General features: G+C 46.1%; 341 protein-coding genes, 6 tRNA genes, 3 rRNA genes, 1 other RNA gene, 2 pseudogenes and 1 riboswitch (1 of these 354 running past the window's edge). Of the genes and pseudogenes, 159 read left to right on the top strand and 194 right to left on the bottom strand.

All coding sequences use genetic code 11. From position 1 onward, the window contains the following. Positions 1-485: 485 nt before the first annotated feature. The 4 genes from R3D00_22580 to R3D00_22565 all read right to left on the bottom strand — a co-directional run bounded on the left by R3D00_22580 (position 486) and on the right by R3D00_22565 (position 3,479). Positions 486-857 carry a type II toxin-antitoxin system VapC family toxin gene (locus R3D00_22580; protein ID MEZ4775982.1) on the bottom strand — a complete coding sequence of 124 codons (372 nt, stop codon included), beginning with the start codon at positions 855-857 and terminating at the stop codon, positions 486-488. Beyond that, positions 851-1,069, bottom strand: a complete 219-nt coding sequence (locus R3D00_22575; GenBank protein ID MEZ4775981.1) for a hypothetical protein — start codon at positions 1,067-1,069, stop codon at positions 851-853. Before R3D00_22575 ends, R3D00_22580 begins: the two co-directional genes overlap by 7 nt. Before the next feature lie 488 nt (positions 1,070-1,557). Next, complete coding sequence (locus tag R3D00_22570; protein ID MEZ4775980.1) at positions 1,558-2,325, bottom strand: SUMF1/EgtB/PvdO family nonheme iron enzyme; 768 nt, start codon at positions 2,323-2,325, stop codon at positions 1,558-1,560. A gap of 296 nt (positions 2,326-2,621) precedes the next feature. Continuing rightward, entirely contained in the window at positions 2,622-3,479 is an 858-nt protein-coding gene (locus R3D00_22565) for a 3-hydroxybutyryl-CoA dehydrogenase (protein ID MEZ4775979.1), read from the bottom strand. Between the two features lie 75 nt (positions 3,480-3,554). Between R3D00_22565 and R3D00_22560 the strand changes: the two genes are divergently transcribed. Further along, on the top strand, positions 3,555-3,785 hold the full coding sequence (locus tag R3D00_22560; protein MEZ4775978.1) for a hypothetical protein: 231 nt from the start codon (positions 3,555-3,557) through the stop codon (positions 3,783-3,785). 89 nt (positions 3,786-3,874) lie between these two features. Next, on the top strand, positions 3,875-4,528 hold the full coding sequence (locus R3D00_22555) for a DUF4294 domain-containing protein (GenBank protein MEZ4775977.1): 654 nt from the start codon (positions 3,875-3,877) through the stop codon (positions 4,526-4,528). 5 nt (positions 4,529-4,533) lie between these two features. Here the strand turns inward: R3D00_22555 and R3D00_22550 are convergent, their stop codons facing one another. After that, on the bottom strand, positions 4,534-5,850 hold the full coding sequence (locus R3D00_22550) for a glycosyl hydrolase (protein ID MEZ4775976.1): 1,317 nt from the start codon (positions 5,848-5,850) through the stop codon (positions 4,534-4,536). 75 nt (positions 5,851-5,925) lie between these two features. Between R3D00_22550 and R3D00_22545 the strand changes: the two genes are divergently transcribed. Continuing rightward, entirely contained in the window at positions 5,926-6,933 is a 1,008-nt protein-coding gene (locus R3D00_22545; protein MEZ4775975.1) for a Gfo/Idh/MocA family oxidoreductase, read from the top strand. A gap of 132 nt (positions 6,934-7,065) precedes the next feature. Here R3D00_22545 and R3D00_22540 read toward each other — a convergent pair whose 3' ends face one another. After that, a complete protein-coding gene (locus R3D00_22540; GenBank protein ID MEZ4775974.1) occupies positions 7,066-10,002 on the bottom strand; it encodes a CHAT domain-containing tetratricopeptide repeat protein in 2,937 nt (978 codons plus the stop codon). Between the two features lie 125 nt (positions 10,003-10,127). Here R3D00_22540 and R3D00_22535 point away from each other — a divergent pair, with 125 nt between their 5' ends. Then, the gene (locus R3D00_22535) at positions 10,128-10,532 is read left to right on the top strand and encodes a hypothetical protein (GenBank protein ID MEZ4775973.1); all 405 of its coding nucleotides are present in this window, start codon (positions 10,128-10,130) and stop codon (positions 10,530-10,532) included. 3 nt (positions 10,533-10,535) lie between these two features. On the opposite strand, the gene R3D00_22530 is transcribed toward R3D00_22535, so the two are convergent. The 3 genes from R3D00_22530 to R3D00_22520 all read right to left on the bottom strand — a co-directional run bounded on the left by R3D00_22530 (position 10,536) and on the right by R3D00_22520 (position 13,186). Continuing rightward, positions 10,536-11,540 (bottom strand): amidohydrolase family protein, encoded by a 1,005-nt coding sequence (locus tag R3D00_22530; protein ID MEZ4775972.1) that lies wholly within the window; start codon positions 11,538-11,540, stop codon positions 10,536-10,538. 9 nt (positions 11,541-11,549) lie between these two features. Continuing rightward, on the bottom strand, positions 11,550-11,798 hold the full coding sequence (locus R3D00_22525) for a hypothetical protein (protein MEZ4775971.1): 249 nt from the start codon (positions 11,796-11,798) through the stop codon (positions 11,550-11,552). A gap of 104 nt (positions 11,799-11,902) precedes the next feature. After that, positions 11,903-13,186: a peptidoglycan DD-metalloendopeptidase family protein gene (locus tag R3D00_22520; protein MEZ4775970.1), complete on the bottom strand. Its 1,284-nt coding sequence runs from the start codon at positions 13,184-13,186 to the stop codon at positions 11,903-11,905. A 99-nt stretch (positions 13,187-13,285) separates the two neighbouring features. Here R3D00_22520 and R3D00_22515 point away from each other — a divergent pair, with 99 nt between their 5' ends. Continuing rightward, positions 13,286-14,314, top strand: a complete 1,029-nt coding sequence (locus R3D00_22515) for a rhodanese-related sulfurtransferase (GenBank protein MEZ4775969.1) — start codon at positions 13,286-13,288, stop codon at positions 14,312-14,314. 2 nt (positions 14,315-14,316) lie between these two features. Here the strand turns inward: R3D00_22515 and R3D00_22510 are convergent, their stop codons facing one another. The 3 genes from R3D00_22510 to R3D00_22500 all read right to left on the bottom strand — a co-directional run bounded on the left by R3D00_22510 (position 14,317) and on the right by R3D00_22500 (position 22,216). Continuing rightward, a complete protein-coding gene (locus R3D00_22510) occupies positions 14,317-16,983 on the bottom strand; it encodes a T9SS type A sorting domain-containing protein (GenBank protein MEZ4775968.1) in 2,667 nt (888 codons plus the stop codon). Between the two features lie 157 nt (positions 16,984-17,140). Beyond that, complete coding sequence (locus R3D00_22505; GenBank protein ID MEZ4775967.1) at positions 17,141-20,146, bottom strand: T9SS type A sorting domain-containing protein; 3,006 nt, start codon at positions 20,144-20,146, stop codon at positions 17,141-17,143. A 246-nt stretch (positions 20,147-20,392) separates the two neighbouring features. Beyond that, on the bottom strand, positions 20,393-22,216 hold the full coding sequence (locus R3D00_22500; protein MEZ4775966.1) for an ABC transporter ATP-binding protein: 1,824 nt from the start codon (positions 22,214-22,216) through the stop codon (positions 20,393-20,395). 51 nt (positions 22,217-22,267) lie between these two features. On the opposite strand from R3D00_22500, the gene rbfA reads away from it, so the two are divergent. Further along, positions 22,268-22,627 (top strand): 30S ribosome-binding factor RbfA, encoded by a 360-nt coding sequence (gene rbfA, locus R3D00_22495; GenBank protein MEZ4775965.1) that lies wholly within the window; start codon positions 22,268-22,270, stop codon positions 22,625-22,627. After that, a complete protein-coding gene (locus tag R3D00_22490; GenBank protein MEZ4775964.1) occupies positions 22,624-23,847 on the top strand; it encodes an ABC transporter permease in 1,224 nt (407 codons plus the stop codon). Before rbfA ends, R3D00_22490 begins: the two co-directional genes overlap by 4 nt. A 4-nt stretch (positions 23,848-23,851) precedes the next feature. Here the strand turns inward: R3D00_22490 and R3D00_22485 are convergent, their stop codons facing one another. Beyond that, the gene (locus R3D00_22485; GenBank protein ID MEZ4775963.1) at positions 23,852-25,402 is read right to left on the bottom strand and encodes a sulfatase; all 1,551 of its coding nucleotides are present in this window, start codon (positions 25,400-25,402) and stop codon (positions 23,852-23,854) included. Between the two features lie 13 nt (positions 25,403-25,415). Further along, positions 25,416-26,375 (bottom strand): sugar phosphate isomerase/epimerase family protein, encoded by a 960-nt coding sequence (locus R3D00_22480; protein ID MEZ4775962.1) that lies wholly within the window; start codon positions 26,373-26,375, stop codon positions 25,416-25,418. Between the two features lie 69 nt (positions 26,376-26,444). Here R3D00_22480 and R3D00_22475 point away from each other — a divergent pair, with 69 nt between their 5' ends. The 3 genes from R3D00_22475 to R3D00_22465 are packed head-to-tail and all read left to right on the top strand — an operon-like array spanning position 26,445 to position 29,722. After that, positions 26,445-27,695 carry an alpha/beta hydrolase fold domain-containing protein gene (locus R3D00_22475; GenBank protein MEZ4775961.1) on the top strand — a complete coding sequence of 417 codons (1,251 nt, stop codon included), beginning with the start codon at positions 26,445-26,447 and terminating at the stop codon, positions 27,693-27,695. Between the two features lie 45 nt (positions 27,696-27,740). Beyond that, the gene (gene mnmA / locus R3D00_22470) at positions 27,741-28,937 is read left to right on the top strand and encodes a tRNA 2-thiouridine(34) synthase MnmA (protein MEZ4775960.1); all 1,197 of its coding nucleotides are present in this window, start codon (positions 27,741-27,743) and stop codon (positions 28,935-28,937) included. A 14-nt stretch (positions 28,938-28,951) separates the two neighbouring features. Continuing rightward, a complete protein-coding gene (locus R3D00_22465; protein MEZ4775959.1) occupies positions 28,952-29,722 on the top strand; it encodes a hypothetical protein in 771 nt (256 codons plus the stop codon). Here R3D00_22465 and R3D00_22460 read toward each other — a convergent pair. Together R3D00_22460 and R3D00_22455 are read right to left on the bottom strand one after the other, a co-directional pair. Beyond that, positions 29,719-30,474, bottom strand: a complete 756-nt coding sequence (locus tag R3D00_22460; protein MEZ4775958.1) for an ROK family protein — start codon at positions 30,472-30,474, stop codon at positions 29,719-29,721. The two genes, R3D00_22465 and R3D00_22460, sit on opposite strands and share 4 nt — an antisense overlap. 65 nt (positions 30,475-30,539) lie before the next feature. Beyond that, the gene (locus R3D00_22455) at positions 30,540-30,767 is read right to left on the bottom strand and encodes a hypothetical protein (GenBank protein MEZ4775957.1); all 228 of its coding nucleotides are present in this window, start codon (positions 30,765-30,767) and stop codon (positions 30,540-30,542) included. Positions 30,768-30,862: 95 nt separating this feature from the next. On the opposite strand from R3D00_22455, the gene R3D00_22450 reads away from it, so the two are divergent. From R3D00_22450 to R3D00_22425, 6 genes are all read left to right on the top strand, one after another. After that, positions 30,863-31,549: a hypothetical protein gene (locus R3D00_22450; GenBank protein MEZ4775956.1), complete on the top strand. Its 687-nt coding sequence runs from the start codon at positions 30,863-30,865 to the stop codon at positions 31,547-31,549. Positions 31,550-31,615: 66 nt separating this feature from the next. Further along, positions 31,616-32,284: a response regulator transcription factor gene (locus R3D00_22445; protein ID MEZ4775955.1), complete on the top strand. Its 669-nt coding sequence runs from the start codon at positions 31,616-31,618 to the stop codon at positions 32,282-32,284. Continuing rightward, entirely contained in the window at positions 32,281-33,672 is a 1,392-nt protein-coding gene (locus R3D00_22440) for an ATP-binding protein (GenBank protein MEZ4775954.1), read from the top strand. The genes R3D00_22445 and R3D00_22440 overlap by 4 nt, the downstream gene beginning before the upstream one ends. A gap of 81 nt (positions 33,673-33,753) precedes the next feature. Further along, positions 33,754-38,100: a CusA/CzcA family heavy metal efflux RND transporter gene (locus tag R3D00_22435; protein ID MEZ4775953.1), complete on the top strand. Its 4,347-nt coding sequence runs from the start codon at positions 33,754-33,756 to the stop codon at positions 38,098-38,100. A 10-nt stretch (positions 38,101-38,110) separates the two neighbouring features. Continuing rightward, a complete protein-coding gene (locus tag R3D00_22430) occupies positions 38,111-39,283 on the top strand; it encodes an efflux RND transporter periplasmic adaptor subunit (GenBank protein MEZ4775952.1) in 1,173 nt (390 codons plus the stop codon). Positions 39,284-39,684: 401 nt separating this feature from the next. Continuing rightward, a complete protein-coding gene (locus R3D00_22425) occupies positions 39,685-39,990 on the top strand; it encodes a hypothetical protein (GenBank protein MEZ4775951.1) in 306 nt (101 codons plus the stop codon). Between the two features lie 63 nt (positions 39,991-40,053). Here the strand turns inward: R3D00_22425 and R3D00_22420 are convergent, their stop codons facing one another. Next, entirely contained in the window at positions 40,054-40,269 is a 216-nt protein-coding gene (locus tag R3D00_22420) for a hypothetical protein (protein ID MEZ4775950.1), read from the bottom strand. A gap of 9 nt (positions 40,270-40,278) precedes the next feature. Then, a complete protein-coding gene (locus tag R3D00_22415; protein ID MEZ4775949.1) occupies positions 40,279-42,306 on the bottom strand; it encodes a TonB-dependent receptor in 2,028 nt (675 codons plus the stop codon). 77 nt (positions 42,307-42,383) lie between these two features. Between R3D00_22415 and R3D00_22410 the strand changes: the two genes are divergently transcribed. The 3 genes from R3D00_22410 to R3D00_22400 are packed head-to-tail and all read left to right on the top strand — an operon-like array spanning position 42,384 to position 46,236. Beyond that, positions 42,384-44,729, top strand: coding sequence for an FG-GAP-like repeat-containing protein (locus R3D00_22410; GenBank protein MEZ4775948.1), 2,346 nt, complete (start codon positions 42,384-42,386; stop codon positions 44,727-44,729). 37 nt (positions 44,730-44,766) lie between these two features. Next, positions 44,767-45,414 carry a molybdate ABC transporter permease subunit gene (gene modB / locus R3D00_22405; protein ID MEZ4775947.1) on the top strand — a complete coding sequence of 216 codons (648 nt, stop codon included), beginning with the start codon at positions 44,767-44,769 and terminating at the stop codon, positions 45,412-45,414. 6 nt (positions 45,415-45,420) lie between these two features. After that, positions 45,421-46,236, top strand: a complete 816-nt coding sequence (locus R3D00_22400) for an ATP-binding cassette domain-containing protein (protein MEZ4775946.1) — start codon at positions 45,421-45,423, stop codon at positions 46,234-46,236. Here the strand turns inward: R3D00_22400 and R3D00_22395 are convergent. Next, positions 46,233-47,471 (bottom strand): molybdopterin molybdotransferase MoeA, encoded by a 1,239-nt coding sequence (locus tag R3D00_22395; protein MEZ4775945.1) that lies wholly within the window; start codon positions 47,469-47,471, stop codon positions 46,233-46,235. The two genes, R3D00_22400 and R3D00_22395, sit on opposite strands and share 4 nt — an antisense overlap. Positions 47,472-47,529: 58 nt before the next feature. Between R3D00_22395 and moaC the strand changes: the two genes are divergently transcribed. Then, positions 47,530-48,012 (top strand): cyclic pyranopterin monophosphate synthase MoaC, encoded by a 483-nt coding sequence (gene moaC, locus R3D00_22390; GenBank protein MEZ4775944.1) that lies wholly within the window; start codon positions 47,530-47,532, stop codon positions 48,010-48,012. Between the two features lie 9 nt (positions 48,013-48,021). After that, positions 48,022-48,600: an NTP transferase domain-containing protein gene (locus R3D00_22385; protein MEZ4775943.1), complete on the top strand. Its 579-nt coding sequence runs from the start codon at positions 48,022-48,024 to the stop codon at positions 48,598-48,600. Here the strand turns inward: R3D00_22385 and R3D00_22380 are convergent. Continuing rightward, positions 48,597-50,246: an alpha-glucosidase gene (locus R3D00_22380; protein ID MEZ4775942.1), complete on the bottom strand. Its 1,650-nt coding sequence runs from the start codon at positions 50,244-50,246 to the stop codon at positions 48,597-48,599. The two genes, R3D00_22385 and R3D00_22380, sit on opposite strands and share 4 nt — an antisense overlap. 39 nt (positions 50,247-50,285) lie before the next feature. Then, on the bottom strand, positions 50,286-50,909 hold the full coding sequence (locus tag R3D00_22375) for a HupE/UreJ family protein (GenBank protein ID MEZ4775941.1): 624 nt from the start codon (positions 50,907-50,909) through the stop codon (positions 50,286-50,288). A 63-nt stretch (positions 50,910-50,972) separates the two neighbouring features. On the opposite strand from R3D00_22375, the gene R3D00_22370 reads away from it, so the two are divergent. The 3 genes from R3D00_22370 to R3D00_22360 all read left to right on the top strand — a co-directional run bounded on the left by R3D00_22370 (position 50,973) and on the right by R3D00_22360 (position 53,859). After that, entirely contained in the window at positions 50,973-51,443 is a 471-nt protein-coding gene (locus R3D00_22370) for a DUF6702 family protein (GenBank protein MEZ4775940.1), read from the top strand. A gap of 122 nt (positions 51,444-51,565) precedes the next feature. Then, positions 51,566-51,973, top strand: a complete 408-nt coding sequence (locus R3D00_22365; GenBank protein ID MEZ4775939.1) for an OmpA family protein — start codon at positions 51,566-51,568, stop codon at positions 51,971-51,973. A gap of 14 nt (positions 51,974-51,987) precedes the next feature. After that, on the top strand, positions 51,988-53,859 hold the full coding sequence (locus R3D00_22360; protein ID MEZ4775938.1) for a glycoside hydrolase family 13 protein: 1,872 nt from the start codon (positions 51,988-51,990) through the stop codon (positions 53,857-53,859). Between the two features lie 189 nt (positions 53,860-54,048). On the opposite strand, the gene R3D00_22355 is transcribed toward R3D00_22360, so the two are convergent. Continuing rightward, complete coding sequence (locus R3D00_22355) at positions 54,049-54,642, bottom strand: hypothetical protein (protein ID MEZ4775937.1); 594 nt, start codon at positions 54,640-54,642, stop codon at positions 54,049-54,051. Positions 54,643-55,284: 642 nt separating this feature from the next. Here R3D00_22355 and R3D00_22350 point away from each other — a divergent pair. Beyond that, positions 55,285-56,379, top strand: coding sequence for an IS110 family transposase (locus tag R3D00_22350; GenBank protein MEZ4775936.1), 1,095 nt, complete (start codon positions 55,285-55,287; stop codon positions 56,377-56,379). A 330-nt stretch (positions 56,380-56,709) separates the two neighbouring features. On the opposite strand, the gene R3D00_22345 is transcribed toward R3D00_22350, so the two are convergent. Beyond that, positions 56,710-57,081 carry a DUF2442 domain-containing protein gene (locus tag R3D00_22345; protein MEZ4775935.1) on the bottom strand — a complete coding sequence of 124 codons (372 nt, stop codon included), beginning with the start codon at positions 57,079-57,081 and terminating at the stop codon, positions 56,710-56,712. Positions 57,082-57,363: 282 nt separating this feature from the next. Between R3D00_22345 and R3D00_22340 the strand changes: the two are divergent. Then, a pseudogene (locus R3D00_22340) lies at positions 57,364-57,486 on the top strand (acetyl-CoA C-acetyltransferase). A gap of 38 nt (positions 57,487-57,524) precedes the next feature. Here the strand turns inward: R3D00_22340 and R3D00_22335 are convergent. Next, a pseudogene (locus R3D00_22335) lies at positions 57,525-57,917 on the bottom strand (putative toxin-antitoxin system toxin component, PIN family). After that, a complete protein-coding gene (locus R3D00_22330) occupies positions 57,898-58,125 on the bottom strand; it encodes a hypothetical protein (GenBank protein ID MEZ4775934.1) in 228 nt (75 codons plus the stop codon). The pseudogene R3D00_22335 and the gene R3D00_22330 overlap by 20 nt, the downstream one beginning before the upstream one ends. A 128-nt stretch (positions 58,126-58,253) precedes the next feature. Between R3D00_22330 and R3D00_22325 the strand changes: the two genes are divergently transcribed. From R3D00_22325 to R3D00_22315, 3 genes are all read left to right on the top strand, one after another. Continuing rightward, positions 58,254-59,432 carry an acetyl-CoA C-acyltransferase gene (locus R3D00_22325; GenBank protein MEZ4775933.1) on the top strand — a complete coding sequence of 393 codons (1,179 nt, stop codon included), beginning with the start codon at positions 58,254-58,256 and terminating at the stop codon, positions 59,430-59,432. 121 nt (positions 59,433-59,553) lie between these two features. Then, complete coding sequence (locus R3D00_22320) at positions 59,554-61,947, top strand: ABC transporter permease (GenBank protein ID MEZ4775932.1); 2,394 nt, start codon at positions 59,554-59,556, stop codon at positions 61,945-61,947. Positions 61,948-62,029: 82 nt separating this feature from the next. After that, complete coding sequence (locus tag R3D00_22315; GenBank protein ID MEZ4775931.1) at positions 62,030-62,755, top strand: hypothetical protein; 726 nt, start codon at positions 62,030-62,032, stop codon at positions 62,753-62,755. Between the two features lie 39 nt (positions 62,756-62,794). Here the strand turns inward: R3D00_22315 and leuB are convergent, their stop codons facing one another. From leuB to R3D00_22295, 4 genes are all read right to left on the bottom strand, one after another. Further along, positions 62,795-63,874 (bottom strand): 3-isopropylmalate dehydrogenase, encoded by a 1,080-nt coding sequence (gene leuB, locus R3D00_22310; GenBank protein MEZ4775930.1) that lies wholly within the window; start codon positions 63,872-63,874, stop codon positions 62,795-62,797. Between the two features lie 3 nt (positions 63,875-63,877). Beyond that, positions 63,878-64,477 carry a 3-isopropylmalate dehydratase small subunit gene (gene leuD / locus R3D00_22305; GenBank protein ID MEZ4775929.1) on the bottom strand — a complete coding sequence of 200 codons (600 nt, stop codon included), beginning with the start codon at positions 64,475-64,477 and terminating at the stop codon, positions 63,878-63,880. A 30-nt stretch (positions 64,478-64,507) separates the two neighbouring features. Further along, a complete protein-coding gene (gene leuC / locus R3D00_22300) occupies positions 64,508-65,911 on the bottom strand; it encodes a 3-isopropylmalate dehydratase large subunit (GenBank protein MEZ4775928.1) in 1,404 nt (467 codons plus the stop codon). A gap of 113 nt (positions 65,912-66,024) precedes the next feature. Further along, the gene (locus R3D00_22295) at positions 66,025-67,515 is read right to left on the bottom strand and encodes a 2-isopropylmalate synthase (GenBank protein ID MEZ4775927.1); all 1,491 of its coding nucleotides are present in this window, start codon (positions 67,513-67,515) and stop codon (positions 66,025-66,027) included. A 402-nt stretch (positions 67,516-67,917) separates the two neighbouring features. On the opposite strand from R3D00_22295, the gene R3D00_22290 reads away from it, so the two are divergent. Then, the gene (locus R3D00_22290; GenBank protein ID MEZ4775926.1) at positions 67,918-69,141 is read left to right on the top strand and encodes a hypothetical protein; all 1,224 of its coding nucleotides are present in this window, start codon (positions 67,918-67,920) and stop codon (positions 69,139-69,141) included. Here R3D00_22290 and R3D00_22285 read toward each other — a convergent pair. Continuing rightward, entirely contained in the window at positions 69,095-69,532 is a 438-nt protein-coding gene (locus tag R3D00_22285; protein ID MEZ4775925.1) for a hypothetical protein, read from the bottom strand. The two genes, R3D00_22290 and R3D00_22285, sit on opposite strands and share 47 nt — an antisense overlap. A 61-nt stretch (positions 69,533-69,593) precedes the next feature. Continuing rightward, the gene (locus tag R3D00_22280) at positions 69,594-70,178 is read right to left on the bottom strand and encodes a hypothetical protein (GenBank protein ID MEZ4775924.1); all 585 of its coding nucleotides are present in this window, start codon (positions 70,176-70,178) and stop codon (positions 69,594-69,596) included. A 421-nt stretch (positions 70,179-70,599) separates the two neighbouring features. Here R3D00_22280 and R3D00_22275 point away from each other — a divergent pair, with 421 nt between their 5' ends. The 8 genes from R3D00_22275 to R3D00_22240 all read left to right on the top strand — a co-directional run bounded on the left by R3D00_22275 (position 70,600) and on the right by R3D00_22240 (position 86,061). Then, positions 70,600-71,430, top strand: a complete 831-nt coding sequence (locus tag R3D00_22275; protein MEZ4775923.1) for a UDP-2,3-diacylglucosamine diphosphatase — start codon at positions 70,600-70,602, stop codon at positions 71,428-71,430. Between the two features lie 15 nt (positions 71,431-71,445). Beyond that, entirely contained in the window at positions 71,446-72,471 is a 1,026-nt protein-coding gene (locus tag R3D00_22270; GenBank protein ID MEZ4775922.1) for a glycosyltransferase family protein, read from the top strand. Positions 72,472-72,577: 106 nt separating this feature from the next. Next, positions 72,578-74,194: a T9SS type A sorting domain-containing protein gene (locus R3D00_22265; protein ID MEZ4775921.1), complete on the top strand. Its 1,617-nt coding sequence runs from the start codon at positions 72,578-72,580 to the stop codon at positions 74,192-74,194. Next, a complete protein-coding gene (locus tag R3D00_22260) occupies positions 74,191-75,387 on the top strand; it encodes a chondroitinase-B domain-containing protein (protein ID MEZ4775920.1) in 1,197 nt (398 codons plus the stop codon). Before R3D00_22265 ends, R3D00_22260 begins: the two co-directional genes overlap by 4 nt. A gap of 62 nt (positions 75,388-75,449) precedes the next feature. Beyond that, a complete protein-coding gene (locus R3D00_22255) occupies positions 75,450-79,487 on the top strand; it encodes a two-component regulator propeller domain-containing protein (GenBank protein ID MEZ4775919.1) in 4,038 nt (1,345 codons plus the stop codon). A 258-nt stretch (positions 79,488-79,745) separates the two neighbouring features. Continuing rightward, positions 79,746-82,622 carry a TonB-dependent receptor gene (locus R3D00_22250; protein ID MEZ4775918.1) on the top strand — a complete coding sequence of 959 codons (2,877 nt, stop codon included), beginning with the start codon at positions 79,746-79,748 and terminating at the stop codon, positions 82,620-82,622. Between the two features lie 39 nt (positions 82,623-82,661). Further along, on the top strand, positions 82,662-84,254 hold the full coding sequence (locus R3D00_22245) for a T9SS type A sorting domain-containing protein (GenBank protein MEZ4775917.1): 1,593 nt from the start codon (positions 82,662-82,664) through the stop codon (positions 84,252-84,254). A gap of 508 nt (positions 84,255-84,762) precedes the next feature. Then, positions 84,763-86,061, top strand: coding sequence for a DUF5690 family protein (locus R3D00_22240; GenBank protein ID MEZ4775916.1), 1,299 nt, complete (start codon positions 84,763-84,765; stop codon positions 86,059-86,061). On the opposite strand, the gene R3D00_22235 is transcribed toward R3D00_22240, so the two are convergent. Beyond that, positions 86,041-87,276, bottom strand: coding sequence for an outer membrane beta-barrel protein (locus tag R3D00_22235; protein MEZ4775915.1), 1,236 nt, complete (start codon positions 87,274-87,276; stop codon positions 86,041-86,043). The two genes, R3D00_22240 and R3D00_22235, sit on opposite strands and share 21 nt — an antisense overlap. After that, complete coding sequence (locus tag R3D00_22230; GenBank protein MEZ4775914.1) at positions 87,269-87,826, bottom strand: RNA polymerase sigma factor; 558 nt, start codon at positions 87,824-87,826, stop codon at positions 87,269-87,271. The genes R3D00_22235 and R3D00_22230 overlap by 8 nt, the downstream gene beginning before the upstream one ends. 153 nt (positions 87,827-87,979) lie before the next feature. Between R3D00_22230 and R3D00_22225 the strand changes: the two genes are divergently transcribed. From R3D00_22225 to R3D00_22170, 12 genes are all read left to right on the top strand, one after another. Next, on the top strand, positions 87,980-88,699 hold the full coding sequence (locus R3D00_22225; GenBank protein MEZ4775913.1) for a PepSY-like domain-containing protein: 720 nt from the start codon (positions 87,980-87,982) through the stop codon (positions 88,697-88,699). Positions 88,700-88,900: 201 nt separating this feature from the next. Next, a complete protein-coding gene (locus R3D00_22220) occupies positions 88,901-90,082 on the top strand; it encodes a sulfite oxidase (protein MEZ4775912.1) in 1,182 nt (393 codons plus the stop codon). A gap of 10 nt (positions 90,083-90,092) precedes the next feature. Beyond that, the gene (locus R3D00_22215) at positions 90,093-90,566 is read left to right on the top strand and encodes a hypothetical protein (protein ID MEZ4775911.1); all 474 of its coding nucleotides are present in this window, start codon (positions 90,093-90,095) and stop codon (positions 90,564-90,566) included. A gap of 47 nt (positions 90,567-90,613) precedes the next feature. Continuing rightward, positions 90,614-91,645 (top strand): sterol desaturase family protein, encoded by a 1,032-nt coding sequence (locus R3D00_22210; protein MEZ4775910.1) that lies wholly within the window; start codon positions 90,614-90,616, stop codon positions 91,643-91,645. Between the two features lie 63 nt (positions 91,646-91,708). Next, the gene (locus tag R3D00_22205) at positions 91,709-92,482 is read left to right on the top strand and encodes a MerR family transcriptional regulator (protein MEZ4775909.1); all 774 of its coding nucleotides are present in this window, start codon (positions 91,709-91,711) and stop codon (positions 92,480-92,482) included. A 22-nt stretch (positions 92,483-92,504) separates the two neighbouring features. Further along, positions 92,505-93,080, top strand: a complete 576-nt coding sequence (locus R3D00_22200) for a Crp/Fnr family transcriptional regulator (protein ID MEZ4775908.1) — start codon at positions 92,505-92,507, stop codon at positions 93,078-93,080. 84 nt (positions 93,081-93,164) lie between these two features. Next, positions 93,165-93,515, top strand: coding sequence for a PadR family transcriptional regulator (locus R3D00_22195; GenBank protein MEZ4775907.1), 351 nt, complete (start codon positions 93,165-93,167; stop codon positions 93,513-93,515). Then, positions 93,512-96,187 carry an ABC transporter permease gene (locus R3D00_22190; protein ID MEZ4775906.1) on the top strand — a complete coding sequence of 892 codons (2,676 nt, stop codon included), beginning with the start codon at positions 93,512-93,514 and terminating at the stop codon, positions 96,185-96,187. Before R3D00_22195 ends, R3D00_22190 begins: the two co-directional genes overlap by 4 nt. Positions 96,188-96,305: 118 nt before the next feature. After that, on the top strand, positions 96,306-96,854 hold the full coding sequence (locus tag R3D00_22185) for a YceI family protein (protein MEZ4775905.1): 549 nt from the start codon (positions 96,306-96,308) through the stop codon (positions 96,852-96,854). Between the two features lie 1,649 nt (positions 96,855-98,503). Then, entirely contained in the window at positions 98,504-100,165 is a 1,662-nt protein-coding gene (locus R3D00_22180; protein ID MEZ4775904.1) for a DUF4038 domain-containing protein, read from the top strand. Between the two features lie 10 nt (positions 100,166-100,175). Next, entirely contained in the window at positions 100,176-100,544 is a 369-nt protein-coding gene (locus R3D00_22175) for a hypothetical protein (protein MEZ4775903.1), read from the top strand. A 71-nt stretch (positions 100,545-100,615) separates the two neighbouring features. Next, positions 100,616-100,689: transfer RNA gene (locus tag R3D00_22170), tRNA-Asp, on the top strand. Between the two features lie 233 nt (positions 100,690-100,922). On the opposite strand, the gene R3D00_22165 is transcribed toward R3D00_22170, so the two are convergent. Continuing rightward, a complete protein-coding gene (locus R3D00_22165) occupies positions 100,923-104,936 on the bottom strand; it encodes a hypothetical protein (protein ID MEZ4775902.1) in 4,014 nt (1,337 codons plus the stop codon). Positions 104,937-105,173: 237 nt separating this feature from the next. Between R3D00_22165 and R3D00_22160 the strand changes: the two genes are divergently transcribed. Further along, the gene (locus R3D00_22160) at positions 105,174-105,494 is read left to right on the top strand and encodes a transposase (protein ID MEZ4775901.1); all 321 of its coding nucleotides are present in this window, start codon (positions 105,174-105,176) and stop codon (positions 105,492-105,494) included. A gap of 10 nt (positions 105,495-105,504) precedes the next feature. On the opposite strand, the gene R3D00_22155 is transcribed toward R3D00_22160, so the two are convergent. Together R3D00_22155 and R3D00_22150 are read right to left on the bottom strand one after the other, a co-directional pair. Further along, complete coding sequence (locus R3D00_22155) at positions 105,505-106,554, bottom strand: PAS domain-containing sensor histidine kinase (protein MEZ4775900.1); 1,050 nt, start codon at positions 106,552-106,554, stop codon at positions 105,505-105,507. A gap of 114 nt (positions 106,555-106,668) precedes the next feature. After that, the gene (locus R3D00_22150) at positions 106,669-107,607 is read right to left on the bottom strand and encodes a D-2-hydroxyacid dehydrogenase family protein (protein ID MEZ4775899.1); all 939 of its coding nucleotides are present in this window, start codon (positions 107,605-107,607) and stop codon (positions 106,669-106,671) included. A 265-nt stretch (positions 107,608-107,872) separates the two neighbouring features. On the opposite strand from R3D00_22150, the gene R3D00_22145 reads away from it, so the two are divergent. Further along, positions 107,873-108,280: a GNAT family N-acetyltransferase gene (locus R3D00_22145; protein ID MEZ4775898.1), complete on the top strand. Its 408-nt coding sequence runs from the start codon at positions 107,873-107,875 to the stop codon at positions 108,278-108,280. A 94-nt stretch (positions 108,281-108,374) separates the two neighbouring features. Here R3D00_22145 and R3D00_22140 read toward each other — a convergent pair. From R3D00_22140 to R3D00_22125, 4 genes are all read right to left on the bottom strand, one after another. Next, positions 108,375-108,460 (bottom strand) — tRNA-Leu (locus R3D00_22140). A 65-nt stretch (positions 108,461-108,525) separates the two neighbouring features. Further along, positions 108,526-108,930, bottom strand: a complete 405-nt coding sequence (locus R3D00_22135) for a DUF6691 family protein (GenBank protein MEZ4775897.1) — start codon at positions 108,928-108,930, stop codon at positions 108,526-108,528. Between the two features lie 97 nt (positions 108,931-109,027). Further along, a complete protein-coding gene (locus R3D00_22130) occupies positions 109,028-109,591 on the bottom strand; it encodes a YeeE/YedE thiosulfate transporter family protein (protein ID MEZ4775896.1) in 564 nt (187 codons plus the stop codon). A gap of 101 nt (positions 109,592-109,692) precedes the next feature. Then, positions 109,693-110,151, bottom strand: coding sequence for a rhodanese-like domain-containing protein (locus R3D00_22125; protein MEZ4775895.1), 459 nt, complete (start codon positions 110,149-110,151; stop codon positions 109,693-109,695). A gap of 80 nt (positions 110,152-110,231) precedes the next feature. Between R3D00_22125 and R3D00_22120 the strand changes: the two genes are divergently transcribed. Both R3D00_22120 and R3D00_22115 read left to right on the top strand, forming a co-directional pair. Then, positions 110,232-111,323: a M42 family metallopeptidase gene (locus R3D00_22120; GenBank protein ID MEZ4775894.1), complete on the top strand. Its 1,092-nt coding sequence runs from the start codon at positions 110,232-110,234 to the stop codon at positions 111,321-111,323. Further along, positions 111,271-112,578: a hypothetical protein gene (locus tag R3D00_22115; GenBank protein ID MEZ4775893.1), complete on the top strand. Its 1,308-nt coding sequence runs from the start codon at positions 111,271-111,273 to the stop codon at positions 112,576-112,578. The genes R3D00_22120 and R3D00_22115 overlap by 53 nt, the downstream gene beginning before the upstream one ends. A gap of 44 nt (positions 112,579-112,622) precedes the next feature. Here the strand turns inward: R3D00_22115 and raiA are convergent, their stop codons facing one another. From raiA to R3D00_22085, 6 genes are all read right to left on the bottom strand, one after another. Beyond that, positions 112,623-112,940, bottom strand: coding sequence for a ribosome-associated translation inhibitor RaiA (gene raiA, locus R3D00_22110; GenBank protein MEZ4775892.1), 318 nt, complete (start codon positions 112,938-112,940; stop codon positions 112,623-112,625). Continuing rightward, positions 112,937-113,857, bottom strand: a complete 921-nt coding sequence (locus R3D00_22105) for a tyrosine-type recombinase/integrase (GenBank protein ID MEZ4775891.1) — start codon at positions 113,855-113,857, stop codon at positions 112,937-112,939. The genes raiA and R3D00_22105 overlap by 4 nt, the downstream gene beginning before the upstream one ends. 242 nt (positions 113,858-114,099) lie before the next feature. Beyond that, entirely contained in the window at positions 114,100-114,279 is a 180-nt protein-coding gene (gene rpsU, locus R3D00_22100; protein ID MEZ4775890.1) for a 30S ribosomal protein S21, read from the bottom strand. Positions 114,280-114,389: 110 nt separating this feature from the next. Continuing rightward, positions 114,390-115,193, bottom strand: a complete 804-nt coding sequence (gene proC / locus R3D00_22095) for a pyrroline-5-carboxylate reductase (GenBank protein ID MEZ4775889.1) — start codon at positions 115,191-115,193, stop codon at positions 114,390-114,392. Then, positions 115,194-116,423, bottom strand: a complete 1,230-nt coding sequence (locus R3D00_22090; protein ID MEZ4775888.1) for a 3-phosphoshikimate 1-carboxyvinyltransferase — start codon at positions 116,421-116,423, stop codon at positions 115,194-115,196. After that, on the bottom strand, positions 116,420-117,172 hold the full coding sequence (locus tag R3D00_22085; GenBank protein MEZ4775887.1) for an FkbM family methyltransferase: 753 nt from the start codon (positions 117,170-117,172) through the stop codon (positions 116,420-116,422). The genes R3D00_22090 and R3D00_22085 overlap by 4 nt, the downstream gene beginning before the upstream one ends. Positions 117,173-117,317: 145 nt before the next feature. Between R3D00_22085 and R3D00_22080 the strand changes: the two genes are divergently transcribed. From R3D00_22080 to R3D00_22040, 9 genes are all read left to right on the top strand, one after another. Next, positions 117,318-118,031 carry a tetratricopeptide repeat protein gene (locus R3D00_22080; protein ID MEZ4775886.1) on the top strand — a complete coding sequence of 238 codons (714 nt, stop codon included), beginning with the start codon at positions 117,318-117,320 and terminating at the stop codon, positions 118,029-118,031. Positions 118,032-118,270: 239 nt separating this feature from the next. After that, complete coding sequence (locus R3D00_22075; protein MEZ4775885.1) at positions 118,271-118,957, top strand: succinate dehydrogenase cytochrome b subunit; 687 nt, start codon at positions 118,271-118,273, stop codon at positions 118,955-118,957. A 27-nt stretch (positions 118,958-118,984) separates the two neighbouring features. Further along, positions 118,985-120,898: a fumarate reductase/succinate dehydrogenase flavoprotein subunit gene (locus tag R3D00_22070; protein MEZ4775884.1), complete on the top strand. Its 1,914-nt coding sequence runs from the start codon at positions 118,985-118,987 to the stop codon at positions 120,896-120,898. Next, complete coding sequence (locus tag R3D00_22065; protein ID MEZ4775883.1) at positions 120,898-121,665, top strand: succinate dehydrogenase/fumarate reductase iron-sulfur subunit; 768 nt, start codon at positions 120,898-120,900, stop codon at positions 121,663-121,665. The genes R3D00_22070 and R3D00_22065 overlap by 1 nt, the downstream gene beginning before the upstream one ends. Positions 121,666-121,757: 92 nt before the next feature. Continuing rightward, positions 121,758-122,174, top strand: coding sequence for a hypothetical protein (locus R3D00_22060; GenBank protein ID MEZ4775882.1), 417 nt, complete (start codon positions 121,758-121,760; stop codon positions 122,172-122,174). Positions 122,175-122,358: 184 nt separating this feature from the next. Next, on the top strand, positions 122,359-123,276 hold the full coding sequence (locus R3D00_22055; GenBank protein ID MEZ4775881.1) for an AraC family transcriptional regulator: 918 nt from the start codon (positions 122,359-122,361) through the stop codon (positions 123,274-123,276). 132 nt (positions 123,277-123,408) lie between these two features. Continuing rightward, complete coding sequence (locus tag R3D00_22050; protein ID MEZ4775880.1) at positions 123,409-124,101, top strand: ABC transporter ATP-binding protein; 693 nt, start codon at positions 123,409-123,411, stop codon at positions 124,099-124,101. Between the two features lie 171 nt (positions 124,102-124,272). After that, positions 124,273-125,838: an ankyrin repeat domain-containing protein gene (locus tag R3D00_22045; GenBank protein ID MEZ4775879.1), complete on the top strand. Its 1,566-nt coding sequence runs from the start codon at positions 124,273-124,275 to the stop codon at positions 125,836-125,838. Positions 125,839-125,983: 145 nt separating this feature from the next. Further along, complete coding sequence (locus R3D00_22040; GenBank protein ID MEZ4775878.1) at positions 125,984-126,205, top strand: hypothetical protein; 222 nt, start codon at positions 125,984-125,986, stop codon at positions 126,203-126,205. 35 nt (positions 126,206-126,240) lie between these two features. On the opposite strand, the gene R3D00_22035 is transcribed toward R3D00_22040, so the two are convergent. Together R3D00_22035 and R3D00_22030 are read right to left on the bottom strand one after the other, a co-directional pair. After that, on the bottom strand, positions 126,241-126,459 hold the full coding sequence (locus R3D00_22035; GenBank protein ID MEZ4775877.1) for a hypothetical protein: 219 nt from the start codon (positions 126,457-126,459) through the stop codon (positions 126,241-126,243). 106 nt (positions 126,460-126,565) lie between these two features. Continuing rightward, positions 126,566-127,405, bottom strand: coding sequence for an inositol monophosphatase family protein (locus R3D00_22030; protein ID MEZ4775876.1), 840 nt, complete (start codon positions 127,403-127,405; stop codon positions 126,566-126,568). Positions 127,406-127,968: 563 nt separating this feature from the next. Between R3D00_22030 and R3D00_22025 the strand changes: the two genes are divergently transcribed. Continuing rightward, positions 127,969-128,580, top strand: coding sequence for a hypothetical protein (locus R3D00_22025; protein MEZ4775875.1), 612 nt, complete (start codon positions 127,969-127,971; stop codon positions 128,578-128,580). A gap of 15 nt (positions 128,581-128,595) precedes the next feature. Here R3D00_22025 and R3D00_22020 read toward each other — a convergent pair whose 3' ends face one another. Next, on the bottom strand, positions 128,596-129,390 hold the full coding sequence (locus tag R3D00_22020; protein MEZ4775874.1) for an amidohydrolase: 795 nt from the start codon (positions 129,388-129,390) through the stop codon (positions 128,596-128,598). A 91-nt stretch (positions 129,391-129,481) separates the two neighbouring features. Between R3D00_22020 and eno the strand changes: the two genes are divergently transcribed. Then, complete coding sequence (gene eno / locus R3D00_22015; GenBank protein ID MEZ4775873.1) at positions 129,482-130,765, top strand: phosphopyruvate hydratase; 1,284 nt, start codon at positions 129,482-129,484, stop codon at positions 130,763-130,765. Between the two features lie 9 nt (positions 130,766-130,774). Here eno and R3D00_22010 read toward each other — a convergent pair whose 3' ends face one another. The 12 genes from R3D00_22010 to R3D00_21955 form a co-directional block, all read right to left on the bottom strand. Continuing rightward, positions 130,775-131,185, bottom strand: a complete 411-nt coding sequence (locus tag R3D00_22010) for a hypothetical protein (protein MEZ4775872.1) — start codon at positions 131,183-131,185, stop codon at positions 130,775-130,777. Positions 131,186-131,260: 75 nt separating this feature from the next. Then, positions 131,261-131,776 carry a hypothetical protein gene (locus R3D00_22005; GenBank protein MEZ4775871.1) on the bottom strand — a complete coding sequence of 172 codons (516 nt, stop codon included), beginning with the start codon at positions 131,774-131,776 and terminating at the stop codon, positions 131,261-131,263. Between the two features lie 4 nt (positions 131,777-131,780). Next, complete coding sequence (locus R3D00_22000; GenBank protein MEZ4775870.1) at positions 131,781-132,725, bottom strand: polymorphic toxin type 44 domain-containing protein; 945 nt, start codon at positions 132,723-132,725, stop codon at positions 131,781-131,783. A 72-nt stretch (positions 132,726-132,797) separates the two neighbouring features. Then, positions 132,798-133,196 (bottom strand): hypothetical protein, encoded by a 399-nt coding sequence (locus R3D00_21995; GenBank protein ID MEZ4775869.1) that lies wholly within the window; start codon positions 133,194-133,196, stop codon positions 132,798-132,800. 243 nt (positions 133,197-133,439) lie between these two features. Beyond that, entirely contained in the window at positions 133,440-133,646 is a 207-nt protein-coding gene (locus R3D00_21990) for a hypothetical protein (GenBank protein ID MEZ4775868.1), read from the bottom strand. 289 nt (positions 133,647-133,935) lie between these two features. Beyond that, positions 133,936-134,427 carry a hypothetical protein gene (locus tag R3D00_21985; protein MEZ4775867.1) on the bottom strand — a complete coding sequence of 164 codons (492 nt, stop codon included), beginning with the start codon at positions 134,425-134,427 and terminating at the stop codon, positions 133,936-133,938. Between the two features lie 5 nt (positions 134,428-134,432). Then, positions 134,433-134,765 (bottom strand): hypothetical protein, encoded by a 333-nt coding sequence (locus R3D00_21980; protein MEZ4775866.1) that lies wholly within the window; start codon positions 134,763-134,765, stop codon positions 134,433-134,435. Positions 134,766-134,775: 10 nt separating this feature from the next. Then, complete coding sequence (locus tag R3D00_21975) at positions 134,776-135,504, bottom strand: RHS repeat-associated core domain-containing protein (GenBank protein ID MEZ4775865.1); 729 nt, start codon at positions 135,502-135,504, stop codon at positions 134,776-134,778. A gap of 30 nt (positions 135,505-135,534) precedes the next feature. Beyond that, positions 135,535-135,978, bottom strand: coding sequence for a hypothetical protein (locus tag R3D00_21970; GenBank protein ID MEZ4775864.1), 444 nt, complete (start codon positions 135,976-135,978; stop codon positions 135,535-135,537). Then, on the bottom strand, positions 135,962-136,978 hold the full coding sequence (locus R3D00_21965; GenBank protein MEZ4775863.1) for an RHS repeat-associated core domain-containing protein: 1,017 nt from the start codon (positions 136,976-136,978) through the stop codon (positions 135,962-135,964). Before R3D00_21965 ends, R3D00_21970 begins: the two co-directional genes overlap by 17 nt. Positions 136,979-137,104: 126 nt before the next feature. Beyond that, on the bottom strand, positions 137,105-137,539 hold the full coding sequence (locus R3D00_21960) for a hypothetical protein (protein ID MEZ4775862.1): 435 nt from the start codon (positions 137,537-137,539) through the stop codon (positions 137,105-137,107). Between the two features lie 11 nt (positions 137,540-137,550). Continuing rightward, the gene (locus tag R3D00_21955; protein ID MEZ4775861.1) at positions 137,551-138,864 is read right to left on the bottom strand and encodes an RHS repeat-associated core domain-containing protein; all 1,314 of its coding nucleotides are present in this window, start codon (positions 138,862-138,864) and stop codon (positions 137,551-137,553) included. A gap of 43 nt (positions 138,865-138,907) precedes the next feature. On the opposite strand from R3D00_21955, the gene R3D00_21950 reads away from it, so the two are divergent. After that, complete coding sequence (locus R3D00_21950; GenBank protein ID MEZ4775860.1) at positions 138,908-139,216, top strand: type II toxin-antitoxin system RelE/ParE family toxin; 309 nt, start codon at positions 138,908-138,910, stop codon at positions 139,214-139,216. 1 nt (position 139,217) lies between these two features. After that, entirely contained in the window at positions 139,218-139,499 is a 282-nt protein-coding gene (locus tag R3D00_21945; protein ID MEZ4775859.1) for a putative addiction module antidote protein, read from the top strand. Between the two features lie 107 nt (positions 139,500-139,606). On the opposite strand, the gene R3D00_21940 is transcribed toward R3D00_21945, so the two are convergent. Continuing rightward, a complete protein-coding gene (locus tag R3D00_21940; GenBank protein ID MEZ4775858.1) occupies positions 139,607-140,260 on the bottom strand; it encodes a hypothetical protein in 654 nt (217 codons plus the stop codon). A 12-nt stretch (positions 140,261-140,272) separates the two neighbouring features. Continuing rightward, complete coding sequence (locus tag R3D00_21935; GenBank protein MEZ4775857.1) at positions 140,273-141,058, bottom strand: hypothetical protein; 786 nt, start codon at positions 141,056-141,058, stop codon at positions 140,273-140,275. Between the two features lie 406 nt (positions 141,059-141,464). Between R3D00_21935 and R3D00_21930 the strand changes: the two genes are divergently transcribed. The 4 genes from R3D00_21930 (at position 141,465) to R3D00_21915 (ending at position 146,964) form a co-directional block, all read left to right on the top strand. After that, positions 141,465-142,733 (top strand): HlyD family efflux transporter periplasmic adaptor subunit, encoded by a 1,269-nt coding sequence (locus R3D00_21930; GenBank protein ID MEZ4775856.1) that lies wholly within the window; start codon positions 141,465-141,467, stop codon positions 142,731-142,733. 26 nt (positions 142,734-142,759) lie between these two features. Then, positions 142,760-144,097 carry an ABC transporter permease gene (locus R3D00_21925; GenBank protein ID MEZ4775855.1) on the top strand — a complete coding sequence of 446 codons (1,338 nt, stop codon included), beginning with the start codon at positions 142,760-142,762 and terminating at the stop codon, positions 144,095-144,097. Between the two features lie 14 nt (positions 144,098-144,111). After that, positions 144,112-145,566: a TolC family protein gene (locus tag R3D00_21920; GenBank protein MEZ4775854.1), complete on the top strand. Its 1,455-nt coding sequence runs from the start codon at positions 144,112-144,114 to the stop codon at positions 145,564-145,566. A gap of 141 nt (positions 145,567-145,707) precedes the next feature. Continuing rightward, positions 145,708-146,964 (top strand): asparagine synthetase B, encoded by a 1,257-nt coding sequence (locus tag R3D00_21915; GenBank protein MEZ4775853.1) that lies wholly within the window; start codon positions 145,708-145,710, stop codon positions 146,962-146,964. 11 nt (positions 146,965-146,975) lie between these two features. Here R3D00_21915 and R3D00_21910 read toward each other — a convergent pair whose 3' ends face one another. Continuing rightward, positions 146,976-150,332, bottom strand: a complete 3,357-nt coding sequence (locus R3D00_21910) for a GEVED domain-containing protein (protein ID MEZ4775852.1) — start codon at positions 150,330-150,332, stop codon at positions 146,976-146,978. Positions 150,333-150,463: 131 nt separating this feature from the next. Between R3D00_21910 and R3D00_21905 the strand changes: the two genes are divergently transcribed. Beyond that, entirely contained in the window at positions 150,464-153,688 is a 3,225-nt protein-coding gene (locus R3D00_21905; GenBank protein ID MEZ4775851.1) for a hypothetical protein, read from the top strand. On the opposite strand, the gene thpR is transcribed toward R3D00_21905, so the two are convergent. Beyond that, positions 153,685-154,245 (bottom strand): RNA 2',3'-cyclic phosphodiesterase, encoded by a 561-nt coding sequence (thpR, locus tag R3D00_21900; protein ID MEZ4775850.1) that lies wholly within the window; start codon positions 154,243-154,245, stop codon positions 153,685-153,687. The two genes, R3D00_21905 and thpR, sit on opposite strands and share 4 nt — an antisense overlap. A gap of 80 nt (positions 154,246-154,325) precedes the next feature. Here thpR and R3D00_21895 point away from each other — a divergent pair, with 80 nt between their 5' ends. Then, the gene (locus tag R3D00_21895) at positions 154,326-157,214 is read left to right on the top strand and encodes an insulinase family protein (GenBank protein ID MEZ4775849.1); all 2,889 of its coding nucleotides are present in this window, start codon (positions 154,326-154,328) and stop codon (positions 157,212-157,214) included. Between the two features lie 6 nt (positions 157,215-157,220). Beyond that, positions 157,221-158,093, top strand: a complete 873-nt coding sequence (locus R3D00_21890) for an alpha/beta hydrolase (protein ID MEZ4775848.1) — start codon at positions 157,221-157,223, stop codon at positions 158,091-158,093. On the opposite strand, the gene R3D00_21885 is transcribed toward R3D00_21890, so the two are convergent. The 6 genes from R3D00_21885 to R3D00_21860 form a co-directional block, all read right to left on the bottom strand. After that, positions 158,090-158,716: a Uma2 family endonuclease gene (locus R3D00_21885; protein ID MEZ4775847.1), complete on the bottom strand. Its 627-nt coding sequence runs from the start codon at positions 158,714-158,716 to the stop codon at positions 158,090-158,092. The two genes, R3D00_21890 and R3D00_21885, sit on opposite strands and share 4 nt — an antisense overlap. Before the next feature lie 40 nt (positions 158,717-158,756). Next, the gene (locus tag R3D00_21880) at positions 158,757-161,117 is read right to left on the bottom strand and encodes a TonB-dependent receptor (GenBank protein MEZ4775846.1); all 2,361 of its coding nucleotides are present in this window, start codon (positions 161,115-161,117) and stop codon (positions 158,757-158,759) included. 303 nt (positions 161,118-161,420) lie between these two features. After that, positions 161,421-162,179: a hypothetical protein gene (locus tag R3D00_21875; protein ID MEZ4775845.1), complete on the bottom strand. Its 759-nt coding sequence runs from the start codon at positions 162,177-162,179 to the stop codon at positions 161,421-161,423. A gap of 211 nt (positions 162,180-162,390) precedes the next feature. Continuing rightward, positions 162,391-164,775 (bottom strand): ABC transporter permease, encoded by a 2,385-nt coding sequence (locus R3D00_21870; protein MEZ4775844.1) that lies wholly within the window; start codon positions 164,773-164,775, stop codon positions 162,391-162,393. A gap of 2 nt (positions 164,776-164,777) precedes the next feature. Further along, positions 164,778-167,189 (bottom strand): ABC transporter permease, encoded by a 2,412-nt coding sequence (locus R3D00_21865; GenBank protein ID MEZ4775843.1) that lies wholly within the window; start codon positions 167,187-167,189, stop codon positions 164,778-164,780. Positions 167,190-167,217: 28 nt separating this feature from the next. Next, positions 167,218-167,916 carry an ABC transporter ATP-binding protein gene (locus tag R3D00_21860; protein MEZ4775842.1) on the bottom strand — a complete coding sequence of 233 codons (699 nt, stop codon included), beginning with the start codon at positions 167,914-167,916 and terminating at the stop codon, positions 167,218-167,220. Between the two features lie 229 nt (positions 167,917-168,145). Between R3D00_21860 and R3D00_21855 the strand changes: the two genes are divergently transcribed. From R3D00_21855 to R3D00_21845, 3 genes are all read left to right on the top strand, one after another. Further along, positions 168,146-169,510 (top strand): sigma-54 dependent transcriptional regulator, encoded by a 1,365-nt coding sequence (locus R3D00_21855; protein MEZ4775841.1) that lies wholly within the window; start codon positions 168,146-168,148, stop codon positions 169,508-169,510. Between the two features lie 9 nt (positions 169,511-169,519). After that, the gene (locus R3D00_21850) at positions 169,520-170,863 is read left to right on the top strand and encodes an ATP-binding protein (GenBank protein MEZ4775840.1); all 1,344 of its coding nucleotides are present in this window, start codon (positions 169,520-169,522) and stop codon (positions 170,861-170,863) included. Between the two features lie 70 nt (positions 170,864-170,933). Then, positions 170,934-171,761 (top strand): sugar phosphate isomerase/epimerase family protein, encoded by an 828-nt coding sequence (locus tag R3D00_21845; protein MEZ4775839.1) that lies wholly within the window; start codon positions 170,934-170,936, stop codon positions 171,759-171,761. A gap of 9 nt (positions 171,762-171,770) precedes the next feature. Here R3D00_21845 and R3D00_21840 read toward each other — a convergent pair whose 3' ends face one another. Then, positions 171,771-173,414, bottom strand: coding sequence for a sodium:alanine symporter family protein (locus tag R3D00_21840; GenBank protein ID MEZ4775838.1), 1,644 nt, complete (start codon positions 173,412-173,414; stop codon positions 171,771-171,773). A gap of 77 nt (positions 173,415-173,491) precedes the next feature. Then, the gene (locus R3D00_21835) at positions 173,492-175,219 is read right to left on the bottom strand and encodes a hypothetical protein (protein ID MEZ4775837.1); all 1,728 of its coding nucleotides are present in this window, start codon (positions 175,217-175,219) and stop codon (positions 173,492-173,494) included. 53 nt (positions 175,220-175,272) lie between these two features. Here R3D00_21835 and R3D00_21830 point away from each other — a divergent pair, with 53 nt between their 5' ends. Further along, positions 175,273-175,800: a DUF2911 domain-containing protein gene (locus R3D00_21830; GenBank protein ID MEZ4775836.1), complete on the top strand. Its 528-nt coding sequence runs from the start codon at positions 175,273-175,275 to the stop codon at positions 175,798-175,800. 65 nt (positions 175,801-175,865) lie between these two features. Here the strand turns inward: R3D00_21830 and R3D00_21825 are convergent, their stop codons facing one another. The 5 genes from R3D00_21825 to R3D00_21805 form a co-directional block, all read right to left on the bottom strand. Further along, positions 175,866-176,333 (bottom strand): hypothetical protein, encoded by a 468-nt coding sequence (locus R3D00_21825; protein MEZ4775835.1) that lies wholly within the window; start codon positions 176,331-176,333, stop codon positions 175,866-175,868. 10 nt (positions 176,334-176,343) lie between these two features. Then, entirely contained in the window at positions 176,344-176,862 is a 519-nt protein-coding gene (locus R3D00_21820) for a T9SS type A sorting domain-containing protein (protein MEZ4775834.1), read from the bottom strand. Positions 176,863-176,866: 4 nt separating this feature from the next. Continuing rightward, positions 176,867-186,004, bottom strand: a complete 9,138-nt coding sequence (locus tag R3D00_21815) for a tail fiber domain-containing protein (protein ID MEZ4775833.1) — start codon at positions 186,002-186,004, stop codon at positions 176,867-176,869. Positions 186,005-186,280: 276 nt separating this feature from the next. Beyond that, positions 186,281-198,616, bottom strand: a complete 12,336-nt coding sequence (locus R3D00_21810) for an FG-GAP-like repeat-containing protein (GenBank protein ID MEZ4775832.1) — start codon at positions 198,614-198,616, stop codon at positions 186,281-186,283. A 54-nt stretch (positions 198,617-198,670) separates the two neighbouring features. Continuing rightward, complete coding sequence (locus R3D00_21805) at positions 198,671-199,384, bottom strand: GPI anchored serine-threonine rich family protein (protein ID MEZ4775831.1); 714 nt, start codon at positions 199,382-199,384, stop codon at positions 198,671-198,673. A 410-nt stretch (positions 199,385-199,794) separates the two neighbouring features. Here R3D00_21805 and priA point away from each other — a divergent pair, with 410 nt between their 5' ends. Together priA and R3D00_21795 are read left to right on the top strand one after the other, a co-directional pair. After that, a complete protein-coding gene (gene priA / locus R3D00_21800; GenBank protein ID MEZ4775830.1) occupies positions 199,795-202,251 on the top strand; it encodes a primosomal protein N' in 2,457 nt (818 codons plus the stop codon). An 89-nt stretch (positions 202,252-202,340) separates the two neighbouring features. Next, on the top strand, positions 202,341-202,664 hold the full coding sequence (locus R3D00_21795; GenBank protein MEZ4775829.1) for a DUF3467 domain-containing protein: 324 nt from the start codon (positions 202,341-202,343) through the stop codon (positions 202,662-202,664). Here the strand turns inward: R3D00_21795 and R3D00_21790 are convergent. Further along, complete coding sequence (locus R3D00_21790) at positions 202,661-204,085, bottom strand: hypothetical protein (GenBank protein ID MEZ4775828.1); 1,425 nt, start codon at positions 204,083-204,085, stop codon at positions 202,661-202,663. The two genes, R3D00_21795 and R3D00_21790, sit on opposite strands and share 4 nt — an antisense overlap. Before the next feature lie 179 nt (positions 204,086-204,264). On the opposite strand from R3D00_21790, the gene R3D00_21785 reads away from it, so the two are divergent. Further along, on the top strand, positions 204,265-204,459 hold the full coding sequence (locus R3D00_21785) for a hypothetical protein (GenBank protein ID MEZ4775827.1): 195 nt from the start codon (positions 204,265-204,267) through the stop codon (positions 204,457-204,459). 82 nt (positions 204,460-204,541) lie between these two features. Here R3D00_21785 and R3D00_21780 read toward each other — a convergent pair whose 3' ends face one another. Both R3D00_21780 and R3D00_21775 read right to left on the bottom strand, forming a co-directional pair. Then, positions 204,542-206,674: a T9SS type A sorting domain-containing protein gene (locus tag R3D00_21780; protein ID MEZ4775826.1), complete on the bottom strand. Its 2,133-nt coding sequence runs from the start codon at positions 206,672-206,674 to the stop codon at positions 204,542-204,544. Positions 206,675-206,806: 132 nt separating this feature from the next. Then, the gene (locus tag R3D00_21775) at positions 206,807-208,927 is read right to left on the bottom strand and encodes a tetratricopeptide repeat protein (protein ID MEZ4775825.1); all 2,121 of its coding nucleotides are present in this window, start codon (positions 208,925-208,927) and stop codon (positions 206,807-206,809) included. 459 nt (positions 208,928-209,386) lie between these two features. Here R3D00_21775 and R3D00_21770 point away from each other — a divergent pair, with 459 nt between their 5' ends. The 4 genes from R3D00_21770 (at position 209,387) to R3D00_21755 (ending at position 215,078) form a co-directional block, all read left to right on the top strand. After that, a complete protein-coding gene (locus R3D00_21770; protein MEZ4775824.1) occupies positions 209,387-209,821 on the top strand; it encodes a T9SS type A sorting domain-containing protein in 435 nt (144 codons plus the stop codon). Between the two features lie 155 nt (positions 209,822-209,976). Further along, positions 209,977-212,622, top strand: coding sequence for a valine--tRNA ligase (locus R3D00_21765; protein MEZ4775823.1), 2,646 nt, complete (start codon positions 209,977-209,979; stop codon positions 212,620-212,622). A 56-nt stretch (positions 212,623-212,678) separates the two neighbouring features. Then, positions 212,679-213,983: a deoxyribodipyrimidine photo-lyase gene (locus tag R3D00_21760; protein MEZ4775822.1), complete on the top strand. Its 1,305-nt coding sequence runs from the start codon at positions 212,679-212,681 to the stop codon at positions 213,981-213,983. A 132-nt stretch (positions 213,984-214,115) separates the two neighbouring features. Next, entirely contained in the window at positions 214,116-215,078 is a 963-nt protein-coding gene (locus R3D00_21755) for an NAD(P)-dependent oxidoreductase (GenBank protein MEZ4775821.1), read from the top strand. Positions 215,079-215,153: 75 nt separating this feature from the next. Here the strand turns inward: R3D00_21755 and R3D00_21750 are convergent, their stop codons facing one another. From R3D00_21750 to R3D00_21735, 4 genes are all read right to left on the bottom strand, one after another. After that, positions 215,154-215,951: an FkbM family methyltransferase gene (locus tag R3D00_21750; protein ID MEZ4775820.1), complete on the bottom strand. Its 798-nt coding sequence runs from the start codon at positions 215,949-215,951 to the stop codon at positions 215,154-215,156. Positions 215,952-215,965: 14 nt separating this feature from the next. Beyond that, a complete protein-coding gene (locus tag R3D00_21745; protein ID MEZ4775819.1) occupies positions 215,966-216,631 on the bottom strand; it encodes a phosphonatase-like hydrolase in 666 nt (221 codons plus the stop codon). Beyond that, positions 216,628-217,791: a TIGR03364 family FAD-dependent oxidoreductase gene (locus R3D00_21740; protein ID MEZ4775818.1), complete on the bottom strand. Its 1,164-nt coding sequence runs from the start codon at positions 217,789-217,791 to the stop codon at positions 216,628-216,630. The genes R3D00_21745 and R3D00_21740 overlap by 4 nt, the downstream gene beginning before the upstream one ends. 66 nt (positions 217,792-217,857) lie before the next feature. Next, a complete protein-coding gene (locus R3D00_21735) occupies positions 217,858-220,800 on the bottom strand; it encodes a caspase family protein (protein ID MEZ4775817.1) in 2,943 nt (980 codons plus the stop codon). A gap of 260 nt (positions 220,801-221,060) precedes the next feature. Between R3D00_21735 and R3D00_21730 the strand changes: the two genes are divergently transcribed. Together R3D00_21730 and R3D00_21725 are read left to right on the top strand one after the other, a co-directional pair. Further along, positions 221,061-224,507, top strand: coding sequence for a HEAT repeat domain-containing protein (locus R3D00_21730; GenBank protein MEZ4775816.1), 3,447 nt, complete (start codon positions 221,061-221,063; stop codon positions 224,505-224,507). Between the two features lie 30 nt (positions 224,508-224,537). Continuing rightward, entirely contained in the window at positions 224,538-227,948 is a 3,411-nt protein-coding gene (locus R3D00_21725; protein ID MEZ4775815.1) for a HEAT repeat domain-containing protein, read from the top strand. 247 nt (positions 227,949-228,195) lie between these two features. Here R3D00_21725 and R3D00_21720 read toward each other — a convergent pair whose 3' ends face one another. From R3D00_21720 to ispG, 3 genes are all read right to left on the bottom strand, one after another. Beyond that, a complete protein-coding gene (locus tag R3D00_21720) occupies positions 228,196-229,431 on the bottom strand; it encodes a DEAD/DEAH box helicase (GenBank protein ID MEZ4775814.1) in 1,236 nt (411 codons plus the stop codon). A gap of 237 nt (positions 229,432-229,668) precedes the next feature. Next, positions 229,669-232,089, bottom strand: a complete 2,421-nt coding sequence (locus R3D00_21715; GenBank protein ID MEZ4775813.1) for a tail fiber domain-containing protein — start codon at positions 232,087-232,089, stop codon at positions 229,669-229,671. Between the two features lie 155 nt (positions 232,090-232,244). Next, complete coding sequence (gene ispG, locus R3D00_21710; GenBank protein ID MEZ4775812.1) at positions 232,245-234,233, bottom strand: (E)-4-hydroxy-3-methylbut-2-enyl-diphosphate synthase; 1,989 nt, start codon at positions 234,231-234,233, stop codon at positions 232,245-232,247. Between the two features lie 462 nt (positions 234,234-234,695). Here ispG and R3D00_21705 point away from each other — a divergent pair, with 462 nt between their 5' ends. Beyond that, complete coding sequence (locus R3D00_21705; protein ID MEZ4775811.1) at positions 234,696-236,150, top strand: hypothetical protein; 1,455 nt, start codon at positions 234,696-234,698, stop codon at positions 236,148-236,150. Between the two features lie 147 nt (positions 236,151-236,297). Here the strand turns inward: R3D00_21705 and R3D00_21700 are convergent, their stop codons facing one another. The 5 genes from R3D00_21700 to R3D00_21680 form a co-directional block, all read right to left on the bottom strand. Further along, positions 236,298-236,690, bottom strand: coding sequence for a response regulator (locus R3D00_21700; GenBank protein ID MEZ4775810.1), 393 nt, complete (start codon positions 236,688-236,690; stop codon positions 236,298-236,300). A gap of 312 nt (positions 236,691-237,002) precedes the next feature. Next, complete coding sequence (locus R3D00_21695; protein ID MEZ4775809.1) at positions 237,003-237,380, bottom strand: DUF3127 domain-containing protein; 378 nt, start codon at positions 237,378-237,380, stop codon at positions 237,003-237,005. Between the two features lie 62 nt (positions 237,381-237,442). Beyond that, positions 237,443-237,634, bottom strand: coding sequence for an exodeoxyribonuclease VII small subunit (gene xseB / locus R3D00_21690; GenBank protein ID MEZ4775808.1), 192 nt, complete (start codon positions 237,632-237,634; stop codon positions 237,443-237,445). Positions 237,635-237,653: 19 nt separating this feature from the next. Continuing rightward, complete coding sequence (gene xseA, locus R3D00_21685; protein ID MEZ4775807.1) at positions 237,654-238,781, bottom strand: exodeoxyribonuclease VII large subunit; 1,128 nt, start codon at positions 238,779-238,781, stop codon at positions 237,654-237,656. Between the two features lie 13 nt (positions 238,782-238,794). Further along, positions 238,795-239,538: a T9SS type A sorting domain-containing protein gene (locus tag R3D00_21680; GenBank protein MEZ4775806.1), complete on the bottom strand. Its 744-nt coding sequence runs from the start codon at positions 239,536-239,538 to the stop codon at positions 238,795-238,797. Between the two features lie 228 nt (positions 239,539-239,766). Between R3D00_21680 and R3D00_21675 the strand changes: the two genes are divergently transcribed. Next, positions 239,767-240,285, top strand: a complete 519-nt coding sequence (locus R3D00_21675) for a TlpA disulfide reductase family protein (GenBank protein MEZ4775805.1) — start codon at positions 239,767-239,769, stop codon at positions 240,283-240,285. Positions 240,286-240,303: 18 nt separating this feature from the next. Here the strand turns inward: R3D00_21675 and R3D00_21670 are convergent, their stop codons facing one another. From R3D00_21670 to R3D00_21660, 3 genes are read right to left on the bottom strand one after another with little or no spacing between them, the layout of a single operon-like run. Then, on the bottom strand, positions 240,304-240,549 hold the full coding sequence (locus R3D00_21670; GenBank protein ID MEZ4775804.1) for a NifU family protein: 246 nt from the start codon (positions 240,547-240,549) through the stop codon (positions 240,304-240,306). A gap of 18 nt (positions 240,550-240,567) precedes the next feature. Further along, positions 240,568-241,686: an Mrp/NBP35 family ATP-binding protein gene (locus tag R3D00_21665; GenBank protein MEZ4775803.1), complete on the bottom strand. Its 1,119-nt coding sequence runs from the start codon at positions 241,684-241,686 to the stop codon at positions 240,568-240,570. 57 nt (positions 241,687-241,743) lie between these two features. Beyond that, positions 241,744-242,442: a DUF1963 domain-containing protein gene (locus tag R3D00_21660; protein MEZ4775802.1), complete on the bottom strand. Its 699-nt coding sequence runs from the start codon at positions 242,440-242,442 to the stop codon at positions 241,744-241,746. A gap of 187 nt (positions 242,443-242,629) precedes the next feature. After that, positions 242,630-242,725: riboswitch (TPP riboswitch) on the top strand. 57 nt (positions 242,726-242,782) lie between these two features. On the opposite strand from R3D00_21660, the gene R3D00_21655 reads away from it, so the two are divergent. Beyond that, entirely contained in the window at positions 242,783-245,188 is a 2,406-nt protein-coding gene (locus tag R3D00_21655) for a TonB-dependent receptor (protein ID MEZ4775801.1), read from the top strand. Positions 245,189-245,351: 163 nt separating this feature from the next. Further along, positions 245,352-245,867 carry a hypothetical protein gene (locus R3D00_21650; protein ID MEZ4775800.1) on the top strand — a complete coding sequence of 172 codons (516 nt, stop codon included), beginning with the start codon at positions 245,352-245,354 and terminating at the stop codon, positions 245,865-245,867. Between the two features lie 78 nt (positions 245,868-245,945). Here R3D00_21650 and R3D00_21645 read toward each other — a convergent pair whose 3' ends face one another. Then, positions 245,946-249,911, bottom strand: a complete 3,966-nt coding sequence (locus R3D00_21645; protein MEZ4775799.1) for a T9SS type A sorting domain-containing protein — start codon at positions 249,909-249,911, stop codon at positions 245,946-245,948. Between the two features lie 43 nt (positions 249,912-249,954). Next, entirely contained in the window at positions 249,955-250,461 is a 507-nt protein-coding gene (locus R3D00_21640; protein ID MEZ4775798.1) for a hypothetical protein, read from the bottom strand. Between the two features lie 108 nt (positions 250,462-250,569). Here R3D00_21640 and R3D00_21635 point away from each other — a divergent pair, with 108 nt between their 5' ends. Then, positions 250,570-251,169: a ribonuclease HII gene (locus R3D00_21635; GenBank protein ID MEZ4775797.1), complete on the top strand. Its 600-nt coding sequence runs from the start codon at positions 250,570-250,572 to the stop codon at positions 251,167-251,169. On the opposite strand, the gene R3D00_21630 is transcribed toward R3D00_21635, so the two are convergent. Next, positions 251,153-252,961, bottom strand: coding sequence for an aminopeptidase P family protein (locus tag R3D00_21630; GenBank protein ID MEZ4775796.1), 1,809 nt, complete (start codon positions 252,959-252,961; stop codon positions 251,153-251,155). The two genes, R3D00_21635 and R3D00_21630, sit on opposite strands and share 17 nt — an antisense overlap. Before the next feature lie 39 nt (positions 252,962-253,000). Then, a complete protein-coding gene (locus R3D00_21625) occupies positions 253,001-254,392 on the bottom strand; it encodes an aminopeptidase P family protein (GenBank protein ID MEZ4775795.1) in 1,392 nt (463 codons plus the stop codon). Between the two features lie 110 nt (positions 254,393-254,502). On the opposite strand from R3D00_21625, the gene R3D00_21620 reads away from it, so the two are divergent. Next, entirely contained in the window at positions 254,503-257,139 is a 2,637-nt protein-coding gene (locus R3D00_21620) for a glucosidase (GenBank protein MEZ4775794.1), read from the top strand. A 93-nt stretch (positions 257,140-257,232) separates the two neighbouring features. Continuing rightward, the gene (locus R3D00_21615) at positions 257,233-259,701 is read left to right on the top strand and encodes a DUF2357 domain-containing protein (GenBank protein ID MEZ4775793.1); all 2,469 of its coding nucleotides are present in this window, start codon (positions 257,233-257,235) and stop codon (positions 259,699-259,701) included. Here the strand turns inward: R3D00_21615 and R3D00_21610 are convergent. Beyond that, on the bottom strand, positions 259,696-260,100 hold the full coding sequence (locus R3D00_21610) for a hypothetical protein (protein ID MEZ4775792.1): 405 nt from the start codon (positions 260,098-260,100) through the stop codon (positions 259,696-259,698). The genes R3D00_21615 and R3D00_21610 overlap by 6 nt on opposite strands. A 186-nt stretch (positions 260,101-260,286) precedes the next feature. Next, positions 260,287-262,686, bottom strand: coding sequence for a PKD domain-containing protein (locus R3D00_21605; GenBank protein ID MEZ4775791.1), 2,400 nt, complete (start codon positions 262,684-262,686; stop codon positions 260,287-260,289). Between the two features lie 484 nt (positions 262,687-263,170). Here R3D00_21605 and R3D00_21600 point away from each other — a divergent pair, with 484 nt between their 5' ends. Both R3D00_21600 and R3D00_21595 read left to right on the top strand, forming a co-directional pair. Further along, on the top strand, positions 263,171-264,835 hold the full coding sequence (locus R3D00_21600) for a DUF1800 family protein (GenBank protein ID MEZ4775790.1): 1,665 nt from the start codon (positions 263,171-263,173) through the stop codon (positions 264,833-264,835). Between the two features lie 125 nt (positions 264,836-264,960). Further along, complete coding sequence (locus R3D00_21595; GenBank protein MEZ4775789.1) at positions 264,961-266,718, top strand: DUF1501 domain-containing protein; 1,758 nt, start codon at positions 264,961-264,963, stop codon at positions 266,716-266,718. Between the two features lie 78 nt (positions 266,719-266,796). Here the strand turns inward: R3D00_21595 and R3D00_21590 are convergent, their stop codons facing one another. Then, positions 266,797-267,942 carry an adenylyltransferase/cytidyltransferase family protein gene (locus tag R3D00_21590; GenBank protein MEZ4775788.1) on the bottom strand — a complete coding sequence of 382 codons (1,146 nt, stop codon included), beginning with the start codon at positions 267,940-267,942 and terminating at the stop codon, positions 266,797-266,799. A 119-nt stretch (positions 267,943-268,061) separates the two neighbouring features. On the opposite strand from R3D00_21590, the gene R3D00_21585 reads away from it, so the two are divergent. Further along, positions 268,062-269,846, top strand: a complete 1,785-nt coding sequence (locus R3D00_21585; protein ID MEZ4775787.1) for a sodium:solute symporter family protein — start codon at positions 268,062-268,064, stop codon at positions 269,844-269,846. 113 nt (positions 269,847-269,959) lie between these two features. Beyond that, a complete protein-coding gene (locus R3D00_21580; GenBank protein ID MEZ4775786.1) occupies positions 269,960-270,349 on the top strand; it encodes a hypothetical protein in 390 nt (129 codons plus the stop codon). A gap of 17 nt (positions 270,350-270,366) precedes the next feature. Here R3D00_21580 and R3D00_21575 read toward each other — a convergent pair whose 3' ends face one another. Beyond that, positions 270,367-270,843, bottom strand: a complete 477-nt coding sequence (locus R3D00_21575; protein MEZ4775785.1) for a hypothetical protein — start codon at positions 270,841-270,843, stop codon at positions 270,367-270,369. Positions 270,844-271,218: 375 nt separating this feature from the next. After that, a complete protein-coding gene (locus R3D00_21570; protein ID MEZ4775784.1) occupies positions 271,219-271,881 on the bottom strand; it encodes a hypothetical protein in 663 nt (220 codons plus the stop codon). A 185-nt stretch (positions 271,882-272,066) separates the two neighbouring features. Between R3D00_21570 and glgP the strand changes: the two genes are divergently transcribed. After that, positions 272,067-273,776 carry an alpha-glucan family phosphorylase gene (glgP, locus tag R3D00_21565; GenBank protein ID MEZ4775783.1) on the top strand — a complete coding sequence of 570 codons (1,710 nt, stop codon included), beginning with the start codon at positions 272,067-272,069 and terminating at the stop codon, positions 273,774-273,776. Between the two features lie 19 nt (positions 273,777-273,795). Here glgP and R3D00_21560 read toward each other — a convergent pair whose 3' ends face one another. Next, the gene (locus tag R3D00_21560) at positions 273,796-274,428 is read right to left on the bottom strand and encodes a hypothetical protein (protein MEZ4775782.1); all 633 of its coding nucleotides are present in this window, start codon (positions 274,426-274,428) and stop codon (positions 273,796-273,798) included. Positions 274,429-274,516: 88 nt separating this feature from the next. Here R3D00_21560 and R3D00_21555 point away from each other — a divergent pair, with 88 nt between their 5' ends. Next, on the top strand, positions 274,517-276,223 hold the full coding sequence (locus tag R3D00_21555) for a 1-acyl-sn-glycerol-3-phosphate acyltransferase (protein MEZ4775781.1): 1,707 nt from the start codon (positions 274,517-274,519) through the stop codon (positions 276,221-276,223). Continuing rightward, positions 276,201-277,256 carry an NAD(P)H-dependent glycerol-3-phosphate dehydrogenase gene (locus tag R3D00_21550; protein MEZ4775780.1) on the top strand — a complete coding sequence of 352 codons (1,056 nt, stop codon included), beginning with the start codon at positions 276,201-276,203 and terminating at the stop codon, positions 277,254-277,256. The genes R3D00_21555 and R3D00_21550 overlap by 23 nt, the downstream gene beginning before the upstream one ends. Positions 277,257-277,700: 444 nt before the next feature. Here the strand turns inward: R3D00_21550 and R3D00_21545 are convergent, their stop codons facing one another. Both R3D00_21545 and R3D00_21540 read right to left on the bottom strand, forming a co-directional pair. Next, the gene (locus R3D00_21545) at positions 277,701-278,327 is read right to left on the bottom strand and encodes a DUF1684 domain-containing protein (GenBank protein MEZ4775779.1); all 627 of its coding nucleotides are present in this window, start codon (positions 278,325-278,327) and stop codon (positions 277,701-277,703) included. Continuing rightward, entirely contained in the window at positions 278,324-278,614 is a 291-nt protein-coding gene (locus R3D00_21540) for a hypothetical protein (GenBank protein MEZ4775778.1), read from the bottom strand. The genes R3D00_21545 and R3D00_21540 overlap by 4 nt, the downstream gene beginning before the upstream one ends. A 102-nt stretch (positions 278,615-278,716) precedes the next feature. Here R3D00_21540 and R3D00_21535 point away from each other — a divergent pair, with 102 nt between their 5' ends. Then, positions 278,717-278,980, top strand: coding sequence for a hypothetical protein (locus R3D00_21535; GenBank protein MEZ4775777.1), 264 nt, complete (start codon positions 278,717-278,719; stop codon positions 278,978-278,980). A 12-nt stretch (positions 278,981-278,992) separates the two neighbouring features. Beyond that, complete coding sequence (locus R3D00_21530) at positions 278,993-279,268, top strand: hypothetical protein (protein MEZ4775776.1); 276 nt, start codon at positions 278,993-278,995, stop codon at positions 279,266-279,268. Between the two features lie 19 nt (positions 279,269-279,287). Here R3D00_21530 and R3D00_21525 read toward each other — a convergent pair whose 3' ends face one another. The 5 genes from R3D00_21525 to sucC form a co-directional block, all read right to left on the bottom strand. Continuing rightward, positions 279,288-280,268 carry a type IX secretion system membrane protein PorP/SprF gene (locus tag R3D00_21525; GenBank protein ID MEZ4775775.1) on the bottom strand — a complete coding sequence of 327 codons (981 nt, stop codon included), beginning with the start codon at positions 280,266-280,268 and terminating at the stop codon, positions 279,288-279,290. 2 nt (positions 280,269-280,270) lie between these two features. Then, the gene (locus tag R3D00_21520) at positions 280,271-282,670 is read right to left on the bottom strand and encodes a gliding motility-associated C-terminal domain-containing protein (GenBank protein ID MEZ4775774.1); all 2,400 of its coding nucleotides are present in this window, start codon (positions 282,668-282,670) and stop codon (positions 280,271-280,273) included. A 140-nt stretch (positions 282,671-282,810) separates the two neighbouring features. After that, positions 282,811-283,935 carry a hypothetical protein gene (locus tag R3D00_21515; protein MEZ4775773.1) on the bottom strand — a complete coding sequence of 375 codons (1,125 nt, stop codon included), beginning with the start codon at positions 283,933-283,935 and terminating at the stop codon, positions 282,811-282,813. Then, positions 283,925-284,152 (bottom strand): hypothetical protein, encoded by a 228-nt coding sequence (locus R3D00_21510; protein ID MEZ4775772.1) that lies wholly within the window; start codon positions 284,150-284,152, stop codon positions 283,925-283,927. Before R3D00_21510 ends, R3D00_21515 begins: the two co-directional genes overlap by 11 nt. A 65-nt stretch (positions 284,153-284,217) precedes the next feature. Next, positions 284,218-285,432: an ADP-forming succinate--CoA ligase subunit beta gene (gene sucC, locus R3D00_21505; protein MEZ4775771.1), complete on the bottom strand. Its 1,215-nt coding sequence runs from the start codon at positions 285,430-285,432 to the stop codon at positions 284,218-284,220. A gap of 169 nt (positions 285,433-285,601) precedes the next feature. Here sucC and R3D00_21500 point away from each other — a divergent pair, with 169 nt between their 5' ends. The 3 genes from R3D00_21500 to R3D00_21490 are packed head-to-tail and all read left to right on the top strand — an operon-like array spanning position 285,602 to position 291,657. After that, entirely contained in the window at positions 285,602-288,559 is a 2,958-nt protein-coding gene (locus R3D00_21500) for a COR domain-containing protein (GenBank protein ID MEZ4775770.1), read from the top strand. Between the two features lies 1 nt (position 288,560). After that, complete coding sequence (locus R3D00_21495; protein MEZ4775769.1) at positions 288,561-289,973, top strand: protein phosphatase 2C domain-containing protein; 1,413 nt, start codon at positions 288,561-288,563, stop codon at positions 289,971-289,973. A gap of 16 nt (positions 289,974-289,989) precedes the next feature. Further along, entirely contained in the window at positions 289,990-291,657 is a 1,668-nt protein-coding gene (locus R3D00_21490; protein ID MEZ4775768.1) for a serine/threonine-protein kinase, read from the top strand. On the opposite strand, the gene R3D00_21485 is transcribed toward R3D00_21490, so the two are convergent. The 3 genes from R3D00_21485 to fsa form a co-directional block, all read right to left on the bottom strand. Continuing rightward, positions 291,654-294,611 (bottom strand): hypothetical protein, encoded by a 2,958-nt coding sequence (locus R3D00_21485; protein MEZ4775767.1) that lies wholly within the window; start codon positions 294,609-294,611, stop codon positions 291,654-291,656. The genes R3D00_21490 and R3D00_21485 overlap by 4 nt on opposite strands. Before the next feature lie 84 nt (positions 294,612-294,695). Next, positions 294,696-295,052, bottom strand: coding sequence for a hypothetical protein (locus R3D00_21480; GenBank protein ID MEZ4775766.1), 357 nt, complete (start codon positions 295,050-295,052; stop codon positions 294,696-294,698). A 310-nt stretch (positions 295,053-295,362) separates the two neighbouring features. Further along, positions 295,363-296,010, bottom strand: coding sequence for a fructose-6-phosphate aldolase (gene fsa, locus R3D00_21475; GenBank protein ID MEZ4775765.1), 648 nt, complete (start codon positions 296,008-296,010; stop codon positions 295,363-295,365). A gap of 130 nt (positions 296,011-296,140) precedes the next feature. Here fsa and R3D00_21470 point away from each other — a divergent pair, with 130 nt between their 5' ends. Both R3D00_21470 and R3D00_21465 read left to right on the top strand, forming a co-directional pair. Next, positions 296,141-297,637: a CHAT domain-containing protein gene (locus tag R3D00_21470; GenBank protein ID MEZ4775764.1), complete on the top strand. Its 1,497-nt coding sequence runs from the start codon at positions 296,141-296,143 to the stop codon at positions 297,635-297,637. A 130-nt stretch (positions 297,638-297,767) separates the two neighbouring features. Then, positions 297,768-302,087, top strand: a complete 4,320-nt coding sequence (locus tag R3D00_21465) for a WG repeat-containing protein (protein ID MEZ4775763.1) — start codon at positions 297,768-297,770, stop codon at positions 302,085-302,087. Here R3D00_21465 and R3D00_21460 read toward each other — a convergent pair. The 4 genes from R3D00_21460 to R3D00_21445 all read right to left on the bottom strand — a co-directional run bounded on the left by R3D00_21460 (position 302,081) and on the right by R3D00_21445 (position 310,611). Then, a complete protein-coding gene (locus tag R3D00_21460; protein ID MEZ4775762.1) occupies positions 302,081-304,114 on the bottom strand; it encodes a tetratricopeptide repeat protein in 2,034 nt (677 codons plus the stop codon). The two genes, R3D00_21465 and R3D00_21460, sit on opposite strands and share 7 nt — an antisense overlap. A 331-nt stretch (positions 304,115-304,445) precedes the next feature. After that, complete coding sequence (locus tag R3D00_21455) at positions 304,446-306,008, bottom strand: T9SS type A sorting domain-containing protein (protein ID MEZ4775761.1); 1,563 nt, start codon at positions 306,006-306,008, stop codon at positions 304,446-304,448. 31 nt (positions 306,009-306,039) lie between these two features. Further along, positions 306,040-309,066 (bottom strand): TonB-dependent receptor, encoded by a 3,027-nt coding sequence (locus tag R3D00_21450; GenBank protein ID MEZ4775760.1) that lies wholly within the window; start codon positions 309,064-309,066, stop codon positions 306,040-306,042. A 69-nt stretch (positions 309,067-309,135) separates the two neighbouring features. Continuing rightward, on the bottom strand, positions 309,136-310,611 hold the full coding sequence (locus R3D00_21445) for a hypothetical protein (GenBank protein MEZ4775759.1): 1,476 nt from the start codon (positions 310,609-310,611) through the stop codon (positions 309,136-309,138). 198 nt (positions 310,612-310,809) lie between these two features. Here R3D00_21445 and R3D00_21440 point away from each other — a divergent pair, with 198 nt between their 5' ends. Then, a complete protein-coding gene (locus R3D00_21440; GenBank protein MEZ4775758.1) occupies positions 310,810-313,557 on the top strand; it encodes a T9SS type A sorting domain-containing protein in 2,748 nt (915 codons plus the stop codon). Here R3D00_21440 and R3D00_21435 read toward each other — a convergent pair. The 16 genes from R3D00_21435 to R3D00_21360 form a co-directional block, all read right to left on the bottom strand. Beyond that, positions 313,540-315,342, bottom strand: coding sequence for a T9SS type A sorting domain-containing protein (locus R3D00_21435; protein ID MEZ4775757.1), 1,803 nt, complete (start codon positions 315,340-315,342; stop codon positions 313,540-313,542). The genes R3D00_21440 and R3D00_21435 overlap by 18 nt on opposite strands. Positions 315,343-315,443: 101 nt before the next feature. Next, positions 315,444-316,730, bottom strand: coding sequence for a pyruvate dehydrogenase complex dihydrolipoamide acetyltransferase (locus R3D00_21430; GenBank protein ID MEZ4775756.1), 1,287 nt, complete (start codon positions 316,728-316,730; stop codon positions 315,444-315,446). Between the two features lie 71 nt (positions 316,731-316,801). Further along, positions 316,802-317,083 carry a DUF2118 domain-containing protein gene (locus R3D00_21425; protein ID MEZ4775755.1) on the bottom strand — a complete coding sequence of 94 codons (282 nt, stop codon included), beginning with the start codon at positions 317,081-317,083 and terminating at the stop codon, positions 316,802-316,804. Positions 317,084-317,365: 282 nt separating this feature from the next. After that, the gene (locus tag R3D00_21420) at positions 317,366-317,581 is read right to left on the bottom strand and encodes a hypothetical protein (protein ID MEZ4775754.1); all 216 of its coding nucleotides are present in this window, start codon (positions 317,579-317,581) and stop codon (positions 317,366-317,368) included. A gap of 95 nt (positions 317,582-317,676) precedes the next feature. Next, positions 317,677-318,378, bottom strand: coding sequence for a hypothetical protein (locus R3D00_21415; GenBank protein ID MEZ4775753.1), 702 nt, complete (start codon positions 318,376-318,378; stop codon positions 317,677-317,679). Between the two features lie 3 nt (positions 318,379-318,381). Then, a complete protein-coding gene (locus R3D00_21410; GenBank protein ID MEZ4775752.1) occupies positions 318,382-319,509 on the bottom strand; it encodes a hypothetical protein in 1,128 nt (375 codons plus the stop codon). 168 nt (positions 319,510-319,677) lie between these two features. After that, complete coding sequence (locus R3D00_21405) at positions 319,678-320,316, bottom strand: hypothetical protein (protein ID MEZ4775751.1); 639 nt, start codon at positions 320,314-320,316, stop codon at positions 319,678-319,680. 14 nt (positions 320,317-320,330) lie between these two features. Beyond that, positions 320,331-321,368: a hypothetical protein gene (locus R3D00_21400; GenBank protein ID MEZ4775750.1), complete on the bottom strand. Its 1,038-nt coding sequence runs from the start codon at positions 321,366-321,368 to the stop codon at positions 320,331-320,333. An 887-nt stretch (positions 321,369-322,255) separates the two neighbouring features. Continuing rightward, positions 322,256-322,522 (bottom strand): addiction module protein, encoded by a 267-nt coding sequence (locus R3D00_21395; GenBank protein ID MEZ4775749.1) that lies wholly within the window; start codon positions 322,520-322,522, stop codon positions 322,256-322,258. A gap of 232 nt (positions 322,523-322,754) precedes the next feature. Beyond that, on the bottom strand, positions 322,755-323,384 hold the full coding sequence (locus tag R3D00_21390; GenBank protein MEZ4775748.1) for a hypothetical protein: 630 nt from the start codon (positions 323,382-323,384) through the stop codon (positions 322,755-322,757). A 197-nt stretch (positions 323,385-323,581) separates the two neighbouring features. Further along, positions 323,582-324,253, bottom strand: coding sequence for an RHS repeat-associated core domain-containing protein (locus R3D00_21385; GenBank protein MEZ4775747.1), 672 nt, complete (start codon positions 324,251-324,253; stop codon positions 323,582-323,584). Between the two features lie 309 nt (positions 324,254-324,562). Further along, on the bottom strand, positions 324,563-325,903 hold the full coding sequence (locus R3D00_21380; protein MEZ4775746.1) for a Gfo/Idh/MocA family oxidoreductase: 1,341 nt from the start codon (positions 325,901-325,903) through the stop codon (positions 324,563-324,565). A 115-nt stretch (positions 325,904-326,018) separates the two neighbouring features. Next, positions 326,019-327,539 carry a SusD/RagB family nutrient-binding outer membrane lipoprotein gene (locus R3D00_21375; protein ID MEZ4775745.1) on the bottom strand — a complete coding sequence of 507 codons (1,521 nt, stop codon included), beginning with the start codon at positions 327,537-327,539 and terminating at the stop codon, positions 326,019-326,021. A gap of 11 nt (positions 327,540-327,550) precedes the next feature. Further along, a complete protein-coding gene (locus R3D00_21370) occupies positions 327,551-331,126 on the bottom strand; it encodes a SusC/RagA family TonB-linked outer membrane protein (protein MEZ4775744.1) in 3,576 nt (1,191 codons plus the stop codon). A 78-nt stretch (positions 331,127-331,204) separates the two neighbouring features. Beyond that, positions 331,205-332,227, bottom strand: a complete 1,023-nt coding sequence (locus R3D00_21365; protein MEZ4775743.1) for a FecR domain-containing protein — start codon at positions 332,225-332,227, stop codon at positions 331,205-331,207. A gap of 95 nt (positions 332,228-332,322) precedes the next feature. Further along, positions 332,323-332,916, bottom strand: a complete 594-nt coding sequence (locus R3D00_21360) for a sigma-70 family RNA polymerase sigma factor (protein ID MEZ4775742.1) — start codon at positions 332,914-332,916, stop codon at positions 332,323-332,325. 186 nt (positions 332,917-333,102) lie between these two features. On the opposite strand from R3D00_21360, the gene R3D00_21355 reads away from it, so the two are divergent. Then, a complete protein-coding gene (locus tag R3D00_21355) occupies positions 333,103-333,348 on the top strand; it encodes a DUF3820 family protein (protein ID MEZ4775741.1) in 246 nt (81 codons plus the stop codon). A 3-nt stretch (positions 333,349-333,351) separates the two neighbouring features. Here R3D00_21355 and R3D00_21350 read toward each other — a convergent pair whose 3' ends face one another. Beyond that, on the bottom strand, positions 333,352-334,509 hold the full coding sequence (locus R3D00_21350; protein MEZ4775740.1) for a cellulase family glycosylhydrolase: 1,158 nt from the start codon (positions 334,507-334,509) through the stop codon (positions 333,352-333,354). 68 nt (positions 334,510-334,577) lie between these two features. Between R3D00_21350 and R3D00_21345 the strand changes: the two genes are divergently transcribed. Continuing rightward, on the top strand, positions 334,578-335,843 hold the full coding sequence (locus R3D00_21345; GenBank protein ID MEZ4775739.1) for a mandelate racemase/muconate lactonizing enzyme family protein: 1,266 nt from the start codon (positions 334,578-334,580) through the stop codon (positions 335,841-335,843). A 17-nt stretch (positions 335,844-335,860) separates the two neighbouring features. Here the strand turns inward: R3D00_21345 and R3D00_21340 are convergent, their stop codons facing one another. Genes R3D00_21340 through R3D00_21330 form a run of 3 tightly spaced genes read right to left on the bottom strand, consistent with a single transcriptional unit; the run spans position 335,861 to position 339,661 of the window. Then, a complete protein-coding gene (locus R3D00_21340) occupies positions 335,861-337,027 on the bottom strand; it encodes an ATP-binding protein (protein MEZ4775738.1) in 1,167 nt (388 codons plus the stop codon). Positions 337,028-337,085: 58 nt separating this feature from the next. Then, positions 337,086-338,831 (bottom strand): alpha-glucosidase, encoded by a 1,746-nt coding sequence (locus R3D00_21335; protein ID MEZ4775737.1) that lies wholly within the window; start codon positions 338,829-338,831, stop codon positions 337,086-337,088. Positions 338,832-338,875: 44 nt separating this feature from the next. Then, positions 338,876-339,661, bottom strand: a complete 786-nt coding sequence (locus tag R3D00_21330; GenBank protein ID MEZ4775736.1) for a glucose 1-dehydrogenase — start codon at positions 339,659-339,661, stop codon at positions 338,876-338,878. A gap of 114 nt (positions 339,662-339,775) precedes the next feature. On the opposite strand from R3D00_21330, the gene R3D00_21325 reads away from it, so the two are divergent. Continuing rightward, entirely contained in the window at positions 339,776-341,074 is a 1,299-nt protein-coding gene (locus R3D00_21325) for a serine hydrolase domain-containing protein (GenBank protein MEZ4775735.1), read from the top strand. A gap of 9 nt (positions 341,075-341,083) precedes the next feature. Here R3D00_21325 and R3D00_21320 read toward each other — a convergent pair whose 3' ends face one another. The 6 genes from R3D00_21320 to R3D00_21295 all read right to left on the bottom strand — a co-directional run bounded on the left by R3D00_21320 (position 341,084) and on the right by R3D00_21295 (position 349,431). Next, complete coding sequence (locus R3D00_21320) at positions 341,084-342,010, bottom strand: DUF4350 domain-containing protein (GenBank protein MEZ4775734.1); 927 nt, start codon at positions 342,008-342,010, stop codon at positions 341,084-341,086. A 1,450-nt stretch (positions 342,011-343,460) separates the two neighbouring features. After that, positions 343,461-344,279, bottom strand: a complete 819-nt coding sequence (locus R3D00_21315) for a polysaccharide deacetylase family protein (GenBank protein MEZ4775733.1) — start codon at positions 344,277-344,279, stop codon at positions 343,461-343,463. A gap of 1 nt (position 344,280) precedes the next feature. Continuing rightward, positions 344,281-345,804: a hypothetical protein gene (locus tag R3D00_21310; GenBank protein ID MEZ4775732.1), complete on the bottom strand. Its 1,524-nt coding sequence runs from the start codon at positions 345,802-345,804 to the stop codon at positions 344,281-344,283. A gap of 128 nt (positions 345,805-345,932) precedes the next feature. Beyond that, on the bottom strand, positions 345,933-347,114 hold the full coding sequence (locus R3D00_21305) for a proline dehydrogenase family protein (GenBank protein MEZ4775731.1): 1,182 nt from the start codon (positions 347,112-347,114) through the stop codon (positions 345,933-345,935). 21 nt (positions 347,115-347,135) lie between these two features. Further along, positions 347,136-347,744 (bottom strand): hypothetical protein, encoded by a 609-nt coding sequence (locus R3D00_21300; protein ID MEZ4775730.1) that lies wholly within the window; start codon positions 347,742-347,744, stop codon positions 347,136-347,138. A 43-nt stretch (positions 347,745-347,787) separates the two neighbouring features. Then, entirely contained in the window at positions 347,788-349,431 is a 1,644-nt protein-coding gene (locus R3D00_21295) for an endonuclease (protein ID MEZ4775729.1), read from the bottom strand. A gap of 138 nt (positions 349,432-349,569) precedes the next feature. On the opposite strand from R3D00_21295, the gene R3D00_21290 reads away from it, so the two are divergent. Both R3D00_21290 and mnmD read left to right on the top strand, forming a co-directional pair. Next, positions 349,570-351,129, top strand: coding sequence for a mechanosensitive ion channel family protein (locus tag R3D00_21290; GenBank protein ID MEZ4775728.1), 1,560 nt, complete (start codon positions 349,570-349,572; stop codon positions 351,127-351,129). A 9-nt stretch (positions 351,130-351,138) separates the two neighbouring features. Next, complete coding sequence (gene mnmD, locus R3D00_21285; GenBank protein MEZ4775727.1) at positions 351,139-351,810, top strand: tRNA (5-methylaminomethyl-2-thiouridine)(34)-methyltransferase MnmD; 672 nt, start codon at positions 351,139-351,141, stop codon at positions 351,808-351,810. Positions 351,811-351,966: 156 nt separating this feature from the next. Here mnmD and prfB read toward each other — a convergent pair. From prfB to R3D00_21260, 5 genes are all read right to left on the bottom strand, one after another. Next, positions 351,967-353,068 (bottom strand): peptide chain release factor 2 gene (gene prfB / locus R3D00_21280; GenBank protein MEZ4775726.1). Its coding sequence is split into 2 segments (ribosomal slippage): positions 351,967-353,007 and positions 353,009-353,068, totalling 1,101 coding nucleotides; the frame shifts between segments, so codons are not numbered across the junction. A 60-nt stretch (positions 353,069-353,128) separates the two neighbouring features. Next, on the bottom strand, positions 353,129-353,512 hold the full coding sequence (locus tag R3D00_21275; GenBank protein MEZ4775725.1) for a YraN family protein: 384 nt from the start codon (positions 353,510-353,512) through the stop codon (positions 353,129-353,131). An 8-nt stretch (positions 353,513-353,520) separates the two neighbouring features. Further along, a complete protein-coding gene (locus R3D00_21270; protein MEZ4775724.1) occupies positions 353,521-354,195 on the bottom strand; it encodes a hypothetical protein in 675 nt (224 codons plus the stop codon). A 73-nt stretch (positions 354,196-354,268) separates the two neighbouring features. Further along, entirely contained in the window at positions 354,269-354,781 is a 513-nt protein-coding gene (locus R3D00_21265; protein ID MEZ4775723.1) for a class IV adenylate cyclase, read from the bottom strand. Between the two features lie 2 nt (positions 354,782-354,783). After that, on the bottom strand, positions 354,784-355,179 hold the full coding sequence (locus R3D00_21260; GenBank protein ID MEZ4775722.1) for a RidA family protein: 396 nt from the start codon (positions 355,177-355,179) through the stop codon (positions 354,784-354,786). A gap of 93 nt (positions 355,180-355,272) precedes the next feature. Here R3D00_21260 and R3D00_21255 point away from each other — a divergent pair, with 93 nt between their 5' ends. Both R3D00_21255 and R3D00_21250 read left to right on the top strand, forming a co-directional pair. Further along, on the top strand, positions 355,273-355,890 hold the full coding sequence (locus tag R3D00_21255) for a DUF5675 family protein (GenBank protein MEZ4775721.1): 618 nt from the start codon (positions 355,273-355,275) through the stop codon (positions 355,888-355,890). Continuing rightward, a complete protein-coding gene (locus tag R3D00_21250) occupies positions 355,890-356,861 on the top strand; it encodes a DUF2279 domain-containing protein (GenBank protein MEZ4775720.1) in 972 nt (323 codons plus the stop codon). Before R3D00_21255 ends, R3D00_21250 begins: the two co-directional genes overlap by 1 nt. A gap of 50 nt (positions 356,862-356,911) precedes the next feature. On the opposite strand, the gene R3D00_21245 is transcribed toward R3D00_21250, so the two are convergent. Continuing rightward, a complete protein-coding gene (locus R3D00_21245; GenBank protein ID MEZ4775719.1) occupies positions 356,912-357,253 on the bottom strand; it encodes a T9SS type A sorting domain-containing protein in 342 nt (113 codons plus the stop codon). A 115-nt stretch (positions 357,254-357,368) separates the two neighbouring features. On the opposite strand from R3D00_21245, the gene rnpB reads away from it, so the two are divergent. Beyond that, positions 357,369-357,744, top strand: an RNA gene (gene rnpB / locus R3D00_21240) — RNase P RNA component class A. A gap of 106 nt (positions 357,745-357,850) precedes the next feature. On the opposite strand, the gene R3D00_21235 is transcribed toward rnpB, so the two are convergent. Then, entirely contained in the window at positions 357,851-359,395 is a 1,545-nt protein-coding gene (locus R3D00_21235; GenBank protein ID MEZ4775718.1) for a hypothetical protein, read from the bottom strand. 188 nt (positions 359,396-359,583) lie between these two features. Here R3D00_21235 and R3D00_21230 point away from each other — a divergent pair, with 188 nt between their 5' ends. Continuing rightward, a complete protein-coding gene (locus R3D00_21230) occupies positions 359,584-361,014 on the top strand; it encodes a DEAD/DEAH box helicase (GenBank protein MEZ4775717.1) in 1,431 nt (476 codons plus the stop codon). A gap of 72 nt (positions 361,015-361,086) precedes the next feature. Next, positions 361,087-361,161 (top strand) — tRNA-Val (locus R3D00_21225). 67 nt (positions 361,162-361,228) lie between these two features. On the opposite strand, the gene R3D00_21220 is transcribed toward R3D00_21225, so the two are convergent. Further along, entirely contained in the window at positions 361,229-362,857 is a 1,629-nt protein-coding gene (locus R3D00_21220; GenBank protein MEZ4775716.1) for an aspartate:alanine exchanger family transporter, read from the bottom strand. Between the two features lie 94 nt (positions 362,858-362,951). Beyond that, positions 362,952-363,233: a hypothetical protein gene (locus R3D00_21215; protein MEZ4775715.1), complete on the bottom strand. Its 282-nt coding sequence runs from the start codon at positions 363,231-363,233 to the stop codon at positions 362,952-362,954. On the opposite strand from R3D00_21215, the gene R3D00_21210 reads away from it, so the two are divergent. The 3 genes from R3D00_21210 to R3D00_21200 all read left to right on the top strand — a co-directional run bounded on the left by R3D00_21210 (position 363,234) and on the right by R3D00_21200 (position 364,627). Continuing rightward, positions 363,234-363,725, top strand: coding sequence for a hypothetical protein (locus R3D00_21210; protein ID MEZ4775714.1), 492 nt, complete (start codon positions 363,234-363,236; stop codon positions 363,723-363,725). An 11-nt stretch (positions 363,726-363,736) separates the two neighbouring features. Next, positions 363,737-364,039 (top strand): hypothetical protein, encoded by a 303-nt coding sequence (locus tag R3D00_21205; protein ID MEZ4775713.1) that lies wholly within the window; start codon positions 363,737-363,739, stop codon positions 364,037-364,039. Positions 364,040-364,141: 102 nt separating this feature from the next. After that, on the top strand, positions 364,142-364,627 hold the full coding sequence (locus tag R3D00_21200) for a hypothetical protein (GenBank protein ID MEZ4775712.1): 486 nt from the start codon (positions 364,142-364,144) through the stop codon (positions 364,625-364,627). 304 nt (positions 364,628-364,931) lie between these two features. Here R3D00_21200 and R3D00_21195 read toward each other — a convergent pair whose 3' ends face one another. The 3 genes from R3D00_21195 to lepA all read right to left on the bottom strand — a co-directional run bounded on the left by R3D00_21195 (position 364,932) and on the right by lepA (position 369,574). After that, entirely contained in the window at positions 364,932-365,930 is a 999-nt protein-coding gene (locus R3D00_21195; GenBank protein ID MEZ4775711.1) for an NADP-dependent oxidoreductase, read from the bottom strand. A gap of 12 nt (positions 365,931-365,942) precedes the next feature. Next, entirely contained in the window at positions 365,943-367,634 is a 1,692-nt protein-coding gene (locus tag R3D00_21190; protein MEZ4775710.1) for an AMP-binding protein, read from the bottom strand. A 152-nt stretch (positions 367,635-367,786) separates the two neighbouring features. Continuing rightward, positions 367,787-369,574 carry a translation elongation factor 4 gene (gene lepA / locus R3D00_21185; protein MEZ4775709.1) on the bottom strand — a complete coding sequence of 596 codons (1,788 nt, stop codon included), beginning with the start codon at positions 369,572-369,574 and terminating at the stop codon, positions 367,787-367,789. A gap of 174 nt (positions 369,575-369,748) precedes the next feature. Between lepA and R3D00_21180 the strand changes: the two genes are divergently transcribed. Beyond that, positions 369,749-370,525 carry a prolyl oligopeptidase family serine peptidase gene (locus R3D00_21180; protein ID MEZ4775708.1) on the top strand — a complete coding sequence of 259 codons (777 nt, stop codon included), beginning with the start codon at positions 369,749-369,751 and terminating at the stop codon, positions 370,523-370,525. Here R3D00_21180 and R3D00_21175 read toward each other — a convergent pair. Genes R3D00_21175 through queD form a run of 6 tightly spaced genes read right to left on the bottom strand, consistent with a single transcriptional unit; the run spans position 370,516 to position 375,109 of the window. Beyond that, positions 370,516-371,517: an iron ABC transporter permease gene (locus tag R3D00_21175; GenBank protein MEZ4775707.1), complete on the bottom strand. Its 1,002-nt coding sequence runs from the start codon at positions 371,515-371,517 to the stop codon at positions 370,516-370,518. The genes R3D00_21180 and R3D00_21175 overlap by 10 nt on opposite strands. Beyond that, on the bottom strand, positions 371,507-372,445 hold the full coding sequence (locus R3D00_21170) for a helical backbone metal receptor (GenBank protein MEZ4775706.1): 939 nt from the start codon (positions 372,443-372,445) through the stop codon (positions 371,507-371,509). The genes R3D00_21175 and R3D00_21170 overlap by 11 nt, the downstream gene beginning before the upstream one ends. Before the next feature lies 1 nt (position 372,446). Next, on the bottom strand, positions 372,447-373,097 hold the full coding sequence (locus R3D00_21165; protein MEZ4775705.1) for a hemolysin III family protein: 651 nt from the start codon (positions 373,095-373,097) through the stop codon (positions 372,447-372,449). 9 nt (positions 373,098-373,106) lie between these two features. After that, complete coding sequence (locus R3D00_21160) at positions 373,107-373,967, bottom strand: 4-hydroxy-3-methylbut-2-enyl diphosphate reductase (protein ID MEZ4775704.1); 861 nt, start codon at positions 373,965-373,967, stop codon at positions 373,107-373,109. Between the two features lie 17 nt (positions 373,968-373,984). After that, entirely contained in the window at positions 373,985-374,686 is a 702-nt protein-coding gene (cmk, locus tag R3D00_21155) for a (d)CMP kinase (protein MEZ4775703.1), read from the bottom strand. A gap of 42 nt (positions 374,687-374,728) precedes the next feature. Further along, positions 374,729-375,109 carry a 6-carboxytetrahydropterin synthase QueD gene (gene queD / locus R3D00_21150; protein MEZ4775702.1) on the bottom strand — a complete coding sequence of 127 codons (381 nt, stop codon included), beginning with the start codon at positions 375,107-375,109 and terminating at the stop codon, positions 374,729-374,731. 253 nt (positions 375,110-375,362) lie between these two features. Between queD and rpmB the strand changes: the two genes are divergently transcribed. Further along, positions 375,363-375,599: a 50S ribosomal protein L28 gene (gene rpmB / locus R3D00_21145; GenBank protein ID MEZ4775701.1), complete on the top strand. Its 237-nt coding sequence runs from the start codon at positions 375,363-375,365 to the stop codon at positions 375,597-375,599. A 121-nt stretch (positions 375,600-375,720) separates the two neighbouring features. Continuing rightward, positions 375,721-377,025: a choice-of-anchor J domain-containing protein gene (locus R3D00_21140; GenBank protein ID MEZ4775700.1), complete on the top strand. Its 1,305-nt coding sequence runs from the start codon at positions 375,721-375,723 to the stop codon at positions 377,023-377,025. Here R3D00_21140 and R3D00_21135 read toward each other — a convergent pair. Then, on the bottom strand, positions 377,022-377,564 hold the full coding sequence (locus tag R3D00_21135; protein MEZ4775699.1) for a hypothetical protein: 543 nt from the start codon (positions 377,562-377,564) through the stop codon (positions 377,022-377,024). The genes R3D00_21140 and R3D00_21135 overlap by 4 nt on opposite strands. 147 nt (positions 377,565-377,711) lie before the next feature. Between R3D00_21135 and R3D00_21130 the strand changes: the two genes are divergently transcribed. The 6 genes from R3D00_21130 (at position 377,712) to purE (ending at position 387,393) form a co-directional block, all read left to right on the top strand. Beyond that, positions 377,712-378,941 carry a pyridoxal phosphate-dependent aminotransferase gene (locus tag R3D00_21130; GenBank protein MEZ4775698.1) on the top strand — a complete coding sequence of 410 codons (1,230 nt, stop codon included), beginning with the start codon at positions 377,712-377,714 and terminating at the stop codon, positions 378,939-378,941. Between the two features lie 30 nt (positions 378,942-378,971). Then, positions 378,972-379,958 carry a PfkB family carbohydrate kinase gene (locus R3D00_21125; GenBank protein ID MEZ4775697.1) on the top strand — a complete coding sequence of 329 codons (987 nt, stop codon included), beginning with the start codon at positions 378,972-378,974 and terminating at the stop codon, positions 379,956-379,958. 20 nt (positions 379,959-379,978) lie between these two features. Continuing rightward, positions 379,979-384,271 (top strand): tetratricopeptide repeat protein, encoded by a 4,293-nt coding sequence (locus R3D00_21120; protein ID MEZ4775696.1) that lies wholly within the window; start codon positions 379,979-379,981, stop codon positions 384,269-384,271. 72 nt (positions 384,272-384,343) lie between these two features. Beyond that, the gene (locus tag R3D00_21115) at positions 384,344-385,483 is read left to right on the top strand and encodes a 5-(carboxyamino)imidazole ribonucleotide synthase (protein MEZ4775695.1); all 1,140 of its coding nucleotides are present in this window, start codon (positions 384,344-384,346) and stop codon (positions 385,481-385,483) included. Between the two features lie 31 nt (positions 385,484-385,514). Next, entirely contained in the window at positions 385,515-386,861 is a 1,347-nt protein-coding gene (locus tag R3D00_21110; protein MEZ4775694.1) for a Fic family protein, read from the top strand. 40 nt (positions 386,862-386,901) lie between these two features. Next, positions 386,902-387,393 carry a 5-(carboxyamino)imidazole ribonucleotide mutase gene (gene purE / locus R3D00_21105; protein MEZ4775693.1) on the top strand — a complete coding sequence of 164 codons (492 nt, stop codon included), beginning with the start codon at positions 386,902-386,904 and terminating at the stop codon, positions 387,391-387,393. 10 nt (positions 387,394-387,403) lie between these two features. On the opposite strand, the gene R3D00_21100 is transcribed toward purE, so the two are convergent. From R3D00_21100 to R3D00_21090, 3 genes are all read right to left on the bottom strand, one after another. Further along, positions 387,404-388,030 carry a response regulator transcription factor gene (locus tag R3D00_21100; protein ID MEZ4775692.1) on the bottom strand — a complete coding sequence of 209 codons (627 nt, stop codon included), beginning with the start codon at positions 388,028-388,030 and terminating at the stop codon, positions 387,404-387,406. Continuing rightward, complete coding sequence (locus R3D00_21095) at positions 388,027-389,982, bottom strand: sensor histidine kinase (protein ID MEZ4775691.1); 1,956 nt, start codon at positions 389,980-389,982, stop codon at positions 388,027-388,029. The genes R3D00_21100 and R3D00_21095 overlap by 4 nt, the downstream gene beginning before the upstream one ends. 69 nt (positions 389,983-390,051) lie before the next feature. After that, positions 390,052-391,017 carry a hypothetical protein gene (locus tag R3D00_21090; GenBank protein MEZ4775690.1) on the bottom strand — a complete coding sequence of 322 codons (966 nt, stop codon included), beginning with the start codon at positions 391,015-391,017 and terminating at the stop codon, positions 390,052-390,054. Positions 391,018-391,228: 211 nt separating this feature from the next. Here R3D00_21090 and R3D00_21085 point away from each other — a divergent pair, with 211 nt between their 5' ends. After that, positions 391,229-392,410 carry a DUF3825 domain-containing protein gene (locus R3D00_21085; protein ID MEZ4775689.1) on the top strand — a complete coding sequence of 394 codons (1,182 nt, stop codon included), beginning with the start codon at positions 391,229-391,231 and terminating at the stop codon, positions 392,408-392,410. A gap of 30 nt (positions 392,411-392,440) precedes the next feature. Here R3D00_21085 and R3D00_21080 read toward each other — a convergent pair whose 3' ends face one another. From R3D00_21080 to R3D00_21050, 7 genes are read right to left on the bottom strand one after another with little or no spacing between them, the layout of a single operon-like run. Then, positions 392,441-393,358 (bottom strand): TIM barrel protein, encoded by a 918-nt coding sequence (locus tag R3D00_21080; GenBank protein ID MEZ4775688.1) that lies wholly within the window; start codon positions 393,356-393,358, stop codon positions 392,441-392,443. A gap of 21 nt (positions 393,359-393,379) precedes the next feature. Beyond that, positions 393,380-394,381, bottom strand: coding sequence for an FAD:protein FMN transferase (locus tag R3D00_21075; protein ID MEZ4775687.1), 1,002 nt, complete (start codon positions 394,379-394,381; stop codon positions 393,380-393,382). A 7-nt stretch (positions 394,382-394,388) separates the two neighbouring features. After that, on the bottom strand, positions 394,389-395,750 hold the full coding sequence (locus R3D00_21070) for a Gfo/Idh/MocA family oxidoreductase (protein ID MEZ4775686.1): 1,362 nt from the start codon (positions 395,748-395,750) through the stop codon (positions 394,389-394,391). A gap of 25 nt (positions 395,751-395,775) precedes the next feature. Beyond that, positions 395,776-396,801 carry a formylglycine-generating enzyme family protein gene (locus tag R3D00_21065; GenBank protein ID MEZ4775685.1) on the bottom strand — a complete coding sequence of 342 codons (1,026 nt, stop codon included), beginning with the start codon at positions 396,799-396,801 and terminating at the stop codon, positions 395,776-395,778. Then, complete coding sequence (locus R3D00_21060) at positions 396,798-397,406, bottom strand: YceI family protein (GenBank protein ID MEZ4775684.1); 609 nt, start codon at positions 397,404-397,406, stop codon at positions 396,798-396,800. The genes R3D00_21065 and R3D00_21060 overlap by 4 nt, the downstream gene beginning before the upstream one ends. Positions 397,407-397,449: 43 nt before the next feature. Continuing rightward, positions 397,450-398,220, bottom strand: a complete 771-nt coding sequence (locus R3D00_21055) for a DUF1080 domain-containing protein (protein ID MEZ4775683.1) — start codon at positions 398,218-398,220, stop codon at positions 397,450-397,452. A 56-nt stretch (positions 398,221-398,276) separates the two neighbouring features. After that, positions 398,277-399,470 (bottom strand): aspartyl protease family protein, encoded by a 1,194-nt coding sequence (locus R3D00_21050; GenBank protein ID MEZ4775682.1) that lies wholly within the window; start codon positions 399,468-399,470, stop codon positions 398,277-398,279. Between the two features lie 132 nt (positions 399,471-399,602). Between R3D00_21050 and R3D00_21045 the strand changes: the two genes are divergently transcribed. Next, complete coding sequence (locus R3D00_21045; protein ID MEZ4775681.1) at positions 399,603-400,574, top strand: hypothetical protein; 972 nt, start codon at positions 399,603-399,605, stop codon at positions 400,572-400,574. 59 nt (positions 400,575-400,633) lie between these two features. Further along, complete coding sequence (locus R3D00_21040) at positions 400,634-401,542, top strand: alpha/beta fold hydrolase (protein ID MEZ4775680.1); 909 nt, start codon at positions 400,634-400,636, stop codon at positions 401,540-401,542. Between the two features lie 15 nt (positions 401,543-401,557). Here the strand turns inward: R3D00_21040 and R3D00_21035 are convergent, their stop codons facing one another. The 6 genes from R3D00_21035 to R3D00_21010 all read right to left on the bottom strand — a co-directional run bounded on the left by R3D00_21035 (position 401,558) and on the right by R3D00_21010 (position 411,748). After that, positions 401,558-405,673 (bottom strand): T9SS type A sorting domain-containing protein, encoded by a 4,116-nt coding sequence (locus R3D00_21035; GenBank protein ID MEZ4775679.1) that lies wholly within the window; start codon positions 405,671-405,673, stop codon positions 401,558-401,560. 315 nt (positions 405,674-405,988) lie between these two features. Next, the gene (locus R3D00_21030) at positions 405,989-407,638 is read right to left on the bottom strand and encodes a T9SS type A sorting domain-containing protein (GenBank protein ID MEZ4775678.1); all 1,650 of its coding nucleotides are present in this window, start codon (positions 407,636-407,638) and stop codon (positions 405,989-405,991) included. Positions 407,639-407,717: 79 nt separating this feature from the next. Beyond that, positions 407,718-408,074: a DUF5615 family PIN-like protein gene (locus R3D00_21025; GenBank protein ID MEZ4775677.1), complete on the bottom strand. Its 357-nt coding sequence runs from the start codon at positions 408,072-408,074 to the stop codon at positions 407,718-407,720. A gap of 9 nt (positions 408,075-408,083) precedes the next feature. Beyond that, complete coding sequence (locus tag R3D00_21020; GenBank protein MEZ4775676.1) at positions 408,084-408,314, bottom strand: DUF433 domain-containing protein; 231 nt, start codon at positions 408,312-408,314, stop codon at positions 408,084-408,086. A gap of 61 nt (positions 408,315-408,375) precedes the next feature. Then, the gene (locus R3D00_21015) at positions 408,376-410,025 is read right to left on the bottom strand and encodes a T9SS type A sorting domain-containing protein (GenBank protein ID MEZ4775675.1); all 1,650 of its coding nucleotides are present in this window, start codon (positions 410,023-410,025) and stop codon (positions 408,376-408,378) included. Between the two features lie 76 nt (positions 410,026-410,101). After that, positions 410,102-411,748: a T9SS type A sorting domain-containing protein gene (locus R3D00_21010; GenBank protein MEZ4775674.1), complete on the bottom strand. Its 1,647-nt coding sequence runs from the start codon at positions 411,746-411,748 to the stop codon at positions 410,102-410,104. 161 nt (positions 411,749-411,909) lie between these two features. On the opposite strand from R3D00_21010, the gene R3D00_21005 reads away from it, so the two are divergent. After that, on the top strand, positions 411,910-412,755 hold the full coding sequence (locus R3D00_21005; GenBank protein ID MEZ4775673.1) for a hypothetical protein: 846 nt from the start codon (positions 411,910-411,912) through the stop codon (positions 412,753-412,755). Here R3D00_21005 and R3D00_21000 read toward each other — a convergent pair. From R3D00_21000 to R3D00_20980, 5 genes are all read right to left on the bottom strand, one after another. Further along, a complete protein-coding gene (locus R3D00_21000; protein MEZ4775672.1) occupies positions 412,717-412,950 on the bottom strand; it encodes a hypothetical protein in 234 nt (77 codons plus the stop codon). The two genes, R3D00_21005 and R3D00_21000, sit on opposite strands and share 39 nt — an antisense overlap. Before the next feature lie 309 nt (positions 412,951-413,259). Beyond that, positions 413,260-413,412, bottom strand: coding sequence for a hypothetical protein (locus R3D00_20995; protein MEZ4775671.1), 153 nt, complete (start codon positions 413,410-413,412; stop codon positions 413,260-413,262). Positions 413,413-413,453: 41 nt separating this feature from the next. Continuing rightward, positions 413,454-413,885: a YbjN domain-containing protein gene (locus R3D00_20990; GenBank protein MEZ4775670.1), complete on the bottom strand. Its 432-nt coding sequence runs from the start codon at positions 413,883-413,885 to the stop codon at positions 413,454-413,456. 21 nt (positions 413,886-413,906) lie between these two features. Next, positions 413,907-414,338 carry a response regulator gene (locus R3D00_20985; protein MEZ4775669.1) on the bottom strand — a complete coding sequence of 144 codons (432 nt, stop codon included), beginning with the start codon at positions 414,336-414,338 and terminating at the stop codon, positions 413,907-413,909. Positions 414,339-414,952: 614 nt separating this feature from the next. Then, a complete protein-coding gene (locus R3D00_20980; protein MEZ4775668.1) occupies positions 414,953-415,735 on the bottom strand; it encodes a hypothetical protein in 783 nt (260 codons plus the stop codon). A gap of 119 nt (positions 415,736-415,854) precedes the next feature. Between R3D00_20980 and R3D00_20975 the strand changes: the two genes are divergently transcribed. The 5 genes from R3D00_20975 (at position 415,855) to R3D00_20955 (ending at position 421,440) form a co-directional block, all read left to right on the top strand. Beyond that, complete coding sequence (locus R3D00_20975; GenBank protein MEZ4775667.1) at positions 415,855-416,871, top strand: isoaspartyl peptidase/L-asparaginase; 1,017 nt, start codon at positions 415,855-415,857, stop codon at positions 416,869-416,871. Beyond that, on the top strand, positions 416,822-418,396 hold the full coding sequence (locus R3D00_20970) for an NAD(P)H-hydrate dehydratase (protein ID MEZ4775666.1): 1,575 nt from the start codon (positions 416,822-416,824) through the stop codon (positions 418,394-418,396). The genes R3D00_20975 and R3D00_20970 overlap by 50 nt, the downstream gene beginning before the upstream one ends. A gap of 52 nt (positions 418,397-418,448) precedes the next feature. Further along, the gene (locus R3D00_20965) at positions 418,449-419,507 is read left to right on the top strand and encodes a nucleoid-associated protein (protein ID MEZ4775665.1); all 1,059 of its coding nucleotides are present in this window, start codon (positions 418,449-418,451) and stop codon (positions 419,505-419,507) included. A gap of 78 nt (positions 419,508-419,585) precedes the next feature. Further along, positions 419,586-419,756 carry a hypothetical protein gene (locus R3D00_20960; protein ID MEZ4775664.1) on the top strand — a complete coding sequence of 57 codons (171 nt, stop codon included), beginning with the start codon at positions 419,586-419,588 and terminating at the stop codon, positions 419,754-419,756. 130 nt (positions 419,757-419,886) lie between these two features. Beyond that, positions 419,887-421,440 carry a M28 family peptidase gene (locus tag R3D00_20955; protein MEZ4775663.1) on the top strand — a complete coding sequence of 518 codons (1,554 nt, stop codon included), beginning with the start codon at positions 419,887-419,889 and terminating at the stop codon, positions 421,438-421,440. Here R3D00_20955 and R3D00_20950 read toward each other — a convergent pair. After that, on the bottom strand, positions 421,437-422,471 hold the full coding sequence (locus R3D00_20950; GenBank protein MEZ4775662.1) for a hypothetical protein: 1,035 nt from the start codon (positions 422,469-422,471) through the stop codon (positions 421,437-421,439). The genes R3D00_20955 and R3D00_20950 overlap by 4 nt on opposite strands. Positions 422,472-422,604: 133 nt before the next feature. Here R3D00_20950 and R3D00_20945 point away from each other — a divergent pair, with 133 nt between their 5' ends. Continuing rightward, positions 422,605-423,516 carry a MerR family transcriptional regulator gene (locus R3D00_20945; GenBank protein ID MEZ4775661.1) on the top strand — a complete coding sequence of 304 codons (912 nt, stop codon included), beginning with the start codon at positions 422,605-422,607 and terminating at the stop codon, positions 423,514-423,516. 77 nt (positions 423,517-423,593) lie between these two features. On the opposite strand, the gene R3D00_20940 is transcribed toward R3D00_20945, so the two are convergent. The 3 genes from R3D00_20940 to R3D00_20930 are packed head-to-tail and all read right to left on the bottom strand — an operon-like array spanning position 423,594 to position 429,805. Continuing rightward, positions 423,594-424,628, bottom strand: coding sequence for a SusE domain-containing protein (locus R3D00_20940; GenBank protein MEZ4775660.1), 1,035 nt, complete (start codon positions 424,626-424,628; stop codon positions 423,594-423,596). Between the two features lie 29 nt (positions 424,629-424,657). Then, a complete protein-coding gene (locus R3D00_20935; protein MEZ4775659.1) occupies positions 424,658-426,853 on the bottom strand; it encodes a RagB/SusD family nutrient uptake outer membrane protein in 2,196 nt (731 codons plus the stop codon). 18 nt (positions 426,854-426,871) lie between these two features. Then, positions 426,872-429,805 carry a SusC/RagA family TonB-linked outer membrane protein gene (locus R3D00_20930; GenBank protein ID MEZ4775658.1) on the bottom strand — a complete coding sequence of 978 codons (2,934 nt, stop codon included), beginning with the start codon at positions 429,803-429,805 and terminating at the stop codon, positions 426,872-426,874. Between the two features lie 304 nt (positions 429,806-430,109). Between R3D00_20930 and R3D00_20925 the strand changes: the two genes are divergently transcribed. From R3D00_20925 to R3D00_20875, 11 genes are all read left to right on the top strand, one after another. Next, positions 430,110-431,447, top strand: a complete 1,338-nt coding sequence (locus R3D00_20925; GenBank protein ID MEZ4775657.1) for an MFS transporter — start codon at positions 430,110-430,112, stop codon at positions 431,445-431,447. Between the two features lie 169 nt (positions 431,448-431,616). Continuing rightward, positions 431,617-432,324: a hypothetical protein gene (locus R3D00_20920; GenBank protein ID MEZ4775656.1), complete on the top strand. Its 708-nt coding sequence runs from the start codon at positions 431,617-431,619 to the stop codon at positions 432,322-432,324. Positions 432,325-432,389: 65 nt separating this feature from the next. Then, positions 432,390-432,968 carry a hypothetical protein gene (locus R3D00_20915; protein ID MEZ4775655.1) on the top strand — a complete coding sequence of 193 codons (579 nt, stop codon included), beginning with the start codon at positions 432,390-432,392 and terminating at the stop codon, positions 432,966-432,968. A gap of 176 nt (positions 432,969-433,144) precedes the next feature. Then, on the top strand, positions 433,145-433,948 hold the full coding sequence (locus R3D00_20910) for a hypothetical protein (protein ID MEZ4775654.1): 804 nt from the start codon (positions 433,145-433,147) through the stop codon (positions 433,946-433,948). Beyond that, positions 433,945-436,551 (top strand): leucine-rich repeat domain-containing protein, encoded by a 2,607-nt coding sequence (locus R3D00_20905; GenBank protein MEZ4775653.1) that lies wholly within the window; start codon positions 433,945-433,947, stop codon positions 436,549-436,551. The genes R3D00_20910 and R3D00_20905 overlap by 4 nt, the downstream gene beginning before the upstream one ends. A 460-nt stretch (positions 436,552-437,011) precedes the next feature. Further along, positions 437,012-438,528 (top strand): 16S ribosomal RNA (locus R3D00_20900). Positions 438,529-438,646: 118 nt separating this feature from the next. Continuing rightward, positions 438,647-438,723, top strand: a tRNA-Ile gene (locus R3D00_20895). A gap of 17 nt (positions 438,724-438,740) precedes the next feature. Then, positions 438,741-438,814: transfer RNA gene (locus R3D00_20890), tRNA-Ala, on the top strand. A gap of 103 nt (positions 438,815-438,917) precedes the next feature. Continuing rightward, positions 438,918-441,783 (top strand): 23S ribosomal RNA (locus tag R3D00_20885). Positions 441,784-441,895: 112 nt separating this feature from the next. Continuing rightward, a 5S ribosomal RNA gene (gene rrf, locus R3D00_20880) occupies positions 441,896-442,007 on the top strand. The 16S, 23S and 5S rRNA genes sit together here with 2 tRNA genes alongside, the layout of an rRNA operon. A gap of 118 nt (positions 442,008-442,125) precedes the next feature. Further along, positions 442,126-443,463 (top strand): PhoH family protein, encoded by a 1,338-nt coding sequence (locus R3D00_20875; protein MEZ4775652.1) that lies wholly within the window; start codon positions 442,126-442,128, stop codon positions 443,461-443,463. Between the two features lie 704 nt (positions 443,464-444,167). Here the strand turns inward: R3D00_20875 and R3D00_20870 are convergent. Beyond that, complete coding sequence (locus R3D00_20870) at positions 444,168-445,274, bottom strand: hypothetical protein (GenBank protein ID MEZ4775651.1); 1,107 nt, start codon at positions 445,272-445,274, stop codon at positions 444,168-444,170. Between the two features lie 413 nt (positions 445,275-445,687). On the opposite strand from R3D00_20870, the gene R3D00_20865 reads away from it, so the two are divergent. Together R3D00_20865 and R3D00_20860 are read left to right on the top strand one after the other, a co-directional pair. Then, positions 445,688-446,428 carry an ABC transporter permease gene (locus R3D00_20865; GenBank protein MEZ4775650.1) on the top strand — a complete coding sequence of 247 codons (741 nt, stop codon included), beginning with the start codon at positions 445,688-445,690 and terminating at the stop codon, positions 446,426-446,428. A gap of 34 nt (positions 446,429-446,462) precedes the next feature. Continuing rightward, positions 446,463-452,000, top strand: coding sequence for an MG2 domain-containing protein (locus R3D00_20860; protein MEZ4775649.1), 5,538 nt, complete (start codon positions 446,463-446,465; stop codon positions 451,998-452,000). A gap of 11 nt (positions 452,001-452,011) precedes the next feature. Here the strand turns inward: R3D00_20860 and der are convergent, their stop codons facing one another. From der to era, 3 genes are all read right to left on the bottom strand, one after another. After that, positions 452,012-453,319, bottom strand: a complete 1,308-nt coding sequence (gene der, locus R3D00_20855) for a ribosome biogenesis GTPase Der (GenBank protein MEZ4775648.1) — start codon at positions 453,317-453,319, stop codon at positions 452,012-452,014. Positions 453,320-453,385: 66 nt separating this feature from the next. Further along, complete coding sequence (locus R3D00_20850; protein MEZ4775647.1) at positions 453,386-456,004, bottom strand: ATP-binding protein; 2,619 nt, start codon at positions 456,002-456,004, stop codon at positions 453,386-453,388. Between the two features lie 113 nt (positions 456,005-456,117). Further along, on the bottom strand, positions 456,118-457,005 hold the full coding sequence (era, locus tag R3D00_20845) for a GTPase Era (protein MEZ4775646.1): 888 nt from the start codon (positions 457,003-457,005) through the stop codon (positions 456,118-456,120). A 117-nt stretch (positions 457,006-457,122) separates the two neighbouring features. Here era and R3D00_20840 point away from each other — a divergent pair. The 5 genes from R3D00_20840 to R3D00_20820 form a co-directional block, all read left to right on the top strand. Further along, positions 457,123-457,195: transfer RNA gene (locus tag R3D00_20840), tRNA-Met, on the top strand. A 148-nt stretch (positions 457,196-457,343) separates the two neighbouring features. After that, positions 457,344-457,505 carry a hypothetical protein gene (locus R3D00_20835; GenBank protein MEZ4775645.1) on the top strand — a complete coding sequence of 54 codons (162 nt, stop codon included), beginning with the start codon at positions 457,344-457,346 and terminating at the stop codon, positions 457,503-457,505. Positions 457,506-457,511: 6 nt separating this feature from the next. Further along, the gene (locus R3D00_20830) at positions 457,512-458,876 is read left to right on the top strand and encodes an SAM-dependent methyltransferase (GenBank protein ID MEZ4775644.1); all 1,365 of its coding nucleotides are present in this window, start codon (positions 457,512-457,514) and stop codon (positions 458,874-458,876) included. Between the two features lie 4 nt (positions 458,877-458,880). Next, complete coding sequence (locus tag R3D00_20825) at positions 458,881-460,314, top strand: sulfatase-like hydrolase/transferase (GenBank protein MEZ4775643.1); 1,434 nt, start codon at positions 458,881-458,883, stop codon at positions 460,312-460,314. Positions 460,315-460,337: 23 nt separating this feature from the next. After that, positions 460,338-461,373: the 5' portion of an acyl-CoA desaturase gene (locus R3D00_20820; GenBank protein ID MEZ4775642.1), read on the top strand. The gene runs 65 nt beyond the window's last position; only the first 1,036 of its 1,101 coding nucleotides appear in the window; the start codon lies at positions 460,338-460,340; the stop codon falls past the right edge of the window.

Below are 461,373 nucleotides of genomic sequence, written 5' to 3'. Positions count from 1 at the left end.
GCCATGCAACCGGTGGGTGAGGCTCTCGAACCCACCGGAAATGCGCCGCAGCGCGCCCATGCGACCGGGGCTTCGAGCCTCCTCAGCCTCCGGTCAGTGATGCGCCGCAGCGCGCATCGTGCTGAACCCCCTTCCGCCTGGCCGCCCCCCCTTTAAAGGGGCGCTGGCGGGATTTTTGTGCGCTGAAATGCGCACCCCAAAACCGGTGGGTGAGGCTCTCTTTCCGGTGGGTGAGGCTCTCGAACCCACCGGAAATGCGCCACAGCGCGCGTTGTGCCACCGGGGCTTCGAGTAACCTCAGCCGCCGGTCAGTGATGCGCCGCAAGGCGCCCCAAAACCGGTGGGTGAGGCTCTTCTTTCCGGTGGGTGAGGCTCTCTTCTTTCCGGTGGGTGAGGCTCTCGAACCCACCGGAAATGCGCCGCAGCGCGCTTTTTGCTGGAAATATTGGGGGGGGCACGTTTGTGCTACCGACATTTCCGAATCTTCACAAAACTACCAGATCTGGTATTCGGCTAAAATGACCTTTATTGATGGTAAGAATTGGGTGATTGAGAACTAAAGCGGTGGAAGCGATCAACAAATCCGGAACGCCAATCAATTGATTATTCTTTTTTAGAAACCTATATAGATCCCCGGCTTTTTCAGCTATCATACTATCGAAGGGGACTATTTCTAACCCACTTAGTAGCAAAACAACATCATTACGTTTCTGCTCATCGGTCGTCCCCATATAAAGTTCAAACACCGTCAGGGAGGAAATCATTAACTCTGGCTGGTTAGCAATTTCAAACAGTCGGGTTTGTGTTTTATCCCGACTTCTCAAAAATTCAATACAAACAGACGTATCTATTACCATGAGGAAGGTTTCCATTGGTGAAACCAATCCCCGGCATCCTCAATCCACCGAATATCATCTTCTTTCCACACTGAAACATTCAGCAACCGTTCCCGATAGGTGTCTTTGGCCTTTGAGGAGGGGGCAATCGGATATTTTGCCATCAAAAAGGAAATATAATCTGCTACCTGTTGGCGAATATGTACGGGTAAATGAGAAAGCAGATCATTCATTGTCTCCAGAATTAAAGGTTACTCAATAATACGAAAAAAAATTCAATAAGGTCATGATCTGTTTGCTTTTTGCGCCTCATTTTATCAAGCCGCACATTGCATTTTTTATTCATTGCGCGCGCCGCAGCGCGCGTTGTGTCGAACCCCCTTCCGCCCGGCCGCCCCCCTTTAAAGGGGAGCTGGCGGGATTTCTGTGCGCTGAAATGCGCACCCAAAAACCGGCGGGTGAGGCTCTTCTTTCCGGTGGGTGAGGCTCTTCTTTCCGGTGGTTGAGGCTCTTCTTTCCGGTGGGTGAGGCTCTCGAACCCACCGGAAATGCGCCGCAGCGCGCTTTGTGCGACCGGGGCTTCGAGCCTCCTCAGCCGCCGGTCAGTGATGCGCCGCAGCGCGCATTTTGCCGGAAACTTTGGGGGTGGGCTTTTTGCCTACCGATCGAAGATGCCATCGGTACATTGTGCTCCTCCGGAGCTTTTGTCTAAGACACATAATTATTTTTCATCCCTAACCAGCCGGAAACCCAGATCGAGGAAGTGCCTGCCGGGCAAACCGAAATAGCGGTATGAAACGTGGCAGCACTCCGCTTCGTAGTACCAACTTCCCCCGCGGTACACGCGATTCGTACCAGATTCGGGGTCTTGGGGATCGGATGTATCGTAATCATCGTACCCGTCCCCACACCACTCCCACACATTTCCGCTCATGTCGAATAACCCCAGCCGGTTGGGTTTTCCCTGACCGACAGGACGGGTTCCCGTATCATCCAAACCGCCAGTGAACAACGCATATTCGCCCAATTTTTCCGCTTCATTCGTGCCTGCATATTCTGTCCGATCTACAGAGCCGCCACCCGCCGCATACTCCCACTCCGCCTCGGTCGGCAATCGCCATCGCTGACCAGTCACCTCACTCAGCCAGGCACAATAGGCTACCGCACCATACCAGTTTACATAATTTACCGGATGCTCTTCCCGCTCAGATTTTACTATCCAATTATTTCCCCGTTTTTGAATTGCTGCACCTGCATAGCCCCTCCTAAATCCAGTCCCTGAATCATTGTACCATTCCGCCCCACCCTCTGTCTGATTGCCTTTCGCCTTCAAAAACACCGCGTACTCTGCATTCGTCACCGCCGTCTTCCCCAGCCAAAAGTCGCTCACGGTGATTTTATATTTTTCACGCAAAAACGCCCCAACTTTGATGAAAATCATCTCGGGAATTGGGAAATTGTTTTTGGGAGTGATGGGTTCCTTATCCATTAATTGTCAGGGGTTAACCTACCATAAATTGTAGATTTTACGGCAACCGTGCAAATGTTTTTGGATGGCGACCCACATTGCATTTTTTATTCAATGCGCGCCCATGCGACCGGGGCTTCGAGTAACCTCAGCCGCCGGTCAGTGATGCGCCGGAAGGCGCTCCAAAACCGGTGGGTGAGGCTCTCGAACCCACCGGAAATGCGCCGCAGCGCGCGTTGTGCGACCGGGGCTTCGAGTAACCTCAGCCGCCGGTCAGTGATGCGCCGCAAGGCGCCTTTCCCAACCGGGCCTTACCTTCAATACTGATAAAATCCTCTGCCTGTTTTTCTGCCGAGATGGCCGGCGGCCACCATGTTTTTGAGCAGTGGACAGGGGGCGTATTTGGGGTTGCCAAATCCCTGAAAGAGAACTTCCATGATCGCCAGGCATACGTCCAGACCGATGAAGTCTGCCAGTTGCAACGGTCCCATCGGGTGGGCCATGCCCAATTTCATGACGGCGTCTATTTCCTCGACACCTGCCACGCCTTCAAAATGGGCGTAAATGGCTTCGTTGATCATCGGCATCAGGATGCGGTTGGCGATAAAGCCGGGATAGTCGTTGACCGGAACGGGGGTTTTGCCAAGGTCCTCTGAAAGGGAAACTATCGCCTGGGTAACTTCTGCCGCAGTATCATAGCCGTTGATGATTTCCACCAGCTTCATCATCGGCACGGGATTCATAAAATGCATGCCGATCACCTTGTCGCTGCGCCGCGTTGCCGCTGCAATCTGGGTGATCGATATCGAAGATGTATTGGTAGCGAGAATGGCATGCGCCGGGGCAAATATGTCCATGTCCCGAAATATATTGAGCTTCAGTGCGACATTCTCCGTGGCGGCTTCGACAATCAGGTCGCGGTCTCTGACGCCGGCCTCCAGAGAGGTAATGGACTGAATACGGCCAATTGCCGCTGCTTTTTCTTCGGGGGTGATAATTTCTTTTTTCACCTGCCGGTCCATATTGGCCGAAATAGTGTTGAGCCCGTGCTGAAGGGCGGCTTCTGAAATATCGATAAGGTTGACCGAATAACCATACTGCGCAAATACATGGGCGATTCCGTTGCCCATCGTACCGGCACCGATCACTGCTATTTTGGAAAATTCCTGAATCATGAGGGTTGGGGTGATGAAAAATTTGTGAATACGACTGTAAGGAAAGAAAACCATTACAGTTAAAACTTCAAATTTATGAAAAAGTACCTTTTATCACTGTTTATTCTGTCAACTGCTTCGTTTATTTTTTTGTTTGCAGGCTGCAAACAATGTTCACCGCCACCCGATGGATGCCCGGGAGGGGCTGAATATGATTACGAAGAATGTGCCTGCGTGGAGTTTTGTTCCCCTGCCTCATCGGAGATACAGGCCTGCCATGACGGCGGCGGCGACTTTGATTATGAACTATGCAGATGTAATAAATAGGAAATATATCCCACCAAGAAAGCTTTGATCAGAACATAGAAAACGCAATATTCGTATTAGGGAAGTGCGTTTTACTTCTGATGAGAAAGATGAAAAACAACTTATTGGTCGCTATCTTCTGGTTTTTGCTTCTTAGCACTTGCGTTTCTTCGGCAGTTGGGCAAACTGAAGCGGACAGCCTTATGCACCGCTTTAAGGTTTATACCTACAATGGAGAAACCTTTATGATTGGGGATATCGAGGGAATAGATATTTTTGCACAAAAACCCAACCGCAGGCAGGTTCAGCGGGGAAAGGAGCGCCTGGCCCGGTTTACCCGTCTGCGGTGGAATGTGCACAAAGTCTATCCTTATGCAGTCAAAGTTTCTGATATTCTCAATGAAATCGATGCGGAAATGGCTGCGCTTCCAGACAGTACTTCCCGCAGGGAATATGTAAAACAAAAGGAAACTTCTCTTTTTGGTGCCTATGAAGATGATCTCCGGCAAATGACCCGAACCCAGGGGAAAGTGCTGGTAAAACTGGTTCACCGCCAGACCGGCCGTTCAACTTTTGACCTAATCAGGGAAAATAAAAGCGGTGCGTCCGCGGTTTTCTGGCAGTCTATCGGCCTTCTTTTTGGTATCAACCTCAAAACGCAGTTTGACAACGAAGAAGACGACATGATCGATGAAATCGTGTACGAACTGGAAAACGGCGGCTATAATATCGCCTACCGCCAATACAATTACCGGTTGAAATAGGGTTTCTATTTTTCGATCAGTTCCCCCTCCTCAATTACCGCTGTCCATACACTGGTTTTGCCATTATCCATCCGGGTCCAGATCGGACAGATTCGCCCCCCATGTGCTGCGATATTGTTGTAGTCGCCAAAAAATGCTAGGGCAGATGGGGTAAATGGGGTTTCGCTGATGCGTTGGTTGATAAAGGATTCCCCACCATCTGTAGAATACGCCAGATATACATCGGTCTGCAAGTCTTTGTAATTCCGCCGGTCGTAAAAGACTACGTAAATATAGCCGGTAGTCTGGTCAATGGTCATCCAGCTTAAAAACTGGTGTTTCCCCCATCCATCATCATTGACTCTTTTGGGAGCCGACCAGGTATTGCCTTTATCTGAGGACTTGGCAAACCAGATATCGGTATCTGTTTTTCCGTTTCGCTGGTCTGACCAGTTGAGATACAAGGTTCCTCTGGCCGGGCCATCGCTGAGATCACAAAGCAGTACAGGCATGCCATTGCTTCGGGTAATACCCGGAATATCAAAACTCCATCCGCCGGGCTGTTCCGCTGCAATAATATCTTCTTCCAGCCAGGTTTTTCCTTTGTCAAAGGATCGGTCAAACCATATTTTTTCATTCAGCGACCAGGCTACATAGATTTCACCCTGTGGCCCCACTGCCGGAAATGCGCCTTCCGCTGTTTCCGAACCATCGAGACAGTCCCCTGAGTATTGATTGATTTGGACTGCTTTTTTCCATGATTTACCGCTGTTTTTGGATTGGGAAAAAAGAATATTGCTGTGATCATCGGGGTTTTGACTGTCGTATTTGTCAAATTGTGTCCAGGTAGTGATAATATGATTATTCAACGGATTGACCACGGCCCACTCTTTATCCTGATCTTTGGGGTGATTCATACCCATATAGCCGCCATCGCTCCATGTTTTTCCCCCATCTGTAGATTTCTGACAGACAATACGGTCCAGTAATCTTTCGCTTGCCCAGCGTTTGTGCTCAGGGTCAGCCAGATGGAAATAATAAAAACTTCCGTCATAACCAGAAATCACTACGGGATCGCCAAAAACGCCATAAGAAGAAGTTATTTTTTGCTTTTCCCAGGTTTTTCCCCCATTGGAGGTATAGTACACTTTGTTGAGCACGGCACCTGCGACAATGATATCCGGGTTGGAAAAACTAATGGCAATCGATGGTTCGCAGGGCGCATACTCAGAAGCGTCGTCATCCAGCATTATATTTTTTACCGCAGGCTGAGGCTGCGCAAAAAGGGGAAAGCCGGGAAAACTCCACCAAAGTATCGCAAAAAGAAATGGAATTCGTCGCATTTTCATTTAGCAGGTGTATATTGGGTCTGCCCGGTAAGTTACACACTGAGGCAGGAACTGAAAAATAATTTTCCGATGAAAAAATTTCCTTTTGAAGAAGTGCGCTGGGGTATTATTGGCTGTGGAGACGTGACTGAGGTGAAAAGCGGCCCGGCATTCAACCTTGCAGATAATTCCAAATTAATAGCAGTCATGCGAAGGGATGCTGAAAAAGCCGCAGATTACGCCCGTCGCCACGGGGTCCCCTACTGGTTTAGCGATGCCCAAACGCTCATCCATCACCCGGAGGTGAATGCTATCTATATTGCTACCCCACCCGATTCTCATGCTGATTATACTATGCTGGCTGCGCAGGCTGGAAAACCAGTTTATGTAGAAAAGCCTATGGCCCGCACCCGGAAGGAATGTGAATCGATGATCCAAACCTGCGAGGCTGCGGGAGTTCCGCTTTATGTTGCCTATTACCGCCGGCAACTGCCCAATTTCCTCAAGGTAAAAGAACTCGTCGATACGGGTGCAATCGGAGAAGTGCGGCTGGTGAATATCCGGCTTTACCAGTCTCCCAAACCTGAGGTTGTGGCAAAGATCGTTGACGGACAACCGGAAAACTGGCGGGTAAACCCTGCAGTCTCCGGCGGCGGCTATTTTTATGATCTGGCCTCTCACCAGCTTGATTTTCTGGATTACTTGCTGGGGCCTGTGAAGCACGTTTCGGGATTTCATGGCAATCAGGCAGGTTTATATGATGCAGAGGATATTGTTTCGGGAAGTTTTGTATTTGAGAATGGGGTGCTGGGATCAGGAGTATGGTGTTTTTCAGCTGCAGAACAAGCCGTACTGGAAGAGACGGAAATTGTCGGAAGTAAGGGGAAAATTACCTTTTCGTATTTTTCGTCGGCGCCTGTTGTGCTGGAAAACAGCCAGGGAAAACAATTTTTCCCCTTTGAAATGCCCAAACATATTCAGCAACCGTTGATCCAGACGGTAGTCGATGATCTGTTAGGTCGCGGCAAATGCCCAAGCACAGGACAAACCGCAGTACGCACCAATGCAGTAATGGAACAAATGGTGAAAAAGAATTGATTATTTTTTTGCAGCTTCTTTTTTCATCGCCCTCCGGAGAAAAAAGATAAATCCTCCCATGTTGAATGTGAGAATCAGAATCATACTGAGGATTGTCGAAAAGCTCATATTTCAGATGAATATATTCTAAAGTTAGTGGATTCTTGCTTTTTTCACAAAAAAGAATCCACTGATTATCATCACGATTGAGATAATCAGCAAAACGGGTATCAACCGGGAGGAGGACCTGACAGCGACCATACTACCGATCGGAATCGCCGCACCCCAAAAAAACGGATGCGCCAGCCGGTTGTCGCTATTGTCCAGGTAGTCGAGTTTTGCCTGTCTCAACGCACGGTCTTTGGGATAGCCACGCTCCAGATACTGATAAAAACTTTTCATAACCACAGCCGTCGCCTGGTCATCCACCTGCCAGAGGGTCGTGACAATACTTTTGGCTCCGGCGTAAGTAAACGCTCTGGCAAGGCTGAGTATTCCCTCGCCTTTTTGAAGTTTGCCCACACCGGTTTCACAGGCGCTCAGTACTACCATGTCGGCCTTTAACCGGAGGTTGCAAATTTCGGCGATACTGAGAAAATCACTTTCCCGTGTATAGTCTGAAACCGGGGCAAATGTTATGCGGGAGTACCGGCTATCTTCATCATTTATCTGGGTGTGGGTGGCCAAATGGATGATCTGAAAGTGTTTGGATAAGGTAAGAAATCGCTCTCTTGTCGCTTGAGTACCCATAAAGAATTCTCCCGGAAAAACTGACTGAATAGCGGTGATTTCGTCTCTCGAAAATGACAAATATTGCTGATTATCAGGGCTGTTACCTGCTGGTTTTTTATTCCCAACCCATGGCCCAAAAGCCAGAATCCGTATCGGCGATGGCTGCCCGGACGAGAGTTCTTCCAGGTTGTGCAACAGGGCGGTAGAATAGGCATAACTAATCTCATGCCGCCGGATCAAATAGGGAAATTGCCGGAATCGCAAGGGAAACTCAGGGGTTTCCGTAAGCAAAATATCAAAAGGTAAATAGCCCAGTACATCATCCGGAATAATGACTAATTTACGGGGAAGGCTTACACCGCCCTGTTCCAGTGGGGCTATCAAACTTTCGTAAAGTTTACGGGCAGGAGTGATGTATTGCAAACTGACCGTATAAAGCTGGCTTTCTGGCATACTGCTTTCGCTGCTCTTTTGCAATATTCCCCGACGCATGGCTAGTATCCACTGTTCCAAAGAGTCGCGTACAGGAACGCTTTTTACCTCCAGACGATCTGCGGTAATCAAAAAAAGGTAAGCGGTGTAGTTTCCGCAAAAGTACTCCAACAGTGCGGCATCTTCAGGTAATAATTTTCTGGCTTCGGCTACACTCACTTCACTTTCCTGGTATTTCAATTGAAAATACTGAGGATAATTTGATAAGATCATCTGCTGCAATCCCCTTGTTTCCGATTCTAAGTGAAGGATTTTCTCTTTCCACCTTGCCAGTTTTTCTTTGTCTGTGTCCACCACCCGGCGGCTTTCCTCAAAATATTTTTCCTGGTAAAAGGTAAGTTCGGTTTTGATTGCATTTTCCCTGTCAATAATCGAATCGGGAATTCCCAGTGCCTGTATTTTTTCGGCGTCCTGTAAGGCATAATACAACAGGGCCGCTTTGTTTTGTTCTGCCAGGTAAAAGGCAGTTTCCAGATACTGGCTGTTGCCGGTTTGTTGGGCAAGTTCAAGTACAACCGAAATGGCCTCTTCATGCGTATTGACAGCATGTTCGGCCATAAAAAGGCGGGATTCCTCATTTTGTAAATCCCTGTAAATACGCGGAATCAATCGGGTTGCCAGCAAAAATGCATCCATCGCATCAAGCAGATCGGTCGTCGAACCACTCACATCAAACTCTCTCCGGGCAGCCCTCCCCATACCCCGCAATAGTGATACGGCTTCTACCGGATAAGTAATATCGGCGGCTTCAGGCAGATTGTGCGCATCAGCTTTTCGGCTTATCAGACATTCCAGCCCACTAAAAAACGAGTTGCGGGCATCTTTCGCAAGGTCTGCATTCAGTTGGGTATTTCCCAGGTCGAGCCATGCCTCAGCGATGAGCGGATGGCCGGGCAGGTCGGGAAGTTGTCCGATCATCTGATCCAAAGCAATCTTTCCATAATAGATCGCGCTATCGTTTCGGCCTGTAGCCGTATATATCCTTGCAAGAATACCATAAGTAATCGCCGTACGGTAGCCACTGAGTTGAGCTTGTATTTTTTGGCCCCTTCTTACAGCCTCAAAACCCTTTTGATGATTGCCGGAAGATATTTCGATTAACCCCAAACCAAATGCGAGTTCCAGTTTTTTCTTTAATGAAGCCTCGTCGCTAAAGGGCTGAAGAAGCTGCGTGGCGCGGAGGTTATTTTCTCTTGCAGCTTCCCAGTTTTGCATCCGGATAAAAATCTTCGACTTGAGATTGAATATTTCTGCACGAAAAATTCCTGCGGAATGAATGGAAATATCTTCCGCCTGATCAAGAATCCAAAGCGCCCCCTGATAATCACCCTGTTTTTTTCGGGTTAAACCAATGTTAAAAAAAATCCTCGCACGGTCTCTTTCCGGAATGTGTTCCAGAAGCGAATTTTCATATAACAGGTCTGCCTGCTTAAAATCACCTATCAGGAGATAATAACCGGCCAGATTATTGAGTGCAATATACCGGTATCCGGAAGCCAGAGAATCATTGAGCGACGCATGTTGAAGTGCCATACGGGCATACTTTCCAATACTGTCAAATTCTTCCCGGTAGTTATATATATTGGATAAAAACAAAAGTGCTTCGGTAAATTTTGACGAATTTTTGTTTTCCGGGGGCACTAATATTTTTTTGGTATAAAATATTGCGCTGTCGGGAAAAGCCGGATACAGGCGATATCCTTTCTCAAAAACATCTATCCCCGCATTCCGGCCCAGATATGAGACCGGTTGGGCTGACAGTAAAGTAGTCAAAAACAGGCATAAACTGACCGCCGCAAAATATGCAGAGAAAGTAGACCGGCGTTTTTTCCCGGCAGACAACATAGGGGTATTTGTATATATCACTGTTCCCAAACCTAATAAATTTCTACAATTCGTACAAACAGGTATTTTCCTGTTCATCCGGGTCTTTTTATTTGTCTTAAAGCAGGGAAACCGTAATTTCGGGGAAATAAACTGACATTTGCCACATGAGTGCTGTTGACAATCATATAGAAGTTGCCCGTTTTCAGACGGAAATCGCCAAAAAACTCGACATTTCCCAGGCCAATCTGGTGTTTAACTTTACGAATGAAGGCGAAAAGGTCTTGCTGGATCTCATTACCATTAATCCTAAACACGATCAATCTTTCCTGTACCATTCGGTCGAATCGACTTCCAAAAGCGAAGCCTTGAGGCTCATGCTGGAATATATCACCAAAAATTTCCGGCAGGAACACTCATTTACCGTACAGTGGACCAAAAAAGGGCAGGGAGAACTACACACTTCTTACTTCAGGGCAAGAGACATGTATGAGGTGTTGGACAAGTTCAGCCACGGAAGGGATGTGAATGATTACACGATTTTTTCGATTACCCTGAATCCCATCTCGTAGGTACTATACAAACTGCGACTTCTCCAGCCCCAGCCATTCCAGCGCAGATTTGTAGTAAATATTTTCTTTGTCGAGTGGCGCCAGCCCCATTTCGTCCACCAGTTTCCCAATTGTCAGATCTCCCAGCGGGAAGGGATAATCAGAACCAATCATTACCCGGTTGGAACCCACCATATTCATCACATACCGAAGCATGGTGGTATCGTGGGTAATACTGTCTACCCAAAACCTGCCCAGATATTCACGGGGAGGAACCGGATTGTCGATGGCCACGAGGTCAGGGCGGCAGTTGAAACCATGCTCTACCCGCCCGAAAGTAGACAAAAACGAGCCACTGGCATGGGAAAACATGACCCGAAGGTTAGGGAATTTTTCAAATACACCGCCAAAAATCATACAGCAAATGGCGCGGGAAGTTTCGGCGGGCATGCCGACGAGCCAGGGAAGCCAGTAGCGCTCCATCTGGTTTTTTCCCATCATATTCCAGGGGTGAACCATTACCGCAAGCCCCAGAGACTCACAGGCCTCCCATATGGGATAAAACTGCGGTTCGCTCAGATTGACATCGTTAATATTTGAACCGATCTGAATACCCGGAATGCCCAGTTCTTTCAACCTGACCAGTTCTTGTACGGAAAGATCGGCATCTTGCATAGGGACAGTTCCCAGGCCCACAAAGTGCCGGGGATGTTCGGCCACAACAGCAGCGATATGATCATTGAGAAAGCGGGAGAGTTCAAGCGTGTCTTTGGGTTTAGCCCAATAGCTAAACATAATCGGCACGGTGCAGACCACCTGTACCTGCGTCTGATGGAGATCATATTCTTCCATCCGGAGCGCAGGGTCCCAGCAGTTGGCTTCAATCTCACGAAAGAATACACTGCCTTTCATCATATTGGCGAACCCAGGTTTATGATGATCGAGGTGAATAAAGTCACCGTATCCAAATTTATCGGAAAAACGGGGAAGCTGTTCAGGGAGAATATGCGAATGTGCGTCTATTTTCAACATAAGCCATCAGATCTTCCTTACTTTTTGAAAAGAAGTAGCCGCATCGACCATTTTGAGGTAACTGACCCGCTCTCCGGTCTCCAGCGATTCGTAATCGTAGCCGGTTTCCCCCCGGACAATGATACATTGGCCCAGGTCATAGCGAAGCGATTCAACTTTATCGCCCGGCGCCAGTGGTACACCGTTGATATCTACAAACTGGAGCGTAGGTTTTTGGCTGTCTCCGTTGGAATTACGTTTGAAAAACTTAAACATGCGAGTCGTAATTATATACCAATTTGCAATTAAGCAAAAAAATACGGGCCTCAAAAAAGGCCCGCATTTTAAGTTAGATGTAAAACGTTAACATTAAGCGTAGATTATTCCATAGCGAGATATCGGGTGTTTTCGCCGATCTTGTCAAGCTTCTCTTGCTGAAAAGCGATGACTTCGAGAAAATCTTCCATATACTGCTCGCAGATAGGACTGGCCGAAGGCGGATCCACCTGAAGAGGATCCACGGGTACCCCATTTTTGTAGAAGCGAAAATCGAGGTGTGGCCCGGTAGATATGCCGGTACTTCCAACAAAACCAATGATATCACCCTGGCGAATCGCTGAACCCTCACGAACCCCGTCGCCAAAGCGGGAAAGATGGAGGTAGGCCGTCATATAGTTACTATTATGTCTGATTTTCACCATTTTACCAGCCCCGCCATTATAAGCTGCACTCACCACTACCCCATCGCCAACGGCTACTACCGGTGTACCTACAGGGGCAGCATAATCAACGCCCAGATGTGGGCGGCGGATTTTCAGCACAGGGTGAAAACGATTGTAGGAAAAATGAGAACTGATACGCGAATATTTCAGCGGTGCTTTCAAAAAGGTCTTGCGAAGGCTGTTACCGTTTTCATCAAAATATTCAAATCCTTCTCCCTGATCAAAACCATAAGCCATATACTCGCGGTTGGCATGATGAAAAACAGCGGACTGGATTTTACCAAAACCCGCAGATTCTCCCTGAACCTCAAGCGTAGTGTAAACCATTTTATAACAATCGCCCTGTTGTAATCCGAAAAAATCTATCGCCCACGCATAGACATCGGCAAGTTCGCTGACCAGTGCCGGCGATCCTCCTTCATCAATGATGGACTGGTAGAGAGAAGAGTTGATTGTACCGGAAAGCGAATGTTCTACCGTATCTACCGGGTGCTGACCCGTTTCAATTTTAATCGAATCATCAAAATTGATGACCACATAGTCGATGGCATTGGGATAGTAGATAAAACTTTTGGCGGTTCGCATCGAATCCTTGCCGTGAATGATCGTATAGGATTTATCAACGAGCAAACGGCGAACATCAAAGATCTCCTTGGGGAGGGTTGCAATTTTAAATACAGTGGCAGCAGGTACGTTGTAGCGGGACAGAATTTCCGAGAGATTTTCATTTGCCCGTATGACCTGATTGATCACAACCATGGAATCAATAGGAATACCATACAACAACTTTGGGGAATTTGGCTGATTCTCCGTAACTTTGTGTGCAGCTGATGTAAGAGATTGGGAGGTTTCGGGTTGAATATTCTGGATGAAAATGTAACCCAAAATAAAGAAAACGACCGCGGAGCCAATGATGACAGACGTGGATAATCGGTTTTTCATTTATCAAAAATAATGGCAGCAATAATTTTTGTAATAGCAAGTATTGCAATATTGTAGCAAAAAGACAAATATACAGACAGATTTTCTCATATTCACACTATGGCTTTATTCAACAAGATCAACGGAAAAGAACTAAAACTCGCTATACTCCAGGATAAAGAGCAACGTATGACGCTCTCATTTTACCAGTACGCGAAAATTTCCGACCCCGTAGGATTTCGCAACGATTTGTACAGAAAATGGGAAGAGTTAGGCGTATTGGGTAGAGTCTATATCGCTTCTGAAGGCATTAATGCGCAGATTTCCGTACCAGAATCGAAGATGACGTTGTTTCAGGCGGAGCTCAATCAGATCAGTTTTCTGCGCGGAATCAGACTCAATATTGCGGTAGAGGACACCGGAAAGTCTTTCTTCAAACTGAAAATTAAAGTTCGTCCGAAAATTCTGGCTGACGGTCTGAATGACGAAACATTTGATGTCACCGACAAAGGCATCCACCTTAGCGCCGCAGCCTTCAACGAAATCACCTCCCGGGAAGATACGGTAGTGATTGATATGCGCAATCACTACGAAAGCGAAGTCGGGCACTTTAAAGAAGCGATTTTACCTGATGTAGAAACTTTTCGAGATTCATTGCCAATCGTAGAAGATATTTTGCAGACACACAAGGACAAAAACATTGTCATGTATTGTACAGGCGGTATCCGCTGCGAAAAGGCCAGCGCATGGTTTCGCCATCGCGGATTTGAGAAGGTGTTTCAGCTCGAAGGGGGCATTATCAAATATGCACATGATGTGGCAGCAGCCGGACTGGAAAATAAGTTTATCGGCAAAAACTTCGTCTTCGACGAAAGGTTGGGCGAGCGGATATCCGATGAAGTGATCGCCCACTGTCATCAGTGCGGGGCGTTGTGCGATACCCACACCAATTGCAAAAATGTAACCTGCAACCTGCTGTTTATCCAATGCCCTTCCTGTAGCGAAAAATACGAGGGCTGCTGCTCCGATGAATGTAAGGACTTCACTCACTTGCCCGAAGATGAACAAATTGCCTTAAGGAAAGGAACAGACAGCGGCATTCGCATTTTTTCAAAAGGCCGCTTGCACAAAAATGCGCCCGCTTCCTGAAATCACAGCGTGCGCTTCACAATTTTTGCATACCCTGACTGACTGTTTCCTCCGACACGTACAAAATAAATGCCCGCTGCAAGATTGACGTCGGAGACGACAAACTGGTTTTTCCCGGCTTCTGCCAAAACCCGCTGCTTTACAAATGTGCGGCCCGCAATATCCATAATCCGGATGTCGACTACCTGCGTCTCGGCAACCACATAGTCTATCGTCAGGTTTCCATCAAAAAAGGGGGAAGGATAGGCGTTTACTGCGAGGCTGGTAGCCCGAACCGCAATGACGCCAAATTCGTTTATCCGGGTTTTTCTGACAATATTGCTGTTGGTCAGCACTCTGCCGCCTAAAGTTTCAAAATAGTTCTGACCCGTTTTGGTTTCCATGACCAGGTCTTCTTCCTCAGCACCTGAAATTTCATGTTCCATGTAGGTAAACTCGACCGTAGCGTCAAGATTGGAATTGTATGTTGGGAATACCTCAAAGTATCGATCAATCTGACCAGGCTCATAGGCGGATCCGGTTGTTCTTACAACCAGCGTTTCTCCCATAGAACTTCCTGCTGAGACTTTTATTTTTAGTCCCATACCCCCAAACTCCCGGGTAGCGCCATTGCCAATGGTGCGCAGCGCAGCAACTTTTCCCTTGATATACGCAGTCTCCGTTTCCTGAATAATACCAGATTCAGAAAGTAATACATACGCGGTATCTGTTTCCAAAATACCGGAAACCATAAACAAGCCATCCTTCATAGTAATATGATGGTGTAAAAATGCATGACCTGAAGGTTTGTCAATCACGATCGTAGGAAAAATCGGATCGCCCCAACCCATAATTTCCTGAAGGCTATCTCCTGTCAGATGAATGGACCCTCCGGTAAGAATATCCTCGCCGGTACGGATCTCGACGGAGTTATAAATATTTCCAAGAACGGAGATGTCGCCATTTGACAGCAGTTTTCGGGTTCCCTTTTCAAAGCCGATATTGTAATAACAACCGCCCGGTATCAGTTGGTCTTTCTTTTCAGAACCAAAAACTAGGGTGTTGCCGGGATAAGAACAAAGATCCATTTTACCTACTTTCATAGGCGGGTTCGGATCTGAAGGTTCATATACCAAGAGTCCGCGGTTGATAAAAACTGACTCCTTACCGGAGCCATTCAATAATCCGGAGAGTCTGAGGCCGCCGGTATTGGAATTGACAAGGGTGTCTTTATTGGGGATATAAATAATATGATTCAGACTTATCGGTGCAGTCCCCCCAATCTCTTTTCGTATCCATAAACTATCGGAACTCATGATAAACCGGCCATGATTAAAAAGTCCTTTATTAAACCTGAAAGTACCTTTGGAAGCAAGCGTGAGAAATACGCCGGAATCACCGAGAATGGTGACAGGGCCATCAAATTTGTGAAAACCTTTGTCAAGTGCCAGTGCGCCGAAAATGTCGACAGGACCGGTGAATGAAATCAGACCGGTATTTGTATTATCTATAAATTGTGCGTCTTCAGCTATTTCCAGCGAACCAAATACTTTGTCTCCAACCGCAGAATTAATCAGCAGTTTTCTCCCTGAATGGATAACTGTTTTTCCGGTAGAGGTAAGTTTAGCTTCCTCAATATTACCATCCGCGGTAGATACAGAGAGGGTACCGGTAATTTTTATCACCGGATACTCTGACCCGGTCCCATCAATGATTCCCCCGGATAAATCCACATCATAAAACGTATTGGTGCCGGCTATTGCATTGTCATAGAATGTCCCAAATATTTCCATTGTTCCCTCTACGATCAGATTTTCATTCTCCGGCTGAAGGGTTGCCCCAGATTCTATTGTTAACCGGTTTAGCACACGTGTTGTGCCTGCTGTGAGGCTTCTTTTGGAATTGGCTCCTGTAGCGTCGACTGAAATGACCAGATTATAATAGGTAGTCGCCCGTACTTTCATTGTACCCGCGCGATTATAAATGACCGTATTCCCTTCTGAAGAAAAGTCTGCGGCAGCCACCTGAACAGGGGCATTAGCTGACCGGGTTTCAAAAGTACCTTTATTGACAAAAGTCGATGTGTTATCATCTCCATAAATATCCCCATTATGGAAAATCAGCGTTCCTTCATTCGACAGACTAATGCCCGTACCGAGATACAGATTATCTTCAAAAATAAATGGTGATGATCCGGATAGGGTCTGGCTGTTTTGTTCAAACTTACACCTGCGAAAAAGTGCCTGCCCATTGTTTTCAATGCCCTGGGTAAATACAAGCCGGGGCGCGCTGGTCAGTGCATCCGTATTCCAGACACCGGTAGCAGTGATGATTACTTTACCCAAAAACAAATTATTACCGGCATTATCAGTGTCAGTCAGTTGGCCGGCTACTGTGGTTGTACCGTGAATCGTAAAGTTTTTATTCTGGATCACAATCGCCCCCCCCTGCTCTATCACAAGATCAGTACAGGTAGGAGTAGGACCGGAAACAGGAAGGGTAATTGTATGCCCGCTTTTGATGAAAACATTATCTGAGGAATCGGGAACAGCATTTGTGGACCATATCGCCGGATTGGCCCAGTCTCCCGAATCAATGCTTTGAATATTCACGCCAAAGGCTATCTGGGTAAATAAGAGAATGTTTAAAAGAACCAAAAGCAGGGAAATACACGAGTAGTTTTTAGCCATAAAGTCTTTTTCTTGTTACTATATTTATTTCCTTTCGAATATTCACAGTTTGGACTAATTTGTATAAAAAACAATCACCGGACAATATCTGCCCGGTGAAAGGTTTGTTTTTATGCCTGAGCGGAAAGGATTTGTAAGAAAATCCCTTTGCGGAAGCTTATTTTACTACTCTTACATATTTTACGGTATTCCCGGATTGAACCATCACCGTGTAGATACCGGAAGAAAGCCCGGCGGTCGGAACTGAAAAGTCATAGGTCCCCGAATCATGCCCAACATTCTGGCTCCAGATCAGTTTACCGGCCATATCGACAAGCTTTAGGGTTGAATTTGCAGCGAGATCATTTTGAAACAGCTGAATGGTCAGTTCGTCTGTAAAAGGCGAAGGGAAGGCTTTTAACTCCAGAGACACGGTTGATTCCAAACGTATTTCAACAATATTGGAATAGTCAAACTGTCCGTTGAGATCCACTTGCTTGAGGCGGTAATAAAATACATTACTATTGAGATTCAGCGCTTCGTGATCATTAAAGGTATAAGTACTGATATCGCTGGTCGTTCCGGATCCTTCTACCTTTCCGATAGCCGAAAACAGATTTCCATCTACAGATCTTTCTACCAGGAAGTAGTCGTTGTTTAGTTCGAAAGCTGTACTCCAGCTAAGGACAACGCCCATAGGGTCATTCACTGCCTGGAAATCAAGCCATTCTACCGGGAAGCTGGCAGGATCGCCAACAGTTATTCCTCCAAAGGAGTTGATTCCGGAAACGGTCATTTGATTAAGGCCCGCATTCAAGGTACCACCTATATTCACAAATCCACCTCCGGTATTATGCAGTAACACAAAGTTTCCTTCGACCAGCCCGATGATATCTGCATCCAGGTATTTGAATGTTATGGAAGCATTCAGTGCTGCATTATTGGTCGGGACTACCAGAAAAGCTCTGTTGATTCCGCCTGTAAGTACAGGGGTAGCAGTACTTCTTCCAACCAGTGTTAATCCCAATGGATTGCCTGCCGAAGAGGTAATATCCAGACCAATATTTCCAAAAGTACTAGTAGAACCTCCCCCCAGAGTGCGCTCTGCTTCCACAAGCCCAAAGATATAAGCGGTAGGTGTTTCACTCAGTGTACCGGTAGTACTCAGGTGAATGATATTCAAACCTGTAATAACAAGTCCGCTGCTGATTGTCAGGGCGTTGGTTACCGTAATGTCGCTTGTCAGCGTAAGGGCTTCAGTAGGTTTGTTGACCGTCAGGTTTAAGAAAGTACCGCCACCACTGAGAACCTGCGGCCCTCCACCGGCTATGGTAATAATCCCTGCCCCAACCTGGCTAATCGTATTCGTCAGATTTCCATTCACTACAACATTTCCATTGTTGAGGGTCCGCACGGTACCATTTTCAAATACAAGGTTATGGTAGGTGGTGCCTTTGACATCCTGGTCTGAACCTACTCGGGAGTAACGGAATGTATTCCCGACTGTAGATGCCGTAAGGATTCCGGTTGCCATGGGAATATTCCGCAGAGTCGGGTTGTAGGTAAATGATTGTTCGTTACGGAAATTAGAGGCACCATCTGTGCCGTTCAAAACAGCATTAAGGGTTATACCTCCGGTATTGCTATTGGTAGTCATAAATCCCGCACCTACCGTTATATCGCCATTGAATACCAAAGGGGAAGACCCGCTGATGGTACTGTTGTGAAAGGTAAATGCCCCCGCCGGAAAGTTTGCCGTACCATTATTAACAAAATGAGTTTCTAAAGTCAGAAGCCCTGCGGCATTCACATTAAAAATACCCGTAGCTGTATTGTTAAATATCCCCTGGAAGGTATAGGTACCTTTTTGAGCTGTAAATGTCCCATTGTTATTCACTGCGCCGGTAAAAGTGGCAACAGTTGCTGCATTATTTACCAGGAACTCCCATTTACCCGTTGCAGCGATATCTACCTGACCAAAGGTTTTTGTTCCAAACTGACTTCCGATCAAAAGGGTTGCACCAGCAGAAATGGAAGTTGTACCGGTTACAGTTACAACCCCTTCGTCAATTTGACCTGTACCTGCCGGGACAGAAAGATTACCATTGATATTGATCGTACCATGGCTGGCATTGTTGCCATCAATATAGCCGCCGGAAGACAGCTCCACATTAGCCAATGTGGTGGTTCCCAAGAGATCTGCATCGGTAAACAAACCCTGAATGAGAGTATTTCCAGTTACGGCAAGATCAAACCCCTTCACGAGAAATTCAGCGCCATTTTGTACGGTAAAGTCGTTGAGTACAACGATATTCGCTGTAGCTTCATGATCAAAATTGCTCAGCAGAGGGTCAGGGCCGATTACCAGGTTGTAATAAGTTGTACCCAAAACTGCCTGTTTGACGCCATCGCGATTGTAGATGACGGTATTTCCGACCGGAGAAAAATCAACCAAACCAATCAACATAGGCGCATTTTTATGCTTGTAGGTCATGGTTGTCTGGTTGATGAATTTGGAGGCAGCATCCACCCCGTTTAAGTTGGCTATCGGCCCAAAGGAAAGGCCGGCAATGTTGTTATTGGTGAGTTCGATTCCGGCACCCACGATCACAGTTCCCGGAAAAGAAATCGCACTGGTACCACTGATCGTCTGATTATTAGTATTAAAAGTCGCTTTATTGATAATAAAGCTAACGCCGTTGTTTTCCAACCCTCCTCTGAAAACCAAATTGTTGACATTAGAGATGCCGGAGGTATTCCAGGAACCTGAAGCACCAACGGTAACTTTTCCTATAAAAATATTGGCACCAGAATTTTGTGTGTCAAGCAAACTACCATTGACCGTGGTTGTACCGTGAGTAGTATGATCCCGGCTGAGAAGAATCATCGTGGCACCCGCTTGAATGGTCAGATTATTACACTCAGTAAGGGCTACACCTACGGAAGGCATAGTCACGATATGCCCAGAAGCGATCGTAACATCATCAGCCGCCACAGGCACACCGATGGGGTTCCAGTTGTTGGGGTCAGTCCAGTCCCCGGTTCCTTTACTGGTTTTAACCACAGCAAAAGCAGAGGTCGAAATCATTGTTCCTGCAAGTAGTAGGAAAACTACGAGGAGAGAAAACCTGAATGGAGTGTTATTCAGATTCTGAATGTCAGTAAACTTGTAAGTTTGTTGCATTGTTCAGTAGTTGAGGGTTTGGAAAACGAAGAAAAATATTAAAACTGAAGAGAGTCATCCGCACCAATTAGTTTTTATATCAAAGATTTTAGTCCTTGGAATAACTAATCTTGTGTAAATGTACGAAAACGAAGGAAGTCTATGTAATATATTTGGTTGAACCGTTCTTTTTTAAGAGTGTACAAGCGGTTTCTGCCAATTATTAGAATAAATTCCTGATTATATACGAATTTAAGAGATGTAAGGTTAGTTACCAAATTGCAGATCAAACAGCCGTTTATACACGCCGTTTATCCTGATCAATTCATCATGAGTACCCATTTCCACAATTTTCCCTTCTTCCAGCGCAAGAATCATATCTGCGGAAAGAATCGTGGAAAGTCTGTGCGCAATCACCAGGGAGGTGCGGTTGTGCATCAAATGATCCAATGCCTCCTGAACCAGTTTTTCGGACTCTGTATCGAGGTTAGAGGTTGCTTCATCCAAGATCAAAATGGCTGGGTTTCTCAATACTGCACGGGCGATACTGATCCTTTGCCTTTGTCCGCCAGATAACCGGGTACCCCGCTCACCAATCAAGGTATCATACCCTTTGGGCAAGTCCATAATAAATGCATGGGCGTTGGCAATACGGGCAGCTTCTTCCACAGCCTGGGGATCCGGGTTGACCAGGCCATAGGCGATATTATTGCGAACGGTGTCGTGAAACAAGATTCCTTCCTGGGTAACCATACCGATATGTGAACGCAAATCGGCAAGTGTCATACTCCGGATATCTACCCCATCCATCAGAATTTGCCCCTGATAGGGGTCGTAAAAACGGGGAATCAGATCTGCCAGGGTAGATTTTCCCGCGCCGCTGGGACCGACGATTGCTACGGTAGAACCTTTGGGTATCACAAAATCAACCTCTTTTAAGATGTCTGCCTCTTCGTACCGGAACCATACTTTCGAAAAATGGATTTCCTTTTCAAACGTCGGCTTTGGTACCGGATTTAGGCTGTTTTGTATATCTGGCAGAGAAGTCAACAGGGTTTCTACCCGGTCAAAAGAGGCAATTCCCCGGGAGATTTTGCTCACAATACCCGAGAAGGCTTTTATAGGGGCAAGAAACTGTGAAAATATGGCAATGAACCCGATAAACTCCGAGGCTTTCATTTCACTTTTTTCGCCCAAAATCATCGTACCACCCATAAAAATAATGGCACAAACCACGGTAATACTCAACACTTCGGTCAAAGGAGAGGCAAGCTCGGTTCTCCTCCGGATCGAAATCTGCATTTGAGTATATCGCTCATTGAGCCGGTTGTGGCGCTCTTTTTCAAAGTTTTCTTTCTGAAAAGCTTTGACAATGCGAATGCTGGAAATAAATTCCTCATTGTGTGCCAGTAAATCACTGAGAATTGCCTGTCCCTTCGTCGCCTTTCGTTTTAATGGCCGGGCAATCATATTGATTGCTAATGCCGTGAGAGGCAATACAATCAGCGTAAACAACGTCAACTTCCAGGAAATCACAATCAGCGTGAAAAGAAATACCAGCATGGTCAACGGCTCCCGAATCGCGCCCTGTACGGTGCTGATCACCGATTCCATGATGATCTGAAGATCGCTGGTCAGAATATTCAGCGTATCACCTTTTTTGTTGCGGGAAAAAAATTGTAGATCGAGTGTTGTCAAATGGGAAAAAATATGATCCCGCATGTTGCGAACAATCCCAAATTCAAGCGGCGCCATACAATAGCTGGCAAGATAACGCGCGAGGTTTTTGATGATAATGACCCCCAGAAGAAAAAAACAAAAGTATAAAAGAACGGTCTGCCTGCCATAGATACTCATCCAATCACTCAAATAGTAGTAGCCATAATCTTTAACCGATCCGGTATCCAGAAAGTTAAAGGGTGTGGCTGGCGCAGGAATGGGCTCCTGGGAAAATAATATCTCCAGAAACGGAATCGCCGAAATCAGCGACACGGCACTAAACAGCGTGTACAGCAACAAAAACACAAATGCCATTCCCCCCAGCCAAAACCAAGGTCGCCCAAAAGAAAGAATTCGGAAATACGCGTGCATCCTTTTACCTTTGTCTATGGAAAAATCTTTTCCATATCGTTACAAAAGTATATGTCAGCTTCCATTCAACAAAAAAAAACCGAAAAGCTCATTCAATTTGAGATCAGTGAGATTATTCGTACGAGTCCCGCTTTGAATCAGGGAAAAATGGTTTCTGTTACCGTTGTAAGGCTTACGCCGGATAAGGGAATGGCAAAAATTTACCTGACGGTTTTCCCCGATGATCAGTTGGAAGCCGTTACCGAATCCATGAATGAACACATGACCGAACTGCGACGCCAACTTGCCGGGCGAATTAAAAATAAAGTCCGGACAGTACCTGAGATTCGTTTTTATGCCGATGACTCCTTTCGGGAAGCTGCCAAAATCGATGAGATATTTAAAAAAATTGAGGAGGGTAAAGAGGAATGAACCTCTCTTTTTATATCGCACGCCGTTACCTGTTTTCCAAAAAATCCAGTAATGCAATCAATGTGATTACCTGGGTTTCCATGGCGGGAATCGGTGTGGGTACAGCTGCATTGATTTTAGTCCTGTCTGTATTCAACGGGCTTACTACTTTCATTGAAGGGCTGTTTGCGGCAATGGATCCCGATATAAAAATTGTCGCTGCCCGCGGTCAGGTGTTTGAACATTCTGATGATATTTACAGAAAGCTGTCCGAACACCCTGAAGTAGTGGCCATTACCCGTACCATCGAAGGCCGGGTATGGCTTGAGTATGTCGATAATCAGACTTATGGCACAATCAAAGGTGTAGAAGAGGATTTTCTTTCTGTCAACCGGGTGGACACGTTTGTTTATGCCGGAGAATACAACTTCAAACCCCGCAACGGGGTTTCTCAGGCTGTATTGGGAAGTGTGATTGCCGCCAATCTCAGCGCAGAGATTGACAATGATTTCAGGCCGATCAGTGTCTCCTACATTCCGCAAAACGCCTCGATCTCCAATCCGATTAATACAGATTTTATATTCCCTTCAGGCTACTTTAGTGTACAGAAGGAGTATGACGAAAAATATATTCTGACCGATTTTTACTTTGTTCGTGATCTGTTTGAATTGAAAAATGAGATCTCTGCCTATGAACTTCGGCTGACAAATACCGATCGGGCCGGCCCTGTAAAAAAACAACTGGAAGCGCTGATTGGGCCAGACTATGAAGTACTCACCTGGTACGAACAACACCAGACGCTCTACAAAGTCATGCGCAATGAAAAATATGTGAGTTACCTGATTTTGGTGCTGATGCTGGCCATTGCGGCTGTCAACATTGTAGGTAGCCTTTCTATGATCGTACTGGAAAAAACCCGCGACATTGCCGTATTAAAATCTATGGGTGCCACACAAGGCACGATTCGCAAGATATTCCTCGCTGACGGACTCCTGGTCGGTAGTGTTGGCGGAATATGCGGCGTTGTCGTCGCGTTGATCACGGGGCTCGCTCAGAAGTACCTCGGATTTATCCAGCTAAACGGAGGGGAAAGCTTCCGTGTGAAAGCCTTCCCTATCGAATTACAGTTTGGTGATTTTGTATTGGTTGCACTGACTGTCATCACACTTTCCGTACTGGCTTCTGTATATCCTTCGCTCCAGGCTTCCCGCGTACGGGTGGTACAGGGTCTCCGAATGTAAAAAATTAATAAACGCCTTTATTGCGGTGATCGCCGCCGCGCAGTTTGACCGTACGTTTCAGCGGAATCTGCATTCCATCGGTGCTTTCCAGCCAGTCGTAGATTTCGCCGGCAAGTTGTTTGATCATATCCTGATGCAGCGGCGAAGCGATAAGGTTATTTTGCTCGTAGGGATCTTCCTGAAGGTCATAAAACTCATTGGTATCCCAGATGCCGTGGTAGCGGATGTATTTGTACCGGTCGGTACGCACACCGTGCATTGTAGGGGTCTGGGGAAAATCATATTCCCAGTAGTATTCATAAAAAATCCGGTCGCGCCACGCGACGTCCTGTCCTTTTAGCAAAGGCAAAAACGAACGCCCATGCAGGTATGCGGGAGGCGTCAGGCCTGCAAGCTGGAGCACAGTTGGGGCAATATCGATATTTTGCACCATCCCGTTGATCGTTTGCCCGCCGGCAAACAGTTCGGGGCAACGAACGAGAAACGGTACTTTTACCGATTCTTCGTAAAATTGACGTTTGTCAATCAATCCGTGCTCGCCGAAGGCGAAGCCATTGTCCCCCATATATACAATCATGGTAGATTCGTCCAGATTATTGGCTTTCAGCCAGTCGAGAACTGCCCCCACACTTTCGTCCACCCCTAGCAGCGTTTCGCAGTAACGTTTGAAAAAAGTCCCGTAGTCCATCGCACCGTGGTACATATAGTCGACTCCGTGCCAGCTCTCCCGCTGCATTTTCTGCCAGTCGGGCATACGGCCTTCGCCATAGTATTCGTCCGTTTGATATGGTTCTTCGCCTGTGCGCCGGTTTTTTCCTTTCACCTGCGGTACGGAACTGTAGTAAGAAGGAGGAAAAATAAGGGGTTTATCCTGATATCTCCCGGCATGCCGGGCGGCAGGTTGAAAGTCTGCATGTACCGCTTTGTGGGAGAGATACACAAAAAATGGTTTTTCCTTATCCTGTTTGTCCAGCCATTCGAGGGTATGTTCAGTAAGCAAGTCAGTGATATAGGTCGAATCGCCATAGGCTACCTGCTGGCCGTTGATATTCAGCGTAGGGTTGTAATACACCCCCTGCCCCCGGAAACTTTCCCAATGGTTAAAGCCGGGGCGGGGATCATCTGTTTCATGTCCCATATGCCATTTTCCGAAAAAAGCAGTGTTGTAGCCCGCTTTCTGGAGGTATTGGGGAAAAAAGAAAAGATTTTCGGGCACGGGTGCCTGATTGTCCACTACGGTATGAGAGTGGGAAAACAAACCGGTAAGAATAGAGGCTCTGCTCGGTGAGCAGAGAGAAGTCGTAACAAAGGCATTGGGAAAATAAGCCCCTTCACTGGCCAGGCGGTCCATATTCGGCGTTTCAAGCCAGGGAACCTTTCCCGTAAAACCCATAAAATCGTACCGGTGGTCATCCGTAAGAATGAATATGACGTTGCGGGGTTTTACCGATTTATCTTTGGCCAGTTTAGGCAATTTTTGCTGGGCGTGGAGCGCGATTTGCCCCATAAAAAGAAAAGAAAAAATCAGCAATAAGCGAGGGTTGAACAAATGCATTTTCGCGAATATTTTAGATGGACAATAATTTTCTAAGAAATTCCAGGTCTTTTTTCATTGCAGCAGCGACGGCAGATTTGTCGATAGAAATATCCCGGTTGCCATGTTCTGCACCGCCGAGATCATATTCGTAGTGAAGTGAAACCGGCACATCGACTTTTAACTTCCGCAGCATCCCGATATAGCTGTCAAAATTGACCATTCCTTCCCCCATGGGTACATTTTTCACCTCCATTTTTCCGTCATTCATTCCCCATACAAAATCCTTAAAATCGAGGGTATTGATATGAGGGGCAATTCGTTGCAAGACAACCGGCCAGGTGTTGGCGCCTTCCACCGTAGCGTGGCGGATATCGTACTGGCAGCCCAGCCATTCGGAGCCAATTTTGTCAAGTACATCGGCCAGATCCCAGATGGCAGATCCAAACCTGTCGCCTGCATGGTTTTGATAAGCACCTTTGATCCCGGTTTTGGCATTAAAATCAGACAATTGTTTTAGCTGCCCAGCGAGTTGCTCAAGGTTTTCCTTCAACGAAAGGTTGGGGTTGTAGGGAATCCACCCCATGCGGTAATATTGAATACCCAGGTCAGCGGCCGTTTTCAGGGTATTTTGGGCATATTCTTCTTTTTCGGAGGAAATAGCAGTGGTCATCATTCTGACTTTCAGGCCCGCTTTTTCCACGGCTTTTACTGCTTTGGGTAAATCTTTTTTCACATTTTCGGGAAGAACATGGCCACCCGGTCTGACGGTAAGGTCAACGGCATCAAAGCCAATTTCAGCGGCAAAGTCAGCCATAGGGCCGTAATCGAGCCATTGGAGGTGTTTGGAGAAAACGGAAATATCAGGTAGTTTCTCCATCTTTGTGTGGGAAAAACTAATTTCCGGAAAACCCGATGCTAAAGAAAATAAAACACCGGCTTTCGTGGTTTGGGAAATAAACCTTCTTCGGGAAAGGGGGTTGTTGTTTTTCATTGGTGTAGTAGTAAGCAATAACAGATTGCAATAAATGTACAATATTCTTCTGATTCAAACTCAAACCGTATGATTCGTATTCTGGCTAGTCTCCTGATCCTGTTTCCTTTCAGCCTGTATGCACAACCGACCTGTGCCACCGGGCGGTATCAGCAGGTTGTTTTCCCAAATTTTACCAAAATTTCCGGAGTAAAATATGGTTCGAATATCCAGCCCAAAGCCGGTAATCCCACCAATGTGGATTCCCTGTACATGGATATATATATGCCGGCAGGCGATTCTCTGACGGAGAAACGCCCGGTCATCCTGCTCGCCTTTGGCGGCAGTTTTTTCTTTGGATCGCGCACGAGCCCTGATATTGTGGAGTTGTGTACCCGTTTTGCAAAACTAGGGTACGTAACCGTGTCGATTGATTACCGCCTCACTCCCGAAATTGTATTAAACGGGAATGAGTATGTGCTGTATACGGCGGTGATGAAAGCCACCCACGATATGCGCGCAGCAGTGCGATTTCTGCACAAAGATGCGATGACTGACAACTTATACCGGATCAATCCGGATCTCATATTTGCCGGAGGTGTTTCAGCCGGAGGAATTGCCGCGCTTCATCTGGCCTATCTCGATCAGTCTTCAGAGTTTCCGGCAGTGATTGCCAACGATATTCCCGGTATTGGCGGGGTGGAAGGGCTTAGCGGAAATATGGGTTATCCATCTACGATTGCCGGCGTAATCAATCTTTGCGGCGCATTGGGCGACACTGCCTGGATGCATGCTGGTGATGAGCCGATTGTAAGTGTACACGGTACGGAAGACGCCACTGTGCCATATGGAAGTTCTACGCTTCAGTTATTTGGCGCCAATGTAATTGTACATGGGAGTTCGAGCATTCATGCAAAAGCCGATTCTGCAGGTATCCGCAATGCCTTCCGCCCATTTCCGGGTGCAGACCACGTGCCCTTTTCCTATGGCCTCAGCGTACCGCAGTATATGGACACTACCTTTTGGTTTGTTCGCGATTTTCTGGCTGGGATTGTCTGCGAAAATACTACTGCCCTCGAACCGGAACAGTCATTACAGTCTCTGACCTTTGCACCCAATCCATTTACCGCATCAACCCGGATCTCCCTGGAGAACCACTCCTTAAAAAATCTCGAAATGTTTGACCTTCAGGGGCGAAGCGTCAAGGTAAGTTATTCCAGAGAAAGTCAATCCCTGATTCTGGATCGGGGAATATTGCCCGGCGGGCTATACATAGTGCGGGTGGAAGATGAGCGGGGAAAATGGATGGTAGATAAGGTGCAAATTCTAAATAGGGAATGACGACCAAAAACTTTTTCCCTAACTTTGCAGTTTAAAGGTGATACTATGAAAAGAGTCGTTGTCGGTCTGTCGGGCGGCGTGGATTCCAGCGTCGCGGCCTTCCTCCTTCTAAAGCAGGGCTACGAAGTCATTGGCCTGTTTATGAAAAACTGGCATGATGACTCCGTAACTATCAGCGACGAATGCCCCTGGCTCGAAGACAGCAACGACGCGCTCAGCGTCGCCGAAAAACTGGGTATTCCCTTCCAGACGATCGATCTGAGTACAGAATACAAAGCCCGGATCGTGGATTATATGTTTGCCGAATATCAGGCTGGCCGTACGCCCAATCCCGATGTCCTGTGCAACAGAGAGATTAAGTTTGATATTTTCCTGGAAAAAGCGCTCAAACTCAAAGCCGACTTTGTCGCTACCGGCCACTATTGCCAAAAAGACGAAACAGAAGTAAACGGACAAACCGTCTACCGCCTGCTTGCAGGGGCCGACCCCAACAAAGACCAAAGCTATTTTCTCTGTCAGCTCACCCAACACCAGCTGAAACATGCACTTTTTCCCATCGGCCATCTGCAAAAATCGGAAGTCAGGAAAATTGCTACCGAACTTGATCTGGTCACCGCCGGAAAAAAAGATTCCCAGGGCCTGTGTTTTATTGGAAAAGTAAGGCTACCGGAATTCCTTCAGCAACAACTGCTGCCCAAAGCAGGGAAAATTATTGAAATCGATCCTCAATCGCCTGTTTACCAGGTGCCGGTAGTTCAGGGTTTCCCCGCTCAGGATAGCACTTACTGGTTGCGGGAAGTTTCCCGTCCGTTTATATATCAGCCCACCGATGGAAAAGTGGTTGGCGAACATCAGGGGGCTCATTATTTTACTATCGGACAACGGAAAGGATTAAACGTCGGGGGCAAGGCAGAACCGCTGTTTATTATCGCGACAGATACCGTAGAAAATGTGATATATGTCGGAATGGGAGAAAGCCATCCCGGCCTTAACCGCAGGGGATTGTTTATTCCCAATACAGATATTCACTGGGTGAGAAATGATCGGGCGCTATCCCCCGGAGAATCGCAGAATCTGCTGGTGCGCATCCGCTACAGACAACCGCTTCAGGCCGCAACCTTATACCGGGAAGCGGAAGGACTATATATTGTTTTCGAAGAATTTCAACGTGGCATCACACCCGGGCAATTTGCCGCATGGTATGACGGGGAAGAACTACTTGGCTCTGGTGTCATTTCTTAACACTTATTCAAAACATGAAAATTTTAAAATATGCGGCAATTGTTCTCGGCATTGTCGTTGGTCTGATTTTGTTGATCAGTGTAACCGCAGGACTGATCGCACATGAAAGCAAGCCCGAAGGAAAAGTATGTGCCGAAGCAGGGGAAATGGCAAACCAGATTATGGCAGCTGTGGATTGTGCTGCCTGGGATACGACCGGAGCCATTTCGTGGTCATACGGTGGCAGAGGTCATCACTTGTGGGATAAGGAAAGGAATTTCAACCGCGCGACCTGGGGCAATTATGAGGTATTTGTCGATCTCAATACCCAACAGGGAGTAGCGTTTAAAAGCGGAGAAAAACTGGATGGAAAAAAAGCCGAAAAGGCCGTACATGAGGCCTGGCTTCGCTGGGTAAATGATGCATTCTGGCTAAATCCCCTTTGCAAACTTTACGACCCGGGAACCGTGCGATCGCTGGTAAAGGTCAAAGATGGCCGCACAGGCGTTATGATTACCTATCAGAGCGGAGGTGCCACACCCGGCGATTCCTACGTATGGTTTGCAGATAGTACAGGGTTACCTACCGAATGGAAGATATGGGTAAAAATCCTGCCCGTAGGAGGGATATCCTTTACCTGGGAAGGGTGGGAAACATTGGTTACCGGTGCCAAAATTGCGACTATTCACAAAGCCACGGCAGGGGTGATCCTTAAAATTGAAGACTTGCAGGCGGCAGCCCATTTACAGGAACTCACCGGCGGTACAGATCCCTTTCAGGTATTGGAAGAAAGTACTTCCAACTAATTGTGGAGGTGATTTTTCACCAATGACTTTGCAGACATTGCGGCACCAATAATTCCGGCCTGGTTGAGGAGTTTTGCAGTAGTGACGGTAGTTGGCACGTCAATAACGTCTTCAAATTTGTCGTACTTTTTACTGGCACCTCCACCGAGAATAATCACATCGGGGTAAAACAGGCTGTTGACGTAGTTGAGATATTCATTGAATCGTTTCCCCCATACATGCCAGGAAAGCTCGTATTTTTTACGGGCAGCGTCGGAGGCGTAGTGTTCAGCGATCCCGCCTTTAAACCGCAGGTGTCCCAGCTCCGAATTGGGCACGAGCTGCCCATCCTGAATAAATGCACTACCGATACCCGTGCCGACCGTAAGCAGGATTGCCAGGCCTTCAATTCCCCGTCCTGCGCCAAAGGTCGCTTCCGCCAGACCTGCGGCATCAGCGTCATTGACCACCTTTACGAGGCAATCCGTCGCTTCCTCAAACAACGCCTCCACGCGAATATCTACCCATTTTTTATCGATATTAGCGGCAGTGAGCACTTTCCCTTTTTGAATGACTGAAGGAAAACCACAACCAATTAATCCCTTCCAATGAAAATGTTCAGCAAGTTTAGCCACAGTTTTGGCTACGGCTTTGGGAGTAGAAGGGTCAGGAGTGGCATACCGAATCCTTTCCGAAGTAAGCTGCCCGGTGGTGATGTTTACAATTGCCCCTTTGATACCTGAGCCGCCAATATCAATACCTAATATTTCCACGTGCGATTTTTTTTCTGACTGGATAAAGAGGTTAAAATAGCGTTATTATTTTACCTGTCAAACCCTTAGCTAATAAAGTCTCCGCTTACACCGGCTTTCTGGCAGAGATTTTTTAGTTCTACCCTGAATTTATAAGGAATCAAATGTTCCAACCTCTTCTCTTTTTGTTTAATTGAGCGCTCAATATTTTTCTGTCGCTCAGAACAATTATTATTTTCCAGTTCCTTCTGAAGATCAGAAAGCTGGCGTAATAAATGGTCGATCGTTAATATGTATTGATCTTCTGCACTCATGGTACGAAAGATACGGATTTTTAGGTTTTTTTGATAAAATCTGTTTTTATTCGTTGAATCAGAATAAAAAGCTAATGAACCAAACCATACGTAAAATGAAAAAAATACAACCAATGCTTCGTCTGATGGTTTTTTCCGTTATGACCATCTTCATTTTTTCAGGTCTCCATGCGCAAAAAGCTAAAAAAGGTATTTTCATCGGCATTAATGTAACCAACAACAATTTTAATCCCGAGGGTTTTAACGGATCCTCCATCTTTGTTGGCACGTCTGCCCCATTTACCGCATTCTCTGTTCCGGAGCTCAGCCCAGCCACGGGTATCGGCGGCAGTCTGGGGTATCGCGGCAAAGACGGTTCCATCGAGATCAACTACACCAGTTATAATCACGAGGGGAAATGGCTGAATATTAGCGGTGATGCCACCAATACGATGCTGAGCATCAATATGAAAAAGTATTTCTTTAAAAATCTCAGACTGCAGCCGTTCATTCAAGCGGGATGGATTCCACTGGCTACGCTGAATGTATCTGACGCTGGCGTAATTCCTGTCACGTTTGAAACAACCAATGCCCGTTTTCAGGGTGATATTGGCAACTTTCAGGTTGGTGGCGGTGCAGCCTTTTACTGGACCGAACGATTTGCCGTTCACGGTACCGTACTCTACCGCTACACCAATTTTAGTACTGTGGAAGATGACAACGGCGCCTCCTTTCAGGCCGAAAACCCTATCAATGGTACAGGCTGGAATGCAGGCATTTCGCTGACATACACTGTTTTTTAAGACAATCTTAAGGCAAATTTTTGCGATCCTGTGATGCCAGTTTGCTAACTTTCAGGCAAAATGGCTATGCGAATATTGATCATAGAAGACGAGCCGGGCATTCTCAATTTTTTACGACAGGGACTGGAAGAAGAGTCCTATGTGGTGGATACTGCCATTGACGGGAATACAGGACTGGAAAAAGCCCTGACGGAAGATTATGATCTGTTGCTGGTAGACTGGATGTTGCCCGGTCTTAGCGGCATTGAAGTATGTCGTCAGTTTCGCCAACACAACCATCAGACGCCGGTCATTTTCCTTACGGCCCGTGATACCGTACAGGATACGATTTTCGGTTTGCAGGCCGGAGCCAACGATTATATCCGCAAACCATTCAGTTTTGACGAACTCCTGGAGCGGATCAGAGTCCAATTTCGCACACTAAGGGGAGAAAACCACCAGCTTTCTCTCGGGCCTATCCTTATGGACATCCAGGCGCACCAGGTGCGCAAAGACGGAGAAGAGGTTCCCCTGACACAAAAAGAATTTGCCCTTCTTGAATATCTTATTCGAAATAAAGGCAAAGTATGCCGCCGTACCCGTATCATCGAAAGTGTCTGGGACATCCATTTCGAATACAATACCGGGGTAATAGATGTTTATATCAATTCTCTCCGAAAAAAACTGAAGCTGGAAAAAGATGAAGATTATATCCAGACCATCAGGGGTGTGGGGTATATAGCCAAAGAATTATGAGCCTGTCATTTCAAAACCGGGTAGCTACCTGGTTTATCATCAGCACGGCCACGGTCGTCGCAGTGGTATTTTTTATCACCTATTTTATCGTGCGTACCACGGTATTTCTTCACCTCAACAATGACATCGCCTTTGAGGCGAATAAACATTTTGGAGAGTTGCTGATCGTGGACGAAAAACCTGTTTTTAAAGACAAAGGCGAATGGATGGAACGCGAACACAGGGCCATTGAGGTGAATCCTGTATTTGTACAGGTAACCGACCGCACGGGTAAGCTCGTGGACAAATCGCCAAACCTGAAAGATGGGGTACTGGTCTATATGCCCGGGAAATCTGAAGGCGCGTTTTATAATACAATGCTATCGGGCAAAGCGATACGCCAAGTGCAGATGTCCATGAAAAAGAACGGACAGGTGTACGGTTACCTGCTTGTAGCCATGTCGCTGGAAGACTCCCAGATGGTTCTCCTGAATCTGAAAAGGGTATTATTGATTGCCTTTCCCGTTGTACTTATTATCCTCTTTCTGATTGCCCGGTTCATTGCTGGAAAAAGTATTAGTCCGGTCACGGGCATCATCCACACAGCCAGCAAAATCACAAAGGAAAATCTCAGCGAACGGATACGCACCCCCAAAAACGAAGATGAACTCCACACGCTGGTCATTACCATCAATGACTTGCTTGACCGCATTCAGCAGGCTGTAGAACGGGAAAAACAATTTACCGCAGATGCTTCTCACGAACTCCGCACCCCGCTGGCTGTCATAAAAGGAAACCTAGAAGTACTGATCCGAAAACCCAGAGAACCGGAAGCCTATATCGCCAAAGTACAATATGTCATCGAGGAAATCGACCGAATGAATCATCTGGTTGACCAGCTCCTCCTGCTGGCCCGGTTTGAAAGCCAGAAAGCTGCCCTGGACTATAGAAGTTTTGATATGACAGAATTACTGGAGCAGGTTCTTCTCAGGCAGCAAAATACCATTCACCAAAACCAGCTCAGGATAAACATGGTTGTCAATCAGCGGATAGAGATATTTTCAGATCCCTATATGATGGACATTATCATGGAAAACCTCGTCTCCAATGCCGTAAAATACGCACCTTCGGAAGGAACTGTAACCATCCACCTCGGCAAACAGACTGATGGCGTGGGGTTTACCATTCACAATACAGGGGAAAGCCTGAGTCAGGAAGAACTTACTAAAATTTTTGAACGCTTTTACCGGTCTGATTCCCTGCGCCATCCACAGATAAAAGGAGCGGGGCTGGGTCTTTCTATTGTCAGAAGAATGTGCGATTTATTGCAAATACAGATTACAATGGAAAGCCAAAAAGAAAAAGGAACTACCGTGCGAATAAAAATCCCCTACCCTTCCCAATCATAATTTTAAGGAAACTTTAAGGAAAACCGGAGTATGTCTTAAGCATTCAATCCTTAGGTTTGTGTCATTCTTAAAATCAGTCAAATGTCAGAGAAAATCATTTCTTTCAGTATCCGGAATAAGCTTATCATTATTCTGTTTACGCTTTCTGTAGTTGCTTTCGGTGTTTATTCCCTGACGCAAATACCGATTGGTGCTGTACCCGATGTCACCAACAACCAGGTACAGGTCATCACTACATCCCGAAATCTTTCCACTCAGGATGTAGAACAGTTTCTCACCTACCCGGTCGAACTGGAAATGGCCAATCTCCCCGGCGTGGCAGAAATTCGATCTGTTTCCAAATTCGGGCTTTCGGTCGTAACCATTGTATTTGACGACAATCTGGGCACCTACCTCCCCCGTCAGTTGATTGCAGAAAAGATCCAGAGCGCAATGGAAAAAATTCCTACCGGATTTGGGACACCATTTATGGGGCCGATCACGACCGGACTTGGAGAAGTGTACCAATATGTCATTGACACAAAACCGGGGTATGATTCCGTGTATTCAGCCATGGACCTCCGCACGATTCAGGACTGGGTCGTAAAAAGACAATTATCAGGAATTCCCGGTGTTGTTGAAGTCAATACCTGGGGCGGGTTTCTCAAACAATATGAAGTTGCGATTGACCCCGGACAACTCCGGGGATTAAACATCTCTGTAACAGAAGTCTTTGATGCACTCGAAAAAAACAACAGCATTGCCGGAGGCGGATATATCGAGAAAGGCCAGGAAGCATTTTTCATTCGCGGGGAAGGGCTGGCAAAATCTGCAGCTGATATCGAAAACATTGTCATCAAACAGATCAACGGCGTCCCTGTCCTGATTCACGATGTCGGCAAAGTCCACGATGGGTACGCTACGCGGTTTGGGGCAATTACCGGAAACGGACAGGGAGAAAAAGTCCTGGGACAAGTCATGATGCTCAAGGACGCCAATTCCAAACAGGTAATTGAAGCAGTGAAGGAAAGAGTCGCAGAAGTACAAAAAACACTGCCGGAAGGAATTTATATCAACCCATTTCTGGAAAGAAGTGAACTGATCGGGAAAACGACATTTACAGTTGCAGAGAACCTGATTCTGGGCTTTTTAATTGTGGTTTTTGTGGTGGTGTTGCTTCTTGGAAATTTCCGTTCCGGACTGGTCGTCGCTTCTGTCATCCCGCTTTGTCTTCTGTTTGCTCTCAGCATGATGTATATATTTGGGGTAGATGCCAACCTCATGAGCCTGGGCGCCATCGACTTCGGGATTATCATCGACGGAGCCGTCATTATTGTAGAGTTTATCGCATTTCAGATCACCCGGAGGGGAAAAGAACTGATCAATATTGATCCCGAAGACCGCCAGACAGTCATCGACCGTATTACGCTTCAGGGAGCAAGCAAAATGATGCATTCTGCAGTTTTCGGCCAATTGATTATCGTACTTGTTTTTATCCCCATTCTCTCCTTGAGCGGGGTAGAAGGAAAAATGTTCAAACCCATGGCCATGACATTCTGTTTTGCGCTGGTGGGAGCCATGATATTTTGTTTCACTTATGTACCGGTCATTGCCTCCATATTTCTTCGTCCGGTTATTAGTGAAAAACGCACATTCTCGGACAAACTGATGGCCTTAGCGACGCGCTTATACAAACCAACGATAGTGTTTGCCCTACGCTATAAAAAATTAGTACTTTCTGTCGCAGGCATACTGTTTATCCTCGCTATCTTACTTTTCAGCCGAATGGGAGGCGAATTTGTACCAACCCTTGATGAGGGAGACTTTGTGATTCAGCCCGTATTAAAAACAGGGACTTCACTCAGCGAGACCATTGCCACTACCACGCGGATTGAACAGATATTATTGGACAATTTTCCTGAAGTAGAGCAGGTCGTAAGCCGGATCGGTGCGGCGGAGGTTCCCACTGACCCCATGTCCATGGAAGAGTCAGATGTGATCATCAAACTCAAACCCAAAGCCGAATGGGTGTCAGCTACCAGCAAAGACGAGCTGGCGGACAAATTCAAAGAAGCCTTGTCAATCATTCCAGGTGTGGAGTACGAATTTACCCAACCGATTGAGATGCGGTTCAACGAACTGATCACCGGGGTACGTGCAGACGTGGCGATTAAAATTTTTGGTGAAGATCTGACCGTTCTTAGCAGTAAGGCAGAAGAAATCAGAAACCTTATCCAGCACGTGGAAGGCGCTTCCGACATTTCTGTAGAAAAAATCGAAGGCCTGCCACAGATGCGGGTAGTTTACGACCGCGGGAAACTCGCCCGTTACGGGCTCAATGCTGCGGATATGAACCAGGTGGTTTCAATGGCTTTCGCAGGGGTCACTGCGGGAAGTATCTTCGAAGGAGAAAAACGATTTGACCTCGTAATCAAGCTGGGCGAAGATTTTCGGAAAAATCTTCAGGATCTGAAAAATCTCTACGTTACCCTGCCCGACGGGCAACAGATTCCGCTTCAGGAAGTAGCTGATATATTTTACTCCAAAGGCCCCGCCAGAATTTCCAGAGACAATACCCGGCGGCGGATAGTAGTAGGCATCAACGTCAGAAACCGGGATATGGAGTCTGTGGTAAAAGATGTTCAGCAACTGATCGAAACCCAGATACAATTACCTTCAGGTTATCATATTTCCTATGGCGGACAGTTTGAAAACCTTCGCTCTGCCAAAGCCCGTCTGACCATTGCCGTACCCGTAGCGATGTTGCTGATTCTGATCATGCTGCACTTTGCCTTCAGTTCGCTCAAAGAAGCATTAATGGTCTATTCCGCGATTCCTCTGTCAGCCATCGGCGGAATCGTACTTTTGTGGGCCAGAGGATTGCCTTTCAGTATCTCTGCGGGTGTAGGATTTATTGCCTTGTTTGGGATTGCGGTGTTAAACGGATTGGTATTGATCGAACATTTTAAAGAGCTCAAAAGTCACGGCGTAAAAAATATTAACAAACGCATTCTCCGTGGAACTACAGAAAGGTTACGACCGGTAATGCTCACCGCGGCGGCGGCGGCCCTTGGTTTTTTCCCTATGGCCATTTCGTCTTCGGCAGGTGCAGAGGTACAACGGCCACTGGCTACGGTTGTGATTGGCGGGCTGGTATCGGCGACCTTCCTTACGCTCATTGTCTTGCCTGTGCTTTACGCACTGTTTGACACAGAAATCAAACCTCGAAAAAACCGATCAAAAACACCCCAGCATACAGCAGTAGCCGTTGTGATTGGCCTGATGTTATTAGGCCCGGCAGCCTCTTTTGGACAAACACCCGTCATCAATCTGGAGACAGCCATTGGGACAGCCATTGAGAATAACACCGCCCTCAAAGCAGAAGGGCTGAAAAGTCAGCAGGCCCAATCCCTGATCAAAACCGCCTGGGATATCGATAAAACCGGGCTGTTTTACAACTTCGACCAGAATAATATCGCCGAAAACGGATTTGCGATTCAGGTTTGGGGCATTCAGCAAACCCTTCAGTTTCCAACTGTATATTCCGCCCAAAAACGCGTGAATGAAAACCAGGCTGAAATGCAGGGACAGCAATACAGGATCATGGAGATTCAGTTGAAGAGACAGGTGGCGCAGGCCTATTATCAGATCGTATTTGCCAAACATAAACTGAAAATCTACACCTATCTCGACAGCCTTTACGGCGATTTTGTACACGCTGCCAACCGTCGGTTTGAGACCGGAGAAACCAATTACCTCGAAAAAGTAACTGCCGAAGCCAAAAGAAACCAGTTGCAGACGCTTCTCCGGCAAACAGAAAGCGATATTGAAATCGCCAGCCGGGAATTGATGCGGCTAATGGAAACCAATGAGTTTTTTACGGTCGAAGAAAATCAATTGACAAAAGTTTCCTCCCCCGTCAATGATCTGTCAGAACACCCGGGAATCAACTACTTCTCTCAGGCCCGGCAAAAAGCAGACGCCCTATGGAAACTGGAAAAGAACCGGTTTCTGCCCGATTTCCAGTTGGAATATTTCCAGGGAACCAATACCCAGCCCAATTCCCGCCTGTATCAGGGAGTAAGGATTGGAATTGCTGTTCCCCTCTTGCCCGGCGCACAAAAAGCAAGGCTTGCTTCCGCTTCATTTGACAGGGAAATCGCCGTAAACAATGCAGACAGTTACGCCCGGCAGTTGGATACCCGCATGCGGCAACTCGAAGCAGAAAGTCAGAAATATTCCGAAGCTATCCGCTACTACGAAGAGAAAGGAAAGACCCTTTCATCAGAACTCATCAAAACAGCAGAGCGCAGTTTCCGCGAAGGGGAAATCAATTTCCTGCTCTATATCCAAAGCCTTGAAAATGCCAGTGATATAGAACTCAACTGGCTGGAAAATCTCAATAAATACAATCAAACTGTACTGGAACTCACCTACATCACCCGCTAATCCTCAGATTATGAATCGAATATATAAATTCATCTTACTTTCTGCTCTTGGCAGCAGCTTTTTTCCCTCCTGTAAAACGGCACAACAGCAACCCGATGCTGCGGAAGATGTTGTGATCACTATTCCCGAAAACAAAAACCTGCTCAGCGTATCGCGCGAACAGTTTTCAACTTCGGGTATGACCCTGGGAGAATTGACCACTTACGATTTCCCACAGGCAATTCAGGCCAACGGATATATCGACGTGCCGCCGAGCAATCTGGCGAAACTCAGCGTATTTATGGAAGGGTATGTGGAAAAAATAGACCTGCTCGAAGGAGACCGCGTACAAAAAGGACAAGTTCTGATGACGTTGGTCAACCCTGCCTATATTCAGTTACAGCAGGAGTATCTGGAAGTGCGCGAGCAAAGAAAATATTTACGTTCAGAATACGAAAGGCAGCAGACACTTTCTTCGGAGAATATCGCTTCTCAAAAGAATTTTCTGAAAGCAGAAAGTGATTACAAAACGCTGGAAGCCACCTTTTCAGGACTGGGCGAAAAACTCAAAATGCTCAATATCGATCCGGAAAAAATTCAGCCTGACAATATGACTTCACGGGTAAATCTCTATGCGCCGATATCGGGGAGTATTACGGGCATATATGTCAATAAGGGACAGTTTGTCGCAGCATCAGACATCGTCCTGGAAATCACCAATGTGGACCATATCCATGTAGAATTACAGGTTTTTGAAAAAGATATTCTTCAGGTAAAAGAAGAACAGGAAATTATTTTCCGAATACCCGGGGCCGGCAAAGAAACCTATGAAGCAACGGTACACAGGGTAGGCAGAGCTATTCACGATGAGAAGAGAACGGTACCGGTTCACGGTCATTTGAAAGAAGAAAAACATAACCTCGTAACAGGAATGTTTGTAGAAGCAGACATTATCGTGAGCAACAAAACAGCCGCTGCACTTCCGGCCAAAGCAGTGATAGAAGATGAAGGACGGTACTATATACTGACGACCAGAGATGCCGCCGGTAGCGATATGAGTTTCACTAAAAAGGAAATAACCGTGGGAATTGTCACCGAATCGTGGATAGAAATACAAAATCCTAAAATTATCTCACCCGGAGAAAAAGTACTGGTAAATGGCGTGTTTGCCCTTTCGGGAATTACCCCGTCTGAAGAACAATAAAAAATCGGAATTATAAAGTAATTGGGATAAAGGGATTTTTCGAATGAAGGAACGGCATCTGCTAAGGCAGACAGGAAATTACGCAAGCGTAGACAAAAATACGCTGCGTCTGCCTTAGCAGATACGTAAACTTTGCGTCCTCTGCGTGTACTTTGCGTCCTCTGCGTGAACCCCATGTTTACTTGTCAAAGACAAATAAATACACGTAAAACGCAGATTTTCGCAAAGTACACGCAGAGTTTCGCAGAGTTTCGCTCATTGGCGGTTTCTTTGTGATCGATGCCTATTCTATGTCCCAATAAGTTTATAATTCCGTAAAAAATTCTGTCGCCAGATTAAACCTTTTCCAGGCAAAACCATCCAAGCAGTAACAACAACTTCAAACACTTAATTTTACTACAATGAAAATCAAACTTGTTGCGCTGCTGCTTTTCTTTGGTGGTATTGTTTTTACCGCAAGTGCTCAGACCGCTACCCCCCATGTCACACATACTCAGGTTCACCAGACCAAAAGAATCAGGCAGGGTGTACAATCGGGATCGCTGACAAAGGCAGAAACACGGGCGCTTGCCAAACAGCAACGCAGAATCAATCGCGGGAAAAAAATCGCCAAGTCAGACGGAACCGTAACCCCGGGAGAAAGAGCGGTATTAAATGCCAGGCAAAACCGCGCAAGCCGCAATATTTACCGCAAAAAGCATAACTAAGGCATTCCACAATCATACATTATCAAACGCGAAGGGCTGTTTTTATATAAAAGACAGCCCTTTTCATGCAACCCAGTCCAGCGCAAACCGACGCTCCTGAACCGTCTTTTCATTCCAGTATTTGCGCGGATTTCCACACATAAAACAAGAGCATGGCTTAGGGGTATTGATCACATTGGCTTTGATTTCATGGACCCGGTCATTTCCCCAATAATTTTTCCGCTTTTGCAAAAGGCGCTCACGGTGATGCCGTCTGATTGCGCGTTGGTAATTTTTCATTTGCGACACTTATAAAGAAAAACGAATCATTCCCGCAACGTTGGCCGGTGCCTGAACAAAATATCGGGGTGTTCCCACCACATCGATATATCCACTGTTGAAGTACCGGGTATTGGTCAGATTGTTGACCAGTAATGTAAAACTCCATTGTTTTAACGAAAATGTTGCCCGACAGTTTAACAGAAAATACCCATCCACTTCATTTTGATTGGCAAAGTCAATAAAAGAAGTACTCTGATAACGCCCGGAAACGCCTGCCTCAAAACGTTTTCCGACATATACCCATTCCTGATTGACAATCAGGCGGGGGGTAAGTACCGGCACAAATTGAATCGCCTGCTCCAGAATCAGACTCCGGTTTAATGAAATATTACCCGTCATTTTCAACCACTGTAAAAGACGCCATTCGATATCTGCCTCTATCCCTGTACGTATGCTTTGGTCGACATTATTGCTCAGCGCAAGGCCATTGGGGCCAAATTCGCCCACCAGTACAATCTCATTCTCAAAATCCATATAATACAAATTGAGGCTGGCTTTCAGCCGGCCGCGGGAAAACCGGAGTCCCAACTCGTGATCAGTAACAAACTCCGGGTTAGTAATACCCGCGATATAATTTCCCAGACTATCAGCCATAAGGTCATCCGAACCGGCAAACATATCATTGCGCGTAGGTTCACGCCCCGTACGGCCCAGGCTGTAATAGAAGCTGACATGAGGGCCTGCATTCCAAATAATGCCAGCTTTAGGATTCAAAAACTGCCACGAAATACCCGGGAACGCCACACTCCCTTTATAATCAAAACGGGTAGAACGCCCTTGTACATCGCCATAGACCACAAATTTTCTGAAGGAATAAGCCACTTTTGAAAAAGCACTGAAATCTTTTTTATACCCGGTGTTTTTATACAATTCACCCAGGCTTTTTTCACTTCCTGTGTGAGTTCTTGCGTACTGATTTACCTGCAGGCCCGTAGTCCAGAGGAAATTACCTGACTCAAAGGTGTAGTTGGAAAAAAAACCTCCAAAATGGGACTCAAATGCGTAATTATATAATTCTTCCGTGGAAGGTTCTCCCAAAAAATTCAGGTAGTCGAAGTCATAGTTTCCCCTGAGATAATTGTAAAAGAGGCTGGATCGAAATGTACTCCTCCGGGTGGGCGACCAGATATGCTGTAACTGGGTAAGCGACTGGGTAAACTGGTCGTTTTCATTGGCGTTGCCATTGGTACGGGGATTACGATTGATTATATCCAGCGACACGCCCAGCCACGCAAGTTCGTTGCGCTGCTGCCCGGCAAAGCCGGTGAGTTTCAATGAGTACTTTTCCCCATACTTCCCGGCGCTGTAAAACAAAGAACCAGAAGTATGGGCTGAACGCTCCTTATACCCATCTGCATGCAGAAATGACCCGCGCACATATAGTCCTTTTCCGTTTTTGATGCCGGAATTGTGCTCTGCAAACATCCGGTACATATTAAAAGAGCCCAGAGTAAGACCAATGACCGTCTGAGAAGAATCATTTAAATCCGGAGAAGAAAATGCCAGACTTCCCCCATAACTGGCACTACCGTTTTTTGAAGTGCCAATTCCGCGCTGAATCTGAATCTTACCGACAGAATTGAGGAAATCAGGATAGTTGGAAAAATATACCCCCTGATCTTCCGGTTCATTGAGCGGCACACCGTCGAGTGTCATATTGATCCTCGTCTGATCGATGCCCCGGAGGCGAAAATATGCATAGCCATACGCACTTCCGGCATCAGAATAAACCGTGATCGCAGGTGTTTCACTGAGCAGAAATGAGGGTTCCTGGCCAGCATTTTTGTTGTCCAGATCCACCACAGACACATCATGAAAAGCTACAGGGGTATTGGGCCCGGCCAGATATCCGGCAGAAATGACAATTTCCCGAATGTTAACAGAAATCGTATCATTTGCGGGGACGGTATCCTGCGGTATAGTTTGTGCAGTTGCATCAGAAAAAATCAGCAGAAAACAGACAAAAAGAAAACTTCTTTGAAACATGTAAGGCATACGAAAATATTAAACTCCCGAATTTTCAAAATATACATAGTATTGTAATTGCTGAGAAGCAGACTCATGAGTTTCTTATGATAAAAAAAGTCTTACACCTTCCGCTTTGGCCTCTGGTATTTCTTCTTTATATATTCATTGTGCCGGGAAAGCTGTTGTCTCAGGTTTCTAATCTTTCTGGCGAAGATAGTACAATATTTATTTCGCATACCGTATTTCTCCCGGTATATAGTTTTCAGGCAGGTGAACAAAACTGGAATACTGTCGCAGCGGACATCAACCGCGACGGGTATCCCGATGTAATATCTGCATCAAAAACAGATGGCAAAATTCATATCAACTATAATGATGGCAAAGGCAATTTTGGCATTCACCAGGCTTTTGCCACTCAACCCCAAAATCGCGCGGTTTGCATTATCGATGCCAATGAAGATGGAGCGCCTGACATTGCGGCTGTAACCTTGTTGGGCAAACTATGCATCTTGCTCAATGACGGCAAAGGCAATATGGGGCAGCCGTTGGTTATTTCAACCGGAGTCATGGCCCATGATGTATATGCCGCAGATATGAATCAGGACGGCCATCAGGACATTTTGGTAGCCTGTGTTTCAGGCAATTCGGTCAATATCCACTACGGCGACGGAAAGGGAAAATTGGGAATGGCTGTACCTGTACATACCGGTGACAAGCCCCGCAGTGTAAGAGCCGGAGACCTCAATGGCGATGGTCTGCCAGATATTGTGGCGGGTTGCGATGATGGCCGGGTATATTATCATCTCAGTGCAGGAAATGGAAAATTTCACCATCCGCAGTCACTGCGTTCGGGAGCGGCCAACTGGGGCCTTGGACTTGCCGACTTGGATCAGGACGGAACACTGGACATCGCGTCGGCGTCTTACATGGACAAAAAACTATGCATCCACCTGAATAAGGGAGATGGTTCTTTTCTGCGGGAGCAGGAAATCATTTCCGGAGACCATAACTTTGCCCTGGTAATCCGGGACTTTGACCTCGACGGCGATCCCGATATCGTCACCTGTTCGACCGTAGACCACGCCATTAGCTTTCATCTCAATAACGGGAAAGGGGTATTCGGAGAAAGGATCGAGCTAAAATCAGGAAACTGGAATGCAGGGATAGATGCCGCAGATTTTGACGGAGACGGAGACGACGATATTGTAACGGCCTCCATCAACGACCAAAACATCAATATTCACCGAAATATCTCTGCGGACGAGCGCCCGGCAGAAGGGCCGAGATACTGCATCCGGGGAAAAATCTACAACAAAGAAACAGGGAAGATTATTCCCCTCGCCCCCATTAGCATCCGCTACAAAGAAGAAACCCTGGAAACCAGCCGAAGCAATGCCAGTGGCGAATACCAGTTCTGCCCCAAACCTAAAAAAACCTATACCCTTATTGTCCGAACGCCAGGCTTTCCGCTGCATCAGGAAGAAGTAACATTTCCCGAACAAGACATTACCCACGATATTTATTTATCCCTGCCTAAAGGCGCATTTGTTCATGGCACGGTCAGAGACAAAGACACACGCAGACCCCTGCCCGGTGCGATTGTTACGCTGAGAAATCGTTTGGGAGAATGGATCACCGAAATTACTGCAGATGAAAAGGGCTATTACCGCCAGGAGCTTCCCTTTGACCAGGGATATGAAGCGAGCGCAACTTTTCCCCGGTACCGCGATGAGTTCCGCTATTTTGACCTCAATGAAACTCACCATCCGGACGGACTGGTCGTAAATATCGAGCTGGAAACGAAAGTTCCTCCCAACCATATTTGTATCAGCGGAACCGTTTTTGACGACAAAACCCGTGAATACATTCCCTTTGCAGGCATTGTCATCAGGGATCAGGACGGCAACCGGGTGAAAAAATTTCGGGTAGATGCTGCCGGACATTATGAAGTCTGCCTTCCGTATGGCGGTTATCGGTTTAGCACCATCGCCAAAGGGTATTTCTTTAACGTTTCGGAGCTCACCCTTCGCCAAAGCGACCCTGAAATGGGAAAAATCCACGATATCTATCTGCTTCCGCTGGAAGCAGAGGCGCATATCGTACTGGAGAATATTTATTACGATGTGGACAAGGCTACCCTGAGACCAGAATCGATAGAGGAGCTGGACCGGATGCTCGAAATCATGCAACAAAACCCTACCCTCAAGGTCGAAATATCAGGTCATACAGATAGCGACGCATCCGATGATTACAACCTCGTTTTGTCCGACAACCGGGCTAAATCAGTAGTCGATTATCTGACCGCCGCTGGTATCGAACCCCAAAGACTCATCGCAAAAGGATATGGAGAGCAACAGCCCGTAGCCCCCAATGACACCCGGGAAAACAAACAACTCAACCGGCGAACAGAGTTTAAAGTTGTGAGTATAGATATAACTACTCATAACTAATCCCTACTTTTGTCGCATGGTCTGGTTACCTTTGTATTTGAGTGTAAAATTAGCGGTTATTACCACGGTCATTTTGGTATTGCTGGGGTTTCCCATCATCTACCTGCTGCATTTTCACGGATCGAAAGTCCGCCCATTGGCCAAAGCCCTGATCAGTCTTCCATTGGTACTTCCCCCTACAGTTTTGGGATACTATCTTCTGGTCGCCTTTCGCCCGGAAGGATTTACAGGAAAACTATTGGGGGAATGGCTGCATTTTCGGGTAGCATTCAGTTTTGCAGGCCTCGTGCTGGGGTCAGTAATCTTTAGTCTGCCCTTTCTGGCCAATCCGGTGATTTCTGCATTGGAAGGATTACCCAAAAGTTATACAGATGCGGCATTTACACTGGGGAAAACACGATGGGAGACTTATCGCAGGGTGCTATTGCCCAATATCAGAAATTCGGTCATCGCGGGAATCATGATGGCGTTTGCCCACACGATGGGCGAATTTGGGCTTGTACTGATGATTGGCGGCAGCATACCCGGGGAGACCAAAGTCGCCTCCATTGCACTGTTTGAAGAGATGACCTCCCTGCACTACGCAGCGGCCGACCAATATGCCCTGGTATTGCTCGGTATTTCAGCAGCCCTACTGGCCGGCGTATATATTTTTTCGAGGGAAAAACGAACTACTTTATTCTGACCCATCGTGTTATCCATTCATCTGATAAAAACCCTTGATGGGCCGGGAGGGAAGTACCGGTTGGAAACCGATATTCCGCTGAAAGCAGGAAAAGTACTGGCAGTCATGGGCCCTTCAGGTGCGGGGAAAACTAGCCTGCTGCGAATGATTGCCGGACTGATGATGCCTGAAAGCGGAAAGATCACCATAGAATCTGCGGTCTGGTATGACAGCAGCCGGAACATTTCCCTTCCACCGCAGCAGCGGTCGGTGGGAATGGTTTTTCAGGACTATGGATTATTCCCCCATATGACGGTCAGTCAGAATCTTCATTTTGCGGCAGAAAAAAAACACGCAAAAGCGGAAGTTTCTGCCATCATCGAAGAGATGAATCTCCGTGGGCTGGAACAGCAGCGACCAGTTACCCTTTCGGGTGGACAGCAGCAGCGGGTTGCGCTGGCGCGGGCATTTTTGCGTAAACCAAAGATTTTGTTGCTGGATGAGCCGCTGGCAGCGCTGGACAGGCCTTTGCGGTTGCAATTGCAGCAGGATCTCAAAAGATTTCAGGAAAGGTTGGGTTGCACCACCCTGATTATTAGCCATGACCCGGGGGAAGTTGCCCGGCTGGCAGATGAAGTGATCGTCCTCGACAGAGGAAAAGTACAATTTCGGGGCACACCTGAAACATTATTTGGAGCCGAAGGCCAGCAGCGGATTCGGGCAGAAGTAATTGCCATACCTGCACCCGGCAAAGTCCGGGTATTGGTCGGCGATCAAATCCTCACCATCGACTACGCCGGCGAATGTGAGGTTGGGGAAGTGATTGAAATTTCGCCCCGCTAAATAGCATTCCCCCCCGCCAATCCCCGATAAAGCCACAGGGGAAAACTTTCTCCCGCCACAAACTCGCTCCGCTCCGCCGGCAACTCCAGAAATCCGTTGCTTCTCACCAGGCTGGCATGGTCTCCGCTTCCGTTTCCCGGGTCGGGAAACGCAAATAAATGGCCGTCGTCTCCTGTCTCCACCCTTACCTGAAGGAAAAAAGTCAGCGGTGGACCAAAGGTAAAATCCTCAGCCAATGTTGCGTAGAATGGCTGCGCTTCTGACAGGCCCAGGCTCTTTTTCATCCATGGCCGAAAGTATCGAAGAAAGTTGACATACGTGGAAACGGGGTTTCCCGGCAAAGCAAATACCACGCGCTCGTTGTCGCCTTTTACGCCAAACCAAAAGGGTTTTCCGGGCCGCTGGCTTACCTGATGGAAACGTTTTTTTACCCCGTGTTTTTCCAGCGTTTCGGGGATAAAGTCATATTTCCCTTTGGAAACACCCCCCGAAAGAATGATTACCTCATAATTTTCAAGTATTTTGCTGAGTTCCCGGTAAATCACTTCCTCATTGTCTGCCAGATGGTAACGGTCGCTGTTGATCCCCATTTCCAGCAGGGAAACCATCAGCACTTCTGCATTCGAAGATCTGATCTGATGGGCCAACGGGGTTTCTTCAACTTTGACGATTTCATCCCCGGTCGAAATAATCGCTATCCGAGGGAATGCCGCTACCTTCAAATGGGTTTTGCCAACAGTAGCCGCTACGCCGATCTCTGGCGGACCGATCTTCTCGCCTGCCGCAACCAATATATCTCCGGCTTTTTGGTCAGATCCTTGTCGATGAACATTTTGCCCAAAACGCACCCTGTCCATCATAATCTTTACCACCTGTGGTTCATCCGTGCGGTTGAATTCCAGATCTTCATAGCGAATCACCGTATCCGTACCGGCTGGTAAAACCGCGCCTGTCATCACTTCTATACAATGGCCGGGATGGTTGAGTTTTACGGCAGTTGCTCCCGCCCCCATTGTCTCCTGAACCGGAAACACCCGCAAACCCATGGTAAAAGTCTCATAACTGATGGCTATTCCATCCATCATCACCCGGTCGAAGGGAGGAAAATCCCTGTCTGCAGTAATGTTTTCCCTCAATACGCGCCCGTTGGCTTCCTGCAAACTCACGGTTTCATCAGGCAATGACATGGGGGAGGACAAAATCGATTCGGCAGCTTCTTTTACAGAAATCATCATTTCTATGGTTTAAACACTTGGGGATGGAAAGTTAACCAACAGGGCTTAACTTTGCCGTATGGCACAGAAGAAATTTACACATCTCGATGATTCCGGTAATCCGGCAATGGTGGATGTCGGGCAAAAAACGGCCACCCTGCGCACCGCTAAAGCGCGTACGATCATTGTGGTTGGAGAAGAAATCCTGGAAAAACTTTCAGGCAAAGAGATTGTCGTTCCCAAAGGGCCCGTCTTCCAAACAGCGATCATAGCAGGTATTATGGCGGCAAAAAAAACCGGTGAACTGATTCCCCTCTGTCATCCTATCGGACTGGATCACGTTTCAGTAGAAATTGAGGTAAATGAACAGAAGGAAATTGTCATTGACTGCACGAGTCGTGTTTTTGCCAAAACCGGAGTAGAAATGGAAGCCCTGACCGGAGCCTCCGTCGCAGCGCTGACCATTTACGATATGTGCAAGGCATTTTCCCACGATATCATCATCCGGGAAACAAAACTCATCGAAAAAACGGGCGGGAAAAAAGATTTTCGAAGGGAATAATACCTGCGAATGACAACTTTAAAGGGTCTGATACTTGCCGGAGGAAAAAGTAGCCGGATGGGGAAAGACAAAGGACTATTACCCCTCCACGGTCTTCCGCTGCGAATCAGTCTGTATCAAACACTCAGACAGGCAGGGCTTACAGATGTGTATATTTCCTGCCGGGAAGACCAGCTTCCGGATTTGGGGCATTTTCCCGGCATCGTTGATATTTTCCCCGATACGGGGCCACTGGGTGCGATCCTCTCGGCTTTTGAAAAAGATCCCACATCTGCATGGCTTGTACTCGCCTGTGATATGCCACTGATCCAGGTGGAAACCATCCGCCAGCTGATCGCAGCGCGTAACCCAGCCAAGGCAGCCACAGTCTTTTCTGATGAAAGCGGAAACCTCCAACCATTGGCAGCCATTTGGGAACCGGCCATTTTTCCAACCGCCCAATCGGTATTTTTTACTCAAAACCGAAGCCCGCGCAAAGTTCTGCTCCAATCAACTATTCATCTGATTTTTCCCCAAAACCCACAAGATCTGACAAACATCAACGATCCCGAAGCTCTGGCCCGTATCAAAAAAAAGCTGCAAGATTAGCTCAAGCGTATAATCGTCGCCTCCCATGGCTGGAGATATTCTCCTAAAACCGCCTCTTCCGGGTAATTGGAAACGATAACTGCTCCTTTGTATCGCGAAAGCTCATGTTTGACAGGTTGGGACGAAAAATTGAGCACCACCAAAAATGAATCAGATTCATACGAACGCTTATACGCATACACTTGTTCATGCCCGGAAGCAATGAGTTCTGTATCGCCATATACCCATACCGGGTGAGATTTCCGCAGGCTGATCATCTCGCGATAAAAATTAAATACCGATCCTTCCTGCTTCGCCTGTGCTTGTGCATGGATATGGGTATAGTTTGGATTGACGCGTATCCAGGGCGTATGAGTTGAAAATCCGCCATTCTCCGAATCATCCCATTGCATAGGTGTACGTGCATGATCGCGCGCCTGTGTGAGTGCTGTATCGAGAAATGCTTTTTCGTCTCCCCCCTTTGCTTTCAGCGCGCTCCATGCATTGAGAATTTCGATATCGCGATATTCATCAATGGAAACAAAAGGGGTATTGGTAAGACCGATTTCGTCGCCCTGATAAACCCCCGGTGTACCTTTGCGGGTAAATATCAGTGCCGCCAGCAATTTTGCAGACTGCTCCCAAAAATTTTCCGCATCGCCAAAACGAGAAACCATACGGGGGAAGTCGTGATTTCCGAGGTAAATACTCCCCCACCCTTTTTCTCCCAGTGCATTTTCCCAGCGATCAAATACTTCCAGAAAGTCTTTGAGCTCGTAGTTTTTTTTCTCCATTCTTCCATTGGGACCATGGTCGATAAACATATGGTCGAAATGAAAAATCATATTCAGTTCCCCCCTGTCATTTCCCACATACAGGTTGGCATTTTCGGCAGAGATACCCACCCCTTCGCCGATGGTCATCATATCGTAGTGTTGCATAACTTCCCGGTTCATTTCCTGAAGGTACTCGTGAACGCGGGGCCCGTTGGCATAGGCTACCCCGTAGTCGGGAATTTTTGCCCAGTCTTTGTCGGGAAGTCCGTCTGGTTTGGAAATAAAAGGAATCACATCCATACGGAATCCGTCGATACCTTTGTCCAGCCAAAAACGCATCAACTGGTACACTTCCTCCCTTACTTTGGGATTGTCCCAATTGAGATCGGGTTGTTTCCGGGAAAACAGGTGGAGATAATATTCGCCGGTAGCGGGATCCATTTCCCAGGCATCTCCACTAAAAAATGATTTCCAGTTATTGGGAACGCCGCCATTTACCGGAGGGCGCCAGATATAATAATCGCGGTAGGGATTGTCTTTGGATTTGCGGGACTCCTGAAACCAAAAATGCTCGTCGGAGGTGTGATTTACCACCAGATCCATCACCAGTCGCAAGCCCATGCCGTGAATTTCTTCCAGCAACCGGTCAAAATCATCCATTGTCCCAAACTCGTCCATGATCTGATAATAGTCGCTGATATCGTAGCCATTGTCATCATTGGGAGACTGATACACCGGGCTGAGCCAGATAATGTCCACACCCAGGTGTTTGAGCCAGGGTAGCTTTTGCCGGATTCCGTTCAGGTCGCCAATCCCATCACCATTTGAGTCATAAAAACTTCTGGGGTAAATTTGATAGATCACCCCTTCTTTCCACCAGTTTTTTTTCATTTCAATTCTACTTTTTATGAGGATCAAACGATTTATCTATTACCAGAATTTTGTATTAATCATCAGGATAACCGCAACTCCGGCAGCAGCACCCGAGACAAATAAAATCCAGTCGCGGTGAATGGTTTTCCCGATATCCAAAAAAATCCAGGTAATGATCATCAGCAACGCGACAATCATCAACTGACCAAGCTCGAGACCTATATTAAATGCCAGCAGGGGGGAAAACAAATTTTCCTCCCGGCCCAGTATCGTCTGTAAAAAATTGCTGAAACCCAGCCCATGTATGAGTCCAAAAAATGATGCTGCAACGTATTGAATCCGCTGTTTGCCGGGCGTAAGTTGTTCGTCGTGGTTGCGGATAACATTGGAGATCGCCGTGAGAAAGATGGTCACCGGAATCAAAAACTCAATCACCTGCGACAATTGGAAGGAGATTGCACCCAGCGTTATTTCCTGCCCCATATTCAGTTGGGTGAGGGTGGCAATTCCCAGGGAAAGAGAATGACCGAGCGTAAACGCAGTTACCATCACCAACACATTTTTCCATTGCGATAGCCGGTAAACAGCACATAAAGCGATGAGAAACAGAATATGATCGTAACCTTCCAGATCCGAAATATGTTGAAATCCCAGGGTAAGATAGGAGAGAAATGGAGACATATGTAAGGGTTTTGGTCGTGGGGCAAAGATAAATGATTATATTTCGGAATGAAATTCCTGGTCATGACTGCAAGCGTTTTTCTTCTGTTTTTTCTGCTTTCAGCAGCCAGTCATCCCTTTTATCTCAGCGTTACAGAAATAGATTACAACACTGACAATCAATCACTTGAAGTTTCCATCAAATTATTCACCGACAACCTCAACCAGGCATTGATCAAGCAGGGCAACAGTCCGGAAACCGCAGGAGAAACAACAGACATTCAGGTTCAGAATTATTTGAAGGAAAAATTGGTGGTTACGGTGAATGGAAAACCCGTTGAATTTGAATTCCTCGGAAAAGAAGTTTTGCCTGACGTAACCTGGTGTTATCTCGAAGGAAAAAATATACCTGCCATTAAAAACATAAAAGTCAAAAACCTCATGCTGCTGGAGGTGTTTGATTCACAAAAAAACATCGTCCATCTGGACATTGCGGGAAGGAAAAAAAGTCTCCTTTTGCAAAGAGGAAAAGTGGAGGAGGAACTGGCTTTTTAAACTGACCCAGAGGGGCGTTTCGACCAAACACAACACGAAAATCCCACAGCGTACGGGTAGAGCTGTTTTGAAAATTCTTGGATAGTGACTATCTTTTGTTTTAACAAAGAAATCCGGACGCCATGAAAAGGATCATCCTTCTGTTTATTGCTTTGGCAACCATTCCGCTGGTTTTTTCACAAAACACTGAATACATCAAAAGCGTGTTCTTTGGTGGGGGAAGTGCGTATATCGATCCGGAGCAGGCTGCCGAAATTAAAGCATTTATACAATCTGTCCCCGATCTCGACAATTATCAGATCTCCATTTCCAGCCATACAGATAATATCGGCGGGGCAGAATACAACCAATGGCTTTCGGAAAAACGAAGCGATGTGGTCACTTATGAACTGGGGCAAAACCAGATTCCACCCGAAAGAATCGGGCGCATCGACAACGGCCAGCACAATCCGCACTATGATAACCGAACTTTAAATGGAAGAATGGCTAACCGACGTGTGGATATTATCCTGACTCCGTTATTTTTGTAGGATAATTGAATCCTATGCCTAGAACTACCCTTACCCTACTCGCGTTTACTGTTGCTATATTGGCTTGCAATGCGCCATCACCGCAAACCCATACACCAGAGGCCTTTCCCGTTCCCGAATGGGCCAAAGAAGCGGTCTGGTACCAGATATTTCCCGAAAGATTTCGCAACGGCGACCCTTCCAACGATCCCACGCCCCACGATATTCAGGGAGGCATGATGGAGAAGATTCCCGCAGACTGGAAAATTACGCCCTGGGGATGGGACTGGTACAAACCCGATCCATATTTTTCTTCCCTGAAAGACAATGAATGGGGATTGCAATACAAAATACAGTACCGCCGGTATGGTGGTGACCTTCAGGGAGTGATGGATCAGCTAGACTATTTGCAGAACCTGGGCGTTACCGCTATTTTTTTCAATCCCCTCAACGATGCATCGTCTCTGCACAAATACGATGCACGCAACTACCACCATATCGACCGGAATTTTGGCCCCAGCCCCAAAGAGGATGAAGCACTGGCGGCCACAGAAAAGCCTGAAGATCCCTCCACCTGGAAATTTACCGGAGCGGATAAGATGTTTGTCGAACTGGTCAAAGAACTCCACCGCAGAGGCATACGGGTGATTATGGACTATTCGTGGAATCATACTGGAAGAGATTTTTGGGCATTGGAAGATGTGAGGAAAAATGGAGAAAAATCTCCTTACAAGGACTGGTACGAGATCACTTCCTACGACGATCCCAACACCCCGGAAGACGAATTTAAGTTCAAAGGATGGTTTGGTTCTCCCTTCCTCGCGGAAGCCAAAAAGGCCATTATCGGGCAGGATACGATGTTTCCCTTTGAGGGCAACCTCGCCTCCCAGGCATTCAAACAACACACTTATGACGTTTCTGCCCGATGGCTGGATCCCAACGGAGACGGTGATCTATCTGACGGAGTGGATGGATTCAGGCTCGATGTTGCGGCAGAAATTCCGCTGGGTTTTTGGGTGGAATACAGAAAGGAAATCCGCAAAATCAATCCCGAAGCCTACCTCCTAGGCGAAGTCTGGTGGCAAAAATTTCCCGACGACCTGATGGATCCCCGCCCATTTGTGCAGGGAGACAAATTTGATGCGATCATGAACTACCGCTGGTATCGCGCTGCCCGGCAGTTTTTCGGCCATCCGGTCAATTCCATTACCGCCACAGAACTGACCCAGGCACTTACCGCGCTCAACGACAATGTGCCGGAAGGATCGCTCTACGCCATGATGAATATGAGCGCCAGCCATGACGCACCCCGGCTTTCGACTTCGCTGTACAACTCCAACAAATACAAATACCAGGCAAAAGCCACTGACGACCCCGGTTACAAAATCAACAAACCCGATGCACAAACGCTGGCGCTTCAGAAGCTGTTGCTAATCCACCAGTTTACCTTTATCGGCGCACCGCAGATATGGAATGGCGACGAAATGGGCATGTGGGGGGCAGACGATCCCGACTGCCGCAAACCATTGATCTGGCCAGACCTTACCTTTGACGACGAAGTGGTTCACCCGCTGCCTGGCGTACAAAGACCTGTGGACCAGGTAAAAGCAGATACAGCACTGATTGCATTTTACAAGCAACTCATTCACCTGCGAAAAAACAATCTTGCCCTGGTAAAAGGCAATATCACCTACCTTTTGGCCGATGACGAGAAACAACTGTTTGGCTACAAACGCAGTTACGAAGGCAAGGAAATCTATGTATTGTTCAACCGCTCGGAGCAGGAGCAGGTGATTCCGGCGGGGACAATTCCTGCGGGGAATTACAAGAATTTGCTGACGGGAGAAAACATGGAAACAAACAATGCCCTGACAATGCCGGCATTAAGTGCACAGGTGTTGGAGTAGAAAACAGCCCGATTAGCCGAGATACCGTTGGGGATAATACAACAGGAACTGATCGGCAGAAAGGAAGAAAAGGAGAGGGAATATGAGTATAACGTGTGGTTATAGGTTGGATTTTGAGATAGAAAGGAATTTTTGCAGGAATATCGCTTTACAATTAAAAAATAATTTATCCTGTTTAGGAATTATCCTCTACTCTGCAAAATAACTGTTTTCGATATCCTTGTAATAGGAATAAATGGAGGCTACATCTTCTGGTGTACCATTCGTAAAGTATTTATAAATTTCTGCCAAGCAAATAATTCCGAGGGGAACCCGCTCTTTTGCTTCGGGAAAAACAAAACGTTGTCTTTCGGTATCTTGTTTGATCTGAAAAGGCGGAGTGAAGTTCACCTTTTCCCAAAACAGGTTGGCAAAAAGAAAGGCTAGCAGGTCATGGGTAATTCCGGTTCCTTTGGGATAGCGTTTTATCAGAATACGAAATCCCTTAGGTGTTTCACCACTATACTTCAATAGAATATCATAGGCATAGGATAAGCCATATAGAATTCCTTCATGTAAACGAGTGACATAATATCCAATTTTGAGATTTTCAGATCTTCTTGTTTCGATACTCAAATATTCTGTCAAATATTGCCGTTCAAATTCATTTACGTCATCATACACAGGGAAGGAAACTTCGACCCCTTTAGTTTCCATCTGAATCACATCGAAATCACAGATTAATACGGAGTTACCGTGGGTCAGCTGGGGATCGTAGATCCAGTTTTCGTATTTGTCATTCATCGCCTATATATTTAATTCCATAATTGGGTAGGTCTTTCTTATCAATTTGTTTTAATACCCCCTTTTCGGTATTGTAGAAAATAGTACTTCCCCCAATTCTTTAGACCACTTTTAGTGGAATTATATTACTCAGAAGAATTTCCTAAATTCCGAAACACTTATCTTCTTTTTTTTCACCGGATTTGACAATTTTCACCATCCGGTTGCCCATTGGGTCGTACCGAAATTCGAGATCGGGTTTGCCCGCTGAGGGATCAAAAGTAATCGGAATTATAAAGTAATTGAGAGAAAGTAATCTTTCCGAAGCGAGGCAGAAACCACCAGGGACACAAAGGCCTCACAAAGGGCACAAGGAAACTGCGCTTTGTGCCCCTTGAGACTTCCTTGTGCCCTCATATGTTTGCAAAGTAGAAGAAATGATGAGTACTTAAAAGAAGAATGAGGCCGGATAGGCAAGCCGATTTGTGCCCGAGTACGGATCAAGCGAGCCGATACTGACACAAAGGAAAAGTCCTATCTGGTTCTCTCCTTCAGGCTGAACAGTACTGTAGGAAGGACGACTGAAGTTGCGATCCTGAATCAAACGGTGAGAAGAGTCAAGGGGAGAGATTCATTCTTTGTATCACCTTCAATTACACTACTATGACAAAGTCCTGGATTCGTTACGGTGTGGGTTTCGACCTGTCCAAAGCCACCTTTTCTGCTTGTATCAAAGGATTGACCGAAGCCGAGCAGGAGAAGATCATCGCTACACGTAGCTTTCAAAATACGAAGGCGGGTTTTGAGGCTGCGCAAGCATGGCTAGCCAGCAAATGCAAGGATACCGATATTCCATGTAGGCTATTGCTGGAGGTAACAGGGGTCTATCACGAGAACCTCTTGCATTTCTTCCATGGCCAGGGGTATTATGTCAGTCTGGAGCTGGCCAAACGGGTGAAGAGTTATCTCAAAAGCCTGGGGCATGATTCCAAAACCGACAAGGAAGATGCCAAAGGGCTGGCCTCGATGGCGCTGCATCGTAAGTTGACACAGTGGCAACCCGTCAGTGAGCAGTTGCATGAGATTCGGCAGTTGGTTCGGTTTCGTAATACCCTGGTAGAGAGTCGGGTAGCATGGGAAAATCAACTACACGCCTATAAACATGCCCACTATTCCATCAAGGAAATCGTGCGTTCCCTCAAACGGAAAATCGCCCAAACCCACAAAGAAATCCGGACCGTTGAAGCCCAAATCAGGGCCCTCATACGTGCCGATTCCCAGCTTTGTAAACGGTTTGAGCAGATTCTCCATTCGCTCCCCGGTGTGGGGTGGATCAGTCTGGCCACCGTCATTGCAGAGACCGATGGGTTTAGTGCCATTCAGTCCGCCAAGCAACTGACTAAGTATGCCGGATATGATGTCATTGAACGCCAAAGCGGTACCCTCTCGGGGAAGACCCGCATTTCCAAACAAGGCAATGCCCGCCTGCGAACGGCCATGTATATGCCTGCCCTGGCACATTTGCGAAAAAAAGAAGGCCCTTTATTTGCCCTCTACCAGCGACTCCTCCTGCGCAATGGCGGACTTACGAAAAAAGCCCTCGTCGCCGTACAACGCAAACTCCTTTGTTTAATCTATGCCTTATGGAAATCGGACCGACCCTATGATCCCAAATATCAACCCAAACATACACCCAAACAACAGCTAGCCCCTAAAACGGAAGTAGTCCAGACTCAAGGCCCGGACTACACGAGATAGTGCGGTCTTTGACCCACTTCTCTATATCTAAGATATAACTTTTTTTTAAATTTCCCTTGCTTCTCAACACAGTACCTTCGTGGTTTATCCCAATAAGTTGATAATTCCGAAAGTAATTGTACGAATTTTATTGGAATGATTCCAGGTGATATTGGTAATACCAGCAAGGAGAGGGAATATGAATATAACGTGTGGTTATAGGTTGGATTTTGAGGGGGAGGTTGAAGAAGGTTTAAAGCAGAATTTCTACTTTAGACCTGTTGTGGCTTAGGGGAAGGGGACAACTAATTAACCCTTTGAAATCTGCCCACTTTTTTGTTGCAATTCCAATTAAGAGCGTATGCTTAAATCTGTATGCGCAAGTTCGTAAGCCAGAAAACCTTTCAGGCTTAAATCCTCATCTATTTCTGGCCAATGAATACCCAACCCATCTGTTTCATACTGATATATGGCAGATTCTGCAGCCTTTGCCAGGCGGGGAAAATCAGAAAGCGTACGTTTAATTACCTTTTTACTGTTGAGTAGTACCAAAAACAAATCCAGTTCCTTGTCTACATACACCCGTCGGATCCGTAACCCCTGCTCGTCAATGAGTTGGTCCAACATATCCTTCTGCCGAACGTAGAAATCCGGAGCATCCGGAGATTGAGATTCCAGAGACTGAAGATACGCTTCTGTATTTTTACCGGTCGAAGGTTTCATGCCATGCCTGAATTATACTAGGCGGAAAGTGGTTTGCGAAAAGTTTAGTTTCTATTCGATCCATATTCGTGAATTCGTGGTTATTTCGTTGTAATCTGGTTCGCAAACCACATTATTCTTTGTATAAATAGCTATAATTCTCCTTAATAATAAGGAAAATTTTCTCATCAGAAAAAAGTGAAACTTGTGTTTTTGAGGTGATCTCGATTGAAGATATTTACGTGCTTTCAGAAATCCCCCCTATATTTGCAGTTACGATCATTTCATAGTAACCCGCACATGGCGGCGATTAAAGGTGCACTGGCGAAGGCTGGTGTGGATGTTTCTGCTGTGGATGAGGTGTTTATGGGAAATGTCTGCTCTGCTAACCTGGGCCAGGCTCCCGCCCGCCAGGCCGCGATTTACACCCTTTCTTATTCTTTGGGTGCGAAGTTTTCCCAATATTATCTTGGTGTCCAAATTTTTGTATATTCAAACTCAGTTATTGTAAAATCAAGCGTGTTTCCGGTTATCAGATAGTCTGCCGAACTTATTGCGGCCAATTCCAAAAATTTGTTATCGCTCGTATCTGTCAAAACTTCAACTTTTATATCTGTTTGATAGAAGGTAGAAACTTCACGTAATTTATTCAAAACTACTTCAGCCTTCGCTTAAAAGTTAGCAAATCTGGTAAACTTATCCCTGTTCAGCACTTCTATGTATTCCGCAAATACTTCGTCTGAAAGGCAAGTTTCCACTTTTTGGGTTAGCACCAAATCATACAGAATTTTGGTCGGAATAGAACTTGAAATCAGCGCAGAAACGACGACATTGGTATCAAGAATGATTTTTTGCATCCCTAACAGCTTTTATTTCTGCGTTGATTTCGTCCATTGTCATCCTGGAAAGTCCAACCTGCTCTGCAATTGCGTTACATTCCAATAGGGCTTTCCGGGTATATTCACGGCTAATCAGTTCTACCAAGTCGGTAAATTTGATTTCTCCATTTCCCAAATTATATTTTTGGAAGTCGGTTTCACTCACTTTTATCTGTACAGTCCGCATATTTTTGGTTTAGTGGTTTCTAATTTACGAAAATAATCGGAGGTTGTGGCGAATGGACTTTGATTTTTTGGGAGGAAGCTTTTATAAGGTTATATTTGCAGTTACGATCATTTCAAAGTAACCCGCTCATGAACGAAGTTTATATCATTTCCGCTGTAAGGACGCCCATCGGTAGTTTTGGTGGCTCGCTTTCTACGGTTTCTGCCACTCAACTGGGTGCCGCAGCGATTAAAGGTGCACTGGCGAAGGCTGGTGTGGATTTTTCGCTGGTTGATGAAGTATACATGGGAAATGTTTGCTCGGCAAATCTGGGCCAGGCGCCTGCCCGTCAGGCGGCGCTGTTTGCCGGCCTTGGCAACAATGTGCCTTGCACTACCGTCAATAAAGTTTGTTCCTCTGGTTTGAAGTCGGTTATGCTGGCTGCTCAAAGCATTATGCTCGGCCATGGCGATATTATGGTTGCCGGTGGAATGGAAAATATGTCCCAGGTTCCCTTTTACCTCCCCAATGCGCGTTACGGCTATGGCTACGGCAACGGTCAGCTGATTGACGGTCTGGCCAAAGACGGACTGACCGATGTCTATAACCAACAGGCCATGGGCGTATGCGCTGACAATACGGCCAAAGTTCACAACATTAGCCGGGAAGAACAGGACGAATACGCCATCAACTCCTATAAACGTGTAGCAAAAGCTACGGATTCCGGTGCCCTGACAGATGAAATTGTACCCGTAGAAGTGCCTCAGCGCAAAGGTGATCCGATACTGGTCAATCAGGACGAAGAGTATAAAAAGGTCTTCTTCGACAAAATCCCCGGCCTCCGGCCCGCATTTACCAAAGACGGAACCGTCACCGCAGCCAATGCCTCCACCATCAATGACGGAGCTTCGGCGATTATTCTGGCAAGTCAGAAAATGGTAAACGAACTGGGACTCAAACCTGTCGCCAGAATTCTCGCTTTTGCCGACGCTGCCCAGGAACCCGAATGGTTTACCACCGCCCCTACCCTCGCCACTCCCAAAGCCCTTCAGCGTGCAGGACTGACCCTGGGTGATGTTGATTATTTTGAAGTAAATGAGGCCTTTGCTGTCGTTGCGCTGGCTTATCAGAAAATGCTGGAAATTGACGCCAATAAAGTCAATGTCCACGGTGGAGCTGTGGCGCTGGGTCATCCCCTGGGTGCCTCCGGTGCGAGGATTCTCACCACGCTCAACGGTGTACTCCACAAAAACAGTGGAGAAATCGGCCTTGCAGCCATCTGCAACGGCGGCGGCGGCGCCTCCGCTATGGTGATTCAGCGGATGTAAACCGGGCGAAGTTGCGATTTTTGCCCTCATTTCATGTGGATGAGTATTTTCTCCGTAGTATTTGAAAGATCACTGCAACCTCCGGGGCTGTTGCCTCGTCTCATTCGCAAATTCCGCTATCATGCTCAGAAACTTTCTCGTTACCGCGTACAGAAATTTCGTTCGCCAAAAAGGTTATACCCTGCTGAATGTGCTGGGATTGACCATTGGTGTTTCTTCCTCGTTGTTTATTCTCCTCTACCTTACCCATGAGTTAAGCTTTGATAAACACCATCTGCGCCACGAAAGAATATTCCGGATTTCTTCCCATATCGCCGAACCGGATGATGCGTTTGACTGGTCGGTGACTCAGTTTCCTCTTGGACCTGAGTTGAAACAAATCTACCCGGAAGTCGAGCAGTATGTGCGTTTTGCCGGAAATGGCGAAACGGTCCTCATTTATGAAGATCAGAAGTTTACGGAGGAAAAAGTATTCTATGTTGACAGCACCGTCTTCGATGTGTTTTCTTTTGATTTCATTGCGGGGGAAAGTGAGCATGCATTAGATGAACCCAACACCATTGTCATACAGGAGAGTATGGCAAAAAAAATATTCGGCGATACCGATCCGATAGGCAAAACGCTTCAAACAGATGGCAGAGAGAAGAAAAGCCTGAAAATTACGGGTGTTTATAAAGACATGCCCAAAAACTCCCATATCCGTGCCTTTGCCATGATATCGGAATCAACGGCAGATTTCCCCACCGAGCCCGGTCAGTGGGGCAATTTTGGGATTTATACGTATGTGTTGCTGCACAACAAAGATGAAGCAGTCAGCTTCGCTTCCAAACTCCCCGAGGTCATCGAAAAGAATGTTAAGCCTATTTTCGATCAGTTTGGGATCACCATTGTCTATGAATTACTGCCCATCACCGATATCCACCTGAAATCAGATTTTGAGGGCGAACCGGAACCTACCGGAGAAATCGCTTATATCTATCTTTTTGCCATTGTGGGCTTTTTCATGCTGCTGATTGCCTGTATCAACTATATGAACCTGGCGACGGCCCGTTCGGCCAAACGTGCCAAAGAAGTAGGTATCCGCAAGGTGCTGGGTTCTCAGCGCAGTCAGATTATCGGGCAGTTTCTCGCAGAATCCGTCCTGATTGCCATTTTGTCCATGATTCTGAGTGTCATTATTATTCAGGTCTCTCTACCCGGACTGAACCGTGTGCTGGGAACGTCTCTTGATTTTAATCAGATCCTTCAGCCCGGAATTTTGCTGAGCCTGCTGGGTATTCTGCTGATAACAGGTATCGTGGGAGGGAGTTATCCCGCTTTTTTCCTTTCTTCTTTCCAGCCTTCACTCGTACTGAAAGGCAACGCTACCAAAGGTTCCGGCCATCTCACCATCCGAAAAATTCTCGTATGGTTTCAGTTTGTTATTTCCCTGGGACTACTGGTATGCACGGGCATCGTATTCGACCAGCTGCAATATCTTCAAAACAAAGACCTCGGTTTTACCAAAGATCCGGTAGTCAGATTTACACTCAAAAATGATGAAAACCGCAGGAAATGGATGGTACTACAGGAAAAACTGCTTCAAAGCCCGGAAATAATTGCCGCAGCGACAGCTTCCTCCTCACCTGGTATCGGTTTTGGTAAACTACTCTGGAATGTTGAGAAAAATGAAGGCGGAATGGATCAGAAGGGCGTTGACAACTACGGTGTGGATTATGATTATTTCCCGGCACTCGGGATTGAGATCGTAGCCGGGAGAAATTTTTCTGAGGAAATCAAAACTGACTCTTTTCAGGCGGTCATGGTAAATGAATCCATGGTCAAAAGAATGGGATGGGATGATGCCATTGGGAAAAAAATACAGTTTGGCACCGAAGATACGCTCCCATTTTCCTATGTGGTTGGCGTAGTAAAAGACTTTCACCAACAATGGCTGTACAGTCCGATTGAGCCGCTGATGTTTTTACCCCGGAAAAACAACTACTTTGCGCATGTCCGCCTTCAGAAAGAAAATGTCGATAAATCGCTCGCATACATTGAAAGCCAGTGGAATGAAGTATTCCCCAACACGCCATTGGAGTACAAATTCCTCAATGACGATTTTTATGCCCAATATGAAGAAGATCAGCGCCGGGGGGATATATTCACCCTGTTTACAATCTTAACTATCGTGATTGCCTGCCTGGGACTGCTGGGTCTTGCTTCCTTTACCGCAGAACAGCGAACCAGAGAAATCGGCATCCGCAAGGTAGTGGGCGCAGGAGAGAGGGAAATCGTATTTTTGCTGACCAAAGACTTTGTCATCCTGATAGCCTTTGCAGCGCCGGTGGCCTTTATTTTATCGTGGCTGGCAACCTACAACTGGCTCAATGCCTTTGCATTCCACACAGGATTGAAAGTAACCACTTTCGCAGGCTCGCTGCTTCTGACGGTAGCGATAACGCTGATTACTACCAGTTATCAGGCTTATCGGGCAGCCAAATCAGATCCGGTAAAAGCAATCCGATATGAATAGCCCCAAAAAGGAAAATAGGTTTTAGGCAATCTATTGGGTATTTTGTACGGAAAGTAAAACTACTACTATAAAAATAATCGTTATGCCTACTCACAACGACATGTCTGTTGTCAGGTCATGGGCCTATACTCATCCGGCAGCGGCTCGCTGGTTGATTTCCGTAATATTCCTTATCGCGGGGTTCGGTGGTTTTTTCTATGGATTGTTTGTCATTGGCACAAGCTGGTATGAAGCTGGCTGGCCAATATGGATTTCACTTGCAGCTTTAGCCGGTACGATTGCCGTTCGGATTGCCTGGAAAGGAAAAGCACCCAATTCGTCTTCATGGGTCATTTTCCACATTACCATGATGTTTATCTTTGTCTCTGTTTCCGGCTATCTGGGAAGTCGGTTTCCGGTAAAATATGGTGGAAACTGGAACGGCTCAGCATTTGATCAGGCCTATGCGGCAAGCTCCGCTCCGGAAACGTTAAGTTTTTCAGAAGAATTCAACACTCTTTCTGAGACTGCGGGAAAAAATCCTTCCTGGCTTCAAAAAAAACTGCAAAAAGCCAGAAAATCTGTAAACGAAATGCCCGTAGCTGTCAAAATTTTGCTCACATTACTTATTGTAGTAGGGGTTATTTTCCTGGGGTATATTGTTGGTGCGCTCGCCTGTGTTCTGGCATGCAATGATCTGGCTGTCCTTGCCGTGGGTCTGGTGGTTGCCGGATGGGGATTGCTGATCTGGGGGAGTATCGTGCTGATGATTCGTCTTTGGAGAAAAAATGCCAGACAAAAAGCAAAAGCCAAAGCACGTCTTTCGTAAACGATACTTTGGCTTTTGAATATGCGTTCAGACTGGCAGTTACTTAATCAATACAGCTGCCTTATTGATTTCACCAACAATAAAATCACCAACCTGACTGGTAGATTGTTTGCCATTGGCGATATCTTCTGTGGTGTATTTCTGGGAAATAGAAGTTTCCACGGCCTTTCGTATCAACGCCGCTTCGACCTGCATATCAAATTCGTATTCCAGCATCATCGCTGCTGAGAGAATCGTTGCCAGCGGATTGGCGATATTTTTGCCGGTTGCCTGTGGGTAAGAGCCGTGAATGGGTTCGTAAACGGAGGTTTTTTCACCGATAGAAGCCGAAGGCAAAATACCCAGTGAACCTGTGATCACGGATGCTTCATCGCTGAGAATATCACCAAACAGGTTTTCGGTCAGGAGAACATCAAAATAGCCCGGATTGCGGATGAGTTGCATGGCGGCATTGTCCACAAACATACAGTCATACTCTACATCAGGATGGTTTTGGGCATATTCATTTACCGTTTCACGCCATAAACGGCTGGTAGCAAGCACATTGGCTTTGTCAACCATGGTAACTTTTTTGCGTCGTTTTTCCGCATAGGCAAAGGCCAGCCTGGTAATCCGAAGAATCCCCTCCCGGTCATACACACACGTATCGTAAGCGATATTTCCATCTTCGGAGCGACCACGGGGTTTGCCAAAATAAATCCCGCCTATCAGTTCCCGCATGATCATCACATCTACATTGCTGACAATCTCGGGTCTTAGCGGAGAGGCATCAATGAGTGCCGGAAAAGTAGTTACCGGTCGAATATTGGCATAAAGCCCTAAAGCACCGCGCATGGCAAGCAGCCCCTGCTCAGGGCGAACTTTCGCATTGGGATCATTGTCGTATTTGGGGTCGCCGATAGCGCCAAACAAAATCGCATCTGCCTCAAGGCAAATCGTATGCGTCTCCGCCGGATAAGGATTGCCGGTAGCATCAATTGCTGCGGCGCCTACGAGGGCAGGGACAAAATCAAACTCATGTCCAAAAGACTTTTCAACTGCGCGGAGCACCTTGAGGGCTTCAGCGATAATTTCGGGACCAATACCATCCCCGGCCAGAACTGCAATGCGTTTTTTCATCCCTCAAATTTGGGGGAATAAATGCTTTTTTTCAAATGCTTCTATGTTTTCTTTCTGACTTAGGAGATAATCTATATCATCATATCCATGAAGCAGGCAGGCTTTTTTGTATGTATTGATGTCAAACGATGCTTCGCGCCCGGTTGCTTCTATGCGAATAACCTGTGAAGCGAGGTCCACCGTAAGGCGCGTTTCACTATCTTCTTCTGCCTGAGCAAATATTTCTTCCAGAAAATCGTCGGAAACCTGCAACGGAAGCAGAAAATTGTTGAGCGCATTAGCCTTAAAAATGTCGGCAAAAAAGCTCGAAACCACCACCCGAAATCCGTAATCGGCCAGGGCCCAGGCAGCATGCTCACGACTGGAACCGCAGCCAAAATTTTTACCTGCCACCAATATTTGCCCCGACCACCGGGGATCGTTGAGGACAAATCCTTCTTTCAAACCGCCGTCCTTTTCATAACGCCAGTCGCAAAAGAGATTCTGTCCAAACCCCTCACGGGTAGTAGCTTTTAAAAACCGGGCAGGAATAATCTGATCGGTATCCACATTCTCCATTTTCAGTGGTACAATGGTGGAAGTAAGTTTATCAAATCCGCTCATAATATAGAAGAGTCAGAGAGTAGTAAAGATTCAGGATAAAAGTTCTCTCGCATCAGCAATGCGGCCCAAAATTGCAGTAGCTGCGGCAGTCAGCGGACTTGCGAGAAATGTCCGCGCACCAGGCCCTTGTCTCCCTTCAAAATTGCGGTTTGAGGTAGAAACACAGTATTTGCCTGCCGGTACTTTATCTTCGTTCATCCCCAGACAGGCAGAACAACCCGGGTCGCGGAGAAAGAAGCCCGCATCAGCCAGGATTTTGTCCAGTCCTTCTGCCTGCGCCTGCGCCCTTACCTGTTGAGAGCCCGGAACAATCAGCGCCTGCACATGGCTGGCTTTTTTACGGCCTTTGACCAGGGCTGCGACCTGCCGGAGATCTTCAATCCGGCTGTTGGTACAGCTACCGATGAAGACATAATCCACGGGTTTTCCCAACATTGGGCTGCCTGCTTCAAGCCCCATATATTTGAGCGATTTTTCCAGCGCCAGCCGGTCACTCTCAGAAGGCATTTCGTCCATGGAGGGGATATTCGCCGAGATACTGATGCCCATTGCAGGATTTGTACCGTAAGTAATCATAGGCTCAATATCTGCGGCATCGAAATGATACTCCATGTCGAAAACCGCCCCCTCATCGGTCGGAAGTGTTTTCCAGTATTCGACGGCCTTCGCAAATGCTGCTCCTTTTGGGGCAAATTCACGGCCTTCAATATAATCATAGGTCGTCTGGTCAGGGGCGATCATTCCCCCTCTTGCCCCCATCTCAATACTCATGTTGCAGATGGTCATCCTCGCTTCCATGGAAAGCGCACGAATCGCCGAACCTGCATATTCCACAAAATAACCCGTACCGCCTGAAGTAGAAATCTTCGAAATGATGTAAAGGATCACGTCTTTGGCTGTCACACCCGGGCCCAGTTCGCCATCGATAGAGATACGCATGCTGGCAGGTTTTTCCTTTAGGATACTTTGCGAGGCAAGTACCTGTTCTACTTCGCTCGTTCCGATACCAAATGCCAGCGCACCCAAAGCACCATGGGTAGAGGTATGACTGTCGCCACAGACAATGGTCATACCGGGCAGGGTAATGCCCAGTTCCGGCCCGATGACATGAACAATTCCCTGAAAGGGATGGCCAAGGCCATATAGATCGATGCCAAATTCTTTACAATTGTTGATCAGGGCGTCTACCTGCATCCGGGACATCGGCTCGCTGATGGGTTTATCCTGATTTTCGGTTGGCACATTGTGATCAGCAGTAGCAATGGTCTGGCCGGTACGAAATACGGGAATACCCCTTTTCCGCAAACCGGAAAAAGCCTGAGGGCTGGTCACCTCGTGAATGAAATGTCTGTCGATATACAGCACATCCGGACTTCCTTCTGTCCGGGTTACGACGTGGCTGTCCCAGATCTTATCAAATAATGTTCTGCTCATCACAAATATTTCTAATTTACTGTTGGCTGTTGGCTGTTGGCTGTTGGCTTTTGGCTTTTGGCTTTTGGCTGTTGGCTTTTGGCTGTTGGCTTTTGGCTGTTGGTTTTTGAGTGTTAAATTTTGTTTAGTGCGTCAAGATAAGCTTTTCCCGTGGCAAAAACCGTATCTGTATCTGAACCAAACCCATAATAAAAAATGCCATTCATGCTTACCTGAATATGTACCTTCGCCATATCATCGCTTCCACCAGTGATGGCCTGCACGAGGTATTCTTCCAGTTTTGCGGGGATATCCATGATCCGGTCAATGGCTTTTATCAAGGCATCTACCGGGCCATTGCCTTCAGCTTCATTGTAGAGGATGGTACCGTTGCGGTTGATGCTTACATGAGCGCGGGCAGGTTTTCCTTTTCCACAGTGGATATCCAGTGCTTCAATTTCAAGGATTCGGTTGGCGTTTTCAACCCCCATGAGAGAGAAAAGGTCTTCGTCCTGCACTTCTTTTTTCTGATCGGCGATGGCGAGAAAATCATCGTAGATTTTGGCGAGTTCATCCTTGGTGATGGTAAACCCAAGTTTATCCAGGCGATGGCCAAGAGCTGCTTTTCCGCTTCGTGCCGTAAGAATGATGGACGATTCGGGAACGCCGACATCCTGCGGGTTGATGATTTCGTAATTTTCGCGATGTTTGAGCACCCCATCCTGGTGAATGCCCGAGGAGTGAGAAAACGCATTGCGCCCTACGATGGCTTTATTGGGCTGTACGGGCATCCGCATCAGACGTGTGATCAGCCGGCTGGTAGGATAAATGCGCTTGATATTGATATTGGTTTCCAGATTCAGTTGGTCTCTGTGGCTGCGAAGAATCATGGCTGTTTCTTCGAGCGAAGTGTTCCCGGCTCGTTCGCCGATTCCATTTACCGTTACTTCCATCTGACGGGCACCATTGGATAACCCGGCAATGGTATTCGCAGTCGCCATCCCGAGGTCGTTGTGGCAATGGACGGAAAGAATGGCCTTATGCACATTGGACACATTTTCCATCAGATACTTAATTTTGGCGCCGTACTGCTCAGGCAGGCAATAGCCGGTAGTATCGGGAATATTTACCACAGTCGCCCCAGCACCGATAACCGCCTCGACCATACGGGCGAGGAATTCGAGGTCTGCTCTTCCGGCATCTTCGCAGTAAAACTCCACATCCTCCACATATTTTTTGGCGTATTTTGTAGCGCGGATCGCTCTTTCGATGATATCTTCTCTGGTAGTTTTCAGTTTATTGAAAATATGAATATCCGAGCTGCCTATTCCGGTATGAATACGCTTTCTTTTGGCATATTTCAGGGCATCTGCGGCACAATCTATGTCTGCCTCCACGGCACGTGTCAGGGCACAGATAATCGGCTCGCTGATCGCCTTTGAAATCTCAGTTACAGACAAAAAATCGCCAGGGCTGGAAATAGGAAAACCCGCTTCCAGGACATCCACACCCAGAAATTCCAGTTCTTTTGCAACCTCGATTTTTTCAATGGTGTTTAACTGGCAACCAGGCACCTGTTCGCCATCTCGGAGGGTAGTGTCAAATACGTAAACACGATCACTCATGTCAGTGGGATTAAGGGTTTATACCGAAGTGTTAATGGAAAATTTAAAGAAAGCTCACCGGAAATACTCCTTACCCAACTACAAACTAAGGGATAGTCGTAGTCGGAGTAGATTTAGCAGGGAATGCAGGAGGAATAAACGCATAGCTAAGAGTTATTTCCGTGCCGCTAAATTGACAATAAGATTTTGGATTTCCTAACCAGGAAGGACTTTTCTTAAAAATTACGTAAACCAAACGAGTGTTAGTTAAGAATAGCCATACGAATCCACGCTTATGCGGCTGAGATGACACGCGTTTTACTTTTTCCTGCACGGTTGATAGGTTCCCTCTTACACCTGTTCGCCACAACATTCATAAAAGCTGAAAATTCGCGATTTTGAGCTTTCCAAAATGAACAACACATGCAAAAAAATCTACTGTTTTTCCTTCTGTTGCTGGCCATGTCCGCTCCACCCGTGTGCAGTCAGCCGGTATTAAAGGGGATCGTACTCAAAAACATCTCTTATTATCTCAACAAAGGGGACACCATTACGATCCGGGCCATCAGGAAAGAGCCCATTAGCCTTAGTGGCAAAATTATACCTGGCGACACCATACATTATTTCCTCGATGACCCGGCTATAAAAGGAAATACCATCACGATTCTCGCCAAAAATGTTCAACTTTTACCCGACGATCTGACATTTTGGGAAAGCGCGTGGTTTCTCATGAGCAGTGAAGCCTTTATCGGGAAGGGCTGGAGAAAAAAAAGCAGAGATAGTATGGAAACAGAATCCCGGCGACTGTTGCAGCAGATGGAAGAATGGAAACAAATTTTCCATGACCCGTATCTCGATGATTATTTCCGCAGAATCCTTGACCAGATTCATCCCAGCCCCATGATCTCGTTAAAAGGGCCTGAAAGGCATTTCCGGTTATATATCACTTTGCAGGACTATGAACAACCCGTTGTACATGCCGATGGAACCATTCTGGCATCGATATCATGGCTTACAGGATTCAAAAATGAAAGGGAAATGATACAGGCACTTGCCGGGATGGTATGCCATAGTGTCGGCGATCACTTTATCAGTTTTGCGGCTTCAGGAACCCGGTATGAGCAAACCGCAACTCTACACGAAAAACGATATGCCGAGTATTTTGCCCAAAAATTTATGGAAACCCTGCCCACGGATTCCAGGCAAACTGATACCCTCCTTTTTACCCGAAATATTGCTACTGCCATTACCCGTGAGGTCTGGCGTTTTCGGGAATTGAGAGAATATAAAAATGCAGAACAGGCAGTGGACAGGTTAATCACAGCCGGAATTACGACAGACGAGGTATATCTTCTCAAAGCTATGCTTTTGCGCACGTATCAGGAAACGGCAACCGGTAATCTGGAGGCGCTGGCTTATATTCAGAAAGCAGAAAGATCCGCCGTACATTTACCCATAGAGCTGACCAGGGAAAAAGGGCTTATTTTTCTGGAATTGGCTCGCTATAAGGACGCGCTCATTGCATTTGAGCAACATCTTGAAGAACTTCTGACGGCAAATGGTACTTACGAAGATATCAAGTGGACGCGGGACATGATTTTTAAATGTCAGTTGCTGGCGGAGTCTCCCCCTTCAGTTTCGCCTTGATTTCTGCTAGTTTGTTGGCCCGGTCAAATGAATACTCTTCCGGGTGAATATTGTCCAGATACTGAATCAGCGCCAGAGCACGCCTCAGGCTGCTGTTGGCATTTTCCCATTCGCCGCGCGCATACCAAATATCGCCCTCGGCTCTGAGAACATCCGCCAGCAACGCCAGATGTTCTTCGGTGAGTTTATGCTCATGGACGAGAAATTCGCCCAGGTCATCGGGGGAAGTATGGTGAACCAATTCCCGGTCAAAAGGGAAGTAACTTTTGAGCGTATCATTGATCAGATCGAATGCCTCTTCATAACGCCCTTCTTTGCGAAGGCCGAGGATTCGCGCCAGGGCATAACCGGCTTCTTCGATCATTTTGAGAAAATAGTCGCGTCTTACCATATCCGACAATACGAAAAAAGGCGCATTGCTGCGCCTTTTTTTGTTATATTTTTTCCAAAACTTAGATTCTGACTTTTACCCCCAGAGCGGCAAGGTAAGTACCCATGCCTATTTCCCCATTGATACCTACAGGACCGAAGTAGTAAGTACCCCCTAATATAGGCTGAAGACTGACGAGACCAGGAGTATTGTAAACATTCAGTGGATCATAATCAGGGTCTGAGCTGTTGGTCGAAGCACTCCAGCGGGTATATCCTACCCGGATACCTGCATAAAAATCAGCTTCCTCTGAATTGCCAAAGTGGAACAATGGACGAATACCGATATTCATACAGCTAAGGGTATTTTTGACATTATTGCTGTTAATATCCACATCATTGATCGAAATACTTTGATAGGAAACTGCAGCACCGACACTAAACTGATCTGCAATTCCAAAATCTACCATTCCTGATACGACAGGAATAGAAGTTATCTGATCGCTACCCACTGAAGCTGCCTGAAAGAGCGCGCCGATAAGGCTGTAGCCGACATTTGCAGTGATACCGACCTGCCCTTTTGTATGTGCCTGAGCCTGTAAAGTGTTGATGGTGGTAAAAGAAAGGGCAAAGCCCAGAATCATGGTAATAATAATTCGATTTTTCATACTGATAGGTTGATTAAATTGAGATATGTGATTAAATGGTTCTCATTTCAACGGCCAAATTAATGCTTATGTTGGTCTGAACCACTATACCTGATGCCTGATTTTTCCAATCGTGCCACATCGACATGTTTTTGTTTACCATTACCGGATAGCCGTGCAAATGATTTTTCCCCTAATGATCGCTTAACAGTAAGGACTTGAAACCTTTTGATTGGAATAATACAGAGTTAATATGACTGCCTCATCTTTGCAGAGAAGATTTTACGGTAAAGGAATTACAGTTTCATGTGCCAACTGACTTCCATAAATCTCATACTTCAGCAACTTGCTGTAAAGAGTTCCTCAAGCTTTGTGGCATGTCAACGCTCCCTGACCCATCTCCGGGTCGGGGAAGCTTTTTTTACGATTATCCATTCCCATCATGAGCAGAAGAAAAGTTGAAATTGTTGTTTTGTCTGATATTCACCTCGGTACTTATGGCTGCCGGGCCGAAGAAATCATTACCTACCTCAAGAGCATTCAGCCGGGAATGCTGATTCTCAACGGCGATATTATCGACATCTGGCAGTTTAGCAAACGGTACTGGCCCAAATCTCATATGGCAGTGATCAAGGAGGTGATCCGCCTTACCAGCAAGGGGGTACCGGTTTACTACCTGACAGGCAATCACGACGAATTGCTGCGCAAATTCTCTGACTTTTCGCTGGGTACCTTCCACCTTCGCGATAAATTAATCCTGGATCTCCCGGAAGGAAAAGCCTGGATCTTCCACGGAGATATTTTTGATGCCAGTATGAAACACGCCAAATGGCTGGCAAAACTTGGCGCGGTGGGATATGATTTCCTGATCTTCCTCAACAGTATTGTAAACTGGACGCTGGCAAGACTGGGCCGTGGAAAAATGTCATTTTCCAAAAAAATCAAAAATGGTGTAAAATCTGCCATTAAGTATATCAGTGATTTTGAAGAAATAGCAGCTGAGCTTGCCATCGATCAGGGCTACGAATATGTCATTTGCGGTCATATCCATCAGCCGCAGATCCGGGAAATTGTGAAACCTGAAGGAAAAGTTACGTATCTTAACTCAGGAGACTGGATCGAAAACCTCACTGCCCTCGAATACCACCACAACAAATGGTCGCTTTTCCGCTTCGAAGATATGACTCCCGGAGAAAAATTGCTCACTGCAATTGATGATGCCTTTTTTGAGACAAAACAACACCCGCAGCAGAAAGAACTGATCATTTCATAAAATCTTTTGGTGTATATGAAAGTACTTTACGCGATTCAAGGTACCGGCAACGGCCATATCAGTCGTGCCAGGGACATTATCCCCCAGCTACAACCACACTGCCACCTCGATCTCATGATCAGTGGTACCAAAAGTGAAGTACAACTCCCCTACCCCGTCAAATACAAACTTCATGGATTCTCCTTTGCCTACAACCAAAAAGGAGGGATCCATTATGGCAAAACAGTCAGCGAAAACTTTTCTTTTCGCCTGCTTAAGGAAATTCAACAATTTCCTATCAAAGACTACGACCTGATTATCAATGACTTTGAGCCTGTCACTGCCTGGGCTGCCAAAATCCGGGGGGTACGCTGTATTTCGATGGGACACCAGGCTTCTTTTTTGTCTGAAAAATGCCCCAGGCCGGAAAAAAGAGAGTCATTTGGCGAATGGGTACTAAAAAGTTATGCACCGGGAGATGAAGCCATCGGCTTTCATTTTCTTCGTTATGATTCTTTTATTCACACCCCGGTCATTCGTGAACAGATTCGCAACAGCCAGCCGGTATCCAAAGGCCATTACACCGTTTACCTGCCTGCGGTACGAGATGAAAGGCTGATTTCCCTTCTCGGACAAATCCCTCAGGTAGAATGGCAGATCTTTTCCAAATACGCCCGTAAAACAGAAAAAATAAGAAATATTCTGGTTCGGCCTGTCAACAACCAGGATTTTGTAGAAAGTTTTATCACCTGTGAAGGCATGCTTACCGGTGCAGGATTTGAATCCCCGGCTGAAGCGCTCTATATGGGTAAAAAGTTGTTTTGTATCCCGATCAAAGGGCAATATGAACAGCAGTGTAATGCCGCAGCTTTACGTGAACTGGGCGTGCATGTCATACCCAAAATTGACAACTTCACCCTGTCATATCTTACCGATTGGGTTTGTGAAGGAAGGAGCATTCAGATAGATTTCCCAGATCAGACGGAAAAAATCGTAGCGGGAATTTTTGAAAAAAAGATCGCCGAAACGACACCCATACCGCTTATTCACTCCCCTTTTTAGTAAGAAAAATATGTCAGGGAGGAATATCGTATATATTTAGAGGAAGCGCAGGAAGAAAGGCGGTAGGGTATAACAAAGTTTTGCGTGGAGTTTCTACCTTGTTTCCATGAAACTCATTACCACTACCCGCATCTACACCCTTCTCCTGCTGGCGATTTCCTTTTTTCAGGGAAAATTATTGCCTGGACAGGCCCCCGTGGTTCACGTCCCCGACATTTCCATCAAAACGTTGGTCTCCCTGCCTTCCACTCAGGAAGTGCCGGTAAGGCTGGGAAAACTCCCCGGTGGCAACCTCATTTACAGCACGCTTTACGGCGAAATATTTGAAATAAACAACGGCTCAGTACAACTGTTGTTTGACCCCGAAGATCACGGTCTGGAATACATTTCCGGAATGGCCATCCATCAGGATCAAATCTATATTTGCGGATCAGTAGTACAGGAAGGGGATACGACCATGATTGGCTACGTCATGAAGGGAACTTTGCCCGCGGGACCCTGGGAGACGATCGTCGAATCTGTCCCCTATTTTCTTGGAAAATCATTCAACGATCACCGCTTTAGCGAGCTGACAGTAGATCCCGGAGGCGAATATCTGTATCTCCACAGCGGAACCCGTACCAATGCCGGCGAAGTCCACGAGCTCTCCGGTGTGCCCAATACCCTGGGCCTTCGCGACCAGCCAATCAGAGGAAAATTGCTGAAAATACCCGTTTCGCCTGCACAAAAAATCATCCTCCAAAATGACAGTACCTGGCTCCAAACCAGCGGATATCTCTACGCAGAAGGACTGAGACATATGTTTTGCCTCGCATGGGACAAAGGGCACGCACTTTACGGCGGCTCCAACTCCGACCGCAGAGATGTGGGGGAAGGTTTTTACCGGATTGAAGCAGGGACTCACCTCGGATTTCCATGGTGGATCGGCGGAAAACGCAATCCCTTACAATTTGGAAATTACGACCCGACAGCAGACAAACTCCTGCCCTCAGGAGCCAATAATCAGGGATACTACAACCCTGACACGCTTTTTCCGGCGATGCCGGAGGGGATTGATTTTGTACAGCCGTACAAAAACATCGGCCCTGATGCTGACAAATTCAGAGACAGTATCACCGGAGCGGTAATGGACGCCTCCAATCTCGGCCTTACCATCACCACTTTCTCCGGGCACAGAAGTCCTACCGGGCTGGTCTTCGATACACTGGACCTGCTTCCTGCCCCTTTTCGGGGAGACGGGTTTATGGTGTCCTACAACAATGGCGGCAACCTGCTTTCAGGCGACGGGCGCGACCTTTTGCATATCCGGCTGCTCAATGACGACAGCCTGAGCGCAACGCGAATGATTTCGGGCTTTATTCGCCCGATAGATGTGTTGCAGGATAGCCAAAAGCTGTTTGTACTCGACTATGGGAATAGTTCCGGAACAGGGCGCAAAATCTACGAAATCACCTTTGGCTGGCCCACAGGCATCCGCAACGATTTACGGAAAAAACCATTTACCCTTTATCCAAACCCTGCCGGAGAAAAGATCAGAATAGAAATGACAGAGCCAGGCAAAATCCGCAGAATTCAACTGATAGACAATACCGGAAAAGTATGGAAAGCAGAACTGGGGGCGGACTTTTCCATCAATCTTTCGGGGGTTGCAGCAGGGAAATATATACTCAACGCAGAACTTGAAGACGGTACGATTTACGCTTATCCATTTATAAGGAAATGAACATTCTGTTAAAGAGACTGGCAATCGTATGTGCGGTTACCGCACAGATCACGACGGTACTATTGGCAAAAAACCTATCGGTACACAGTGTTGCAGGGTTTTATGAAGCAGAAAAAGCCTCACAGCCGGGAGATACCATTACGTGGGTTTCCGGAACCCGGGAAGATGTGATATTTACTATTTCAAAAAATGGATTAACCGTTATGGCAGAAAAGCCAGGGGCGACCATTTTTACCGGTAAATCATCAGTACAAATCACTGCGGATGAAGGAACTTTTTCAGGGTTTCAATTTGCTGAAGGCGAAATTGAAGGTGATATTCTGACCATATCGGGAAGTCACAACCTGATTACAGAACTAAACTTCACCCGGTACCAGTCGCACTATTATCTCAATACACTACCTTCTGCCACCTACAACACGATCCAAAACTGCAGCTTTGAAAAAAAACCGCTGGCTCCGCCAGGGCAGGAAGGCAACTCCGTAGTACAGATTCAGGCGCATAAAGACTTTCCCGGCCACAATACCGTCAGGTATTGCGCATTCAGAGAACATACCGCGCCCCCGGGCGCCGGCGGGGATTATGGGATCGAAGCCTTGCGGATTGGGTATAGCTATCAGGGCGAATTTGACAGCAAAACCGTCGTGGAGTATTGCTTTTTTTACCGCTGCAACGGAGACGGAGAGGTGATCTCCAACAAAGCCAGAAATAATATATTCCGCTACAATACTTTTTTTGACAATGGCCCTTCACACCTGACCCTCCGGCACGGAAGCGATGCAATTGTCCACGGAAACTATTTCATTCAGGGAGCGGGAATCAGGATAAAGGAAGGGCAGAATTATGCAGTGTATGACAATTATTTTGAAACAGGCGACTACTTTGCCATCAACCTTCAGAATTACAAAGTCGATCCTTTGGACAGTGTCATCATTTCGCGCAATACTTTTATCGGCGGAGGGGAAATCCGCCTGGGCGGCATAGGGAAATTTCCGCCACAACATGTCACTTTTATTCGCAATGGTTTTACCAACCCGATTGAAGAAATTTTTACCGACCCGGTCGGCAGCGAAATATTTAAGAGAAACCGAACCGGAACACCTGCGAAAAAATATCCATCAAAAAAGAATATCAGCGCTCATTCCGGTAATTGCGGGCCTTCTTATAAGTTTGATGAAGTATTCATTCCCTAAGCGAATATAGAGGGCAAAGAGATTGCCTTTCACAGTACAGGTTTTCGCTGTATATTTCCATTATGAAGACCTGGAAAGGATGGATATTTTCACTACTACTGGTATCAGGGGTTTTGGGCACAAGCGCTCAAAACCAGCTGGAATTCAGGCATTTATCCGTAAAAGATGGGCTTTCACAAGGGTCAGTATTTTGCATTACCCAGGATCAGACAGGATTTATCTGGATGGGGACAAAAGACGGGTTGAACAAGTTTGACGGATACAGTTTTAAAGCTTACAGAAATAATCCCGAAGACACACGATCCCTGTCGCACAGTGATGTGCGGAGTCTATGTTTTGATCAGAAGGATACGGTACTTTGGATAGGGACAATCGACGGCCTTAACAAGTACGATGCAATCACAGACCGGTTTACCCAATACAAACATGTTGAAGATGACCCTGGAAGTCTGAGTCATAGTGAAATTCGCTGCATTTATCAGGATCGGTCCGGCAGACTTTGGGTAGGGACATTAGACGGGTTAAATCTTTACGACAGGGAAAATGACCGTTTTATCAGAATTGCCCATGACCCGCAAAATCCGCAAAGCCTGAGTCATGAAACCATTGTCTGTATTACGGAGGATACAGAAGGTGGCCTCTGGTTTGGTACACAATACGGATTAAACCAATTGACGCGTCAGGCAGGAAATCGGTTCACATTTATCCGCTATTTTTCTGAACCCAACCGGCCAGGCAGCCTGAATGACAACCATATCCAGGCATTGACTACAGACAAAGCCGGAAACCTTTGGATTGGCACCCATGACGGAGGGCTGAATAAATGGAACCCCATTGAAAAAAAATTCACCCAATACCTCTACAATAGCAACGACCCCACGTCACTGACCCACAACAATGTGCGTGCGCTGGAGACTGATCTGGCAGGCAACCTGTGGGTAGGAACATTATGGGGGCTAAATAAATTTAATCCACAGACACAAACATTCGAAAGGCACCTGAATCATGGCTTTGAGAATCAGAGCCTGGGCAATAACTCGATCAAAAGTATCTTCAGAGACAAAAAAGGCAGCCTGTGGATCGGCACTTTTTTCGGTGGGGTCAGTTTTCTCGATGAACTCAACAACCGATTTGTCAACTATCAACATTCGCCCTACACCAATAGCCTGATTTACAACGTAGTGAGCTCATTTGTAGAGGATAAAAAAGGAAACTTCTGGATCGGTACGGAAGGCGGTGGGTTAAACTATTTTGATAAAGAGAAAAATCTTTTTTCCGTCTTTCAGTATATCCCCCAAAAATCACAAGGGCTCAAAGGCAGCAATATCAAAAAAATACTCGAAGCGGGAGATGGCAGCCTTTGGATCGGCACGTATGGAAACGGACTCGTTCGATTTTTCCCGGATAAGGGCGTATTTGAGCATATTCGTAAAACCGACCATGCCGGCAAATCCATCAACAACGACAATGTCTATGCCCTGCTGAGAGATGGAGAAAAACTCTGGATTGGTACCTATGGAGGGGGATTAAACTGCCTCAATCTGAATACGATGGGTTTTTCTTACTACACCCACGATCCCGGTGACAGCACCTCTGTTTATTCCGATGAATTGCGGACCTTGCTGAAAGACAAAGACGATAACCTTTGGGTAGGCACAGAAGATGGTCTGGATATGATGGTTGTGCCCGGGGAAGGTCAACCAGCGAGGTTTCAACATGTGCTAAAAAACATCGGGGTTTTTTGTTTGCATGAAGACAAAAACCGGCAGATATTATGGGTAGGCACTTATGGAGGAGGATTGGTTTCGCTCAATCGCCGCACAGGAGAAGAAATTCATTTTACCATGAAAGACGGGCTGCCGGGAAATATCATCATGGGGATATTGGAAGACGATACGGGAACCCTTTGGCTCAGTACCAATAATGGCATTTCACGGTTTCATCCGCTGGAAAAAAAATTCAACAACTATAGTTTGGCCGATGGGCTCCAGAATCTGGAATTTAATTTTAACGCCTACCTGAAAACCCGGAGCGGTGAGATGTTGTTTGGCGGGGCAAACGGATTTACCCTGTTTCATCCTGGCCAGATTACGCCCAATCCGTATATTCCTCCGGTTGTGTTTACAGATTTACACGTATTCAACCAATATGTACCGATCAATGGCGGCGACCATCTGCTGGAAAAATCCTTAGACCACACCCGGAAACTCATCTTCAGACACGACAAGGCCATATTTTCGATAGGGTTTTCGGCATTAAATTATGTGAGTCCCGAAAACAACCGCTACGCATTCAGGCTCAACGGGCTGGAGAGTCACTGGAACTATTCAGTCGGAAAATCATCAGCCAACTACACCATCCAGGAAGCGGGTACATATACCTTTATGCTCAAAGGAGCCAACAATGACGGCATCTGGAATCCGGAGATCCGCACCCTGGAAATTACGGTTTTGCCACCGCCCTGGAAATCCTGGTGGGCATTTATGATTTACGGGCTTACGATGTTCGGTGCATTGATCGCACTGATCAGGTTTACCCGTATGCGGGCACAGTTTCGCCATCAGTTACAGTTAGAACAAGTGGAAAAACATAAGCAGGAGGAGCTCCATCAAATGAAACTCCGCTTTTTCACCAATATTACCCATGAGTTTCGGACACCCCTGACGCTGATTTTGGGGCCATTGGAAGAAATCATGTCTCATGCGGGGCACGATCCCTGGATCGGGAACCAGTTGTCATCGATACGAAGAAATGCCCAGCGGCTGCTTAATCTGGTCAACCAGCTGTTGATGTTCCGCAAAATGGAAAGCGACCACCAGCACCTTTCCGCTACGGAAACGGAACTCAATCCCTTTCTGAAAGAAGTATTTCTGGCTTTTAAAGAACATGCAGATCTGCATAAAATCTCCTATACCTACCATCAGTCTCCGCAGCCGGTCAAGGCCTGGGTAGATACAGACAAACTCGAAAAAGTTGTGTACAACCTCTTGTCCAATGCCTTTAAATTTACTCCGGACAATGGCGTTATTTCCTTATCTGTCGCTCTTCAGCAGGAACAAATCATCATTGAAGTCAAAGACAATGGCAAAGGGATTGAGGAAAAACATATCGGAGAGATATTCAAGCGGTTTTACGAAGTAGAAAGCCCGGTGCGCCCCCAATTGAAAAGTACAGGCATCGGATTGGCGATATCCCGGCAGTTGATTGAGCTTCACAAAGGGGAAATAACCGTAGAAAGCAAACCAGGGAAGGGCGCGAAGTTTACCATTTCCCTGCCTTTGGGCAATGAGCATCTGGAAAAAGAATATATTTCCAAGCCAACCGATCCACACCCCCACGCTACCCTGTTAATCGTCGAAGACGACGACGACCTGCGGCAGTACCTGAACAATATCTTTAGACCAGACTATAAGATACTCTTAGCCCCCAATGGCTATGTCGGGCTGGAGATAGCAAAAGCCGAAACCCCCGATCTTATTCTCAGTGATATTATGATGGACACGATGGACGGGGTAGAAATGACGGCAAGGTTAAAAGAAGATCTTCCTACCAGTCATATCCCTGTCATTCTGCTCACTGCACGCACCTCCATCGTTTACAAAATCGAAGGATTAAAAACCGGTGCAGATGACTATATGACCAAGCCCTTCCACCCTGAAGAACTGCGATTGCGGGTAAAAAACCTGTTGGTATCCCGGCAGGAGTTGAGGGAGCGGTTTGGTAAAGTCATTAAGCTGGAACCGCAGGAAGTGACGGTAACTACCGCTGATGAAAAATTTCTCCGGAAAGCACTTGAAGTGGTAGAAAATCACATGGATAACAGCGACTTTGATATCGAACATTTTGCAGAAGAGATGGCCGTAAGCCGGGCCTTGTTATTCACCAAAATCAAAACACTGACCGACCAGACGCCCAACAATTTCATCAAAAATATCCGGCTAAAGCGTGCGGCACAGTTGCTGCGCGACCACAACATGAACATCTCAGAATTGGCGTGGCAGGTAGGATTTAAGGATCCAAAATACTTCAGCAAATGTTTTGTTCAGGAATATAACCTGACACCGTCTGAATTCCAGACCAGAAACCGATCCAGCGTTTAGACTTTTGACCTACCAAATTCGGATTATATTCCCCCAGTTTCAGCGGGATTCCTCCTAAATTATACTTCTCTCACCCTGGCTCCATTTACTTTTGAATGACAACTTAAAAGAAAGTGAAGAACAGGCGTTCATTTAAAGTAATTGTTATGGCAGAAGTTATTCTGACCACACTGATTGTTATGATTGCTCTGATGATTATTTACCTATTGTGATACTTACCCGGGAGAACCCCAAACTACTCTGAAAACGACTACTATTATGCTAAAAAAACTTCTACTTATCAGCTTTGTCTTTTTCTCCATTACACTGCCCGGAATCCAGGCCACATTTGCTCAAAGCAGCGGTTCGGTGTCCGGAGTAGTTTTAGACAAGTCCACAGATGGCCCGTTGCCAAGTGCGAGAGTTATTATTGTCGGCACCGAACGCGGTGTGCTGACCAACCAATCCGGGCAGTATAATCTTAGAAATATACCTTCAGGTTCATATCAGCTCAGTATCACCTATATTGGCTATCGCACGGAAATTGTCCCGGTAGAAGTTCAAGCCGGACAGGATACCAAAGTTGACATAGGCATGACTGTCGAAGGACTATTGTTGGACGAAGTAGTCATCTCTGCCCAGCTTCTGGGTCAAACCAAAGCGATCAACCAGCAGCTCAATTCTGACGCGCTGGTAAATGTTGTTTCCTCCGACAAAATCAAAGAATTGCCAGATGTAAATGCAGCAGAGGCTATTGGCCGTTTGCCGGGCATTTCAGTCAACCGTACAGGTGGTGAGGCATCACAGGTAGTGGTCAGAGGGCTGAGTCCAGAGTTGACTTCCGTCACGATCAATGGGGTTCGGGTTCCTTCGACCAGTGCAACCGACCGTTCGGTAAACCTTAGTATGATCTCTCCGGAATTGCTGTCCAGCATTGAAGTGTATAAATCGCCGACCGCAGATATGGATGGAGATGCTATTGGCGGGATTGTCAATCTGGGCGTGTTTCGCGCGATGGATGAAACGCAGATTATCGCCAGAGCTTATGGCGGTTACAATGGTCTGAGCGATCAGTTTAGCAACTATAAAGCGTCTATCAACGGAAGCAGCAGATTTTTTAATAAAAAATTCGGTGTTATTGCCAAAGCGAATATTGAAAAAATCAACCGTAGTTCGGAAAGTGCTTCGAGTAGCTGGGACTCCAATTTTGGCGATGACCAATGGCCATTGACAGGCACAACCATTCAGGACAATATCAACTTTTTGCAGCGGATTGGCGGCAATTTGCAGTTGGACTACCAGTATAAAAGCGGCTATGTAGTCGCGCAGGCATTCTTCAGCCAGCGAAACAGTGATCTGCAACAATTGGCAAATGTGTACAGCAATGCGGCCACGGTTACGCACAATCCCCGTCACAGCGAATCTGCAACATCCACCCTCCAGACGCTGTTGAGTGGAAAACAAAAAGTTTCCCTGTTTGAAATTGACTGGGTGCTTGCAAGAAGCCAGACGGTTGACGATAATCCTTATGATGTGGGAATGGTTTTTCAACAATTTGACGGCATCAATCTTACCGGATTTTTCTATACCCCCGATGAAATGCTGGCCCAGAGAAACTTCAATTACGACAAAGCGTGGCTTCAGCGATACACATTTGAACCATCCAAAACCAGCCAGACCAACTATACAGGAAGTGTAGATATTAAAATGGACTTTAACCTCGGCAAAAAAATCGGTGGTTTTCTGAAAGTCGGGGGTAAATACCGGTATGACGACCGTATCAGGGAGCAGGATTTCATGCAGCAGCCCTGGTATTATCTCGATGCCAATGTTAGAGCCAAGGCAGTCAGCAACTGGCCGGGTACGCTTGTGCAGGGGGGGTCGACCGGAGACCATATCATGTTGAGCAACTTTTTTGAGGGCGATGACCGGTTACCGATCTGGGGCAATACCTATTTTATCGCCCCTTTGATCAATATGCAGACTGTCGATGACTGGCATACCTATCAGCAGGGCGAACTATTGCTTCAGTATGACCAGGAGCATCAGCGGTACGACCTGACAGAAACTGTGAAGGCGGGTTATGCGATGGCAAAAATCAAATATGGCAACTGGCTTTCCATTATTCCAGGTGTGAGATATGAATATTCAGACAACCGCTATCACGGGTATATTTCATCGCTGGATGTAAATGGAGCCGCCGGTTCTATCAGAGATACAACCTCTTACCAGCAGTACGGAGAATTGCTTCCCAGCGTGCATATAAAAATCAAACCGCTCAAATGGTTTGATGTGAGAATGTCAGCAGTAAAAACCCTGGCCCGCCCCAATTACAATATGATCCTCCCACGGGCCAGGCTTGATGTTACGAATGGCAGGCTTTTCAGAGGAAATCCTCAGCTCAAATATGCAGAAGCATGGAACTACGACGCTTCGGTATCGCTATTTTCAGGAAAATGGGGTCTGCTTACGCTCGGTGGATTTTACAAACATTTTGACAACTACTTTACACAAACAGACCGCGTAATGTCTGCGGAAGAAGCGCTTTCATTGGGTTATCCCGGTGCTGTGTACGATGTGCCGGAAGACTACATCAACTTCGACAATTCGATCGTTTACGGACTTGAAGCAGATCTTCAGACAAGTCTGAAAATGCTGCCCAAACCGCTGAATGGCGTTGTACTCAGCGTCAACGCTACGCGACTCTGGTCCAGAACCTATGTTCCTTTGTTTAAAAAAGTCACCAAGTATGACCCGGTACTGCGGCGGAATGTCGTCGATTTTGAAAATTCCTATATAGAGTTTAACGAAACTACCTTGCCCGATCAGGTAGGCTGGATTACCAACGTTTCGCTCGGCTATGACTACAAAGGATTTTCAGCACGCGTTTCCCTGATCTACCAGTCTTCATATCTGAAGAGTTTTAGCACAGCGGCAGAACTCAGCGGAGAAAAATACACCCGCCGCTACGTGGCCAAGTTCCTGCGGTATGACGCGAGTGTTTCCCAAAAACTGGGCAAACACCTGATGCTTATGGCCAGCTTTGCCAACTTCGCCAATGCAAAAGAACTGGAATACCAATACCTTCCACAATATGTCCGCAGCGACAACCGCTACGGTATGACCATTGACCTCGGCATTCAGTATAAATACTAATTTCAATTACTACTCATCCAATAACCAAAACTTATCAAAATGATGACTAATCTTTACAGAATTCTCTCTATTGTGGCCCTGATTTTGGCCTGCGCTATGAATATGTCCGCACAACGCGTAGTTGTTGTTCCGGGATGGGATCCTGCCAGTGGTACAAACCCTGATTCATCAACCGACATCCTTTACGATGCAATTGTAGCGGACTCAACCGGCCGCGCCAATGACCCCAGCACGATTTACGAACTGGTAAGAGGCCATGAGTATCCCCAGGGACGTACGATCGAAAACTTTGGGTATCACCTGAGACTGCGCGCACAAGCCGGTACAGGTTTTCTTCCCAAGCTTACCCCTGGCAAAAGCGCAGCAGGGACCTATGGTGCTGACTTCATTCGTTCCCAGGGTGATCTCACGATCGAGGGCATCTCAATTAGTGGTTACAGACCCGATGGCGCTTACCTCAACCGGATGTTTGAACTCAGAGGTAAAGGATCCAAGGTAATCATCACCGGCTGCGAATTTGACGGAGACCGTGGAGCAGCAATTACCCTGATGGCTGACTCACTCAAAGTTTTTATTCAGGACGTAAAAGCAGGTAACCTTGGACACCGCATTACGGTAGGTGGAAATGGCCGACTGATTGACCTGCGTCCGGAAGCGCCTTATGTAGACTCACTGGTGATTGTCAATACTACTACCTACAACTCCAGCGACCGGATCATCCGGAATATGGGTACAGTTGTAAACTATCTGAAAATTGACCACATGACTGCATTTAATACCGTAGGATTTCACGGGGGATTGCAGTTGGGGCAAGTACATTATGCAAGGGTAACCAACAGCCTTTTTGCCAATGTCATCAGTCTGGGACACAATCAGGCACGTACGACAGAGCAGACACAGCCGGAGAAACATTTTAGTGTAATATCTCTCGATACGATTTTCCCCGGCCAAATCCTCGATATCCGCAATAACAATATCTTCTTCGACTCTGTACTGTATCAGGTATGGGCAAAATACGATTCCGTAGAAGCGCCCTACTTTACAACCGCTACGGTCGATTCAGCAGTTGCACTTGCAGGTCTTCCTGATCCCGCATATTTCTCAGAGATTCTGACATTCACTCAGGTATGTTCCCCGATCAACGCATATGTTGACGCCTATTTCACAGATCCGGCTGCTGCTACTTTCCCCGAAAACTGGTGTGTAGGTGGTGAAGGCGGTTATTTCCCCGATCAGATAGACGCATCGTATCCGACCACCAGCACTTCGTATACAGCAGCCGACAACGGATTCCCTGTAGGTGACCTGAACTACTGGCCTTCGATTAAAGAGCAGTGGATGGTAACTGATATTGACGACGATATCCGTCAGGATGTACATGCGATGATCACGTATCCGAACCCGTTCAGCACCTATACAACAGTTGCTTACGAGCTCTCACGTCCCGGACAGGTTTCCGTTGAAGTATTTGACTTCTCCGGCCGCAAAATCACCACCTTGTTCCAGGGCTTCCAGATGCAGGGCAACCACGAAGTAACCTTCGAAGCAGGTGCACTTGCCGACGGTATGTACCTCGCTACAATTAAAACCAGCCAGGGCATCACGACCCAGAAGATGGTTTTAAAAAAATAATTGGTTAAGGTTTTTTAAGGTGGCCGTCCCGGACAAGGGACGGCCTTTTTTTTTTGTGATAAGCCTACCGACATTTCGCTCCTCCGGAGCTGCGCCAATGCGACCGGGGCTTCGAGTCACCTCAGCCGCCGGTCGATGCTGCGCCATAACGCGCAACAAAACCAGTGGGTGATGCAACAAAACCAGTGGCTGAGAAAAAAACCGGTGGGTGAGGAAAAAAACCGGTGGGTGAGGCTCCCCTTAATGGGACCTTCGGCTCGAACCCACCGGAGCTGCGCCAATATGACCGGGGCTTCGACTACGCTCAGCCGCCGGTCGATGCTGCGCCATAACGCGCAACAAAACCGGTGGATAATGCAACAAAACCAGTGGCTGAGAAAAAAACCGGTGGGTGAGCGGAGTCGAACCCACCGGACACGCCCCTCAAAAAATAACAAAATGGTAATGCTCACATTCCCCGATTCATCCGCAATTTCTTCTATCTTTGGTCGAACCGAAATCCAGCCCAATGACCAACACCACCTTGCAGGATCGTATTTCCCGCTTTCACCCCGCCATTTTTTCGCTGTATGCGATCATTGCGTCGTTTTGTACTTACTCTTGTATGTACGCTTTCCGCAAACCGTTTGCTGTGGCGACGTTTGAAGGGATTCTGTTTCTGGGGGTCAATTACAAAACCTGGCTGCTCATCGCGCAGGTGCTGGGGTATATGCTCTCCAAATTTATCGGGATCAAGGTCATCGCCGAACGTTCGGGCCGCACGGGCAGGGGCAAATGGATTATTCTGCTGATTCTTTCTGCCCAACTGGCGCTGCTGGGTTTTGCGCTTACGCCTGCGCCTTACAATATTCCTTTTCTGTTTCTCAATGGTTTTCCACTTGGTATGGTCTGGGGACTGGTGTTCAGCTTTCTGGAAGGTCGTCAGACTACCGAAATGCTCGGCGCAGGGCTGTCTGTGAGTTTCATTTTTTCTTCGGGTTTTGTGAAGTCGGTAGGCAAATGGGTCCTGCTTTCGGGCGTCTCCGAGTTCTGGATGCCGTTTTTGACGGGGCTGATTTTTGTTGTACCGCTGCTGCTGTTTGTGTGGATGCTCGAACAACTTCCTCCGCCCTCATCAAAAGACGAGGAACTCCGCACGCACCGCGCCCCGATGAATGCTGCAGAGCGAATAGCTTTTGTCAAAAAATTCCTCCCGGGCCTGATCGCGCTGATCATTACCTATATGCTGCTCACGGCTTTCCGCGACTTCCGGGACAACTTTGCCGCCGAAATCTGGCAGGCCCTGGGCTATGGGGAATCGGCGTCGATTTTCACCAAAACCGAAGTGCCCGTTTCGCTGGCAATCCTCGTAATGATGGGTTCTGTGATGTTTATCAAAGATAACTACAAAGCACTGGCAGTCAACCATCTGATCATCCTCGCCGGGGTGATGCTTGTAGGGGGAAGCACGTTTTTATTCGAAAGGAAAATCATGGGGCCGGAAATCTGGATGACGCTCGTGGGCATGGGACTGTATATGGGATATGTGCCTTACAACAGCATATTTTTTGACCGGCTGATCGCCTCTTTTCGCATCGTCAGCAATGTGGGTTTTCTGATTTACCTGGCAGATTCGTTTGGTTATCTGGCCAGTGTGGGCGTCATGCTGTTTAAGGATTTCGGAAAACCGAATCTCAGCTGGCTGGATTTTTTCGTAGGTTCCGGCTACGTGATGTTTGCCATCGGCGGTATTTGCATATTGCTTTCCATGGTGTACTTTCACCGGGAATATGCAGCAGAAAAGGCGTCAGCTTCCCGCAAACCATAACGAAGCAGAAATCCCCGCAGCGCTGAATTTCCGCTGTTCTGCGCCCTGGCTTTTGAGCGGTTGTTCGTAAAACAGCCCCAGCCTTGCGTAGGATTTTTCGGCGAGGCGAATTTCCGCGCCTGTCTGAATACTCATACCTGCAAGTGCAAAATTTCTTTTGTCAATTCTCGCTCCGGGGTGAAAATCATTGCCGCCACGGCGATACGTAAAGTCCTGAGAGAATTGAAGATTGCCAACAATACCTGCGCCGGCATAAGGCCGGATTTTGTGGTTGGAACTTCCAAAAACGTAATTCAGTTCCACCGGCAAACGCACCATCCGGGTAACGACTTTAATCTCCGCGACCTGTGTCTCATTGAGATTTGGCAGGCGTGGATACCGCTCGATTTTAGGGCGAAACCGCTCTGGATTCTGGATAGCGTAACTGCGTCGGTTGAAACCCGGCGTAATATTTAGTCTCAGTTGATCCGTCAATTTTAACTCCATAACTATACCCGGACTCATATTCGCCTGCGCTTTTCCGATGTCAGGATTGGGTTTTAAAAATGTAGTACCCACACCCACACGAATCCGGGAGGCGAAATTGATTTTGGGTTGTTCCTTTTCATCCTTCTCTATCGTTTGTTCTTCCATATCTGAAGACAATCCGCTTTGGAAATCGGTTAGCAGCGGCAGGGAGGGTTGAAGGAGATCAAAACGCGGCGGAAGAAACGACAGGTTGCCCCATTCTGCTATAGTCGTTACCTGGTTAAATATCTGCCGGGTTGGTTGCTGCGGGTTATTTGTTTTGTGGGAAGAATCAGAAGTATAGGTTTGTTGATAGGCGTAAGTTTGTGGGTGAATGACGGGTGAATGAACAATGGTTTCGGGAGAAAGGGACTGATTTTGAGGCAATTGGGGAGTCGGGGAAATGGTCGGTCCGGGATTAATTTCGTCTTTTACATTTTCCTTTAAATCCACTACCTGTTTTTCCAGTGCCTCGATACGGGCATCCTGCTTTTGATAGATCCAGAAAGCAAACGCCGAACTGATTACCAGCAAGCTTATACCTGCGGCAACCAGATAAGGTTTATAGGCAAGATACCAGGGAATTCCCCGGCTGATCGCGTCAACCTGCGCAAATACATTTCCCATCCCGGCTTCATCTACGGGACCTGTGTCGTGAAAACTTTCCAGTTTTCCTTTCAGCAACCTGTCAAATTGTTTATCATCCATAATTCCTGCAATTCTCTCCGTACATGGTTTCGAGCATCATCTGAAGTTTCACCCGCGCTTTTGCCAGATTGGATTTGCTGGTTCCGGCGCTGATGTTGAGCTTTTGGGCAATTTCCTCGTGTTTAAATCCCTCCATCACATAAAGGTTAAAAACAATCCGGTAGGAAGGCGCGAGCTGTTGGACCAGCCCCATGATTTCCTCTTCGGAAAGACTTTCTATCGCAGATTCATTCACCGAAACATGACTGGCATAAACGATATCCAGCGAATTGTAATGTTTCTGATTTTTGCGGTAAAAGTCTATCGCCGAATTGATCATAATGCGCCTGACCCAGCCCTGAAAAGAGAGTTCATCTGAGTATTTTTCCATTCGGGAAAACACTTTCACAAACCCGTCATTGACGATTTCTTTCGCTTCCTCTCTGTCGCGTGAATAGCGGAGACATATGCTCATGGCATAGTTGTAAAGTTTCCGGTAAAGCTTTTCCTGGCTTTCCCGGTTACCCTTCCGACATCCGGCAATCAATTCTTTGAGTTCTGCGTCAGACAAAGTATCTCTCTGGTTTAATTTTCCACGACAACACGCAGTAATTTTTCATTTGGTTGCTACCAAAAGAAAAAAAATAAATTTTATTTCCCCGACCAACCATTCTTCGGACCGATGCGTGATGACATTGTTTTTCACCCACTAATTTAACTTGTTATGTTCAAACAACTCTTTCATCTTTCGATCCTCGCTTTGGCCATATTGGTTTCTGCATGTAATAGTGAGACCATCAACCTTGATAATTTATTCTCAGGCGAAGCAGAAACCATTTCGGTAAGTGAGCTTCCCACAGAAGTCACCGACGCGGTAACCCGAGCCCTTCCCGGCCAAAGTATTCTTGCTGCCTATAAAATCACTGCTTCTGACGGCACGATTTTGTATTCTGTAGAAACAGACAGCACTGAAATGTCCTGCAATGGAAGTGGTCGTCAGGTTTCAGCTATTGATCCTGCCAATCTGCCACAAGGAGCGATCGACTATCTGGCTGCGAATTTTTCCTCATCAGTTATCCTTCGGGCGGGTGAAGTTACACGTCGCGATGGTTCAGTTGTGTATGTAGTGAGTCTCAGCTCAGGAGAATTTCTGGCTTTTGATGAGAACGGAGAGCTGGTTGCAGACCGTCAGAAAGGACGTGGTCGTCATCATGGACCACAGGCACATGGCAGCTTTACGGAGATTCAGGTATCTGATCTGCCACAGACCATTGCCGATTACCTTACCACGAATAACCCTTCAGACACCGTAGAGAAAGCATTCACCGTAACCAAAAGAGATGGCACAATGGTTTACGGAGTAGTTTTGGGTGAGCGCAATGTATTGTTTTTTGATGCAGACGGAAACCTGTTGGAAAACTTCCGTCCGGGCTGGCATAGATAGTATATTCCTCAGTTTGTGCTATTTTCCAGGCGATTCCACAAGGGATCGCCTTTTTTGTGATCTTTATTACAAAAGGGCTAAAAATTATCTTTTATATTTACCCAAATCAGTTGTTTAACTACTACCAACGTGAAGGATAATCACCATTTTTCCAATCCCTTTTCCCGTCGGGGATTTCTTAGCAAAAGTGCGCTGGCGCTGATGGGTTCTGTATTAGGTGCCAATATTGTATTTGGGGACAATATGCCTGAAGGGCTTGTTCCTGTCGCCTTATTGGATCCCGATGGGCCGTTTCCCATCAAAGGCAAACACCCCGGACTTACCATACTCTCAGAAAAACCCTGGAATGTGGAGACGCCCGCCCATTTGCTTGATGACCTGATTACGCCCGCAGACAGGCTGTTTATCCGAAACAATGGGAATGTTCCGGCAAATATAGATGTCAGCAAATGGACACTGACCATCGGCGGGGAGTCTGCCAAACAGGAAAAGACCTATACCCTGGCAGAACTCAAACAAAAGTTCAAAACCTATACTTACCAGCTCACCTTAGAGTGCGGCGGCAACGGAAGATCGGAGTTTAATCCGCCGGCACATGGCAACCAGTGGACAACCGGAGCGGTTGGCTGCCCTGAGTGGACAGGAATCCGCCTGAAAGATGTGCTAAATGATGTCGGCATCAAGTCAGACGCCGTATATATCGGCTATTATGGCAAGGACGTACATTTGTCCGGCGACCCCAATAAAGTAGTAATTTCAAGAGGTGTGCCGATGGCAAAAGCCCTGGAAGACGAGACCCTCATCGCCTGGGCGATCAACGGAAAAGACCTTCCGGTCATGAACGGATACCCGCTACGGCTGATCATCGGTGGTTGGCCAGCTTCTGTATCCGGCAAATGGCTGAGCAGAATTGACATTCGCAATAAGGTCCATGACGGGGAAAAAATGAACGGGAAGTCGTATCGGGTTCCCTGCAAACCCGTTTCACCCGGAGCAGAAATTGCCGACGAAGATATGTGTATCATCGAGTCGATGCCCGTGAAGTCGCTGATCACTTACCCCAAATCCGGAGGTATATTGCCTATGGGCAAAACGCTGACAATCAGAGGCAAAGCCTGGGCAGGAGATCTGATGGTAAAAAAGGTGGAAGTTTCTATAGACTTTGGGGCAACCTGGCAGGAGGCTAAGGTATCCGCACCGCGCAACCGACTTGCCTGGCAGCCTTTCGAGGCGACACTCAAATTCCCCCAACAAGGGTATTACGAAGTATGGGCCAGAGCCGTGGATACCAATGGTGTAGGCCAGCCGATGGTCGTCCCGGGCTGGAACCCACAGGGGTATCTCAACAATGCCTGTCACCGAATCGCCATCAAAATCGCCTAAATGCAACGAAATGGAAGAAACAGAAAAGCATAAACTTCAGATTATTCTGCCCGCAATCGTGGTGGCGGTAATGGTCGCGATTGTCGTAGGATCGACCCTGTTTCCACCAGGCAGATTGTCCGGAGAAAATACAGCTACGAAGGCATCCTCAGCCACAAATTATGTGCAGCCACCCGATGACGGACAGGTCGAAAACGGCAAAGATGTCGCGACAGGATTTATCGCCGAAGGAGATTACCAAATCGTAAAAGCGACCTGCACAGCCTGTCATTCCAGCAGTCTGGTATTACAAAACCGCGCAACGCGCGAAGGGTGGGAAAGCATGATCCGCTGGATGCAGGCCAACCAGAAACTCTGGGATCTGGGCGTAAATGAGCCCAAAATTTTGGATTACCTGGCGAAGCATTACGGCCCGCCTGAAAATGCAGGGAGAAGGCAAAATCTGGTGGTGGAAGAATGGTATCCTATAGGGAATGACAACTGACAAGCAAGGAATTACAAATTATTAAGTAGGCATTTGACGATATAGAGATGGCAAAGTATTGGGAGATATTTATCAATGGATATACCGGCTACGCCGGGTATTTGTGGCATGAGATTACGCATCCAGCCATTCATAATTATTTTTACTGGCTGATTGCAGTTTCCCTGTTTTTTTTCACACTGGAATGGATCAGACCATGGCGGGAAACACAGCCCAGATTCAGAAAAGACTTCTGGCTGGACTTTTTCTACATGTTTTTTAATTTTTTCCTCTTTTCGCTCATTATCTATAATGCCGCTTCCGACGTTGTCGTCAATCTCTTCAAAGACCTGTTGGCATTGGGCGGCATTACCAATCTTGTGGCGATAAAAGTGCAGTCCTGGCCAGTATGGGCACATTTACTGTTAGGTTTTTTTGTGCGCGACTTTGTGCAGTGGTGGGTGCACAGGCTGTTGCACAGGGTTTCTTTTTTGTGGGAATTTCACAAAGTGCATCACTCTGTGGAACAGATGGGTTTTGCCGCACATCTTCGCTATCACTGGATGGAGAATGTGGTGTACCGCTCTATTGAATACCTTCCCCTGGCACTGATCGGAATTGGGCTGAATGACTTTTTTATTATCCATATTTTCACCCTCGCCATCGGGCACTACAACCACTCCAATATCACCGTCAGTGGTAAAGTCAGTGGCGCTGTAGTTGGCGGACTTGCCGGACTCTGGATTGCCACCATCAATGCAGCAGCTTTGGAAGCAGCTTCGTTGCCTGTGGTGGTTTCTTATCTGCTGATCATAGCAGGCGGGAGCCTCGCAGGAGCTTTTGTGCTGGGCAGATTTATGAAAATTATATTCAACAGCCCGGAAATGCATATCTGGCATCACGCCTATGACATTCCAGAAGATAAGCCCTATGGAATAAATTTCGGTATCTCACTGGCGATCTGGGATTACATTTTCAAAACCGACTATATCCCTTATACTGGCAAAGACATTAAACTCGGTTTTCCGGGGATTGAAAAATTTCCCCATTCCTTTATCGGGCAAAATCTGCACGGGCTGGGGCCAGGAAAGGAAAAATAATTTCATTTTTTTCTTGACTCTTACCTTACGTTATAGCTTTTATTTGCAGTCATACTTAAAATTATGGCTAATTATTCTGTAAAAAAGCTGTCCCAAATCGCCGGAGTAAGCATCCGCACGCTCCACCATTACGATAAGATCGGTTTGCTCAAACCACCTGAAAGACGCGAAAATGGGTATCGCTATTATGGCAGGAATGAGTTGTTTCGCCTACAGCAGATTCTTTTTTACCGGGAACTGGATTTTCCGCTTAAGGAAATCGCAGACATTCTGGATGACCCCGAATTTGATCTACGGGAGGCATTGGCTTTTCACAGAAGGGAACTGCTTCGCCGTACGGACCGAATCCGGACACTCGTGGGCACTATTGACAGAACATTAGCCGAACTTAACCAACAAAAAGGTATGATGACAGACAAAGAAATGTACGAAGGCTTCAAGCCCGAATTGGTAGAATCCATTCGGAAGGAAGTTGCCGACCGCTGGGGAGAAGATGAACTCCTTGAAACAGAAGCGCGTATCCGGCAAATGGGCAAAGAAGGCTGGATTGATCACAAAGCCAAAGGCGAAGAAATTACACAGTTGCTTGCTGATCTTATGGAACTTGGACCTGACCATGTGCAGGTACAACAAACCGTGGCTCTGCACCACCAGTACTTAAATCAGTTTTATGAAGTTTCGGAAGAACGTTACCGGGGTTTAGGCAAACTGTATGTGGAAGATGAGCGGTTTACTGCTTATTACGAAAAATTCCGTCTGGGTCTGGCAGCTTTTGTGAATCAGGCAATACAGGTTTATTGCGATCAGGGAATGAATTCAAAAACAATTATTTCGTAAATTCATTCCTTAAACAAGTCGAATGAATGTTCCTACACTTATCGAAAATCTCCGCCGCTATATCCAACTCGAAGATCGCGAGGCGGAGATTTTTCTTTCGCTTACAAAAACAAAAACCATCCCGAAGAAAAAATTCCTTCTCCTAAGCGGAGAGGTTTGTGAATATTTCAGTCTGGTAGCTGACGGCTGCCTGATGAATTATTTTACCGATGAAAACGGTTTTGAGCATGTACTTCAATTTGCCACACCGATGTGGTGGACGGCAGATCTTTACAGTCTTGTCAGTCGTTCTCCTGCCATTTATTCGATCAAAGCCCTGACCGATGCCCGGGTGTTGCAAATCTCTATCGAAGGACTGGAGCAGTTGTATCATGAAGTACCAAAGTTTGAGCGCTATTTTCGCATCATTTTTCAAAATGCACTCGTTGCCCACCAGCGCCGAATCATGCAAAACAACGCCTTTACAGCTGAAGATAGGTACAAACAATTTCTCCGTACCTACCCTACCCTGGAGCAACTCGTGCCGCTGAAGTATGTTGCATCCTACCTCGGCATCACGCCCGAATTTCTGAGCAAAATCCGCCGGAGAAGAAGGTAAAGTTGCTTATTTCAGACATTCATTCTAAATTGTAGAACAAATATCCAAAGGTTGTTTACATTTGTTCTACAATTTAGTACCATAATGAAAGAGACCCGGCTAGGCGATTTTGAAGAAACCATCCTGTTGCTCGCGGGCATATTGGGGGAAGAAGCGTACGCTTTTAAGATTGCCGAAGAATTTGAAACGCAAACTGCAAGACCTGTGTCTATCGGTGCTGTACATTCTACCCTCAGCCGACTGGCAGACAAAGGATTTCTGAAGTCTGAAATGGGCAGTTCGACCGCAGAACGAGGCGGAAGAAGAAAGCGGATTTATACCATTACAGCTTCTGGTCAGAGTGCATTGGCAGCCTCCCGCGATTTCAAACTATCGCTATGGAAACAATATCCCGATTTTGCCTCTGACAACCTTAACTGGGAAATTTCTCCATGAAACCGAAGGAAAACACCGCAAAAACAACCCCCGTTTCACCGCCCCCGCTTGCGGAAAAATTCTTATGCTGGTTTCTGAAAGCAGAACTGGCAGAAGAAGTTTTGGGTGATCTGGATGAAAAATTTTATTCACTACAGGAAAAACAGTCGCCATTCCGGGCAAAACTCAATTACTGGTTTCAGGTCTTGAACTATCTCAGACCATTTGCCGTGCGGCATCCCATCATTGGAAATTTAAATCAATACGCCATGTTTCAAAACTATTTTATCATCGGCTGGAGAAATTTGCTAAGAAATAAAATGTATTCGGTCATCAAAATCGGGGGATTTACGCTAGGTATTGCGGCATGTTTTCTTATTGCATTGTATATGCGGGACGAGCTGAGTTATGACCAGTTTTATACCAACAAAGGCAATATCTACCGGGTTTATAATGCGTTTAAAAACGAAGAACACGACGAAAAATGGCTTTCTTTTCCGGCTTCTATGGCCAAAATCATGAAAAACGATTATCCCGAAGTGGAAAAATCGGGCAGGCTCATTCCTTATGACTTTTTTTTCGCCGGGAGCAACCAGTTCAGGCGGGAAGATCAATTACAGAATGCCTACGAAGAAGGATTTGCCTATGTAGACCAGACATTGCTCGAAATACTGGAAATCCCCATGATCTATGGAAACCAGGAAACGGCGCTGGCAGAGCCCCATACAATTGTCATATCCAGAAATAAAGCCGAAAAATATTTCCCCAGTCAAAACCCGGTGGGAGAGACCATTATTCTCAATGAGGAAACAAACCGTCCATTTACAATCGGCGGAGTGATGGAAAATTTCCCCAGAAACTCTCACCTGGATTATGATTTTTTGATTACCCTGACTGAGGAGGAGTTTTGGGAAGGCGAACAAACAACCTGGGGCTCATGGAATTACAACGTATATGTTCAACTCGTGGAGGGAACCAATCCGCTTGATTTGGAGGAGAAATTGGATGCGATCAAAGAGACCTATTATGTAGGTTATTTAAAAGAAACAGGGGATCAAATGCTGGAAGATGTAGAGAAATACCAAAAATTTCGCCTTCAGCCTGTGCCAGATATCTATTTGCGATCGGTAGAAATGCACGATATGGTAAAAAACGGAGACATTCGTTTTGTATGGCTGTTTGGGGTTGTAGCCCTTTTTATTCTCCTCCTCGCCTGCATTAATTTTATCAACTTGTCAACAGCCAAATCTGCCAATCGGGCACGAGAGGTCGGGTTAAGGAAAGTCATCGGCTCTTACAAAAGCCATCTGATCAGCCAGTTTTTAACAGAATCCATGCTCTACAGTCTGATTTCTTTTGTGTTGGGAATTGCACTGGCATGGCTGGTTTTGCCATTGTTTAATATGCTTTCAGGCAAATCGATGGTTTTCCCATGGAATGAATGGTGGCTCATCCCACTCACCTTGCTTTGTGCAGGAGTAATAGGACTATTGGCGGGCATTTATCCCTCCTTTTATCTTTCAGGCTTTAAGCCCATAGAAATTTTAAAAGGAAACCTCAGTCGCGGGAGTAAAAGCAGCGGCATCCGAAGTACGATGGTAGTGTTTCAGTTTTCCATTTCCATCATACTGATTATAGGCACTTTTGTCATTTATCGTCAAATGCAGTTTATCCTCAACACCAAACTAGGATATGACAAAGAGCAGGTAGTGATGATTCAGGGAGTCAACACGTTGGGCCAAAAACAAATTTCATTCAAAAGCGAACTCCAGCGACTTCCGGAAGTACAAAACGTAACCATCAGCGATTTTCTACCGGTGGAAGGAACCAAACGCGATCAAAATCCATTCTGGAAGGAAGGCAAATCGAAGGAAGACAAATCCGTAGGCGCACAGAAATGGCAGGTGGATGAGGATTATATTTCCACGATGGGGATGAAAATCATAGATGGAAGAGATTTTGAGAAAGAAATGTCCTCAGATTCCCAGGCAATTATTATCAATCAGAAAATGGCCCGGGAACTAGGGCTGGCAAACCCTGTGGGAGCGCGGATACAGAACTGGCAGGTTTATACGGTCGTAGGCGTAGTAGAGGACTTTCATTTTGAGTCGCTCAAGGGAGAGATTCGGCCGCTCTGTTTTGTTAAAAACAATTATGGTTCGATTGTTTCCGTGAAGGTCCAATCAGAAGATATGAGAGCAACCCTTCAGTCAGTTACCGCCGTTTGGGATGAATTTGCGCCCAACCAGCCGATCCGATATACATTTTTAGATGAACGATATGCCCAAATGTATAAAGACGTACAGCAAACAGGGCGAATTTTCACCAGTTTTGCGATTTTAGCGATGATCATTGCCTGTTTGGGTTTATTTGCCCTTTCAGCGTTTATGGTGGAGCAGCGGCGAAAGGAAATCAGCATCCGGAAAGTGTTGGGTGCATCGTTTGGCAATCTGTTGGGTATGCTGACTTTCAACTATTTAAAACTAGTATTCATTTCGATCATACTTGCTATACCTGTGGGGTGGTACATGATGAATCTATGGTTAAAAGAATATACCTATAAAATTGATATGAACTGGGACATTTTCCTGATTGCCAGTATTTCCACTGTCCTCATTGCAGTTTTAACCATCAGTTACGAATCTGTCAGAGCTGTATTGACCAATCCAGCCGGAAGTTTGCGTTCGGAGTAAAGAGGAAAACCGATATAAAAAATAAAAAGATTTCTTAACCTGGTTCAATGTTTTGGGTAATTGAGCGGGCGAACTTTGTGTTGTTAAGTCAATCATCATTTACCAAACAAAAATTCTTATGGCAAACGCACAAGTATCCACCAAAACCCAATGGGCCATTGATCCGGCACATACAGAAGTAACTTTCAAGGTAAAGCACCTGGTCATCACGACAGTTACCGGTACATTCAGCAAATTTGAAGGCGCGGTATATGCAGATCAGGACGACTTCAGTGATGCAGAGATCAGCTTCAGCATTGATGTAAACAGCATTAGCACCAACAATGCAGACCGCGATGCACACCTTAAGTCAGACGATTTTTTCTCAGCAGAAAAATATTCGCACCTGGTATTCAGCAACGGATTGTTGAGTAAAACAGCTTCCGGCGACTACAAACTGACCGGAGACCTGAAAATTCGCGACATCACCAAAACAGTTACACTTGATGTAGATTACAATGGGACGGTAAAAGATCCATGGGGCAACAGCAAAGCAGGATTTGAGATTACCGGAAATATCAACCGCAAAGACTTCAACCTCACATGGAATGCAGTAACCGAATCAGGTGGGCTGTTGGTAGGAGAAGATGTAAAACTGATGATCAGCGTACAATTGGCTAAGGCATAGGCAATTTCAGCGCTGATTCTCCGGGCATGGAACTAACACCAGGTAGTTGCATGCCCGTTTTTTTTTGGGGGGGGCGGGGAAAAGGCGTGAGGGGTTATGAGGGCGGAAACGGTTGGAGCGGTTGAAACCGTTGGAATCGGCTGGAATCCGTTAGAAACCGTTGGAATCGGCTGGAAACCGTTGAAATCCGTTTCCAACCGTTGGAAACCAACCGTTGGAATCCGTTGGAAACCAACCGTTGGAATCCGTTGAAAACCGTTGGAAACCGTTACAATCAGTTGGAATCGGCTGGAATCCGTTACAATCAGTTGGAATCGGCTGGAATCCGTTACAAACCGTTAGAATCCGTTACAAACCGTTGGAAACCGTTACAATCCGTTACAAACCATTGGAAACCGTTACAATCCGTTGAAAACCGTTGGAAACCAACCGTTGGAATCGGCTGGAATCCGCTACAAACCGGTAGAATCCGTTGGAAACCGTTGGAAACCGTTGGAAACCGTTAGAATCCGTTGAAAACCGTTGGAAACCGTTAGAATCCGTTGGAAACCGTTACAATCCGTTGAAAACCGTTGAAATCCGTTGAAATCCGTTGGAAACCGTTATAATTCGTTGGAAACCGTTACAATCCGTTGAAAACCGTTGGAAACCGTTACAATCCGTTGGAATCGGCTGGAATCCGTTACAAACCGTTTCAAACGGTATAATAATTAGTAAAATCCTGATAATCAGGAAATTCCTCCAAAAAAAAACCGTTGCAAACGGATACAGAAACATATAAAACCCTGGTAATCAACCAATTAAACCATACCATCAATCTAAAATCCGTTACAAACCGTTTCAAACGGATACAGAAATTTACAAAACATTGATAATCAAGACATTGCAATCTGAAATCCGTTACAAACCGTTTCAAACCGTTTCAAACCGTTTCAAACCGTTTCAAACGGATAAAAAAAATCATAAAATACTGATAATCAAATAATTACTACTAAAAACCGTTTCAAACCGTTTCCAACGGATACATAGATTGTTAAATTTTTGATAATCAACCAATTACCCCCCAAAACCGTTTAAAATCCGTTTCAATCCGCTACAAACCGTTACAAACGATATAATAACGGAATTGTAAAGCAATTGGGAGAAGGTAATCTTTCCGAAGCGAAGCAGAAACCATCTGCATAAGCAGACTCACAAAGGCCTCACAAAGGACACAAGGAAACTGTGCTTTGTGTCCCTCGTGGCTTCCTGGTGTCCTTCGTGGTTTATCCCAATAAGTTGATAATTCCGTATAATAATTATTAAAATCCTGATAATCAACAAATTACCCATCCATCAAATAACCGTTATAAACGGATATAAAAAATCATAAACTAATGATAATCAAATAATTACCACAAAAAAACCGTTGCAATCCGTTACAATCCGTTGGAAACCCTTACAAACCGTTACAAACGGATACAAAAAACCCACAAAACACTGACAATCAACCCATTAAACCATAACATCAATCTAAAATCTGTTTCAAACCTGCCCTAAAGAACTCTGCGACTGCAGTTCGCGAAAACCACTCATCCTTCTTCACCTTTTCTCCTATTTTCCTGCATTTTTCAAAATCAAACCTTATTTTAGGGCAAAAACCAAAACCCATGCCCTCCAATCCTTTCGCTCGATTTTTCCTGTTATTTTGGATAGCCGCATTTATGGCTTGTGAATCCATACCCCAAATCCCTCAATGGGAAACCTTCGAAATATCTCTTCACACGGAAAATACCTACGCGAATCCCTATTCAGACGTAGAGCTCTGGGCCTCATTCTCCAACGAATCTGGTGAAACTCTTGTCCGGCCCGGATTCTGGGATGGCGGAAATACCTGGAAAATTCGGTTTGCATCTCCCGACAATCACTCCACCTGGCAATGGAAAACCTACGCCTCTCCGGAAAATGATCAAAATCTTCACGGGAAAACGGGTAAAATCCGGGCAGTGCCTGCCTCCAACAGCAACCGTTTCTCTACTCATGGTCTGCTAAAAATGTCGCCGGGGAAAAGAAACGTCGTTCACCACGACGGTACTTCCTTTTTACTGATTGGAGATACCCCCTGGTCTATTCCTTTCCGGGCAACCACCGACCAGGTAACCGTCTATGCAACTGACCGCCAGCAAAAGGGCTTTAACGCGGCCCTCCTCATGAGCGTACAGCCAGACATGCATGCCGAAGGCCCTGATGCCAGAAATACGCCCATGGGTTTTACCCGTGGATTTGCAGACCTGGCCGATGGGCACATCAATCAATTAAACCCCGGCTATTTTCAATACCTCGATTCCCTGACCGATATCCTCATTGATCATGAAATTGTGCCTGTCTATCAACCTGTTTTTCACGGTTTTGGCTGGAAAGGACTGGATGTGCTGGGAAATACCATCGATCCGGATGAGTACGTGCGTTACTGCAAATACCTCCTCGCCCGTTATGGAAGCAAACCGGCATTTTGGCTTCTTGCAGGTGATAATGGCGGCATAGACCCCGGCGTAAAGGAAAGTGGTGAAATGATGGAAAAATGGGACTGTTACCACCAGCCTACAGGCCTTCATTACAACCCCTGTGATGACTATATTGCCGAATGGGCCATCAACAACCCGCTCAAACACTGCGAACACTACAACAAAGCCTGGCAGGCCGAAAACTGGCTCGACTTCCAGTGGGCTCAAACAGGCCATGGTGGCGAACACTTATACCACAAGGTGGAGCGAATGTACAACAACCTTCCGGTAAAAGCATCAGCCAACGGAGAACCTACTTATGAGGGCATGAACGATGGTAAAAATGGCCTCGGATGGTGGCAGGGCGAAGAGGCATGGATGCAACTTATGTCAGGAGGAACCATGGGCGTAGTATATGGGGCCGCTGGAATCTGGCAGTGGAAAGTCTCGCCTGACGAAGATGGCTGGACTTCGTGGGCCAGCCAAAACAAATCGTGGCGGGAAGCCCTCGATATGGAAGGCAGCCGCTATGTGGGGTATCTGGCAAAAGCTTTCGACGGTTACGATTTTGCCGATATGGAAAAACGGTGGGATCTTACCGAAAACAACCTGCCGTTGCTGGCTGTTGATGGCAAATTTTATATCAGTTATCTCAACAAGGGGGGCGAAATCAGGATTCCTTCTCTACCGGCTGGTTTGCCGTGGAAATGGTTTAATCCTCAACAAGGAACGTTTGAAGATGAAGGTGTTACAGAAAGCGGGGCTAGATTTGTAACTCCGGGCAACGCACCGAAAGTGCTTATTATCGGGAAAAGAATTGGTGAATAATATCCGTTTTATGGCTGAACACAAACGATGTACAGGCTGGTGGAAACAGTATAACCACCGCGAGGAAATGGAAGGACTTCTGATATCCATCGATGGCAACAGCATTTCCGGCTCAGGATACGATGTGGTAGGAATGTTTATCCTTTCCGGTATCCTGTCTGAGGATTTATCGGTCAATATCCTTAAGCAGTATATTGATAAACACAGTGTAAATTATAAAGGTCAGTTTGACGGAATCTCCCGAATGTGGGGGCTATGGACGATTGACTGGATGGCGGGTCCGTGGGAGATACAATTTAGAGAAAAAACACAGGAAAGCTACGTATCTGAAAAAGAGGATATTATGCCTTCCGGCACACAAACAGGTGATAATTCTTAACATTTTTTTCATCCGACTATTGCATAAAAGAAAAAACCACATAACTTTGCAACGCAATTGAGAATTGCAACGGTTCGGTAGTTCAGTTGGTTAGAATACGTGCCTGTCACGCACGGGGTCGCGGGTTCGAGTCCCGTCCGGACCGCTTTTAACATTAGAAAAACGCTTAAATTTAATTATTTAAGCGTTTTTTGCGTCTGTAGGGGTGATATTATTTTTCATTTACTTACCCTTACAAAGCAGGTTTTTACAGGTGGCTATATATTCCGAAGTTGAACTCATAAAGTCAATGTAAGTGGATAAGCTATTCCTAGCAATACCCCTAGATAACAGTCAGTAACTGGATGTAACTGAAGGTGGATGTGGAAAAGAAGTTATTTATTTCCCAAATAGATCTTCAAATTCTAACTTGGGAAAAAGGTGGAGTTCGCTGAAAAGAATTTCTGACATAAGTTTTGCTGTTCGTTCCTTTCCCGTAATAAATGGTTCTTCATTGAACCGGAGTAGAAGATGTACAAATTGAATGTATGCTGTATCCCTTCCCTCAAGGTCATATTTATCCAATGTTCCTTTGCCAACCAAATCTTTGAAATTATGATCAATTATCCTGTTTGCTTCTATTATCCTTGGCTGAAGGGTAGAGAGTTGATTTCGGAACAAAACAAGAGCCAATGTGAACCTAAATATCGTGTCGACATTTTGGTTTTTGCCTATCCAATGACCAAGTTCATCTTTTAAGAAATCAATGTCAATGGTGTCAGACACAAATGTCCTTAAGATTTGCCAAGGGTCTTCCACCAAAAAATGAGCTTTTTCTGAATCTAATTTCATGTACCATTTTAAGGCACTCTTGAATATTGCATTCTGGTTCCCTATATCCTTCAGGAATTCTGGTCGATTAAAATCGAAATTCCTTTTTCCGTAAACACCATAGTATGTATTGGCGTATTCTGCCTCACGCTCTACTCTGATCTCCAATCTCCGTTCACTAAATTGAAGAACCCAATCGAAGCCACGCTTGGCGAAGAAATAGTCAAGTATCTTGGCAAGGTGATATCCTTCCCGGTATATGTCAAGATTGGGAGAATGATTGTACAATAAGTCAATCAGGAATTCCTCATCAAATTCATTTTCTGCATCAAAAAAATGGCCCAAAATATGATCAGTTTTACCTGAGCAAGCATTTGACAGGAAATTTAGCAGGTAATGCAGGAATTCCTTTCGGTCGGATTTGACCATCAAAGGCACCAGGATACTGAGTTTATCGTGGATCCTATTCTCAATGGTCCCTTCCTCTGATGATTTTACTAAGGTGGAAAACTCTGAAAAAATCCTCTTCAGGGTTGAAAAATCATCTTCGGTCATTTTAGCCATTCCTTTTTCCAAAATCCCTTGATAATAAACCTCAAGAATGCTTAACAAAGAACTTCTGGAACCTATCCCCAGCAAAAAATTGATCTTGTTGCGAAAAAATTCCTTTGAGCCTTTATCATGAAAATAAATTCTTGCCAACCAATCTGTTCCATCGGAAAGCGCTAACTTTTGGTTCAACTCTAAGAGTCTGGGGTAGAGGATTTCAAGTTTTAGATCGCTATCCCCTCCAATCCGACAAATTAAAATTGATGCCCCACGTTCATGCCCCTTCTTTTCAAACATCTGATCGTAAGAGTCTAGCTTTAGAATGTCAGTTATGGCTTCTTCCTCGTTTGAATATGAGCTGATTAGCTTTTGGAATTTATCTTCATCTCGCGTCCAATTTCTTCCAGAATAAAGCATCAAGGACAATTCTTCGAAAATGGATTTGCCCGTTTCAAGTTGGTTAAATAGTACCTCATATTTGTCGCGGATTTCATGAAATTCATCTGAACCTGTACTTATTCTCTCTTTTCCAAGTTTGGCTCTGAAAAGAAACCCATATACTTCAAAAGCAATTTCAGTAAAGAAGTCAATGATTTTCTTCGCCTCCTCTATACCTCCGAAAGTTTCCGATCCTTCTTCTGCCCTGATATACCGATTAGAACGATATTGCAAGTCCTCATGTGCTTTGACTATTGCTTTGAGGATTTTTTCTCGATTCGCAGGATTTTGGTCGCTTCTAAAGAAATGAATCAAAATGGATAAATAATTGAGTCTGAATTCGTGAACTTGGGGGTGGTCAGGAAGATGCAAGGATGCAAACATCATGGCGCCGTATAGTTCTCCTCTTTCTTTGACATCTATTGTTTGTGAAAAACTTGTCTTAAGTAATTCTTCTGACAAAGTGACCAGTATTTCTTGTTGTTCTTTCGGAGATATTTCATTTCCCATGATTAACTTCAGAAGGGAATTTTGTCTTACTAAAGGAGTAACGCCCTCACTTTGGTAAAGGTCCACATCTCGAATCAGGAAACATTGTTTCAATAAATCCCAGTTTCCCTCAGCCCTTGAGAGAATTAGGACTCTTTTAAAAATCTCCGGTATAAGGTTTAGTGAAATTGAAAGCTGGACCGAAATCTGTGTAATAGATGATAGGTTATACTGAAGGAAGCTCTTTTCCTTTTCTTTCTCGGCCACTAATTTGTGGATTGGATGATTTCTGTTCTTAGAAACGAACATAACGGCATCCAAAATAGTGAACGAATATTGGGGTAAAATATGAGCAAGGTTTTTTCCGATGGACAGTAATTCATCCCAATAATAGAGATCAGCATCTCCAATTTCTTCCTTAAGGCGCTCGATATATACTTTAAGAACCCTTAAAGCAACTTCAGAATTACCAGGATTGATTTCTTTAGTTTCAAATAGATTCTGAATTACATTTTTCAGGTATGGACTTACACCTTCCGTGGAAAGTAGTTCCTCCATCAGCTTCTCATCATCCGTGAACCAGTTAATGATTTGATCAGCAAAGGGATCAGGCTGGATGGAATAATATATGTTTGGGACCGCCCAATAAGTTTGATTGTCCCCTTGAACTTCTCGATCATCCAACAACAGAATTTCTGGATCCCTTTCGTAATATATCATCATGCCTTCCTGATGAATTTCATCAAGAAGAAACGATTTGACGAGAGCTTTGAGCAACTTCTTTAGCCTACTGGTTTTTAGTTCAAGGAAATTGCCAATAAACTGGCCTTTATTCTGTAGCGTAAATGGAGAAATGATCGAAAGAAGCCAAATACATTTTTTAATGATCTTCGATTTCAGACCTGTTTCCTTTTTAATCTTTATGATTACCTCATCTACATATTTTTCAATTGCTTGGCCGAAATTCAGATCCTTATCTTCAAATATTTTCGATGAACTGCCTGATTTTTTGATCGTATAACAAAGAGCCGTGATTACCAATGGCACTCCTCCGGATCTTCGAGCCAGCCAAGCTAATTCACTCGGTTTATAATCATTTTCACCAAGAAGTAGGGCACATGCCAAATATGCTTCTGCCTGTTTAAGTGAGCCAAGAATTAAGTCTTCCTTAAGTTCCTCATGAATAGAGAATTCAGCCATAATTTTATCAAATAACGGGATTCTCGTAGTTAGGATAATTTTTATGCGCCCCTTGAATTCGGGAAGTCTGACTATTGAAACAATGTCTTTTAGGTTTGAGAAGGCATGAGCATCATCGACAAGAATCAAAAACTTGTTCCTACCCATCAGAGATCTCCGAAATTCAGAGGGATCAAATCCCATCTGCGTCAGAAAAGCGTAACAATGCCAATCAGGTTTCTCCCGATCAATGATCCTAAAGAAATCCACAATTAATCGGGTTTTCCCATATCCACCAGACCCGACAACTGAAATCACAGATTTCTTGTCATTGGAAAGAAAAGACTTTAGTGTTTCAATTTCATCCTTCCTTCCGGCGAAAGGGTTATGAAAATTGAAGGGGCCCTTATTTTCAGGATCGAGTTGTTCTGAAAATTTTTCACGATAGGGTACAATGATGGCACCTCTATCTCCAAAGAAAGTACGGTATATGATTGGGTGCCCCATGAGTAGTGCTTCGATTTTTCCACCATCCCATACCTCAATATTTGGTTCCTTGTCATGAGAATCCTTGGCAACCTTCTTACCGAGGTTTTCAAGTTCTTGAATCTTTTGGGGTAGAAAATCGGTGTTAGTAAGAAAAATTACATGATCCTCATTCTGAAAATTCTTTTCAATATCATTTTTGATGTCTAATTTTAGAGTATTAAAAGCGGTTTTCTTATCTGTATTATGGAATTTCGCTTGGAACCGCCATTTTCCATCTTTACCAGCATATTCGCCTTCGTATAGTTCATCAATGCCTCCATCCTTTCCGGGTGCCGTGAAGACTTTCGCGTGTTTGGAAACATCATGAATAACTAAGGCATTGCAGAGCCTTTGAAAGCGATCTCCATCGAAAAGAGACCAATTAAGGTTTTGATTCATAAGCTCAAATTATAAACATATTGCCTTTTCCGTAACCTTTGTTCCCAAAGATCCATAATCTGTTCTGAGACTTTCTATTCGGCAACTCTAATGTACTTTAAAAATGCCTTTTCAGTTTCATGTCCGGTAATTTTCATTATTAATTTTGCCAGCATTCCATTGTTCTCTTCCCCCCAAGCGCCCCAGTTGAAAAGTAGAAATTATCATGGATAATTTTAACTTTCAAAAAAACGTAAAATGAAAACGAGTCAATTCAGTCTGACCCAACGCAAGGCGATTGTTTCCCAACGCCAAACGGGTGCGAGTGTGGAAGAAATCTGCCGAATGCATCAGATTAGTCCGGCGACTTTTTACAATTGGGAAAAAGTGCTGAAAGAAGATCAGGATGAGGATAAACGGCGGATTAAACAGCTAGAACAGGAGAATGCCCGATTGAAAAAGATGTATGAAGATTCCCCCGCGATGGAAGCCGCAATCGCCGATTTTCTCGGCCTGAGCAGCCAAAAACTGTCTGTGTATATCCGGCAGATAGAAAAAGATAAAAAGCCTGATTTATAGGAAAATCTGTTCAATTCAACCGCACAAAAAATACTGTCCCTTCATTTACCTTACTCATTACCGTAATTTTCCCGCCCATAGCCTCTACCTGTGTTCGGGTGATAAACAACCCCACTCCCCGGGCCTCAGGGTGTTCATGAAAGGTTCTGTGCAAACCAAAAATTTTATCCCTGTTGTGATTCAGGTCTATCCCCAATCCGTTGTCCCTGACGGACAGGATAATGCTCTTCGGTGTACGATATGTTTTAATATGTATCTGAGGAGAACGCCCTGGATGGCTGTATTTCAGTGCATTGGACAAAAGATTTTGAATAATGCTTTCCAGATATATCGTCAGATACTCTATTTCTGAAGCCTGGGAAAAATCAGTGGTAAGGCTTGCGCTTGTCTCCATAATCTGCCCCTCAAGTGAATCGCGGATTTTCTCAAAGACAGAGGCAAAAGATACTCTTTCTCTATCCTTCATCGATTCTATTCTGATCTGTATCACCTCCAGCAGCTTGTTCAGTGTGCCTGTAAGACTGAAAATGTTCTTCTCCAGCTTTTCTATCACCAATGCTCTTCCTTTGCTGGTTTTTTCGGTTTTCAAAAACTGCAGGAGCATCCCGAAGTTGCTCACAGGGCTCCGCAAATTGTGAGAAATAATATGCGAGAAGTTCTCCAACTTCTTATTCTGCTCCCTCAGATTGTTCATCAGTTGTACCCGATCCGTAACATCGCGTATAGAGGCTACTACACAACGCTGGCCTTTCAGGGGACTTAGACTTATTTCTACTGGAAATTCTTTCCCATGCCGATTGACAGCCAGAAGGTTCATCATAGAACCCATTGGCCTCACATGCGGAGACTGGAAGTAGCTTTTGCGATGGTGTGGATGCTTTTCCCTGAATCTTTTGGGCATGAGTATTTCCATGCTTGCTCCGACCAGCTCTGATTTTCCATATTTAAATAATACCTCAGTCTGGCAGTTAACCTGAACTATGGTACCTGATTCATCGACAATTATTACGGCATCCGGAACAGAATCAAGGAGTTCTGTGCAAATATCCAAGTCTATCATTTTCCCAAATTATGTAAAAGCCATGAACCGTTAAAGACATTATGCTATTATCCCATACATACGTATAGCTCTCATATAAAACGGCCAATCAATGATTCTCACGATCATTGCTGATCATACAGAACTCGTCGATATGTATTTTAATACATTATCTATCGCCATTCCAAAATATAATTCGTAACTGTTTTTTTCTACATATCCCAGATGTGGGCTGCAAATAACGTTTGGCATATTCAGCAAAGGGTAAGCTTTGTCATAAATGGGTTCAGACTCATACACATCTATTGCTGCAAAACCAGGTCTGCCTGATTTTAATGATTCCAGCAATACATTTTCCTCCATCAACTCTGCGCGGGAAGTGTTTACAATCAGGGAAGTGGGTTTCATCACACTTAAATCTGACTTTGTAATTTGCCCTCTTGTCGTCTCATTTAACCGGAGATGAATGGAGACAACGTCAGCGGTGGAAAAAAATGAATTTTTAGATTCCGCTATTTCATAGCCATCTGTGGCGGCTCGCCTTTGGCTTTCTTCGCTACCCCAAATCAATACGCGCGCACCAAATGCTTTTGCATAACCGGCTACCAATTTTCCGATACGGCCATAACTCCAAATTCCGATGGTTTTGCCTTTGACAACATGCCCTAAATTGGTTTGCCACTTTCCGTCTTTCATCCCCTCCACCGCACGGGGAAATTGCCGCAATCCGCTCATGATAAGTAGCCAGGTAAGTTCTGCAGGAGCCGTAGGATCGCCCCTGCCTTCCAGTAAAGTTACGCCAAATGCCTTACACGCTTTTATATCTATATGACCGGAATTTGTACCGGTTTGAGAGATTATTTTCAGGCTGGGAAGCAGGGAAAGTAAATTTTCCGTAATCGGGGTTCTTTCTCGGTTTAGGATCAAAACCTCCGGATTATTCATTGCTACAGCTAATTCCGCTTCGTCAGAAATGGCTTTATGGAGTATGGTGATGTCATGGCCACTGAGAAGCCGAAAACAATCTAATGATTGAATCACATCCTGATAGTCATCTGTAAATGTTATTCTCAAGAGTTATGGCTTTTAGATAATTATTTAAAAAAAAGTTCCGGCCTTTAGCCTTTTACCATCTCTTTGCGAAAACCATTAGTTTGAGGATGTTCCCTATTTCTGGTAATCAGCGCCATCCCACTGACTAAATTTATGTAAATAAATTTAATCCAATGGATTTTTCAGGAATTTACGGGAAATCTTGTGTGTAGTGAACAGCAAACCGGCAATATTGCAGATGCGTGGTGGTGGTCTCAAAATGGCCACAATAGTTGAATGAAAAAATATGAAAATAACTATTTCTGACAGGCGAGACATTAAGCAGGAAGACATTTTGGAATTGTACCGGGCCAACAAGTGGAGTTCGGCTGACAAACCAACCGAACTCTGCAACGCCTTAAAAAACTCCCATTCACTGTTTTCGGCCTGGGATGGTGAAAGGTTAGTCGGAATCGGTAATGCGATATCAGACGGATTCCTGGTTGTTTATTATCCCCACCTCCTTGTACATCCAGACTATCAGGGTAAGGGTATCGGGCAAATGATTGTGAAACACATGCAGGAAAAATATGGCCACTTCCACATGCAAATGCTAACTGCAGACGGGAAAGCCATTGAATTTTACCAAAAGGCAGGATTTGCCAGGGCGGGACAAACGCAGTCCATGTGGATCTATCAGGGAGATGAACATTGAGCCAGGGCTGGGAAAGCAAGGCAGGTGGTAATACCTCTTCAATACCTTTATTTCCCCCACAAAAAAAGCCCCCGAAATTCTCCGGAGGCTTAAATACCCGAGACCGGAATCGAACCGGTACGAACATTGCTGTTCACAAGATTTTAAGTCTTGCGTGTCTACCAGTTTCACCACTCGGGCGGTTCAATCAGTAGTTGCGCAAAGGTAAAGCTACCTGTCTGTTTTCGCAAGAAAAAAATGCGTATTCAATGGGGCAAATACTGCCGCACCATCCCATATACCCAGGTGCCCAATATTGCACTGAGAATTACTACGACAAAAACGGTGATCCCGTTTCCTACCAGTATATACAATGGCCCGGGACACGCGCCCGTCAACGCCCAGCCCATTCCGAATATCGTGCCGCCAAACAGATACCGCGGTACGCTAAACGTCTTCTCCGGCACGACAATCGGTTCGCCGTGTATGGATTTCACTTTGTATTTTTTCAGCAGATATACCAGCACAATGCCCAGCGTCACGGCCGAGCCGATAATGCCGTACATGTGGAAAGACTGAAAGCGAAACATCTCCTGTATCCGGTACCATGATATGGCTTCAGACTTGGTAAGTATGATCCCAAACAACATCCCCACAATCAGATAGGTCATATATCCTCTGATTGGATTCACTTTTTCGGGAGTAACCGCGACCTGGCCGCACTCCTCCGCATCCATCATTGTAACGGGTTTTTCGGTTATCATATCCTTAGAGTTTAGCGAGGTAAGGGAAAATCAAATGGGTGACAAACAGCCCCCCCAGAAAAAAGCCAATCACGGCTATCAGGGAAGAAACCTGAAGGTTGGACAAACCGGTAATCGCATGCCCCGAAGTACAACCCGCAGCATACCGGGTGCCAAATCCTACCAAAAATCCGCCCAGGACAATAAAAATCATGCCTTTCACACTCAGCAGGGAAGACCAGGAGAAAATCTCAGGCGGGGCCAGATGATGCGCATCGGTGCTAAATCCCTGTGCGCCCAGATCTGAAAGCGTCGCAGTGGAAAGCTGTATAGGCTCCGGATTGGAAAGTACCGTAGCTGCGATCATTCCGCCCAGAAGGGCACCCACCACAAACACCAGATTCCATATCTGGTCCTGCCAGCGATACTGGAAAAAAGAATTGGTTTTCCCGGCACCTCCGATCGCGCAGAGATCGCGCAAAGTCGAGGAAATACCGAACGTTTTGCCCATAAAGAGCATCAAACCCAGAATCATCGTTAGCAATGGGCCTGAAATATACCAGGGCCATGCACTTCTTAGTAAATCCATAGTATCCAGATTAGTTAAAAATAAATTTTCCCGGGGCGAGGAATGATTTTTTTATTGCTCTGGATATGGTTGTACAGATGAATAGCGATACGAAATCGGGATCAGGGAGTTACAACCGGCAATCCACTGGATTTCCACTGGATAATGCCGCCTTTCAAATCATAAATCTCCTGAAAACCCATTTTTTTCATTATTTCTGCACTCTGCCCGCTCCTTGCACCCTTTGCACAATACACAAAAACCGGTTTTGCGGGATCAAGTGTGCTCAGTTGCTCCTTAAAATCGGGAGACTGAAGATTGATATTGCGGGCATTGGCTAAATGGCCGGAAGCTACTTCACCTTCCGTGCGCACATCGATGAGCTGTGCATCGGGAGTTGCTTCGAGTTGCTGCTTAAACCCCTCAGGATCAAGCAATTTAAATATTTTGGCGGACTGTTCCTGTGCAGTTTCAGGCGCTTTCCCGGCTTCCGAAGATCCGGATTGCTGGGATTTGGACTGACAGGCTACCAGCAACAAAAGGCCGGAAAGAAGAAGTTGATATACGATTTGTTTTTTCATCTATGCGTGTTTCTTAATTCAAAGATACAAAAATAGTAAATTTTTCTACCTTTGTCGTTCACCACAAACTAACCTATTATATGCCCGCATTATCTGTGCTCAACGATCAATCCCTGTCATTTCTGGAAGCGTATATCAACAACCCCTCTCCGACAGGATTTGAATCTGGCGGACAAAAGCTCTGGTTGGACTATATCCGGCCTTATGTGGATGAGTACGAGATAGATGCCTACGGCTCGGTCTTTGGTGTCATTAATCCGGGGCGGAGCTATCGTGTAGTGATTGAGGCACACGCCGACGAAATTTCCTGGTTTGTCAACTACATCACAGATGATGGATACATTTACCTGGTCAGAAATGGCGGTTCCGACCACCAGATTGCGCCTTCCAAAAGGGTAAATATTCATACTGACAAGGGGATTGTCAAAGCCGTATTTGGCTGGCCGGCTATTCACACCCGGCATGATACTTCCAAAGACAATGGTCCTACAGTAAAAAATATTTTCCTGGACTGCGGCTGCCGCACAAAAAAAGAAATTGAAGAACTGGGGATCCATGTTGGTTGTGTGGTTACCTATGAAGATGAGTTTACCACACTCAATGACCGCTATTTTGTGGGAAGGGCCCTCGACAACCGGGTAGGTGGGTTTATGATTGCTCAGGTCGCCAGGCTTTTACAGGAAAATAATATCGTCCTCCCCTACTCCCTTTACGTGGTAAATGCTGTACAGGAAGAGGTCGGATTACGCGGCGCGCAAATGGTTGCTGAAAGAATCAACCCCAATGTGGCGATTGTTACGGACGTAACCCATGATACGTTCAGCCCGATGATTGATAAAATATCTCATGGAGAAGTTCGCTCCGGTGAAGGCCCTTCACTGACCGTCGGACCCGCTGTACACAACAAGCTGCTGCGTCTGATCCAGGATACCGCCCGCGACTTCGAGATTCCCTTCCAGCGGGAAGCGGCTTCACGTTCTACCGGAACAGACACCGACGCTTTTGCCTATTCAAATAAAGGTGTACCTTCTGCCCTGATATCTCTTCCCTTGAAATATATGCACACTACGGTTGAAATGGCCCACAAGGCAGATGTCGAAAGTGTAGTAAAACTGATTTATGAGTCACTCCAACGCATTCAAGACGGGCACGACTTCAGGTATTTTGCCTGATCTACGGTCCTTTCTGATACTAACGGTTCTGCTCTCTGCGCTTTCTTTGTTTGAAAGTTGCACAAAACCTGCGCAAACGCGCAGAGCGTCAGAAGTATTTCTGCAAACGGTCGAAAGTGCAGATGATGCCGGCCTTGATACGCTTCGCAATCAAATGGGTGATTTGGTTTTGCTGCCGGAAGACCTTCCCGCTATCCTGCAGGTGCTGGAAAAACCTAAACCAGATGACAAGCTTGGAGAAAACAGCATTCGGTTTCTGCTGTTTCAACGACTGGCTGGCATTCAGAATGAAGAAACCTCCAGATTTATCGAACAGCTTTTCCCTTCGCTCGAAGGAAATGCCGCGCTCCAGGCTGCGGCTCTTGGCGTATTGGCTCAGGGCAAATCAGAAGAACCCCTCCGTATCATGATGCGGATCCTCCGCCAGGATACGCCCGGGCTGGGACCTTATGAGGGAATGGTGCTTGGACAATTGTTTGAATTTCCCGAAAAAATACCGCTGATTTCAGAAGAACTTTTCCTCCTTGCAATTGATTCTCCCTATGAACTCCAGGCGTTGGAATTGATTGCAGCAGGCCTTTCCGCTGGCCAGATAAAACCTGCCGATATGCAGGGCAGCCTGACTGCACTGGTCAATAAATTTCAACAAACAGGGCTTTCAGCCCAGACTTCCCGCCGCACAGCGGAAGTCAGCGATGAAACGGGACAGATAAAATCTTCTATTCTGCAATGTTTTGCCTATTTCCCGGCAGATACGACCATCGGCCAGTTGCTTTACCAGACCATGAATGATTCCAAAGAAAAACCCAGCGTACGGCTGGCTGCAGCAATGGCTGCTTTGAACGGAGGTTTTGTCGTAGAATCAGCCATCTGGGAAATGCTGGCAGGAGATTTTCGCACCCGGAATCAATTGTTTATCGATCTTGCCCAATCCGGTCACGGCGCTTTGTTTCCAGCCACATATTTTAATCAACAGGCTTTAGCCGAAGGAGACCTCGCCGCCTGGCTGGCATCGCGTGGAAATACGCCGGAGGCTTTTAGGTTAACCGGAAAAGTGAAAATAGAAAATGGCCCCGAAGCCGGCAATATTTTTGTATTTGAGTTTAAAGAAAAAGGGCAATGGATGGCGGGAATCAGCGGTCCCCAACCGCTGGACTCTACCGATGTGGTGGAAACCGGTTACCTCACTACCAGCAAATTTGAAAAAACGGGAAAAAGGAAACTCACAGAGATCGTCGAAGATTTGATCGAATAAAAAAGGCTGCCCGCAGGCAGCCTGTAAATGTGTAAGTATATCGCTTAAGAGCCTGAAGCCCTGACGCGGCCTTTGGTTTTGCCCTTATAGCGGCGAAGTTGTTCTTTAATTTTGTCGGTGGTAAGGTCTATGGCTTCTTCAAAAGTCTGGCCGGTCTCCGTGGCCAATAGCGTGTCTCCTGGTACATTCATTTTTACTTCTACAAACTTATTCCCTCCCTTAATATCATTGTGAAGCTTTAGGATGACTTCGCCATCAACGATCCGGTCATAAAACTGGTCAAGTTTGTCGCACTTTTTCTGGATGTAAGCTTTCAGGTGATCGGCGGCATCAAAATGAATGGACTGAATGGTGATTTTCATATTGAATCTTGTTTATGGATGATTGCCCGGGGATGGGCTTGAGTATGAACAGCTTTTAGTTTGCTGATAGAATTGTGGGTATAAACCTGGGTAGCAGCCAGACTCGAATGCCCTAAAAGCTCCTTGATAGCATTCAGGTCTGCGCCATTATCCAATAAATGTGTTGCAAATGTATGTCGGAGAATATGCGGGCTTTTTCGGGCAAGAGAGGTCACTTGCGCCAGATATTTTCCGACAATCCGGTGAATCAGCCGGGGATACAGCACCTCTCCGTTTTTGCGCATAAACAGATGATCTTCAGCGGAATAACCTGCGGCCTCCACTGCTTTCAGATAGTGCGCCAGCGCGGTCTCCACATTTTTTCCAAAAGGAAGAATTCTTTCTTTGTTTCCTTTACCGGTGACGCGCACGGTGCGGTCATATTCATTGATATCGCTTTGCCGGAGGCTGATAAGCTCAGCACGGCGCAGTCCGCAACCATAAAACAATTCGAGGATTGCCCTGTCCCGAATTCCTTCAAAATCATTGGGAAAAGGTATATGATCAAATAGGTTTTCTGTTTCAGATTCCTTCAGGAATGCGGGGAGTTTTTTTTCAAAACCTGGGATTTTTACTCTGGCCGCAGGATTGGCAGAGACGATTTCGGATTTCTGTAAAAAGGAAAAAAAAGTCTTTAGTGTAGAAATCTTTCTTCCGACTGTACGTGTCGAATGCCCCGACTCCAGTAAAGAAGCCATCCATGCACGAATATTTTTATGAGTAATTTTCGCTGCGTCAGCAGGAGTATAGAGGCTCAATTCCAGCTCTGTGGATATCCAGTCAGCGAACTGATCCAGATCCGTGATATAAGCGTTTTCGGTCAGCGGCGAATATCGTCTTTCGACCTTAATATAGCGCTGAAATTGAGTTTTTAACATCGGGAGTTGTTGACTTTATACTTTTCTTACGTTCAAAATGGACTAAAAGGTTGACGAATCGACAGGTATTTTTGTCCCTCCCTGATGATATTCATCATCTGTAAAGCATCCTTGAAAGTAAAGAATTAATCTAAGTAAAAACTCACCGGAAATCAAGTCAAAAATACAAACCGCCCAACCTCTGGGAGATTGGGCGGCGCTCAATTTGTTTTACTTCCTGTCGGACAGGATGGAATCATTGATTAGAAGTTATCATTAGCGTAATGACGCTGACGGTTGATGGCTTTTTTCTCCATCTCCTTTTTGTCCTCCGATGGTTTTCTGTAGAACATACGTCCACGAACGGATTTCAAAATGCCGGTCTTTTCAAACTTCTTTTTATATCTTCGGAGTGCACGATCAATCGACTCTCCTTCTTTCACCTTGATGATAATCACGTTACTTACCTCCTCTCTTGATGGAATAAATAGCGGGTAAAACTATAAATTATCTAAATACCGCGCAACACCTTGCGCGAAATATCTGTTCAAATTCATGGATTACTCAATGCATTGGCTCTTTTGCGTGCCTCTTCAAGACCATTGATAATCAATTTATTTAAATCTACGCCTTGAAAATAGCGGATCGTGGCTTCTGTTGTCCCGCCTTTCGAAGACACCTTGTCAATCCACTCCTGACAATTCAGGCTGTTACGGTTGAGCAGATTTATCGCACCCAAAAAAGTCTGACTTACCAGCAGTTGGGCTTCGGAACCTGAAAAGCCCATTTCTCTGGCGCCGTCCATCATGGCATTCATAAAGTAATAGACAAACGCAGGTCCGCTGCCAGAAATAGCTGTAGCAGCATCGAGCATGGGTTCCTGCGGCGTGTAGAGGGTTTTTCCGGTTGTATTGAGCAGGTTTTGGATGGCGAATATTTCCACCTTACTCACTTTCTTCGAAGTCGTAAACACGGTCATCCCCTGCCCTACCTGTGCGGGAAGGTTGGGCATAGCCCTGACGATTTTGTCTACTCCCATACGCGCAAAAATGGTTTTCACGGTAATCCCCGCCATGATCGACAAAATCAACTGGTCTTTGCGAAGGTAAGGAGTCAGTGTTTGGGAGAGTTCTGCAAAATCCTGTGGTTTTACGCTGAGGATAATCAGGTCCATTTCGCGAACAAATTCACCCGGAACCGTTTGCAACGGGTTGGAAGACAGGAGGCGGAGTTCAGCTGCTTTGCCTGTTCCTTTTTCCAGAAAGAACATATCTTCCGGTCGCACCACGCTCCCGGTAATAAAACTTTGGGCGTAGGTGGTGCCCATATTTCCTGCACCAATAATCAGAACTTTCATCTACCACTCTGTGATTTTAAATCCCACGGCACTGAGATGCTCCCAGTATTCGGGATATGATTTTTTTACTACCTCGTGATCTTTGACCAGTAATTCATTTTGCAACAAAGCCAATGGTGCAAATGCCATGGCCATCCGGTGATCTTCGTAGGTTTCGATGCTTTTGGCCGAGGCAGTGGATTTACCTGTAATTGTACAGGCATGGTCGCCGTGAACCTGCACCTCTACCCCAAATTTGGCCAGTTCATCGCGGATCGCATTGATGCGGTCAGTCTCTTTGATACGCAGGGTATGGAGGCCGGTCATTTTCACAGGAATACCCGTTGCGGCACTCACTACGGCAATGGTTTGGGCGAGGTCAGGGGTTTCGGTAAAATCAATTTCCAGCATCCCTTCTGTCTGTTTAGGAGCAGATTTGATCAATGCCACCCCATCAGCATGGAATATAGCCTTCACGCCGAAATACTCCATATAATCCACAATGGCCTTATCACCCTGGAAAGAGTTTTCCCGCAGACCTTCAAGGAAGATTTCCGCTTCTTCAGCCAGCGCCACCATGCTAAACCAGTAGCTGGCGGCAGACCAGTCAGATTCAATAGTGTATGCGGTCGGTGAATAAGCTTTTTCGGGAACGACAATCGTCTGATTTTCCCAATGGGTGTCAACTCCAAAGGTCAGCATCAGCTGCCGCGTCATTTCTATATAGGGTTTTGAGGTAATATCACCTTCCAGATAAAGCCGCAGCCCTCCGGGCAGGGTCGGCGCAATCAGCAATATAGCTGTGATAAACTGGCTGCTGACATTTCCGCGCATCGTCAATTCTCCTCCGTGAAGGGGTTCTCCCCGGCTGACAATATGCAGCGGCGGGAATCCTTCCTGTTTCCAGTAGTCGATATTGGCACCCAGACTACGCAGCGCATCTACCAGAATACCAATCGGACGTTTGCACATACGCGGCGTTCCGGTCAAAATCTGATCCCGGCCAACAGCAGCAAAATATGCAGTCAGAAATCGCATGGTCGTACCCGCGTCAATGACATCGAGTACATGTCCTTCGGAATCCAGCAATTTGATCATGGTCTGCGTATCCCGCGCAGATGAAAGGTTGCGTATTTCACTACGCCCCTGGCAGAGCGCATTGATAATCAGCACCCGGTTGCTCTCACTTTTGGAAGCCGGCAGAGAGACGCTTGCCTTCAGCGATTTTCGCAATGCGAAAAGAGAAATCATAAAACTTTGCTTTCTGGAAGAAAAAAGAAATTATGGTTGGGGTGAAGGTCTGGTTCAAAATCCACAAGCGTGTCGGCTACCAGCACTTTGGCTGTATAGCCGACGGCATGCAGCATTTGCATACAATTTCGGCGATTTTCATTGTCCCACAATTCGCAATAAATAACAGGCATGTTTCGCAACAGCAGATTTTTTGCTCCCTGAAGTACAAATTGTTCGTAGTTTTCCACATCCATTTTTATCGCCGTAATCTGTACATTCGGACCAAAGTTCCATTCATCCAAAGCCGCCTGCGGTACCCGGTAAGAAACATGTTTGACCGGATAACCTTCTATCGTTTCGTGCCTGATATAAGAAAGTCCCTGCATTTTCACTCCTTCTATCACTGGCATTTTTATTTCAACTTCTCCGTTTTCAGGTCCTAATGCCACCTGATGCAGAGAAACATTCCCGAGGCGAAGATATTCCACCACCTTCCTGAGCGTCCGAAAATTGTCCGGCACAGGCTCAAAGGCAAATACCTTCCCATTTACGCATTTCCGGGCCATCAGCGCTGTCATGATACCGATATTGGCACCAATATCCAGTACGGTATCATTGGGCGAAAGCATACTGAGGAAAAAATTAAAATCCCCTTCTTTATTTTTTCCGTCCCAACGTAAGGTCCTGATCTTGAACAAAGAAAATACAAAGAGGTATCGATCAAACCCCAATACACGCTGCAAAATGGCCTGAATGGCTTTCTTCATAGGCACCAAAGGTAGTATTTTTTCCGGATCACGGAAGATTTTGCGTTAAATATTACCTCCATATTATATAAGCTACGTTGTGATAAATATAGCTATTCTCTAAATTTACCTTTCAAACCGGATGGACGAAAGAATCAATATTCTCATGAAAATTTTTTGCGCAGTATTTATCTGCCTTTCCCTTTCCTCACTTACCTTCGGTCAAACCGAAAAAGAGCTTTTTAAACGTGGGCTTACCAAAATGGAAGCCCAGGATTTTGAAGGTGCTGAGCTGGATTTTACCCTGGTGTTAAAATTCAATCCCCGCAACGATGCGGCATATTACAACCGCGGCTATACCCGAATGTTGCTGGGCGATAGTCCCGGTGCTATTCAGGATTTCAGCCTCGCCCTCGATATCAATCCCGCCAATCCGGAAGCTTATTACAACCGGGGAAGAGCACGCAACAACCTGGAAGATTACCTTGGTGCGATGCTTGACTTCAATATAGCTCTCAAAGCCAAACCTAAAGAGATCAGATTTTACCGGGCCAGAGCCAAAGCAAAAAGCGGCTTACGCGACTACCGGGGCGCTATCAAAGATCTGGATATGGCTATAAGGTTAAGTAAAGGCAAAAATATGGATCTCGTATTCGAACGTGCCGAAGCCTACATCAACCTGAAAGATTTTATCTCCGCCGTACAGGACCTAGACCGTGTGGTGAAAACCCGCCCCAACGACCCCAGTGCCTATAATGCCCGCGCATCTATCAAACTTCAGGGCGGAGACCTCAACGGCGCCTGCCTGGACTGGAGTAAAGCCGGTGAGCTTGGCGATGTGAATGCCTATAGCATGATCAGGAAACATTGCAATAATTAGCATCACAGGAAATTTTAGCCTGCCCTCCCCTGTTGAGAATGCTGTGAAATATCCATATCCACATGGAGCTCCTGCTCATGACTAATAAATCATAAAAATCACCCAACCATTTCATGGGTTTTTGGTTTTTATTTAGAATGGTTATAGATTGTCTGAAAGCGAAAATCTTGCTTGACTATCGAATCTTACAAGGCTAATTTTGCCCGATTTGTATTAACTTTTATCCTCAAATTCTACCTATGTCAACTGTAGTAAATATTTTTACACATACCATCGGGAGGAAGCTGATCATGGCTCTTACAGGGCTGTTTCTGATTCTCTTCCTCAGCGGTCATGTCGCAGGGAATACCCTTTTATTTAAGGATGACGGAGGTGCAGCATTTAATGTCTACGCCAAGTTCATGACTACCAACGGATTTGTCAAAATCCTTTCTTACACTACTTATCTCAGCGTCATACTTCACGTGATTTATGCGATTGTACTTACCCGTTACAACCGCGCGGCACGGCCTGTTCCCTATGCATACAGCGACCGTAAAGCCAACAGTATGTGGTCTTCCCGCAATATGGGACTCCTGGGTACGATCATCCTGGTTTTCCTGGTGATTCATATGCGTTCCTTCTGGGCTGTCATGCATTTCGGAAGTATCCCTATGGTAGAAATCGACGGCGAAGAGTACAAAAATCTTTATCTCGTTGTGCAGGAAGCATTTCAGCAACTTTGGTATGTTTTGCTTTATGTGGTTGCCATGGCAGGCCTTGCCTATCACCTTTCCCACGGATTCTGGAGTGCTTTCCAAACCTTGGGCCTTGACCACAAAGCCTATACACCGGTCATAAAAACCGCAGGACTGGCTTTTGCCATAGGCGTGCCCCTGATTTTTGCCGCCATGCCGGTATTTATGTATATCAAATTTGCACTATAATTAAGATTTATCACGACATCCTATATTATGAAGCTGGACGCAAAAATACCTGAAGGGCCCATTGAGAAAAAATGGTCCGATCATAAATTTAAAATCAAGCTGGTAAACCCTGCCAATAAGCGGAAGTACGATATTATTGTCGTAGGTACCGGACTGGCAGGTGCTTCGGCCAGTGCTTCGCTTGCGGAACTGGGCTACAATGTGAAAGCTTTCTGCTTTCAGGATAGTCCTCGCCGTGCACACAGTATTGCCGCCCAGGGGGGTATCAATGCAGCCAAAAATTACCGCAACGACGGAGACAGTGTGTTTCGACTTTTTTACGATACCGTCAAAGGCGGAGACTACCGCAGCCGGGAAGCCAACGTCTATCGACTCGCTGAAGTCAGTGTCAATATCATCGACCAGGCTGTAGCACAGGGCGTACCCTTTGCCCGCGAATACGGTGGGCTACTCGACAACCGCTCCTTCGGCGGAGCACAGGTCTCCCGCACATTCTACGCCCGCGGCCAGACCGGTCAGCAGTTGTTGCTCGGTGCATACAGTGCTCTGAGTCGTCAGGTTGCCAACAAAAAAGTAGAACTTCACACCCGCGAAGAAATGCTCGATGTGGTGTTGGTCAACGGCCAGGCGCGCGGTATCGTTACCCGCGATCTGATTACCGGGAAAATCCAATCACACAGCGCACATGCCGTTGTACTGGCTACGGGGGGGTACGGCAACGTTTTCTACCTCTCTACCAATGCGATGGGCTCCAATGTAACCGCTGCATGGCGCGCTCATAAACGCGGGGCACTGTTTGCCAACCCATGTTATACCCAGATTCACCCGACCTGTATTCCGGTCTCCGGCCACTACCAGTCAAAACTGACCCTCATGTCCGAGTCACTCAGAAATGATGGTCGTGTGTGGGTTCCGAAAAAAGCTGGCGACAAGCGCCGTGCATCAGATATTCCGGAATCAGAAAGAGATTATTATCTCGAAAGAAAATACCCTTCTTTTGGGAACCTGGTACCAAGAGACGTGGCTTCCCGCAATGCAAAGGAAGTTTGCGACGAAGGCCGGGGGGTAGGTACTTCCGGGCTTGCCGTTTATCTCGACTTCGCCGATGCGATCAAGCGGGATGGAAAAGAGGTGATCTCCGAAAAGTATGGAAACCTGTTTGATATGTACAAACAGATTACCGGTGAAAATCCTTACGAAATGCCGATGATGATTTATCCTGCGGTACACTATACCATGGGAGGATTGTGGGTCGACTATAATCTGATGACTACTGTGCCAGGCCTGTACGCTACAGGTGAGTGCAACTTCTCTGACCACGGTGCCAACCGCCTTGGCGCAAGTGCACTGATGCAGGGACTGGCTGATGGCTATTTTGTATTGCCCTACACCATAGGAGACTATCTGGCAAAAGTGCCCTATGAAAAAATCCCTGTCGATCACGATGCCTTTAAAGCGATTGAAAACGGTGTCAAAGAAAACATCCGGAAAATCATGGCCATGAATGGCACGAAAACCGTAGATGAATATCACCGCGAACTGGGAAAAATCATGTGGGACTATTGCGGAATGTCCCGCAATGCCCAGGGACTGCAAAAAGCCCGCGAGTTGGTAAAAAACCTGCGCGCAGAGTTCTGGTCAAATCTGAAAATGATTGGTACCAATGACGAGCTTAACAGCACCCTGGAAAAAGCCCTTCGGGTTGCAGATTTCCTCGAGCTTGGCGAACTCATGATCGTTGACGCCCTCAACCGCAATGAATCCTGTGGCGGCCACTTCCGCGAAGAATACCAAACGGAAGAAGGAGAAGCGCTTCGCAATGATGACGAATACGCCTATGTCGCCGCATGGGAGTATGCAGGTGAAAATCAGGACGAAAACCTGCATAAAGAACCGCTGCAATTTGAAAATGTCAAACTCACCCAAAGAAGTTATAAATAATGGATCTTACCCTGAAAATATGGCGCCAGAAAGATGGTAAAAGTTCTGGCACACTTAAACCTTACCAGGTGTCGGGAATCTCTCCAGACACTTCCTTTCTGGAAATGCTCGACGTACTCAATGAGGATCTGCTCAAAAAAGGAGAAGATCCCGTGCATTTCGACCACGACTGCCGTGAAGGTATCTGCGGAATGTGCAGTTTGTACATCAATGGACGCCCACACGGCCCGCAAAAAGGTGTAACGACCTGCCAGCTCCACATGCGCAGTTTCAAAGACGGCGAGACGATTGTCATCGAGCCCTGGCGTGCCAAACCATTCCCTGTAGTCAAAGACCTGGTCGTAGACAGATCTGCTTTTGATCGAATCATACAGGCGGGTGGTTATGTGTCTGTAGATACCGGTGGTGTGCCTGACGCAAACCTCATCCCCATCCCCAAAGATGTGGCCGCAGAAGCATTTGATGGCGCAGCCTGCATCGGTTGCGGTGCCTGCGTAGCTGCCTGTAAAAATGCATCTGCCATGCTGTTTGTATCTGCCAAAGTATCTCAACTTTCACTCCTTCCACAGGGACAGGTAGAAAGAAAAGAACGGGTAGAAAAAATGGTGGCGCAAATGGATGAAGAAGGGTTTGGCTCTTGTACCAATACTCGTGCATGCGAAGCTGAATGTCCAAAAGAAATCAGCGTAAGCCATATTGCCCGCATGAATCGCGAATATCTCAATGCCAAGTTTACCGCTTCCGATTCCTTCGCCGGCAAAAAATAACCCGTATTTTCTCATCCCAGAAATATAACCCCGGTTCTGCCGGGGTTTTTCATTTCCACTCTTTACATTAAATTGCAACCAAAATAAAATATATGCTTTCCGAACGAACCACTCTTCCCTTTACCATCGACAATGTCTATGCTGGGTTTGCCAAAGTCTCCGGTATCCTGAGCGTGGTTCGGGATCACCTTATCCTCGAATTTCAGGTCAGCGATGTCATTGGAGGCATCGTCAAAGGAAGACCCAAGGAAATTCGCATTCCCCTACGATCTGTCGAGCAGGTAGTCTTCAAAAAAAATTGGTTTGTCGCCAATTTTTATGTCCGCGTATATCGTATGACTGACCTCCAGGATATCCCCAACAATCAGGCAGGGGAAGTCAAACTAAGCATCACCCGGAAAAATCGCGAGCGCGCCATCCAACTGGCCTCTTCCATTAACCTGCGTCTTTCTGAGTTGAGAATCGAAATGTTGGATGACGATTTTCATACAGATCTTTTGGAAAATTAGCAATAATACAAGTGTTTCATGTGTACGATTTCGTACACCTCATGTTCAGATGCGAACAAAGCAAAAGTGTGTAATCAATACAACTAATTGAATTTGAGCATATTGGGTATGGTATGCTAATTGGTTTTAATTCTATACACAACTCTGGCGGGAAAATAGGGTATCACTCCAAATTCATACTCATATGCTTAACCCATCCGCTACGTATTCCTACATCGATGAGAATCACGACTCGTCAGTTTTTCCGGAAAATGAAAACAAAATCATTTATTCCCGGATCAAAAAAATTGAACGTAAGTCTGTGAACAAGGGGATTTCCGTGAAATTTGTTGTTCACGGCGAAGAATTTTACCGTGTAGATCAGTTTCCCTATCATGTACGGACAGGGGAATATCTGCTGGTAAATGACCGGAGAGACATTCAATGCAACCTTGAGTCGGAATCTCCGGTGGAAGGGCTTTGCGTTTACCTCAACAAAGATCTGATCAGGGAAGTTTACCGCGACCTGAGAGCTTCCCGGCGCATACCGCTCGATATTCCGATGTTTGATGTTTCGGGGCGAATGGAAATCTGTGAACACGTATATAAAGCCAGGGGCAATGAATTGGGCAACTATCTGATCGAGCTTTCAGCCCGTATCCGCCAGTCTCCCAATCGTCAGCTTCAGGATCTTGACGATATTATCCGCACGCTGGCAGAAAAGCTGATTCGCTCTCAGTTACGCGTTTTTGAGCAGTTGGAAAGACTTTCCAGCACCAAATTGTCGACAAAAAAAGAATTATATCGCCGCCTGTGCATGGCCCGAACCCATATTCACAGCAACCTCAATGACCCGCTCGATCTGGATACACTTGCACAGGTAGCATGTCTCTCAAAATTTCATTTTATCCGTTTATTTAAAGAAGTTTTTGACCAGACACCGCGCCAATACCTCATCACACGCCGTCTCGAAGCAGCCAGCTCCCTGCTGGTAAATTCTTCCAAAAGTTTCCACGAAATCTGCCAGGAAGTCGGCCTCAAAGACAGCAGCTCATTTGGGAGATTGTTTAAGCGAAGTTTTGGCGCTACGCCGCATATTTATCGCCGTATTCACGCGGGATAGCAGCCTGGGGTGAAAATATTTTAAGAGAAAATGCAACCTCTGTCAAGCTTTTCACATCTATTAGTGTGAGTACTCCCAGTTTTTGCATACACACACTTGAACGCCGGTTTTTTCACCCCAACATCAACCTATATGATTCAGCTCACTCAACTCTCCCGTGTGTACCAAACCGACGAAATTGAAACCACCGCTGTCAATCAACTCTCGCTGAACATTGACAAAGGATCCTTCCTCTCCATTATGGGGCCCTCTGGATGTGGCAAATCCACTCTGCTCAACATTATAGGACTGATAGACAGCCCTACCTCCGGAAATTATTATTTTATGAAAGAGGAAGTGGCGCGATATAGCGAAAGGAAACGCGCGGTATTTCGCAAAAAACATATCGGTTTTGTTTTTCAAAGTTTTAACCTGATCGACGAGTTGACCGTTTTTCAAAATGTGGAATTGCCCCTCGTTTATTCTCAAACTCCGGTACGTGAAAGAAAAAAAATGGTGGAAGAGGTGCTCGAAAAAATGAATATGATACATCGTCAGCGGCATTATCCTCAACAACTTTCAGGCGGGCAACAACAACGCGTGGCAGTAGCACGTGCAATCGTCAATCGCCCCGAATTAATCCTTGCCGATGAGCCTACCGGCAACCTCGATACTGCCAATGGCAATGATGTCATGCGTATTCTTTCAGACCTCCATCAGGAAGGAACTACAATTGTGATGGTAACCCATTCGCACGCATGTGCGGATTACAGCGACAGAGTCATTCATCTGCTCGATGGGAAAATCCTGGCAGAAAACAGCACAAGCAGGAATATCAGAGCATAATTATTTCCCTATTTCCATTCATAGCCCGAATACATCCGGACATGACGGTATTTTTTCCATTTCCCCTGATCAGAAGGAATAAAGGAAAGTTATATCGTACTTTTAGTAAGCTCTCCAGATTATGCCTTTTCCAATCAATTTGTTGTATCTGAATTGGAAAAATCGTTGGCTATGAATCATGCTTTTTACACCTTTCTTGCGCAGGAGCTTTCTGCCCTCAATGCGCGGATCCATACTTTTCTGGGATCCGCCCCTTCTGAATCCGAAACCAGGCTGTTGCTTGCCTCCCATTTTCGGTTGATACTCCAGCGGTATCTTCCGGAATCAATGGCTGTTGGCTATGGATGGGTAAATTCCGAAAATGGCAGTACAGCTATTTGGGATGTCATCATTTACAAAAGAAATGCGCTTCTTTTCCACAGGGAAGGCAATTTTATTGCCGTAAATCCCGACGACGTTATCCGTAAACTGCGGATTCGTACGACCGTGGGAAATGCTCAAAATCATTCAGACATCGACCCGGCAATTGTATTCGGAGAAAATTTTATCCCGGAAGCTATTTTGCCTGGCAAAGAAAAAATTTCTGCTCATGATGCAGACAAAGTGCTTGCGACCTACTTATCAGGAATTTTTGAAAATACGGAACCCGTGGCAGAATTGGCACCGGTATTCTTCACCCCAGAACCAGAGAAACACACAGCTGAAACTCAGGAAGTGAAAACATCGGCAGAAGTGGCCATTGCGCAGGAAGAAGTGCCATTACCGGAAGAAATAAAAGTGGTGGAAACAGAAAAAGAAGAAATCATACAGGAAAAAGTACCGGAAATCATACAACCAGCCATTGTACAGGAGGAAAACATCAGGATCATAGATGAGCCTCAAAAATTGGAGGAGCCCCAGGAATTGAATGAGCCTGAAGAATTGAATGAGCCTGAAGAATTGGAGAAGCCCCAGGAATTGGTTATTCCGGTGAAAAGACCACATCGCCAGACCATACACAGGCACCGGGCCAATCAGAGGGAAAATGGAAACCATTCTCATCCAAAATTGATCAGAACAAGTGCAGAAGACCAGGGAAATACCCCACTTCACGAAGCAGTACTTGAAAATGACCTGCGGAAGACCGAAGAGATTTTGGCAGCAGGGGAAATAAATATAGAAGCTAAAAACCATACGGGACAAACGCCTCTTCACCTGGCCTCGAAGCAAAACTTTGCGGAAATGGTGGAGCTGCTGATCATCAATGGGGCAGATGTAAATTCAAGAAGTTATGTTTATGATTCGCCCCTTCACCTGGCAGCCATAGAAAACCATGTGGAAATCGCAGAAATTCTGATCGAAAACGGAGCGGAAGTAGAAGTACGAAATAACCGGGCGCACACGCCGCTACACAAAGCCGCAATTCATGGCAGTACAGAAGTGGCAGAAATTCTCATAAAAAACTATGCAGATCTTCATGCACGGATGGAAAAAGATATGCAGCCGCTTCATCTCGCGGCCTGGTATGGGCAGGGAGAAGTTGCCCGGTTGTTGATTGAATATGGCGCCGAGCTTAATGCCACCAATTCAGATGGAAACACGGCCCTCCACTTTGCGGCATTTAATGGACAGGTAAAAGTAATCAAGGTATTGATCAATAATAGTGCAGACCCATTGGTTACCAATAAGTCCGGCGAAACTTATCTCCAGAGTATTAATGAAGGTTACAGAGGGGAAATGATCAAAGTGCTGGAGTAATTTGTGTATTTATTCATAGCCGAAAGCGGAGTTCTTAACGAATTTCCGCTTTTTTTTGTACGAAAATGTAGATGCCCGGGAGAAAAAATACCCGCAGTTTTAGGGTGTTAAAACAAAATACAACTAATCCCCTAAAAATTGTATTATGGCATCTATTATATCTTTTCAGGTAATCAACAAAGACGGAAGCCCTGTTCCGAGTCAACAAGTGATCATCCGCACATTAGGTGATATGCAGTTTGGCATTACAGATTACCAGGGTTTCGTATCCATCCCCACCCGAGATGATTCGGGAAATATCATAATCCAGGGAAAAACGAGACACTGCGGTTATCTGTTAGATTTATCTCAAATTATTTTGAACTAAATCATACAGGAAAAAGTAAAGCGTACCACAAAGGCTTAACGATGATATTCCCTGAGGTATGCTTCAGCCTCTTCATAATCTGAAAAAACCGGGTACATATCCAGATCCTCAGGCGTTGTGAACATTTCAGGCCAGAACAAAAAACGGTTCCCCAGGGTAAATGTACTTCGTATTACACTGTCGGGTTCGATGTTTGGGTCGATCTTGTACACAATATCTCCTTCCTCCGGAAGGTGGTTCCCATTAAATCTCATATTTGCCTTAATAGTTAAAAGTACGTCTGTATTCTAAGTTAAGATTATATTATACTATACAGGTCACACAGATTTATTATTTTATTAAAAAATTCATTTTCCAGTTCTAAATCTTCTTTCGCCCTCTGCGGCTTACGCGCCTGATGATCCAGTGTAATTCCCTGCGAAATTTTTCCAGATGCTCTGGTGGACAGACCAGATAGCCAAAACCAACAAAATTGCCCGGATACCGAAGCATTACCTCTTCACCGGTAAGGTGAGAAAAGTGATAGCCCAATTCTTCGAGGATCGCTTTTCCCGGGGCCCAGTCCCAGGGAGAAACAACCCGGTTGAGTGCAATGATGGCATCTATTTTCCCAAGGGCAAAATCAATTGTTTTAGAACCAATACTACCTGTTGGAACAATATTCTCAGCTTTTACCCCCATTAACGAATACATTTTCCGATGCGTTTGGGTCATATACGTGCGGTGATGCCCAAAACGCAGACTCAACCAGGGTTTTTTCCCTATGGAAACCAACTTTTCTATCTGTCCGGCTTCCTCCAGCCATACGCCTTCCCCCTTCAGGGAGTACACCATCAGATCCCGCAAAGGGTCATAAATCAACCCGATATTCAATTGATCAAAATTTTCATAGTAGGCACATTGAAAGGTAAAACCCGGGCGTTTGATCGAATAAGAATACGTGCCGTCAAGTTCATCTACAATAAAACCCGTTCTTTTCGGGTAGAGTAATTTACCGCTGGTCTCTTCCGTCAGCAAAGCACTGTCGGGATATACATCAAGGATGCTTCGACAGACGATCTGGCTGATTTCCAAATCTACGGAAGTGACAATCGTGTTGTCAGGTTTCTGAAATACAGCCACGTCCCGTTCCCAGGAAGCCATCATGACTGCCCCCGCCTTTTTTGCAATATCTTTCAGAAAATCGAGCTTCTCTCTCATAGAATCATCCGGTTCAATTTTTTAATTTACGGAATATTCTTCCGGTTGATACTGATTCACTCCAGAATGGTTCAGATTTAGGTATAAACAGAAAAACCCCCTGCCTGAAGGCAAGGGGTCAAAACACAAACAAAAACACAACCCAAATTAACCTAATCCTAATATTTCACGATCACATTACGATATATAATCTCCTTTTCATGGATCTCAATTATTGTTATTGCTTATCCCACTCCCTTTCTTCCTCTGTTTGATAATGCTAATCTCAGGCGTTTTATTCGGATTTCGAAATACCTTTTGGTCAAAAATTCACCTGTGTAATATTATCTGCACTTAATTACCATTTTCCAAAATAACCACTCCCAAAATTATCTAAATCAATGTTATACCCCTGTACTTTAGCCCCATATACCTGTTATTTGCCTGCGTCAGAAAAAACAGAAAAAATATTTTCCATATTTTCGTTGTAAGGTTTTGTCCCGGTAAAAAAAATCGCGCTTCTTTTTACCGGGTTTTAGTACTGTTCTTGCATTTCAAACATGGTTTGCTGTAATTTCCTGCCTATGGAAAGGGATACCAAACTTACCCGACAGGAGCTTTCAGTATTCAAAGACCTGACGTTTATGCCGCTTAAGGCCAAAGTGTGGGAAAAAATCGAGGCGCTCCTCAACCAGCTCCGGAGACAACTCAGTCAATGTCTGCTCACATCTACCTGGGATTTTTCAAAAACCCTCTTCCCTTCGGAGGGGAAAATTGCACGGGGGGAAAACTACCACACGTATGCCTACCGGGTACTCGATCACCCTGCCATTTTCGACCGGGATCACTTTTTCACCTTTCGCACGGTTATCCTTTGGGGAAGACCCGTCGGATTTCATCTGATCCTCAGTGGCAGGTATAAAGATCAGTTTCAACCCATTTTCCTGGCAGCAGCAAATTCTTTTTCCGATGATTTTCTGATATCAGCACAAAGCGACCCCTGGATTTGGGAACCCCAGTCTGACCAACAATTTCGGGTATCGGCAACCACTGAAGATCAGCTGAAAACTATTCTTTCAGCGCGGGCATTCCTCAAGCTCAGTGTGTATCTGCCATTGGAAGCGTACGAACAAATTCCCTCCCAGGGTGTGGCCGTCTGGCAGCAGATAGAAAAGATATTTTCAGCAGGTAAATGAGAGGATTACATGTGATTACATGTACAGATCAAACTCATCCGCATCCTGCCATACGGGGAAAACCTTACGCCAGTCAGTCAGCACTTTCCGATCCAGCGTAGCGGTAAGGATCGTTTCTTCCCCGGCGTTGAAAGCCAGCACTTCGCCATGCGGATCGACAATCATCGAATGCCCCGGATACTCCAGTCCATTGGCGTCTGTACCAATACGGTTGACACCAATCACGTAGGACTGGTTTTCGATGGCACGGGCTTTCAGGAGCGTTTCCCAGTGGCCGATTCGTTTGCCGGGCCAGTTGGCTACATAAGTCAGAATATCGTGGCGCAGTTCGCCGTTAAGTTGAGCACGGTTGCGGCTCCATACAGGAAACCGGAGGTCATAGCAAATGAGGGGAACTATTTTCCACCCTTTATATTCGTACCAGACCCATTCTTCACCTTTTTCATAGGCATCATTCTCGCCGGCAAGGCGAAAGAGGTGGCGCTTATTGTACTCCAACTGAATTTCTTCCTCATCGACAAAGAGAAAGCGGTTGAAAAAACTTTTTCCCTCTCTGACGACAAGACTTCCACCGACCAGCGCATGATATTTGTGGGCAATTTTCATCATCCACTCCATGGTAGTGCCTTCCACATCCTCAGCTACCTGCTGAGGTTTCATGGTAAAACCAGAGGTAAACATCTCCGGTAGCAATATAAGATCAGGCTGCTCTTTGCAGGTTTTGAGCAGTTGTTCAATCCGTTCACGGTTGGCTGCCGGATTATGCCATACCAGATCCAATTGCAATGCGGCAATCTTAATTGATTCCATAGGTAAACAACTTGGGAAAAGCATAAAAATCAACGGCAAAATACCGATTTTTTTTTACCTTCGCGCCGTATCTTGAAACCAATTATTAATTATGAGCTATATCGCAGACATTACCGGAAGAGAAATCCTTGACTCCCGGGGAAACCCCACCGTAGAAGTGGAGGTACTTACTTCTGCCGGAACCATCGGACGTGCTGCCGTGCCTTCAGGCGCTAGCACAGGTACCCACGAAGCCGTGGAGCTTCGCGATGGTGGAGACCGCTACGTTGGTAAAGGCGTTTTACAGGCCGTACAAAATGTGAATGAAATTATCGCTCCTGAACTGGAAGGAATGATGGTGTTTGATCAGGCAGAAATTGACAATCTGCTTATCAATCTGGATGGAACCCACAATAAAGGTAAACTTGGTGCCAACGCAATTCTCGGCGTATCTCTCGCTGTTGCAAGAGCTGCCAGCGAAACCGTAGGCCTTCCTTTTTATCGTTATGTAGGCGGGGTAAACGCGCGTTACCTGCCCGTACCGATGATGAACATCCTCAACGGAGGAAGTCATGCAGACAACTCTGTGGATATTCAGGAGTTTATGATCATGCCGGTGAATGCCGAAAATTTCAGCGAAGCCCTCCGCATGGGTGCAGAAACTTTCCATTCACTCAAAAGCGTACTGAAAAAACGTGGACTTAGCACCAACGTAGGTGACGAAGGTGGTTTTGCACCTAACCTGCCTTCCAATGAAGCTGCCCTCCAGATCATCATGGAATCCATCGAAAAAGCTGGCTACCGCCCGGGTGAAGATATCTTCATCTCTATCGACGCCGCCAGCTCCGAATTCTATGATGCTGAAAAAGGAAAATACGTTTTCCGTTTCTCTTCAGGCGACGAACTCACTTCTTCCGAAATGGTCAGCTTCTGGAAAGACTGGTGTGGCAAATACCCTATCGTGTCTATCGAAGACGGTCTTGCAGAAGAAGACTGGAAAGGCTGGAAAGAACTTACCGACACGCTCGGAAGCCGCATTCAGCTGGTAGGTGATGACTTGTTTGTAACCAATGTGGACTTCCTCAGCCGCGGTATCCGCGAAGGTGTAGCCAACTCTATCCTGGTAAAAGTAAACCAGATCGGCTCACTGACCGAAACTATCGAAGCCGTACAGCTGGCTACCCGCCACAGCTATACCAACATCATCAGCCACCGCAGTGGAGAAACCGAAGATACGACCATCGCTGACCTCGCCGTAGCGCTGGGTTCCGGTCAGATCAAAACCGGCTCTATCTCCCGCAGTGACCGGATCGCTAAATACAACCAGCTTCTCCGCATCGAAGAAGAACTGGGCGAAGCCGCAGTTTATGCAGGACCAAGATTCCGGTTTGTGTAAAGAAGACTTTTAGTCATATAAAGAAGCCCGCGATAGTATGTTGCGGGCTTTTGTTTTTTGGGGTGTTGGCTGTTGGCTGTTAGCTGTTGGGTTTTGGGTGTTGGGTTTTGGGTTTTGGGTTTTGGGTTTTGGCTGTTGGGTTTTGGGTTTTGGCTGTTGGGTGTTGGGTTTTGGGTTGATCGCTAGGTCTCCCGGTCCAAACTGCGGTGCTGAATCGCCTCGGCGATATGTTGCGGCAGCTTTCCTGATTTCTTTGGAGGAGATATCGGGGTAAAATACAGAAAGGAATGTCTGAATCTCGAATGGTTTGACAACATGGAACAGCTCAATGAAAAATTGCAACAGTGGTGGATGACTTACCATTCCATCCACCCTCACAACTCCATCGGATACAAAACTCCCGATGAGATCGGACAACATTTAAGGCAGAATTTTTACTTTTGATCTGTTGCGGCTTTGGGGGAGAGGACAATGGAAGAGGATAACTCTCAAGGTCTACTCCGATTCTAGTTGAGGAAACCACTTTCTAAAAATTATTGAGTCATCTACAATTAGAAGAGCTTCAACATTGCCAAAACGATACTTGCTTAGACATTCCTTCCTAATGTATTGAAAATAATCATCTAGCGATTTATTTTTGTTATGGCTAATTAGACTGATTGTAGCAAATGTAACAGATCCTTCTTGACTAGAAGATAATAAATAATCTAAGGTGGGATTGGCTTCATAAAGAAAGCTATCAATACATAAATCCTTGAAATATATCCCTTGCTGAATAATTTCCCCATCAAATCCATAAGTTTTCCACCCTCCACTTGGTCTACCTTTCGAATAGGTCATTTCTGAACGAAGAACTCCATTTGCGTAATGAGAAACCACCACCCCATCAACCAGAGTGTTTTCGGGAGATTGAAACAACTTCCCATCCTGGTAATATGTTGAATTGCTATCAATGAGCCTATTGCAAGAAACAAGGAATAATATTCCGATAATAAATCGATTTTTTTTCATTTGATTAATCTCTGTTTAAGTACTTGTCAATTCCCAAATTGATAGCATCTTTATCCCTTTGTTCATCACCTACACCTGTTGTTGTCTTACCATTTTTCGTATCCTGATTATCGTCTGCTCCGCTTAAAAGTTTATCCCTATTAAATCCATAATGGGTTCCCCAATACCCGTACGAAATATTTCCATAATCATCATATCTTGTCAGCCTACCCTCATATAAAGTCCATTCCCCAATTGATATTGCTGCATAAGATGGAATTAAATCTAAGTTAGTTCGCTTTAGACTTTTGATATCATAATTAGCATCATCTGTCACCTGAAGACCAAACCACCAATCTGAGGGCCCCCCTCTAATATTTTTAGACCAAAACCCTTGTTCGAAATGGCTTAAGTTATCCTTAAGCACATGATTAAATTCCTCTGTTATATCAAACAAGTCCGATTGGAGGACGGGGGTTCCGGCAAAGGTACCTCCTTCGCCAGTAGCTTCATTATATTTTAGAGGATGGCCATCTCTCAAAGACTGACCTGTTATTCCTTTTTTTATTTTAGGATCTGTTACTTGACTACCAACCTCATATAGCAATGTTTCACTTACATCAGGTAAGTAATCCTCGAAATAGTATGTATTCTCTTCCAAACAAAAATCTCCACATTCTAAAAACGCATCTTTTGCTCTTGCAATTTCAGCTTCAGGAACAATCTTGATGACTTGAGATGTTCCCCAATTTCCTAATAAATATCCTTTTGCAGTGTAGTAATACTCCAACCCCTCCAACTCAATCCCATCAATAACCCTATTTTCAGAAAACGCATACGGCGAGTTCCACGGATACTCCGCACTCAACGGATCCACACTCAAAAACCGCCCCAGCCGCGGATCTTCGACGCGGTACTTGTAGGAAACGGCGTTGCCTGTGCCGTAGATTTCGAGGGAGAACGCGATCAAGTTAATGCTCAATATTCACACTATCCACACTCCAGTTTAAAGTTGAGTCCTGATGCATGTAAATCAACAATTTCACTTTTTATTATCACCCATGAAAACTACCGGAAAATATGCTGTTCCATTTCTGAACCAACCCCGAAAATCATTGCTTCCCGGATTATAGACTGACTTTCCAAAGCCTTGATAGTAATATTCTATTTCTCCTTGTATTTCTGTTTTAGCAATTGTTCTGACAGAAGGGTCTTCTATTGCCGTAGTAAAACAATCACTGAAACGGAACCAAACAGCAATGGAGGTATTTATTAAAAGCATAAGGAAATAACCTAAACCACTAATTTTTACATATTTTAGCCAATTCCCTTTACCTGATTTTTTCAGGAACCTAACTAAGAATACATAACTGGCTATTCCAATTATGAGCAAAGTAATTGACTGAAATAATACTATGCAAACTGACAAAAATGAACTCATAGTCTTAATGGGGATTAATATATTATTTTTCTCTTTTAGGGTTATCCGCCTCAACATCCTCGTAACCAAGGTCAGTTGAATAGAAATCTACGCTTGTGTCAAACATTTTGCTTGTTTGAGACTTAAACTGTAAACGATATAATCCATCGTTTACCGGAACAAACATAGGAACTGCCTGTCCAACTCCAGGATGATTCTGAAGATGATGGTGATTTCCATCACTTAGTGCCTCAGACCAAGCATCTACTCCACCGCATCCAGCACTCGGTTGCCCGAAAACGCATACGGGCTGTAAAAAGGATACTTAGCCGTCAACGGATCCACACTCAAAAACCGCCCCAGCCGCGTTTCTTCGACACGGTACTTGTAGGAAACGGCGTTGCCCGTGCCGTAGATTTCGGGATCGGATTCTTGAGATTGAAACCCAAACCGATACTCCCCCAAATTCAAAGAACGGCCAAATTGAACTCACCCCTGGCCCCCGTTCTGTGGAAGAGCGGGGGAAAATGGCTGCATTTTGCCCCACGGGCGCTGGTTTTATGGGGAAATCAGACCGGCGCGGCGTTGGCTAAGGTAATACTTTTAAATAATTAATTGACACATTTACGCGAGTATAATCTCCACCCCCACAGCTCCATCGGCCACAAAACTCCCGATGAGATCGGACAACATTTAAGGCAGAATTTTTACTTTAGACCTGTTGCGGCTTTGGGGAAGAGGACACCCCGCAGTAGCAACGTTAGTTCATTCTAGTTATCCATATTTCCCAATTATTTAATGGCCCTAATATATTTACTGAAAATAGCCTTGTTTCCTCATCAGTTGCAGGTTCGTATCCACAATAATAGCTATTTGTTTTTAATTCCTCTGCAAGAGATGCGACACGCTTCTGTAAATCTGAAATAGAGGTCTTTTGTCGTATTTCCTTTTCTTCAATGTCTAAGCTCAAGTCATAGATATTATCATATTTATCAATTCGGAACCACACTTGTGATAAAAAGATGTCTTTCAAACTAAAGTTTGAAAAAGTAAAAACGAATGCTCCATCTGAAGATCGATTAATGCTATCAAAAATCATCTCTTTCGACTCTAAATTAAATTCTGATGAGTCTGCAATAATGTTATACTTTTTTAAAGTTGACTCAGATAGCTTTCTAATCAAGATTTCAACTATTTTTTCAAGTTTAACTCTTTCAAATACTATTTCTATAATTTCAGTAATTTCTTTCATATATTCTAATCGATAAACCCTTTAAATGTCTTATCCATATTTAAACGAATGCCTCTTCCATCAGATAATCTCTTTTCCAAAAAGTTTATTCCGTAGTCATTTGTTTTTTTAATAAAACTTCCAGGTGCATTCATAATATCATCAAAGTGTTGCAAAGCTTGGTTATGCCATGTTGATTTATCACCAACTAATTTTCCCCAAATACTAGGGTTCCGAACGTGTTTACTTAAGGAATGCCCCAAAACCGTCGAACCTTTATATGATGAACTAGCTGAATTTAAAACATTTGAGTAATTAACTTCTACAGCCCCAAATGGCATCTCCTTCATCCGGAGCATTCCCTCCAATTCACTCCGCGACTTCGTCTATATGGGAGGCTCGTACCTGCTTGATCGTCGGGAGTTTGTTCCCACCCCGCCGAAACAGATTCCGAAAAGTAGTACTCAATCCCCGAAACCAACTCTCCAACTTCGTCGGCGCTTTTGCAGAAATGTTGACGGGATTTGAATAGGTCATTCCAACCGCTCCAAACATTCCCCCAATCATCATCGAAGCATCCCCCACATATTCAAACAGTTGTTTTGTCAAGGACTGGTTTACTTCTGCCTGAATCCAACTGGATTTTAGGTAACTTTGATCATAAGGATTGTTGAGGTTGAGATCACGAGGATTTGCGCCAACCAAACGGGTAATTGAGCGACCATCCAATTTTCCCTGACGTCGCAGCATATCTGCCTCATTCTCGTCATAAGCTTCCTTTTCCTCCAGCCCATCCAAATCCACCGAATTCACCGGCTTATTCCCCGCAAACTGATACGGTGTGTACCATGGATATTCCGGACTCAGCGGATCCACCGAAAGAAACTTTCCTAAGCGTGGGTTATAGATCCGAAAACCATAGTCGTATATATTCCCAGTTCCGTAGGTTTCCCCATCCGACTCCTTCCCGTTAAACCCAAAGCGATAATCCCCCAGATTCAAAGAACGCTTGTCGAACTCACCCCACGGCCCCTGCGCTTTCGTAGAGCGGGGGAGATTCGCGCTGGACTGAGGTAGGGATTTTTTGTACTTAGAGATAAATTGGGCGAGGTATAATATGTTTCATGCTTAATAGGTCCACCTTTCCAAACACCCATAGGAAGGGGGACAAATAAATGGGCATGGACACTCGAAAATCAGTCTTCCCTTCTCAAATATTAACTCGGTATTCTCAATTTTTATTGGTAGATCTTCAGGAAGGTCAACGGAATAAATGTACTGCTCCTCCTCTTCAGAAATAAAAAATAACCTACTAACCCCTTTTCCATTGAAGTTGATAAAAGAAGTGAAAGTTCTAAAAGTATCTCCTTCTAAAGAAACGATCTTTCCTAAATACTTAATTGTTTGAATACCATAATCAGCAGACAATTCTAATTCAATCGGATCCTCGCCAAAACCTCGGGAAAAAAGTTTAAAATCTTCTATTAACTGAGCTTGAAGTTGAACTGGGATAAAAGTAATGGATAAAAACAAAACCCATTTCAAAGAGATATAATCATTTATTCTTTTCATAGTCAGTCGTTGAGTTATTGTCGAGAGCATCTAATGCTGATGTGAGTTTTTCTGAATATTTAGGATCACCCGATCCATTATAGGCTTTTGCAGCGGCTTCCCATTTTTCCCCGCCGGTCCATTGGATGTTTCCTCCTACAATTACCCCATTGTTATATTTAATATTTGTCACTTGTATTCCTTTAAAATATAACCATTGAATCCCGGCATGAATACTTTCTTGGGGCGTAGGAACTATATCTTTTTTCAACCCTATTGTTTGCTTTTTGGGGTCCCAATCACCTCTTATAGTTGTTGATCCTGAGCCAACATTTACTTGCATTATGTCTAATTCTCCTTTTTTCCATTCGGGAGTACTCTCTATATAACCATACTGTGTTTCAGTGAGGATCATAGCTTTAATTAGATTCGGATCCAACTCTGGTACGTTATCAGGCCTTCCAGCACCTTCCGTTTTCTCTAAAGCAGTGCCATCACCTATCGATTCGTTGATCAAATGGGTTGAAGCAGCAATTTGATAGTCAAATTTGTTATAATCTCTATCTTTTTCATAAGCAGTTTTATTAAAAATCCTGTTTGGCATTTTCGCTATAGAGAAATCCTCACTATTTAAAATAGGCCCCATTATTCTACTCGCATCGATTCCTTTTTTCAGAACATAGGTTTCATGAACTATTTCTGTTACAACCCTATAAATTTCTTTGCCTTCTCTGTTAAAATAGACTATGTCTCGGCCATCAGAGTCTAAAAATGTTATAGGCGAATTGGCCACAAAATTATAAGGACTCAATTCTGGATACTCCGCACTCAACGGATCCACACTCAAAAACCGCCCCAGCCGCGCATCTTCAACGCGGTACTTGTAGGAAACAGCGTTGCCTGTGCCGTAGATTTCGGGGTCAGTTTCCTGATTTTGGAACCCAAACCGATAATCCCCCAGATTCAAAGAACGCCCCGGCATCGCCGAGCCAAAGGGGTAATAGTCAGTAACCGTAATCACCTCCGCCGCATACGAGGCGATGTAAAAGACTCCGTCGTTGTCGTCTAAGATAACACTTTTGCAAAATCATTTGACACAGTTTAGTGAATATTCTCAAAATAAAATTAACGCCACAGATTTTGTGGATTATGGCTCATATCCTGGAACTGGAATAACAGAAACCCACCTACCACTACACTTTTCCCCTTTTTGGGGTTTGTCTTGGATTACAAATTGATTTCGAGGAAAAGTAGAATTTGCGACAAGGTAATCAAGAACTTCTTTAGCTCTTTTCATACCAATATATGGGTCTTTTTCCTGTTCTTCTCTACAATAACTAACGGTAAGTCCTATATAATAGTTCTTAAGCGCTCCTTTACGTTTAAAGATTTCCAACCGTTTGATTATATCATTTAAGTGATAAATTCCTTGCTCATACTCAAGATGAAAACTATATTCTTTAAATTCACAACTCACTACCTCACTAACTCTTAACCCATCATCGTTCTCCTGAGTTTCCTGAGCTGTACAACCGATAGAACTAAAAAAAAGTAGCAACATTATTTTTATTGTCTTTTTCATATATTATAATATCAATTTTTAATAGCCTTTCCCTCTTTATCAACATCATTCTGTAGAACTCTTCTTCCTGAATTTGTATCATCAAATGTAGGTTTGTTCCCTTTATAGTCCTCATGGAGTATCATAGAAGCCTTTCCATTATTTTGAATAGCGGCATCTATTAATCCGTTATTTTTAGCAAATTTATATATATCAAAAAAATGCTGGCCATGGATATATTCCTTTTCCCGATCATTTGATTGCACATCGCCTTTAAACCCTGGTTGAGGTATTCCTAATCCCTTTTGATATCTTTCGTCAAAACCTAATAAATGCATAATTTCTTGCATAGCTGAATTTATTTCGACATTACTTTCATCAGCATCAGATGAAACAGGGGGAACCTGTGAATAGAAACCCATAAGATAGCCAAATCCTGTGGCAAGACTATTCTCAAGGACGCCATTTTTGCCCTTAGCTACAGCCCAAGCTGATTCTCCTGTTTCAAGAAAATTATCCCCCTCGTTATAATCAATTGTTTTACGATGACTCTCGTCTCTCTGTAACTGCTCTATATAGAATGAATTAGTTTTAGCTTTTCTAAGATAGGAATCGGGAAGGCTAGATTGTTTAAAAGTAATATCAATATCCACTACAACATTTAGTCCTTCAGTTAACGCCCCCGAAAATGATAGGGACCTATCAATACTGTTAAATTTATTTTGAAGTAATTTCACTGTATTCGATGTAGCCGCCTCTCCAATAACATGAACTGTGGTCGCTAGCTTTATATGCACGGTTCCATCATTAGTAATTGTTACAGAAATCCGCCCATCATTTCCATCAGGGTCAATATATAAGATCGGATTATCATTAAAGGCAGCATATGGGCTCATTCCCGGATATTTTCCTTCCAACGGATCCCTACTTAACCATCTCCCTATTCTCGAATCATACACCCGCGCCCCAAAATCATAACTATTCCCATCCCCAGAAATCTCCCCATCCGATTCCTTCCCGTTAAACCCAAACCGATAATCCCCCAGATTCAAAGAACGCCCCGGCATGGGTGCACCGAAGGGATAATAGTCGCTCACACTCAACACCTCCGCCGCATACGAGGCGATGTAAAAGACCCCGTCGTTGTCGTCTAAGATAACGCTTTTTTTGTCGGAAACCGTAGCCAAAATGTTGCCGAGATGGTTGGAAAGCTCATAATATTTCAAACTCAGCCGCCGCGTGTGGGTCGTGGCGGGTCCGGTTTGGGGAGTGGGCTTGTCCAGCGTCGTGAAGGTGTAGGCGAAGGTCTCCGAGTCGGGGTCGTCTTCGGTTTTCCACAACTCCATGTATCATACTTGCAAAAGTGTATCCAAGTGAATACATTTGCGTATGTATCTGATTGAGAAAACTGAAGAATTTGATAAGTGGCTACGAAAGTTAAAAGACCGAAAAGCCAAAGCCCGGGTACTGGTTCGAATTCAACGAATCGAGGATTCGGGCAATTTTGGAGATTGTCAGCCGGTAGGAGAGGGGATCCGCGAACTCCGGATTCATTATGCTACGGGATATCGGGTATATTTTAAAGAGCAGGAAGGAAGACTCATTCTGTTACTTATCGGAGGAGACAAATCCACTCAGCGTGAAGACATTGAAAAAGCCAAATTGATCTGGAAAGCATATGAAACGAACCGAAAATAATATCCATACCTCTAAATTTGATATCGCCGATTATCTGGAAGATGATGAAATGATTCAGGAATATTTGAATGCCGTTCTCGAAGAGGGCGACTCAAAGGAAATCATTGCGGCTCTCGGCCATATTGCCAAAGCTATGGGAATGTCCCAAATCGCCCAACAGACGGGCCTGAGCAGACCCAGCTTGTACAAAGCCCTTTCAGAAAATGCCAAACCCCAGTTTGATACCATCCTGAAAGTCCTGCGAGCTGTGGGAGGGAATTTGAAGCTGAATACGTCGGTTTGATGGGGCAAGACCCCGATTCACGACTGAAAAGGGATCGGATTTAGCTCATTCTCCGGCATCCCATGAGCGCAGGAGTCCTAGTAAGAAATCCCACTTGGGGGTTTAAACTAATAAACCTTACAAGTTGGTAAAGAATCTTTGAGCCATTTTCTGAAAGCATCTGTTTTCTCAAACAACTCACTTTTTTTTACACAATCATCATTAAATGAACAAACTCTTGTATCTATCATTGTTAATGAATGAATCTTTGCAAGTTCGTAAGGGAAAGACTCAAAGTTACGTAGACAAAAAGAAATTTTTGATAACTTTTGGAGCTTCCATATTGATTGGGGAATTGAAGTAATGCATGTAATTGAGAGGTTTAACGTAGTCAGACTATCTAGTTCACAAATATCATCTGGCAAATATTTTATCTTTGTATCCATCAAATCCAAAACCTTGAGACTACTTAATTTATTTATTCCAACTGGTAGAGAATCAAGGGTATTATGTTGTAGTGACAACAATTCCAATTTTGACAAGTTATAAAGCTCGATTGGTATATCTGTTATACTTTCATTGCAAACAAGAAATTTCAAGTTTTTAAATAATCCTATTTCCTTTGCTAAAGGTCTTGGATTTTCAGAATAAGAAATATAGAGTGTGTCTATATCTGGATTGGTTTCAAATAGATGTAATAAAACCGTAGGAGTATTATGAACCACGGTTTGAGAAAAGCTCAAATTCGCAGTGAAACATAAAAACAGAATAATCAACCTCATAGTAATTTAGTTTTAATTATTTCTACGTATTCCACCTGAATTAATTCTCTCAGGCAGATTATTATCTATATCTATATTAATTTGGGATCCTGGAAATTTAATATAAGTATTAATTGGATTTATCTTATAATCAGGTTTAGGAATATATTCAACCTTTGAATCTGTTTTCATTAAGAAATCATTACCTTCTAAATTTCCACTCTCATCGCCAATATTATAAGTTCTATATAGCTCCCTAAATTTTGCTAATGATTCGGCACTTATATCACGAGCATCATATTCATAATATCTATTTCCATAATATATACCTGTCCCATCATCTGGAGCTCCTCCTACCTCCACTAAGAACTTTTTACAAGTAACCATGCATCCACTTAAAGAGGTAGCGGGATACCACGCTGGATGCATGAAGGTTGCATACACACTCCCATCTGGTTTTCTTTTTCCGCTATCAACGAAAATAGTATTCTTAAATCCCTCCTCACCTTCATGGCTTCCCATTTGTTGGAAATATAGCTTTACATAAGAATTTGATGGTTGCTGGACATAATTGTAGTTCGCATTTGTCACTTGTTGATATTCAACCGGTAAAATGGTTTCCCTGCCTTTCCGGATTACAGACACTGTTATATCATAATAATTAACCTTAAAAGTATGATCATATCGGGGACTACTTCTGTGAATGATTAAGGAGTCTTCACCATTTGGGTCTATTATAAATATAGGCGAGTTTGCGAATGCAATATAACCTGATTCATATGATTTTCCTTCTGGGTCAAGACCCCACCACCGCCCCACCCGCGAATCATACACCCGCGCCCCAAAATCATAACTATTCCCAGCCCCATAAATCTCCCCATCCGATTCCTTCCCGTCCTCTTAGGCGGACAGGTTGGAACCCAAACCGATACTCCCCCACATTACAGAACGGCCAAATTGAACTCACCCCCTGGCTCCCGCTCTTTGGAAGAGCGGGGGAAAGATGCCCTTTTTGCGCCGTGGGCATTGGCTAAGGTAATACTTTGTAAAAAATCATTTTCCACAGTTTAGTGAACAGACGCTGAATTATATCACAGAACAAGCCTCCCGCCCATTTCCGCAGCATTCCCCGCTGACCTTTTTTTTATTTCTAAAGACTTAGGTGTAACTTATTGGCGTATTTTTCATTATACCCTGTGGTCCCATTCTTTATTTACCCAACTCCATGAAACCATTTCTCCCATTCCTTCTTCCGGTTTTCTTCAGTTTGCTCTTCATAACAAGTTGCGCCTCAATTGATAAATCCGCTTCCCAGGAAATCGTCGTCTCCCCTCAGAAAGGTAAGTTTGACGTGTCTGTCACATCCACAGGAGAACTCCAGGCCAAAAACTCTATCGAAATCTTCGGCCCCCAGGGCGGCAGACAGGCAGGCATTTATCAGATGAAAATCAGTCGCATTATACCGGAAGGCACTCTTGTGAAAAAAGGTGAATATATCGCCGATCTCGATAAAAGCGAAGTAGTCGGGAAAATTGCAGAACGGGAACTTTCCCTTCAAAAAGCACAATCTCAATACACCCAAGCCGTACTGGATACTGCCCTTACCCTTTCCGAAGCCAGAGACAATATCGCCAACCTCAAATACAGCCTTCAGGAAAAACTCTACGAAATCCAACAGGCAAAATACGAAGCGCCTGCCACTCAAAAAAAACTGGAACTTGACTACGAAAAAGCCGAAAGAGCCTACGAACAGGCAATCTCCAATTACCAGAAACGTATCGCGCAGTCTGTCGCCAAGGTAAAAGAGGTAGAATCAGACCTCAATAAAGAACAAAAATTTTACAACGACCTCATCGCACTCCTCCAGGAATTCACCGTCATGGCACCCGAAAATGGAATGCTGATCTACCAGCGCGAATGGAATGGAAAAAAACGCGTAGCCGGATCCATGATCAGTCCCTGGGATCCTGTAGTAGCTACCCTGCCAGACCTTACAGAGATGGAATCTATCACCTATATCAATGAAATAGACATCCAAAAGATAAAAAAAGGGCAAAAGGTGAAAATCGGACTGGATGCGGTACCTGACAAGTATATGTCGGGCATAATCAACGAAGTTGCCAATATCGGCGAACAACAGCCCAACTCAGACTCAAAGGTTTTTGAAGTAAAAATAACCGTTCTGGACACCGACACGACCCTCCGGCCTTCCATGACCACGAGCAACGAAATCCTCGTTGACTCGCGAGAAAGTACGCTTTACCTCCCGTTGGAATGCCTCCATGCAGCAGATAGTATCAGCTTTGTATTTAAAGAAACCCCTTCAGGCCTGGTCAGACAGGAAGTAATATCCGGGCTGATGAACGACAACCACGTCGAAATCCTTCATGGGGTGGATTTGAAAGATAAAATTTTCCTCTCTTTCCCCTCTGACACTACCGGACTGCCTTTTATTCCGCTCGAAAATACAAAGCTCGAAGCCAGCCGACAATAGCACCTACTTCTGACTTCCCGTAATCCATGCTAAACAAAATCATCTACAACTTCCTCATCGCACTGGATGCCATCAGCCAGAACTGGCTGCGTGCTGTGCTCACTTCCATGGGAATCGTTTTTGGCGTGGCTTCTGTCATTGCCATGCTCGCCATTGGACGAGGAACGCAGGAAAAGATCCTCGAACAAATGAATGCGCTGGGAGCCAATAATATCATTATCAAACCCGTCATCGAACAAAAAGAAGGCGAAGTGGAAGAAACGGAAGACGAATCCAAACGACAACCCAACCGATATACACCCGGGCTTACCATGCAAGATTTGAAAGGACTGGAAACACTACCCTACATCGAAGCCGTAAGCCCTGAAATAGAAATAGAAACCATGGCCGTGCGAGAGGGACGCAAGCGCAGTATCAAACTCGTAGGCGTCACACCTACCTATTTTACCAATGGAGAACTGGAATTGCTGGAAGGGAAACATTTTTCAGATGAACAAATGAAATACTCCCAGTCCGTATGCATTATCGGATACGGAGTTAAGGCAAAATTTTTCCCAAAAGACGAACCGATTGGCAAAGAAATAAAATGCGGTAAACACTGGTTAACCGTAATAGGCGTTATGAAGCCCAGAAATATCTCTCAGGAAGTGCGCGATGAACTGGGTATCCGAAATTATGATATGGACATTTATACGCCGATTCAGACAATCCTTCTCCGATACAAAAACCGCGCTCTCGTCACCCAAACCGGATTACTCCGGGCAGCACAACAGGAAGAAGAAGAAGGGGGGAATACCCAGACACCCGATAACTATCACCAGATCGATAACCTGGTGATAAAAATATCCAATACAGCCTACAGCCGCAAAATTGCCGAAATCTGTAACCGGATGATTGCAAGAAGACATAATCAGGTCGTCGATTTTCAAATTATTATACCAGAAACCCTCCTTCAGAAAAAACAGGAAAGTACGGATTTATTCAACTGGGTTTTACGGGCCATTGCCTCCATATCATTGCTCGTTGGAGGAATTGGTATTATGAATATTATGCTGGCCTCTGTATTGGAAAGAATAAAGGAAATTGGCCTGAGGCTTTCGCTTGGCGCCACCAAAAACGACATCGTCCTGCAATTTATGTGCGAGGCCATTGTCATCAGTGTTACGGGCGGAATTATAGGCGTAATCATGGGTGTGGGCATTAGCTATCTGATCGAATATCTGACCAGCATCCAGACCATTATTTCCCCGATTTTCCTGGCAGTTTCTTTTCCCGTCGCTGTTGCGATTGGACTAATTTTCGGCATTTATCCCGCCCGCCAGGCTGCCAGGCAGGATCCTGTGGTTTCCCTCCGGTCAAACTAATACAACCTATACTCATGAGATACCTGATTTTCCTATTTTCTTTTCTGGCTGTTTTTGCAGAAACCGCCCGGGCGCAAGCTACACGCAGCCTGACGCTCGAAGAATGTATCCGCATGGCACAAAGCCAAAGCCCTGCGGCTAAAATGGCCAATATGGGCATAGAGGCGGCCACTTACACCTATCAGGCATTTACAGCATCACTCAAACCACAACTCAATTTTTCGGCTGATTTGCCGGGGCTTCGCCGGTCTTATGTCAATATTCAGCAGGATGATGGCAGTCCAAAATTTGTGTATCAAAGCCAAACCTACTCAGACCTCAGCCTGAATGTCAATCAGGTATTACCTCTCACTGGGGGAAGTATTTCTGTGTTTTCCTCCCTTTCCAATTTCTCCTTTCTCAGCGACAACGGCTTTACCAACTGGCGTTCCAATCCATTTGGGATCCGCATCAGTCAGCCGCTGTTTCAGTTGAATAGCACCAAATGGAATAAAACGGAACAAGCGATGCGTTTTGACCTGGCAAAAATCGATTACCTCCAGGAACGCGAAAATATCGCAGTGGAAATTACCCAAAGATATTTTCTCGCGCTAATCGCCCAGCAGGGTATTCGTCGGGCGCAAAACAATGTCATCAATAATGATACAATTTTTAACCTATCGCAAGGGAGGTTCAGCGTCGGGAGAATCGCGGAAAATGAATTATTGGAAAGCGAACTCAATCTGATGAATGCCCGTGCAGATCTTTCTCAGGCACAAATGGACTATGAGCGGTCGATGGTAGAACTTATCACTGCCCTCGGGCTGGAAAAAAATACCCAACTCGAAATTGCCATTCCCGAAATCCTTCCGGAGATTACGGTAGACCCCGACGAAGCCGTTGTGCAGGCGTTAAAGTTTAGCAGACAGATCAAAAACAACGAACTTTCCCGACTTCTGGCTGAGCGAAATGTACGTGCTGCTGCCTCGGGAAACCGGTTCACCGCAGATATTACAGCATCCTTTGGACTAAACCAGACTGGGCCTACATTCAATGACGCATTTACCAATCCTATCGATCAGGAATTTTTTACGATCGGATTGAATGTGCCGATAATACAATGGGGCGCAGGCAAAGCAGAAATATCGGCGGCAAATACCCGGCAAGAGCAAACCCAGACCCGTATTGAACAACAAAACCGGGAATACGAAGTCGCCATCTACTATCAGGTACAAAATCTTCGCCAGTTGAAAAACCAGGTAGAAATTTCCAATAAATCCGACGACGTTGCCAGCCGAAGGTACGAAATCACCCGCAACCGCTATCTGATTGGGAAAGTTACCATTCAGGACCTTTTTATCGCCCAGCGCGAAAAAGATCAGGCACAGATCAACCGCATCGCCAATCTTCAATCCTTCTGGGTTGCCCTGGCGGAGTTGCGAGCCGCCACGCTATATGATTTTGTGGAAATGCGCCCTGTGCAGGATTGATACTGATCGGAGGCTGAGGCTCCCGAAGCCATCAATCGGTGAGCCTACCCGTAAGGTTTCTTTTCATAAAACAATTAAATCCGCGAATAATTGCTTAAATTGATTTACCCGGTTTAATGTCAAGATTTCAATGGTAATTTTATGAAAAACCTTGTATTTCTGATCTTGTTTGGCAGTTCTGTTTCTATAGTTCAGGCAGATTATTTGCTTATCCCCATGGATTATTCGCAGACAGAGCACTTAAAAGCTTATGGCATAGCGTATTGGGTGCTTGAATACAATGTCAACGTAGAATGGTTGCTCAATTACCGGGGCGGAAGTTTTATGTTTCCTTTTCTTCCGGCATTTGAAACCGAACTTCAGATCAGAGGTGTAAAATATGACCGGATTTCAGACGGGAAGTCTTCTGAAATTCTCGCATATGTCACTTCTGAATCCGTGAATATGGATGCAGTCAAGCTGGAAACCGCCCCACGTATTGCCGTTTATTCGCCGCCTACCAATCAGCCCTGGGACGATGCCGTTACCATTGCGCTTACCTATGCGGAGATTCCTTATGATAAATTATACGACCAGGAAGTCATGGAGGGGAAACTCGACGGCTATGACTGGCTTCACCTTCACCATGAAGATTTTACCGGTCAATACGGAAAGTTTCACGCGACCAACTCTGACGCTTCCTGGTACAGAGAAGAAGTAAAACAGCAGGAAAGTACAGCACGTCTTTTTGGTTTTGAAAAAGTTAGTCAGTTGAAATTAAGTGTGGCGAAAAAAATCAAAGATTTTCTCAATCAGGGAGGGTTTTTGTTTGCCATGTGCTCTGCTACTGATACTTATGATATTGCCCTCGCAGCCGAAGGCGTCGATATATGCGGGCAGGTTTACGATGGCGACCCCATGGACAACAACGCCGATGCGCAGCTTGATTTTAGTAAAACCCTTGCCTTTCAGAACTTTAAACTTGTAGAAAGCCCATTTATCTATGAATATTCCGACATCGACGTTACGGGAAACCGGCGCGTGCCTATGGATATGGACTATTTTACCTTGTTTGAGTTTTCGGCCAAATGGGACCCCGTACCTACCATGCTGTGCCAGAATCATACCCGCACAATCAAAGGATTTCTGGGACAAACGACTGCCTTTGACAAGTCCATGATCAAACCGGGAGTAATAATTATGGGCGAATTAAACGCTTTTGGGGAGGCGCGCTACATCCACGGCAATTTGGGCAAAGGGATGTGGACTTTCTATGGCGGACATGATCCGGAAGATTATCGCCATACTTTAGGCGAAGATGCTACAGACCTGACACTGCACCCCCATTCTCCCGGCTACAGACTCATACTCAACAATATCCTTTTCCCCGCCGCCAAAAAGAAAAAGCAAAAAACCTGATTTCGTAGTTATCAGATTTTCACTATCATCCGTATCCATCGTTGTTCTCCGATATTTACCGCTATCAGGTACACACCTGCCGGTAAAAGGGAAAGGTCTGCTTCTACCTCCGGGGTTGAGAGAAAATTCTTGTGTAACATCATGGCACCCATTGAATTGTAAACAGAAAAACCTGTCAGGGGGATTGAAGAAGTCAGCGAAAATCTCCCGTCGGTGGGGTTGGGAAAAAGTTTGATTTCCGGTTCAGGCAACGTAGGATCAACCCCAACACCCGGTGAAATCGCCCCGCAGTAATCCTGCCATTCACCGGAAGAGAAGGTTCCACAAGCCGAAGGAATACTGTCTCCGCGCATACCTACACGGATACGCGCTGTACCAAAAGCGGCGTCGGCAGGTACCAAAAACTTACCCGTTGCAGAATCAGTGGAAGAGACAGAAACAAAAGCCGTTTCACCCTCATCCTCAAAATCTCCATCCTGATTCCAGTCTGCCCATATTGACCAGTATTGCGGCAAAGGATTTAAAGAATAACCGGAAGCTAATTCAACCACAACTGAATCGCCCCTGCGGAGCGGTATTTGCGTTTGGGTATAGTCGCCATAACCTTGATCCGGGCCGGAAATATGCTGAATATCGCCAATCCGGACTTTCCGCAACCATATATCGCTGATATCCGGGCCATTTACTGTACAATAATCCAGATCGCGGCAGTTTCCACAGCCTTTGGTATAAAAAATCACGGGGGAGGAAAAACTGCTCGTAACCTCAGGACAGACAACCCGAACCTGCACCTCATATCCGTCACAAATGCCGGGGAGGTTGAGTCTGAGCAATGGCGTTGCCACCGGGTAAATCGATACGCCACCCGTAGAAAGCTTTTTTAGCCGCACCTCGTACAAATCAGCTCCCCCGGTCCAGGTGATATGCAGGGAATCCGTTCCCGGCACAAAAACCACTTCCGGAGCAGTCGGAGCCGGGCAAATCACCTGATCCGTTTCTGTAAGCGTAATACAATAATCCTCGACCTCTCCTTCATTAAAAATTTCGCAGGGCTGCGGCACCTGATTGCCACCAAATCCGCCAAACTTCATGCTGATCCGCATACGCGTTGAGCCTGCGATTGTACCTGGAGGAATGAGTATTTGGGCTGCTACCTGGCCGGACAGCGCTGCCGGAGTACCAAACATTCTTTCCGTACCATCATCAAACAATCCGTCCTGATTGAGGTCAATCCACACCCTCCACGACTCAGAAAAGGCAAAACCCGTATAACCCGGTGTAAGTACCAGTTCATAAAGAGAGTCTATGACAAGCTGAAACGACTGGCCGGTAAAATTGCCGTAGCCATCGTTTTTGCCGCTGGTATTTAGTACAGGTCCAAGGGCAACCTCTCTAATCCATTCGAAGCCCACATCATTGCCGCGGGAAATACAATAGGTCTGATCAAGACATGCACCACACCCGCTGGTTCTGAAACTACGGGTAGCCGAATAACCATTATCCAGCGCACTACAGACGGCTTTCACCCTAACCAGATACACTGTACAAGGCAGGAGGTCTTCAACGACAAAAAAAGTATCTGTCAGCTCAATAGGCGCCCCAAAAGAATCAGCAAGTGCGCGAATCTGGTATTCGTAGTGATCAGCACCAAATACCGTAGTCCATGAAAAATGAGCGGAAGTATCGCTCAAAACCGTAACTTCGGGCGCCTGGGGAGGTTTACAACACCCTTCCGTAACAAACAACTGAGTACCAAAAAATCCGCTGGAAAGCGTATCACAAGCCGCGGCAACCTGAAACTCATAGGCAGAACAGGTGGTAAGTCCGGTAAGCATAAAAAACGTATCCGGGGCAAAAAAAGAAGCAGCCCACACCGTATCGCCCAACGGCCTGTAACGAACGACAAACTGGTCAGCCGTATCGGATTGCCACCACGTAAGCAAGGCTGAAGTATCGGTAAGATTCTGACTTGTCAGGTTGTAAGGAGGCAAACAGCCATTGGAGAAACTTCCACAACTGTCCTGAATCGTCAGTAAAGCCTGATAGGCATTGAGTCTGCCACCGGTAGCGACCAATCCCTGGAGGCTGCCCAGCGTATCTACAGACTGAAGGAGAAAATCTTTGAGTTTAAGGGCTGCGGCGGCGGGATCATTTTTATACAAAATCATCAGTCCGGGACAGGCGTAAGAAGCCATTAAGGCAAGTGTACCAGATACTTGTGGCGCGGCAAAAGAGGTACCCGTATCATACCCGTAGTTATTCCCGGGGAGCGTGGAGTAAATCTGCGTACCAGGCGCTCCCAGATCAATGGTAGTCAGTCCAAAAGCCGCATCGGAGCGTTTGGTGTCGGAAGCGGTGGTATTGGTAACAGCAATCATCCAGGGACTGCTACAGGCCGAAGGCACATCACCGACAATGTCCACATTCTGTGGGGTATTCATCGTACTTACTACACTCAACACTCCCTGATGGCCGAGTGAGTCGTACAACGCACACCATATCGGGAAATTGGCGGGGTTGCCAAAATTGACGCCAAAAGAACTATTCGCCACCACCACAAAAGCGCCGGAAGAGCCGTTGGTCTGGTTGTAAAGTGTACGCATTTCCAGAACATAACCATAGCCGGCAACAACAATAGCTTCACTCACAGAAGACCCCACCACGGGCATGATCTGCGTATTCCAGCTTACTCCTACCCCACCCTTCCCGTTGTTGGGTTTTGCAGAAGCTACTCCGGCAACCAGCGTACCGTGTACATCCGCAGGAATATTCCCATCGTCGGAAAACGCATTCCAGCCATCGTAATCATCGATATAACCGTTGCCATCATCATCGGCACCATTTCCCGGAATTTCCCCTTTATTTTTCCATAAAAGAAGATCTTCCTGTGTAAGGGCCGTTCCACCATCCACAATCGCAATCACAATACTGTCTCCCAGCACGGTTACCCCTCCGGTTGCGAGATCCCAGGCCTCTGTGGCATCGATATCAGCATCAGGAACTCCGCCAAACTGCCCCGTATTGTTGAGGGCCCACTGGTTGGGGAATCCCGGGTCTGTAGGAATCGTTGTCAAAGACCCGCGCCGTGTGATCCGGTGATTGTGCTGAGCCAGGGAAACCGCAGGATGCGCAGAAAGAAGGCGAAGCAGGATATCTGTGTTTACCCCGGCAGTATCACAGGCAAATAGGTGGATATTCAGGCGGGGAACCAGGGTCCGGACATGATGGAATCGCACCATTTTCTGATTGATATACAGAGGTTTATGAGAAAAAGCATCAAAAGAAACCCCATGCTCAAGCATAACAATAAATTCACCCTTTATTTGTGTGGTTTCCTGTGCGTATATTTCTGCTGAATAAAAAAACATAAAAAAAATCCAGCTGGTTAACATTAACCTTTGTATCATAGAATAATTCTTTTATCGGAATAAGCGTTACCTTTTACACGACAATCAGGTGTAAGTATTCCCTAAATTGATTAAAAACGATTTTACCACCAATGAAAATCCGTATATTATTTTTGCTGCTGTTTCCATTTCCAGGATTATTTCTGTTTGCCCAGAAGGCACAACATTTTGACCAGAATATCAATTCTCCATTTGAAGAGCGGGAACCACGTCTTTCACCTGACGGGCAGACCTTGTATTTCTGGCGAAGAGAAACTCCGCAAAATACGGCTGGAGTCATGGATCCGGGCGATATATGGTATTCACAAAAAGACCGATCCGGCCAATGGAGCGCAGCGGTTCACATGCGCTCGCCACTCAATACCAACGGACATGATTTTGTGTGGCAGGTATCGCCAAGACACGATACCCTCTGGGTTAATCAGGTTCCGCCAGGGGTCAAAGACGCAGGCATCGGCTATTCGGTACGTTCACGGGAGGGCTACTGGTCATCACCTTACAGCGCCCATATCAGAAATTTTGTGTATCGGGGAAGTTATAAGGATTATTTTTTTTCCAAAAATCGCATCATGCTGCTTCCCAACGAAGGCGATGATACGTATGGCGGTACAGATCTTTATGTTTGTTTTCCCATCAACGATACAGCCTGGGGGGCACCGATCAACCTGGGCCCCATGATCAACACCTATGGCGACGACGACGCTCCGTTTCTGGCAGCAGACGGCGAAACCCTCTACTTTACCAGTGATGGTTATGGGGGAAAAGGCAAATTTGACATATTTGTATCCAAAAGACTCGACAATACCTGGCGAAACTGGTCACGTCCGGTGAATATTGGCGCACCCCTCAACACCCCTGGCGATGACTTTGACTTTGTACTTTCTGCCGACGGCAAAACCCTCTTCTGGTGTTCAGAAACTAATTCTTACGGCAGCAACGATATTTTTTATATGGATATGACCAGTTGTGAGGCGACGATTTATCCGGAGGGCGATCAAACCCTGTGCATCGGAGATCAGATCGAACTCGAAGCAGGTTTTACCATGGGAAAAGACATACGCTACCAATGGCTGAAAAATGGTTCAAGGATTCGGGGAGCGGAAGAGCGCAGCCTGAAAATTACAGATCCAGGTGCCTATCAGGTAATACGCTTTAAGGACAACTGTGTAGATACTTCAGCGGTAAGTCAGATTCGGTTTGTAAACCCTCCGGATGCCTATATCAATGCCGCCACCTCCATTATTTGCCTGGACGATTCGGTACAGCTTTCGGCCAACAGGAGTTTTGGGCAAACGTACCAGTGGCAAAAAAACAAACTCGATATTCCGGGAGCCAATACCGCCAACTTTTGGGTAAAGTCTCCGGGGAGATACCGGCTCATGATTCTCAATGGGAGTTGTGCAGCAACTTCAGAAGAAATGAATCTGCAGCGATTTACCCCGCCGGGCATTTATACAGCCGCAGACACAGTAAATGGCCTGTTACCCATTCTCCCCCGCTGGCTTTGGACCAATAAACTCCCCAAACCTAAGGGAGAAGCTGTGATACGAGACATTGCCGTGGGCCCTAATGGCGGCGCCTATATCCTTTCGACCACAGATAAAAGAGGCAAACCCTACGATCAGATCACCGGGTTTTTCCCCGAAGGACTTTACCGCGTCAGTTTTCCCGAGATTAAAAGGAATAGCTATTCTCCTGGTTTTATGGTTGCCGATCCGGAGGGAAATCTTATCCTTTCCAACAACGACACCTACATTGAAAAATACCGCCCCGATGGTTTGCTGATGTGGACAAAAGACGAGCCCCGGCAAAATATGACTGGTCTTGCCGTTGATGCTTTAGGTTTTATTTATACTTCGGGACGGTTTCGCGACACCCTCATCATGGGCAATAAACGAATCCCGGCAGCAAACCGGGGCGGGTTGTTTGTAGCCAAACATTCACCAAAGGGAGAGCTGGTCTGGCTAAAGACGTTCCCTGTCGACTATTACGAAGATGACTTCGGCAACTCGCTTCATATCGATTGTGACGGCAATGTATATCTGGCGGGAGGGTTTACTTCCATCGCCAATTTCAGACTGGAAGTATTGCGCGCTTCTCTTCGTGGTGACAGCTATTTTGTCGCAAAACTCAATCCCGACGGAGAGTTTAAATGGGCATTTAAGATCAATACCGAAAAAACCCGCTACCGTACCCACGATATTCACACCGATTGTGATGGCAATACATGGGTAGCACTCAATCGTGAAATATGGCGAATGGATCCATATGGTGTTGTGCGGTGGCAAGGACAAATGCTTACGCCCAATGGCTCTATTACCCTTAAAACCCGCATTCACAGCAGTGAAGGAGACCTCTATATTTCTGGGATCACCGATCGCAGCGAGTATTTTGTTACAAAACTCAACCGACTCGACAAGCAGGCGATTATCTGGCAGAATAAAAACGCTTCCAGCACAGATTTCGACCTGCCGGCAATCAATGCCGACGAAGAGGGCCACGTATATATCGCAGGTATCAGCCGGGGAAATAATTTTGAAGGATCACAGTTTGACCTGACCAGCGGCTCGCCTGCCTTCCTCATGAAATATGGACGACCCAACCTCGCATCAAAACGAGAGCCACTAAATATCTGTTATGGTGAGGCGGTAACACTGCTGACCCAGGTTACGGAAGGGCTCAATTATCAATGGCTTCGCAACGGGAAGGCCATACCGGGTGCCACAGGGCGGTCGCTGGATGTACGCACGCCAGGCACCTATCAGGTGAAAGCCTTTGCAGACCTATGTGAGCGAATTTCAGAACCCCAGCAGGTTACCCGTTGCGGAGAAGAAAACGATGCACCGCCGCAGGTTGCAACGACAACACCACAGATCGTGCGACCCACGATCAAGGAAGAACCGGCGGAGCCGGAACCACCAGTCATTACAAAAGTGGAAACGGATATCGACTACGACCGAAGCGGAAGTCCGCTCAAAATCCGCAACCGGCGGGTAAAAAAGCAGGAGGAGATTGTCATTTCCAATCCGGAAGTAACCATCTATATCTGGGATCACGCGGCGGAAGACCAGGATACCGTTTCAATCAATGTCAACGGACAATGGCTGGTGGAAAACTATGGACTCAAAAAACAAAAGAAAGCAGTTTCATACACTTTCCACAAAGGCGACAACTTTATCATTTTGTACGCCCATAATCTTGGTGCGCTTCCCCCCAACACAGCCTCTATCACAGTAGATGACGGCGTGCGTGAGCAAACCCTTCAGTTGCGATCCACACTCAGCAATTGTGGTACTTTGAAAGTCAGGTACGATTAATCCTTTAGTCCAAAACGGCGAACCACCTCATACCATGCGCCTTCAGGTCGAAGATGAGACTCCCAGAGGATAAGTTCGTTTACCGGAAGTTGCGGAGGTTGGTTGAATCTTAGATTGAGTAATCTGTGATCGGAAAAATCGCGCAGGCGGGCAAGGGTAATATGCGGAACCGGACTTTTCCGAATCTGTTGTGGCGCAATCTGCCGGTACAAAGTATGAATGCAGGTCACCAGATCGCGAAAAGCATCTGACTTGCGGTATCTTGCCCAGATCATTCTGGCATCTTTTGCCTGAGGGGCAAAACAATAGCGGTCGAAGTCCAGCCCGAATGAGCGCGTTTGCCGGAGCCCGACTGAGATGAGGGAAATCAGATTTTCCACCCGCTCTTCCGGTACATTATCAAAAAAATAAACCGTAATATGAAGATTATCGGCAGGCACCCATCGTATATTCTTTAGATTTTGGTGAGGGCGAACAAAATCATTCAGAGGAAAAAGCACCTTTTCCGGTAAAGGAATTCCCAAAAATAACCGCCGCTGCCTGGGTTCTTGATCCATTTGAAGGGAAATTAAATACAAATTACAAACTTCTCATTAATTTGGCGTGTTATTACCCTTGTTCAAAACCAATTACTAACATGAAAACCCGGGAATTTCTTTGTCTCATGATGGCCCTTACGGGCCTACAGTTACATGCATTTGCCCAAAATGATGTAAATCCTCTTAAGGTGGAAACCTATCGGCTGGCAAACGGCCTTACCGTCTATCTCAATGAAGACCATTCGCAGCCCACGGTATTTGGGGCAGTGGCAATCAATGCCGGAAGCAAGCAGGATCCCAAAGATGCAACAGGTATTGCCCATTATCTGGAACATATGCTTTTTAAGGGAACCACAACCCTTGGCACCACTGACTACGAAAAAGAAAAACCCTTTCAGGATTCCATCGTCGCGCTGTATGACCGGTTGGGAGCGACAACTGACGAGGAGGCCAGGAAAGCCATTCAACAACAAATCAACGAACAGTCAACGGCGGCAGTCGCCTATAGCATTGGCAATGAGTTTGACAACCTGCTTAAAAGTATCGGCAGTACGGAGGTAAATGCATTCACAACGGATGAGATGACATTTTACCACAACTTTTTCCCGCCCAATCAGGCCGAAAAATGGCTGGATATCTACGCCCATCGTTTCCAGAATCCCGTATTTCGCACCTTCCAGGCAGAACTCGAAGTGGTGTACGAAGAGAAGAACCGCTCGATGGACAATTTTACGATCGCCATTTTTGAGAATTTCAACCGCAACTTTTACAAAACCCACCCATACGGGCAGCAAACCACGCTGGGCACGGTCGAACACCTGAAAAACCCTTCCCTCCGGAAGATGTACGAGTTTTTTAATACCTATTATGTCGCCAACAATATGGCGCTGATTCTCAGTGGCGATATTTTCCCTGAAGAAATTAAACCCATCATTGAGGCAACTTTCGGAAAACTCAAATCAGGCGAAATCCCTGCTTTTCCCCATTATGAAGAAAAACCATTCGCCGGTAGAGAAGAATTACATATGCGCGCTGCACCTGTAAAAGTTGGCGTTCTCGGATTTAGAACTGTACCAGTTGGTCATCCCGATGAAATCGGGCTGGAAATGTTTGATTTTCTGTTGTTTAATGAAGGAGAAACCGGGTTGTTAAACGAGCTGGTGCTGGAAAACAAACTGATGTTTGCAGGTTCATTTTCAAATAACCAGATCGACTACGGATCTTCGATTTTGTTTTTTATTCCCAAATTACTGGGGCAGTCGTTAAAAAGTGCAGAATCTATGGTCTTCGATCAGATCGAAAAACTCCAGTCCGGAGATTTTGACGAAGCCAGGCTGGAAGCAGCAAAAAATGAAATGAACCGACTGTTCCAGCTTTCACTCGAAGACCCCGAAAGCAGGGCAATCACTCTGGGAGATTTATATATCAGCGGACAATCATGGGATGATTATCTTGCTTATCCCGAAAAACTAAAGGCTATTACCAAAGCAGATATTGTCAGAATCGCCAATCAGTATTTTGCAGATAATTTTTTGGCTTTGCATTCGGGACGGGGATTTCCCAAAAAGACTACACTTGACAAGCCCGGTTTTAAGCCGGTATTGCCCAAAGACGGAGAAAAGTCTGTGTATGCCCAACACTTTGAAAAATTGGGAGAAAAGAGAACACCGCCCCTGTTTGTCGATTTTGAAAAAGATATAGACTGGCAACCCCTGGAAAATGGAAACAACTTATATGTCGTTCACAACCCAATCAACGACATATTCGAACTGGAAATTCGCTATGGAATTGGCGAAAGAAAAATCCGGGGACTGGAAACTGCAGGATATCTGATGAATTATTCAGGAACAGCCAGTATGGATTTGAAGGCTTTGAAGACTAAGTTTCAGGAAATGGGCTGTACCTATTCCATTTCGGGAGATAACAGCTATTATTCCATAACCCTGACCGGCCCCGAAGAATCATTCAAGCAAGGGATGTCCCTCCTGAATCAACTGACCTCAAGTCCCGTAACCACTGATGAGAATCTCAAAGTAGTAGTCAACCAGATACTCACGGAAAGGAAATTATCAGAGAAACAGCCGTCAGAGACTGGCGGAGTACTGCTGAGTTATGGGATGTATGGAAAAAACTCCGATTATCTCAACCGTTTTGGCAAAGCAGATTTAAAGAAACTCACGATTTCACAACTATTGGCCCTTCATCAGGAAGCGATGCAGTACACTGCTTCGGTACATTATTCCGGCAAAAAAAGTGCAGCGGAAGTTGCCGCAGCGATCAAAGACCTGAGCTTTTTGGCGAAAGAACCCAAACCATCGGAATCACCCTCAACATTGCCGCTGGAAAAGTATAGCAAACCGCAGGTATTTTTCCTCAACGACAAACGCGCCGTTCAGAGTCAGGTATATTTTTATGTTTTGGGAGATAATTACCAAACCAAAGACCAGCCCTATATAGATGCGTTTAACTCCTATTTTGGCGGAGGTTTTTCCGGCTTGGTTGTGCAGGAAATCAGAGAATACCGCTCCCTTGCATACAGTGCCAGTGGCCGGTATCGCACACCCCAGAAACCCGGAATGCCCGGGGCGCTCGTGACCTATATTGGCTGTCAGGCAGATAAAACTGCTGAGGCGCTGGAAGTGATGAACGGACTGGTAGCCGATATGCCACAAAAAACAGACAGAATCGACCTGGTTCGCGCCAATCTGAGGCTGATGGCTTACAGTGGAAAACCCAATTTCAGGACTCTTTCAGATGAGGTCGAAAATTGGAAAAGGATGGGCTATACGGCTGACCCCAACGAATCAAAACTTCCTGTATATGAATCGCTTACATTCGAAGAAATCAATTCGTTTTACCAGCAAAACCTTCATGGGAAACCCATTTTGATAATGATCGTAGGAGACAAAAAGCGACTGGACATTGCCGGCCTGGAGAAATATGGAACCCTGGTCGAAATATCCGAAAAGGAAATCCTCAAGCGATAATTATCTATGCAAGTCTACCCGACTAAAATCCTGAAGTACGTGCTCATCACCATTGGCCTTATTGTTCTGGTTCTCTACGTTATTTTCCGGTTTTTCATGGATTTTTCTAAAAATGACCAGGCACTGGAAAAATACTTTGAAGGGAACCCCAAACAGCCCACTTACGGGTTTTATCAGGCGGAAGGGAAAACCATACATTACGCATGTATTGGCGAAGATTCCCTTCCGACCATTATTTTTATCCATGGCTCACCTGGTACATGGGACGCCTTTGCCGCTTATTTCAAAGACACCACGTTGCTGAAACATTTCCGGATGATGTCAGTGGACAGGATCGGCTATGGAAAATCGGAGCATGAGCCCGAGTCTTCGATTGAAATGCAGGCATTATTGGTAAAGCCCTTGTTGGATATGGTACCGGATTCTATTCCGCTGATGTTGGTTACGCATTCGTTTGGCGGCCCTATCGGATTCAGGCTGGCGATGGACTATCCCGACAAAATAGATGGAATCGTGGCACTTGCCGGGCTGGCTGATCCGGAAAAAGAGAAAAGAGTGTATTGGTTGCAGAAACCCTTTCGTTCAAAATGGTTGCGGTGGTTGTTGCCGCCAGACATGGATATTTCCAACAGAGAGATTGTACCTTTGAAACAAGAGTTGTACGAAATGGTACCCATGTGGGAAAAAGTCAAAGCCAAAACAATTGTCATTCAGGGAGGTAAGGATATGCTGGTAAATAAAGCCCATGCAGATTTTATTGAAAAAATGATACCTGAGGGCCCGGAGGTTATCCGTTTACCAGAAGAAAATCACTTTATTCCCTGGACTCAGGAAGAACTGGTTGTGAAAAATATCATGAAACTTTACGGCGAGATTTAATAGGCGGGAGAGGTATATTCCTCTTCCTCCTCTTCGATTCTTTCCAGCCCAAACACCACTTTCCGGTAAATATCTTTGAGAGAAAGGGTAATATCCCATTCTTCCAGAAAAATGTTTTGAGAGAGTTCGTCATAAATCGTGTATATCCAGGACTTTTCACTTTGCCTTTCATACACTTCCACCCGGCACTCCTCCTGAGAGATAATGAGATAATATTTAAGTGAGGGAAGCCGCACGTATTGATCGAGTTTGCGGGCTTTATCGCACCTGACGGAAGAAGGAGAAAGCACCTCTACAACAAGCGATGGGTTTCTGATTCCAGATTTAGACTGAAGATCCAACGGATTGCAGGTAACCAGAATATCGGGGTAAAAATAGTGTCTGGTTTGGGGAATATGGAGTTTGACCCCTTCGGCAAAAACATCACAATCGCCCTCCCGTAATTTTTCAAAAATCCGGGTAGAAGTATTGGTCACAATCCTCGCGTGACGGATATAAGCGCCCGACATCGCGACAATTTCCCCGTCGTAAAACTCATAGCGGGTATCCTCATTTTCCCTTTCAAGGGCGAGGTATTGTTCGTAGGAATAAATTTCCGGTTCTGTATTTTGAGAGTATTCCATGGTTTGGGGTTTTCTCAAAAATACAAAAAGTTTATTTTCCTCAAAACTCGATTTTATAGCTCATCACAGGGAGAAAGCTGGCTCCTTCCAGCGTAACTTCCTGTTGGAGCAGGGCATCATATTCGCGGTATTCGGGAGTTGAGCTGGAGAACAGATTTTTGATCTGCAAGGCCCATGTGCCTGTATATCTGGGGCGATTGACTTTGTAAGTAAAAGTGAAATCAAAAATATACAACGGTTTTTCCTGAAGTTCGAAGGAACGGCTTTCATCGTAAATGGTCTCCCGGGCTGCCATAGATCTGACGAGATCAATGGGCGTATAACGCTGCCCGCCGAAGGCTGAAAGCGTTCCGTTCAGGCCGATGGTATTGTTGTACCCTTTCTTTTTCCCTACGCGAAACTCTTTGCCTGCGAGCATATTGACCTTATGCCCGATATCAAAAGCCGTGCTGCGGGTTACGCCTTCAGCATCCGTATATTTGGAATCGAAAATGCTCCCGTTGAGCAGGAAATACATGCCATTTTTCGTAAATCTTTCCACCCCAAAATCGATTCCCTTGTTGATACTTGTACCGAGATTTTCCAGCACGCGGAGCTCGTTTAATTCATCGATATTGACGACAGAATAGTACCCGTTTACCTCTACAGGCACATTAAAGAGGTATTGATAATACCCTTCCACCCTGATACGAAGATAATCGGTCAGCATAGCCTGATAGCCCAGCACGAAGTGATGCGTTTTGATAAAGCCGAGATCGAGGTTGGGTCGGGAGAGAGAGTCAGCGATTTCGTGGAGACGGGTCATATAGGTCGGAAAACTCTCGACCCTGCTGTGAAGACCGTATCCGGCAGAAATGCTGTGTCTCGGGGCGGGTCTGAACACAAGCCCGACGCGGGGTTCTGCGGAAGCCTGCTGATTGAGGTCGAAGTAGAGGAAATGCAGCCCCAGGTTTGCCGTAAATTTTTGGTTCAGGCGGAATTGTGTTTGTGTGTATGCCTGCAATTTGTTGGTACGCCCGGATTCCCGGGCACGGGTAAACAGCTGATTTTCCACATAATCATATTTCAGCGAAACATAATTATTAGATGCCGTGGTGTAGATAACACCTGTTTTGGTAGTAATCCGGGGCGAGAACCTGTGAGTCAGAGAAGAGGTAACCGTAATGGGTTGTTGAACCAACTCATTTTTTTCTCTTTGAAAAAATCCCAGGGAATCATCCAGGTATTTTTTATTGTCTTTCATATTGCTGTAAGAGCCGACAACCACTGTTTTGAGCACAGAGCGAGAGCCGAGAAGCAGCGTGTGACTTACACCGGTGGCGGCCATATCAGAAGTCAGGAGGAGTTCGAATCGATCCAGATCTTCTTTCCATAGCGCAGTGTCCTGCTCGGCATAGCGAAGCCTTTTACTGACCCCTGCAATACCAAAAATATCGAAAGTCCCCGCAGATTTTGTCGGCAGGTGAATTTTAAAAGAGAGATCCTGGTAGGTAGGTAAGGAGAGGTAGTTGATCAGGAGATTGGCAAACCCCAGGGAGGAATAGCGGTAATTGACCAGATAGGAAGCCTTTTTTCCTTCAGCGAGCGGGCCTTCTGCGGCGAGATCTACGCCAAGCACACCCGCTTGAAGAGCAAATTCATGTTTATGGTTATTGCCATTGCGGAAGCGGATATCAAAAACCCCTGCGGTGGCATTGCCATATTCGGCAGGGAAAGCACCGGTAAAAAAGTCGGAATTTGCGAGCAGCTGATTGCTGAAAATCGTAAAAGTACCGGAGGAGCCGCCGATACGCGCAAAATGGTTGGGATTGGGGATATCGACCCCTTCGAGGCGGTACAACATTCCACGCGGAGAATTACCCCTGACGGAGATGCTGTTTTCCGAGATAAATGGTGTAGCCACTACACCAGGCAGGTTGCCAGCGAGGCGGGCGGGATCGTCGAGACCACCGGCAAACTTACGGGTTTCTTCGACCTCAAAGGAGATGGCACTGACTGATGCCATATCATTGAGTACGCGGCCTTTTTCTCTTTCCGGGACGAGCACTACCTCATTGAGTTGATAAAAACTTTCTTCTATCAGTACCTGAAGATCTGTTTGTTTGGCGGAGACGATCAGGACGCCCGGGCGTATGAGGTTTTTATAATTTTCGGCAGAAAATTCTATTTCGTGACGCCCCACGGGGATACCATCGATAAAGAAGGAACCATCTGGTTCTGAGGTAGTTTCAAAAACAGCATCCGCAGTTTTGAGAACCACTACTTTAACCCCTGCGACCGGAATTTCTGTCTGGCGATTTTTTACATTACCTCTCAGACTACCGGTAAGCGATTGAGCTGAGACAAAGTTTAAGAGCAGCGCAAACAGCAAAGCAAAGATAGAACGGGAAAGCAGACGCATATGTCTTATATCAATAACAGGTATAACTCAAAAACGGTGGTAAAGTTCGCATTATTTAGAATCATTCAAAAATAAGTCGCAGCATAAGGCGGGAGCGTGACATTTGTCATTTTGCCGGTTAATATTTTCCATTTTACCAGCAGCAAAAATGTATTACCGCTAAATGGAGAAAACACACCGTTTGTAAAATCCTGTAAGCCGTTAGCCAACCCGTCATTGCAGGAATGCGGCCAAATAGCCAAACTTGTTATGTAATACAATTTGGGATTTTGTTACGCGCTAAGCAAGCTGGTTGGGAGGAGCCTATTCAGGCTCTTTCCCGACCACTTCGATCAGATCGAATGCCCATGGCAGCCCAAGGATTTCAATCCGTACAACCTCGCGCGGGAGTTGTTTACTTACATACATCACCAGAGCTGGTTCATCGCCCAATATTTCTACCCGGAAAGTGGAGTACGTTCCCGACGGGGTGGATACGGACGCGCTGTCTGAAACCATGACAGACACTTCTTTGACATTATCTTCAAGAGTATTGTACCAGTAGAATGAAAAATTTTGGCAAGAGTCTAGCGGGAAGGTTTTCACCAAAGCAAAAACAGAAGCCCGCTCGAGTGTAGCGGGAGGCAGCGTATGGTTGATTTCGCGTTCGCCCAGGACCTGTGAATTGCGAGGAAAGGAAGAATGTCCGGACACTTCCTGACCGTTCCAGCGCAGGTGGATATTGAGCGGGATATCGCCGATACTTCCTGATACGGTATGTGTGAGCGGCAGAAACGTCGTGCGGGAAAGAGTGGTAGAGACTTTCTGCCGGATATTCATCCCTTCAATGGTGGTTACGGTTTCGACGGTTATGGAGTCCTTTCCGACAAGGGTGCCGATGGTCATTTCGCCGAGTTTTGCATCGGCCCGGGAAGCCTGATAGCGAACCGTCTGGGTTTGGAGGAAATGCGGCTGAAGGAAAAAGTCGTCAGAGACGGGTATATTCCTGTCGGGGGTTCCGCACGAGAGCAGCGTAGCGGAAAGGAGAAGTATTGCCCCAATTTTTGCGAACCATTTTTCCATGCCCCAAGTTAGAAAAATTTAGCTTCTGGTGTTACGCAGATCGAGGCTGTCTTGTGAAAGGCAGTCTCATCTTTTCACCGGAAAATCAAGAAGCAGTTCCTGCAGCACAAGCCCGACCCCCCTTAAGGGGGGTCACCCGGGCTGATGGAGGTTGGGGATTTTGGAAAATCACAATTATCACCATCCCCATATGAACAGAAAGTCTTCCCCCCTACTCATACCGCAACGCCTCCGTTGGGTTGGCTCTTGCGGTTTTCACCGCATGGTATGCGTTGGTGAGCAAAGCAATCGCAAGCGCCATCGCTCCGGCCATCACAAATACCATCCACCCGATCGAAATCCGGTAGGCAAAGGACTCCAGCCAGGAATTCATCGCGATCCATGCCACGGGTACCGCAATGACCGCGGCAATGCCTACCAAAATGGTGAATTCCTTCGAAAGCAAACCTACTACCTGCACCACTGACGCGCCCAGCACTTTTCTGATCCCGATCTCTCTTGTCCGCTGCTCTGCGCTAAAGGCTGACAACCCCAACAGCCCCAGACACGAAATAAATATCGCCAGCCAGGTGAAAAATACAATCAGCCTTGCAAAGGTCTCTTCGCTTTTAAACTGCTGCGCAAAGTCTTCGTCAAAAAACTGGTATTCGTACGGGAAGCCTGGATTGACTTTTTCCCATGTGGCTCTGACATGGTCGAGTGTCCCTGAAATATCTTCCGCATCCAGCTTGACCGAAAGTACATTCAACACACCTGGCTGATAATACATAATCATCGGCTCTATCTGATGCCGCATGGAGGCAAAGTGGAAGTTCTTCACGACGCCCACCACGATCGATGGGTCAGGGCCAAAGCTGATCGTCTTGCCAACCGCATCTTCTCCCCAGCCCAACGCGTCTGCCAGTGCCTCATTGATAATTGTGGCCTGTATAGAGTCGGTCGAAAACTCGCGGGAAAAATTCCGCCCCGAAGCCATTTCCATTCCCATCAATGGGATATAATCTTCATTCATCCCCATGATACTTACGATCCAGATATCTTCCTCTGAAACGCCTTCGGGCCGAATGCCGGTTCGGCCAAAACCTCTCCCCGGCATCGAAGTAGAGCAGGCCAGTCCCTTGATATGGGGGTTTTGGGTTAATTCGTTTTCCAGCGCTTCATACTTTTCGCGTACCGCCCGATTGCCAATATTCAGGGTGATAACCTGCTCCGGGTTAAATCCTTTGTCCCTTTTTTTCACCATTTCCAGCTGCTGATAGACGACGATCGTCCCGATAATCATGACAATCGATGCGGTAAACTGTACCACTACCAGGATTCTTCTAAGCCAGATTCCGCTGAGGGTATTCATAAATTTTCCTTTCAAGACTTTCACCGGCTCAAATCCTGAAAGTAAAAACGCCGGATAAATGCCCGCCATTAATCCCAGCAAAATCGTTCCGCCCAAAAGTCCAAACATCAGGGGTTTATCGCCAAACAAATAGCCCACAGGATCCACCGGAAATGGCAAATCGCTGAGTTCTACCACCAATGCGGCCAACCCAACCGCCAGCACCAGCGCGATCAGACACAAAAGCACCGATTCGCCCAAAAACTGCAAAACCAATTGCTGACGAAATGCACCCAGTACCTTTCGCATCCCCACTTCTCTCGCCCGGTTGGAAGAACGTGCAGTGGACAAATTCATAAAGTTGAAAGCCGCAATAAGGATGATAAACAAAGCCACAATGAGCAGCGTGTACACATACCCGGCATCTGTTTTGTTTTTGTTATAACCGTCAAATAATACATCACTGGATTGCAAATGCACATCCTTAAGCGGCTGGAGAATCACCGAAAAATTTTCGCCTACTTCATTTTTCCGAATGATCTCTTCCATCTTGGCTTCTACCAATTCTTCATTTGCCGGATCGTTGAGGGCGACATAGGTAACCATGCTGATCTGCTGCCACGACTGAAGGGTTCTGACCAGATTGGAATCCTGCTCGGAAGGATAGAGAGAAACCAGCAATTCGTAGGTCAGGTGGGTAGCCGAAGGCGGATCCGCCATTATTCCGGTTATTTCGATTTCCCGATTGCTGTTAAGCGTAATCGTCTGCCCCAAAGGATCTTTGTCTCCGAATATCTTTTTCGACAGACTTTCAGACATCACGCCTGTATATGGACGTGTAAGCGCGCGGTCTTTTTCGCCGCTCTTCCACTCAAATCCGAAAAAATTAAGAAAAGAGGGTTCTACAAATTTGACATCTTCTGCGTAAAGACTCTCCCCCTCATAAGTGATCAGTCCCCGCCCATTTCCATTCACGCGAACGGTTTTCACCACTTCAGGAATTTCGGTACCCATAGCTGGCCCCAAAGCTGGCAGGGTAATTCCTACGAGATTGCTCGTCACCCCCAGTGCCTTGTCAATGGTCAATACTCTGAAAAGATTGTCAGCCTGTGGATGAAAACGGTCATAAGAGAGTTCTGAACGAACGTAGATGAAAATCAGAATACAACTGGCAAGCCCGATGGCAAGGCCAGCGATATTGATCATAGAAGTATTCCGGTTTCGGACCAATGTCCGGATAGCGACGATCAGATAGTTTTTTAGCATGATTATTCATTTCTTAATGCGTCAGCCGGATTGGCTTTGGCCGTACGGAGGGAATGGTAACTGGTGGTCAATAGTGCTATACAAAGGGAGGCGAAACCCGCCACAAAAAAAGCATACAAAGGCATATCCGCCGGAAAAGGAAAACCGGTCAGCCAGAAGGCCATGGCGCGCCAGGTAATCGCACTGGCGATACACATCGCAATCAGTACCAATACGCCAAAGTCGCGCGACAACAAAAAGACCAGTTGGCGGGTTTCTGCACCCAATATTTTCCTGATCCCGATCTCACGGGTTCGCTGCTGGGTGATGAAGGAAGATACACCAAACAGCCCCATACAGGCGATGACAATGGTAATCAGGCTGAAGTAGCCAAATATCGTCATCATCCTTTCTTCCCGACGGTAGAGTTGGTCAAAAAAAGCATCAAGGAAAAAGAATTCTAATGGATGGTTGGGGTCTATCTCCCGCCATTTGGTGCTGACGAAATCGATCGTTTGCGCTATATTTTCGCCATTCATACTGACGACTAACCGCTGTGGTGTATTGGGATTGTAAATCCATACCAGGGGTTCGATCTTGTTATGCAGCGAGCTGAAATGGTAATCTTTGATGACGCCGACAACCCTTCCATCATTGGCAGCCTGATTGTCGGGCAATAATCCCCATTGCAAACGTTTACCGATAGGTTCATCCCAGCCCATAGATTTAACAAAGGATTCATTCACAATAAATGCCTGCTGGGGATCTGTCTGTCTGCTACGTTCAAAATTGCGCCCTTCGACCAGCCCGATTTTCATCACATCCATAAAATTTTCATCCACACTTACCACACTGAAATGGTTTTCTTTGAGCATATTGTCCTGCTCTACACGAAACAAGATTGTACCACTCCCCTCCCCCGGCACAAACCGACCGCTTGTAGCAAGCCCTTTTACTCCCGGATTGGCAAGCAATTCGTCCTTCACCTGTGGCAGGCGCTTATACAGGGTTGTATCAAAGGGCACTTCTACGACCATCGCCTGTTCTTTTTCAAACCCCAGTTCATGGTTTTTCAGAAAACTCATCTGCTCATATACGACCAGCGTCGCAATGATCAGGCCTATGGAAATAGAGAATTGCAATACAACCAGCACCTTTCGCAGGAGGCTGTTGCCAGAAAGTTGAATACGTCCTTTTAATACTTCTATCGGCTGAAAAGAGGCCAGGTACAAAGCCGGATAACTGCCTGCCACCAGTCCGGTAAACATCACTATTAATAAAGCCGCTACAATCAGCCCGGGTTGTAACAGGTCAGAAAACAGGAACGACTTTCCGGCCAACTGATTAAATACAGGCAGAGAAATCTCCACCAAAATAGCTCCAAAACACAAAGCGATCAGGGAAATAATAATCGATTCGCCCAAAAACTGACGGAGCAATTGAGCGCGCGTGGCTCCCGCGGCTTTACGGATGCCGACCTCCAGGCTTCTCCGTGAAGACTGGGCAATCGCGAGGTTGATATAGTTGATACAGGCAATCAGGAGAATAAAAATCGCCACGAGGGAAAATATGTACAGGTAAGATTTATTTCCCTTTGGGGTGTCGTATCCGAGGTCTGTCTGAAAATGCAGGTCGGGCAGCGCGGTAAGCTGATAGTGAATTTCTCCGTCAATCGAATTTTCCTTCCAGAATGGCTGGACATTTTTTGCAGCAAATTCTTCCAGTTTTTCACCAAAACTCATGCCTTCTCCCGAATTTTTGAAAAGGAGATAGGTATAAAATGACATTCGTCCCCAATCCCACATCATAACATTGCGCTCCTCTTCTGACATATCGACCATAGAGGTAAGTCCATTAATCGGAAGGTCAGAGTTGGCTGGCAAATCTTTCATCACCCCTGTAACCTCAAAATCCAGGTTGTTGAGTTTTATCTGTTTCCCCAGAGGGTCTTCTTCCGCAAAATATTTTTTGGCCAGGGTTTCTGTCAATACCAGTGAGCGAGGGTTGATAAGGGCAGTTTGTGGACTACCCTTTATCAACGGGTAGGTAAACACGGAAAATACCTGAGGGTCAGCCATGGTGATAAACTGCTCATTAAACAGCTTATCGCCATACCGAACCGATATTCGGTTGGGTGCCATACGAAATCGCACAAAGGTATCTATTTCGGGATAGGCTTCTTTAAGTCTTGGCCCGACAGCCATACTGGTCAGGGCATATTCATCTTCATTGGCCCCCATGCGCATATCGCTGGAAATGCGGAAAATCCTGCTTCTGTTCACATGGTGGCTATCGTAATTAATTTCATCCTGCACATACAAGACAATCAGCAAAGTACAGGATATACCCAGCGAAAGCCCAATCAGATTGATCAAAGTGTGGACTCTGTTTCGCACCAGATTGCGAATAGCGATGTTCAGATAATTTTTCCACATAAGCAGATGAGTTGACGCGAAAGATTATTTAACCCCCGATGACTGAAGACTTATGATTTACTTCTGAGTAGATTCTTCCATCAAGCAAGCGAATGATTCTCCGGCTGTAAGAAGCATCATGTTCTGAGTGGGTAACCATGACAATCGTCGTTCCGGCGTCGTTGAGTTCAGTCAAAATTTTCATGACTTCGTTTCCATTTTCAGAATCGAGGTTGCCGGTAGGCTCATCGGCCAAAACCAGACTCGGGCGGGTAACGAGCGCCCTTGCCACAGCGACACGCTGCTGCTGGCCACCGGAAAGTTGCTGGGGAAAATGATTCACCCGATGCATAATCTGAAGGTGTTGCAGCATGTCATGTACGCGTTTTTTGCGCTCAGAAGCAGACATTTTCAGGTAGATCAGCGGCAGTTCGACATTTTCAAACACGGTAAGTTCCTCAATCAGATTAAAGGACTGAAACACAAAACCAATATTTCCCTTGCGAAGAATTGCCCGTCCCTTTTCAGAAAGGCCGTTTACTTCATTTCCCAAAAAGGTATAACTACCCGATGAAGGGGAATCAAGCATTCCGAGAATGTTCAGCAAAGTAGATTTACCGCAACCGGAAGGCCCCATGATGGCCAGAAACTCGCCGGCTTCGATTTCCAGAGAAAGATTGTTGAGGGCGGTCGTTTCGATTTCCTCTGTACGGTATACCTTTGTCAGTTCGTGGGTAGATAACAACATATATGAAGCAATTTTTAGATTATGCAAACTAGTGTTCATTATTCAATAAATATACCCATTTATAAATCATTGATTATCAAAAAGATACACCTATCCACATCTCTGTTTACTGAACGCAGGAGGACAGAAGATGTACGAATCCGTACACTTTTTCTTCCACATGTACATAGCGACAGGTAAATTCGCAGTTTTGCGATAGCCTTTGGCCGGAAAGTATTTGTAAATTCGCATTATGGCATACAAAGCCCGCATACTTGTAGTAGATGACGATCGGGATGTTCTCGACGCAGCCCGGATTTTCCTCAAAAGTCACGGTTTTGAAGCCGATACTGAAGAGCGTCCTGTATTCCTCAATCAGTTAGTAAAAAATGGCAATTATGACCTGATTTTACTCGACCTGAATTTTAGCCGGGAAGCCATCAGCGGGAAAGAAGGCTTTTACTGGCTCAATCAAATCCTTGAGACAGAACCATCTGCGGTTGTCGTACTCATGACAGCATATGGGGATGTGGATACGGCCATCAAAGCGATCAAAAAAGGAGCAACTGATTTTGTGCTCAAACCCTGGGACAGCGAAAAACTGCTTGCCACTATTCATAATGCGCTGAATATAAAAGCAGCAAGGACCGAACAGACTTCCTCCCCAATTGCTAAAGATACCCGTGAAGGCAATCAGGAAATCATCGGACAAAGCGAGCCCATACGCCGCATATTTGAAACCATCAACAAAATCGCCGCTACAGAAGCCAACATCCTGATACTGGGTGAAAATGGTACCGGCAAAGAGCTGATCGCCCGCGCACTTCACCAGCGCTCACTTCGCGCCAATCAGGTTTTTGTCAACGTTGACATGGGAGCAATCAGCGAGACACTGTTTGAAAGTGAACTTTTTGGCCATGTAAAAGGGGCTTTTACCGATGCGAGAGAAAACCGAATCGGGCGATTTGAACTCGCTCAGAAAGGCACGCTTTTTCTCGACGAAATCGGCAATCTTTCCCTGCCCCTTCAGGCAAAGCTCCTCAATGCGCTCCAACAACGGCGGATCATCCGCGTCGGTTCCAACCATCCGCTGGAGGTAGATATTCGCCTCATCTGCGCGACCAATCTCCCTATAAAAGAAAAAGTTGCCACGCGCGAATTCAGACAAGATCTGCTTTACCGCATCAATACCGTAGAACTTCAACTCCCCCCACTTCGCGATCGCAAAGAAGATATCAGTCTGCTCGCCGAACATTTTATCCAAATTTATGCCCAACGATACCACAAAGCTGTTTATAGTATAAGCCCTGCTGCACTCGCCCGAATGGAAAAATACCACTGGCCGGGCAATATCAGAGAATTGCAGCACGCCATTGAGCGGGCGGTGATCATGACAGAAACTGATATTCTTCAGCCACAGGATTTTCACTTTGGCCATCTTCCCGAAAGTAGCGCCGATTTATTTCTCGATACTTACAACCTGGAAGAAGTGGAAAAAATGGTCATAAGAAAAGCCATCAGCAAACACGGCGGCAATATCAGCAAAGCAGCCAAAGAACTGGGGCTCACCCGCACGTCTCTTTACCGCCGCATAGAAAAATACGGATTGCTCTAAAAAGGAACAATGAAACATTTCCGCTTACATATTTTGGTGCGAATCATTGTCCTGACAGTAAGTCTGTGTTTGTTTTCCTTTATGGTTTTTGTGGCCGGCCTCAAAGCTTCGGCGGTTTTTATCGGCATACTTATTCTCATACAGATCGTAAACCTGATTTATTTTACCGAACAGACAAACCGTGTGCTGACACGTTTTTTCTCAGGAATCAGATACGACGATTTCACCTCCACCATGCACCAGGAAAGCAAAGGAAAAACCTTTGACGAACTCAATCACGAACTCAGCAGTGTGGTAGAACAGTTTCGGAAAATAAGGCTGGAGAAAGAGGAAAATTACCGCTATCTCGAACAGGTTTTTCATCATCTAAGTATTCCGACCATATCCATCCGCAACAGGTCAGAAATCAATTTCATCAACCAGGCAGGAAGAATACTTTTTCCCCTCCCGGGAGTCCGCAAACCAGAAGATTTGGATGAAAGTCTGGTAAAAGCAATCGGGGAAATGCGTTCCGGCGAAAAACGCCTCGTGAGAATCACCCGAAACGGAGAGATTATTCCGCTCATTATTTCGGTCACCGCCTTCAAACTTCAGGGAGTCGGCTACCAACTGGTTTCCTTTCAGAATATCAGACGGGAAGTCGAAAAAACAGAAACCGATGCATGGCAAAAGCTGATACGCGTACTGACCCATGAGATTATGAATTCCGTCACACCGGTGACCACTCTGGCTGATAGTCTCCGGGCCCTGCTTTTCCATGCAGATCACAAAACCTTTCGCGGCCCGGATATCACCCCTGATCAAACCAAAGACATTCTCCAGGCCATTGATATTATCCGCAACCGGAGCAAAGGACTGATGAGTTTTGTCGAAACCTACCGAAACCTCACCCGTATCCCCGTTCCTCAGTTTGAAAGTATTTCGATCGGCCCATTTTTTCAGGATATCCAACGGCTTTTCTCCACACGTTTTCAAAAGGAAGCCATTACTTTTGAGCTGTCGATTGTTCCTGAAAAAATCACTTTATGGGCTGATTTGCAATTGACAGAACAGGTTGTGATCAATTTGATTATCAATGCGATCCACGCCGTAGAGGGGCGGGAGGAAAAATATATTGCGCTGATGGCGGGAGAAAATGCCGTCGGACAGGTCCAGATTACGGTCAAAGACAACGGGTGCGGAATACCGCCGGATCAACTCGAAGAGATTTTTATCCCCTTCTTTTCTACAAAAAAAGAAGGCTCAGGCGTAGGGCTAAGCATTTCCCGTCAGATTATGCAGGCACAGGGAGGAGAAATCAGGGTAAATTCCAGTGAAAATGAAGGCACTGCCTTTGTGCTTACCTTTGGGTAAATTTTGTAAAAAGTTTGCGCCTTTTTATTAAGTTACCTTTTCAAACACTAGAATTAACCTACTCTTTCTCATGAATGTATCCAGAAAAAATTTTCTACGCACCTTAGGTATTGGCGCAGGCACTTTGGCAGGTGCTACGATGCTGCCCGGTTTTCGTCCGGCACCTTCGAGCCATTCCCTCACCCTGGGCCTGGCTTCCTATACGCTACGCGAATTTACCCTTGATCAAACCATAACGATGACCAAACGGGTAAATCTCACGCATATCGCGCTGAAGAGCATGCACATGCCACTGGAAAGCTCAGAAAGCCAGATCAAAACGATTGCACAAAAAGTGCGTGACGCCGGGCTGAATCTTTACGGAGTCGGTGTTATTTATATGAAAACTGCCGAGCAGGTAGATCAGGCATTTGCTTACGCAAAAATGGCGGGTGTCGAGGTGATCATTGGTGTGCCAAACCATGACCTGCTTGCAAGAGCCGAAGAAAAAGTTAAGGAAACGAATATTAAACTTGCCATCCACAATCATGGCCCCGGTGATGACGTGTATCCAGGTCCCGATACGGTTTATGAAAAAATCAAAAATCTAGATACCCGCATTGGCCTTTGTATGGATATCGGTCATACGAGGCGAATTGGTCAGGACCCTTCTGCAATGGCAAAAAAATACGCTTCACGTCTCTATGATATCCATTTGAAAGATGTAGATAAGGAAGGGAAAGACGGCGTACCAGTCGAACTGGGAAGGGGAATTATTGACATTCCCGGCTTCCTCGCTACCCTGCAAAAAATCAAATACACTGGCGTAGTTGGTCTTGAATATGAAAAAGACGGAAAAGACCCCATGCCCGGTATGGCCGAATGTGTTGGCTATACCCACGGGGTCCTTGATTCTTAGCAATTGAACCTATTCTCTCAGATAGGATTTGTTTTTGAAGTATTCGTCTGACATTTTCTTCACCACCCCGGAGAGCAACAGCAAAGCAAATACGTTGGGAATGGTTACGAGACTCAATGCGGTGTCTCCCAATCCCCAGATTGTATTCAGAGCTGTAACGGCACCAATAAAGTGCATCAGCACAAATATCAGTTTGTAGGGCAGAATGGCCTTTTTCCCAAACAGGTAGTTGGCGCAACGGTCTCCGTAATAACTCCAGGAAATGGCCGTAGATACGGCAAACAGAAATACGCAGACAACGACAATGATTCGCCCCGCACGGCCGAGGTCCTTGGAAAAGGCCAGGGCTGTAAGCGGGGCAGCATTTTCTACTGCATCACCGTGCAAGACCCTGTATTCTGTACCGTCATCCCCCACCGCGCGGCTTTCACCCGGCAGGATTTTCCCCGAAAACTTCAGCGAATGGGCAGCATCTGTATAAATTTCAGTTACCGCTACTTCATGCCAGGCAAAATGTGTATTTCCCTGTGCAACCCCTTCTACTACCACCAACTCGGAGGGCGCGCTGCCAAACGTAACATCTTCACCCGACTGCTCAACCCATGAGACATCGCTGCTACCGAGAATAAGCTCTGTAGGTGTTTTTTGGGTCCAGACACCTGTACTCAGGATGACCAGTCCAGTGATCGAACAAATAATAATCGTATCGATAAAAGGCTCCAGAAGTGCCACAGCACCTTCTGAGACCGGTTCGTCTGTTTTTGCGGCAGAGTGCGCAATGGGGGCAGATCCCTGCCCGGCTTCATTGGAGAAAAGCCCTCTTTTTACCCCCCATACCAAAGTCTGTATCAATACACCTATCCCTGTGCCGGCTACCCCTGCCGTAGGATTAAAAGCTTCCGAAAAAATCAGTTTAAAAGCAGGGAGGATTTCTGCGTAGTTGATAAAAAGCACAGTCAGTCCCCCCAGAACATATAACCCGGCCATTGCCGGAGCCAGGATACCGGTAACTTTTCCAATCCGACTGATTCCCCCCAAAATCACCATCGCCACAATGGCCGCAGTAAATACACCCGTACCCCAGGTAGGAATTCCAAACTCAGAATTCATCAGGTCGGCAACGGTATTGGCCTGGATCGCATTGCCGGTAAGAAATGCGGTAAGCATAAGTGCAAATGCCACAAAAACGGCCAGCCACTTCCAGTTTTTACCTAACCCTCGTTCTATATAATACATCGGCCCACCAGAAACCGTTCCCACCATTTGGCTTGCTTCCCCGGTCTCCACATCGCGATATTTTTGTGCGAGGGTAACTTCGGTAAACTTGGTAGCCATACCCAAAAGCGCCGTGATCCACATCCAAAAAAGTGCACCCGGCCCTCCCCAGTGAATAGCGATGGCCACACCGGCAATATTACCAATTCCTACTGTAGCAGAAAGGGCAGTAGCAAGTGCCTGAAAATGCGAAACGTCGCCGGGATCGTTGGGGTCGTCGTATTTTCCTGTTGCTACGGCAAAACCATGTCCCAGTCTTCGAAACTGAATAAACCCAAGCCGAATGGTCAGAAAAACGCCGGTAAGCAGCAACATTACAATGAGTACCGGTCCCAAAACGCTGTCAATGGCACCCTGTACGGTGGTAATAATTTCCATGTATTTTTAAGATTTTGGAACAAATAAATCAAAATACCCGGATAAGGCAAATTTGCAGGCTATATCCTCTCTGCAGGCTAAACATAATGGGAGACCATCTTCTTTGGAGTCAGGATCCGGTCAAGAATCCGCAGCGTTATCAGATAGGTAGGTTTTACGCCTACTTCCCCCAGGCTGCCGGAGGCAAGTGTACTTCCCGTAAGTAAAGGATTATCCGAAGCATAGTAGGCATACCGCAGCCTTACTCCCCGATCGATATTTTTGCGAATCATTGCCGCCGCCTGTATAGCTTTCTGATAATGTGCACCTTCCATTTCCAGCCCGATCGCTTTCCATGAAGAATCTCTGAAATAACCCAAAACATCGCGGTTTTGCAGCGATGTCCCCAACACCGTAATCATAGGACCTTCACATACAAGCATACCGTCATTGGAGAAGTCTTCCATTTTCAGATCATTTTCGAGCGGGTAGTTGTCCGCAGTACCTTCAAAAATATGTGCCGTAGGAATCATAATATCTCCTTTTCCCCCTGTCAGGATTCCGGCTTTCCCCATAATCGATATGGAAGCGACCGGCATAGGCCAGCTTCTTTCATCCGAATCCAACGGTTTCAGCAGCTCGTCCATCGTCTCGAAGGCCTGTTCGCCAAAAGCATAATCCATGACAATAATCACAGGTTTTTCAGCTCTGATATACGCCTCGTCAAATGAAAGTTCGGGTGCCAGCGAACGCAGGTCAAGTTTATCGGTGTCGATAATCTGCACAGAAATATTGGTTCCTGTATGATCTTCCAGCATACTCATTCCATTCTCCAGGGCAAATTCCAGCACTTTTTCCCGAAGGTTGTTATGTGCAGGTTTACTGAGGTTCAGTGCCAGCGATTCTATGGATTTGAGTTTTCCTTTGAGATGTTTTTTCATGGCCGGCCAGGCATAAATACTATTCAGCACACTGTGAAGATTGGCACTGATAATATGCACAGGTCGTTCGATCAACTGGTTACTGAGAAGAAACTCTTTGATCTGATTGGCCCATTTTTCTCCGTAAATATGATGGCCAATTCGAGCCCGGAGTGTGGGTGAAAAAGTTATTTCACGACTTTTCCCATGCAAATGTTCGTCCATCGCTACTTTCCCCAACCAATATATCACATGAAAAAGTCCGTTATTGGTTAATGAATGCTGAGCCATACGCCGATATGCATGCCGCGTTTCTTCAAATGTCCGCCCCAAAAGCGAACTCATATAGGTAATCGCCAACTCGCGGTTTTTATCATCTATCTTCGAATCGTTTTTAACAATCGCTTCCAGCTTTTCCCATTCAAGACAAGGTTTATTATTTTCATCAAAAGCGTGTTTACGAATTTTTTCGGCCTCCATATACATAAAAGTGAGGTGAGTAAGTATATCGTAAATCTCGCTCCTGCCGCGCGTCACTTCGATATACATATGTTCTTCGTCGACTTTGTAGCAGTTTCTCCTGCGGCTGAGCGGGATGATCACCTCAAATTCTGAGTCCTTAAAACCTTCTTCCGAAATCAGTTTTACGAGCCGGCATTCCTCTATTCCTTTGGGTAGGCGGTCGATTACATAAATAAGCCCTGCCAGCTCTACCTTGTCAGGGTCGCCCATGGATCCGTAGATTTCAGGGCTTAAGGTAAGGAGTGCCTGGGTAAGCACTTCTCCCGATGCTCCCGGGTTTTTGTAAGAACCACTGTTGAAAATGTGGCGCATCTCCGTATATAATCTTTCGATGGCGGCCCGGGCTTCTCTTGCCCTGGATAAAGCCAGGTCATTGATCTCCATAATTTGTTAACTTTGAGCTACTAAATCTACGCTTCATTAAAATTAAAAACATTATGAAAAATTTACAGATGTTAACCACCATACTACTGACAGCGATACTGCTGTTTGGTATGGAAGCTTTTGGTCAGAAAATTCCTGCAGTTGACAAAAGCCCTGCAGATATCAGTTATCTCCGAAAAGATAAGGAAACAGTTGCAAAAGTTGTGTATTCCCGGCCTATGAAAAATGGACGCGAGATTTTTGGAGGCATTGTTCCCTTCGAAAAAGTATGGCGTACCGGTGCCAATGAAGCAACGGAAATCAAGTTTTTTAAAGACGTAACTTTCGGTGGTCAAATGGTAAAAGCAGGAACTTATTCCCTGTTTTCTATTCCTGGCGATGCAAAGTGGACCATTATCCTCAACAGTGGACTGGACCAGTGGGGTGCATATTCTTACAAAGATGATCTTGACGTAGTCAGAGTGGAAGGTACAGTCAGCCAGGGAGATGAAGTTGAGGCCATGGCTATCCTGTTTCATGAAAACACTCTTATCATCGCATGGGATAAAACCCGCGTGAGTGTGCCGGTTGCCTTTGAATAGGAAATAAAAAACCGGACCGGTTTTCTTTGCAGATAACTGGTCCGGGCTTTTTTATCGATACCTTTTTACTTCTTCTTCAGGGAGGAAGTCCCTACGGCATATACGATAGAAATATCATCGTATTTTCCATTTTCATTGATATAGAAAATCAGACTCGCCGTTCCTTTCTCCAATTCTTTCCCCGAAACAATCCCCACCTGAATCAACTTATCTTCACCGGGTTTTATATCGCCGATTTTCACTTCTTCGGGTAGCAGGAGACCTGCCAAATTGTTGAGTTCCTGCGGGCGAATGGAAACTGCTTTGGCGAGATATGCACCTGTATTTTTGATAGTAAAACTGATAATACTGGATTCCTCCGGATCGATATTGTTGTTGTCATTTTCATCAGTAAACCGAAGGTCATCAATCACTGTCAGGATAGGATAACCAAAATCCAGAATCAAGGTATCACTTTGTGCATAGATCTCCTGCGCACGGGCGGATACGACAAGAAAACACAAACTGCATATCAGCAAACAATATTTAAACATAGGGATAGAGTTAGTGTATTTTCTGAATTTTTTCTGATTGAATCAACGTGCCGTCGTCAGTGCGGAAATTCAACATATAGATCCCATCTGCCAGCGCTTCCATATTGAAGATCGTCGTCCGGCTTCCCGAAAACTGAATTCTTTGAAGCGGCACACTGGTCTTGCGTCCACGCATATCGTACATATCCATTTTCACAACAGCTGGTTTATCCGCTGACAATTCTACTTTCAAAACACCGGTAGTAGGATTAGGAAAAATTTTGTAGCTGACGGGAAGTTTTACCTCATCATCGATACCCACAAAAGTACCCCTTGTATCCGGCTGCTGAAACCCTTGAGTCAGAATGAGCATTCCGTTTGTGGTAATAGCTGTAGCTGTTACCAGTTCACCTGCTGTGTAGGAGAGGCTGTATTGCCCTACTTGTCCCCAATGGCCGGTGGTACCGAGAACCTGACGATCCAGACTCAACTGAGCAAACAAAGAACATGTGCTGGCAAAAGCCAGTAAGAAGCTAAGGATATGTCTCATCTTACTATTTTATTTTTTCTTCCAGTAAACGAATTCTTTCTTCAAGTTTTTGGATCATTTCCTGTTGTGTTTCTATCGTTTTCTGTTGGCCATCAAGTACTTCCTGCTGCTCTTGCATGCCCTTGATCATCACCGGAATCAGGTCGGTATAGTTAATACCAAAGCGATCGAGTTCTACCTGCTCCATCAGACCTGTCTGAGGATTGATCCGGTATTGATGGGTTTTTACTACTTCAGAAATCACGGGTTCCACTTCCTGAGCGATAAGACCCAGCTTCAGGCCCAGTTCCGGATGCTGGTTCCAGCGGAAACTTACCGGACGCAGTTGCATGATCTGGTCCATCCCGTAATTGATATTTTCAATACTGTTTTTCTCACGGTAGTCAGAAGTATTGATTAAACCATTGGCAGCATATACTTCCAGCCAAAGATTTGAAGGACCACCGAGATTGAAGGTATTGTTTGGCGGAAGCAGGTCTGTGGTGATTTTTATGTCTGAAGTTTGAATAGAATCTGCTACCCAGTTGGTGCCATTATAGGTAAGGAACTCACTGGTTATAGGTGCAGTAGCAGAAACAGCCACTCCCTGCAATCCGTCAACCGTGAGGTTGGGGAAAGTACCAGTCACATCACCTGTCGCAGCCGTAGCCGTGGTAATATCATCAGCAGCATTGGTATCGCCGGTGTTGGTTACTGTATTGCCGGTAATGTCGATACCGGTTCCTGCTACATAACTTGCAGTTGCATCGGCAGCGGGGATCCAGTTGGTTCCGTCAAATTTCAGTACCTGATCAAGCGTCGGAGCAGTAGCAGAAACAGCTACTCCCTGCAATCCGTCAACCGTAAGGTTGGGGAAAGTACCTGTCACATCACCTGTCGCAGCCGTAGCTGTGGTAATATCATCAGCAGCATTGGTATCGCCGGTGTTGGTAATCACGGTACCGGTTACATTAATACCTGTACCAGCGGTATAAGTATTATTTATGTCTGTTCCTGGTGCCCATGATGTTCCATTCCATTTTAATACCTGTCCGGCAATGGTAGGCGCGGTCGCCGATACCGGGCTGCCCTGAAGTCCGTCAACCGTAAGGTTGGGGAATGTACCTGTCACATCACCCGTAGCAGCCGTTGAAGTAGTGATATCATCAGCGGCATTGATATCGCCCGTATTGCTGATGATTCCACCGGCAAAGGCAATGCCGGTTCCGGGAGAATACGGGAGTGCAACTGAACTACCGCCATTTGAAAGGAATATGGTAGTACCCGTAATGGAAAGTGTTTGGATCTCGTTTACGTTGGAGGTATCACCCGTATTGGTAATGATATTTCCCGTAACATCAATGTAATTGCTACCAGAGTACAGTACGCCATTATCTGCCCCTGGTGTCCACTGTGTGCCATCCCATTCCAGTACTTGTCCGATAACCGTAGGAGCGGTTGCCGAAACGGGAACCCCCTGCAAAGCTTCGACATTCAGGTTGGCAAAAGTGCCCGTCACATCACCGGCTGCCACGCTGGTATTTGTAATATCATCAGCGGCATTAGTATCGCCAATATTGATGATCTGTGTTCCGGAAAGCGCAATTCCGGCTCCGCCTGTATAGGTAGGCGGATAAGCGACACTACCGCCACCATTGGAAAGCACGAGGTTACTACCGGAAATAGAGAGCACCTGAATCTCATTTGTTGGGCTTGCATCTGCATCATCAACAGCGTCTGCAGAAGGATTCCACTGAGTACCATTCCACTTCAACACCTGATTTAGCGCGGGAGCTGCATTGGTAACGGGTTTCCCCTGGATAGCAGTTACCGTTGGTGAAGGATACACGCCGGAGAGATCGCCTGCGGCGGCGGTCGTATTGGTAATGTCGTCAGCTGCATTGGTATCACCGGTATTGGTGATGGTTGTGCCCACAACACTAATCCCGGTTCCTCCGGAATACGATGCGCCATCATCTGTACCAGGTGCCCATGATCCGCCATTCCATTTCAGCACCTGGCCTACAACGGTAGGAGCGGTAGCCGAAACCGGGCTGCCCTGAAGTCCGTCAACCGTCAGGTTGGGGAAAGTACCCGCTACATCACCTGCGGCTGCCGTAGAAGTCGTAATATCGTCAGCGGCATTTGTGTCCCCCGTATTAGTAATCACCGTTCCGGTTACGTTGATGCCAGTACCTGCTGTGTATATGTTTCCACCATCTGTACCGGGGGCCCAGGAGGAACCATTCCATTTCAGTACCTGACCGACAATGGTCGGTGCAGTAGCCGAAACGGGTGTTCCCTGAAGTCCGTCAACCGTCAGGTTGGGGAAAGTACCCGCTACATCGCCTGCGGCTGCCGTAGAGGTAGTAATATCGTCAGCAGCATTGGTATCGCCGGTATTGGTAATCACCGTTCCGGTTACATTGATTCCAGAACCTGCTGTATAAGTGTTGCCACCGTCTGTACCGGGAGCCCAGGAGGAACCATTCCACTTCAATACCTGGCCGATAATGGTAGGAGCAGTAGCAGAAACCGGGCTGCCCTGAAGTCCGTCAACCGTAAGGTTGGGGAAAGTACCCGCTACATCACCTGCGGCTGCGGTAGAAGTCGTAATATCATCAGCTGCATTCGTATCACCGGTGTTGGTAATCACCGTTCCGGTTACGTTGATACCCGAACCTGCTGTGTAAGTCGTATTATCATCTGTGCCGGGAGTCCACTGGGTACCATTCCATTCCAGTACCTGACCCGCAACTGTCGGCGCCGATCCGGAGACCGGACTGCCCTGAATACGGGTTACGCTCAGGTTAGAGAATACACCACTTGCATCACCACCCGCTACGCTGATATTGGTAATATCATCAGCGGCATTCGTATCGCCCGTATTGGTAATGACCGTTCCGGTTACGTTGATGCCCGAACCGGCGGTATAGGTATTACCAGCATCTGTACCGGGTGCCCAGGAAACACCATTCCACTTCAGCACTTGTCCAACAATCGTTGGAGCCGTCGCAGCAACCGGATTTCCCTGAAGTCCGTCAACCGTCAGGTTGGGGAAAGTACCCGCTACATCACCTGCGGCTGCGGTAGAAGTCGTAATATCATCAGCTGCATTCGTATCACCGGTGTTGGTAATCACCGTTCCGGTTACGTTGATACCCGAACCTGCTGTGTAAGTCGTATTATCATCTGTGCCGGGAGTCCACTGGGTACCATTCCATTCCAGTACCTGACCCGCAACTGTCGGCGCCGATCCGGAGACCGGGCTGCCCTGAATACGGGTTACGCTCAGGTTGGAGAATACACCACTTGCATCACCACCCGCTACGCTGATATTCGTAATATCATCAGCGGCATTCGTATCGCCGGTATTGGTAATGACCGTTCCGGTTACGTTGATACCAGAGCCTGCGGTATAGGTATTTACACCATCGGCGCCCGGAGCCCAGGAGGAACCATTCCATTTCAGTACCTGACCGACAATGGTCGGTGCAGTAGCCGAAACGGGTGTTCCCTGAAGTCCGTCAACCGTCAGGTTGGGGAAAGTACCCGCTACATCGCCTGCGGCTGCCGTAGAGGTAGTAATATCGTCAGCAGCATTGGTATCGCCGGTATTGGTAATCACCGTTCCGGTTACATTGATTCCAGAACCTGCTGTATAAGTGTTGCCACCGTCTGTACCGGGAGCCCAGGAGGAACCATTCCACTTCAATACCTGGCCGATAATGGTAGGAGCAGTAGCAGAAACCGGGCTGCCCTGAAGTCCGTCAACCGTAAGGTTGGGGAAAGTACCCGCTACATCACCTGCGGCTGCGGTAGAAGTCGTAATATCATCAGCTGCATTCGTATCACCGGTGTTGGTAATCACCGTTCCGGTTACGTTGATACCCGAACCTGCTGTGTAAGTCGTATTATCATCTGTGCCGGGAGTCCACTGGGTACCATTCCATTCCAGTACCTGACCCGCAACTGTCGGCGCCGATCCGGAGACCGGACTGCCCTGAATACGGGTTACGCTCAGGTTAGAGAATACACCACTTGCATCACCACCCGCTACGCTGATATTGGTAATATCATCAGCGGCATTCGTATCGCCCGTATTGGTAATGACCGTTCCGGTTACGTTGATGCCCGAACCGGCGGTATAGGTATTACCAGCATCTGTACCGGGTGCCCAGGAAACACCATTCCACTTCAGCACTTGTCCAACAATCGTTGGAGCCGTCGCAGCAACCGGATTTCCCTGAAGTCCGTCAACCGTCAGGTTGGGGAAAGTACCCGCCACATCGCCTGCGGCTGCGGTAGAAGTCGTAATATCATCGGCTGCATTCGTATCACCGGTGTTGGTAATGACCGTTCCGGTTACGTTGATGCCCGAACCGGCGGTATAGGTATTACCAGCATCTGTACCGGGTGCCCAGGAAACACCATTCCACTTCAGCACTTGTCCAACAATCGTTGGAGCCGTCGCAGCAACCGGATTTCCCTGAAGTCCGTCAACCGTCAGGTTGGGGAAAGTACCCGCCACATCGCCTGCGGCTGCGGTAGAAGTCGTAATATCATCGGCTGCATTCGTATCACCGGTGTTGGTAATGACCGTTCCGGTTACGTTGATACCAGAACCTGCTGTGTAAGTCGTATTATCATCTGTACCGGGAGTCCACTGGGTACCATTCCATTCCAGTACCTGACCCGCAACTGTCGGCGCCGATCCGGAGACCGGGCTGCCCTGAATACGGGTTACGCTCAGGTTGGAGAATACACCACTTGCATCCCCACCCGCTACGCTGATATTGGTAATATCATCAGCGGCATTCGTATCGCCGGTATTGGTAATGACCGTTCCGGTTACATTGATACCAGAACCTGCTGTATAGGTATTTACACCATCGGCGCCCGGAGCCCAGGAGGAGCCATTCCATTTCAGCACCTGACCGACAATGGTAGGAGCAGTAGCGGCAACGGGTGTACCCTGAAGTCCGTCAACCGTAAGGTTGGGGAAAGTGCCCGCCACATCACCTGCGGCTGCGGTAGAGGTCGTAATATCGTCAGCTGCATTGGTATCGCCGGTATTGGTAATGACCGTTCCGGTTACGTTGATACCAGAGCCTGCGGTATAGGTATTTACGCCATCGGCGCCCGGAGCCCAGGAGGAGCCATTCCACTTCAACACCTGACCGACAATGGTAGGAGCGGTAGCCGAAACCGGGCTGCCCTGAAGTCCTCCAACCGTCAGGTTGGGGAAAGTACCCGCCACATCACCTGCGGCTGCGGTAGAAGTTGTAATATCATCAGCAGCATCTGTATCGCCGGTATTGGTAATGACCGTTCCGGTTACATTGATACCAGTGCCTGCCGAATAGGTTGTATTGTCATCTGCACCAGGAACCCATTGTAAGCCATCCCATTCCAATACCTGACCGACGTTAGTGGGGGTAGAGCTGGAAACAGGATTTCCCTGCAACCCTTCGACCACGAGGTTTGAAAATATCCCAGTAACATCACCCGAAGCAGGGGTTGTAGTTAACACATCATCAGATGCATTCGTATCGCCAGTATTGGTAATGGTGGTACCGGTAACATTAATACCTGTACCAGCTATATAAATGGTACCATCATCTGTGCCTGGCGCCCAGGCAGAACCGTTCCATTTCAATACCTGACCGGTAAGAGAAGGAGCCGTAGGAGCTACAGGAATACCCTGAATCTTGCCAACAGACAAGTTGGAATAAACCCCGGTAACGTCTCCGGCAGCTACAGAAACGTTAGTAATATCATCCGCGGCATTCGTATCACCGGTATTGGTAACGACATTCAGGCCGCTGATAGAAATACCTGTACCTGCAGAATAGGTAGTATTGGCATCAGCGCCAGGTGTCCACTGAGAGCCATTCCATTTGAGTACCTGGTTAAGGTTTGGGGTAACATTTGACACACCAAATCCCTGAAGTCTGGAAACTGTCGGGTTTGGATAGGTACCGCTCAAGTCGCCATTTGCCGTAGAGCCAATGAGGACGTCATCTGAACCATCAAGGTCGCCGGTATTGGTAACGATATTTGAAGAAATATCAATACCTGTACCCGCAGCATACACGGGCAGGTTCACACTACCTCCTCCCAGGGAAAGAGACAAAGAACTGCCGGTAAGGCTAAGAGTCTGAATTTCATTGGTCGGGTTGGCATCCGGGTCAGTAACATCATCTGTAGCATAAACCCACTGATTGCCCGCAAGATTATACTTTAAAATATTTGCATTAGAAGGAACACCGTTGGTAATCGGCCGTCCTCTGAGTCCTGTTACTGTCGGACCAGGGAAAGTACCCGAAAGATCCCCAACGGCAGGAGTAATATTCGTAATATCATCACTTGCATTTACGTCGCCGGTATTGGTAATTGTAGTCCCGCCAACAAGGTTGATACCCGAACCAGCTGTATAGGGAAGGTTTACGCTACCCCCACCAACAGAAAGCGAGATAGTTGTACCACTAATAGACAATTCCTGCAACTCATTTGCATTGTCAGAGTCTCCATCTATAAAATTATCGTCTGCAGGTGCCCATTGGGTACCATTCCACTTCAATATCTGTCCACTGGTAGCCGTAGTGCTGGCAATCGGTTTTCCCTGAAGTTTGCTTACTACAGGGTTAGGGTAAGTGCCACTCAGGTCTCCGGCAGCGGCAGATCCAATCAGTATATCATCACTGCCATTGAGATCGCCGGTATTGATAATCGTTGTACCGGATACGTTGATACCGGGACCTCCGGAATACACAGGAAGCGCGACCGAACCGCCACCGTTTGACAGTGTAAGCGTATTGCCGCTCAGTGTAAGATCCTGTAATTCGTTTAGTGGATCAGCATCTGCATCGGTATCGTCATCTATACCGGGCTGCCATTGTGCGCCATTCCATTTTAATACCTGCCCCGAAGTAGTAGGCGCAGCATTGGATACCGGTTTTCCCTGCAAACTGGCAACTACCGGGTTTGGATAAGTACCGACCAGGTCCCCACCGGCATTATCGCCTATTTTAATATCATCGTTGGGGTTTACGTCGCCGGTATTGGTAACAATATTACTGGCATTGATACTGATACCTGAGCCCCCTGTGTACACAGGAATATTGACAGAACCACCACCCAGGTTAAGAGAAAGCGTATTGCCTGAAAGAGTAAGGGTTTGCAATTCATTGGTAGAATTGGAGTCCCCGTCTGTATCGTCGTCAAGAGAAGGCGTCCACTGCGTTCCGTTCCACTTTAGTACCTGATTGGTAGCAGGCTGAAGGTTAGAAACCGCAAAACCATTAAGTCTGGTAACCGCAGGATTGGGGAAGGTACCGGAAAGGTCCCCGCCGGCACTTGAGCCGATAGTTACATCGTCATTTCCATTAAGGTCTCCGGTATTGACAATGGTTGTGCCCAATACGTTGATACCTGAACCGCCCGTATATAGCGGAATACTTACACTACCTCCGTTTCCGGAAAGGGAAAGTGTATTTCCGGAAAGGGAAAGTGTTTGTAACTCATTCTGCGGGTCGGCGTCGGCGTCAGTATCGTCGTCAATGGAAGGAATCCACTGGTTGATCCCAGAGTCCCATTTATAGATATATCCATTGTTGGGCGCCTGGTTGGAAAATGTGCGCCCATGGATTTTTGTTACTAAAGGCTGAGGAAATGAGCCCGCAAGGTCTCCACCTGCGGGGAATCCAATCGTAATGTCATCGGCAGGGTTAAGGTCACCGGTATTGCTGATTACATTGCCGCTGGATACATTGATACCAGAACCAGCCGTATAAACAGGTAATGCTACGGACCCGCCTCCATTGCCAAGGGTAAGGGTATTTCCGGAGATGCTGAGTGTCTGGATTTCATTTCCGGGATCACTGTCTGCGTCGTTTATATTATCCTGGGCAGGCGTCCATTGGCCATTTTGAAACTTCAGGACGTTGCCGGAGAAGGGAATATTGGTTGAAATAGAATTGTTCCGTAGTCTGGCGACTGTCGGGTTGGGATATGTACCGGTGAGGTCTCCACCGGCAGCAGTACCAATCATAATATCATCTGCGGAGGTAGTGTCTCCGGTATTGGAAATGACGCTACCAGAAATATTAATACCAGGCCCGTCAGTATAGCTGGTAAAAGGAAGGTTAACAGAGTTTCCGTTGGGACCGAGCGTAAGTACCGTACCGTTTAGCGTAAGGGTCTGCGTACCGCCATCTACAGCCGGATTCCAACTGGATCCGTTCCATTTGAGTACATTACCTATCTGCGCACCGTTTTGGGCAATATCGAGTGGCAGGCCAGCCGAACCATCACCCGAAATCCTTGCAGTTGTATTCACTGCACCGCCACCACCACCCGTTGTAACGGCATCGGGCTGCGGTCGCCATTCACCCGCAATGGCATCCCATTTTAAGACCTCCTTATCGGCGGGAATGATATTCGCCACATCCAGGCCCTGAATTTTTACTACAGTAGGATCAGGATAAGTGCCGGCAAGATCGCCATTGGCAGCAGTACCTATAGTTATATCGTCATTGGGATTGGTATCTCCCGTATTGATAATCGTGTCATTGACTATATTAATACCCTGTCCGGCATAAACCGTTCCTCCTTCATCGGGAGAACTTACCCAGTTGGTACCATCCCACTTCAACACATCGCCCGAATCAGGTACAGGGGCAATCACATCAGAAAGATCGCCGATACTTACATTCTCCACCGAACCCGCTTTCTCAGCATATAAACTGAAAGGTACACTTTCCATTTTTGTCACCCCCATATTGACAAATCCATTGCCATTGGGGTCAATTTCTACCCGGAGAAAGTAATTGCCAAGTCCCCAGTTGATATTGGCAAAAGAACCGGCTACAGGCAGCCCTTCTCCAATATTGAGGGTAAAAAGCCCATAGGAATTGGTAAGTGCGGAATTTGTCTCCTGATATACCTGGTTTCCTCCCTGAAGGATGGTAAACCTTACGTCAATTGTCTGACCATTAAGTACACTTGCGCCATCACGGGCAATCGCCTGATAGGAAATTCCCTGAGGTGCCTGGGCCTGCACAAGCGTTTGTAATGCCAGTAACAGGAAAGCCGTTAATAGGGTGATTTTTGTCTTCATCTGGTGTAAAAGTTTGATAACACGTGTTTGGGTATGTTTCATGACTGCTTCTGTTTGGAAGAGACAATCCTCATAAAAAGTTTTTTCTGTGTACAAAATGATTATTAGAAATTTCCAATCATCGCAATTTACACAAAATTATCACAAATATAAAAATGTCTGTATGGTTAACAGTCACTTTCTCTTCGCAATCAGTAAAATATAGAATACCGAATGGTAGCAGGAAAATGTTTTTCACTTCATTTCCTACTACCATCCGGGGAAAATTTTATTATCTAAGATTCCGGAAGAATATGTTTTCTTTTCCAAAGAACAAGTTTACTTTATCATCAACCGGCCTGTAAACTGCCGGGTATTTCCATTTTCTTCAACCAAGAGGTGGTAAATATATATACCATTTGCTACTTTGCTCCCACTTCCGGCCCGGCCATCCCAGTTCAACTCATGAAAACCTTCCCGGAGATTCCCTGCATCTATGCGATTAATTTCCTGACCAAAACTATTGTAAATCAATAGTTTGACCCCATACATATCCTGTGTGGCAGGTAAAGTAAACGGAATGGTAACCCTGTCTGAAGCTGAAGCAGGATTAGGAAAAGCATCCCCCAAATATATAAAATCCGGGCGAAGTTGTTCAACTACAAAATTTTCGCTGCCAAAATATACTCTGAACCGCCGGGTTTTTCCATCAGAAAGGGAAAGATAGCTGGTGTTTTCTGTCATATCCACCGGGCGCTGATGTTCAACATCAAACAGGATGAGTTTTTGTCCGGCAAAGTTCAGCAGGCTATTATCCCAATTCAGCTCAATCGCCCGTGATTCGATATTGCTTTCCACCGTAAATTCCCAGACATGCGACTTGGCAGCCGGCACAATATCACGTGTAAACTTACCCGCAAAATGCTCCGGATGGGAAAAATTCATATCCAGATAGGAAGGCATTCTCGGAGGAGGAATGGCGTCAAATTTATCCTTACTTTCCTGTGCTTCGGGGTGCATTCCGATTCCACCGAGCGGGTATTCCAGTTTGCCACTGCGGAGTGTAAAGTTGATGCCCCATCCACCGGTATTGACAAAGGCTTCGCTTTCCACAAGACTTACGGGTTTTGCAAACCGCTGAACTGCCGGGTTTTTCCTTACCGGAATTATCAATGACACGGCCTCATCAGCAAACACAAATCCCCCACTGAACTTATCGATTACCGATCCGTTCTGATAGCCGACTGGGCCTTTGATTCGGAGTTCGCCCAGTTTGTCAGAAGCAGTAGCCATTGCCGCAAGGATATCATTCCAGGCCAGATTGTAGGGATAGGGATTGCCGATTTCATTGTGTCCCTGTTGTAACTGAAGGACAAAAGGCTGACTGTCGTTGGCCTCGACCACATTTCCGGCTCCGGTGCTGATCTGTTTGCTTTCTTTAGTGATCAGAGAATACCCTCTCCCCGGCTCAATGGTGTTGAGCCCCTGAGTATATTCGGAGAATGTACCGTTGCGGTAATGCCAGAATCGCCATAGATACGTATTATATTCACCCAGGTCATCTTCCAGTACCTGTTTGATCTGGCTGTTGTCCAGTACGAGAGGAATGGATACAAAATTGTAATCGGTCTCCTCTTTCCCAAAATCCAGTCCTGTCAATGTAAACCCGTCGGGATAACGGCGGTAAGTATAAACCGTATCTGTACTGATGTCAAAGCCAAAAGTACCTTTAACCTCAAAATAATACTCCAGTCCCATTTCATCTACCTTCGAAGCAGTGATGGGGAAATTGTATTTTCCGCCTGCCGAACTGATATTCTCTGTAGTCCAGTTTTCCGCAGCGATACCTTTGTAGTGAACCACAACTTTATCAACAATCGTATCGGTCAATACCTGAATATAACTGCTGGTGTCTTTTCCGGTGGTATAGATATCCGCAAAGCTGAAAGCAATAATGTCAGGCACAGGATTGGTAAACTCAAAACTACCGCCTGCGATAAACACTGATCCTTCAAAGTCCTGGTCGATGGTCTGAACACCCCAAATGTACGAACCGTCGGGAATACCCGTAAATGTCCAGCTGTTTTTCTGACCGACATTGCCTCTGCGTACTACCTGGAAGAATCCGGCACTGGCGCCATCTGTAATTGACATTGGGGAAGTGATGGCAGCCTTGTTGCTCGCCGTACCAATATAAACGTTGTAGGTAAGCCCTTGGCGGGTAGCCGCACTGTGCCCGGAAGGGGGAGACCAGGTAAGCGTAATTTCAGGACCTGTAATGGTATGTGAAGGACTTACAGGAGGTCCCGGAACTTTATTGGCCGCAGTGTCGATATTTTGGAAAACGGCAAATGCACGTTCCACAGGACTTGAAGAAGTACGGCCACTGAGGATAATATCCAGTTTTTTGTCTCCGTCATAGTCGCCAAATACCGCTGCCCCCAGATCAACATCTTCCAGGTCGGCAGAGCTAAGTACATCTTCTTTAAAATTACCGGCCCGGTCATTGCGATATAGGCGGGTGGTACGGTCTTCTGCGCCTGCACCATCTTTTCCGCTGATCAGAATATCCATCCATCCATCGTCGTCGTAGTCGCCCCAGATGGCACTACCACGGGAAATATTTGCCAAAGGAGCGCCGATATTCTCAAATTTACTATCGGCAGGACTATATCTGTACACGCGCGAAAAAGCTTCAAACGCGCCACTTGTACTCTCTCCCGCCAGCAGAATGTCGGCGTATCCGTCATTGTCAAAATCTCCCCAGGAAGCAGAACTATTTTTGACAGAAACGAGGTCGGTAAACCCGGCATCTGTAAATGTGCCATCTCCGTTGTTGTTGTACACACGGGTAAGCGCTCCGGTAGCAGTTTCTCCTGACACCAGCAGGTCCACAAATCCGTCGCGGTTGTAATCGGCCCAGTCAAGGCTTCCGGAAGATATGCCGGAAGCGCCATTAAATGCATTCTTTTTGGGGGAGAATACATGGTCTCCCAAATTAGTGTAAAGAATCAGCACCGGCTGCCCGGTACCACTGGTTCCTGCAAGCACCAGATCCAGGTCGCCATCATTGTCATAGTCGCCCCATTTTACTGATGATTTATATACATCCGTCAATGAGTCGGATGCAGCAAGATCTGCCAGGAAACGGCCCCCCTGATTTTCATAAATAGTAGCAACCAGATTATTATTGGCTTGCTGTCCGGTGACCACTATATCGAGGTCTCCATCATTGTCATAGTCACCCCATGCAAGGCCGGCCAGTCGCACTTGTGCAAGGTCAGAAGATGCATCGGCGTCCTTGACAAAAGTATTGCCGCCATTATTGGTATAAATGGAGGTAGAGGTCAATCCGCCTCCCAGATCACCTGCGGCAAGTATGTCGAGGTCCCCATCATTGTCGTAATCACCGAGGGAAATAGAACTCTCCGAAACCGCAGCCGGTGGATTGCCGGGGAAAAGGGTCGGGGTCTGGTCTTCAAATGCGGGTGGATTAAATTCAAGGGCACTGAAGGTAGCAAAACGTGAGCCTTCAAAATCCTGGTCAACAGCCTGCACACTCCAGAAGTAGGTTTTCCCTTCAAGCAAGTTACTGATATCCCATTCTACGACCTGAGAGACATTCCCGGTTACCACCACTTTACGGTATCCTGATGTCAGTGAGTCCAGACTTGAAAGGGGAGAGATGATCTCCTGCTGGTCTTTGGCAAGTCCCATCGTGATGTTGTAGGAAAGGCCGTTGACCAGATTCGCGGAATGACCCGCAGGCGGGTTCCAGCTGAGACGGAGTTTCGAACCGACAATCTCCTGGGCAAGATTTATGGGTGGTTCGGGCGTTGTATTGGCCGTGAGTTCATCATTGCGGTAAATATGCAGCGCATCATTTCCCGAACCGATATCTCCCACAAGGAGAATATCCAGCTTCTGGTCACCGTTGTAGTCGCCAAAAACCGCACGACTACTATTATCGGCACCCGCCAGCGGATCTGATGCCAGCGGGGCTATACTGAAACCACCGGCCTGATCATTTTTGTAAATTTCAGTAGTCCGGCTGTTGCCTGTATTTTCTTTACCGGTTATAAGAATATCGTACCAGCCATCATTGTCATAATCACCCCAACTGGCATCTCCGTTTTCAATATTCTTAAGCCCGGCAGAAACCAGTTCAAACGTTCCATCTCCTTTGTTTCGGAATAATTGCGTTTGCGGAACATTGGAGCTATTGGTACCCGTAACCAATAAGTCTGGATTGCCATCATTGTTATAGTCAGCCCAATCCAGTCCGCCACGTGAAACAGCGACAGCACCTGCAAAACTGGAGGAGATATTGGTAAAGGTTTTATCGCCATTATTTTTATATACCCCAAAGAAAGGAGCCGGTCCGTTTAACCCGATAACCGCAAAATCGGCAAATCCGTCATGGTTAACATCTGTCCAGGCAACATCCCCGGAATGTAGCCCGGGGAAAGAAGCCCCTGTGCCCCATCCTGCGGTTCCTTTATTTTCATAGAGGATGGCAATCGCAGAATTGTCTGCTTTTTGTCCCATGAGGAAAAAGTCCTGATCGCCATCATCATCATAATCCGCAAACGAAACACTACTGTTTCGCACTTGTTCGAAAACATTCACGGGTTGGAAAGAGGAGGTATTGTTTCGGTAAATCCGGGTAAATGGTCCCGATGCAGATTCTCCGGAAACCGCCAGATCAAGACGCCCATTATTGTCAAAATCTCCCCAGGCGAGATCGCCATTTTTCACCCCCTGAATACCCAAAGATGCAAAAGCATCAAATTCGAAGCCCCGGTTATCGATATTTTTGTACAAGCGAGTGACTATATCTCCCGAAGCATCTTCCCCTGCCACAGCAAAATCGAGATCATTATCATTGTCATAGTCCCCCCATACGGCAGATCCTGTAATGATTCCTTCCGGTACATTTTGAAAGAGAATACTGGTAACATCGACATATTGGGGCGGAGTAAAGATCACGGATTTTTCTGCCGCAAAAGCAGAGCCTTCAAAATCGGGATCAATCGCCTGTACACTCCAGAAATAGGTGCCGGCAGATAATCCCCGAAGGCTCCAGGAAGTACGATGGCCGGTATTTCCATTGTGCACCACCCGGCGAAATCCTTCCGATGGTGCAACTTTCTGGGCCATGGCCGGCATGGTATTTTCGCTGCCAGCAGCCGTCCCTACGTAAAGGTTGTAGGTATAATTTACCCCGCCACCCGGCGCATTCCATGAAAAAATGATCGAGTCTGCACTTACGGTTGTCGTCAGGTTTGCAGGTACTGCCGGAGTGAGGTTGGCATTCGCATCAATATTGCGGTACAGGGAAAGCGTACGTCTGGGAGCAGCATCGCGTGCCCGTCCAATCAGGGCAATATCGAGTTTGCCATCCTGGTCATAATCGCCAAAGGCAATTCCAGCGCCTTCATCCACCCCTTTAATATGCGCAGAAGTAGCATTGTCTGCCGTAAACCCTCCCGACTGGTTGTTGATATAGATCCGGGTTGTCCGGTCTGCCAGATTGGGGCCCGACTTACCTGAAATGGCAATGTCAGGGTATCCATCGTCATTGATATCACCCCAAATACCCTGCCCCTGCTTGACACCCTGCAAGGTAGCAGCAAGTTCAAATTTTACCAGCGACTGGTTATACCGGTAGATTTTTGTCCGGGGGCCAACCAGGGTGGCTGTGGAATCACCGGTAAGCAGAATATCGAGATCGCCGTCATTGTCGTAATCTCCCCAGGCAGCTGAACTTTCTTTTAAAGGAAGTAAAGGCGCTTTTCCGAATGACAATTCTTCAAAACCACCCCGGGAACCACTATTCTGATATACTTTGCTATACAGGTTGGTGCCATCGGCACCGGTAAGCACGATATCAAGATCGCCGTCGGCATCATAATCGCCCCACGCGACACTTCCAGACACGACCTTCTGTATTTCAATCAGGTCTTCTTTGACAAATGTACCCGATGCATTTTGGTACACGGCACTAAAAGAGCCGGAAGATGATCCACCGGTCATGACAAGATCCAGGTCGCCATCATTGTCATAATCTCCCCAGTCTGCCCATGCCTGTGATAGCTCGGGGAAAACATCACCGGCAGCATCTGCATTAAACCTGCCGGCACCATTATTTTTATACAAAATAGTCTGGCGGGTGCCACTACCTGCTGCACCTGTGTGCGGTATTTCTCCAAACAGCAGGATGTCGAGATCCCCATCGGCATCATAATCGGCCCAGGTCACAAAGCTGTAGATCAGATTCGCCAAATCACCAGATGCTGCATTATCGACAGCAAGGGTTCCGTTGGTATTTTTCAGGATAGCGGTTGTACCTGTTCCGGTGCCGGTTTCCCCGGTAACCAGGAGGTCAAGGTCCCCGTCATTATCATAGTCACCCCACGCGATTTTCCCTTTACTCAGTCCTTCAAACGGAAGGGTCGGAATCTGTAGAGGAGAAACATTTACAAGTACAGGCGGGGTATAGGTAAATGTTTTTTCAGCAGCAAATGCAGAGGGTTCAGCATCCTGATCAATGGTCTGGACACTCCAGAAATAAGTCCCTGCCGGAAGGTGGCGGAGTTTCCATGTAAGTTTATAGCCGGCATTCCCCCAGGTGGGAATTCGCCGGTAAGGCGGGCTTATAATTTTAGCGGAGGGAGAAACCACATTGGTAGTACCGGAGGTCGTACCGACATACAGATTGTAAGACAAGCCATTGATAATCGCAGGATTGGTGCCGGAGGGAACGGTCCAGGACAATAGAACAGTATCACCTGAAACGGTAGAGGTTAATCCACCGGGTACACCCGGCGTGATATTATCGGTTGTATCCACATTCTGATACAATCTGAACACATCTGTATTGGTAAATCCTGAAATTACCAGATCTGTTTTTTTGTCATTGTTGTAATCGCCCCAGGCAAGGGAAGCGCCCCTTCCTGCAGCGGCAAGTGGGAGGGCGGCAATAGTTTTTTTAACAAAATCACCAGTACCGTCATTGCGAAATACTTCAACAATATTTGCCGTGGAAGATTTACCCACAACTACCACATCCAGCCAGCCGTCATTGTTGTAATCTCCCCAACGGGCATCCCCGCCGGAAACGCCCGTGGCTGTAAATGTAGCTTCCGTGGTGAAGGTTCCGGTTCCTCCGGCATTTTGATATACCCGGCTGATTTTGGCGCCATTGGCAAGTTTGCCAGTTACCAAAATATCGGCATACCCGTCATTGTTGTAGTCGCCGATATCCACACTCGATGAATCCACTCCGGCAAGGCTTGTGACAAAGGTGAAACTTTGCCCGCCATTGTTGCGGTAAATGTCCATCACAGGTGTGCCGGTTGCGCCACCTGCTTTATTGCCAGAGATCAGTACATCGAGAAACCCATCGCGGTTGAAATCGATCCATACAGATTTCCCATCCTTCACGGCAGTGATTCCGGGGGATATATTCGCAAAATTTCCACCGCCGGTATTTTCGTAAATTTCGGTCACCCTGCCTGAGGTGGCATTACCAGTGAGCAGAATGTCAGGATCGCCGTCATTGTCATAATCGCCCCAGGCGACACTTGCCCCGGTTACTCCGGTAAGAGCTTTTACAAAGGTGAAATTGGTGCCATTATTCCGGTAAACCCTTGCCTCCGGATTACCGCTGCTGTTGGCACCAGCAATTACCAGATCGAGATCATTGTCATTGTCATAATCTCCGAAAGCAAGATCTGCCGGCCCAAAATTTAAGAGACCGGAACCCGAAATATAATTAAAGCCACTGAAGCCATCATTTCGGTATAATCGTGTTGCGGCAACCGTACCATCAAGGCCTGTAGCGATCATATCCATATCTCCATCATTGTCATAGTCACCCCAGACAACATGGGAATGGGTCAGCCCGGGAGTAGCTACAGGAAACTCATCAGACACATCGGTAAACGTAGGCAATTCGTATTGAACCATCTGCCCACTGGCAAAAGCAGAACCCTCAAAGTCTGCGTCAATGGCCTGTACACCCCAGAAATAATTGCCACCCGGGAGATTTTTGATCCTAAAGGAAGTCGTGTCATTCACCGGTCCGGAACGAACGATTTTTCTAACACCATCAGTCAGACTTGCCAGAGGTGAGCGATAGTCTATTCCACCGGCAGAAGAGCCGACATACACATTGTGTGAATATCCTTTATTGACTGGCGCATTCCAGTGAAATACCAATTCATTGCCTTCTATGCTATAGCTGAGTCCGGTTGGTGTTGCCGGAGATGTGGGCGAAGCGGGGTCAATATTTCTCAGTAAGGAGAAGGCACCCGTTGCAGGAGAATCAGATACTTTCCCGACGATGATCAGATCCAGTTTTCCATCGTGATCATAATCCCCCCATGCGGCATCACTTCCTCCATTTACCTGAGGAAAAGGAGCCGCAGCGAGTGGTTCTTCTTCAAAATTACTGGTTACGGTGCTATAGCGATAGAGTGTCGCCTTACGATCTGTGCTGACAGGGCCAAACTGTCCGGTCAGCAGCAAATCTTTATAGCCGTCGTTGTTATAGTCGCCCCAATCCAGGCTGCCATCTTTGACAGGGGTAATAGGAGCAGCGATATCCGTAAAACTGGTTCCGTTATTATTTTTATATATCTTGGCGACCAGGTTTCCGGAACTATTTTTTCCGGTAATCGCGAGATCGACAAAGCCATCGGCATTAAAATCACCCCAGGCTACGCTACTGGAATCCAGCGCAGGAAAACCAGCAATAGGGAAGTTGGCAAAACCGCCGTTTTGGGTATTTCTATAAACTTTAGAAACAGGGTTTGTACCAATCGCCTGAGTGCCGGTAAGGGCGAGATCCGGATAGCCGTCATTGTTAAAATCCGCCCAGTCTGCATCGCTGTTTGTCAGGTTGTCAAAAGCAACCCCGCTATCAGAAAATGGGTTGACCGGGTTGGTTGGAAAAATATTGCGGTACAGTTTAGTGATCGGGGTTGTGCCATTATGACCAGAAATCAATATATCCACCCACCCATCATTGTCGTAATCCGCAAATTTCCCGATACCATCTCTTACTCCATCCAGCTGGTAATAAAGGGCACTACTGAAAGCGCCGGAAAGGTTTTCATACAGACGGCTTACCGGGCCGGAAGCAGATTGGCCGGTTACCAGCAAATCGGGATCGCCATCGTTGTCGAAATCTCCCCAATCGACGCTGCCAGAATTTACCTGCGCCAGTTGATTGGAGGAGTTTTGGTCGATCACATACACATGCGTCAGGGCATCATATTCATACACACTGGTCGAATATGCGGAACTCGAAGTACGCCCAGTAAGTGCGATATCCAGAAAACCGTCATTTTTCTTATAATCACCCAATGCGACGGAAGCCTGCCAGACTGCTTTGGGGGCGGTAAATGGAAAAGTTACGGCTGTAGTATCAATAAAAGTGGGGTCTGCATAATTGAAAAGCTGTTGCCCGGCAAAAGCAGAGCCTTCAAAATCCTGGTCAATGGCCTGGACACTCCACAGGTATGGCCCGGGCTGAAGTCCTCTCAGTGTGATTTCGGTGGAATGGTACACTTCACCCGGGTGAACAATCCGCCGGAAACCATTTGCCAAATTGGACATGGGAGAACGAATTTCCACAGAGCTGCTGCCACCAGGTTTATCGACATATACAGCGTAAGTCAGGCCATTGACCTGATTGGCAGGAGTCGAGGCTGGCGGGTCCCAGGAAAGAATCACATCGAAGCCATCGAGCTGCGCCTGAAGATTCGTCGGGGCACCGGGGGTTATATTGGGACTGAGGTCTATATTTCTATAGGCTTTGAAAATGGCATTATTAGAGGCGGTAACCCTTCCGGTAAGAATAATATCCAGTTTTTTGTCATTGGTATAATCGCCCCAGGCAGCGCGGCTTCCCAGGTCAACATTAGCCAGCAAATTAGAAGCCGCGACATCCTCTGTAAATTTGGTGCTGGCGGTGCTTCCATTGTTTTGATATATTTTGGATACCCGTTTGGCTGTGCCAAGGCTGTCCCATTCTCCGGTCAGGAGAATGTCCAGAAATCCATCATCGTCATAATCTCCCCAGGCAACACTTCCGTTTGCCACAGGCTGAATCGCCGTTGTACTTGTATTGGTAATATTGATAAAACCAAAAAAGAAGGGAGGGAACTCCACATATTTATAGACATTGGTGATTGCCTGAATAGCGCCTGAATTGGAAATACTTCCCGAAACCAGCAAATCAAGAAATCCATCGTTGTTGGCGTCGCCCCAGGCAAGTTTGGCAAGACGTACGCCGGGGATCGTCGTATTAATCGGGACAAACGTACCATTGCCCTGATTGCGATAGACCTCGGTAAACGGCCCGTTGTTGCCGGGGCTGTTGGCAGCACCTGCGAGGGCGATATCAAGCCACCCATCGTTGTTGTAATCGCCAAATTTTGCATCACCAAACTCTACTTTCTCCAAAACAAGTCCGGCAGCATTATCTACCTCAAATCCATCAATATTCTGAGGGATTTTTCTGTTGCGGTAAAGAACCGTTGACAGGCCCGCATCTGAAAGGCCGGTAACCAGAAGGTCAAGATCTCCGTCATTGTCATAATCGCCCCAATCAAGGCTTCCCCGCGTTACAGGCGTTAGTACAGAAGACGCCTGACTTCCGAAAGAGAAACTTCCCAGTCCGTTGTTTTTATAAATTTCCAGTTTTTTTATTCCGCTGGTCGCCAGTTCTCCGCAAATAGCCACGTCAAGGTCACCATCATTGTCATAATCTCCCCATGCTACGTCTGCATTGTAAACATCGGGTAATTGTCCACTGGCTGTATTGTCTTTGGTAAATGTACCATCACCATCATTTTTATATACCGAGGCATCAATGGTCAGAGGAGAAAAGGAGGTCGCACCGGAGACGACAAAGTCCAGAAAACCGTCATTATTGTAGTCTCCCCAGTCCATTGCGGCATTCATAAGACCGGCAGGGATTGGATTAGGACTAAAAGCGGCTGCGGTATTATCACTGAAGACGGAAGTAGTGGAAGTAATCGGCGTAAAGCTAAAAGGGCCGGCAGTAGCGAATGCAGAGCCTTCAAAATCATTGTCGACAGACTGCACACCCCAGTAATAATTACCGGCAGAAAGGCCTTCTAATATCCAGGATTGTCCTTTGACAGAGGCTTCTGCATACAACCGGCGCTTACCTGTACCCAGGTTTGCCATAGCAGGTACAATATCATCGTCTCCCGCTACAGTTCCGACATATATATTATAAGTAAGACCAGGCTGCAAAGCATTGGGATAAGCAGAGCCTGTGAGGTTCCAGGTAAAAACGACAGAGCTTCCCACCTGAACAGCAGAAAGGTTGAGTGGCGTCGGAGGCACCACATTTGAGCCTCCTGCGGCACCTGTATTCTGAAAAAGTTTCAGGGTATGTGAGGTCGTACCACTGGTCGTTCCCGCAAGCAAGAGGTCAGGCGCCTTATCATTATTGTAGTCGCCAAAAGCTACGGAAGCGCCATTATTCACATCGGTAATTGCGGTTGAAACGGCGACATCTTGTGTAAAGACGCCGCTGTTGTTTCTGTAAAAGAGGCCCGTTCGATCGGAGGTTGTATTGCCATTTTGCCCTACCACTACAATATCGAGATCGCCATCATGGTCATTGTCGCCCCATATTGCCTGGCCGTTTTTGACACCGGTAAGTCCGGCTGCGATATTGATAAACACGTTCGATCCGTCGTTTCGCCATACTTCCGTAACCAGACTGGTTCCGGTATTACCGGCGAGCAAAATATCAAGATCGCCATCGAGATCATAGTCTCCCCATGCCACACTCCCTTCCTTAATATTAGTAATCGAAGGCACACTATTGCCGAAAATACTGTTCCCTTTATTTTCAAATACACGGGTAGTTGCGGGAGCCAATGGTCCGGCTCCCGTGCCGCTGATAAGAAGATCGAGATCGCCATCGTTGTCGTAATCGCCCCAGGCGAGGCTGCCTTTTTCGACATCTGTAAGCGTGGCAGAAGCCGTAACATCTTCAAAAAACTGGCTATTGCCGTCGTTGCGGTACAATCGGGTGAGAGATCCGGAACCAGTATTGCCAGAGATGACGAGATCCAGGTCGCCATCATTGTCATAGTCGCCAAAAGCTGCCGCGCCATCACTGACAGGTGTGAGCGCGGGCGTAGCCGTGGGATCATTGGTAAAAGCACCCGTACCGTTGCCTTTATATAGTTTTGCCTGCCGGTTGCCACTGTCATCCAGTCCGCAAAGGACCAGATCGATAAAACCGTCGTTGTTATAATCGCCAAAATCAACCCCGGCATTGCGGACCTGATCGAGGGTACTCGAACTGGCAATCACGGCAAAGTTGCCGCTGTTATTGCGGTATATGGTAGTACGGTAATCATTGATAGAAGCTTCACCCGTGACAAGAATATCAAGATCATTGTCGTTGTCCACATCCGCCCAGATTACCCGACTGTTGGCCAGACCTGAAGGAGTGCCCATGACAGAAGTAAAATCCGTATAGTTTTGGGAAAAAACGGCGGGAGATACCGACAATATGAGCAATACACAAATCAGCATTTTCCCGGTATGGCTTTCGAAAGGAAGCACCCGGGAAGAAGAGGCAAAACTGCTGGATAAAATTCTGTAGGTGTTGTGCATATGAATGCTAATGGTAGTTCGTAAATCGGGGTTAAGGAAACAATCGAAGGAAATTTATTTGTCAGGATCAATCGGGGGGGGAAGCTCTTTTCTTCGAAGAATCAAAAATGCCGCTGTTCCCCCCACAAGGGCAGCAGCAGGAGCAATGATATAATAGAGTGGGATTTTCCTCGCAATTATAAATTCATTGGTAAAGGCATTAATCCCGGTTTTATCGGTACCGACGATGCGTACGCGATAGCCTTTTCCCGGCGCGATATCCGCAGGTACCTGCCAGGTAAATTTATCGGTCTCTGTAACGACCTTCAGTGTATCAAGGACATTGTCATACTGATATAGGACAAGACTCAGGTCGTCGAGATAGCTATTACCGCCATACCAGGAGAAGGTAAATGGATTGCCTCTTTTTAAGGTAAGGCCCTCCGTGGGATCGTTAATAAGAAAGCTGGGGATAGCCCTTACACGAAAAATTACCGGACCCCGAAAACGGCCCGATTCACCAATCGCATTCCAGACAACTGAATGGTCTCCCACCCGGATGCTGTCACCGATATCTCCATATACTTTAGTAAGTCGTAATGTATCAGTATTTGTAATCGCAAAAATATCGATACGGTAAGTTCGTTCTTCGGCAGGGTCCTGTAGCGAGTAGAAAATACGCACACTATCCCTCCCGACTCTTTCAGCGCGAACCTGAGAAACACTTTGTGCGTGAATCAAAGCAGGAAAAAATAGTGCAAAAAAAATCCCCTGGTAGAAAAGCCTCATAAACATCTGGTTAGTCTGTGCTTGTATTCTCAAATAGCGCACCAAACCGGGCACACCTTGTATCTTTTTATCTATTTTATATATTTTGGCTTCACTTACAACAACCAAAATCCACTACTCCCTCCTACCCTTTTTTACAGGGAAGGATAGAAATAATCCTCCATTGTTCAACTATAAAACGTATCAGGCTGCGATTCCCCTCTTCATTCATACCAATCCATAACTAGGAACGAAATTTACGTCCCACTATTTTATCCTGAAACCACTATTGGTTTATCCGCTACTTGTATGGCTTCAATGGTTTGATGGCCCGGGTTAATGGCCCTCAGAGTTTTTGTCTATTTCTGTAGCAAAATCATCCTGTGTGTGGTATATTTGATCTAATTTTATTAGCAAATCAAGCCAAACCATTGCCTGTAATCGCTGAAGTCATATTACCCCTGCCTGTCCGGTCCAACTTTTACTATCTGGTCAGGGAAGACCAATTGGCGTCCATAGCTGTGGGCAAACGGGTGCTCGTGAGTTTTGGCAAATCCAAAATTTATACCGGCGCCATCCGCCAAATCATTACTGATCCCACCGAAAAACAGTTGCGGGATCTCAAACCACTGGAAGATATTCTCGACGAAACACCGGTTTTGGGAGAAAAACAGCTCCAGTTATTCGAATGGATTGCTTTTTATTATATGTGTACGGCGGGAGAAGTTCTGAAAGCGGCCCTGCCCTCCGGACTCAAGCCGGAAAGCTCTCTCCGCGTTACGATGCCTGACGACCTCGACTGGAAACCACTCCAGCTGGATGATAAAGAGTATATTCTGCTCGAAGCACTCAGCATCCAGCCTGTACTGGATTTTAAAGAAGTATCTGACATTTGGAGTATTCTCAACCCATCTCCCCGCCTCAAAACTATGGAGGCCAGGGGGCTGGTCAGGCTGTTTCAACTCGTAGAACCCAAATACAAACCGAAATATAAAACTTTCCTCAAACTTGCCGAGGCTTTTACCAGTGAGGCCAGTCTCAATGAGGCTTTTGATGCTGTAGCCAAATCTCCGGCTCAGGAAAACCTGCTGATGCGCATTGTTTCGGCATGGTATAAGGGGAATATTCTCCCCAAAACAGAAACCCTCAAGGAGTTGGAACTCACTTCGCAGGTAGCAAAAACACTGGTAAAAAAAGGATTTATCGAAGAGGAAGAAGTACTCGTCGACCGCCTGGAGATGTATGGGTATAAAGTTCACGAACAAAACATTGTTCTCAACCCCATGCAGGAAAAAGCTATCGGCGAAATACGGGAAAGCCTCACAACTTTTCCCGGTAAACCTGTCCTCCTTCACGGAATCACCGGGAGCGGAAAAACCCATATTTATATCGATCTGATCCGGGAAATCATTGCTCAGGGAAAACAGGTGCTTTATCTCCTCCCGGAAATCACCCTTACCAAACAGATCATTGACCGTGTAAAAAGTGCTTTTGGAGAGTCAGTAGGCATATATCACAGCAAATTTAACGACCAGGAGCGAGTCGAAATCTGGCATAAAGTCAACAAAAGAGAATATCAGATCGTCATTGGCGTTCGGTCTGCCATTTTCCTTCCTTTTACAGATCTGGGTATGGTCATTGTGGATGAAGAACATGACAGCTCCTTTAAACAATACGAGCCCGCCCCTCGCTACAATGCCCGCGATGTCGCGATCTATTATGGTGTAACACATAAGGTTCCGGTTATTCTTGGTTCTGCCACCCCTTCCTTCGAATCCTATCAAAACGCCAGGCAAAATAAATATACACTTGTCGAGCTGAAACAGCGGGCAACTTCAGCCAACATGCCACAGATACAAATTGTGGATATGCGCATTCAGAAAAAACAGCGGCTGGCGAATGGTGTATTTTCAAAGGTATTGCAAGATACCATGACAGAAACACTCGCAAGGGGAGAACAGATTATTTTGTTTCAAAACCGACGAGGATTTGCGCCCTACCTGATCTGTGAAACTTGCGGGTACGTGCCGCAATGTATCAACTGCGATATCAGTACCACTTATCATAAAGGTAAAGAACATCTTCGCTGCCATTACTGTGGCCATACCGATTTTAATGTAAACAAATGTGATCATTGCGGAAATTATACCCTTCGCCGGGCAGGTGCAGGTACAGAGCGAATAGAAGAAGAAGTGTCGGCACTCTTCCCGCAACACGTGATAGAGCGCATGGACCTCGACACCACCCGAACCAAACTAGGTTATCAGCATATTATCAGTAGGTTTGAAAACCGTCAGATAGATATTCTGGTAGGTACTCAAATGGTATCGAAGGGGCTGGACTTTGAAAATGTCACACTTGTTGGCGTCATTAACGCAGACAACCTGCTTACTTTCCCTGATTTTCGCGCTTATGAAAATGCCTATCAGTTGCTGACGCAGGTCAGTGGGCGAGCAGGCCGGAGTACGAAAAAAGGCCATGTCATCATACAAAGTATGATGCCCGACAATGTGGTACTTACCTCCGTGGAAAAGCCATTTGAGGAATTTTTTGCCCAGGAAATGCCCACACGCCACCAAATCGGATATCCGCCTTTCACCCGATTGATAAGAATAGAATTTAAACACAAAGACAGAAACTTTATTGAAACAGAAGCACTCCGGCTCAACAACCTCCTCAAACCTATGTTTGGCGTAAATTTGCTGGGCCCTGACTATGCCCTCGTTGCCAGAGTAAGAAACCAATACCGAATGCAGTTTCTCGTTAAAGTTGGGAAAACGATCCCGGCTGTGAAGTTGCGTGAGATTATGAACCAGGCAATCGAAAAATATTATGAATCAGCGCCAGTAAAAAGTCTCCGAATTATGATCGACATAGATCCTGTTTGATGAAAATTGAAAGGATTTTTCCTTAAAAATCAGGTTCTCCCCATTTATTTGTACCTTTATCTTACTAAACTATTCCGGATATTATTATTATGGATGATCAACAAAGGAAAAAGTCTGCCAACCAGCTTAATATCGAACTCTCCGCAGAAACTGCACGGGGGGTTTACAGCAACCTGGCCGTTATCTCCCATTCCCACTCCGAATTCATCATGGACTTTATTCAGATTTTGTCCGGTACTCCCAAGGCTGAAGTTCGCTCCCGGGTCATTATGACTCCCCAAAATGCCAAGCGCTTACTGATGGCGCTGAAGGAAAATCTGGAAAAATTTGAACAAACCAATGGTGAAGTACTGATTCCTGATAAAGACATTCACCTCCCCCCCAATTTCGGCGGCCCTACTGGTTATGCTTAATATGCCGGGCATTTTCCTGCCAGACAAGCTTCCGCAAGGGGTTTGACCAGGTGATTTTCATCCATATTTAGTACTCTTTTGTATGCGTCCCGGGCTTTTTCGTACTGTTTAAGCCCTTCATAACAACGCCCTGAAAAGTAGGTATTGGCAGGCAGATGAATTTCCGCATCAATTCCGGCTATTCGAGCCATATCATTGCTCTGTTTGAAAAAATTAAGCGCACGATTGTACTGGTGGTCTCTTTCCAGACTGATTCTGCCCAGGTAATGGTAAACCCGAAGCATAACCTGCGAAGTATAGTTTGATTCCAAACTCGTAACATGCCTTTTCTGAGATTCGCTGATAAGCTCAAACGCCTTTTGCATTTTTTTCAGTTCGGCTTCAGCCTCTGCATAACGTTGATTATACACCAGCGCCCTGGCATAGTCCACCTGAAACCAGGTATTCCCGGGGTATTTGGCAGACAGAGATTTTTTTATATTTAAAGCACGCGCAAACTTTGCCTCCTCTTCCAGATAAATATCGCCCAGATAATACATCGCTTCTGCCTGCGTAAAGTTGTTATTGCCGGCCGCATACTCCAGTTCTTCCAGCCCCAATTCCGCATCGCCATCCGGGAAAAATACGGCAAATGGTTTTATATAACTATGTTGGGCAGGAAAAATCTCCGCATAGTAATGGTAGATTCCCGCACTGAAATAGAATTCCGGGCTTTTCGTCGTATAGTCCAGGCTTTTACTCAGGTAAGGCAGTGCTTTCCTACCGGTATTGGCTGCTTTCAACCACTCCTTACGAATGATGTACAGCCGGGTAAGAAAGGCATAACTCATATACTGGAAAAATGTGTACTCCAGTTCATACCCCGGGGTATCTTTCATCTTATGGTTTAATGCCAAGGCTTCCTCCAGCGATTTTTCAATATAAGGATGCCATGCAGGTGTGGTAGAAATATAACTCTGCCACCAACGGTTTAAAGAGAGTAAAAATAACGGGGCCGGATGTTGAGGGTATTCTGACTTCAGCGATGAAAATATCTTATCTGCCGACTCATAATCCAAATTGTAGGTTTTGTTGATACCTTCGGCTGCTACCTTACGGAAATGCTGGTCGTAAAATACCTGTGAGAAAACCTGGCTTGTCGGAAAACCCATACTAAGAAACAAAACCAGTCTGAATGTTTTTTCGAAATTATAAAGTAATTGGGAGAAAGGAAGCTTTCCGAAGCGAAGCAAAAACCACCAGGAACACAAATGCCTCACAAAGGGCGCAAGGAAACTGCGCTTTGTGTCCCTCGTGGCTTCCTGGTGTCCCTGATGGTTTATCCCAATAAGTTGATAATTCCATATTTTTTTCCCGGGGAAAGAAGATTTTAAAACGGGAAACCGGGCGGTCGTTTTCTGGTTTATCGGGGCAGCCATCATGGTTTGGGACTTCGCAAATTGATATTCCCTGCAAATTTAGGCAGAAATAAAGGATATAAAATTTTCTTTATTTCTTATCAGAGTTTTTAAATAGCAAGTTTGACAATTTTTATTTGTAACCCCAATGTAGTATTTTACGAAAAAGAGAGCATATTCATGACCAACCAATGAATCAGAAAATGAAAAAGAGCCTGCTTGTTCAAATGTTTATGAAACTTCCCCTTTGGGGTAAAGTGGCAATTCCAGCCGTTGCGGTATTCCTGGTCATTTCGATATTCAAGACCCTTTCCTGGGCGTTTTATCTGGGCCTATTTGCCATCGTTGCTTATTTGATTGCAAGCGCCTTCCTGTATTTCAATGATAAAAAAAGATAGTTCAGGTCTGAGCTGATTTTATAAAAAGAAAACCCTCTCCGGCTAGCCGAAAGAGGGTTTTTTACATTAGCGCCGGTTGAGATTATTCAACCGCCAGTTTTTTTACAATTTCTCCGTTTTCACTGCTAAGGCGTACAAAATAAATTCCTGCGGCCAATTGGGTAAGCGGTAGGGCAAATTGATTGGTTCCGGTCGAAGCCGAAAATGTTTTTGAAAGCAATTGCCGACCATTCAGATCAATCAGCGATACCTGTATATTGCCGCCTGTGCGTGCATCATAACTCAGGTTTACTTCCTGTGATGCAGGGTTGGGAGAAAGTACCAAATCACCCACGGTGAGCGCATCGTCTATATCCAGGCTGAAAATTTCAGTGATATTGATATTGTCAATATAGAGGTTATTTTCATAATTGGTGATGTGCCGGAATTTAATCACAACGTAAGTACTATCTGTAAAATCAGTCAGATCGACCCATTCCTGGCGCCATTGTGAGGCAGAAAGAGGCACGAAGGAAGAAGTAGTGGCTGCAGTCGTTGAAAGATCGTTTCCGTATTTTTTCCACAGAAGTTTGAAATTTTTGCCACAATCCCCTGATCCCCAGACTTCAAGTGTATCGGTAAAGCCGGAGTTTTCAGCATAACGTGCATAGGCAAGATGGAAAGACATCCCTACTTTCTCAAATGGCGTAAGGTCCAGACCGGGCGAGAGCAATTCGTCGGCTTCACCAAAAGAAGAGTAGTTGTAATTGTCCATAAATGCTGAGCCCGAACCGCTTCTGCCGATAGGAGCAGGCTGCCAGGTGGTAAGATTGTCGCTATTGGTCATCTGCCAGTTTTGAGGAGGAAATATCCCACTTTCAAATCCCTCAAAGTAAGGGATAGGCATTCCGGCATTGTTAAGTGCTTCAAAAGTGCTGGACAAGGTATCATTGGAAGTATCAATATCTGCACTTCCGTTGGGTTTGGTAGAATAAGCCCTAAAGCTATGGGTACCAATAGAGACAGTAAAAGAAGGGAAGGTAACAATCTGTGATGCACCCGGGCTGAGTGCTCCGGTCCAAAAGTTGATAGCGATCAGATTGCCATCAAGTTCGTATTTGATTTCGGCAGAATTCACCACGTTCTGTCCATAATTTTTCAAAACAATTTCGGCCTGTGATTTCCCCCCACACTGATCACCAGCAGGGTCCAGAATCGCCTCAACGCCCAGGTCGTTAAATCCAGCCTTCTGGCAACCACCGGAAGTAAGAAACGATACCAACGGTCCGCCCGGCGCAAACATTGCCCGCATAGCGGTGGCCTGTCCTTTGGTGAAGAGATTAAAACAATCGTCGTCGCTGTAATCCATATAATTCATAAACATATCCCCGTTCACTTCTGAGGGACAGCTTATGTGCGGAAAGGTCTGACAGCCAAAATTGGCCTGATCCTGTACAGGGGTATCGGAGATACCATCATCATTGGCACAACCGCCGCCGCCCCAGGTATGAGCAAGAGACAGCCAGTGTCCGATTTCATGGGTTGCGGTTCGGCCCAAATCAAAAGACGGATCGAGATTGGTACCCACCCGGCCAAAATATTCGGGGCCGATAACCACTCCTGAGCCACTACCTCCGGGAGGCGCTGCATATCCCAGTAATCCTCCGCCCAGGGGGCCTACCCACACATTGAGGTAATCAGTTTGAGGCCAGGGGTCTGCACCACCAGTAGCCGCAGATTTAATGTCGTCTGATCCAAGGGAAAAAACGGACTTGTTTGTAGAGGTACGGGTTATACCAGAAGAAGGATTTCCGGCAGGATCATAGGCCGCCAGGCAAAATTCAATCTCAGCATCACCCGCAACCGGTTTAAAGGGTGCAGGGGTATTGACGGTATCGGCATTTAATCGACGGAAATCTTCATTCAGGACATCTATTTGTGACTGAACCTGTGCATCGGTAATATTCTGATCCGGAGTATTGTAAACCACATGCACAACAATAGGAATCTGATAAATGGTACCGCGGGAAGGATTTCCACCTTTAGCCAGCTGATCGGCAATAAACCGTTTCAGCGCAGCATTTCTCTGTACAAATTGCGGGTCTTTTTGAGACTGTACCTGGAAATAGTCATCAGTTCCACATACGGGACGCAGATTCTGTCCGGACAGATTTAAAGAGTATCCAAATGTAAAGAATACGATTGCCAGCAAAAAACGTAAAAGTTGATGTCTCATAGTTTAGGGTTAAGCGACCCGAAATATAATATTTTTTCAATAGGGAGGTCAATGAATCCTTCCTGATATTTATTTCGGATAGCAGAAAATACCCTAAAGAAGAAAGAGTTGATTGACATAAGCCGCTTATTTTCAGCTCTCTGAGATATTTTCAGCCTTAAATGGGAGCAATACATAAAAAGTAGAACCAACACCAGGTTCTGAGTCCAGCCAGATTTTTCCGCCATGATTTTGTACAATCTTGTAACAGATTGCCAGACCGAGACCACTGCCATCGTACTCCTCGCGGGTATGGAGTCGTTTAAACAGACTAAAAATCTGGTCTTGATATTTTTCTTCTATGCCGATACCATTATCAGATACTGATATCTGAAATTGTCCATTTTCTGATTTTGCCTGAACGGAAATATGAGGTGCGATACCTGGCTTACAAAACTTGATCGCATTGCTGATAAGGTTTTGGAAAAGAATAGACAATTCTGCGCGAAACCCATAAAGTTCTGGCAGCTGCTGAATGTCAATTGTCGCATTATTTTCTTTAATCTGATGGGAGAGGTTGTCGACGATAGAGTTCATCAGGATATTCAGGTTGACAGAAACTTTCTGGGAGTCCATTCGCCCGATACGGGAATACTCCAGCAAATCCTGCAGCAATTCATCCATTCTTACCGCTCCACCGGTAGCGTAATTAATAAATTCCCGGGCGGAGGTATCCAGTTTCTCCGTATATCTTTTTTCCAGCAGTTGCATATAACTGCGAATGGTTCGAAGCGGCTCCCTGAGGTCATGGGAAGCAGCGTAGGCAAACTGCTCCAGTTCGTCATTGGTTTGCTTCAACTGCCTGTTCTGGCTGTTGATTGCCCGGGCCTGCTGCTCTAACAATTGATTTTTAGCTTCGATTTCATCCTTTTGGGATTCGAGGCGTTGGTTTTTATATTCGATTTCATGATTACGGTCCTGTATTTCCTTCTTTTGCGATTCAAGCATAAGATTGGACCGTTGTTTTATCCGGTACCTGCTGAAAAAGCCGGCGGCGGCAACCAGGAGAAGCAAACTCAAAAGGAGAAGGCCAAGTTTCTGTATTTTACTGATTTCTTTTTCTGCTTCAAGTTTGTATATCTTCTTTTGCTGTTCTTCAAACTGGTATAGCGATTGAATTTCGGAGAGTTGCTTTAGTGATTTCTCATTGACAATCGAATCCTTTAGTTCGGAGTAAATCATTTGGTGCATCAATGCCGCTTCATAGTCACTGGTTCTGGCATAAACACGGGATAAGTTTTTGCGCAATTCCAGAATTGAGTTTTTGGCATCCATTACAGAAGCCAGATCCAAACTTTTGAGGTAATACTCTTTCGACTGATCATAAGCGCCTTTGGCTTCCAGCCGCTCTCCATATAGCTTGTAGAGGTAATGGAGCCAATATTTGTCCTGGGATTGACGTGCAATGGCAAGTGCATCATCGTAATAACGCTGGGATTCCGGCTCATCGCCCATACGGGCATGTACAGAAGCTATACTGGTCAGAGCAGGGATAAGTGAAAGCGGGTTGTTATCTGACTTTTTTTCCTCCAGGGCCATTATATAATTTTCTAAGGCCTTGTCGTATTGTCCGGTTTCCTCATATACAGATCCTTTATTGTTGTAGGACTGGCCACGAATGGATCTTCCGGCATCATTATCTTCTTTGTTGACATCGAGGGCGCTGTTTACTGCCGAGATCGCGGCGTCATAGTTTTTAAGCTTGACATTCAGCGCGCACATATTATTAAGAATAATGGCTGTCTGGCGATAGTTCCCAAGGCTTTCCCACTTGTTTTTGGCAGTAATAAAGTGCACCAACGCCTGTTTATTATCACCTTTTTTGCTGTGAACAACCCCCAGGCTGTTATTAAGGTGCGCAATCAGTTTGTCGTTTTGCGCAGACTTTGCCATTTCCAACCCCCTCTCAAAGCAGTCGGTTGCCAATATCAGATTCCCTTTATGGTCATGAATCCTTCCCAGAAAGTCAAAAGCCTGCGCACTTCTTTCGTGCAGTTTCAGCTGGGTGGACAATTCCAACGCCCTAAGAGAATATTGCATCGCCTTTTCAGGGTTTTTAGCCATATACCCCTGTGCCAGCTTCAAAGAGACGGATACATTTTCCTCCATCACTTCGTCAGTCAACAGACGAGCAAGACTATCCAAAGACCCGGTAAAATCCCTGGCAAAGACAAGAGTAGGAATCAAAAAAATCAGAGTAAAAACTGTACGCATGTTTACATGTAGTACCCCAATATACAAAATAATCGATTCTCAAAAAGAATGTAGGGCCAAAAAGTAGTTTTTTCAAAATTACAGGGAGAGCATTCTAAAAAAAAATTCCGTAAATTTTTATCTTCGTATACAAATACGTCAAATCGAAACAGATAAAAAAAATCAAACTGAAAAGTTAAATTTGTAGCTAATGAATATGATTTAAAATCATGCATATCTATTCAAAATTCGCGATTTTGACACAAAAATTTGATGTCGCAACATGGGAAAACAGAGAGAAAAAATAAATTAAATAACTGATTAGCAAATAATTAACTGGATAATTTTTCAGAGGTATATTTCCTACAATCGTACAAAATTTCCAAAAAAAATATATTTGAAATTTGCATTTATTAAACCAACCTGTTATATTTGTATTGTTCGATTTTAATTAGCTAACGAAATTCCAAATCCAAAGTTATGAAAACATCATCTATTCTCGCTTTCGTACTTATCGCAACTCTTTTTGTGATCATCACTCCCAGTACTTCTATCGCTCAGGTTGTAGAAGAAGGTGAATTTGTGTACACACCTTATGACGATGTGGATGATATTTACAATGACAAAAAAACCGAAACTGGCAAACTCCAAAATGCCAACCTTCCACAGCTTACAGCTTCTCCCAATCCCAGCTATGGCGATATCATGAAGATCTGGTATAGCCGCCTTACCGGAAGCTCCAAAATCTCCGTGTATGATGCCAGCGGCAAATTGTTTCACACCTCTACTGTAGGCTCAAACAGAGAAACACAGGGAGTCGTAAACTTCTCTATCTCCAATCTCGCAGCCGGGCTCTATATCATCCAGTTGAGCGATGGGGTAAACAATGTCATACGAAAAGTTATCATCAGATAATCTCCTGATCTAAATCCTTCTTCAAACGGGTGTTTCCTCCAGGGAAACACCCGTTTGCCTTTTTAGAAAACCTTTCATGCTTAAATGCAAAAATTGTAACTTTGCCCGACCTTTGGATCAGCACCCAGTTTGGGACATTAACGACATTTTTATCAATGAACATTTCTGCCAAGTATTCGCCCGGAGATATTGAAGACAAATGGTACACCGCATGGATGGAAGCACAGATTTTTAAATCTGTGCCCGATGAGCGCGAACCCTATACTATCGCAATCCCTCCTCCAAATGTCACCGGTATCCTTCATATGGGCCATGTACTAAACAATACCATTCAGGACGTACTGGTTAGACGTAAAAGGATGGAAGGATATAATGCGTGCTGGGTACCCGGAACTGACCATGCGTCTATTGCGACTGAAGCCAAAGTGGTGAAGCTGCTGGCAGATCAGGGAATTGCAAAAACGGATTTGTCCCGCGAAGACTTTCTTCGCCACGCCTTTGCCTGGAAAGAAAAATACGGCGGAATCATCCTCCAGCAACTCAAAAAACTGGGCGCAAGCTGCGACTGGGACCGCACCTCCTTTACCATGGATGAAGAATACTCCGAATCCGTGATCCAGGTTTTTTGCGACCTGTTTGAAAAGGGTTATGTGTATCGTGGCGTTCGTATGGTCAACTGGGACCCCTCCGCACAAACCGCCGTCTCCGACGAGGAAGTAATCCACCGCGATACGGCAGGAAAACTCTACCATGTCCGCTATCCGATTGAAGGCGCCAAAGGGGAATTTGTTACTATTGCTACTACTCGTCCGGAAACCATTCTCGGCGATACAGCCATTGCGATTCACCCCGAAGATCCCCGCTATTCTCATTTGCACGGCAAACGGGTACTCGTGCCGCTGGTCAATCGCTCCATCCCGATTATCACCGATACCTATGTTGACCGTGAATTTGGTACCGGATGCCTCAAAGTAACCCCCGCTCACGATATCAATGACTACGAAATCGGGATAAGGCATAATCTACCCGTCATAGATGCGCTCAACCCCGACGGTACAATCAGCGCTGCCGGAGAACTATATGTCGGAAAAGACCGTTTCTTTGTGCGTAAACAAATCGCCAAAGATCTGGAAGCAGCGGAATTCCTGGTAAAAACCGAAGAGTATCGCCACTCCGTAGGTTATTCGGAGCGCACAGATGCCGCCATCGAACCCCGCCTTTCCATGCAGTGGTTCCTGAAAATGAAAGACCTCTCCCAACCGGCATATCAGGCCGTAACTGACGGAGAAGTCAACCTCATCCCCGACAAATTTGTCAATACCTACAAACACTGGATGGAAAACGTCCGGGATTGGTGCCTCTCCCGGCAACTTTGGTGGGGCCACCGGATACCCGCCTATTACATCCAGGGTACGAATCAGTTTGTAGTTGCGGCAAATGAAACGGAGGCGCTCGAAAAAGCCCGTGCCAAAACCGGCAACCCACAACTTTCTCTCAGCGACCTCGAACAAGATCCCGACGTGCTTGACACCTGGGCTTCCAGCTGGCTATGGCCGATATCCATTTTCAATGGTCTCACCAGACCCGGAAACCCGGATATTTCCTACTACTACCCGACCAATGACCTCGTGACTGCACCGGAAATTCTGTTTTTCTGGGTAGCCAGAATGATTATTGCCGGATATGAATATACAGGCAAAAAGCCTTTTACCAATGTTTACCTGACCGGGATTGTTCGCGACGACAAAAGGAGGAAAATGAGCAAATCGCTCGGCAACTCCCCTGACCCACTGGATCTTATCGACCAATACGGCGCAGATGGTGTCCGTGTAGGTATGCTGCTAAGTTCTCCCGCAGGCAATGACCTGCTGTTTAAAGAGTCTCTCGTAGAACAAGGTCGCAACTTTGCCAATAAAGTATGGAACGCTTACCGACTGGTAAATGGCTGGACTACCGCTCCGGATGCTCCCACAGGTCAGGATACCGTAGCCATCCGCTGGATGGATTCACGACTGAATGAAACTGCCGCTGAAATCCGCGATCATTTCTCCAGGTTCCGCATCTCTGATGCGCTAATGAGTGTTTACAAACTGGTGTGGGATGACTTCTGCAATTTGTTTCTGGAGATGATCAAACCGCCTCAGGGAGAACCAGTCAGTGAAACCACCTATTCACATACGGTAACGCTGTTTGAAAAATGCCTTCAGTTGCTCCATCCCTTTATGCCATTTCTTACGGAAGAAATCTGGCAGGGACTCCGTGAACGTACTCCAGGTGCGTTCATCGCCATTGACCGCCTGTTTACGGAAATAGAGCCGGAAAAACAACTCCTCAAAGACATGGCGTTGATTCACAATACCATCACGGAAGTAAGAGCCTACTGGAACGATCAAAGGTCCAAGCAGTCAGCGGAAGAAGAAAAACAGGATTTGGCGCTTTATATCAAATCTGACAACCAGGAGGTTTTTCAGACTTACGCCGATATTCTCAAAAAATTCCTCCGTACAGACACCATTGTCTTTGTTCAGGAAAAACCGGAAGGAGCGGGAACCCTTCAACTCGACACAACAGAAATTTACATTCCGCTGCCCAAGCTGGATGTAGGTGCTGAAAGAGCCAAAATCCTGCAAGACATCGAATATTTTGAAGGATTCCTCGTCAAAGTCAATAAAAACCTGCTAAATGAGCGGTTTGTAGCCAGTGCACCCGCCAATGTCATCGAACGCGAACGGCAAAAACAGGCAGATGCAGAAGCAAAACTAAGTCTGCTGCGGGAAAGACTCGTTGAAATAGGCAACTGATAAAAACAATTCGTCTTTAGGGGGGTTGTCATAACTGATCAGAAGAGTAAAACAGTATGACATCACCTGCAATTGCATTTTGGTTCAGAAGAGACTTGCGGCTGGAAGATAATGCCGGGCTCTGGCATGCGTTAAATGATGGAAGACCTGTCATTCCGGTTTTTATCTTTGATAGGGAAATTCTCGATCAACTACCCCAAAAGGACGCGAGGGTAGCTTTTATCCATCAGCAAATTACTTTTTTGCAGGAAAAACTCGCCCAAATGGGCAGTACAATGCTGGTCGCCTATGGAACGCCGGAATCTGTATGGGAAAGGTGGGCGGTGGAATACCCCCTTCAGGCTGTTTTTACCAATCACGACTACGAACCCTACGCTCAGACGCGGGATGCCGCAATCGCAACCCAACTCGCGCAAAAAGGCATCCAATTTCATACATACAAAGACCAGGTAATTTTTGAGAAAAAGGAAGTCCTTACACAGGCTTCTGCTCCCTATACGGTTTTTACCCCATATTCCCGCAAATGGCGTGACGGGCTAAATCCCGACACCCTCCGGGTGTGGGAAACAGAAACGGTTTTCAACCATTTCTGGAAAAGTGAAACTTTACCTGTACCCAGTCTCCAGCAAATGGGCTTTCAGCCGACGGATATTCCTTTTCCCGATCCCGTACCCGATATCCAGATCATCAGCAGCTACGACAAAACCCGGGACTTCCCGGGGCTGAAAGGCACTTCCCGACTGGGTATTCACCTCCGGTTTGGTACGATCAGCATACGCGCACTGGTGCGAACGGCGCTCAAACACAACCAGACCTATCTCAATGAACTGATCTGGCGGGAGTTTTATATGCAGATTCTGTCTAATTTCCCTCATGTCGCAACGGGGCCGTTCAAACCTAATTATGCCGCGATTCCCTGGCGGGATGCTCCGGAAGAACTTGAACGGTGGAAACAAGGCAAAACTGGTTACCCGCTGGTAGATGCGGGTATGCGCGAACTGAATGCCACCGGTTATATGCACAACCGCGTGCGAATGGTGGTTGCGAGTTTTTTGAGCAAACACCTCCTGATCAACTGGCAGGAAGGAGAAGCTTATTTTGCAGAAAAACTCCTGGATTTTGAACTCTCCTCCAACAATGGCGGCTGGCAATGGGCAGCAGGATGCGGAACGGATGCCGCGCCTTATTTCCGGATATTCAACCCCGAATCCCAACTCAAAAAATTTGACCCTCAGGCGAAATATGTGCGAAAATGGGTTCCCGAATTTGGTACACCGCTTTACCCCAAACCAATAGTAGAACATACCTTTGCGAGAGAAAGATGTCTGACAGCTTATAAATCTGCACTTGGCGGAGGCTGATCATACAGCGATAGCAACCATTTCCTTCCAAAAAACAACCAATAATCGTCCGTTTTATACATCGGAACATTTCGACCCGGGAGTTTTATTAATTTTGGGGCAATTGTAACGATCGAATATTCAATTTTTTATATGGACGTATTTTTTTTCGAAGCCTTTGAAGAAGAGGAAGAAGCCTTGCGACACTACCTTCCCGCTTCTGTAAATGCAGGTTTTACCTGGAAAACTATTCAGGAATATGGCGCTGCAACCCCTCCGGCACCGATTATCAGCATCAGAACCCAGTCGGCGCTTCCCCTTGAATGGGCTGGAGATCTTTCTGCGATTCTATCGCGAAGTACGGGCTACGACCACCTTCACGCGTACCAGGATGCAACTGGCAGCGATCTTCCCTGTGGTTTTTTGCCGCTATATTGCCACCGGGCAGTAGCCGAACATGCGCTTATGCTCATGCTGGCCCTTTACCGCAAACTTCCACAACAGACAGAGCAGTTTAAAACCTTTCACCGCGACGGAATCACCGGGCGGGAAATCCAGGCGAAAACATTGCTGGTCGTCGGCGTAGGAAATATCGGCGGACAGGTAGTCAATATCGGGCACGGTATGGGCATGAATGTCCTCTGTGTGGATCTCGAGGAAAAATATCCGGGTGAAAACTATGTTACCGTAGAAGAAGGACTCCCACAAGCCGATATTATTGTCTGTGCGATGAATCTGACCAAAGTCAATCGCGGATATTTCACTTACGATTTACTCAAAAAAGCCAAACCGGGCGCACTGTTTGTCAACATTTCCCGGGGTGAACTTTCTCCCGCTACAAACCTTCTGCGGCTCCTCGATGAAGGACATCTAAGCGGCGTGGGCATCGATGTGTATGATCAGGAAAAATATCTCGCCATTGCGCTGAGAAGTGGCGGCACTAGCGACGATCCCGAAGTAGCAGCCATTCTCGAAATGGCCAAAAGATCCAATGTCATTTGCACCCCGCACAATGCTTTTAACTCGGAAGAAGGGGTAGATCGCAAATCGGGGCAGAGCATCGAGCAGATTGTAAATTTTCTGGAAAAAGGAGAATTTATCTGGTCAGCGCCATAAGTGTTATATATAGATAAAGCCACGCATAGTGCAGATTTATGGGCTATGTGTGGCTTTATTAAAATAAAAAAATGATCAGTTAAAGAACATCCGGTATTTCTCCGGAGGATTTTGCATAGCCAGGGTATTGGCCCCCTTTAGAACGACTGAATAGCCATTGTCCCGCAGAAGTTGAAGACAGGCCGCCCGGTCAGTTTCTGAAAGATGGATGTTTTCATAGATAATCACTACCGGTTGTGTTTTCTTTATATTAAACAGTTTAATCACCTCGTAGTCAAAACCTTCTGTATCAATTTGTAGCAGGTCGATTTTTTCTATCCGGTATTTTTTCATCAAGGTCTCCGGACAAATAAGCATTACTTCTTCCGCTGTGATCTGGTCTTCCGGGTTTGGGGGAATGGGAATATTCACCTCATCCGCCTTTCTTTTTACATATCCGGAGGAAAATGCTTCCAATAAAACCTGTTTATCAAAAGAGGCCAGCCCCGTTGCCCACCGGCTGTTGCAAAAGGCAATTTTATACAGAAAAGCAATACCATCTGATTCTCCCAGGGCAGCATTTACCGTAACGATCTCCTTATTCCGCTGATACAATTTTTGAAGAGATTTCTCGAAAATGTCTTTCTGCGGCTCTAAGAGTACTCCTTTCCACTTGTCTCTTTTAATAAATTTGTGAATCGGGTCATTATTGATTCCGTCATTAGCCCCGATCTGAATAACAGTAAAATCTCCGGCCAAGTCTTTGGAATACTGATTCAGGAACCAGGATAGACTTCCTTTTGCAGGAGAATAAAAATACTTGTAGAAGCCAATAAACCCTATACTGTTTCGCGCACTTAACCAGAACCTGAAAGATCGGTAGATTTTGTTCATGCTGAAAATTGACATTACACCAAATCCAAAATCTCCGCCAGGTGGTGAATCACATGGTCAGGTTTGGCTGTTAGCAATTGTGTTTCTGTATGGGCGCCAGTGGTAATGCCCACATTCAGTCCACAGCCTGCGCTTTGCCCTTCTTCGATGTCGATGATCGAGTCACCAACTTTGACAATCTCCGCAGCACTTTTTATCCCGAAACGGTCGCGCGCGAGGAAAATCATGTCTGGTGCCGGGCGGCTGTTTTCCACCTGACTGGCAGTTACCAATCCGTCAATCTGCTTCCCTTCCTCCCATCCCAGTTTTTTGAGCAGAGATTGCGCGGTTTCGAGGTTGTAGCCAGTATTCAGAATGACACGGATACCGCGCGCTTTCAGCGCTTCAAATACTTCCCCCGCACCGTCCTGCGGTGTTACATGAAGGTCTGCATAGGCGGCCTTCAGCCTGATCATAAAGTCGGCATATATCTCCTGTGCTTCGCTTTCGTCAAAATCGCCTCCGGAGCGAAGGATATCACGTACCGCCTGAAGTTTTTCTTTTCCGGCACCTTCGGCCAGCACCTGGTCCAGCGTAAATTCATAACCTGCAGCATTCACCGCGGCCTGAAGGGTTTTATAGACGACATTATCTTCATTGACCGTAGTACCGGCCATGTCAAAAACAACCATTTGAATCATAATGAAAAGATTTTTTGAATGTGAGATGCTGAAAATCCGGGGCTGGCTGTCATGCCTTTTCCACCGATACCGGTTACGATAAATACTTTATTATCAAGTGTTTTTTGGTAAATATCATGCGTTTTCCCCTGGCTGTACACGCCCATCCACTGTGTTTGTATTTCCCAGTTGTCGAGGGCAAATATCTTCTTCCCTTCCTCCACAAAATATCGGCTGATTTCTTCCTTAATATCAAAATCCAGCGAGTCTCTTTCCTTCACGTCTGCATATTCATGCGAATCGCCCAAAATAATACTGCCATCTACCTCCTGCTTAAACAGAATGTGAACGCCCCATTTTTTCCAGAAGGTGTCGGAGGTTTCTCTGGCTTTGACGGCTTTCCACGAAGGACAATCCGCAAAACTTTCATACCTCCGTATAGAGAGGCCGGTGAGGATATTTCCCGGAATTTGCACCGAAGGCTGAGGGGCCAGACGCAACATTTGCAACTGCACGACTTCCAGGTCGCTTTCGGCAAAAAGTTCGGGGTACAAAAGGCTGAATTCACTGCCGGAACAAATCACCATTTTTTCTGCAGAATAGGTATTTCCCCTACTGTCAGTGGCGATACAACCGGGTCCTGAGTGGTCGATTTGAGAAATGGCTGTGCCCGGGAAATGGCTAAACAAAGGTTGGGTATTGAGGTAAGCCTGTACCTTGCGAATCATCTCGCGGGGATTGGCAGACATCTCATCCGGAAAAAACAGCCCGCCTTTGCAGTAAGTAGCCTTCAGCGAAGGGTATTGGGCCAGACATTGCTGAGCGGTGAGGAGTTGGGAAGAATAATCATTTGCCCGGTTGATCTCGTGAAGTTCCTCGATCAGCTGAAGTTCTTCAGCATCAGAGGCGAGATAAATACTTCCGTTTTGGCGAATGCTGATATCGGTTTGTGCCTGAAGGTGGTGATAGACTTCAAGGCTTTGGCGTCCGTAGTTTTGCCATTTGAGATTCATGCCGGAAGGTACGATTTGGCCAAAATTGCGCACTGTCGCACCTATGGGAACGAGGTTTCGTTCTACCAGCGCTACCCGAAGGCCGAGGTTCAGGGCATGATATGCGTGGAACGTCCCGAGGACACCACCACCGACAACCAAAAGGTCAAAGTGAGGATTTTGTTTCATGACAGTTTGTTCAACGGCCAAATATAAACAAAAGAATGACTGGAGGGATGTCCCCGGAACCAGGTTTTATTTCCTGTACAAATTAAATAATGACAGAGAACCAAAAATGGTGATATTGGGTTCCTGGGGTCCTTTGGGATAAACTTTGGTCGTTTCCTTTACATTTCGCTGAACAAACGAAGTGAGTTTCAGCACATCAACCTCATCGAAATTTTGCAGTCCGTCAAGCAATACTTTGGTAAATGCACCGTGCCCAAATTTTCTCAGTTCAAATGCAGGCTTATCGGCAGAAGTGGCATTCAGAATCACCTGCGCTCTTTCGTTGAGAGAAGTCAGACGCTTGGATAATTCTCCGCTTTCAATAAGCTCCATGCTATCAGCACTGATCCTTCCGGCATGGCAGGCGTCTGTCATAATAATCAGCTCTGAAGGGAAGGTCGTAATCTCTTTTCCAATATCCAGCAGGGAGACCGCCGATTCGGCAAGATTCTTCAAGGTTGTGTCATGGCTCAGGAAATAGAATTTTGAGTCTTTCTTCAGCCCATGCCCGGCAAAGAAAATCAAAGCCACATCCTTGCTCGATTTATTGTTCGCTTTCTTATCTGCATCATTTTTCCTGACCTGCTCACCCAGCCATTTGATCGCATCGAGAATATCCTGACGGGTTGCTTTCTCATTAGTCAGGACTTTGGTGATGATTTCCCCGTAGACTTTTCCTTTTTGAGTTTCAAATGCAGCAGCTACCTTCATAGCATCTTCGTGAGCAAAATCAAGGTTTGTGATCTTTTCCTTATCCGAATTTTTATAATTGGAAACGCCGATAGTCAGGATATACAGGTTGGGCTTTATTTCCTCGGCTTCAGGTTCGTCTTCCTCAAAGTCAAACCCTCTGGATTTCCAGTCTGAAGCATCTACATTAAACGTGATTTCTGCAGGATTGCTCTTGGAAAGCAGACTTTCGGCCAGGATGGTAAATCTGTTTTCACCAGGTGATAAAACGACTTCCACACACTGGTAAGGCTTGATTTCGCCGTCCTCCGCCTTTTTTTCGAGCAAAAAATCATCGTTTTTTAGAATCCAGAATCTGCTGACCGGATCGGTCTTCGCTTTTACTTCAAATTCCAGATCAAAGGTTTGCTCGGTAGTATCGATCTGGTTTCGCAGCAACAATTCTATTTTAGGAGGAAGGATTTCTTCCACCTTATTATTTGACTCGTGGGTAGCCTTTTTCAGCGCCTCTTCCTCACTGCCAGTCTCCAGTATGAGTTTGATAATATCGGGACGGTACAGCGTTTTTATAAACCTGTCACTATTAAACCACAAGGCCTCTTCTGTTTCGCCCTGATTGACGATATAACCGATATGCTTATCTCCATGCAGGCTGGAATTGTAATAACCACTATTGCTCCAGATTACCCATTCTCCCTCGTCAGAAACAAAAAGGTTAAGCATGGGCTGAATTTCTTCCTGGTCTTGTTTAAGACCGTCCAGGTTCCAGATTTTAATTACCTGCTCTACCCCACCGGTTACCAGCCAGTTATTTTCGGAAGCGATATCCCACACACGATCTGCATGACCGATAAAGTAAGTAACGGTGTCTCCGTTTTCATTATACGCCCTGACTTCACCACCACGCCCTCCGGTGAGAATCATCCCTTCGTCGCTAAATCCAAAGGCTTCATGATAGTACCAGCCGCCCGTTCGCCACATCCGGTAGTCGTATCCATCTTTTTTGAGAAATAAATCCCATTGGTCGTTGGGGTCAACAAAAAGGAATTTGCCATCTCTGGAGATATTTGCACGCTTGAAGGAATCCTTTTCGCCGGATGTTATCTGTTTGACTTCAAAAGTTTCCATGTCAAAATACGCTTCCAGCGGTGCGTAGTTGTTCTGATCTTTTTTGAACGCCTGCGTTTTTCCAAAGGCGATTTTTTTACCCGATATACCCACAGAGAAAATGGTACTTCCCTTGGGTTTGATGGTTCCCAAAACCTCACCGGTCCGGGCTTTCCAGATCATTATTTCCTTATGATTGCCCCCACAGGTGATCGCTGTTTCATTGTCCTGAAATACAACAGCCTGAGTATCTGCATCGTGTTTCTCAAAAGAATAGACCAGTCGAAAATCATTGCCGGCCTCATACACATTTACCCGTACAGGATCATTATCTGTGGTAATTTTCCCGCCGGCGATCAGGAGTTTTCCGTCGGGCGAAAAATCGAGGTCTGCGGGCCCTCCTTCCGTATCAATAGTTTTTTTGAAATTCAGGTTCTTGTCAAAAATGAGAATATGTCTTGCATAACCACATGCTGCGATATAGTCTTGACTTACCGCGATATACAGAAGCCGATCCTCATCCCTGTAAGTAGCCAGTACTTTTTGCTGACGGAGCGAATACAGGCTGATCGACTTTATATATTCGCTATAATCGGCATAAACTACCTGGTAATCATCCGCAGTTTTAATAAACCTGACTGCGTTTGGGCGCTGAATATTATTATTGGAAATGATATGTTCAGGTTGAGGATCGGACACGCTGAGTACCTGGGCAAAGTCCCATATTCTTACAGAGTGATCTTCTGCACCGGTAGCGAGGTATTTGGAATCCTCACTGAAGGCCATTCCGTAAATCGCATTGGTGTGGCCGGATACAAGCACTTTCTCCAGTTTGCCGGCTTCAAAATCGTAAATTCTAACAACGACCGATGCCGGAGGATAGGGAATATGTCCCCATTGGTCATTGTCACCAGTATACACACTGACAGCCAGGTATTTATCATCCGGGGTAAGTGCCATTGACTTGATTTCGCCTGAGACACCCGGCCCAACCTGCCCAAGGATTTTCCGGGTTTCCTTTAGCGTTTTGACATCCCATTCCCGAATGGTTTTATCCTCGCTGGATGTTACGATTTTCTGGCCGTCGGATGTAAGCAGAAGCTCAGCAATACTTCCGGTATGCCCACCGGTTTCGATTTTCAGAACGGTTTTCCAGCGGTTGATATCTGACATTGGGAGTGATTTTGTTTGGAGGATTCTATCAATTTAATTCGAATTCCTCATCTATCCAAAAAACAAAACCAATGGGAAGATGGGTATTGCCGGGATTAGTGGGGCAACCTTACTGATAAAGAGCAGCAGGTCTAAGTAGAAATTACGAATTATATTTCTACCCGGTCCTTGATATCCGGAAGTAAAAACGATTTTTCTATTATTTTATCTGTAGGTTTCTATTTGAAATATTACCTTGGCTATCTAATCCTTTACTTGTCATGAGATCACCACTACTAATACTCCGCCAGGTTTTTTTACCTGCTTTCCTCTCTTCCCTGATTTTGGGGTTGGCATTCAATGCCTGCCGGACCAAACAGTCTGCACTTAAGGCGACCACCCTTTCCCAGGCTACCGCAGACAGCCTTTCAAAAGCTATTCGCAGCAATGTTTCAGTAGAAGTAGCCGAAGGGCTGGAACTTACGCTTTGGGCATCGGACTCGCTTGCGCCAGACCCGATTGGACTTAGCATTGATGAGAAGGGCCGGGCATATGTCTCCAGAACCAACCGGCAGAAAAACTCAGAGTTTGATATCCGCGGTCATCAGGACTGGATCACAGAGTCTGTCTCCCTCAGAAATGTAGAGGAAAGACGGGCATTTTTGCATAAAATATTCGCTCCGGAAAACAGCGAAAAAAATGACTGGCTGCCCGATCTCAATAAAGATGGGAGCCATGACTGGAAAGACCTTGCTGTTGAAAAGGAGCAAATTTTCCGTATAGAAGATACCGACAACGATGGCATCGCCGACGTATCACAGCTCGTAGTAGAAGACTTTAACGACGAAATTACCGACGTGGCAGGTGCTGTACTGATCCACGACGGGTATCTCTTTATTGGTGTCGGCCCTGACGTATGGCGACTCAAAGACAGCGATAACGACGGGATTTTCGAAGAGAAAATGTCAATCAGTCATGGCTACGCTGTACATGTAGGTTTTAGCGGACACGGTATGTCGGGACTCACGGTTGGCCCAGATGGAAAAATCTGGTGGGGCATCGGCGATATTGGTTCTTATATCAAAGACCAGGAAGGCAAAATCTGGGACCAGTCCAATGAAGGCGCAATTTTTCGAGCCAACCCTGACGGCAGCGATTTTGAGGTTTTTGCAAAAGGTGTACGCAATACCCACGAATTTACATTCGACGAATACGGCAACCTCATCAGCGTGGACAACGACGGCGACCACCCCGGAGAAAGCGAAAGACTCGTATATATAGTCAACGGATCCGACTCCGGATGGCGCATCAACTGGCAGTTTGGCAAATACACCGACCCCAACAACAATACCTACAAAGTATGGATGGACGAACAACTGTTCAAACCTCGCTGGGACGGACAAGCAGCCTATATCACCCCCCCTCTGAGAAATTATCACAATGGCCCTACCGGCATGAAGTACAATCCGGGAACGGCATTGGGAGAGCGCTGGAAAAAACACTTTTTCTTTGTCGAATTTGTGGGAAATGCTGCACGTTCTCCGCTGTGGGCCTTCCAGTTAAAACCAGATGGCGCTTCTTTTGCCTTTGACAGAGAAGAAAAAGTACTGGGTGGAATATTACCTACCGGCATTGATTTTGGCCCCGACGGGGCGTTATATGTGGCAGACTGGATTCAGGGATGGGGAACCAAAGACTACGGCCGTATCTGGAAACTCGATACCCCCGGTGAAGCGTCTTCTGCCATGCGGCAGGAAGTAAAAACCCTGATTGCCACAGACTTCAATAAAAAATCCCCCGACGATCTGCTGGTTTTTCTCAGCCACCCTGACAAACGGGTTCGCCAGAAAGCACAGTTTGCCCTCGCCAAAAAAGAAAATAAAGGACTGGAAGTTTTGGAAAAAGCCATTACTCAAACAGAAAACCAACTCGCCCGTGTACATGGCATCTGGGGAATCAGTCAGATCGCCAGGAAAGATGCCAAAGCATCGGAAAAGCTTATTCCGCTGCTGACAGACGCCGATCCCGAAATACGGGCACAGGCAGCACGATGGCTGGGTGATGTACGTTATGCCGCTGCAGCTGATGCGATTGTCCCACTGCTGAAAGATCCTTCACTCCGCGTGCAGTTTTTTGCCGCTGAAGCATTGGGAAGGATCGCCTATGTGCCGGCTATTCAGCCGATTATCGATATGCTCATTGCCAATGACGACAAAGATGGATATCTGCGCCATGCAGGCGCATGTGCCCTGGCGCGCATCAATAAGCCCGCACCTGTGGTAGCTTTAGCCAGTCATCCTTCCCGCGCACTGCGAATCGCAGCTGTAGTTGCCCTCAGAAGAATGCAGGATCCGGGGATTGCCGTATTTCTCAAGGATAGCGATGCCTTTATTGTCGCAGAAGCTGCGCGTGGCATCAATGACGATTTGTCCATTGAACCAGCCCTCCCGGCACTGGCAAAAGCCCTCGAAGGAACCACATTTACCAATGAACCATTTGTGCGCCGTGCAATCAACGCCAACCTTCGGACAGGCGGCGAAGAAAACATGAAAATTCTGGCAGACTACGCAAAACGTACGGATGCGCCCGAAGCCATGCGGGCAGAAGCCCTGGCTACGCTAGGCACCTGGGCCAATCCTTCGGTTCTCGACCGGGTGGACGGACGCAACCGCGGACTTACCCCCCGCGACGCAGCGCCTGTACGAAAAGTGACAGAGCCGATCCTCCAGCCACTGCTGGCAGATAAAAGTTCACTGGTGAAAATGGCTGCAATAGAAGCTACCGGACACCTGAAAATCACAGAAATGGTTCCCCAATTGCTGGCGATGCAGAAAAGTGACAAAGAGGCTGACGTGCGCGAAACTGTGCTGAAAGCACTGGTAAATATGGAGTACAGCGAAATTGCTGCTGCGGTGCAGGTTGCGCTGAAAGATAAAGAAGCCAGTGTAAGATCAGCCGGACTGGACATGATCCCACGACTCAGCTTACCCGATGCAGAAAAAGTAAACCTCCTTTCACTGGTATTGGCGGGGAACTCAGCTTCCGAACAACAAAGCGCACTGAGTGCCCTGGGAAAACTGCCCCAGGCGGCTACCCAGCCTTTATTTGAAGATATGCTCGGCAAACTGGAAAACGGGAAAGTGCGCCCGGAAATCCGCCTCGACCTTGCAGAAGCGATCGAAGCCAGTGGCAATACATCACTGACCGGCAGGTTGAAAACCTATCAGGAAAGTCAGGCCGGCAGTTCGCCTGTCAACCAGTATGCAGATGCCTTACTCGGTGGAAATGCGCGGCGCGGCGCACAGGTTGTATACCGCAATGCGGCAGCCCAGTGTGTTCGCTGTCATGTAATCAGAGGCAACGGCGGAGATGTAGGCCCCAATCTCGATCAGGTGGGACTTCGGCTTACCCGTGAGCAGATTCTCGAATCACTGGTTGACCCCAGCGCACAACTGGCTTCAGGATATGGGATAGTATCCCTGGAGCTTACCGATGGCAACAAAACCATTGGTACGCTGCTTGGTGAAACCGCTGATATGATTACCGTCAAAACAGCAGACGCAGAGCCTGTAAAGGTTCCCAAAAATAAAGTCGCCACAAGAACCAATGCCCCGTCTTCTATGCCACCCATGGGTACGATTCTTTCCCGTAGAGATCTTCGCGATGTCGTGGAGTTTATCTCGACGCTCAAAGAAGCGCCCCAGGTTGCGGAAGGACACGGAGAATAACTTTATACTATTTATTATTTCCGGCTATACATGAATTTTCAGATTGCCACTTTCCTTCGGGTATCGCTCATACTGCTGACAGGCACCGGCTTTTTGGCGTGCGAAAAACCGGTGCCAACACCTTCCGCTATCAGCCTGGATACCCAAACGGCTGATAGCCTCGCAACTGCCATCAGAGCTGGGGTTTCGGCTGAAGTTGTCGAAGGACTCACCTTAAGTCTGTGGGCGTCTGATTCATTGGCACCGGATCCGATTGCGCTTTCAATAAATGGAAAAGGCGAAGCTTATATCTCCAGTACCGGACGCAGAAGAGGTTCAGAACTCGATATTCGCGGACATAGAAACTGGATGATTTCGTCCATTTCCTTTAAAACCGTAGAAGACCGGAAAAACTTTCTCCACACTACCCTATCACCGGAAAACAGTGATGAAAATCCCTGGCTGGATGATAAAAATGGCGATGGCTCCCGCGACTGGCAAGACCTTACCATCGACAAAGAACGGGTCTTCAAAATAGCGGATCGTGACGGCGACGGAATTGCAGACTACGCAGCAGTTGTCGTGGAGGATTTTCATCAGGAAATTTCCGACGTAGCCGGGGCAATGGTCGTGCATGACGGGTATATTTTTGTAGGCGTAGGGCCTGAACTTTGGCGGTTGACCGATAAAAACGGAGACGGAATCATTGAGGAAAAAAAACTTCTCCATACGGGCTTTGGGGTTCATATTGGGTTTGGCGGACATAATATGTCAGGGCTGACCATAGGGCCCGATGGAAAAATCTGGTGGGGAATTGGCGATATAGGATCGTATGTGGTTGACCAAAAGGGAAAAGTTTGGGACTATGCCAATCAGGGTGCAATCTTCCGCTGTAACACAGACGGCAGTGACTTTGAAGTATTTGCTGCGGGGTTGAGAAATACCCACGAATTTGCCTTTGACGATTACGGTAATTTGATTTCAGTTGACAATGACGGCGATCATCCCGGTGAAAGCGAAAGATTGGTTTACCTCGTGGACGGCTCAGATTCCGGCTGGCGCACCAACTGGCAGTTTGGCAAATACTCCGATCCCGACAACAATACCTACAAAGTCTGGATGGACGAAAAAATGTATATTCCGCGCTGGGAAGGTCAGGCAGCACATATTCTTCCTCCCATCCGCAACTATCACAATGGTCCGACAGGGATGAAATACAATCCGGGTACGGCCCTGAGTGCAAAGTATAAAAACCACTTCTTTTTTGCAGAGTTTACCGGAACGCCTGCCCGCTCCAACGTATGGGCATTTCAGTTAAAACCCAACGGGGCTGGATTCGCCTTTGAAAAGGAAGAAAAAATACTGGGTTTATTACTGGCTACCGGACTGGATTTTGGGCCTGACGGTGCACTGTATGTCGCAGACTGGATCGATGGCTGGGCGCCCAAAAAGTATGGCAGAATATGGAAGCTGGATGCGCCGGGAATAGCAGAATCCCCCATCAGACAAGAGGTAAAAACGCTGCTGGCCGAAGATTTTACCCTCCGTATGAATGACGACCTGGCAGCTTTTCTGCATCATGAAGACAAACGGATCAGACAGAAAGCTCAGTTTGCGCTGGTAGCAAAAGGTCGGGAAGGAAATGTTGTATTCAAAAATGCACTCAGCATCGAAAATCCTCAACTTGCACGGGTTCATGCGATCTGGGGCATTGCCCAGCTGGCACAGCAAGAGCAAGGATTAGCAGAATCCTTACAGCCATTATTAGCAGACAATGATCCTGAAATCAGGGCACAGGCAGCACGATGGCTGGGTGAAGTGCGATATCAGGCGGCAGCAGATGCGATTATTCCTTTATTGGACGACACTGCAGCCCGTGTGAGATTTTTTGCAACCGAGGCTTTGGGACGAATGGCTTATGTCCAGGCGATTTATCCTATCGTGCAGATGCTGGAAAAAAATAATGACGCAGATATTTACCTGCGCCACGCAGGAGCCATTGCATTAGCCAGAATCGATCGTCGCGGTCCTTTGTCTGAACTATCGACCCATCCCTCGCGCGCAGTCAGAATCGCAGCGCTGGTAGCATTGCGCAGGATGCGCGCACAGGAGGTCAGGCTATTTCTACAGGACAAGGACGAGTGGATCGTCACAGAAGCTGCCAAAGCCATCAATGACGATGGCGGTATCGAAGCAGCCCTACCTGCACTCGCAGCATATCTCCATTCGCCGGTATTTGTCAATGAACCCCTGATCCGTCGGGCAATCAATGCCAATCTTCGATTGGGAAAAGATGAAAATATCCAGGCACTTGCAGACTTTTCCCTCAACAATAAAAACAGCGAGGTCTTAATATCCGAGGCCATCGCAGTTATAGGTACATGGCCCAAACCTTCCGTTGTGGATAGAGTCGATGGGTTTTATCATGGAGAAATTGTTCAGGACACTACCCATGCACAGCTTGTGCTGGGCGGCATTCTTCCGCAATTATTCAAAAGCAAAAGCAGCCTGGTAAAAATCACCGCCATGGATGCCGCCGCACGCCTTCACCTGAAAGAATCGACAACAGGTATGGCAGCGATTCTGAAAAATGATCCGGCGGCAGAAGTCAGATCGGCTGCATTGGACGGGCTTTTCAGGTTGGGTTATTCCGATATGGAAACCGTCGTACAACTTGCAATTAAAGACCGGGATCCACTGGTACGAATGACTGGCCTGGGTCTTACTGGTCAATTGTCTATATCTGATGAAAAAAAGGTAGAATTGCTCAACCTGGTCATCGAAAAAGGCACGACAGGGGAACAACAAACTGCCCTTGAAGCACTGGGGAAATTGCCGGAAAATGCTACCGAAGCATTATTCTCTTCACTATTAACACAACTGGAAACAGGTAAACTGGCCGGAGAAATACAACTGGATCTACTTGAGGCGATAGAAAAAAAATCATCTGAAACCCTGCAATCCCGCGCCGGAGCCTGGAAAAAATCACAAACAGCGCAAGGAGTTGTGGCGTCATATACAGAAGCTTTAAAAGGAGGCGACGAACAAAAAGGAAGGCAGATTTTTTCCCGGAATGAAAGTGCGATGTGTACCCGTTGCCATTCGATCAGAGAAGGTGGAGCAACGGTAGGCCCCAACCTTGCCGAAGTTGGTAACCGATTATCGCGGGAAAAATTGCTGGAATCGTTGGTTGACCCGGGCGCACAGCTTGCTCCCGGTTATGGGATCGTCATGCTCAGTATGAAAGACGGAAGTAAGAAAAATGGGGTTCTGCTGGAAGAAACCGCTTCCTATATGATGATCCGGATCGGAGATCACGTGCCCGAAAAAGTATTAAAGGCGGACATATCTGACCGGCAAAATGCGCCTTCCAGCATGCCGGCGATGGGAAATATACTTAATCGGCGGGAAATCAGAGATTTGGTGGAATTCCTTTCTACCCTTAAGGGAAACGGGGTATAGGCAAAAGAAAACGGAATTATCAACTTATTGGGATAAACCACGAAGGGCACAAGGAAGTCTCAAGGGGCACAAAGCGCAGTTTCCTTGTGCCCTTTGTGAGGCCTTTGTGTCCCTGGTGGTTTCTGCATCCCTTCGGAAAGATTACTTTCTCCCAATTACTTTATAATTCCGAAAGAAAATGTTCCGGAGAGAATCAAGCTTTTCCGCTGATTTTCTCCGGAACATATTGTAAACGATCAGTTCAGTATCAGGATACTCTTCCGTACACCTTTCTGCGTTTTCCGGGGGAAAAGTTGTTTCTTTTTTGTTTAGGCGAGGGCGCCGGTTTCATCGACATCTTTTTCATCATCGGAAAAGGATGGTCCTCCACTACGGGTACCGTCTGGTCAATCAGTTTGTGAATATCTCTGAGATAAACCATTTCCTCCGAATCACAAAAAGATAAAGCGATACCTTCTGCTCCGGCTCTACCTGTACGACCGATACGGTGTACATACGTGTCGGGCACATTGGGAATTTCGTAATTGATGACGTGTGATAAATCATCCACATCAATTCCTCTGGAAGCGATATCTGTCGCTACGAGCACACGGGTTTTCCCCTTCTTAAAATTATTCAGGGCTTTTTGGCGCGCCTCCTGAGATTTATTGCCGTGAATGGCATCAGACTTCACACCAGCGCGATTGAGAAATGTTGCCAGCTTATCTGCGCCATATTTGGTACGGGTAAAGATCAACGCGGACGATACTTCCGGGCCACTCAACACGTGAATGAGAAGCGGGCCTTTTTTGTCTTTATCTACAAAATAAACAGACTGCTGCACTTTCTCTGCCGTGGAAGCGATAGGATTAACCTCAACTTTCACAGGATTTTGAAGAATGGTACCTGCAAGTTTTACAATGGCAGGTGGCATGGTCGCGGAAAAGAACAAAGATTGTCTTTTAGGCGGCACCAATGCCAGAATTTTTTTCACATCATGGATAAAGCCCATGTCCAGCATACGGTCAGCCTCATCGAGGACGAGTATAGCCAGATGGCTAAGGTTGATATAACCCTGATTTACCAGATCGAGTAAACGCCCCGGTGTTGCCACGAGGATATCTACCCCTCTCTGGAGGGCACTCAGCTGGGGTCTTTGCGAAACACCACCAAAAATTACGGAATGCGTCAGGCCGGTAAAACGACCATAAGCTTGAATACTTTCATCAATTTGGATAGCGAGTTCGCGGGTCGGCGTAACAATCAGTGCTTTGATATGGCGGTCCCGTCTCGTTTCATTTTGCTTTTGTTCATGCAAAATCTGCAGAATCGGAATAGAGAAAGCTGCGGTTTTTCCGGTTCCTGTCTGAGCACAGCCTAACAAGTCTTTTCTGTCAAGTATGATCGGGATAGATTGTTCCTGGATAGGAGTTGGCTTAATGTAACCTTCGGTTTTTAAAGCCCTTTGGATGGGCTCAATAAGCCCGAGATTTTCAAAAGATATCATTGGTTGGGATAAGAGCTCCTGCATGATTGATTTGTACGAAGGAGCTTGAGATTGAATGCTTTCCTGTTTTTGCTTGATTCACGAAAGCTTCAACAAATGTACGAATTTTAAATGAAAGAAAAATTTATTCCTCCAATAAACATTTAATGCTGCAAGATCAGTCAAAAAAATCCCCTGATTGTATAATTACTACCAGGGGATTTTTTCCATATCTTGAGTAAAACAACCCGTAAACTACTTGTCTTTCAGCTTTTCGATTTCCTCCTGCAAACTTTTCACTATTTGCCGTAAATCGTCAATTTCAGCCTGCTGTTCCTGAATTGCTTTTAGTGCAACCACACTCATACTTCCATAATCTACGGTATAAAGCACCTGGTCATCGCCTCCATAAAATACAAACTGGGGAAAAACGTCTTTAAGCTCCTGTGCCAGGAAACCGGTAAAAAATCTCCGGTCCTCCCCGTCAATATACTGATAGGTTTTGGCCTGAAGGTTCATGACAGAAGGCATAACTGCTCCCAGCGCACTGATATTGGTTTTGAGACGTGCATCAGAAACAGCGGTAAACGCACCGGAAGTTTGATTGATAGTCGCGCGTTTGATTCCTTGTTTGTAAAACTCAAGATCTCCGGTACTATTGGATGTGTACAGGTTCCAATAGTGACTGTTGGCGCCTTCATTCTGGAGACGAAACCCATCATTGGATCCGCCGAAATTGGTATGGTAAATATGTATTTCTGCACGGGGGGGCGAACCGGCAGGGATATTCACCCCAATACGGGGCTCGCGCATCACCTCAAATTCGATCGCCCATTTATTCAAATGCTGACTGTAAATACCTATTATTGAATCAGGCTCCGACATACCAAAAAATGCCCGGTTAAACGTGCCTGCAAGGTTGGAAAACCATATACCCGCGGAGTTGTTGAGCGTTCCTTTGGATTGCAAACGGATCCGGCCTACCACATCCAATGGCCATAAAGGGCTTTCTGTTCCTATACCCATATTACCAGGACTTAGCGCAAAGGAAAATTGTCTCGCACTGTTGGAACGGAGAAAAATAACATCTGAGGTATCTTTGTATTCCATACCCCAGGTAGGAAAACCCGGTGAATGTGCAATTACCATACGGTCAGCATTGGCTGTACCGGATGCAAACATATAGATCATCGGGCTATTGGGAGCGGCTGTGGCGGGAAACCGAATACTTGCATCATCATCAGTAAAGGTAATATCGCCATCTGTACCACTTACCTGAAATTTATCGCCATTACCCACTGTAAAAGTCGAAAGCGGGGAGGCATCGCCAATCCCCACATTGCCGGTATTGTAGTAAATATTGGATCCGCTGGTGGTCCACTGACTGCTGGTTCCGGAAGGAAGTACAACAGAACCGCCGCCGAGGGACAAACTCAACGTTGTGCCGGAGAGAGACAGCGTTTGGATTTCGTTGGTGGTGCTTGCGTCTGCGTCGTTGACTGCGTCTGCCGACGGTGCCCAAAGCGAGCCATTGTATTTCAGCACCTGCCCGTTGGAAGGTAAAGTGGCAGAAACCCCTACCGTGCGGATTCCCGTAACGGTTGGATTGGGATACAATCCGCCCAAATCTCCACCTGCCCCTGTGCTATTGGTAATATCGTTGGAGGCGTCGGTGTCTCCGGTATTGGTGATTACGTTGGCGCCGGAGATACTGATTCCTGTACCTGCGGAATAGCTACCGCCTCCGGAAGGAAGTACAACAGAACCGCCACCCAGGGACAAACTCAACGTTGTACCGGAGAGAGACAGCGTCTGGATTTCGTTGGTGGTGCTTGCGTCTGCGTCGTTGACTGCGTCTGCCGACGGTGCCCAAAGCGAGCCATTGTATTTCAGCACCTGTCCGTTGGAAGGTAAAGTGACAGAAACCCCTACCGTGCGGATTCCCGTAACGGTTGGATTGGGATACAATCCGCCCAAATCTCCACCTGCCCCTGTGCTATTGGTAATATCGTTGGATGCGTCGGTGTCTCCGGTATTGGTAATTACATTGGAGCCGGAGATACTGATTCCTGTACCTGCGGAATAGCTACCGCCTCCGGAAGGAAGTACAACAGAACCGCCACCCAGGGACAAACTCAACGTTGTGCCGGAGAGAGACAGCGACTGTATCTCATTGGTGGTGCTTGCGTCTGCGTCGTTGACTGCATCGTTTGCAGGTGCCCATTCTGTGCCATTCCATTTTAAAACCTCTCCATTTGAAGCACCAGGATCATTCACATCCGTGAGTGAGCCCAGCTGCATGTCCGTAGCCACTTTGGCATAGGGGACAGAGACGAGTTCCTGCGTACCGGCAGTAGCTCCATTGAACAGCACTTCCAGAAAATGGCGATCAGAAGCCCAGTCGATAGCCTCAAATGTACCAATCACCGGAGTGCCCGCCCCAATTTCAAGGTTGATTAATCCAAAGGCATTGGTATTAGTGGAAAAGGTCTCCTGATAAACAACCGTCCCGGCAGTTCCACCCGACCGGATCAGAAAAGCCACATTTATAGGTTGGCTGGCCAGTATTGCCCCAGTGTTATCGCGTGCTACTGCCTGATAATTTATGCCTCTTGTCTGGGCAAAAGAAAAAACAGACACACAGCTCAAAAGAATCGTAAACAAATAGTGCTTCATAAGGCTTTGGATATTAAAATGTGTAATGGAAATTGTGCTTTTGCAAGGAAAATTGTTACAAAATAAAAATCACAAAGTTCCTGCATTTATTATGAAACATAAAAAATCCCTGCTACAAATAAAATAGCAGGGAGAAAATTTTTATTGCGGAAAATTCAGGCTTTCTGATCCGCCAGTGCAGGCTCTACCCAATTACCGTCTTCTTTGATGAGGTCAATCAGTTTATCTACCGCATCGGCTGTGCGCACGCCTCTTTCGACAATATCCTGACCACGATAAAGGGCAATTTTATCAGGTCCGACTCCCACATAACCGTAATCGGCATCAGCCATCTCACCCGGTCCGTTGACAATACAACCCATAATCCCGATTTTAACGCCCTTTAAATGTTCGGTGCGTTTTCGTATGCGGGCAGTTGTTTCCTGCAGATCAAACAGCGTACGGCCACAGGATGGACAGGAAATATACTCCGTTTTGGTAATACGCAACCTGGCAAGTTGAAGCATACCGAAAGTTGCTCTTACCCGGCAATCATCGGCTTCTTCAATCCAGATACCGTCCACCAGGCCGTCGACCAGGAGCGTACTTCCATTCGCAGCCAACGTAAGCTGTGTTTTGGCATTTTCACTGATACGCACATACTCAGGAAGAGTCTGATCGTTGTACCATGCAAATGAGTCTGCCGGAGCTGCCATTTTCAGCATAATCGGCTGATTCAGCCCATTTTCCATCAGGCGAATGATCTGCTGCCGCCATACATAGGCAGGTTGGGTTCCCGAAGCAGAGAGTACAAGTACACAGTTTGTGAGCGAGGATTTCCATGCACAGGTTTCATTCAGGGTTTCATCACGCACGATGATGAAATTGAGAGAATCACTTTTTTCGGGTGATTCGACGAAAGATTGAGCAGAGGGAAAAACCGGAAAGCTGGTTTTCCTATCGTTCAGAAGACGCCATGTGGCGTAGTTATACACCTTCTTTAGTCCACCGGGCAATTCGTAAGGAGGAATATGATCGCCCAGAAAGACAAAATCCGCAGCCACATCGCTGAAGTTGTATTTATCCAAAGCGGGGATATAAGAGTAGCCGACTTCCTTGAGAGCCGCAGCGGAACTATGATTATGGCGGATATCTGCAACGACACGAGGTACTTGTGTATGACCAAAGTTGAGTACTTCGCTAGATTCTCTTCGCTTGAAGGTGTAAGGGTTCCAGGGAAATGTCGGCAGAATTTCATCTTTCCTGGCTTTGGCATTACGGAGTGCGTGATCGACGAGAAACTTTGCTACAGGCACTTCGTGTTCCGGGTCTTCGGTGAGCGACACTCTGACGGTGTCGCCGATGCCATCCATCAAAAGTGTAGAGATTCCCAGCGCAGATTTGATTCGGCCATCTTCGCCTTCACCGGCCTCGGTAACACCGAGGTGAAGCGGGTAAACCTGCCCGGCTTCCAGCATTTGTTGCATCAACAGGCGGTATGCCTGTACCATAACCTGTGGGTTGGATGCTTTCATAGAGATGACAACATTATAAAACCCATGGTCTTCACAAATCCGGACAAACTCCATCGCAGATTCGACCATGCCCATGGGGGTATCGCCATAGCGGCTCATGATCCGGTCAGAAAGCGAACCGTGATTGGTGCCAATGCGCATCGCCGTTCCCTCTTCTTTACAGATCTTTACCAGAGGTGAAAACCGCTCATAGATACGCTCCAGTTCAGCCTGATAAGAAATATCCGTGTATTCTATCGTTTCAAACTTTTTCTTATCTGCATAATTGCCGGGATTCACCCGCACCTTCTCCACGATTCTTGCTGCGATTTCAGCGGCATTCGGTGTGAAGTGAATATCGGCTACAAGCGGAACGCGATAACCTCTGCGGCGAAGTTCTTTTTTTATCTCAGCCAGATTGGCGGCTTCTTTTTTACTTGGTGCGGTGATGCGCACATATTCACATCCGGCCTCTACCATCCGGATCGACTGTTCGACTGTCCCGATCGTGTCCATCGTATCAGTCGTAGTCATTGACTGAATGCGGATGGGGTTATTGCCGCCGAGCGGAGTATCGCCGATAGACACTTCACGGGTGGGAATACGGCGATAAGAAAAAGGAGAAAGACAATAAGGTTTTTGCGTGTCCATAGGAAGGATATGTATTGGCACAAATTTCTGAATAAAGCGGTGATTATCCTAAAACTGATGCGATACGAAAATAGTTTGCCCCTACAGAAGAAAAACTACCATCTGTAGCAATGTAATAATGCAGGTGATATTCAATGGAAAAACACAATAGTTTGAGATAATTTTCGGAAAGTTTTTTGAAAAAAGTGTTTTTGAATCGCCAAATTTGAAAAATGACATAACAAAAATCGAAAATGGCCATTTCAAAAATGAAAATGAGTCTTCCAAAAATGAGTTTTGAATACAAAGTGTAAAAAACGTGTAGTTTTTTTCAAAAACCTTTGTAGATTGTAATTGAAAGCGTTATGCATTGTCTTCTTTATTGACAATTACGACCCCTGATTTTGCTCCTGATTCCAATGCTGTGTCCTGCTATTGAGTATCTGATTGGTATTTATCATCAACGACCCCAAAACTTTAATTATGGATCTATACAAAATCATCAGCCAGCTTACCGATGAAGAATTCGAGGAAATCTACTCAACTTTTACTGCCAATAAAGCAGATAAGAGCGCAGCATTCCTGAAAATCATCCGTGAAAACCCAGAAACACCTGACAAGGAATTTCTGGACTCTTTTGACATTACACCTTCAGCATTTTATGTGCTGAAGTCCCGGCTCAACCAAAAGGTTGAGGCTTTTTTGCTCAACCGTGTAGGAGATCCCAACCTTCACGTAATGCGACGGGTTCTGGCCGTCAATGACCTTGTGTTTAACAATCCCCGGGAAATTTCGGTAGCAGCACTGCGCAAACTGGAGAAGGAACTCGTGAAGTTTGACTTTCCTTATGGCCTGATGATTGTTTACAAGGAGTTGCAAAACCTGCATGCCTTTGATGAAAACCATCTTTACTATAAAAGCAGATACAATCAACAGGTGGCTTATGCCGTTGCGATGGACAAAGCCCTCGACCTGGTTGTTCAGTTCTTCCGTGCATACGATTCATTTTTCCTGAACCGCAAAGACAAAGACCATATTGAAATGATCCGGGTAATGGAGAAAATTGACAACCTCAATAATCTCTATGAGTCTCACCGGCTGTACATTTTCAAAACGGTCATCCATATTTTCGCCAAGTTATTTATCGAAATCCCTGAGTCGATTCGCTGTGAAGTAGAGGATATCGACAAAATGTTTGAAAAAGCTTTTGAGATTCTCGGCGAATACAAGGATGATGCTTTTTACCTCAATATCAACATTCTTTTCAACTTCCTGCGTTTTACTTACTACGACGCAAACCAGATCAGAGACAAGTCCAAAATTTACTTTGAAATTCTGGACTATAAAATTGAGGAATTGCTGACCCGTTATCACTTCAACGCCAATACTTCGCTATTCCTTTATCAGAAGTTGCGTTATCATATCCGCACCAACACGATCAGCCAGATGATCAAGGATGTCGAGGATTATATTTCTCAGATTGAAATTGAGCCATACCGGATTACATTCTTTGTAAACTTCAATATGTTTATGGCTCATGCTCATTTTGCTGACAAAAACTATAAAAAAGCGTCGCGGCTGCTTTACAATCTCCGCAATGATGTGAACCTGCGTAAACATATTCACACAGACCTTGAGGTCAAATTTTTCCTCGCTGTATGTTATGTAAAAATGGAAGATTTTGATCTGGCCAATCAGCTGATACTCAGTCTTCAGCGGCAGTTGCGGAAAAATACCATGAACAAATACGAACACGCAAAGGTATTGCTCAAAATACTGAGTGTGGCTTTGGGCGGAAAACCTCGTACCCGTAACAAAAATCTGCAGATGAATATAGAGAAATGGAATGAAATGAATGTCGGCAGATACGCATTGCTGGAAGATCTTGATCTTGAGGCGATTTTTATGCGGGAAGAATCAACATCACTATCAATGTAGCAAACGGATAGTATTCAAATTTCAGAAAGCAGGAGTTCATCACTTCTGCTTTTTTTTATTTCAGGTTTGGGCAAAAAAAAGACCATTCTCTCCAGAAGAAAGAATGATCTTTTGTGTTGGTTTTTGTATTTCTTAAGAGGAAACAGCCTAAATGGTAATAGCCTCCAGGTACCGGGAATTGAGCGGCTTGTTGAGATATTTTTTCACAAAACGGCTACTGGCGGCCCGGTCAATGTCTTTAGGGCTGATCGATGAAGATAACATGATGATTTTACATTTTTCCAGAACCTTTTCGGAAAACTTCTCAAAATCTTCCAGGAACTGGAATCCATCCATGATCGGCATATTAATATCCAGGAATACGATTTCCGGGAGTTCAGCTTCATTGTCCTGATTAGCAGCAAGATAATCCAGGGCATCCTGACCAGTCTGGAATACAAGGATATTATCTGCGAAGCTGTTAGCCTCAATAATTTTCTCGTTAATAATGTTGTCGATCTCGTTATCGTCAACAAGCATTACACTTTTATAATTGGCCATATCCATATATTCGGTTTAAATAGTTTTTGACATAGATAAAGTTTGGAAATTCAATTCAAAAGTCAAACTATCTTATCTAAATCATTCAACTATCAGAATAAAAACTATGTTAGAAATATAAGAAGATTGTTATCCAGAAAAAAATTTTCGATGTAACTGGAATATTTTTTCACAAAGCCAAGGTAATAGAATTTCAGATAATCCCATAATATAGCCATTTTCGACGTTTTGAGAGGTTGCATGCTTCAAAACTGTGCTATAAACAGGCGCTTACCTTACCCTACTAAGGTTTACCGGCAAAATGTTAGTTTTTTAGAATGGAAGATCGTCTTCATCTTGAAGATCACTTACATTCAGCGCGTCAGGGGGCGGTGTAGGCGTAGGTTCAAAACCGCCGCTCTGAGTTGTAGCCTGTACCGGGCTGAGACGCCAGGCTTCAAGCGTAGTAAAATACTTCACTTCGCCTTGTGGGCTGGTCCACTCTCTGCCTCTGATATTAAACTCCACGTCGAGTGCATCTCCCTCCCGGTATGATTCCATCAAATCGCAGCGATCCTGCGTCAGTTGGAAAGAGATATACTGCGGATAAAGCGGATTGTCCTTGTACTCCAGAACAAACTCTCTTTTTTTAAAGCGATCTGATACCTGAACGGCGTCATACTTTTTGTAAAGCGTTCCCTTGATGTTCATAAATCTTTATTCTTTTCGTCGTGAACAAATCTACTGGTTAAACTGGAATTACCCAAATAACCTCAGGATTCCTCCATGAGTTTTTCAATCTCTATTTCGGCGGTATCGAGATACGCTCTGCATGATTCTATCAGGCGATTGCCTTTCTGAAACAATTCGACCTGTTTGTCGAAGTCTGAGATACCTTTTTGCATTTTTTCTACCAATGCTCTGATCTCGGCAAGTTTTTCTTCCAGCGAAAATTTTTCTTCCATAATGTATAGGTGTAACCATTTACTCTTTCACAACCTCTGACTGGACCCGCCCTTTGGCAAAGACTGTCTCTATTCGGTCTCCCGGCTGGATGTTGCTACTATCCTTCTGGATTTCGCCGTCTTTAAGCGTAAGGGTATAACCTTTTTGCAAAAGGTCTGTGACATCCAGTCCACGCAAAGTAGCCTGAAGGAGATCCAGTTCATGGCGTTTGTTGCGTACAGTCTGGCGGATTGCCTGCTCCAACCGATTGCCATAATCGTCGAGTACCTGCCTTTTAAAGTCAATAAAATACCGAAGGCTGTGGCGAATCTGTCGTTCATATTCATCGAGGGTCGCCAATACGGCTGCCTTCTCCGGTACCGCCCGCTCCGCTGCCGCTGTAGGAGTTGAAGCTCGTACATCAGCCACAAAATCTACGATCGTAATATCGCTCTCATGCCCAACCCCGGAAATGACAGGGATGGAAGAAGCCGCTACCGCACGGGCCACCGACTCTTCATTAAAATTCCAAAGATCTTCGATTGACCCGCCGCCCCTGGCGAGGATAATCACATCCGCGCCGGTTGTCTGTGCCCGCTGAAGGCTCTTTATAATAGATCGGGCCCCCTGCTCTCCCTGCACTGTAGTCGGGATCACAATCACCTTCAGCCGGTTGTAACGCCTCTCCAGGGTCTGCAGGATATCTTTGATGGCCGCACCGGTCGGACTTGTAATGACGGCAATGGTTTCGGGAAAAAAAGGAATGGGTTTTTTCCGGGAAACATCGAATAATCCTTCTTTCTGTAGTCGCTCTTTCAGTTCGACAAACTTTTGAAAAAGATCACCCAGGCCCGCTTTTTTTACAGCCCTTACCACCATCTGGTAGTTGCCCCTTGGGGCATAGACGGTCAATTCGCCTGTAACCACAATCTGATCGCCTTCCTGAATCCGCACCGACTGTATGGCATTCGCGCGAAACATGACGCAGTTCAACTGTGCGTCTTTGTCTTTCACGCTAAAATATACATGGCCTGACCGATGGTAGGTAATATTAGAAGCCTCCCCGGAGACATTGACCCCGTGCAATGCGGGGTCATCTTCGAGGAGGTGTTTGATATAAGCTGTAACTTCGCTAACCGACCAGGTTTCCGGCTGGGGAGTATTCATGGTTGAAGGTCTGTTAACGGGAGATCACGATTTTTCTGGATGTAATATCCCGGTTATCGACTTTCAGGTACATAAAATAAACCCCTGGTTTGAGCTGGTCGGTTGTAAGATTTGCCAGACCTGAAAAACCGACAAGGCTTGCGGTTTTCACCTTCTGACCAATGAGGTTGTATATGGAAATTTCTGCCTTCTTCACGCCTTGCGGAAGTTCGTACGGTACAGAAATCTGTGCATTCGCCGGGTTTGGATACGGGAGTCCCAAAGCTTTGCGCGGATCGATCAGATCTTCAATACCGGCTACTCCGCCTACATTAAATTTATAGGTAGCTTCCGCAAAATCTTCACCATTGGCTGTGTTGGTAAACCGCATAACAACTTCACTGATACCAGGCTTACCATTTGGGCGGAAAATCAAATATTGACCAAAATGCGTGGTGTCGTTGGGCATAATATCAATCGGAGACTGGCTACTCATGCCGGTAGAATCATAACAAAGATCCCAGCAAAAAAAACTGCCGTGACCGGGAGTCATGTTGTTGAGCAAACGGTCTGCCTGCACAGACAATGTATCGCCCGTGGTATTGATCAGCTTGAAATAAATCTTAAATTCACCTTCTTCAGCTGTACCCTGATTAGGGATGAGATCCACCGGAATAACAGAATCCGTAGCGGGAGCACTCAAAAAAATCAGCGACTGTGCATGAACCCATGAAGAACCAAACATCAGTGCAAGAGTGAAAAGTATTAGTTTTTTCATCGTTTTTATAAAAAATAACCTGTTTTAGTACAATCTTTGACCTGTAAAGGTACAAATTTATCAGCTTGAGCCAAACTTCAATTGCTGTTTGATGATGATACAATCAACAGGACAAAGTCCCTACAACAATATCCATTTGCAAAATAAACTGAGTATTAGTTACTTTCGGTCTTATTCACCGTCATAAAGAGGAATAACATTTGTCCTAAACTATCGTAAATCCTGACTATGAAAAAAATATCAATCCTTTTCTTTAGCTTTCTTGTTTCGGTTGGAATGATCCATGCGCAAAATAATGCGACGCTTCCGTCTGTAGATGTGGAAACGCTTTTAGGGGAAGCCATGAATACGAACAAGATTTCCAATAATGGCAATCCGATTGTTATTTCCTTTTGGGCAACCTGGTGCAAACCATGTATCAAGGAATTGTCAACCATTCAGGAGGTTTACGACGACTGGCAGGAAGAAACCGGGGTAAAAGTAATTGCGGTATCCGTAGATGATGCCAGAACCAGTTTGGGCGTAAGGTCTATCGTTTATGGCCGTGGTTGGGATTATGAAGTGATTTTAGATAAAAACAGCGACCTGAAGCGGGCAATGAATGTGGTCAATATTCCGCATACCTTCCTTCTCAATGGTAAAGGAGAAGTTGTGTATCAACACACATCCTATGCACCCGGCGATGAAGAAGAGCTGTACGACAGAATACTGGCTCTGGTAAAAGAGGAGAAAAAAACGGAAAAATAGTACGAAAACGGCTATTCCTCAATTCGACTGATTAATCGCAATCACGCGGGTAACTTCCGGAGCAGCTCTCAAAATCACCTGCTCCAGCCCTGCTTTCATTGTCATTACACTCATGCTGCATGACTCACAGCTACCGAGCAATTCCAGCTCGACAACACCATCTTCACTGATTCGGTGAATACGTACATCGCCTCCATCTGACTGGAGATAACTTCTTACCGAATCAATGGCAAGTTCAATACGCGACTTTAGTTGTTCATCCATACTGCAAATAAAACAAAATCAGGGATTTAATCCTACTTCTACCTTTGCGGTCGGCCCCATACCCGCATTGCGTATCGCCACTTGCTGTGCAAGTGATTTTGCCAGTTCATGAAAGGCTTTTCCCAGCACACTCTCTTCATACACAGCCGCAGGATGCCCACTGTCGCTGTTTTCGGCAACACCTTCCATGAGAGGAATTTCTCCGAGCAGGGGTATATTCAGTGCTTCGGCAAGATCTTCTCCGCCTGATTGTCCGAAGATATAATATTTTTTATCCGGCGCATCTTCCGGTGTGAAATAGGCCATATTCTCCACAATCCCTAACAGTGGCACATTGATCTGAGGATTGCGAAACATCTCCGCGCCCTTGCGCGCATCTGATACAGCCACTCTTTGAGGAGTCGTAACGACGATTGCGCCCGTCACGGGAAGCGCCTGTACCAGTGTCAGGTGAATATCGCCCGTACCCGGGGGCAAGTCCACCAGCAGGTAATCGATCTCCCCCCAGTTTGTATCAAAAATAAGCTGACGCAAAGCCTTTGAAGCCATCGGTCCGCGCCACACAATGGCCTGGTCAGCCCTCACCAACACACCAATAGACATCAGTTTTACTCCGTATTTTTCGAAAGGAATCAGCAAATCGCGGTCGCCGACGGTTTCCATCATCGGACGATCCAGTTCGAAACCAAACATAATCGGGATGCTGGGCCCATAAATATCAGCATCGATCAATCCGACTTTTGCGCCGGTATTGGCAAGTGCGACTGCCAGATTTGCAGCAACGGTTGATTTTCCGACCCCACCCTTTCCGGAGGAAATCGCAATGATATTTTTGACGTTGGGTAATACCTGATTGTTTTGTGTCGAAGTGACCTGTGCCGTCATATTTACTTCCACTTCGGCCTCTTTATCTATCATCAGGTGAATCGCATTGACACATGCACTTCGGATCGCCTCTTTCATCGGGCAGGCAGGAGTGGTGAGCACAACAGAAAAGCTTACTTTTTTTCCGTCTATGCGGATATCCCTGACCATACCTAAAGTTACGAGATCCTTTTTGAGGTCCGGATCGTCTACGTAACTCAGTGCGGCCAGCACCTTTTTTTCGGTAATTTCTTTGTTTTGATTAAATAGCATAAGACAAAGTTACAACACATTCTTATAACCTGAAAAGGCTCGAATTGTTGAATTTAATCATATACTTTGCCATTCGAGAAACCACTCCTGCTCGTGGCCCTGGCGAGTCCCCCGGCCGATATATCCTACCCCATTATTTCCCCAAAGCACGTTTTCAGAATGAGGTGAATCAATCTGAAAAACAAATTCCGGTCTGGCAGCGGCAAATTTCCGGTTATTTTGCCAGTTGATGCGCGCCTGCACCAGACTTGGCCATCCGCCCAGCTTGATACCATCAAACGTTGAAAAATGGTCGTAGTAATGTTCGGCAATAGCCGTTGGAAGATCAATATTGACATCTTCCCAGCAGGGAAAATCGTCTCTTACTGGCTCCGGAACCAGTGGTACCACCGGCACTAACGCCCCGGTAGAAACAAGGGGCAGCGGAATTAATTCTTCTTTTCGTGAATAAGCTCGCAAAAGCCAGTTTGAACCATTGGGATACAAGTAACTGGTGCCAATACCAGCGGCAACAAATACCGTGATCATTTCCATATCTTCCAGCAAATGAGGCCGGAAAGTCAGTTCCGTAAGATCTATCTGGCAAAGGGCAAACATGGGTTTACCATTGGCTGTAGGCCAATCTTCTGAAGGGAGTGCACAGGTCACTTTTCCAAACCATGAACTGAACTCCGAATGATCGGCCTGATCAGGACGCATTCGCATGATCACAGCCTGCCTTACCAGTTGCTGTCTGATTTCAGTCAGTAACATCATACAAAAAAAATTACTAGCGGGTAATCAGGAAGAAAACTATGCGCCCTTCGGATAATCACTTAACGATAAATAGTTTACACATGGTATATTTTTAATTACAAAATTTTGCAGCGGATTGCCTTACGGTGCCCCGGTTCTGATCCTGAAAAATATATTTTGAAGTAATCCCTAAAATTCATTTACCTTTGTTGTGAAACAGGGGTGCTCCTCTTTTGGGGCTGAGATTATACCCTTAGAACCTGATCCTGATAATGCAGGCGCAGGGAGTTGTGGGTTACAACTTTTTTTTCGCGGTTATCCCCTTACCGCATATGTGTGACCGTTAATTAATTTACTCAAAATGAGACATTTAGCTCTACAGTTGTTGCTGTGGATTGTTCCCCTGACCCTGTGGTCACAGGTGGACATTACAGGTACTGTTACTCAAAAATCATCGGGGGAACCAATCCTTCATGCAGAAGTTGCCATTGTCGAACTAGGAAAACTCAGCACGGTCAACCAGGCTGGCGCGTTCCGGTTGTCGGGCATCATGCCCGGCACTTATACCCTTCGGGTCAGTGCCCCCGAATTTCTCACTTCGGTGCAATCCATTACAGTCGGAAAACAAGCGTTGAATATGGAATTCAGAATGATACGGACAATCTCCGTAACAGATGAAGTTCGCATTACGGCAATACGCGCTTCGGAAAAAACCGCAACCACCTACTCGATGCTTGATAAGGCCGAAATTCAAAAACAAAACTACGGCCAGGATTTGCCTTTTCTGCTCAATCAATTGCCTTCTACCGTGGTAAACTCAGATGCCGGCGCCGGAATTGGCTATACTGGGATCCGTATCAGGGGGAGTGATCCTACTCGCACCAATGTTACGATCAACGGCATCCCCCTCAATGATGCAGAGGCACATGGGGTATTCTGGGTGGATTTGCCGGATTTTGCATCTTCGGTTGAAAATATTCAGGTGCAACGCGGTGTGGGAACCTCCACCAACGGAGCCGCAGCATTTGGCGCCAGCATTAATATCCAGACCAATGCGCTTTCCTATGAACCTTATACCGAAATCGCCAACTCTTTTGGCTCTTTCAACACCTTAAAAAATACACTTAGTGCGGGTACGGGCCTTATCAATGACCGGTTTTCACTTGACGCTCGTCTTTCCAGTATTACCTCAGACGGCTGGATTGACCGCGGATCCAGTGACCTCAAAGCGTACTATGTATCAGGCAGTTATTATGGAAAAAAGAGCCTGCTTAAACTGAATATTTTTTCAGGAAAAGAACAAACATATCAAGCCTGGTGGGGGATCCCAGAAAGTTATCTGGACGATCCACAACTCCGGCGATCCAATTATTATACCTACGACAATGAAACCGACAACTACTTACAAAATCATTACCAACTGCACTATTCAATAGAGCCGGTTCGCAACCTGAACCTCAATCTTTCGCTGCACTATACCGGAGGAAATGGATATTATGAGCAATACAGAAAAGATGAATCCCTGTCTGATTACGGATTTAACGATATTTTCCTGATCAACCACTCAGATACCATTACCACCACAGATCTGATACGCAGGCGATGGCTGGACAATAGATTTTACGGGTTTACCTGGTCGGGAAATTATTCTCCAAAAGGAAATATTCACCTATCCGCCGGCGGAAGCTGGAACCAGTATGATGGCTACCATTTTGGAGAAATTATCTGGGCGCAATATTCTGGAGATCTCGCAATCAGAGACCGTTATTATGACAGCCGCAGCTTAAAAAATGACTTCAATAGCTATGCAAAAGCGACCCTTGATATTACCTCATCCCTTACCGCTTATGCAGATTTACAGGTTAGGCAAATCGATTACTCATGGGGCGACAGCACACTTACAGGGTCAGGAAAAGACAATGATGGCAGACAGATTCAGGGATCTGTGAACTATACATTCTTTAACCCGAAAGCGGGGATTACCTGGCAACTGGGAGAAAGAAGTAATCTGTACGCTTCATTCAGCATTGGAAACCGAGAACCCGTAAGAGGCGATTTTATTGATGCACCACAGGGAAGAACCCCTCTGCCGGAGACGCTCAGAAATCTGGAAGCAGGCTACCGCATCAAACGCGACCACTTCTCCTTTCATGCCAATTACTTCCTGATGGACTACACCAATCAGTTGGTTCTCAACGGCGAATTAAACGACGTAGGTGCATCTGTCAGACAAAATGTTGCCGACAGCTATCGTACAGGTATTGAAATGGTGGTAAGTGCCCGCCTGTTCCCCAGACTGAATCTCGCGGCAAATCTGACCTTAAGCCGTAATAAAATCAAGTCATACGATGAATATCTCTACAATTATGATCCATTTGAAGTAGAAATTATTAACTACCAGAATACAGATATTTCCTTTTCTCCATCCATAATTGCAGGAGGAACACTTACCTACAAGATATGGAAAGAACTGGAGATCAGCTGGTTGTCCAAATATGTAGGTAAACAATATCTGGACAACACCTCTAATGACGACCGTGCACTGGACGCATTTTTTGTCAATGATCTTCGTTTCAGCTGGACACTATACCCATCGTGGGCAAAAGAAATACGCATTGGCCTGCTGGTCAACAACCTGTTGAACGAACAGTATGAACCCAACGGGTACACCTACAGTTACAAATATGGGGCGGATACCTATACAGAAAATTATTATTACCCCCAGGCCGGCACTCATTATCTGGCAAGTCTGGCACTGAAGTTTTAGCATATGCTTTATCAATGGTACGGATGGACAATCCGTACCTTCCCTTAGATAAATATTCTTACTTTTGAAGAAAATTGCGAAAAAAGTTTTTTAAAGTCCAAGGAATCAATATTTTAGAGGAATTTATTTTGCTTTTGTAATGCTCATGCTTAATTCCAAAATCATGCGTCCTTTCATTTTGCCTTTACTCACACTTACAGGAGTGATTTTACTGTGTCAGTACGGTTGTTCTGATCCGGATACGACAGCCCGGGGTATTGCACACAAATACCTGGAAGCACGCCTGCAGGGTGATTTTTCGGAAGCTGCAAAATACGTGTCAGAAGATAGTAAGGATTTATTCGAAGAGCTGGAGGATATGGCTTTTGAATATGCAGATCAGCCCCCGGTCAAAATTGTCCATCTTATCAGAGATGTAAAAGAATCCGGAAAAAGTGCAGAGGTTAGTTATAATATCGAAGGGTATGGCGAAGAGAAACTCAGCATGATTAAAGACGGTGGTGAATGGAAAGTTTTGCTTTCCCCCCAATCTGTTCCGGATGCAGGCCTGCTGGTGCTGGAGTTAAAAGCCCTGGAAAAGGAAGATTCAACAGATATTGATAAAGAAACATTGGATCAGATCCTGATCAACGAAGGAGCGGAAGTAGCAGAATGGTCCGATTCGGCGGATATCGATTAGTATTTTTACCACAACAACTATAAAACAAAAGCGGCTGCACCCATAGGTACAGCCGCTTTTTATTTGAATTCACATCACCTAGCGGAGTGTGATTCGTTTGTATGCAGTACCGAGTGAGGTAGTGACATTCAGCATATACACGCCGGATGACAGTTTGCTCAGGTCGATCTGCTCTTCGAATCTGATCGCACGGTTATGAGAAACCCCAAACACCTGCTGACCTTTCATGTCATAAACAGAGATTTTCAGGTCGTCAGACTTGGCAAGTTCAATTTCCAGATTAAACAAACCTTCTGATGGGTTTGGATATACATTCATCTGGTTGATACCTGCAGTCAGCAACTGATCGATGCCCACATTGGAACCTACTTCGATGGAGTCAGTACCTGTACAGCCAATAGCGTCGGTAACCGTAACTACATAAACGCCGGAGTCAAGACCTGTGATCACATCTGTAGTAGCGCCATTGCTCCATACAAAGGAGTACGGAGGTGTACCACCGGAAGCATTTGCGGAAGCTGTACCATTTCCTGAGCTGTTGTCAGGCGTAGATGTTGGTGCTATACTAAGAGCTGGAGCAACCGTCACCGTAATCGTATCAGTAGCAATCGAGAAACACTCGTCAATTACGCTCAAAATATAAGAAGTCGTAGCAGGCGGTGTCGCTGCAGGATTAGCAACAAACGGATTTACGATACCCAAAGCAGGGCTCCATGAGTAGGTGTAAGGAACTTCAGTATCTTCGGCAATAGCAAAAGCGATTACTGAAGTATTTGAAATCGGGCCTACCAGAATCGAAAGTCCGGAATTCACATCAAATCTCCGCAATTCAGGGCCAAAGCCGGTTCCCCATGCAACCGCATACAGTTCGTTGGTTTCAGGATCAAAGTCGGCATCCTGTGCGAAGTTGGCATTGAAGCCTGTAGGGCCGATTTCCGTAGTAAGACCGGTAGCTTTGTCAACAGAGTAAAGCATATCTGTTCCAATATCCATGGTATAGCAGTTACCATTGTTGTCAATGGCAAGCCAGATGGGTAAGCCAACGTCCATAGTACCGACAGAAGTTGCAGCACCTGTTCCCAGGTCAACCGTGTAGAAGGTTCCTGTGCCGCCATCAGTACTGGATGCATACATAATATTGGAAGTAGGATCAAACGCCAATCCTGTCCAGGTATGACCGGCGGAAGGCACACAAGCCCCAATCACAGTACCTACGCCTGTAGCAGTATCAACCGCAACCAGCGTCTGAAGGGTATTATTGATAGTAAAGAAGATACCAAAAGCAAGATCGCCGGCAAACAATGCACCTGTAAGGCTGGTACCTACCGGTGTCTGGTTGGCTGGATCATTCAGTTTATGTCTTACCAATACCTGATTGCCCAGATCTGCACCAAAAGCAGCTTCGCCCAGACGTGGAAGGCCACCCAAACCAGGGTTGGAAGCACCTAACACAATACTTGTACCGTTACAGATAGCTGTATCAAGACCTGCGTCCGCAGTCAAAGCAGCGCTACCACCACCGATTGTGAAAGACTGGGTGAAAATACTGTCGCAAAGGTCAGAAACTGCCACAGTATAAGTACCGGCTGCAAGGCCGCTTACCAGACTGGTAGTTGCGCCTGTATTCCAGACATATTCGTAAAATCCACCTCCGCCATTTGCCAATACACTAATCGCGCCATTGTTGTCACCAGGACAGGTAGGATCAAGGGTAATGCCGGTAGCAGACAGCGGATCTACGGTGACTTCCGTGATGCTGATTCCAAAGTTACCTTCGTCGCCATCCCAACCATCTACAATAATATAGAAGGTATCGCCGGGAGTCAGACAGCTAACCGTGAGGAAAGAAGCAAATATGGACGGACAGCCGATGAGGTCGTCGTTTCCACCATAGAATACATAGGTATTAAAATCATTACAATCGGTAGTTCCGTAAACGGCAACCTGTGAGTCATAAGTGGTACCTGCAAGACCATTGCCACACATGTCTACCTCAACAGATCCGGAAGCAGGAGCGACAAATTTGTACCATACAGAAGCATCCACCACCGGCTCGTTCCAGCCATCGTTACCTGCGCCACCTACGGCGGGCTGTTCGATCACACTTTCACCAGCCTGCACGGTAGCACCAATGGTCGTTCCGGTTGTAAATGTGCCATCTACCGGCAGCAGAATAGCATTACATGCATCGTCATTGACAATACCGGTACTTGAATTCACTTCAATACAGAAAGCTCCTTCTTCTCCGTTCCAGCCGGATACCTGGACGTAATAAGTTGTACCTGGGGTTACTGCCACATTGGCAATGATGGAGTTGAAGTCGATCAACTGACCGCCATCCTGATCACAATCAATCTCCAACAGCGTGGCAGGGCTGTTACAGTTACCACCGGGAAGCTCGTAGATTGCAACTTCCGTATCAAAGTTGGGAATAAAGTTGAGGGTATCAATCAGAATATCCGTAGTGACCGTTACATAACCCGAAGCAGGGCCTACGAAGCTAAACCAAACAGAATTTGCACCGCCGGCAAAACAGCTACCTGCGGGCTCTCCTACCTGAGCAGTTGCAAGAGTATTGTCGCCATTAGGAGCCAGTGGATTACAACCACCATCTACTACCAGCGGAATTGCATTACAAAGGCTGTCATTTGCTGGTGGAAGAAGGGAAGGCACGACTTCTTCAACGGCCACACAGAAAGTACCGGAACCACCTGACACCTGTACATAGATTGTATCACCAGGGTTAACAGGAATAGTATCCAGACTCGAACCGGTAAGACCAAAGCTTACAGCACAATCTATTTCAAATAAAGCGGTCAGGTCAGCACAATTGTTGCCGGGAAGTGCAAATATGCCCATATTGGTATTCGGATTTGTACCACCTACCCCTGTTGTATCAGTGCTTACATTTACAAATCCTGAAGGAGGTGCGACAAACCAGTACCATACGGTATTGTTGTCATTGGAACAAGAAGCGGAGCTTTCATTGGCTTCGAGGGTTGCATCCTGAGTGGAGCCATTGGTAGTTCCCCCACAACCTGCACCGGGCGTAAGCTGCACAGCATTACAGAGATCGTCATTTGCAGGAGGCACAGATTCCGTCACTTCAATACAAAAAGAACCCTCTGTACCATTCCAGCCGGAAACAGATACATAATAGGTATTTCCTGTAGTTACGGGTGCACTTGCGATGATCGAATTGAAGTTTACGATGTTACCACCATCCTGGTCACAGGCCAGTTCTACCAGCGAAGAAGGGTTGGCGCAGTTGCCACCGGGAAGCTCATAAAGGGCGATTTCGGTGTCGCCATTGGTACCAACCAGGAAGTCAGTAGAAATGGTCACAAACCCCGAAGCCGGACCTGTAAAGCTATACCATACAGAGTTGGTTCCACCTACGAAGCAAGATGCTGCAGTTTCCCCTGATTCTGCCTGCGCACCACTGTTGTCGCCATTTGGTGTACCGGCACAGCCACCCCCTACCGTAAGCGCAATGGCATTACAAAGCGAGTCATTGGGAGGAGCAACTACAGAGTTTACAACGATACAGAAAGTTCCTTCTGTTCCATTCCACCCTGATACGGAAACATAATACGTTGTTCCCGGAGTTACCGGAGTTGTGGGGATCGTGGACAGATAGTTAAAAAAGTCAATATCCTGACTACATCCTAGCTCGACCAGCGTTGCAGGACTGTTACAATCTCCGCCGGGGAGGGAGTACAATGCGATTTCGGTATCGTCATTGGTACCAATCAGGAAGTCGGTAGAAATATTTACCAGACCTGAAGCAGGCGCAACAAAGCTAAACCAAGCAGAGTTTGGGCCACCTACATAACAGGAAGCGAGCGGTTCGCCGGTCTGTGAAGTTGCATTAGTGTTGTCCCCATTGGGAACACCATTACAGGAAGCATCTACGGTCAGCGATACTGCATTACACAGGTTATCGTTGGCTGGCTGGGCAAATACATTTCCGGCGGAAGCCAGAAACAGACCCAAACCGATAATATAAGCAACAACACGGTTGCAGGTATATGTTTGTATCATAATTAAACGCGTAATGTGGTTGATTTAAAGTGTTGTGGATAGGTTAGTTCCTGGTTTTGGAAGGATTCATACGGGCCTGATTTTTCCTGGCAGCCCATGTTTCTTTTGCCAGATTGTAGTTGATCGCATCCTGATCTTTATCTCCGGTGCGAATGACCAGCGGAAAATCTGCATCAAACGTTTTAAATGGATAAATGATCAGAGGTGAGCCTTTCAAAAGCTGGAAGGAGCGAGCCATGTCATAATTGGCATTGCTACGGTTGGCATCCATTTCTGCTTTTAATGCCCTGAGCGTCGCCTCATCTTTGGGAGGAGTAGTGAGCTTATCCAGGCGTGCCTGCATCTTATTCGCTTCAACTGCTGCCTTTTGTGCATATTTGATGTCGGAGGCAGAATTTGACTGTGATTTGTTCAGTGAAGGATTGACAGATGGAGCAGCCTGAAAATCTGCTTTACTCCGTGTAGTGGTACTTTGCGCCCAGATTTCTGAGCTGAAACCACCCAGACAAAAAAGCATAATGATTGCCTGGATCAGGAATGTGTTCTTCATAATTTAGTTGGTTTTGTGAAAGGTTTTGGAAATAATTTTTAATGATATTTGAATATAAACTAGTCGTTAAAAATAGTAAGAATCTCCTGTGAGGCCAAATAATTTACCATGTCTCTACCCGTAAACTACTCCTCATATACCCTTGAAGCGGGGGTTGACGAAGCCGGAAGGGGTTGCCTGGCCGGCCCGGTTGTTGCTGCCGCCCTTATCCTTCCCGTGGACTTCACGCACCCTCTGCTCACTGATTCAAAGAAACTTTCGCACGCTCAGCGAATACATCTTCGCCCTGTCATTCTCGAAAATGCCCTGGCCTGGGCTATCGGCGTTATTGATGCACCCCGTATTGACCAGGTAAACATCCTCAACGCCACCTATGAAGCCATGCACGCTGCAATTTCAGGACTGTCGATTCGCCCTGAATTTCTCGCCATCGACGGTAATCGCTTCCGCCCCTATCCCTCCATTCCTCATAGCTGCCTGATAAAAGGAGACGCCCGTTTTCTCAATATCGCCGGGGCCTCTGTTCTTGCCAAAACATACCGGGATGAGTTAATGGAACAACTACACAAGGAATATCCCCAATATGGATGGGATAAAAGTAAAGGATACCCTACCGTTTTTCACAGGCAATCGATCGCGCAACATGGAATTACGCCATACCACCGAAAATCTTTTAGCCTTTTGCCGTCCCCTACACTGTTTGACTAACGCCCAGAGGCATTGTTTTTTCTTTCAACCACACCTTTTCTGACTCACTCAAATGCGGAGAAATCTTGTCATACACTTTTTGGTGATACTGGTCCAGCCAGCCTTTTTCCTCCACAGAAAGAAGGTTTTCATCCACCAGCCGGAGATCAATCGGGCAAAGGGTAACCGTTTCGAAGCAGAGGAATTTCCCAAAATCTTCTGATTCGCTATGTGGAACTGTCAATATGAGGTTTTCTGTGCGGATTCCGTATTGGTCTTTGTGGTAAACCCCCGGCTCATTGGAGGTGAGCATACCGGGCTGCAAAATGGCGGTTTTACTGGAGGTTGCTCCTGATCCGATCGATTGCGGGCCTTCATGAACATTCAGGAAAAATCCGACCCCATGTCCTGTGCCGTGCCCGTAATTCATTCCATTTGCCCATAAATATTGCCGGGCAAGTCCTTCTAGCTGGTATCCGCGGGTTCCTTCCGGAAAAATAGCCCTTGCCAGAGCGATATGCCCCTTCAATACAAGCGTAAAGTCCCGCTGCTGATTGGCATCCGGCTTTCCCAGCGCAACCGTACGGGTGATATCGGTCGTGCCATCAAGGTATTGGCCACCGGAATCAAGGAGGAAAATGCCTTCAGGCTTCAATTCGTAAGCTGTAGCTTCAGTGGCAGAGTAATGAACAATGGCGCCATGCCCCTGATAACCGGCAATTGTACCAAAACTTTCTCCGGCAAAATACTCCTGCTCCGCACGAAACTCCCGCAACTTTGTCGCTGCGCTCACTTCTGTGATCGTAATCTGACCGACATTTTCTTCCAGCCATTTCAAAAACCTGACCATTGCCACTCCGTCTTTCGCCATCGTGCTGCGGATCAGATTTACCTCAGTCTCATTTTTTACTGATTTGAAAGGCGTGGTAATATGAATTCCTTCCTTCTTCTTTACGCCTTGAGGAATGCTCTCATACAGCCACAAATTGGTTTTGTCCGGAGAAAACAGCAAGGTGCTTTCGTCAGGAATATTGGACAAAAACTCTGCGACCGTATTATAGGGATAGGTAAAAATCTCAGCCTCATGCAAGGTGCTTTTCAGCGATTCCGGAATTTTATCTTCATTGATAAATATGTAAGCCTTTTTCATACCCACAATCGTATAACAAATCCCCACAGGATTATATGCAACATCATTTCCCCGGAGATTGTACAACCATGCGATATCATCAAGTGACGTAATCAAATGGTAATCAACGCCGTTCTCCTTCATCTCGGTTCTTACTGCTTCGAGTTTCTCTTCCCGTGATTTCCCGGCAAATTGTAACTCGTGCACATACACCGGGGTGGCCGGAACGGATGGACGGTCTTTCCACAATTCTCCGGCAAGATCCCCAGCCTGCACGACTTTAATCTTCTTCTCTTTAAACGATTTTTCCATATTCCGCACACCTGCAATGGAAAACATCTGACCGTTTACGCCGATTTTGGCATTCTCTGGCGCATGTTTGCATATCCACTCCAGGTATTCAGGCGTATGAGGCACATTTAGCTTCATCAGTTCGATTCCTGTACCGGCGAGTTGGGTTTCTCCCTGCAGAAAATACCGGGAGTCGGTCCAAAGCCCTGCAAAATCTTGCGTGACGACAATATTTCCTGCCGAACCGGTAAACCCCGAAAACCAGGCAAGCGTTTGCCAGTGTTCGGCAATATATTCACTTTGGTGAGGATCGGTATTGGGGATAATATAAGCAAACAGATTATGTCTCCGGAGTGCGGCCCTCAGTGCAGTAAGTTTTTGTGCTGTAGTCATAATTTGGGAATTGAAAAGCTTTTTTGAGGAAAATAATTTTTATGAAGAACGTCTGATTTCTTCCACCGCCGCGATGGTTTTGGGCACCTGATTACCGATGAGTTTTCCGCCTGTTTCTGTAATCAGATAGTTGTCTTCGATACGAATTCCGCCAAAGTCCCTGTAATCTCCAAGCGCAGCATAGTTGATGTATTCCGTAAACTTCCCTTCTGCCTGCCAGCGGTCGGTAAGTGCCGGAATAAAGTAAATGCCTGGTTCTACCGTCAGCACAAAGCCCGGTTGAAGCGCCCGGGCAAGCCGAAGGCTCTTTAGTCCAAACTGCGTACTTTTTTGTTCACCGGCTTCATATCCGACATGTAATTCGCCCAAATCTTCCATATCATGCACATCAAGCCCCATCATATGGCCCAGTCCATGTGGAAAAAACAATGCATGTGCACCGGCAGCTACAGCTTCCTCTGTATCGCCCTTCATGAGCCCCAGCGCTTTTAGCCCGTTTACAATGGTACGGGCAGATAACAGATGAACGTCGCGGTAGGTAATTCCGGGGCGAAGAGCATCAATGGCATCGTTCATCGCCTGCAAAACGATCTCATAGACATCCTTTTGTTTTTGGGTAAAAGTTTTGTCAACCGGAAAGGTACGGGTCATATCGCCGGCATAGTGCATCAGCGACTCTCCCCCAGCATCGAGAAGCAGCAATTTGCCGGAAGAAAGCGTATTTTTATGATAATGGTTGTGTAAAATTTCGCCGTGAACAGAGCAAATAATCGGGAAAGACAAATGACTTCCATATTGTAAAGGGACGGCATGAACGGCCGCAGCAACCTGCGCTTCTGTCATTCCCGGACGGGCGATACGCATGGCCGTAAGATGCATTTCATTGGTAATCGCCACGCCTTTTTCAATCTCCACCATTTCCTCCCCGGTCTTGATACTCCGCTGCGCAACAATCGCCTCAATCAGCGGCAGGGAAGCATGTATTGCGGCATCTGACGGGTTTATACCCAACAAATGCGACAGGCGAATGGCATTCTCCGGACGGTAAGGAGGCAGAAAACGAATCTCCCGGTTTTGTTGTTTTGCCTGATTAAGCACAGTTGCAAGTGCAGCCTCAGGAGCGGTATCTTCAATCCCAGCCTGGTGGCTCATCTCCTTTATGGTAGGAAGCGCCCCTGTCCAGACAATCATATCCAGACTCAACTCGTCGCCAAAAACCGTGGTTTTCCCGGTATCAATATCGATTATTGCTGCAAGCCCTGCATAGTCAAGCCCACAAAAATAAAGAAAATTGCTGTCCTGCCGGAAATGATAGGTATTGTCAGCGTAATTCATACCACTTTCCTGATTTCCCAGCAGGAGGATCAGGCCGGAACGAAATTGCGACATCAGTTGTTTTCTGCGGGCGATATAGGTCTGAGATGGAAACATAGGATTTAATATCAGATAATAAGGCGATACATATAATTCGTCGGGAAGGTAAATATATAACAGAAAAGTAAGAAATTGGCCAATTGCTGATATTGCGATTAAGATATTATATGAACAAATTTTCAGAACATATTCGCCTGGAAGAATTAAAATCGGGAAAAAGGGACTGGCACAACTGGGGCCCGTATCTGAGCGAAAGACAATGGGGAACTGTCAGAGAGGATTACAGTGCCAATGGCGATGCATGGAATTATCTGCCTCACGACCATGCGCGTTCGAGGGCCTATCGATGGGGAGAAGACGGGCTGGGAGGAATCTCGGATAAATATCAGAGGCTGTGTTTTGCGATCGCACTTTGGAACGGCAAAGACCCTATTTTAAAGGAGCGACTATTTGGGCTTACTGGTCCTGAGGGAAATCATGGAGAAGACGTGAAGGAGCTGTACTTTTATCTCGACAGCACCCCCAGTCACGCTTACATGCACTTCCTGTACAAATATCCGCATGCGGAATTTCCCTATCAGCAACTGGTAGCAGTCAACAGCATGCGAGGAAAAGAGGAACCAGAGTATGAAATCACCGACACCGGAATTTTTGATGAGAGCCGATATTTTGATGTAGCGGTGAAATATGCCAAAGCCGCCGAAAATGATATGCTCATCGAGATCACCATTTCTAACCGGGGGCCCGAGGCTGCCCCGGTGACGCTGCTTCCCACACTTTGGTTTCGAAACCGATGGTCTTTCAAACCGGGAAAAACAAAACCCGTTATCAAGGTTGAGCAGGGAGGAAGCGATTATGGGCAGGTGCTGGCTTCAGCCAAAACCCCGGGCGAATACCGGTTGTTGTTTGAAACGCCCGACAAACTCCTTTTTACAGAAAATGAAACCAATCAGGAAAGAATATTTGGTACCCCCAATCCCCACCCGTTTGTGAAAGACGCTTTTCACCGGGCGGTGGTAGATCAGGATGATGCGTTTCTCAAAAACAAAACCTCCGGAACCAAATGTGCCCCCGTATATGAATGGACGCTTTCCCCCGGAGAAAGCCGCACCGTGCGTTTACGGCTGACAGAAACACAACCGGGAAAACAGGCCCTGACGAGCGATTTTACCAAAATTTTCAATTCCCGCAAAGCTGAAGCAGACCAGTTTTACGCAACATTCATTACCCCCGGCCAGGACCCTCAGCTTTCCCTTATCCAGCGGCAGGCTTTTGCCGGAATGCTCTGGACCAAACAGTTTTACCATATTGATATTCCCCTCTGGCTCAACGGCGACCCCGGACAGCCACCACCGCCAGCGTCCCGGAAGTCAGGAAGAAACCGACAATGGAAAACCCTTAACAATGAAGACATTCTCTCCATGCCCGACAAATGGGAATACCCCTGGTATGCTGCCTGGGATCTGGCGTTTCACTGTGTGCCGTTGGCTATGATTGACCCTGAATTTGCCAAAAACCAGCTGATCCTCATTCTCCGCGAATGGTATATGGCTCCCAGCGGCCAGATTCCGGCTTATGAGTGGAATTTCAGCGATGTAAACCCTCCGGTTCACGCCTGGGCTGCTCTGAGGGTGTATGAGATTGAGAAAAAAATGACTGGCAAAGGAGATGTAGATTTCCTCAAAAGGGTGTTTCAGAAACTGATCCTGAACTTTACCTGGTGGGTAAACCGGAAGGACTCTCAGGGCAATAATGTTTTTGAAGGCGGATTTCTCGGGCTCGACAATATCGGGATTTTTGACAGAAGCAATGACCTGCCAGAGAACGGGCAACTGGAGCAGGCCGATGGCACAAGCTGGATGGGTTTATATTCGCTCAATCTCATGCAGATTGCCCTTGAAATATCTTGTACCGATCCTACTTATGAAGATGTCGCCACCAAATTTTTTGAACACTTTGTCTATATCGCCGAAGCGCTCAATACATTCGGGGAAGACCGTATCAGCCTTTGGGATGAAGAAGACGGGTTTTATTACGATGTCCTCCAATTTCCTGACGGGCATTATGAGCGCATCAGAGTGCGGTCACTCGTAGGACTTTCGGCTTTATTTGCGGTGACCATCATTCCCAAATCGCTTCAGGAAAAAGTACCCGAATTTATGAGTCGCCTCAACTGGTTTCGCACCTACCGAAATGAGAGCAAAGAATACGGGGCTGTAGAAGAAAGGGAAGATGGTACCATCCTGCTGGCAATGGTTGCCGAACAGCGGCTGGAAAGATTGCTCGAAGCCATGCTCGACGAGGAGGAGTTTCTTGCACCAGGGGGTATTCGCTCGATCTCCAAATTTCACGAAAGGCATCTTTACAGACTTTGGCTTAAAGGCAAAGAGTACAGCATCCGATATGAGCCAGGCGAATCTACCACCGATCTTTTTGGCGGCAATTCCAACTGGCGGGGGCCCGTGTGGTTTCCGATGAACTACCTGCTGATCGAAGCCTTGCGCACGTATGAAGAATTTTATGGAGATCCTTACCGCGTAGAATTCCCCACGGGTTCGGGCCAGCGGCTTTCTTTCACCGAAGTTGCAGACGCCATTTCGAAGCGGCTGATTTCCATTTTTCTTCCTGATGATGAGGGAAACCGCCCCGTCAACGGTGGTTCGCCTCTCTTTCGCGACGACCCCTATTTCCGTGATCTGATATTATTTTACGAATATTTCCATGGCGACAACTCCCGTGGCATCGGCGCCAGTCACCAAACCGGTTGGACAGGACTGGTAGCGGAGATGATTTCAAGGACATAGCGCCCATTTTTTCCGCGCTTCCCGATGCCTGATAATGGGTAAAAACGCAGGGACATAAGAATAAACCACTGAGGCCTGGAAGAATTTTGTAAAATGCATACGATTACCCAATTTAACTGTATGCTTCAGTTTCAGTCTCCGGATATTGGTTTTTTGCAGATTCGGGCAAATGGTGCCGGGAGAAAACTGAACGTACCCGCGCAGACTGAATCTGCTCGCTTTTTCTACAGGGGACTGAACATTTCGCCGCAAGTATCACTTCCCGAGCTACAGATGCAGCCCATATTTTTCGAATGGCAGCAGATCGATATTTTCTTCGAACCCTCATCGCAGGCACCGTTTCACCCTCCGTATAAGCTATTTCTCAACCGGCAGGATACCGGATTGGAATCTTCGATTGCCGGCCATTCACATAAATTGTTTGGCAGCCTGAGTCTCGCCGACGCTGTCGGGTTTACCGATATAGAAATTCGCGACAGAGACAACAGGCAGGTTTTTCTCCTCGAAACAGAGGTTTTTCCTTCCAAACTTTCCTACAAAGCCGAATTTGAAGCCATGATCGAAGAAATTCATTCTATGGTTCATCACCTGGCTTTTGATCATCTGAAAAAAACTTTTGCCTTTACCAGCCCTTCTGAAAAAAGGCAAAAAAGTCTGCCCGAATGGATGGCCATGCTCGAAATACTGTTTGAAAGCATGGCGCGCGGGATAGATATGATTTTGAAAACACCCCATACAAAGGTACAAACCACCATTCTCCCCCAACCAGCACACCGGGTAAAAAATGCACCGCTCAAAAATGCAGACAAATGGCTGGGTAAACATTCACAATACCTGACCAGGGAACAGGATAAAGGAATGGCTGCGGGTTCCGATCTTTTTGCCACGCATTTACCCGAAACCCGCAAAACAATTACCACAGATACGCCCGAAAACCGGTTTGTGGTTCAGGCAGTCCGGAAGATCATCCAGGCACTGGAAGAACTGATAACCAGGAGAAAACATCACTGCCGCGACACAAAAAAAATCCAGCCGGAAATTGAACGGATCCGGTATTACCAGCGGAGGCTGAAGGCGCGGCTCAATCATCCTGCGCTGGCAAATGTTTCAATTACAGACCAGCCACCGCCCCACTCACTGGTACTGACGATGGCTCCCGGTTACAAAGATTTTTATCAGAAGTATTTGTTGTTGCAAAATGGGCTGAGTATCAGCAACGATGATGTTTTTCGCCTCGACTATAAGGAAATTTCTACGCTTTATGAATATTGGTGTTTTCTGAAAATGATTCAGCTTCTTGGCGATGATTCGCGTTACGAGGTGAACACCAAAGATTTGATACAGGTTAGTCACAACGGACTTTCTCTGACTTTAAAAAAAGGTAAAGCATCGAGGGTAAATCTTGAGCGGAAAGATACGGGCGAAAAAATCATCCTTTGGTTCAACCGCACATTCACCGAGTCAGAAACCCATACATTTGCTCAGATTCCCGACCATATGATCGAATTTGAGAAAGCCGGTTATCGCCAACGGTTTCGCTATATTCTCGATGCCAAATACAGACTGGATCTTTCAGGTGAAATCGCGGGCCCGCCGCCGGAAAGCATTGCACAACTTCACAGATACAGGGATGCCATTCTTTCCCAAAAACAATTTTCGCTTACCGGCACTACCGCTCACAAAAGCCTGGGAGGTGTGATACTCTTTCCTTTTCCGGGCAATGAAGAAGATTTTCGAAGACACAGGTTTTTCCGCAGCCGGAAGGAAGTCAATATTGGCGCTATTCCCCTTACGCCCGGCAAAACGCAGTCGCATATCCTTTTGCGTGAATTTCTCTATGAACTGTTTGAAACACCACCAGAGGTATTGTATGAGCAAGTGGTAGAATACGAACGATCTGACCACCAGCGGGTAATTACAGAAGCCCGGACAAAAGTATTGATAGGACTTTTGCCCGACGACAAACACTACCAGAAACGGCGGAATTTTTTTGTTGAAAATGGCCTTTTTCACTCAGTATGGCGGGGTCAGCCGGAAGATATTGACTACATTGCCTTTTACGACCAGCGGCAGAAAAAAATCACTACCTATGGCCATGTGGAAAGCCGGATCATTGTTTGGGCTCAGGAACTTGAGAAAACTGGTGTGGGCTGGCCCCGGCGATATCCCAAACGAAAGTATATCGTTTACCGCCTGAATGAGCTGGTTCATTGCGATTTCTCCTTTCGGGGAATCCGGGCGTTTGGGACGAATTGTACAAGTTTGTGGGGGTTACAGCAAGCCATCAGGACCGGCGATGACCAGTATCTGTGGCTGGACTCCTATGCATGGCTGAGACTATGGCAGGAGGTAAGGCAACTGTATCCCGAAGCAGAAGTTTCTTTTGTCAGAGATGGTCAGGGAAAACGGCAGGTGGTGATATTGTTTGAATATAAAGGACAACCTTATACCTGCACACTTTCAGGAAATGAAGAAATTGTACTGGAAGGGGGGAGACAGGCGCGCATCCGGGCAAGATTGCAGGCAGGGGCACTAAGCCGCCTGCTGGGAATACCATCATAACGAACGGACACGGGTCCATTGCCAGGACGAGACGGTTTCGCTATGCCTTTTTTCGCGGAGTTCTACGATGTCTTTCAGGCAAACAATTTTTTCAAATATGACCGTATCCGGTACAGATTCTCCCAGGGGAATGACTTCCACTACTACCCGCAAAGCACATCCTTCAGCCTTTTCGCGAATGCTGATCGGCAGGGCCAGTTCCAGCGGCGCATCATGCGAGGTATAGGGAATTCTCGCCAGCGTAATTTTTAACTCACGACAAATATTGCGGTTTTCCTCTCCGGGTGTAAAAGAAACATGCGTAATACCTGCAAAATCATAACCTCTGCGAAGCGGAAGATCGACATGCAGTTGGTAAGCATTGTCCGCGCGTTTTTGTAGGTACAGTTTGGGTTCCATCGTATTTCATTTACGAAGAAACCCTCAGGATATTTTGAGAAAAGGGAAAAATTATGATTTAAGGCGGTTTTCTGCTGGCTCAGCCAGCAGAAAAATAAAAAACCACTAGGGACATAAGGGGCATGAAGGCAAAACACTTTGGGGAATTTTGTATCTTCCTGATGCCCCTTGCGGTTTTATCTGTCACTACCGGTAAATCGTAATCGTCCCCGCTTTATCAAGTGCATTTCCCAATATATCGGTAGCCTGCATGCGATAGGCATATACGCCTTCTTTTACGACATATCCGCTGGCCGTTCTTCCATCCCATCTAAATACCGGATCATTGCTGGTGAATATTTCTTCGCCAAACCGGTTGAAGATGGTAAATGAAAACTGCTGAATCAGGTGAGCCTCCACAAAAAATTCGTCGTTGAACCCGTCGTCATTGGGAGTAAAAGCAGTAGGGATATACACCCCTATGAGGGCCTTGACCTCAATCGTCTTTTCGAGATCGTATTCACAACCATATATATCCGTTACCAATGCGGTAACTTTATATTTATTGGGGAATTTAAACTCATGCGCAGGGTCGGAGCTGGTAGAGGTTACACCGTCGGCAAAGTTCCAGAGATAGGTATCGCCCAAAATGGTACCGCCAACACTGAAGTTAACAATTGGAGTGGGGAACTCAACGACAGAATCAGCGACAATTTCCCCCACACCTACCTCGTGATGAGCTACCTGCAACAATACGCGCTCACTGATACATCCTTCGGGCGAAAGTTGCTCTACATACAGCTCGTAGGGATAAGTGACAGGGGGGGAATAATAGGCCGGGCCATGGTAGAAGGCCGTAGAATCTTCAAACTGGTGATACCAACTGGTAATGCCCCCCTCAACCGGGATCGCTTCCAGGTTGGCGCGGGTACCAAAACAAACCGGCTCGTCGTTGATTGCAGGCGGAGGGGGATGATGAATGATCTGATCCTGGACCAGACTGTCTACACAGCCTTTGTCAGAGGTTACAATCAGAGCGACAGGATAAATGCCCGCTGTATCGTACAGATGCACCGGGTTTGCCGTCATTCCCGCTCCTGTGCTGTCGCCAAATTTCCATTCCCAGTCCACGATATTATCGCCAAAAAGATCATTGCGAATCGTACTCAGATAGACAAAATGCGCAGGGTCGCCATTGCACACATTATCCTCCACGAGGAAATCTACTTCAGGTTTCGGGTAAACAGCCACAAACCGCGAAGCGGTATCGCGGCAACCCAGCAAATTGGTTGCTTCCTGAAAAATCTGGTATCTGCCCGGTCCTGCAAAATGGTGAACGGGCGAAAAATCACTGGTAACCGTCCCATCGCCTATACGCCATATCAGGCTGGTCATCGGACTTCCGGGAAAAGTCGTTTGGTTGTCAATAGCCAGGGTATCCCCCTCACAAGCGCGAAGCGGCATCCGGAATCTCACATCCGGCTTAGGCATAACCACAACCTGCTGGCTAGCCGTATCAGGGCACCCATTCACATCCGTAATGATCAGCGTAACCGTTTTTGTTCCCGCACTCTGATAGCTGTGAAGCGGAGCGGGTAAAGCAGAGCCCGTACTATCGCCAAAATTCCAGTTATAGCTACGCACAGAAGAAGGCCCGGTATAAGCAAAGCCAAATCTGTTTCCCAATTCACACTGCGGACCTGGGGCATTCATTGCGGCAGTAGGGGGCAACGGCATATACACATCGTGGCTGCTGAGGACGGCGGCATTTCCGCACAGATCATTTACCGAACCTACCAGCGACAAGGTATAATTACCCGCCTGCTGAATGGGAGGAGACACAATCAGATCAAACTTTGAGTCAAACGCCCCGCCATTGGAGCAGTTACGACTGATGACCTGAGAAATGGTATAAGGGCCGTCAGGGCCGGTAAAAGTAAAATCTGCAGGATCAACCGTCGCACAATTAATATTTTCTGAAAACTTCGCCGTAACCCCGGTACAGAAGCTCGTAACCTCATCCAGTGTAGGCTGAATGTCGTCAAAAAGCCTGGCTGTAGACTGGGAAAAATTGAGGGTATAGCCGGAATTGGAAGCAGTAAAATTGCTGATATTCAGCACGAAGGTCTGTCCTGGGCTGACAAGAATACAGGGCGTACTTTGGCCGGGGCAATTGGCCATATTCCCATTAGCACCCGTTTGCCCCTGGCAGCCCAGATTATAGGTCCAGCTACAGGCAACTTCGAGATTGGGGTTGTTGGGAATATCCGCACAGCTGGCATTGGTAAGATTAAACAATGCCCAGTCATAATCATCAAGCGGATCAAGCGGGTTGATGGTAAAACACAATTCTCCCTGGGTCTGGACGGTAAAAATATACCAAACACTGTTACGCTCTCCGAGCAAAAGACAGGATTGCATGCCATTGATCTCATCGGGATTGCGGCCTGCACCCGCGTAGGCATTGGGCTGAAAGTACACATCCTGACAAACAGAAAGCGCACTAAAGCAGTCTTGCTCAGGTTGATTGGGAGGAAGTTGTGCAAAAAGAAAGCATGGGTTAAGGCAGATTAGTACAAGGAACGATTTGAAAAAAATCTTACGCATAATTTTTTCAGAGAAGACATTCTTAAATGAGAAAACAACAGGTTATGTGGAATTGAAAATTTGCCAGAATGTATCGTATAGCCTGTATAACCCCTGAATCCGAAGGCTAAAATGAGGATAATCGCGTGGGTATTTAGTCTCTTTACACCCGAAATATTACATTGACCATTCAGGAACAAACCCCTTTTCCGGCATTTTCCCGGCGAGCGGTCAGGTCTTTTGTAAAAAAATATAACTTTTTGGTCGAATTCATAACATGGATAGACGAAATCTGCGCTTGAATAGTCCACTTACAGTCCTATCTTTACACTACAAACAATTGCCAATCTCAGGCAATTTTCATGGGGTAAACTTTTTATTTTTTGTAGCAATATGACCCGTGGGTCATACAGCCAGGAGCGATACTTGAGGCAAATATGATCATTCGTCCTTTTTGAAGGAACGGGTCATTTACATATGTATTTGTTCAACCATATATAACGCTATGGCATCACTCTCTCCCAGATCCGGCCTGCTGGGCAAACGTCTGGCCGCACACTTGCTTCGAAGAGCCACATTTGGCCCTACACGTGCAGAAATAGATGATTTTGCAACCCGAAATGCCGATGAAGCAGTTGATCTGCTGCTCAATTTTCCTCCTCCTCCCCTGCCACCAGTCGATCCGCAGTCAGGGGCTACCTGGGTAGTTACGGGCAGAACACCGGCAAATTCACCCAGCAATGAGTTAAAGTATATTGTTAATTCCTGGTGGCTGCATCAGCTATTCGATCCGGCGGTTTCATTGACTTTAGCCCACAAAATCCTCTTTTTCCTGCATACCAGCTTTACAACCAGCATTGAAAAAGTTCAGTACAGCGAAAATCACTATTATACCCTCCGGCTGTTTATGTATTATGCCAACGGAAGTTATAAAGATCTCGCGAAGAAAATCTGTCTCGACAATGGTATGGGCGACTTTCTCGACATCAGCGAAAGTTTTAAGGGAAATCCCAATGAAAACTTTGTCCGCGAATTTCTGGAGTTATTCACCATTGGGAAAGGTCCCTCCGCGGGCCCCAATGATTATACCACTTTTACCGAACAGGATGTAACAGAAGCGGCAAGGCTTATGACCGGATTCAGGGAGAATACCGACTGGGCCGATCCGCTCTACCATGATCCTGAGACCGGTTTTCCACAGGCCAAACCCGATCCCAGTAAACACGACGAAACCGATAAGGTATTTTCCCACGCATTCAACAATACGATTATCACGGGTCGCACCTCTGCACAGGGGATGCTGGATGAAGTATCCGACTTTGTCGAAATGATCTTCGATCAGGATGCTACGGCTGCCTATATCTGCCGGAGACTTTACCGGTTTTTTGTACGGTACAAGATCTCACAGGAAGTGGAAGATGATATTATTCAACCTCTGGCAACCATTTTTCAAAACAGCGACTATAATATTGCAGAAACACTCCGTGTATTGCTGAAAAGTGAACATTTTTACGACGGTGATGATTCGGCTTCTGACGATGAAACCGTTGGTTCGCTCATCAAGTCTCCGATGGAATTGCAGGTAGGGATGATCCGTTATTTTCAACTTACCCCGCCCGACCCTGCCATAGATCCTTTTGAAGCTTATGTCAATTTCTACCGGTGGGGCATGCAAAAACCCATGTCCGAAGCATGTTTTGATCTGTTTGAGCCACCGGAAGTCGCGGGTTATCAGCCCGTCTATCAGGCACCGGAGTACAACCGGTTGTGGTTCAGTGCAAAATCGATCCCGGCGCGGTACGCAATCGTGGACGAGCATATTGACGGAACGCCCCTGATGCAGTTTGATGTAATGGCCTTTGTCAATGATCCGGCAATGATCACCGATTTTCAGGGAAATGACCCGCAGGGAACTCCTGGCCCGCATCCCGGTGCGCGAATCGCTCATCATCTGGTGACTGAGTTGGTCGAATACCTGCTGCCAGAACCGCTGGATCAGGTCCGGTTTGATTATTTTCTTCACGACATTCTGCTTGACAATCTGACCGAACTCAACTGGATGTTTGAGTGGGACAATTATCTCGCATTGGGTGATGATGTAAATGTCAAACCCCAGATCAAAAAACTCATCCGTGCCATTCTGCAATCACCGGAATATCAGCTGGGATAGAAAAATCGGCGGCTGCTTTCGAAGCCAGCGATTTTCCCGGCGGCTTCTAGCCAAAGGTCCCATAAAGGGGAGCCTCAGCCACCGGGGATCATATATTATTCTTTACAATACAGCAATCAACAAATATGAAGCGACGCGATTTTCTTAAAGGTACGTTACCACTTGCTCTCGCGCCTTTAGCGTTAAATGGTATTCCGGTAAGGGCTATGGCCCGCAACCTGATGCTGAGTTCTTTTACCTGTGAAGAGATCAATGACCGGGTGCTTGTACTGGTACAGCTCCACGGAGGCAACGACGGGCTGAATACGCTCGTGCCACTGGATCAGTACAGCACTTATAAAAACCTCCGTCCTTTGATCGGGATTGAGGATACAGGAGTCAGAAAATATATCAACATGGATTCAAACCTACCGATACAAAATCAGGTTGGACTCCATCCCGATCTGGTAGGGATCAAAGATCTTTATGACCAGGGGAAAGTAAACTGGGTCATGGATGTATCCTATACCAACAACAATGGCTCCCACTTCCGCGGAACGGATATCTGGCTCACGGGTAAAGATGGAGACACGATTCCGGAAAACCCCGATTCGGGCTGGTGGGGTCGTTATCTTGACCATCGTTTTCCCAACTACCCGGCGGCCTACCCCAATATGGATATGCCTGACCCGCTGGGTCTCGAATTTGGCAGTCATATTATTTCGCTGGGTTTCCATCGCGCGATGGGAATTCCCACAGGCCTGACCCTTAGCAACGATCCCAACGGTTTTTACAACCAGCTCACCGGCGTGGGTGGCGTGCTGCCCGCCAATTTTCCCGCGTCTGATTATGGCGATGAATTGCGGTTTCTCGTAGAAATGGAGCGCAGCACGAACGTTTATGCACAGCGCCTTTCAACCCTCTATGACAATGGCTCCAATACGCCTGGCGTGGTATATCCCGAAACGTATCACACCTGGACAACCAACAACTACAACAACCCGCTGTCGCCACAACTGAAAACTGTCGCGCGTCTGCTGAGTGCAGGCTGTAAAACCAAGATTTTCCTCGTCCGGATGGGGGGATTTGACACCCACGAAGGGCAGGCGATTGCAGGAAAACCTTCCTATGGCTCACATGGCGCTTTGTTGTATCACCTTTCCGAAGCTATTCGCGCATTCCACGAAGACCTTAAAGGAATGGGAATCGAAGACCGGGTAATGACCGTTACTTTCTCCGAATTTGGCCGCCAGGTAGCAGAAAATGGAACCTACGGCACCGACCATGGAACTTCAGCGCCTATGCTTATCGTAGGCAAAGGCATTAAGCCTGGTATCACAGGTACCAATCCTAACCTCAGCAATCTGCAAAACAACAATTTTACCAGCTACCAACACGACTACCGGCAGGTTTTTGCTACGATTCTACAAGACTGGTTTGGTGCCAATTACGGCACGCTTGACACCGTGGAGTTTTATGACTGGAGCAATAAAAAAATTGATCTTGTCAATGATAGTTATATCGATGATTTCGGGAATGTAGTCAATTTTGTTGCAGATATCACCTGTGATCCGACCCCCGACATCCAGCCTCCACCGCCGACCTCCCTTGACCGCGATCTGGTCAGTCGGTTCCAGTTTAAAGTCTGGCCCAATCCGGCGACTGATATCGTAAATTTTTCAATAAAATCAGATATGATGCAGCCAGCTACGATTTCCGTTTACACCACTTCGGGCAAACTGGTTATGGAAAAAGAGGTGCGTTTATTTTCTGGTGAAAATTCGGATACCCTGGACATGTCTTCCCTGATCCCTGGCACATATATCGTAAACATGGTTGCCAATAAGAATAGTGCATTTGGCACCCGGCGACTAGGTTCTAAAAAAATCGTTGTTCAGCGATAAAGATTTTCTCAATTCCAATTACCGACTGTTGATGGATATGCAAAGGCAGAGCGCTTCAGGCTCTCTGCCTGTTTTTTTTTAGAAAGCGCCATCTTTGCGACGAATACGCACCTGCATGGAACCTTCGAGCGGTTTTTCGGTAACCAAAATCAAATAGCCACCGCCACCGGCCCCGGAGAGTTTCCATCCCAGGGCATGGCTGCTGTACTGGTCGATGATCTGGAGAATTGAGTCATCGACCATATTGGGAAACATCGCAATCTGCCCTTCAAATGAGCGGCGGAAAGATTCCCCAAACTTATAGAGATCTTTTTGCCGGAGGGCTTCCCAGCAGACTTCTGTCGCATCAGCCAGCGCTTTGGCTCCTTCGGTAGATATACAGGTATTTTCCAGCACATCGTAATCCATTTCCCTGGGGTCAAGCGGGATCAGAGACAAATGGTTTTCGATAAACTCCAGCACACTTTCGTCGTGGATGGAAGTGATCTTATGCGGCCAGTAATTATTGTCGTAATCCAGCTTATTGAGGCCAGGCAAAACAATGCCCAATGAATCCTGGGATCCGGCGACGATTTTGGTTCCGGGAGGATTTTCATAACTAAACAGAATACGGGCCAACTGTTCCCGGTCCCCGGAGGGTATTTCCGTTTTCCACAATTCTATCGCTCTTCTGCGGGTGCTGGATGCCATACCGCTGCGCTCGTTGAAGTCAACGGTAGGTTCGATGGAAATGGTCAGTACCGGGCCGGGATGAAATTGGGAAACGTAAGGTTGGTCGAGCCAGCCGCCAGCCAGGTCAATCCGGAAGGGAATGGTACATACTGAGCGGAGCGAAGTAGTGGAGCGGGTGGGCAGATCGCCGTGAGGAATGCGTTTGAGTACAACATATTCGATGCCCCGTTTTTTTACAACTTCTGCCTTCCGGGGCGAATTACCATCTTCATTTACAACAAAAATATCGGGACGAATCTGAACAAGCTCTTCTTCAAAATCAATGATTCCCCAACCTTTATTGACCGTACACTGCTTCACACAGCGCAGCGCATCAATCATATATTTCCTTTCCTCTTCTGTATTGACAGGGTAACGGCCCTTAAGATGTTTCACATTCTCATCACCGCCAATCCCTACATAGAGATCGCCATGTTGTGCCGCTTCCTGAAGAAATGCAACGTGACCACTGTGGAGCATGTCAAAACAACCGGTTACAAAAACTTTTTTCATACAGGGAATTCATTGAGAAACAAAGATAGTTTTTTTGTGATTATTCTCTATTTTAGGCAGAATTTACGATACTTCGAAAAACCTATCTACTAAAATCGGACCATTAATTCCTACTACACATGATTTTATCCGGTATTGATTGGGGCATAATTGTTGCCTTTTTTATTATTTCTCTGGTGGTGGGCCTTTGGGTTTCGCGTCAGGCAGGAGAAAGTGTTTCAGATTTCTTTCTTTCTGGTCGAAATATGCCCTGGTGGCTGCTCGGTGTGTCCATGGTGGCAACTACTTTTTCTACAGATACCCCCAATCTGGTTACCGGATTGGTTCGTACCGATGGCGTGGCGGGAAACTGGGGATGGTGGGCATTTTTGCTGACGGGTATGATGACGGTATTTGTGTATGCCAAACTCTGGCGCAGATCAGAAGTACTCACAGATGTGGAGTTTTATGAATTGAGGTATAGCGGTAAACCGGCGACCTTCCTCCGTGGGTTCAGAGCCCTCTATCTGGGACTGGTATTTAATGTCATGGTCATGGGCTCGGTATCATTGGCCGCAATCAAATTTGGGGAAATCATGCTGGGCATCCCCGGCTGGATGACTTTGCTGATTGCGGGTTCTATCACCCTGATATATAGTACCATCGGAGGGTTAAAAGCAGTAATTATCACTGATTTTGTACAATTTACCATGGCGATGATCGGCTCGATCTGGGGAGCGATTTATCTGGTAAATATGGAAGAAATCGGTGGGCTTACCGCACTCCTCTCCCACCCCAATGTATCGGGCAAACTGAATCTTCTTCCCGATTTTCACAATACGGCTTCCTGGGTGCCCGTATTATTGATTCCTCTTGCGGTGCAGTGGTGGGCTTCGTATTACCCGGGATCCGAACCCGGTGGTGGCGGGTATATCGCACAGCGGATGTTTTCTGCCAAAAATGAAAAACACGCCATTGGGGCAACATTCTTTTTCAACGTAGCCCATTATGCCCTTCGTCCGTGGCCGTGGATATTAATTGCACTCGGATCGCTGATTATTTTCCCGGAAGTCGCTGATATACAGAAAGCATTCCCCAACCTTTCAGCAGACAAACTCGGCCATGACGTAGCGTATCCCGCTATGCTTACCCTTTTACCGGCTGGGCTTCTGGGGCTGGTTTCGGCTTCACTGATTGCAGCTTTTATGTCCACGATCTCTACACAGCTCAATCTTGGGGCTTCTTACCTGGTCAACGATTTTTATCAGCGGTTTCTTAAACCCGAAGCTTCACAGCAGGAACTCGTATGGGCGGGAAGATTCTTTTCTGTACTTACAACTGTGCTGGGTATGGGACTGGGGCTCATGCTGACTGACGCCAATCAGGCCTTTTCATTGCTTTTACTGTTGGGATCGGGTACGGGATTGATTTTTATCCTCAGATGGTTTTGGTGGCGCATCAATGCCTATACAGAAATCGTGGCGATGGTGTCTTCGCTGATTATTGCGGGTTATTTCACCTTTGTTCACGACAAACTGGATATTCTGCCGTTGCTCAGTTGGGAAAAACTTGTTATCGGCACGATACTCACAACGCTCACATGGGTAGTGGCTACCTGGTTTACGCCGCTGACAGATGACCTGACGCTGAGAAAATTCTATAAACTCATCAGACCCGGCGGCTCAGGCTGGGATGCTGTAATCAAAAAAGCAGCAGAAGAAGGCGAACATATAGAGAAAGAAAACGGGCAGATTCCCCTCGAAATCCTCAGTATGTTTATCGCTTGTATTGCCGTTTACTGTACGTTGTTTGCTACCGGGGCCTGGTTGTATGGCAATCATCTGAATGCCTTGCTGCTGGGTGCAGTTGCTGTGGCGGGCGGATATTTCCTTTTCAGTATCAGAGGAAAACTTAAAGCAGATTAAATGCGAAAAATACCCCTGAATGTAAGATTTTGAATATTTTGTATCCTTTTCAGCAAAATAATTTCAGACTTCGAAAAGTTAATTCATCAATAGATAATTAATTAAGGAGTCTTATGAAAAGCATGGTTTCAGGGGTATTTTTCCTCTTCCTTTTGTTCTTCCTTGCACCCGGCGTGTCGGCGCAGTCGGAAACCGAAATTGTGAAAGCCAAAGTAAATGAAGCGTTGGTTCAGTACCTCAAGAAGGTATATCCACCCAAAAATTGCGACCTGAACGATTGTGCCTTTTTTTACAAAAATGAGATGATCGTCACCAAAAACCAGGAGGTCGGACCGCAGTTACGGCTTTGGGGCAAAGCAAAAGTGACGTATCGCAATGCCCGCACAGGCGGTGACGGGCTGGCTTACTTTTATGCCGAAATCCAAAAAATAGACGGCGTCGTTACCGTAACCGGCCTAAAATGGAAAACCGGTGATTGTATGAAATTCGAACCGTTGATGTAAAAACGCCCTTTTTCGCCTTAATTGGCGTGGTAGCGGTTGATATGGGTTTGAAGAGATTCTTTCCTGGCCTGGATTTTTTCCTGAATCCGGATAGACTGTTGGGTGAGCTCCGGATGATTGAGACGTTCGCCAAGTTGTAATCTTTCTTCAATCGGAACAGTCCGGAAAAAATTGTAAAACGCATTACGGGATTCTGCGTCATCCTTCTGAGTTTCCATCATGCCGCAGTTTCCCAATGCTGCTACCAACTGGAGAAAATTGCCGGAGTAAAACGGATATAACCAGTAATAAATTTTCCCCTCAACGGTTTCTGCTTCAGCCCGGATACTATCGAGGATCACCTCGCGGGTTTCTTTCATGTCTTCCGGACCGATACAGGAAGACTCGGGGTTTAGTTTATAATAACTTCTCTCAAAAACCTGAAGCTTTGCAAAACGGCGCTCAATGCGCTGAAGGGTAGGCTCTGCCAGTTTAAATTCTTTCCACGTTTTCATAAAATGGTGTTGGTAAAGATTTGATTCATGTAATATTATTGATGATTCGATTACAATCCCTGCACTTCTTACATCACAAAACGCCCACTCAGACCACTTCAACACAAATCGGCAGAGATTTATAACTGATTTTTATACAATTTATACAAATAATATTACACAGTAAAAACTTTACACATATTAAAGCAAATATTATGCCTGATCTGTCTGATACCGGAGTTGTTTGGCAAAGCGGAAAGAAAAGCGGGAAGATTTCCTCCGGGAAAACAATAATTCACCCAAGTGTCCGTAATACACTCATACACGATAATATTAAAATTGGGTAAATTCGAATTAGCTGGGGCTGTCTGTAAGGACAGCCTCTTTTTTTATGGCTTAGATTTCCTCTATCTCATCGCCGATTTTTTCGATCAGATTTTCTTCATGCAAAAATTCGGAGACCGGCAGGTCCTGCCCGGCCTTTCTGAAAATGCGAAACAAAAAAATCGCCAGCAGGAGAGACAACAAAAAGCTGATTACACGGCCGCCCCAAAATAGCGTGTAAAAAGTGTAAATATGAAGAACCTGATAAAAAAGCGTGGAAAAGACCGCCTGTGTGATCATTGTGTAGGCAAACCTTACTTTCAACCCAAACATATCTTCTTTGATCTTCAAAATACTGAGTGCAAACAGGATAAAAACAGCAGAGAAGCCAACACTCAGTACGGTTGGGATGATTTCAGGCAAAATTGTGTAAAGCCCGGACATTCCCATCAGCGGAAAAAGCAACCCCAGAAAAATCATTACCCACAAAAAAGTATCTGCATCCCGGTAGTGAAAATGCTCATCCAGCAACTTTCGGAAAGTCAGCCAGATATATGCCCAGAACAAAGCGCGCACCAGGGACATCACATGCACCTGAGAAACGGAACTGATATCTGAATAAGCCCCCAGGAGGTACCCGGACAGCCATTCCACAATAAAACTTATTACAACAATATTTGCTGCGACCTTATATTGAAACAATTTTGCTTTGGGCTCCATATCCATATCGTTCATGTTCAAATTAAGTGGTTTTCCTGCTGATTTCCGATACTACGGACAATGAATCCTTTGACAGGAAAGACTATATCACCCATACGGTAAGTTCTGGCCATTGAATGAAATACCTTTAAACTGCCTTGTATTTCCCAAATTACACCCTAATTTTGCTCAACTCGAATCATTATCAAATTACGGATTAAATGAAAACAAATTGTACGTGGGAACATCCCTATACCCCTGCAGAACCCTTCTCCAAACGAGTTGCCTACTTTAGTATGGAATTCGGTATTGATACCGCACTAAAGATCTATTCAGGTGGACTCGGATATCTTGCAGGGTCCCATATGCGCAGCGCCTACGATCTGAAACAGAACATGATCGGTATCGGTATGCTGTGGAAATTTGGCTATTATGACCAGGTAAGAGATCAGAACAGTTCGATGAAAGTTCTCTTCCGTGAAAGGTATTACACTTTCCTTCAGGAAACAGATATGGTTTTTCCTGTAAAAATTCACGGACAGGAAGTAAAAGTTCAGGCATGGTACCTGGCACCTGAGGTATTTGGCACAGTGCCGATGTATCTGCTGACTACAGACCGCGACATTTATAATGACTATCTTTCCTGCACCATTACCCACCACCTTTATGACCAGAATACTGCTGCGAGAATTGCCCAGAGTATCGTATTGGGTATTGGCGGTGCAAAGGTAGTCGAAGCCCTTGGCGGCGCAGATATGTACCATATGAATGAGGCTCATGCCCTTCCGTTGGCCTTTCATTTGTACAAAGAGCTGGGAGATGTGGAAAAAGTGCGCGAAAAGCTGGCTTTTACAACCCATACACCGGTAAAAGCAGGAAACGAAGAACACGACATCAACCTCCTCGAAAAAATGGATTTTTTCGCTGGCGTGCCTTTGAGCACAGTCAGGGAAATCACCCATCATATGCATACAGACAACTTCGGGTACACCCCTTCGGCGCTGGTACTCGCCGGTAACGCCAACGGCGTATCTCAGTTGCATGCCGATGTTTCCAATAAAATGTGGAAAGACGTAGGGGATCGCCCCGAAATCATCGGTATTACCAATGCCCAAAACCAAAAGTTCTGGCAAGATAAACATCTCAAAGAAGCGCTGGACACAAACGATAATACGGCCTTCCGTGAGCGTAAGCGTGAGATGAAAGAAGAACTCTTCAAAATTGTCGCAGACCAGACCGGAAATCTTTTTGACCCGGATGTTCTTACCATCGTCTGGGCGCGCCGCTTTGCAGGGTACAAACGCGCAGATCTGATCCTTCGCGATCATACACGCTTTTATGACCTCCTCGACAGACTCAACTATCCGGTACAGATCATCTGGGCAGGAAAACCCTACCCCTTTGATGATTATGCCGTGGATTTGTTCAACCGGCTCGTACAGCTCACCCGCCTGAGCCACAAGGCCACCATCCTTACCGGTTATGAGATGAACCTCTCTTCAATGCTGAAAAAAGGTTCCGATATCTGGCTGAATACTCCACGCAGACCCATGGAAGCTTCCGGAACCAGTGGGATGACCGCAGCGATGAACGGCTCGGTAAACTTCTCAGTCAATGACGGATGGATACCAGAGTTTGCAAAACACGGCCATAACTGCTTTATATTGCCCGAAGCCGATGAAAATCAGGCAACACACCTTCAGGATGAACACGACTACCATCACCTGATGCGTATTCTTACTTCTGAGATTGTGCCCACCTATTACGACCAGCCTGACAAATGGACGGAAATAGCCAAAAACAGTATGCGTGAAGTAGTTCCTTTCTTTGATTCTGGCAGAATGGCTACTGAGTATTATGACCTGCTGTACAATCAGCTGGGTACCAGAGTAAAAGGTCCCAATGGCGTATCTGTAAAGCAAAGTAAATAATAACGACAACCAGGGGGAATCACGACAGACGAAGGATTTCATCTGCCAGATTCTCCCTGGCTTGCTTTTCAAGCAGCTCGTACATCGGAACCGAAAAATAAATCCGGGGCCGCTGTAAGAAACTTTCCAGAATTTTTTTTCTGCCGGGAAAATATAAACTATCGGGATACAGGCGATACTCTTTTCTGATCGCTTCTGCATACTGCCGATAATCATTCGCAGGACTACCCAGCACCGATAAATCAATATCCAGAAACCACCCAAAATCGGGATGCGCTTTCAACGGCTGATGTTTTGCTGTGGACAAAATCAACTCCCGCACCTGCACAACCGCTTCTTCCCCGCATCTCCACTTCTCCATATATTTTTGTGCAACAATTGCACTCTGCGACTCATTGTTCTTGCGAATCGGGGAATATACGATATCGTGAAAAAAAATTGCCAGTCGGAAAGCATTCGGAAATTCAATGAAGTTTTCGAATTTTTCGTACCACAAGAACATGGCTGCCAGATGTGAGGTTGTATGATAATAACGGCCTGACTGGCCATATTTTTTTATAACAGATTGAAAATCATAATTTTTCACTTCAGCCTCAACCGAAAGTGCCGACATCAGTTTGACCCAGTGAGCAGAGAGATAATCTTCAGGCATTTTCAAGGAATTTTCGTTATTCCCAACATTTTCACATCTTTAGCCTCTTTTAGAAATGTAGGGCAGAAGATGAGGTAAATGCGAATATATGGAATCAACACAACATTATATACAGGAAGGGATATTGTACAAACCCGTCATTCCGAATATCCACGACTGGCCAATTACTCAATTATTTAAAAACAAGCAACGTTTTGTGGATGAAGTAATCCAGGAAACCATGGCGGGACTGCACGGCCAGGCCAAAGTAGAAAACACTCCTGTGGCCGATATGATCGCCAAGACCATGTTTATGGAGCGGATCCGCATGACGGAGGACCCCTGGAAAGTAGATCCAAAAGATGAAGCCAAATACTGGTCTGATATCAAGAAAGACATGGTGCGCATTCAGCAGTTGGAGCAGGATCCGGAGGCTTTTGCCCTGCGAAGCGATCAGATGCTTGAGTCGATCATCAGCCGTTATGCCAACGAGATTGCCAGCACGTTTCGACCCGGCAGTTATCATTTTGCGAAACGATTTCTCCCCTTTTTCTTTTCCACACTTCTCAATGCTTCGGCAGGAAAAACCGTCAAATCGGTGATTAACCACAGCGTAGGTTTGCAGGAGAAAGTACACCTCCTCGGTGAAACCGAGGCCATGCGAAAACTCGCTACCAAAGGAACGATCGTGCTCGTACCCACACATTTTAGCAATGTGGATTCGATTCTGGTAGGCTGGAGCCTTCATGCGCTGGGTTTACCGGCATTTATATATGGCGCAGGACTCAACCTATACAACAGCGCAATTCTCGCTTATTTTATGAAAAGGCTGGGCGCATATAAGGTTGACCGCCGGAAAAAAAATCCTATTTACAGGGAGACCCTGAATACGTATTCGACCGTCTCTATCCTGGAAGGCGTACATAGCCTTTTTTTCCCCGGAGGTACCAGGTCGCGCTCTGGCATGATTGAGAAAAAACTGAAACTAGGGCTTCTGGGGACAGCAATTGAAGCGCAAAAAAGAAACTTCCTCGCTCCGCCCAGGGGAATTTCAGAAAAAATATTTATCGTCCCTATGGTGATGAGTTATCACTTTGTGCTTGAAGCTGCTTCCCTGATCAATCAACACCTGACCTTTACCGGGCAGGAACAATATTATATCAACAACGATGAGTTTGCGAGCTACCGCAAATTCTTCAAATTTATCTGGACAACCTTTAGTGAAAGCTCCGAAATCGCCCTCTCCTTTGGGAAACCCATGGATCTGTTTGGCAACTTTGTCGATGAAGAGGGAAACAGCTTTGACAGCCATGAACGGCCGGTAGATATCAAATCCTACTTCATGACCCGGGGTGAAGTCAAAGACGACTGGCAACGGGATGCAGAATATACGCGCATGCTGGGAGACAAAATTGTCTCACGGTATCATGTAGAAAATCGCGTTTTTTCCAGCCATATTGTCGCTTTTGTAGCTTACGAGCTGATCAAGAAACGCAACCCTGAACTGGACCTTTACGGTATTCTTCGCATTCCTCCGGAAGAGCGAACCTTTGATTTGAATGAATACCGCCAGGCAGTGGAAAGAGCCCTGGCCCAACTGCGAAATATGGCCGATCTGGGGAAAGTTCATCTGGCGACCCACCTCGTCAACGATGTACAGACCATTATCGAGCATGGGGTCAAAAACCTCGGCATTTATCACGCACAAAGACCCCTGACTTTTCAGGATTCGCAGACGCTCGTTTCAGAAAACATCAACCTGCTGTATTATTATCACAATAGACTGGAAGGATATGGGCTTGCAAACGTCATCTAATATAACCGTCGGAGTGATTGGGGCCGGGTCTTTTGGTACGGCCCTGGCAAATCTCCTTTCCGAAAACCGGCGGGTACTGCTCTACGCACGTCGCCCGGAAGTGGTTGAGATCCTGCAGAAGGACAGAACCTACCGCGGAAGGAATATTCAGGCAAAAGTCAGTATGACCAATAGCCTGGAAGAACTTGCCCGTGAGTGTGAACTGATTTTCCCGGTTATCCCTTCGGAAAATTTCAGGGAAATGCTGACCGATCTCAGCCCATTTCTAAACCCCTCCCATAAACTCATTCATGGCACGAAAGGACTGGACGTAACCCTGCCTGAAGGAGAGCGCCTCCGCAGCGTAGAGAAGCTCAACCGCACCCAGGTGAAGACGATGAGCGAAGTGATTATGGAAGAAACGGTAGTGCTTCGGATTGGCTGTGCAGCAGGCCCCAATCTCGCCAGTGAAATCGAAGAAGGCCAGCCGGCTGCGACGGTGGTGGCGAGTCATTTTGACGAAGTGATCAGAGAGGGGCAGAGCGCGTTGCGGAGCGGGAGATTCAGGGTGCACGGGAATCACGACTTGTTTGGGATTGAGCTGGCAGGTGTGCTAAAAAATATCATGGCAATCGCTTCGGGCATTCTTCACGGACTGAAATACGGAGATAATACCCGCGCATTGCTCATTACGAGAGGCCTGGCAGAAATGGTAAATATCGGCAAAGCGCTGGGAGCAGATCCCAAAGCATTTCTGGGGCTGGCAGGCATAGGAGATCTGGTTGCGACGAGTGCCTCTCACCGAAGCCGTAATTTTACGGTTGGATTCCGTCTCGCCAAAGGCGAAAACCTCGATGAAATACTTGAAAGTATGGAAGAAGTTGCCGAAGGTTTAAAAACGGTCTGCATTGTCAAAGCCCTCGCCGCCAATTACAAATTTTCGGCACCTATTACCCAAACCCTGTATAAAACCCTTTTTGAAGATATGGATCTTCAGCATGGCATGCGCCTGTTGATGGAGTTTCCTTTCCGGGAAGATGTGGAGTTTATTTAGGAGCGCAAACCAAATTGTCGCACCTACGCCCGAGGCGTAACCCCGTAGAAAAAAAATGGGGGCCAGGCCTGTGGGCTACAAACATTTGACCTCTCCGAGGTCTTGCCTAACGGCAAAACCCGAGGATGGCACCCAATACAAAGCTCCCCTTTTGAGGTCTTACCTAGTGACAAAACTTAATACAAACATCTTTTTTTGCGTTTTTCCGGCGAAGCCGGGACTCCGGAGGAGTCGAATGTTTGTAGCCTGACGGCTTCCCCTTTTTATTTCCTACCTCGTTGCGCGCCGAAGCGCGCAACCCTACCTCTCCGAAGGAGAATCTTTTTTCCCCGGACACCTGCATCGCCGAGTACCCCCTCGGGCCGGAATCTTCCCGATCTCCGCGACAATTTGGTTTGCGCCCTTTATTTAGAAATCAGAAAATCTGCGAGGCTGACTGAAAAATTACCTATTCAGCTCTCCAGCCAGAATTTCCACATTCAGCTTGTTTTCTTTGGGCGGCAACGGGCATACAAACGACTCATTGTACGCACAGTACGGATTATAGGCCTTATTAAAATCGATCATCAACGGCTCTACTGCCGGAATATCCATATACCGCCCCCCACCATAGGTTGAGACATTGGAAGTCAGGTCGCGGAAAGGGATAAAATATTCACTTCGCCCCGGCTCCAGATACAGAAAGGCCGTCAGCTCCAATGCCTGCCCTTGCAGCGTAAATGCTAGTTTACCCGCACGGGTGACCTGATAGTCTGTACCGGTTGAAGTCATCAGGAGAAAAGTGTCGGGATTTGTTTCCGGAATTAATTTAGCCGGTACAAGATATGCCTCATTGGGCGGAAAGTATTTTAAGCCAGAGAAATTGACTTTGTCTTCTTTCTTAATAGGGCTTTCCGGATCATTTTTAAACTGAAGATTTTTCTGCTCACGCTCCTGGGTGATTTTCAGTACGTAGGAAGACGGATTACCCGCCAGATCGCTGAAGATCAGGATTGCAATAAATATAGCTCCTACCGCAATAAATATCCAGGTACTGACTTTGCGGCTGTTGATTTTTTCAATGATACTCACTCCGACTGCTTTTTATTGTACTGGGGAATATATTCTTTAAGTATGGAGATCTCTCTTTTGATCTCATCCAGTTCTTCACGAAGGGTATTGTCTTCATTACAAACCAAATGCTGGTAGGTCAACTCAGTCGCTTCCAGAATGTCTTCCAACAGGCGGGTTTCCATGGAGTCACCGCCAATTTTTCGGGTAATAAAGGTTCGGTGTTTGCCCAGTTTTTCGGCAATTTCAGCGTGGCTGATATTTTTATCGCGAAGTAATCGCTTGAGTTTGTGTACAATAGGCTCCATTTTCGTATCTTTGTGAACGAATTGTTGGTATTTAGAAATACTTTCGTTACGTTTGTGAGGCGGACAATACAATATAATCACAAACCACACAAAACATCACTCGTGAAACCGCTAAAATACAGAATCAACGCCATATTTGAGCAGATTAATGATCCAAAAACTGTGGAACAAATCAAAGCACTGATTTGCTGGCGTTTACACATATGGCATACGACATTTTACCGCAAAACCTACGCAAAAATTGATGATCTGGAAGAGGACCGTACATTCTCGTATCACGATATGGTCACCATTTGCCGGACAATCAACGATATCGTTACTTTTGAAACGCCGCTTACTTTAAAGGATCTTTATTTCCACCCCTAAAACCTACCTCTTATGCTCCTTGCGCCTGTTTTCCGAAAAATACCTGACTACCCGGTTTATTACCGCATTGACTATGAAAAAAATATAATTGAAAGTGTCAAAGACTGGCCTGACCGGCCCCGTGTGATTGACCATTATCCTCTGACAGAGCCTTTCGCCCAAAATATCGCGGAAGCCTATGAACCTATTTCGGCCCGCTATTATCTCATCGTCAAATCTTACGTAATCCTGCACCTCTGCGGACCAAGACGTTCACCTGACTTCAGACAGGCGCCCTCTACCTCGTGATTGGGGGTATGCTCGTTTTCTATTCTTCCCGATAGAGTTTTTTCCAACTACCGGCATTGCCGCCTTTGGGGGATTTTTCGTTTCCATTCCCGCCACCAATATCATAACCCAGGGTAAACTCATTGGATGCACCATACAGCGATCCCGGGCGGGCATTTGGCAACATCAGATCAGAAGAATAGATGAAATGCAGGTTTTTGGCGTGAACCCCCACCATAAAGGTCAGAAACCAGTCGGTGCGATAGGAAAACCCTGCGAAAAACTTTTCATCCATCAGATAAAATTTCACATTCGCTTCAATCTGGTAGGGAGTGGTCTGCACTTTTTTGATCAATACAGAGGGTTCTACCGTCATTTGGTCATACACAAATTTATAACCCACGAAGGCAAAATAATGTCGATACAATTTGCTAATCAACGTGCGGGAGGACTGGTCAATGGTAGTACCAAAACTGCTTTGCATCAGGTTGGGTGCCGAAAATCCTGCAAAAAAATTGTCGTTGTAAAAGTGTGCCCCAAACGCAACATCACCGATCGTAAGTCCCTGGCTCGCACCATAAATCGCCGGATCGCTCTGATCCTGAAAATATACCCGATCACTCTGAAACCTGAATTGCATAAACTTTCCAGCCATGCCGAGGGAGAGAATATTCTGCCCGTTTGAACCTTCATACCCGATGGGAATATGAAAAGCGTAAGCCATTTGCAGGCCCGTGCGCTGGTTGGGGCCTACCGCATCGGCAAAAGCCATCAACCCTATCCCACTTTTTTCATCCACTGCTCCTTGCCAGGTCAGTGAGGCTGTTCTTGGTGCACCGGGAAACTGACGCCATTGAGAGCGAAAATTTAGCCGTAATTCGTGCAACTCGCTGGTACCTGCCACAGCGGGATTGATCACAAAAGCATTGATCCTGTATTGGGAAAACAAGGGTTCCTGCTGAGCTTTTATTTCCAGAGAAAAGAGCAAGAGAAAACTGAGGACTGGTATAATTTGCTTCATCGCTAGCGGATGATATTTACCGTACCTTTAAACTGACGGCGGTGGTTGTTTGTCTGAATTTCAATAATATAAAAATACGTACCATCGGGAAGCGGCTGCCCATTGGCGGTACCTCCCCAACTGTTGTCATACCCTTCGGCTGAATACAATTCCTGTCCCCACCTGTTTAAAACCGTGATCTTATTTTGAGGGAAATATTCTATACACGGAATAAACCATGTTTCATTGAGCCCATCTCCATTGGGAGAAAAACCCATATGAATTTCCAGACATTCAGGCCTGTCACTGGGTTCGATATCAAAACTTTGAGTCGCTTCGCATCCGTTGGCATCCCGTACATTGAGGAAATATGCACCTACTTTTAGCCCGCTGACAGACTCGCCAGATTCTCCGGTTACCCAACTGTAGGCATAAGGTTCCATACCACCGGAAACCACCGCATTCGCGGTTCCTACGCCTCTTCCATTGTCTGGCTTTGTGGTTATATTGATACTAATGGGCGATGGCTGACCTACCGTAAAAGATTTACTAACCGAACAGCCTTTGGCATCAGCAACCGTTACGGAATAGCTTCCCGCAGCGAGCTGAAATATTTCCTGCCCTTCGGCACTATTGGACCAGGAAAATATATAGGGACCTGTACCGCCATTTACATTGGTACTGATATATCCTTCATCTCCGCCAAAACATACATTGTCTACGACCACTCCTTCAATCTGCATAGGAATCAGGTCTGCCAGGGTAAATTGTTTATAAACCGTACAACCATTGACATCGGAAATCATACAGCCGTAAGTATTGGGCGACAATCCTTCCAGCACAGGAATCGACGGGCCATGATCCCAATGATAACTGTAAGGTGCTGTTCCTCCTGTAGCATGAACAGCTATTCCACCGTCAGACTGATTGGCACAGACGACAGGGGTAATCACACTTTCGATTTCTATCTTCGAAGGCTGGGTAAGTTCCAGAGAAACGGTCCTTTTTGCACCATTGGCATCGGTAGCGGTAACGGTATAAGTCCCAGCCATTAGTCCGGTAACTACGGCTCCTCTTTCCATCGCATCATGCGCCCATTCGTAAGAATAGGCCCCAACACCTCCGCTCGCAACAACCTGAATGATTCCATCTGAAGCGCCAAAACAACTGATTGCCGCACCACCAAAGTTGGAAACAGGCGTCAAGGTTACGCTCAGGGAATCAGGCTCTGAAAGACTGACAGAAGTAGAAATCTGGCAACCCGTAAGATCTGAAGCTACAACTGTATAAGTACCCGCGGCCAAACCAATGGCCGTACCGGATGTCTGGGGGGGTTGTGTATCCCAAATATAGGAATAAAGCCCGGAACCGCCGGAAATGATCGCAGTTACCGCGCCATCTCTGGCTCCATATTTACTGATTGCAGAACCATTATAGTTGGAAACTACCAATATGGAAGCAGAGAGTTCCTGAACGGATATCGTAAGTTTATTCGAAGAAACCACATAACAAACCGTAGCAGAAATACTGTCCAAAGGCATACCTGGACCAGCATTTAACAACCCGTCGTAGGAAACGCCATTTACCTGATAAATATCAGCAGCAAGCTCATTGAAATCATAATCGTTGTCGGCAAGTACGGTACTAATAATACCCGATGTGTCGGTAATAATATATGCATAGCTGGTATTCTGACCACCCGTTTGGGAGAACAATAGTATATCCTCCATACTATCCCGGCAAATCTGTGAAGGCCCAAATACAGAAATCACACTGGCAGTTGCATTGCAGACCACGACATTGTTGATCAGAGACACATCATCAATGCCCATATCGCCAGACGCCATATTCCCCACCCCATCAAAACGGAAGCGGAAATTGGAAGCGCGCAATGTTCCCGGAACAGGCACAACCAGATTGGTCCATGTATTATACACATTGAAGTCGAGCCAATATGCCTGCCACGTAGCTCCCCCGTCATTGGAAAAGGAAACCTGAAAACCATCACTGTCTATCAGTTGGGCACTCGTATTGATAAAACAAAAGGAAAGAACCACCGGATCGGTGGAGGCGATTCCGCTCAGGTCAATCGCGGGGCTTGTAATAGAAGGCACATCGCCTAATACGATTTGAGAAGACTGACAGCGGGCATAAAAACCACTCCCGTCACAATCAGAGGCACTGGGCTGTGCTACAGGTCCGAAAATATCATTCCTTCCCCAGTTACATGCCAGGCCGGAAGAACAATTGGCAGTGGTGCCACAATTCCAGCCGGAAAGGCAGTTTAAGGAGCCATTCCACGACTCAAAATCTTCAGAAAACAGCGTAGTCTGTGCATGAAGGCCAGTAGTGGAAATTAACAGGAGGAAAATAATCCAGTAGAACAAGGCAAGACAGCTTCGCGGCGCGCTGGTAATGGTCATAAGCTTATCTGTTTTCCCAGACCGCATATACGGTAATCACTCAAAAACAAAGGTTTAGAAACTAAGGATGCCCCTAAATTAAATGTTAAGCGCTTCTGATGTGACCTAATGTGCGTGAGTGGTCAAAATAAGCCCGTCACTTACTCTACCTGAAACCTGCGCAGATAAAAACCATTTTTTCCTTCTATCCGCAGAAAATAATTTCCAGACGAAAAATCATTCATATCAATTTCAATTTCGCCATCATTCCCGGCTGCCCGTTTCTGGCTCATTTGTTTGAGTATTTCGCCAGACTCACTGAGAACCGTAAAGATCAATTCCTGCTTACGCTCATTGCGAAGGGTGATAATATAAATACCTTTTTCTTTTGAAGGGAAAACCGGACTTGCATAAAAGCCTTCGACAACAGCCATTTTATTACAAAACTGATCTGAGTACGATTTCGTCCCCCGGGAATCTACTTTTACAATTCGGTAGCAGTACGTTTTACCTTCTTCAAACGCTTCGCGGTGAACAAACCGGTAGGTAGAATATTGGTTTGAGCCAACGGTTGTCGCAGGCTCTACAGAACCGATCACTTTACCTACGGTATGGGAAGCAGACGGAATAATTTTTTCAACCAGAAAGAGTTGCACATCCTCCTCGCTCCCAGCCCCCCAGGTGATTTCTGCTTCATTATTGATAAAGTTTACCCCTGCATCTGACGGCTCAAATAATGGTGGTGCAGTCCCGTAATCAAGATCTGTTCGCCGGTAATCTTCGATTGTCCGGGGATTATTGTCAGTTCCTGAAAGGGAAAGATTAAAAGTACATTGCGTACCATCATATCCATCGACATAGATAAGATAACGGTTTCCGGGGATAGAATCATCCAAAAACAGCGAAATGGCCTGTTCTGCATAAGGATTTCCGCAGTCTACATAGCGATAATTTCCCGATTCGCAGTCATCAGACCGGATCAGTAAAGCCTGAATACCCGCAGGAGTATTGCAGATCAGGGGGCTGATCAATACCTGGTAATGTCGATAGGGAGACTCAGTGGTAAAAGTAAACCACAGGTCATTTTCAAAACTTTTAATACAGGTTACGGGCTCTCCTTCCGGAACATCTTCAGGTGAAACAGTAGCCCATTGATTGTCGAGTTGAAAAATCTCTTCGCCGACAGCCATCCTTCGGGCATTTTCACAGGCATCATTGTCCGGAACCTGAGAGAGAAGGGATCCGGCATAAAAAAAGAGAGGGAGGAAGAAAAAATTAATTTTCATCTTCCTCCTTTCCGATTTCATCTATTTTTTGGGAGAAATGATCTTCCCTGTAGGTACGGTAGGAATGAATCGCTACGCCCAGGGCAAATAACGAAACCGTTACCAGACCGGCGATATTAAAACCAGCACCACCAGGCCAGTGAAGTATCCGCAAAAACTGGCTGATTACCAGCAATATTGCCCCCAGGACCCCCAATAAGACCGTAATTTTTTTCATAATTGAAAGTCTTATTACCATAACGCCCTGAAAGCCGGGATATTCAGCAGACTATGGCGCTTTGATCAGGAGAGTGCTATTTTCACTTTTGCCGCAGCATCAGACAGGGTGATAGCGGAAGCCACTTTCAGGCCTGACTCATCGATGATTTTTGCACCCAATTCGGCATTGGTACCCTGAAGGCGAACAATAATCGGAACAGGGATTTCGCCAATATTTTTATACGCTTCCACTACCCCATTGGCTACACGGTCGCAACGGACGATACCGCCAAAGATATTTACAAGAATCGCTTTTACGTTGGGATCTTTCAGGATGATGCGGAAACCCTTTTCAACGGTCTCAGCGCTTGCGCCTCCTCCTACATCGAGGAAGTTGGCAGGTTCGCCACCGGAGAGTTTAATCATATCCATGGTAGCCATGGCGAGTCCGGCACCGTTGACCATACAGCCGACATTGCCATCCAGTTTGATATAGTTGAGTTTGGATTCAGAAGCTTCTACTTCAAGGGCATTTTCTTCAGTAGTATCGCGCAGAGGGGCAAAGTCTGGATGACGGTAGAGCGCGTTACTGTCGATGCTAAGTTTACAATCCACAGCGACGACTTTGTCATCAGCAGTTTTAAACATCGGGTTAATTTCCAGCATATCTGCATCTGTGCCTTTGTAGGCTTTGTACAGCGCAGCGATGAATTTAGAACCGCTTTTCAGCGCTTCGCCGGAAAGTCCCAGCCCGAAAGCGATTTTTCTAATCTGGAAACCCTGAAGGCCTACGGCCGGGTCAACCCATTCTTTAACGATTTTTTCGGGATGCTCTGCCGCAACCTCTTCGATATTCATGCCACCTTCACTCGAAGCGATAATGACATCTATTCCTTTTTCGCGGTCGAGGGTGATGCTGAGATAATATTCTTTCCGCTCTGAAGGACCTGGATAGTACATATCCTGAGCAACGAGGATTTTGTGTACGACACTGCCGCCGGTCGCCTCATTTTGAATTGTAACCAGCGTACCTCCCAGAATTTGGGAAGCGGTTTCCTTCACAGCATCCAGCCCTTTGGCAACTACCACTCCTTTAGCTCCGGTTTCCTTGATTGTACCTTTGCCACGACCACCTGCGTGAATCTGTGCCTTGACTACAAAAAACTGCCCTTCAGGACTGTCATAGAGCTTCTTTGCTGCGGCTACTGCTTCTTCGACAGTACTTGCAACAAAACCTTCCTGAATGGGAACCCCATAGGATTTGATAATTTCTTTTGCCTGGTATTCGTGAAGTTTCATAATGGGAGTTATTCCGGTGAAAATTACTGGCCCAAATTTAGGTCTGCGATTTCATTTTTCAAACCTTTAACCGTAATTACTCAAGTACTACAGTTATATCTTTCTTTTTCATGCTGTATGACCGCGGGAAAAATATGGTTTTTATTTTTATATTGTCTCCCCTAGTCCTATGAATAAGGCAATTACTGACATACAATCCTTCCGCTCACGCTACATTTATGATCCTCAAAGGGATCTTATACTCAGCGAAAAAGCCCTGTCTGTTTATAAAGCTACGGATTCGGAAACGGGTAAAATTGTTGTTATTCAGCTTTTCAGGGGCCCGGGACTGGGACCGGAGAACTTTCTGGGTGAATCTGAAAAAGTGCTCCACTACCATCACCCAAATCTTGCCAGCCATCTGGCGTTTTGGGTCATCCGTGCGCAAAATTTTTTTGGGGAAGAAGATTTTTCACTCGTTAGTGTACACGAATATGTCCCCGGCCATTCGCTCCGGCACCACATGGATCATCCTGCGGAGTTGAAAGCACAACTCGACACTGTATTGCTGGGCATACTTTACGGACTACAATATCTTCACAATCAGGGGTTTCCACACGGCAGCCTGAATCCTGACAATATTATTCTGGAAGAAAATTCAGGAATATTAACTCCCCGGCTCATCAATTATGGTTACTCAAAACTTTTTCAGGCAAAAAAAACATCCTCGGGCAATATTCTCCTCGCCACAGGTCAATATATGCCACCAGAAAAAATCATCTCGCGCAGTTCGGGCAACTTTACCGGAAGCACTGACTTATGGGCTTTAGGCGTGATCCTATATGAAATTATGCTGGGCAGGTCGCCTTTTGGCAGCCAGCGGGAAGGCCATACACTTGCTTATATTTTTGATAAAATCTTAAACGCCCATATTTTTCAGGATGGCATACCTCCCGTCGAAGCTCCTTATCTGTCAATCATTACTTCATGCCTCGATAAGGACCCGCTGAAACGTGCCCATTCGGCAGAACAGATTCAACATCTGCTGCTCCCTGAGGCGGAAATATCTGAAGAAACTCATCCAGAAAACACTCCCCGTGCAGACACGCATATTGCCAGAGTGATCTTTCTGGGAAATGATGCAGACACCCGCGCAAAACTTATCAGGCATCTGGCAGGTAGCCAGGCAGCAAAATCTGACGAAAAAACAGGAATTGCTGTTTCTCCTCACCATTTTGTACTTGATGGAAAAAACATCCGCGCCAATTGCTGGGATTTTACCAACGAAGAGATGATTCATCTCACTTACAGGTTTTTTCTCTCTCCCCGGTGTGTATATGTTTTGGTCATGCAGCAGGAAACCGACGATTATCAGCCCGACCGCGATGACTGGATGAAAGTCATTCATACGCTGGGAAATGGTTCGTCCGTAATTTTTATTCAATCTGAAGAATGGAAAGATACCCCGGCAGAAATACAAAAGTTTGTTGCGGCGGTGGAAAAGCATGTTGGCCAACTCGAACATATAGTCGCACCGCTTCCCGCCAACTTCCTGGCTGTGCAAACAGAGCTTTCCACCATCGATGAAGATTTTATTGACTACGGGGAGTTTAGAAAAATATGCAGAAAACATAAGCTCGATACTGAAGAACAAGATAAACTCAGCCTTTTTCTGCATGAACAGGGATTGGTCCTTCACTTTCGGGATGAGGCAACTTTACGGGGCATCAGTATTCTCCGGCCTGAATGGATTACCAAGGGTGTGGCAGCAATCATGAACAGCCCACTCGTAGAGCAACAAAAAGGGTTATTATCTGTCGAAGAATTATCCGAGATTCTTGACCAGAGCCGATATCCGTCTGAAAAACATTTTATTCTTCCGGAGTTGATGTTCAAATTCCAGCTTTGTTTTCCCATTGGCGAGCGAAGAATGTACTTTCTGATTCCGGAGAGGCTGCCACTGGAAAAGCCCGAATATTTCTGGAAAACAGCCGACAATCTCCGCTTCAGGTATCAGTACGAATTTTTACCGAAGAGTCTTTTTCCGCGGTTTATTGTAAAAACCCGAAAATATACGGAAGGAGATAAGGTATGGAGAAATGGTATTATCCTTTTTGAAGGAGAAACCCGGGCAGAAATAATCTGCTTGCCCGGAGAAAAACTCATTGAGATACGCACAACCGGAGATGCTGCTCAAAGTCTGCTAAAGATCATCAGAAATAAATTCTCGGAAGTACACCAGACTTATGGAAATATGACGATTCGGGAAGGAGTGCCCTGCCCTTGTGAAGTCTGCAGTAAAGATTCAAATCCATTCTATCACAACTATGAGGAGGTACAGGAGTACAGAGCGAATGGTCTCAGCAAAAAAGTCTGTAGTAAAAGCTTCAAAATGGTCTCCGTGGCAGAATTGCTGGCTGAGCCTGAAAGAAAACCTAATTCTCCCCCTTTCTTAAACGAGCCGGAAGAGACCGAAAAGGAAAATACCTATCTGGGATATGTGGCAAAAAATCTGCGCCGCAGCCAGGCCCGCACCATTCTTTTTCTCGCTGCCAATCCCTCCGAAACTGCCCACCTTCAACTCGCCCGCGAATGCAGGGAAATTGATAACGGGCTTGCCCGCGCCAGCCACAGACTGGAGTTTAAACTGGAACAAAAATGGGCGGTCACGCCGAGAGATTTCCGCCGTGCGCTGATGAACTTCAAACCCGAGTTTGTACATTTTTCAGGGCATGGCACTCATCTGGGGAAAACTGCCGGAGGAGCAGATAGCCGAAGCTTTGACTGGGAAGAAAACCCGCTCGGTGGATTGGTGTTTGAGGATGAAAGCGGTAATGGAAAAGGAAATATTGTATCTTCGGAAGCGCTAAAATCGCTGTTTGGCCTTTTCCCCGATATAAAATGTGTGCTGCTGAATGCCTGCTACTCCAAAGCGCAGGCGGAAGCCATTTCCATACACACGCCTTATGTAATTGGTATGAAAAGGCCCATCACAGATAATGCCGCAATCGCTTTTGCCGTGAGTTTTTACGATGCGATCGGCGCCAATGAATCGGTTGAATTTGCTTTCAAATATGCTTGCACTGCCATCGAACTGGAAGGGCAGGAAGGTGCAGATATACCCGTTTTACTGAAAAAAGGAAAATGATATGAAAATACAGATTTCCCAGCCACAAGGACTCAACGAAATTGGTGGAAGAGCCCAAAATGAAGATGCAATTTTTCCCGCTTCAGACCAAAGTACAACTGCAGACCGCTTGTTTTTGGTATGCGATGGTGTAGGCGGCGCAAATAAAGGGGAAGTCGCATCCCGAATGGTGGTGGAAGGGTTTTCTCGCTTTTTTGCGCAAAATCCACCCGGTGAGCCGATCTCAGAAGGTTATCTCATCCGCGCGCTCCGGCAAACCGAAGCGGAAATGAGTTGGCATCTTTCCCAACATCCTGAATGCCAGAATATGGCAACAACGCTTACTGCTCTCTGCCTGGATGAGGAGGGCGCTATCGTCGGATGGGTAGGTGATAGCCGTATCTATCAATTTCGTGGGGGGAAATGCCTGTTTAAAAGCCGCGATCACTCCCTGGTAGCAGAGCTTGTGAAGCAGGGGAAAATTACAGAAGAAGAAGCGGAACATCACCCTCGCAAAAATGTCATTCTCCGCGCAGTCAAAGGAAGTGGCGGAGACGCGACGGATATGGAGATCCGTCGCCTTTCCGATGTTCAGCCTGGCGATATATTTTTCCTTTGCAGCGACGGCATTACCGAACAATGGAATGACGCGCGGCTCAGCGAACTGTTTGGTTCAGGCATAAAACCGGATCAAATGATCGGGCGAATCAAAGCGAGATCGCAGGGCAATACAAAAGATAATTTTTCGTGTTATGTGATACAGATACAATCTACAGAAGCAGAAACAGCGGTAGTTTCGGAAAAACCCAAAACCAGTCAGATCAAAAAATTTGCGTGGATAGCAATAGGGGCGATGATCCTGTTTGCTGCTTTTTTTATGTCCAGAAAAGGAAAACCTTCTCGCGACCCCGCACCGGAAATCCTCGCAAAAGCAGATTCTGTGATCCGTATCCAGCAGTTTGAAAAAGCGCTTGTATGGTATGATTCCCTGAAACGACTTGCCCCACCTCCCGAAGAAGCGATTCTTAAAAAAGCAGCTAACAGATCGGATTCTATTCGGAATATTATATCCATTGAAAAGGAAAAAATAGAAGACCTCGTGGGACGTACAGAAGCTGTTCTCCAGTCCAAAGACTATATCAGCATGCTAAATACAGCATCTGCCCTCACTGATTTTATTGAAACTAACCGAAAAAATGACCAGATTGAAGCAAAATATACTTCAATCGGCAATGCCATTAAACAAAAAGAGAACTCGCTCAACCCTAAAGAACAAGTAAGTCTGATCGTAGCTGAGATGGAAACTGAGTTTGGTAAAAACAATTGCCCCGAAGTGAAAAGATATCTCCGGTTGGCCAAAACAAAAGCTGCCGACGACAAAAACGCGCTCAAAATCCTGAGCGAAAAAGAAAAATTGGTAAAATCTTGTGAATAGTTAGCCCCCTGGTCCTATGCGAAAAATCAACGACAGATATGAATTTGATCCACAAACCGACGAACTTGGCAAAGGTGGTTTTGGCCGTGTGTTTAAGGCACGGGACACCTTGCTGAGCCGTGAAGTGGTAATGAAAATTGTGCAGAAAGACAATCTTCCGGACAAATACAGTCTGGTGCAGGAAATCAGCCGGGTGATTGACTTCAACCATCCCAATCTGGTCAGGTATTACGATGCAGTCATCATCAAAGATGTGAACAACTTTGGCGAGGAAGTAGAATATCAGATCGGCATCATGGAGTATATGCGCAATGGTGATCTGCGGGCTTTTATCAAAACCAAACCCACCGAGCCCCAAATTCGCCAGATTATTACCGGTACGCTGAAAGGACTGGGCTATCTTCACGACCACGGGCTGATTCACCGCGATATCAAACCACCCAATATCCTGCTCAATATCGACCACGACATCATCACAGCCAAAATATGCGACTTTGGCATCAGCAAAATGGTCGGAAGCGAAGCCACCGCCCTCTCCAATGTCATCGGCACATTTGAATATATGTCGCCAGAACAGCTGGGAAGCAATGCAGATCAGAAAATCAATACCAATTCAGACCTCTGGTCGATTGGCGTATTGATTTATGAGATGTTTATGGACGAACTGCCTTTTGGCTCCCGGAGAAGTGGTACCACAGATGCCAAAATCATCGGCAATATTCTGGCGGCCCCAGTTCCGGAAAAAATCGTCGAAATTCCACAGCCCTATCGGCAAATGATTGAAGTCTGCCTGAACAGAGAATCTGATAAACGGGTAAGTACATCGGCAGAATTACTCAGCCTGCTTGAAAAACCCCAGGTTACCCCGGAGAAAACCAAACCCACATTAGAAAGGATCAACCCGTTGGTTTCTGTAATTCCGCCCAGAACCGCCGAACCGCAACTACAGGCTCAACCGATACCTCCCGTATCGCAGGAACAACTGCCGGCCGAAAAAACTACTGCCCCTACAGTAACCGTACAAGCAGAGGATCGAAAATTCAGAACGTTGACCTGGATATGGTTTCTCTCGATTATTCCGGCCATGATCTTATTTGCAGCCCTTTTCGAGAATATGCATATTATGCTGATTGGGGACAGGCCGGGGCTTTCCGGCGTCTTTTTTGGGGGGATTGTCATGTTTATCGCAGGCCGGGTTTTACATCAAAAATTTCAAAAACCCATAACCGGTGCTTTCAACGCGTTATTTATGGTGGGGAGCCTGGGATTACTGGAGTTTATCGCATTTATTACCGGTATGATTATCCTCAACATGTTTGACAACAACGAATACTTTTCGACAGCCTATTCGATCATACCGTTTGGTCTTTTCGGGATTCTGGCGGGGATACATGCCATGGAAAAAAATCATCCGAATATGGGTACCGGCGGAATTGTGTTCACCTCTGTTTTTATGGCATTAGTCGCAGCATTGGCAGGCGCAAATATCGGTTCAGACAGCCCCAGTTCATCAGAACTGGCTTTCGCATTGCCGGGGATATTTATTTTTACCTGGATCGTGCTTGCTGCTTTGCTGATAAGGAACAAGTCTGCCAGCAAATACCTGTGGTTTTTGGTGAGAACAGCCGCAGTTATCTTGCTGATGGTGGCATTCTTTTATAATGCTTTGCACATCTCGCGTTAAATGCCTTCAACCATTTGATCTTTTAAAAGCAAAGTAGAACCCTTTTCAATCAGGCTCACTAATTTCACACGTTCCGCGGAATAATTTTCGACAGTGATGGATGCCCCACCGTATTCGGGCTTTTTCTGATAAGCTGCAAATCCGGTGTAGCAGTCAAATAGCTTGACATTCAAGATGGTAGCTTGCGAAAGATCTTTGGCTACAATAGCTTTGGCAGCATTTCGGATTTCTGCTCCGTGTACAATCAACGTAGAGGCTTCGCCGACGCTGATGCCTTTGTCTCCGACTTTTTCCACCATACAATAGTAGACATCTACCACACTGCCCGAAATATCCAGCCCGTCGTTGCCCATATTTTTGATTGTACTATTGCGGATCATTCCTTTACAAAAATCAGCGTCAAAACCGTCTGAAGGGCCGCCATTGATCACAGATTCCGTGAATTGAAACCGGGAACGAACAATATTAAGCGCATCTTCACAATGGGCATCGAGAAAAGCGCAGTGCTCGATTTTTACATCAGATTCGTAGAAAGTAACTGCGCCGGTAAGCTGCCAGCCGTGATCCTGAAGAGTATTAAAATCTTCGAAAGACACATAGCGGAGATGAGATTCCGCATTTGCCTGCAAAACCGTAAATCCTGCGGCGGTTTTGTCGGAAGAGTAAATTTTTATCGGATTGTCTTCCTCTCCAATAAAATATACCGGCGAATAAGACAAGAACCTCGCACCACTGCGAAAATCCAGTTGTGTTCCCCCATACATTTCGGCTTTGTAACCAGCCGGAATAACGAGCGGCTGAGTCAGGATATGGTTACCAGGCACAAATCGGATCACATTGCCCAAAACCTCATACATTTCATTGGAAACCGGAGCATCTTTGGGCTGGACCAACTGAGCGGGAATAACAGCAACAGATACATTCCAGGGCACAATGCGGCTGGAATACAGTTTGTCAAGCCCCGGCAATTTGTAAAAAATATACGAAGCGCCGGAAGCAGGTCGTGGAATTTGCCCGAATACCGGTGGCTGATGAGGATTATGTGTTTTCAGCCACACTGGCGATTTCAGCGGGTCGCTAATTGTAGAATTATTTTCCCCAAACCCCACAATCACAAGCGGAAGAATATGAAAATTGGTGACGCTGAGGGTATTTTTCTGATCAGTAAAAGCCCTCACAGAATTATTATCCAACGGGTACAGAACACTCCGGATATTTCCTGCAAATGATTTTATGTTGCTCTCAAAAGTATAATCGGGAAAATCTGTTTTTAGTAATTTTTCCCGCGCTTCTATACCGGGAGTCATATCGAGAAAAAAGTTTTCGATATAGGCATTCTCCGTCATCCTGTCGAGCGCACGCACATACCGAACCATAAATGCAGAATCAAAAAACGGTCTGTAAATCAGATCTTCCCCCGGATCACCACTTAAGTTGGCAACCTGAGCACCGAGAAAAGGATGCGGAGAATATTCAAATCCGCCTTCTTCAGTAAATGCGTCAAAACCAATCGGCTCCAGCTTACTGATCACCGGATTGAAGTAAAACCGCTGGTTGTGCCAGAACAAACTGTGATAACCGCGGCAAATGTCCGTAACGGCATAATACGTTGCGAGGCGGTCCAGATCAAAAATTTCTGCACAGGACTTTTCGCCAAACCGGTATTGATCCATCAGCGTACGGGCCTGATCATATTGAGCAGAAAGTACGGGCGATTCGAGCGTTTTTTTCTCTTTAAACGTTTCGACATTGGCAGCTTCAAAAGTGTTTAAAGTCTCTTCTACGGAATTGGAAATCACCCTTCTGTCCAGTCCTCTTTTGCGGGCAAGCCATACCCCATCTTCCGAAAACTTCACGATAGGGCCTTCTCTTCGCTCACGAAACTCAGGTAGTTGTTTTTCAAAATGTTCCTCAAACGCATAAATGCCTTTATAGGTATCATTGATTTTCACATGAAGAAAATCGTACCGGGGCGTAAGGATATCTTCCCGCATGAGGAACTGGTGATAGACCCATTCGGTGAGATAATTGCGGGTTTTGGGATGTTGAATAGAAAAGGTAAGCAGGCGGTTCCAGGCGTGTGGGCTTTTTACTTTTATCCGGAAAGACCATTTATTCGTTTTCAAATGGTCCATCCAGTCACCTTTAAGTCTGAGTGAAACAGGTATTTTGGGGAAAGTACCGATTCCACCTTTCACCCAATCATCGTCAGTAGAAAAAATAATGCCTTTGTCGATGGCTTCCTTGCGTTTGGCGATGATCTTTTGCATACCCTTTTCAGGGATTTCAAGATCAAGCGACAGGAAAGAAGTGTCAGACGCCATAGCCTCCGCCCGAAGAGCCTGGGTAGATAATTTTTCGATGCTCAGATCATCGAAATAAACAAAAGTACCCTTTCCTGTAGCTGTATAGACATATACTTTTATCAATTGGTCTTTATACCATTCGGGAACCTGGAAAATGAGTTCGAGCTTTTCCCATTCGTTTTTATCGGTTTCTACAGCCGCTTCCAACTGCTGATAGAAATTGAGATCACCTTCACCAGCGATACTGACGGTCAGATAGGAATAGGCGAGTTTGGGACCATGACGCCAGACAGATGCTTTAAAACGATCGCCCGGTTGAGCGTCAGAAAAGTAGTAGCTTAGACCGTACGCCTGCTCGCCCCCTTGTTTAGCCGAATAAATCCCAGACCGCGCAATATCATCGGATCGGGTTTCAATTCCCTGAAACACTGCATCTCCTCCGGCAAGCATTTCTCCCTCATCAGAAGAAACGGTAGACTCCAGATCGCAAAATATTACTCCTTTTTCGGGTTTTACTGTTGCCAGAACATCTGTTGTACCTACACGGGAGGACACAAAACTGCCTGCTAAAAACAGTAAAACCAGGCTCGTCAGAATAATGAACAGACGTCGGGAGGGCGTTTTCCGGTTTATGTTTTGAAGAATCATAACGCCCAAAGGTAAGAATACAGGAAGTTATGAACAAGGCAAATGCGTATGCAACTGAAATATGAAAAGGACAGACCGTATCTATCAGGCGATTTCATGCGTTCGGTTGCGTCGCATCCGGTAGAGAACAATAAGATTGAGGAAATGAATGGCAGCCAATACGATCATAATCAGACCGATTTTATAGCTAAGTTTTTGAATCAGATGCTCAAAGGTGCGGATTTCCATGCCGACATACATGGTAAAGCTGATATAGCCAATATTGACCAGATAAAACCCCACCAGCAACAGTTGATTGATGCTATCGGCAAGGGTTTCATTCCCGTGGAAGATTTCGATGAGAAAAACACGGCCATTTTTAAACAGCGACCGGCCAACCCAATGAGTAAGCATCAGGGAAACCAGCAGGTAAATCAGGTAAGTATATACGGTGAGGGTCATGGCAAAAATATTAAGGTTGCTATCTTTCAATATATACTGAAAGTATTGAAATAAGTTCCCTTTTCAGGCGTCAATTTTCACCAAAAATCTCAACATGTCTGTTGACTTGAAATATTCCCTTAAAGTCACCGTTCTTCTTATGATCAACCAAACAAACAGCATATAAACGCCAGTTCCTTTTTCAACAAAAAGTACAGCCTAATGCAATTTGCTTTTGCTTGCAAAAGCTATTGAGTTCTCCTTAATTTTAGCCGCCTGAAGAGAGAGATGCCTTGCATCTCTCTTTCTTATTTAGAGGCGAAAACGTTCCTTACTGTTTACTTTTGGCGTGGTCAGCAAGGAATTTGGCCAGACCACTATCCGTGAGCGGATGTTTGATCATCCCACCGATCACACTAAAGGGCATTGTCGCCACGTCGGCACCGGCAAGTGCGCAAGCGAGGAGATGCTGGTTGTGGCGCACACTGGCTGCCAGGATCTGGGTTTCGATATCGTAATTGTCGAAGATTTGGCGGATATCGTGGATCAGTTCCATCCCATCCTGGCCAATATCGTCGAGTCTTCCGATAAAGGGGCTTACATATTTTGCTCCCGCTTTGGCAGCGACCAAAGCCTGAATGGGGTTAAAAATCAACGTTGTATTGATTTTTACACCTTCAGAAGAAAGTGTTTTAATTGCTTTTACCCCTTCTTTAATCATCGGAATTTTCACCGTAATATTGGGGTGAATTTTGATCAGCTCACGTCCTTCACGGATTATGCCTTCATAATCGGTAGAAATTACTTCCGCGCTCACATCACCGTCAACCATTTCGCAAATGCGCAGATAATGGCCTTTTACATCAGTAATTCCCTCTTTCGCCATCAGCGAGGGATTGGTAGTAACGCCATCGAGAATACCCATTTGACTGGCTTCCTGGATTTCGTTGAGATTCGCAGTATCAATAAAAAATTTCATAATTTATAAATATTCAGTTTGGCTTCCGTTTTGCAAAAGAATTTTATTCGAAATTCGTCTGTAACAAAGTAAGTTAATTGTCGAAACTTAACCCAATGAATCTTCCCCGCGTGTCAGATATTGGACATAAATGGCTGAACCTTATACACCAGTAATATTTCTCGCGTACGCCAATGACAGGACGGACCCCAATCGCTACCTAAGGAACCTTGTTTCTGAGGTCAGAAACATTCGCCGTCTTTTGGAAAACAAGGTTTCGCCGCCTTACCGGATAATTGTACGGGGAAATGCCACTTTGGAGGAAATTGAAGAGGTATTCAGGCGCAATCCGGGTAGCGTGGAAGTATTCCACTACGCCGGGCATGCCGACGGCATGCAACTCTTGCTGGAGTCTGAGTCAGGAGAAAAAGAAGCCGCAGGGCTCGAAAGTTTTACCCGTTTTTTGGGAAGCCAGTCCAACCTCCGGTTGGTTTTCCTCAATGGCTGTGCCACCCAAAATCATGCCCAGGCACTTATCGGGGCTGGTGTTCCAGCGGTTGTAGCGACTGATACTGCGATCAAAGACAGAGCCGCTCTCGCGTTTGCCAACCGTTTTTATAAAAAACTCGCCGATCACCGCACCATCCGGCAGGCGTTCTCTGATGCCGAATCCCGTACATACAACCAACTAAACCGCGGGGAAAATTATCGTTCCCTCTATATCCCCGGAGAAGAGTCTGCAACATTTCCCTGGAAACTTTGGGGCAAAGGCACCGATTGGCGGCTCAATATCGCCGCTGCCGACGGGCAGGGTGCGATTGTGCCTTTCCTCTGTGACAGAGACCGGCAGGTGGAGAGTTTCCGCGACAGTTTTGAAAAAATCGTCAGTGAAAATCTTCATCCGGCACATATCTATTTTATTCACGGTACCCGTACAGAACGCCACCGAAGTCTGATCCGGCGCTTCAGGGAAGTGGATATCCGGTATCAGGCGGAGCGTTTATTTGGCAGGGAAGCGGGGCTGGTAAACTTTTACGACGTCAAAGACTGGCCTTATACAGGCGACACCAATATGCGAAAACGCAACCTGAAAAGAAGTCTCGCGATTGCCTGCGAACTGCCGGGTGTTTCCGCAACAGAATGGAATGTGCATGACCTGGCTTTACTGAAAGCACCAAAAGGCGGAATTGTTGTTTTTCAGCACACAATCTTTGCCGACAAATGGGACAGCGGCACTTTCCAACTGCTCAGATGGTATGCAGATGAATGCTGGCGCGCACATTCCGACCAGGAACTGCCCCGGTTTATCATTTTTATCAGCATCATCTACCAGGAAGAGCGCCGCACCTTCTGGAGCAGGTTGTTTGGATTACAGGGACGACGCCAGGACGTGCGGAAAAAGCTGTTTCAGTTGGGCCAAATGTACAGAGATCGGGTGTCGGTTTTGCGGGAGCTTAGTCCGGTTTCCTATACAGATGTAGTAGAATGGGTAGAAGAGTATTTCCCGGAAACACTGGCCGCACTCCCTGATATTATATTTGGAGACAAAACTGACCGCCCTCTACCGATGGAAATCATCGAATACCAGTTGCTACAGGAAGCGGAAAGAGTTCAACGGGAAAAAGCCCAGCGAGAACTATATGAGTAAGAGAGAATGTGTTTTTATAAAAAAGAGAATAGATTATTTTTTAATTTGTAACGTTCAATAACTATAGACAAAACCGCCTTTGTCGCTGGATAACCAACATACCCATCTGATTCTCTTCGAGGACTTTATTATGTTCCTGCGAAATAACGGCTATCCTGTAGGCGTAGATACCCACTTACAAGTACAACAACTACTGGAAGAACTCGGTCCGGGTTTTCCCGCCGAAAGGCTGAAAACGCTTCTTGCACCCGTATTTGCCAATTCTACCGAACAGCAGGACACCTTCTACCGCCTGTTTGATGATTTCTTTGAAAGTTATCAGGCTGGACTTCTCAACGATCCAGAACCTGAACAACCGCCGGTCATTTCGACCTCCGGAAAAGAGCCTTCGGGAATGTTGCAGTTTCTTTCCCGCCGCCGGTCTTATCTGGTTGCTCAGTTGGTACTGATTCTCGGACTGGGCTATCTGGGCGTACAGGGTATTGATTGTTATATCAAAACCGGCAATATTCAAAATGCTTCGTATTGTCTTTTGGGAATTTCCAATCCCTTCCAACGGGTAGATTCACTCGGTGGTATGCAGGTCAACACCCCGGACAGTGTATTAGCCTCCACTTCGTTTCCGGAAACACATTCCCGCAAAGACACCCTACTCAGCCAACTGACCACACAACTTCCTCTGGAAAAAAGCGGGCTGATCAGAGAAGATATTTCAGATCTAAAAGCTGGCCTCTTTCAGCAATATGGGCCACTGTTGAAAATTTTGCTGATTGTAGGGATCATTACTGCATTTATTTTTTACGAATCTTATTGGTACAACCGAAAAAAGCTGTTTTTGATAAAAGAACGAGGCAAAATGCCTCCGTATGTATGGACTATCCACACCGGCCATAAAGGTTTTCAACTTTATACTGAGCAAAAGTTTTTTGAGGCCAGCCGCCGCCTCAGAGAGCGTGAACCCGGAGAGGTTACAGACCTGAATGTGGACAAAAGCATCTCACAAACTGTAGAAAAAGGGGGCTTTCCCTCGCCGGCTTACGACCCGCGTTCCCGCCCGCCCGAATATCTGGTTCTCATTGCCAAACAAAGTGCACGAGACCATCAGGCTATGTTGTTTGACCAGTTGATGCATGAGCTTAGTCAGCAGGATATATACATCGAGCGATATTTTTTCGAACAGGATCCTCGTCTTTGCTGGAAAGACCGGTATGTCGATGAGATTTATCTTGAAGACCTTTACCGCCGGTTTCCGGAAAACCGGGTGGTCATTATCGGTCAGGCAGAGTCTTTTTTTGATCCGGTTACTGACCGGCTGGCAGACTGGAGTGTATTGCTGAAAAAATGGAAGCAGGTTGCGATTGTTTCACCCAAATGTCCTTTAAGCTGGGGGCACCGGGAGGTCGAACTATCGCGAAATTTTATTTTTACCCCCGCCACTACCGAGGCGTTGGGTGTGATTGTTGATATTTTTAATGACGACCAGCACCCACCGCTGCGGTACTGGATTGAGCAGAACCTCTACCCTATTCCTCCTGATCCCGAATCACCCGATCTTTTGCGAAAGCTTGAGGTTTATTTTGATACATTTTATACCGGGCTGGACGAGACATATGAAATACATAGCGGAAAAGACAGCTTTACCTGGCTGTGTGCCTGTGCAGTGCACCCCCACTTAGCCTGGGATCTTACCCTGGCTCTTGGCGAAGCGATATCGACCGCTCATACCGTTTCACTGGTCAATCCCCAGACACTTTTTAAACTGGTAAGTCTGCCCTGGTTCAGAGAGGGGGAAATACCTGAAGATATCAGAGAAAAACTTATTTCCCGGCTCCAGCCCAAAGAGCAAACCCTGGTCAGACAAACCCTGGTCCATATTCTGCGCGAAAATCCACCTCCGGCAGGTTCTTATGCTGAAGCCGAACATCAGTTAAATATAGCGATTCAGGAAGCAGAGTTAAACCCAAGTCTGGGCAGCAACCTGCGAATGATCCAGCAGGCTCAAACTTACAGCCTCAATCACGAAATCCGCGACAAAACAGTCATCAAATCCCTCAAATCCCTGCCGGAAGCGACTTTCCGGTTTTCCCTTCCCGGAGCGATCAATAACGGACTGTTTCGGCAGGGAATACCTGCATTGGGCCTGCGTACATGGGTCAGGGCCAGCACTGCACTGGCGACCGTGATCCTGATCATATTTTCGCTTGATCCTTCGCGGCTTGACCGGGTGCATACCTTTTCCGGAGAAAGATATTTTTTGGAAAATAAATCCTCCCGGATGCGGTTTCATACCTATGTCGGCAATTCTTATTTCGACAGCCTGAATTTCGCTGCCGCACGGGAAAATTATCAGATATCGCTTCTTCTAAAAAAGGAAACCAACCGTAACGATTACCTCACCCCCGACTTCAACCTCTCCTATCTTACCTGGGAAGAGGGAAATGTCGAAGAAGCGCGGGAGGAATTTGCCAGACTTAGCGAAAAGGCTGCGGACCTGGAAAATGATTCGCTGACACCTCTTCCTTCCAAACAACTGCTCGCCCGGCTTCGCAGTGAAGCAGAATATAATCAGGGCGTCATTTATTACCGTACCCAACAGCCAGAAGCGGCAGAAGAACAGTTTCGCGATGCAGTCAAGGCGGATAGTACCCATGCGAATGCCATTTATGCGGAGGCCGTTTTGTTTTTGCAAAAAGGTTTACTGGCCACAGGTGCCAATCAGCAAAACAGCCTGAGTCTTTCTTTCAACCGGGTAGATGATCTGCTTTCAGTCGCACCGGACTATTTCAGGGATAAACAAAACTTCGTATCGACCCTGGATTCTATCAACCAATTTACAGAAGACAATCAGGTAAAAGAACGGGTAGGAATGCTTCTTTCTGCGATCAATGGAAAGGCCAGTGATTCCATTCCGGAAATTCCGCTGATCACGGATACGGCAAACAGCAATTTTCCCAAAATTCTCCCAAAACTTAAATATATCACCAGCTTTGTTGAAGGGCTGGCATTGGTTGAGTACGGGGGGAAATACGGATTTATCGATACTACCGCAAGCCTTTTGGGCATCAAATACCAGGACGCACGGCCATTTTCAGAAGGAAGAGCGGCTGTACGACTGGGAAATCAATGGGGTTATATCAACCGCAATCTGGAAACGGTTATTCCCTTTCGTTTTGACAATGCACGTGACTTCCGGCAGGGTTTCGCTACAATCAAATCTGTAGGAAAATGGGGCGTAATTGATGGAAAAGGAAAGGTAGTCATTCCTTTTGCCTACGAAAGTCCTGTTGAGTTTGAAGATGCCACGCTTCTGCAAAAACAGAAACCCTGGGCGGTGGTATTTTTGGACGGAAAATATCAATATATCGATCAGGAGGGAAACCTGATGCTCAATGGGATGAAGTTTCAGTATGCAGAAAATTTTTCCGCAGACAACCGGGCCAAAGTCAAACGATACGAAAAAAAGTTTATGATTGACAGGAACGGAAACTGTATCCCGTCATCTGTACCCGACGGTAAATGTCCGACCGAAAAATGGGAAGCAACACTTACCTACCGGCTTACCGGCAATGAGAGCCAGGTAAATGTTTCGCTGTTTGCGCCAAATGGAAGCTTTATTGTCACAGCCTCTGCCGACGGGTCTGCCCGTGTATGGAGCCGCAATGGCGAAAAAATTATCGCTACCCTGGCTCATGGAGGAAGCATTTATGCAGCGGCGATTTCGCCTGACAGCCGGTATATTGCGACCGGATCTGCGAATAAAACGCTCAGGATATGGGCACAGGTGTCACCAGGATCATGGGAATTGCTTCGGACGCTGGAAGACGCAAGGGCGGCAATCTGGTCTGTTGCTTTTTCGCCTGACAGTCGTTTTGTCGTCACAGGATCTGCCGATCAGGTGATTCGCGTTTACAATCTTGCGGAAGGAAAAATGGTCAATACGCTCGAAGGGCATGCAAATGGGTCCATTCTGACTTTGGTTTTTTCGCCCGACGGCAAACAGCTGATAAGTGCAGGAGAAGACGAAACCGTACGGATCTGGAACTGGAAGAAAGGGGAAGCGGCGGGAAGTTTGCCGGGAAGAATCGGAGAGGTACTTTCTGCTGCATATTCTCCCAACGGAAGATATCTCGCCCTGGGCACACGCAACAAACTAGTGAAGATCTATGAAATAGGAAATGCAGGCCCCAAACTGGTAATTCAGTTTGACACATTTGAGGACTGGGTATCTACTGTAGCATTTTCGCCAGACGGGAAATACCTGCTTACCACCTCTTATGATAACCGGGTAAGGGTATTTAACCTGAATACCCGTGAAATGGTGTTGAGTATCCGGCACCCGGGTACGGTAAAGTCGGCGGCGTTTTCACCTGATGCGAAATATATCCTTACGGCTTCATGGGGTGAAGAGGGCAACAATCGGGCGAGCATTTTTGAAATAGAAGCTTATTGATTGCCCAATGGGAAAACTGTAAAATGTATTTTCGTACCATTTCCTGGCGAGGATTCTGCCCAGATTTCGCCATGGTGAAGATTTACGATTTTCTTACAAACAGACAACCCAATCCCGGTACCACTGTATTTATCAGAAACGGTTCCCCGATAAAATAAAGAAAACACTTTCGAAATGCTCATCGGATCAATCCCTATTCCATTATCCTGAATGGTAAAATGATAGCCGTTTTTTTCGGGGCTGGCAGAAATATGAATCAGCGGTGGCTCCTGGCTGCGAAACTTTACCGCATTCTCTATAATATGAAAAAACAGAAGTTCAGACAGATTTTCATTGGAGGTAATCACGGGAAGCGGAGCAGCCTGCACAATGGTGATTTCAGTATCAGGTATATCCTCCAAAATCTTTAAGCGGACATTTTCCACAATTGCTGCCGTATCGACCTGGCTGACCGCGTGATTTTCTATCTCTACGATTACATAGCTGAGCAAATCATCGAGCATCAGTTTGAGATCATGGACTCCCTGCACGGAATATTTCATAAACTCGCCGGCTTCAGCAGGGAGCGTGGGCGCATAACGCATATTAAGGAGAGAAACATAACTTCCGATTCGGCGAAGCGGCTCTCTAAGGTTATGGGAAACAATGTAAGCAAACTCATTCAGGTCATGAAGAGATTTTTCCATCCGGAAGTTTTTTTGCGCAATCACTTCACTTTGAGTTTGGATTTTCTGATTCTGAATTTCCAGCAATCGATTCAGCCTTGATTTGGACCGATACCGGCTGACGAGTACGCCAGTCAAAATCAACACAAGCCCCAGCGCGATAAGAGAGCTTACAAGCCAGATGGTTCGCAATTGATTGGCGTATATAAGCGCCTGTTTTTCCTTCTCCTGTTTCTGTACTTGTTCCTGAATCACTAACCTTTTTTCCAGCTTCTTGAGTTTTCCCTGTCCTTCCACGGCAAAGAGACTATCTTTTAGCTGCATATATTGCTCCTGGACTTTATATGCAGCCGAAAAATCGCCCATAAGCGCAAAAGTATGTTGCAGCTCTTTTTGCCCAAACAGGATACGCTCTGTGAATTGATGCGCTTCAGCTACGTCCAATGAAGACTGAAAAAAACGTACAGCTTCATTGTATTGTTGATTATCCTGGGCAATGCGGCCAAGATTATAATTGATCACACAAACACCATAGATATTATCATTTTGTTGCGCTTTCTTCAGGGCTGAAGAAAAATAAAAAAACGCACTATCGGCGATATGCTGATCGAGAAAAACAGCACCTATATTGTTGAGAACAGAGACAATTTCATTGTAGTTGTCTGCTTTTTTCATGAGCGAATAAGCAGAACGCAAATAAATCATGGCAGAATCATAGTTTTTTGTTTCCCGGTAGGTATCGCCGATAAGATTTTGGGTAGAGATGATCGCAGCGGTATCGTTAGTAGCCAATGATATTTTCATCGACTTCTGAAACCCTGATATCGCCTTTGGGTATTCTTCCTGATATTGGTAAATACAGGCCAAATTGTGATATATATTTCGGAGAATGCGAGCACCCTCTTTTTCCGAAAGGCCAAGTTCCAGTATACGCTCATATTCTTTTACTGCCGCCTCATAGTTCATATCCAGTTGGTAAGTAGCGGCCACGGCGTTAAGAATATAGGCAACATCAATCCGTGGAGTATTTTTATCGGCAAGACTGAGCGCAGAAGTGAAATACCTAAGAGCGGAATCCGTTTGGTGATTGTGAAAATACACACTACCGGCAACCCTTAAAGCCTCTATTTGAGCTTCTGTATTATTTTCAATCACTGCCAGGGAGCACGCTTTTTGAGCCAGAGCTAATGATAAAGAATTATTTTCTCCGACAAGAGAGTCAGCTTTCCCGATAAGAGATTGAATCAGCGCATCGTGAGCGAGGTAACTTTCGTGTAGCAGCACAGAGTCAACAGACGGTGAAGACTGCGAAGAAGCCAGGCAAGGAATAAGTAAGAGAATACTTAATAAGAGAGCAGGCAAAAGTATGGGACCGGGTGATAGCACAACATTAAAAATGGTTGCGTTTTTGAATTAATGAAAAACCGTATTGATCCCCTTTATTAACAATTCCAATATCGGATCAAATTAGTGATTTTAAGAAAGAAAACAAACTGTGATTGCGGAATTAAAAGATATATGCAGAGAATAATTACGGATATGCGCAAAAAGCACAGGTTTCCGTTCCATCCTTGTTGTAGTGGAATGGGTGCGGGAAGTTTAAGGAACAGACTAGTCCTTGATTTTTACAATAAAAGACCCGGTGCATACCGAAGTCTGCACCGGGTTGAGTACTTTCATCAAAAAAAAGACCTTATTGCTTCACAAATTTCCGGGAGCTGATTTTGCCGCCTTTTTCGAGGAGGCTCAGTACGTATACGCCGTTGCTGAGATCTCCGACATATATTTCCATAAAAGGAATCCGTGCGGTGAGCTGTACTTCGCGAACTTTCTGTCCCATCAGGTTTGTAATTATCACCTTCTGCAGATCAATGTCCTGAATCTCATACAGGAAAATATTTTCAACCGCCGGGTTGGGGTACAATTTGATTTGCTGCCGGGTGAAGAGATCCTCCACACCTGTCACGACCGTGGTATAAGCACCCAATGGTTGTCCCGCATCACCCGCGGTTGCAGAGGGTTCGTAGTTGCGGTAATGAAAGTCGTGTAACACGGTGTATCGGTTGATATTGCCTGTACCCAACGCAGAGTAGTTGACATCTGGCGTAAGGTCGGAGAAATCCCACGGCTGCGCCGTCGGGAAAGCCCCCGAAGTGGATGTGTCAGTCATAATCGCCGTGATAAACTGAAGCGGTAGCGGTGGCTCATTGATAAAGGCGATATCCTGGCTCAAAGCTGTACCTGCCGTACCGGCTGAATCCATCGCCGCCTGCGCCGCAGGGGAATAACTTGTAATCGGTACAATCGTATCTCCGCGCACATTCGTATCGGCAGGAAGTGCTGCGATCAAATCCGGCTCAATAAAAAAGTTGTTGTGACTGACCGTATAGTTCGTGGGGCCCGTGCTCATCGTGTCAAGATTCAACACATAATCCGGAACGCCACTGATCGTCTGTCCCAAAAATCCTCCGTTGAACACAATATTGTTGGTAAACTTCATCGCACCGACATTCACCAACGTAAACCCATGCTGACCGGATCCCCAAATGGTATTCTGGTCTATATGCAGGTAGTTAATCGAACCGCTGCCACTATGCCGGTAAATACGGCTGGTAACGCCATAGATTACCGACTGCTCTACCCAAATGGTATCGATCGGCACTCCGCGGTTGTCAATAAACCGCCCGTTGTCGGGGTTGTTGGGCTGCCCCATCCGGTTGAAAATGGAATTGGTAACGTAGATTTTGGAATTGTCTCCCTGAATACGGAAACCAGCCTGTCCCACATCTTCCACAATACAATCATCAATATGAACACTTACATTATCTGAGTTGATCCGAAATGGGCGAAGTACATAGTTGCCCAATATATCCTGGGCACTGATGTGCAAACCCTTGAGGGTAAGTGATCCGCCGCCACCGTCTATACGAAAAAGCTGATCAAGGGTAGAACCGCCCTGCTCAACATTATAAATAATCAATGGCCGGGCCTGAAATTCGGAAGTATCCGGACTTTCTGATACGATTTGGAGGTGATAATCCCCAAACTGGATCTCGGCACTAAGCAGATAGGGAATGCCTCTCTTCAGGACATATATCCTGCTGGAATCTGCTCGTTGCCCGTTTGGCAGCGTATCTCCTGCTATGGTGCTATTGAGAATGCCAGGATTGCCCGGGGGAACAAACATATAAGATTGAGCAAAAGCGCTGAATCCTATACAAAGGATACTGAGCAATGATAGAAGAGAACGTTTCATAGGTAAATTGGTTAAGGGTAAAGAAAATTATTTACTTACTGAATTTAAACATCAGCCCGAGGTCGGCGGTAAAGCCAAAAAACTCTTCCTCCTGTAACTGATTAATCGTACCCTGAAAGGCTCTTTCAGGGGTATTGGTAATATTGTTCATATTAAACATGACTGTCCATTTGCCCTTTTTATCGATTCGCTGCTTTAGTGCCAGGTCAAATCGCATAAAAGACGCGTCATAGAAATCTTCTTCCGGAATCGCTCCTACCCCCGAACCGGAACTTCCAATACCCGGATTTCCGGGAGACAGGGCACTGCTCTGATAAATCATCGAAATACGCCCGGAAAAACCTTTCCTCTCGTATCCAAGCGTCGCATTGGCGATGATATTTGCCTGTCCGACAATAGGCCCTGACCGAACTGTGTCCGTCACAATCGTAACAAAAAAAGGCGGGGTGGGAATAAAGGTCGTCTCTACATCAAACAGGGGATAATAGGTTTGCGACCTCGCCAGGGTAAGGTTTGCCCCGATGATGATCCCATTCCAAAATCCGCCCAGGGGCCGTAGATTGGCCTGAAGATCTATTTCCAGGCCGCGCACAGTTGATATCCCTTCAATATTATCAGGCTCTGTCAGCGAATAGCCTTTAAAATCGTCATTTCCGACGATGGTACGGGTGCGCACGTAGTCTATATTTTCCAGTTCTTTATAAAACCCGCCCAATGTCAGCAGGCCAAATTTATTATAGAAAGACAAAAAAGCATCGTAGTTATTGGCATTGGTATGAAGAAGATCGGGTTTGCCTCTGTCAATAATTCGCTCGGCCACATTGATCCGCTCCCAGGGTACAAGATTAAAGAAATTGGGTCTGGCCAGGGTGCGTGTATAAGCCAGGCGTACGTCCATCCATTTGGCGGCTTTGTAGCGAAGATGTGCCATAGGAAGAAAATCGTCATAGCCCTGGGTTGAGGAAACGTCCACCAGTTCCAGAAACCCTGTCCCGCCTTCGTCTTCTCCTTTTGGTGCACCAGATCGGCTGGTATATTGCTGGCGGGTGTTTTCATAACGAAGTCCCCCCATCAGCATGAGTTTTTCGCCAATATTTACTTCTGACATCACATACCCTGCGGTAATTGATTCGTTGGCGTCATAGTCTTCCAGGTCTGCTTCCTGATTGATATGGTATCCGTTATCCGCATTTTTATATCGCTCATAAAATCGTCTGATTTTTTCAATATCAATCTGACCTTTGTAGGGAAGTTCCTGACCTGCCTGATAATTGGTGCCATAAAGCGCATTGTATGCAGCAATATCCACTTCTTGCAGGGTAGTCGTAAAGGTATCTCTCAGACCCGGTGTACCGGGTAAAATATCAAATTTCCCATTGTAATAGCCGTCGTTGGTATAGTCGCCCAGAAAGTTGACCATCAAAATTTCTCCTGCGGCATTTTTCACAAACAGTTCAGGATTTTGCCGGGCGGGGTTATCTACGGGGAGATAGGGATTGATAAAAAGTGCGGACTGGTCACGGGCGCGGATAAAATTGCGGTATTTTCCCCCTGTTTTGAAATAGCCGTTGATACTTTTGGATAGTTTAAAATTGTATTTCAAATCAGCCTGTAACGTGCGGATATCTTCATCTACTTTGGAGGTCTCAAAGTTGCTGTCGTACATGATCGTTTTGTCCAGCGTATTTTTAAATATACCCGGAATCGCCTCAATGGTCGCGTTTTGGGGCTGGCTGTTAATGGCTGAAAGTTCGCGAAACCGCCCCGAAAGAGAATAGGGTGTATTCTGATCTGAAGAAGATAAAGATCCCTGCCAGGTAAAATCCAATTTCCCGAAATGATGTTTTCCGGTAAGGCTGTTGGACAAAAGCAGGGTATTTCCATTTCTTTCTCTGACGTCAAACTCCTGATAGGCATTCGTAACCCTGTACCTCCTTCGATAACGCAATTCCTCCCGGGTAGAATACCCCAGACTGGAACTGAGCATTACTTCGTGGTTTTTGTTAAAGGTATAGTCGGCTGTAACACTTCCGCCCAGCCGGTCGCGTACCTCGAGTTTGTCTCCCAGGTTCAGGTTGTCGATTTTGATAATTGGCTCTCCGGTTTGTGCATTGACGCCCTGATAGACGTAGTCTGTCGCGAGAAATTCTGAGCTCCGGTTGGCCCGCTGGAAGTTGCCGGTCATAATTATACCGATCTTATTGTCTGCAAAACGATTGCTTAGGCTCAGGTTGGAGCGAAACTGCTGCGGATCATTTTTTAACCCATTGTACCCGCCCAATGCACGACCATTTACCTGAAACCCGGGTGCAGCTTTTCTGATCGAAAAGTTCACCGTACCCCCGATCGCATCGCCATCCATATCGGGTCGCAGGGCTTTGTACAGCTCAATCCCGGCCAGCATATCGGGAGAAATCATACTCAAATCCACTGAGCGCGACTCGGGGTCGGTAGAGGGAAGTCTTTCTCCATTGATGGTGATATTGTTGAAGCGGGGCGAAATACCGCGAACCGTCACCTGCTGCCCTTCTCCCCCATCGCGGTACAAGGAGACGCCCGCCAGTCTTCCTACCGCTTCAGCCGCGTTTTGGTCGGGCAATTCCTGCAATTTTTCCTTCGAGACAACATTGACAATGGTATTGGAATTGATCTGTTGATTGATCGCGGCAGCCTGCCCTTCGCGCTGGGCGGTCATTTCCACCGTTTGCAGCGTCACACCTTCAGGCGAAAGCTTCACGTCCAACTTCAGTTCTTCGCCAGAACGGATGCTCACAGAAATGACCTCCGTCTTATACCCCAGATAGCGAAATTCCACTTCATATTCCCCCGGAGGCACCTGTCTCAACCTGAAACGACCTTCCGTATCAGAAGTAGCGCCAATATTCAGACTGCGAATACCTGCGGATGCGAAAGCCATAGGGGCACCGCTTTGTGCGTCGGAGATGACACCGTAAATGAGGCCATTTTCAACTTCATATAAACGGAAGTCTGCACCATAGCTATAGAAACATGCAGATAGACAAACCCAGACAATTAATATTGCAGTAGTGCTTTTCATAGGCATTGAAGAAGAAAGGTTAAACTCAATATAAAAAAATTTCAACAATCATTCAGCATTTCTATTTGCTCAATCATTTTCACAGATATCTTTTACCATTTTTACAAGCCAGTTGATGTTTGCGACTTCACGTACGGAAAGAATCTCCTGAACGAGTGAATGGACTGATTCTTCCAGTGATTCGCGGCTCATAGAAATCTGCTCATTGCGCAGCCGATGTGCTTTTCGGGTAAACCGGATCAGGTTTTTGTGAACGGTTCGCTGATAGGCTGATATCGTACGGTTTCGGTCAAGGAATATCCGGAAGGTATCCAGCAGAGACTCCAGCGCGAGGTCTTCTTCCATCTCAAAATAAATTTTCAACATCATCGCTTTTGCACTGAGATGGTAATAAACATCGGTAAAATTTACCTGATTGAGTAGCGGGAGCGCCTGGTGATACTGGCGCCGTTCGTAGTGATAAGCCGCAAGGTTATAGGTAAATGCATTTTCCCTGTATTCAGTAGAAAGATGGTCTCTGTATTCAAATAAAAATTTCCATACCCAGTCAAATGCCTCCATCCGCAGCCCGACCGTGATGATATTTTTGTATTTCCGGTGGTCGAGGTGCCCGTTTTCTATCAGCAGATTCTGATCCATCAAATCCTGAAAAAGGCCAAAGAGATGCGCCTGATATTCGGCCTGCCCCTGGTTGATCATTTTGATGCAAAAATTCTGGGCATGCGCATACAATTCGTTGACTTCCTCGCGGGGAATATGTGCGGAGGATTGTTTCAGCAGATGCACCAGTTTCGGGTAATTTTCCCCCGGACTTTCGGCTGTCAGAATCAGAAACACCAGATAATAGCCATTGACAGAGGGAATTTCCAGAAAATGGGCTGGTACAGCATCCAGAAAAGCACGAAGCGGTGCAAGGACAGAGTCACCGGGTTCTGTCTGGACAATATTGGCGCGGTTGAGCCATTCGCAGGTAAAACGCAACCGCGCTGAAAGATAAGCGATATCCAATGAGGAAAATAAATCGGGCAAATGGCGATCGGTCTCGCGTTTTTGCTGCTGCCCAAACAACATCACGGCTTCCTGCTGGATCCGGTATTTTGTCAGAAAATAATCCGTTCCGCCAAAAGGGTGTTTGTCCCATTCTTTTACTTTTCGGCGGTAGAGGCGGTCAAACTGGTTTTCCAGATTTTTTGCAGAAAAAGAATTCAGCAGCAGACGCTGATATTCTTCCGGGTTTTCATCTAAAGTGCGCTGAACAAAAAAGTTTTCCAGCAAACGGGTAAGAAAGGAAAAATGGTCATATACCTGCTGTTCCTGAAAAACGGCGTCTTCCCCGTAAAGAATCGCATACACCTTTCTGCGATCAGGAAAGTGAGTATCAAAATCATTGCGGATATCATATAAAAACTCAGCGAGGTGGACCAGACGTTCGTTGCGGTTAAACCAGGGAGACCGAACAAAGACCACGAAATCCCGAAATTCCTTTTCAGTAAGGGTACGCAGCAATTGAATGATCCGGGAGGATTTGATTTCTTCTTTGGGCATATTTTTTCGGCAACCTAACAGGTTAGTGGATTCAGAAATAATTTCATAATTAACTAACTATCAGATATATATATAAATAAACAAAAACAAATAATTCAGAATATACACATAAAGTTCTTTATATCTGCAAAAGAATGTTAGATTTTGTATCCTGAATTTACCATCAACCGGTTTACCACCGATTCAAATATTTCTACCATGAAATTTGTTTACCTAACCCGTGGATTTTTTTTACTGCTTCTTTTTATGTCTTATCTACGTGTGGACGCCACACATTTTAAAGGAGCAAATATTACCTATGAATGTACTTCTGCCTGTACCTACCGGATTATCGTTACTGAATATTATGATTGTTCAGGGATCATCGCATCTCCTTTATCGATCAATGGGGCTTTCGGAATCACCGGTACAGGAGGCTGTGCAACTCCTTCTCCGTTAAATACCTGGCAGTTGATCGCTCAAACCGATGTAACGCCGCTATGTGCCGGGATGGTTGCATTAAATACCTGTGGATCGAGCCCCAACCCGCTTTATCCAGGGGTAACAGAATTGCAGTTTTACCGGGACTACAACTTCTGCAATTCGGGAAGCTGTACCTCATTTACGCTCAGCTATTCCAACTGCTGCCGAAATGGCGCTATCCTAAACCTCAACAATCCGAATACTCATAGTGCGTATATTACTTCCACCATCCTGAATCCCTCGATATGCAATCAATCGCCTGCATTTATTGACCCTTCACCGATTTTTCTTCAGGCGGGTCAACAGGCGCATATCAGTTTGGCTGCTACGGACTCTGACGGAGACTCTCTGGTATACCTGCTTTCCTCCTGCTATGACAATGCAGGCACTGCGATTCCGTACAATCCTTCTTTCTCTGCTACTCAGCCGATGGGCACAAACTGGAACGTAGCGCTTGACCCGGGTACAGGTGATGTAAGTTTTACCCCCGTTGCCGGATCCATTGGAGAATATGCACTCTGCTATACGGTCTATGAATACCGCAATGGGGCTCCTATCGGGACTTACGAGCGCGACCTGAGCATTAGTGTTTTTCCATCGGCGACCGGTGCTAATGCGGTTCCCTACATACTCCCCTCCGGCTCGACTGCACCTGCTCCTGTGGGGGGGGCTTACTTGAGCGGCTATACGCTTCAGGCTTATGTCAATGTACCGCTTCAGTTTCGGATTGATGGTTTTGATCCTAATGCCGGAGATATCATTTCCATGATGTGGAACGGTTCCTTACCCGGTGCAACTTTTACCGATGCATCTAATCCGGCTATTACGGATAGTGTCTCAGGCCTTACCCCACAGGCCTTTCTCAACTGGACACCTACTGCTGTGGGTAGATACAGTTTTAAAGTAAGCCTCTCTGATTCTGTATGTTACGTTTCAGAACTGGCAGAATACACATTCGTCATCGATGTAGATAGTTGTCAGGCAGTAGCCGATGCGGGCCCTTATCAGTTTATTTGCAATGGGCAATCTGTCATCATTGGTACACCTGCAATCCCCGGATATTCCTATCAGTGGATCCCTTCAGCAGGTCTGAACAACGACACAATCGCGCAACCAACGGCATCTCCGATTTCCTTACCCAGCACCACCACTTACCAGGTAACAGCATCTCTGCCTTCGGGTTGCAGTGCCTCTGCCATTACGGTAGTCACCTTCTATGGCCCTTCAGGCGTTTCGGTTTCTGCACCTGATTCTATTTGCCATAATGATACGGCGACGATTCAGGCAGTTCTGCCAACGAGCCCGTCGTTTACGCTTACCTGGGACTTCGACGGAGGTACGGTACTATCAGGAACGGGAGCAGGCCCTTATGATGTTGTATGGGCTTCAGCCGGAACAAAAACGATCCTTCTGGTCGCAGATGACGGCACATGTGCGGACACGGTCTATTCATCTATCATGGTAAAAAATGACTGTGTATGGCCCGGTGATGCTGATTATGATGGTGTTGCCGATAATTTTGATCTTCTGGCGATCGGCCTGTCTTATGGTTCTACCGGTCCGGCGCGCCCCAATGCTTCGCTGACCTGGGAAGCACAAGTAGCAGGGCCGTGGAATGATACACTGCCCGGAGGCGTAAACTATGTCCACTCTGACACAGACGGCAATGGGGTGATCAACGACGATGATACACTGGCCATTTCCCTCAACTATGGCCTTACGCACAACAAAACCGAAGGTGGCGAAAGGGGCGGCCCCGGTGATCCGCCGTTGCTCATTCTGCCGCAGATTGATTCGGCGCTCGTAGGTGATACGCTTTTTCTGCCTGTATTTCTGGGAGTAGACAGCATCCCAGCCAATAATGTGTACGGACTTGCCTTCACCATCACCTACGATCAGACGCTTGTTGACTCTGCTTCGGCTTCTATCAACTTTGCAAACGGCTGGATGGGAACGCAGGGAACCAATCTTCTGGGGCTGCAAAAAGACTTTTTCTCCAATGGACAAATTGATGTCGCACTGACCCGCAACGATCATATGAATGTCAGCGGCTTCGGGCAGATTGCCGTGCTCAGTATTGTGATGGTAGATGATATTTCCGGGAAAAATAACCTGTACGAAACCCTGAATCTTGAGATCAGCAACTTTAAAGTCATTGGGGCGAATGGAGAAGTGATTCCGGTAAATCCACTTCCTGCACAGATTGTGGTGTATCAGCCGGAAAGTACAGGACTCGACAACCTCTACAATCAGGGTTTACATATTTACCCTAACCCCACATCAGGGATCGTAACCATTGAACTGGAAAAATCAGCTGCCTTTACTGTGGATTTGTTTGATATGAAAGGGAAAGCCATTCATCGTCTTTCTACCCGAAATGATCATCTGGTTATGGATGTGAGTGAACTTCCCGCCGGGCTGTATATCCTTTCGGTAGAAAGTGAAGGCAGACGAATGGTGAAGAAACTACAAGTGGTTCACTAATTTCCGAACAAACCGCTGCTCACCGAAAATTACTTCGAGCGCATAAATTCCTCCCGGTAAACCTGGATCAATATCGACCCTGATCTGGTGTTTACCGGGAGTTATCATTAATACCTTTTCTTTTATGGTTTTTCCGGAAATGCTGCTCAGGCGAATACGCAACTGGGAAGTGGTTGCAGACCGGATTTCAAGGTCAATGCTGCCGGAAAACGGATTAGGAAATACATTTTCCAATACAAAATCGCCGACGGGTTCTGGATCCATCGCCGTAGTTGTCCTTACCGTATCTGTATTACAAACCGTCAGGTATTCCCCCGAAAGAAACCGCTGTGCCGCCGCATTTGTTCCTTCTCCGGGTGTGCCTGGCAGTCCGATAAGCGGTGTTTTTCCCAAAAACAGCGTCTGATAGTAAGAAGTGTCATTCAGTTCTTCGGTTCCAGCAGGCTGGACCACGCCGCGAATATGGTTTCCATATAAAAAATGGCCATTTCCCCCAATCAGAAAATTGCCCATAAAGGTGCCAAAGTTTGTGGTCTCATTGCCCACCAGGATTTGGTCATTCGTAGCGACCTGACTTCCATCCAGATTGATGAGGCTGATTCCATACAATGTTGCCCGGTTGCGGAAAAACATATTCCCCGGCCCTGCCCCTCCCCAGAAGTGATCGGTAATCATATTGCTGACAATATTTCCCTCAAAGAGATTGGCATAGGGAAAATGCCCGTGAAGGGAAATGTCGCCGGAAAGGTCATGGGGCGACTCGCTTCGGTAAGGATCAGTGGAATAGTTATAGGCAAATACATTTCCATTTGCGCCCTGCTTGACCATCATAGCGTGGCGAAGATGCCGGAAAATATTATCCTCCACGAGTACGCGGTTGGTATGTTGAATCAACGTAACCCCATAGCCATGAGTTCCTGCGCCATCGTAGGCGACAGACTCATGGAAATAACTTCCGGAAATTTTTATTTCGGAGCTCGCATCTGCCATGATATGACTGCCAATACTCATGCTGCTCTCAACCCCTTTCACCCAACAACGGTTGGCGTAGTTGAAATGAATATTGTAAACCGGGGCAACAGCGGGTGTATCTGTACGGGAAATGGACAGACATTCGATGCCTACGTAGTGACGAGGCGTAATCGGGCGGATTTCGGGGTATAGCCCCGGGAAAAAATCAGTGCGAAGTGGCTGGTCAAGGATCAGCGCCGAGTCATTGGTTCCGGCGATTCGGGCAAATTGTCCCATACAATATTGCGCCCATGCTGCGGGTTTGACGTCCCAGGCACCATTGGTCTGGCGAATTTCGATATAAGTACCCGGCGGATATTTGGCGAAGGAAGAGACAGGAATCAGGGAGGTTCCTCTCGGGCAGAAAACCTTGACGCTGTCAAAAGCAGGCTGGTTGAGGTTACCAATAAAAAAGCAGTCTCCGGCCATTCCCCCCAGATCAAACACAAGCCGGGTGGAATCAGCCCCTGCGCCGCGGATAATACAACTGTCGGGAAGGCTAATGGTCGATTGAAAGGTGTACACCCCCGGAGGAAACAAGATGACACCCAGCCGGCCTTCGAGACTTTCTACTGCCCGGTTAAACGATTTGGTCCAATCTGCAGGGTCATTTTCACCAATATTAAAATCTGCAACAGAGACTATATTTTCGGGGTTGGGTATTTTTCCCGGAAAGCCCGCGGAAAACCAGTCATAAGTCAGAGAGTCAGGTACAACCTGTGCCTGAAGGCTGTACAGAAAGGATAGGGCAAAAAGAAGGAAAAATGTTTTCACGGGAAAGAACATTAGATAAAAAGAAACGCATGCTTTGATCTTTGCAAATCAACACATGCGTTTCCAGTAAATCCAATGTTTTACTATAAAAAGCCAACATCTCAGACCAGCATTCTCACCGGATCTTCGAGCAGGTTTTTAAGTGTTACGAGGAATTCTGAGCCAGAAGCACCGTCAACGACCCGGTGATCGCAGGACAGTGTAACTTTCATCATATTACCTACGACGATTTGGCCGTCTTTTACGATAGGCTTTTGGATGATACCACCGATAGCCAGGATACAAGCATCAGGCGGGTTAATGATGGCAGTAAAATCTTCAATACCGTACATTCCGAGATTAGAAACTGTAAAGGTATTGCCTTCCCAGTCCTGAGGCTGAAGTTTGCGTTCACGGGCCATGGTAGCCAGTTGGCGGGACTCTGTAGCGATCATTGCGAGGCCTTTGGAATCGGCGAAGCGGATAACCGGGACAAGGAGCCCTTCTTCAACTGCGACAGCCATACCAATGTGAATATGCTGGTTGTAGCGGATTTTTTCACCCAGCCACGCAGCATTCACTTTGGGGTGTTGTCTCAGGGCAGTTGCGACCGCCTTGATGACCATATCATTAAAGGAAATTTTTACCGGAGAAATCTCGTTGAGGCCTTTTCTGGCTTCTACAGATTTGTCCATATTTATCTCCATGGTGAGATAGAAATGCGGGGCGGTAAATTTGCTTTCGCTGAGGCGGCGTGCAATGGTTTTACGCATCTGCGAAACGCGCACTTCCTCATATTTTTCAACGCCGGCCACAACGGTTGTGTACATTGGCATTGAGCTGCCATTGTCAGAAGGCGAAGCGGGTGCCTTGAAGTTTTCAATATCTTTTTTGACGATCCGTCCATTATCACCGGAGCCAGAAACCTGAGAAAGATCAATTCCCTTGTCTTTCGCCATGGCTTTTGCCAGCGGTGAAGCTTTGACCCGGCTGTCCTCTGAGGCGACCACGACGGGTGCAGCCACAGGCTGTACCTGTACTACCGGAGCAGCTGTTTCCTGAGGTGTGGATACTACGGGCGGAGTTTCAGGCTTTGACTCTGCTACAGGCGCAGCGGATTCTACCGGCTGACTGTCCTGAAAGCCAGAAACAAGCGCAGAAACATCTTCTCCCTGTTTTCCGATAATTGCCAACAAAGCTCCAACAGGGATGCCGTTTCCTTCTTCTACTCCCACATACAACAAAACACCATCAAAAAAGGATTCAAGATCCATGGTAGCTTTATCGGTTTCCACTTCTGCGAGAAGATCGCCATTGGAAACGCTATCTCCTACTTTTTTGTGCCAGGCAGCGATGACTCCTTCTGTCATGGTATCGCTCAACCGGGGCATCTTGATTAATTCAGCCATGTATATTCTGTATGATTTTAGATTTGGGCATTCAAAGTTAGATATTCCTGCGCAAATGTAAAATCATTCGGCTATATTTCATCGTATTCTATCATCTTCGGGGAAAAAACTTCTCCTTTTCCGCCAATGACCGCTATCACAGCACCCGAGGGAATGACACTTCCCACTTCCCCACATAGATACATGACAAACCCATCCGTTGCAGACACAATTTCCAGGTCTGCTTTATCGGTTTCTACTTCGGCAATCATATCGCCATTGGAAACGCGGTCTCCCACTCTTTTATGCCAGGCAATGATACTCCCCTCTTTGATTATTTCACTCAACCTGGGCATACGGATTATTTCAGCCATGTTCAAAGATTTTATATTGCGCTGTTTTGCGCCGTGGGCGCTGGTTTTATGGGGAAATCAGACCGGCGCGGCGTTGGCTAAGGTAACGATTTTAAATAATTAATTAACAGAGTTATGCGAGTACAATCTCCAATCCCACAGCTCCATCGGATACAAAACTCCCGATGAAGTTGAAGAACTTTTAAAGCAGGATTTTTACTTTAGACCTGTTGTGGCTTGGGGGGAGAGGACAATCCGACATAAATTCGAGGGCTTCTTCCGACGATTCAACGCTCCATCCACTCATGATACCCGCTTACGCACTTCCGCCCAAAATTCTGCTTCGGAGTAATACCGGACTTTCCCCCCGGTCAGCTTCTGTTGAAACTTTTCCAACTCGGCATCATGCCCGTCTTCCTCCCGTTTTTCCTCTTCCTGGATGCTCAGCAGGATTTGCATGGCTATTTTCAGACGTGCAGACTTGGAAAGTGCCAGGATTTGATCCACCAGTTCAGGCATAGTTATTTTGTTTTGTGATATACAAGGTGCGAAATTTTACTGAAAGGTGATCGCTTCTTTATTGTCTTTCATCAGGTTGCCGAGGGCGCTACCAATCAAATATTTTCTACCCCACACTTATCAAGAAACTTTGTAAGACTTTGGGAGATTTCACCATAATCACCCTCTGAAATACCTTCCAGGACATATTTTAAAATCCGAATATCTTCTTCGCTTGGTACTCCATTTTCACAAGAAATCCCAAACTCTAATAGAAAAAGAAGAAAATTTTCATAATATATCAAACCTTCTTTAGGATTGGGAGCAAGCGCCTTTCCATAAAAGTGAGATAAAGCAATGATATCACTTCTAAATTTGGGGCGAAGAAAGTTCTGAGAAATAAAATCGTCATAAACCCTAACGGAACTTCTCATATTAGAAAAGTATTCAAGTTCACGGATTGAAGCACCTGATCGCAGAACCCTGTTATCATGCCGAAATATAAATACTATGGAGTCAAGATTGTTATTTTTACGTGGATTCAAACAGTTATTTTTCCAAAAAAAGAAGGATACTTCGTTATAGAAATCCCAATCTGCTACCCGGAAAGTATCAGTTAAGGAATATTCTATTTTCCGGGGAAGTAGTTTTATGCTATCCAATACAAGGAATGGAATTTCTATATCACAGGAAAAACCAGGGTTCAGCAATATATATCCTTTTGCAGGTTGGTGGCGGCACCCCCCCGAAAATGTAACTATTAATGCAGAAGATAAAAAAATTAAAACCTGTTGTATACTCTTTATATGATCTTTCATAAGCTATTTGATGGTTTTTGCAGTATCTAATTTGTGATCCAAAAGATATTTTGTCCCATTTATATTGCCGTCCAAATGCATCTCATATGCTCTTTTTTGGGAGTCGATAGCAGGCTGTACTGTTATATTGCTAAAGTTCAATGGGAATTTACTATCACTATAAGACCCTCCAATCCCAGGTGATCCGAATTGTATAAAGCCCATATTTATGCTATAAACTTGACTTCTTGCATATACGGGCAGGGCTTCCATACCCGGAAGGTATCCGGTAATATTCAGGGCTTTACCGCCAATTCCATAGTTCCGACCAAACGAAATTCCTATGGATTGGGCATCGGTTAGGGTTTCGGTTACACTGCTATTTTTGATTTGTTGGAAATTCATAAAACCCAATCCTACATTAAAGTCCACACCGGGAGTTGTTGCCTGTAATCCGGCAGAATATATGAGAAGGGATCGGCCATATTCCCAAACATTCGGATTCTGAATCGGGTGCGTTCGGAATAGAGCTCCACTTGCCCCCACTCCATAACCGCCACTTAGTTCCATTGCACCGATATGCACTCCATCAATATTTGCCTCCTGCCAGCCGGAGTTTTCTACAGGTTTCACCGCACTGACACTATATGTCCCTATAAATAATTCATCCTCTACATTCATATTTAACCGGGTATAGGCAGAATTGGATTTCTCCCACTTATTCTCCTGAATATGATCAAAGTACTGGGGATTTTGTTGAACGATAGATTCCCAATTGATGAAAACCCCGTTCAATTTCAAATCATTTGCAATCTGAGTAGGCCCCTGACCTTTCATTACATTATAATAAATCCCACCGTCACGGGTATATTTAGGCTCCGCCCCCTCCAACTCCACCGCATCCAGCACCCGGTTGCCCGAAAACGCATACGGACTGTAAAAAGGATATTTTGGTGCCAACGGATCCACACTCAAAAACCGCCCCAGCCGCGCATCCTCGACGCGGTACTTGTAGGAAACGGCGTTGCCTGTGCCGTAGATTTCATTGTCCTGCTCCTGCGATTGAAACCCAAACCTATACTCCCCCAAGTTACAGAACGCCCCGGCATCGCCGAGCCAAAGGGGAAGTCCCGGAAGGGATGCCTTCGGCATAATCCTGCACACTCAACATCTCGGCCTCATACCCGCGATGAAAAACGAAACCGGCCCGACGCCGTCTAAGGTAACACTTTTAAAAAATCATTTGACACAGTTACGAGGGCACGATCACATCTTCTCAGCCGTTCACTTAGTTCTTTCATCTTTTATACTATGGCACAGTTACAGGATCTCTACCTCATAAATAAATTCATAAAATGTTTTCAAATGTTCAATATTGCCATGTTGGTAATTATTATCTAGCAGGAATTTTAATTGCCATAAGAAAATCTTCTCAAGATCATCTCTGTTCAATAATTTTGCGACCGTCAAGCCTCTAAAAAACCCACTTAAGGTCTCATTATGGTATTTATCATTCCTTAACTTTTTGCTTTCATATGGTAAACTATTAAGCAAGTGGTTTAATGATGAAAAACTTGAATAGCTTTCAAAGTAAGGAATCGCAAATTTTTGAAAAATACCTAGAAGCCTATCCTTAGCAAAGTTTATTTCATCTGAATTCAGGATATAAAACTTATAGTCTTCTGTCTTCACTAATAATTCTCCTGTATGAATGAAAACTGTATCTAATTCCCTATCTGGAGGTCTATTATAAAAAAGATCTATTACTTTTTCAACTAATTCAAATCGGATTCCATAGTCACAACTAACTCTAGCACCATCAGACATAGAAGAAATATGAAACCTAAACTCTCCAAGTTCAAACACTCTGGTGAATAGGGATTGATCTTCCACAAAATAAAAGTTCTTCTTTTTTAAATCAATACCTAGACTTTTTATCAATATTTCAAGGTTTGACATATTGCTCAGTGTTATTATTCTGTATGATAAATATCTAATTTTTTAGTATAAGGCGTAATGTTCTTATCAGTCAGGTCTCCAAATATTTCTTTTGCTTTTTTTCCATATGGGATGATCTCATTCCCAGCTTTAAAAGCATTAATGATAGCTTCTTGATTAGGTGAAATGGGACTACCACCAGTTTTCATTTCCAAGAGGGTGAATTGGTCTCCTTTTCTAGCAATCCCGTCAAATATTGATACAATTGTCTTACCATCAACTATAGTTTTCAGATAAACCTCATCAACAACTTGATCATATTTCCCTGAACTAATCAGTCTTTCAATCATACGATCTTTGAAACTATTCCCTCTTTGGTTGTTAATTAAAACTTGAGGAATATCATCTACCTGATTCTTCAGAGAGGCAACTTCATCTATCTGCAAGGTCCTCGCCTGATTTATCGTCGACAGTTTGTTCCCACCACTTCCTGAAGACACATTTGGTGCCATCTCTGATAATAGAGGACTGAGAACAAGTATTATATTAATTGTTGCTTCCGTCTCTTCAAATCTATCTCCCGAAGTTAATTGCTTGCTTAAATGAATATAGGGCCCAAAAAGAGGATTTTGCTCCCAATATTCCAATGTTGTGGGATCCGTTTCTGGAAGATCGAAGTTTGCGTTTTGATAGATAGTCAGGCCTAGTCCTTTGACTCCAATTTCCAGGGGTGATACAAAAGTACTAATGGTAGCCCCTCCTTCGATTACCTTATTTTGCAGGAACTTACTATTTGTCTTTTCGAATACCGTTTTACCCAGTGCTTCCGACTGTGCTTTTAGAAAGGCACGTGTTTCTTCCAGCCCTTCGAGTTCTCGATAGGCAATGATTTTGTTCCCCGAAAACGCATACGGGCTGTAAAAAGGATACTTAGGTGACAGCGGATCCACACTCAAAAACCGCCCCAGCCGCGTTTCTTCGACACGGTACTTGTAGGAAACGGCGTTGCCTGTGCCGTAGATTTCATTGTCCGTTTCCCTTCGATGTCGCTCAGGGCATCGCCTGATTTCCACCCGAGGCGGACAGGCTGGAACCCAAACCCCAGATTCAAAGAACGCTGGTCGAGCTATCCCACTGGCCCTCTTTCTTGAGAAACGGGGGAAAGCCGCGATGGGCTAAAGTAAGGATTTTTTTGCAATGGGGAAGGGGACAGTTGTAGCATAACTGTCCAACGGGCGCAAACCAAATTGTCGCACCTACGCCCGAGGCGTAACCCCGTAGAAAAAAAAAGGGAGGCCAGGCCTGTGGGCTACAAACCTTTGACCTCTCCGAGGTCTTGCCTAACGGCAAAACCCGGGGATGGCACCCAATACAAAGCTCCCCTTTTGAGGTCTTACCTAGTGACAAAACTTAATACAAACATCTTTTTTGGCGTTTTTCCGGCGAAGCCGGGACTCCGGAGGAGTCGAATGTTTGTAGTCTGCCGGCTTCCCCTTTTTATTTCCTACCTCGTTGCGCGCCGAAGCGCGCAACCCTACCTCTCCGAAGGAGAATCTTTTTTTCCCCGGACACCTGAATCGCCGAGTACCCCCTCGGGCCGGAATCTTCCCGATCTCCGCGACAATTTGGTTTGCGCCCCTGTCCAACCCGCTTTTGCCTTACTCCCGATCCTGCCAAATCTGCGTACTTCTCCGGTTGTTAAAAACCGAAATGATTCTGACCATTTCTCCGTCAAAATCATAGTAGATACAATAAGTCTTATGGAAAGGTTTATCCAAAAGAATTCGATAGCGTCCATTTATAACCGACTCATACCGGGTAGGATGGGTAAGGATTTTATCAATGGCTTCATCTATCCGAAGATTAAATAAATCGCCATACCCTTTCCGGCTTGCTTAGAGATACGCAATCGCATCCAGCACTTCCTGGCGTGCTTCGGGATGGATCGTAAACAAATATTTCATGAATTACGCATTGACCGCAATTCAGTCAGAAAATCTTCTCCCGGAACACCTTTGACTTTCCCCAAACGGAGCTCTTCCGAACGCCGATCCAGTTCCGCCATAAATTCCTCGGTTTCCCAGGGCATTTGTTCATCAGCAACCGTAGGGTGAATCTCTTCCGGCGCTATCCCACGAAGAATGGTAAGCGCAATCCGAATCCGCTGGAAAATCGGCAGCGAACCAATCAGCGAAAGTATTTGTTGTTCTTTCTGTTCGTAGGTCATAGTGCCAATATACGTAAAAGTCAGGAGAATACGCCGTTTTTATCTTCAAAATTACCCTTTTGAAAAAGCATTTCAGGTAAGAAGTGAGCCCGGTTTTCCGGAGTTTAGGGATGAGGTGGCTGACTTTTTAGGGAGGGGGTTAAAATTATCTGTGATGATTGCTGCTTTTCAGCTGATGCATTGGAGAGGAACAGAACCCCTTTGTGGTAACCTGTGGTGAATCTATCTATTGTCAAGGGATAGGAATCTGAAATTCTTTTGTGAGAGTGGGAGGCATTAAGCAGGAAGATAAAGGGTCTCCTGGCTCAATAAGTATATTGCCATCTAGGGTAAATTCTATCTGGAAACAAACTTCATGATAAGTACCAATAAACTTTATTTGGCGGGTATTCTCATCCCAGTCATCGATTAAAGCCAGAGGAGGAATAAGGGTTGAGTAGATGGTTTTAATAGTTATATCATTTTCCTTAGTAATGGACTCTAAACCTGAATAAAATAGAAATAGCACATTCCCTGTCGAATCATACAAATAATGAGGGGTTGGGGTAGAGTAAATAGAAGATTCTTGTGGTGGAAGAGAAATTACGTGCATTTTTATCTCTTGCAAATTTGTTTTTGTTATGCAAACAGCGAAAACTTTTTCATTGGGAAATTTCTTGGAACAGTTAACTAATGTATTTTTCAAAATATCCTTCAAAGGTAGTTCATAAAGCCTATTTTCCTGATAATGGCTTTTTTTACCTACTACAATTTTCATCCAGATTAAGGAACTAGTTGTACCAAATAAGATTAAAATTATGGCACCTATAAAACGTAGTTTCTTCTCACGTTTTATTCGTCTGATAAATATCCAGTTATTCATGGTTTAAATGCTTTAAGGATGGGTATTAATTTCAGATTTCCCTCAAGCAAATTTTCACGAGTAAACCGGGCATCCCATGGCCAGTTTATATATCCTTTTGTCGTGCCATGTGCTCCTCGCACGGTTTTATGCGCCATTTTCTCAAGTGTTGGATAAGGATGATTATCTTCAATAATGAAAAAGGGAGTATTAGGCGTCTAAAAAGTAAAAGTACTGATATCCGCACTGGAAAAACCTACATTCCCAAGAGGATTATGAGTATGAATTGTGCCTAAAACTCGATCATGAAACGTTTTTTCAGAATTCTTCAAATAAACACTTTGGTTCACTCTAAGAAATTCGTAATTATATTCTTCTACATAAGATCTGCCTTCTAAATTTAGATAAGAAGGTAATACCAAAACCCCACTCGAAAACATAACCGCCATATTTTCTCTTTTCTCCTTATTAGCAAATGTCCAGATTCGTTTATAGGCGGATGTCTCATTTGTGAAAAAGATAGAGCCATCAGCATGATAGTTTTCTGTGCCCGTTTGGGTCTTCCTCGTTAAGGTCTCTCCTTCGTAAAACTGCCCGTCAGAAAGATCATTTTGATTCTTGACTTTGGGATCATATACCAAAATTCCGTCCCAATCAGTGTACCAACCCTTTTCAACCGAGTTGCCAGTTGGATCAATAAAATTGAGCGGATTTCCTAGCACAAAAATAAAAGGGCTCCACGAGACATACTGGTCAGCGAGAGCATCCATACTCCACCACCTTCCCAGCCTTGAATCATACACCCGCGCCCCAAAATCCAGGCTATTCCCCTCCCCGGAAATCTCCCCATCCGATTCCATCCCATTAAACCCAAACCGATAATCCCCCAAGTTACAGAACGCCCCGGCATCGCCGAGCCAAAGGGAAAGTAATCCTGCACACTCAACACCTCCGCCGCATACGAGGCGATGTAAAAGACCCCGTTGTTGTTGTCTAAGATAACGCTTTTTTTACACTTAGCTGGTGGTCTAAATTTGTCGAGGTATTATAATTATCTGGCGCTGACTGACGTTGACCCAGGAGAGCCCATAGGTCGAAAAGATATTACCCGTTGGGCGGGTATCGTAGAGGCAGAAAATTTGCTGATCCTACCTTTATTTGAAAAATTCGGCGTTATTGAGGCAGAAAATTTTCTGCCTCTACTCCGGCAAACTCCAACCGTTATGGTATTGGGGGTGAATGAGTTGATTGGCTTCGCTGTCGTTGATAAACTCTCCTTTGGCGGCATCCCAGTACAGTTTGCGGCCGGTTTTGTAGGAGATATTGCCCATTTGAGCGTTGATAGCGGCGACGCTTCCCGAAGCTATTGGTGTGCGCAAAATCGACGGATCGTTCTTTTTTACCGCCTCCACAAAGTTTTGGGTGTGAAGGTCGAGATAGTTGAGCGTATCGGGTTTTTTGTAGGGGGCGATTTTTTCCATTTTGTCTTTTCCCCATCCGCTATAACCTTTGGCCTCACGCTCGGGAATTACCTCATATCCCTGCCTGTCCACCACCAGCGTCCCATTGTTTCCGATAAATGCAATCCCTTCCCGGCGATTGTATGGGCCATTGTCAATGCCGGTGGCGTGTTCCCACAGCATGGCGAAGTCTTGATACTGAAATACTGTCTGAAGGGTATCTGGCGTTTCGGAGGCATCGTCGGGGTAGGCAAATTTCCCTCCGGAAGCCATAACAGAAATGGGTGCAACGGCCTCCATTGCATACAGGGCAATGTCAATTTCGTGTACGCCCCAGTCGGTCATGAGTCCGCCGGCATAATCCCAAAACCAACGGAAGTTGAAGTGAAACCGGTTGGGGTTAAATGGTCGTTTGGTTGCAGGCCCGAGCCAGAAATCATAATCCACCCCTTTGGGTACTTCGCTGTCTGGTAGTACAGGTACGGGTTTCATCCATCCCTGGTAAGCCCAGACTTTGACCAGGCGGATTTTGCCCAGCTTGCCGGAACGAACAATATCAATTGCTTCGCGGTAATGAGGCCCACTTCGTTGCCACTGCCCTACCTGAACAATTTTACCAGTTTCTTTTGCAGCATTTACCATCCGACGGCACTCTTCGATAGAATTGGCCAGCGGTTTTTCTACATATACATGTTTGCCCGACCTTACGGCATCTATCATGATTTTGCAATGCCAGTGATCGGGCGTACCAATGATGACAGCGTCCACGTCAGGGTTTTTGAGCAGTTCGCGGTAATCGCCGTAGGTTTTAGGTTTGTTTTTGCGGAGTTTACTGTAGTCATCCAGCCGGGAAGAAACGACATTCTGATCCACATCACAGATCGCTACAAGGTCCACCTCCTCCATTTTGAGGATAGAGCGGGTATTGCTCCAGCCCATACCATTACAGCCAATAACACCGACCTGCAACCGTTCGTTGGGAGAAATAATAGTTTGGGCTGCCTGCATGACGGAAGGTGCCAAAACAATGCTCCCTGCCCCTGCGGCAGCGGATTTATAGATAAATGTTCTTCTTTTCATCGTAGTATGTCCTTTATGCTAAGGTAAACTATTCATTGTAAAATCACCACAAAAAAAGCCCCGGTTCAGAAAAACTGACCGGGACAGGGAAAGGATCCAATGTAGTTAGTGAAATCTATTTATCCCACCAGACTTTTGTGTCGAGGTCGTCTGCGCCCATTCTGCTGATAGCTTGCTGGACGTTTGCACTGTTGACAGAAATTTCTGAGTTGGGATAGGTAAGTCTTCGGATAAAGTCTCCTTTGATGTCCTTGCCGGGAAATGGATTAGGCGAAAGGGTAGGAAAACCAGATCTTCTGAAGTTGGCAAATGCTTCAGGGCCATTGAGGAAAGATGCCACCCAATACTGCGTGTTGATCAGTTCGAGGCCATTTGCGGCTGAATAAGGGTTGGCGGCCAGGTAAGTATCAATCGCACCGGGATCAATTGTGGAACCGGAACCATAAGCACTCAACTGTTCCATGTGGGCCTTAATGCCGTTGGCATAGAACTGCGCAGCATCTCCTGCAATCCATCCCCGCTGGGCAGCTTCGGCAAGCAGAAGCTGGGTCTGGGCATAAGTAACCAGAAACATCGGGGCGGAGGTTTTGGTCATCCGTGTACGGTCAACCTGACTGAAGTCATAGAAGCTGGCGAGGCCAAGATTAGTCGCAACACCTTTGATGGTATTGTTGTCGTGGCCCATAGGCATTCCGATCTGAACCGCCGGGTCGCTCGATGCTCTTGCCGCATTTTGTTCAGGGCCAGAAGTTGCGCCTACATAACGAACCGCAATGGCAGCCAGACGCGGGTCATCGTTATTTTTGAGGTAGTTGACAAAGGGTTCGGTCAGGTAGAAGTTGTTGGCTTCAGATCCGTTCAGTGTCGCACCCTGAGCATTGAGGTAATTGTTGTCATGGCGAACGACACAATTGTCAGAATTGTTTTCCATCACCCCCCCCTGAAATGCAGCAGAAGCAATTTGCTGGGCGAGGGCGGCATCCGCTTTGCTCAGTCGCATACCGGCTCTGAGAAGCAGTGAATAACCCAATTTCTTCCATTGAGCCACGTTGCCCCCATACATAACATCAGCCGTTGCCAGCGTCTTGTTGGCATCCAGGGCTGCAGTAGCTTCACGGAGTTCTTTGATGATATCCGTATAGATTGCCTGCTGCGAGTCATAGCTGGGGAATGTAACCTGTGCGGTATACCCTTTTCCACCTTCAGAATATGGAATATCCCCGTACGTATCGGTCAATACCATAAAAGCAAATGCCTGCCAGATACGGGCCATGTTGGTCAGGTTACTGAGCGAAGGATCATCCTGGGTTTGGGCAATGACATCACGTGTATTGCGGACCACCGAGCGATAAAAACGCTGCCATACCTCCTGGGTCGCATTGCGGTTGTCCTGATTGTAATTGGCTCCGGTCAAAACCCCTGAGTTGGGGGAAATCATCTGCTGTACAATCCCAATATCATATATCAATGCTCCATTCGGGAAAGATGAATTGATGATGGCATTATTGAGAATAAAGTTGGGATTGATTTCCGTAGGTGAGATTTTATTTACGTTCAGTTCATCAAACCCCTGATCGCAGGAGGTTGCCAACGTTAATAAAACCGTAATCAATATATAAGAAATAATATTTTTCATTGTTGTTCTCGTTAGAATTTAACGTTTAAGTTGAAGCCCAGACTACGGGTTGAAGGAAGGCCTGTAGATTCCAGTCCTACGAGGTTGTCAGAGCTGTAGCCAAAAGTTTCCGGGTCAATATTATCTACCCATTTTTTCAGCATCAGCACATTGTTGGCTACAAAGCTCAAGCGTGCAGACTTGAGTGGGAAATCTGAAGGGAATAATTCGGCCAGATCATACCCCGCCGTAATCTGACGTAGTTTCCAGTAACCCCCATTGTAGATAATGGGTTCTACGAGCGCCTGAGAACGAACAACTTCCCAGTAAGGCTGCACTCCGGCAACTACTGTATTTACTTCGCCATTTTCATTTACGCCATCCCCAATCACACCACCTTCTCTGCCTTCGAGCGTCATCTTATGCAAGCCATGACGAACTGCGTTGAAGTTGGTACCAGACATCATCATATTGCCAAGTTTGAAGTCGATCAGGAAAGAGAAGTTGAAGCCCTTAACCAGGAAGGCATTGTTGATACCTCCAACCCATTTGGGCAGTGCGCTACCAAATGAGATCAGGTCAGGCGTACGAAGCGCAATTCCATTGGCACCAAAAATCTGACGGCCTTGTGCGTCTCTTCTGAAACCAAATCCATAAAGCTGCCCCATTTCCTCACCTACAACCTGACGCAATTCACCGTTGAATACGTGAACCCCAACGGTAATACGCTCGCCGGGAGTATCTGTCAACAGGCTCAATACTTTGGTAATGTTGTAGGATCCGTTAAATGTGATATCCCAACGGAAATCTCCGGATTTTACAGGCACGATATTGATCAGACCTTCAATACCCTGATTGCGGCTTCTTCCGCTATTGATCAGGGTGTTGACAAACCCCGAACCATCAGAAATTTCAGCAGAAACGATCTGGTCTGTCGTAATTTTCCGGTAAACGGCCATGTCAATGCCTAACCGATTGTCAAACATCTTCAACTCCAATCCCAGTTCAGTTTCAGCCGTACGCATCGGTCTCAGGTTTGGGTTGGGTAAAGTATTTCCAACTGACCCGCCTACAGGCTGTAAAGAGCCTGAAGCATTTCCAAACAGGTTGGCATTGATATTATAAAACAATACGTCAGAATATGGCGCAACGTCGGTGTCACTACCCACTTCTGCATAAGCCGCCCTGATTTTACCAAATGTGAGCCATGAAGGAGTGGAACCAAAAGATTCGGAGAATACATAACTACCCGAAACAGACGGATACATAATGCTGCGGTTTTCAGGTGCCAGAGTGGAAAACCAGTCATTGCGAAGGGTACCGCTTACATACAGAAAATCCTTATAGGAAAAGTCCGCAGAACCATAGACAGAGTTGACCGCTCTTTCAGAAAGGCTATACAGCGGATCCTTTACCCGTCCGTTGGTGACTGTGTAAAGTCCACGAACGACAAAGTCCGTAACCTGTACACTGTTGAGGTCAGAACGGCGATACATTCGGTTTCCACCTGCGGTAAGGTCAACGCCAAAGTCTCCGAAAGTTTTGTTGGCTGTGATTAAGATGTCAGAGTTGATCTCCCTGAATCTCCGTGAATCCTGAGTATACACACCGTTGACAAACCCTGCGGGTGCCGGAGCGCGGGAAGCCTGGCCAGTAGGATAGTTGTTGTAATCCTGGTCGCGTGACCAATAGTCCTGTCCCACACGTCCCTGTATGGAAAGCCATGGCAATAAGTCGTATTTTACCGAGATATTACCAAAAAGCCTGTCACGGGTGATATTCTGGAATTGTTCGGCAAGCGTGAAGTACGGATTAGTACGGTTGCGGAAACGGGAGTAAACGAACTCATTGCCATTAGCATCATATTTTTTTTCATCCAACAGATCGAGCGGCATGGAGTTGGCCATATTGGAAAGTGCTGTAGGAATGGAGTTATCCTGCTCTGCCACAACGGGCGGATTTTGATTGAACTCGTTGGAGTAGTTGATGTTACCTGCAAAACTGAGTTTTTCACTCAACTCCTGGCTGAAGCCCAGGTTAATGGTTTTCCGGTTATAGGAGTTGTTGGGAACAATACCTTTGCTGTCGAGATTAGACATAGAAAGATTAAATCCGCCTTTGTCATTTCCGGCTGAAAGCGCAATGGTGTTGGTCAGGTTTTGACCGTTGCGGTAGAAGGTTCTGATCCGGTCGTAAACGGGTTCGTAAGGCACTGTTACGCCATCAAACAAAACCTGCGTCATACCTGGCTGAAATTTTTCGCCAAATGACCATTGGCCGGAAGTAGGGTTGGCTGCTGTAGGGCGTACGCCGTTTTCACCCTGACCATACTCATACTGATAGTCGGTGAAGTCGAGCGGGGTTTCGTTGGTGTAGTTGAGGTTGTAGGATACCCCGATACCTTGTCCCGAACCTCTGGTTTTGGTTGTGATCATAATGACCCCATCTTTGGCGCGTGAGCCATAAAGGGCAGCGGCAGCAGCTCCTTTAAGAATGGTCATACTTTCGATATCGTCAGGGTTAATACTGGACAGACCATCACCACCGTCAGAAGTATTACCACCACCTCTTACGCCCAGAGAGTTGTCAGAGGCCCTGTTACCCGGATTGGTACCGAAGTTGGTATTGTCAATGGGCACACCGTTGATAACGATGAGCGGATTGTTTTGACCCGAAATAGAAGACTGACCGCGAATACGGATTTTTGAAGTTCCCGCCGGACCTGTTCCCAGGCCAGAGATGTTCACGCCGGCAACTTTTCCCTGAAGCGCATTCATGAAGTTGGGGGTACGGTTTACTGCAATCTGGTCTGCGTCAACATTGGTCGTAGCATATCCCAGTTTTTTAGATTCTTTTTTGATACCCAGCGCAGTGATCACTACTTCGTCAAGTGCTGCATCACTTTCTACGAGTGTGACGGCAATATCTGATCTGCCATTGATCGCTACTTCACTGGTCGCAAATCCTATATATGAAACGAGCAGGGTGGTAGCATCGTCAGGAACGCTAAGACTAAACCTGCCACGTTCGTCTGTAAGTGCCCCTTTGTTGAATCCTTTGGCGCGAACAGTAGCCCCGACCAACGGTTGGCCTGCGGCATCTGTAACTGTACCTGTAATGGTTTTATCAACCGGACTCAGCGTATAGACAGAGTGTGCAATCGTATTGATCCGCTGGATACTGTTTTTGCCTGCACGTTGTACATCAAGTCCGCCTTTTTCTTCAATATTCTGGATCTGCTGGAACTTCCTTTCCAGTTTTTTCAGATTTTTCGTACCTCTTTCATCGGCTTTATAGATAACATAATATTTACTTCCCAGAAATTTATAACCCAGCCCTGTATTGATCAATAAGCGGTTGATGGCAACTTCCAGTTTTTCTTCCGATTTGATTTCGAAATTCACAACCAGGCCTTCCAGTAACTCAGAATCGAAGGAAAAGATCACCTGATAGGTTTCACTCAGTTTTTCCAACACTTCAATCAGGGATCGATCCTGTAGTACAGATACATCTTTGGGGGGCGGTGTATCAGCCCAAAGGCTAACACTTAATCCTGGCAATAAGACCAGAATTGTAACCCATGTTTTGAGGAGTAGTTTTAATCGCATAATTTTGAAATGATTTACAAATGATAGTTAATTGTGAACGGGACAGGGGTAAAATGGCAGTTTTGCCCCTTGTCCTTTTTAGTTTATTACAAAATTCTTATTGTCGATTCTGATAATTTTTAACCCCAGCACACTTTCGACAGTGGCCAAAGCAATGGTCAAATCCTCCACTGGAATACCCATTGTCATTTTTCTTTCTTTCAGACTTTTGTCATTTAGCTGAATGGTTATTCCATAGATTTCCTCCATCTTATCGATGATTTCCGGGAAGGGGGTTTTATCAAACAACTGGATCCCCTCTTTCCATGAGCTGTGCAATTCGGCGTTGACTTTGGTTTGTATCAGGTGGTTGCCCTTAGGATCATAGTCCACCATATCGCCCGGAATCATAAATATCGGCTTCTCCACCTCACTGTTCAGCGTAAGTTGTATCTGACCTTCATTTAATACTACACGGGTTTTCTCTTTTCGGGTATTTACATTAAACTTTGTACCTAAAACCTGTACAACCAGATCATTGGCATGAACCAAAAACTTAGCTTGTGTTTCTGGTTTTTTGGTTACTTCAAAAAAAGCTTCTCCCTGCAACCATACACACCGGTTTTCTCTTATATCCCAATTTGAATAATAACCAATAGTCGAATGGGCATTCAGTCTGATCAAAGATCCGTCAGGTAAAGTCAGCCTCAACGTTTCTCCAAACGCAGTTTCGAATTCTTGATAACGTTGTCTCCCCTGATACCAATAAAAAGAGTATCCACATGCGACCAGCAGGATGATTACTGCTGCCCAGCGGAAAACAAACTTACGAGCCGGACGAAAAAGGGCTTTATATTGAGTATCTGTATGGATCTTCTCAAGTAGTTGTTTGTGTATTTCTGATTTTTCCCGCCTGTCAAGGGTGATACCTGAGAAAAAATCCCTGGATTTACGAACAATTTCAGCCGCTTCCTCCACCTCAGACCGGCTACCGGGGTATTCGGAAATAAATCCTTTCCAGAAGGTTTCATCCACAGGGTGGGGGTTGGAGACCCACCTGATGAAATCTTCATCACAGGCAAAATCATTGGCCAGAAAATCCTTATAATCCTCAAAATTCATCTCACAGCGATTGTGGTGGTTGATAATTTTCGGAGTCCGCTTTTGTACAAGTGCGCGCAGCAGGTAATTCCTAATCACTGACAGCAAAAAAAAAATCAGAAGGCGAAAATAAAGGCCATAAAAATGGTGGGAAGTATATGCCGGCGGTTAGGAATCATTTCTCTGAGCCGGTTCACTGCGCGAGAAAAAAGATTCCATGCAGCCTGTTGCTGGAGGCCCATGATTTCACCGATTTCATCGTAAGAAAGGTTCTGGTAATATTTCAGATAGATAATCTCTTTTTGTCTTTGAGGGAGGTGATTGATTTTATCTGCCATGTATTCACTAAGGAAATTATCCGCTTCATTCAGGATAATCTGCTCCTCCGTAGGCAGGTCAAAAAACTCATCTGCAGGATTATACATATAGCGGCGTTTTTCATCCTGTCTGACACGGCGAAGAACGATTCGTCTAAATGCTTTTAGTAAGTAATGATTGACTTTTTCCAGTTCTCCCAGTTGCTCCCTTCTTTTCCAAATGTCGAGAAATAGCTCCTGAATACAATCTTTAATCAATTCCCTGTCTTTTGCCAGCGCATATCCATAACTTAACAGCAGATCACTATATCTGAAAAATAATAGGGAAAAAGCCCTTTCATTTCCCTTTCGGAACTCATTCCATATTACCTGATCATTCGTTCTGGTATCCATGAGGGCCCGGATTGTAGTAGTCGTCGTAATGCTAAGTTCAGAACATTTAAGTTAATTAACATTTGGCTAATAGTCAAATAGAGTATTTCTACTTCTTTGTGGTTTTGGAAAATTCCTTTATCCTGCCTTGTTTTGTAAAGGTCAAAAATTTACCAACTGTTTTTCAGTAAATCGTTCTGTGGTATTATGCCCAGCCCTGACAATTTCCCCAATACACCCGATCCAAAGATTCTGATGGAACTGGTGACACACAAAATGCCCTTTGGCAAATATCAGGGCCGCCTGCTCTGCGACCTTCCCGTATTTTACCTGGAATGGTTTCACCGGGAAGGATTCCCTCCCGGCAAACTCGGCGCTCAACTGGCGACCCTGTACGAAATCAAAACCAATGGGCTCGATGAAATCCTTCACCGGCTCAAAAAGATGCGCTAACCGCTAGTATTTTTGCAACAGCGTCAGCAGTTTCCGGTCGAGTTTATGTCCCTGCCAATCTTCATAAGCTACGTCTGCCCGCCCGGAATCGATCAGGCCGAAGCTGCCTCTAAACTCCCATAAGGCGTAGCCAATATTGTTTTCCGTCAATATATCCAGCACATCCTCAAACCAGGCGAGAAAGACTTTGTGAGGGGTTTTGTTCCAGCACCCACATTCTCCGCAGTGTACGCCGACTCCTTTTTGTGCAAGCTCGATCCAGGGTTGGTACATGTCTTCGAGCATCTTCCGGCTCAGGTACTGATCCCCGACTTGTCCGGGCCATACAGGTTCGGGAAGGTTTTCGGTGTCTTTATATACCCAGGGCGCTTTATAGTGGGAAATAATCCCCGGATTGTATCCCCGGCAGCTTTGAGCGATATTGAGGTCCGTGATTTCGGGGATCACATCGCGCCCTACATTATTGCCGTCGGCAATGATAAAATGGTCAGGATTTACACTCCAGATTGCTTCTGCCGCTGCCTTCGCCACTTTTCGGTACACATCGCCCGGTACAGCGCTGCGTTTGGAGTGCTGGTCATTCATATCTTCCCGCATACTGGGCTCATTGAGCAGGTCAAAGCTGATTTTGTCGGGGGAAACATTTTTAAACCTTTTGGCCCAAAACTTCCAGTGCCAACAGAAATCGTCCTGGGCTTCCTGATCTTTCCACAGATTGTAGGGTTCATAAAAACCCGCATTCACACAGTAACCCGGCCCGCGGTGGAGATTGAGACTCACATGGAGGTTGTACTTATGCGCAAGATAGACCAGTTGTTCGATCTTGTCTGTAGCTTTCCGGTCAACCTTGCGGATTCGGTCGGTGGTGATGTTTTGTGTTCGGTCAAACTTCAGGTACGATGGATAGGCCATGGGAATCCGCACAAAATCAAATCCCCAGTCAGACATCCATTTGAAATACTCCTCACTCGTTCCATCGCGTGCAGTGGCAGGATCGGGAGAAAAGAAATCAAGCAGATTAAATCCTTTCCAGCGGGGAAGTTTGTTCTGTGGTCTGGAAAAAGAAGCGATAGCGGTTTGGCCGGCCAGCATCATACCGCCTGCCAGAATACCCGATTTCTTGAGAAAATCGCGGCGATCAGAGGAAAATTGATTGTCCATAGTAGTCAGATGTTTATCTTATACAGCAATAGTCTATTTGTTCTAAATTTAAGGAAAACCCTTTACTTATGAACCTCAAACGCCGAAAATTCCTCTCAACTTCTGCGGTTGGAATCGGATTGGCCTCTCTGCCATTTTTTTCCTGCCAGCCGTCTCCCCCTTCGCCTGTGAGGGAAACAGACTACACTCTGCTTGATGAAGTGCTCGCCAGCCCCGTGCTGAAAAAAGAATGGTTTGCCACACCCCTTATCATCGAAAGCCTGGAGTTGCTCCGCTACGAAGACAATTTTATCTGCCGGGTGAGAACCCGCGACGGCGCGGAAGGCCTTTCCGTGAGCAACAACGATCAGATGGTTTCCCTGTACCCGATATTTCTCAATCGGTTACAGCCATTTTTTATTGGCAAAGATGCCCGCGAACTGGAATCATTGCTGGAAGAGGTGTATGTCTATCAAAGCAATTACAAGCTTCAGAATCTGGCTTTGTGGGTTCCGCTCGCGACGATCGAGTTTGCTTTGCTCGACCTGCTGGGTAAAGTCGCAGGAAAATCTATCGGAGCACTTATCGGTGATATTCACAATCCCCGGATCTCTGTTTACCAGGCCAATAACTACCGGGGCAAATCGGCAGAAGCGTCCATGGCCCTGATCCAAAAGCAAGTAGAAGAAACACAGGCCAAAGCGCTGAAAGTAAAGGTAGGTGGCAGAATGAGTAAAAATGCAGATTACCCTCCGGGCCGAACCGAAAAACTCATTCCCCTTGTAAGAGAAACCTTTGGTGAAGGAATGACCATTTACGCCGACTCCAATGGCTCTTATGATGTAAAGGAAGCCATTCGTGTGGGAAAAATTCTGGAGGAATATCACTATGATTTTTACGAAGAACCCGTGCCGTTTGACTGGTACGAAGAGACCAAAGCCGTTGCAGACGCGCTCAATATTCCCGTCGCAGGCGGAGAGCAGGAACCCAGCTTGCACCAGTTTCGCTGGCTGATTGGCAACAACGGTTTACAGATTGTGCAGCCCGATATGTTTTATTTTGGGGGAATGATCCGATCGATGCGCGTAGCGCGGATGGCTGCGGCTATGGGAAAAACCTGTACGCCACATATTTCCGGCTCAGGGCTGGGGTATTTGTACATGATGCATTTTGTGTCCGCAGTACCTAATGCAGGCCCATTTCACGAATTTAAGGGATTCAACAACGAACTACCGCTGGAATGCAGCACATCTTCACTGACCAGTGAAGCAGGGGTAGTGACAGTCCCTACCGGCCCGGGCCTGGGCGTGGAGATCGATCCAGACTTTGTAGGGAGGCATGTGGTTTTGGGGTAAATAAAATGAGAGAATATTTAACTCAACCCCGGCAAAATCACTTCCAGAAACTCCATCAATCCACAGACAATCGTGCCATCAGATCGTGGGAACGCTTCTCCCTCTGGTACGATTACAAACTGCCCTTCGGGTTGAAGGTCTTCTTTTACCTGAAAAAAACCTCTGCTAACCGGCGCAGATAATGCGCGCTTGATTTCAACGAGGTATCGATTACCTGAAGGGCTGAGCATGACCAGGTCTGCTTCTGCGCCTGCATGTGTACGGTAAAAAAACAACTGCCATCTTTCAGGGACAGTACGGCGGATCTGTTCAATGACATATCCTTCCCAGGAAGCGCCCAATGCGCGGTGATTGAGCAATTGTTCGTAGCTGTTGATACCTGCCAGAGCATGAAACACGCCCGATTCCCTGAAATAAAACTTGGGAGCTTTTACCAGCCTTTTACTGACATTGGCAAAAAACGGAGGTAACCGATGGATCAGAAAACTTCCCTCCAATATATCCAGGTAGCGCCCCAATGTAGCAGATGATATACCCAGAGAACGGCTGATTTCACTAATATTCAAGAGGTTTCCATGTACTGAGGTCAGCATTAATAATGCTCTCCTCATGGCTTCCGGAGCAATCTCGTAGCCTAACATACGAAGATCCCGCTCCAGAAATGTATGAATAAAATTATCTATCCACCGCCATGCAATCACAGGGTTATCCATCAGCAAGGGTTCGGGAAATCCGCCCCTTATCCAATGGTCTTCCATCGTAACTACATTCTTTACTTCACGGAGGGAAAATGGAGTGAGTTCTGAATAGGCGACTCTGCCTGCCAGCGATTCCGAACTTTCCCTGACAATACCGGGTGAGGCAGAACCTAAAATTAGAAATCGACCTGGCGTACGTTTTTCATCCACCAGTGCACGCAGAAGCGGGAAAAGACGAGGGAGCCGCTGGATCTCATCAATCACTATCAATTTCTCCTGATGAAACCGCAAAAATGTTTCGGCATCATCCAGCTTAAACAAATCGCTTTCTAATTCCAGATCCAAATGGATAACCGGCTTTTTAATATCGTTGATAATCGCCCTGGCAAGGGTAGTCTTTCCAGCCTGGCGGGGCCCAATTATACCTGTAACAGGAAAATAAGACAGGTTTTCGAGTACGATACTTGCGATTTCTCTGGGAATCATACCTTAAATATACACCCCAACCTTGAAAATTGATACATTACCTCTTAAATTTTCAAGGTTAATCGTTGATTTTAAAAATAATCGCCTGATAAGGCAACAGTTGGACGTTATTACCTTCGATCTCGCAGGCAGGATAATTATTGACTACTATTTCGGAAGTGTTGCTGATTTCGGGAAGTTTAATTGCCGATATCTCCTTTGAAAAATTTAACACCACCAGCAGTTTTTCTTCGTCTAAGGTTCTGGTAAAAGCATAAATCTGAGGATGTTCTTTCTGGATTAACTCATATTGGCCATACACCAGGACAGGGTTATTTTTTCTTATTGCGGTCAATTTTCTAAAATGATTTAAAATGCTGCCGGGGTTTTCATTTTGCGCTGCGACATTTATGGCAGTATAGTTTTCATTGACCTTTTTCCACGGCGTACCCGTCGTAAATCCTGCATTTGGGGAGTCATCCCATTGCATGGGGGTACGCCCGTTTTCTCTCGAATAATAGTTGAGTTGCTCCATGAATTCGTCCATATTTTTTCCTTGCTCCATCGCTCTTTGGTAATCACCAAGGGCAGCTACATCAACATATTCTTCGATATTTGGCATATCAATATTGGTCATGCCTATTTCGTCGCCATAATATGTATAAGGCGTCCCTCTCATACTTAGCAAAAACGTATTGAGCATTTGCACCGAAACCGTTCTGAATTCGGGACCTGGGTTTCCAAAGCGATCGACTAAACGCGAATTGTCATGATTGGATAGAAAAATGGCTATCCAGCCTTTCTCTGCAAAAGCACTATCCCACCGACTGAATATTTCCTTAAATTCAGACAACTCATAACCGGCTGTTGTCTTGGACATATCTACCGATTCAAAATGATAAGCCATTTGAAGTTCCTTCCGGTCGGCATCTACCAGATCATGTGCATCCTGAAAGGTACTGCCTGCGCCTTCGGCTACTGCAAAAACATTGTATTTGGAAACCACTTCTTCATTCATTTCCTTCAAATATTCGTGTAATTGAGGCCGCACGCCATACCATTTAGTAAACTCCTTTTCATGTCCTTCAGGAAATTCCGGCCAGGTGGTATCCTTACTTGCAAACTGGAAAGCATCCATTCTAAAACCATCTACTCCTTTTTCTGCCCAAAATTTCATAATGTCATAAACTTCCTGCCGCAGTTTTGGATTTTCCCAATTGAGGTCAGGCTGCTGTTCGGCGAAGATGTGGAGATAATAGGCATTGGTCAGAGAGTCATATTTCCATGCGCCTTCCGGGGAAAAAAGACTATATCGGAAAGGAGGTTCGCCTTTTTCGGCCGGCCACCAATGATAGTAATCCCGATAAGGATTATCCCTTGAACTTCGGGATTGTTTAAACCATTCGTGTTCATTGCTGCTGTGATTGACCACGACATCCAGAACGAATTTTATGCCTCGCTGATGAAAACCGTCCAACATTTGCTGAAAATCTTCCATTGTCCCATATCGGGGATGAATGGCGCGATAATCCGCAACATCATACCCATTGTCTATTAAGGGAGACTCAAAAAATGGATTCATCCATACCATCGTTACCCCCAGGCTTTGGATATAGTCCAGTTTTTCGATCACTCCTTTAAAGTCGCCAAATCCATCTCCGTCTGTATCTTTAAAACTTTGAGGATATATCTGATATAGAACTCCTTCTTTCCACCACGTTCTTTCTTCTCCTGCCAGAGATTCTGTGTTTATATCAGATTTCTTTTGATCGAAGCAGCCAGACACCATGGCTACCAAAGCCAAAATCAATAAGCTTTTTTTCATCTTGTTAGTTTTAAATGGTTTCTTCAACCCGTAGGGAACTTTCTCTACTTCGCAGTCCAGCCGCCGTCAACCGTAAGGATAGATCCAACCATATAGCTGGCGGCGTCTCCGGCAAGTAAAATGGCTGCGCCCTGTATTTCCTTTAGTTCGGCCCAACGGCCAAGGGCAGTAGCGCCTACGACAAACTGTTTGGCTTCTGCGCTGTCGGCTATAGGAATATTCATTTCGGTAAGAAACGGCCCCGGGCAGATCGCGTTCACCATGATATTAAATGGTGCAAGTTCGAGCGCCAGGGCGCGGGTCATTTGCACCACGGCCCCCTTGCTGGAAGCGTAGGGTGTGCGGTTGGCAAGACCTACCAGTCCGAGCGTACTGGCAATATTGATAATCCGGCCGATGCCGGCTTTTTTCATAAAAGGTACAACTGCACGGGATGCATTCCAGACGCCGTTGACGTTGACGTCCATGACTTTTTTAAAATCATCGGGTGAGAGTTCGTCGATGGGCCCGCGGATATTGATGCCAGCGTTATTGATGAGGATGTCTATTCGCCCGAAAGCCGCCATCGCCTTTGCTGCCATCGCCTCAGTCACGCGGATGTCAGTTACATCTCCGCCAAAAGCAATTGCCTTTACGCGGTATTTTGTTTCTATTTCGGCTGCGGCAGCCTGTCCCTGTGTTTCGTCGCGGTTGACCAGCATGATGTTTGCTCCGGCAGATGCCAGTCCTTCGGCCATGGCCAGACCCAAGCCTTTTGATCCACCTGTAATAATGGCCAGACGTCCGGTGAGGTCAAACTGTTTTATTCCGGGGAGTGGTGTATTTTCCATAAGTCGGTTCCTGTTAAAGCTGAGGGTAAACTACAAATAAACAGTTGCGGAAAGAAATTTTCTTCCGAAATTAGGCTTCCTACGATAGCTACTACCTTTAAATCACATTTTTTTATGAAACGGCTACTGCTTCCGCTTTTTGTATTTTTTATGTTCTCCTCTGCCATTTGGGCGCAGACACCCTCTGCTCAAAAATCCCAGCCTTTGTCAGAAGCCTCGCCCGAATCGGTGGGTATGTCCACCTCCCGCCTCGCGAGAATTGACGCTATGGCAGAATCAGCGATTGCCAATGGCGAAATTCCCGGGTTGATTGCACTTGTGGCGAGAAAAGGAAAAATTGTTTATCACAAATCATTTGGCATGTCTGATGTAGAAACGGGCAGAAAGTTTAAAAATGACGATATCTTCCGTATCGCTTCCCAAACCAAAGCGATTACCGCAACTGCCGTGATGATGTTGTGGGAGGAAGGCAAATTTCAGTTGGATGACCCCATTTCCAAATATATTCCCGAGTTTAAGCAAACGGGTGTTTTGAAATCCTTTCGCTACTCCGATACAACTTTTACGACAGAGCCCGTCAAACGCGAAATCACTATCCGCCATTTGCTTACCCATACTTCCGGCATTGGTTATGGAGGTATTGACAGTGATGAGCGTTTTAAGATGATATTCAGCAAAGCGGGCATTATCGACGGGTTTACTACCAAACCTGTTACGATCAAGGAAAATGTAAAAAAACTGGCTGCCATGCCCCTGCATTTTCATCCGGGAGAACAGTACAGCTACAGTGAAGGGCTGGATGTGCTGGGCTATTTTATCGAAATTATCTCCGGAATGCCTTTTGACCAGTTTTTGAAAAAAAGAATTTTTGATCCGCTGGGGATGAAGGACACTTATTTTTACCTGCCTGACGACAGAGCTGCGCGATTGATTCCCGTACAGCAGCCTGTCAACGGGAAATGGGTTAAAATTGCTACCAATGGTTTTTTTGATGCCGATTATCCTATTAACGGAGCGAAAACCTTTTTTGCAGGCGGTGCAGGACTTTCCAGCACGGCAAAAGATTATGCAACGTTTCTGCTGATGTACGTTAACGGTGGAGAACTTAACGGCACACGGTTTCTCAGCCGCACGACGATAGAAACCATCATGCAAAACCAGATCAGCGATTTTTGGAAAGACCAGGGAAAAGACTACGGGCTGGCTTTTGCCGTGGTGAATGAAAGAGGCGTGGCGGAAGGAGGTCTGGGCAGTATAGGCACATTTGACTGGGGTGGTTATTTTAATACCCAGTATTTTGCCGACCCGAAAGAAAAAATAGTTGGGATATTGATCAAGCAGACTGTCGGATATGCCGGTGATAAAACCGGCTGGCAGTTCCGGCAACTGGTGTTTCAGGCAGTGGATGACTGAGGAAAACGGTTATTCAGCCAGCCATGCCATAATATTTAGAAGGAAATTGGCATTATAGGGAGCTTCGGATGCATTGAGCCCGAAGTGGAGGGATCCATTTGCGGTTTGAATGGTTTGGGCAGAAAACATGGCTGCTTCACCAAAAACGGCGATTTTCCCTGTTCCCACCTGCATAATGGCTCCCTGAAAAAATCCTTCAGCAGAAAAAGTCGGAACAACCCCCACGTTGGGGTTACCGGCTCTTTCTGTAAACATGATATTATGATCGCTACCAAATGAAAGCAAAGGTATTGCCCCTTCCGGAATACGGAAAGCTGATCCGGTGAAGGAAGCGACATACGGAATCCCTTCTGTCAACGGGTGCACAGCCAATGTATGGGAAGTTTTGGAAAACCGTGAGGGCCAGTTTTTGCGGTTATCAATTTCTGCATAACCATTAAAAAAAGTAAAGCCGAAGGCAGAGGCCAGTTCGCCCGCACAACCGGGAAAAGGCATGTGATCGACAATAAGGAATAACCTTCCGCCATGGGAAACCCAGTTGAAAAGCGAATCGATTTCAGAAGAAGAAAAAGCAGAGCGATTGGGCAATGCCCAGTCCTGGCTGACCGTGCCGGCATCGAGGGCATTGGCAATCACAAGAATATCATTTAATCGAAGATTAAGCCTGTCAAACCCTTCACGGTTGGCATTCAACTGATAGCCATCTGCGTTCAGCACTTTGGCAAAACCACAATAACGCCCATCGAGCGTATGGAAATTGTGGTGAGCCTCATCTATCCAGACCTGTGGGCCCGTACCGGCAGGATAACGAGGATTGGCTTTTGTGTAAGAAAAGGTGGTGTCACAAGTTTGTCCTCCCTGTCCGTGAACAGAATGAATCAGGAAAAAACAAGCCAGCATAAAAAAAATGACGCGAGTACGATACCGATTATTCATGATTTGTGTTTTAGAGAAGGGGAAAATAGGAAATATAGGAGAATTCCTGCAAGTGTGGGTGCGGCAGCGCTTATGTGAGGTTTGCTAATTATACGCTAAGAGAGAAGGGAAACCTATAAACGAGGTTTTTTCAGCAAGTTGGTATTCAAAGGACTCTGTGATTTCTCATCGTTCGAAACCGTTACAAACCGTTTCCTTGTCCATGACAAACTGGAGAGACATGGGACGCAGATTTTCGCAGAGGAAACGCAGATTTTCGCGGAGGAAGCAGAGTACCACGTATCTGCAAGATCAGACAGTAAGTAACGCGGAAGTCACAATACCCTTTGCGTTACTTTGCGATTCCTTTGCGTCCTCTGCGTGAACCATAAAAATGTTGATCGAAGATCAGTCTCATTAAGTTGCACACATATGAGGAAGCGCAGATTTTCGCGGAGGCTTTGGGTTTGTTTTTGGAAACTATTTCTTTGTCCATGACATGCTGAAGAGACATGGGACGCAGATTTTCGCAGAGGAAACGCAGCTTTTCGCAGAGGCTGCAGAGTACCACGCATCTGCAAGATCAGACAGTAAGTAACGCGGAAGTCACAACCCCCTTTGCGTTACTTTGCGATTCCTTTGCGGACTTTGCGTGAACCCTATCATCTCAGATCGAAGATCAGTTTCATTAAGTTGCAAACATATGAGGAAGCGCAGATTTTCGCGGAGGATTTAGGTTCGTTTTTGGAAACCGTTTCCTTGTCCATGACAAACTGGAGAGACATGGGACGCAGATTTTCGCAGAGGGGACGCAGATTTTCGCAGAGGAAGCAGAGTACCACGCATCTGCAAGATCAGACAGGAAGTAACGCTGAAGGCACAATACCCTTTGCGTTACTTTGCGATTCCTTTGCGGACTTTGCGTGAACCCTATCATCTCAGATCGAAGATCAGTTTCATTAAGTTGCACACATATGAGGAAGCGCAGATTTTCGCGGAGGCGTCGGGTTTGTTTTTGCAAACCGTTTCCTTGTCCATGACAAACTGAAGAGACATGGGACGCAGATTTTCGCAGAGGGAACGCAGATTTTCGCAGAGGCCGCAGAGTACCACGTATCTGCAAGATCAGACAGTAAGTAACGCGGAAGTCACAATACCCTTTGCGTTACTTTGCGATTCCTTTGCGGACTTTGCGTGAACCATAAAAATGTTGATCGAAGATCAGTTTCATTAAGTTGCAAACATATGAGGAAGCGCAGATTTTCGCGGAGGCTTTGGGTTTGTTTTTGGAAACTGTTTCCTTGTCCATGACAAACTGAAGAGACATGGGACGCAGATTTTCGCAGAGGGAACGCAGATTTTCGCAGAGGTTTTGGGTTTGTTTTTGGTTTTTGGAAACCGTTGCAAACCGCTTGAAACCGGTCCTTAATGGACTATTCTATTGAAAATCGTTTCTAATCTCTAATGCTAATCATTTCCCTGAATAGCGGTGCTCCAACATGGTATCTGCAGGTAAGGTCGAAGGTAAATACGCCGCCAGGTCTTGCATAGCTATAACCTTAAATCCTTCTGTCTTCAAGTAATTCATATATACCTTAAAGCTATCGAGTGGTGTATGTACATGCAAATGCGCGGAGTCTGGCACGCCGTGAAACTGAAGTATGACGATCTTTCCTTTTTCCGCGCGATCCACGACCTTTTTAAAATGTGCGAGATTCCACGATGGATAAGCATCACCTGAAGTGGGTATGAGCAGGGGATGATGTACCTGGGGATCGTATAATGGCCCGGGCTGGATTTCTCCATATGGTTTTTCGGGTTGCATGCCTCTTCGGGCAAACTGAAATCCCTGCTCCTGCAGTGTTTGCCACGCCTCCGGTCCGAAAAAATTGCCGGTATAGGCGAAGCTCACAGAGGGCGGAACTCCTGCTTTCTTCAATTCTGCTTCCACCTGTAAAAGTTCTTCTGCCAGACGGGTTGCATTTTCGGGCTTGCCAAAATTGTCATGAGTCCAGGTATGATTGCCAATCTCAAACCCCATCTGTTTGATTTCGGCAATATCTTTCCAGTTCATAAAATGAACCGTGTCTTCCATCCATTTGTGAGTCACGAAAAATGTGGCACCAAAGCCCATCTCTTTCAGAAACGGAGCGACAAATGTCCGATGAGATTTTACGGCATCGTCAAATGTCAACACTGCAATTTTGTCTGTCTGCGGCTCCTGCCCGGGACTACAACTGCTCCAAAGCAGAAGGCCGCAGCAATACAAACAAAGATATCTTAAAGCCATATTATTTCCCGGAATTGCTGACAAACGAAATATGTTTGCTGTCCGGCGACCAGGAAGGTACATTGATGGTTCCTTGTCCGCCATAAAGGTAGGCAATCGTTTTGGGTGCGCCGCCGCTGGCAGGCATGAGCCTGAGCATTACCCGCTTGTACGATGGGTGATCGTTGGGGGCAACATCCAGCCCGAAAGAAATAAATGCGATCCATTTGCCATCCGGAGAAATATGTGGAAACCAGTTGTTGTACTCGTCAAAGGTAACCTGCTCTTTTTCCGAACCGTCAGGTTTCATCCGCCACAGTTGCATTGTGCCGGTATAGCTGGCGTTGAAATACACATATTTCCCGTCAGGAGAATATTCGCAGCCATCCACATGCTCGCCTTTTTTATTGTCTGTCAGTGCGACTTCATTTTTTCCGTCAATGGTATTTTTATACACATTGTAAACTGTGCCGCCATTCCGCTGCGCGACATATACTACTTCTTTATTGTTGGGTGCCCATCCGTGGAAGTACGAAGGGGTATTTTCGGTAACCATCTGAGGCGTACCGCCTTCGAGGGGAAGGACATATACAGTAGAACCACCACCGGGTAATCCATCGCGATGGCTGCTGATCGCCAATAGTTTTCCGTTGAAGGATATGCCATGGTCGTTGTTGTTGCGGGCAATATCCCCGGTATTCAGTTTTTCTATTTCCCCGCCTTCCACAGGTATTTTGTACAGAGAACCGTCCATATTGAAAAGCAGCTTTTTGCCGTCGGGCATCCAGTTGGGCGCTTCAAACCGGCCATTCTTTTCATATATGACTTTTCTTTTTCCATCAAATACATTCATCGTTTCCATCCGGCAGCCCAGCCAGCCTTCTTTGCCGGGATTGTAGGTTTCGGCTACGGGTTTGTCTATACGTACATTCCATACACGGGCTTCTTCGACGACATCAGCATTATGTGAACAGATAAACAGGCCGGCGAGTACTTCCTCCTGCAGATTTTCCATCACGTGCTCACCGATCATTTGAAGGGGTTCGCCCACGTGTGCAGCCCGCATAATAAATTTTTTACCCACACGCTCCACCTGAATAATCTGGTAATTGCTCTTTTTGGCAAAGATTTCGTCTTCCGGATCTCGCATAAAAGCGCCTCGTAGCACGCGCCATTGTGCGACCATCAGGCCATCACCGTGGGCTACAGCGCTGAAGTGTGAGGCTTTTTCGTCTGTATTAGCGCGAACCATCCACCCGATTTTTCGGTGAGCATCTGTCCCGGCACCTACAAATTCAAAATTGGCGGTCAGGATAAAATCTCCTTTGATTTTGTTGTATAAATAATGAAACTCGTCGCGCTCAAACCAGATATTATACCCGGCACCCTTCAGCGTATAGGTCTGCGTTGACGCATCATAGGAAGAGGAGCCTTTTAGCTTCGGATTTCCAATATCTACCGAAGTTTCAAATATACCCGTCCCGCCTGACTGAGCATAGGTTGTCGCCATAAGTATGCTAAAAAAAAATAGTAGTAATGACTTCATTTTGGTTAGAATTAGTGATAGCAATAGTTGGGAATTCTCGAATAAAACGCTACTCCCTACGTAACTTAATACATAGGAAAGCATTAAAGTAAGAAATATTATTATACTTAATATCCTGTACTGACAGGTTATAATTTCCTTCGTCTTACTTCTCTGGCCAGCAATTCGACCTCTCTGCTTGCCTGACCCTGTATGGATGTATTTTCTTCCGCTCTCCGTATCAGATAGGGCATAACAGCTTTTACCGGACCATAAGGAAGATATTTGGCAACATTATACCCCGCGGCAGCAAGGTTAAAGGAAATATGATCAGACATTCCCAGCAATTGTGCAAACCAAACATGTGGATGGGTATGGGCGACCCCTTTTTTATCCATTAACTCTGCAAGCAAAAGGCTGCTGGCTTCATTATGGCTTCCGGCACAAAAAGCTACATGTGACACGGCCTCCAAACACAGACGAATAGCGGCATTGTAATCTCTGTCGGTAGCTTCTTTATTGGGCTGGATGGGATTGAGATACCCCATTTCTTTGGCACGGTTGGTTTCTTTTTCGAGATAGGCTCCGCGCACCAGTTTTACCCCCAATATATATCCTTTTTTTGCCGAACGCTCAATGAGCTTTTCAAGGTATGCCAGCCGGTCGTGCCGGTAGAGTTGGACTGTTGTATATACCATTGGTTTTTCCCGGTTGTATTTTTCCATTGCCGCTTCCGCGAGTTGGTCAATGACATCCTGTAACCACGTTTCTTCTGCATCGATAAAAAGAGGTGTCCCACTTAATGATGCCGTTTCTGCGAGTTTTTCCACTCTTGCCTGTATTCGCTGAAATTCGCTCTTTTCGGCTTCGCTTAGTGGTTTTTTCAGCTGAATTTTTTCCAGCAGTTCGTTGCGGGCCATGCCGGTAAGCTTGCATGCACAAAAAGCCACCTGCGGATATTTTCCGCCATGTATCAGTGTCCGTGCAATTTCTTCGGCGGTAGCGTCAAATCCTGCTTCCGTATTTCCGCCCTCCACAGAATAATCGAGAATGGTTTTTACGCCAAACTCCGCCAATTCTTCCGACCGCTTTACCGTCCCTTCAATGGACTCCCCGCCACCAAAAAGCTGGAATAAAGTTTTTCGCACCACTCCCTCAACAGGAAGGCCGATCGCAAATGCAAAATTTAACAACCTGGGGCCAAGCCAGGTAATAAAGGGAGAATCAACCACTTTCATCAATCGATAATCCTGACGGAGCCTCCGGTCGCTCTTCGCCTGAAAAGCCAGCTCTGTGTTGTTGAAATCGAGTACTTGTTGGGTTCTTTCCATAATGGATAAATGGATATTCTACTAACGGGGTATCTCGCGGTCTTCGGTGGATTCGAGTGCTTCGTTATCGCTTATAGGGGGGGGATTAAACAGAATGGATTCTGCCTTTTCGCTGACAAAGAAATATTCAAGTGTTTTATTTCCTTTGGTATATTCTACTTTGGATTCCGACTCTTTGATAATGTGCGTTCCATCGGCAAATGTTGTATCTATTCCTACCGGCAACGATGCTAACAGGGATTCATAAGAACGGGAATAATAAGCATGGGCGTGGAGGAATATTCCAGGTTCATTGTTATCCAAAGTGACAGAAGGCGGAATTTGGGAAGATGTCCCATCTGGCTTTCGCCAGAAGTACCGGTCTCTTCGCCACCCGACAACCAGTACATCTGAAGTAGTGGCATAGCCGGAGTCTGATATCACAATTTGCATATTCCCGTCTTTCATGGGAAAGGCAGGTGCACCAGGTACACTATACTCAATCTTTACCCATCCGTGAAATCCTTCCGGAAGGTAAAAATCTCTGTCTGGTTCCTTATCCAAAATCCAGAAGGCAATAAGGATCAGGGATGAAAAAACAAAAGATATCAGAATGATTCTTTCAACCCTCGTAAGCTTGCGTTTGGCCATTTCTGAGCATTCCGTTTAAACCGGCAAATTACTCAAGATTCTATCAACGGTCAACAATAACTCTTTGTACGAGGGACTGATTTCCAATATTTACCTGAATAATATAAATGCCCGAGGTCCAACCCTCCAGATTTACGGTAGTTTCGGGTGATTGCAGGGTTCCGGACGCGATCATCTGCCCACCGGGATGAAAGATTCTGTAGTTGGAAGAATAGCGGTATTGGTCATTGATTTGTATGACAAACGCCTGCCGGGCGGGATTGGGGTAAACCCTGACTGATGCCGTAAGCTCATCGCCCAAGGCAGTATTGTCAATAATTTCAGCGGTAACCGGAATAGAAACCGAAGCATTTCCTGCGGCATTTGTAGAAAAGTCAATGGTTGTGTTGACCGTTCCACCTGCGGTTGTATTTAATCTTACCAGCAGGTTGAAGGCATCTCCCGGGGGAATGGTCGCTGTACCTCCGGTGATATTATCAAATGTCAGCCGTGCATCACCAGCAGTGATGTTGGTGAGGTTTATGGCCTGATTACCGGTATTCACTATCACAAACCCATACACGGCATCGTCCATGATCTTCAGCGTATCAAATGCGATCTCCGAATCGGTCATTTCCAGTTTTGTGACTGCCGGAGCTACTGAGTTGGCTGAAAGCGAAGTAATCCTGTCCACAAACTGTGGGTAATCGATGAAAGGATTTCGGTTGTTTTGAATGGCAGCTATATCTTCATTGCGCTGGCGGTTGATGGCCGTGGGGGGAAATGTTTTATGCCATTGGCGCAGGATGGCTTCCTGATTGTCGAGGAAGTTGAGGTAGTTCTGGTATCGCACGACAAAATAAAACATGGCCCTGGCGGTAGTCCCTTTATGTTCGTCCCGGGGTTCAAATACCCCATCTCCACGTTTTGAGCCGCCATCCTGCCATGCAATATTAGTTACTACGCCAAAAGGTAAATTGCTGCGCTGGGTATTGGCCGTTTCTCTGGTGGGAAACAAATGATACATATCAGAGCGCATGGGGAGATTTTGCGAGAAAAGACTCTGCGGCCAGGTATGTTCTGTGTTAAACCCCATCAGTTGGGCGTTGGTTCTGTCTGGATAATTGGTAATATTAAATCCTGTGTAAATACACTCGAGTGTATTTACCGCTGCACCCTGGCCATTTACTTTTTTATTGTCGACATTCATAAACATTTCATCCCGGATCGCATTGTAGCTTAACTGAACATATCCCTGCGCCAGGCGCGTTTTTAGCGCAGTTTTTAGCGCCTCTTCGCTGAGGTTTTCTGTAGAGTTGTAATAAGTATTGCTGTATTTTCCCTGCCCCCTCAGGTCAATGGAGAGATCGCCCCGGTTTCCATCGGTGAAAACCACCATTTCCGTATTGTGGCTAATATTGTGCATGGGCGAAAATCTGACATAAATGGTCTGAGAATCTCCGGGGGCAAGTGCAAAAGGCTGCACCGAAGTAGAAAAAGGTGTACTTTCGTAGATATCGTAAAATCGTATCTCCTGGATATGTACAGTATCGTTGAGAATATTTCGCAACGTGAGGGGGAGACTGTCAGGGGCATTCTCATAAACCACTCCGGCATTCAGGCTGGAAGGATTTGCGGTCAGAGAAGACTGGCAGAAGGCTGAAACGGAAAAAAATCCAGAAATCAATAACAGGCAGTACTTGCGCATAAGGATAAATATTTTGCAGGAGGTAAAGGTAGAGCTTTTATTAAACTCATACCATAACGTGCAAATCTACCTTCTATTGGGCATCCTGTAAAGAGATTCTTAATTTTGCAGAAACAAAAACACAAAAACGTAATAGTTATGCACATATTAAAGCTACTTGTATTCTTCGTTTTCATTTTCCCATATGCGTTTTTTCTTCCCCTTCATGCCCAAACGGATACAACAGAAGCTATTTATAGCCTGGAAACTCCTCAGGCTACAGTTTCCCGGCATCTCTATTACCTTCAACCAGAAACCTTCAACGGCTCACTGGCTGCTGAGACGGTTTTTGGTGATGATATTTCAGATGAAGATCGGCTGAATGTTGCCGTCAAAATCAAGGATATTTTTGATGCCAGAGGCGACTTTGTCCAGTTAGAGCTGATTCCCAATAATCCTGATTTTGTAGACTCTGTTTCGGGAAAACAGCGGTATATCATCTTTCCCGACAAATACCCCGGTATTTATGTTGAAAAATATGGCAACCGGTGGTTATACTCCCAAAGTACCGTAAACAGTATCCAGGTTATTTACGACCAGGTATTTGTCATAGAAACGGAGGTATTGAAGGATCTCACGCCAACAGTTGCAAAAAAACAATTCCTCGGGCTTCAGGTCTGGCAATACGAAGGTATGCTCATTATACTGGTTGTCTGTCTGGTTATCTATCTGTTGTTCAACTGGATACTGGGAATGGTTGTCCGGAAGGTTGTCCCGCGATTTTTTGATAAGTCTACAATTGATACAAATACGATTCCGCCTTTGGTAAAACCCATGAGCTGGTTGTTGCTGGTATTACTCATATCTCATTACTTCATGCCTTTACTTTTGTTGCCCATATCTTTTGGGAAAACACTCAGCACTTTGCTGAAAATTGCGGCACCGGTTTTTGGGGTATTGGTTTTCTACCGGCTTGTTGAAGTCATCGCCTCTGTATTTAAAAACCTTGCCGGGCGGACAAGCTCCACCATGGATGACCAGCTGGTACCTCTCCTGACAAAATCGGGCAAACTGGTAGTCGTAGTTTTCGGGATCATATTTGTCCTTCAAAACCTGGGGGTCAATGTCAATGCCCTGCTCGCAGGTGTGTCTATCGGCGGACTGGCACTGGCGCTCGCTGCGCAGGATACGGTCAGAAACTTTATCGGCTCCATATCGATATTTGTGGACCGCCCGTTTATGATCGGGGAATTCATTGAAACCAGTGATTTTTCCGGCTCAGTCGTAGAAGTAGGAGTACGCTCCACACGTCTGCTGGCTGTGGACGGAGCGCTGATATCCATTCCCAATGGCAAACTCGCAGATCTGGTGGTGACCAATCATGGAGTACGGACATACCGGCGGTATGTAACAAATATTTCAATTACATATGGAACTTCTCCCGAAACTATTGAGAAATTTGTAGCGGGGATTCGGGAAATAGTTTTGGCACATCCTGATACCCAAAAAGATAATTTCGTGATCAATTTTCACGAAATGGCCGATTCTTCACTCAATATCTACTTTTCTGTGTTCTTTAATGTCACTGAATTTGCAAAATGGCTGGCTGCACGCCAGGATATTTTTCTTTCCATTATGCATCTGGCAAAAGATATGGGTGTGAGTTTTGCATTTCCTTCCACCTCGGTATATATCGAAAGTATGCCGGAAAAGAAATAATATTGCCTTATGGCAAAACCGACTGTCGAACACATCATCACAAAAGATGGTTCCTCTACGCTCTACTCGCCCGGCTTTGATGAACACTACCACTCCGTACATGGCGCCATTCAGGAGTCCATGCACGTTTTTATTCGCTCCGGCCTTGACCTTTTTAAGGCCCGGGATGCGGTGGCAATTTTGGAGATGGGCTTTGGTACGGGCCTCAATGCACTGTTGTCATATTTTTGTGCCGGCAGCCAGCGGATAGACTATACGGCACTGGAAGCGTATCCGCTGCTATATGAGCAGGTACAACAATTAAACTATCCGGCCGAAAGCAAATTTCCCCATGCACCGGAGGTCTTTCGGAAACTTCATGAAGCTGAATGGGGCAGCCCGGTGATGGTATGTGAACGTTTTACACTGGAAAAAATCCATATCAGGCTTGAGGAATTTCAAACAGATAAAAAGTTTGACCTGATCTATTTTGACGCATTTGCCCCCACTTCTCAGCCAGAATTATGGGAAGATGCAATCCTTGCCGGTATCTACAAAATGCTCACTCCTGGCGGTATATTTGTAACCTACTCAGCGAAAAGCAGTGTAAGAAGAGGGTTGATCGCGGCTGGGTTTACGGTAGAAAAAATCCCGGGGCCACCGGGAAAACGTGAAATGCTTCGGGGGAGGAAACCATGTTAGGAAAATGAAAAAAGAGCGGAATTACAAACCTATTGGGGTATAAAATACACTTCTGCGGAACTCTGCGTCTCACATATATAAGATTTGTCATGGACAAAACCCATACATGTGCAACGCAGCACTTCGCAGAGAGAAATTTCCATATAGGTTAACAACCTAATCTTCGTCTTCAGGGTTTCCTTTTTTGCCCATGAGGAATGCTTTGATAAACTCGTCGAGTTCACCATCCATCACAGCCTGCGCGTCAGTAGATTTGATGCCTGTGCGTACGTCTTTCACCTGTTTGTAGGGATGAAAGACATAGTTACGAATCTGTGAACCCCATTCGATGGACATTTTATCAGCTTCAGCCTCCTGACGGGCGGCGTTGCGTTTGTCTATTTCAAGTTCGTACAGCTTGCTTTTCAGGAGTTGCAGGGCTTTTTCCTTATTGCGCAACTGGCTTCTTTCAGTCTGGGCAAAAATGGTAATACCGGTTGGAATATGTTTAAGTCTTACCGCAGTTTCGACCTTATTGACATTCTGTCCACCTTTTCCACCCGCGTGAGTGGTGGTGATTTCCAATTCTGCGGGATTGAGTTCGATATGGATGGTATCGTCGATCAACGGGCGTACGTCCACTGAAGCAAACGTAGTCTGGCGTTTTCCCTGCGCATTGAAAGGCGAGATCCGCACCATACGGTGAACACCTTTTTCTCCTTTCAGGAAGCCAAAGGCAAATTCGCCATTGATTTCCATTTCTACACTTTTAAAGCCCGCAGTATCACCCGGTACCTCGTCCAGAATTGTGCATTTAAAATTGTGTTTTTCCGCATACATGATATACATACGGCGGAGCATGCTTACCCAGTCCTGACTTTCTGTTCCCCCTGCGCCGGAGTTTATTTCGAGAATACAGTCCAGCCGATCTTCTTCTTTGTCGAGCATTCGCTGGAACTCCATATCGTCCAGAATCGCAACAGCAGTCTGGAAAGCGGCTTCCACGTCCTGTTCGGAGGCTTCTCCTTCTTTCAGAAATTCATACAAAATCTCGACTTCACCAAGCGCAGTTTGCAGCTTTTGGAAGGCGTCTGTCCAAATTTTTATATTGGAAATTTCTCTAAGCACTTTTTGTGCTTCCTCAGGATGTTCCCAAAAGTCGGGTTGTTGGGTAATGGCTTGTTTTTCTTCGATGAGTGCTAACTTTCCAGCCACGTCAAAGATAGCCTCCCAGCACATAGGTTCGTGCTTGAACTTCCTTAAATTGATCTAGTGTCATGAGTAAATACTTCTTTTATGCCGGGCAAATATAACCGCATCTGCCGCAAATCCCAATTTTTTACCAGTTGGGATCTATCATTTGGAAGGCGTCTTCAATATGATGAAATAAAGGATGCTCAGGATTATCCATTCCGATAGCGATGATATCAAACCTTACCGGAACGGTAAACATCTGCTTTTCATACACATAACTATCTGCCACCTTAAAAATCATCTTCTGTTTTTGCTTGTCTACCGTTTCCTCCGGGTATTCATGAAGGGTATTTGAGCGGGTGCGCACTTCGACAAAAACGAGTTCTGCCGGGTCAAGCCGTAAGGCGACGATATCAACTTCGCCCTTGAGATATCGGTAATTTCGGTCAAGGATATGATACCCTTTTGCTTCCAGTAATTCCGCCGCGAGATCTTCTCCCCGCTTGCCCAGGTCATTGTGTTCCGCCATAAAAAATGCTAATATCGGTAATCCCTGTTTTTGACTTCAAAACTGGAAGGAATGCGAAATTGTTCGGCGTCAAATTCTTTCGGAGAGATTTTAGTTGCTGTAGTAACAACCGTAATGCCGCTTTCCTGCTTGATGGTTTTCAAAGGAATTTTGCCATTGAGACCTGCCGCAAGAAAACTTGCCTTTGCACGGGTATGGGCCGGGTAAAGGCAAGCATTGATAACATAGGATTCATTGACATAATACGTAAACAGGGCGTTGTCTTTCCGCAGTTTATATTCATCACAGAGGATACCGTTGACCTCCTGCTGGTTGCCCGTAGCTTTGGCGACCGCTGTTTCCTGGGGTTCAGGTTTGTTCAAATCGGAGAATGATGAGAATCTGAAAGCCCGCTGATTCACCATATCCATGCTGTACTCATAATTGGAATCGCTGATAAAAATGAATGTTTTGGGATATTGGCCGCCACTGAGCTGGACGATATAATTCCCATCTTTGAGGTGCATCAGCAACTGCGTATTGGGCTCATTTTTTTTAATTTCCTCCGCCATCGGGCCTTTCATCTGGACATCAAACTGTATGCTGCCTTCGAAAAATTTTTTCTCGCCGGTCTGGGCAAATACACTGACAGAAAACCCGGAAAACGCCATTGTCAGCAGGATGATATAGGGAATATTTTTCATACTTTCATAATTCAAATGTGTAGTAGAAGATACGTTTCCAGCGCAGATTTATTGAAACTAATTTCCCGCCAACTTATCCATTTCCCAGCATATCACTGTAAGAACTGGTGAGCAGATCACCTTCCGCTATGCCCAATAGCTGCATATATTGCTGACACTGAGCGAGCAGAACTTCCTCACTGATCAGACCTTCTGTATCAATGGCTTCTATTTCAACAAAAGAACCCAGTCCTTCTACCTGATCGAGGTGAAATTTGACATTATCAATAAAATAGATCTCGCGGGTCTTCACCACTTCTTTCCAGACGCCCATAGCTTCTCTCAGCAGTGCTTTCAACTCAGGCCCGGGAGTTGCGCTGTAAAGAAAAACTTCCGCAGTCTTGGGCCCCGCCTGGTCGCCCCGCCGATAGAATATCAGATTATTTTCAATATTCCCCTGCCGGAGTTTCATCCGTCCGTTTGAACAATAAAAATATGTATCGGTCTGATGATCTGTACCCTTTTCCAATGCATGAAGATCGTGGAGAATGGCTCTGATCTCCGCCGGGCGATTTGTCTTTGCTTTGATTTCTACATTCAGCGGCATAATCAGGCTTCTTCGGGAATAATTGCCGTAACTTCTATTTCCACCACCAGGTCTTCTCGTATCAGGGCATATACCTCTACAAGGGTAGCTACCGGGCGTATATTGCCAAAAATCTCCATATGGGCCTTGCCTATATCGGGCCATACCGACATGTCTGTTACATACATTCGGGTGCGAACCACGTGTTCAAGACTTGCGCCTGCGTCATGGAGTGCCTGCTGAATTTTTAACAGAATATAATGGGTCTGATTGTATGCATCCCCGGGAAAAACCACTTCATCATCATCCACCGCGGTTGTACCTGCGACTTCAATGATATTGCCAACCCTGACGGCACGGGAATATCCGACGATAGACTCCCATGAGGTACCTGAAGAAATATTTGTTCTTTTTTTCACCTGACAAAAATAATAAACCCATCTGTAGGGAATAAACAAATTTTAGCTGGCAAGGAAGAAAATTATAGCTATAATTGTAAAAACCCACAGACTATGATGGATTTTTTCCGCAGAATTTTTCAATTCCTCTTTGGCACTAAAGATTCACCTGCCCCGATTGAGGAAAACCCGACTCAACCCAGGGACCAGACACCAACACCTCCTCCCCAGCCGGAAACTCATTTACCCGGGGAAATGGAAAATGAACCCGATCTGGAAGGTATTTTTCCCGATTCTGCATTCAATCTCCGGCTGATACGTTTTGACTTCGGCACGGAAGACACACTGGGCAAATTGTACATAAACGGTAAATTCCGGTGTTATACCCTCGAAAATAGTCGCTCCGGGAAAGGATTACTTCCCCCGGGTACTTATCCACTTTCACTTAAAACCACCGGTGGAAGACATGCTACCTATTTGTATCGGTTTAAAGATCAACATAAAGGGATTCTTTCGATAACCGGCGCCGCGGGTTTTGAGGCGGCTTGTATCCATATTGGTAACCGGGTAGAAGATACGACAGGATCCATTATCTCAGGAACCTATATTCAGCGTCAAACCGGAAGTAGTTTCCGGGAAGTGTGGTTTAGTGATAAAGCTTATATGAAAATTTACCCTGCTATTTCAGAATATTTGGTAAATGGCGGGAATGTTTCGATTATCATTTCTTAATGTCAAACACAACCTTTCGTTTGCCCTGCTTCTGTTTGTTTTTTCTTTTTATTTTCTCTTCACTTTTGGCTCAGGATGATCAGGTTCTCCGGCCGTTTCATATTCAGCATGATTACCGAAATCAGGCTTCATTTTTTCAAAACTCGCTGACCCTCAACCCTCGTCGAAAAAAATCTATTGTTTTCATTGGTTTAGGCACCTATTCGGGCGCTATGTTATATCTGGGTACTGCATGGTATTCACAGGAAGATCTGAGCCGATTTCATTTCTTCAACGATATGCATGAGTGGAAACAGATTGACAAGGCCGGGCATATGCTGGGAAGCTATCACAGCAGCAGAATGATGATTGGCTTAAACAAATGGGCAGGAATGGATAAAAAGAAGGCCATTCTTGCCGGTAGCCTATCGGGTTTTCTGGCAATGAGCAGCATTGAGGTTTTTGATGGTTTTGGTGAGACCTGGGGGTTTAGCTGGCCTGATATCGGTGCAAATTTTCTGGGCGCATCGCTTGCAGCTGGAAATCAGTGGTTGTGGAATGAAGACCGCATTCAGTTAAAAGTATCATACGTGCCATCGGTGTATGCCGGAAATCCGGATTTTGCGTATTTGTTTGGTTCAAATATGGCTGAATGGATTCTTAAGGATTACAATGGACATACGATGTGGCTGAGTATGCGTGTACATTCATTTTTGCCGGAGGGAAAATTTCGCGACAATTATCCCCGATGGCTCAATCTTGCAGTTGGGTATGGGGCAGAAGGACTGGAAGGCGGCTATGATGACCCTTTACAAGCATGGAAGGCCAGAGAATACCGGCAGCTTTACCTGAGCCTGGATATTGATGTCAGTCAGATTCATACCCGATCGGGATTCTTAAATACGCTTTTTAGTGTAGTGAATATTGTAAGAATTCCGCTCCCTTCGGTTCAATTTGACAAATATGGCGTGAGCTTCAGAGCTTTTCAATAAAAAAAACAGTCCCTTCGGGGGACTGTTTTGATTTATTGTACATCAAACTATCAAATAAAGGAGAGCCTTCTTGTTTGTTTTTTTTCACCCATCCCTACTTCCAGCAAATATATTCCTTTGGGGAAAGAACCCAACCTGATCATGTCCTTAAAGTCTCCGGCAAAGGAGCTTATCTGATAACGGTAAACTTCTTTGCCAATCAGGTTGTAAACCTTTATTGATACGACATCACTTGCGGAAAGGTTGGATACTTCCAGTGAAAAATCACCGGTAGTGCTGGGATTGGGAAAAACCTTCAGGTTCAAATGAAATTCGTCAGGATCTGAACCCGAAAAATTTGCGTAAGATAAGATAAAAGCCAGGTTGAAAATAATTGTAAAAAACAACCTCATGTGCGACTTGATAAGGATAAAACTCTAATGGGTATTATGTAAATGTACAATCAGAAGGGCCTTATTACAAGCAGATGTAAGGAAATGAATATCTTTTCGTAATTTTGAAGTATTAGCTGAAAATGGTTCCATCGCTTCGTGAAATATCGGGGAGGAAAGTCCGGACAGCACAGGGCATCCTGCTTCCTAACGGGAAGGCATCACTTCGGTGATGACAGCAAGTGCAACAGAAAGTAAACCGTCTCTTTATGGGATAAGGGTGAAATGGTGGGGTAAGAGCCCACCGGTCCCGGTGGTGACATCGGGAGCCAGGTAAACCTCAGGAGCTGAAAGGCCAAATATACCGGCGTTGGTCCTATATGGACCTGGAGGGCTGCCCGCCCGATGCCGGAGGGTAGGCTGCTAGAGGTGTCAGGTGACTGACATCCCAGATAAATGATGGAAGTTTCCTTCGGGAAAAACAGAATCCGGCTTACAAGTTTTTGGCTAATTACTTCAGGGAACCTTCGGGTTCCCTGACTCTTTTTGGGACAAAAAAGAGCCTGCAATTGACTTGCAGGCTCTAAAACACACCACCAAAAGACAATTAATCTATTTTCAGTTTCCTCTTCTTATGGTCGAACCACCAGATGGGGAGGCTGTTCTGCTATTGTTGTTGCTACCGGAAGACGGGCGACTCATTGTGCTGCCATTATTTCTGGGGGCACTGTAAGTATTCGTTCTCGATGGCGCCGTCGGTGTACTTCTGCGCTCTACGTTGCTGTTGCTGTTTGTACTTGGGCGCGGGGCACTGTAAGTATTCGTTCTCGATGGCGCCGTTGGTGTACTTCTGCGCTCTATGTTGCTGTTGCTGTTTGTATTGGGTCGCGGATTGCTGTAGGTATTCGTCCGGTCGGGAGTGGAATACGTTCTGCGCTCTACATTGCTGTTGCTGTTTGTATTGGGTCGCGGATTGCTGTAGGTATTCGTCCGGTCGGGAGTGGAATACGTTCTGCGCTCTACGTTGCTGTTGCTGTTTGTATTGGGTCGCGGATTGCTGTAGGTATTCGTCCGGTCGGGAGTGGAATACGTTCTGCGCTCTACGTTGCTGTTTGTATTGGGCGAACTATAGTTCCGGCTTTCTCTTTGGTAGCCAGGAGTTACAGGAGACGTTCTCCCTGAAGTATTTCCGTTGCTGCTCCCGGCACGAGGATCGCGATTAATGGTAGTCGCTCTGCCTGCGTTATTATTTTGGGTTGAAGGAGCTGCCAGTCGGCCACTGGTACCAGATGCACTGCGGGGCGAAAGTTGACCGTTGCGATCTTCACCATTATAACCACCTGCGGTTCTTCCGCCTACATTTGAGTTTCTCTGAGCGGCATTGCTTCTGATATCATTGCGGTTGGAATTGTTGGAGCTACCGGCATATCGCGTACCGGAATTTCCATTGCCACCGCGGCGATACCAGTAATCATTGGCGTAACCACCGCCGGCATTAGATCCCTGGTTATATCCATTGGAATAGCCGTAGGCATATCCATTGTTGAATCCGTTGCGGTAACCATTGCGATATCCGCGATTATAGCCACGATTGTAGCCGTTATTATACCCGTAGGAGGATCTCCATGGTCTGGAATAGTAATTGGTATAGGAGTAGTTATAAAATCCGCCACCATACGCACAATCGTTGTAGAAGAAAGGATCATACCCCCACGGATTCCATCCGGTAGCATAGACATTTGTGGTAATAATCGTGGGTCCCCAGAACCAGTTGTTTTGAACAACATACGAACGGCGAAGCTGCCACGGGTCATAACGCCCACACCATAAACTCCAGTAAGGTGTACCAATGACAAAGTAGATATCATTGGTAAAATAGGGGTCATAATAACTCCAGGTGTTTCTGACCTGACGATTGCTGTGAAATCTTCTCAGACGACGAGAGTAATAAAAATCATCATCGTAGTCGTAATAATAATCGTCATCACCCCAGGTCAGCCCTTCGTCATCCAAACGGGCCTGAATTCCTGTATTACCGAGCGAAAGTTTTGCATCGAGGGAAAAGCTTATGTCGGTATTAAGATATTTTTCGAAACTAATCCTCGCGTAGGATCTGGAAAGAGAGAGTGGTACAAGGATTAGAAGTAAAGTTAGATATCTCATGGCTCATCAATTAGTATATGCAATAATACCTCAAAATCGGGTAAATAGTTAGCGCCAGGAGGCAGTACTTAGCAACCGTGTCATTCGTGTGGAAATCCGTGATCTTCTGCGTATCAAAATGATAATTTGTCCCACAACATTAAACTGCGTATCTTTCGGCATAGACATGATTTAAGTTATACCGGAGTTTGAAATTTACAGATTTAAACCTGGATGAAGAGCTTCTTGAAGGGATTGACGCGTTGAGGTTTGATACGCTCACCCCTATACAGGAACAAGCCATCCCCCCTGCTTTAGAAGGAAGAGACCTGATTGCCTGCGCCCAAACCGGCACGGGTAAAACAGCGGCTTACCTGATTCCGACAATCCAGCGGATTCGCCGTAATGATTCTGCCCGTACCCGTGTGTTGATTCTTACCCCTACCCGAGAGCTTGCTGCTCAGGTGGATCAGAATGTTGACGCCTTATCTTATTTTGCCGGTGTGTCCTCTGTTCCGATTATTGGGGGCAAAGATGGTGACATTTTTACCCGCCAGAAATCAGGCATCGTAAAAGGAACAGATATTCTTATTGCTACCCCTGGCCGACTCATGATCCATCTTGCTTTGGGGTATCTGAACCTGAGCGAAATTGAGGTTGTCATTCTTGACGAAGCTGACAAAATGCTGGATATGGGATTCCATGCCGATATCATACGTATTATCGAAGGCATTCCCAGGACGCGCCAGACGCTGATGTTTTCGGCGACTATGCCTCCCAAAATCCGAGAACTCGCCAGAGATATTATGATCGACCCTGTGGAGATCAATCTCAATATTTCCAAGCCTGCCGAAAACATCAATCAAATGGCCTTTATGGTATTTGATGAGCAGAAAATCCCTTTGCTCGAACATCTGATTCGCGACAGAGAGATTGAAAGTATGATCATTTTTGCGTCGAGTAAACTGAGCGTGGATGAGATCACCCGAAAACTTTCCCGCCTTAACTACAAAGTAAAGGCTATGCACTCTGATAAGGAACAATCAGAGCGGGAGGAAACCCTTCGTGAATTTAAAAACAAGGAGTTCCCGATTCTCGTGGGAACGGATGTGCTTTCCCGGGGCATCGATATAGACAACCTCAGCCACGTGCTCAATTATGATTGCCCGCGCGATGCCGAAGATTATGTACACAGAGTGGGTCGTACCGCCCGCGCCAGTTCTTCGGGAGAAGCGATAACCTTTGTAAGCCCCAGAGATCAACGAAAGTTGCACAGTATAGAGAATCTGATCGGCTACGAAATACCGAGACCAGAGGCTCCTCCGGAAATAGGACAAACGCCATCTTATCAGCCTTCCAGAGGAGGCGGTGGGGGAGGGCAGCGAAATTCCAACAGGCATTCTAACCGGAATAACAACCACCGCGGTGGTCCACGACGCAACAACGGCAGAGATTCTGGTCCCAGAAACCAAAACCGCAATCGAAATCAGGGGAATAATAGAAATTTTCAGCGTCCGCAGGAAAATCAATCCGCTACTCAAAACCAGCCACAGCAACCGGCAGGGGAAGTATCGGAAACGCCTAAGAAACGAAAACGCCGCCGCCCGCCAAAAAGAAAGCCTGATACTGGAGAAAGTTAAATTTTTTTTAAGATTTTCTTGCGTGAATGATATTCTCATTCTACCTTTGCAAGGCTTTTGAAATATGACAGAGGGAGTTTAGCTCAGTTGGTTCAGAGCACCTGCCTTACAAGCAGGGGGTCACTGGTTCGAGCCCAGTAACTCCCACTCTTACAGCCTCACAATTGTGAGGCTTTTTTTATGCAATTACAGAAATGGGCCGGCTCCTGCTATCCTACCGCAACAATAAAAACAAGATCTGTGCTATCACGATCTTCGAAATCAAGGCTATCGGAAACATCATGGAAAAACCAAACTCAGGGATACGGTTTTTGGCTTTATTGGTAGCAAAGTCCAAAATGGCCGGCTGATTGGCTACCATGCCCATAAGCAGGGTGAATGGCTTATTCGCTATTTTATACCCAACAAACAAAATGGAAAAGGCTGTAAGTAAGCTGATGATAGCACTGCCCAGAAAAATCCACAACCCGTCCATGGACAAGCTCTGAACAAAAGCGTTTCCTGACGTTACGCCAATACACGCCAGCATTAAAATTAACCCGATCTGGTGGAGGGTGACGTTTGCGCTGTATGGCAATGCCCATACCACAGGGCCCGTTCGCCGAATGGCACCCAAAATCAACCCTACTAATAATGGCCCTCCGGCAAATCCCAGTTTAAAACCGATATTTCCTCCGAATGAAAACTCGATATTGCCTAAAATCAACCCCAGTCCTATTCCCAAACCAAATGAAAACAGATTGATTTTACTCGAGTCCTGATAAGAGTCTCCAAACAATTGCGACAATTCGTCCAGATCTTTTTTTCTTGCCAACAGACGAATCCGGTCGCCTTGCTCAAGTATCGTATCGCTTTTCGCCAGCATTTCAATATCGCCTCGCCTGATACGCGTGATGATGACATTGTATTTTTCCTGAATGTTGAGTGAGGCAATGGTACGCCCTGCCACATCCGGGTTAGAGACAAATATTTGACGGGCATCAAACACGGTTGTATCCCCAAAAACAGTTGTCTCTATCGACTTTCCCAGCACGTCTTCTACTGCCTGTATTTCTTCAGGGTTTCCCAATATGGTAATATAGTCGCCAGTTGAAAGCGTTGTGTCGTAGTTTGTCAGGCTAATTTTCCCTTCGTGATAAGTTCGGCCAAAAACCACATGCCAACTATACTTCCGGAAAAGATCGCGAAGGGGAATCGATGTTATTTCGGGGTTTTGGATTTCCAGAACCGTATTGGTAAGCCCTTCATCCAGTGGGTAATCTTTGCGAAGTGCCCGCTTTTCCTTTTCAAAATCTACATTCAGAAGTTTTTCCATCACGACAATAGCGATCATTCCGCCCAATACGCCCATGGGATAGGAAAATGAGTACCCTACCACGACTTCCTCGGCAATTTTAGCTCCCTCTGCCGCCGGATAAGACTGGGCAATCAGTTCGAGTAATCCTGCAAGTGCCGCAGTATTGGTCGTACTTCCTGAATATATTCCTCCGATAGATGCCGCCGAAAATCCGAATAAAAGCCAAAGACCGATTGCAAATACTCCTGACAGACCCAATATTGCGGCAATAAAAAATATGTCCTTAAATCCATTTTTCCGGTATGAATTGAAAAAAGCCGGTCCTGAACTAAGGCCAATGGAATAGACAAATAAGGTCAGTCCCAACTGCAGAATGATCTCGGGAATCTGAAGCCGCGCGTCAATCCCCCCAAACACGAGTCCGGTAAATAATATTCCTGAAACACCCAAAGCTCCGCCCCGAAACTTTATACTGCCCACGAGGTATCCCAGTGATGCTACAAGGAAAAGGAGCAAAATGGGGTTATTGTTGAGAATATCAATCATCTATATACATCTTTATTCCTTCCTGCAGCCATTTTACATTAAAATTGATTAATAAACCTACTTTGTACTTCGAAAGTTTCACATTAGCCAAAGACTAGTTTTTCAGGCAATCCTCTCTGTAAGAATTTACATTCTGTTGTTGAGTCAAAAGTATCTGTGGATGGGATGCCAGTAAATGGGAGTATTTTTTGCGATAATTGCCAGAATCGCTTCGCAGAGCCCATCTTTCCGGGATTTTTTGCAAATACGCTGTCGCAGCGATGCCCATTTCGGCAAAAATCGATAAACCCTGCCGATAAGCGGCAAAAAGCGGTTTTCCCCCCTGACTATAAACGACTTGTTTTAGGGAAATAACCTTTAACAAAGTCTCTGCCATATGAAAAATTGGGTGAAAACACTTTCTCTCTCAGTGTGTATGATTTTCCTGACCACTGGCCAACCATTTACCGCTTATGCCGGACAGGTCGGCTCGCGCGATTCCTCAAATGTGATCATTTCAGAAGAAGGACCCGTTGAGCCCATAGTCTCAAAATCATCAGAGACTCTCATCAAAGAGTCTACGGTCTTTGGTATAGCTGCGATGATCACTTCGGCAGTGGTTCCGTTGGTGTTTTTCTTATCATTTTTTGGTGTAGCTACCATTTTTATTCTTGGGCTTATCGCCTGGCCGATATCCATTTTATTATCCGTGATAGGAATTATTAAAGTAATAAAAGCGAGAAGGATGATGAGTTCGTTCTGGGCGAAGTATGATGAAGAGAAATGGAAAAAATCCAATCGTGCCCTTATATTCAATTCCATCGCATTGGCGCTCGCCGCGATTTACCCCATCGCCCTGATGATTTATGCCGCCACCATTGATAGTTAAGTCCATATTCCATGAAAGCAGGATTCATATTTCTGATCATGTTTGCTTTCATCGTGCCTTTGGCTTTCGCAGGGCAGATGGAGGCGACGGGTTGGGTTTCCAAGCCCTATGCTATGGAAGATGACACGCCCAAAAAGCTCCTGGTTACGGCCGTAACTGCATTTGGTGCGACGGCATGGACGATTATATTGGGAATCAATGCTTTATTGTTGGGACTGATTGTTTTCTTAGGGCTGAGAGGCCATAGTAAATCCAAAAAAGCCCGGCTTTCCACGCCTCCCTACAGCACAATTCAAACCGCTGGTGTATCTTAAAAAAATCCAGCAACACGGAGGGTAGTGTTACTGACTACCCAACGCTAATGCCATCAAATACCTTATTTCAGATCAATAATCTTTCGCAAAATCTTCAACAATATGAAAAAATTAATGAAATCACTTTCTCTCACTGTGTGTATGATTTTCCTGACCACTGGCCAACCATTTACCGCTTATGCCGGACAGGTCGGCTCGCGCGATTCCCTGGTAGCATTTACCTCAGAAGAAGAACCGATAAAGGCACAAAAACCCTCAGAAATCCTTATCAAAGAGTCATCCATATTCGGGATAGCTGCGATGATTTCTTCTGCTGTAGTTTTAGGGGCAATTTTTTTATCATTTTTTAGTGTGATACACATTGGGATTCTGGTGCTTATCCCCTGGGCGTTATCCATTTTATTATCCGTGATAGGAATTGTTAAAGCAAAAAAAGCGAGAAGGATGATGAGTTCGCCCTGGGAGGAGTATGATGAAAAGAAATGGAAAAAATCCAATCGTGCCATCTTCTTCAATACGGTTGCACTGATACTTACTGTGGTTTATCCTATGATATTAGCGATTTATGCATCTATCGCAGAAAGTTAAGTCAGTAACTAAAAATAAACTGCCACCGGGTGGTGGCAGTGGAGAAAAATTGTTTTGTTGAAGTGCAAGCCAGCAACTTTTATGATTTGCTGTCGCGTTTCGCTTTTTTCGCAGCTCTTTTTTCCTTCAAGGTTTTTTCGGGTTCCTTTTTGGCAGTTTCTTTTTTTGCATTTTTGTCTTTTGACATAACGGTAAGGTATTTGATTGTGACAATCAACAGGACTATGCTGTTAACTACCTGTTAATATAATCATTTTTTCAATCAGTTGCGGGGTGGTAAAATATTTTTCTACCTCCGGAAACCTTACACCTTCAAAATCAGCTTGCCCTGATTTTCGCCTGAAAACAGTTTGAGAAACACTTCGGGGAAGTTGTCGATACCTTCTTCAATATGCTGGCGGGTTTTGAGTTTTCCCTGCATGATCCAGCCGGCCAGTTCCGGTATGGCTTCCATATATCGGCTTGCGTAGTCAAAGACAATAAAACCTTCCATCTTTGCCCGGTTGATAATCAGAGAGGCGTAATTGGCTGGCCCCGGCACGAGAGTTGTCGCATTGTACTGGGAAATGGCGCCACACAGGCTGATTCTGGCTTTAAAATTGATTTTAGCCAGCACTTCGTCCAGTATTTCACCGCCTACATTGTCGAAGTATATATCTATGCCGTCGGGGCAGGTTCTTTTCAGTCCGGCGCGTACCGCTTCATTTTTGTAGTCAATGGCTTCATCGAACCCCAGTTCTTCAGTGATATACCTGCATTTCTCAGGTCCTCCGGCGATGCCGACTACGCGGCAGCCTTTGAGTTTGCCGATCTGACCGGCAATCTCGCCTACAGAACCGGCGGCGCCGGATACCACAAGGGTTTCGCCTTCTTTGGGGTTGCAGATATCGAGCAGACCAAAGTATGCGGTGAGCCCGGCTATGCCCAATGCGCCGAGGTATGTCGGCAGGGGCAGGAGGTTGGGATCGACTTTGGTGAGTCCTGTGCCATCGGAGATGGCATATTGTTGTACGCCCAGGCTGCCATAGACATGGTCGCCTTCGCGATATTTTGGATTGTGAGAACTGATCACCTTCCCGACAGTGCCGGCGCGCATCACCTCGCCGATGGCGACGGGGCGGATATAGGATTTCCTGTCATTCATCCACCCGCGCATCGCGGGGTCTAGGGAAATGTACATTATCTGGATCAGTACTTCTCCTTCTGCCGGTACGGGTACCGGCGCATCAGTGATTTCCCAATCTGAGCGTTTGGGCAGACCAAAGGGTCGCGCTGCAAGTTTTATCTGACGGTTGGTTGACATAATTTTTGGATATTATTCCCAAATGACGACTTCGCCTCCCTGATTGTACCATTCTTCCATCCGCACTCTGTATCGGGCGTCCATCACATTGCGGCGAACTTTCAGTGTAGGGGTCAACAGCCCGTTTTCAACCGTCCAGGTATCAGACGTAACGACAACACGGTTGACTTTTTCGTAGTCAGCGACATTGTCATTGACGGCTTTCAGGGTTTCGGTCAGGCTTTCCTCTACCTCGGCTTTTTCCATATGGCGGGAATATTCTGACAGGTTGACAAGGGCAAAAGGCTGGGGCAGTCCATAGCCTACGATACAAACCTGCTCAATCAGGGTATTGGAGGCAAACATTCGCTCCATAGGTACGGGGATGACATATTCGCCTTTGGCGGTTTTAAACATGTCTTTTACCCTGCCGGTGATTTTGAGAAATCCATTTTCGATTTCTCCCATATCGCCGGTATAAAGCCAGCCATCTTTCAGCACTTCTGCTGTCATCGAAGGATTTTTGTAATACCCCTTCATATTCCAGGCTGCTTTCATGATGATTTCACCGGTTTCGGGTACGATTTTTACTTCACAGTCAGGATAAATTTCGCCTACCGAACCTATATAAATGCGGTCTTTATGATTGGCTGAACATACCGCATTGTTTTCTGTCATGCCATAGGCTTCGGAAATATGAATGTCGATTTGTTTGAACCATTCCAGGGTTGAGTTTGCAATAGGCGCTGCCCCGGAAATCATCCATATTGCTTTGTGCAAGCCCAGGCCTTTTTTGATCGTTTTCTTTATAAATCCTGACAGGATAGGGATTCGGAGCAAGAAGTCCAGTTTGTCCTGAGGCATTTTTGCCAGGATGCCCATTTGAAATTTTGTCCAGATACGGGGTACAGCAAGGAAAATGGTCGGGCTGGCATATTTGAGATTTTCTGCGAAGGTATCAACCGATTCTGCAAAATAAATCACTCCGCCATTCATCAGGCTGCCGCATTCGACAAGTGCACGCTCTGCAACATGGTTGAGCGGAAGATAGGAGAAGAACCTTCCTTCTATCTGGTCGAGTTGGGTCATTTTCAGTACCGGATCAATGATGGATGCATTGATGGCATGGGTAATCATTACCCCTTTGGGTTCTCCCGTAGTGCCGGAGGTATAGATAATTGTTTCAAGGTCTTCAGGGCGTGGAATAAAATTGTCCTGAATGGGCTCATACCGGGCGATCAGGTCGTCCCATTTTTCGAAGTTTTGCGCAATGGAAATCGGGAATGAAATCATACGCACATCATCCGGAACCCCGTTGTCCACGGCAAGGGTATCGTCGAGTTTTCCTACAAAAAGCACCTTCGAGCCACTATGTTCCATCAGTTGATTTAACTGTTCTGGCGTCAGGTTGGGGTAGAAGGGGACAGAAACATGTCCGCTCATTTTGATGGCTATATCGCAGATGATCCAGTGGGCACAGTTTTTGGAAATCATCGCAATATTGCTTTGCGGAGGAAGGCCCATATCGTTGATCGCAGCTGCCATACGGCGTGCCTGGTTGCCCACCTCATACCAGGTGTAGTCAGTCCACTGACCATTTTGAGGCTGGCGCAAATATACTTCTCCGGCTTTTGTCTTTTCCCAATAGTAGAAGAGCTCTATAAAGGACTGAATCTTTCGGGGCTGTCCTGCTTCAGTGAGGAACGGGTTGAGAGACGAGTTCATAACGGGTGCAATTAGAGCTGGAATATAACACTTTAACTATACTAACCAACTAATTGTATCGTTACAAATACAGAGTAGTAAGTAGAATTACTGAAAGTTAAAGCCTTTTTTATTGATGTCAGTCCTCTGATTTTTCAGTCAGAGGACTTTTTTTAGTCAAGTTTTAGCACAGCGTGGAACGCACTCTGAGGCACTTCAATACTACCTACCTGACGCATCCGTTTTTTCCCTGCTTTTTGTTTTTCCAAAAGTTTCCGTTTCCGGGAGATATCCCCGCCATAACACTTCGCTGTAACGTCTTTCCTGAGCGCTTTTACAGTTTCCCTTGCGATTACTTTTGCCCCGATTGCTGCCTGGATGGCTACTTCATACTGTTGACGGGGAATCAACTCCTTCAGTTTGATGCAGATTCTTCTTCCCCAGTCATAGGCTTTGTCGCGGTGAATCAGCGCGCTCAGTGCGTCCACCTGGTCGCCATTGAGCAATATATCAAGTTTGGATAAATGTGAAGACTGAAACCCGATCAAATGATAGTCAAATGATGCGTACCCCCTGGAAATGGTTTTGAGTTTGTCAAAAAAATCAAACACAACTTCCGCCAGTGGCAATTCAAAGGTGATTTCCACCCGGTCTGTGGTCAGATATACCTGATTGACAAATCTTCCCCGTTTATCGATACAAAGCTCCATGACTTTCCCGATGTAGTCAGACTTGGTGATAATCTGTGCCCGGATAAAGGGCTCCAGCAGATCTTTCAAACGGGTAGCTTCCGGAAGGTCAGACGGGCTGTTGATGGCAAATTCGCTGCCGTCTGTCAAAATCGCTTTAAAGCCTACGTTGGGCACTGTGGTGATAACTGACATTTCAAACTCCCGTTCCAGCCTTTCCTGAATAATCTCCATATGGAGCATGCCCAGGAAACCGGCGCGAAAACCGAAGCCCAACGCAGCAGACGTCTCCGGCTGATACACGAGAGAGGCGTCATTAAGTTGTAGTTTTTCCAGCGAATCGCGAAGATCCTCGAAGTCTTCGGTATCTACCGGATAAATACCGGCAAAAACCATCGGTTTTACTTCCTGAAATCCCTGAATTGCGGTAGCCGCCGGATTTTTCTTGAGGGTAATCGTATCCCCGACCTTAACCTCCCGCACATTTTTTATGCCTGCAACCATATAACCTACGCTTCCGGTTTCAATGGTCTGTTCGGGCTGTTGTTGGAGCCGCAGGATTCCCACCTCACCGACTTCATACTCGGCTTCGGTCGCGATAAATTTTACTACATCGCCTTTACTGATACTTCCGTCAAAAATCCGGAAGTACACGATGGTTCCGCGGTAGGAATTAAACACGGAGTCGAATACCAGCGCCTTGAGTGGGGCATCAGGATTACCGGTCGGGGGCGGTATTCGCTCCACAATCCGATCGAGGATTTCGGTAATACCAATTCCATTTTTTGCACTTGCATGAAGAATATCCTCGGGGTCGCAACCAATCAGATCTATGATTTCGTCGCTGACTTCTTCGATTCGCGCGCTTGGCAGGTCGATTTTGTTGAGAACCGGAATGATTTCCAGATTGTGTTCCAACGCCAGATACAGGTTGGAAATGGTTTGCGCTTCTATTCCCTGCGCTGCATCCACAATCAGGAGCGCGCCTTCACAGGATGAGATGGCCCTTGATACTTCATAAGAGAAGTCCACATGACCCGGTGTGTCGATGAGGTTGAGTGTATAGGATGTGCCGTCTTTGGGATATACCATCTGGATCGCATGACTTTTGATGGTAATACCTTTTTCCCTCTCCAGATCCATACTATCCAATACCTGGGCTTTCATCTCGCGTTGTGTAAGCGTATGAGTCGCTTCCAACAAGCGGTCAGCCAGGGTACTCTTACCATGGTCAATATGAGCGATGATACAGAAATTTCTTATATGCTGCATGTATGTTCAGACCTTTCGGACTGCAAATTACGCTTAAGGATTGTCAATTTACAAATGATCTTTTGGAATAGCATAGATAGGGTAAACTTCCGAATAAAAATACCAAAAAGGTTTGTTCTGAAAATTTGTAATTATATTGACCTATCTAATCAGACATTCATTTATTTCTGTATGATGAAACAGTTACTATTCTTATTTCTGCTCATAGGTGTTTTGAGCGGCACCGTATTTTCTCAGGATGCCAGCGAATATGAGCCAAAGGTTTTCCACTCTGCAAAAGGAGATTCCCTGCTTTACCGGTTTCATATGCCGGCAGGTTTCGAAAATACTGCCATTCGTTATCCGCTGGTAATATTTTTGCATGGATCAGGTGAAAGGGGAAATGACAATTCTGCGCAGTTGGTGCATGTTGCCAAAAGATTTGTGTCCGCAGAGTTTATGGAAAAATATCCGTCTTTTGTGATTGTGCCTCAATGTCCGGAGGGTCAGCAATGGTCCCAATATGACAGGGAGGTAGCGGGAAAACCAGCTGATAAAACGCCAACCCGGCAGTTGGAACTGGTGATGGAGTTGATGGACGAGGTGTTGAAAACCTACCCGGTCGAGCGTCGCCGTGTCTATATCGGCGGTCTTTCTATGGGCGGATACGGTACCTGGAGCGCGCTTGCCAATTATCCCGAGCGGTTTGCCGCTGCTTTCCCGATATGTGGGGGCGGGTATCCTTCTTATGCTCCAAGAATGGCGCAGGTTCCGACATGGGTATTTCATGGAGGGGCAGATGAGGTGGTGCCTCCGATTCGAAGCCAGGAAATGGTTGCTGCGCTTCGCCGCGCTGGCGCTTCGGTGATTTATACAGAGTTTCCAGGTGTGGGACACAATAGCTGGGATGATGCATTTGATTCTCATCCCCTGATCTATGACTGGATTTTTGCCCAGCGGCGTTACAAATAACTTTTTCTGCTAAAGAGGATATACAGAAAAAAAGGTACCCCCAGAATCGATGTGATAATGCCGGTAGGAAGTCCTGCCGGGGGTAAAATTATTCGTCCCAATACATCACATCCTGTCAAAAATGCCGCTCCCATCAATGTACCCAGCAGGATATTGGGCCTGTGCGCTGCACCAAACAATGCCCGGCAAAAGTGCGGAATCATCATTCCTACAAATCCAATCGGCCCGGTAAATGCTACGGTCGTGCCAACTATCAGCGAACTGACCAACAGCAATATCATTTTTACCCGGGAAACTTCCATGCCCAGCGTCTGGGCTTGGATATCTCCCAAAATCAATATATCCATTCTCCTCCCGTACACCATTCCAAATATTATTGAAAATAATAATACCGGGCCACAAACCGCTACGGCTTCCCATGTCGCATGGCCAAAGCTGCCAAATGTCCAGAATACCAGCCGCCGCACCTGGTCGCTTTGCGCAAACCGGTAAATCAATACGCCTGTCAGCGCAGTGAATATCGATGATACCGCAACCCCTACAATCAGTAACTGGGAATTGTCTTCGCGCAAACTTCTGTACCCCAGACCCAATACCAACAGTAAACTTGCCAAACTCCCCACTCCGGCAAATAAGGGCATGGTGAAATACGTAAATCCGGAAATGGGAATGAGGCCTAGAATCAGGATATTTACCCCAAATCCTGCACCGGCGGTCACGCCCATAATGTAAGGGTCGGCCAGCGGATTTTTGATCAGTGCCTGCATAAAAAAACCACTTAATGCCAAAATTGCCCCGGTAAAGGCCGTGAGCAACACCCTGGGCAGGCGAAGATCAATGATAATGTCTTGATTTTCTATTTCACTTCCGGTCAGCACGCTGAATATTTCCCCAAACGAAAAGTCGAAGGAGCCAATGTACAATCCTCCCGCCATTGAAAGGATCAGTAGAATCAAAAGTATCGATGCCGCCCATACGTGCTTACTGCGCATCGCGAAACTTTTGTGGATTTAATTGCGTGTGGAGAATATGGGTCAGTGTGAGCAATCCTTCCAGCATGCGGGGACCAGGGCGGTAAAACAAGTCTGGATTGACAATGTGCACCTGCTTTTGCACATCTGCCGGAGTATTGTAAAGGGAAGGGTAGGTGGCGAGCAAATCAGCATAAGCCTGCTGGTGGATGGCAGGCATGATGATAAATTCAGGTTGTAACTTCAGGATTTCCTCGACAGTTGTGGTATAATACGGGGCCGCAGTTTCACCAAATACATTCAATCCCCCGGCTTTTTCAATCATTTCGTTGAGAAAACCGTTCCCTCCGATTACTTTCAGCGGTTCTGCGCTGATAAGGATCATGGTTCTGTATTTGATCTGATTTTCGGTGGAATCTACAATTTGCTGTTCGAGTGTGCGGAGTGAATCGGCGAGGTATGTCGCTTTTTCCGATTGATCTACGAGCTCGCCAATTTCTACAATTCCGCGATAGACATCTTCCAGCGTATGATAAGACTGTAGAAAAACGGGAAGGCCCAGGCGATCCAGCATTTCAATCTGAACCGGGGTAAATATTTCGTCAGTAGTGATAATAAGGTCGGCGTCAGTAGCTTTGAGGCCTTCGAGATCGAGTTCGGGAAAAGTAATTATCTCGGGGAAATTTTCTACTTCGGCAGGATAGTCGCAGGCCTGCGAACGTGCTGCCAGCTTATCTTGTCCACCTATAGCAAAAATGATTTCAGTAATATTGGGTGCTATGGAAACTACTTTTTCAGGCTTGTCGGCCAGTAAAATCTTGCGGCCCGTGTTGTCTGTGTAGGTTTGTGAAATGAATGGCGCATTTTCTACCAGTGCTTTTTTTTCGGCAGTTTTACATCCCCAAAGTAAGACCGGGAGAAGGAAAATGAGCAGGGAAGATCGTTTCATTTCAGGTAGTGACATGTAACACATAGTACATGGAATAAAAAACAGAGATATAGTGACTGACACTACCAAACAGGACAAAAAGGTGCCAGATAGCATGGTGATACCTGAGTTTTTCCCACATAAAAAAAATGGTTCCCAATGTATAGGCCAGCCCGCCAATGATCAACCATAAAAGACCTTCGAAGGACATAGCGGTAAATATAGGTTTGGCGATAAACATAACCATCCACCCCATGGAAAGATACAGAATGATGGAAAAAACCTTAAATCTGCCTGTAAAAAATATTTTAAATACTGTTCCCCCCAGTGCAATTGCCCAAACGACGGCGAGGAAAATATATCCCCACATCTGGTTCATAAAAAACAGAATAAAAGGCGTATAACTGCCTGCGATCAGAAAATAGATGCTGATATGGTCAACGATACGGAGAACTCTTTTTACTTCCGGGTGTTGAATGCTGTGATAAATGGTCGAAGCAGTATAAACCAGCAGCAAGGAAACACTGAAAATACTCACAGCCCAGATGTGTTCAATATTCCCCTTAAAGACAGTCCAGGAAACAAGGACAGGGATAGCGATAAAAAATAACACAACGCCAAGTCCGTGTGTCAGACTGTTGGCAATTTCTTCTTTGATATGACGATAATTCATGGTTTGGATTTATACACTCACAACTGACCCATTTACTCTCTCATCAATATAATTTGATACTTGTTCCATCAGCCACATGGGGGTAGAAGTAGCGCCACAAATGCCCACCGTGGATTTTCCCTCCAACCAGGAGAGGTTCAATTCATCAATGTCTGAAATAAAATAGCTATTGGGATTAATCTGCTGGCAGGTTTGGAAAAGCGCCTTTCCATTGGAGCTTTTTTTACCGGAGACAAAAATAATCACGTCGTGGTTTTTCGAAAATTTGCGCAGCTCAGGTTCGCGGTTGCTTACCTGTCGGCAGATTGTATCATTAAACCGGAAATCTTCAAACTGGATTTCCATTTTTTCTTTAATCTTATAGAGGAGCTGGGTACTTTTTGTGGTCTGGCTGAATAGAGACACCGGACCTTCGAGTGCCAGTTTTTCGACCTCTTCTTCTGTACTTACCACTACCGCTTCCTGATTGGTCTGACCTACGAGCCCATTTACTTCTGCGTGGCCTTTTTTCCCGAGAATAATGATTTTCCGGTCCTCATCGTAGGCATTTCTGATTCGGTTTTGAAGTTTTAATACGACAGGGCAGGAAGCGTCAATGAGTTCGATATTGTTTTCGACAGCTATTTTATAAGTTTCGGGAGGCTCACCGTGGGCACGGATCAGGACAGTGGCATCTTTCAGATTTTGGAGTGTTTCATGGTCTATAATCTTGAGGCCCATGGACTCAAGCCTTTCCACTTCTTTATCATTGTGGACGATATCGCCCAGACAATACAGGGAGCCATTTTCGGTCAGATAATCTTCTGCCATTTCAATCGCATATACGACCCCAAAGCAGAACCCCGAATTTTTATCTATTTCTATTTGAATCATAAACCTGGTGTTTGTTAGATTTCCCGGATTTTATTTCCGGAGATTACGGCATTTGCTAATGAAATTACTCTGTCAACCTGGTCTTTAAATTCCATATCCGAAGTATCGATCAGGATGGCATCACTGGCCTGAGTCAGAGGGCTTTCCTTTCGGGAAGAATCGATATGGTCTCGTTTTTGAAGGTTGGCTCTTATTTCCTCAAAATCGACATCCAGCCCTCTTTCGGCAAGCTCTTCCTGTCTGCGTCTGGCTCTTACGTCGATAGATGCGGTCATAAACACTTTTAGTTCGGCATTGGGGAACACTACGGTACCGATGTCGCGGCCATCCATGACGACGCCACCGGATTCACCCAATCGTCGTTGCTGGCTGACCATTTCGCGCCTGACTTCCCTGTGGATGCTCACCTGGCTGACAATGGCTGAAATTTCAGGGTTTCTGATATCATCTTCGACTTCTTTTCCGTTGAGCGTGATTACGGGAAAAAGCTCACCTGGTTTTTCTAAAAAGTCCACATAAATATTCTCCAACGCGTCAAGGAGCTCTTCCGACTCCGTTTCAAAGGGAATATTGTGGCGCAGCAAATACAGGCTTACGGCCCGGTACATAGCGCCCGAGTCGATATAAAGATAATTGAGCTTTCTGGCAACGGCTTTTGCGGTAGAACTTTTCCCGCAACCCGCATATCCGTCTATGGCAATGGTTATCCTTTTCACAATGGCAAAATACAGAATTATTTGTTAAGGTTTATCTGAAAATTATGCTGCGCGGTATTCACATTTACTGGTACAGGTTTCGTGTATCACAATACTGTATAAACCGGGAAGCAGGTCATTTAGTTTTTCAAAAAACCATTTTGCGAGATTTTCTGATGTAGGATTTTGCAAAAGCAGGTTTCCTTCTTTTTCTCCGACTTCGTTGATGCACCAATGGTCAAGCATTTTGACAAATGGCTGCACGATTTCTTTCACATCCCCGTAGTCGATCAAAATGCCCGTTTCGGGGTCAGCCTCTCCTACGAGATTCACTTCCATACGGAAGCTGTGGCCATGCATACGCCTGCATTTATGCCCTTCCGGCATCTTTGGTAGGTAGTGTGCAGACTCAAACCCGAATTTTTTGGTAAGAATTACCGGCATTGCTCGCAATTTTCTGCAAAAAAAGCCTGAATTTCCCGAATTCGCAAGCCAAAGGCGCGTAACTACTTTCCTTATTGAAAAAAACCATTCGCCCCTCTCTGCACTTTGCGACCCTGGGCTTTTAGGGATTGTGGTTTTCTCCAAAAAATATTTGGTTTTATCAGAGAATTGCAGATATTTGCAATCCGATTCCGGAAAAAGGCAGATGACCTTAATTGCCGGATAAAAAGTTTCGAAAAAAAAGAACAGAATCATGGCCAGAGTTTGCGAAGTCAGCGGTAAAAAAACCATCTATGGAAACAACGTTTCCAAAGCCAATAACAAAGTAAGAAGGAAGTTTTATCCCAACCTTCAGAAAAAACGTTTTTTTATTTCAGAGGAAAACCGCTGGGTTGACCTTAAAGTTTCTGCACATGCTATTCGTACCATCAGCAAGAAAGGTGTCTATGCTGTTGTAAAAGAAATGCGTGCAAATGGCATAAAAATATAGGTGTTTTTACCTGAATTCATACAAAAAAACTCAAATTGCTTTCGGGTAATTTGAGTTTTTTCTTTTGATAAGGCAACGATTTTTGTGCATACTGCATCTTCCTTTTTCAGAACTTCACGTTATGTCTGTTATGACAAAATCATTTTCCCTGACGATTTTTTTAGTGCTTACGCTATCTGGCATCTTCGGCACTCACGCATTGGTTGCTCAGTCTACCAGCCGCTCCGGTTTTCCCGCTGACCCCGAATCGCTGGCAAATCTTCGCCGTTTCCCCTGCGGAGGTATTGTGATATTCGATGAGTATTTTAATACGGATACCATTCCCGCCGGCTGGAAAGTTGCTGATTATGACGGGCTGACTCCCAACCACAATATATTGTTTCTCGTCCCCAATCCGGGCTGGCAGTCGGTCATTGACTTTAAAGATACGGACTCTGTCAACCGGGTACTGGCTTCTCCTTCCTGGTATGAAGGCTCTGTCGATAAAAGTGATGACTACCTGATCTCGCCCAAAGTATTTATTCCTGAAAATGCCTGCCTTTCCTGGTATGCCTATTCTCAGGATAAGTTTTTCCCCGAAAGCTACGAGATTCGCATTTCTACCACTACGCCTGATTCTGCTGGTTTTATGGCTCATCCGCCGGCCTTGGTGGTGGCTGAAGAAGGCGATGAATTTACCTACCGCTCCACCAGCCTCGATGCTTTCGGCGGACAGGAGGCCTATATCGCTTTCCGACACACTTCTTCTGACAAGTTTATCCTTGTACTGGATGATATTCGCCTGGCTCAGGTAGAGCAGCGCGACATCGCCATGTATTATGTCGATGATATTGTTGCCAATCCCAATGACGAAATTACCATTACAGGTGCAGTAATCAACCGTGGCCTTGATACGGTTTCCTTTGATACCGTTGGTGTCCCCATGGTAATTCACTACCAGATTGGCGACTCCGCAGTGCAAAATGATACCCTCAACCGGGTGTTTACGCTGCTTCCCAATGATACCATCCAGTTTGCCCACGGTACTGTATGGAAACCTACAGAAAGTGATGTATATCGCCTCCGGGTCTGGGTTTCCGGATTTGGTACGGATGACAATGTACTCAACGATTCTATCGGTCGCTGGCAGGGAATAGGAACTCGCACGGCGATTGACCCCGACAAAAATAGCTGGGGGGTAAATATTTATCCAAATCCGGCAAATGATCAGGTTTTTATTGATTTCCTGGGTCAGGTAAATGGAGAGATAAACCTCTCCATATATGATCTTTCAGGCCACAAAGTGTCTGAGTCGCTAAAACTTTCCGGAAGCCATTCAAAACACGAACTCTCCCTGACAGGGCTGGTACCGGGAATATATTTTGTCAGGATCTATGACCAGACAGGAAATGGATTGATGCGAAAACTGATAAAGCTGAAAGACTAATTGTCTTCCAGCTTTTCATTCAATTCTTTCATCTGTTTGCCAAATTCTTCCAGATTGTTTTTCATTTTGTCCAGCGTACCTTTGTCTTCCATACGCTCCAGAAAATCTTTGCCCAGTTTCTGAAATTCAGGGAGTGTTTTTTCCAGTTCAGGAAGAATATCTTTTGTAAAATCCTCGCTGAAAGTGTTGATGAATTCAGCGTTTTTTTCCATTAATTCTGAATATACTTCCTTGTTTTTATCCAACTCATCAAAAACCCGGTCTTTGTGCTGGTAAACCTGATATGTAAAAGCCTGGGTCCAAAATTTGACTTTTTCTTCCCGGCTCATATCTTCCTCAAATTCGGGATATTGTTCTTCTACTAAAATGCGGAATTCTTCATTTTTCTCTTTCCAGTCTTTTTTGTCGTAAGAAGTATAATCTTCCTTGACATCCTCCATAAATGAATCATATTCTTTGAGGTAAGTCGTTTTGTTATAGGACGCACAACTGATAAGGATGATCATGAAAGCAAGTGGCAAAAAAGTGGTGATTTTCATAGAATTTGCGGTTTTATATTTCTGTTTGAAAGATTACAGTAAATGTAAAAAGTTGTAAGCGGAAAGTATAATTCACAAATAGTTTTGTAATCTTGTTAAGTTTCTTTCAATTTTATTGTATTATTGCGCCCAAAATCTCATAAATCAATGAAATATTCGCAAATCATTTCCTCTTTGGCGGAATCTGCTACCCTGGGTATCGCCAAAAAAGTGCGCCAGTTGACTGCTGAGGGCCGAAATGTGATCGGCCTCACTCTGGGCGAGCCTGACTCTGATACGCCGGTTCATATCCGGGATGCCGCCAAAAAGGCTTTGGACGATGGGTTTACCCATTATCCGCCTGTGTCCGGTTATGCCAATCTTCGGGAAGCGATTGCGAATAAGCTTAAACGGGAGAATGGACTGGATTTTAAGGCCGATCAGATTGTGGTTTCTACCGGTGCAAAACAGTCTTTGTACAATGTCATCCTCGCCGTACTGAACCCCGGCGATGCCGTCATCCTTCCGGCTCCTTACTGGGTATCCTATGAGGCAATGTGCCACCTGGCACAGGCCGAGACTACTGTTATCAAAACAGATGTTTCCGACAATTATAAAATTACTCCGGCACAATTGGAAGCGGCCATTCAACCCAATACGCGGCTGTTTGTCCTGACTTCTCCCTCCAACCCGACTGGTAGTATGTACAGCCGGGAAGAACTCGAAGGAATTGTCGAAGTACTCGAAAAATACCCGAATGTGTTGATCATTTCTGATGAAATTTATGAACACATCACCTTCGGAAAACCGCATATCAGTATCGGAACATTCCCTTCCGTTGCAGATCGTGTGATCGTCGTCAATGGCTTTTCCAAAGGATATGCAATGACCGGCTGGCGTTTGGGATATATTGCTGCGCCCAAAGATATTGCTGATCTTACCGAAAAACTTCAGGGCCAAAGCACTTCTGGCGCGACGGCCTTTGCTCAGATCGGTGCGATAGCTGCCCTCAACGGCCCGCAAGATACGGTTGCCGCCATGCGTGACGAATTTCACCGCCGCCGCGACCTGATGTATAAAAAACTCTGTGAAATTGACGGTTTGAAAGTCAATCTTCCCGATGGGGCTTTTTACTTCTACCCAGACCTCGGTGCTTTTCTGGGTGCAGAGACACCTTCCGGAGAAACCATCCACGATATTGACGCTTTGTGTCTCTACCTGCTGGATGCTGAGGGACTTGCAGTTGTACCAGGTTCGGCTTTTGGTACAGATTCACACATCCGCCTCTCTTACGCCTACGCCAATGAAGTACTGGAAGATGGTATCGGTCGTCTTACCCGTGCACTTCGGGCATTGAAAATCAAAGTTCCCCAGACTTCTATGGGAAAGGCAGAATAACTACCTTTGTACCGTGTAAAACGGTTTCCATTGGTAACATCTGCTGATATTCATACATTTCTCGCCGGCTGCAGGAATCGCAAAATTCTTGTAGCCGGCGATCTTATGCTGGATCGTTACCTGTGGGGTAGGGTCGAGCGTATTTCCCCGGAAGCGCCTGTGCCCATCGTCGATGTATATCGGGAAGAAAATCGCCCGGGTGGTGCTGCAAATGTGGCTTTAAATCTGCATGCCCTGGGGGCTATGCCGGTGCTCTGCGGGGTGGTCGGGCAAGATCAGGAAGGAGACGAATTGCTGATACAGGCAAATAATAATGGTTTTGATACCAGCCTGATTTCCCGCCTGCCGACTCGCCGCACGACGTTGAAAGTCCGTATACTCGGCAATAACCAGCAGCAGGTTCTGCGCGTGGACAATGAAGATAAAAGCCCGCTTCCGGAAGAAATGGCAGAAAGTCTGTTGGAAACCGCTCTCGATCAGATCAGTAGCTTCGATGCAATTGTGATTCAGGATTATGATAAAGGATTCCTAAACCGCTCATTAGCGCAAACCCTGATTTCCGCCGCACAACAGCACAATATTCCTGTACTGGTTGATCCCAAATTCCGCAATTTTTTCTCTTACGCTAATTCCTTTTTGTTTAAACCCAATCTGAAAGAATTGAGCGAGGCACTGGGTTTAAGGTTGAATAAAAACGATCTCCCCGGAATTGTAAATGCGGTACTTCAACTCCGGGAAAAAATGCCGCATATTTATACGCTCGTTACTCTGAGTGAGAATGGGATGCTGCTCGTGGATCCCAGAGGAACCTATACTCATATCCCTGCGCGTATGCGAAACATTACTGATGTTTCAGGTGCTGGGGATACGGTCATCAGTGTTGCGACTTTGGGTATAGCAACCGGGATCTCTCCACTTCAAGCCGCCATGATTGCCAACCTTGCCGGAGGGCTGGTCTGTGAAGAAGTAGGTGTTGTACCTATCAGACCGGATCGTTTGCTGGAAGGCTGTCAGTAAGTATTGTGTAATTTTACGCTATGAACATTCCGGATACCCAATGGTTCACCCTAAATCAGGAGGCGCTCCGACAGTTTCAGTCGGGCGAATATGGGCATGCTGTTGTATTGGGACAACAGGCCCTGACGCTGGCAGCCGCAGACATCGGAGAGAAAAGTGCAGATTATGCCATTCTGCTGAATAATCTGGGTCTCTATTTCCAATATCAGCAGGACTATACAGCCTCCCGCAAATATCTCCTGCAAAGTCTTGCGCTCTGGCAGGAAATGGAATGGGAAAAAGATGCAAACTATTGCCTGATCACACGAAATCTCGGACAAACCCTGACCGCGCTTGACCAGGACCAGGAAGCTGAAGCCTGCTACCTCGCTTCTCTCTCCGCCATGAGGGAAATCGAAAACGCGGAATATGCATTCTCTCTCCTGCTGCTGGGGAATGTGTACCTGAAGCTGGAGCGGTATGAAGAAGGGGTGAAAGTGATGACCGAATGTGCAGAGACCCGGGAAAAAATTTTCGGTTCGGCAAATCCTCAATATGGAATAGCTATCAATAATCTGGGTGAAATGTACCGCCGATGGGGAAAATTTGAAGAAGCGGAACCTTTACTTGTAAAAGCTGCGTCGATTTTCTTCGATTCACTCGGCGAAAAACACAATGAATATATCAATACCCGCAATACGCTCATGGTGTTGAATACGCAGAAGGGAAATTATGCTGAAGCGGAATCGATCGGGGTTGATTGTCTCCGACTTCGGGAGGAAGTGCTGGGAAACCGACACCCCGATTATCTGGAAAACCTGCGTTTGGTTTCCGATATCAAACTTAACCTTGGAAAATATGCAGAAACCCGGCAATTGCTGACCCGTTATATCTCGATTGTCGAGGCAATTGCAGGAAAGGATAACCCGCTCAGTGTCAGGGCCCGATACAGCCTGGCTCAATTGTATATCAAAGTCGAACAGTATGAGGCGGCTTCTGTGATCCTGAATGAGTCGCTTCGCTTTTTGGAGAACCAGCTTTCTCCTCCAGCTATGGATTATGCCACTGTTCTCAATGATCTTGGATCGATTGCTTATTACCAGAAAGAACAGGAAGCGGCTCTGGGTTATTACCGCAAAGGCTTGCAAGTGCTGGAAAATATTCCTGAAAAACGCGATTGGGGGGTGTATGTCAATTTGCTTAACAACCTGGCGATTTCGCTCATGGTATTGGGCCTTTACCGTGATGCCGCCCCGCTTTTGGAAGAAAGTCTGGAGATTAAAGCGTCGGTTTTGGGAAATACGCATCCTGCCTATATTCTTACCCTCAGCAATCTGGGACAGTTGAAAAACCATAATGGGGAATTTCAGGAAGCCTGCCGGATTGCCAGTTTGTGTGTGAAGATCATCAGTGAAACTTATGGTACTGATTTTCCTGAATATGACAACTACCTCAACAACCTCGGTGAAGCACACCGCAACCTCGGCGAATATGCAAGAGCCATAGAAGTACAGCAAAACTGCCTTCAGATCAGGAAAAAATTGTGGGGGGAAAATCATGAAAAAACCCTCACAACCTGCAATAATCTCGGGCTTGCCATGTATGAGGCGGGCGAAATTGAGGCTGCGTCAGTAATTTTTCTCGATGTGTTGGATAAAATGAAAGGGAAAGAGGTACAATGGGTTCCGCTTTATCCATTGGTGCTGATGAATATGGGCAATCTTTGCCAGACTCAAAGCGACTATGAAGGCGCAAAGCAGTATTTTAGCGCTTCCGGTGAAATCGTTAAAAAAGTTTTGGGTAATGAGCACCCTGATCTGGTGAATATTTACAGCAGTCTGGGCAATCTTTATATTCTTACCGGAAATTTTTCGGAGTCGGAAAAATGGTTATTCGAAGCCAGGAATATCGGTGCAAAAATTAGTACTACCCATCCTCGCTACGTTTCCGTGCTACATAATCTTGGGCATTTGTACATCACGGCGGGAAGACTCATAGAAGGAGATGCGGTGCTGGATGAAGCGGCCGAAATTGAGCGAAAGGCACGAGGTGAAGAGACCGTATTGATGGGGAAAATTTTGACACACAAAGCCAATCTGTATCAGATGATGGGGCTTTATGCCGAAGCCGAAAAAGCATATCAGAAAATACAGGAAATTTTTGGCCGGATTTTGGGTGAAAGCCACCCCGAATATGCGCTTGCGCTCAACAACCTGGGACTGTTGTACAGTTATACCCAAAATTATACAAAAGCGGAATCTTGCTTTTTTCGGTCAAGGGAAATGATTACTTCAACATTGGGACCCAGACATCCTCTGGTCGGCACTGCTACCGGAAATCTGGCTGAAGTGTATCGCTCCACCGGTAATTACAATTCCGCAGTAGAACACCTCCGCACGGCGCTGGAAATCTTGCTTGCCCGGCAAAGCGAAAACCATCCGGATATTCTTACCCTGAAAAATAATCTTGCGCTCACTTATGGGCAACTGGGCGAATATGAATCTGCGGAGAAGATCTTTTCGGAAATGCTGAGCAAATGGGACACCCGCCACCCCAGCTTTCCGGTTGTATTGGGAAATTTGGCGGAGTTATTTTTTTTACAGGGAAAACTGGACGAGACAGAACGTGCTGTCAGGGAAAGTATCACGCTGCTAATCTCCCGGATTCATACAACTTTTCATATTCTGAGTGAAAAGGAACGCCAGTCTTTTTACCAGACGCTCAAATATAATATCGACTGGCTTCAGGGTTTTGGGGTAAAAAGATATGCGTCAAACCCTGATTTTGCTGGTTTTTTGTACGATGTACTCCTTGCTACGAAAGGAGTGTTGATGCAGTCTCAGTCTTTTACCCGGGATATTGTGCTGCGGTCTTCTGATCCCGTTGTCAGGGAAAAATATCAGCTTTGGAAAGAAAAAAAGGAGAAACTTTCGTGGTATTATTCAGAGAGAAAAGTCGAAACACAGGCTTATACTGAACAAATCGCCGAACTGGAACAGACAATCAATGAGCTGGAAAAAGCGCTGGCTAAAGCTGCCGGTAATTTTGGCGAAAATTCAGCCCTCCGCTGGGAGCAGATTCGCGACTGCCTGCTCCCGGGTGAAGCCGCCGTGGAGATCGTCAGGTTTGCGGATATCGGGGAAGAACAATTGAATCGCCCAGGTTATTTTGCGCTGGTCATCACTTCCCAAACACAAAAACACCCCGAACTGATCGTGCTGAAAGATGTCCCGGAATCTGAACATCAACTGATCGGATCGTATCAACAGCTCATTTCTCCCGACGAAAAAGTATCGCGCTCCATTTGGTTTGAGACAGGTGAAGAAGAGAAGAAAAAATGGCGGCCTGAAGACTTTTATCAGCGGCTTTGGAAGCCGATAGCCGATTTTCTGAAGGAAATGAACGCCGACCGGAAAGTATACCTTTCTCCCGACGCCATCTTCAACAAAGTCAATCTGCATACATTTCCACACCCTGAAGGAGGTTTTCTGATGGACAGGACAGACATTCATCTGCTTACCAGTACGCGTGAGATTTTTTTATCTGCTGGAGAAAAACCGGTACAAAAAAAATCCCGGAAAGCTGTACTGATCGGGGCACCTGACTACGAATTGGCTGTGGATGAAAATCTGCGGAAGAATACGCCCGATAAAATGGGCATACGGCTCAGAGGTGGAAAAGTCGGGGAACTGAATCCTTTGCCCGGAACCCAAAAGGAGGTGGAGGAAATCGACCGGCTGCTGAGAAAAAACAATTGGCAGACAGCCGTTTACCTGGGCAAAGATGCTACTGAGTCAAGGGTCAAGTCTGTCGCTCAGACAGATTTGTTGCATATAGCTACACACGGTTTTTTTATGCAGCAGGAGGATATGAAATCCGGCTTTCATTTTTTGGGAGATCAACCTGCGACAGAAAATCCGCTATTGCGCTCCGGACTGTTTCTCGCCGGTGCAGGAAATTCCCTCAAAAAACTTTTGAAAGGAAAACCAGGTTCTCAGGACGGGATTTTTACCGCATACGAAGCGGCCAGTCTGGACCTGCAAGGGGTAGAACTGGTCGTGCTGAGCGCATGTGAGACAGGACTGGGGGATGTGCAGAATGGCGAGGGTGTGTATGGGTTGCAGCGCGCATTCCTTATGGCTGGGGCAGAAACCCTTTTGCTGAGTTTGTGGAAAGTAAGCGATCAGGCTACCGAGGAACTTATGGGAAACTTTTACCAATTGTGGCTGGATTTGGGAGACAAACGCGCCGCCTTCCGGCAGGCCCAGCAAAATCTCCGCATCAAATATCCCTCTCCCTATTATTGGGGTGCGTTTGTCATGGTAGGCAGGTAGCGGATTCGTTTCCCGGGTTGGCTGAAAAATTTGTAACATGACGTGCCTTAACCTAAATTTGCGACAAAAAGAATGAAACCCTTCTATCGCGGACTACGGCTGGGTATTGTTGGCGGCGGCCAACTGGGGCGCATGATGATTCAGGCAGCCGTTGATCTGAATGTTCATATTCGCATCCTTGATCCATCCGGAGAAGCGCCTGCGCGTCCCTATTCCCATGAATTTGTGCAAGGCTCACTGACAGATTTTGATACCGTACTGGCATTCGGCAGAGCTTCAGATGTCATTACAATAGAGATCGAAAACGTCAATACCGAGGCACTGGAGCAACTACAGGCGGAAGGGAAAACGGTTTACCCTGATCCCAAAACGATCCGGATGATTCAGGACAAGCGGAAACAAAAAGAGTTTTTCCGGGATAATGGCATTCCAACGGCCTCATTTATCAGGGTGGAGAACCGGTTCGATATTCTGAAAAATAAACACCTCTTGCCGGCGGTAAACAAAACCGCAGTAGCCGGATACGATGGGCGCGGTGTGCAGGTGCTCCGTTCTTCAGAAGATCTTTTACGATCATTTGATGCCCCGGGACTGCTGGAGGCTTTTGTGCCTTTTGAGAAAGAAATAGCCGTGCTGATTGCCCGAAACCCGACAGGAGAAATAAGTGTTTTTCCGGTAGTGGAAATGGTCTTTCACCCGGTACACAATCTGGTAGAATATCTATTTTCCCCGGCAGAGATTTCTGAGTCTCTGGCAAAACGCGCAGGGGAGATTGCCGTTTCTGTGGTGGAAAAACTCAAATATGTAGGGATCATGGCAATCGAAATGTTTGTCACCCCTTCGGGTGAAATCCTGGTCAATGAATTGGCGCCAAGACCCCACAACTCCGGTCATCAGACGATCAGAGCGTCGCTGACTTCTCAGTACGAGCAACATTTGCGTGCAATACTGGGATTACCCCTGGGCCCGACCGAACAGTTTTGCCCGGCAGCGATGGTCAACCTGTTGGGAGAATCGGGGTATAGCGGCCCGGCGGTGTATGAAGGTATAGAGGAAATGCTTGCGATGGCAGGTGTATATCCCCATATTTACGGCAAAGCCGAAACCAAACCCCAGCGAAAGATGGGGCACGTGACGATATTAGGTAAAGACAAAGCAGAACTCATCGAAAAGATCAATCATATCAGGCAGACAGTGAGAGTTGTGAGCTAATGTGTACTGGGTTTATAAAGGATTACCTATTATGGAACAATCACTCGCAAATATCCTATCACAGGTTGACAGTAAAAAAAAATTACTGGAATCCCTGTTGCCTGTTCCCGAAAAGATGGATCGAAAACTTTGGGAAAAATTCCGATTAGAGTGGAACTACAATTCCAATCATATAGAAGGCAATACCCTTACTTATGGAGAGACCAAACTTCTGTTGCTTTTCGACAAAACCAAAGGCAATCATGATCTGCGGGAATATGAGGAAATGAAAGCACACGATGTTGCTGTGGCTCTGATTCGTGAATGGGCAAAAGAGGAACGCCAGCTTACGGAGGCTGATATTCGCCAGTTGAATGAAATTATCCTGGTCAGAGATTTCTGGAAAGATGCCCTCACACCTGGTGGGGATTCCACCCGGCGATTAATCCAGGTGGGTAGTTATAAAAGCCAGCCAAACTCTGTGCGACTGGCGAATGGTGAGATCTTCGATTATGCATCTCCGGAAGAAGTACCCTTAAAAATGGAGGAACTGTTGAACTGGTATAGGCGGGAAGCGCATAGCTATCATCCTTTGGAAGCAGCAGCACTATTTCACTACAGATTGGTGCTGATTCACCCGTTTGATGATGGAAATGGTCGGGTATGCCGTCTTCTAATGAATTACCATTTGTTAAGATATGGTTTCCCTCCTGTAATTATCCCTTCGTCAGATAAAAAACAATACCTTGATGCGCTGAATCGTGCGGATGGTGGAGATATAGATGCTTTTGTAAGCTACATCGCTCAATTATTGCTGAAATCACTGGAATGGAACCTCAAAGCAGCAAGAGGGGAATCTTTGGACGAGCCGGACGATTTGGATAAAAGAATTTCGATTCTGGGTCGCGACCTCAAGGGACAAGAGGTGTATAAGGTCAGTAAAGTTGAAGCACTGGGCAAAACCATCGACGATAATGTCGTTCCTTCTTTGGAGATTGTCCAGTCCCGACTTAAAAAAATCGGTGATTTTTTTCTTGAAAATAGCATGAGTTTTCATTTACAGGGTACCATTTCTCAGAATTCTCCAGCATTGAAGGTTGACGATACAGATTGGAAAAGTGATTTGTATGAAATGGTGGTAAATGCCGGAGATTTTGACGAATTGGAAATCCTGTACAAATTTGATGGTTTTAAATCTTCCCCAAATCCATTTGGACTTTTGGCAAAACTGGAATGGACGTTTTCCAATTATAAATTTGGACTTGGCGCTAAGTCTATAGGGGTTGAAACCAAGCTAAAAAAATATGGCGAGGTTTTCACGATGGAAGAAATCCGAGCGGTCGTTGACCGTATAGGCAATTACTTATTGGATGAAATAGAGAAACAACACGGGAAATGACAAATGTAGATTTCCTATATATTAACTGGTGAATATAACCATGGCAAAAGCAGGAATCATTATGGGTAGCAAGTCCGACCTTCGGGTAATGTCCGGTGCGGCGGAAATGCTGGAATATTTTGGGGTACCCTACGAAATTACGGTTGTGTCGGCGCACCGCACACCTGTGCGTATGATGGAGTATGCCCGCACCGCGCGCGATAGAGGCTTGCAGGTGATTATTGCAGGCGCCGGTGGCGCTGCGCATCTTCCCGGCATGGTTGCCGCGGTTACAACGCTCCCTGTGATTGGCGTTCCGGTTAAGTCTTCCAATTCGATCGATGGCTGGGACTCGGTCTTGTCCATCCTCCAAATGCCTTCCGGTGTACCCGTAGCTACGGTTGCGCTTGATGGCGCCAAAAATGCGGGTATCCTGGCCGTGCAGATTCTGGCTACCGCAGACCCGGCGCTTGCCGACCGGCTTCAGGCTTATAAAACAGAACTGGAAGCCAAAGTGATGGAAATGGTCGATGAAATGGACAAGGGTTTGTAAATGTTCTGCTTCACACTATCTTCTTTTCAATGGCAAAGCGCACCAGTCCGGCAATACCATTGACTTCCAGTTTCTGGATCAGGTTGTTGCGGTGTGTATCGACGGTGCGTGGGCTGATAAATAATTTTTCTCCGATTTCAGTACTGGAATGGCCCTGGGCTACGAGACGTAGTATTTCAATTTCTCTGCTGGTCAGCCGGTCGAGGGAGGGTTCCGGGTCGGCAAGCAGTACAGCCGCTACTTCTCCGGTATAGTATTTCCCGCCATTGTGTACCCGGGTGATGGCTTCGCTCAACTCCTGGACAGCGGCTGTTTTAAAGAGTACTCCTTTTGCTCCTGCTTTCACCACTTCGCGGATTCTTTCGGGATCCGGTAACATGGTGATGATGATGGCGCGGATTTCAGGAAATTCTTTGCTCAATGCTGTTACGGTTTCTGTTCCGTTCATTTCAGGCATTTCAAGGTCGAGCAGGGCAATCGCTGCTTCATTTCTGCTGCGCAACCATTGCATTACTTCCATTCCATTCGCAGCCTCTCTTACCACTTCTACAAAATCCAGCATACTCAGTAAGGCGACTATGCCTTTACGCACCAGTTGATGGTCGTCAGCTACGATGATTTTGATGGTTTGACTCATGCCTGTACGGGTATTGTAATGGTGGAAATGGTTCCATGTGGGTTTCGCTGACTGGAGGAAAATTCGCCCCCCAGCGTGCTTACGCGGCTCAGAATATTGAGCAGGCCCATACTGCCCTTTTTTCGTGCCTGATCAAAATCAAAACCTTTGCCATCGTCCTCTATTTTGAGAATAAGAAGGTTGTTCTGGTAAAGCAGTTGCACAACTACCTGGGCGGCCTGTGCGTGTTTTACAATATTATTGATCAACTCCTGTGTGATCCTGTATATGCTGAGTTCGACTTTCATATCCAGTCTTTGAGGCAATGTGCATTCCAGTTTTGTTTCTACCCCTTTGGGGTCCAGGCTGTTTTTTAGCAACAGGGCCAAACTGCCTTCCAGTCCCTGTGTTTCAAGGGTGGGCGGCAACATCAGGTGTGCAAGGTTGCGCACTTCTTCGCAGGTTCCGTTGAGTTGTTGGGAAAGCGCTCCAATACGGGGCGAAAGCTCAGGCAGCGTTTTTAGTGTGGAATATTCTACCGCGCGCAACTGGAGGTTTAATGCGACGAGTTCCTGGGCAATGCCATCGTGGAGGTCTCTGGCGATGCGTTTTCTTTCTGATTCCTGCGCTTCTATGACGGCATTAAGTCCCAGCTGTTGTTCGCGGATTATGGTCTGGTTGAGCAAAGCCTGTTGGCGCAGACGGTAGCGGTTATAGAGAAGGTATGCGCCGCAAACAATGAGTACCAATCCCAGCAGCAAACCGCCAATCCATACCTGTTGCCTGAAAAGCCGGTTTCGCTGACCTTCGATTTGAAGTTTTTGTGTGGCGATTTCAGTTTCTTTTTTCTGTGTCTGGTATTTGGTTTCCATATCGGCGAGGGTGCGAACATTTTCCTCTTTAAATATGGAATCATCCAGTGCCATAAACTTTTTCCACCAGTAGTTGGCTTCTTTAAAATTGCCCAGCCCTTCGTGGGAAATGGCAAAATTTTCATAATACGATTCCAGCGGGTTGAGTTGACCGGTTTCCAGCATAATCGCGTATCCTTCTTTACCCGCTTCAAGTCCTGCATGGTATTTTCCCAGAAGATTGAGCGCTTCGGCTTTATTGGAAAGTGGAAATACGAGATTGGGGATTCGATTTGCAGCGCGGAGGTCGGCGATTGACTGATCGGCCCAGGAAATACTTTCTTCATATTTTCCCTGTTGATTCAGGAGGTTGGCTATGCCGCCTTTCATGACTCCGGCGACATAGGTATTGCCCAGTTTTTCGGCAATGGCAATCCCTTCCTGACTATAATAAAAAGCTGTGTCTGGAAAATGGTTGCTGCCATACGCTACGGCCAGATTGTTATAGGTATAGATCAGCTTATTTTCATCTTTCTGATCCAAACGTATTTTGAGTGATTTTTTCAGATAGTCAATCCCTTTCTGGAAAGTCATCTGATTGACATAGAGGTTGCCAATATTACTGTACGTGGAAGCCAGATCGGAAGGCGCTCCGTTTATCTGGAGTATATCCATTGCGAGAAGATAGTAATGGATCGCGGAATCGGGTTGGTATAATGAAGAAAAATTACGGGCAATATTGTTGTAGATCATGGCGAGGGCAGAAGAATCGCCGAGTAACTGGTATCCACTGCGTATTTTGTGAAAAAGGAAAATGGCTGTATCCGGCTCGCTTTTGTCCTGATAATAAAGCGCTCTGAGCATGTCGGCCCGTAGTTTTCCTTTTTGATAGCGTGAGGTCGTCGCCATTTTTTCGAGCGAATCAGCGTAAAGGGGCACAGATTCGAGGTCTCGTTCCATTTCTACTCTGGCGATATCATAGAAAATATCAGCTTTCTCTACAGGGTCTTTCGAAGCCGTGAAGGCCTGACGTAAGCTGTCGGTGATAACTCTGGCCTGAGCATCAGAAAAAAATGGCAGTAATAAGAGCGGGATGATTCCGAAATAATATTTCCATCGCATAAGAAAAGTGATTCTTACGATAAAGTAAACAATTTTTCGGATAATTTATGAAAAGCTGCAAACAGGCCTTTACCGCAACCAGCCTGAGTCAGTATTGATCATTTGCAACCTTTCGCATGGCATCGCAAAAAAACTCGCGCCATTTGTCACAATTCCGGGTTGGAGAAATGCTACAACCTTAAAATCAGTGGTTTCATACATCTGGCAGATGGTTTCGTAATCTTCGACGGCAATCAGTTGGTAATCTTTTTCGGGAATGCGAGTCTCTATAAAATTTCGCAGTTTATCTATGTCCACTACATTGGTGGTCAATCCTCTTGGATCAAGCGGGAGTGCGATCCGGAAAAATGCGCCTAAACCGGAAATATGTGGTTCGAAACCATCACAAATCCAACCTACGTTGTTGAGGTTAATGTGAAGGCTTCGGTGGTTGTAAAATTCAATCAACCCGCGTTTGACTCTGGCTCCCTGCTCCATAGCGTTGAGGCTGGAAAAAATCATCACATGAAACCCCAGCTTTTTCCCTTTGTATTCCTCTGAAACAGCCAGTCGCATGGTATAGGAGGTCTTTTCTTTGGTTCCATACAACTCTTCAAAAATCGTCCCATGTATTTTCCCCATTTTATCTTCCAACAAAATTCCATGCCCAAAATTTCGGAAACGGTACAGGTCAAACGGACTGATTTCGCTGGCAATATGTGGCGGATATCTTCGGGAGAGAAACTCCAGAACACCCGGAGTGTCGTTATTGGTCATTAGCCTGATTTTCAGCCCGTAAGAGCGAATGTGCTCTTCTATCTGCTTCCGATACTCCCTTGCAAAACCATTGTGGTCGTCCCAAAAGAGGGTTAAGCCCTCATCTGTTTTTTTGCAAATATCAAAGGGCTTCTGGTATAAAAAAGGAGGCTTTATGATAGCTTGTTCTGATCCTGTAGCAGGGTCAGCTAAAGTGCGGACTTTGCGGAGAAGCGAATTTTTCTGATAGCCAAGAAAAGGGTATAGTTTTCCGGATTCGGATTGTTGGTCCACGTTCACAGGAGTCTAATTTTGTTAATCGTATTTACATTTCCTGCTTAAACATACCATAATTGTGATGCCTTTCACATCAAATTCACACTAAAATCTTTCACCCAATGGATATTTTTTAATTTAGACCGACCATACACGAACAACATCTGCCCGTTCAACGCCGGATGGTTGCCGGCAATACCTGATACTTCTATCTTCGGAAAAATTTACCCCCGGAATGGAAATAGGTATCGTAAGTTTTTTCAATGTAGAGCGTGGCTTCGGACGTATCAAAACCCAGGATCGTCCGGACGGGGTATTTGTGCATTTTAGTGATGTTCAGGGGGAGGCAAAAATCCTGGTAGAAAATGAGCTGGTCAGCCTGATTATACAACAAACAGAAAAGGGCCCTAAAGCAAGCAAGGTTTCACATCTTACCGGGCGACTCAAGGGGGTGATCACAAATTTTAGCAAGGGATATGGTCACATTACTGATTCGCACACCGGAAAGCAGTATTTCCTTCACCATACAGATGTGCAGGGAAACGGTTTTAAACGGATTGAAACGGACTTTGAGGTAGAATTCAGCCCGTTTGAATCTGAAAAGGGGCTTCAGGCCAAAGAAGTGGTGATCAGTGACACCCGTTTTCCGCTGGAAAAGTTTGCCCATCTTGGCAATTTTTACCAACATCTCGACCACCTCGTCGCACTTGCCCAGCCCGAAAACTGGGACTATCCCTATCATCCGACCGGGGGTTTTCCTGTCTTGCAAAACTATCTGCGCCAGACGTTTAAGCGGATTCAGGAAGAAAATAAAATTCTCTACTCTCATACGCCTGATGGCAATCCGCTCGCTGCAATTAATACCGGCCTTGTTACCGAAAAGCAGGAAGAAATTTTTGCCTATTTTGTCCCAAGTAAAAGAAAATCTTATCCCGGAAGTTATATCCAGTTTCCGAAATGGACGCTGAAAAAATTTGACAGGGAAAGCTGTCGCCTGATGAGCTATTTCAGCGAAAGACCTCATATCGCCCAGTATGTTTCTGATCCTTCTGACCTGATATTTGATCCGCGAAGACGACTGGTTCCTGACTACGAACATATTGTGGACGATCGGGAGGAGCGATTTCCTGAAGTATTTCGAAGTTGGGGAAAAGCGGAGCTGATTGCCCGTGTACGCAATGCGATCATACTGGCCGAGAAGCGTGTGCGCCGCAACTACAAAACCGCCGTACCGCAGTACTATGAAGGCAAAATTCAGCTCCTCTTACCGCTGTGTCTGGATATACCCGCTCGCGCCGATATGGCACTTGTCATCGGTAAAGAGCACGAAATCTATCGGGCCAATACCGTCATTCCACTTGACTGGGCCTATCAAAACGCTCGCCTTCTCGCTTCGCATGACAGCGGATGGCTATAAAGGCGTAAAGCTTGTCTGGCCCACGGTTGATCACATAAACCCGTCTACCTGCCGATAGGCGTCAATCAGCCGGCGTTCTCCTTCTTTTCCTTTTTCGGAGTTGCCATGCTCCATGCCGAGGATACCCGTGTACCCTTTGCTGTGGATATGTTTAAACAGGTTGAGATAGTTCATCTCGCCAGTGGTTGGCTCGTTTCGGCCGGGGTTGTCGCCGATCTGAAAATAGCCTATTTCGTCCCACGCAGCTTCAATATTGGGGATGATGTTTCCTTCCTGAATTTGTTGATGATACATGTCAAACAGGAGTTTACATGAAGGACTGCTCACCGCACGGCAGATTTCAAATCCCTGAGAGATTTTGGTGAGAAATAAACCCGGGTGGTTGTAAAAGTTTAGTGCTTCCAGCACCATGACCAATCCATGGGGTTCGAGGATATCGCTGGCTTTTTTCAGCGTTTCGATGACATTTACAGTCTGGTACCCCATATCTTTACGGAGATCGACATATCCGGGCACTACCGTCATCCATTTGGCGTTGACACGTTTGGCAACTTCTACAGATTCGCGAATGTCTTTGAGAAATTCGTCGCGAAACTCTGCTTTCCCGGAAGTGAGGCTGGCTTCTGTCCAGTAGATTTTGTGGGCTACAAATACACCCATTTCAAGGCCTCTTTTGGCCATAGTTTTCGCCATTTTTTCCTGAACAGCGACATCTCGGCTTTTCATTCCATTGTCTTCGAAGGCCGTAAACCCTTCGTCGGCCATAAAATTGAGCTGATCTACCGGATCTTCTCCGGCTGAGTTTTTAAACATGCCGATATGCGGGGCATATTTCATATTGAATTTTTTCGCTGTGCTGTTTCCCACATGGGCGGAAACACCTGTGGTCGCTGCTGCTGCAACAGTTGCGGCAGCTACGCTTTTTTTGACAAAGTCTCTTCGTTTCATCGGATGTTGTAGTTTTAGGAGTTAGTGGATTTCTTTAAAATAGATGGTTATCGCTTGTTTTTTGTACAGCTTACGGGCAATCTTTAATCCTGCTTCCGGACCGAGTATGCTGACAGCGGAAGCGAGCGCATCGGCATCTGTGCCATTGGGTGCGATGACTGTAACAAGTCGCCGGTTGCTGATCCCGTATCCCGTGCGCGGATCTATGATGTGGGAATATCGTTTCCCTCCGGATTCGACATAACGATAGGTATCTCCTGAAGTAGCTACGCCACAATTGGCGAGAAAAAGCGTCTGGTTTTTCACCTCCGTGTTTTCTGCTCCATCGGAAATTTCCACCTTCCAGCCTGATTCTCCGGGTGGAGGGTCGCCCAGGCGGATGTCTCCGCCGCCATCTACCAGCGATACAGGTATGCCCGCATCTTGCAGCATTTCCCATGCCTTTTCGGTGGCGTAACCTTTGGCGATTGCACCCAGGTCAAGTTTCATATCCGCAATGGCTAACATCACAGAATGTTCTTTTTTTCTGAGCCGGAGGTTTTTATTTCCTACCAATGCTTTTGCCTTCAAAATCTGCATTTCTTGTGGCATTTCCTGCTGTCGCATGGCCCGGCGCCATAGTCTGGTCAGCGGGCCAATGGTTACATCAAAAGCACCTTTGCTGTACCGGGAAATTTGTTTCGCCCGGACCAGTACATTCCAGAGATCGGGGCTTACGGGCAGATATTGGTTTGTACCAGCCTTTAGTGCAAGCTGGTTGATTTCGCTGTCAGGCAGATAGTCGCTCATGCTTTGGTTGAGCGCGTCTATCCTGTCAAATGCTTGCTGTGCAGTTATGCTGGCCAATGAATCATTCGCCGTGAATAGCACAATCCGGAAAGTAGTTCCCATCTGCGGATGATCGAAACTATACCGCTGAAGGGGTTGGGAAAACAGACATGCATTTACACAACAAACACCGAGTAATCCGCAAAAGCAGATTACCCGGTGCATCGTTGAGTTTGACAGGAAGAAACGTTTCATCCTGCGGTTATAATACTTGCGTTACCCCTGGTATTGGAATGGGGTAAAAACCATTTTTATCTGGTAAAACCGGGGGTTGGGCATCCCAGGCAAAGGTTTTTGGCATAATGCTTTGCTGAGAATTAATGGCATCATCCCATTCAATCACTTTACCGGAATAAGCAGCCATACGACCCAGAATTGCCGTCATCGTGCTTTTTGCTCCGTTTTCTGCATCGGCAAATTTATATTCTCCGGCAGCTACGGCGGCAAAAAGTTCGTCGTGCTCTACCTGATAAGGATCTGCCTGTTCTCTGGATTTATATTCCCAGATGGTATGGCCTTTGGCAGTATTGATCACGCCGGGTTTGGGGGCAAATCCATGGGAACCCTGGAATGCTTCGGAAACACGGTTCATACAGCCTTTGATATGGCGACACTGGCTGAACATGCGCTGGCCGTTGGCAAATTCGTACTCGATGGCAAAGTGGTCAAAAATCTCTCCGTATTCTTTGCCGTTACGCACTTGTCTTCCACCCATTCCATGAGCCCGTACAGGATAGCTATCAAATACCCAGTTTCCTACGTCGAGGTTATGGATATGCTGTTCTGTGATGTGGTCTCCGCACAGCCAGTTGAAGTAGTACCAGTTGCGCATCTGGTATTCCATTTCAGTTTGTTTGGCTTCGCGGGGTCTTACCCATACGCCGTCGCTGTTCCAGTACACATGTGCAGTATGTATGTCGCCAATAGCTCCTCCATGGAGATGACCTACCCACTGGCGGTAAACATCCTGATAGTGGCGCTGAAGTCCGACTACCACGTTGAGTTTTTTCTTTTTGGCTTCTTCAGCAGCAGCCAGTACCCGACGTACGCCCGGAGCATCGGTAGCTACGGGTTTTTCCATAAAGATTTGTTTGCCTGCAGCTACAGCCGCTTCAAAGTGAATTGGACGGAATCCGGGAGGGGTGGCGATCAGTACGACATCACAAAGTTTAATCACTTCTTTGTAAGCGTCAAAACCTACAAACTTGTTGGATTCGGGTACATCCACCCGGTCTTTCATGCTGGCCGTACCTTTTCCTGTATAATCAGGGTAATCCTGGGCGGTGAGATTTTTGTAGCTCTGATCCAGACGATCTCTGAATGCATCGCCCATGGCTACAAGTTTTACACTCTGATGTGTGCTCAGGGCCTGCGCAGCAGCACCCGTACCACGACCACCACAGCCAATCAGGCCGATTTTAATAACATCACTTCCACCTGCATACGCTTTGGCAGAAATGATCGGCAACTGGCTTGCCATTAGGCCTCCCATCACCATCGCGGAGCTTTTGACAAACTCCCGCCGGTTGAACTGGGCAGACTTTTTCGTTTTTTCAGTAGACATAATAGTTAGTGTTAAATTTCAGCTTTTATTCATCCAATGTGGTTTTCCAAAACTTGGCGACTTCTTCAGGCGTCATCTGCTTTGCGGGGCGAACGAGCCGGAAGCCGACGAAAGGAGAATCTGTATTCCACCAGAAGCTTTTGGGCAACTGCGGGTCGCGGCGTTTCCAGTTCATGCTCGATTCGGTACGTGCGCCGCTGCGAAGGTCATGCGCGTCGTTGTCCCAGTTTCCACCTTTGACTGTGCGCGGGTGAAGTTTTACGGGAACAGCCCATGGCGAAGCGTTTTCGGTATCATTCATCCCTGCATAAAAATCTGCTTTGTACTGGTCCAGCGTCCATTCAGAAACATTGCCGTGCATATCGTACAGGCCCCAGGGATTGGGTTTTTTGAGCCCGAGTTTGTGGTAGGCTGCATCGCTGTTTTCGTAGTACCAGGCATATTCTCCCAGCTGTGTACTGTCGTCGCCAAAAGAAAAAGCCGTATTTGTACCTGCCCGGCAGGCGTATTCCCATTCCGCTTCGGTCGGCAGACGATAAAATACGCCGGTCTTCTGATACAAAAATTTACAAAATCTCAGGGCTGCATACTGCGTCATGCTCACCGCCGGGAAGCCGTATTTTCCCATACCGAAAGTAGGATCTTCATAGGGGGGACTGGGGCGGGTGATGACATCCGGCGAATAACTGCCTGCAGGTCCACCAGTCGAGTCATTGTCTTTTTCTCTGTCGCGGAAAAGTTCATAGAGGTCAAAAGAAACCTCAAATTTTCCCATCCAGAAAGAATCGATTTTCACAGGCTTTTGTGGCCCTTCGTCAGGATCCCTGCCGGCTTCTGATTCCGGTGTCCCTATGTTATAAGTGCCTCCGGGAATCAGCACCATATCGAACGCAACGGGCGTTCCCGGCACTTTTTGGGTATAAGCACCGTGAATCGTAGGTTCTGCATCCTGTGCGGAAAGAACGGCAGGCTGGAAAATAGCAAGCGTGCCTGCAATCGCCGGAATAATGATATTTTTTATCGTGGTTTTCGTCATTGATTTGATTGTCATACCCCAAAAAACAGATTAAAATTGATGGTTACGTCTTTGCCGGTTTCTATCTGGCCAAACATGGCAGAAGGTGGTTCCATTCCAAAGCTCGTCATGTCGAGGGTTTTTTCTCCGGTAAAATGATACTTCCCGTCGGCTTCTTTTTTGCCTGTAAGTTGCAAAGACATACTCTGCGTTTGCCCTGCCATGACCAGGCTCCCGGAAGCATTGAGGCTGAATGTGCCATCCGGTTTTACCTCTGTAACTACAGCTTTGGAAAGGGTAAAGATGATATTGGGGTTTTTCTCCGCATCAAAAGCATTGTAGATTTTGTCATTCATGACGGAGCCTCTTCCTCCGTCCATACTTTTGACTTCGAATGTGATGTTTCCTGCCAAAATCTCTGCCCCTTTAGCCGGCGTGGCTTTTTTGGTAAATGCTTTGTCCAGTGAAAGATAGCCCGAAACTTTTCCTACCGAAGCTTTCCAGTCGTGCAGGGTGGAGGTTCCCGTAACTGCACACACTGTACCTTCGCCAATCAGATATTTTTGACTATATACCAGTCCCGGGGTGAAAAGCAGCCCCAGCATCAACGCAGCAATTGCATTAAAAACGTAGTTCTTCATGTTTGTTTTTTTAGTGATAACGATTCTTTGATGGAATCATTTTTTACAACTCTCTTACCCAGATATTGCGGAAACTGACAGGGTTGCCGTGGTCCTGAAGTACAATCGGCATTTTTGCGGCATGTGCTTCATAGGATGCCATACCTTTGTATTGGGTAGAGCCACGGATTTCGGCGTGGTTTAGTGCCAGTACCCCATTGTGGATGACGGTTACATAAGCGGGGCGGCGTACATTTCCCTTATCGTCAAATACAGGGGCATCAAAGATTATATCATAGGTCTGCCATTCTCCGGGAGGAAGACAAGCATTGGCTAAAGGCACATGTTGTTTGTAAATAGAGGCGGTCTGTCCATTGGAATAAGTTACGTTGTCATAGCAATCGAGTACCTGCACCTCATATTTGCTCATCAGGAAAATCCCACTGTTGCCTCTTCCCTGACCGTCGCCGACGACTTGGGATGGGGCACGCCATTCGATATGGAGCTGCATATCGCCAAAGCTTTGTTTGGAAGTAATTGTACCGGTTCCTTTTACAACTGTCGCTGCGCCGTCTTTGACTTCCCATTTGGCCGCACCACCGTCTGCGCCTACCCAGTTGGAAAGGTCTTTTCCGTCAAACAATACAATCGCGTCTGATGGCGGTGCCATGTTTTTCCCGGGAGTTACTTTGGGCGGAACCGGTGTCCAGACTTCTGTTACAGAAGGGTCCATTTCCTCACGGTTTTTGCCCTGTCCAAACAGTCCCTGACCGAAGGTGACAATCAGGAAAAATATGATAGTCGGTCTGATAATCTTGTGTGATACGTTTTGCATAGTAGTAATTTTGTTAAATGCGTTTTAGGCAAGCCAATATAAACAATTGCTTTCTTTTACATAAACCAATCTGCCAGTAAAATCCTTACCGGAAATGCTTTTCCTTCCCTAAAGACTGTCAGGACGATTTTTTTGCCGGGTTGGGAAAACGTTTCCTTTAACATCGGCAGATCTTCGGGCTTCAGCCGCTGATCGTTGATGGCGAGGAGAATGTCACCCTTTTTCAGCCCTGCATGGGCAGCTGGCGAATTTTCGATCACCTTGTTTACCACAATCCGGGTATAGCTCTCGTTGAGCTGGATTTTTAGTCCGGAAGCGTCATTGGGAAATGGATGGGCCAGCCGTGAATTGGGCTGTATGTAAATTTTTTCTTTCTGGTAATCAAAAACCAGCGAAAACCGCTGCAATATCTGGTTGCCAATAATCCCTGCGTATTCTGGCATGGCGGTTACCCCTGTCGTACCTTGACTCAGCCTCGTGGGGATTCGCTGTAAAAGGTACCCGCCAAATGTAAGTCCAGGCATGACGGTCTCAAAATATGGGGCTGGCTGGTTGTTGAGTCCCGTCGATTCGTCCTGGAAACCTGCATTACGCGCAATTTCCGTCAACCGCTTTTCCGTTACCAGTGGAGTGTTTAGAATCAGGCCGGAACCTGCACCTGAGTCAATTAAAAATTTGCCCGAAACTACCGAACCATCGTTCAGACTCACCGAAGCAGACAAAACCGGAATGCCGGTGCTGAGATCTATGGAGTGGCTTCTTCCATAGTCTTCCGGACAAAATTCATCCTGATCAAAAATTTCGAGCAACATCTTGTCGTAATTCATCCGCACGATATGACTGCGGAGGAAATTGTAACCAATAATGCCATCAATTTTGTGCCCGATTTTGACCTCCAAATGCGATAATGATGCAGCAATCGCTGGTATCTGGTGGAGTGAAACTTTCCCTGATCGCAGGTATTTGATTTCTCCGATTTTTACCTCCCGCTGGCCTCCGATCCCGGTTGAGGAAACCATTTGATCAAAAGACAGATTCAGCTTTTTTAGCAATATTTCATTGAGGACAAATGTGGAGGCACCCGTGTCAAAAATCAGGTTGAGGGTATCTTTTTCTTCTGCCACCATTTGAATAAAGGCATGTTGCCCCACCATCTTAAAAGGGATGGTCTCCCAGGGATGAGAATAGCCGGAGACAGGCCGGAAAAACACCAGTAAGAGGGCCAGGAAGCTAAAAAAGGCGTTTCGCATAGGGAAAAGTTTTGTTATCGGTTAAAACAAATATAGTTTATTATCTCTGAAGGTGGGAGTATGAAATTTTATCTGTAATATTTCACCCGATAGATCAACACTACAATGAATCAACGTCGGCAAATTTCCTTTATGCGGATAATCCTGGCCTTTTCCGCGGGCTTTCTACTTATGGGCCAGCTGCTGTTTGCGCAAACTTCTGAACCAGAATCCGGCCCACAAGAGGTACTCACCGGCGCCTACCTGATCAATGTGTTTGATCTGGATATCAACCGCCATTCTTTTTATGCAGATTGTTATATATGGTTTAAATGGAAAGGCGAACTGGATCCGATGAATATTGAGTTTGTAAACGCTGTGGACAAATGGGGGGCGACAATCGCGCCATTTTACGAAGAACCCAAACTGCTGGACGATGGGTATTACTACAACGGGATGCGCTACGAAGGGCGGTTTTATCACGCTTTTGACCTGGAGCGTTTTCCGCTTGACCGGCATATCCTCGACATGCAGATCGAAAATGTGGATTATTCGATGGACTCACTGGTATATGTGGCTGATAGCAATTCGACACATGTGAGGGAAGATTTTCAAATGCCGGGTTGGGATCTTCTGGGACTTACGGTCGAAAGCCAGCCACACAGTTATCCCGTCAACTTTGGCGATATGAGCAAGAAAAGTACGGCCTTCAGCGATTTTGTGCTTCAGCTTAGTCTTCGGCGCCCGATTAATTATTTTTTACTCAAACTTCTTCTTCCGGTTCTGATTGTGATCATCGCCAGCCTGGGCGCTTTGCTCATTCATCCATCGAGCATTGATGCGCGCATTTCCCTGCCTATCGGGGGATTGCTTTCGGCAGTATTTTTACAGCAGTCGTATAGTTCGGCACTTCCCGATGTAGGGTATATGGTATTGATGGATAAAATCTATCTGCTGGTATACGCGCTGATTGCGGCCATTATGCTCAGAGTGGTGGTGGCAGGCAACCGGGTAACGGGACTGAAAAAAGCGGCGGATACACCGGCGATTATGCGGCGCGACCGTCAGATGATTGTCGGCCTGATTCTGGCCTTTATTTTCTGGCTTTTGATTTTGGTATATTAATGAGTCTCTGTATCTAAATAGCTGATAGAAAAATGATATTGAGTAGAAAAATAATTCCCGTGTTTGTGGCAATCGTTGCCCTTCTCTTTTCCGGGTGCAATTTTTTTGATAAGGAAATTGTAAGCGAAACCGGCTATCTCGAAGTCAACGGCACGCGCCTGTTTTACGAAACAATGGGCGAAGGCGACCCCATTGTCATTCTTCACGGCGGGCCGGGGATGGAACACGGCTACTTTTTGCCACACATGAAACCACTTGCAAACACACACAAGCTGATATTTTTTGACCAGCGGGCTTGTGGAAGATCATCGGCGGATGTGGATTCTGCCAATATGACCATGGCGCAGTTTGTCGAAGATATCGACGCAGTGCGGAAACATTTTGGTATTGAAAAAATGAACCTGATGGGCCATTCCTGGGGCGGGTTGCTGGGTATGTGGTACGCCAAAACCTATCCAGACCGGCTGAAAAGCCTGATATTGGTCAATAGTATCGGGGCAAGCCGTGAGTTTACCCAACAGGCATTTGAGACCATGAATGGCCGAATCACCGACCGGGACAAAATCCATCAGGAGAAGATCATGCGAAGTGAAGCCTTCCAGCGGGGCGACTCTGCTGCTATGGTGCAATTGTACCGATTCAGTTTTGCTCCGAGTTTTTACCGGAGGGAGCTGCTCGACAGCCTGCACCTATATATACCCGGCGATGCCCTTGACAGGCAGCAATTGCTCACAGGATTGTACCCTGACCTTACCAGTTATGACCTGCACGACTCACTTCGGGCAGTTTGGTGTCCGGTCTTGATTTTACACGGCGGATACGACGCCACGCCGGCGGAAGCTTTGGCAAAAGTCGCCACCCACCTTCCCGATGCCCGGATGGTTGCCGTACCGCAGTGCGGACATTGGGCGTTTATCGAGCAGCCTGAAATGTTTTTCAGAGAAGTGAATGCGTTTTTGGCGGAGTAGGGGAAAGATAATATCCTACCTGTAAACCACCATTTTTATCACTTTAGAATGTTTTGCTGTGAAATAGTGTACAACGTAAACACCTGAACTCAGATGACGAACGTTGTAGGTTAGGGAATAATTCCCTTCGGATATTAGCTTTGGGTGCAAAATATCGGCGACTTTTCGCCCCTGAAGATCGCGAATTTCTATTTGCGCAATTCCTGCCTCTGGCAAAGAAAAGTCTATACGGATCTGATCTGTTACCGGGTTAGGATAAAGGGCAATTTCTGGCTCAGGCTGCAATTTAGGGGCCTCTGTTTGAGCTAAAGCAGGATTAGCCTTTCGCGACTGTGTGCCTCCATTTTCGCATTGTTGCATTTGATTCAGAAACTCAGCTATTGAAACCGTCTCATCATAAAGGGCTTTTTCTGCACTCAGTTTACATTCCCACTCTTCGATATGAGCCAAATCATCACCTGTGGCAATTTCCAGTAGATCATTAAAATCACTTAGTGCCTGTGTTCGGTAGCCCAGGGTAAAATAAAATGTGCCTCTGTCCTTTTGGTACCGCATTTGATCCTCAGGTGTGGGATCGCCTTGCAGGAAACTACTCATATAATCCTCTATTTCTGCGCTTAGGTCATCGAAAACTACCTGAGTACCGGCTGCCATTAATACTTCGTTATTAGCACAAGCAGATGCAAACGCCCGTTTTAAATTCTGATAAGCTAAATCGAGTAAATATTGTTCTTCCACATTGATTTCCTCATATTCAAAGTTTAAAATCTGAAGAAACCGCCAGGCTGCTTCCAGATCACTCCCTTCACCATTGTAAACGCGCATTTCCTGCATGGCATCTCTGATAGCCTCGTCGAGGCTTACGGTTACAGAATAACCATCAGGCCCAAAAGCAGGCTCTACGGTGAGATTGATTTCTTCGCAATCTTCGCAATTATAAAGCGGATCATCCGTGTAAGATTCGCATGTGGGGCAGGGGATTGTTCCGCAATATAACTTTTCGGGATCCGGATCAATATAGAGAATAGGATCATTATTGATGTTGGTTACCTGATAATCAGACCCATAGACGGGAGTAGTGCCATTGGTACTTGCGTTATTCCATCGGTTTTTTTCAGAGTAAACAGAGGTAATACTAAGTCGTTGACTTCCGTTGAGGGTTCGTTTGGTAGTTGTGCCTGGTGTAGGGGCAAAATTGTTATATCCTCTCGCTACCCGCACAATACCCGCCCGGTTCAATCTTATGGTGTATTCATTGTTAGCCGCATTTACCCAGGTATAATCTGTCCCTGTCGCACCACCGGAAAGATCCAAATTTGCATCATTGAGAAGGTGAAAGCCATTTTCAGTATTATGCCCCACGGAGCCACACCTCAATCGCAGGGTACTGTTTCCGTTCATATAAATGCCTTGCTCATTTCCAGAAACGAAGGAACTGTCAACCATAAGATCTCCCACACCAAAATGTCGGATACCTATTGCGGAACCATCCTGAAAATATCCATTCAGAATTTCGCCGGGTAAATGAGTTACATCCGCTTTCCAACCCGTATCGTTTTCATCCATTGTCACATCTTCTAAAATAGCATTTCCGCGAATGGTGTAAATAGCCAGCGTATTATCTGTAAAAACGGAATTGCGAATCTTCAGCCTTTCTCCTCCGGATATCAACGCCTGCCAACTGGTAATACCCGGATTCCCATCGGAAACGTTGACGTTTTCAATAACATGTTGTCGCGGGCCTAGAATAAAGATTCCCTTGTGTTTGTCCGGAGGGGTTTTGGAAACTATATTGAGATCAGTGAGATATAGTGTTTTATTAGCAGGTAAGGGTGGAATAACAATTCTTGCATTTTCCCCCATCTCAATTTTCCCCTTTCGCATACCGAAATTAAACACACCCAGTTCCGGGAAAAACTCAGTTCCTTCATCAATTTGCAGAATAAGGTCACTGTTTCCATTTCCCTGCAAATTGATTACACATAAAGTATCTTCCAGAAAAACATTTCCAGCCATTAACCCGGTTGCCTGATTCATTCCCAAACGAATAAATCCTTTAAAATTCAGCCCATACACCATATTAAATATGGCAGATTCTGCTAATGTCCAGTTCCCCTGAATATTCAGACACGAGTTATCTCCCAGTAACCGAAGATCGGAATTCCCTTCAAACCGGAATGACCCTCCGGTTTTGATAATTACCTCTCCGTGATTTTTCACATCGAGATAAGAAGGTTTTCGCATAATCAGACTCGCAGTCGAATCCACAATGATTTTTGCACCTTCCTCCAGAATAACAACTGAATTGGTTTTTAGTTCCATCAGGCTGTGATCCCGGATATGCAGGGTAGCATTTTTTCCAAGAAAAAGCTTGGCGTTTGATCCTTCGAGGGTGAATGAGCTATGATTCTGCACAGTCATTGTTGCTCCTGAATCCAGTTTCATCAAGGCCCCTGGTTGCAGACTGAGGGAGGAAGGATTTACCAGTGTCTGAGTAACAGGATTTATATAGAGGCGATCCGGAGTGCCACTGAGATCCAGCAATAAATTTTTTCCTTTAGCAACAAGGAGGGTATCTCCACTGAGACTGGGAAGAATAAACTCCCCACACCAGCGTTTATCTTCGTTGATCTCATACTTATCAAATTTTATATCCAGCAGGTAAGCCCCGGTAGTTGAGTTGTAAGATACAACCTCCACCTGAATCCCATTGAGTTGAAAGGGTTCATTTTTTTGGGTGGAAGTTGAATATTTAGGAAAATTTTTTACCGGTACAATCCCTGATAGCCCGATTTTATCGCCCACGTCAAAAGCCATACGGGTATCACCGGTATGGGCATAAGTAGCAGTAGCGATCCCACTATTTTTTTCCCGCCATACTACTTCTCTTTCGTTTAATTCAATTCCCCCCGAATTTGTTACTACGCTGATACGAATACTATCGTCTCCGTCCCAGTCGCCTGTAATGCTCTGCAAAAAATGACTCCCGGAAAAGGGATTGGGTCGAGCCAGCATGCTATCAGTATCAAACAAAGGAAAACAACCGGTAGCACCAAACACCGTAGCGCAGGGATCATTGGTTGGGTACATATCGTAATTTCCCCCGGCGTGATATACCATCATTCCATTGGCCCAGTTTGCATCATGTAATCCGCCCGGTGTTGTATGATTATTCATTCCCGAGTAGGTGGTGTACATGTAGATACCAGGTGCAACATCAGGTTGTGGCGAGGTATTGTAAAAGGGTTTATAATCCCAAACGCCCGTCTTCTGATGATTTTCTATCCACAACATCTGTCCGCCGGAGTTGGGAATCGGTATTTGAATGGCACGGGTTAAATTTGTATCTGTAGCAGAAAAATCATACAAAAGCACCTGCCGGTTGGTATATACTGAGTCAGGTTTTGACCAGCCGAGATACCAACGTTCCCACGCATTGGCAGTAAAAAACACTGGCCAGAGCCGGGACATCATGCCCCAGCCGTAGTATTGATTGAGTTTGTTTCCTACCACATAGGCATTGGCTCCCATGTAATGCGGACAGGAATAAAGACTATGGGCAAACTCATGGGTAAAATAATCGTAGTTATTTTCGACACTGGGTGTACATCGGCTACCAAAATGGCCGTAATTTGAGACGATCTTATAATTTGTCCCCGGTATTTTTAAAACTGGGGTATTAAAAACGGCTCCGCTCAGCCCTGTTACGCTCCCGCCTTCCCGGTGCATAAAAACGATATAGTCAATCACACTATCCGGAGTCGGAGATGTGCTATTATCGTAAGCAAAGTCAGGGCCGTTGGCTCGCTGGTCAAAAGCCCCCCAGTCAAAAGTGGGATCGTGCGTAGCAATCCATTCGATAGCGCGGGCATTCATGTATGCTGCCCGTGCTTTCCCGTCTGTATCGTTGGTCAGCATTAAAGTATCATAAGGGAGTCCGGTAATGGGATGGTATAAAGTATCATATACCGTATCCCCCGCAGCCACATAGTCCACGGGCACCTGCTGCGGATAGACTTTGGCTGTCAGCTTAAACTTCCCATCCGACATCAGGTAATAAAACTGGCTCAGATTTTTCACCTGCCCCGCTGCCATGAGGGTATTGGGGTCTTCGTTGAAGAGGTCATTCATACCGGGGATTCCATATTTGCTTCTAACCATTTCTGGAAGGGAATCGTTGTCAGGCCATGTGCCCCATCCCGATCCCGGTTGAGGTTTATTCCCTGAATTATATCTAATAAAGATGACCAAAATATTCAAGTTCCCCTTAGGCGTATGACTTGCTCCAAAATAGGAATTTTTCAACCCATTAGTGGGAATGGTCGGAATCGTATCTCCGGAAAAACATCCGTAATCCTGAGATTGTAAATAATGTGGTAAGAGGAGGATAAAAATCAGAATACAAGCAAGGTAAATGTGTATCCTATGGTTCATCTAATAATTGTTTTATCTCTTAATCATTTTTTTTACTACAGATCTCCTCCCTTGCCCAATCTGTAACAGGTAAAACCCTGCGGAAAGTACAGGTATAGGGACGTGGAGGGGAAAAATAGTATCCTCCATAAGCATCTGCGTTTTCCAGATTTCTCTGCCAGAAAGATCGTACAATGAGAGTTCCAGCACCCCTTGTAAGAAATCTCCCCAGAGGAAGAGATGATCTTCAAAAGGATTAGGATATACCGCCCACTCTGCGGGAGGCTTGGGAAGCAGAGGGAGGCTGTCGCGGTGGAGTTGGGCGACAAAAACATCCATATAAGCAGGGAAGACATTGATTACAAGTGTAGAGTCAAAAAAAAGCCCGTTGTAATTGTACCCACCGGCAAGGGTAACGTCGCCTTTTGTATTACCTCTAACTCTCAAAGGTGAAAAATATGATGTGCTGGCTACTCTACGAACCCAAACCAAATTTCCTGTTGTATCATACCGGGCAATCAGCAATTGTTCAACACGTGGAGAAGTGAACGTGCTATCCCCGATGGTGATGGTGTGGGAGAATGATCCTGTCAGATATAGCTGCCCCCGGTTGTAGCAGATAGACTGATTATTTAATAAGCCATTTACTGGTTTTTTCACCCATTGTACTCGTCCTTCTGAGGAATATTTTGCCAGATATATTGCTCGACCTTCCATGAAAGTAAGGGTATCAAAAATGGCACTATCTCCCATTTCCCCAAACAAATACACATTTTCCGCTTCATCCACTGCCATATCATAGATTTGGGCTTTTGTAAAAAGTTCAGACCATTGATAGGTGCCTTCTTTATTCCATCTCATCAAAAAGTTATGAGAGGATTTTGAAGATGTTAATACATTGTTTTCGATTACAAGAGAATCTCCAAAAAAGCCATATAAATAAATCCCATAATTATCAGAACTTATATTATGTATATGAGGACTAAAGTTTTGTGAAACTTCCATTTTTTTTGCACGAACAATTTTCAGATCAGAATCATACTTAACCCAAAAAAGTTTATAACTATCATTTTTGCCCATTAATGAAAAACTATTCACAAGAAATAGGGAATCCGAATAAAACCAACCAGCAATATGGATATCACCGGAAGAATCCAGATGAAGTGTTTCGACCCGGTCCAAGGATCGGCCACCCACTAGACTAATAGCTAATATCTCCCCCTGTGGATTTAGCTTAAGGATAAAAATATCTGTGTAAAATTGCCTCGATCTTCCGGCATCCCGGGATTGAAGAAGATGATGATCTACCGCAAAGGTGTCGGCAAATATCCCGGTTATATACAGATTTTGGTCTTTGTCCAGCGCCAGCGCTTTTCCCTCGTCTATTCCTCTTCCACCCCAGGCTTTAGCCCACTGCAACACCCCCACGGAGTCATACTTCGCCAGAAAAATATCGGAAGTATCGGGGCTGGCGGCGGGAAAACAGAGGGTATCGAAGCAGATAAAATCCTTAAAAGAGCCGGTGACATACACACTTCCGTCTTCGGCCACGGCGAGGTCGGCGAGGTCGTCATCCTGCCAGCCGCCCATACTCCGCGCCCACTCAAACTGGGGCGGCGGTATTTGTGCGACCACCGCGAGGCGCAGGCATAAGAAAGCAACGATCAGGAGGGGTGTTTTCATAACAGAAATTAGGCAGAATATTGGAGATTGGCAAGTTTTTGGGGGAAGGGTCTAAAAAATCAGAGTAGATGAAATTAAATCACTTCATCATTTTACGGATTCGGATTTTATCAGTACTGATGACTGAAAATGAGTCCCAAAACTGTTCTTTGTGCCGGTCTATGACTTCTGCCACATATTTGCCTTTCTGGCTGCTTTCCCATCCGCTCAACCGAATAAGCATTACCCCATGATTTACCATTTTTAGCCGATAGACTAATTCTCCAAAATCTTTATCCTCTGTAATCAGGATGGCATTCTCTTGATTCGCCATTTTCAAGACTTCAATATCATCAATGCCTGGAGATAGTTCTTTAATGTCTAATACCGTAAATCCTTTTTGCCTAAGTAAGGCTACCATAATCCCATCGGTGTTTTCATCCGCCAAAAATTTCATGAGGAGGAATTAGGAAGCGAGGGGCAGGATAATTTCATTACGGACAGATTCGGCAGCGAACGCAAAACAGGCAAAAATTGCCTTTTCCGAGATATGGGGATAGGCTTTTAATAATTGGGGAATAGATTCGCCCAAAGACAATTTTTCAAGGATTAATTCTACCGGAATGCGCGTACCTTTGATTACCGGTTTCCCAAACATTATTTTAGGGTTTGACTCTATATAATCCTGCCAGTTCATTTCGCTCTTTTCTTTAAGACGAATTTAGTTAAAAATCTGATAAAATTCAATCGCAAAAGGATTAGACCCTCACCATCTTCTTCACGATTTCCCGTCCCCCCTGCCCAAGTCGTAGCAAATAAAACCCACCCGGCAAAACTGGCACGGATACTCGTAGAGGAAAAATAGTATCCTCCACCAGCATCTGCGTTTTCCAGACTTCTCTGCCGGAGAGATCGTACAATGAGAGTTCCAACGCCCCTTGTATGAAGTCTCCCCAGAGGAAGACATGATCCTCAAAAGGATTGGGATATACTGTCCACTCTGCGGGAGGCTGGGGTAGTGGAGACAGGCTGTCGCGGTGGAGTTGGGCAACAAAGACATCCATATAAGCAGGGAAGACATTGAGTACGAGTGTAGAGTCAAAAAAAAGTCCATTGTAATTGTACCCACCGGCAAGGGTAACGTCGCCTTTTGTATTTCCTTGAATCTGAATAAGCCGATGATCGGAAATGTTTTTTATCGCCCGAACCCAAACCAGATTTCCTGTTGTATCATACCGGGCAATCAGCAATTGCTCTTCACGGGGGGAGGTGAAAGTACTATCCCCGATGGTGATGGTGTGGGAGAATGATCCTGCCAGGTATAACTGCCCCCGGTTGTAGAAGAGGGAAGGGTTATTAAAGAAGCCATTAACCGGTTTTTTCACCCATTGGACTCGTCCTTCTGAAGAATATTTGGCCAGATATTTGGCTCGCCCCAGATTTACGATAAGTGTATCGAATAAAACACTATCTCTCATGCTTCCTGTGAAATAGATATTCCCTCTTTCATCAAGGGTCATATCCCAAATATCTGTTCCGTTAAACAGTTCCGACCATTGATACTCCCCGTTGGCATCCAGTTTCAGTAAAAAGTGATGGGAGGAAAGTCCGAGGGAAAGCATGTTGCCCTGAACAATCATGGTATCCCCAAAATAACCGGTGAGAAAAAGTTCGCCCTGCCGATTGGGTTCTATTTCCTTTATTGCCCTTGCTCCCGAACCCGGAAACACGCACTCAGTAAGGTATTGAGGATGAAATACAGAATCTAATCGGGCAATAAAAAACTGACCCGGGCCATTCGTTTTGAGGAATAATTCGTCACTAAAAATAAGACTGTCCGAGTTTGTGATCCCGGCTATGTATAAATTATCTCTTCTATCTGTAGAAATTTGGTATAACCAGGAAATGGCTTGTCCGTTAGGATGAAAAATAGCTAGAATACTACCTTGAGGAGAAATTTTTGCAATAAAAAAGTCTAAGGGGTTATAAAAAGATTTTTTGGGATTATTCGCTTGCAAGAAGACTCCCCCTACATCTATTTTCCCCGAAAACCCCGCCCCGAGAAACACATTTCCCTGGCTGTCGAGTGCGAGGGCTTTGCCTTGATCCACTCCGCCTCCGCCCAATACCTTTGCCCACTGCAACACCCCCACCGAGTCGTACTTAGCCAGAAAAATATCGGAAGTATCGGGGCTGGCAGCGGGAAAACAGAGGGTGTCGAAGCAGATAAAATCCGTAAAAGAGCCGGTGACATACACACTTCCGTCTTCGGCCACGGCGAGGTCGGCGAGGTCGTCATCCTGCCAGCCGCCCATACTCCGCGCCCACTCAAACTGTGGCGGCGGTATCTGCGCGACCACCGCGAGGTGCAGGCACAGAAAAGTAACGCTCAGGAGGGGTGTTTTCATAACAGAAATTAGGCAGAATATTGGAGAGTGGCAAGTTTATTTCGGAAATAGTATAAAAAATCCGGGCTTCGGTCTGCTAAGTCCTCACCATCTTCTTCACGATTTCCTGTCCCCCCTGCCCAAGCCGCAGCAAATAAAACCCATCCGGCAGCACTGGCACGGATAGACGGATAGGAAAAATAGTATCCTCAATCAACATCTGCGTCTTCCAGATTTCCCGACCGGACAAGTCAAATAAGCTTATATCTAGCGGCCCCAGCACAAAATCACCCCAAAGGAAGACATGACCCTCAAAAGGATTGGGATATACCGTCCACTCTGCGGGAGGTTGAGGAAGTGGTGGGAGACTGTCGCGGTGGAGTTGGGCGATAAATAATTCATTTCGCCCAGGTGCAAGATTCTGAACAATAAGCGAATCAAAAGAGGTTGAGCTATAATTGAACCATCCGCCAATTACTACATCTCCATTTTTATTGCCGTTAATACTGGAAATTCTATCAATTGAACTGCTTCCTGTTGCCTTCACCCAAATGCAAGTACCCAAAGTGTCATAACGTGCAATTAATATATCCGTTTGCCCTTGTGAAAAGAATATTTTGGAATTAATTATTATTTTATCACGGAAGGCTGTAGCCAGATACACTTGCCCTCTGTTATAAAAAGTGTGGGTGTAACCAAACCCTTCCTGAAAAACATTTTTCCCCCAAACAATTTTACCCTCTTCATTAAATGATAAAATAAAATTTCCTTTTTCTAAAATCAGCTCCGAATCGAATGATTCTGTATTTGATAAATATCCTGTCACATAAGTGTGTCCTCGTTCATCAATACTCACACCGTAAAGTTCTTCTGGAATTATTTTTGCCCAACGAAATTTTCCATTCCCTTCAAACTTGGCCAGAAACCGTCCCAGGGATCTCGATTGCAAAAAAGTATGCCCCCCGATAATCATTGAATCACTAAACCTTCCGGAAAGATAAATATCGCCGTTATTCCCTGACTGTAACTCCCGAATTTCACTGAAGGAGCTATTGGGTAATGTAATTTCTGAGACGAATATCGGACTAAAGTCACCTTCAAATCCTGCTATAAAAAACCGATCTGTATTAGTTTGTGGCAAAAAAAAAGTTTTACTAAAAATCAGACTGTCAGAAGAAGATTTTCCTGCGATGTAAAGTCGCCCTTCTTCAGAAATAGTTATTTCTTCAATTAAAGCTATTACATTTTTTCCAAGTGGATGTAAAAATGACAAGAAATCTCCGGAATAGGAAATTTTAATTATGATAAAGTCTCTGGGCGAAAAATCATTAGGTGTTTGATTATTTGCAATTACAGAACCTCCCCCCAAATCTATTTTCCCCGAAAACCCCGCCCCCAGAAACACATTTCCCTGGCTATCGAGTGCGAGGGTTTTGCCTTGATCCACTCCGCCTCCGCCCAATACTTTTGCCCACTGCAACACCCCCACCGAGTCGTACTTAGCCAGAAAAATATCGGAAGTATCGGGGCTGGCAGCGGGAAAACAGAGGGTGTCGAAGCAGATAAAATCCGTAAAAGAGCCGGTGACATACACACTTCCGTCTTCGGCCACGACGAGGTCGGCGAGGTTGTCGTCCTGCCAGCCGCCCATACTTCGCGCCCACTCAAACTGCGGCGGCAGTATCTGCGCGATCCCTGCGAGGTGCAGGCACAGAAAAGTAAGGATCAGGAGGGGTGTTTTCATAACAGAAATTAGGCAACGGTATTGCGATTTGCAAGAAATCAATCCAGATATTATTTATCTTTTTATCATAAAAACGAATAAAGAATAAAAAATACTTGCACGCAAAAAAAAAATGAGTTACTTTATTCCATATCGCAACTATTCATTAATCATTTTATTCTATGAACCAGAAAATTCAATTCGCGGTGCTATCATTAGGGTTAATAGCACTTGCAGGCTGCACGTCTGATTTGAGGCAGGAGCCTTACTCTTTGGAAGCTTCTTCAGAGCATGAATCGGCACTATTTGCCTTTCCGGAACTAACCAAAGACACCTACGTGGGAAATATTCGTATTCCGGATGATACCAGGGTTATTCCTTCCGAAGATGGAAGTTCAGTGACGTTTGAGCTTCCTGAAAATGTATTTTGGGTTTATGAAAATGAGGAAGGAGAAATCGTTCAGACCGATGCCATAACATACACCTGTACCTGCTCAGGTAGCGGCGGATGTGATGTGTTCAACCTGAAGAATACCTTTGGATGCTTACATGGCACTTGTATAGGGAGTTGCACGGGTGAATTTGAAAAACCCGGAGAGCCTAGTACCACGCGACTGGCTCCAGGAGGTTTGGGAACATTCATGAATGAAGATGCAGGGATCCATTGGGTAGATCAGCATACAGATGTGAGTTCGCTTATGCCCTATTCTCCCGTTGTAATGGCAAAGGCCGGGATAAAAGAAAAGTGGGATAGTTTCCGCACCAGATTGGAAATGGATTATGCCTTTCACGACAAACTGACCGGTAGCACAAGCAAATATGAACCCACCCGTATCGTAGCAGTCAATATTATGGGCACATTAGGAGGATTTGAAGTCAGAGAATCGTTTTATCAGGGGTTATTAAAAAAGGGAATTGCGCTCCGGGAAGTCTCCTGCCTCTGTAAAAGCGGAAGTGGCTGCGTATTGGAGGCATGCGAATTTTCCCCCTCACACCCACACGGCAAAAATCGTCTTCCCCCGGTGTAAAATCTCCTCCTGCCGCCCGCTTTTTTCTTTCTGCCCTTCAAAAATCACCAGAAACCCACTGTCGAGCTCCTGCCGGTCGAGGTCGTCCTGCCAGCCGCCCATACTCCACGCCCACTTAAACTGCGGCGGTGGTATCTGCGCGGCCACCGCGAGGTGCAAGCACAGAAACGTAACGATCAGGAGGGGTGTTTTCATAACAGAAATTAGGCAGCGGTATTGCGATTTGCAAGAAATCAATCCATTTGTGTGGTTCGTGGCTGACTCTTTCTGGCAAAATTGAAGATAACCATAAGGGGCAAGAAGGATTCACGAAGGGCACTCATAGGTTTGAATGAACTTGCCCTGCTATTGGTGGAAATTCGTGTCATTTGTGGCTGATATTCCATTCCAAAAATCCCTTTTCCCCAATTACTGTATAATTTCGTTATAAAAAGTAATACCCTCAGTAAATTATCCGGGGATAACCAACTGAGGGTAGTACTAGAGTTAATTAACTGTGCTTTACTAAATGAGTCGGTAAGTAACAAATACAGAAACTTCGCTGCTGAGTTTTTCGCCCAACCACCGGATTTTGTCTGCATACAGTTTCCGTGGCTCCAACGGTCGATCAAGCGTGGTGATCGGCACAAAAACGCGGTAAATTGCATTCGTTGGCAAAACACAGTTGTTTGTCGGCAAAACAGGTATTTGAGCGAATCTCAAAAACCCATTTTTTCCATATAGGGAAATTTTTGCTGAAGGATATCGTCGTAATGATCTGCGTAGTTGGCTACCCGAAGCAGCATAGCACCCGCTTCATTGGAGTCCATGCCGTCCACCTCGCGGATGGTACGCATATACACTACATCATTATACAGGGTAAACGCTGCTCCATACAGCAGGTGGTTGATCGAAAGTAATTCTCTCGAAAGTGATTCTGAACCAGATTTGGGAAACTTCATGACCGGAGAAATGACACTAAAATAAGCGCGTTTTTCCTGTTCGACATACCAGAGATCCAGCATGATTCTCGCAGAGCCTTTGACCATATTCCAGGAACCCGGACTTTCTCCCCGACAGGTAGTTGGATCAACTCCGAGATCGCGAATGGCTTTTTCAACGATGGCGTAATGATAAGTTAAATCCTCCATAAATGTATGTGGTTATAGGTATTACAGGGGGTATTGATTGTATTCCAGCCAGTAGGTCATCGTCATTTCCATCAGTTCATCAAACTCTTCAAGATCGACAGGTTTACTGATAAAACTATTGGCGCCATAGAGGTAGCTGTTGCGAATATCTCCGGCATCACTGGAGGTGGTAAACACGATCACGGGTATCATTTGGGTATCGGGATTTTTCCTGATTCTTTCAAGAACCTCCAACCCATCTACTTTGGGTAATCGTAAATCCATAATAATAAGGATCGGGTAAGGTTTGTTTCCCGATTTCCTTTCTGGCCCAAATAAATACTCCAATGCCTCTTCTCCATCTCTGGCTACATCTATCTGGTATGGAATGCCCAGTTTTCGAAATGCCAGGAGTGCCAGTTTTTCATCTGCCAGATTGTCTTCTACCAGTAGGACCGGCTTTGCCTGATTCATAATATCCTATTTTTAACCTAAAATGCTGTAACCCTTCCAAAACGTGTCTAAAATACGGAAAATTTCAACGCTATAAAAAATACAAAAAAAAAACCGCCCTTCAAATATGAAGGAGCGGTCCAAACCCAAACAAACACCATGAAAAAACTTATTAGGGTGTATTTCCGGCTTGCGCCAGGGGTTGAATGTACTAAGGTAAATTAGAAATTGAATTGACCCGATTTCTGAAATACGTTACGGTGGTGCTATTCCGGAGATTCGGAAACTCATCCAGCAAATCTTTTACTTCCTGTTCAGAAAGTTGTCTGCTTACACCCGTAGTGTTATTTCTTATGTACCAGGTCGGTCCCGTTTTTCGGATATAGTACATACAATTTTGATTAGTTACACTTTAAAAGATCGTTTGTTTATTCTGTTATGTCTTTGTAAAAGCAAATAGTTTGCCGGAATACCCAACCTCTGCCATAAATAACATGAACGGTCATTCTACTGGTCTCAATGGTGTGATTCCTGCCTTTAACATGCGCTTATTGATGTTCACCGGAACGGGAAGTTTCTGTATAAAAAATTTTCGCTGGTAAATTATTGTCCTAAAAGAAGGTTTTTGAAGACAACTATCGCCCGATGTCCGGTAATTGATACATCTTCTGGAATTTGGCATACTGATCTTCGGGTACCTGTACCAGTAATGGCGACTCGGCTGCATCTATCCAGTGCAAAATTTCCAGCATCAGCGGTTTTGCCATTGCCGTACATCCCGCCGTTCCGTCGTCATTGATTTGTGCTACATGAAGAAATATACAGGATCCTCCGCCCGCCGCAGGAGAAGGACTGTTGTGTTCGACAAACATTCCCCATTCGTACAAATCATCTTTTCTGAGCATGTGATCTGTGCTGTTCCAGTCCGCCCTGGCCGTTCCTTCATCCAATATTTGATTGTAATGGGCAGATTTCCCATCCTCTATACACATAGTCAATGCTGTCACAGGGTGATATTCGGTTTTTATCCAGTTTACCGCTGATTTTGACGCATAACCAAACGCTGTTCCCAAAGTGAATATACCTGCGGGGGACTTTAAATCGCCTTCCCGTTTGACCGGGCCTTCGTATTTTGTAAAATCTTTGACTCCTTTTCCCCAGCCCATTCCTTTTTTCCCGACAACAACCTCGATGGCTGGTGTTACTTCCTGCCACTGACCCTCTTTCCACGCAAATCTCCGGAGCGTACCCGGTACCGCGTCCCAGTCTTTCGTCGTTACTATCAACAATTGCCGGTGCCCGGGTGCCTGTACTTGCGGTGTTTCGGTTGTCGTCGTCTCCATAGAGCCGGAGGCAGTCGGTTGGGAGGCGCATCCTGTAAAAATGAGCAAAACAAGAAAAAAGTAATTTCGGAGCATGTCGGGGGTTTTATCTTCGAATATACAGCTAATTTATGCAAATATTAACCAGAATTGCAGTTTCTGCATATAATCGGTAGTTTTCGCAAAGGTAGTTTTTCTATAAATGGTTGAACACTATGAAAATATTTCGTCTGATGATGATAAACTTTATGGTTACCGCCTGCATGCCCGCACAGGTACCTCGGCCTGATTATGTTATGGTCATTCATGGCGGTGCCGGTGCCATCAAACAAAGCGAAATGTCTCCGGAAAATGAGGCATTATATCGCACCGGACTACAGGATGCACTGGACGCCGGGGCAGCGGTTCTCGCAAATGACGGTACTGCCGAAGACGCTGTCGAGGCGGCTATCAGGACAATGGAAGACAACCCCATGTTTAATGCAGGCAAAGGCGCTGTTTTTACCAATCTTGAAACGGTCGAACTGGACGCTTCATTTATGAGCGGAAAAACCCGAAATGCAGGATCCGTTGCCGGAGTAAAAACGGTGAGGCATCCCATATCTGGTGCACGGCTGGTCATGGATTCCTCCGTTCACGTCATGTTGGCTGGGGAAGGTGCAGATATCTATGCAAAAGAAATGGGGCTCGAGATCGTGGATAACACTTTCTTCCACACCGAAAAAAGACTGAAACAACTCCGCGCCATGGTATCACCCGAACAAGTGCAGCCCGGCGATAAAACCGAGCCATTAATAAAAAAGCATGGAACCGTGGGCTGTGTGGCTTTAGACAAAGCCGGCAATCTGGCCGCAGGTACTTCCACCGGAGGAATGATGAACAAAAGATATGGCAGGGTAGGGGATGCGCCCATTATCGGAGCGGGTACCTATGCCAACAACGCAACCTGCGCCGTTTCCTGTACCGGCCACGGAGAATATTTTATCCGCAATGTCATTGCCTATGACGTGTCGGCGCTGATGGAATATGGCGGTAAAACCCTGCCAGAGGCAGCGGATTATGTCATTCATGACAAACTCGCCCAGCTGGGCGGTACCGGCGGCCTGATCGCCGTTGACAAAGAAGGCAATATTGCCATGCCTTTCAACACCGACGGGATGTTTCGCGGTTTTGTCAAAGCCAATGGCGAAACAAACATTGAAATCTACGGCAAAACTACTGCCGGTAAATAATAAACCCATGTACCTTGCTGACTCTGCGCAAATACGCACTGCTGATAAAATACAAATCGAAGAACGTAAGTTTCCGGGTATCCTGCTCATGGAGCAGGCCGGGAAGCTCGCCGCTGAAGCCATACTCTCCCGCTTTGCCGCTGAATCGAGATTTCTTGTCCTGGCCGGCCCCGGAAACAATGGGGGAGATGGACTGGTAATCGCCCGGTATCTGCATCTTGCGGGAAAAGAAACAGAGATTTTGTATTCTCACGATCCCTCCCGATATACGGGTGATGCTGGGATCAATGAGGAGATCATCAGCCGGTTTCCCATCAGCCGCAAAGTGTATGGCTCCGTTGCTCCCGAATATCTGAGAGAAATTCTCCTTCAGCGCCCGGTCGTGATTGACGCGCTGCTGGGCACTGGGGTAGAGTCGGTACTGCGCGGGCCTGTGGCTGAGATGATTGAAGTTGTGCGGGAAATGAAACCGCTTGTAGTGGCCATTGACCTGCCCAGCGGACTGGATGCGGGTACCGGTGCTGTCAGGAATCAGGTGCCTGAAGCAGTAGTAACCCTAACCTTTCAACTTCCCAAAATCTGCCACTATATTACCCCCGCCGCCAATGCCTGCGGTGAAGTTGTTGTGCTGGATATTGGTATTTGGCCGGAAGTCGTGGAATCACTCAATATCAGACGAATCGTACTGGATGAAACATTTTTTCGCAGTCAGTACCGGGCAAGGAAAAATGACGGACATAAAGGTACGTTTGGCCATATGCTGGTAGTCGGAGGTAGCAGAAATATGGCCGGTGCCGTTGCCCTTACAGCTTTGGCTGGTGTACATTCAGGAGCCGGACTTTGCACGGTATTTACCCCCGACAGTTGCCGGCAAACGGTACTCTCTGCTGTTCCCGAAGCCATGTGTATCGGGGCGGGAGAACCCGGAAGGTCGCGGTTGATGGAGCGGGATGCAGATGTTTTTCGGGAGATTCTGGCCGGAAAATCGGTCGTGGTTCTGGGACCTGGTATGGGACAGGATATTGAAACCCAGGCTTTTCTGGCGGCGATTTTACCCATGATTGAGGTACCCGTGGTTGTAGATGCCGACGCGCTGAATTTTCTGGCGATTCGCACAGATTTGTGGAACTATTTACCCGAAAAAGCCATTCTTACCCCTCATCCCGGGGAAATGCAGCGACTTATCCGCAGAGACGATGTCAGTGAGCAAAGACTGGAAGTAGCGGAAGAACTGACTGTCAAAAGAAAAGTGATTACGCTCCTGAAAGGGGCCGGGTCCATTATTGCAACGCCAGAAGGGATCACCTACGTAAACACCTCCGGAAATTCGGGAATGGCTACAGGTGGCTCGGGAGATGTGTTGTCGGGCATCATTGGCAGTCTGTGTGCCCAGGGTTATTCACCTTCGATAGCGACTGCACTGGGCGTTTATCTCCATGGAAAGGCAGGCGATGCGGCTGCCAGAGAATATGGACAGGAAGGCGTGACGGCCAACAGGATTGCTGCCGCTTTTTCTTTTCTGTAAAGGGCAAACCTGTATATTTGCGGCTTACATATTTTGATAAAACCGATTTTCTATGCTGAACCTTTCTCAGGCCAGACTGACCACCCTCGCCCTTCATAAAGTGGGTAATAAAGCCAAAAATGAAGGCGTAGTAGCCTCTCACGAATTATTCCCCTTCGATGAGGATATGGCACTGATCCTTAAAGACTATTTTCTCAACCCGTTTAAAACGGATGAGTTTTTTAAGTTTACCCATGCCACTGACCTGAATTTCAACGAGCTATTTATTTACTGCAACCGCATCTTTACGATGGGAAGGGAAGCTTTTCTCGACCAGTCTGTACATATTCTCAACCATTTATATGCCCAGTCGGGGCATCCGCATATCAAAAGCGGTGAGTTATATGTTGGGCTTTTCAGAGAGTGTGTGGTAGATGGGGTCGAACTGGAAGCTATCGGAATATTTAAGTCTGAGCATAAAGATCAGTTTTTGAAATTTGGGAGCGGAGAAGATCAAGAGGTTACGATGACGGTAGAATTGGGGGTTAACCTGCGTAAACTCGACAAGGGCTGCCTGATCTTTAATACATTCGCCGATGACGGTTATAGCGTGCTGATGATTGACAAAGGAAGTGAAGATGCGCAGTATTGGCGCGATGATTTTTTACATGTGATTCGTATTCAGGACAATCGCTATCAGACCGAACAATTTCTCAATCTTACCAAAGAATATTGCGAACACGTGATCGGAAAGGATAAAGACAAAAAGGATCAGGTGGTATTTTTGAATAAGTCCCTGAATTATTTTACCAAAAATAAGGAACTCGATATTGAAGACTTCAAGCTTACCGTATTCCCTACTTCAGAGGAGAGTCAGAAATTTGACGACTACAGACTCAACTTTGAGCAGGAGCAGGGGCTTCCACCCGCAGAAGAAGGATTTCCGATTTCAAAATACGGAGTCAGGGTAATGAAAAAACAATTTGCCAGTCTGATTCGACTTGATACAGAAATAGAAATACGCATGAATAACCGCAAAATAGAAGAAGTAGCCGACTTTATGGAGCGCGGATATGACGAACAAAGAAGAATGTATTTCTATAAAGTGTATTTCAATGAAGAACTTGAGTAATTTTCCAAAGAATAGGTTTGAGTTTCCAAAGAATATTTCTACTTTTGCACCCACTGTAAGAAAAACGAGCCACAGATCATGTCAAAGAAATTCACCATAAAGAAAAACAGACTTCGCACAAGAGCGAGAAAAAGAAAATTTAGTCTGAAAACCAACCCTGTTACCAGAGGTATTAAAGTTACCGTTGAGAAAATCAATGAGCCGGTTATTGCTTCTCTGGAAGCTAAAATCCGCGCAATCGCATCATAATTGAGTTGTTGCTCCCTATTATTCGGAGTAATATCTTTATATCACAGCGGGAATCTGGAGTATATCCGGATTCCCGCTTTATTTTTATGTCTGAATAAGTTGTATATTTTTAAGCTCAATCTTTCTGGCGATGAAAACGAATATACTGCTCCTGCTACTTTGCCTCACTTCCGGCCTTTTTGCACAAAATACCCCTCCGCAGATTCTCAATCTGCATGCATCGTTTAGTTATACAGACAATCAGCTTACTGTATCCTATGATCTCACAGACGCTGAAGGCGACAGTGTGGAGATTTTTTTTCGATTGTCAAATAACGCTGGCGACACCTACCTTGTCGATGTTTCGACAGCTGCAGGTGATGTGGGCTTTCCGGTTACTCCTGGTACAGGAAAGCAGATTATCTGGCATGCGCCTCAGCCAATCAGTACGGTGCTGGCACGCGTAAAACTCGTCGCCGACGACAGGGAAGAAATCGACATTCAGTCGATTGTAGATCAGGCCGACAGCCTTCGGCTCAAAAATGATCTTTCCTGGATCGAAGGCATTCGTCATTCTACTGCCGGTCTGGCTCACCTTCAGGCTGTAAAAGATTCGGTTGAAAACCGTTTTATCGCCGCAGGTCTCACTACCTACCGGCAACCTCTTACTTTTGGCAATTATACCCTCGAAAATATCATCGGCCTGCACCTGGGCCATGTGGATGACACAAAAACCTGGATCCTCGATGGCCATGTAGATGGTGTGTTTAACAGTCCCGCTGCTGACGACAATGGCTCTGCTGTCGCTGGCATGCTTGAAGCGGTTCGTTTAATGGCGCCATTATACTTTAAAAATAACCTTCGATTTATTGGTTTTGATCAGGAAGAACCCGGCACACTGGGAAGTCAATTGTATGTAAATCAGGGTATTCAGTCGTGGGAGACGATTCAGGGTGTCGTGAACCTGGAAATGATTGGTTATTTTGACCAGGCTCCCAATACTCAGGTTTTTCCTGCGGGTTTTAATCTGTTGTTTCCTACAGCTTATAACGAGGTGGTTGCCGACAGTTCACGGGGCAATTTTATTACCAATGTGGCCGATGGTAACAGTACTTTACTCAAACAAAAGTTTGACTCCTGTGCGGCAAAATATGTTCCTGATCTGCGTGTCATCACGCTCACTGCGCCCAACAACCCCGCGTTGGTTCCGGACTTGCTTCGCTCAGATCACGCATGGTTTTGGGCAACAGGAATTCCTGCACTCATGATCACCGATGGAGCCAATTTTCGGAACTTCAACTATCATACCTCTGGGGATTCGATTGGCACGCTGAATTTTACTTTTATGCTTCAGGTGGTCAAAGCTTCTATTGCTACGCTTATGGAACTGGCCGGGCCTATCCACGGAGATGTAGCTATCAGTGAAGTAGGAATTATGAATACCGGTATCAGAGACCTGGCTTCTCTCTGCAATATATTGGTCACAGAAACTGAATCAGGAATCAGGATAGAAACAGGAGATTGTGGAAAATATGAAATGACGGCTTCAATAGTCAATATCACCGGGCAATATATTGCGGAGATACAGACGCTTCCGGGGCAGCGAAATATCTATTTTCCTACCACCAGCTTTTCTCCGGGGATATATCTGCTGAAGCTTGAAAATCACGCAGGTGTTTATTCTGCCAAGATACTCATACGCTAGGCCGAACATTCATACGTGGCCATATCCATTATAAGCAGGTACCATTTTCCGTCAATAAGCCCCAGCAGAAACCCAAGATTTGCGTCTGTATCGATAATCTGTACGGAAACAAAACTTTCTATATCAGTGGCTTTGGCTATTTGAGCGTCGTCATAATTGCCCAGTTGTAACTCTCTGAGACTGCGCATCAGGCTGGAAATATCCTTATATCCGGAAACATTAGCCATAAAACACCCTTGTTTGGAAAAAAGATCCCCACAGTCGAAGTCAGGAAGTTTCGCTTCAACAGGCTGGGCGTCCAGTTCCGGTTTACCTTTTTTCATCCAGGGGGCGTACTGGTAAATGTCTGAAAGATTGTTGCAGAAGTACGGAACACTTACCGCTCCAGGCTGGGTAAGCAGGTAAAACCCTTTTTGAGGATGAATATAAGCTGTAGCTTTTTCGGGATTACCCGATCGAATTGCTCCGAGAATCGCCTTGGCAGCGTCCATTTGACTGGCGGATTGCCCTTCCCGGTTGAGGGTGTTGGCGGAAGGGTTCTCGATGGCTTCGTAGCCCGTAATTAAAAAGTCTTTATTAAAGGATACCCGATTGCTGAAAAGTTGTTCGACTTTTTCAGTTTTTCCGGCAGGGGTATAAGCAGAGACTCCGGAAAACTCAGCGATATATCCATCACCTGAAGGGATAATCTGGAGGCTTTTGTTGTTGAGGTAAATGGAGCGGTTGTCCATCGTTTTAAAGCCTGCCCTGACGCTGTTTGCTACTTTTTCGCGGGAAATATCTTCAGAGTTGAAAAATTTGTTAAGGGTAGGCGCAAAATATTTTGTTTCATCCAACTCTTCATTGGAAAGATCATTGTAATAAGCCAGCAGGATGCCGGTAATCTTCTCTTTAGGCGAGATGGCTGAAGGGGGAGTCTCAGTCGCGACTGGCGGATCTGGAATTTTATCCCCTGATTGTTGCGTATTTTTTTTGCAGCTAAAAAATGCAAAAACAGGGAGGAGGATAAATATGGCAGGGATTTTATACATATCAACAGATATTTCTCGAAGGTACCGATTCATTAATGATTAGACAAATTTTGAGAAATCAGAACATTCTTATTAATTGATGGTTATTACCTCTTTAAACAGTTAAACGGATTTTTTGTAAGAAAAATAAATTTTGGGTAACTATTCTATCAAAGACCTGGAGCAGCTATCGGGGATTAAGGCACACACCCTGAGGATATGGGAGCAGCGGTATGGTATTCTGGAACCTAAACGGACGAATACAAACATCCGATACTATGACGACGAGGATCTGAAACTGATCCTGAATGTTTCATATCTAAACCGCAATGGGCTAAAAATATCTAAAATTGCTTCACTTACGGCTGCCGAGATTCATAGCAGGGTAAAAAGTGTCTCTGATACCAGTCCGGAATTTCCAAATCAGATTGACGCGCTTACGATTGCGATGGTGAATCTGGAGGAAGATCGCTTTGATAAAATTATATCAACGAATACACTGAAGTATGGTTTCGAGCAAACCATGCTGAATATCGTTTATCCCTTTCTGGGCAGGATTGGAATACTTTGGCAAACAGGGAGCATTCATCCAGCGCATGAGCATTTTATCTCCAACCTGATTCGTCAGAAGATGATTGTCGCGATTGATGGTCAGGTAAATCGCCCTTCAGCTACCCCGGCGAAAAAATATGCATTGTTCCTTCCTGATGGAGAATTGCATGAAATGAGCCTGCTCTTTTCGGCTTATATCATCAAATCCCGCGGTCATAAAGTAATTTATCTGGGGCAGAGCCTGCCTTTGGAAGACCTGGATTTGATTTGTGAAAAGTATAACCCCGATTATTTATTATCGGTCATTACAACGGCTCCAGCCAACGAACATGTGGTGACTTTTGCCCGGGATCTCAGAAGGCGCTACCCCAGTACAGGACTTCTTTTGGCGGGTTTTCAGGCCATGAGTAGAAAAAACGAAATGCCCAGGGATGTTACCGTTATGGAATCACTGCACGATCTGATCGGATTCGTAGAAAAGAGTGGGAAGTCTTTTGAAGCTAAAACTGCCTGATAGAAGTGTTTTTACTATTATAAAAGAAAGAGCGATCCATATGGACCGCTCTTTTCATATAAAACTAACTACTACTACTAGTTCTTTTTCACATTATAGGTATAGTCGGCGGCGTTGATGATCAATTCAACCGTATAGTTGCCGTCTTCTGTGATAGCTATATTGGTTCCGTCGTATTCGAGGGATTTATTAGCATCATTGTCGCCCAGATTGATCGCCCAGTCATCGTTGGCTCTGAACTTGATCTCTCCAACTACAAGGTCAAGAGTAATGCTCATGATGCCTGTCGTCGGATCAACGGTCAGATTCTGGTCTGAATCCCAACCCCCGGGGGTAGCAGAACCGATCAATCCCCAGTCCGTTTTCACATAAGTATGTGTCAGGGCATTGAGATTGACATTCAGCCGATAGTAACCGTTTTCAACGGCCTTGATATTGTCTCCACCCGGATCCAACGTGCCGTCTGCGCCAGTATCGCCCCAGTTGACATCCCAGCTTGGGCCATCAGTGTATTTGAACTCAACGTTGGGGTCAGCGAAATAAATGTAACCTTCGAAGTTACCGTTGCTTTTTCTGTCGTAAATGACCGTGTTTTCCTTTGCAGGATCCCAACCCTGATAAGCACCCGGTACCTGTAATTTGCGGTACACAATATTCGCCTTATAAGGTGTAACGTTGATCGGAACAGTCGCAGAATATACCGGTGAAACATCAGGATTAACCGTGGCGACTACGCGTACGTCCATCGCCGAAGCAACGCCATCGGGACGGCTTTTTGCCAGCATGATTCCATTAAGTTTACCTACGGTGAGGTCCTCCATGGAAAGTCCGTTGACTACGGCAAGGGTAACAGCATCAGCAAAGCTGTTGCCAGCTACATCTATCTCTACAGTATAGGTTACAGCGGCTGAAAATCCGAAGTCCGCAGCTGTCCACGCAAAGGTTGGCAGAAGATCGTCGGCCTTATCCTCCGTAAGAACAAAGCTGGCGTCTCCGGTCGGGCTGGTGATCGAAGGTGCGTCACCGATCTGAAGAATCGGATTCAACTCTTTCTCCACACAGGATACAGCAATCAGAGCTGTAGCGAGAAGGATGAAATATTTTTTAATCATGACAATTATTCTTTTGTTAAAACCTGGGCTTAGTAGCCTTTATTTTGTTGTAGGTTGGGGTTGGCCGTAATGTCAGATGCCGGGATCGGATATACATCGTAATCCTCAGAAACTGATTTCCCTTCCGGAATTCCGCCCTTCCATGGCCACAGGTAGGTGGAATTGCTGAATTGGCTAAAACGAATGAGGTCAGTTCTTCTGTGGCATTCCCATACCAGCTCTCTTGCTCGCTCATCAAGGATAAACGGGAGGTCGAGTTCTGATTCAGTGATATTGCCGGAAGGGCCGTCATAAGCTCTTTCTCTGATTTCGTTTACTCTTGCCAGGGCCTCTGCTTTACTTGCACCGCCTCCGCCTCTGAGGATAGCCTCTGCATACATGAGGTATACATCCGCCAGTCGGAACATGGGGAAGTCTGTATCTACAAAAGTAGGATCAGAACCCGGTGTGCCGGAAGAAGTTACATTTTTGAATTTTGTGATTGCATATCCCTGGGTAAACTGGGAAATATCCTCAATCTCCTTGGATTGACCATCTGTGTAGAACATTGCCCTGCGGTCAAAGCTGGTAAGTTCGATAGAGTAGGTGTAGTCCGGCTTGTCGAGATACAATTTGATCAGATAAGTACCTGCCGAAGGAATGGCAATATTTGCACCATTTGCTTCCAGAATAGCATTCGCACCGTCATCTCCATAGTTGAGTCCCCAGTCGTCATTGGCACGGAATTTCATTTCTCCGGTAACCAAATCTGCCGTAATTACCATCGCGCCTTCGGTTGGATTATAGGTCATATTCTGATCAGAATCCCAGCCTCCCGGCGTTGCAGAGCCAATGACTCCCCATTCGGTTTTTGCCAGTGTATAAGTAAGTGCATTTATATCTACATTTATTTTGTAGAGACCTGCATCTGCAACTGCGACATTGCTGCCTCCCTGATCGAGTGTTCCGTCTGCACCGTTATCGCCATAGTCTAAATCCCAATTGGGACCAGGGGTAAATTTGAACTCGGTTCCGGCATCAAACCAGATATAACCTTCATACTTGTTATCACTTGCAGGAGAAGTCAGTACATTCGCTGTGGCAGGATCCCATCCCTGATATCCTCCGGGAACATAGAGTACAGGATAGCTGGCGGTATTACCATCATTGGGCGCAACTACTACACTACCGGTACCTACAGCCGGGAATTTATCAACAATCGCACTGGTCGTACGAATGCCCCCCCAGCCACCATCGATACCAAATTCGACAGGACTCATTCCCCCTCCTACGGCTGCATGCACCAGGAAAGTCATTCCTCCCCAGGTTTTGCTGCGGGTTCCGTCGAAGTTGATCGCAAAAATAATCTCATCGGACTGGTCATTGTCTGCCAGAAAGAGGTTTTCATACTTTGCATCCAGGGTGTACCCGGCGTCGATGACTTTTTTGGAATAAGTAACACACTCGGTGTATTTGTTCTGACCGGTATAAACTTCTGCGTTGAGGTAAAGCTTGGCAAGCAATGTCCATGCTGCTGCCTGATCTGCGCGACCATATTCATTCTGCTTTGGGGCAGCCATTTGTGATTCGATCTCGAGCAGTTCGCTTTCAATAAAGGTAAACAGATCCCCTTTCTGGATTTGCTCAGGGAAAAAAGAGCCCACAGCATCTTCTTCCGTTACAAAAGGTACATTTCTGAAAAGATCCAGCGCGTGCCAGTAGCTAAGTGCGCGCAGAAAACGCGCTTCTGTGCGGTATTCTGCTACGTCTGCCCGGGTTCCTGCATCCACATTGCGGCTGTCGAGCTTTGCATCAGTAGTTTCTCTCAGATATTCATTCACCAGAGAGATCTGATAAAAAATCCGGTTGTACATGGCCGTGATAAATTCATTACTCGCATTCCAGTCCTGCTGGTGAAAGTCGTGAATGTTCCCGTCATTCCATGCAATAACTGCTTCGTCTGTAGGAAGCTCCTGGGCTTTCCAGTACTGGCGAAGGTAAGTGGAGAAACCTTCATCAATACCACTGATATCGGGCTGGCCGGAAGGACCTTCCTGACCGCTGAGTGCATAACCCGCATATAATTTGGCCAGTACCTGGCGGTATGCAGCCGGGTTGTCATATACCACGGCGGAAGTAACTTCGTCCGGATCCAGTGGGATGACATTCAAATCCTTAAAGCAGGAAGTCATAAATACAGACGTTCCCAGCGTTATGATTATGAGATATTTAAAAGATAATTTCATTTCTGTTTTAATTTTTGATTAAAAACCTGCATTCAGACCCAACATGAACGTTCTGGAACGGGGATAGATATTGCTATCAATACCGTTAAATACCTCCGGATCGATTCCCTGATACTGAGTAAACAAAACAGGGTTCTGTACAGTTGCGGAAAGTTTTGCATACCCTTTTCCTCCAAAAAGATTGAGGAAGCTATACCCCAGCGTAATGTTGTCCAGTCTCAGGAATGATGCATCCTGGATAAAATGGTCGCTGAAGTATTGTGGTACGGTAAAGTCGATGGCGGTAATGTCTGAATGGGCATTGTTGATGATACCGGTGCTGTTGTACAGGCGGTTGTAAAAGGCCTGATCAGACAAAACGTTGTTGTACACATAGTTTCCAACACTGGCTCTTCCTGCAAATGAAAAATAGACGTTTTTATAGTTCAGCAGGGAAGTAAAGCCGAAGAATGCATCAGGTGCGGGTTTTTGGAAACGATAGCGGTCATCCAGGGTGATTTGTCCATCGCCATTCCGGTCTACATACAATCCTTCGATAGGCACTCCGGCTTCGTCATATACCTGTTCCCATACATAATAGGAATTGGCAGGATAACCTACGCTGTGGATCTGGATGGTATTACCTACACCACCGCTGATTCCGCCTACCAATACACCCGGATAGTTTGGATCCTCGGAAGCAGTCAGACGGGTGATTTTGTTTTTATTGGCAGTTACGTTAAAGCCCAGTTCCCATGTAAAGTCATCTTTCTGGACAGGAACTGCATTGATCGAAAACTCAACCCCGTTGTTTTCCAGATCACCGACATTGGTAGTGATGAAGTTGGTCAGGTTGGTTCCGGCAGGTACGGGAATGAAGTTCAGCAGGTCAGTGGTGGTTCTGCGGTAATATTCAATCGATCCGTAGATGCGGTTTTTCAAAAATCCGTAGTCGAGGGCAAAGTTATAGGTCGTGGTTTCTTCCCATTTGATATTGGCATCATAGCCATTGGGGCGAAGGGTATTGATGAAGGTATTGCCAAACTGATACTGGGCGTTGTTTAAGCTGTTCTGATAGCGAGCCAGATAAGGATAGTAATCGTCGCCAATATCCTGTTGACCGGTAATACCATAGCCCAGACGGAGTTTCAAACGAGAAAATTTAGCCTCTCCATTGTCCATGATTTTCCATGCGAAAGCAGCAGCAGGAAACATACCCCAGCGGTTATCTTCAGAAAAACGCGAAGTACCATCTCTTCTCAATGTGAAGGTGAAGAGGAATTTATCCATCAGCGTATAGTTCACACGGCTAAACAGCGAAACGAGGTAGTACTCTTTCGGGAAGGTATTGGCAGGTTGCAGAACTTTCGATCCATCTGCGCTGGTCGAGAAATTGTAGTTATCCCTGTAAAAATGCTGCCAGGAATATCCACCCATTACGTCGAGGTTCGAGGAGCCAAACTTCTTCGTATAGTTGAGATAAAATTCCAGCAATTCATTGTTTTTTTCCTGCCAGTATTCCTGCTTCCGGCCTCCATCTACAAAAGCAAAAGCTGCATTTGCCGGAACATCTACGGTCCCTTCGCCTCTGGAGTGGTCATAACCGAGGTTAAGATTGGCTCTCAGATCAGGCAAAAACCAAAACCGGTAGTCGATGGTTGCATTGGCGATGTAGCGGGTTACATTAGAACGGTCATCTCTCATTTCGAGCAATGCCACGGGGTTTGCGGGTGCCAGGGTATTAGGGTTGCCATTGGCCTGTGTCCAGGTATAAAAACCTCCATACGCACTGTTGTCATCTCTGACCGGTTTGGTCGGATCAAAACTTACTGCCGAACCTATCGCTCCCTGATTGGCAAACTGATCTCTGGAGAACATGCTCTTCAGCCCAATGTTCACCTGGAGTGTGTTATTGAGGAATTTGGGGTTTACGTTGAGCGCAGCAGTAGTACGTCCAAAATGGTCTGTTTTCAGAATGCCTTGTTTGTCTGTATATCCCAGAGAAACACGGTATGGTACAGAACCAACTCCTCCGGAAACGCTCACATTGTGATCGTGAAAGGTCGCTGTCTGGAAAATTTCTGACTGCCAGTCGGTGCTTGCTGTACCCAGAAGTGCACGAGCCGGGTGTCCGTCAGGATAACGGGTATTGATCAGGTCTCTGTATTCATCTGCGGTCAGTACATCAATTTCATTGATGCGGTTGCTGAGGGAGATGCTTCCGTTGTAGTTCACACTTACCTTTTTGCCAAGCTTACCTTTTTTGGTAGTGATCAGAATGACACCATTCGAAGCCCGCGAACCATAGATGGCGGTTGCCGAAGCGTCTTTCAGTACAGTGAAAGTTTCAATATCGTTGGGGTTGACAATATTCAGCGGGTTTCTGGAACCAGAAATACCGTCATTGGCAACCGGTACCCCGTCAATAACGATGAGCGGGTCGTTGGTAGCACTGAGTGAAGATCCACCGCGGATACGGATTGTAGAGCCTCCTCCCGGGTCACCACCGGTTGTGATCTGCACACCGGCAACTTTACCTGCAAGCAGTTCCTGGGGAGAGGTAATGTTACCTTTGTTGAAGTACTCAGATTTGATCGCCTGAACAGATCCGGTGGCATCGTCCTTTTTTACCGAACCATAACCAATAATCACAACCTCGTCGGTGGTGATGGCTTCAGAGACCATGCTGATGATAAGAATATCGTCGGCATCTGCGGAAAGCTCCTGTGGGATATATCCCAGATAAGTGATGCGGAGTTTTTGTGCTCCATCAGGGACCGTCAGACGGAAACTTCCGTCCTGACCAGTAAAGGCTCCGGTAGTAGTTCCTACTACCAAAACACTCGCACCAGCCAATGGTTCACCTGTCGCCGAATCCGTAACTTTTCCTGTCAGGGTTTTTTGCCCCAACACAAAACCCGGAAGCAGGACTAAGGCAAATACCAGTTGAATTACGTGGATTAGTTTAGTCATACGAAGTAGTAATTTAGTTGATAAGAGAATAATGCATAAAACTCGTGTATTTGTGAGAATATGAGGAGAATTTTCAGCTAAAAAAATGATAGGATTACCTGCATGGTGAGTAGCGTGATTTTTTTTAAGACCTGAAATTAACAGGTCTTTATCCCTGCTTCGCACCAGCGGATAAATTGGAACTTTATTTCTTGCTTAAAACGTACCATTGGATCAATTGGCACCCTGATACATTTTCGTGAACCCCATTTTATGCTTATGTTCACGTAGAATTTTTTTAATCTGGACTTACTACTACCTATCAATGGAAAAACCACGTCTTACTTTCTGGCAGATCTGGAATATGAGCTTTGGCTTCATGGGCATTCAGATCGGTTTTGGACTTCAGAACGCCAACGCCAGCCGTATCCTTCAATCCTTTGGTGCTGATGTTGAGCATCTCTCCTGGTTTTGGCTTGTTGCGCCCATAACCGGGATGATTGTTCAACCCATTATCGGGCATTATAGTGACCGTACATGGAACCGTATGGGAAGGCGAAAACCCTATTTCCTGACCGGCGCTGTACTGGCTTCGCTCGCCCTTGTTTTCCTTCCAAACAGCGGTGCATTGACTGCGGTCATCCCTGCGTTATATGTGGGTGCGGGTATGCTGATGATGATGGACGCCTCTATTAATGTCGCAATGGAGCCTTTTCGTGCACTCGTTGCAGATATGCTCCCTTCTGACCAGCGCACATTGGGTTTTTCTGTTCAGACCTGCCTGATTGGGCTTGGTGCGGTGATCGGTTCCTGGCTTCCCAATATCCTGGGGGACTGGATGGGACTTGGCCAATCGCGGGATGATTTTGGCAATTATGGCTACCTGTTTCTGGCCTTTTATGTAGGTGCAGCTTTTTTTATTACCTCTATTCTCTGGACCATTTTTACTACCAAAGAATATCCCCCCGAAGAATATAAAAAATACCACCCCGTAGAAGAAGAGCCTGCCGTCGTCCGTTCCGGTTTTGGCGAAATAGTCAATGACTTTATTCATATGCCCAAAACGATGCGGCAACTGGGGCTGGTTCAGTTTTTTTCCTGGTTTGCGCTGTTTTCCATGTGGGTTTTTATGACGTCAGCTATTGCAACCCATGTGTATGGGCTTGATGCAAACGATACTCAGTCTCCCCAGTTTCAGGAAGCCGGGCAAAATGTAGGTTTTCTCTTTGGGATCTATAACCTGGTTTCTACCGTTATTGCCCTGCTACTCCCTGCCATCGCACTTAAACTGGGGCGAAAACGCACACACGCGGTCGGGCTCACCGCCGGTGGCCTTGGGCTGATTTCTCTGTTTTTTATTAAAGACCCTGACCTGATGATTTTTAGTATGGTAGGTATCGGGATTGCCTGGGCAAGTATCCTGGCAATGCCTTATGCGATTCTTGCAGGATCTATTCCGGGAGGAAAAATGGGTATATATATGGGAATATTTAATTTCTTTATTACCGGCCCTCAGATTCTGAATGGAATCATCGGGGGACCCATGGTGAAGTATGTCTATAATTCCCACCCTATTTACGCGATCGTTACAGCCGGGGTCTTTCTGCTGATGGGTGCTGTCGCCGTTTTGTTTGTAGATGATGTGGATGAAAAACCGGTTTGAGGAAAAAGGATGAAACAGACAAAAAAACCCTTTTATTTCCTGAACAGGCAACCCTTTTCCCTTTTGTGGTTCTGGAAAAAAATATAATTTTATGGGTGTTTTTCCTGATTTGGTTTACATTAAAACAGGAACTATATTATTAGGCAGGATCACTAAATAAACCTAGATTATGTATTGGAATAACCCTCATTTAGCTTGGGGAAAGACAAATCAGACCCCTGGTCGTATTCCGACCGTGTTGCGCAGCACAGGACTGTTGATGTTAGCATTATTTCTGTTGCTGGGCGGCCCAGTCGGGTGTAAATCGAAGAAAAAAATCACTGAAACTGATAATCAGGAATCTTCCATGGCCGCCGCTAATGCCCAGTTGGCAAAAGCAAAAGCAGCTCTCCAGGCCATCCTCGACGCCAGATACACAAGTTTGGCTCAGGTAGATGCCGCGGAAAAAGAGCTGGCAGCTATTAAAGCTATGGGAATTACCGATCCGACCGTCGTTGCGATGATCCGTCAGGCAGAGGATAAACTCGCAGCTGAACGGGCAAGGCTTCTGGCACTGGAAAAAGAGCAAAAAGAAAAGGATGCAGCAAATGCTTTCACGGCGAGTCTTAACGGTTATTTTAACGATGTCGCCAATGCTTCCAGTCTGAATATCGCCAATATGAAAATCGATCAGGCAATGGAATTGTTTTCTTCTGATGACGTTCCTGTATTAGTTATCATCGTTCAGGAAAATGGGCAGAATGACTATGACCGCCCCACCACAATCCGCAAATATCTGAACTATCTCAAGGATCAGAAGAAAAATCCTAACGAAGTGGAAAACGTGGTCTTTGATGCCCAGGGTAAAATCAAAGAACTTCACCTGATCAAAAAATGACCCAGCGCCGAATCACTATCCACCGAGATTTTCCTATTCAGAAACCAGAATAATGCCTTTTTCTCATGATAAAAAGTTATAAATATTTCCTGTTGGCCTTCTTCGGAATCGCCTTTACCTTGCCATTGTTTGCTCAGGATGAAATCAGCCCTGAAAGAAAACGCGCAATTGACTCCCTGGCAATTGAAAAAGTACGGGATCTGAGCCGCTATATTTCTATCATTGGAAATAAAGAAACCCCTTTTTCCGAAGGAAACCGGGTGATCGACCGTGCTGTAGAACTATTCGCTGAAGGTAGTGAAATCGGCGTTTCTTCTCTTTACCGGGATGAAATTCAGAATTTTGAGGTCAGACGGTATTTTGAAAGACTGATGGCTCTCAATTATGATCATGTCACCGTGAACTGGTACAATATTCAATACATTAGCGACCTCGAACTACAACCCGATGGTACCTATGTAGGGGTGATTACCATTTATCAGCGGTTTGAAGGAACTACCGATGACGGACTCACTTATAAGGATATTACCAAAAAAGACATTACCGTCTATGTTAAGCGGAAATCTACACAAATCAGTGGCCGTCTCATTGAATTCTGGGATGTGCTTCTGGGCGATATCCGCGTTACCGAGACATTGCCCTAGTTCGTGGGCCTGCGGACTTTTAATGAAATAACCACATGTAAGGGGAGCAGGATATCTTCCTGTTCCCCTTTTGCGTATGAAATCAGTGTATTGCAACCTTCCGGTATTTGTCATTCAACTTCTTAATTCTGACCCATTTGTTGACCTCCAAAGGATTTTTCTCGCAACTGCTCCTGATGTTTCTCCTTCTGTGGTTATGTCCTTTTCTCCTTTACGCACAAATCGTAAAGGAATATCTCGGCGACGAAAGTGTAATGTATGCCGAAACCAAACAGGTTAATCAATTTTTTCGTCGGTTTAATTGTGAAGAAGGACTCGATGGCAATCGGTTTTATCCCGGCGATAGTTTATATCACAACCCTAAACTTCGCCGTGATTATCTCGACGTTCTGTTTGATGAGCAAAATACTTCGATCACTCCTTCCATGAAGGCGCGGTTTATCAATGCTGTCAAAAATAAATATCTCAACTTCCACGGTGGAGACTGGTTTGCAGAAGTGAATACTATCTTTTATTATAATGGACAGGAAATGCCCGTCACGCTTTTCCTGCAACTGGAGGAAGCAGAAGTAGGCTCCAAATGGGTATTTACCAATGTGTATTTTGAGCCCTTTAGCCGCGTATTTGAACCTCGGAGAGAATCCGGTACTGCACCGCCGTTTATTCATCCTCTGAGTCATGAACTCGATTTTATGAACCTTATTAAGATATTCAGGAAGGATGAAAATGTAGAAAAATATGCGCTAAAAGGGTATGCCCCCGATTACCTTACGCTTTTTCTATATGAACTAAAGCGGGGCAACCTTACGTTTAAAACTGTTAAAAAGGTGAAGTTTCACTTTTTTCAGATTGATGGCTGGTATTTTGAATTAGCTGAGTTTATGCGTTCCGGGTTTAATCGTGGTTGGCTGATCTCTCAAATGACCGAAGTCCCACCCGGCAAAAAAGATATTTTACTAAAATACATCTATCATCAATGACAAGGATTCTGCACTTGCTTTTGGTTGTCTCTCTGGGGTTGGGTGTCGCACCCACACTTCATGCTCAAGTTTCCTCACCTGATACAACTACTATAGCTGAATATAAGCAACAGGTTAGGCAACTGATTTCCTTTCTTCAATTCACTTTTAATGCTATTGGAGACTCCTCGGCCTCTGCCCGTGAAAAAGAGATTATTATTAGTCAAAGTTATCTGAAGATCTTTCGCGATCCTGAAGTCCAGATCGAAGATGACCTTGCCGAATACCGGTCGACGGTTACCAATAAAGATATTCAGGCTTATTTAAAGGATATTGATTTTTTCTTTAAATACGTCTCCTTTGAATTTCTCATCACCGAAGTAAGCCACGAGATTAATGATGCAGGTGAACTGTATTTTCAGGTTAATATGGACCGTGTACTCAGAGGGGTGACTTTTGATGGTGATAGTGTCTATCATGTTCAGCCTCGTATCGTGGAAATAAACCTCGACCCGGAGTCGAGGGTGTTGAAGATTGCCAGCATTTATACAACCCGGCTGTCAGAAGAAGAAGACCTTGCCAATTGGTGGAACCAACTGTCCTTTGACTGGCGGGCAGTTTTTGCTAAAGATGTATCAGTGACAGACTCATTGTCTATGGCAGAGATTCTGACTATGAGTGATACGGCTCAAATTGGGGATACGCTGATCGGACCTTCAGGCTTGCCTGTCATTATCCAGTCTGATCTGTTGTTTGCAGACTTGCGAAGAATTATGCGTCTGGAAAAGATAGACTTATCTTATAATCCTTCTATCACTGACCTGGAACCGCTCAATAAGCTGACCCGGTTAAAAGAAGTGAATATTTCCGGTACTACCATCCATGATCTTACGCCTTTGCGCAATCTCACCAGGCTTGAGGTGCTGAAATGTGAGAATACTCTGGTAATGGATTTCTCCCCAATGAGATATGCGGTAAGCCTTCGGGAAATTCTGGCTGGTAATACCCGTCTCATGGATCTTGGTCCAATGGCATACTTCTCTCAGCTTACCCGCCTGGATATTCAACTTACTCAGGTGGAAAATCTTCAGCCCCTGGCAAATCTGACCAATCTGAGAGCGTTATACTTTCAGAAAACTAATGTTTCAACTCTTCAGCCACTGGCAAAACTACAGGCATTGGAGATCGTGGATTGTTCGGAAACAAGGATTTCAGACCTAGAGCCTTTAAGAGGGAAAAGTAATCTGCATACGCTTTTCCTTGAAAATACTACCGTATATGATCTCTCCCCGCTTTCTGATGCAACCTCATTGCGGTTAATATTTGCTGATTATACTCGTCTGTCTTCACTCGAACCATTAAATAAGCTTACCGGATTGCGCAAAATTTATTGCGACCAAACGGCTGTTTCCAGAGAATCGGCCAACCGCTTTATGCGCAACCACCCGGGGAGCCTGGTAATTTACGCTTCTGCAACCCTTCACGAATGGTGGGATAAGCTTCCCAATGACTGGAAAAATGTTTTTGCAGCGAGTGTTGATTTGAATGAAGTCCCGGATCGCGAACAATTGCATCAGGTCGCAGGTATCAGTCGGATTGATATTAACTCACATCCTACGATAAAAAACCTTGAGCCGCTCAGCATGCTTACCAACCTGGTAGAGCTACACTGTGCCTATGTACCCATAGAAAGTCTTGATCCGATCGCCGATCTCGTTCAGTTAAAAATTCTTGACTGTAGCTATACGCTTATACATGATATAGCCCCTCTGCGGTATCTCAACCAACTTACCGACCTGAACTGCGCGCATACGGCCATCGACTCCCTCAATGATCTGAAAGAACTGACAAACCTCGAATTGCTGGATGTGGAAAAGACCCATGTGCAGGACTTAATGCCATTGGATGATCTTGTAAAACTTCGGGAAATATACTGCGACTCGACTAAGGTGCTGATAGGAGAAGTGCGGCGCTTCCTAAGCCACAGAGGAGACTGCCTGGTAATATTTGAATCTGAAAAACTCGAATCGTGGTGGGAAAACCTTTCAGATGAGTGGCAACGCGTGATCCGAAATCATATCAGACTCGACCAAACTCCTGACCGGGAACAACTCCACCAGATTATTTCATTGGAAGGGCTCTCGATTGTCGATAATCAACAGATCACAGATCTTGTACCATTATCAGAGTTTTTGCGTCTCAGCCAGTTGAAACTCACCAATACGGCTGTTACCAGTCTGGACCCCATCGCAAATTTGACTTCTCTCAAAGTCATAGACTGTTCGCTCAATCCGATTCAAAGCTTGTCTCCTTTGTCAGAACTGAAAAACCTCACCTATCTGGATGTAGAAAATACCCCCATCACTACCCTGGCACCACTGGCTTTGCTGATAAAACTGGAAGAACTTGTTTGTGCGGGTACCCAAATCAAGGATTTAAAGGCATTGTCATCCTTATATAACCTGAAAAGATTGGACTGCTCCAATACCGATATCCGTAAACTCAATGAGCTGGAAGCCCTGGCTGGATTGACCGTAGTCAAATGTTTTAATACACGACTCAATGAACGGAAGGTGGCGGATTTTAAGGAAACCAACCAGAATTGTGAGGTGATATTCTATTAATGAAAAAAATGCGAAGGGTTGTTCGCTGATTATCAAATGATTCCGGAAAATGTGGAAAACTATGATGGAATGAGGTTTGGAGATTGAAAATACCCGTTGTACCTTTGTCATCCCTTCAATAAAGAAGTGGTCGTTATTTTAAAACCGGGTAAGTTTAGTAAAAATCTGCGAGACAGAAAAGCTTATTGTTTAAATGGTAAGTTTTGAGTGCTGAATGGTTAGAATCTGAATTTTTTCAGAAAAAAAAGAAGATTTGTTTGCAGATTTAAAAATTACCCTTACCTTTGCGAGGCTTTTAGAAAAACGGGTTAAAAAAAGAGTTTAACAGGGGATTGAGGAGCGGGCGAAGCGGGGAAAAAATAAGAGTTCATTGAAATACGTTAAGATGCAGAACTGAGATTTGCTTGTTGCGAAACAAGCGAAGCCTAAAGGAAAGTAGACGATATCGTAAGAGAAATCTACGATGGAGAGTTTGATCCTGGCTCAGGACGAACGCTAGCGGCAGGCCTAATACATGCAAGTCGAACGGTAAGGTCTCTTCGGAGACTACGAGTGGCGCACGGGTGCGTAACGCGTATGCAATCTACCCTCCGGTGGGGAATAGCCAGTGGAAACGCTGAATAATACCCCGTACGATTCATGAATCGCATGGTTTATGAAAGAAAGCTTTGGCGTCGGAGGATGAGCATGCGTCCCATTAGCTAGATGGCGAGGTAACGGCTCACCATGGCGATGATGGGTAGCTGGTCTGAGAGGATGATCAGCCACACGGGCACTGAGACACGGGCCCGACTCCTACGGGAGGCAGCAGTAAGGAATATTGGTCAATGGGGGCAACCCTGAACCAGCCATGCCGCGTGCAGGAAGAAGGCCCTCTGGGTCGTAAACTGCTTTTATCAGGGAATAATAATATGCTATAGGCATAGATGTAGGTACCTGAAGAATAAGCACCGGCTAACTACGTGCCAGCAGCCGCGGTAATACGTAGGGTGCAAGCGTTGTCCGGATTTATTGGGTTTAAAGGGTGCGTAGGCGGTTTGTTAAGTTAGTGGTGAAAACGTCCCGCTCAACGGGATACCCGCCATTGATACTGACAGGCTTGAGTATGTTCGAGGAAGTTGGAATGCGTGGTGTAGCGGTGAAATGCATAGATATCACGCAGAACGCCGATTGCGAAGGCAGACTTCTAGGACACAACTGACGCTGATGCACGAAAGCGTGGGGAGCGAACAGGATTAGATACCCTGGTAGTCCACGCTGTAAACGATGGTCACTAGGTGCTCGGGACTTCGGTTTTGAGTGCCCAAGCGAAAGCGATAAGTGACCCACCTGGGGAGTACGGTCGCAAGACTGAAACTCAAAGGAATTGACGGGGGCCCGCACAAGCGGTGGAGCATGTGGTTTAATTCGATGATACGCGAGGAACCTTACCTGGGCTAGAATGCCTCTGACCGCCGCCGAAAGGTGGTTTTCCTTCGGGACAGAGTGCAAGGTGCTGCATGGTTGTCGTCAGCTCGTGCCGTGAGGTGTTGGGTTAAGTCCCGCAACGAGCGCAACCCCTATTCTTAGTTGCCAGCACATAATGGTGGGGACTCTAAGGAGACTGCCTCCGCAAGGAGTGAGGAAGGCGGGGATGACGTCAAATCATCATGGCCCTTACGCCCAGGGCGACACACGTGCTACAATGGACGGTACAGCGAGTAGCGAGCCTGCGAAGGTGAGCCAATCTCTAAAAGCCGTTCTCAGTTCGGATTGGAGTCTGCAACTCGACTCCATGAAGTTGGAATCGCTAGTAATCGCGGATCAGCCATGCCGCGGTGAATACGTTCCCGGGCCTTGTACACACCGCCCGTCAAGCCATGGAAGCCGGGGGCACCTGAAGTCGGGGGTAAAAGCCCGCCTAGGGTGAAACTGGTAACTGGGGCTAAGTCGTAACAAGGTAGCCGTACCGGAAGGTGCGGCTGGATTACCTCCTTTCTAGAGAAAACAGGATCTATTGAATTTAGGTATTAGTTCTGCATCACGTATTTTCACTTAGTTCGGTTGCGAGATTGGTCGAAAGGCCAAGGGTAAAGGGCTACGGAACTAACTAGAGGGGCTTGTAGCTCAGGTGGTTAGAGCGCTACACTGATAATGTAGAGGTCCGTGGTTCGAGTCCACGCAAGCCCACCACGAAGAAGTCGTGGCTGGGGGGATTAGCTCAGCTGGCTAGAGCACCTGCTTTGCAAGCAGGGGGTCGTCGGTTCGACTCCGACATTCTCCACGAAGACGGAAGGGATCTGAAGTCTGAAGTTATTTGACATATTGTAAGAAAAGATAGAGTAGCAAAAAATGCGGCTAAGCGATTAGCTGTATGCAAGAGTTAGAAGAAAAAAGAGAAGGGTGTACGGGGGATGCCTGGGCATCTGGAGGCGAAGAAGGACGTGGCAAGCTGCGAAAAGCTTCGGGGAGACGCAAGCAGTCTGCGATCCGGAGATATCCGAATGGGGCAACCCATCTGCTACGGCAGATATCCCAGCAATGGGAGGCGAACGCAGGGAACTGAAACATCTAAGTACCTGTAGGAAGAGAAAACAAAAGTGATTCCCTAAGTAGTGGCGAGCGAACGGGGAACAGCCCAAACCGGTGCGGTTACGGCCGCATCGGGGTTGTAGGACCACGAGATGGAAAGAGGGAGGAAGTCGAAGACCGTTGGAAAGCGGCACGAGACGGGGTGATAGTCCCGTAGACGTAACGAACTTGGACCTAGTGGAATCCTGAGTAGGGCGGGGCCGGAGAAACCCTGTCTGAAACTGGCGGCACCATCCGCCAAGGCTAAATACTCCCAGATGACCGATAGCGCACAAGTACCGTGAGGGAAAGGTGAAAAGCACCCTGCATAAGGGAGTGAAAAAGTACCTGAAACCGTACACCTACAAACAGTCGGAGTCTGCTTAGGCAGATGACGGCGTGCCTTTTGCATAATGAGCCTACGAGTTGCTCCTCACTAGCAAGGTTAAGGATTTAAGGTCCGTAGCCGGAGCGAAAGCGAGTCTTAACAGGGCGGAGAGTTAGTGGGGGCAGACGCGAAACCTTAGTGATCTACCCATGGGCAGGTTGAAGTGGCTGTAACAGGCCATGGAGGACCGAACCAGTATACGTTGAAAAGTGTTTGGATGACTTGTGGGTAGGGGTGAAAGGCCAATCAAACTGGGAAATAGCTCGTACTCCCCGAAATGTTTTTAGGAACAGCCTCGGGGTGAGTCTATCGGAGGTAGAGCTACTGATAGGGCTAGGGGGAGTCACATCCTACCAAACCCTGACAAACTCCGAATGCCGGTAGATATCCCCGGGAGTGAGGGCTAGGGTGCTAAGGTCCTGGTCCGAGAGGGAAAGAACCCAGACCATCAGCTAAGGTCCCCAAATGTATGCTAAGTTGAACTAACGTGGTTTGAGTGCGAAGACAGCTAGGATGTTGGCTTGGAAGCAGCCATTCATTTAAAGAGTGCGTAACAGCTCACTAGTCGAGTGCTTGAGCATGGATAATAATCGGGCATAAAGCATACTACCGAAGCTATGGTATCTGCTTAGGCAGATAGGTAGGGGAGCATTCTATGGACAGAGAAGCTGAACTGCGAAGTTTGGTGGAGTGCATAGAAAAGCAAATGTAGGCATAAGTAACGATAATGCAGGTGAGAAACCTGCACACCGAAAGACTAAGGTTTCCTATTCAATGCTAATCAGAATAGGGTTAGTCGGGACCTAAGGCGCACCCGAAAGGGGAAGTCGATGGAAAATCGGTTAATATTCCGATACTTTTTCTGACTGCGATGGGGCGACGCAGGCTTGAAACCACCGCGTGGAGACGGAATTCCACGTTAAAGGGTGTAGATAGAAGTTTTGTAGGCAAATCCGCAGAACTTGTCGAACCTGACAGTACCGCGAGGCTACGGCTGAGCGGAAAGTGTGGGTAAAGACTGCCAAGAAAACCCTCTAAGCATAGGTCAGAGAGACCCGTACCGTAAACCGACACAGGTAGTCGGGGTGAGAATCCTAAGGTGCTCGAGTGAATCGTGGCTAAGGAACTCGGCAAATTAGTCCTGTAACTTCGGGAGAAGGGACGTCTGCTTCGGCAGATCGCAGAGAAATGGCCCAGGCGACTGTTTAACAAAAACACAGGGCTTTGCAAAGTCGAAAGACGCAGTATAAGGCCTGACACCTGCCCGGTGCTGGAAGGTTAAGAGGAGGGGTTCACGCTCTGAATCGAAGCCCCAGTAAACGGCGGCCGTAACTATAACGGTCCTAAGGTAGCGAAATTCCTTGTCGGGTAAGTTCCGACCTGCACGAATGGTGTAACGATCTGGGCACTGTCTCGGCCACGAGCTCGGTGAAATTGTAGTACCGGTGAAGATGCCGGTTACCCGCTACGGGACGAAAAGACCCCGTGAACCTTTACTATAGCTTAGTGTTGCCAACGGTTGAAGAATGTGTAGGATAGGTGGGAGGCTATGAACCGGGGACGCCAGTCTTCGGGGAGCCGTCCTTGAAATACCACCCTTTCTTTAATGGTTGCCTAATTCCGCAAGGAAGACAGCGCTAGGTGGGTAGTTTGACTGGGGTGGTCGCCTCCAAAAAAGTATCGGAGGCTTCCAAAGGTACCCTCAGTACGGTTGGTAATCGTACGTAGAGCGCAATAGCAGAAGGGTGCTTGACTGAGAGACTCACAAGTCGATCAGGGACGAAAGTCGGGTATAGTGATCCGGCGGTTCCGCATGGAAGGGCCGTCGCTCAAAGGATAAAAGGTACTCCGGGGATAACAGGCTGATCTCCCCCAAGAGCTCACATCGACGGGGAGGTTTGGCACCTCGATGTCGGCTCGTCACATCCTGGGGCTGGAGAAGGTCCCAAGGGTTGGGCTGTTCGCCCATTAAAGTGGCACGCGAGCTGGGTTCAGAACGTCGTGAGACAGTTCGGTCTCTATCTGTAGCGGGCGCAGGAAAATTGCGCGGAGCTGACCCTAGTACGAGAGGACCGGGTTGGACCGACCGCTAGTGTACCAGTTGTGGCGCCAGCTGCATCGCTGGGTAGCTATGTCGGGAAGGGATAAGCGCTGAAAGCATCTAAGTGCGAAGCCCACCGCAAGATGAGTTTTCCCTTGAGGGTCGTGGAAGAAGACCACGTAGATAGGCGATAAGTGTAAGTGTGGTAACATATTCAGCTGAGTCGTACTAATCACCCGATAGATTTTCTTCGCTTTGCTTTACTGCAAAGTGCTCCATTTGCTGCTTTATCTTTACAATATGTCGAACTTATAGCGACACAGGGCCGTTTTCGGGAACGGTACTCAACTTGTGTCAACCACCTTTTAGGTGTCCATAGCGTGGGGGTCCACCTCTTCCCTTCCCGAACAGAGTAGTTAAGCCCCACTGCGCCGATGGTACTGCGGTAACACGTGGGAGAGTAGGTCGACGCCACCCTTTGTGAGGTCATTCCATCCGGAATGACCTCTTTTTTTTTGACTAATGCCATCCCGGGATTATCAATGGATACCTCACTTTTTTATTGTAACTTGTACAAAATCTATTTCGCCGCTATATGCCGAAAAGAAAAGTTGCAAAAAAAATCTACGTCCTCGACACTTCTGTTATCCTATACGACAATCAGGCGATAACTAATTTTCAGGAAAATGATATCGCTATCCCGATCACCGTACTGGAAGAGTTGGACAACTTCAAGCAGGGTAATTCTACCAAAAATTTTGAGGCCAGGGAGTTTATCCGGTTTATAGATAAACTTTCCGGAAAGTTCACCCTCCAGGACTGGATACCGCTGGAAGGTTCCGGACTGGGACATTTTAAAGTGCTGATGTCCCACAAACCTGTTTCACTGGATGCCGAAAGGGTATTTGATCATGCAAAACCAGATCATAAAATCCTCAACGCGGCAATTGCCCTTCAGGAAGAAGAAAAACAAAGTAAGGTCATACTGGTAACAAAGGATATTAACCTCCGGCTGAAAGCCAAAGCACTGAATCTGCCCGCTGAAGATTATGAAACCGGCAAAATTAAAGATGTCGGTAACCTGTATACGGGTAAGTCCCTGAAAGAAAATGTCCCGGAAGATGCCATTGATAAGATCTTTCGGGATGAATCGATTCCTACGAATCTGATATTTGATGAACATCCGGTGGAAAACCACTACTTTATTCTCCGAAATGGTACGCATTCTATTCTGGCCTACCATAATCCATTCAAAAATCAGCTGGACAGGATCGATAAAAAATCTGCATACGGAATTATTCCCAAAAATGCAGAACAGACCTTTGCGCTCCATGCAATCATGAACCCGGATATCAAACTGGTTACTATCCAGGGAGTCGCGGGCACAGGGAAAACACTTCTGGCCCTGGCTGGCGCCTTAGAACAAAGACGGGACTACAGACAGATTCTGATCGCCAGACCGGTTATTCCGCTGGGAAATAAGGATATTGGGGCACTTCCCGGAGACATTAAAGAAAAACTAAATCCCTATATGGAACCATTATGGGATAACCTCAAGTTTATTAAAAATCAGTTTCCTCCCTCCGATAAACGATACAAACAAATAGAGACCATGCTGGAGGAAGAAAAGATCGTGATCACCCCTCTGGCCTATATTCGGGGAAGGAGCCTTTCCAAAGTGATATTTATAATTGATGAAGCCCAAAATTTGACTCCACATGAAGTTAAAACCATTATTACGCGGGCAGGTGAGAATACAAAGCTGATATTTACGGGAGATATCAATCAGATCGATACACCGTATCTCGATGCTCAAAGCAACGGACTTTCCTATATGATTGATAAGCTGAGAGGGCAAAAATTATTTGCCCATATTACCCTTGAAAAGGGAGAAAGATCAGAACTGGCAAATCTCGCCAATCAGTTGCTTTGATCGTTGAAACTGCCTGATTAGGATATCCACAGTGTGTATAAAATATGTGGATAACTTGTGGAAAGGCGTAAAACTTGTTTATAATTCCACATCAAAAAATTTGTAAAGGCAAATATATCCAGCGATATTAGATTCATCAAGTGAGAGATAAAAGACAGGTTAAAAGAAACCCCACTCACTAACAGAACCTGCCAAAAAGCAGAATTCTGGAGTCGTTCTCTAACAAGCAGGTGAATAACCGAAATGAAGAGGAGTTTTTGGTGAAATCCTAAGGGATAGGGTATCAATATATCAGCAATGAAATAAAGATATCCGGTACAGCAGGTCACAACTGTAAAGATGTGTCTGATTGATATTAACCAGAAATTGTTTCGCTGGATGTACATGTCTGCAAGGATATTGTACAAGTCATACGGCAAAGTCTATGGATAGAGCCGGAGACAAGTCCAATAAAAAACTGTGCTGTCAGGAAAAGTCAACTCCGCAAGGAGGCTTCAGCGCACGACAAATCCTGATGGTTCGTCTGATACCGCGGTTCTTCGGAGCTTAAGTTGAAAGACTGTCCAATAACTGTAACTTGACGTTGCCAGTATCCTACGGGAGCTGACAGCGAAGCGGGAACCCTATCCAAAAGATTGAGTTCCCGCTTCTGTTTTTATATAAATGGATGTAATTTTTTTGTTTAATAATAAACAAAATACGCTTTAGAGTCCAGGCGATTGGCGGGACACAGTGGGCTTCATATAATCGATATCCCGTGTGATCGTATGAATACTACCTCCGGTCTGTCGGGCTATTTTTATATAATCGGGGTGAATGGCGCTTCCGCGCTTAAGATCACAAATGATAATCCTTATCGGGCGGTTGATTTTATCCAGCAATTCCATATCCCGGACATCACTTTTGTTGTCAGCAATCAGAATCACTTCATCAAAGTTGTCGAGATACTGTATGCCCGTCAACACTGCTTCCAAATCATTTTCGGGAGAATCACCCCCATTTCCCTTTTTCATTACATACTCCATGGTAGAAACAATCTCCTCCATATCACCTGACTTGGCCCGGTAAACCCCGCCTGCCCGTCCTGCTTTTTTCTGCCACGTTTTTTTATTATTGCCGTCGTTAAAGAAAACAAAATGCCTGACCTTGGGGTCCCCCTGCTCGATATTAAGTTTGTACCAGAGAACCAACTGCGCACCAAATTTGTACATAGAGCCCGTCCAGTCCATGACTACGAGCATATTTTTCCATTGAGGGTTTCTTTCCATAACCCTGAAAACAGTAGAGTCTCTGGAAATAGCCCTTCCGGCAAGCAGGTCCTTTAACTGTTCCGGGGATTCAATATCGTCAATGACAGGCGCTTTCCTGGGCCGGTACTTGATGACAAAGCCATGAAAATATTTTTTTGCTTCTTCTTCCGTCATACATTGAGTCTGGAGAACCATATTCCAACGGATGTTGGGTGACTGGAGCGAAGAATCCAGCTGAAATAAAGTAATCAGGCGGTCATTGAGCAACTGGTAGTAATTGGTCCGCCATTCTTCAATATTTTTAGGATACTTGGTGAATACAAGATCAATTTCATAAGCGGTATTTTGCCGGGAAAGCGATTCCCATTCTGCCGCATTTTCCATCTCAAATTTTGCATACTCCATACGGAGCGCAACCTGAGGCGTAAATTCTGCAAATGTATAAAATGGAACTTCATACGTATTCCATTTGATATGATCATAAAGAATCCTGTCATCTGCTCTGAGGGAAGCGGTGAGTAGCAGATAGATAGCCGATAATATGACGAAAGTTTTTTTCATGATCTCTTTGAAAGGCAGAATTCAATTGTCAAAAAGAATATTTACACCTCACACAGAATTCATTGGATTTGCTTATGCTTCTACACTTATAACGAAAATAACGGGGAATCATTATTTAATTAATGGAAAATACAAAAACGGTGATTCATTGTCAATGGGCTTTTTTTTACCTGTTGGATTTTTTGTTTAGGAACGCCTGAAAATCTCTACCATAATGTTAGTTAAAACCTGATATATTTTGAGCGCATAAATACTCTTTTTCTAACGATACGAAAGGAATTGGGGTTTGGTGATCTGATATGAGAAAAATTTCTTTACTTTTCTATTATAACGTTCAAAGAGTCAAAAGATACAGTTGCATCCCTGCACAATATTCGCTTTTTTGGGGCGGTCATTCATCAATCTGATATTTATTGAGTAAACTGTTTTTTCATATTGGCCGGTATTTCCTCCTTTTGGGTGGAATGTTTAAGACACTGGAAAAACCGCTGATCTATTACAGGCTGGCGATGACAGAAGTGATCTCTATGATCATGGGGAGTATGACGATTGTCGTGATTATTTCAGTTTTTATCGGGGCAGTAAGTACGCTTCAGACCGCCTATCAATTGGTTACGAGTCTGGTGCCTAAATCTATTATTGGTTCCGTAGTTTCTGCTACGACCTTGCTGGAGCTTTCCCCGACGGTATTGACTTTTATACTTGCTGGTCGTATTGGCTCTAAAATCGCTTCTGAGATTGGTACCATGCGGGTTACTGAGCAAATTGATGCTTTAGAAGTAATGGGTATTAATTCGAGTGCGTATCTGATTCTCCCAAAAATTGTCGCCGGGCTTATTGCACTCCCGGTATTGGTATCTGTTTCGGCCTTTCTTGCACATATTGGGGGAATGGTGGCAGGAGACCTTTCGGGCGCTGTGACCAGCCTGGAGTTTACTATCGGTGTACAGACCTATTACAATGCCTATCAGGTTGCTGTCATGTATGTAAAGGCCTTTACATTTGGATTAATTATTACTACTGTATCAGCTTATCAGGGATATTATACACAAGGTGGTGCGCTCGAAGTTGGTGCATCCAGTACTAAAGCGGTAGTATATAGCTGCCTGAGTGTGGTACTTGCCGATTATCTGATTGCTGAAGTTATGCTATAAAAAACCTTCTCATACATTCTCACCCCTTCCAGCTATGAAACAAAAACTTCTTATTCTCCTTGCTGCTTTAAGTGCTGTATCTATTCTTTCGGGAGGTATATACTACCTCACCGCTGAGCAAAGTAATCTGGAATTTACCGTGTATGATACCGGTTTTAATGATTATCTCTCTGCTTATACCGCAGGAGAGATCAGCCGGAATTCGCCGATTCGTATCCGGTTTGCCTTTGATATCGCGAGTTCTGAACAGGTAGGTAAAATGGTCGATGAAAGCCCCTTTGCTTTTTCTCCGTCTATTGCAGGCACAACGCAATGGATTGATAGTCGAACCATCGAGTTTAAACCCGCCGAAATGCTGCCATCAGGGACTATTTACCGCGCCCGGCTGGATATGCAGCAAATCCAAAAAGAAATTCCTGATGATCTGGCTTCTTTTCCGTTTCAGTTTGCTACCCGTCGTCAGGATTTGTCTGTGCAGCTCACGGGAATCCGTCCGGTTGGTCAGTCACAGCCTCACTGGCAGCAGGTTTCTGGCATTGTGAAGACGGTCGATTTTGAGCCTGCCGAAAATATTGAAAAAATGCTCAATGCAACCACAAAGGGCAGGTCGCTGAAAATCAAATGGATACATGATGAGTCCTCAAATGCGCATTCATTTCTGGTAGATAGTCTTGCCCGGACTGACAAATCCTATGAAGTGGATCTTTCGTGGAATGGCGCAAAGTTGAATGTTGACAGCCGGGGCGAAAAGAAAATTCCGGTTCCCGCACTGGGTAGTTTTTACCCTATTCAGACTTATACCTTTAATAGTCCCGATCCCTATGTGATTCTGGAGTTTTCCAATCCTGTGAAAAAAGATCAGGACCTCAGTGGGCTTATATCAATGGGGGAGACAGGGCTACGATTTACGATTGATGCAAACCAGATCCGTATTTATCCCCGCAGCGCGATTACCGGGCCTGTAGAGATCAAGGCAGAGCCGGGAATTTTAAGTGCGGATGATGAAAAGCTGAATATCCCATTCCGGGAGAAAATTGTGTTTAGCGAAATAAACCCTGAAGTGAGGCTGGTAGGGCAGGGAACCATTTTACCCCGGTCAGAAAATGCGCTTCCTTTTGTTTTTGAAGCTATTGGCCTGAAAGCAATCGATGTCAGGGTCATTAAAATTTTTGAAAAAAATGTCCCTCAGTTTTTACAGGTAAATCAGTTGGATGGAAACAGAGAAATGAAAAGAGTGGGGCAGATGGTCGCCAAAAAGCGGATAGACCTAGATAAGAATACGGAACTGGATCTCAACACCTGGAACCGGCATTCCCTGGATCTGAGTAGCCTGATCAATACCGATCCGGGGTCGATATATGAAATATCACTCGGCTTCAGAAAATCTTATGCATATTTTACCTGTGGCGAGGATGAGCAGGAAAAAGATAAAGATATGCTGGAACTGGAGGAAGGTTGGTTTACTTATGTGGAAGGTGCCGAAGACAGCTATTGGGATTATTATTATGAAGATTATGATGACAGGGACAATCCCTGCAAACAAGCCTATTACAATTCAGACCGAATTGCCAAACGAAATATTCTGGCTTCTGATCTCGGCCTTATTGCCAAACAAGGAAGCCAGGGTTCTTTTTACGCAGTAACCAATCTGAAAACAACTCAGCCTGTCGCAGGCGCAAAGCTGGAAGTCTATGACTATCAGCATCAGTTGATTACCACTGCAACGACAGATGATAAAGGGATGATCAGGGCCAAATTTGACCGCACGCCTTATCTGATGGTGGCAAAAATGGGTGATCAGCGGGGCTATCTTCGGCTGGATGATGGCTCTGCACTTTCCATGAGCCGGTTTGATACTCAGGGTAAAAAATATCAAAAAGGGGTAAAAGGTTTTATCTATGGAGAAAGAGGGGTGTGGCGTCCCGGCGACCCGGTATTCCTCACATTTATACTGGAAGATAAAGATAAAACACTGCCAGCCGGTCACCCGGTGATTTTTGAGTTACTCGATCCGAATGGGCAGGTAGTTGAAAAAATGGTGAGAACCGAAGGGGTAAATGGTTTTTATCCTTTTCCGACATCCACGGCACCTGATGCTCCTACCGGCAACTATCTGGCAAGAGTGAAAGTAGGGGGCTCGACGTTTACCCAATCTGTAAAAGTCGAAACGATTGTTCCCAACCGACTGAAGCTCGAACTGGATTTTGGCGTTCCCTATTTGTCAAAACAGACATTTACCCGCGAGGCAGACCTTAAAGTACAGTGGCTGCACGGAGCAATTGCAAAAAACCTTCAGGCAGATGTGAAGGTAACGCTCCAGGATGCGCCTGTATCCTTTCCTAAGTACTCGGCCTTTACTTTCACTGATCCGGTAAGAAAGTTCTCCTCAGAGGAAAAGACGCTGTTTGAGGGCAAGCTCAATGAACTTGGCCTGGCAAAGATTCCTGCAAAGATCACCGCCAACAGCGATGCCCCTGGCATGCTGGTCGCAAACTTTAAAGGAAAAGTATTTGAACCGGGTGGTGGATTCAGTACCGACCGTTTTAGCATGCCTTTTCATCCCTACGATACATATGTTGGGCTAAAAGCACCTAAAGGGGATGCCGCGCGTGGGATGTTGCTGACTGATACCGATCACAATATCGAAATTGCCACGGTGGATAAGGAAGGCCGGCCGGTATCCTCAGAAGTTGAGGTGAAATTTTACAAGCTGGAGTGGAAATGGTGGTGGGATAATTCTGAAGACAATATTGGTACATATCAGGGGAAAGTGAATGCAACTGAACTTCAGTCTGCAACCGTCCGGACCGTTAATGGTGCAGGGGTTTGGAAGCTGAATGTGAAATACCCTGATTGGGGCCGGTACCTTATCAGAATGACTGATAAAAATGGACATGCCACCGGGAAAATCGTATACATCGACTGGCCAGGCTGGGCCGGTCGCTCTACAGACAATGACCGGGGAGGCGCTCAAATGTTGAATTTTACCACGGACAAGGAATCCTACACAGTAGGTGAAACCATTCAACTGAGCATTCCTTCCGGTGGGAAGGGCAGAGCTTTGATAAGCGTGGAGACCGGTACAAAAGTTTTGCAGGCTTACTGGGCAGATGCCACGGAAGGAACTACTCGTTTTTCCATACCGACAACCGGAGAAATGGCGCCCAATATTTATGTGAATATAACCCTGCTGCAGCCTCATGCGCAAACAGCCAACGATCGCCCGATCAGATTGTATGGCGTAGTGCCCGTGAAGGTTGAGGATCCTGCCACCCACCTGACTCCCGTGCTGGCCATGCCCGATCAATTGGAGCCAAACTCGCGTTATGCCGTAAAGGTAAGCGAACAGAAAGGCAAGCCCATGACCTATACACTGGCTGTTGTGGATGAAGGTCTCCTCGGGCTCACGCGGTTTCAGACACCTTCTCCCTGGCAGACATTTTATCAGCGTGAGGCGCTGGATGTTCGCACCTGGGATATTTTTGACCATGTGTTGGGTGCATTTGGCGGGGAAATAAAAAGTATGCTCAGTATCGGCGGGGGCGCTGATTCCGATGGACCTGAGGGTAAAAAGCCTGACAGATTTAAACCTGTAGTTAAATTTCTGGGTCCCTTTGAACTTAAGGCGGGAGAGACTCAGACACACAATATCGATATGCCCAACTACGTCGGCGCTGTGCGAACGATGGTTGTCGCAGGTTCGCCCAATGGCGCATACGGCTCTGTTGAAAAAAGTACCACGGTCAAAAAGCCGCTGATGGTGCTGGGTTCACTTCCACGGGTATTGGGGCCTGGTGAACAAGTACAGTTACCTGTGACGGTGTTTGCCCTGGAGGATAATATCAAAACGGTGAATGTAACCGTTCAGACCGGTAAACAAATGCTGGTGGAAGAAAATGAAACCCAGGTAGTTCGTTTTTCTGAAACCGGCGAAAAAATGGCAAACTTTAAGCTATCCGTACTTAGTACTCTGGGTAAAGGGACGGTGAAAATCACGGCACAATCCGGTGATCAGATCGCCACATACGAAACCGATATTGAAATCCGTACGCCAAACCCACGTGTTACGGATGTGTTTGCCAAAGAGTTGGAGGCCAGTGGCACATGGGAGCAGAATATTGAGCCTATAGGTATGAGAGGAACCAGCCATGGTATGGTAGAAGTTTCGGCTATTCCTCCGCTCAGCCTGGGCAACCGCCTGGAATACCTGGTGCACTATCCTTATGGCTGTATTGAACAGACGACTTCAAGCGTTTTTCCACAGGTATATCTTACGCATTTGCTGAATCTTTCGCCATCCAGAAAGGAAGATATTGACAAAAATATCCGCGCAGGGATTGCCCGGTTGAAGCTGTTTCAAACACCTGGCGGAGGGTTTGCATATTGGCCCGGGCAGTCTGAAGTCAATGAGTGGGGCACCAACTATGCAGGGCATTTTCTTCTGGAAGCAGAAAAAGCAGGATATTCGCTGCCCGCTGATCTTATCCAAAACTGGAAATCTTACCAGCAGACGCAGGCAAGGGACTGGAATGGCGGAGATGACGGGGCTGCACTTAATCAGTCCTATCGCCTGTTTTTACTTGCTTTGGCAGGGCAGCCTGAATTGGGCGCGATGAACCGTATGCGTCAGCGCACGGGCGTGTACTCAGCTGCCATGTGGAATCTGGCAACCGCTTATTACCTCGCCGGCCAAACGGAAGTTGCTGCACAAATGACCAAAACCTTAAGTAAAGATGCCAAAAAGTATAAGGAGCAAAATGGCACATTCGGCTCGACAGTAAGAGATCAGGCGGTAATTCTTCAGGCCCTAAGCGTGATGGATCGGAAAGCAGAAGCGACAACACTGGTCAAATCAATTTCGGATCGACTGAGTTCGGAAGGAGAAATGAATACCCAGGAGATTGCTTATTGTCTGGTTGCCATGGCGCGTTATGTAGGCGAGGGGGGAAGTACAGCCCGGCTGAAATTCTCATGGCGGCTTGACGGTGGAAAATGGCAGGACATAACTGAAAATTCTCCGCTATGGCAGGTAGAACTGTCGGATGTGAAAAAGGGAAAACTGGAGTTGAAAAATAAAGGGGGCGGATTGATTTATCCACGTCTTATTTTGGACGGAATACCTCAGCAGGAAGATACTACCAGTTCTTCCAACGGTGTCGCGATAAAGGTTACCTATACCACAATGGATGGTCTGCTTCTTGATCCTTCTAAAATTGAGCAAGGGACAGATTTTATTGCTAAGGTAATGGTGAAAAATACCGGAACAATGGATTATGAACAGATGGCGATTACCCAGATATTCCCTTCAGGCTGGGAGATTCACAATACACGCCTGGATGGTTCCGGGCCGGGGGGTGTCATTCCTACGTATCAGGATATTCGGGATGACCGGGTATTTTCCTTCTATGATCTGAAGCGATCCAGTACAAAGACATTCCATATTTTATTGAACGCCAGTTATCTGGGAAGGTATTATCTGCCGACAGTAGTTACGGCTGCTATGTACGATCCGACAATCCAGGCGCGCCAGGGCGGGCAGTGGGTACAGGTAGTACCTGCAATCAGCAACTAGCAGGTTATGAACTATTTTTGTCTGAAAAAGAGGTTTACCGGTACGCCGGTAAACCCAAATCTTTCACGAAGTTGATTCTCCAGATATCGCTTGTACGATTCCTGAATATGTTGCGGGTGATTCGTGAAAAAGAGGAATGTCGGTATTTTTGCCGGAATTTGTGTCACGTATTTGATACGGATGATGCGGCCTCTCGAAGTTGGCGGATGATGGCGATTTATGGCATCGAGCATCTGTTCGTTCAACTCATTGGTAGGGATTTTTTTCTCGAGATTGGCGTAAACGGCTGATGCTTCTTCAAGCACTTTGATGAGTCGCTGTTTGGTCAATGCCGAACCAAAAATGATTGGAATATCATTAAAAGGAGCGATTTTCTCCCGGATAATTTTTTCGAAATCGCGGGCAGAATTGGTTTCCTTTTCCATGAGGTCCCATTTGTTGACAAGCAGGACGACCCCTTTTTTATTTTTAACAATCAGGCTGAAAATAGCGAGATCCTGGGATTCAATTCCCTGGGTAGCATCGATCAGGAAGATCGTAACATCTGAGCTTTCGATGGCTTTGATGGTGCGCAGGGTAGAATAAAATTCAATATTCTCCTGAATTTTGGCTTTTTTTCTCAGCCCTGCTGTGTCAACAAGAATGATGTCCTGGCCAAACGAATTAAATCGGGTGTCGGTGCTGTCCCGGGTTGTGCCAGCCACAGGTGTGACGATATTGACATCTCTGCCGAGCAGGGCATTGATCATACTCGATTTGCCCACATTCGGTTTCCCAACTACGGCAAAACGGGGAATGCCTTCTATATCTGTATAGGATTTCTCTTCGGGCAGCGCCTCGATAATCGCGTCCATTAATTCGCCCGTGCCACTGCCATTGATCGCAGAGACTGGGAAAATCTCGCCAAGTCCAAGTTCATAAAACTCGTAGCTGTCCATCACCTTATTGGGGGTGTCGACCTTATTGGCGGCAAGAATGACCTTTTTGGGATTTTGACGGACGAGGTTGGCGAAAGACTTATCGAGTGGCGTCACGCCCGCCGTAATGTCCACCATAAAAATCAGCACATCTGCTTCTTCCATCGCAATATGCACCTGCTCTCTGATGGCTTTTTCAAATACATCTTCTGAGGCCGGGACATATCCTCCTGTATCTATAACCGTAAATTCATGCCCTGTCCATTCGGACTTTCCATAATTCCGGTCGCGGGTTACACCGCTCATATCATCGACGATCGCCTTCCTCTCCTCAATCAAACGATTAAAGAGGGTAGATTTGCCAACATTTGGCCTGCCTACAATTGCTACTATACCACTCATAAACGGAGCGCAAGCTACAAGGTATCAGTGAGTTTCCCAAGTTTACTTTTTCTACGTGATACAAAATTATGCAGCGGATTCAATTTCTTCGAATTTATGATACCTGGCAATCATCTGATACAGGGTAATCGGGTCAAATGGTTTGGTTACAATATCATTCATTCCTGCCTCCATGATCAATTTTATTTCTTCTTCCAAAGCAGAAGCCGTAAGCGCAATAATGGGCAAATCAGCAATAACTGGATTGGTGGACTGGCGAATCATTCGGGTAGCTTCAATCCCATCCAACTCTGGCATATGAATATCCATCAGGATCACATCAAACTTTTCCTGATAGATCTGATCGAGTGCTTCCTGGCCGTTGTTGACAACGATCGTGCGGATTTCCCATTTTTCCAGAAATTTTCGGGCGATTACCTGATTGATTTTGTTGTCTTCTGCGACGAGTACCTTCAGCCCGCTCAGATTTTTGAAGGTTTTTTGTTTTCCCGATGCATCTTCCGTCATGGTTTTTAGAATATTTAAAGATGGCTTTAACGGCAGCGTAAAATAAAATGTACTTCCTTCTCCGGGGATACTGGTCAGATGAATTTCTGAATCCATCAGTTCCAGTAACTTTTTGGTAATTGCCAGCCCAAGCCCTGTTCCGCCATATTTTCGGGTCGTATCAGCGGAGGATTGGGCGAACTGTTCAAAGATTAGCGCTTGTTTGTCCTCCGGTATGCCAATACCGGTATCGATTACTTCAAACTTTATTTTCTCATCATTCGTTTTTTCGACCCGCAGTTCTACCGACCCTTGTTCGGTAAACTTAACGGCATTACCTACCAGATTGGTAAGTATTTGCCCAAGTCGCACAGGATCGCCATTGTATATTTTTTGCATGGCGGGATCGTAATTGTATTTGACAACTACATTTTTATCCTGTCCCTTGATACCCAATGAATGAGTAATTCCCCGGACAAGCTCATTCAGGTTAAAATCTATGTGTTCGATGCTGAGTTTTCCGGACTCAATTTTGCTAAAATCCAAAATATCGTTGATCAGACTAAGCAGGCTGGTTCCTGAAAATTTAAGGGTGTTCAGATATTCCATCTGATCGGGTCGAGGTGAATCATCGAGCAGCAGATGAGTCATACCGATGACGGCGTTCATGGGCGTGCGAATTTCGTGACTCATAATAGAGAGAAACTCTGCCTTTGCTTTGGAGGCATCTTCTGCGATTTCCTTAGCTTTTTTCAAGTCGATGGCCTGTTCCTGGAGTTTCCCATTTGCTATTTTCTTAAACCGAAACAAGCTGTATAAATAAATCACCAACCCGATCGTGATGAGCATACCCAGAATAGACAAAACCAGAAAAACCCGTTGTGTTTTGATCATCTGCTTTTGCGAATCTTGTTCCATGCGCAAAAGATTTGCTTCGGCTTCCTGCTTTTCCATTTCAAACTGATGCCGGATATTGGCAGTTTTCTGGATACTGTTTTGATTGATCAGGCTGTCTTTATATTCTGTATATTTTTTGTGAAAGGCGAAGGCCTCCTGAAAATTTTTGGTGGCTTCCGCAAAATCGGTGCGAAGCTCGATTGCTTCCACCTTTTGGGAGAGAGAGCCTTTCCGCATGGCTAGCGCATAGTTTTTGTCGATATAGTTTCGGGCCTTATCGGGCTGGTTGAGGCTGAGATAGTTTGCCCCAAGGTTGTTGTAAATATGAATCCTGATGTCGGTTTCATCCGTGCCGGCAATTAAGTCGAGGGCTTTATACAGGTACTCATTGCTTTTGACGTAGTCTTTTTGTTTGCGATACAGCGCGCCGATATTATTGAGCAGCAGTACCGTTTTACTGGGCACGTTCAAATCTTCGAATATTTTCAGCGCATCTTCATAGTTGATAAGGGCAAATTGATCCTGATCTAAATTTGAAAAGGCTACACCGAGGTTAATATAGGCGATTCCCTCAAAGTCTTTGCGTTTTGCTTCCATTCCGATACGCAGGAAATTGTGGAAATAATCCAATGAGAGGGAATCCATCTCCTGATCAAGAAAAATCAACCCCATATTATTGTAAACAGAAGCCATCCCAATGGAGGATTCCTGCTTTTCCCATTCGTTCATCGCTTTTTGCAGCGATTCCATGCTGGCCGGATAGTTCCCTAATTTTTGATACAACAGCCCCTTGATTTCATATATCTGTGGCAGTTCTTTGATGTTTTTCTTTCCGGTATTTTGAATCAGGGAAAATGCCGAATCGCAATAGCGAAGCCCATCTTCGTATTGCCCTTTCATGTAGCAGTTGTTTGCCAGACGATAGAAAATAACCACTAATTGATAATTATCCCCAACCTCGGAGTATAATTGGGCAGCATTAGCAAAACAGTTATTGGCATCATCCAGTTGTAAGACATATTCATTGATGTATCCAAACCCACGATAAACCTTTGCAATTCTCGCGGTGTCTTCCATTTCAATGGCCATCGACTCTGCTTTATTGAGAAAATAAATGGCGGAATCGATAGAACCAGGAAGAAAATTGTCTACAAGGTGAAGGTAGGTGATGTACTTTACCGTGTCAATTTGAGTTGCTGATATTACCCTTTTGAGACTATCTGCCTTTTGAGTTGATTGAGTAAATGCCAGCGAACAGAACAATATTAAAAACCCAGGTGTAAAAAAGTATTTATGCCCCATTTTGCCTTAATTTCCTCCGAAAGGTCATGCTTATCGGTTGGAAAATAAAGCCACTATTGAGCAGGTTATTACCTTTGCTGCTGAAAGAAAGAAAATTTGAATAATTGTACTATTTATTCATAACCGAAATCCTTTAGGTGCGAACGGCTGTTTTTCCAGCCTTCTGTAACTCTTACATACAGTTCCAGAAATACATGATCACCCAGAAAAGTTTCGATATCTTTTCTGGCCATCATACCTATTTTTTTGAGCATACTTCCCTGCTTGCCGATGATCATTCCTTTGTGGCCTTGTCTTTCCACATGGATCGTGGCCTGAATATAGGTCCGTCCCTCTTCTTCGGTAAAAGTATCTATTACTACCTGGGTGCTGTATGGCAGTTCCTGCTTCAGCAGAAGAAAAATTTTCTCCCGGATGATCTCTCCGGCAAAAAATCGTTCAGGGCGATCTGATATCTGGTCTTTTTCAAAATAAGGCGGGCCTTCCGGAAGATGTTGAAGCACCAGGGACTTCAGTTTATCCACATTGGTACCCGTGAGTGCAGAAACAGGAATGGCCTCAATAAATTCAAATTTATCGAGCAGACCCTTCATGCGAAGAAAAACTTTTTCCTCCGGTACAGCATCTATTTTGTTGATAACCAGTATTTTGGGGATATGGGTTTTTTCTGCAAGTGCGACCAGATCTTCTTCTGGGAAAGTTTCATTTACCGCGATCAGCAGTACGATAAGATCTGCATCTTCCAGCGACTCTCCGATAAAACTGACCATTCGCTCCTGGAGCTTGTATTTGGGGCGGATAAGCCCCGGTGTGTCGGAATAGACAATCTGGTAGTCATCCCCGCTGTCAATCCCGAATATACGGTGCCGGGTGGTCTGGGCTTTGGGAGTAGTAATACTGAGCTTGCGGCCCAGCAACTGGTTTAGTAGGGTCGATTTGCCCGCATTGGGTTTCCCAATGATGGTTACAAACCCGGATTTATGAGAATTATTCGATTCCAATAGAAAAATATTAAAAAGATTTTGCAAATGTAAGATGAAACCTTTAACTATGCACTCCGTTTAAGAAGAACAAGAAAAAATAGTGGCAAGTTTTTAACCCAACACTTAAAAATATATTGCGGGGTGGAGCAGTTGGTAGCTCGTCGGGCTCATAACCCGAAGGTCACTGGTTCGAGTCCAGTCCCCGCTACAAAGAAGCCTCATACATTTTGTGTGAGGCTTCTCCTTTTTAGCCCCCGGGTTTCTCCATGTTTTATTTTCCGGTTTCTTTCCTTTCGATTGTTTGAGATTCGCAATATCTTTGAATAGTTTGAAAAAGCGTAAACCAAGCAAAAACCATGGATTTTTTTATCCTGTACATTGACCCGGGTTCGGGCAGTTTTTTATTTCAGTTGCTGATTGCTGGCGGACTGGCCGTGGGATTTTATTTTAAAAAAATCCGCGATACGGTTTTCGCCTGGTTTCGGGCTATTTTCCCGGCAAACAACAAACAGGACTGACGAATAATGGATTTTCTCCCCGGCTCCTTCCGCGATCCTTATGGTGGTGTCTTTTCAGAAAATGGGAACGTGTTCCGCTGGATTTCACCTGCCTACGAGCCCCATTACCGCCATTTGATCGATTCCGGGTTATATGATCAACTGATAAACAAGGGATGGCTGATTCCTCATCATGAGGTGGAAAATACGTGGACAGACCTTCCTTCTGAATACAGGGTGGTTGAGCCTGAAACTATTCCTTTTATTTCTTATCCCTACGAATGGTCTTTTCTCCAGTATCGCGAAGCTGCATTGCTGACGCTTTCTATTCAGCTTATGGCAATGGAATACGGGATGTCACTCAGGGATGCCTCCGCTTACAATATTCAATTTCACCGGGGAAAGGTTACGTTTATAGATACGACTTCGTTTGAAATCCTCCGACCCGGTACTCCCTGGGTGGCTTACGGGCAATTTTGCCGTCATTTTCTGGCACCATTAGCTCTGATGGCCGGACGCGACATTCGCCTCGGAACCCTGATGCAGCAGTATACTGATGGTATTCCTTTGGATATGGTATATAAACTTTTGCCTTTCCAGATGAAAATAAAGCCCGGGCTGGCCATCCACCTTTTTTTGCATGGAAAAGCGGGAAAAAAGAACAGTTCCCAGCCTTCCTCAAAAGCGCCCTCATTTTCATCTGCCTCTTTTTACGGACTGATTCATTCTCTGGAAAATATCGTGAAGAGCCTGAAAGTAAAAAGCCAGATTTCGACCTGGGAAGACTATTATAAATCATTGATTATTAATGATTTATATCTGATTTCGAAAAAAGATATTATTGCCGGATGGATTGATAAAATCCGGCCTTCCTATACCTGGGATCTGGGTGCAAATGACGGTACTTTTGGCCGAATCTGTGCCGCTTATGGATTGACTATCGCCTTTGATTCTGATCCCTTAGCTGTCGAATGGGGATATCAGCAGGTACAAAATGAAAAAGTCGCCAATTTACTCCCGCTAAGACTGGATATAACAAATCCCAGTCCAGGACTTGGGTGGGTAAATACTGAACGCACAGCCTGGCTGGGGCGCCCTTTGCCGCAATTGACTTTGGCACTGGCATTGGTGCATCATCTGGTGATTGGAAATAATATTCCTTTGGCTAAACTGGCCCTGTTATTTGCCCAAATAAGCTCACAGCTTATCATCGAATTTGTTCCCAAAACCGATCCAAAGGTGCAGGAAATGCTGGGATTCAGGGAAGACATTTTTTCCGAATACCATGAGAAAGGATTTGAAGATGTGTTCTCCCGATATTTTTTGATGGAAGAAAAATGTATCGTTCCACATTCTGACCGGATACTTTATCTTATGCAGCGAAAAGATTAACAGGATGAGCGAGCAATACAGTGATTCGGGTTTATGGAAAGTTTTTGCAAAATGGGCACATTTACCCTTGCTGATGCTGTTTTTCATCATGTACAGCTGGAAACAGAGTGTATATTTTTTTTCACTGTCTGAGGCTTTTTTGTTCTGGCTGGCTGGCACGACTGGACTATTGTTGCTGGCTGTTTTGCTGAATAAAATCCTGTTTAGCGATCTGGCGAAGGCTACGGCCAGTGTCTCCTTGGCGGGGGTATTTTTTCTGCATTATGCCGCAATCTATAAATATACCAGCGAAACGCCTGCAATTGCCGGGCTGGGGCGGCACAGGGTACTCATTCCTATCGCTTTGATATTGTGGGGATTATGGTTACTGTTTTTGCATTTCCGTCAAAAAAATCCCCAGCTTCTGACACGTTACCTGAATGTACTGTTTCTGATCTTGGTTGCGGGTGAAATGCTACAGGTTGTATGGGCATATCGGCAGGGGAAAGATATTGGGAAGGAAATACAACATAAACATGCTCTGACAACGGTCGCTGAGACTCCGACGGTTACAGATCATTTCCCCGATATTGTACAAATCATCGTGGACGCACATACAAGTTTTGGGAGCCTGGAAAAATTTTGGGATTATCACCCCCCCTTGCGAGAATTTTTGCTGGGGAAAGGCTTTTATATTGCCGAAAATGCCCACAGCAACTATGACCATACCGGCCAGTCGATTTCCTCCCTGTTTGAGATGGATAGTATCCCCATTCTTCATACAGTCCCCGTTTCTTCTTATCTGAGCGACGGGATGGCCCGGGCATTTATCCGTAGCGGAAAAGTTCCCCGAAAATTAAAAGGAGCTGGCTATCAGTTGATCAACTATTCGCTTTTTGATTTGCCCGAAACGCCGCGTTATTGGGACAATTTGTTTATTTCTGATCCGGCTGAAACAGGGCAAATGCTATGGCGAAAAACGCTGGGGGGAAAACTACAGGACGATTTTTTGCATATACCTTCATTTCTCACCGATATAGCTATTGTCGATTCTCTCAGTCAATTTTCTCTGTCTGCATATGATACTCCGGTTTTTTTGTACGCACATTTTGGCGTACCGCATGCCCCCTACTTTTTTGACCGGAGGGGTGAAATCTATTCAGGAGGAAATCTGCCGGGGAAAAATGACGAGGAGGCCTATCTGGAACAATTGATGTATACAGACCAGAAGATAGCGGAGATAGTCACTGCCCTGCTGCAGGACACAACGCGGCAGCCGGTGATCATCATTCAGGGAGACCATGGCTCGCGGATACTGTCTGATCCGAAAGCCGACCAGGCGGAGCGGTTTACCATTTTAAATGCATTTTTTTTCCCGGATGGAGATTATTCGCAGTTGAATGATTCCCTAACAACAATAGAAACGTACCGAATTGTACTGGCGAAATACTTTTTGTAAATTTCCATTCTAAAAAGCCCCACATGCGCCAACCTGAAACCGTCGTATTTCAAAAAAAAGAAGATCTGTTTTATAAGGCCTTAAACCAGCGGGTCCGGGCGTACTTTCATTCCAGAAATATTTCTACTTATGCCAATGTTCGTTTTTGGGTGAAGGGAATTATTCTTATCACTGTGTACATGATTGCCTATTTGATGGTAATTTTTTCTGGCGAAAAGACGGGTTGGATGCTGTTTGGTTATATGGTCATGGGCGCGCTGGCGATTTTGATTGGCTTGAATCTGGGACATGACGCGGCACACAGTGCGATATCCAGGCGCAATAAAGTCAACAAAACCATCCGTTTGCTTTTTGACCTGATGGGGGCCAATTCTTTTATGTGGAGAAATCGCCATGTGTTTGCCCATCACCCGTATCCCAATATTTCGGATCAGGATTCAGACATCCGGCAGGTGGGATTTGTCAGGATATTTCCCAACGATATTGTGAAGGCCGTCCATCGGTATCAGCATATTTACATGCCATTTGTGTATCTCTTTTATACCATACATTGGTTGTACCGGCGAGATTTTATCGACTTTTTTTCGGAGAATATAGGCGCATTCCGGCGGGGGCAATTTCCCCGGAGAGAATTTGCGAAGATGTTGATATTCAAAGTTTTTTACCTCTTTTATATTTTGGTAATTCCGATGGTAATGGTTGCGCAGCCGTGGTGGATGATCATGCTGGGGTGGCTGTTGATGAATTTTTCAGCCAGTGCGGTGGTTGCCATCGCGTTGGTGTCTGCACATGTCGGAGAAGATGCCGTATTTCCTTTGCCAGATGAAAATGGAGAGATTTCAGCTACATGGGCCGAACATCAGGTGATTACGACTTCTGATTTTGCCACACAAAATGCTGCAGTAAACTTCCTGTTTGGCGGATTTAATCATCATGTTGTACATCATCTGTTTCCGCGGATTTGTCATATTCATTATCCGGAGCTTACCCCTTTGGTAAAACAAACAGCGGAGGAGTTTGGGCTAATTTATCTTTGTGAGCCACGACTGGGAAAAGCGA

The organism is Bacteroidia bacterium (genome assembly GCA_041391665.1).
Taxonomy (GTDB): Bacteria; Bacteroidota; Bacteroidia; order J057; family J057; genus JAGQVA01.
This window is presented reverse-complemented; position numbering and strand designations above follow the sequence as displayed.

What these genes read in the sequence shown, in the direction of transcription:
- R3D00_22580 (MEZ4775982.1), bottom strand. Translation starts at nt 857, where the DNA reads ATGGTAATAGATACGTCTGTTTGTATTGAATTTTTGAGAAGTCGGGAT.
- R3D00_22575 (MEZ4775981.1), bottom strand. Translation starts at nt 1,069, where the DNA reads ATGAATGATCTGCTTTCTCATTTACCCGTACATATTCGCCAACAGGTA.
- R3D00_22570 (MEZ4775980.1), bottom strand. Translation starts at nt 2,325, where the DNA reads ATGGATAAGGAACCCATCACTCCCAAAAACAATTTCCCAATTCCCGAG.
- R3D00_22565 (MEZ4775979.1), bottom strand. Translation starts at nt 3,479, where the DNA reads ATGATTCAGGAATTTTCCAAAATAGCAGTGATCGGTGCCGGTACGATG.
- R3D00_22560 (MEZ4775978.1), top strand. Translation starts at nt 3,555, where the DNA reads ATGAAAAAGTACCTTTTATCACTGTTTATTCTGTCAACTGCTTCGTTT.
- R3D00_22555 (MEZ4775977.1), top strand. Translation starts at nt 3,875, where the DNA reads ATGAAAAACAACTTATTGGTCGCTATCTTCTGGTTTTTGCTTCTTAGC.
- R3D00_22550 (MEZ4775976.1), bottom strand. Translation starts at nt 5,850, where the DNA reads ATGCGACGAATTCCATTTCTTTTTGCGATACTTTGGTGGAGTTTTCCC.
- R3D00_22545 (MEZ4775975.1), top strand. Translation starts at nt 5,926, where the DNA reads ATGAAAAAATTTCCTTTTGAAGAAGTGCGCTGGGGTATTATTGGCTGT.
- R3D00_22535 (MEZ4775973.1), top strand. Translation starts at nt 10,128, where the DNA reads ATGAGTGCTGTTGACAATCATATAGAAGTTGCCCGTTTTCAGACGGAA.
- R3D00_22525 (MEZ4775971.1), bottom strand. Translation starts at nt 11,798, where the DNA reads ATGTTTAAGTTTTTCAAACGTAATTCCAACGGAGACAGCCAAAAACCT.
- R3D00_22520 (MEZ4775970.1), bottom strand. Translation starts at nt 13,186, where the DNA reads ATGAAAAACCGATTATCCACGTCTGTCATCATTGGCTCCGCGGTCGTT.
- R3D00_22515 (MEZ4775969.1), top strand. Translation starts at nt 13,286, where the DNA reads ATGGCTTTATTCAACAAGATCAACGGAAAAGAACTAAAACTCGCTATA.
- R3D00_22510 (MEZ4775968.1), bottom strand. Translation starts at nt 16,983, where the DNA reads ATGGCTAAAAACTACTCGTGTATTTCCCTGCTTTTGGTTCTTTTAAAC.
- R3D00_22505 (MEZ4775967.1), bottom strand. Translation starts at nt 20,146, where the DNA reads ATGCAACAAACTTACAAGTTTACTGACATTCAGAATCTGAATAACACT.
- R3D00_22500 (MEZ4775966.1), bottom strand. Translation starts at nt 22,216, where the DNA reads ATGCACGCGTATTTCCGAATTCTTTCTTTTGGGCGACCTTGGTTTTGG.
- rbfA (MEZ4775965.1), top strand. Translation starts at nt 22,268, where the DNA reads ATGTCAGCTTCCATTCAACAAAAAAAAACCGAAAAGCTCATTCAATTT.
- R3D00_22490 (MEZ4775964.1), top strand. Translation starts at nt 22,624, where the DNA reads ATGAACCTCTCTTTTTATATCGCACGCCGTTACCTGTTTTCCAAAAAA.
- R3D00_22485 (MEZ4775963.1), bottom strand. Translation starts at nt 25,402, where the DNA reads ATGCATTTGTTCAACCCTCGCTTATTGCTGATTTTTTCTTTTCTTTTT.
- R3D00_22480 (MEZ4775962.1), bottom strand. Translation starts at nt 26,375, where the DNA reads ATGAAAAACAACAACCCCCTTTCCCGAAGAAGGTTTATTTCCCAAACC.
- R3D00_22475 (MEZ4775961.1), top strand. Translation starts at nt 26,445, where the DNA reads ATGATTCGTATTCTGGCTAGTCTCCTGATCCTGTTTCCTTTCAGCCTG.
- mnmA (MEZ4775960.1), top strand. Translation starts at nt 27,741, where the DNA reads ATGAAAAGAGTCGTTGTCGGTCTGTCGGGCGGCGTGGATTCCAGCGTC.
- R3D00_22465 (MEZ4775959.1), top strand. Translation starts at nt 28,952, where the DNA reads ATGAAAATTTTAAAATATGCGGCAATTGTTCTCGGCATTGTCGTTGGT.
- R3D00_22455 (MEZ4775957.1), bottom strand. Translation starts at nt 30,767, where the DNA reads ATGAGTGCAGAAGATCAATACATATTAACGATCGACCATTTATTACGC.
- R3D00_22450 (MEZ4775956.1), top strand. Translation starts at nt 30,863, where the DNA reads ATGAAAAAAATACAACCAATGCTTCGTCTGATGGTTTTTTCCGTTATG.
- R3D00_22445 (MEZ4775955.1), top strand. Translation starts at nt 31,616, where the DNA reads ATGCGAATATTGATCATAGAAGACGAGCCGGGCATTCTCAATTTTTTA.
- R3D00_22440 (MEZ4775954.1), top strand. Translation starts at nt 32,281, where the DNA reads ATGAGCCTGTCATTTCAAAACCGGGTAGCTACCTGGTTTATCATCAGC.
- R3D00_22435 (MEZ4775953.1), top strand. Translation starts at nt 33,754, where the DNA reads ATGTCAGAGAAAATCATTTCTTTCAGTATCCGGAATAAGCTTATCATT.
- R3D00_22430 (MEZ4775952.1), top strand. Translation starts at nt 38,111, where the DNA reads ATGAATCGAATATATAAATTCATCTTACTTTCTGCTCTTGGCAGCAGC.
- R3D00_22425 (MEZ4775951.1), top strand. Translation starts at nt 39,685, where the DNA reads ATGAAAATCAAACTTGTTGCGCTGCTGCTTTTCTTTGGTGGTATTGTT.
- R3D00_22420 (MEZ4775950.1), bottom strand. Translation starts at nt 40,269, where the DNA reads ATGAAAAATTACCAACGCGCAATCAGACGGCATCACCGTGAGCGCCTT.
- R3D00_22415 (MEZ4775949.1), bottom strand. Translation starts at nt 42,306, where the DNA reads ATGCCTTACATGTTTCAAAGAAGTTTTCTTTTTGTCTGTTTTCTGCTG.
- R3D00_22410 (MEZ4775948.1), top strand. Translation starts at nt 42,384, where the DNA reads ATGATAAAAAAAGTCTTACACCTTCCGCTTTGGCCTCTGGTATTTCTT.
- R3D00_22395 (MEZ4775945.1), bottom strand. Translation starts at nt 47,471, where the DNA reads ATGATGATTTCTGTAAAAGAAGCTGCCGAATCGATTTTGTCCTCCCCC.
- moaC (MEZ4775944.1), top strand. Translation starts at nt 47,530, where the DNA reads ATGGCACAGAAGAAATTTACACATCTCGATGATTCCGGTAATCCGGCA.
- R3D00_22385 (MEZ4775943.1), top strand. Translation starts at nt 48,022, where the DNA reads ATGACAACTTTAAAGGGTCTGATACTTGCCGGAGGAAAAAGTAGCCGG.
- R3D00_22380 (MEZ4775942.1), bottom strand. Translation starts at nt 50,246, where the DNA reads ATGAAAAAAAACTGGTGGAAAGAAGGGGTGATCTATCAAATTTACCCC.
- R3D00_22375 (MEZ4775941.1), bottom strand. Translation starts at nt 50,909, where the DNA reads ATGTCTCCATTTCTCTCCTATCTTACCCTGGGATTTCAACATATTTCG.
- R3D00_22370 (MEZ4775940.1), top strand. Translation starts at nt 50,973, where the DNA reads ATGACTGCAAGCGTTTTTCTTCTGTTTTTTCTGCTTTCAGCAGCCAGT.
- R3D00_22365 (MEZ4775939.1), top strand. Translation starts at nt 51,566, where the DNA reads ATGAAAAGGATCATCCTTCTGTTTATTGCTTTGGCAACCATTCCGCTG.
- R3D00_22360 (MEZ4775938.1), top strand. Translation starts at nt 51,988, where the DNA reads ATGCCTAGAACTACCCTTACCCTACTCGCGTTTACTGTTGCTATATTG.
- R3D00_22355 (MEZ4775937.1), bottom strand. Translation starts at nt 54,642, where the DNA reads ATGAATGACAAATACGAAAACTGGATCTACGATCCCCAGCTGACCCAC.
- R3D00_22350 (MEZ4775936.1), top strand. Translation starts at nt 55,285, where the DNA reads ATGACAAAGTCCTGGATTCGTTACGGTGTGGGTTTCGACCTGTCCAAA.
- R3D00_22345 (MEZ4775935.1), bottom strand. Translation starts at nt 57,081, where the DNA reads ATGAAACCTTCGACCGGTAAAAATACAGAAGCGTATCTTCAGTCTCTG.
- R3D00_22330 (MEZ4775934.1), bottom strand. Translation starts at nt 58,125, where the DNA reads ATGCGGACTGTACAGATAAAAGTGAGTGAAACCGACTTCCAAAAATAT.
- R3D00_22325 (MEZ4775933.1), top strand. Translation starts at nt 58,254, where the DNA reads ATGAACGAAGTTTATATCATTTCCGCTGTAAGGACGCCCATCGGTAGT.
- R3D00_22320 (MEZ4775932.1), top strand. Translation starts at nt 59,554, where the DNA reads ATGCTCAGAAACTTTCTCGTTACCGCGTACAGAAATTTCGTTCGCCAA.
- R3D00_22315 (MEZ4775931.1), top strand. Translation starts at nt 62,030, where the DNA reads ATGCCTACTCACAACGACATGTCTGTTGTCAGGTCATGGGCCTATACT.
- leuB (MEZ4775930.1), bottom strand. Translation starts at nt 63,874, where the DNA reads ATGAAAAAACGCATTGCAGTTCTGGCCGGGGATGGTATTGGTCCCGAA.
- leuD (MEZ4775929.1), bottom strand. Translation starts at nt 64,477, where the DNA reads ATGAGCGGATTTGATAAACTTACTTCCACCATTGTACCACTGAAAATG.
- leuC (MEZ4775928.1), bottom strand. Translation starts at nt 65,911, where the DNA reads ATGAGCAGAACATTATTTGATAAGATCTGGGACAGCCACGTCGTAACC.
- R3D00_22295 (MEZ4775927.1), bottom strand. Translation starts at nt 67,515, where the DNA reads ATGAGTGATCGTGTTTACGTATTTGACACTACCCTCCGAGATGGCGAA.
- R3D00_22290 (MEZ4775926.1), top strand. Translation starts at nt 67,918, where the DNA reads ATGCAAAAAAATCTACTGTTTTTCCTTCTGTTGCTGGCCATGTCCGCT.
- R3D00_22285 (MEZ4775925.1), bottom strand. Translation starts at nt 69,532, where the DNA reads ATGGTAAGACGCGACTATTTTCTCAAAATGATCGAAGAAGCCGGTTAT.
- R3D00_22280 (MEZ4775924.1), bottom strand. Translation starts at nt 70,178, where the DNA reads ATGAAAAATCGAATTATTATTACCATGATTCTGGGCTTTGCCCTTTCT.
- R3D00_22275 (MEZ4775923.1), top strand. Translation starts at nt 70,600, where the DNA reads ATGAGCAGAAGAAAAGTTGAAATTGTTGTTTTGTCTGATATTCACCTC.
- R3D00_22270 (MEZ4775922.1), top strand. Translation starts at nt 71,446, where the DNA reads ATGAAAGTACTTTACGCGATTCAAGGTACCGGCAACGGCCATATCAGT.
- R3D00_22265 (MEZ4775921.1), top strand. Translation starts at nt 72,578, where the DNA reads ATGAAACTCATTACCACTACCCGCATCTACACCCTTCTCCTGCTGGCG.
- R3D00_22260 (MEZ4775920.1), top strand. Translation starts at nt 74,191, where the DNA reads ATGAACATTCTGTTAAAGAGACTGGCAATCGTATGTGCGGTTACCGCA.
- R3D00_22255 (MEZ4775919.1), top strand. Translation starts at nt 75,450, where the DNA reads ATGAAGACCTGGAAAGGATGGATATTTTCACTACTACTGGTATCAGGG.
- R3D00_22250 (MEZ4775918.1), top strand. Translation starts at nt 79,746, where the DNA reads ATGCTAAAAAAACTTCTACTTATCAGCTTTGTCTTTTTCTCCATTACA.
- R3D00_22245 (MEZ4775917.1), top strand. Translation starts at nt 82,662, where the DNA reads ATGATGACTAATCTTTACAGAATTCTCTCTATTGTGGCCCTGATTTTG.
- R3D00_22240 (MEZ4775916.1), top strand. Translation starts at nt 84,763, where the DNA reads ATGACCAACACCACCTTGCAGGATCGTATTTCCCGCTTTCACCCCGCC.
- R3D00_22235 (MEZ4775915.1), bottom strand. Translation starts at nt 87,276, where the DNA reads ATGGATGATAAACAATTTGACAGGTTGCTGAAAGGAAAACTGGAAAGT.
- R3D00_22225 (MEZ4775913.1), top strand. Translation starts at nt 87,980, where the DNA reads ATGTTCAAACAACTCTTTCATCTTTCGATCCTCGCTTTGGCCATATTG.
- R3D00_22220 (MEZ4775912.1), top strand. Translation starts at nt 88,901, where the DNA reads ATGGGTTCTGTATTAGGTGCCAATATTGTATTTGGGGACAATATGCCT.
- R3D00_22215 (MEZ4775911.1), top strand. Translation starts at nt 90,093, where the DNA reads ATGGAAGAAACAGAAAAGCATAAACTTCAGATTATTCTGCCCGCAATC.
- R3D00_22210 (MEZ4775910.1), top strand. Translation starts at nt 90,614, where the DNA reads ATGGCAAAGTATTGGGAGATATTTATCAATGGATATACCGGCTACGCC.
- R3D00_22205 (MEZ4775909.1), top strand. Translation starts at nt 91,709, where the DNA reads ATGGCTAATTATTCTGTAAAAAAGCTGTCCCAAATCGCCGGAGTAAGC.
- R3D00_22200 (MEZ4775908.1), top strand. Translation starts at nt 92,505, where the DNA reads ATGAATGTTCCTACACTTATCGAAAATCTCCGCCGCTATATCCAACTC.
- R3D00_22195 (MEZ4775907.1), top strand. Translation starts at nt 93,165, where the DNA reads ATGAAAGAGACCCGGCTAGGCGATTTTGAAGAAACCATCCTGTTGCTC.
- R3D00_22190 (MEZ4775906.1), top strand. Translation starts at nt 93,512, where the DNA reads ATGAAACCGAAGGAAAACACCGCAAAAACAACCCCCGTTTCACCGCCC.
- R3D00_22185 (MEZ4775905.1), top strand. Translation starts at nt 96,306, where the DNA reads ATGGCAAACGCACAAGTATCCACCAAAACCCAATGGGCCATTGATCCG.
- R3D00_22180 (MEZ4775904.1), top strand. Translation starts at nt 98,504, where the DNA reads ATGCCCTCCAATCCTTTCGCTCGATTTTTCCTGTTATTTTGGATAGCC.
- R3D00_22175 (MEZ4775903.1), top strand. Translation starts at nt 100,176, where the DNA reads ATGGCTGAACACAAACGATGTACAGGCTGGTGGAAACAGTATAACCAC.
- R3D00_22165 (MEZ4775902.1), bottom strand. Translation starts at nt 104,936, where the DNA reads ATGAATCAAAACCTTAATTGGTCTCTTTTCGATGGAGATCGCTTTCAA.
- R3D00_22160 (MEZ4775901.1), top strand. Translation starts at nt 105,174, where the DNA reads ATGAAAACGAGTCAATTCAGTCTGACCCAACGCAAGGCGATTGTTTCC.
- R3D00_22155 (MEZ4775900.1), bottom strand. Translation starts at nt 106,554, where the DNA reads ATGATAGACTTGGATATTTGCACAGAACTCCTTGATTCTGTTCCGGAT.
- R3D00_22145 (MEZ4775898.1), top strand. Translation starts at nt 107,873, where the DNA reads ATGAAAATAACTATTTCTGACAGGCGAGACATTAAGCAGGAAGACATT.
- R3D00_22135 (MEZ4775897.1), bottom strand. Translation starts at nt 108,930, where the DNA reads ATGACCTATCTGATTGTGGGGATGTTGTTTGGGATCATACTTACCAAG.
- R3D00_22130 (MEZ4775896.1), bottom strand. Translation starts at nt 109,591, where the DNA reads ATGGATTTACTAAGAAGTGCATGGCCCTGGTATATTTCAGGCCCATTG.
- R3D00_22125 (MEZ4775895.1), bottom strand. Translation starts at nt 110,151, where the DNA reads ATGAAAAAACAAATCGTATATCAACTTCTTCTTTCCGGCCTTTTGTTG.
- R3D00_22120 (MEZ4775894.1), top strand. Translation starts at nt 110,232, where the DNA reads ATGCCCGCATTATCTGTGCTCAACGATCAATCCCTGTCATTTCTGGAA.
- R3D00_22115 (MEZ4775893.1), top strand. Translation starts at nt 111,271, where the DNA reads ATGAGTCACTCCAACGCATTCAAGACGGGCACGACTTCAGGTATTTTG.
- raiA (MEZ4775892.1), bottom strand. Translation starts at nt 112,940, where the DNA reads ATGAAAATCACCATTCAGTCCATTCATTTTGATGCCGCCGATCACCTG.
- R3D00_22105 (MEZ4775891.1), bottom strand. Translation starts at nt 113,857, where the DNA reads ATGTTAAAAACTCAATTTCAGCGCTATATTAAGGTCGAAAGACGATAT.
- proC (MEZ4775889.1), bottom strand. Translation starts at nt 115,193, where the DNA reads ATGAAAGTTCTGATTATTGGTGCAGGAAATATGGGCACCACCTACGCC.
- R3D00_22090 (MEZ4775888.1), bottom strand. Translation starts at nt 116,423, where the DNA reads ATGATTTCTCTTTTCGCATTGCGAAAATCGCTGAAGGCAAGCGTCTCT.
- R3D00_22085 (MEZ4775887.1), bottom strand. Translation starts at nt 117,172, where the DNA reads ATGAAGAAAGCCATTCAGGCCATTTTGCAGCGTGTATTGGGGTTTGAT.
- R3D00_22080 (MEZ4775886.1), top strand. Translation starts at nt 117,318, where the DNA reads ATGAAAATTTTTTGCGCAGTATTTATCTGCCTTTCCCTTTCCTCACTT.
- R3D00_22075 (MEZ4775885.1), top strand. Translation starts at nt 118,271, where the DNA reads ATGTCAACTGTAGTAAATATTTTTACACATACCATCGGGAGGAAGCTG.
- R3D00_22070 (MEZ4775884.1), top strand. Translation starts at nt 118,985, where the DNA reads ATGAAGCTGGACGCAAAAATACCTGAAGGGCCCATTGAGAAAAAATGG.
- R3D00_22065 (MEZ4775883.1), top strand. Translation starts at nt 120,898, where the DNA reads ATGGATCTTACCCTGAAAATATGGCGCCAGAAAGATGGTAAAAGTTCT.
- R3D00_22060 (MEZ4775882.1), top strand. Translation starts at nt 121,758, where the DNA reads ATGCTTTCCGAACGAACCACTCTTCCCTTTACCATCGACAATGTCTAT.
- R3D00_22055 (MEZ4775881.1), top strand. Translation starts at nt 122,359, where the DNA reads ATGCTTAACCCATCCGCTACGTATTCCTACATCGATGAGAATCACGAC.
- R3D00_22050 (MEZ4775880.1), top strand. Translation starts at nt 123,409, where the DNA reads ATGATTCAGCTCACTCAACTCTCCCGTGTGTACCAAACCGACGAAATT.
- R3D00_22045 (MEZ4775879.1), top strand. Translation starts at nt 124,273, where the DNA reads ATGAATCATGCTTTTTACACCTTTCTTGCGCAGGAGCTTTCTGCCCTC.
- R3D00_22040 (MEZ4775878.1), top strand. Translation starts at nt 125,984, where the DNA reads ATGGCATCTATTATATCTTTTCAGGTAATCAACAAAGACGGAAGCCCT.
- R3D00_22035 (MEZ4775877.1), bottom strand. Translation starts at nt 126,459, where the DNA reads ATGAGATTTAATGGGAACCACCTTCCGGAGGAAGGAGATATTGTGTAC.
- R3D00_22030 (MEZ4775876.1), bottom strand. Translation starts at nt 127,405, where the DNA reads ATGAGAGAGAAGCTCGATTTTCTGAAAGATATTGCAAAAAAGGCGGGG.
- R3D00_22025 (MEZ4775875.1), top strand. Translation starts at nt 127,969, where the DNA reads ATGGAAAGGGATACCAAACTTACCCGACAGGAGCTTTCAGTATTCAAA.
- R3D00_22020 (MEZ4775874.1), bottom strand. Translation starts at nt 129,390, where the DNA reads ATGGAATCAATTAAGATTGCCGCATTGCAATTGGATCTGGTATGGCAT.
- eno (MEZ4775873.1), top strand. Translation starts at nt 129,482, where the DNA reads ATGAGCTATATCGCAGACATTACCGGAAGAGAAATCCTTGACTCCCGG.
- R3D00_22010 (MEZ4775872.1), bottom strand. Translation starts at nt 131,185, where the DNA reads ATGTTGTCCGATCTCATCGGGAGTTTTGTATCCGATGGAGTTGTGAGG.
- R3D00_22005 (MEZ4775871.1), bottom strand. Translation starts at nt 131,776, where the DNA reads ATGAAAAAAAATCGATTTATTATCGGAATATTATTCCTTGTTTCTTGC.
- R3D00_21995 (MEZ4775869.1), bottom strand. Translation starts at nt 133,196, where the DNA reads ATGAGTTCATTTTTGTCAGTTTGCATAGTATTATTTCAGTCAATTACT.
- R3D00_21985 (MEZ4775867.1), bottom strand. Translation starts at nt 134,427, where the DNA reads ATGAAAGAAATTACTGAAATTATAGAAATAGTATTTGAAAGAGTTAAA.
- R3D00_21980 (MEZ4775866.1), bottom strand. Translation starts at nt 134,765, where the DNA reads ATGCTCCGGATGAAGGAGATGCCATTTGGGGCTGTAGAAGTTAATTAC.
- R3D00_21970 (MEZ4775864.1), bottom strand. Translation starts at nt 135,978, where the DNA reads ATGAAAAGAATAAATGATTATATCTCTTTGAAATGGGTTTTGTTTTTA.
- R3D00_21960 (MEZ4775862.1), bottom strand. Translation starts at nt 137,539, where the DNA reads ATGAAAAAGACAATAAAAATAATGTTGCTACTTTTTTTTAGTTCTATC.
- R3D00_21955 (MEZ4775861.1), bottom strand. Translation starts at nt 138,864, where the DNA reads ATGGAGTTGTGGAAAACCGAAGACGACCCCGACTCGGAGACCTTCGCC.
- R3D00_21950 (MEZ4775860.1), top strand. Translation starts at nt 138,908, where the DNA reads ATGTATCTGATTGAGAAAACTGAAGAATTTGATAAGTGGCTACGAAAG.
- R3D00_21940 (MEZ4775858.1), bottom strand. Translation starts at nt 140,260, where the DNA reads ATGAGGTTGATTATTCTGTTTTTATGTTTCACTGCGAATTTGAGCTTT.
- R3D00_21930 (MEZ4775856.1), top strand. Translation starts at nt 141,465, where the DNA reads ATGAAACCATTTCTCCCATTCCTTCTTCCGGTTTTCTTCAGTTTGCTC.
- R3D00_21925 (MEZ4775855.1), top strand. Translation starts at nt 142,760, where the DNA reads ATGCTAAACAAAATCATCTACAACTTCCTCATCGCACTGGATGCCATC.
- R3D00_21920 (MEZ4775854.1), top strand. Translation starts at nt 144,112, where the DNA reads ATGAGATACCTGATTTTCCTATTTTCTTTTCTGGCTGTTTTTGCAGAA.
- R3D00_21915 (MEZ4775853.1), top strand. Translation starts at nt 145,708, where the DNA reads ATGAAAAACCTTGTATTTCTGATCTTGTTTGGCAGTTCTGTTTCTATA.
- R3D00_21910 (MEZ4775852.1), bottom strand. Translation starts at nt 150,332, where the DNA reads ATGTTTTTTTATTCAGCAGAAATATACGCACAGGAAACCACACAAATA.
- R3D00_21905 (MEZ4775851.1), top strand. Translation starts at nt 150,464, where the DNA reads ATGAAAATCCGTATATTATTTTTGCTGCTGTTTCCATTTCCAGGATTA.
- thpR (MEZ4775850.1), bottom strand. Translation starts at nt 154,245, where the DNA reads ATGGATCAAGAACCCAGGCAGCGGCGGTTATTTTTGGGAATTCCTTTA.
- R3D00_21895 (MEZ4775849.1), top strand. Translation starts at nt 154,326, where the DNA reads ATGAAAACCCGGGAATTTCTTTGTCTCATGATGGCCCTTACGGGCCTA.
- R3D00_21890 (MEZ4775848.1), top strand. Translation starts at nt 157,221, where the DNA reads ATGCAAGTCTACCCGACTAAAATCCTGAAGTACGTGCTCATCACCATT.
- R3D00_21885 (MEZ4775847.1), bottom strand. Translation starts at nt 158,716, where the DNA reads ATGGAATACTCTCAAAATACAGAACCGGAAATTTATTCCTACGAACAA.
- R3D00_21880 (MEZ4775846.1), bottom strand. Translation starts at nt 161,117, where the DNA reads ATGCGTCTGCTTTCCCGTTCTATCTTTGCTTTGCTGTTTGCGCTGCTC.
- R3D00_21875 (MEZ4775845.1), bottom strand. Translation starts at nt 162,179, where the DNA reads ATGGAAAAATGGTTCGCAAAAATTGGGGCAATACTTCTCCTTTCCGCT.
- R3D00_21870 (MEZ4775844.1), bottom strand. Translation starts at nt 164,775, where the DNA reads ATGCTAAAAAACTATCTGATCGTCGCTATCCGGACATTGGTCCGAAAC.
- R3D00_21865 (MEZ4775843.1), bottom strand. Translation starts at nt 167,189, where the DNA reads ATGTGGAAAAATTATCTGAACATCGCTATTCGCAATCTGGTGCGAAAC.
- R3D00_21860 (MEZ4775842.1), bottom strand. Translation starts at nt 167,916, where the DNA reads ATGTTGTTATCTACCCACGAACTGACAAAGGTATACCGTACAGAGGAA.
- R3D00_21850 (MEZ4775840.1), top strand. Translation starts at nt 169,520, where the DNA reads ATGAAACATTTCCGCTTACATATTTTGGTGCGAATCATTGTCCTGACA.
- R3D00_21845 (MEZ4775839.1), top strand. Translation starts at nt 170,934, where the DNA reads ATGAATGTATCCAGAAAAAATTTTCTACGCACCTTAGGTATTGGCGCA.
- R3D00_21840 (MEZ4775838.1), bottom strand. Translation starts at nt 173,414, where the DNA reads ATGGAAATTATTACCACCGTACAGGGTGCCATTGACAGCGTTTTGGGA.
- R3D00_21835 (MEZ4775837.1), bottom strand. Translation starts at nt 175,219, where the DNA reads ATGGAGATCAATGACCTGGCTTTATCCAGGGCAAGAGAAGCCCGGGCC.
- R3D00_21830 (MEZ4775836.1), top strand. Translation starts at nt 175,273, where the DNA reads ATGAAAAATTTACAGATGTTAACCACCATACTACTGACAGCGATACTG.
- R3D00_21825 (MEZ4775835.1), bottom strand. Translation starts at nt 176,333, where the DNA reads ATGTTTAAATATTGTTTGCTGATATGCAGTTTGTGTTTTCTTGTCGTA.
- R3D00_21820 (MEZ4775834.1), bottom strand. Translation starts at nt 176,862, where the DNA reads ATGAGACATATCCTTAGCTTCTTACTGGCTTTTGCCAGCACATGTTCT.
- R3D00_21815 (MEZ4775833.1), bottom strand. Translation starts at nt 186,004, where the DNA reads ATGAAACATACCCAAACACGTGTTATCAAACTTTTACACCAGATGAAG.
- R3D00_21810 (MEZ4775832.1), bottom strand. Translation starts at nt 198,616, where the DNA reads ATGCACAACACCTACAGAATTTTATCCAGCAGTTTTGCCTCTTCTTCC.
- R3D00_21805 (MEZ4775831.1), bottom strand. Translation starts at nt 199,384, where the DNA reads ATGAGGCTTTTCTACCAGGGGATTTTTTTTGCACTATTTTTTCCTGCT.
- R3D00_21795 (MEZ4775829.1), top strand. Translation starts at nt 202,341, where the DNA reads ATGGATGATCAACAAAGGAAAAAGTCTGCCAACCAGCTTAATATCGAA.
- R3D00_21790 (MEZ4775828.1), bottom strand. Translation starts at nt 204,085, where the DNA reads ATGATGGCTGCCCCGATAAACCAGAAAACGACCGCCCGGTTTCCCGTT.
- R3D00_21785 (MEZ4775827.1), top strand. Translation starts at nt 204,265, where the DNA reads ATGAAAAAGAGCCTGCTTGTTCAAATGTTTATGAAACTTCCCCTTTGG.
- R3D00_21780 (MEZ4775826.1), bottom strand. Translation starts at nt 206,674, where the DNA reads ATGAGACATCAACTTTTACGTTTTTTGCTGGCAATCGTATTCTTTACA.
- R3D00_21775 (MEZ4775825.1), bottom strand. Translation starts at nt 208,927, where the DNA reads ATGCGTACAGTTTTTACTCTGATTTTTTTGATTCCTACTCTTGTCTTT.
- R3D00_21770 (MEZ4775824.1), top strand. Translation starts at nt 209,387, where the DNA reads ATGAAAACATCATCTATTCTCGCTTTCGTACTTATCGCAACTCTTTTT.
- R3D00_21765 (MEZ4775823.1), top strand. Translation starts at nt 209,977, where the DNA reads ATGAACATTTCTGCCAAGTATTCGCCCGGAGATATTGAAGACAAATGG.
- R3D00_21760 (MEZ4775822.1), top strand. Translation starts at nt 212,679, where the DNA reads ATGACATCACCTGCAATTGCATTTTGGTTCAGAAGAGACTTGCGGCTG.
- R3D00_21755 (MEZ4775821.1), top strand. Translation starts at nt 214,116, where the DNA reads ATGGACGTATTTTTTTTCGAAGCCTTTGAAGAAGAGGAAGAAGCCTTG.
- R3D00_21750 (MEZ4775820.1), bottom strand. Translation starts at nt 215,951, where the DNA reads ATGAACAAAATCTACCGATCTTTCAGGTTCTGGTTAAGTGCGCGAAAC.
- R3D00_21745 (MEZ4775819.1), bottom strand. Translation starts at nt 216,631, where the DNA reads ATGATTCAAATGGTTGTTTTTGACATGGCCGGTACTACGGTCAATGAA.
- R3D00_21740 (MEZ4775818.1), bottom strand. Translation starts at nt 217,791, where the DNA reads ATGAAACAAAATCCTCACTTTGACCTTTTGGTTGTCGGTGGTGGTGTC.
- R3D00_21735 (MEZ4775817.1), bottom strand. Translation starts at nt 220,800, where the DNA reads ATGTCAGATATCAACCGCTGGAAAACCGTTCTGAAAATCGAAACCGGT.
- R3D00_21730 (MEZ4775816.1), top strand. Translation starts at nt 221,061, where the DNA reads ATGAGATCACCACTACTAATACTCCGCCAGGTTTTTTTACCTGCTTTC.
- R3D00_21725 (MEZ4775815.1), top strand. Translation starts at nt 224,538, where the DNA reads ATGAATTTTCAGATTGCCACTTTCCTTCGGGTATCGCTCATACTGCTG.
- R3D00_21715 (MEZ4775813.1), bottom strand. Translation starts at nt 232,089, where the DNA reads ATGAAGCACTATTTGTTTACGATTCTTTTGAGCTGTGTGTCTGTTTTT.
- ispG (MEZ4775812.1), bottom strand. Translation starts at nt 234,233, where the DNA reads ATGGACACGCAAAAACCTTATTGTCTTTCTCCTTTTTCTTATCGCCGT.
- R3D00_21705 (MEZ4775811.1), top strand. Translation starts at nt 234,696, where the DNA reads ATGGATCTATACAAAATCATCAGCCAGCTTACCGATGAAGAATTCGAG.
- R3D00_21700 (MEZ4775810.1), bottom strand. Translation starts at nt 236,690, where the DNA reads ATGGCCAATTATAAAAGTGTAATGCTTGTTGACGATAACGAGATCGAC.
- R3D00_21695 (MEZ4775809.1), bottom strand. Translation starts at nt 237,380, where the DNA reads ATGAACATCAAGGGAACGCTTTACAAAAAGTATGACGCCGTTCAGGTA.
- xseB (MEZ4775808.1), bottom strand. Translation starts at nt 237,634, where the DNA reads ATGGAAGAAAAATTTTCGCTGGAAGAAAAACTTGCCGAGATCAGAGCA.
- xseA (MEZ4775807.1), bottom strand. Translation starts at nt 238,781, where the DNA reads ATGAATACTCCCCAGCCGGAAACCTGGTCGGTTAGCGAAGTTACAGCT.
- R3D00_21680 (MEZ4775806.1), bottom strand. Translation starts at nt 239,538, where the DNA reads ATGAAAAAACTAATACTTTTCACTCTTGCACTGATGTTTGGTTCTTCA.
- R3D00_21675 (MEZ4775805.1), top strand. Translation starts at nt 239,767, where the DNA reads ATGAAAAAAATATCAATCCTTTTCTTTAGCTTTCTTGTTTCGGTTGGA.
- R3D00_21670 (MEZ4775804.1), bottom strand. Translation starts at nt 240,549, where the DNA reads ATGGATGAACAACTAAAGTCGCGTATTGAACTTGCCATTGATTCGGTA.
- R3D00_21665 (MEZ4775803.1), bottom strand. Translation starts at nt 241,686, where the DNA reads ATGCTATTTAATCAAAACAAAGAAATTACCGAAAAAAAGGTGCTGGCC.
- R3D00_21660 (MEZ4775802.1), bottom strand. Translation starts at nt 242,442, where the DNA reads ATGATGTTACTGACTGAAATCAGACAGCAACTGGTAAGGCAGGCTGTG.
- R3D00_21655 (MEZ4775801.1), top strand. Translation starts at nt 242,783, where the DNA reads ATGAGACATTTAGCTCTACAGTTGTTGCTGTGGATTGTTCCCCTGACC.
- R3D00_21650 (MEZ4775800.1), top strand. Translation starts at nt 245,352, where the DNA reads ATGCGTCCTTTCATTTTGCCTTTACTCACACTTACAGGAGTGATTTTA.
- R3D00_21645 (MEZ4775799.1), bottom strand. Translation starts at nt 249,911, where the DNA reads ATGATACAAACATATACCTGCAACCGTGTTGTTGCTTATATTATCGGT.
- R3D00_21640 (MEZ4775798.1), bottom strand. Translation starts at nt 250,461, where the DNA reads ATGAAGAACACATTCCTGATCCAGGCAATCATTATGCTTTTTTGTCTG.
- R3D00_21635 (MEZ4775797.1), top strand. Translation starts at nt 250,570, where the DNA reads ATGTCTCTACCCGTAAACTACTCCTCATATACCCTTGAAGCGGGGGTT.
- R3D00_21630 (MEZ4775796.1), bottom strand. Translation starts at nt 252,961, where the DNA reads ATGACTACAGCACAAAAACTTACTGCACTGAGGGCCGCACTCCGGAGA.
- R3D00_21625 (MEZ4775795.1), bottom strand. Translation starts at nt 254,392, where the DNA reads ATGTTTCCATCTCAGACCTATATCGCCCGCAGAAAACAACTGATGTCG.
- R3D00_21620 (MEZ4775794.1), top strand. Translation starts at nt 254,503, where the DNA reads ATGAACAAATTTTCAGAACATATTCGCCTGGAAGAATTAAAATCGGGA.
- R3D00_21615 (MEZ4775793.1), top strand. Translation starts at nt 257,233, where the DNA reads ATGCATACGATTACCCAATTTAACTGTATGCTTCAGTTTCAGTCTCCG.
- R3D00_21610 (MEZ4775792.1), bottom strand. Translation starts at nt 260,100, where the DNA reads ATGGAACCCAAACTGTACCTACAAAAACGCGCGGACAATGCTTACCAA.
- R3D00_21605 (MEZ4775791.1), bottom strand. Translation starts at nt 262,686, where the DNA reads ATGCGTAAGATTTTTTTCAAATCGTTCCTTGTACTAATCTGCCTTAAC.
- R3D00_21600 (MEZ4775790.1), top strand. Translation starts at nt 263,171, where the DNA reads ATGGCATCACTCTCTCCCAGATCCGGCCTGCTGGGCAAACGTCTGGCC.
- R3D00_21595 (MEZ4775789.1), top strand. Translation starts at nt 264,961, where the DNA reads ATGAAGCGACGCGATTTTCTTAAAGGTACGTTACCACTTGCTCTCGCG.
- R3D00_21590 (MEZ4775788.1), bottom strand. Translation starts at nt 267,942, where the DNA reads ATGAAAAAAGTTTTTGTAACCGGTTGTTTTGACATGCTCCACAGTGGT.
- R3D00_21585 (MEZ4775787.1), top strand. Translation starts at nt 268,062, where the DNA reads ATGATTTTATCCGGTATTGATTGGGGCATAATTGTTGCCTTTTTTATT.
- R3D00_21580 (MEZ4775786.1), top strand. Translation starts at nt 269,960, where the DNA reads ATGAAAAGCATGGTTTCAGGGGTATTTTTCCTCTTCCTTTTGTTCTTC.
- R3D00_21575 (MEZ4775785.1), bottom strand. Translation starts at nt 270,843, where the DNA reads ATGAAAACGTGGAAAGAATTTAAACTGGCAGAGCCTACCCTTCAGCGC.
- R3D00_21570 (MEZ4775784.1), bottom strand. Translation starts at nt 271,881, where the DNA reads ATGAACGATATGGATATGGAGCCCAAAGCAAAATTGTTTCAATATAAG.
- glgP (MEZ4775783.1), top strand. Translation starts at nt 272,067, where the DNA reads ATGAAAACAAATTGTACGTGGGAACATCCCTATACCCCTGCAGAACCC.
- R3D00_21560 (MEZ4775782.1), bottom strand. Translation starts at nt 274,428, where the DNA reads ATGCCTGAAGATTATCTCTCTGCTCACTGGGTCAAACTGATGTCGGCA.
- R3D00_21555 (MEZ4775781.1), top strand. Translation starts at nt 274,517, where the DNA reads ATGGAATCAACACAACATTATATACAGGAAGGGATATTGTACAAACCC.
- R3D00_21550 (MEZ4775780.1), top strand. Translation starts at nt 276,201, where the DNA reads ATGGGCTTGCAAACGTCATCTAATATAACCGTCGGAGTGATTGGGGCC.
- R3D00_21540 (MEZ4775778.1), bottom strand. Translation starts at nt 278,614, where the DNA reads ATGGAGCCTATTGTACACAAACTCAAGCGATTACTTCGCGATAAAAAT.
- R3D00_21530 (MEZ4775776.1), top strand. Translation starts at nt 278,993, where the DNA reads ATGCTCCTTGCGCCTGTTTTCCGAAAAATACCTGACTACCCGGTTTAT.
- R3D00_21525 (MEZ4775775.1), bottom strand. Translation starts at nt 280,268, where the DNA reads ATGAAGCAAATTATACCAGTCCTCAGTTTTCTCTTGCTCTTTTCTCTG.
- R3D00_21520 (MEZ4775774.1), bottom strand. Translation starts at nt 282,670, where the DNA reads ATGACCATTACCAGCGCGCCGCGAAGCTGTCTTGCCTTGTTCTACTGG.
- R3D00_21515 (MEZ4775773.1), bottom strand. Translation starts at nt 283,935, where the DNA reads ATGAAAATTAATTTTTTCTTCCTCCCTCTCTTTTTTTATGCCGGATCC.
- R3D00_21510 (MEZ4775772.1), bottom strand. Translation starts at nt 284,152, where the DNA reads ATGAAAAAAATTACGGTCTTATTGGGGGTCCTGGGGGCAATATTGCTG.
- sucC (MEZ4775771.1), bottom strand. Translation starts at nt 285,432, where the DNA reads ATGAAACTTCACGAATACCAGGCAAAAGAAATTATCAAATCCTATGGG.
- R3D00_21500 (MEZ4775770.1), top strand. Translation starts at nt 285,602, where the DNA reads ATGAATAAGGCAATTACTGACATACAATCCTTCCGCTCACGCTACATT.
- R3D00_21495 (MEZ4775769.1), top strand. Translation starts at nt 288,561, where the DNA reads ATGAAAATACAGATTTCCCAGCCACAAGGACTCAACGAAATTGGTGGA.
- R3D00_21490 (MEZ4775768.1), top strand. Translation starts at nt 289,990, where the DNA reads ATGCGAAAAATCAACGACAGATATGAATTTGATCCACAAACCGACGAA.
- R3D00_21485 (MEZ4775767.1), bottom strand. Translation starts at nt 294,611, where the DNA reads ATGATTCTTCAAAACATAAACCGGAAAACGCCCTCCCGACGTCTGTTC.
- R3D00_21480 (MEZ4775766.1), bottom strand. Translation starts at nt 295,052, where the DNA reads ATGACCCTCACCGTATATACTTACCTGATTTACCTGCTGGTTTCCCTG.
- fsa (MEZ4775765.1), bottom strand. Translation starts at nt 296,010, where the DNA reads ATGAAATTTTTTATTGATACTGCGAATCTCAACGAAATCCAGGAAGCC.
- R3D00_21470 (MEZ4775764.1), top strand. Translation starts at nt 296,141, where the DNA reads ATGGCTGAACCTTATACACCAGTAATATTTCTCGCGTACGCCAATGAC.
- R3D00_21465 (MEZ4775763.1), top strand. Translation starts at nt 297,768, where the DNA reads ATGTTCCTGCGAAATAACGGCTATCCTGTAGGCGTAGATACCCACTTA.
- R3D00_21455 (MEZ4775761.1), bottom strand. Translation starts at nt 306,008, where the DNA reads ATGAAACGTTCTCTTCTATCATTGCTCAGTATCCTTTGTATAGGATTC.
- R3D00_21450 (MEZ4775760.1), bottom strand. Translation starts at nt 309,066, where the DNA reads ATGAAAAGCACTACTGCAATATTAATTGTCTGGGTTTGTCTATCTGCA.
- R3D00_21445 (MEZ4775759.1), bottom strand. Translation starts at nt 310,611, where the DNA reads ATGCCCAAAGAAGAAATCAAATCCTCCCGGATCATTCAATTGCTGCGT.
- R3D00_21440 (MEZ4775758.1), top strand. Translation starts at nt 310,810, where the DNA reads ATGAAATTTGTTTACCTAACCCGTGGATTTTTTTTACTGCTTCTTTTT.
- R3D00_21430 (MEZ4775756.1), bottom strand. Translation starts at nt 316,730, where the DNA reads ATGGCTGAATTAATCAAGATGCCCCGGTTGAGCGATACCATGACAGAA.
- R3D00_21425 (MEZ4775755.1), bottom strand. Translation starts at nt 317,083, where the DNA reads ATGGCTGAAATAATCCGTATGCCCAGGTTGAGTGAAATAATCAAAGAG.
- R3D00_21420 (MEZ4775754.1), bottom strand. Translation starts at nt 317,581, where the DNA reads ATGCCTGAACTGGTGGATCAAATCCTGGCACTTTCCAAGTCTGCACGT.
- R3D00_21415 (MEZ4775753.1), bottom strand. Translation starts at nt 318,378, where the DNA reads ATGAAAGATCATATAAAGAGTATACAACAGGTTTTAATTTTTTTATCT.
- R3D00_21410 (MEZ4775752.1), bottom strand. Translation starts at nt 319,509, where the DNA reads ATGCCGAAGGCATCCCTTCCGGGACTTCCCCTTTGGCTCGGCGATGCC.
- R3D00_21405 (MEZ4775751.1), bottom strand. Translation starts at nt 320,316, where the DNA reads ATGTCAAACCTTGAAATATTGATAAAAAGTCTAGGTATTGATTTAAAA.
- R3D00_21395 (MEZ4775749.1), bottom strand. Translation starts at nt 322,522, where the DNA reads ATGACCTACGAACAGAAAGAACAACAAATACTTTCGCTGATTGGTTCG.
- R3D00_21390 (MEZ4775748.1), bottom strand. Translation starts at nt 323,384, where the DNA reads ATGAATAACTGGATATTTATCAGACGAATAAAACGTGAGAAGAAACTA.
- R3D00_21380 (MEZ4775746.1), bottom strand. Translation starts at nt 325,903, where the DNA reads ATGAAAAGAAGAACATTTATCTATAAATCCGCTGCCGCAGGGGCAGGG.
- R3D00_21375 (MEZ4775745.1), bottom strand. Translation starts at nt 327,539, where the DNA reads ATGAAAAATATTATTTCTTATATATTGATTACGGTTTTATTAACGTTG.
- R3D00_21370 (MEZ4775744.1), bottom strand. Translation starts at nt 331,126, where the DNA reads ATGCGATTAAAACTACTCCTCAAAACATGGGTTACAATTCTGGTCTTA.
- R3D00_21365 (MEZ4775743.1), bottom strand. Translation starts at nt 332,227, where the DNA reads ATGAATTTTGAGGATTATAAGGATTTTCTGGCCAATGATTTTGCCTGT.
- R3D00_21360 (MEZ4775742.1), bottom strand. Translation starts at nt 332,916, where the DNA reads ATGGATACCAGAACGAATGATCAGGTAATATGGAATGAGTTCCGAAAG.
- R3D00_21355 (MEZ4775741.1), top strand. Translation starts at nt 333,103, where the DNA reads ATGCCCAGCCCTGACAATTTCCCCAATACACCCGATCCAAAGATTCTG.
- R3D00_21350 (MEZ4775740.1), bottom strand. Translation starts at nt 334,509, where the DNA reads ATGGACAATCAATTTTCCTCTGATCGCCGCGATTTTCTCAAGAAATCG.
- R3D00_21345 (MEZ4775739.1), top strand. Translation starts at nt 334,578, where the DNA reads ATGAACCTCAAACGCCGAAAATTCCTCTCAACTTCTGCGGTTGGAATC.
- R3D00_21340 (MEZ4775738.1), bottom strand. Translation starts at nt 337,027, where the DNA reads ATGATTCCCAGAGAAATCGCAAGTATCGTACTCGAAAACCTGTCTTAT.
- R3D00_21335 (MEZ4775737.1), bottom strand. Translation starts at nt 338,831, where the DNA reads ATGAAAAAAAGCTTATTGATTTTGGCTTTGGTAGCCATGGTGTCTGGC.
- R3D00_21330 (MEZ4775736.1), bottom strand. Translation starts at nt 339,661, where the DNA reads ATGGAAAATACACCACTCCCCGGAATAAAACAGTTTGACCTCACCGGA.
- R3D00_21325 (MEZ4775735.1), top strand. Translation starts at nt 339,776, where the DNA reads ATGAAACGGCTACTGCTTCCGCTTTTTGTATTTTTTATGTTCTCCTCT.
- R3D00_21320 (MEZ4775734.1), bottom strand. Translation starts at nt 342,010, where the DNA reads ATGAATAATCGGTATCGTACTCGCGTCATTTTTTTTATGCTGGCTTGT.
- R3D00_21315 (MEZ4775733.1), bottom strand. Translation starts at nt 344,279, where the DNA reads ATGGCTTTAAGATATCTTTGTTTGTATTGCTGCGGCCTTCTGCTTTGG.
- R3D00_21310 (MEZ4775732.1), bottom strand. Translation starts at nt 345,804, where the DNA reads ATGAAGTCATTACTACTATTTTTTTTTAGCATACTTATGGCGACAACC.
- R3D00_21305 (MEZ4775731.1), bottom strand. Translation starts at nt 347,114, where the DNA reads ATGGAAAGAACCCAACAAGTACTCGATTTCAACAACACAGAGCTGGCT.
- R3D00_21300 (MEZ4775730.1), bottom strand. Translation starts at nt 347,744, where the DNA reads ATGGCCAAACGCAAGCTTACGAGGGTTGAAAGAATCATTCTGATATCT.
- R3D00_21295 (MEZ4775729.1), bottom strand. Translation starts at nt 349,431, where the DNA reads ATGCGCAAGTACTGCCTGTTATTGATTTCTGGATTTTTTTCCGTTTCA.
- R3D00_21290 (MEZ4775728.1), top strand. Translation starts at nt 349,570, where the DNA reads ATGCACATATTAAAGCTACTTGTATTCTTCGTTTTCATTTTCCCATAT.
- mnmD (MEZ4775727.1), top strand. Translation starts at nt 351,139, where the DNA reads ATGGCAAAACCGACTGTCGAACACATCATCACAAAAGATGGTTCCTCT.
- R3D00_21275 (MEZ4775725.1), bottom strand. Translation starts at nt 353,512, where the DNA reads ATGGCGGAACACAATGACCTGGGCAAGCGGGGAGAAGATCTCGCGGCG.
- R3D00_21270 (MEZ4775724.1), bottom strand. Translation starts at nt 354,195, where the DNA reads ATGAAAAATATTCCCTATATCATCCTGCTGACAATGGCGTTTTCCGGG.
- R3D00_21265 (MEZ4775723.1), bottom strand. Translation starts at nt 354,781, where the DNA reads ATGCCGCTGAATGTAGAAATCAAAGCAAAGACAAATCGCCCGGCGGAG.
- R3D00_21255 (MEZ4775721.1), top strand. Translation starts at nt 355,273, where the DNA reads ATGATGGATTTTTTCCGCAGAATTTTTCAATTCCTCTTTGGCACTAAA.
- R3D00_21250 (MEZ4775720.1), top strand. Translation starts at nt 355,890, where the DNA reads ATGTCAAACACAACCTTTCGTTTGCCCTGCTTCTGTTTGTTTTTTCTT.
- R3D00_21245 (MEZ4775719.1), bottom strand. Translation starts at nt 357,253, where the DNA reads ATGAGGTTGTTTTTTACAATTATTTTCAACCTGGCTTTTATCTTATCT.
- R3D00_21235 (MEZ4775718.1), bottom strand. Translation starts at nt 359,395, where the DNA reads ATGAGATATCTAACTTTACTTCTAATCCTTGTACCACTCTCTCTTTCC.
- R3D00_21220 (MEZ4775716.1), bottom strand. Translation starts at nt 362,857, where the DNA reads ATGATTGATATTCTCAACAATAACCCCATTTTGCTCCTTTTCCTTGTA.
- R3D00_21215 (MEZ4775715.1), bottom strand. Translation starts at nt 363,233, where the DNA reads ATGGCAGAGACTTTGTTAAAGGTTATTTCCCTAAAACAAGTCGTTTAT.
- R3D00_21210 (MEZ4775714.1), top strand. Translation starts at nt 363,234, where the DNA reads ATGAAAAATTGGGTGAAAACACTTTCTCTCTCAGTGTGTATGATTTTC.
- R3D00_21205 (MEZ4775713.1), top strand. Translation starts at nt 363,737, where the DNA reads ATGAAAGCAGGATTCATATTTCTGATCATGTTTGCTTTCATCGTGCCT.
- R3D00_21200 (MEZ4775712.1), top strand. Translation starts at nt 364,142, where the DNA reads ATGAAAAAATTAATGAAATCACTTTCTCTCACTGTGTGTATGATTTTC.
- R3D00_21195 (MEZ4775711.1), bottom strand. Translation starts at nt 365,930, where the DNA reads ATGTCAACCAACCGTCAGATAAAACTTGCAGCGCGACCCTTTGGTCTG.
- R3D00_21190 (MEZ4775710.1), bottom strand. Translation starts at nt 367,634, where the DNA reads ATGAACTCGTCTCTCAACCCGTTCCTCACTGAAGCAGGACAGCCCCGA.
- lepA (MEZ4775709.1), bottom strand. Translation starts at nt 369,574, where the DNA reads ATGCAGCATATAAGAAATTTCTGTATCATCGCTCATATTGACCATGGT.
- R3D00_21180 (MEZ4775708.1), top strand. Translation starts at nt 369,749, where the DNA reads ATGAAACAGTTACTATTCTTATTTCTGCTCATAGGTGTTTTGAGCGGC.
- R3D00_21175 (MEZ4775707.1), bottom strand. Translation starts at nt 371,517, where the DNA reads ATGCGCAGTAAGCACGTATGGGCGGCATCGATACTTTTGATTCTACTG.
- R3D00_21170 (MEZ4775706.1), bottom strand. Translation starts at nt 372,445, where the DNA reads ATGAAACGATCTTCCCTGCTCATTTTCCTTCTCCCGGTCTTACTTTGG.
- R3D00_21165 (MEZ4775705.1), bottom strand. Translation starts at nt 373,097, where the DNA reads ATGAATTATCGTCATATCAAAGAAGAAATTGCCAACAGTCTGACACAC.
- queD (MEZ4775702.1), bottom strand. Translation starts at nt 375,109, where the DNA reads ATGCCGGTAATTCTTACCAAAAAATTCGGGTTTGAGTCTGCACACTAC.
- rpmB (MEZ4775701.1), top strand. Translation starts at nt 375,363, where the DNA reads ATGGCCAGAGTTTGCGAAGTCAGCGGTAAAAAAACCATCTATGGAAAC.
- R3D00_21140 (MEZ4775700.1), top strand. Translation starts at nt 375,721, where the DNA reads ATGTCTGTTATGACAAAATCATTTTCCCTGACGATTTTTTTAGTGCTT.
- R3D00_21135 (MEZ4775699.1), bottom strand. Translation starts at nt 377,564, where the DNA reads ATGAAAATCACCACTTTTTTGCCACTTGCTTTCATGATCATCCTTATC.
- R3D00_21130 (MEZ4775698.1), top strand. Translation starts at nt 377,712, where the DNA reads ATGAAATATTCGCAAATCATTTCCTCTTTGGCGGAATCTGCTACCCTG.
- R3D00_21120 (MEZ4775696.1), top strand. Translation starts at nt 379,979, where the DNA reads ATGAACATTCCGGATACCCAATGGTTCACCCTAAATCAGGAGGCGCTC.
- R3D00_21115 (MEZ4775695.1), top strand. Translation starts at nt 384,344, where the DNA reads ATGAAACCCTTCTATCGCGGACTACGGCTGGGTATTGTTGGCGGCGGC.
- R3D00_21110 (MEZ4775694.1), top strand. Translation starts at nt 385,515, where the DNA reads ATGGAACAATCACTCGCAAATATCCTATCACAGGTTGACAGTAAAAAA.
- purE (MEZ4775693.1), top strand. Translation starts at nt 386,902, where the DNA reads ATGGCAAAAGCAGGAATCATTATGGGTAGCAAGTCCGACCTTCGGGTA.
- R3D00_21100 (MEZ4775692.1), bottom strand. Translation starts at nt 388,030, where the DNA reads ATGAGTCAAACCATCAAAATCATCGTAGCTGACGACCATCAACTGGTG.
- R3D00_21095 (MEZ4775691.1), bottom strand. Translation starts at nt 389,982, where the DNA reads ATGCGATGGAAATATTATTTCGGAATCATCCCGCTCTTATTACTGCCA.
- R3D00_21085 (MEZ4775689.1), top strand. Translation starts at nt 391,229, where the DNA reads ATGGAAATAGGTATCGTAAGTTTTTTCAATGTAGAGCGTGGCTTCGGA.
- R3D00_21080 (MEZ4775688.1), bottom strand. Translation starts at nt 393,358, where the DNA reads ATGAAACGAAGAGACTTTGTCAAAAAAAGCGTAGCTGCCGCAACTGTT.
- R3D00_21075 (MEZ4775687.1), bottom strand. Translation starts at nt 394,381, where the DNA reads ATGAAACGTTTCTTCCTGTCAAACTCAACGATGCACCGGGTAATCTGC.
- R3D00_21070 (MEZ4775686.1), bottom strand. Translation starts at nt 395,750, where the DNA reads ATGTCTACTGAAAAAACGAAAAAGTCTGCCCAGTTCAACCGGCGGGAG.
- R3D00_21065 (MEZ4775685.1), bottom strand. Translation starts at nt 396,801, where the DNA reads ATGACAATCAAATCAATGACGAAAACCACGATAAAAAATATCATTATT.
- R3D00_21060 (MEZ4775684.1), bottom strand. Translation starts at nt 397,406, where the DNA reads ATGAAGAACTACGTTTTTAATGCAATTGCTGCGTTGATGCTGGGGCTG.
- R3D00_21055 (MEZ4775683.1), bottom strand. Translation starts at nt 398,220, where the DNA reads ATGCAAAACGTATCACACAAGATTATCAGACCGACTATCATATTTTTC.
- R3D00_21050 (MEZ4775682.1), bottom strand. Translation starts at nt 399,470, where the DNA reads ATGCGAAACGCCTTTTTTAGCTTCCTGGCCCTCTTACTGGTGTTTTTC.
- R3D00_21045 (MEZ4775681.1), top strand. Translation starts at nt 399,603, where the DNA reads ATGCGGATAATCCTGGCCTTTTCCGCGGGCTTTCTACTTATGGGCCAG.
- R3D00_21035 (MEZ4775679.1), bottom strand. Translation starts at nt 405,673, where the DNA reads ATGAATGACCTCTTCAACGAAGACCCCAATACCCTCATGGCAGCGGGG.
- R3D00_21030 (MEZ4775678.1), bottom strand. Translation starts at nt 407,638, where the DNA reads ATGAAAACACCCCTCCTGATCGTTGCTTTCTTATGCCTGCGCCTCGCG.
- R3D00_21025 (MEZ4775677.1), bottom strand. Translation starts at nt 408,074, where the DNA reads ATGAAATTTTTGGCGGATGAAAACACCGATGGGATTATGGTAGCCTTA.
- R3D00_21020 (MEZ4775676.1), bottom strand. Translation starts at nt 408,314, where the DNA reads ATGAACTGGCAGGATTATATAGAGTCAAACCCTAAAATAATGTTTGGG.
- R3D00_21015 (MEZ4775675.1), bottom strand. Translation starts at nt 410,025, where the DNA reads ATGAAAACACCCCTCCTGAGCGTTACTTTTCTGTGCCTGCACCTCGCG.
- R3D00_21010 (MEZ4775674.1), bottom strand. Translation starts at nt 411,748, where the DNA reads ATGAAAACACCCCTCCTGATCCTTACTTTTCTGTGCCTGCACCTCGCA.
- R3D00_21005 (MEZ4775673.1), top strand. Translation starts at nt 411,910, where the DNA reads ATGAACCAGAAAATTCAATTCGCGGTGCTATCATTAGGGTTAATAGCA.
- R3D00_21000 (MEZ4775672.1), bottom strand. Translation starts at nt 412,950, where the DNA reads ATGAAAACACCCCTCCTGATCGTTACGTTTCTGTGCTTGCACCTCGCG.
- R3D00_20990 (MEZ4775670.1), bottom strand. Translation starts at nt 413,885, where the DNA reads ATGGAGGATTTAACTTATCATTACGCCATCGTTGAAAAAGCCATTCGC.
- R3D00_20985 (MEZ4775669.1), bottom strand. Translation starts at nt 414,338, where the DNA reads ATGAATCAGGCAAAGCCGGTCCTACTGGTAGAAGACAATCTGGCAGAT.
- R3D00_20980 (MEZ4775668.1), bottom strand. Translation starts at nt 415,735, where the DNA reads ATGCTCCGAAATTACTTTTTTCTTGTTTTGCTCATTTTTACAGGATGC.
- R3D00_20975 (MEZ4775667.1), top strand. Translation starts at nt 415,855, where the DNA reads ATGAAAATATTTCGTCTGATGATGATAAACTTTATGGTTACCGCCTGC.
- R3D00_20970 (MEZ4775666.1), top strand. Translation starts at nt 416,822, where the DNA reads ATGGCGAAACAAACATTGAAATCTACGGCAAAACTACTGCCGGTAAAT.
- R3D00_20965 (MEZ4775665.1), top strand. Translation starts at nt 418,449, where the DNA reads ATGCTGAACCTTTCTCAGGCCAGACTGACCACCCTCGCCCTTCATAAA.
- R3D00_20960 (MEZ4775664.1), top strand. Translation starts at nt 419,586, where the DNA reads ATGTCAAAGAAATTCACCATAAAGAAAAACAGACTTCGCACAAGAGCG.
- R3D00_20955 (MEZ4775663.1), top strand. Translation starts at nt 419,887, where the DNA reads ATGAAAACGAATATACTGCTCCTGCTACTTTGCCTCACTTCCGGCCTT.
- R3D00_20950 (MEZ4775662.1), bottom strand. Translation starts at nt 422,471, where the DNA reads ATGTATAAAATCCCTGCCATATTTATCCTCCTCCCTGTTTTTGCATTT.
- R3D00_20940 (MEZ4775660.1), bottom strand. Translation starts at nt 424,628, where the DNA reads ATGATTAAAAAATATTTCATCCTTCTCGCTACAGCTCTGATTGCTGTA.
- R3D00_20935 (MEZ4775659.1), bottom strand. Translation starts at nt 426,853, where the DNA reads ATGAAATTATCTTTTAAATATCTCATAATCATAACGCTGGGAACGTCT.
- R3D00_20930 (MEZ4775658.1), bottom strand. Translation starts at nt 429,805, where the DNA reads ATGACTAAACTAATCCACGTAATTCAACTGGTATTTGCCTTAGTCCTG.
- R3D00_20925 (MEZ4775657.1), top strand. Translation starts at nt 430,110, where the DNA reads ATGGAAAAACCACGTCTTACTTTCTGGCAGATCTGGAATATGAGCTTT.
- R3D00_20920 (MEZ4775656.1), top strand. Translation starts at nt 431,617, where the DNA reads ATGTATTGGAATAACCCTCATTTAGCTTGGGGAAAGACAAATCAGACC.
- R3D00_20915 (MEZ4775655.1), top strand. Translation starts at nt 432,390, where the DNA reads ATGATAAAAAGTTATAAATATTTCCTGTTGGCCTTCTTCGGAATCGCC.
- R3D00_20910 (MEZ4775654.1), top strand. Translation starts at nt 433,145, where the DNA reads ATGTTTCTCCTTCTGTGGTTATGTCCTTTTCTCCTTTACGCACAAATC.
- R3D00_20905 (MEZ4775653.1), top strand. Translation starts at nt 433,945, where the DNA reads ATGACAAGGATTCTGCACTTGCTTTTGGTTGTCTCTCTGGGGTTGGGT.
- R3D00_20875 (MEZ4775652.1), top strand. Translation starts at nt 442,126, where the DNA reads ATGCCGAAAAGAAAAGTTGCAAAAAAAATCTACGTCCTCGACACTTCT.
- R3D00_20870 (MEZ4775651.1), bottom strand. Translation starts at nt 445,274, where the DNA reads ATGAAAAAAACTTTCGTCATATTATCGGCTATCTATCTGCTACTCACC.
- R3D00_20860 (MEZ4775649.1), top strand. Translation starts at nt 446,463, where the DNA reads ATGAAACAAAAACTTCTTATTCTCCTTGCTGCTTTAAGTGCTGTATCT.
- der (MEZ4775648.1), bottom strand. Translation starts at nt 453,319, where the DNA reads ATGAGTGGTATAGTAGCAATTGTAGGCAGGCCAAATGTTGGCAAATCT.
- R3D00_20850 (MEZ4775647.1), bottom strand. Translation starts at nt 456,004, where the DNA reads ATGGGGCATAAATACTTTTTTACACCTGGGTTTTTAATATTGTTCTGT.
- R3D00_20835 (MEZ4775645.1), top strand. Translation starts at nt 457,344, where the DNA reads ATGGATTTTTTTATCCTGTACATTGACCCGGGTTCGGGCAGTTTTTTA.
- R3D00_20830 (MEZ4775644.1), top strand. Translation starts at nt 457,512, where the DNA reads ATGGATTTTCTCCCCGGCTCCTTCCGCGATCCTTATGGTGGTGTCTTT.
- R3D00_20825 (MEZ4775643.1), top strand. Translation starts at nt 458,881, where the DNA reads ATGAGCGAGCAATACAGTGATTCGGGTTTATGGAAAGTTTTTGCAAAA.